This window comes from Marimonas arenosa, from assembly GCF_030848945.1.
In the GTDB taxonomy this organism is placed as follows: Bacteria; Pseudomonadota; Alphaproteobacteria; order Rhodobacterales; family Rhodobacteraceae; genus Marimonas; species Marimonas arenosa.
Genome location: NZ_JANHAX010000001.1, coordinates 791847 through 1245587 on the forward strand (window position 1 = coordinate 791847; position 453741 = coordinate 1245587).

428 protein-coding genes, 4 tRNA genes and 6 pseudogenes (1 of these 438 cut by a window edge) are annotated in these 453741 nt (G+C 64.1%); 195 read left to right on the forward strand and 243 right to left on the reverse strand.

Annotated elements, in window-relative coordinates; genetic code table 11:
- Window positions 1-521: the beginning of an excinuclease ABC subunit UvrA gene (gene uvrA, locus NO357_RS03855; protein ID WP_306734288.1), read on the reverse strand. Its footprint begins 2341 nt before the window's first position; only the first 521 of its 2862 coding nucleotides appear in the window; its start codon is at window positions 519-521; its stop codon lies off the left edge, out of view.
- Between the two features lie 197 nt (window positions 522-718).
- Between uvrA and NO357_RS03860 the strand changes: the two genes are divergently transcribed.
- A complete protein-coding gene (locus tag NO357_RS03860; protein WP_306734289.1) occupies window positions 719-1081 on the forward strand; it encodes a rhodanese-like domain-containing protein in 363 nt (120 codons plus the stop codon).
- A 127-nt stretch (window positions 1082-1208) separates the two neighbouring features.
- Here the strand turns inward: NO357_RS03860 and lpdA are convergent, their stop codons facing one another.
- The 5 genes from lpdA to NO357_RS03885 all read right to left on the reverse strand — a co-directional run bounded on the left by lpdA (window position 1209) and on the right by NO357_RS03885 (window position 9252).
- Entirely contained in the window at window positions 1209-2603 is a 1395-nt protein-coding gene (gene lpdA / locus NO357_RS03865) for a dihydrolipoyl dehydrogenase (RefSeq protein WP_306734290.1), read from the reverse strand.
- 125 nt (window positions 2604-2728) lie between these two features.
- Window positions 2729-3307 (reverse strand): DUF924 family protein, encoded by a 579-nt coding sequence (locus NO357_RS03870; protein WP_306734291.1) that lies wholly within the window; start codon window positions 3305-3307, stop codon window positions 2729-2731.
- Window positions 3308-3409: 102 nt separating this feature from the next.
- Window positions 3410-4663, reverse strand: a complete 1254-nt coding sequence (locus tag NO357_RS03875; RefSeq protein ID WP_306734292.1) for an MFS transporter — start codon at window positions 4661-4663, stop codon at window positions 3410-3412.
- Between the two features lie 82 nt (window positions 4664-4745).
- Window positions 4746-5819: a tRNA preQ1(34) S-adenosylmethionine ribosyltransferase-isomerase QueA gene (queA, locus tag NO357_RS03880; protein WP_306734293.1), complete on the reverse strand. Its 1074-nt coding sequence runs from the start codon at window positions 5817-5819 to the stop codon at window positions 4746-4748.
- Window positions 5820-5844: 25 nt separating this feature from the next.
- On the reverse strand, window positions 5845-9252 hold the full coding sequence (locus NO357_RS03885) for an AsmA family protein (RefSeq protein ID WP_306734294.1): 3408 nt from the start codon (window positions 9250-9252) through the stop codon (window positions 5845-5847).
- A 124-nt stretch (window positions 9253-9376) separates the two neighbouring features.
- On the opposite strand from NO357_RS03885, the gene NO357_RS03890 reads away from it, so the two are divergent.
- The 4 genes from NO357_RS03890 to NO357_RS03905 all read left to right on the forward strand — a co-directional run bounded on the left by NO357_RS03890 (window position 9377) and on the right by NO357_RS03905 (window position 12711).
- Window positions 9377-9838, forward strand: coding sequence for a peroxiredoxin (locus NO357_RS03890; RefSeq protein ID WP_306734295.1), 462 nt, complete (start codon window positions 9377-9379; stop codon window positions 9836-9838).
- A complete protein-coding gene (locus tag NO357_RS03895) occupies window positions 9839-10666 on the forward strand; it encodes a ferritin-like domain-containing protein (RefSeq protein ID WP_306734296.1) in 828 nt (275 codons plus the stop codon).
- A gap of 202 nt (window positions 10667-10868) precedes the next feature.
- The gene (locus NO357_RS03900) at window positions 10869-12203 is read left to right on the forward strand and encodes a M23 family metallopeptidase (RefSeq protein ID WP_306734297.1); all 1335 of its coding nucleotides are present in this window, start codon (window positions 10869-10871) and stop codon (window positions 12201-12203) included.
- Entirely contained in the window at window positions 12193-12711 is a 519-nt protein-coding gene (locus tag NO357_RS03905; protein ID WP_306734298.1) for a bactofilin family protein, read from the forward strand. Before NO357_RS03900 ends, NO357_RS03905 begins: the two co-directional genes overlap by 11 nt.
- Before the next feature lie 228 nt (window positions 12712-12939).
- On the opposite strand, the gene NO357_RS03910 is transcribed toward NO357_RS03905, so the two are convergent.
- From NO357_RS03910 to NO357_RS03940, 7 genes are all read right to left on the reverse strand, one after another.
- Window positions 12940-13524: an HNH endonuclease gene (locus tag NO357_RS03910; RefSeq protein WP_306734299.1), complete on the reverse strand. Its 585-nt coding sequence runs from the start codon at window positions 13522-13524 to the stop codon at window positions 12940-12942.
- Between the two features lie 288 nt (window positions 13525-13812).
- Window positions 13813-14964, reverse strand: coding sequence for an endolytic transglycosylase MltG (gene mltG / locus NO357_RS03915; protein ID WP_306734300.1), 1152 nt, complete (start codon window positions 14962-14964; stop codon window positions 13813-13815).
- A gap of 4 nt (window positions 14965-14968) precedes the next feature.
- Window positions 14969-16225, reverse strand: coding sequence for a beta-ketoacyl-ACP synthase II (gene fabF / locus NO357_RS03920; protein ID WP_306734301.1), 1257 nt, complete (start codon window positions 16223-16225; stop codon window positions 14969-14971).
- 178 nt (window positions 16226-16403) lie between these two features.
- Window positions 16404-16637: an acyl carrier protein gene (locus NO357_RS03925; protein WP_306734302.1), complete on the reverse strand. Its 234-nt coding sequence runs from the start codon at window positions 16635-16637 to the stop codon at window positions 16404-16406.
- A 203-nt stretch (window positions 16638-16840) separates the two neighbouring features.
- Window positions 16841-17578, reverse strand: coding sequence for a 3-oxoacyl-[acyl-carrier-protein] reductase (fabG, locus tag NO357_RS03930; RefSeq protein WP_306734303.1), 738 nt, complete (start codon window positions 17576-17578; stop codon window positions 16841-16843).
- A 75-nt stretch (window positions 17579-17653) separates the two neighbouring features.
- Window positions 17654-18595, reverse strand: a complete 942-nt coding sequence (gene fabD / locus NO357_RS03935; RefSeq protein WP_306734304.1) for an ACP S-malonyltransferase — start codon at window positions 18593-18595, stop codon at window positions 17654-17656.
- 153 nt (window positions 18596-18748) lie between these two features.
- A complete protein-coding gene (locus NO357_RS03940; protein ID WP_306734305.1) occupies window positions 18749-19234 on the reverse strand; it encodes a hypothetical protein in 486 nt (161 codons plus the stop codon).
- 369 nt (window positions 19235-19603) lie between these two features.
- Here NO357_RS03940 and rpsF point away from each other — a divergent pair, with 369 nt between their 5' ends.
- The 5 genes from rpsF (at window position 19604) to NO357_RS03965 (ending at window position 22799) form a co-directional block, all read left to right on the forward strand.
- Window positions 19604-19957, forward strand: a complete 354-nt coding sequence (rpsF, locus tag NO357_RS03945) for a 30S ribosomal protein S6 (protein ID WP_306734765.1) — start codon at window positions 19604-19606, stop codon at window positions 19955-19957.
- A 26-nt stretch (window positions 19958-19983) separates the two neighbouring features.
- Window positions 19984-20211: a 30S ribosomal protein S18 gene (gene rpsR, locus NO357_RS03950; RefSeq protein ID WP_009805008.1), complete on the forward strand. Its 228-nt coding sequence runs from the start codon at window positions 19984-19986 to the stop codon at window positions 20209-20211.
- 12 nt (window positions 20212-20223) lie between these two features.
- Window positions 20224-20868, forward strand: a complete 645-nt coding sequence (gene rplI / locus NO357_RS03955) for a 50S ribosomal protein L9 (RefSeq protein ID WP_306734306.1) — start codon at window positions 20224-20226, stop codon at window positions 20866-20868.
- A 163-nt stretch (window positions 20869-21031) separates the two neighbouring features.
- Window positions 21032-21523, forward strand: a complete 492-nt coding sequence (locus NO357_RS03960; protein ID WP_306734307.1) for a lytic transglycosylase domain-containing protein — start codon at window positions 21032-21034, stop codon at window positions 21521-21523.
- Window positions 21524-21587: 64 nt separating this feature from the next.
- Entirely contained in the window at window positions 21588-22799 is a 1212-nt protein-coding gene (locus NO357_RS03965) for a cytochrome P450 (protein ID WP_306734308.1), read from the forward strand.
- Window positions 22800-23075: 276 nt separating this feature from the next.
- Here NO357_RS03965 and NO357_RS03970 read toward each other — a convergent pair whose 3' ends face one another.
- Window positions 23076-23495, reverse strand: coding sequence for a DUF1330 domain-containing protein (locus tag NO357_RS03970; protein ID WP_306734309.1), 420 nt, complete (start codon window positions 23493-23495; stop codon window positions 23076-23078).
- A gap of 113 nt (window positions 23496-23608) precedes the next feature.
- On the opposite strand from NO357_RS03970, the gene NO357_RS03975 reads away from it, so the two are divergent.
- Entirely contained in the window at window positions 23609-24691 is a 1083-nt protein-coding gene (locus NO357_RS03975) for a PLP-dependent transferase (protein WP_306734310.1), read from the forward strand.
- Window positions 24692-24702: 11 nt separating this feature from the next.
- Here the strand turns inward: NO357_RS03975 and NO357_RS03980 are convergent, their stop codons facing one another.
- The 3 genes from NO357_RS03980 to NO357_RS03990 form a co-directional block, all read right to left on the reverse strand.
- Window positions 24703-25671 carry a hypothetical protein gene (locus tag NO357_RS03980; protein ID WP_306734311.1) on the reverse strand — a complete coding sequence of 323 codons (969 nt, stop codon included), beginning with the start codon at window positions 25669-25671 and terminating at the stop codon, window positions 24703-24705.
- Between the two features lie 89 nt (window positions 25672-25760).
- Window positions 25761-27095, reverse strand: coding sequence for a trigger factor (gene tig / locus NO357_RS03985; protein WP_306734312.1), 1335 nt, complete (start codon window positions 27093-27095; stop codon window positions 25761-25763).
- 138 nt (window positions 27096-27233) lie between these two features.
- Window positions 27234-27318, reverse strand: a tRNA-Leu gene (locus NO357_RS03990).
- 137 nt (window positions 27319-27455) lie between these two features.
- Here NO357_RS03990 and NO357_RS03995 point away from each other — a divergent pair.
- Entirely contained in the window at window positions 27456-27953 is a 498-nt protein-coding gene (locus NO357_RS03995; RefSeq protein WP_306734313.1) for a Hint domain-containing protein, read from the forward strand.
- A gap of 31 nt (window positions 27954-27984) precedes the next feature.
- Here the strand turns inward: NO357_RS03995 and NO357_RS04000 are convergent.
- Window positions 27985-29612 (reverse strand): annotated as a pseudogene (locus tag NO357_RS04000) (NAD(P)H-hydrate dehydratase).
- A 171-nt stretch (window positions 29613-29783) separates the two neighbouring features.
- On the opposite strand from NO357_RS04000, the gene NO357_RS04005 reads away from it, so the two are divergent.
- The 3 genes from NO357_RS04005 to NO357_RS04015 all read left to right on the forward strand — a co-directional run bounded on the left by NO357_RS04005 (window position 29784) and on the right by NO357_RS04015 (window position 32724).
- On the forward strand, window positions 29784-30122 hold the full coding sequence (locus NO357_RS04005) for a P-II family nitrogen regulator (RefSeq protein WP_306734314.1): 339 nt from the start codon (window positions 29784-29786) through the stop codon (window positions 30120-30122).
- Window positions 30123-30203: 81 nt separating this feature from the next.
- Window positions 30204-31607, forward strand: a complete 1404-nt coding sequence (gene glnA / locus NO357_RS04010; protein ID WP_306734315.1) for a type I glutamate--ammonia ligase — start codon at window positions 30204-30206, stop codon at window positions 31605-31607.
- A gap of 163 nt (window positions 31608-31770) precedes the next feature.
- Complete coding sequence (locus NO357_RS04015) at window positions 31771-32724, forward strand: calcium/sodium antiporter (RefSeq protein WP_306734316.1); 954 nt, start codon at window positions 31771-31773, stop codon at window positions 32722-32724.
- A 48-nt stretch (window positions 32725-32772) separates the two neighbouring features.
- On the opposite strand, the pseudogene NO357_RS21410 reads toward NO357_RS04015, so the two are convergent.
- Window positions 32773-32907: pseudogene (locus tag NO357_RS21410) on the reverse strand (phosphate-starvation-inducible PsiE family protein); the annotation flags it as partial.
- A gap of 19 nt (window positions 32908-32926) precedes the next feature.
- Entirely contained in the window at window positions 32927-33190 is a 264-nt protein-coding gene (locus NO357_RS04020; RefSeq protein ID WP_306734317.1) for a 2TM domain-containing protein, read from the reverse strand.
- A gap of 843 nt (window positions 33191-34033) precedes the next feature.
- Here NO357_RS04020 and NO357_RS04025 point away from each other — a divergent pair.
- Window positions 34034-34788 (forward strand): IS5 family transposase gene (locus NO357_RS04025; protein WP_376744348.1). Its coding sequence is split into 2 segments (ribosomal slippage): window positions 34034-34369 and window positions 34372-34788, totalling 753 coding nucleotides; the frame shifts between segments, so codons are not numbered across the junction.
- Between the two features lie 189 nt (window positions 34789-34977).
- Window positions 34978-35796 carry a nitroreductase family protein gene (locus NO357_RS04030; RefSeq protein WP_306734319.1) on the forward strand — a complete coding sequence of 273 codons (819 nt, stop codon included), beginning with the start codon at window positions 34978-34980 and terminating at the stop codon, window positions 35794-35796.
- Window positions 35797-35857: 61 nt separating this feature from the next.
- On the opposite strand, the gene NO357_RS04035 is transcribed toward NO357_RS04030, so the two are convergent.
- The 3 genes from NO357_RS04035 to NO357_RS04045 are packed head-to-tail and all read right to left on the reverse strand — an operon-like array spanning window position 35858 to window position 38066.
- The gene (locus NO357_RS04035; protein ID WP_306734320.1) at window positions 35858-36409 is read right to left on the reverse strand and encodes a gamma carbonic anhydrase family protein; all 552 of its coding nucleotides are present in this window, start codon (window positions 36407-36409) and stop codon (window positions 35858-35860) included.
- Window positions 36410-36433: 24 nt separating this feature from the next.
- Window positions 36434-37363: a YiiX/YebB-like N1pC/P60 family cysteine hydrolase gene (locus tag NO357_RS04040; RefSeq protein ID WP_306734321.1), complete on the reverse strand. Its 930-nt coding sequence runs from the start codon at window positions 37361-37363 to the stop codon at window positions 36434-36436.
- The gene (locus NO357_RS04045) at window positions 37353-38066 is read right to left on the reverse strand and encodes a YiiX/YebB-like N1pC/P60 family cysteine hydrolase (RefSeq protein WP_306734322.1); all 714 of its coding nucleotides are present in this window, start codon (window positions 38064-38066) and stop codon (window positions 37353-37355) included. The genes NO357_RS04040 and NO357_RS04045 overlap by 11 nt, the downstream gene beginning before the upstream one ends.
- Before the next feature lie 742 nt (window positions 38067-38808).
- On the opposite strand from NO357_RS04045, the gene NO357_RS04050 reads away from it, so the two are divergent.
- The 3 genes from NO357_RS04050 to NO357_RS04060 all read left to right on the forward strand — a co-directional run bounded on the left by NO357_RS04050 (window position 38809) and on the right by NO357_RS04060 (window position 41494).
- Complete coding sequence (locus NO357_RS04050) at window positions 38809-39576, forward strand: hypothetical protein (protein ID WP_306734323.1); 768 nt, start codon at window positions 38809-38811, stop codon at window positions 39574-39576.
- 107 nt (window positions 39577-39683) lie between these two features.
- The gene (locus tag NO357_RS04055; RefSeq protein WP_306734324.1) at window positions 39684-40484 is read left to right on the forward strand and encodes a lytic murein transglycosylase; all 801 of its coding nucleotides are present in this window, start codon (window positions 39684-39686) and stop codon (window positions 40482-40484) included.
- Window positions 40485-40606: 122 nt separating this feature from the next.
- The gene (locus tag NO357_RS04060) at window positions 40607-41494 is read left to right on the forward strand and encodes a hypothetical protein (protein WP_306734325.1); all 888 of its coding nucleotides are present in this window, start codon (window positions 40607-40609) and stop codon (window positions 41492-41494) included.
- A 15-nt stretch (window positions 41495-41509) separates the two neighbouring features.
- Here NO357_RS04060 and NO357_RS04065 read toward each other — a convergent pair whose 3' ends face one another.
- Window positions 41510-42253 (reverse strand): heme-dependent oxidative N-demethylase family protein, encoded by a 744-nt coding sequence (locus NO357_RS04065; protein ID WP_306734326.1) that lies wholly within the window; start codon window positions 42251-42253, stop codon window positions 41510-41512.
- A gap of 213 nt (window positions 42254-42466) precedes the next feature.
- Between NO357_RS04065 and dddP the strand changes: the two genes are divergently transcribed.
- Window positions 42467-43810: a dimethylsulfonioproprionate lyase DddP gene (gene dddP, locus NO357_RS04070; RefSeq protein ID WP_306734327.1), complete on the forward strand. Its 1344-nt coding sequence runs from the start codon at window positions 42467-42469 to the stop codon at window positions 43808-43810.
- A gap of 112 nt (window positions 43811-43922) precedes the next feature.
- On the opposite strand, the gene NO357_RS04075 is transcribed toward dddP, so the two are convergent.
- Window positions 43923-44849, reverse strand: a complete 927-nt coding sequence (locus tag NO357_RS04075; protein WP_306734328.1) for a homocysteine S-methyltransferase family protein — start codon at window positions 44847-44849, stop codon at window positions 43923-43925.
- A gap of 197 nt (window positions 44850-45046) precedes the next feature.
- On the opposite strand from NO357_RS04075, the gene NO357_RS04080 reads away from it, so the two are divergent.
- Both NO357_RS04080 and NO357_RS04085 read left to right on the forward strand, forming a co-directional pair.
- A complete protein-coding gene (locus NO357_RS04080) occupies window positions 45047-46273 on the forward strand; it encodes a bifunctional alpha/beta hydrolase/OsmC family protein (protein WP_306734329.1) in 1227 nt (408 codons plus the stop codon).
- 88 nt (window positions 46274-46361) lie between these two features.
- Entirely contained in the window at window positions 46362-47105 is a 744-nt protein-coding gene (locus NO357_RS04085) for a DUF695 domain-containing protein (protein WP_306734330.1), read from the forward strand.
- A gap of 46 nt (window positions 47106-47151) precedes the next feature.
- Here NO357_RS04085 and NO357_RS04090 read toward each other — a convergent pair whose 3' ends face one another.
- Together NO357_RS04090 and NO357_RS04095 are read right to left on the reverse strand one after the other, a co-directional pair.
- Window positions 47152-47523, reverse strand: coding sequence for a hypothetical protein (locus tag NO357_RS04090; protein WP_306734331.1), 372 nt, complete (start codon window positions 47521-47523; stop codon window positions 47152-47154).
- 481 nt (window positions 47524-48004) lie between these two features.
- Window positions 48005-48595 (reverse strand): biotin transporter BioY, encoded by a 591-nt coding sequence (locus NO357_RS04095; RefSeq protein WP_306734332.1) that lies wholly within the window; start codon window positions 48593-48595, stop codon window positions 48005-48007.
- 193 nt (window positions 48596-48788) lie between these two features.
- Here NO357_RS04095 and purB point away from each other — a divergent pair, with 193 nt between their 5' ends.
- The 10 genes from purB (at window position 48789) to NO357_RS04145 (ending at window position 57040) form a co-directional block, all read left to right on the forward strand.
- Window positions 48789-50093, forward strand: coding sequence for an adenylosuccinate lyase (gene purB / locus NO357_RS04100; protein WP_306734333.1), 1305 nt, complete (start codon window positions 48789-48791; stop codon window positions 50091-50093).
- Window positions 50094-50173: 80 nt separating this feature from the next.
- Window positions 50174-50323 (forward strand): carbohydrate-binding module family 14 protein, encoded by a 150-nt coding sequence (locus NO357_RS04105; RefSeq protein WP_306734334.1) that lies wholly within the window; start codon window positions 50174-50176, stop codon window positions 50321-50323.
- A gap of 126 nt (window positions 50324-50449) precedes the next feature.
- On the forward strand, window positions 50450-51514 hold the full coding sequence (locus NO357_RS04110) for a flagellar motor switch protein FliG (RefSeq protein ID WP_306734335.1): 1065 nt from the start codon (window positions 50450-50452) through the stop codon (window positions 51512-51514).
- Between the two features lie 273 nt (window positions 51515-51787).
- Window positions 51788-52090, forward strand: a complete 303-nt coding sequence (locus NO357_RS04115; RefSeq protein WP_306734766.1) for an SH3-like domain-containing protein — start codon at window positions 51788-51790, stop codon at window positions 52088-52090.
- Window positions 52083-52361 carry an SH3-like domain-containing protein gene (locus NO357_RS04120; RefSeq protein ID WP_306734336.1) on the forward strand — a complete coding sequence of 93 codons (279 nt, stop codon included), beginning with the start codon at window positions 52083-52085 and terminating at the stop codon, window positions 52359-52361. Before NO357_RS04115 ends, NO357_RS04120 begins: the two co-directional genes overlap by 8 nt.
- Before the next feature lie 12 nt (window positions 52362-52373).
- Window positions 52374-53030 carry a nitrile hydratase subunit alpha gene (gene nthA / locus NO357_RS04125; protein ID WP_306734337.1) on the forward strand — a complete coding sequence of 219 codons (657 nt, stop codon included), beginning with the start codon at window positions 52374-52376 and terminating at the stop codon, window positions 53028-53030.
- Window positions 53031-53897, forward strand: coding sequence for a DMT family transporter (locus tag NO357_RS04130; protein ID WP_306734338.1), 867 nt, complete (start codon window positions 53031-53033; stop codon window positions 53895-53897).
- Window positions 53898-54308: 411 nt separating this feature from the next.
- On the forward strand, window positions 54309-55679 hold the full coding sequence (locus NO357_RS04135) for a DUF2927 domain-containing protein (RefSeq protein WP_306734339.1): 1371 nt from the start codon (window positions 54309-54311) through the stop codon (window positions 55677-55679).
- Between the two features lie 4 nt (window positions 55680-55683).
- The gene (locus tag NO357_RS04140) at window positions 55684-55851 is read left to right on the forward strand and encodes a hypothetical protein (RefSeq protein ID WP_306734340.1); all 168 of its coding nucleotides are present in this window, start codon (window positions 55684-55686) and stop codon (window positions 55849-55851) included.
- A 4-nt stretch (window positions 55852-55855) separates the two neighbouring features.
- Window positions 55856-57040, forward strand: a complete 1185-nt coding sequence (locus NO357_RS04145; RefSeq protein ID WP_306734341.1) for a vWA domain-containing protein — start codon at window positions 55856-55858, stop codon at window positions 57038-57040.
- A 108-nt stretch (window positions 57041-57148) separates the two neighbouring features.
- Here the strand turns inward: NO357_RS04145 and NO357_RS04150 are convergent, their stop codons facing one another.
- From NO357_RS04150 to NO357_RS04170, 5 genes and pseudogenes are all read right to left on the reverse strand, one after another.
- Window positions 57149-57853 carry an MlrC C-terminal domain-containing protein gene (locus NO357_RS04150; RefSeq protein ID WP_512699419.1) on the reverse strand — a complete coding sequence of 235 codons (705 nt, stop codon included), beginning with the start codon at window positions 57851-57853 and terminating at the stop codon, window positions 57149-57151.
- Window positions 57787-58326: an NAD(P)-dependent oxidoreductase gene (locus NO357_RS04155; RefSeq protein WP_306734767.1), complete on the reverse strand. Its 540-nt coding sequence runs from the start codon at window positions 58324-58326 to the stop codon at window positions 57787-57789. The genes NO357_RS04150 and NO357_RS04155 overlap by 67 nt, the downstream gene beginning before the upstream one ends.
- A 78-nt stretch (window positions 58327-58404) precedes the next feature.
- Window positions 58405-59160: pseudogene (locus tag NO357_RS04160) on the reverse strand (IlvD/Edd family dehydratase); the annotation flags it as partial.
- Window positions 59161-59209: 49 nt separating this feature from the next.
- A pseudogene (locus NO357_RS04165) lies at window positions 59210-59878 on the reverse strand (M20 metallopeptidase family protein); the annotation flags it as partial.
- Window positions 59784-63242: an indolepyruvate ferredoxin oxidoreductase family protein gene (locus NO357_RS04170; RefSeq protein ID WP_306734343.1), complete on the reverse strand. Its 3459-nt coding sequence runs from the start codon at window positions 63240-63242 to the stop codon at window positions 59784-59786. The gene NO357_RS04170 and the pseudogene NO357_RS04165, both read right to left, overlap by 95 nt.
- A gap of 133 nt (window positions 63243-63375) precedes the next feature.
- On the opposite strand from NO357_RS04170, the gene NO357_RS04175 reads away from it, so the two are divergent.
- Entirely contained in the window at window positions 63376-64284 is a 909-nt protein-coding gene (locus tag NO357_RS04175) for a LysR family transcriptional regulator (RefSeq protein WP_306734344.1), read from the forward strand.
- A 356-nt stretch (window positions 64285-64640) separates the two neighbouring features.
- Here NO357_RS04175 and NO357_RS04180 read toward each other — a convergent pair whose 3' ends face one another.
- The gene (locus tag NO357_RS04180) at window positions 64641-65408 is read right to left on the reverse strand and encodes a maleate cis-trans isomerase family protein (RefSeq protein WP_306734345.1); all 768 of its coding nucleotides are present in this window, start codon (window positions 65406-65408) and stop codon (window positions 64641-64643) included.
- Between the two features lie 104 nt (window positions 65409-65512).
- On the opposite strand from NO357_RS04180, the gene NO357_RS04185 reads away from it, so the two are divergent.
- The 4 genes from NO357_RS04185 to NO357_RS04200 are packed head-to-tail and all read left to right on the forward strand — an operon-like array spanning window position 65513 to window position 68333.
- Window positions 65513-65848, forward strand: coding sequence for a hypothetical protein (locus NO357_RS04185; protein WP_306734346.1), 336 nt, complete (start codon window positions 65513-65515; stop codon window positions 65846-65848).
- The gene (locus NO357_RS04190) at window positions 65845-66453 is read left to right on the forward strand and encodes a DedA family protein (RefSeq protein ID WP_306734347.1); all 609 of its coding nucleotides are present in this window, start codon (window positions 65845-65847) and stop codon (window positions 66451-66453) included. Before NO357_RS04185 ends, NO357_RS04190 begins: the two co-directional genes overlap by 4 nt.
- Window positions 66453-67616 (forward strand): cytochrome P450, encoded by a 1164-nt coding sequence (locus NO357_RS04195; protein ID WP_306734348.1) that lies wholly within the window; start codon window positions 66453-66455, stop codon window positions 67614-67616. The genes NO357_RS04190 and NO357_RS04195 overlap by 1 nt, the downstream gene beginning before the upstream one ends.
- A gap of 36 nt (window positions 67617-67652) precedes the next feature.
- On the forward strand, window positions 67653-68333 hold the full coding sequence (locus tag NO357_RS04200) for a M48 family metallopeptidase (RefSeq protein WP_306734349.1): 681 nt from the start codon (window positions 67653-67655) through the stop codon (window positions 68331-68333).
- A 99-nt stretch (window positions 68334-68432) separates the two neighbouring features.
- Here NO357_RS04200 and NO357_RS04205 read toward each other — a convergent pair whose 3' ends face one another.
- Genes NO357_RS04205 through NO357_RS04215 form a run of 3 tightly spaced genes read right to left on the reverse strand, consistent with a single transcriptional unit; the run spans window position 68433 to window position 70906 of the window.
- Complete coding sequence (locus NO357_RS04205) at window positions 68433-68984, reverse strand: RSP_2648 family PIN domain-containing protein (RefSeq protein WP_306734350.1); 552 nt, start codon at window positions 68982-68984, stop codon at window positions 68433-68435.
- Window positions 68981-70177 (reverse strand): RSP_2647 family RNA methyltransferase, encoded by a 1197-nt coding sequence (locus NO357_RS04210; RefSeq protein WP_306734351.1) that lies wholly within the window; start codon window positions 70175-70177, stop codon window positions 68981-68983. Before NO357_RS04210 ends, NO357_RS04205 begins: the two co-directional genes overlap by 4 nt.
- Before the next feature lie 42 nt (window positions 70178-70219).
- On the reverse strand, window positions 70220-70906 hold the full coding sequence (locus NO357_RS04215; protein ID WP_306734352.1) for a DUF6778 family protein: 687 nt from the start codon (window positions 70904-70906) through the stop codon (window positions 70220-70222).
- A 240-nt stretch (window positions 70907-71146) separates the two neighbouring features.
- Between NO357_RS04215 and edd the strand changes: the two genes are divergently transcribed.
- Window positions 71147-72970: a phosphogluconate dehydratase gene (gene edd / locus NO357_RS04220; RefSeq protein WP_306734353.1), complete on the forward strand. Its 1824-nt coding sequence runs from the start codon at window positions 71147-71149 to the stop codon at window positions 72968-72970.
- Entirely contained in the window at window positions 72967-73611 is a 645-nt protein-coding gene (gene eda, locus NO357_RS04225; protein ID WP_306734354.1) for a bifunctional 4-hydroxy-2-oxoglutarate aldolase/2-dehydro-3-deoxy-phosphogluconate aldolase, read from the forward strand. The genes edd and eda overlap by 4 nt, the downstream gene beginning before the upstream one ends.
- Window positions 73612-73921: 310 nt before the next feature.
- Here the strand turns inward: eda and NO357_RS04230 are convergent, their stop codons facing one another.
- Entirely contained in the window at window positions 73922-74185 is a 264-nt protein-coding gene (locus NO357_RS04230) for a hypothetical protein (protein WP_306734355.1), read from the reverse strand.
- On the reverse strand, window positions 74182-76977 hold the full coding sequence (locus tag NO357_RS04235) for a bifunctional [glutamine synthetase] adenylyltransferase/[glutamine synthetase]-adenylyl-L-tyrosine phosphorylase (RefSeq protein ID WP_306734356.1): 2796 nt from the start codon (window positions 76975-76977) through the stop codon (window positions 74182-74184). The genes NO357_RS04230 and NO357_RS04235 overlap by 4 nt, the downstream gene beginning before the upstream one ends.
- A gap of 98 nt (window positions 76978-77075) precedes the next feature.
- On the opposite strand from NO357_RS04235, the gene NO357_RS04240 reads away from it, so the two are divergent.
- The 6 genes from NO357_RS04240 (at window position 77076) to ilvN (ending at window position 82597) form a co-directional block, all read left to right on the forward strand.
- Complete coding sequence (locus NO357_RS04240; RefSeq protein ID WP_306734357.1) at window positions 77076-77537, forward strand: YbaK/EbsC family protein; 462 nt, start codon at window positions 77076-77078, stop codon at window positions 77535-77537.
- A gap of 188 nt (window positions 77538-77725) precedes the next feature.
- The gene (locus NO357_RS04245) at window positions 77726-78178 is read left to right on the forward strand and encodes a DUF2852 domain-containing protein (RefSeq protein ID WP_306734358.1); all 453 of its coding nucleotides are present in this window, start codon (window positions 77726-77728) and stop codon (window positions 78176-78178) included.
- An 84-nt stretch (window positions 78179-78262) separates the two neighbouring features.
- Entirely contained in the window at window positions 78263-78709 is a 447-nt protein-coding gene (locus tag NO357_RS04250) for an RDD family protein (protein ID WP_306734359.1), read from the forward strand.
- 110 nt (window positions 78710-78819) lie between these two features.
- Window positions 78820-79635: an arginyltransferase gene (locus NO357_RS04255; protein WP_306734360.1), complete on the forward strand. Its 816-nt coding sequence runs from the start codon at window positions 78820-78822 to the stop codon at window positions 79633-79635.
- A gap of 616 nt (window positions 79636-80251) precedes the next feature.
- A complete protein-coding gene (locus NO357_RS04260; RefSeq protein WP_306734361.1) occupies window positions 80252-82006 on the forward strand; it encodes an acetolactate synthase 3 large subunit in 1755 nt (584 codons plus the stop codon).
- Between the two features lie 30 nt (window positions 82007-82036).
- Window positions 82037-82597 carry an acetolactate synthase small subunit gene (ilvN, locus tag NO357_RS04265; RefSeq protein WP_306734362.1) on the forward strand — a complete coding sequence of 187 codons (561 nt, stop codon included), beginning with the start codon at window positions 82037-82039 and terminating at the stop codon, window positions 82595-82597.
- A gap of 3 nt (window positions 82598-82600) precedes the next feature.
- Here ilvN and NO357_RS04270 read toward each other — a convergent pair whose 3' ends face one another.
- Window positions 82601-82957 (reverse strand): S1 domain-containing protein, encoded by a 357-nt coding sequence (locus tag NO357_RS04270; protein WP_306734363.1) that lies wholly within the window; start codon window positions 82955-82957, stop codon window positions 82601-82603.
- A 236-nt stretch (window positions 82958-83193) separates the two neighbouring features.
- On the opposite strand from NO357_RS04270, the gene NO357_RS04275 reads away from it, so the two are divergent.
- The gene (locus tag NO357_RS04275; RefSeq protein ID WP_306734364.1) at window positions 83194-84012 is read left to right on the forward strand and encodes a helix-turn-helix domain-containing protein; all 819 of its coding nucleotides are present in this window, start codon (window positions 83194-83196) and stop codon (window positions 84010-84012) included.
- A gap of 9 nt (window positions 84013-84021) precedes the next feature.
- Here NO357_RS04275 and NO357_RS04280 read toward each other — a convergent pair whose 3' ends face one another.
- The 6 genes from NO357_RS04280 to NO357_RS04305 form a co-directional block, all read right to left on the reverse strand.
- Complete coding sequence (locus tag NO357_RS04280) at window positions 84022-84801, reverse strand: DUF2189 domain-containing protein (protein WP_306734365.1); 780 nt, start codon at window positions 84799-84801, stop codon at window positions 84022-84024.
- A 54-nt stretch (window positions 84802-84855) separates the two neighbouring features.
- A complete protein-coding gene (locus NO357_RS04285; protein WP_306734366.1) occupies window positions 84856-86277 on the reverse strand; it encodes an amidase in 1422 nt (473 codons plus the stop codon).
- A gap of 64 nt (window positions 86278-86341) precedes the next feature.
- Window positions 86342-87469: a peptide chain release factor 2 gene (prfB, locus tag NO357_RS04290; RefSeq protein ID WP_306734367.1), complete on the reverse strand. Its 1128-nt coding sequence runs from the start codon at window positions 87467-87469 to the stop codon at window positions 86342-86344.
- 73 nt (window positions 87470-87542) lie between these two features.
- Window positions 87543-90095 carry a penicillin-binding protein 1A gene (locus NO357_RS04295; RefSeq protein WP_306734368.1) on the reverse strand — a complete coding sequence of 851 codons (2553 nt, stop codon included), beginning with the start codon at window positions 90093-90095 and terminating at the stop codon, window positions 87543-87545.
- Window positions 90096-90197: 102 nt separating this feature from the next.
- The gene (locus NO357_RS04300; RefSeq protein WP_306734369.1) at window positions 90198-91418 is read right to left on the reverse strand and encodes an N-acetylmuramoyl-L-alanine amidase; all 1221 of its coding nucleotides are present in this window, start codon (window positions 91416-91418) and stop codon (window positions 90198-90200) included.
- A 57-nt stretch (window positions 91419-91475) separates the two neighbouring features.
- Window positions 91476-92621, reverse strand: a complete 1146-nt coding sequence (locus NO357_RS04305; protein ID WP_306734370.1) for a pyridoxal phosphate-dependent aminotransferase — start codon at window positions 92619-92621, stop codon at window positions 91476-91478.
- 69 nt (window positions 92622-92690) lie between these two features.
- On the opposite strand from NO357_RS04305, the gene NO357_RS04310 reads away from it, so the two are divergent.
- Genes NO357_RS04310 through NO357_RS04320 form a run of 3 tightly spaced genes read left to right on the forward strand, consistent with a single transcriptional unit; the run spans window position 92691 to window position 95294 of the window.
- Window positions 92691-94004, forward strand: a complete 1314-nt coding sequence (locus NO357_RS04310) for a M48 family metalloprotease (protein ID WP_306734371.1) — start codon at window positions 92691-92693, stop codon at window positions 94002-94004.
- 16 nt (window positions 94005-94020) lie between these two features.
- Window positions 94021-94770, forward strand: coding sequence for a DsbA family protein (locus tag NO357_RS04315; protein WP_306734372.1), 750 nt, complete (start codon window positions 94021-94023; stop codon window positions 94768-94770).
- Window positions 94767-95294: a thioredoxin domain-containing protein gene (locus NO357_RS04320; RefSeq protein WP_306734373.1), complete on the forward strand. Its 528-nt coding sequence runs from the start codon at window positions 94767-94769 to the stop codon at window positions 95292-95294. The genes NO357_RS04315 and NO357_RS04320 overlap by 4 nt, the downstream gene beginning before the upstream one ends.
- Here NO357_RS04320 and ispG read toward each other — a convergent pair whose 3' ends face one another.
- From ispG to hemA, 3 genes are all read right to left on the reverse strand, one after another.
- Window positions 95295-96410 carry a flavodoxin-dependent (E)-4-hydroxy-3-methylbut-2-enyl-diphosphate synthase gene (gene ispG, locus NO357_RS04325; protein WP_306734374.1) on the reverse strand — a complete coding sequence of 372 codons (1116 nt, stop codon included), beginning with the start codon at window positions 96408-96410 and terminating at the stop codon, window positions 95295-95297. It lies immediately after the preceding gene.
- A 73-nt stretch (window positions 96411-96483) separates the two neighbouring features.
- Window positions 96484-97710, reverse strand: a complete 1227-nt coding sequence (locus tag NO357_RS04330; RefSeq protein ID WP_306734375.1) for a helix-turn-helix domain-containing protein — start codon at window positions 97708-97710, stop codon at window positions 96484-96486.
- A 112-nt stretch (window positions 97711-97822) separates the two neighbouring features.
- Entirely contained in the window at window positions 97823-99052 is a 1230-nt protein-coding gene (gene hemA / locus NO357_RS04335; RefSeq protein ID WP_306734376.1) for a 5-aminolevulinate synthase, read from the reverse strand.
- 260 nt (window positions 99053-99312) lie between these two features.
- On the opposite strand from hemA, the gene NO357_RS04340 reads away from it, so the two are divergent.
- Together NO357_RS04340 and NO357_RS04345 are read left to right on the forward strand one after the other, a co-directional pair.
- Window positions 99313-100686, forward strand: coding sequence for a M20/M25/M40 family metallo-hydrolase (locus NO357_RS04340; protein ID WP_306734377.1), 1374 nt, complete (start codon window positions 99313-99315; stop codon window positions 100684-100686).
- On the forward strand, window positions 100683-101564 hold the full coding sequence (locus NO357_RS04345) for an alpha/beta fold hydrolase (RefSeq protein WP_306734378.1): 882 nt from the start codon (window positions 100683-100685) through the stop codon (window positions 101562-101564). Before NO357_RS04340 ends, NO357_RS04345 begins: the two co-directional genes overlap by 4 nt.
- Window positions 101565-101599: 35 nt before the next feature.
- Here the strand turns inward: NO357_RS04345 and cysE are convergent, their stop codons facing one another.
- Window positions 101600-102409, reverse strand: a complete 810-nt coding sequence (gene cysE / locus NO357_RS04350) for a serine O-acetyltransferase (protein ID WP_306734379.1) — start codon at window positions 102407-102409, stop codon at window positions 101600-101602.
- Between the two features lie 85 nt (window positions 102410-102494).
- Here cysE and NO357_RS04355 point away from each other — a divergent pair, with 85 nt between their 5' ends.
- Entirely contained in the window at window positions 102495-102836 is a 342-nt protein-coding gene (locus tag NO357_RS04355) for a TraR/DksA family transcriptional regulator (RefSeq protein WP_306734380.1), read from the forward strand.
- A gap of 6 nt (window positions 102837-102842) precedes the next feature.
- Here the strand turns inward: NO357_RS04355 and NO357_RS04360 are convergent, their stop codons facing one another.
- From NO357_RS04360 to NO357_RS04475, 24 genes are all read right to left on the reverse strand, one after another.
- On the reverse strand, window positions 102843-106760 hold the full coding sequence (locus NO357_RS04360) for a baseplate multidomain protein megatron (protein ID WP_306734381.1): 3918 nt from the start codon (window positions 106758-106760) through the stop codon (window positions 102843-102845).
- A gap of 12 nt (window positions 106761-106772) precedes the next feature.
- Complete coding sequence (locus NO357_RS04365) at window positions 106773-107207, reverse strand: NlpC/P60 family protein (RefSeq protein ID WP_306734382.1); 435 nt, start codon at window positions 107205-107207, stop codon at window positions 106773-106775.
- A 1-nt stretch (window position 107208) separates the two neighbouring features.
- The gene (locus tag NO357_RS04370; RefSeq protein ID WP_306734383.1) at window positions 107209-108093 is read right to left on the reverse strand and encodes a phage/gene transfer agent baseplate hub protein; all 885 of its coding nucleotides are present in this window, start codon (window positions 108091-108093) and stop codon (window positions 107209-107211) included.
- Window positions 108093-108725, reverse strand: coding sequence for a DUF2460 domain-containing protein (locus NO357_RS04375; protein WP_306734384.1), 633 nt, complete (start codon window positions 108723-108725; stop codon window positions 108093-108095). Before NO357_RS04375 ends, NO357_RS04370 begins: the two co-directional genes overlap by 1 nt.
- 13 nt (window positions 108726-108738) lie before the next feature.
- Window positions 108739-109401 carry an RcGTA-type gene transfer agent tail tape measure protein gene (locus NO357_RS04380; RefSeq protein WP_306734385.1) on the reverse strand — a complete coding sequence of 221 codons (663 nt, stop codon included), beginning with the start codon at window positions 109399-109401 and terminating at the stop codon, window positions 108739-108741.
- Complete coding sequence (locus NO357_RS04385; RefSeq protein WP_306734386.1) at window positions 109394-109606, reverse strand: rcc01693 family protein; 213 nt, start codon at window positions 109604-109606, stop codon at window positions 109394-109396. The genes NO357_RS04380 and NO357_RS04385 overlap by 8 nt, the downstream gene beginning before the upstream one ends.
- Window positions 109599-109919 (reverse strand): gene transfer agent family protein, encoded by a 321-nt coding sequence (locus NO357_RS04390; protein ID WP_306734387.1) that lies wholly within the window; start codon window positions 109917-109919, stop codon window positions 109599-109601. Before NO357_RS04390 ends, NO357_RS04385 begins: the two co-directional genes overlap by 8 nt.
- A 5-nt stretch (window positions 109920-109924) precedes the next feature.
- The gene (locus tag NO357_RS04395) at window positions 109925-110341 is read right to left on the reverse strand and encodes a phage major tail protein, TP901-1 family (RefSeq protein ID WP_306734388.1); all 417 of its coding nucleotides are present in this window, start codon (window positions 110339-110341) and stop codon (window positions 109925-109927) included.
- A 29-nt stretch (window positions 110342-110370) separates the two neighbouring features.
- Window positions 110371-110781, reverse strand: coding sequence for a DUF3168 domain-containing protein (locus tag NO357_RS04400; RefSeq protein WP_306734389.1), 411 nt, complete (start codon window positions 110779-110781; stop codon window positions 110371-110373).
- Window positions 110778-111116, reverse strand: coding sequence for a head-tail adaptor protein (locus NO357_RS04405; protein WP_306734390.1), 339 nt, complete (start codon window positions 111114-111116; stop codon window positions 110778-110780). Before NO357_RS04405 ends, NO357_RS04400 begins: the two co-directional genes overlap by 4 nt.
- Complete coding sequence (locus NO357_RS04410; protein WP_306734391.1) at window positions 111113-111712, reverse strand: head-tail connector protein; 600 nt, start codon at window positions 111710-111712, stop codon at window positions 111113-111115. The genes NO357_RS04405 and NO357_RS04410 overlap by 4 nt, the downstream gene beginning before the upstream one ends.
- Window positions 111713-111873: 161 nt before the next feature.
- Complete coding sequence (locus tag NO357_RS04415; protein ID WP_306734392.1) at window positions 111874-113055, reverse strand: phage major capsid protein; 1182 nt, start codon at window positions 113053-113055, stop codon at window positions 111874-111876.
- A gap of 35 nt (window positions 113056-113090) precedes the next feature.
- The gene (locus NO357_RS04420) at window positions 113091-113669 is read right to left on the reverse strand and encodes an HK97 family phage prohead protease (protein WP_306734393.1); all 579 of its coding nucleotides are present in this window, start codon (window positions 113667-113669) and stop codon (window positions 113091-113093) included.
- 21 nt (window positions 113670-113690) lie between these two features.
- Window positions 113691-113924 carry a GTA head formation protein, RCAP_rcc01685 family gene (locus NO357_RS04425; RefSeq protein ID WP_306734394.1) on the reverse strand — a complete coding sequence of 78 codons (234 nt, stop codon included), beginning with the start codon at window positions 113922-113924 and terminating at the stop codon, window positions 113691-113693.
- Entirely contained in the window at window positions 113917-115104 is a 1188-nt protein-coding gene (locus NO357_RS04430) for a phage portal protein (RefSeq protein ID WP_306734395.1), read from the reverse strand. Before NO357_RS04430 ends, NO357_RS04425 begins: the two co-directional genes overlap by 8 nt.
- A gap of 119 nt (window positions 115105-115223) precedes the next feature.
- On the reverse strand, window positions 115224-116483 hold the full coding sequence (locus NO357_RS04435) for a DNA-packaging protein (RefSeq protein WP_306734396.1): 1260 nt from the start codon (window positions 116481-116483) through the stop codon (window positions 115224-115226).
- A gap of 19 nt (window positions 116484-116502) precedes the next feature.
- The gene (locus NO357_RS04440) at window positions 116503-116844 is read right to left on the reverse strand and encodes a hypothetical protein (RefSeq protein ID WP_306734397.1); all 342 of its coding nucleotides are present in this window, start codon (window positions 116842-116844) and stop codon (window positions 116503-116505) included.
- Between the two features lie 197 nt (window positions 116845-117041).
- Window positions 117042-117707 (reverse strand): alpha/beta hydrolase, encoded by a 666-nt coding sequence (locus NO357_RS04445; RefSeq protein WP_306734398.1) that lies wholly within the window; start codon window positions 117705-117707, stop codon window positions 117042-117044.
- Entirely contained in the window at window positions 117704-118336 is a 633-nt protein-coding gene (locus NO357_RS04450; RefSeq protein WP_306734399.1) for a DNA-3-methyladenine glycosylase family protein, read from the reverse strand. Before NO357_RS04450 ends, NO357_RS04445 begins: the two co-directional genes overlap by 4 nt.
- A complete protein-coding gene (locus NO357_RS04455) occupies window positions 118333-119064 on the reverse strand; it encodes a cobalt-precorrin-6A reductase (RefSeq protein ID WP_306734400.1) in 732 nt (243 codons plus the stop codon). The genes NO357_RS04450 and NO357_RS04455 overlap by 4 nt, the downstream gene beginning before the upstream one ends.
- On the reverse strand, window positions 119061-120101 hold the full coding sequence (locus NO357_RS04460; RefSeq protein ID WP_306734401.1) for a cobalt-precorrin-5B (C(1))-methyltransferase: 1041 nt from the start codon (window positions 120099-120101) through the stop codon (window positions 119061-119063). The genes NO357_RS04455 and NO357_RS04460 overlap by 4 nt, the downstream gene beginning before the upstream one ends.
- A 106-nt stretch (window positions 120102-120207) precedes the next feature.
- Window positions 120208-121293, reverse strand: coding sequence for an ABC transporter ATP-binding protein (locus NO357_RS04465; RefSeq protein ID WP_306734402.1), 1086 nt, complete (start codon window positions 121291-121293; stop codon window positions 120208-120210).
- Window positions 121294-121369: 76 nt separating this feature from the next.
- Window positions 121370-121606, reverse strand: coding sequence for a DUF2842 domain-containing protein (locus NO357_RS04470; RefSeq protein ID WP_306734403.1), 237 nt, complete (start codon window positions 121604-121606; stop codon window positions 121370-121372).
- Between the two features lie 24 nt (window positions 121607-121630).
- Window positions 121631-122926 (reverse strand): adenylosuccinate synthase, encoded by a 1296-nt coding sequence (locus NO357_RS04475; protein WP_306734404.1) that lies wholly within the window; start codon window positions 122924-122926, stop codon window positions 121631-121633.
- A 142-nt stretch (window positions 122927-123068) separates the two neighbouring features.
- Here NO357_RS04475 and NO357_RS04480 point away from each other — a divergent pair, with 142 nt between their 5' ends.
- The 3 genes from NO357_RS04480 (at window position 123069) to pyrG (ending at window position 125795) form a co-directional block, all read left to right on the forward strand.
- Entirely contained in the window at window positions 123069-123464 is a 396-nt protein-coding gene (locus tag NO357_RS04480) for a DUF6524 family protein (protein WP_306734405.1), read from the forward strand.
- A gap of 73 nt (window positions 123465-123537) precedes the next feature.
- Window positions 123538-123900: a preprotein translocase subunit SecG gene (secG, locus tag NO357_RS04485; protein ID WP_306734406.1), complete on the forward strand. Its 363-nt coding sequence runs from the start codon at window positions 123538-123540 to the stop codon at window positions 123898-123900.
- 251 nt (window positions 123901-124151) lie between these two features.
- Window positions 124152-125795 (forward strand): CTP synthase, encoded by a 1644-nt coding sequence (gene pyrG, locus NO357_RS04490; protein ID WP_306734408.1) that lies wholly within the window; start codon window positions 124152-124154, stop codon window positions 125793-125795.
- A gap of 21 nt (window positions 125796-125816) precedes the next feature.
- On the opposite strand, the gene NO357_RS04495 is transcribed toward pyrG, so the two are convergent.
- A complete protein-coding gene (locus NO357_RS04495) occupies window positions 125817-126398 on the reverse strand; it encodes a hypothetical protein (RefSeq protein ID WP_306734409.1) in 582 nt (193 codons plus the stop codon).
- A gap of 221 nt (window positions 126399-126619) precedes the next feature.
- On the opposite strand from NO357_RS04495, the gene NO357_RS04500 reads away from it, so the two are divergent.
- From NO357_RS04500 to NO357_RS04545, 10 genes are all read left to right on the forward strand, one after another.
- On the forward strand, window positions 126620-127264 hold the full coding sequence (locus tag NO357_RS04500; protein ID WP_306734410.1) for a hypothetical protein: 645 nt from the start codon (window positions 126620-126622) through the stop codon (window positions 127262-127264).
- 71 nt (window positions 127265-127335) lie between these two features.
- Window positions 127336-127629 (forward strand): DUF1330 domain-containing protein, encoded by a 294-nt coding sequence (locus NO357_RS04505; protein WP_306734411.1) that lies wholly within the window; start codon window positions 127336-127338, stop codon window positions 127627-127629.
- 4 nt (window positions 127630-127633) lie between these two features.
- Window positions 127634-128077: a tellurite resistance TerB family protein gene (locus tag NO357_RS04510; RefSeq protein WP_306734412.1), complete on the forward strand. Its 444-nt coding sequence runs from the start codon at window positions 127634-127636 to the stop codon at window positions 128075-128077.
- A 3-nt stretch (window positions 128078-128080) separates the two neighbouring features.
- On the forward strand, window positions 128081-128515 hold the full coding sequence (locus NO357_RS04515) for a tellurite resistance TerB family protein (RefSeq protein ID WP_306734413.1): 435 nt from the start codon (window positions 128081-128083) through the stop codon (window positions 128513-128515).
- Window positions 128512-129246 (forward strand): phosphate/phosphite/phosphonate ABC transporter substrate-binding protein, encoded by a 735-nt coding sequence (locus tag NO357_RS04520; protein WP_306734414.1) that lies wholly within the window; start codon window positions 128512-128514, stop codon window positions 129244-129246. The genes NO357_RS04515 and NO357_RS04520 overlap by 4 nt, the downstream gene beginning before the upstream one ends.
- 164 nt (window positions 129247-129410) lie before the next feature.
- On the forward strand, window positions 129411-130208 hold the full coding sequence (locus NO357_RS04525) for an ABC transporter ATP-binding protein (protein WP_306734415.1): 798 nt from the start codon (window positions 129411-129413) through the stop codon (window positions 130206-130208).
- Complete coding sequence (locus NO357_RS04530; RefSeq protein ID WP_306734416.1) at window positions 130205-130957, forward strand: substrate-binding periplasmic protein; 753 nt, start codon at window positions 130205-130207, stop codon at window positions 130955-130957. The genes NO357_RS04525 and NO357_RS04530 overlap by 4 nt, the downstream gene beginning before the upstream one ends.
- A 36-nt stretch (window positions 130958-130993) precedes the next feature.
- On the forward strand, window positions 130994-131716 hold the full coding sequence (locus tag NO357_RS04535) for a transporter substrate-binding domain-containing protein (RefSeq protein WP_306734417.1): 723 nt from the start codon (window positions 130994-130996) through the stop codon (window positions 131714-131716).
- Between the two features lie 51 nt (window positions 131717-131767).
- Window positions 131768-132652 (forward strand): ABC transporter permease, encoded by an 885-nt coding sequence (locus tag NO357_RS04540; RefSeq protein ID WP_306734418.1) that lies wholly within the window; start codon window positions 131768-131770, stop codon window positions 132650-132652.
- Window positions 132649-133452 carry an ABC transporter permease gene (locus NO357_RS04545; RefSeq protein ID WP_306734419.1) on the forward strand — a complete coding sequence of 268 codons (804 nt, stop codon included), beginning with the start codon at window positions 132649-132651 and terminating at the stop codon, window positions 133450-133452. The genes NO357_RS04540 and NO357_RS04545 overlap by 4 nt, the downstream gene beginning before the upstream one ends.
- Before the next feature lie 105 nt (window positions 133453-133557).
- On the opposite strand, the gene NO357_RS04550 is transcribed toward NO357_RS04545, so the two are convergent.
- The 12 genes from NO357_RS04550 to yajC all read right to left on the reverse strand — a co-directional run bounded on the left by NO357_RS04550 (window position 133558) and on the right by yajC (window position 142487).
- A complete protein-coding gene (locus NO357_RS04550; RefSeq protein WP_306734420.1) occupies window positions 133558-134112 on the reverse strand; it encodes a DsbE family thiol:disulfide interchange protein in 555 nt (184 codons plus the stop codon).
- Complete coding sequence (gene ccmD / locus NO357_RS04555) at window positions 134105-134263, reverse strand: heme exporter protein CcmD (RefSeq protein WP_306734421.1); 159 nt, start codon at window positions 134261-134263, stop codon at window positions 134105-134107. Before ccmD ends, NO357_RS04550 begins: the two co-directional genes overlap by 8 nt.
- Window positions 134260-134955, reverse strand: a complete 696-nt coding sequence (locus NO357_RS04560; protein ID WP_306734768.1) for a heme ABC transporter permease — start codon at window positions 134953-134955, stop codon at window positions 134260-134262. The genes ccmD and NO357_RS04560 overlap by 4 nt, the downstream gene beginning before the upstream one ends.
- Window positions 134956-135114: 159 nt before the next feature.
- Complete coding sequence (amrS, locus tag NO357_RS04565; protein WP_306734422.1) at window positions 135115-136200, reverse strand: AmmeMemoRadiSam system radical SAM enzyme; 1086 nt, start codon at window positions 136198-136200, stop codon at window positions 135115-135117.
- A 138-nt stretch (window positions 136201-136338) separates the two neighbouring features.
- Window positions 136339-136995 (reverse strand): heme exporter protein CcmB, encoded by a 657-nt coding sequence (gene ccmB / locus NO357_RS04570; protein ID WP_306734423.1) that lies wholly within the window; start codon window positions 136993-136995, stop codon window positions 136339-136341.
- Window positions 136992-137609 (reverse strand): heme ABC exporter ATP-binding protein CcmA, encoded by a 618-nt coding sequence (gene ccmA, locus NO357_RS04575; RefSeq protein WP_306734424.1) that lies wholly within the window; start codon window positions 137607-137609, stop codon window positions 136992-136994. The genes ccmB and ccmA overlap by 4 nt, the downstream gene beginning before the upstream one ends.
- Before the next feature lie 39 nt (window positions 137610-137648).
- On the reverse strand, window positions 137649-138404 hold the full coding sequence (locus tag NO357_RS04580; protein WP_306734425.1) for a hypothetical protein: 756 nt from the start codon (window positions 138402-138404) through the stop codon (window positions 137649-137651).
- A 10-nt stretch (window positions 138405-138414) separates the two neighbouring features.
- Window positions 138415-138768, reverse strand: a complete 354-nt coding sequence (locus NO357_RS04585; protein ID WP_306734426.1) for an Mth938-like domain-containing protein — start codon at window positions 138766-138768, stop codon at window positions 138415-138417.
- 4 nt (window positions 138769-138772) lie between these two features.
- The gene (locus NO357_RS04590) at window positions 138773-139531 is read right to left on the reverse strand and encodes a sulfite exporter TauE/SafE family protein (protein WP_306734427.1); all 759 of its coding nucleotides are present in this window, start codon (window positions 139529-139531) and stop codon (window positions 138773-138775) included.
- On the reverse strand, window positions 139524-140492 hold the full coding sequence (gene secF / locus NO357_RS04595; protein ID WP_306734428.1) for a protein translocase subunit SecF: 969 nt from the start codon (window positions 140490-140492) through the stop codon (window positions 139524-139526). Before secF ends, NO357_RS04590 begins: the two co-directional genes overlap by 8 nt.
- A gap of 3 nt (window positions 140493-140495) precedes the next feature.
- Window positions 140496-142172, reverse strand: a complete 1677-nt coding sequence (gene secD, locus NO357_RS04600) for a protein translocase subunit SecD (RefSeq protein WP_306734429.1) — start codon at window positions 142170-142172, stop codon at window positions 140496-140498.
- Window positions 142173-142199: 27 nt separating this feature from the next.
- A complete protein-coding gene (gene yajC, locus NO357_RS04605; RefSeq protein WP_306734430.1) occupies window positions 142200-142487 on the reverse strand; it encodes a preprotein translocase subunit YajC in 288 nt (95 codons plus the stop codon).
- 152 nt (window positions 142488-142639) lie between these two features.
- On the opposite strand from yajC, the gene NO357_RS04610 reads away from it, so the two are divergent.
- Together NO357_RS04610 and serS are read left to right on the forward strand one after the other, a co-directional pair.
- On the forward strand, window positions 142640-143320 hold the full coding sequence (locus NO357_RS04610; RefSeq protein WP_306734431.1) for a hypothetical protein: 681 nt from the start codon (window positions 142640-142642) through the stop codon (window positions 143318-143320).
- A gap of 509 nt (window positions 143321-143829) precedes the next feature.
- Window positions 143830-145122, forward strand: a complete 1293-nt coding sequence (gene serS / locus NO357_RS04615; protein WP_306734432.1) for a serine--tRNA ligase — start codon at window positions 143830-143832, stop codon at window positions 145120-145122.
- Window positions 145123-145190: 68 nt separating this feature from the next.
- On the opposite strand, the gene NO357_RS04620 is transcribed toward serS, so the two are convergent.
- The 5 genes from NO357_RS04620 to NO357_RS04640 form a co-directional block, all read right to left on the reverse strand.
- The gene (locus tag NO357_RS04620; RefSeq protein ID WP_306734433.1) at window positions 145191-145418 is read right to left on the reverse strand and encodes an EF-hand domain-containing protein; all 228 of its coding nucleotides are present in this window, start codon (window positions 145416-145418) and stop codon (window positions 145191-145193) included.
- A gap of 184 nt (window positions 145419-145602) precedes the next feature.
- Complete coding sequence (locus NO357_RS04625) at window positions 145603-146595, reverse strand: fatty acid desaturase (protein WP_306734434.1); 993 nt, start codon at window positions 146593-146595, stop codon at window positions 145603-145605.
- A gap of 127 nt (window positions 146596-146722) precedes the next feature.
- Complete coding sequence (gene der / locus NO357_RS04630; protein WP_306734435.1) at window positions 146723-148180, reverse strand: ribosome biogenesis GTPase Der; 1458 nt, start codon at window positions 148178-148180, stop codon at window positions 146723-146725.
- A 42-nt stretch (window positions 148181-148222) separates the two neighbouring features.
- Window positions 148223-149581 carry an outer membrane protein assembly factor BamB family protein gene (locus NO357_RS04635; RefSeq protein ID WP_306734436.1) on the reverse strand — a complete coding sequence of 453 codons (1359 nt, stop codon included), beginning with the start codon at window positions 149579-149581 and terminating at the stop codon, window positions 148223-148225.
- A 34-nt stretch (window positions 149582-149615) separates the two neighbouring features.
- Entirely contained in the window at window positions 149616-150311 is a 696-nt protein-coding gene (locus NO357_RS04640) for a tetratricopeptide repeat protein (RefSeq protein ID WP_306734437.1), read from the reverse strand.
- A gap of 369 nt (window positions 150312-150680) precedes the next feature.
- On the opposite strand from NO357_RS04640, the gene NO357_RS04645 reads away from it, so the two are divergent.
- The 3 genes from NO357_RS04645 (at window position 150681) to NO357_RS04655 (ending at window position 156828) form a co-directional block, all read left to right on the forward strand.
- Window positions 150681-152015 (forward strand): efflux RND transporter periplasmic adaptor subunit, encoded by a 1335-nt coding sequence (locus NO357_RS04645; RefSeq protein ID WP_306734438.1) that lies wholly within the window; start codon window positions 150681-150683, stop codon window positions 152013-152015.
- Window positions 152012-155938 carry an efflux RND transporter permease subunit gene (locus NO357_RS04650; protein WP_306734439.1) on the forward strand — a complete coding sequence of 1309 codons (3927 nt, stop codon included), beginning with the start codon at window positions 152012-152014 and terminating at the stop codon, window positions 155936-155938. The genes NO357_RS04645 and NO357_RS04650 overlap by 4 nt, the downstream gene beginning before the upstream one ends.
- 62 nt (window positions 155939-156000) lie before the next feature.
- Window positions 156001-156828 carry a TauD/TfdA dioxygenase family protein gene (locus tag NO357_RS04655; RefSeq protein ID WP_306734440.1) on the forward strand — a complete coding sequence of 276 codons (828 nt, stop codon included), beginning with the start codon at window positions 156001-156003 and terminating at the stop codon, window positions 156826-156828.
- 421 nt (window positions 156829-157249) lie between these two features.
- Here NO357_RS04655 and NO357_RS04660 read toward each other — a convergent pair whose 3' ends face one another.
- Together NO357_RS04660 and NO357_RS04665 are read right to left on the reverse strand one after the other, a co-directional pair.
- Entirely contained in the window at window positions 157250-159073 is a 1824-nt protein-coding gene (locus NO357_RS04660) for an ABCB family ABC transporter ATP-binding protein/permease (protein ID WP_306734441.1), read from the reverse strand.
- Window positions 159074-159174: 101 nt separating this feature from the next.
- Window positions 159175-160578 carry a LysM peptidoglycan-binding domain-containing protein gene (locus NO357_RS04665; RefSeq protein WP_306734442.1) on the reverse strand — a complete coding sequence of 468 codons (1404 nt, stop codon included), beginning with the start codon at window positions 160576-160578 and terminating at the stop codon, window positions 159175-159177.
- Window positions 160579-160687: 109 nt separating this feature from the next.
- Here NO357_RS04665 and NO357_RS04670 point away from each other — a divergent pair, with 109 nt between their 5' ends.
- Window positions 160688-161254: an LOG family protein gene (locus tag NO357_RS04670; protein WP_306734443.1), complete on the forward strand. Its 567-nt coding sequence runs from the start codon at window positions 160688-160690 to the stop codon at window positions 161252-161254.
- 55 nt (window positions 161255-161309) lie between these two features.
- Here NO357_RS04670 and NO357_RS04675 read toward each other — a convergent pair whose 3' ends face one another.
- From NO357_RS04675 to NO357_RS04700, 6 genes are all read right to left on the reverse strand, one after another.
- Window positions 161310-161912 (reverse strand): superoxide dismutase, encoded by a 603-nt coding sequence (locus tag NO357_RS04675; protein ID WP_306734444.1) that lies wholly within the window; start codon window positions 161910-161912, stop codon window positions 161310-161312.
- A 172-nt stretch (window positions 161913-162084) separates the two neighbouring features.
- On the reverse strand, window positions 162085-162498 hold the full coding sequence (locus NO357_RS04680; RefSeq protein ID WP_306734445.1) for a hypothetical protein: 414 nt from the start codon (window positions 162496-162498) through the stop codon (window positions 162085-162087).
- Window positions 162499-162611: 113 nt separating this feature from the next.
- Window positions 162612-163181, reverse strand: coding sequence for a sarcosine oxidase subunit gamma (locus NO357_RS04685; protein WP_306734446.1), 570 nt, complete (start codon window positions 163179-163181; stop codon window positions 162612-162614).
- A complete protein-coding gene (locus NO357_RS04690; protein WP_306734447.1) occupies window positions 163174-166209 on the reverse strand; it encodes a sarcosine oxidase subunit alpha family protein in 3036 nt (1011 codons plus the stop codon). Before NO357_RS04690 ends, NO357_RS04685 begins: the two co-directional genes overlap by 8 nt.
- The gene (locus NO357_RS04695; protein WP_306734448.1) at window positions 166206-166535 is read right to left on the reverse strand and encodes a sarcosine oxidase subunit delta; all 330 of its coding nucleotides are present in this window, start codon (window positions 166533-166535) and stop codon (window positions 166206-166208) included. Before NO357_RS04695 ends, NO357_RS04690 begins: the two co-directional genes overlap by 4 nt.
- Before the next feature lie 136 nt (window positions 166536-166671).
- Complete coding sequence (locus tag NO357_RS04700) at window positions 166672-167916, reverse strand: sarcosine oxidase subunit beta family protein (RefSeq protein ID WP_306734449.1); 1245 nt, start codon at window positions 167914-167916, stop codon at window positions 166672-166674.
- Between the two features lie 191 nt (window positions 167917-168107).
- Here NO357_RS04700 and ccmI point away from each other — a divergent pair.
- The 3 genes and pseudogenes from ccmI to NO357_RS04715 all read left to right on the forward strand — a co-directional run.
- A pseudogene (ccmI, locus tag NO357_RS04705) lies at window positions 168108-169328 on the forward strand (c-type cytochrome biogenesis protein CcmI); the annotation flags it as partial.
- A 320-nt stretch (window positions 169329-169648) separates the two neighbouring features.
- Complete coding sequence (ruvX, locus tag NO357_RS04710) at window positions 169649-170113, forward strand: Holliday junction resolvase RuvX (RefSeq protein ID WP_306734451.1); 465 nt, start codon at window positions 169649-169651, stop codon at window positions 170111-170113.
- Window positions 170110-170340 (forward strand): DUF1289 domain-containing protein, encoded by a 231-nt coding sequence (locus tag NO357_RS04715; RefSeq protein WP_306734452.1) that lies wholly within the window; start codon window positions 170110-170112, stop codon window positions 170338-170340. Before ruvX ends, NO357_RS04715 begins: the two co-directional genes overlap by 4 nt.
- A 20-nt stretch (window positions 170341-170360) precedes the next feature.
- Here the strand turns inward: NO357_RS04715 and NO357_RS04720 are convergent, their stop codons facing one another.
- The 6 genes from NO357_RS04720 to NO357_RS04745 form a co-directional block, all read right to left on the reverse strand.
- Window positions 170361-171137: a hypothetical protein gene (locus NO357_RS04720; RefSeq protein ID WP_306734453.1), complete on the reverse strand. Its 777-nt coding sequence runs from the start codon at window positions 171135-171137 to the stop codon at window positions 170361-170363.
- On the reverse strand, window positions 171131-171949 hold the full coding sequence (locus NO357_RS04725; protein ID WP_306734454.1) for a sulfite exporter TauE/SafE family protein: 819 nt from the start codon (window positions 171947-171949) through the stop codon (window positions 171131-171133). The genes NO357_RS04720 and NO357_RS04725 overlap by 7 nt, the downstream gene beginning before the upstream one ends.
- A gap of 99 nt (window positions 171950-172048) precedes the next feature.
- The gene (dusA, locus tag NO357_RS04730) at window positions 172049-173053 is read right to left on the reverse strand and encodes a tRNA dihydrouridine(20/20a) synthase DusA (protein ID WP_306734455.1); all 1005 of its coding nucleotides are present in this window, start codon (window positions 173051-173053) and stop codon (window positions 172049-172051) included.
- Between the two features lie 58 nt (window positions 173054-173111).
- The gene (locus tag NO357_RS04735; protein ID WP_306734456.1) at window positions 173112-174512 is read right to left on the reverse strand and encodes a TRAP transporter large permease; all 1401 of its coding nucleotides are present in this window, start codon (window positions 174510-174512) and stop codon (window positions 173112-173114) included.
- Complete coding sequence (locus NO357_RS04740) at window positions 174499-175146, reverse strand: TRAP transporter small permease subunit (protein ID WP_306734457.1); 648 nt, start codon at window positions 175144-175146, stop codon at window positions 174499-174501. The genes NO357_RS04735 and NO357_RS04740 overlap by 14 nt, the downstream gene beginning before the upstream one ends.
- A 67-nt stretch (window positions 175147-175213) precedes the next feature.
- A complete protein-coding gene (locus NO357_RS04745) occupies window positions 175214-176227 on the reverse strand; it encodes a C4-dicarboxylate TRAP transporter substrate-binding protein (RefSeq protein ID WP_306734458.1) in 1014 nt (337 codons plus the stop codon).
- Between the two features lie 356 nt (window positions 176228-176583).
- Here NO357_RS04745 and NO357_RS04750 point away from each other — a divergent pair, with 356 nt between their 5' ends.
- The 4 genes from NO357_RS04750 (at window position 176584) to NO357_RS04765 (ending at window position 180082) form a co-directional block, all read left to right on the forward strand.
- Window positions 176584-177393, forward strand: coding sequence for a division plane positioning ATPase MipZ (locus NO357_RS04750; protein WP_306734459.1), 810 nt, complete (start codon window positions 176584-176586; stop codon window positions 177391-177393).
- Between the two features lie 265 nt (window positions 177394-177658).
- Window positions 177659-179242 (forward strand): SMP-30/gluconolactonase/LRE family protein, encoded by a 1584-nt coding sequence (locus tag NO357_RS04755; RefSeq protein ID WP_306734460.1) that lies wholly within the window; start codon window positions 177659-177661, stop codon window positions 179240-179242.
- A gap of 30 nt (window positions 179243-179272) precedes the next feature.
- The gene (locus NO357_RS04760) at window positions 179273-179416 is read left to right on the forward strand and encodes a hypothetical protein (RefSeq protein ID WP_306734461.1); all 144 of its coding nucleotides are present in this window, start codon (window positions 179273-179275) and stop codon (window positions 179414-179416) included.
- 126 nt (window positions 179417-179542) lie between these two features.
- A complete protein-coding gene (locus NO357_RS04765; protein WP_306734462.1) occupies window positions 179543-180082 on the forward strand; it encodes a hypothetical protein in 540 nt (179 codons plus the stop codon).
- A gap of 43 nt (window positions 180083-180125) precedes the next feature.
- Here the strand turns inward: NO357_RS04765 and NO357_RS04770 are convergent, their stop codons facing one another.
- Window positions 180126-180983, reverse strand: a complete 858-nt coding sequence (locus tag NO357_RS04770; RefSeq protein ID WP_306734463.1) for a DMT family transporter — start codon at window positions 180981-180983, stop codon at window positions 180126-180128.
- Window positions 180984-181055: 72 nt separating this feature from the next.
- Entirely contained in the window at window positions 181056-181499 is a 444-nt protein-coding gene (locus NO357_RS04775; RefSeq protein ID WP_306734464.1) for a MarR family winged helix-turn-helix transcriptional regulator, read from the reverse strand.
- Window positions 181500-181612: 113 nt separating this feature from the next.
- Here NO357_RS04775 and hmgA point away from each other — a divergent pair, with 113 nt between their 5' ends.
- The 6 genes from hmgA to NO357_RS04805 all read left to right on the forward strand — a co-directional run bounded on the left by hmgA (window position 181613) and on the right by NO357_RS04805 (window position 189549).
- Window positions 181613-182968, forward strand: coding sequence for a homogentisate 1,2-dioxygenase (gene hmgA, locus NO357_RS04780; protein ID WP_306734465.1), 1356 nt, complete (start codon window positions 181613-181615; stop codon window positions 182966-182968).
- 79 nt (window positions 182969-183047) lie between these two features.
- On the forward strand, window positions 183048-184304 hold the full coding sequence (fahA, locus tag NO357_RS04785) for a fumarylacetoacetase (RefSeq protein ID WP_306734466.1): 1257 nt from the start codon (window positions 183048-183050) through the stop codon (window positions 184302-184304).
- Between the two features lie 79 nt (window positions 184305-184383).
- Complete coding sequence (locus NO357_RS04790; RefSeq protein WP_306734467.1) at window positions 184384-185334, forward strand: MBL fold metallo-hydrolase; 951 nt, start codon at window positions 184384-184386, stop codon at window positions 185332-185334.
- A 113-nt stretch (window positions 185335-185447) separates the two neighbouring features.
- A complete protein-coding gene (locus tag NO357_RS04795; protein WP_306734468.1) occupies window positions 185448-187061 on the forward strand; it encodes an FAD-dependent oxidoreductase in 1614 nt (537 codons plus the stop codon).
- Between the two features lie 4 nt (window positions 187062-187065).
- Window positions 187066-187260, forward strand: a complete 195-nt coding sequence (locus NO357_RS04800) for a DUF2783 domain-containing protein (RefSeq protein WP_306734469.1) — start codon at window positions 187066-187068, stop codon at window positions 187258-187260.
- A gap of 345 nt (window positions 187261-187605) precedes the next feature.
- Window positions 187606-189549, forward strand: coding sequence for a cation:proton antiporter domain-containing protein (locus NO357_RS04805; RefSeq protein WP_306734470.1), 1944 nt, complete (start codon window positions 187606-187608; stop codon window positions 189547-189549).
- 14 nt (window positions 189550-189563) lie between these two features.
- Here the strand turns inward: NO357_RS04805 and nhaA are convergent, their stop codons facing one another.
- Both nhaA and NO357_RS04815 read right to left on the reverse strand, forming a co-directional pair.
- Window positions 189564-190742: a Na+/H+ antiporter NhaA gene (gene nhaA, locus NO357_RS04810; protein ID WP_306734471.1), complete on the reverse strand. Its 1179-nt coding sequence runs from the start codon at window positions 190740-190742 to the stop codon at window positions 189564-189566.
- A 78-nt stretch (window positions 190743-190820) separates the two neighbouring features.
- Entirely contained in the window at window positions 190821-191108 is a 288-nt protein-coding gene (locus tag NO357_RS04815; protein WP_306734472.1) for a type 2 periplasmic-binding domain-containing protein, read from the reverse strand.
- Between the two features lie 163 nt (window positions 191109-191271).
- Between NO357_RS04815 and NO357_RS04820 the strand changes: the two genes are divergently transcribed.
- From NO357_RS04820 to NO357_RS04835, 4 genes are all read left to right on the forward strand, one after another.
- The gene (locus NO357_RS04820) at window positions 191272-192681 is read left to right on the forward strand and encodes a pyridoxal phosphate-dependent decarboxylase family protein (RefSeq protein ID WP_306734473.1); all 1410 of its coding nucleotides are present in this window, start codon (window positions 191272-191274) and stop codon (window positions 192679-192681) included.
- Between the two features lie 10 nt (window positions 192682-192691).
- Window positions 192692-193474, forward strand: coding sequence for an aldolase/citrate lyase family protein (locus NO357_RS04825; RefSeq protein WP_306734474.1), 783 nt, complete (start codon window positions 192692-192694; stop codon window positions 193472-193474).
- Window positions 193475-193621: 147 nt separating this feature from the next.
- Window positions 193622-194860 carry a DegT/DnrJ/EryC1/StrS family aminotransferase gene (locus tag NO357_RS04830; protein ID WP_306734475.1) on the forward strand — a complete coding sequence of 413 codons (1239 nt, stop codon included), beginning with the start codon at window positions 193622-193624 and terminating at the stop codon, window positions 194858-194860.
- Between the two features lie 104 nt (window positions 194861-194964).
- Complete coding sequence (locus NO357_RS04835) at window positions 194965-195864, forward strand: aminotransferase class IV (RefSeq protein ID WP_306734476.1); 900 nt, start codon at window positions 194965-194967, stop codon at window positions 195862-195864.
- Between the two features lie 5 nt (window positions 195865-195869).
- On the opposite strand, the gene NO357_RS04840 is transcribed toward NO357_RS04835, so the two are convergent.
- The 4 genes from NO357_RS04840 to NO357_RS04855 all read right to left on the reverse strand — a co-directional run bounded on the left by NO357_RS04840 (window position 195870) and on the right by NO357_RS04855 (window position 200034).
- Window positions 195870-196835: a LysR family transcriptional regulator gene (locus tag NO357_RS04840; RefSeq protein ID WP_306734477.1), complete on the reverse strand. Its 966-nt coding sequence runs from the start codon at window positions 196833-196835 to the stop codon at window positions 195870-195872.
- Window positions 196836-196957: 122 nt separating this feature from the next.
- On the reverse strand, window positions 196958-197518 hold the full coding sequence (gene phaR / locus NO357_RS04845) for a polyhydroxyalkanoate synthesis repressor PhaR (RefSeq protein WP_306734478.1): 561 nt from the start codon (window positions 197516-197518) through the stop codon (window positions 196958-196960).
- A 147-nt stretch (window positions 197519-197665) separates the two neighbouring features.
- On the reverse strand, window positions 197666-198109 hold the full coding sequence (locus tag NO357_RS04850) for a phasin, PhaP (protein ID WP_306734479.1): 444 nt from the start codon (window positions 198107-198109) through the stop codon (window positions 197666-197668).
- A 131-nt stretch (window positions 198110-198240) separates the two neighbouring features.
- Window positions 198241-200034, reverse strand: coding sequence for a PHA/PHB synthase family protein (locus NO357_RS04855; protein ID WP_306734480.1), 1794 nt, complete (start codon window positions 200032-200034; stop codon window positions 198241-198243).
- A gap of 128 nt (window positions 200035-200162) precedes the next feature.
- Between NO357_RS04855 and phaZ the strand changes: the two genes are divergently transcribed.
- On the forward strand, window positions 200163-201464 hold the full coding sequence (gene phaZ / locus NO357_RS04860) for a polyhydroxyalkanoate depolymerase (protein WP_306734481.1): 1302 nt from the start codon (window positions 200163-200165) through the stop codon (window positions 201462-201464).
- A gap of 392 nt (window positions 201465-201856) precedes the next feature.
- Window positions 201857-202426, forward strand: a complete 570-nt coding sequence (locus tag NO357_RS04865) for a DUF6151 family protein (protein ID WP_306734482.1) — start codon at window positions 201857-201859, stop codon at window positions 202424-202426.
- A 9-nt stretch (window positions 202427-202435) separates the two neighbouring features.
- Here NO357_RS04865 and NO357_RS04870 read toward each other — a convergent pair whose 3' ends face one another.
- The 9 genes from NO357_RS04870 to NO357_RS04910 form a co-directional block, all read right to left on the reverse strand.
- Window positions 202436-202666 carry a hypothetical protein gene (locus NO357_RS04870; protein ID WP_306734483.1) on the reverse strand — a complete coding sequence of 77 codons (231 nt, stop codon included), beginning with the start codon at window positions 202664-202666 and terminating at the stop codon, window positions 202436-202438.
- A complete protein-coding gene (locus NO357_RS04875; protein WP_306734484.1) occupies window positions 202663-203373 on the reverse strand; it encodes an alpha/beta fold hydrolase in 711 nt (236 codons plus the stop codon). Before NO357_RS04875 ends, NO357_RS04870 begins: the two co-directional genes overlap by 4 nt.
- 79 nt (window positions 203374-203452) lie before the next feature.
- The gene (locus NO357_RS04880; protein WP_306734769.1) at window positions 203453-204076 is read right to left on the reverse strand and encodes a hypothetical protein; all 624 of its coding nucleotides are present in this window, start codon (window positions 204074-204076) and stop codon (window positions 203453-203455) included.
- Between the two features lie 33 nt (window positions 204077-204109).
- The gene (locus NO357_RS04885) at window positions 204110-204553 is read right to left on the reverse strand and encodes a VOC family protein (protein WP_306734485.1); all 444 of its coding nucleotides are present in this window, start codon (window positions 204551-204553) and stop codon (window positions 204110-204112) included.
- Entirely contained in the window at window positions 204553-205548 is a 996-nt protein-coding gene (locus NO357_RS04890) for an alpha/beta hydrolase (protein WP_306734486.1), read from the reverse strand. The genes NO357_RS04885 and NO357_RS04890 overlap by 1 nt, the downstream gene beginning before the upstream one ends.
- The gene (locus NO357_RS04895; RefSeq protein WP_306734487.1) at window positions 205545-206294 is read right to left on the reverse strand and encodes an alpha/beta hydrolase; all 750 of its coding nucleotides are present in this window, start codon (window positions 206292-206294) and stop codon (window positions 205545-205547) included. The genes NO357_RS04890 and NO357_RS04895 overlap by 4 nt, the downstream gene beginning before the upstream one ends.
- A 54-nt stretch (window positions 206295-206348) precedes the next feature.
- The gene (locus NO357_RS04900; RefSeq protein WP_306734488.1) at window positions 206349-207560 is read right to left on the reverse strand and encodes an MFS transporter; all 1212 of its coding nucleotides are present in this window, start codon (window positions 207558-207560) and stop codon (window positions 206349-206351) included.
- 53 nt (window positions 207561-207613) lie between these two features.
- The gene (locus tag NO357_RS04905) at window positions 207614-208423 is read right to left on the reverse strand and encodes a creatininase family protein (RefSeq protein ID WP_306734489.1); all 810 of its coding nucleotides are present in this window, start codon (window positions 208421-208423) and stop codon (window positions 207614-207616) included.
- Between the two features lie 106 nt (window positions 208424-208529).
- A complete protein-coding gene (locus NO357_RS04910) occupies window positions 208530-209810 on the reverse strand; it encodes an FAD-dependent oxidoreductase (protein ID WP_306734490.1) in 1281 nt (426 codons plus the stop codon).
- 205 nt (window positions 209811-210015) lie between these two features.
- On the opposite strand from NO357_RS04910, the gene thrS reads away from it, so the two are divergent.
- The 5 genes from thrS (at window position 210016) to NO357_RS04935 (ending at window position 215153) form a co-directional block, all read left to right on the forward strand.
- Window positions 210016-211971, forward strand: coding sequence for a threonine--tRNA ligase (gene thrS / locus NO357_RS04915; RefSeq protein ID WP_306734491.1), 1956 nt, complete (start codon window positions 210016-210018; stop codon window positions 211969-211971).
- Window positions 211972-212584: 613 nt separating this feature from the next.
- The gene (locus NO357_RS04920; protein WP_306734492.1) at window positions 212585-212890 is read left to right on the forward strand and encodes a BufA1 family periplasmic bufferin-type metallophore; all 306 of its coding nucleotides are present in this window, start codon (window positions 212585-212587) and stop codon (window positions 212888-212890) included.
- A gap of 63 nt (window positions 212891-212953) precedes the next feature.
- A complete protein-coding gene (bufB, locus tag NO357_RS04925; protein WP_306734493.1) occupies window positions 212954-213829 on the forward strand; it encodes an MNIO family bufferin maturase in 876 nt (291 codons plus the stop codon).
- A complete protein-coding gene (locus NO357_RS04930; RefSeq protein WP_306734494.1) occupies window positions 213826-214596 on the forward strand; it encodes an HvfC/BufC N-terminal domain-containing protein in 771 nt (256 codons plus the stop codon). Before bufB ends, NO357_RS04930 begins: the two co-directional genes overlap by 4 nt.
- The gene (locus NO357_RS04935; protein ID WP_306734495.1) at window positions 214593-215153 is read left to right on the forward strand and encodes a DoxX family protein; all 561 of its coding nucleotides are present in this window, start codon (window positions 214593-214595) and stop codon (window positions 215151-215153) included. The genes NO357_RS04930 and NO357_RS04935 overlap by 4 nt, the downstream gene beginning before the upstream one ends.
- A 67-nt stretch (window positions 215154-215220) precedes the next feature.
- On the opposite strand, the gene NO357_RS04940 is transcribed toward NO357_RS04935, so the two are convergent.
- The gene (locus tag NO357_RS04940) at window positions 215221-215589 is read right to left on the reverse strand and encodes a hypothetical protein (RefSeq protein WP_306734496.1); all 369 of its coding nucleotides are present in this window, start codon (window positions 215587-215589) and stop codon (window positions 215221-215223) included.
- Between the two features lie 4 nt (window positions 215590-215593).
- The gene (locus tag NO357_RS04945) at window positions 215594-215914 is read right to left on the reverse strand and encodes an arsenate reductase family protein (protein WP_306734497.1); all 321 of its coding nucleotides are present in this window, start codon (window positions 215912-215914) and stop codon (window positions 215594-215596) included.
- Window positions 215915-216136: 222 nt separating this feature from the next.
- Between NO357_RS04945 and NO357_RS04950 the strand changes: the two genes are divergently transcribed.
- Window positions 216137-216343: a cold-shock protein gene (locus NO357_RS04950; protein WP_306734498.1), complete on the forward strand. Its 207-nt coding sequence runs from the start codon at window positions 216137-216139 to the stop codon at window positions 216341-216343.
- 190 nt (window positions 216344-216533) lie between these two features.
- Here NO357_RS04950 and NO357_RS04955 read toward each other — a convergent pair whose 3' ends face one another.
- From NO357_RS04955 to thyX, 3 genes are all read right to left on the reverse strand, one after another.
- Complete coding sequence (locus tag NO357_RS04955; RefSeq protein WP_306734499.1) at window positions 216534-217331, reverse strand: hypothetical protein; 798 nt, start codon at window positions 217329-217331, stop codon at window positions 216534-216536.
- 159 nt (window positions 217332-217490) lie between these two features.
- Window positions 217491-217916, reverse strand: a complete 426-nt coding sequence (locus NO357_RS04960; protein WP_306734500.1) for a hypothetical protein — start codon at window positions 217914-217916, stop codon at window positions 217491-217493.
- The gene (gene thyX / locus NO357_RS04965) at window positions 217913-218818 is read right to left on the reverse strand and encodes an FAD-dependent thymidylate synthase (RefSeq protein ID WP_306734501.1); all 906 of its coding nucleotides are present in this window, start codon (window positions 218816-218818) and stop codon (window positions 217913-217915) included. The genes NO357_RS04960 and thyX overlap by 4 nt, the downstream gene beginning before the upstream one ends.
- Window positions 218819-219017: 199 nt before the next feature.
- On the opposite strand from thyX, the gene NO357_RS04970 reads away from it, so the two are divergent.
- The 4 genes from NO357_RS04970 to NO357_RS04985 are packed head-to-tail and all read left to right on the forward strand — an operon-like array spanning window position 219018 to window position 222560.
- Entirely contained in the window at window positions 219018-219983 is a 966-nt protein-coding gene (locus tag NO357_RS04970; RefSeq protein ID WP_306734502.1) for a thymidylate synthase, read from the forward strand.
- Entirely contained in the window at window positions 219967-221412 is a 1446-nt protein-coding gene (locus NO357_RS04975; protein ID WP_306734503.1) for a surface lipoprotein assembly modifier, read from the forward strand. Before NO357_RS04970 ends, NO357_RS04975 begins: the two co-directional genes overlap by 17 nt.
- A gap of 15 nt (window positions 221413-221427) precedes the next feature.
- A complete protein-coding gene (locus NO357_RS04980; protein WP_306734504.1) occupies window positions 221428-221856 on the forward strand; it encodes a VOC family protein in 429 nt (142 codons plus the stop codon).
- Complete coding sequence (locus tag NO357_RS04985; protein WP_306734505.1) at window positions 221856-222560, forward strand: DUF1194 domain-containing protein; 705 nt, start codon at window positions 221856-221858, stop codon at window positions 222558-222560. The genes NO357_RS04980 and NO357_RS04985 overlap by 1 nt, the downstream gene beginning before the upstream one ends.
- A gap of 539 nt (window positions 222561-223099) precedes the next feature.
- On the opposite strand, the gene NO357_RS04990 is transcribed toward NO357_RS04985, so the two are convergent.
- Together NO357_RS04990 and NO357_RS04995 are read right to left on the reverse strand one after the other, a co-directional pair.
- Window positions 223100-223501 carry a hypothetical protein gene (locus tag NO357_RS04990; protein WP_306734506.1) on the reverse strand — a complete coding sequence of 134 codons (402 nt, stop codon included), beginning with the start codon at window positions 223499-223501 and terminating at the stop codon, window positions 223100-223102.
- Window positions 223502-223663: 162 nt separating this feature from the next.
- On the reverse strand, window positions 223664-224866 hold the full coding sequence (locus NO357_RS04995; protein ID WP_306734770.1) for a pyridoxal phosphate-dependent aminotransferase: 1203 nt from the start codon (window positions 224864-224866) through the stop codon (window positions 223664-223666).
- A 112-nt stretch (window positions 224867-224978) separates the two neighbouring features.
- Between NO357_RS04995 and NO357_RS05000 the strand changes: the two genes are divergently transcribed.
- From NO357_RS05000 to NO357_RS05010, 3 genes are all read left to right on the forward strand, one after another.
- Entirely contained in the window at window positions 224979-225383 is a 405-nt protein-coding gene (locus NO357_RS05000; protein ID WP_306734507.1) for a helix-turn-helix domain-containing protein, read from the forward strand.
- Between the two features lie 37 nt (window positions 225384-225420).
- Window positions 225421-225642, forward strand: a complete 222-nt coding sequence (locus tag NO357_RS05005; RefSeq protein ID WP_306734771.1) for a succinate dehydrogenase assembly factor 2 — start codon at window positions 225421-225423, stop codon at window positions 225640-225642.
- Window positions 225643-225768: 126 nt separating this feature from the next.
- Window positions 225769-226281 carry a MarR family winged helix-turn-helix transcriptional regulator gene (locus NO357_RS05010; RefSeq protein ID WP_306734508.1) on the forward strand — a complete coding sequence of 171 codons (513 nt, stop codon included), beginning with the start codon at window positions 225769-225771 and terminating at the stop codon, window positions 226279-226281.
- A gap of 168 nt (window positions 226282-226449) precedes the next feature.
- On the opposite strand, the gene NO357_RS05015 is transcribed toward NO357_RS05010, so the two are convergent.
- The 5 genes from NO357_RS05015 to NO357_RS05035 form a co-directional block, all read right to left on the reverse strand.
- Window positions 226450-227811 (reverse strand): MATE family efflux transporter, encoded by a 1362-nt coding sequence (locus NO357_RS05015; protein ID WP_306734509.1) that lies wholly within the window; start codon window positions 227809-227811, stop codon window positions 226450-226452.
- A 96-nt stretch (window positions 227812-227907) separates the two neighbouring features.
- Window positions 227908-228813: a nickel/cobalt transporter gene (locus NO357_RS05020; protein ID WP_306734510.1), complete on the reverse strand. Its 906-nt coding sequence runs from the start codon at window positions 228811-228813 to the stop codon at window positions 227908-227910.
- A complete protein-coding gene (locus tag NO357_RS05025; RefSeq protein WP_306734511.1) occupies window positions 228795-229400 on the reverse strand; it encodes a DUF1007 family protein in 606 nt (201 codons plus the stop codon). Before NO357_RS05025 ends, NO357_RS05020 begins: the two co-directional genes overlap by 19 nt.
- 207 nt (window positions 229401-229607) lie before the next feature.
- Window positions 229608-230612, reverse strand: coding sequence for a polyphosphate kinase 2 (gene ppk2, locus NO357_RS05030; protein WP_306734512.1), 1005 nt, complete (start codon window positions 230610-230612; stop codon window positions 229608-229610).
- A 162-nt stretch (window positions 230613-230774) separates the two neighbouring features.
- Window positions 230775-232022 carry a calcium-binding protein gene (locus tag NO357_RS05035; RefSeq protein WP_306734513.1) on the reverse strand — a complete coding sequence of 416 codons (1248 nt, stop codon included), beginning with the start codon at window positions 232020-232022 and terminating at the stop codon, window positions 230775-230777.
- Window positions 232023-232208: 186 nt separating this feature from the next.
- Here NO357_RS05035 and NO357_RS05040 point away from each other — a divergent pair, with 186 nt between their 5' ends.
- From NO357_RS05040 to parE, 4 genes are all read left to right on the forward strand, one after another.
- Window positions 232209-233084 carry an alpha/beta fold hydrolase gene (locus tag NO357_RS05040; protein ID WP_306734514.1) on the forward strand — a complete coding sequence of 292 codons (876 nt, stop codon included), beginning with the start codon at window positions 232209-232211 and terminating at the stop codon, window positions 233082-233084.
- Window positions 233085-233108: 24 nt separating this feature from the next.
- Window positions 233109-233528: a hypothetical protein gene (locus NO357_RS05045; protein WP_306734515.1), complete on the forward strand. Its 420-nt coding sequence runs from the start codon at window positions 233109-233111 to the stop codon at window positions 233526-233528.
- 342 nt (window positions 233529-233870) lie between these two features.
- Window positions 233871-234293 (forward strand): c-type cytochrome, encoded by a 423-nt coding sequence (locus NO357_RS05050; RefSeq protein ID WP_306734516.1) that lies wholly within the window; start codon window positions 233871-233873, stop codon window positions 234291-234293.
- A gap of 153 nt (window positions 234294-234446) precedes the next feature.
- Window positions 234447-236405: a DNA topoisomerase IV subunit B gene (gene parE / locus NO357_RS05055; RefSeq protein WP_306734517.1), complete on the forward strand. Its 1959-nt coding sequence runs from the start codon at window positions 234447-234449 to the stop codon at window positions 236403-236405.
- Between the two features lie 3 nt (window positions 236406-236408).
- Here the strand turns inward: parE and NO357_RS05060 are convergent, their stop codons facing one another.
- Together NO357_RS05060 and NO357_RS05065 are read right to left on the reverse strand one after the other, a co-directional pair.
- Window positions 236409-237431, reverse strand: coding sequence for a hypothetical protein (locus NO357_RS05060; protein ID WP_306734518.1), 1023 nt, complete (start codon window positions 237429-237431; stop codon window positions 236409-236411).
- A complete protein-coding gene (locus NO357_RS05065; RefSeq protein ID WP_306734519.1) occupies window positions 237428-237799 on the reverse strand; it encodes a hypothetical protein in 372 nt (123 codons plus the stop codon). The genes NO357_RS05060 and NO357_RS05065 overlap by 4 nt, the downstream gene beginning before the upstream one ends.
- Before the next feature lie 277 nt (window positions 237800-238076).
- Between NO357_RS05065 and NO357_RS05070 the strand changes: the two genes are divergently transcribed.
- The gene (locus NO357_RS05070; RefSeq protein ID WP_306734520.1) at window positions 238077-238751 is read left to right on the forward strand and encodes a hypothetical protein; all 675 of its coding nucleotides are present in this window, start codon (window positions 238077-238079) and stop codon (window positions 238749-238751) included.
- On the opposite strand, the gene murD is transcribed toward NO357_RS05070, so the two are convergent.
- The 10 genes from murD to NO357_RS05120 all read right to left on the reverse strand — a co-directional run bounded on the left by murD (window position 238752) and on the right by NO357_RS05120 (window position 250207).
- Window positions 238752-240149 carry a UDP-N-acetylmuramoyl-L-alanine--D-glutamate ligase gene (gene murD, locus NO357_RS05075; protein WP_306734521.1) on the reverse strand — a complete coding sequence of 466 codons (1398 nt, stop codon included), beginning with the start codon at window positions 240147-240149 and terminating at the stop codon, window positions 238752-238754.
- The gene (locus NO357_RS05080; protein WP_306734522.1) at window positions 240146-240718 is read right to left on the reverse strand and encodes a DedA family protein; all 573 of its coding nucleotides are present in this window, start codon (window positions 240716-240718) and stop codon (window positions 240146-240148) included. Before NO357_RS05080 ends, murD begins: the two co-directional genes overlap by 4 nt.
- Window positions 240719-240773: 55 nt before the next feature.
- Window positions 240774-241856 (reverse strand): phospho-N-acetylmuramoyl-pentapeptide-transferase, encoded by a 1083-nt coding sequence (mraY, locus tag NO357_RS05085; protein ID WP_306734523.1) that lies wholly within the window; start codon window positions 241854-241856, stop codon window positions 240774-240776.
- Window positions 241857-243293, reverse strand: a complete 1437-nt coding sequence (locus tag NO357_RS05090) for a UDP-N-acetylmuramoyl-tripeptide--D-alanyl-D-alanine ligase (protein ID WP_306734524.1) — start codon at window positions 243291-243293, stop codon at window positions 241857-241859.
- Window positions 243290-244774 carry a UDP-N-acetylmuramoyl-L-alanyl-D-glutamate--2,6-diaminopimelate ligase gene (locus tag NO357_RS05095; RefSeq protein ID WP_306734525.1) on the reverse strand — a complete coding sequence of 495 codons (1485 nt, stop codon included), beginning with the start codon at window positions 244772-244774 and terminating at the stop codon, window positions 243290-243292. Before NO357_RS05095 ends, NO357_RS05090 begins: the two co-directional genes overlap by 4 nt.
- 22 nt (window positions 244775-244796) lie before the next feature.
- On the reverse strand, window positions 244797-246581 hold the full coding sequence (locus NO357_RS05100) for a peptidoglycan D,D-transpeptidase FtsI family protein (RefSeq protein WP_306734526.1): 1785 nt from the start codon (window positions 246579-246581) through the stop codon (window positions 244797-244799).
- Window positions 246578-246922, reverse strand: a complete 345-nt coding sequence (gene ftsL / locus NO357_RS05105; RefSeq protein ID WP_306734527.1) for a cell division protein FtsL — start codon at window positions 246920-246922, stop codon at window positions 246578-246580. The genes NO357_RS05100 and ftsL overlap by 4 nt, the downstream gene beginning before the upstream one ends.
- Window positions 246919-247908, reverse strand: a complete 990-nt coding sequence (gene rsmH, locus NO357_RS05110; RefSeq protein WP_306734528.1) for a 16S rRNA (cytosine(1402)-N(4))-methyltransferase RsmH — start codon at window positions 247906-247908, stop codon at window positions 246919-246921. Before rsmH ends, ftsL begins: the two co-directional genes overlap by 4 nt.
- Window positions 247908-248426 carry a division/cell wall cluster transcriptional repressor MraZ gene (mraZ, locus tag NO357_RS05115; protein ID WP_306734529.1) on the reverse strand — a complete coding sequence of 173 codons (519 nt, stop codon included), beginning with the start codon at window positions 248424-248426 and terminating at the stop codon, window positions 247908-247910. Before mraZ ends, rsmH begins: the two co-directional genes overlap by 1 nt.
- Window positions 248427-249127: 701 nt before the next feature.
- A complete protein-coding gene (locus tag NO357_RS05120; RefSeq protein ID WP_306734530.1) occupies window positions 249128-250207 on the reverse strand; it encodes an Mrp/NBP35 family ATP-binding protein in 1080 nt (359 codons plus the stop codon).
- A 250-nt stretch (window positions 250208-250457) separates the two neighbouring features.
- Between NO357_RS05120 and NO357_RS05125 the strand changes: the two genes are divergently transcribed.
- Window positions 250458-250673: a DUF1127 domain-containing protein gene (locus NO357_RS05125; protein ID WP_306734531.1), complete on the forward strand. Its 216-nt coding sequence runs from the start codon at window positions 250458-250460 to the stop codon at window positions 250671-250673.
- Between the two features lie 458 nt (window positions 250674-251131).
- Here the strand turns inward: NO357_RS05125 and NO357_RS05130 are convergent, their stop codons facing one another.
- Window positions 251132-253477, reverse strand: a complete 2346-nt coding sequence (locus NO357_RS05130) for an ATP-dependent helicase (RefSeq protein WP_306734532.1) — start codon at window positions 253475-253477, stop codon at window positions 251132-251134.
- Between the two features lie 104 nt (window positions 253478-253581).
- On the opposite strand from NO357_RS05130, the gene NO357_RS05135 reads away from it, so the two are divergent.
- Both NO357_RS05135 and NO357_RS05140 read left to right on the forward strand, forming a co-directional pair.
- A complete protein-coding gene (locus NO357_RS05135) occupies window positions 253582-254736 on the forward strand; it encodes an alpha-hydroxy acid oxidase (protein ID WP_306734533.1) in 1155 nt (384 codons plus the stop codon).
- A 227-nt stretch (window positions 254737-254963) separates the two neighbouring features.
- Window positions 254964-258410: a pyruvate carboxylase gene (locus NO357_RS05140; protein ID WP_306734534.1), complete on the forward strand. Its 3447-nt coding sequence runs from the start codon at window positions 254964-254966 to the stop codon at window positions 258408-258410.
- Window positions 258411-258572: 162 nt separating this feature from the next.
- Here the strand turns inward: NO357_RS05140 and NO357_RS05145 are convergent, their stop codons facing one another.
- Window positions 258573-259088, reverse strand: coding sequence for a hypothetical protein (locus NO357_RS05145; RefSeq protein WP_306734535.1), 516 nt, complete (start codon window positions 259086-259088; stop codon window positions 258573-258575).
- A gap of 156 nt (window positions 259089-259244) precedes the next feature.
- Between NO357_RS05145 and NO357_RS05150 the strand changes: the two genes are divergently transcribed.
- Both NO357_RS05150 and NO357_RS05155 read left to right on the forward strand, forming a co-directional pair.
- Window positions 259245-259637 carry an MAPEG family protein gene (locus NO357_RS05150; RefSeq protein WP_306734536.1) on the forward strand — a complete coding sequence of 131 codons (393 nt, stop codon included), beginning with the start codon at window positions 259245-259247 and terminating at the stop codon, window positions 259635-259637.
- An 85-nt stretch (window positions 259638-259722) separates the two neighbouring features.
- Window positions 259723-259797 (forward strand) — tRNA-Gly (locus NO357_RS05155).
- A 520-nt stretch (window positions 259798-260317) separates the two neighbouring features.
- On the opposite strand, the gene NO357_RS05160 is transcribed toward NO357_RS05155, so the two are convergent.
- Together NO357_RS05160 and NO357_RS05165 are read right to left on the reverse strand one after the other, a co-directional pair.
- Entirely contained in the window at window positions 260318-261394 is a 1077-nt protein-coding gene (locus tag NO357_RS05160; protein ID WP_306734537.1) for a calcium-binding protein, read from the reverse strand.
- An 855-nt stretch (window positions 261395-262249) separates the two neighbouring features.
- Window positions 262250-263203: a PLP-dependent cysteine synthase family protein gene (locus NO357_RS05165; RefSeq protein WP_306734538.1), complete on the reverse strand. Its 954-nt coding sequence runs from the start codon at window positions 263201-263203 to the stop codon at window positions 262250-262252.
- A gap of 743 nt (window positions 263204-263946) precedes the next feature.
- Here NO357_RS05165 and NO357_RS05170 point away from each other — a divergent pair.
- Window positions 263947-265464 (forward strand): hypothetical protein, encoded by a 1518-nt coding sequence (locus NO357_RS05170; RefSeq protein WP_306734539.1) that lies wholly within the window; start codon window positions 263947-263949, stop codon window positions 265462-265464.
- A gap of 582 nt (window positions 265465-266046) precedes the next feature.
- Here NO357_RS05170 and NO357_RS05175 read toward each other — a convergent pair.
- The gene (locus NO357_RS05175; RefSeq protein ID WP_306734540.1) at window positions 266047-266772 is read right to left on the reverse strand and encodes a hypothetical protein; all 726 of its coding nucleotides are present in this window, start codon (window positions 266770-266772) and stop codon (window positions 266047-266049) included.
- 489 nt (window positions 266773-267261) lie between these two features.
- Between NO357_RS05175 and NO357_RS05180 the strand changes: the two genes are divergently transcribed.
- The 3 genes from NO357_RS05180 to NO357_RS05190 all read left to right on the forward strand — a co-directional run bounded on the left by NO357_RS05180 (window position 267262) and on the right by NO357_RS05190 (window position 271673).
- Window positions 267262-268470 (forward strand): hypothetical protein, encoded by a 1209-nt coding sequence (locus NO357_RS05180; protein ID WP_306734541.1) that lies wholly within the window; start codon window positions 267262-267264, stop codon window positions 268468-268470.
- Between the two features lie 340 nt (window positions 268471-268810).
- Complete coding sequence (locus NO357_RS05185; RefSeq protein WP_306734542.1) at window positions 268811-270241, forward strand: hypothetical protein; 1431 nt, start codon at window positions 268811-268813, stop codon at window positions 270239-270241.
- A 481-nt stretch (window positions 270242-270722) separates the two neighbouring features.
- Entirely contained in the window at window positions 270723-271673 is a 951-nt protein-coding gene (locus NO357_RS05190; protein WP_306734543.1) for a DMT family transporter, read from the forward strand.
- Window positions 271674-271966: 293 nt separating this feature from the next.
- On the opposite strand, the gene NO357_RS05195 is transcribed toward NO357_RS05190, so the two are convergent.
- From NO357_RS05195 to NO357_RS05205, 3 genes are all read right to left on the reverse strand, one after another.
- On the reverse strand, window positions 271967-272929 hold the full coding sequence (locus NO357_RS05195) for a tyrosine-type recombinase/integrase (RefSeq protein ID WP_306734544.1): 963 nt from the start codon (window positions 272927-272929) through the stop codon (window positions 271967-271969).
- Window positions 272930-273125: 196 nt separating this feature from the next.
- Entirely contained in the window at window positions 273126-273365 is a 240-nt protein-coding gene (locus NO357_RS05200; protein ID WP_306734545.1) for an Lrp/AsnC ligand binding domain-containing protein, read from the reverse strand.
- 66 nt (window positions 273366-273431) lie between these two features.
- Window positions 273432-275318: a hypothetical protein gene (locus NO357_RS05205; protein WP_306734546.1), complete on the reverse strand. Its 1887-nt coding sequence runs from the start codon at window positions 275316-275318 to the stop codon at window positions 273432-273434.
- 165 nt (window positions 275319-275483) lie between these two features.
- Between NO357_RS05205 and hisB the strand changes: the two genes are divergently transcribed.
- Both hisB and hisH read left to right on the forward strand, forming a co-directional pair.
- Window positions 275484-276071 (forward strand): imidazoleglycerol-phosphate dehydratase HisB, encoded by a 588-nt coding sequence (hisB, locus tag NO357_RS05210; RefSeq protein ID WP_306734547.1) that lies wholly within the window; start codon window positions 275484-275486, stop codon window positions 276069-276071.
- Between the two features lie 4 nt (window positions 276072-276075).
- Complete coding sequence (gene hisH, locus NO357_RS05215; protein WP_306734548.1) at window positions 276076-276714, forward strand: imidazole glycerol phosphate synthase subunit HisH; 639 nt, start codon at window positions 276076-276078, stop codon at window positions 276712-276714.
- On the opposite strand, the gene NO357_RS05220 is transcribed toward hisH, so the two are convergent.
- On the reverse strand, window positions 276715-277095 hold the full coding sequence (locus NO357_RS05220) for a DUF2147 domain-containing protein (protein ID WP_306734549.1): 381 nt from the start codon (window positions 277093-277095) through the stop codon (window positions 276715-276717). It abuts the gene before it with no gap.
- A gap of 148 nt (window positions 277096-277243) precedes the next feature.
- A complete protein-coding gene (locus NO357_RS05225; protein ID WP_306734550.1) occupies window positions 277244-277630 on the reverse strand; it encodes a DUF2147 domain-containing protein in 387 nt (128 codons plus the stop codon).
- A 136-nt stretch (window positions 277631-277766) separates the two neighbouring features.
- Between NO357_RS05225 and hisA the strand changes: the two genes are divergently transcribed.
- On the forward strand, window positions 277767-278489 hold the full coding sequence (gene hisA, locus NO357_RS05230; RefSeq protein ID WP_306734551.1) for a 1-(5-phosphoribosyl)-5-[(5-phosphoribosylamino)methylideneamino]imidazole-4-carboxamide isomerase: 723 nt from the start codon (window positions 277767-277769) through the stop codon (window positions 278487-278489).
- A 5-nt stretch (window positions 278490-278494) separates the two neighbouring features.
- On the forward strand, window positions 278495-278827 hold the full coding sequence (locus NO357_RS05235) for a hypothetical protein (RefSeq protein ID WP_306734552.1): 333 nt from the start codon (window positions 278495-278497) through the stop codon (window positions 278825-278827).
- A 10-nt stretch (window positions 278828-278837) separates the two neighbouring features.
- Here NO357_RS05235 and NO357_RS05240 read toward each other — a convergent pair.
- Window positions 278838-279295 (reverse strand): annotated as a pseudogene (locus NO357_RS05240) (DUF302 domain-containing protein).
- Window positions 279296-279467: 172 nt separating this feature from the next.
- On the opposite strand from NO357_RS05240, the gene NO357_RS05245 reads away from it, so the two are divergent.
- The 3 genes from NO357_RS05245 (at window position 279468) to NO357_RS05255 (ending at window position 280970) form a co-directional block, all read left to right on the forward strand.
- The gene (locus NO357_RS05245) at window positions 279468-279815 is read left to right on the forward strand and encodes a hypothetical protein (RefSeq protein WP_306734553.1); all 348 of its coding nucleotides are present in this window, start codon (window positions 279468-279470) and stop codon (window positions 279813-279815) included.
- Window positions 279816-279892: 77 nt separating this feature from the next.
- Window positions 279893-280654 (forward strand): imidazole glycerol phosphate synthase subunit HisF, encoded by a 762-nt coding sequence (gene hisF / locus NO357_RS05250; protein ID WP_306734554.1) that lies wholly within the window; start codon window positions 279893-279895, stop codon window positions 280652-280654.
- A gap of 4 nt (window positions 280655-280658) precedes the next feature.
- Window positions 280659-280970 carry a phosphoribosyl-ATP diphosphatase gene (locus NO357_RS05255; protein ID WP_306734555.1) on the forward strand — a complete coding sequence of 104 codons (312 nt, stop codon included), beginning with the start codon at window positions 280659-280661 and terminating at the stop codon, window positions 280968-280970.
- Window positions 280971-281181: 211 nt separating this feature from the next.
- Here the strand turns inward: NO357_RS05255 and NO357_RS05260 are convergent, their stop codons facing one another.
- Window positions 281182-281655, reverse strand: a complete 474-nt coding sequence (locus NO357_RS05260) for a CoA-binding protein (RefSeq protein ID WP_306734556.1) — start codon at window positions 281653-281655, stop codon at window positions 281182-281184.
- 194 nt (window positions 281656-281849) lie between these two features.
- Entirely contained in the window at window positions 281850-282629 is a 780-nt protein-coding gene (rlmB, locus tag NO357_RS05265; protein WP_306734557.1) for a 23S rRNA (guanosine(2251)-2'-O)-methyltransferase RlmB, read from the reverse strand.
- A 94-nt stretch (window positions 282630-282723) separates the two neighbouring features.
- Here rlmB and NO357_RS05270 point away from each other — a divergent pair.
- A tRNA-Tyr gene (locus NO357_RS05270) sits at window positions 282724-282807 on the forward strand.
- 186 nt (window positions 282808-282993) lie between these two features.
- Here NO357_RS05270 and NO357_RS05275 read toward each other — a convergent pair.
- Window positions 282994-283218: a hypothetical protein gene (locus NO357_RS05275; protein WP_306734558.1), complete on the reverse strand. Its 225-nt coding sequence runs from the start codon at window positions 283216-283218 to the stop codon at window positions 282994-282996.
- Window positions 283219-283253: 35 nt separating this feature from the next.
- On the opposite strand from NO357_RS05275, the gene NO357_RS05280 reads away from it, so the two are divergent.
- Window positions 283254-283931: a nitroreductase gene (locus tag NO357_RS05280; RefSeq protein ID WP_306734559.1), complete on the forward strand. Its 678-nt coding sequence runs from the start codon at window positions 283254-283256 to the stop codon at window positions 283929-283931.
- Window positions 283932-284174: 243 nt separating this feature from the next.
- Here NO357_RS05280 and NO357_RS05285 read toward each other — a convergent pair whose 3' ends face one another.
- From NO357_RS05285 to NO357_RS05295, 3 genes are all read right to left on the reverse strand, one after another.
- Window positions 284175-284351, reverse strand: a complete 177-nt coding sequence (locus NO357_RS05285; protein WP_306734560.1) for a hypothetical protein — start codon at window positions 284349-284351, stop codon at window positions 284175-284177.
- Window positions 284352-285186: 835 nt separating this feature from the next.
- Window positions 285187-285645, reverse strand: coding sequence for a hypothetical protein (locus tag NO357_RS05290; RefSeq protein WP_306734561.1), 459 nt, complete (start codon window positions 285643-285645; stop codon window positions 285187-285189).
- A 77-nt stretch (window positions 285646-285722) separates the two neighbouring features.
- Window positions 285723-286223, reverse strand: coding sequence for a hypothetical protein (locus NO357_RS05295; protein ID WP_306734562.1), 501 nt, complete (start codon window positions 286221-286223; stop codon window positions 285723-285725).
- A gap of 97 nt (window positions 286224-286320) precedes the next feature.
- Between NO357_RS05295 and NO357_RS05300 the strand changes: the two genes are divergently transcribed.
- The 4 genes from NO357_RS05300 (at window position 286321) to NO357_RS05315 (ending at window position 293268) form a co-directional block, all read left to right on the forward strand.
- On the forward strand, window positions 286321-287325 hold the full coding sequence (locus NO357_RS05300; protein ID WP_306734563.1) for a GT-B fold glycosyltransferase domain-containing protein: 1005 nt from the start codon (window positions 286321-286323) through the stop codon (window positions 287323-287325).
- 213 nt (window positions 287326-287538) lie between these two features.
- Window positions 287539-288819 carry an O-acetylhomoserine aminocarboxypropyltransferase/cysteine synthase family protein gene (locus NO357_RS05305; protein WP_306734564.1) on the forward strand — a complete coding sequence of 427 codons (1281 nt, stop codon included), beginning with the start codon at window positions 287539-287541 and terminating at the stop codon, window positions 288817-288819.
- Window positions 288820-289016: 197 nt separating this feature from the next.
- Complete coding sequence (locus NO357_RS05310) at window positions 289017-291953, forward strand: hypothetical protein (RefSeq protein WP_306734565.1); 2937 nt, start codon at window positions 289017-289019, stop codon at window positions 291951-291953.
- A 10-nt stretch (window positions 291954-291963) separates the two neighbouring features.
- Window positions 291964-293268 carry an FAD-dependent oxidoreductase gene (locus tag NO357_RS05315; protein WP_306734566.1) on the forward strand — a complete coding sequence of 435 codons (1305 nt, stop codon included), beginning with the start codon at window positions 291964-291966 and terminating at the stop codon, window positions 293266-293268.
- Between the two features lie 85 nt (window positions 293269-293353).
- Here the strand turns inward: NO357_RS05315 and hppD are convergent, their stop codons facing one another.
- Window positions 293354-294451, reverse strand: a complete 1098-nt coding sequence (hppD, locus tag NO357_RS05320; RefSeq protein WP_306734567.1) for a 4-hydroxyphenylpyruvate dioxygenase — start codon at window positions 294449-294451, stop codon at window positions 293354-293356.
- A gap of 141 nt (window positions 294452-294592) precedes the next feature.
- Between hppD and NO357_RS05325 the strand changes: the two genes are divergently transcribed.
- The 3 genes from NO357_RS05325 (at window position 294593) to NO357_RS05335 (ending at window position 297349) form a co-directional block, all read left to right on the forward strand.
- Window positions 294593-295048: an Lrp/AsnC family transcriptional regulator gene (locus NO357_RS05325; RefSeq protein ID WP_306734568.1), complete on the forward strand. Its 456-nt coding sequence runs from the start codon at window positions 294593-294595 to the stop codon at window positions 295046-295048.
- 8 nt (window positions 295049-295056) lie between these two features.
- Complete coding sequence (locus tag NO357_RS05330) at window positions 295057-296928, forward strand: monovalent cation:proton antiporter-2 (CPA2) family protein (protein WP_306734569.1); 1872 nt, start codon at window positions 295057-295059, stop codon at window positions 296926-296928.
- A 148-nt stretch (window positions 296929-297076) separates the two neighbouring features.
- The gene (locus NO357_RS05335; RefSeq protein WP_306734570.1) at window positions 297077-297349 is read left to right on the forward strand and encodes a hypothetical protein; all 273 of its coding nucleotides are present in this window, start codon (window positions 297077-297079) and stop codon (window positions 297347-297349) included.
- Between the two features lie 29 nt (window positions 297350-297378).
- Here the strand turns inward: NO357_RS05335 and NO357_RS05340 are convergent, their stop codons facing one another.
- Together NO357_RS05340 and paaZ are read right to left on the reverse strand one after the other, a co-directional pair.
- Complete coding sequence (locus NO357_RS05340; protein WP_306734571.1) at window positions 297379-298188, reverse strand: PaaX family transcriptional regulator; 810 nt, start codon at window positions 298186-298188, stop codon at window positions 297379-297381.
- 61 nt (window positions 298189-298249) lie between these two features.
- Window positions 298250-300265 carry a phenylacetic acid degradation bifunctional protein PaaZ gene (gene paaZ, locus NO357_RS05345; RefSeq protein ID WP_306734572.1) on the reverse strand — a complete coding sequence of 672 codons (2016 nt, stop codon included), beginning with the start codon at window positions 300263-300265 and terminating at the stop codon, window positions 298250-298252.
- 154 nt (window positions 300266-300419) lie between these two features.
- On the opposite strand from paaZ, the gene paaG reads away from it, so the two are divergent.
- From paaG to NO357_RS05370, 5 genes are all read left to right on the forward strand, one after another.
- Window positions 300420-301205 (forward strand): 2-(1,2-epoxy-1,2-dihydrophenyl)acetyl-CoA isomerase PaaG, encoded by a 786-nt coding sequence (gene paaG / locus NO357_RS05350; protein WP_306734573.1) that lies wholly within the window; start codon window positions 300420-300422, stop codon window positions 301203-301205.
- Between the two features lie 14 nt (window positions 301206-301219).
- Window positions 301220-301651, forward strand: a complete 432-nt coding sequence (gene paaI, locus NO357_RS05355; RefSeq protein ID WP_306734574.1) for a hydroxyphenylacetyl-CoA thioesterase PaaI — start codon at window positions 301220-301222, stop codon at window positions 301649-301651.
- Between the two features lie 13 nt (window positions 301652-301664).
- On the forward strand, window positions 301665-302975 hold the full coding sequence (gene paaK / locus NO357_RS05360; RefSeq protein ID WP_306734575.1) for a phenylacetate--CoA ligase PaaK: 1311 nt from the start codon (window positions 301665-301667) through the stop codon (window positions 302973-302975).
- A gap of 4 nt (window positions 302976-302979) precedes the next feature.
- On the forward strand, window positions 302980-303573 hold the full coding sequence (locus NO357_RS05365; protein ID WP_306734576.1) for a TetR/AcrR family transcriptional regulator: 594 nt from the start codon (window positions 302980-302982) through the stop codon (window positions 303571-303573).
- Between the two features lie 117 nt (window positions 303574-303690).
- Entirely contained in the window at window positions 303691-304020 is a 330-nt protein-coding gene (locus NO357_RS05370) for a hypothetical protein (RefSeq protein WP_306734577.1), read from the forward strand.
- Between the two features lie 8 nt (window positions 304021-304028).
- Here the strand turns inward: NO357_RS05370 and NO357_RS05375 are convergent, their stop codons facing one another.
- The 8 genes from NO357_RS05375 to NO357_RS05410 form a co-directional block, all read right to left on the reverse strand.
- Window positions 304029-304787, reverse strand: a complete 759-nt coding sequence (locus tag NO357_RS05375) for a Phenylacetic acid catabolic protein (protein ID WP_306734578.1) — start codon at window positions 304785-304787, stop codon at window positions 304029-304031.
- Between the two features lie 10 nt (window positions 304788-304797).
- Entirely contained in the window at window positions 304798-305865 is a 1068-nt protein-coding gene (gene paaE, locus NO357_RS05380; RefSeq protein ID WP_306734579.1) for a 1,2-phenylacetyl-CoA epoxidase subunit PaaE, read from the reverse strand.
- An 11-nt stretch (window positions 305866-305876) separates the two neighbouring features.
- On the reverse strand, window positions 305877-306335 hold the full coding sequence (gene paaD, locus NO357_RS05385) for a 1,2-phenylacetyl-CoA epoxidase subunit PaaD (RefSeq protein ID WP_306734580.1): 459 nt from the start codon (window positions 306333-306335) through the stop codon (window positions 305877-305879).
- A 6-nt stretch (window positions 306336-306341) separates the two neighbouring features.
- Complete coding sequence (gene paaC / locus NO357_RS05390; protein ID WP_306734581.1) at window positions 306342-307112, reverse strand: 1,2-phenylacetyl-CoA epoxidase subunit PaaC; 771 nt, start codon at window positions 307110-307112, stop codon at window positions 306342-306344.
- Complete coding sequence (gene paaB / locus NO357_RS05395) at window positions 307112-307396, reverse strand: 1,2-phenylacetyl-CoA epoxidase subunit PaaB (RefSeq protein WP_306734582.1); 285 nt, start codon at window positions 307394-307396, stop codon at window positions 307112-307114. The genes paaC and paaB overlap by 1 nt, the downstream gene beginning before the upstream one ends.
- 97 nt (window positions 307397-307493) lie before the next feature.
- Window positions 307494-308486 (reverse strand): 1,2-phenylacetyl-CoA epoxidase subunit PaaA, encoded by a 993-nt coding sequence (gene paaA / locus NO357_RS05400; protein WP_306734583.1) that lies wholly within the window; start codon window positions 308484-308486, stop codon window positions 307494-307496.
- Window positions 308487-308498: 12 nt separating this feature from the next.
- Window positions 308499-309704: a 3-oxoadipyl-CoA thiolase gene (pcaF, locus tag NO357_RS05405; protein ID WP_306734584.1), complete on the reverse strand. Its 1206-nt coding sequence runs from the start codon at window positions 309702-309704 to the stop codon at window positions 308499-308501.
- A 163-nt stretch (window positions 309705-309867) separates the two neighbouring features.
- Window positions 309868-310659, reverse strand: a complete 792-nt coding sequence (locus NO357_RS05410) for a crotonase/enoyl-CoA hydratase family protein (protein ID WP_306734585.1) — start codon at window positions 310657-310659, stop codon at window positions 309868-309870.
- 172 nt (window positions 310660-310831) lie between these two features.
- On the opposite strand from NO357_RS05410, the gene NO357_RS05415 reads away from it, so the two are divergent.
- The 3 genes from NO357_RS05415 (at window position 310832) to NO357_RS05425 (ending at window position 315209) form a co-directional block, all read left to right on the forward strand.
- Window positions 310832-312787: an acyltransferase family protein gene (locus tag NO357_RS05415; RefSeq protein ID WP_306734772.1), complete on the forward strand. Its 1956-nt coding sequence runs from the start codon at window positions 310832-310834 to the stop codon at window positions 312785-312787.
- 99 nt (window positions 312788-312886) lie between these two features.
- Entirely contained in the window at window positions 312887-314443 is a 1557-nt protein-coding gene (locus tag NO357_RS05420; protein ID WP_306734586.1) for a GMC oxidoreductase, read from the forward strand.
- The gene (locus tag NO357_RS05425; RefSeq protein ID WP_306734587.1) at window positions 314433-315209 is read left to right on the forward strand and encodes an SDR family oxidoreductase; all 777 of its coding nucleotides are present in this window, start codon (window positions 314433-314435) and stop codon (window positions 315207-315209) included. Before NO357_RS05420 ends, NO357_RS05425 begins: the two co-directional genes overlap by 11 nt.
- 162 nt (window positions 315210-315371) lie before the next feature.
- Here the strand turns inward: NO357_RS05425 and NO357_RS05430 are convergent, their stop codons facing one another.
- Window positions 315372-316130: a WecB/TagA/CpsF family glycosyltransferase gene (locus NO357_RS05430; protein ID WP_306734588.1), complete on the reverse strand. Its 759-nt coding sequence runs from the start codon at window positions 316128-316130 to the stop codon at window positions 315372-315374.
- 239 nt (window positions 316131-316369) lie between these two features.
- Between NO357_RS05430 and NO357_RS05435 the strand changes: the two genes are divergently transcribed.
- The 6 genes from NO357_RS05435 to NO357_RS05460 all read left to right on the forward strand — a co-directional run bounded on the left by NO357_RS05435 (window position 316370) and on the right by NO357_RS05460 (window position 324377).
- Window positions 316370-317485 carry a Gfo/Idh/MocA family protein gene (locus NO357_RS05435; RefSeq protein WP_306734589.1) on the forward strand — a complete coding sequence of 372 codons (1116 nt, stop codon included), beginning with the start codon at window positions 316370-316372 and terminating at the stop codon, window positions 317483-317485.
- The gene (locus tag NO357_RS05440) at window positions 317476-318441 is read left to right on the forward strand and encodes an NAD-dependent epimerase/dehydratase family protein (RefSeq protein ID WP_306734590.1); all 966 of its coding nucleotides are present in this window, start codon (window positions 317476-317478) and stop codon (window positions 318439-318441) included. The genes NO357_RS05435 and NO357_RS05440 overlap by 10 nt, the downstream gene beginning before the upstream one ends.
- The gene (locus tag NO357_RS05445; RefSeq protein WP_306734591.1) at window positions 318438-319700 is read left to right on the forward strand and encodes a glycosyltransferase; all 1263 of its coding nucleotides are present in this window, start codon (window positions 318438-318440) and stop codon (window positions 319698-319700) included. The genes NO357_RS05440 and NO357_RS05445 overlap by 4 nt, the downstream gene beginning before the upstream one ends.
- Window positions 319697-320686 (forward strand): glycosyltransferase family 2 protein, encoded by a 990-nt coding sequence (locus NO357_RS05450; protein WP_306734592.1) that lies wholly within the window; start codon window positions 319697-319699, stop codon window positions 320684-320686. The genes NO357_RS05445 and NO357_RS05450 overlap by 4 nt, the downstream gene beginning before the upstream one ends.
- Before the next feature lie 9 nt (window positions 320687-320695).
- On the forward strand, window positions 320696-322792 hold the full coding sequence (locus tag NO357_RS05455) for an NAD-dependent epimerase/dehydratase family protein (protein WP_306734593.1): 2097 nt from the start codon (window positions 320696-320698) through the stop codon (window positions 322790-322792).
- 205 nt (window positions 322793-322997) lie between these two features.
- On the forward strand, window positions 322998-324377 hold the full coding sequence (locus NO357_RS05460; protein WP_306734594.1) for a CpsD/CapB family tyrosine-protein kinase: 1380 nt from the start codon (window positions 322998-323000) through the stop codon (window positions 324375-324377).
- Here the strand turns inward: NO357_RS05460 and NO357_RS05465 are convergent.
- The 7 genes from NO357_RS05465 to NO357_RS05495 all read right to left on the reverse strand — a co-directional run bounded on the left by NO357_RS05465 (window position 324374) and on the right by NO357_RS05495 (window position 341010).
- On the reverse strand, window positions 324374-325705 hold the full coding sequence (locus tag NO357_RS05465) for a GumC family protein (protein ID WP_306734595.1): 1332 nt from the start codon (window positions 325703-325705) through the stop codon (window positions 324374-324376). The two genes, NO357_RS05460 and NO357_RS05465, sit on opposite strands and share 4 nt — an antisense overlap.
- A 275-nt stretch (window positions 325706-325980) precedes the next feature.
- A complete protein-coding gene (locus NO357_RS05470) occupies window positions 325981-326670 on the reverse strand; it encodes a 4'-phosphopantetheinyl transferase family protein (RefSeq protein ID WP_306734596.1) in 690 nt (229 codons plus the stop codon).
- Between the two features lie 3 nt (window positions 326671-326673).
- Window positions 326674-331221 carry a MupA/Atu3671 family FMN-dependent luciferase-like monooxygenase gene (locus NO357_RS05475; protein ID WP_306734597.1) on the reverse strand — a complete coding sequence of 1516 codons (4548 nt, stop codon included), beginning with the start codon at window positions 331219-331221 and terminating at the stop codon, window positions 326674-326676.
- Window position 331222: 1 nt separating this feature from the next.
- Window positions 331223-332224: a glycosyltransferase gene (locus NO357_RS05480; RefSeq protein ID WP_306734598.1), complete on the reverse strand. Its 1002-nt coding sequence runs from the start codon at window positions 332222-332224 to the stop codon at window positions 331223-331225.
- Between the two features lie 3 nt (window positions 332225-332227).
- A complete protein-coding gene (locus NO357_RS05485) occupies window positions 332228-338662 on the reverse strand; it encodes a type I polyketide synthase (RefSeq protein ID WP_306734599.1) in 6435 nt (2144 codons plus the stop codon).
- A 135-nt stretch (window positions 338663-338797) separates the two neighbouring features.
- Window positions 338798-340165 carry an oligosaccharide flippase family protein gene (locus NO357_RS05490; RefSeq protein ID WP_306734600.1) on the reverse strand — a complete coding sequence of 456 codons (1368 nt, stop codon included), beginning with the start codon at window positions 340163-340165 and terminating at the stop codon, window positions 338798-338800.
- Window positions 340162-341010, reverse strand: coding sequence for a glycosyltransferase family 2 protein (locus tag NO357_RS05495; protein WP_306734601.1), 849 nt, complete (start codon window positions 341008-341010; stop codon window positions 340162-340164). The genes NO357_RS05490 and NO357_RS05495 overlap by 4 nt, the downstream gene beginning before the upstream one ends.
- A 137-nt stretch (window positions 341011-341147) precedes the next feature.
- On the opposite strand from NO357_RS05495, the gene epsE reads away from it, so the two are divergent.
- On the forward strand, window positions 341148-342377 hold the full coding sequence (gene epsE / locus NO357_RS05500) for an exopolysaccharide biosynthesis GT4 family glycosyltransferase EpsE (protein ID WP_306734602.1): 1230 nt from the start codon (window positions 341148-341150) through the stop codon (window positions 342375-342377).
- 100 nt (window positions 342378-342477) lie between these two features.
- Here epsE and NO357_RS05505 read toward each other — a convergent pair whose 3' ends face one another.
- The 3 genes from NO357_RS05505 to NO357_RS05515 form a co-directional block, all read right to left on the reverse strand.
- On the reverse strand, window positions 342478-345414 hold the full coding sequence (locus NO357_RS05505; protein ID WP_306734603.1) for a calcium-binding protein: 2937 nt from the start codon (window positions 345412-345414) through the stop codon (window positions 342478-342480).
- A 230-nt stretch (window positions 345415-345644) separates the two neighbouring features.
- Complete coding sequence (locus NO357_RS05510) at window positions 345645-346931, reverse strand: glycosyltransferase family 4 protein (protein ID WP_306734604.1); 1287 nt, start codon at window positions 346929-346931, stop codon at window positions 345645-345647.
- Window positions 346928-348310 (reverse strand): hypothetical protein, encoded by a 1383-nt coding sequence (locus NO357_RS05515; RefSeq protein ID WP_306734605.1) that lies wholly within the window; start codon window positions 348308-348310, stop codon window positions 346928-346930. The genes NO357_RS05510 and NO357_RS05515 overlap by 4 nt, the downstream gene beginning before the upstream one ends.
- Before the next feature lie 173 nt (window positions 348311-348483).
- Here NO357_RS05515 and NO357_RS05520 point away from each other — a divergent pair, with 173 nt between their 5' ends.
- Window positions 348484-349677 (forward strand): glycosyltransferase family 4 protein, encoded by a 1194-nt coding sequence (locus NO357_RS05520; RefSeq protein ID WP_306734606.1) that lies wholly within the window; start codon window positions 348484-348486, stop codon window positions 349675-349677.
- Between the two features lie 22 nt (window positions 349678-349699).
- Here the strand turns inward: NO357_RS05520 and NO357_RS05525 are convergent, their stop codons facing one another.
- Entirely contained in the window at window positions 349700-350338 is a 639-nt protein-coding gene (locus NO357_RS05525; RefSeq protein WP_306734773.1) for a sugar transferase, read from the reverse strand.
- A 1089-nt stretch (window positions 350339-351427) separates the two neighbouring features.
- On the opposite strand from NO357_RS05525, the gene NO357_RS05530 reads away from it, so the two are divergent.
- The 4 genes from NO357_RS05530 (at window position 351428) to NO357_RS05545 (ending at window position 357273) form a co-directional block, all read left to right on the forward strand.
- Window positions 351428-354256 (forward strand): molybdopterin oxidoreductase family protein, encoded by a 2829-nt coding sequence (locus tag NO357_RS05530; RefSeq protein ID WP_306734607.1) that lies wholly within the window; start codon window positions 351428-351430, stop codon window positions 354254-354256.
- 172 nt (window positions 354257-354428) lie between these two features.
- Entirely contained in the window at window positions 354429-355160 is a 732-nt protein-coding gene (locus tag NO357_RS05535; protein ID WP_306734608.1) for a 4Fe-4S dicluster domain-containing protein, read from the forward strand.
- 1 nt (window position 355161) lies between these two features.
- The gene (locus tag NO357_RS05540; protein ID WP_306734609.1) at window positions 355162-356037 is read left to right on the forward strand and encodes a dimethyl sulfoxide reductase anchor subunit family protein; all 876 of its coding nucleotides are present in this window, start codon (window positions 355162-355164) and stop codon (window positions 356035-356037) included.
- 72 nt (window positions 356038-356109) lie between these two features.
- Window positions 356110-357273 (forward strand): Mrp/NBP35 family ATP-binding protein, encoded by a 1164-nt coding sequence (locus tag NO357_RS05545; protein ID WP_306734610.1) that lies wholly within the window; start codon window positions 356110-356112, stop codon window positions 357271-357273.
- A gap of 411 nt (window positions 357274-357684) precedes the next feature.
- Here the strand turns inward: NO357_RS05545 and NO357_RS05550 are convergent, their stop codons facing one another.
- Both NO357_RS05550 and NO357_RS05555 read right to left on the reverse strand, forming a co-directional pair.
- On the reverse strand, window positions 357685-358767 hold the full coding sequence (locus tag NO357_RS05550; protein WP_306734611.1) for a YeeE/YedE family protein: 1083 nt from the start codon (window positions 358765-358767) through the stop codon (window positions 357685-357687).
- Between the two features lie 115 nt (window positions 358768-358882).
- Window positions 358883-359179, reverse strand: coding sequence for an ArsR/SmtB family transcription factor (locus NO357_RS05555; protein ID WP_306734612.1), 297 nt, complete (start codon window positions 359177-359179; stop codon window positions 358883-358885).
- Window positions 359180-359359: 180 nt separating this feature from the next.
- Here NO357_RS05555 and dsrE2 point away from each other — a divergent pair, with 180 nt between their 5' ends.
- Together dsrE2 and NO357_RS05565 are read left to right on the forward strand one after the other, a co-directional pair.
- Entirely contained in the window at window positions 359360-359863 is a 504-nt protein-coding gene (dsrE2, locus tag NO357_RS05560; protein ID WP_306734613.1) for a sulfur carrier protein DsrE2, read from the forward strand.
- A gap of 37 nt (window positions 359864-359900) precedes the next feature.
- On the forward strand, window positions 359901-360125 hold the full coding sequence (locus NO357_RS05565; protein WP_306734614.1) for a sulfurtransferase TusA family protein: 225 nt from the start codon (window positions 359901-359903) through the stop codon (window positions 360123-360125).
- A gap of 163 nt (window positions 360126-360288) precedes the next feature.
- Here the strand turns inward: NO357_RS05565 and NO357_RS05570 are convergent, their stop codons facing one another.
- The 16 genes from NO357_RS05570 to dsrA all read right to left on the reverse strand — a co-directional run bounded on the left by NO357_RS05570 (window position 360289) and on the right by dsrA (window position 377269).
- Window positions 360289-361809 (reverse strand): carbon-nitrogen hydrolase family protein, encoded by a 1521-nt coding sequence (locus NO357_RS05570; protein WP_306734615.1) that lies wholly within the window; start codon window positions 361807-361809, stop codon window positions 360289-360291.
- Between the two features lie 164 nt (window positions 361810-361973).
- A complete protein-coding gene (locus NO357_RS05575) occupies window positions 361974-363347 on the reverse strand; it encodes a cobyrinic acid a,c-diamide synthase CobB (protein ID WP_306734616.1) in 1374 nt (457 codons plus the stop codon).
- Window positions 363344-364357: a glycosyl transferase family protein gene (locus NO357_RS05580; RefSeq protein ID WP_306734617.1), complete on the reverse strand. Its 1014-nt coding sequence runs from the start codon at window positions 364355-364357 to the stop codon at window positions 363344-363346. The genes NO357_RS05575 and NO357_RS05580 overlap by 4 nt, the downstream gene beginning before the upstream one ends.
- A gap of 68 nt (window positions 364358-364425) precedes the next feature.
- Entirely contained in the window at window positions 364426-365628 is a 1203-nt protein-coding gene (gene nrfD, locus NO357_RS05585) for an NrfD/PsrC family molybdoenzyme membrane anchor subunit (RefSeq protein WP_306734618.1), read from the reverse strand.
- A 13-nt stretch (window positions 365629-365641) separates the two neighbouring features.
- The gene (dsrO, locus tag NO357_RS05590) at window positions 365642-366445 is read right to left on the reverse strand and encodes a sulfate reduction electron transfer complex DsrMKJOP subunit DsrO (protein ID WP_306734619.1); all 804 of its coding nucleotides are present in this window, start codon (window positions 366443-366445) and stop codon (window positions 365642-365644) included.
- Window positions 366442-366966, reverse strand: a complete 525-nt coding sequence (locus NO357_RS05595; protein WP_306734620.1) for a hypothetical protein — start codon at window positions 366964-366966, stop codon at window positions 366442-366444. Before NO357_RS05595 ends, dsrO begins: the two co-directional genes overlap by 4 nt.
- A gap of 2 nt (window positions 366967-366968) precedes the next feature.
- Window positions 366969-368906 (reverse strand): NAD(P)-binding protein, encoded by a 1938-nt coding sequence (locus NO357_RS05600; RefSeq protein WP_306734621.1) that lies wholly within the window; start codon window positions 368904-368906, stop codon window positions 366969-366971.
- Window positions 368907-368961: 55 nt separating this feature from the next.
- Complete coding sequence (locus NO357_RS05605) at window positions 368962-370914, reverse strand: NAD(P)-binding protein (protein ID WP_306734622.1); 1953 nt, start codon at window positions 370912-370914, stop codon at window positions 368962-368964.
- A 13-nt stretch (window positions 370915-370927) separates the two neighbouring features.
- The gene (gene dsrK, locus NO357_RS05610; protein ID WP_306734623.1) at window positions 370928-372463 is read right to left on the reverse strand and encodes a sulfate reduction electron transfer complex DsrMKJOP subunit DsrK; all 1536 of its coding nucleotides are present in this window, start codon (window positions 372461-372463) and stop codon (window positions 370928-370930) included.
- A 3-nt stretch (window positions 372464-372466) separates the two neighbouring features.
- Window positions 372467-373189: a respiratory nitrate reductase subunit gamma gene (locus tag NO357_RS05615; RefSeq protein ID WP_306734624.1), complete on the reverse strand. Its 723-nt coding sequence runs from the start codon at window positions 373187-373189 to the stop codon at window positions 372467-372469.
- Between the two features lie 98 nt (window positions 373190-373287).
- Complete coding sequence (locus NO357_RS05620) at window positions 373288-373623, reverse strand: TusE/DsrC/DsvC family sulfur relay protein (RefSeq protein WP_306734625.1); 336 nt, start codon at window positions 373621-373623, stop codon at window positions 373288-373290.
- A gap of 45 nt (window positions 373624-373668) precedes the next feature.
- Window positions 373669-373977 carry a sulfurtransferase complex subunit TusB gene (tusB, locus tag NO357_RS05625; RefSeq protein WP_306734626.1) on the reverse strand — a complete coding sequence of 103 codons (309 nt, stop codon included), beginning with the start codon at window positions 373975-373977 and terminating at the stop codon, window positions 373669-373671.
- A gap of 13 nt (window positions 373978-373990) precedes the next feature.
- Window positions 373991-374398, reverse strand: coding sequence for a sulfurtransferase complex subunit TusC (gene tusC / locus NO357_RS05630; protein WP_306734627.1), 408 nt, complete (start codon window positions 374396-374398; stop codon window positions 373991-373993).
- Between the two features lie 11 nt (window positions 374399-374409).
- A complete protein-coding gene (gene tusD, locus NO357_RS05635) occupies window positions 374410-374802 on the reverse strand; it encodes a sulfurtransferase complex subunit TusD (protein WP_306734628.1) in 393 nt (130 codons plus the stop codon).
- A gap of 15 nt (window positions 374803-374817) precedes the next feature.
- Window positions 374818-375897 carry a dissimilatory-type sulfite reductase subunit beta gene (dsrB, locus tag NO357_RS05640; RefSeq protein WP_306734629.1) on the reverse strand — a complete coding sequence of 360 codons (1080 nt, stop codon included), beginning with the start codon at window positions 375895-375897 and terminating at the stop codon, window positions 374818-374820.
- 73 nt (window positions 375898-375970) lie between these two features.
- Window positions 375971-377269 (reverse strand): dissimilatory-type sulfite reductase subunit alpha, encoded by a 1299-nt coding sequence (gene dsrA / locus NO357_RS05645; RefSeq protein WP_306734630.1) that lies wholly within the window; start codon window positions 377267-377269, stop codon window positions 375971-375973.
- A 263-nt stretch (window positions 377270-377532) separates the two neighbouring features.
- On the opposite strand from dsrA, the gene NO357_RS05650 reads away from it, so the two are divergent.
- The 4 genes from NO357_RS05650 to cysG are packed head-to-tail and all read left to right on the forward strand — an operon-like array spanning window position 377533 to window position 380341.
- On the forward strand, window positions 377533-378450 hold the full coding sequence (locus NO357_RS05650; RefSeq protein WP_306734631.1) for a TauD/TfdA family dioxygenase: 918 nt from the start codon (window positions 377533-377535) through the stop codon (window positions 378448-378450).
- Window positions 378450-378647, forward strand: coding sequence for a hypothetical protein (locus NO357_RS05655; RefSeq protein ID WP_306734632.1), 198 nt, complete (start codon window positions 378450-378452; stop codon window positions 378645-378647). The genes NO357_RS05650 and NO357_RS05655 overlap by 1 nt, the downstream gene beginning before the upstream one ends.
- Window positions 378640-378858 (forward strand): DUF6967 family protein, encoded by a 219-nt coding sequence (locus tag NO357_RS05660; RefSeq protein ID WP_306734633.1) that lies wholly within the window; start codon window positions 378640-378642, stop codon window positions 378856-378858. Before NO357_RS05655 ends, NO357_RS05660 begins: the two co-directional genes overlap by 8 nt.
- 52 nt (window positions 378859-378910) lie before the next feature.
- On the forward strand, window positions 378911-380341 hold the full coding sequence (gene cysG, locus NO357_RS05665; protein ID WP_306734634.1) for a siroheme synthase CysG: 1431 nt from the start codon (window positions 378911-378913) through the stop codon (window positions 380339-380341).
- A 444-nt stretch (window positions 380342-380785) separates the two neighbouring features.
- Here the strand turns inward: cysG and NO357_RS05670 are convergent, their stop codons facing one another.
- Together NO357_RS05670 and NO357_RS05675 are read right to left on the reverse strand one after the other, a co-directional pair.
- Window positions 380786-381931, reverse strand: coding sequence for an iron-containing alcohol dehydrogenase (locus NO357_RS05670; protein ID WP_306734635.1), 1146 nt, complete (start codon window positions 381929-381931; stop codon window positions 380786-380788).
- A gap of 145 nt (window positions 381932-382076) precedes the next feature.
- Window positions 382077-383441, reverse strand: coding sequence for a glutamine synthetase family protein (locus tag NO357_RS05675; protein ID WP_306734636.1), 1365 nt, complete (start codon window positions 383439-383441; stop codon window positions 382077-382079).
- A 324-nt stretch (window positions 383442-383765) separates the two neighbouring features.
- On the opposite strand from NO357_RS05675, the gene NO357_RS05680 reads away from it, so the two are divergent.
- The 4 genes from NO357_RS05680 to NO357_RS05695 all read left to right on the forward strand — a co-directional run bounded on the left by NO357_RS05680 (window position 383766) and on the right by NO357_RS05695 (window position 387807).
- Window positions 383766-385310 carry an acetolactate synthase large subunit gene (locus NO357_RS05680; RefSeq protein ID WP_306734637.1) on the forward strand — a complete coding sequence of 515 codons (1545 nt, stop codon included), beginning with the start codon at window positions 383766-383768 and terminating at the stop codon, window positions 385308-385310.
- Window positions 385311-385476: 166 nt separating this feature from the next.
- Window positions 385477-386184: an ABC transporter permease gene (locus NO357_RS05685; protein ID WP_306734638.1), complete on the forward strand. Its 708-nt coding sequence runs from the start codon at window positions 385477-385479 to the stop codon at window positions 386182-386184.
- The gene (locus NO357_RS05690) at window positions 386177-386983 is read left to right on the forward strand and encodes an energy-coupling factor ABC transporter ATP-binding protein (RefSeq protein ID WP_306734639.1); all 807 of its coding nucleotides are present in this window, start codon (window positions 386177-386179) and stop codon (window positions 386981-386983) included. The genes NO357_RS05685 and NO357_RS05690 overlap by 8 nt, the downstream gene beginning before the upstream one ends.
- On the forward strand, window positions 386980-387807 hold the full coding sequence (locus NO357_RS05695) for an ABC transporter substrate-binding protein (RefSeq protein ID WP_306734640.1): 828 nt from the start codon (window positions 386980-386982) through the stop codon (window positions 387805-387807). The genes NO357_RS05690 and NO357_RS05695 overlap by 4 nt, the downstream gene beginning before the upstream one ends.
- 34 nt (window positions 387808-387841) lie before the next feature.
- Here NO357_RS05695 and NO357_RS05700 read toward each other — a convergent pair whose 3' ends face one another.
- The 4 genes from NO357_RS05700 to NO357_RS05715 all read right to left on the reverse strand — a co-directional run bounded on the left by NO357_RS05700 (window position 387842) and on the right by NO357_RS05715 (window position 392755).
- Window positions 387842-388723: a substrate-binding domain-containing protein gene (locus NO357_RS05700; protein ID WP_306734641.1), complete on the reverse strand. Its 882-nt coding sequence runs from the start codon at window positions 388721-388723 to the stop codon at window positions 387842-387844.
- A gap of 327 nt (window positions 388724-389050) precedes the next feature.
- Entirely contained in the window at window positions 389051-390439 is a 1389-nt protein-coding gene (locus tag NO357_RS05705) for a cytochrome P450 (protein ID WP_306734642.1), read from the reverse strand.
- Window positions 390440-391227: 788 nt separating this feature from the next.
- The gene (locus NO357_RS05710) at window positions 391228-391569 is read right to left on the reverse strand and encodes a hypothetical protein (protein WP_306734643.1); all 342 of its coding nucleotides are present in this window, start codon (window positions 391567-391569) and stop codon (window positions 391228-391230) included.
- Between the two features lie 196 nt (window positions 391570-391765).
- On the reverse strand, window positions 391766-392755 hold the full coding sequence (locus tag NO357_RS05715) for an MBL fold metallo-hydrolase (protein WP_306734644.1): 990 nt from the start codon (window positions 392753-392755) through the stop codon (window positions 391766-391768).
- Window positions 392756-393092: 337 nt separating this feature from the next.
- On the opposite strand from NO357_RS05715, the gene NO357_RS05720 reads away from it, so the two are divergent.
- From NO357_RS05720 to NO357_RS05735, 4 genes are read left to right on the forward strand one after another with little or no spacing between them, the layout of a single operon-like run.
- Complete coding sequence (locus tag NO357_RS05720) at window positions 393093-393947, forward strand: helix-hairpin-helix domain-containing protein (RefSeq protein WP_306734645.1); 855 nt, start codon at window positions 393093-393095, stop codon at window positions 393945-393947.
- Window positions 393940-394158, forward strand: coding sequence for a hypothetical protein (locus tag NO357_RS05725; RefSeq protein ID WP_306734646.1), 219 nt, complete (start codon window positions 393940-393942; stop codon window positions 394156-394158). Before NO357_RS05720 ends, NO357_RS05725 begins: the two co-directional genes overlap by 8 nt.
- 60 nt (window positions 394159-394218) lie before the next feature.
- On the forward strand, window positions 394219-394605 hold the full coding sequence (locus tag NO357_RS21415) for a hypothetical protein (RefSeq protein WP_376744349.1): 387 nt from the start codon (window positions 394219-394221) through the stop codon (window positions 394603-394605).
- Window positions 394602-394994 (forward strand): hypothetical protein, encoded by a 393-nt coding sequence (locus NO357_RS05735; protein WP_306734648.1) that lies wholly within the window; start codon window positions 394602-394604, stop codon window positions 394992-394994. The genes NO357_RS21415 and NO357_RS05735 overlap by 4 nt, the downstream gene beginning before the upstream one ends.
- Before the next feature lie 154 nt (window positions 394995-395148).
- Here the strand turns inward: NO357_RS05735 and NO357_RS05740 are convergent.
- Together NO357_RS05740 and ychF are read right to left on the reverse strand one after the other, a co-directional pair.
- Window positions 395149-395238 (reverse strand) — tRNA-Ser (locus tag NO357_RS05740).
- Window positions 395239-395308: 70 nt separating this feature from the next.
- Window positions 395309-396406 (reverse strand): redox-regulated ATPase YchF, encoded by a 1098-nt coding sequence (gene ychF, locus NO357_RS05745; RefSeq protein WP_306734649.1) that lies wholly within the window; start codon window positions 396404-396406, stop codon window positions 395309-395311.
- A gap of 110 nt (window positions 396407-396516) precedes the next feature.
- On the opposite strand from ychF, the gene NO357_RS05750 reads away from it, so the two are divergent.
- From NO357_RS05750 to ptsP, 8 genes are all read left to right on the forward strand, one after another.
- A complete protein-coding gene (locus NO357_RS05750; RefSeq protein WP_306734650.1) occupies window positions 396517-396699 on the forward strand; it encodes a hypothetical protein in 183 nt (60 codons plus the stop codon).
- Between the two features lie 260 nt (window positions 396700-396959).
- Window positions 396960-397751: a tryptophan synthase subunit alpha gene (gene trpA, locus NO357_RS05755; RefSeq protein ID WP_306734651.1), complete on the forward strand. Its 792-nt coding sequence runs from the start codon at window positions 396960-396962 to the stop codon at window positions 397749-397751.
- A 13-nt stretch (window positions 397752-397764) separates the two neighbouring features.
- Window positions 397765-398571: a hypothetical protein gene (locus tag NO357_RS05760; protein ID WP_306734652.1), complete on the forward strand. Its 807-nt coding sequence runs from the start codon at window positions 397765-397767 to the stop codon at window positions 398569-398571.
- A gap of 210 nt (window positions 398572-398781) precedes the next feature.
- On the forward strand, window positions 398782-399252 hold the full coding sequence (locus NO357_RS05765) for an NUDIX hydrolase (protein ID WP_306734653.1): 471 nt from the start codon (window positions 398782-398784) through the stop codon (window positions 399250-399252).
- A gap of 83 nt (window positions 399253-399335) precedes the next feature.
- Window positions 399336-399770: a DUF1178 family protein gene (locus NO357_RS05770; protein ID WP_306734654.1), complete on the forward strand. Its 435-nt coding sequence runs from the start codon at window positions 399336-399338 to the stop codon at window positions 399768-399770.
- Window positions 399771-399820: 50 nt separating this feature from the next.
- Window positions 399821-400465: an SDR family NAD(P)-dependent oxidoreductase gene (locus tag NO357_RS05775; protein WP_306734655.1), complete on the forward strand. Its 645-nt coding sequence runs from the start codon at window positions 399821-399823 to the stop codon at window positions 400463-400465.
- Between the two features lie 300 nt (window positions 400466-400765).
- Complete coding sequence (locus tag NO357_RS05780) at window positions 400766-402004, forward strand: aspartate kinase (protein WP_306734656.1); 1239 nt, start codon at window positions 400766-400768, stop codon at window positions 402002-402004.
- 270 nt (window positions 402005-402274) lie between these two features.
- Complete coding sequence (gene ptsP, locus NO357_RS05785) at window positions 402275-404539, forward strand: phosphoenolpyruvate--protein phosphotransferase (RefSeq protein ID WP_306734657.1); 2265 nt, start codon at window positions 402275-402277, stop codon at window positions 404537-404539.
- A gap of 214 nt (window positions 404540-404753) precedes the next feature.
- Here the strand turns inward: ptsP and NO357_RS05790 are convergent, their stop codons facing one another.
- A complete protein-coding gene (locus NO357_RS05790; protein ID WP_306734658.1) occupies window positions 404754-405536 on the reverse strand; it encodes an EcsC family protein in 783 nt (260 codons plus the stop codon).
- A 44-nt stretch (window positions 405537-405580) separates the two neighbouring features.
- Entirely contained in the window at window positions 405581-406075 is a 495-nt protein-coding gene (locus NO357_RS05795; protein WP_306734659.1) for a GNAT family N-acetyltransferase, read from the reverse strand.
- An 86-nt stretch (window positions 406076-406161) separates the two neighbouring features.
- Between NO357_RS05795 and NO357_RS05800 the strand changes: the two genes are divergently transcribed.
- From NO357_RS05800 to phbB, 5 genes are all read left to right on the forward strand, one after another.
- A complete protein-coding gene (locus NO357_RS05800; protein WP_306734660.1) occupies window positions 406162-406767 on the forward strand; it encodes a flavin reductase family protein in 606 nt (201 codons plus the stop codon).
- A 123-nt stretch (window positions 406768-406890) separates the two neighbouring features.
- Window positions 406891-407736, forward strand: coding sequence for an EAL domain-containing protein (locus NO357_RS05805; protein WP_306734661.1), 846 nt, complete (start codon window positions 406891-406893; stop codon window positions 407734-407736).
- A gap of 172 nt (window positions 407737-407908) precedes the next feature.
- A complete protein-coding gene (locus NO357_RS05810; protein WP_306734662.1) occupies window positions 407909-409084 on the forward strand; it encodes an acetyl-CoA C-acetyltransferase in 1176 nt (391 codons plus the stop codon).
- Window positions 409085-409088: 4 nt separating this feature from the next.
- Window positions 409089-409496, forward strand: a complete 408-nt coding sequence (locus NO357_RS05815) for a hypothetical protein (RefSeq protein WP_306734663.1) — start codon at window positions 409089-409091, stop codon at window positions 409494-409496.
- Window positions 409497-409616: 120 nt separating this feature from the next.
- Window positions 409617-410339, forward strand: coding sequence for an acetoacetyl-CoA reductase (gene phbB / locus NO357_RS05820; protein WP_306734664.1), 723 nt, complete (start codon window positions 409617-409619; stop codon window positions 410337-410339).
- Between the two features lie 94 nt (window positions 410340-410433).
- Here phbB and NO357_RS05825 read toward each other — a convergent pair whose 3' ends face one another.
- Window positions 410434-410601 (reverse strand): hypothetical protein, encoded by a 168-nt coding sequence (locus tag NO357_RS05825; RefSeq protein ID WP_306734665.1) that lies wholly within the window; start codon window positions 410599-410601, stop codon window positions 410434-410436.
- 106 nt (window positions 410602-410707) lie between these two features.
- On the opposite strand from NO357_RS05825, the gene NO357_RS05830 reads away from it, so the two are divergent.
- Both NO357_RS05830 and yddG read left to right on the forward strand, forming a co-directional pair.
- A complete protein-coding gene (locus tag NO357_RS05830; protein WP_306734666.1) occupies window positions 410708-411655 on the forward strand; it encodes a transcriptional regulator GcvA in 948 nt (315 codons plus the stop codon).
- The gene (yddG, locus tag NO357_RS05835) at window positions 411652-412512 is read left to right on the forward strand and encodes an aromatic amino acid exporter YddG (protein ID WP_306734667.1); all 861 of its coding nucleotides are present in this window, start codon (window positions 411652-411654) and stop codon (window positions 412510-412512) included. The genes NO357_RS05830 and yddG overlap by 4 nt, the downstream gene beginning before the upstream one ends.
- On the opposite strand, the gene NO357_RS05840 is transcribed toward yddG, so the two are convergent.
- From NO357_RS05840 to NO357_RS21480, 3 genes are all read right to left on the reverse strand, one after another.
- Window positions 412513-412683 carry a YdcH family protein gene (locus NO357_RS05840; protein WP_306734668.1) on the reverse strand — a complete coding sequence of 57 codons (171 nt, stop codon included), beginning with the start codon at window positions 412681-412683 and terminating at the stop codon, window positions 412513-412515.
- Between the two features lie 112 nt (window positions 412684-412795).
- Window positions 412796-413548 (reverse strand): tRNA1(Val) (adenine(37)-N6)-methyltransferase, encoded by a 753-nt coding sequence (locus NO357_RS05845; RefSeq protein ID WP_306734669.1) that lies wholly within the window; start codon window positions 413546-413548, stop codon window positions 412796-412798.
- Window positions 413545-413922, reverse strand: coding sequence for a putative signal transducing protein (locus tag NO357_RS21480; protein ID WP_512699420.1), 378 nt, complete (start codon window positions 413920-413922; stop codon window positions 413545-413547). Before NO357_RS21480 ends, NO357_RS05845 begins: the two co-directional genes overlap by 4 nt.
- On the opposite strand from NO357_RS21480, the gene NO357_RS05855 reads away from it, so the two are divergent.
- Entirely contained in the window at window positions 413812-414813 is a 1002-nt protein-coding gene (locus NO357_RS05855) for a polyprenyl synthetase family protein (RefSeq protein ID WP_306734671.1), read from the forward strand. The genes NO357_RS21480 and NO357_RS05855 overlap by 111 nt on opposite strands.
- A 39-nt stretch (window positions 414814-414852) precedes the next feature.
- Here the strand turns inward: NO357_RS05855 and NO357_RS05860 are convergent, their stop codons facing one another.
- From NO357_RS05860 to NO357_RS05890, 7 genes are all read right to left on the reverse strand, one after another.
- Window positions 414853-415479, reverse strand: a complete 627-nt coding sequence (locus NO357_RS05860; RefSeq protein ID WP_306734672.1) for a GNAT family N-acetyltransferase — start codon at window positions 415477-415479, stop codon at window positions 414853-414855.
- Window positions 415480-415483: 4 nt separating this feature from the next.
- Window positions 415484-415921 (reverse strand): transcription antitermination factor NusB, encoded by a 438-nt coding sequence (gene nusB, locus NO357_RS05865; protein WP_376744350.1) that lies wholly within the window; start codon window positions 415919-415921, stop codon window positions 415484-415486.
- A 26-nt stretch (window positions 415922-415947) separates the two neighbouring features.
- Window positions 415948-416493 carry a 6,7-dimethyl-8-ribityllumazine synthase gene (locus tag NO357_RS05870; protein ID WP_306734674.1) on the reverse strand — a complete coding sequence of 182 codons (546 nt, stop codon included), beginning with the start codon at window positions 416491-416493 and terminating at the stop codon, window positions 415948-415950.
- Window positions 416494-416496: 3 nt separating this feature from the next.
- Complete coding sequence (gene ribB, locus NO357_RS05875) at window positions 416497-417627, reverse strand: 3,4-dihydroxy-2-butanone-4-phosphate synthase (RefSeq protein ID WP_306734675.1); 1131 nt, start codon at window positions 417625-417627, stop codon at window positions 416497-416499.
- Between the two features lie 68 nt (window positions 417628-417695).
- Window positions 417696-418316, reverse strand: a complete 621-nt coding sequence (locus NO357_RS05880) for an NYN domain-containing protein (protein WP_306734676.1) — start codon at window positions 418314-418316, stop codon at window positions 417696-417698.
- Window positions 418317-418395: 79 nt separating this feature from the next.
- Window positions 418396-419367, reverse strand: coding sequence for an MBL fold metallo-hydrolase (locus tag NO357_RS05885; RefSeq protein WP_306734677.1), 972 nt, complete (start codon window positions 419365-419367; stop codon window positions 418396-418398).
- Window positions 419368-419543: 176 nt separating this feature from the next.
- Window positions 419544-420155: a riboflavin synthase gene (locus tag NO357_RS05890; RefSeq protein WP_306734678.1), complete on the reverse strand. Its 612-nt coding sequence runs from the start codon at window positions 420153-420155 to the stop codon at window positions 419544-419546.
- 145 nt (window positions 420156-420300) lie between these two features.
- Here NO357_RS05890 and NO357_RS05895 point away from each other — a divergent pair, with 145 nt between their 5' ends.
- The 3 genes from NO357_RS05895 (at window position 420301) to NO357_RS05905 (ending at window position 424879) form a co-directional block, all read left to right on the forward strand.
- Window positions 420301-421593, forward strand: a complete 1293-nt coding sequence (locus NO357_RS05895; RefSeq protein ID WP_306734679.1) for a capsule polysaccharide biogenesis protein — start codon at window positions 420301-420303, stop codon at window positions 421591-421593.
- A 116-nt stretch (window positions 421594-421709) separates the two neighbouring features.
- Window positions 421710-422864 (forward strand): polysaccharide biosynthesis/export family protein, encoded by a 1155-nt coding sequence (locus tag NO357_RS05900; protein ID WP_306734680.1) that lies wholly within the window; start codon window positions 421710-421712, stop codon window positions 422862-422864.
- Between the two features lie 8 nt (window positions 422865-422872).
- Complete coding sequence (locus NO357_RS05905; RefSeq protein WP_306734774.1) at window positions 422873-424879, forward strand: capsule polysaccharide biogenesis protein; 2007 nt, start codon at window positions 422873-422875, stop codon at window positions 424877-424879.
- Between the two features lie 352 nt (window positions 424880-425231).
- Here NO357_RS05905 and ribD read toward each other — a convergent pair whose 3' ends face one another.
- The 16 genes from ribD to NO357_RS05985 all read right to left on the reverse strand — a co-directional run bounded on the left by ribD (window position 425232) and on the right by NO357_RS05985 (window position 442376).
- On the reverse strand, window positions 425232-426350 hold the full coding sequence (ribD, locus tag NO357_RS05910; RefSeq protein WP_306734681.1) for a bifunctional diaminohydroxyphosphoribosylaminopyrimidine deaminase/5-amino-6-(5-phosphoribosylamino)uracil reductase RibD: 1119 nt from the start codon (window positions 426348-426350) through the stop codon (window positions 425232-425234).
- Window positions 426347-426814 carry a transcriptional regulator NrdR gene (gene nrdR, locus NO357_RS05915; RefSeq protein ID WP_306734682.1) on the reverse strand — a complete coding sequence of 156 codons (468 nt, stop codon included), beginning with the start codon at window positions 426812-426814 and terminating at the stop codon, window positions 426347-426349. Before nrdR ends, ribD begins: the two co-directional genes overlap by 4 nt.
- 205 nt (window positions 426815-427019) lie before the next feature.
- Window positions 427020-427433, reverse strand: a complete 414-nt coding sequence (locus NO357_RS05920; RefSeq protein WP_306734683.1) for a secondary thiamine-phosphate synthase enzyme YjbQ — start codon at window positions 427431-427433, stop codon at window positions 427020-427022.
- Between the two features lie 39 nt (window positions 427434-427472).
- Entirely contained in the window at window positions 427473-427898 is a 426-nt protein-coding gene (locus tag NO357_RS05925) for a hypothetical protein (protein ID WP_306734684.1), read from the reverse strand.
- 328 nt (window positions 427899-428226) lie between these two features.
- Window positions 428227-428607, reverse strand: a complete 381-nt coding sequence (locus NO357_RS05930) for a hypothetical protein (protein WP_306734685.1) — start codon at window positions 428605-428607, stop codon at window positions 428227-428229.
- A gap of 10 nt (window positions 428608-428617) precedes the next feature.
- Window positions 428618-430591, reverse strand: a complete 1974-nt coding sequence (gene rpoD / locus NO357_RS05935) for an RNA polymerase sigma factor RpoD (protein ID WP_306734686.1) — start codon at window positions 430589-430591, stop codon at window positions 428618-428620.
- 136 nt (window positions 430592-430727) lie between these two features.
- Window positions 430728-432665: a DNA primase gene (gene dnaG, locus NO357_RS05940; RefSeq protein ID WP_306734687.1), complete on the reverse strand. Its 1938-nt coding sequence runs from the start codon at window positions 432663-432665 to the stop codon at window positions 430728-430730.
- A gap of 75 nt (window positions 432666-432740) precedes the next feature.
- Complete coding sequence (locus NO357_RS05945) at window positions 432741-433043, reverse strand: hypothetical protein (protein WP_306734688.1); 303 nt, start codon at window positions 433041-433043, stop codon at window positions 432741-432743.
- 220 nt (window positions 433044-433263) lie between these two features.
- Entirely contained in the window at window positions 433264-433809 is a 546-nt protein-coding gene (locus tag NO357_RS05950; RefSeq protein ID WP_306734689.1) for a sarcosine oxidase subunit gamma, read from the reverse strand.
- Window positions 433802-436723, reverse strand: a complete 2922-nt coding sequence (locus NO357_RS05955) for a sarcosine oxidase subunit alpha family protein (RefSeq protein ID WP_306734690.1) — start codon at window positions 436721-436723, stop codon at window positions 433802-433804. Before NO357_RS05955 ends, NO357_RS05950 begins: the two co-directional genes overlap by 8 nt.
- Window positions 436720-436992, reverse strand: a complete 273-nt coding sequence (locus NO357_RS05960) for a sarcosine oxidase subunit delta (RefSeq protein ID WP_306734691.1) — start codon at window positions 436990-436992, stop codon at window positions 436720-436722. Before NO357_RS05960 ends, NO357_RS05955 begins: the two co-directional genes overlap by 4 nt.
- A gap of 1 nt (window position 436993) precedes the next feature.
- Window positions 436994-437524 carry a hypothetical protein gene (locus NO357_RS05965; protein WP_306734692.1) on the reverse strand — a complete coding sequence of 177 codons (531 nt, stop codon included), beginning with the start codon at window positions 437522-437524 and terminating at the stop codon, window positions 436994-436996.
- Window positions 437502-438755 (reverse strand): sarcosine oxidase subunit beta family protein, encoded by a 1254-nt coding sequence (locus NO357_RS05970; RefSeq protein WP_306734693.1) that lies wholly within the window; start codon window positions 438753-438755, stop codon window positions 437502-437504. Before NO357_RS05970 ends, NO357_RS05965 begins: the two co-directional genes overlap by 23 nt.
- 175 nt (window positions 438756-438930) lie before the next feature.
- The gene (locus tag NO357_RS05975) at window positions 438931-440259 is read right to left on the reverse strand and encodes a Tad domain-containing protein (protein ID WP_306734694.1); all 1329 of its coding nucleotides are present in this window, start codon (window positions 440257-440259) and stop codon (window positions 438931-438933) included.
- 17 nt (window positions 440260-440276) lie between these two features.
- A complete protein-coding gene (locus NO357_RS05980; RefSeq protein WP_306734695.1) occupies window positions 440277-440684 on the reverse strand; it encodes a TadE/TadG family type IV pilus assembly protein in 408 nt (135 codons plus the stop codon).
- 261 nt (window positions 440685-440945) lie between these two features.
- On the reverse strand, window positions 440946-442376 hold the full coding sequence (locus NO357_RS05985; RefSeq protein ID WP_306734775.1) for a Glu/Leu/Phe/Val family dehydrogenase: 1431 nt from the start codon (window positions 442374-442376) through the stop codon (window positions 440946-440948).
- Between the two features lie 404 nt (window positions 442377-442780).
- Here NO357_RS05985 and NO357_RS05990 point away from each other — a divergent pair, with 404 nt between their 5' ends.
- From NO357_RS05990 to NO357_RS06015, 6 genes are all read left to right on the forward strand, one after another.
- Window positions 442781-444508, forward strand: a complete 1728-nt coding sequence (locus tag NO357_RS05990) for a TadE/TadG family type IV pilus assembly protein (RefSeq protein WP_306734696.1) — start codon at window positions 442781-442783, stop codon at window positions 444506-444508.
- A complete protein-coding gene (locus tag NO357_RS05995) occupies window positions 444505-445050 on the forward strand; it encodes a TadE/TadG family type IV pilus assembly protein (protein WP_306734697.1) in 546 nt (181 codons plus the stop codon). Before NO357_RS05990 ends, NO357_RS05995 begins: the two co-directional genes overlap by 4 nt.
- Entirely contained in the window at window positions 445050-445637 is a 588-nt protein-coding gene (locus tag NO357_RS06000; RefSeq protein WP_306734698.1) for a TadE/TadG family type IV pilus assembly protein, read from the forward strand. Before NO357_RS05995 ends, NO357_RS06000 begins: the two co-directional genes overlap by 1 nt.
- A gap of 393 nt (window positions 445638-446030) precedes the next feature.
- Window positions 446031-447665, forward strand: coding sequence for a TadE/TadG family type IV pilus assembly protein (locus tag NO357_RS06005; RefSeq protein ID WP_306734699.1), 1635 nt, complete (start codon window positions 446031-446033; stop codon window positions 447663-447665).
- Window positions 447662-448204: a TadE/TadG family type IV pilus assembly protein gene (locus tag NO357_RS06010; RefSeq protein WP_306734701.1), complete on the forward strand. Its 543-nt coding sequence runs from the start codon at window positions 447662-447664 to the stop codon at window positions 448202-448204. The genes NO357_RS06005 and NO357_RS06010 overlap by 4 nt, the downstream gene beginning before the upstream one ends.
- Before the next feature lies 1 nt (window position 448205).
- A complete protein-coding gene (locus NO357_RS06015) occupies window positions 448206-448790 on the forward strand; it encodes a TadE/TadG family type IV pilus assembly protein (protein WP_306734702.1) in 585 nt (194 codons plus the stop codon).
- A gap of 47 nt (window positions 448791-448837) precedes the next feature.
- On the opposite strand, the gene NO357_RS06020 is transcribed toward NO357_RS06015, so the two are convergent.
- Window positions 448838-449782, reverse strand: a complete 945-nt coding sequence (locus NO357_RS06020; protein ID WP_306734703.1) for an NAD(P)-dependent oxidoreductase — start codon at window positions 449780-449782, stop codon at window positions 448838-448840.
- Between the two features lie 106 nt (window positions 449783-449888).
- Here NO357_RS06020 and NO357_RS06025 point away from each other — a divergent pair, with 106 nt between their 5' ends.
- A complete protein-coding gene (locus NO357_RS06025; protein WP_306734776.1) occupies window positions 449889-451061 on the forward strand; it encodes a 4Fe-4S double cluster binding domain-containing protein in 1173 nt (390 codons plus the stop codon).
- 114 nt (window positions 451062-451175) lie between these two features.
- Here the strand turns inward: NO357_RS06025 and NO357_RS06030 are convergent, their stop codons facing one another.
- Entirely contained in the window at window positions 451176-452627 is a 1452-nt protein-coding gene (locus tag NO357_RS06030) for a hypothetical protein (protein WP_306734704.1), read from the reverse strand.
- Window positions 452628-452816: 189 nt separating this feature from the next.
- Between NO357_RS06030 and NO357_RS06035 the strand changes: the two genes are divergently transcribed.
- Window positions 452817-453728, forward strand: a complete 912-nt coding sequence (locus NO357_RS06035; protein WP_306734705.1) for a pirin family protein — start codon at window positions 452817-452819, stop codon at window positions 453726-453728.
- The last annotated feature ends 13 nt before the right edge of the window (window positions 453729-453741 follow it).

Consider the following 453741-nt stretch of genomic DNA (forward strand, 5'->3'; position numbering starts at 1 on the left):
TTGCGAAGTTCGAGGAACTCCTTGCGGTATTCCCCCTTGCGGTCGCGCACGATCGGCGCCAGCAGATAGGCGCGCGTGCCCTCGTCCATCGCCATGATCCTGTCGACCATGTCCTGCACCTGTTGCGCCTCGATGGGCAGACCGGTGGCCGGGCTGTAAGGTGTCCCCGCCCGGGCAAACAAAAGTCGCAGATAGTCGTAAATCTCGGTTACCGTGCCGACGGTCGAGCGCGGGTTTTTCGACGTCGTCTTCTGTTCGATCGAAATCGCCGGGCTCAGCCCCGCGATATGATCGACATCGGGCTTTTCCATCATGTCCAGGAACTGCCGGGCATAGGCCGAAAGCGACTCGACATAGCGGCGCTGCCCTTCGGCATAAATCGTGTCGAATGCCAGCGAGGATTTACCGGACCCCGAAAGCCCGGTGATCACCACCAGCCGGTCGCGCGGAATATCGACGTCGATATTCTTGAGATTGTGCTCCCGCGCGCCGCGGACCTCGATTTGCTTCAGATCGCCCATGTCAAACCCCCGAGACTCTGCTCAGAGATAGTTCACTCCTTCCGATCTTCCAACCACAATTTGCGAACGAAGCAGGAACATTCATGCGGCAACGCAGCATTCTTCATCACGGATCTTCACATTCAAAAGGCCGAATGCTATATCTGGCTCAAGCGGCAGGAGTGCCGGACTGGAAACGCGATCAAAGAGGCTAATCAATGTTTGGATTCTTCATGGGCGGCGGTGTGCCGCGTATTGCGCCCGACGAGGCTGTGAAGGGTGCACAGGACGGCTCGGTCACCGTGATCGATGTGCGCGAGATGGGCGAAGTGGCTGCCACCGGCAAGGCCACCGGCGCCAAGCACATCCCGATGATGCAGCTGCAATGGAAATGCGACCCGCGCCATCCCGAATATGACAAGAGCCTCGACCCGGAAAAGACCGTCGTGGTCTACTGCGCCACCGGCGCCCGCTCGATGCAGGCCGGCACCTTGCTGACCCGGATGGGCTACAAGGACGTGCGCAACCTCGGCGGCCTGCACGATTGGGTGCGCGGCGGCGGCGCTACCGAACGCGCCTGAAACCTCCCCCCTTCTGACAAACAACAGGCCCCGGGCATCGCTCCGGGGCCTTTGCTTTCTGGTCTGGTGTGGTTCCGGGACGGCCCCGAAACAGCGGCGCGTTTTCCGGCGACGTCAGCGCTGCGGCTCAAAAATGGATCGCCCGGCCATAGGCGTCCAGAACGCTCTCATGCATCATCTCCGACAGCGTCGGATGCGGGAAGACCGTGTGCATCAGTTCTTCCTCGGTAGTCTCCAGCGTCCGCCCCACGACATAGCCCTGGATCATCTCGGTCACTTCCGCGCCCACCATATGCGCCCCCAGAAGCTCGCCGGTCTTGGCGTCGAATACCGTCTTCACCATGCCTTCCGGCTCGCCTAGGGCAATCGCCTTGCCGTTGCCGATGAACGGGAACCGCCCGACCTTGACCTCGTATCCCAATTCTTTCGCCTTGGCTTCGCTGTAGCCAACCGAGGCCACCTGCGGGTGGCAATACGTGCAGCCGGCGATGGCCTCGGGACGGACGGGATGAACCTTTTGCCCGGCGATCATCTCGGCCACCATTACCCCCTCGTGGCTTGCCTTGTGCGCCAGCCACGGCGCGCCGGCGATATCGCCGATGGCAAAGACCCCCTCGACACCGGTGCGGCAGTATTCGTCGACCACGACATGGGTGCGGTCGATTTTCACCCCGGCCTCCTCAAGGCCGAGGTTCTCTACGTTGCCGACGATGCCAACGGCGGAAATCACCGTGTCGAAATCGTGCTTCTCGACCTTGCCACCGGCCTCGATATGCGCCGTCACCTTGCCTTTGGACCGATCCAGTTGCTTGACCATGGCCTTTTCCATGATCGTCATGCCCTGCTTCTCGAACTGCTTCCTGGCAAAGGCGGAAATCTCGGCATCCTCCACCGGCAGGATCCGCTCCATCACCTCGACCACCGTCGTTTCGGCGCCCAAGGTGTTGTAAAAGCTGGCAAACTCGATTCCGATTGCGCCCGAGCCGATGACCAGCAGCTTCTTCGGCATCCGTGGCGGCATCAGGGCATGGCGATAGGTCCAGACCAGGTCGCCGTCCGCCTCCAGCCCCGGCAACTCCCGCGCCCGCGCGCCAGTGGCCAGCACGACATTCTTGCCGCTCAGGGTCTCGTCGCCCTTTTCGGTTGTCACCACGACCTTGCCCGGGCCTGCCAGTTTCGCCTCCCCCATGATCGCGGTCACCTTGTTCTTTTTCAGAAGGTGTCCGACCCCGCCATTGAGCTGTTTCGATACCGCCCGCGAGCGTTTCACCACCGCATCGAGATCATAGCCGATCTTGTCAGCCGAGAGTCCGAACTCCTTGGCCCGGTGCATCAGGTGGAAGACTTCCGCGGACCTCAGCAGCGCCTTGGTCGGGATGCAGCCCCAGTTCAGGCAGATCCCCCCCATATGCTCGCGCTCGACAATCGCGACCTTCAACCCCAACTGGGCGCCGCGGATTGCCGCCACATAGCCGCCGGGTCCCGCCCCGATCACGATCATGTCGAATGTGCTGTCAGCCATGGCGCGTCTCCGATTCCAAAATTAGTTTGATATTAAACTACTTCTATCCGTGCCGCAATGCAGCAGAAGACGGCCCACGCCCGTCCGGACGTGCGCGGCCCAAATGCCTGAAATCCTGCCTTTTTTCAGCCGGCGGCCTGAAGCTGGCGCATGGTTTCGCCATAGCCGCCCGAACTGACGAACTCGGTTTCCGGCTCGGTCGTGCGCCGGTCCAGCGCGTCGTTGCGATAGGGGAAGCGACCGAACTGGCGGATGATCTCGCGATGTACCTTGGCATGCAGCAGGTTGCCCGCGCCCGACTCGGGCATCCGCTCCTTCATCAGCCGCACACAGCGCTCCTGGTCGCACAGGTTTTCGGAATGCATCATCGGCAGATAGAAGAACTGCCGCGCCGGTTCGTCGATCTTCAGATCCCAGCCCTTGTGGATCGCCGCCTTGGCCGTGGCCAGAGCGATTCGATCGCTGGAATACGCCTTGGCGTCGCCGCGGAACATGTTGCGCGGAAACTGGTCGAGCAGGATGATATAAGCCAGAGTCCCACTGGGATAGGTCAGCCACAGCGAATAAGCCCCTTCGCAGGCCGCTTCCCATGTTTTCAGAAATTTCTTGCGGATCTTCGCGTCCAGCGTTTCGGAGCTGGCGTACCAGCCCTCCGGGCCCACCTCATCGAGCCAGAAACGCAATATCTCATCCGGACCAGACATCGGGTTAACCTCCTCACCCTGTTCGACCCCCGGGATTTCCAAAAACGTTACACATCTTTTTTCGAGAATGAATAGTAAAATATTATGTCGATATGCGACATTTTATGACTCTGCTGCATTTTCGTGCTCTTCCGCATCCTCCTCGAACGCCAGTTCCACCCCGAGCGGGGACGTCGACATCGTCACCGGGGTAAAGCCGCCGGTCTCGTCCACCCCTGGCGAAGCGCGCTGCGTCATCCGCCAGGCGGCATAGCCCGCAGTGGCCAGCAGCAGCAGCCCGAGGAACAGGAAATAGCCCGGCGGTCCGAAGATCCCCATGCACCAGCCGGTGATCACCGGTCCGGCAATGGCGCCCAACCCGTTGACGAAGACCAGCCCGCCCGACACCGCCGCCATGTTCTCGGTGTCGACGAAATCGTTGGTATAGGCGATCAGCAGCGAATAGAGCGGGTTCGACGCCCCACCGATCACGAACGCCGCCGCCAGCAGCAGCGCGAACACCCCGCCGCCGACCATCGCCAGCGCCGCGCCGATCCCACCCAGCAGGGCCACGGCGAAGATCAGCACCCGCCGGTCCATGCGGTCGGAAAACCAGCCCAGCGGATATTGCATCACCGTCGCGCCGACATAGAACGACGCGACGAACAGCGAAATCTGCGCCAGGCTCAGCCCGGCCTCGGCGCCATAGACCGCGCCCATACCGAACTGCGCCGAGAACACCGAGCCCAGCAGGAACATGCCCACCACCCCCAGCGGCGAGACATGGTAGAGCTCGCGCAGGCTCATCGGTCGCGAGGTCTCGAAGGCCGGTGTCGGCGAGATCGACAGCAGAATCGGTGCGAACGAGATCGACACCAGCACCGAGGGAATAACGAACAGGATGAACCCGGCCGGATCGGCCACCAGCAGCAGGCCCTGGGCGGCGATGATCCCCACCATCTGCACGATCATGTACAGCGACAGCGACTTGCCGCGGGTGTCGTTGGTGGCGGCGTTGTTGAGCCAGCTTTCGGCGGTGACATAGACCCCTGAAAAACAAAACCCGATCACCACCCGCAGAAACGCCCAGACCCAGGGGTTGGCCCAGGTGGCATAAAGCACCAGTACCGCCGAGATGAACGAGGCCAGCGCCGCAAAGACCCGCACATGCCCCACCCGGCGGATCATCCCCGGCGCCATGCGCGATCCGCCAAGGAAACCCACGAAATAGGCCGACATCACGATCGACATTTCCCAGGTCGAAAACCCTTCCAGACCTCCGCGCACGCCCAGAAGCGTGCCCTGAAGGCCATTGCCGACCTGCAAGAGCATCATCCCCAGAAGCAGGGACCAGCTGGCGGACAACACCTGGAACATGCGCCTCTCCTTGGCCTCGGCCTAGTCGGCCTGCGGCGGCTTTTCAGGTTTCAATACGACTCATGGCGTCGCGTTTCAGCCCTTAGGCCGTTTTTTCCGGGATGAGCAAGGACGCATCGCCATATGAGAAGAAGCGGTAGCCATTTTTAATGGCATGATCGTAGATCCGCAGCATCCGCTCGCGCCCCATCAAGGCCGAGACCAGCATCAGCAAGGTCGATTTCGGCAGGTGGAAATTGGTCATCAGCGCGTCGGTCACTTTGAATTCGAAACCAGGATAGATGAAAATGTCGGTCTCGCCCCGCCACGGCGCGATCTGCCCGGTTGCGCGCGCCGCCGTCTCGATCAGTCGCAGCGCCGTGGTGCCGACCGGAATAACCCGCCCGCCCGCCGCCTTGGTGGCGGCGATCTCGGCCGCGGCGGCGTCGCTCACCTCGCCCCATTCGGCATGCATCCGGTGGCTGGCCACGTCTTCGACCTTGACCGGCAGGAAGGTGCCCGCCCCGACATGCAGCGTAACATGGGTGAAGGCGATGCCCTTGCCTCGCAGGCTCTGCAGCAGGGCCGCGTCGAAATGCAGGCTGGCGGTGGGCGCGGCAACGGCGCCGGGACGGCGGGCCCATACGGTCTGGTAGTCCTCGCGATCCTGCGCATCGGCCTTGCGCCTGGCCTCGATATAGGGCGGCAGCGGCATCGCCCCGGCCGCGTTCAGGGCGGCCTCGAACGCCGCCCCTTCCAGGTTGAACACCAGCACCGCCTGGCCCTCGGCCTTCTCCTCGCACACCGCCGACAGCCCGGCACCGAACACGATCCGCTCGCCTTCCCGAACCTTGCGCAACGGCTTCAGCAGCGCCGCCCAGCGCACCCCACCGGTGCCACCCGCCCGCGGCTCCAGCAGTGTCGCTTCGATCTGGCTCCGGGTGTCGCCGGTGTCGCCGGTCCGCACCCGTTCGCCGCTCAGCCGGGCGGGGATCACCCGTGTATCATTCAGCACCAAGCGGTCACCTGGGCGCAGCCAGTTGCCCAGATCGCGGACATGCGCGTCGGTGATCCGGTCGCCCTCGGCCACCAGCAGCCGCGCCGACGATCGCGGGCTGGCGGGCCGGGTGGCAATCAGCCGCTCGGGCAGGTCGAAGTCGAAATCGGAAAGCTTCATCGGCGGCTCTTCGGTGTCGGCGTCTTCATTGCGTGAGCTTGGGGGGCGGGCGGCGGAAAATCTCGCGGAACAAGCCCGGCGTCAACAGCGAAAGCGGGTTGACGCTGACCCGGGGATTTTCAGCGGTGCCCCGCAGCGTGTAGTTAAACCCGATCAGGCCTTCGCCCTTGCGGGTCAGCACTGCGCCGACCGCGTTCACCAGATAGAACGGTGACACCACGCCCTGCATGTTCATGGCGCCGGTCTCGAGATCGTAATAACCGTCCATCGATATTCCCATCGACGCACCGACCGCGCTCGATCGCGCGATGATCGCCTGTTTCGGCGTCAACCGAAACCGCGCATCGACTTCGCCGAACAAGATGCCACTGCCGGTCAGCTGCTCCAGCAGCCCTACCACCGAGATCGCGTTGAGCAGCGCCGCCATGGCGGGCGCGTTGCGCAGCCAGACATTTTTGGCGGTCAGTTGGCCTTCGTAGACGCCTTTGCCTTTGCCCGGCGCCAGAACCAGCTTCAGGCTGCCGCCCCGCGCATTGGGGAACAGCCCGGCCGATTTGAACACCCCGCCGGCCCGGTCCGAGGTGATCTCGAAGGCGCTGCGACCGTTCTGCGGCACCACCCGTCCCTCGACCGGCGCGCCGCCATTCACCAGCGCCGAAAACCGGCCGTCCATGCCCCGCGCGGTGGTGAAATTGCCCTTGAACCGGGTCAGCGAGATGCCCTCACTGATTTTCAGCAGGTCCAGCGTCACATTCATCGGTCCGCCGCCCTGCGTGCCGCCCGAGCCCGTACCCTCGCCGATCTCGGTCTTGCTCAGATCGACCGTGCCGCCCGAGACCACCACTTCGGGCGCCTCTCCCACGCCGCGCCCCACCAGCGTGACCGGCGCGTCAAGCCAATTGCCGGCCCGCAGCCGGTCAAAGCGGGCGGCGATGAACCGGCCGCCCGGCCCCAGATCGATCCGGCCGGTGGTGCGCAACCCCGGCGCGGTCAGCGCCAGGCGGCTGACCTCGACCGGATCGCCGAGCCGGCCTGCCACCTCGAGCGTGCCGCGGGTTTTCTCGGCGATCGCCCAGCCGATCTGCGGCACCCGCAGCGCCAGCCCCGCCAGATCCGAGCTCAGCGTGAACGCCGGACGCTCACCGCGGCGGAGGTCGATACCGAGCGTGCCGCGGGTGCTGCCCGAAACGCTGCCCTTCGGTAATCCGAGACGGAATTCCTCGACGAAGCGCTGCGACAGTTCGACTGTGCCATCGATGCGCGAGCGCCCGCTGCGCTCCTTGCCCAGCGGCGCGACAAAGACCCCCTCGACCGGCACCTGCCCCAGCCGGCCGGCCCCCGAAATGCGCAGCTCGGTCGGATCCGCGAATGCCTCCAGGCTGGCCGCCGCCAGCACCCGGCCGGGAACCAGAGTCTCGCTGCGCACATTGCTCAGCGCGGCACGCGCCTCGAACCGCACCTCCTCGGCCGGCAAGTCCTTCTTCAGCAGGAAATCAGCCCGTCCGTTCACCTCGGCGATGCCGTCGGCCAGGGTCACCGTCTGCCCGGCCTTGGAAATGAAACGGAACGGCTCGCGGTCCAGCAGCGACAGCGCCGCGGTGATCGTCGAGCGGCTTTTCAGTTCGGTGAAGGCGGGGGCGAATTTCTCGCGCACGTCCGGAATCGAGAACACGGTGCCGCTGATATCGAGCGCCCCGCCCTGGTCGGCCTGCACCCGGCCCGCGTCGGCGATGATGGTCAGTGTGTTCCGGAACAGGCTGGCATGGCCGCGCCCGCCGCGGATGGGCGGCATCGACTTCATGAACACCGTCTCGAGATCGCGGAACTCCCAGCCGAGATAGACGTCCGGCTTGGCGTCAGGTTCGGATTTCAACCCGAGCTGAACATTGGTCATCTCGCCGCCCAGCAGGTTGCGGTCGAGCCAGTCGCGGGTGCGCGGCACCACGCTTTCCGGCCAGAGCTGCAACAGCCGCTCCGGGTCGAGACGGTTGAGCCGTCCCGACAGGCTCAGATCCCAGCCCGTGGCCCGGGCATTGAGCGTCCCATCCAGCACCAGCCGCCGCGGCCCGTCGCGCAGCGTCAACTGCCCCAGCGCCAGCTCGAACGGGTCGAGCCGCAGCCGCATATCGGCGGTGGCGTCCGACAACCGGATCGGCTCAGCATACAGGTCCTGGGGGTTAGCGCTGATCTCGGTGACCCGCATCTGACCGGTGAACTCCTGCGGCAGCCCGTTCTTCATCGCCCCCATGACCACCCGGCCCTCGGCGCGCAGCTTGCCCCAGGCGCTGTCCACCGACAGCTCGTCGAACTGCATGCTCTGGCTGTAAGGGCTATAGGTAAAATAGCTGCGCGCCGAGCGGAACGGGATCGGCTTGGTCTCGTCGGTGGGCTGCAGCACGCCCTCGCCGATCTGCAGCGTGGCCGACAGCGGCCCCAACTGGCCGGTCTCGTCGGTCGATCCCCGCAGCGCCCCCGAGATCGGCGCGCGCAGCACGTCGAGCCACAACAGCGCTGCCGATTGCGCCGCGATATCCTCGGACGCGACATCGGCAAAACTGATCCCGAAGCCCGCTGCCGGCGAACCGATCCTGCTTTGATAGCTCATCTCCACAGTGGCCGCTGACGAGCCGCCGCTCAACAGCGCGAAATCACCGCGCAAGGCCAGGTCGTCACCGGTCCGGATCATGTCGATCCGTCCGCCGTCCACCGTCCAGGCCCGCTGCGCCCGGGCATCCTCGTAGCGCAGCGTCAGCCCGTCGGCCGACACCTGCCGCAACGCCGACAGGGCCGGCGTCACAAGCGCCCGGTCGGCCTCTTCGATCAGTTGTACGAAACTCGCCGCCTCGCGTTGCGTCAGTCCGGTGTCGCCGAAACTCAGTTCGACCTCACCGGTCACGTCGCGCCGCAGCACCAGCTGCGCCCCGGTCAACCAGATCCGCGCCGGCTGCAACTGGCCGCGTAAAAGCGGCCGCAGCGCCAGCGTGCCCTCGGCATCGGCCAGCGTCAGAAGCGGCCGTCCATCGGCGTCGTCGATCTTGATGTCATGCAGCTGCACCCGAGGGTGCCAACCCTCCTCGACCACCAGCGTCACCTGCCCCAGCCCGATCCGTACCGCCTCGAGCTGGCGGTTGACCTGGGCCTCGATGCGGTCGCGCAGCCACTCCGGCGCACTTAACGGCCGCCCGATCACCGCAAAACCGGCCACCGCAACCACCACCGCCACCACCGCCAGCGCCAGCAGCGCCACCAGCCCCACCCGCCGTCCGCGGCGGCGGGCTGATCGGTCCACGGCCGGCACCGCGTCGGCGGCCGCGCCGCCCTGGTCCGGATCGTCCGGGCCCGGCGCGTCCACGGCCGGCGCTGCGGCGTCATCGGCCATGGCTACCGCCTCGGCCGTCTCCGTACCGGAGCTATCCTGGGTGTTGTCGCTCATCCGCTCTCAAATCGGGTCGCGCGTGTCCTCTGCCGCGCCTCACCTGTTCTATTCTCGTCGCTTGCATCTTAATATGGAACCGAAATCTGCCGGCACAAAAGATGAATCGCGCAAAGGAGACACCATGACCGACCTGCCCCGCCCCGCTCCCGAATTCTCGCTCCCGGGCGACGACGGCACCACTTACAGCCTTGCCGGCCTCAAGGGAACGCCGTTCGTACTGTTCTTCTATCCGCGCGACAACACCTCGGGCTGCACCAAGGAGGCGATCGGCTTTTCCACCCTCAAATCCGAGTTCGACGCACTCGGGGTCAAGCTGTTCGGCGTCTCGAAGGACAGCCTCGCCAGCCACGAGAAGTTCCGCGCCAAGCAGGGCCTCACCACGGGCCTGCTCTCGGATGAGGACAGCGACGCCTGCGAAGCCTTCGGCGTGTGGCAGGAAAAGAAGATGTACGGCAAGACCTTCTTCGGCATCGTGCGTTCGACCTTCCTGATCGACGCCGCGGGCCAGATCGTGCGCGAGTGGCGCAAGGTCAAGGTCGATGGCCACGCCGAAGACGTGCTGGCGGCGGCCAGGGATCTCTGAATGCCCCTCTCGCTTGCTGAAATGGCCATCGAGGTGCTGACCTGCGCCGACGGGCGGGAGAAGACCGCGCTGTCGCACCGGCACGCTGCCGCCTGGCGCGCCGCCCGCGAAACCGGCACGCCGTTGCCGATCGGCCGGGCCGACCCGCCGCTGCACCCGGCGCGGCCGGCGCAGCCCGAACTGCTCGATCCGCGCGACGTGCCCAGACGCCGCCCCGGCAGCCCACAAGGCCGCATCGCGCTGCTGCACGCCGTGGCCCATATCGAGCTCAACGCCGTCGACCTGCACTGGGACATCGTCGCCCGCTTCACCGACATTTCGATGCCACTTGGCTTCTTTGACGACTGGGTCAAGGCTGCAGACGAGGAATCCAAGCATTTCAACCTGATATGCGACTGTCTCGAAGCCATGGGCAGCCATTACGGAGCCCTGCCCGCCCATGCCGGCATGTGGCGCGCAGCCGAGGACACCGTCGATGACATCATGGGACGACTCGCCGTGGTGCCGATGGTGCTCGAGGCCCGCGGTCTCGACGTCACCCCCGGCATGATCGAGGTTTTCCGCAACGCCGGCGAGGACCGCACCGTCGCCGCGCTCGAGGTGATCTATGCCGAGGAGGTCGGCCATGTCGCCTATGGTTCGAAATGGTTTCACTTCCTCTGCGGCCGCCACGACATCGACCCCAAGGACGAATTCCACCGCCTGGTGCGACGTTACTTCCACGGCGCCCTGAAACCGCCATTCAACGAAGAAAAACGCGCCGAGGCCGGGCTGCCGCCGGATTTCTACTGGCCGCTGGCCGACGAAACCCCGCAGCGGCCGCGCTGAGCCCGCGAGTCACCCGAAATCCGCGCAGCCAACCCCTTAGACTCGGCGGATTTTTGCCAGATTGCGCTAACGGGCTGCGACAGGCCGACTCATCCGGTCCAAAGACCTTGCCCTGCGCTGCCTCGCTGGGTAAGCACCCTTGGGGTGCGCAGGCTCTTGGGGGGAGGCGCGCCCGGATGGGATGGGACTAAAGGACGGGTTCGTGAGATCACGTTTGGCTATTCGTTTTCATGGCCTTCTGGAACGCTATTTTCCGGAACGCCGAGTCTTCCTGCGCTCGGACAGCGATACACGCTTCATCCGGCTGAAGTCGGAGGTGCAGCTTGTCGGCTTCCTCGGCAGCACGGCGCTCGTGGCCTGGACGATCATCGCCACCGCCATCTTGCTGATGGACTCGATCGGCTCGGGCAACTTCCGCGAACAGGCCAAGCGCGACCAACGCACCTACGAGGCGCGGCTCAATTTCCTCGCCGGCGAGCGCGATACCCGCGCCGAAGAGGCGCTGGCGGCCCAGGAGCGCTTCAACTCGGCGCTGGAACAGATTTCGGTGATGCAGTCCAATCTGCTCGCCTCCGAAACCCGCCGGCGCGAGCTGGAAACCGGCATCGAGGTGATCCAGACGACGCTGCGCCGCACCATGAAAGAGCGTGACGAAGCCCGCAGGGCACTGGATGAGGTCAAACTGGCACTGGCCGAAAACGGTTCCGGCACCCTGCCGGGGACCAACCCGGCGCTTGACGGAGCCATCGCCGCGCTGCAGGCGGCGCTGGCCGACACCGCCGCCGAGCGCGACGAGGTCATCGCCAATGCCCAGGAGGCGCTGCACCAGGCCGATGAAATGGCGCTGAAGATCAAGCTGATGCAGGATCAGAACGACCAGATTTTCCGCCAACTCGAGGACGCGATGACGATCTCGGTCAAACCGCTCGACAAGATGTTCAAGGCCGCCGGCATGAACCCCGACTCGCTCCTGAAACAGGTGCGCCGCGGCTATTCCGGCCAGGGCGGTCCGCTGATGCCGCTCAGCTTCTCGACCAAGGGCGAAGAACCCGGCGCCGATACCCAGCGCGCCAACCGTATCATCAACCAGATGGACCGGCTCAACCTCTACCGCATCGCCGCCACCAAGGCGCCGTTCGCGATCCCGGTCAAGTCGGGCTTCCGCTTCACCTCAGGTTTCGGCTATCGCCGCGATCCCAAGACCGGCGGCCGCCGCCTGCACAAGGGCGTCGACTTCGCCGGGCCGGTCGGCACGCCGCTCTATTCCACCGCCGACGGGGTCGTCACCCATGCCGGCTGGACCTCGGGCTATGGCCGGCTGGTCAAGGTCCAGCACGAATTCGGCATCGAAACGCGCTACGCCCATATGAGCAAAATTCGGGTCAAGGTCGGACAAAGGGTCTCGCGCGGAGAACGTATTGGTGATATGGGAGCCTCTGGACGTGTCACTGGCCCCCACCTGCACTACGAAGTGCGCGTTGGCGGTAAGGCCGTTAACCCCATGACCTACATCAAGGCTGCAAACAATGTTTTCTAAGAGCAAAATCAACGAGCCCGCATCCAAGCCGGATGCTGCGAAACCCGCTGAGCCTGCCGCTGCGGCCAAACCCGCCGTCCCCCCGACCGGCGGAGAGTTCAAGTCCTCCGCGGCCCCCGTCGCACCGAAGGCCAAGCCGCCGGCGTCGGTGCTGTCGGCCGACCTGCACATCACCGGCAACCTCAAGACCACCGGTGATATCCAGATCGAGGGCAAGGTCGAAGGCGACATCCGCGCCCATCTGCTGACCGTGGGCGAAGGCGCCACCGTCAAGGGCGAGGTTATCGCCGATGACGTTGTGGTCAACGGCCGTATCGTCGGCCGCGTGCGTGGACTGAAAGTGCGCCTGACCTCGACCGCCCGGGTCGAAGGCGACATCATCCACAAGACCATCGCGATCGAATCCGGCGCCCATTTCGAAGGTTCGGTGCAACGCCAGGATGACCCGCTCTCCGTCGAGAAGAAACAGCCGCCGGCGGCGGCAGCCAAGCCGCAGGCGGCGTCCTGACAACCCGGCTTCACCGGTTCAAATGATGAAAGGGCGCCCGATCCGGGGCGCCCTTTCTCGTTCCGGTGGGTGAAATGTCCATCTGGCCTTGTTCGGAAGGCCGCCAATCTTGCGACAAGCCGCTATTTTCGCGCAGGTTCAGGGCGCCGAAGGTCCTGTCCTGCTCAAACGCAGCGCCTCGTCCCCACCGGCCACGAAACAGAGCAATCCTTCGCCGTGCTCCCGGTATCAGGCCTCGAGTTCGGCATCCCAGTAAAGGAAATCCATCCAGCTGTCATGCAGGTGGTTCGGCGGAAACTTGCGGCCGAGATTGCGCAACTCCTCCGCCCCCGGCATCCGCGGCGGCTTGCGCAGCGACAATCCCGACTGGCGCAGGCTCTTCGATCCCTTACGCAGGTTGCAGGGGCTGCAGGCCGCGACCACGTTTTGCCAACTGGTGACGCCGCCCGCCGCCCGCGGCACCACGTGATCGAAGGTCAGCTCGCCTTTCGAGCCGCAGTACTGGCAGCGGAATTCATCCCTCAGAAAAAGATTGAAGCGCGTGAAGGCCACGCGCTTCCTCGGTTTGACATAGTCTTTCAGGACAACCACCGAGGGCACCCTGATCTCGGTACTGGGCGAGCGGACGACATGATCGTATTCCGCCACGATGTCCACCCGGTCGAGCCAGGCCGCTTTCACTGCCTCCTGCCAGGGCCACAGGCTCAGCGGGTAATAGGACAGCGGGCGGTAATCTGCGTTGAGGACGAGGGCGGGAAACTGTTTCAGCGCTCCGGGCTGGCGTGTGAATTCCGTCCTGAAATCTCCGTCCATGGCTCTCCTGCCTCGACTGCTCCGGGCGTTGCCATCCGCCGCATTCCGGCTCTCACTATATATCGTGGGCGGAACCTCACAACCCCCACGATGTGCCGGGTTTAGCCTGTGGATAAACCGCAACGGCAACGGTTGCGTGACACCGGTCGCCGGTTTGACTAATCCCTTGTCAGGTTTGGACTTTTCGCCGCCTGTTGCCGGCTGCACCGACGGCCGCGCGTGCCGCGGCACACAGCCCTACGGATCCCGGTCAGGATCCGGGCTCGAAGAATCACGCCTCCCCCGGGATCAGTCGCCCGAGCGTTGCGCCTCGATCTCGCGCCATTTTCTGACGTTGGCGTTGTGTTCTTCCAGCGTGATGGCAAAAGCGTGCCCGCCGGTGCCATCGGCCACGAAGAAGATATAGTCGGTTTCGTCCGGGTTCACCGCCGCCTCCAGGCTGGCGCGGCTCGGATTGGCGATCGGTCCGGGCGGCAGCCCGTCGATCACATAGGTGTTGTAGGGAGTCTCGCCCCGCAACTCACTCTGCCGCAGCCCGCGACCGAGAACGCCCCGGCCTTCGGTGACACCGTAGATCACCGTCGGGTCGGTCTGCAGCCGCATCCCCTGCTTCAACCGGTTGACGAAGACGCTCGCCACCTGCCGGCGCTCGTCCGGAACGCCGGTTTCCTTCTCGATGATCGAGGCCAGAACCAGTGCTTCTTCCGGGCTGGCAAGCGGCACGGTCCGGTCGCGGCTCTCCCACGCGGCGGCCAGCCGCACCTCTTGCGCGGCCTGCATCTCCTGCAGCAGCGTGGCCCGGTCATCGCCTTTGCGGATTTCATAACTGTCGGGTGCCAGCATGCCCTCGGGCGGCACCTCGGCCAGTTCACCCTCAAGCAGCCCGACCTGGACCAGGCCCTCGCGCACCTGCCAGCTCGTCACTCCCGGTACCACCCGCACCGAATAGCGCGTGCCGGCATCAGCCAGCGCGGTCTGCATCGCCACCGGCGCCTCCTCCGAGGCCGGTGCGAACTTGGCCAGCTCGACATAGTCGTTGGTGGCCGGATCGAGATCGCGGATGATCACCTGCATCTGCGCCACGCCGATGTTGTAAATCACCTCGGTGCCGCAATTGCTGACGCCCTTGATGACGATCTCGGAAATCTCGGCCATCGACGCGGCCACCGGGATACGATAGCTGCCGGCCTTCAGCTGGTCCGACTTGTCGCCGTAATCCATGCCCAGCCGGAAGATCGTACCGGACGTCACCGCACCTTCTGCTTCCAGCTTGCGCGACACGCGGGCAACGTTGCTGCCGCGCTCGACCCGCAGGCAGATCTGCTCCTCCAGCGGTCCCTCGGCCACGTATTGCCGCTGCCCCCACAGGATCATGCCCCCCAGCAGGAAGGCAAAGACGATCAGCAGGGTCAGCGCGTTCGAGGCGATGTGCCGCCACATGGGGTCAGACCTTCCGGAAGATCACGCTGGCATTGGTGCCGCCAAAGCCGAAGCTGTTGCTGAGCGCCACGTTGACCTCGCGCTCGCGCTTGGCGTTCGGGGCCAGATCGATCGGCGTATCAGTCGCCGGGGTGTCGAGGTTGATGGTCGGCGGCGCCACCTGGTCGCGGATCGCCAGGATCGAGAAGATCGCCTCGATCGCGCCGGCTGCCCCCAGCAGATGCCCGGTCATCGACTTGGTCGAGCTCATCGTCGCCGTCGCCGCGGCATTGCCCAGCAGCCGCTCAACCGCGGCCAGTTCGATCACGTCGGCCATGGTCGAGGTGCCGTGGGCGTTGATATAGTCGATATCGCCCGGCTCGACCCCGGCATCCTTGACCGCCGCCATCATCGAGCGGAAGCCGCCATCGCCGTCCTCGCTCGGCGCGGTGATGTGATAGGCGTCACCCGAGAGGCCATAGCCCGCCACCTCGGCATAGATCTTGGCGCCGCGGGCCTTGGCATGTTCATATTCCTCGAGCACCACAACGCCCGCGCCTTCGCCCATGACGAACCCGTCGCGGTCGGCGTCATACGGGCGGCTGGCGGCCCTGGGGTCGTCGCTGCGCTTGGTCGACAGCGCCTTGCAGGCGTTGAACCCGGCGATCCCGATCTCGCAGATCGCCGCCTCTGCACCGCCCGCAACCATCACGTCGGCATCGCCGTATTTGATCAGCCGTGTGGCGTCACCGATGGCATGCGCCCCGGTCGAACATGCGGTCACCACCGCGTGGTTCGGGCCCTTGAAGCCATAGCGGATGCTGACCTGGCCCGAGATCAGGTTGATCAGCGCCCCCGGAATGAAGAACGGCGACACCCGCCGCGGCCCCTTCTCGGCCATCATCAGCGTGGTTTCCTCGATCGAGCGCAGCCCGCCGATGCCCGAGCCGATCATCACGCCGGTGCGCAGACGATCCTCCTCGTCCTCCGGCATCCAGCCGGCGTCATGGACCGCCTGTTGCGCCGCGGCCAGGCCGAACAGGATGAAGTTGTCGATCTTGCGCCGCTCCTTGGCGTCGCACCAGTCATCAGGGTTGAAGGTGCCGTCGCTGCCGTCGCCGTGTTTCACCTCGCAGGCATAATCGGTGATCACGCGGCTGGTATCGAACTGTTTGATCTTGTCGGCCCCGGATTGCCCGGCCAGCAGCCGTGTCCAGGTCTCTTCAACCCCCGTGGCCAGAGGGGTGACCAGACCAAGCCCTGTTACAACCACTCGACGCATATGAATGCCCCTTCCCCAACAAATTGATTGCAGCGCTGTTTACGCGGCTTGGCGCAGCGGGGCAAGAGCCAGCGCGGCGTGCGGGCGGCGATTTGCCCGCCCCAAAAGCTATGGCCAAAACAAAACGGCCCCGCCGCCAGGCAGGGCCGTTTCCCGAAATCTGATCGCGTCGGGCCGATCAGGCCGCGTCGGAGATGAACTTCACGGCGTCGCCGAAGGTCTGGATGGTTTCGGCCGCGTCATCGGGGATCTCGATGCCGAACTCCTCTTCGAAGGCCATCACCAGTTCGACGGTGTCAAGGCTGTCGGCGCCCAGGTCATCGATGAACGAGGCGTTCTCGACGACTTTGCCTTCTTCCACACCCAGGTGCTCTACAACGATTTTCTTCACGCGGTCTGCGACGTCGCTCATGTATCAGTCCTCATAATCTCGGGGCCGCGAACGGCCCGTTTTCTGCCCTCGCCCCGCGGGGTGTCGAGGTAATGCCCGTCTCGGGCGGCTCTCCCCCCGCGTGCGGCGGGACATCACGGCCCGGGCGCGCCCGGGCTCAGGTGAATCTGCGCCGCCTATAGCACAGGTCACGGTGAAGGCAAACGCTTTCACGCGCGCTCGGCTCAAAGCATCGCCATCCCGCCGTTCACATGCAGCGTGGCGCCGGTGACATAACCCGCTTCGGGGCTCGCCAGATACAGCACCGCGGCGGCGATCTCCTCGGGCGTACCCATCCGCGCGGCGGGAATCTGGGCGTTGATCTTGGCCTTCTGATCATCATTGAGCTTGTCTGTCATCGCCGTGGCGATGAAACCCGGCGCCACCGCGTTGGCGGTGATGCCGCGCGAGGCGACCTCGTAGGCGATCGACTTGGTCATCCCCACCATCCCCGCCTTCGAGGCAGCGTAATTGGCCTGGCCCGGATTACCGGTGGCGCCGACGATGGACGAGATATTCACGATCCGCCCCCAGCGCGCCTTCATCATCCCCCGGATCGCGCCGCGGCACAGCCGCATCGTAGCGGTCAGGTTGACGTCGAGCACGTTTTGCCAGTCCTCGTCCGACATCCGCATGAACACCTGATCGCGGGTGATACCGGCATTGTTGACCAGGATATCCAGCGCCCCCATCGCTTCGGTGGCCTGTTTCGGCAGCGCATCGACGGCTGCCGGGTCCGACAGATTGCACGGCAGCACATGCGCCCGCTCACCCAGTTCACCGGCCAGCGTCTGCAACGGCTCGACCCGCGTGCCGCTGAGACCCACCGTGGCGCCCGCGCCATGCAGCGCCTTGGCGATCGCCCCGCCGATGCCACCCGACGCGCCGGTGACCAGCGCGCATTTTCCTGTCAGATCAAACATTTCTCATCCTTTCCTCTATGCGGCGACCGCGCCGCGCGGAACGGTTTCATGGCGGCGCGCGCCGCCGTGCACGCCTCAACCGTTCAGACTTTCCATCGCCGCGGCGACATCCTCCGGCGTTCCCACCGCCCGACACGCGATCTCGCGGTCGATCCGCCGCACCATGCCGCTGAGCGCTTTGCCGGCGCCGATTTCCCAGATGTCGGTCACGCCCTGCGCGCTCATGTAAACGACCGACTCGCGCCAGCGTACCGAGCCGGTGATCTGCCGGATCAGCAGGTCGCGGATCTCATCCGGATCGGTCACCCCCGCGGCTCGCACATTCGACACCACCGGCACCACCGGCGCGTTGATTTCGACCGCTGCCAGTGCCTCTGTCATGCGGTCGGCCGCCGGCTGCATAAGCGCACAATGAAACGGGGCCGACACCGGCAGCAGAACCGCCCGTTTGGCGCCGCGCTGTTTCGCCAGGTCCACCGCGCGTTCCACTGCCGCCTTGTGACCCGAGACCACCACCTGACTCGGGTCGTTGTCATTCGCCGCCTGGCAGACCTCACCCTGTGCCGCGTCCTCGGCCACCGCGCTCGCCGCCTCGAAATCAAGCCCAAGCAGCGCCGCCATCGCGCCCACGCCCACCGGCACTGCCGCCTGCATCGCCAGCCCGCGTGCCCGCAACAGACGCGCCGTATCGCTCACCGAAAACGCCCCGGCCGCGGCCAGCGCCGAGTATTCCCCCAGCGAATGTCCGGCCACGAAGGCGATATCGGCCATGTTGAGCCCCTCGGCCTCCAGCGCCCGCACCGCCGCGAGCGAGGTCGCCATCAGCGCCGGTTGCGCGTTCTGGGTCAGGGTCAACTCGTCCTGGTCGCCGTCCCAGATCAGCTCTGAAAGCTTCTCGCCCAGCGCCGCATCGACCTCGTCGAACACATCCCTGGCGCTCGGATAGGCCTCGGCCAGCGCCCGGCCCATGCCGATGGTCTGCGCTCCCTGTCCCGGAAATACGAATGCGCGGCTCATCTGCCCCTCCCGTCATTGCCTTTGCGCCGGGATAGCGTGACCCGCCGCCCAGTGCAATGTCGCTTGCCGGCGTCTGGTCGAAACCACCCGGCCAAATACGAAAACCGCCGGCACACGGCCAGCGGCTCCACCTGTCCCGAGTTGTCCCGCCGTTCAGGCGGTGCGGCTGAAAGCCGGCCCCAGCGCGGCGCGGATCTCGTCGAGATCGCCGGCATGTTCCACCGGCATTTCGATCACGGCCCGGCCGTGATGGTCACGCGCGATCAGCATACCGTCGCGGAAATCCATTTCGCTCAGGTCATCATAGGACATCTCGATCTGCTGGCAGACCCGGCCTTCGATGTCGCGTTCCAGCAGCCGCAGGATGCCGCGGCGACCGTCGAGATAGACCTCTGGATGCGGTGCCCGGCGCGCCGCCAGGATGAACATGATCCCGCCCATGACAAAGAATACCGACAGTCCCAGCTTGATCAGCACCAGCGCCGGATCGTAGTTCAGCCCCGGCATCAACCACAGACCGGCAGCCGCCACCAGCAGTGTCACACCGAGAAACCCGCTCAGCGCGCCGCTCGGGGCGTGACCTTCGATCGACAGACCGCGCTGGTCCTCGACAGTCATCGTGTCAGATATCGCAACCATAATGTGTCCTTTCCTGCTCTCCGGAGGCAGTTGGATCTGCCCCTCCGAGACTCAGGGTCCGCCAGCAAAGCGTCCGCATTACGGAGCCTTTGCGAAAAATTTTCGGCAAAAAGGGAGAAATTGCGGCGCACCGGTGCCGGGCTTGGCCGCATTTCCCGACGCCGGTTGCGGCTCGGTAGCCCCTGACAGCGCGGGATCCGACGCCATCTTCCACCGCCGTGCCGCTGCGCTTGCACAATCGCACAAACCGTCGTATACGCCGCCGGTCTTCCGCAAGAGATTTGAACCGCGCAGTCTCTCGTGGAGGAGCCGCGGAAGACACGCAACGGCCCCTCCTTTGAAATGCGCTTGAACATGAAGGATACGCGCATGCCGCTCTACGAGCATGTCTTTATCTCGCGTCAGGACCTGTCCAACACCCAGGCCGAAACCCTGATCGAACATTTCGGTACCGTCCTCGCGGACAATGGCGGCAAGGTCGTCGACAGCGAGTACTGGGGCGTCAAGACGATGGCCTACAAGATCAACAAGAACCGCAAGGGCCATTACGCCTTCCTGAAAACCGACGCCCCGGCGCCGGCCATTCAGGAAATGGAACGCCTGATGCGGCTGCACGACGACGTCATGCGCGTGCTGACCATCAAGGTCGACGAACACGCCGAAGGCCCGTCGATTCAGATGCAGAAGCGCGATGACCGCGGCGACCGCCGCGACCGCCGCTAATCCACTCGAAGAAAGGACGATAAACCATGGCTGCAAAACCGTTTTTCCGCCGCCGCAAGGTCTGCCCGTTCTCGGGTGAGAACGCGCCGAAGATCGACTACAAGGACACGAAACTGCTGCAACGCTACATCTCCGAGCGTGGCAAGATCGTGCCGTCCCGCATCACCGCCGTTTCGGCCAAGAAGCAGCGTGAGCTGGCCCGCGCCATCAAGCGTGCCCGTTTCCTGGCGCTGCTGCCCTACGCCGTGAAGTAAGGAGAGACTGACATGCAAGTGATCCTTCTCGAACGCGTGGCCAAGCTCGGCCAGATGGGCGACGTTGTCGACGTCAAGCCCGGCTATGCCCGCAACTACCTGCTGCCGCAGGGCAAGGCGCTGACCGCGTCGGAGGCCAACGTGGCCAACTTCGAATCGCAGAAAGCACAGCTCGAAGCGCGGAACCTGGAAACCAGGAAAGAGGCCGCAGCACTGGCCGAGAAGCTCGAAGGCCAGCAGTTCATCGTGATTCGCTCGGCCTCGGACTCGGGCTCGCTCTACGGCTCGGTTACCACCCGTGACGCCGCCGATGCCGCCACCGAGGACGGCTTCTCGCTCGACCGCAAACAGATCGCGCTGGCCAGCCCGATCAAGGACCTGGGCCTGCACGACGTGATCGTGAACCTCCACCCCGAGGTCGAGGTGACGATCCAGCTTAACGTCGCCCGCTCGGCCGAAGAGGCCGATCTGCAGGCTTCGGGCAAGTCGATCCAGGAGCTGGCCGCCGAAGAGGAAGCCGCGGCCGATTTCGAAATCGCCGAACTGTTCGAGGATATCGGCGCCGCTGCCTCGGAGGACGAGGAACTGGCCGAAGCCGCTGGGATCGAGGCCGAAGAGGAAGCCACGGAAGAGGAAGGCGACAGCGAAGAACGCTGAGCCCGGCCCAACCGCGAAAACACAGCGCCGTGCAGGATGTCCTGCGCGGCGCTTTTCGTTTCGGCGGCTTTCTGCCCGGTTTGCGCCCGCCGCGTCGCCCCCCTTTGCCATGCAACGCGGTTTCGGGCAGACGGGTCGTGCCGCAGCTTTCGAAAGGTCCGCCATGATCGCCCCGACCCGCCGCCACCTGCTTCAGGGCCTCGCTTCCCTGCCGCTCGCCGCCTGCGCGCCCCGACCCAATCAGACCAGCTCCAAGAACGCGCCGGCCGACACCTTCGACCCGCCGCTCTATCCCAACGAAACGCCCGACCTGCGGCGGCTGATCAACAAATGGGCGGATCACTACGAGATCCCGCGCGAACTTGTGCATCGCCAGGCGGTGCGGGAAAGCACCCACCGGCCGCATGTCCGCAGCGGCCCCTATTTTGGGCTGCTGCAGATCCTGCCCGAAACCGCCCGCTCGATGGGCTTTCGCGGCAAACCCTCGGATCTGCTCGATCCCGACGTCAACCTGAAATATGCTGGCAAATACCTGCGCGGCGCGTGGCTGGTCTCGGGCGGCGATATCGACGAGGCGGTGATGTGGTATGCCCGCGGTTACTACTACGAGGCCAAGCGGCTCGGGCTGCTCCGGGAAACCGGCCTCAGAACCTGAACCGCTTGCCCCCTGTCGTAAGCCCGCTTACCATCGCCCCATCCGGACGCGAGGGGAGGCGCACATGGACGGCAATATCCACGATTTCGACCTGATGAGCATCGGGCGGGATTTCATCGAGAACCCCTACCCCACGCTGCACCGGCTGCGCGCCGAAAGCCCGGTCCATCGCAACGCCGACGGTTCGGTCTTTCTGACCCGTCATGCCGATTGCCTCAAGGTTTACCAGTCGCGCGACATGCTCAGCGACAAGACCCAGGAATTCGGCAAGAAATTCGGCCAATGCCCGCTGCTCACCCACCACACGACAAGCCTGATCTTCAACGACCCGCCCTATCACACGGTGGTACGCAAGCTGATCTCCGGTGCCTTCACCCCCCGCAAACTGGCAGAATTCGAACCGCTGATCGACAAGATCGTGGATAAGCTGCTCGATCGGGTCGAGGACATGGGCGAGCTCGACCTGATCGAACATTTCGCCAAGGTGCTGCCGACCGAGATCATTTCCTTCATGCTCGGCATCCCCGAAAGCTATCGCTCGAAGCTGCGTGACTTCTCGCTCGCCATCCTCGGTGCGCTCGACCCGGTGGTGCCCGAAGACAGGCTGGCGGCGGGCAACGCCGCCGTTGAAGAGTTCTCCGCGATCCTCGACGATCTCATCAACCACCGCCGCGCCAATCCCGAAGGCGCGCATCAGGGCGAGGTGCTCGAGGCGCTGATCTTCGGCGAACATGACGGCCGCCGCCTGACCCAGGAAGAGCTGATCCAGAACTGCATCTTCCTTTTGAACGCCGGCCACGAGACCACCACCTCACTGGTCGGCAATTCCATCGGCACGCTGCTCGACGAACCGGGCCAGCATCGCCTGCTGCTGGACGACCCCAGCCTGATCGATACCGCGGTCGAGGAATTCCTGCGGGTGCAGTCGCCGCTGCAGATCGGCAACCGGCTGGCCGGGGCCGAACTCGAGTTGGAAGACGGCACCATCCTGCCCGAAGGCACCTATATCCACACCTCGATCGCCGGCGCCAACCGCGACCCGGCGGTGTTCGGCGATCCCGACCGCATCGACATCACCCGCAAACCGAACAAACATATCGCTTTCATCACCGGCATCCACGTCTGCCTTGGCGCGACGCTGGCGCGGATCGAAGGCCGCATTGCCATCGGTAAATTCGTCCGGCGTTTCCCCGGGCTGCAAGCCGCCGGAGAAAAGCGGTTGGTCCCCCTGGCCAGGTTTCGCGGTTACGCTACCCTTCCTGTCCGCCTGCACTGACCGGACGGCTGATCGCGACCTGCTCGCCGATCTCCTGGTATCCGCCTGAACGCAGCCACCCAACGGCAGCATCCCTGTCGGTGCCTGCGCCGCGATGCAGAAGCGTAGGCCGGGCTTGAGCCCGACTGCCACACCGCGCGCCGGGTTAACCCCGATTCTTGCCAAACTCTTGCAGCTCCGCGCGCCAGACACGGTGCCAGCCAGCGGGCCAGCCAGACGGCCATACCCCCCGGATCGGCCGTGCGGTGGCGTTAACCCGTCCGCCTCGGAGCCGCCTCAGCCGCCAAAACTGGCCCCCACATCCAACGGCTCCATGCGGATAAGCCGCGAGGTCTGCACCGCCGCCTGCCGATGCACCATGGCTTCGCGATAGTCGGGGTTCTTTATCATCGACACGAACGCTTCGACCGACGGGTATTCGGCGATGAAACACAGATCCCAGTCCTCGCCCTCCTGTGGTCCGATCAGCATCGCCTCCATCTTGCCACGCCACACGATCCGCCCGCCCAAATCTTTGAGAATATGGGCGGTTTCCCGGCCATAGGCGGCATAGGCCTCGGCGCCCGTGGCCGTCCTGCCGTCCGGGTATTCGGCATGCTGCCGCAGTTTCACGAGGTTCAGCATGTGAATCGGCCCACCCCGCGGCACGTCGCGGAAGGCGCGGAATTCCTCGCCGCTAAAGCCGACATGGTCCATGGCACGTCTCCCTTTCACAACAGCCTGCCGCCCTGCCCTCGGAAGGTCAACGCATCGGGGCTTGTGACGCTGCGCCACCCGGCCCATAGTGGCTCCGATCACAGGAGCCCGCGATGTCAAGTGACCTGAAAATATCCCGCCTTTTCAAAATGCTGCACCAACGCAGCGCACATCTCGAGGCCGGCGATCCGGTGCCCGATCCTCTGGTCATGTCGTCGGTTTTCGCGCTACCCGACCAGCCCGAGCCGGGCCGGGTCTACGGCCGCACCGCCTCGCCGACGCTCGAGGCGCTCGAAGCCCGCCTTGCCACGCTCGAAGCCGCCCCCTGCCTCAGCTTTCCCTCCGGCATGGGCGCCTATGCTGGACTGCTGATGGCAACGTTGAAACACGGCGACAGCGTGCTGCTGCTGTCCGATGGCTATTTCGCCGCCCGCAGCCTGCTGGGCGACATCCTCGCGCCTTTCGGCGTCACCGTCGAGACCTGCCCGGCCCAGCATATCGAGACCGCCGTGCTCGACACCCACGACATGGTGATCATCGAAACCCCTTCGAATCCAGGGCTTTACGTGATCGATATCGCCCGCATGTCGGAACGCTGCCGCGACGCCGACGCGCTTCTGGTGGTCGATAACACGGTCTGCACGCCGCTATTGCAGAACCCGCTCGATCTCGGCGCCGATGCGGTGGTGGTTTCCGACACCAAGGCCATGGGTGGCCATTCCGACGTTCTGATGGGCCATGTCGCCAGTCGCGATCCGGCCCTGATGGAACGGGTGCACAACGTGCGCTCCCTCATGGGCCTCAACCCCGGCCCGCAGGAGGCGTGGATGCTGATCCGCGGGCTGGAGACGTTGGAAATCCGCCTCGCCCGCATGTGCGCCAATGCCCGGGCCCTGCTGCCGGTCTTCGAGGCATCGCCCAATGTCAGCGACCCACGCTACCCAGCACCGCACCCGCAGGCGGCGGATCAGGGCTTCCTGATCGGGGCTACCTTCGCCGACGCCCCCACCGCCGATCGCTTCCTGTCGCTTGCCGGCTTCGCCCCGACCACCAGCTTCGGCGGCCTGCATTCCAGCGGCGACCGTCGGGCGCGGTGGGGCGACGACGTGGCGCCGGGTTTCCTGCGCCTGAGCTGCGGCGTGGAACCGATTGATTTGCTTGTCGAAAACGTCAAGACCGCACTGTCTTCTCTATAAGGCCCACGATCTCACCCGAACCGGGCGAGAAGCGTTTCCAGCGCCGGGTCCGCCGCGCCATGGCTCACGATCCGCACGTCGAGATCACACTCCGCGAACAGCGTCAGCGCCCGCTCGAGCGCAGCTAGGATCCACGCCACCGGATTGCCGAACGCGCCGCCACCCAACAGCGTCAGGAACAGCGGTCCTCGGGTCTCGCGCGCGACCAGAAACGTCGCCTCGTAGGCCGCGTCCAGCGCCAGCCGGGCGAACCCTTCCCACGGCCCCGGCCCGAATTCGCTATAAGCCACCGGCATCGCACTGCAATAGACCTGAGTCACGCAGTGCCCGGCGCCATCCAGCGTGACCTCGGTCTCGGCCTGCACGCCCACCCGGATCAGGCGACGCAACCCGTCCGCACCGCCTTCCGCAATGGCCCGGGTCACTGTGGCAAGCCCGGCCGCAGTGGCCAGGGCATAGCCGTTTTGCATCTTCCACAACCGGCCGCCGTCGTTGCCCAGCGCCGCGCCCAGGGCATCGAGCCCGTCGAGCTGATGCCGGGCGGTCTGACCGCGCCGCCCTCCGCCGACCGCCACCAGATAGTTGCGAAAAATCGTGCCCGCTCCGCAGGACAGGGCACAAGCCGGTCCCTGGGTACGGTCGCTCTCATAGCGGCCGATGCCCTCGTCCGGTGTCACCTCGGGCGAAATCATTTCCAGCAGATTGAATTGCGACGCAACCTGGAACGCCGCGCCTTCGTGGCGCGGATCGCGGTGCAACTCGCGCACATCCGCCACCACCTCCGAAAGCCTCAGCCGCCCGGCCCGGCCCGGCATGGCCGCCGCGCGCAATTCTTCCAGCGTCGGATGCGAAAACCGCCCGGCTCGGATCCGCCGCCCATTCACCCGGCTTTCGATCCATTCGTCGTCCTGACGCAACCGCTCGCGCACGCCGCGCGGTCTGTCCTCGGCAAACCCGGTCAGCCGTTCGAACCAGTCCATGCTCCGATGATGCCCGCACAAACCCGCATTCGGCAACGAAAAAGGCCGCCCTCAAAGGCGGCCCCTCCCGTCGGTAAGTCGCGGCTGGATCACTCGTCGTCGAGCGCCTCGACTGCCTTTTCCAAAGCGTCCTTCTTTACTTCCTTGTCCTTCACCGTGGCCAGTTCGAAGGCGTAGTCGACCACCTTGTCCTCGAAGATCGGTGCGCGCAGCTGCTGCTGCATGTCGGCGTTCTGCTGGACGAATTCGAAGAACTGACGCTCCTGGCCCGGGTACTGACGGGCCTGGTTCATGATCGCCTGGGTCATCTCGGCGTCGGTCACCTCGACCTCGGCCTTCTGGCCCAGTTCGGCCAGCAACAGGCCCAGCTTCACCCGACGCTCGGCCAGCTTGTTGTGCTCGTCGCTGGGTTCGATTTCGCCGTGATTGTGGTCATGCACCTCGGGGTGCTCCTCATGCCAAAGCTGATGCGCGATCTGCTTGGCCTCGGCGTCAACCAGGCTCGGCGGCAGGTCGAAGCTGACAGCCTTATCCAGCGCATCGAGCAGCGCCCGCTTCATCACCGCCCGCGCCGCACCGGCATACTCGGCCTCCAAGCGCTCGGCCACCTGGCCTTTCAGCGCGTCAAGGCTCTCGGCGCCGAATTTCTGCGCCAGTTCATCGTCGATCTTGGCGGCTTTGGGTTCTTTCACCGCCTTGACGGTGCAGGAGAAAACGGCTTCCTTTCCGGCCAGCTGCTCGGCCTGATAATCCTCGGGGAAGGTCACGGTCACGTCCTTCTCCTCGCCGGCCTTGACGCCGACCAGCTGCTCTTCGAAGCCGGGGATGAACGACCCGGACCCCAGCGCGAGCGGGTAATCCTCGGCGGCGCCGCCCTCGAAGGCTTCGCCGTCAACCTTGCCGACGAAGTCGATCACCACCTGGTCACCGTCCTTGGCTTTCGAGCCCTTCTTCCGGTCGACGAAATCCTGCGCCGTCTCGGCCAGGCTTTCCAGCGCGTCCTTGATCTCGGCATCGCCGGCTTTGACCACCATCTTCTCGAGCTTGACCTTTTTCAAGTCGACGTCCGGGATCTCCGGCAGCGCCTCATAGGACATCTCGAGCGTGACGTCGTCGCCCTGTTTCCAGTTTTCGCCGTCGATCATCTGGATTTGCGGCTGCAGCGCCGGGCGGTCGCCCGAATCCTCGAAATGCTTGCCCATGGCCTCGTCGATCGATTCCTGCATCGCCTCGCCCATGATCCTGTCGCCAAACTGCTTTTTCAGCAGGGCCATCGGCACCTTGCCCTTGCGGAAGCCCTTCATCTCAACCTCGGGCTGTGCCTCGAGCAGCTTGGCATTGACCTTGTCGTCCAGTTCCTGTGCCGTCAGCATGAGCTTGTACGCGCGCTTGAGGCCGTCGTTCAGGGTCTCGGTGACCTGCATATTCTCGTCCTTTGCATCTCGGGTCGGGGGCGCGGAAAGGCCCCAGGTAAATCAGTCGCCCTTCTAGGGTCGGCAGCCCAGCGATGCAAGGGGGGAAAGGGGGTTGCTTCCGGGGCTTTACGGCCTCCCGGTTTCGGATGGTGCGGGTGGAGGGACTTGAACCCCCACGCCTTGCGGCGCCAGAACCTAAATCTGGTGCGTCTACCAATTTCGCCACACCCGCGTGCGGCGGGTGATAGCAAACCCCGCGCCCGGGCGCGAGAGGCTTTTTCCGCCCGTCGGCACGGAAAAAGCGCGACTTTAACCGTATCTTGTCATAGTGCTTGAGAAAAATGAGGCAACCAGAGCAGGATCTGCCCGATGACGCACAAGTTTGCACGGGGTGAAGGCGGCCTTTCGGCCGCTGATCTCTCCCATCCTCTGCCCGCCGGTTTTGCAGCGGGTGCCAGCATTCTCACCCTCGATGGTAAAATGCCGGTTGAGTGTCTCGCGCCCGGCGACCGCATCATAACCCGCGATTGTGGCATGGCGATCCTCAGCGGCGTCTCGATGGTCACGCAGACTTGCGACATGATCGCGATCCTGCCCGGCACACTGGGCCATACCAAGCCTGACGGCGACACTCGCCTTCCGGCCGGCCAAAAGGTGCTTCTACGCGACTGGCGGGCGCAGGCGATGTTCGGCAAACCGCAGGCGCTGGCCTGCGCGCACAAACTGGTCGACGGCGAATTTATCCGCTTCGACGGGCGCGAAACGCTGCGGCTGATCGTGCTGGAGTTCGACACGTCGCATATTCTTTATGTCGACGGGATGGAGCTGGCTTGTGTGCCGCGTGAGCTGCTTGAAAACGCGGCCTGACCTGTCAGGCAGGGTTCACGCCACCGCCGCCTTATAATCCCAGATCACGCAACACCTTCGGCAATTCCTCTGGCAGGTCCTCGGCGATCAATCCGGGGCCGAAACTCAGCGCGCATTCCACGTGCAGCCACGCCGCCGTTTCCGCCGCCTGCATCGGTGAAAACCCGCGCGCCAACAGCCCGGTGATAAACCCAGCCAGCACATCGCCCGATCCGGCGGTCGCCAACCACGGCGCCGCCCGTTCGTAATGTGCCGAGTTGATCGAACAGCGCCCCTCCGGGTCGGCAATCACTGTATCCGGCCCCTTGAACAGCACCACGCAACCCGCCCTTGCCGCCGCCTCGCGGGTGGCGTCCACCTTGGAATAGGCTTGGCCTTTGATCGCCGGCGCCGCCAGCATCTCGGCAATTTCCGGAAACAGCCGCTTGAATTCCCCTCCATGCGGTGTCAGCACACAACGCTCGTTCAGCATTGCAAACAGCGCCTCCGGCTCCCCCTCAAACGCCGTCAGCGCATCCGCATCCAGCACGACCGCCCGCGTTGGGTAGGTTTTCAACCCACCACATGCCACCTCGACCAATTCGCGCGCCCGCTCAACTCCCAGCGCAGGCCCGAGGCAGAGCGCATTCAGCCGATCATCCTCCAGCACCCCGGTCACTTCGTCGGGCGTCCCCGCCCGCCTCAGCATCACCGCCGTCACCTGTGATGCCACCTCCATCTGCGCCGCTCCCGGCACCCCCAGCGTCACCAGCCCCGCGCCGATCCTCAGTGCCCCCTGCGCCGCCAATCGTGCCGCGCCGGTTTTACCGGCCCCACCCGACAGGATCAGGGCGTGGCCGTGATCATATTTGTGGTCGCTGTAAAACTTTTCGAGGTATTCCGCCGGTTGTTCGATCAACTTCACCACCTCGCCCGGCACCGCCGGGCAGCCCCCGACCGCCCCCCCGGGCGGGGGCTTCACCCCCACCCGCGGCCGGGGGCTGCCCTCGGTGTGTTGCTCTAACTTACCCATCACTTCAGCCCGATATCCTTGACAACCACCTTCCCACAAAGCTCCGGGCCATTCTCAAGATAATGACCAAGTTTTGCTCGATGAAACGTGACAGATAGCTCCGCGGGAAACGCCGCTCCTAGTATCCTACCGGTATCGGCATGAAGACCCGACGGAATGTCAACCGCCACCTCGCACCAGAACGGGCGGCAATTCATTGCATCCTTCGCAATCTCAAAAAGCTCGCCCCTTAATGGACGCTCCAACCCAGTTCCGAAAAGCGCGTCAACAGACAAATCGGGCAGAGGATCATAGATAGGCGAATTGCCTAACAAGGGTTTCACCTCCCCCATCTCCCCCCACCGCTCATAATTCACCCGCGCATCCGGCGGCAGCTTGTCGGGGTCGCCGTAGAGAAACACCTCCACCTCCCAGCCCCACTCTTTCAAGAGCCGCGCCACCACAAACCCGTCGCCGCCATTGTTGCCCGGCCCGCACAGCACCACCGCCCGGTGCGAGGTCTTGGCCAGTTCCGGCCATTCCTCGAACACCGCCTCGACCACGCCGCGCCCAGCGCGCTCCATCAGTTCAAGGCCCGTCACAGACCCCGACTCGATGGCCGCCGTTTCAATCGCCCGCATCTGCGCCGCGGTCAGCAATTCGGTCATGGTTTCAGCGCTCTCGATTCAATTCTGCCCAGTCCGCGGGCATAGTGCACAAAATTTAGGCAACACCTGATTTTCGCCGCCGCGGCCTTGCCTGCCGTAATCCTAACGAATTGTGAACCCCGATGGGAAGTGGTCTGACCCGTTCGAAGACGCAGCCGAGGGAGAGGCCACATGAAAAAGATCGAAGCCATCATCAAGCCGTTCAAGCTCGACGAGGTGAAAGAGGCGCTCCAGGATGTGGGCGTGCAGGGCCTCTCGGTGATCGAGGTCAAGGGCTTCGGCCGCCAGAAGGGCCATACCGAGCTCTATCGCGGCGCCGAATACGTGGTCGACTTCCTGCCCAAGGTGAAGCTCGAGGTCGTGCTCGAGGCCGATCAGGTCGACGCCGCGATCGAAGCCATCATCGGCGCTGCCAAGACCAACAAGATCGGCGACGGCAAGATCTTTGTCAGCTCGGTCGAACAGGCCATCCGCATCCGCACCGGCGAGTCCGGCCCCGACGCGCTCTGACGCTTAGCCCCGGCTGCCGGAGCTTATCCGGTGCCGCAAACAGACCTCAAACGACTTACTCAGCAGAAGGACAAAAACGGTATGAGCAACGCTGTTCTCACCATGATGAAAGAAGAAGACGTCGAATATGTCGACATCCGCTTCACCGATCCGCGCGGCAAGCTGCAGCATGTGACGGTGATGGCCGACCAGGTCGACGAGGATTTCCTCGAAGAAGGCTTCATGTTCGACGGCTCGTCGATCGCCGGCTGGAAATCGATCGAAGCCTCGGACATGAAACTGATGCCCGACACCGACAGCTGCTATATCGACCCGTTTTATGCCGAGAAAACGCTCTGCATTCACTGCTCGGTGGTCGAGCCCGACACCGGTGAACCCTACGAGCGCGACCCGCGCGGCACCGCCCAGAAGGCCGAGGCCTATCTGAAATCCTCGGGTATCGGCGACAACTCGTTCTGGGGTCCCGAAGCCGAATTCTTCCTGTTCGACGACGTGCGCTTCTCGAACTCGATCAACAAGGTCTCCTACGAGGTCGACGCGATCGATGCCTCGTGGAACACCGACACCGAGTACGAGATGGGCAACTCGGGCCACCGCCCAGGCATCAAGGGCGGCTACTTCCCGGTGAACCCGATCGACGATGCTCAGGACATCCGTTCGGAAATGCTCTCGACCATGAAGCGCATCGGCATGAAGGTCGACAAGCACCACCACGAAGTGGCCTCGTGCCAGCACGAACTGGGCCTCATTTTCGACAGCCTGACCAAGCAGGCCGACGAACTGCAGAAGTACAAGTATGTCATCCACAACGTGGCGGCGGCCTATGGCAAATCGGCCACCTTCATGCCGAAGCCGATCTATGGCGACAACGGCACCGGCATGCACGTCAACATGTCGATCTGGAAAGACGGCAAGCCGCTGTTCTCGGGCGACAAATACGCCGATCTCAGCCAGGAAGCGCTCTATTTCATCGGCGGCATTCTGAAGCACGCAAAGACGCTCAACGCCTTCACCAACCCGTCGACCAACTCCTACAAGCGCCTGATCCCGGGCTTCGAGGCCCCCGTGCTGCGCGCCTATTCGGCCCGCAACCGCTCGGGCTGCGTCCGGATCCCCTGGACCGAGTCGCCGAAAGCGAAACGTGTCGAGGCTCGCTTCCCCGATCCGGCGGCTAACCCCTACCTGGCGTTTGCGGCGCTCTTGATGGCCGGTCTTGACGGCATCAAGTCGAAGATCGACCCGGGCGAGGCGATGGACAAGAACCTCTACGACCTGCCCGCCGAAGAGCTGGCCGGCATCCCGACGGTCTGCGGTTCGTTGCGCGAAGCGCTCGACGCCCTGGCCAACGATCACGATTTCCTGCTCGCGGGCGACGTGTTCACCAAGGACCAGATCGACGGCTATATCGATCTCAAGATGGAAGAGGTCGAACTTTACGAACACACCCCGCACCCGGTCGAGTTCGGCATGTATTACAGCTGCTGATCGTTCCGGAAACGGATCACTTTAAGGGCGTCCCGCGGGGCGCCCTTTTTCTGTCGCCGCAACAAGGTTTTTGGCCCCGGCCGCCGGGCGCCGCTGGAAACGCCCGCCGTCGCATCTTATCTTTCGTCGGCGCCCTCGGTCTGGGCCGAAAAAGGGGGCCTCCATGGACATTCTGATGCTGACGGCTGGGCTGGTGGCACTGTTCCTCGGCGGCGATCTGCTGGTGCGCGGCGCCGTGTCGGTGGCCCACGCGCTGCACATCCCGCCGCTGGTGATCGGCCTCACCCTGGTCGGGTTCGGCACCTCCGCCCCCGAGCTTGCCGCCAGCCTGCAGGCCGCGCTGGCCGGATCACCGGCCATCGCCATCGGCAACGTCGTCGGCAGCAATATCGGGAACATCCTGCTGATACTCGGGCTGACCGCGCTTCTGCGCCCGGTAACGGTAGATCGTGCAGCGCTGATGCGCGACGGTAGCGTGCTGGTCTTCGCCTCGCTGCTCTTGCTCGGAGTCGTCCTCGCCGGAAATATCGGGCGGCTGACCGGACTCGTTTTCACGGCGCTGCTTGCCACCTACGTCGCCGCGACCCTGATTTCGGCCCGCCGGCGCGCCTCGCCGGCAGTCGGACTTTACGAGGCCGAGGCCGCGCTGCTGCCGGCCCCCAGGGCGGCACTGATCGGGCCCGGCCTCATGGCACTGGCCGGTCTGGTCATCATCGTCGTCGGCGCGCGGTTTCTGGTCGACGGCGCCGTCGGCCTCGCCCGCAGTTCCGGCCTGTCGGAAAGCGTGATCGGCCTGACCATCGTCGCCATCGGCACCTCCACCCCCGAGCTTGTCACCTCGCTCGTCGCCGCCCGCAAGGGCCAGGGCGATGTCGCTTTCGGCAACGTGCTGGGCTCCAATATCTTCAATATCCTTGGCATCCTCGGGGTCACCGCGGCGGTCCATCCGCTGGCCGTGCCGCCAGGGATCGCCGGCTTCGACATCTGGGTGATGCTCGCCGCCACGGCCGCGCTGATCCTCGCGTCGATCACCGGCTGGCGCGTCGGGCGGCGCGAGGGCGCGGTGCTGCTCGCCGCCTATGCAGCCTATCTCTGGGCGCTGCTCGGCATGGCTTGACCGCCGCCAAGCCCGCCCGGCCCTCGGGACTCGGGTCCGCTCGGTGATCGGCCAATGGGTCGCGCTCAGCGCCAGCACCACCATGGCCGTTCCATTGAGGCATTCAGGCGTGACCTGTTCGGAATCTATGATGATGACGTTCCGCGCGATGGCTGTCGGCGCGATGGCGATGACCAGCCGCAAATCGGGCGGCAGGCACGCCCTATTCGCCTTTGCGCATCTCTTTTTCGATCATCTCTTCCGTAATCCTTTTTCCGGTAAAGACGAAGACGAAAAGCGCATGTACGATCACGGCAAACCCCCATCCGATCAGCGGCCACTTGGCCCACCAGTCCTCGGGTGAGGTCATATAGTTGATGATGGCGAGCAGAATGTTGACGCCGAGAAACACAAGTAGGTGCACATAGAAACCTATCTTTGCCTCAACTCGGTGTTTTGCACGTTCATAAGCTTCCGTTCGTTCCATGACATCTACTCCTTAGGGTCAGGACCTATAAATTGGCTCAGACCTCAACGGCGGCTTCCTACCAACAGCGGACGTTCGACGAATCCGGGGTAACGACCGAGTGGCGGACAAAATTGCCGTTCCAGACACTAGGGCGGGCTTAGGTTTGCTCCTCCCAGCCTAAAGTGCATTTTTCCCTCTTTTCCGTCAACGAATACCAAGCTGCTTTCCGTAGCCGTAACTTTTTTCATACCGAGAAATTTTTCCACCAATGGTTTATCTGAATCAATTCCAGGAGAGCCCCATTTGCACGCAGGTGAAGCTGAGGTAGGTCTAATCCTAAGTCTAGGATAGCGGCCTTTCATTAGACCGGTGGCACATAGGCAATGACCGCATATTGCAAACGCGGAGTTCTCTCCGATGTAGAACCTGAGAGGGCGTATCGGTGGCGCTCCGTCGACCTCAACTAAATCATAATCCCTCATCGTCTTGATGTGATTTACAACTGCGTCTGCTTGCACCTCTGAACTAGTGATGCATACGAGAACCAAGGTGAAGCACGTACTCAGGCATGACCTCCAATTTAGTGGTGCGGCGCAAGCTGCTATAGAAAGAGTTTTCACAAATCCCTCCCTTGGCGGGCGTTATCATATCTCCATGCGCAGTCAGGTTAACGCAACTATCAAAGAAGAAAATGATACGAATCAAGCCAGGTTAAGATTGCCCTAACGGTCGTCTGATTTGGGCTCTCTACCGTCATCTGACGGTTTTTGTCGGATGACGGCTTTTCCCGGATTGCGGTCATCAACCGTTTGATTCCATCGGCGACGCCATCGTGATTCAAGAGCGACAGGAGGATTGTCCATGTCGCATCTGTTCTGGCTCGAACAAGAGCACCTGAACCGCATCAAGCACATGTTCCCGAAACCACGCGGCGTCGCTCGATCTGACGACCGCACGGTTCTCAGCGGTATTATCCATGTCATCCGCAATGGCCTGCGATGGCGGGATGCACCAGCCGAGTATGGGCCGCACAAGACCCTCTACAATCGGTTTGTCAGGTGGTCCCGTCTTGGTGTCTTTGCACGCATCTTCCGGGAACTAGCCGTGCCGGAATCGGACGGTGAAACCCTCATGATCGACAGCACCCACCTGAAAGCGCACCGAACGGCTGCAAGCCTCTCAAAAGGGGGACTCGGACTCGGGCCATCGGTCGAACCAAAGGCGGCTTGAACAGCAAGTTGCACACAGTCTGCGACGGGCGCGGGCGACCTCTGACATTCTTCCTCTCAGCTGGACAAATGAGCGATGCCAAAGGCGCGTTGGCTTTGGTAGGCAGCCTGCCGCCCGCCAAGATGCTGCTGGGAGACAAAGGATATGACGCAGACTGGTTCCGAGAAGCATTGGCCGAACGCGGCATTGATGCGTGCATTCCGGCGCGTCGAGGACGAAGGAACCCCGCCAACCATGACGTCAGCCTGTATCGCAAACGGCACCGTGTCGAGAACCTGTTTGCCCGGTTGAAAGACTGGCGTCGCATCGCGACCCGCTATGATAGATGCGGTGAACTCTTCCTGTCGGCAATCTGCATCGCCGCAACCATCATCTTTTGGTTATGAGTCCTGAGCCTAGTCTTTGCGATCAATTTTTCACAATCTATTCCATCTGCTTCATGCGTCAGAATTACCTAGCGCAAGCGATGATCTGAATCAACGCGAGCGGCGACATTCCCTGTTACTAAAGGGTGAATTCCGAAGAAATTGCAGATGAAGTCCAAACGCTAAAGGAATTGGCGTTTTGGCAAAACGATGGGTGATGAGATGGCAACAAGCAGTAATCCGCTGAAAGAAATGGAAACCCTCAGGGTCGATGTTGCTTCCGAGACCGAGAGGCCGAATGCGTCATTTCTGCAATCGGCCCTGCCCGGCTTTGACAAGACGGTGACCGCGCGTCGGGCGATCAGGATTTTCGACGGAACCCCCATTCCGGAAGATGTAATGCGAGACTGCCTGCGTCACGCGACCCTTGCTCCAAGTTCGTCTAACCTGGAATGCTATGAGCTCCATTGGGTCAGAACTGACGCCAAGAAAAAAGAACTGTCCCGGCTGTGCATGGCCCAGCCGGCAGCCGAGACCGCAGGCGATCTTGTCGTCGCCGTGTCGCGGGTGGACCTGTGGGAAACGCACTTGCGGAAACTGACCGATATCATGACGCATGGCGGCGCCAATCCGCTCAAGGGCCCGGTCCGCGACTACTATGAAAACATCGTTCCGATGCTGATGAAGACCGATCCGTTCGGGTTCAACAATTTCAAGCGCCGGATCATGTTCTGGCTTCGAAGGCTGAAAGAACCGACTGTCAACGGACCGGTGCGGAAATCGGATCATCGCGTTTATGGCCACATTCAGTCTGCTCTGGCCGCCGAAAACCTGATGCTCTCCCTGGCGGCCCACGGCTACGAGTCCTGCCCGATGGGTGGAATTGACAAAAAGGCCATCAGCGACCTTCTCGGTTTGCCGTCAACGGCCGAAGTCACCATGGTGATCGGCGCCGGAACTGGCAAGCCAGAGGGGCTGTTCAGCCAAAGGACCCGGCTACCCTACGAGGATCTCGTCAAGGAAGTCTGAGGCAACTTGGAGCCGGGGCAATGCTGGATCTCATGGCCAGCCGCGCCGGAGTTGAAACCCTTTACGTCGGCTCGAACATCGAGGCCAGCGCGTGCAGTTGGTCTTCGCTCAACCGGTCCCGCCCCGCCGCATAGTTCCGCGCGTTCATCTCATAGAACCGCGCATTGCCGAGATTCTTCGCCGCGTTGTCCCGCGTCGCCACCAGCTTGGCTGGCACCCCGGCTATGATCGAATTTTCGGGAAACTCGGCATTCTCGGTAACAATCGAATGCCCCGCCACGATCGAATTGGCGCCGATCTTCGCGCCGTCCATGATCGTGGCATTGATCCCGATCAGGCAGCGGTCACCGATCTCGCAGCCATGCAGGGTGACGTGGTGGGTGATCGAACAATCCTCGCCGACGATGGTCGGGGTGAAGCTGCCAACATGTATCATCACGAAATCCTGGATGTTGCTGCGCGCGCCAATGCGGATTTCGTGCATCTCCGCCCGCATCACCACGTGCGGCCAGACCGAACTGCCGGGCCCGAGCCAGACCTTGCCGTGGATCAGCGCGGTGTCGTGGATGAAGGCTGGGTCATCGACTGTCACTTCAGGGCCTAAATGGGGCATTGGTTCTCCTTTCCAGGGCCGGGCTCAGGGCCGTTCGACCGGTCGCAGCCGGCGACTCTGCCAGGCGCGGTGAATATCCTCGGCCATCATCGCGCCGGTGGCAGTCTGCCATCCCCAGGGCCCGCTGCGCAAATATCCAATCACCCGCAAGCCACCTTTCCCGGTCAGCGCCATCGCGGCCACACGGTCGGGCAGCACGGTGCGGCGGCCAAACACCCGGCGCTTCGGGATATCCATTTCCGGCAGCACCTTACAGACGAATTCCAGGCAGAAGAGGCGCTCGCTGGTATCCAGATCGAAAGAATGGTCAAACGGCGTACCGACGGCGGCAAGCGCCCTGCGCAGCGCGGCATGGCGGTCCCCGATCACCCGGGCTGACGGGCGTACCAGAGCGATGGCATCGAAATCGAAGACCTCATGCCGGTCCGCCTCCCGCACCCCACCGGTTACGGAATCGAGGATCAAGTGCTTCTGCCCGATGCGCGCGCGGAAGGGATCGAGCGCCGGATCCTCCCACAGCCCCGCCGCGCGCAGCTTGCGCTCATCGCCGAGGTAAAGGCCGCTATGGCTGAAATGCCCCGGCAGAAGCGAGCCCGACAACCGCGCCGACATCTGAAACAGCATCACGTCGAAAGGCCTGGCATGCTGCAACAGCAACGCCTGTGCCTCGGGTCGGGCCGACAGGAACCCGGGCCGGGTCTGGGCGCGGCTGATCGACGGGCCGGCCAGCTGCATCAGGGGCTCCACCATCTCGACCATCCAGCGCGGATACCGCTCGGGATCGGCGCAACACTGAACGAGGTTTGTGGCGGCCGGATCGAGCTCCGCATCGCTGCGCATTACCTCGAGCGCGCGATCGCAGCCTGCCAGGCCCAACACAAGGACAATCGCAACCACGCGGGCCATGCCGGCAAAGACCGTCCGCCAAAGCCCGCCGACCGTTCTATTCGTCACCACCGTCCTCCGGCCAATACGACAGGATGCGCGCCGCCAGTTCCTGCGGCCCCGCGCCCTGCCAGCCATTGCGCCCGCCCAGGACGAAATCGACAAGCCGCAGCGGCAGCTTGCCCTGCAGCGCCCGCGCCACGGTCTCGTCGGGCAAATAGCTCGGCCGGCCGTACAGCTCGCGCAGCGGCAGCCTCAGTTCGGGCATGACCCGCGCCGGCACCTCGGTGCAGAAGACCGCGTCGGGCGTGCGGGCGTCGAAATGGAAATCGAACGGCGTGCCGATCATCGCGAAAAGGTCGCGCAACGCCGCTTGCCTGCGGCCGCGCGACAGCGTCTGTGGCCGCAACACCGCCACCGAGTCGGCATTGAAGATCGCCTCGCGCCCGGCAAGTTCCACGTTCTCCCGCATCGCCTCGATCACCATCGGCCCCGACCTGAGCGTGTCTTGCCATGGTCGCACCGCGGGATCGTTCCAGACACCAGCCGCGCGCAATGCCGTCTCGTCGCCGACAAAAACGCTGACATGGTTGAAATAGCCCATTCCAAGCTGCCCCGCGGCCTGCCCCTTGAAACTGAACGCCATCAGGTCGAGCGGCCGCGCCCCGGCAAGGACCCGGTCCTGCGCCTCGGTTTTGTCGACGAGGTAGCCCGGACGCATCTTGATGCCACGGATCGAGGTCACCACCGACCGGGCGCAGCCTTCAGCCATGCGCGTGACCGCGGGCGGAAATTTCTGTCGCGGCAGACAGCAGCCGTCAAGGGCCGCGTCAACACCGACCCGCGCAAGTGCAGCCCGGTCGACATCCACGGGCTGCGTACAGGACATCACTGCGAATCCCCCGATCACAAGGAACAACGCCTTAACTTTCGAAAACACTTCCCCACCAACGCATTATCGTGTCTTACGACTTTCTTCGCGCTCCCCGTCCCTGACCATCGCACCGTGGGCCCCAAGACCCACGCCCCTGGCAACAACCAGATGCAGACCGCACATCACGGAGTTCAATATAACCGGGCACGGCAAGACTGGAAACAGCAAGTGATCGTCGCAACAGTAAAATCAATTCCGCATCGACCGACCGGCTTCGACCCAGCACACGCCCCGACCGACCCCGTGATGACCGGCGCACCCGCCTCGCGCCCCTGCCTTGCAGGCGGGAAATCGGGACGCCCATGTTTTGGAATTCGCGCCTAAAGGTTGTTTTCCTCGATCTGGAAACAACCTTTTTCGCGAAACAAAACAATTTGCCACAATTATTTCTGATTTGCGTCGCGAGATTTGCACGCCGTGACGCGACACTGACGGCCAAACAACAACCACCGGAGGAAGCCCCATGTCGGTCGAGCTTTCTGTGTCTACCGGAGGGCTAGTATTCTCGGTTACCCCAAAATTTGACGCGGAAGCGGTTGAAACGCTCCTTGCTCCGATGCTTGTGGACAAGGGGCACCGGGTGGACTCTGTCACAACCATCGGGACGACGGGCGTGCAAATCACCTGCGACGACCTGTTGCTGTGGTTCAACCAGGAAAACCGCAGCTATGCGCCGCCTCGGTTGCGGGTCACGGTGCAACCGATCGGCAAGATCGCCAAATCCGCCGACGGCGGGATGAATGCCGAACAGGCCGGCAACGAAGCCAAGGCCGTGCTGGCAACCACGCTGGCGCTGCTGGCCCGCGACCTGGGCGCCGACGGCGTCAACTGGCTCAGCAAGGACGCACTGATCCCGGCCGACAGCTTCATCGAGGCGGCTCTGCCGATCACGCCGCGCCGGGTGCAGACCGAGGAGGTCTCCCCCCGCCCCGTCAAGGCGCGGCTCGCGCCCGGAGACGTGATCCTGCCGGAGATCGGCAGCTTTCCCGTCGCGCCGCGCCGGGTGTCCGGTGTCGAAGCCCAAACCCCCCGGCCGACCTCGGCCTTCGGGTCGCGCCAGATCGGCCTCGATTTCTCGCTGAAGCTCCGTGAACTGCGCCACACCGAAGAACAGATCGCCGAAGCGATCCATGCCGAGGTCTCGCTGCCGCTGCGCATCACCGCCTGGATAATGACCATCCTGATCGGCATCTTCTCAGCACCACTCGCCTGGGTGCTGTTTGCCTTCAATCTCAACAGGGGCGGCGATTTCCGCGTCACCGCCAACGTGCTGGCGGCCACCGCCGGGCTGTCGCTGCTGCACGCCGCCGGGGCGACACAGGTCTTTCTCGACATGATCTTCAAATAGCGATCGGAATCTAACGCGTCAGTTGCGCCCGTCTTCGGTTTTTCGCTTGGCGGCAACCGGGACGCATGGTTAACCTGCTCCCGGATTGTTTCTTTGGGAGCTTCAAGATGCGTGCGTTTCGCCCTTTTGCCGTGGTTTGTCTGGTTTTCGGACTGGCCGGCCCCGCCCTCGCCGCCGGGTGCGGCAATTCTGCGGCGGGGTTCGAGGCCTGGAAAGCCGAGTTCGCCGCGGAAGCCAAGCGCGCCGGTGTCAAAAGGCCGGGGCTGCAGGCCCTGGCCGCAACCCGCTATGCCAAGTCCACCATCATCGCCGACCGTAACCAGAAAAGCTTCAAATACAGCCTCGACAAGTTCATGAAGGTGCGCGGCGTCAACACCATCATCGCACAGGGGCGCAAGCGCAAGGCCCGGAGCCTTGCGTTCTATGACAGCCTTGAACGCGCCTACGGTGTGCCTGCCGGGGTGCTCATCGCCATCCACGGCATGGAAACCGGTTTCGGAGGTTTCATGGGCGACAGCAACGTGGTTTCGGCCATCGTGACGCTGACCTATGACTGCCGCCGCTCCGATTTCTTCCGTCCGCACGCCATCGGGGCGCTGAAACTGGTCGACCGCGGCTCGATCTCGGCCGGCACCAAGGGCGCCAAACACGGCGAGCTCGGTCACACGCAGTTCCTGCCGGGCAATGCATTGAAATACGGGGTCGATGGCAACGGCGATGGCCGGATCGATTTCTACAACCAGGCCGACGCGCTGGCTTCAACCGCCAACTACCTGCGCCAGAAGGGCTGGAAGCCCGGTCAGGGCTACCAGAAGGGCCAGCCCAACTATCGGGTGCTCAAGGAATGGAACGCGGCCACGGTCTACCAGCAGTCGCTCGCCATCATGGGCGTTAAGATCGACGGGTGATCTCCGCCCGCCACAACCGCTAAACGGGATTTTTCTCAAATTCTAGGCCAAGATGCCTCAATTTCGGCCAATTCTGCCGCTTCAATGGAACGATCTGCTGAACCTGTCTGCCCGAGGACACCATGTCTTTCGAAACGCATATCGTTGCGGCCACGTATCTCGAGAAGCCCATGCTCGACTTCGAGGATATCGTCGACGAGTTTGAACTGTCCGTACGCGGCGCCAACACGGGCCGGCGAACGCTGACCTTCGACTATGACGACATCGTCATCATCGACATCGAACAGCTGCGCATCGGCCTGGCCTGGGTCGAACCGGACCAGTCGGACGGGCCCTACAGCCTGATCGTCGGCACCGGGGCCGCGCCCGAAGACGAAGCCCACACCGTGTCGCCCGCCTTCTGCGCCCGGCTCAGCGAAAAGATCCTGGCCCGTCTGAAGCGGGAACTGCCGTTCGATGCCGTGACGCGGGCGACGCTGCCGCAAGCGCTCGACAGTGACCTGCTCGACGGCGTCGCGGCCCGGCTGCACGCCGCCGAACCCGAAGCCGAACCCGAAGCCGCCGCCGAGACCCGACCAACCGCCGCCAGCCTCGAACCCAGTGCGAACCGCGACGGCATCGCCGCATCGGTTGCCGCCAGCCCCCTGCCAGATAACGCCCTGCCTGACAGTCCGCTGCCCGAGCCGTCCCCGCCCGGCGCGGCCCAGGGGTCGGCATCCGAGCCGGCCAGCGGCCTGAACCGGCTGCGCGACGCCTACGAGCCGGCGGACCAGCCGGACCGCGATGCGCCCGCAGGCGCGGCTTTCCGCACCGTCCTGACCGGCACCCAAAGCGTCATCGCCCGCCTGTCACGCCGGGCCGGCCAGCTCTGGCCATCGACCAGCGACCCCGACGATCCCTATCGACGTCTCACCCGCAACGAAGCGCTCGAACGCTACAGTGGCGCCAAGCGCTACCTGCCCCGGTTCGGCAAATCGGAATACGAACTCTACGGCAAGCTGCTCGATTGAGATCGCCGCCAGAGGCTACGGCCGGCCGGCCAGGTCTTCGGCCCGCAACACGTAGGTGTGGATGCCGAACACCACAGCTCGGGACACCGGCAACCGCAGGACCGTTTGCAGCTCAGACCGCAGGAAGCAGTCACCCTTGCTGTCCCGTTCTCGGCGTCGGTCGTTTTCCCGCCGCGGCTGGTGCAGGCTGGCATCGGTATACCACAGCGCGTTAAAGCGCCACAGCGGTCGCCCCACCTGCACCCCGTCGAACAGCCGCTGCACCCGCCGCGCAACATTGTCGTCATAACTCGCAACCGGACTGTGGATGCCAACAAGCGGCCGCAGGAATTTTTCTTCGAGGCTCCAGCTCGCCGGAAAGCACAACACCGCGCCGACCAGCACATGTTCGTCGCCGCGCCGGTCAAGCAGGCAGAAATCCTCCTGGACCAGCCGCCCCACCGTGCCCAGCGGGTCGCCGCGGTCGATGGTCACCGCCCCGCCATCCGGCCGCTTCACCACGCCGCGCTCCATGGCAAAACCTGGTGTCTCGAGCACCGCTGCCAGCACCGCGTCGAGCAGCTCCTCCGCCGCGGCCCGCGCGCTTTCGTCCATCGCAATGACCGCAGCGCGCCGTTCCCCGATCAGTCGCTCGCGCTCGGCCATCTGCGCGGCATAGGCCTCGTCCACCCGGATCCAGTCGGCCGGATCGAGCGGTGCGATCCCCGGCAACGGTTTGGGGCTAAACGGATCATAGGGCAGCGCGTCTTGCAGGATCATCCCTCTGCCTACCGTGCCGCCGCGCCCGCGCCAAGCCTCCGCAGCCCCGTCATCCTTCGTGAAAACACTTCCCCCGGAGGCAGCCCCGCTTGAATCTCCCGCCGCCCTCGGCCGGCCGGGCGGCAAACGTCGCAAACAGGCCATGACAGAGGTCGCAAATGGTCAAGCCCCCGGCCCCGCCCCGCGCCACGCTGATCCCGAAAGGGGCCCGCCATGACCGAGCACTACCGCGATGTCCGCAAGATCGACCCGACCCGCGGGCCGACCCTCGGCGACGGGACTCCCAACGACGCCAACCGGATCGAAATCGGCCCCACTCAGCTGGCCTTCCGAGAATGGGAAGCGGCGGGACTCGCCCTGCCCGATCTTGCTGCCATGCGCAATTTCCGCTGGACCCGTCTCACCCAGGCCATCCAGGATCGCAGCTACGGCGGCCTGTTGATGTTCGATCCCCTCAACATCCGCTACGCCACCGACTCCACCAACATGCAGCTGTGGAACACCCACAACCCGTTCCGCGCCGTGCTGCTCTGTGCCGACGGCTACATGGTGATCTGGGACTACAAAAACTCGCCGTTTCTCAGCACCTTCAACCCGCTGGTGCGGGAACAGCGCGCCGGCGCCGACCTGTTCTATTTCGACCGCGGCGACAAGGTCGACGTCGCAGCCGACGTGTTCTCCAACGAGGTCCGGATCCTGATCGAACAGCATGGCGGCAACATCAAGCGCCTGGCCGTCGACAAGGTCATGCTGCACGGGCTGCGCGCGCTCGAAGCCCAGGGTTTCGAGGTCATGGAAGGCGAGGAGGTCACCGAGAAAACCCGCGCCATCAAGGGCCCCGACGAGATCAAGGCGATGCGCTGCTCGATCCTGTCCTGCGAGAAATCCATGGCCGAGATGGAACATTTTGCCTACGAAAACGTGCCGCTGGGCCAGACCTCGGAAGACGACATCTGGGCCGAACTGCACGCCTCGAACATCCGCCGCGGCGGCGAATGGATCGAAACCCGGTTGCTGTCATCCGGGCCGCGCACCAACCCCTGGTTCCAGGAATGCGGCCCTCGCATCGTGCAGAACAATGAAATCGTCGCCTATGACACCGACCTGATCGGCCCCTACGGGATCTGCACCGATATCTCGCGCACCTTCTGGATCGGCGACCGCAAACCCGGCAATTCGATGATCTACGCCATGCGCCATGCGCATGAACACATCATGACCAACATGGAGATGCTGCGCCCCGGCGTCACCATCCCCGAACTCACCGCCAACTGCCACCGGCTTGACGACAAGTTCCAGAAACAGAAATACGGCTGCCTGATGCACGGCGTCGGACTCTGCGATGAATGGCCGCTCGTGGCCTATCCCGAGAAAGCCGTCGCGGGCGCCTTCGACTACGCGCTGGAGCCCGGCATGGTGCTCTGCGTCGAGGCGCTGGTCGGCGAGGAGGGCGGCGCGTTCTCGATCAAGCTCGAAGACCAGGTGCTGATCACCGAACACGGCTACGAGAACCTCACCACCTATCCATTCGATCCGGCGCTGATGGGGGAAGCATGACGGACCGGCCGTTGGGATTGGGCCGTCACTGACAAAACCCACCGTAGGGCGGGCTTCAGCCCGCCTTCTTGGCGCGCCCGGGCGAGCACGCACCATACCACCAAAAGACGGGTTACGACGCGCGGTTCCCCACTCGCCGCGCCATCTCGCGCAGATGCCGCAGATCGGTTCCACAACAGCCGCCGATAACCGACAGGCTTGGATAGGCCTCAACCAGCCGTGCGACCTCGGCGCCCAGTTCCTCCGGATCACCGTCATCAAGCTCGGTCGCGTCATCGAGCTCGGCATGCGAACAGCGCGAGGCATTCACCACGATCCCCTGCAGCCGCGGATTGCCGGTCAGGACATGGGAAAAATGGTCGGGATGCGCACAATTGACCATGAAATAGGCGGCCCCCGCGTCAGTCAACGCATCAATCTCTGCAATCGCCTCTTCCAGCTTCTGCCCGTTGTCCAGACGCCCGTCGGTTTCCACCACCAAGGACAGCGCCACCGGCACGTCAAAGTCACCCGCCGCCAGAACCACGCCGGCCGCTTCCTCAACCTGATTGAACGTATAGGCATTCACCAGATCGATCCCCGTGTCGCTGACCGCCCCGATCTGGGCCCGGTGATACTCCCTTGCAGCTTCAACCGTCATCGGTTCCAGCTGGGCGTAAGCATCCCGCGACGGCCCGACACAGAGCGCCAACAGCACATCGTCATCCTCGGCGTACTCGTCCTGCAAGCCGCGCATCATGGCAACGGCCGTGCGGTTCAACGCTGCCAGGCGCTCTTCGTCATACCCCAGCGGCGCGGCACGGTCCCGGTTCGCCATCCATGTCAGCGTGTCGATGATACAGCCCGTGCCCGCCTGTTTCGCAACCTTAATCAGGTCGCGCATTTGATCCACGACGATCGGGCGTGCGTCCGGGTCTTCGTTCAGCGGGAAAGAGGCAAAGCCGGGCAGATCGACACCGCGGTTGAAGATCAGGTCGGTGCCGGTTGCTGCAAAAACAAGGAATTTTCGGTCGGTCTGATGTGGCAGCGGGCGTTTCATCTGATCCGTGGTCGTTGTTTTGTCGATGTAAGCCTATCACGAAGCCGGACCTGCGTGAATGCGTGCGGTGCGGCGATACATGACCGGTATGGAACATCATCGCACATCAGCCTCACACCCCCGTCATCGCCCCGTAACCCACCTTGAACTCGGCACGCTCCTCCCCCACCCTCTCGTCAACGCAAGAGGACTCGCCCATGCCCACCCAGAAGATCACCTTCACCGGCCATAACGGCCTCGAACTCGCCGCCCGGCTCGATCTGCCGCACGGCCCGCACCTGGCCACCGCGCTGTTCGCCCATTGCTTTACCTGTTCCAAAGACATCCCCGCCGCCCGCCGCATCGCCCAGCGGCTGGCGGCGGCCGGCATCGCCGTGCTGCGCTTCGACTTCACCGGCCTGGGGCATTCCGAAGGCGAGTTTGCCAACACCTCGTTTGCAACCAATCTCGAAGACCTGCGCGCCGCCGCGACCTGGCTGGAGGGCGAAGGCATGGCTCCCGACATGCTGATCGGTCACTCGCTCGGGGGCGCCGCGGTGCTGCGCGTCGCGGCCGAGATGCCCTCGACCCGCGCCGTGGTCACCATCGGCGCACCGTACGATCCGGCGCATGTCACCCAGCATTTCTCGGACGAGATCGAGACCATCTGCCGCGAGGGCGAGGCCCGCGTCGTCCTCGGCGATCGCCCCTTCGTGATCAAACGTCAGTTCATCGAGGACATCGCCGCCCAGCATCTCGAAGAGGCGGTGCCGAACCTGCACCGCGCCCTGCTGGTGCTGCATGCCCCGCGCGACACCATCGTCGGCATCGAGAACGCCGCCGATATCTTCATGGCCGCCAAGCACCCGAAAAGCTTCGTCACCCTCGACAAGGCCGATCACCTGATCAGTGACCCGGCCGATGCCGAATACGCCGCCGGCGTGATCGCCGCCTGGGCCGCGCACTATCTCGATCTCTCGCCGCCCGCCCCGCCGCCGGGCACCCCCGAGGGCATCACCCGCGTCTCCGAAGCCGATCCCAAGGGCTTTTTGCAGGACATCGCTTCAGGCCCGTTCCACCACGCACTGGCCGACGAACCCGAGGCCTATGGCGGCACCAACCGCGGCATGTCGCCCTACGGTTTCGTCTCGGCGGGGTTGGGCGCCTGTACCTCGATGACCATTCGCATGTATGCCCGCCGTAAAGGCTGGCCACTCGACCATGTCAGCGTCGACGTCAGCCATGCCAAGGTCCATGCCCAGGATGCCGAGGCCGGCTCGCGCGACAAGATCGACGAATTCCGCCGCGAAATCACCCTGACCGGTCCACTCACGGACGAGCAGCGCGCCCGGCTCCTGGAGATCGCCGACAAATGCCCGGTCCACCGCACGCTCGAACGCTCCTCCGAAATCGTCACGGTGCTGGCCGATCAGACGGCCTCGTAGCCGATCAGACGACCTCCTGGGCGGTTGCCCGCCCCCTGCGGCATCTGTGCCTTTCCTTTTCCCGGCGCAATCGCCTAAAACCCGCCGCATGAGCGAACAGAACCAAGACCACTGGGATTTCTACTTCGGCCGCGTCGATGGCAAGCCGTCGACCACCTTCCTCAACCTGTCGCTGGCCCAGCGCGCGCCAGTGCAGGGCTTCACCGACTGTGTCTACGTCTCGGTCAAGATGCAGGCGCCCAAGCCCAACGGCCTCTCCAGCAAGGAGGAGTTCGAGGCGCTCGCCGCGCTCGAGGATGACCTCGCCCGGGTGATCGACACCCAGGGCGGCATCTTTGCCGGCCGCGTCACTCATGCCGGGCTGCGCGATTTCTTCGCCTATTTCCGCGACGGCGGCGCGGCGAAAAAGGCGCTGCTCGACTTCCAACAGCGCCATGCCGGCTATGCCATGGAAATCGGCGCCCGCACCGATCTCGATTGGGAGGTCTATCGCGGCTACCTCTACCCCGCGCCCTCGGCGTTCCAGCAGATCCGCAACCGCGCCCAGCTGATGCAACTGCAGGCGCAGGGCGATGACCTCGGCAAGCGCCGCCGGATCGACCATCTCGCCACCATGCCCAGTCGCGAAGCGGCCGAGGCGTTTGCCGAGGCCGCCGGCGCAGAAGGGTTCCAACTCGACGAAATCACCGACGAGGGCGACGTCGCCCGCGTCCGGTTCTGGCGCGAGGATGCGCCGCACGGCATCGATCTCGTCACCGACATGATCGTCGGCGCTCTGGATGGCGCGGTCGGGCGCTATGACGGCTGGGATTGCCCGGTCGCCAAGACGTAGACCGGGGATCACCGCGGCCCACTTCCGCTCGGGCTCTTTCGAGCACCTATCGCGCGTCCAGCAGGTTGAACCTGAAATGGAGCTTCATCTCGCCATCCAGCGCCGCGCCGCCCTCGTCCAGCGCGGGAAAGTGCCACTGAAAATCCGAGGTGTTCACCTGCAGTTCGCCCAGATAGGGCATGGTCTCATAGCCTTTGCCTTGGGGCAGAAACAAAGTCGTATGGACCTCTTCGGGCCCAGCCCGATACACCACGCGCTTCAGCCATATCCGCGCGCCGGCCTGCCGGGTGCCGGCCAGACTCTCTAGGCTCTCGTGAAAGACGACCGCATGGTCCGGCGTCCGGCCCTGAACCGCCAGATATCCGCCGCGGACCATGAAAACCGCATCCGACAGGCATCCGGCGATCCGACCTTCCACGGCAACCTGTCCCGGCGGGCCATAAAATCTTGAAGGCCAGGTCAAAGTTGACGCCCAGCCGGGTCCTGTCCCCGGACTTGCGCACAGGCACACCGCCCTTCATGACCCGTACCTTGGGGCGGCGCGCTTCGCCAGGGAAACTGCTGCTCACCCTGATGCCCTTGTCGTTTTGCACGGCAAGCTCAAGCGTGACCGGATCGGTCCCTTCGGCACAGGCCGTTGCCGCGTGCGCGGCGGTATCGCGCGTCACGACAGCCACGCCGCCCGAGGCTTGCACCCGCGCCGTTTGCGCCCAGCCTGTCACCGGAAGCACCCCGAACCCGGCGGCCAGGAAACAACCCGTCCTTAACAAACACATCCACTCGTCCTCGTCACGAAAACCCGCTAGGGTTGTTAGCCCTCAATTGGGCCGATATTTTGACAACAAGAAACGGGCCGAAACGCGCCCGGCCCGCTCCTTGGATTCGATGCTCTCGCGGCGTCAGCGCCGCGCGATCTTCCACGCCAGCGGCATCACCATCGCCGCCAGCGCCAGCTTCAGCGCATCGCCGGGCAGGAAGTTGATCATGCCCATCTGCAGCACCCACCCCAGCCCCTTGTCGCCAGCGAACAGCCAGCTCATCCAGGCCAGCCCGAAGCCGTAGATCACCGCGTTGCCCAGCGCCATCGCCGCGCCCATGCGCAACACCGAGCGGTCCCAGCCGCGCCGCGCCAGCGCCGCCATCAGCGCCATCGCCGCCACGAAGCCGGCAAGATAGCCTGCCGTCGGCCCCGCCATATAGGCCAGCCCGGCGCTGTCCCCGGCGAAAACCGCCCAGCCAGCCGCGCCCAGCGCAAGATAGCCGAGGATCGTCATCAGGCTCAGCCGCAGACCATAGGCGGCGCCGATGACCAGCACGGCGAAGGTCTGCATCGTCACCGGCACCGGCCACGTCAGCACCCGGATCTTCGATGCCAGAACCAGAGCGGCGATCCCGACTGCAACCAGAATCACGTCTTTTGCACGCGCGGCATGACCGCGCCGGACACCGAAACCCTCCACCAGGTAAGGTTGTTGCTTCGCAAGGGCCAATGTCTTATCCTCCTTGGATTTTTGTTGTTTGCGGGCACTGTCTGCACCAGTAAAAACGCCCCCGCAACCCGAAAGCCGCAGCGCAGCATCGCTGCCGTCTGCAACGTCAATCTGCCGCGCCTGCCGCCCTTGCCGGACTGGGTCCAAGGGTCTATCACCCGCAGCAGACGCAACCCGAGAAAGAGCTGCCCACATGATCCCCCGCTATTCCCGTCCCGACATGGTCGCCATCTGGTCGCCGGAAACGAAATTCCGCATCTGGTACGAGATCGAGGCGCATGCCTGCGACGCCCAGGCCGATCTGGGGGTGATCCCGCGCGAAAACGCCGAAGCCGTGTGGAAGGCCAGGGATGTCGAGTTCGACGTCGCCCGCATCGACGAGATCGAAGCGGTGACCAAGCATGACGTCATCGCCTTCCTCACCCACCTGGCCGAGATCATCGGCAGCGACGAAGCCCGCTTCGTGCACCAGGGAATGACAAGCTCGGACGTGCTCGACACCACCTTCAACGTCCAGCTGGTCCGCGCCGCCGATATCCTGATCGCCGATCTCGAAGGCCTGCTTGCCGCATTGAAGCGCCGCGCCTACGAACACAAGAATACCGTTCGCATCGGCCGCAGCCACGGCATCCATGCCGAACCCACCACCATGGGCCTGACCTTCGCTCGTTTCTATGCCGAGATGGACCGCAACCTCAGCCGCATGCGCGACGCGCGGGCCGAGATCGCCACCGGCGCCATCTCCGGCGCCGTCGGCACGTTTGCCAATATCGATCCGGCGGTCGAAGAACATGTCTGCGAGAAGATGGGCCTGGTACCCGAGCCAATTTCCACGCAGGTCATCCCGCGCGACCGCCACGCCGCGTTTTTCGCCACGCTGGGGGTGATTGCCTCCTCGATCGAGAACATCGCCATCGAGATCCGCCACATGCAGCGCACCGAGGTGCTGGAGGCCGAGGAGTTCTTCTCCAAAGGCCAGAAGGGCAGCTCGGCCATGCCGCACAAACGCAACCCGGTGCTGACCGAAAACCTCACCGGCCTCGCCCGCCTGGTGCGCATGGCCGTCGTGCCGGCGATGGAGAACGTGGCCCTCTGGCACGAGCGCGACATCTCGCACAGCTCGGTCGAGCGCAACATCGGCCCCGATACCACCATCACCCTCGATTTCGCCCTCGTCCGCCTCACCGGCGTGATCGACAAGCTGGTGGTCTACCCGGAGAACATGCTCGCCAACATGAACAAGTTCCGCGGCCTGGTGATGAGCCAGCGCGTGCTGCTGGCTCTCACCCAGGCCGGCGTCAGCCGCGAGGACGCCTACCGCCTGGTGCAGCGCAACGCCATGAAGGTCTGGGAACAAGGCAAGGACTTCAAGGAAGAACTGCTGAACGACCCCGAGGTCACCGCCGCGCTCGGCCCTGACGAGATCGAAGAAAAATTCGACCTCGGCTATCACACCAAGCATGTCGACACGATCTTCGAGCGCGTCTTCCACGACTGAGGGCCCGCTCACCTTTTCGTGATCGATTGCGCCGGGCTTTCGTGTTAAGGTGGAACCATCCAGTCACGAAAGGAAGCACCATGAAGACGAAACTTGCCGTTCTCATGCTCAGCCTTGCCCCGTCGTTAGCGATGGCTTGCCCCGCCAAGGAACAGCAGGCGATGTCCTGCGCCGAAGGCACGGTATATGATGACGCCACGGGAAGCTGCGTGCCGCAGGCGTCGAGCTGATCCGGCTGCTTTCAATTGCCTCGACAGGCCCGGGGGACGCCTCCCGGGCCTTTTCTTTTCAGCACTTCTTTACCCTTGCCGGGCTATGTTGCCGCCGCATCCGAAGGTGACGACAGGAGCCGAGACTTGCGACAGCTTGCCCAACTTTCGCCGCCCGCCGCCGCGCCGGCCCCGGGCCGGCTCGACCGCCGCCACAAGGCCGCGATCATCGTGCGGTTCCTGCTGCAGGAAGGCGCCGACGTGCCGCTTTGCGACCTGCCTGATGCGATGCAGACCGAGCTGACCCAACTGATGGGGTCGATGCGCTATGTCGACCGCGACACGCTGGAACAGGTCGTGGGCGAGTTCGCCGACGAACTCGAACGCATGGGGCTGACCTTCCCGCGCGGCCTCGCAGGTGCGCTCTCCGCGCTCGACGGTAAGATCTCGCCCCAGACCGCCGCGCGCCTTCGGAAAGAGGCCGGCGTGCGCCGCTCGGGCGATCCCTGGGCCTTCATCCGCGAGCTCGAGACCGATAGGCTGGTGGCGGTGATCGAACGCGAAAGCACCGAGGTCTCGGCCGTGCTGCTCTCCAAACTGCCGGTGCCTAAGGCGGCGGAACTGCTGGGCCGGATCCCGGGCGAAAAGGCCCGCCGCATTACCTATGCCGTTTCGCTCACCGAATCCGTCACACCCGAGGCAGTCGACCGCATCGGCCTGTCGCTGGCCGCCCAGTTGGAAACGCAGCCGCTGCGCGCCTTCGATGAAGGCCCCGACGAACGCCTGGGCTCGATTCTCAACATCACCGAGGCCGCCAAGCGCGACGAGGTGCTGACCGGGCTCGACGAGGACGACGCCGATTTCTCGCAGCGGGTGCGCAAGGCGATCTTCACCTTCCAGCATATCGCCACCCGTATCGGCCCGCTCGATGTGCCCAAGATCGCGCGCGACGCCGACCCCACAACGCTGACCACCGCCATCGCCTATGCGCTCGGTTCCGAGGACGAGAGCCTGAAAGCCTCGGTCGAGTTCCTTTTCGCCAACATATCCAAACGCATGGCCGACAACATGCGCGAAGAGGCGCTGGACTCGGGCAAGATCAAATCGAAAGACGGCGAAGCCGCGATGAACGCCGTCGTCACCACCATCCGCGAACTGCAACAGAGCGGAGAGATCACCTTCATCGATCCCGACGAGGAGGAGGAGGACTGACGCCGGCCGGGGTCGAACGGCGCACCGTCCGGGTTTGGCCTGGCGCGGTCGTTCACGCTGTCGGGAGTTCCCGGCCCGGCTTGGTTCGTGAATGACAGCCCCGGGCCAGAAGCCGCCCCTCTGCCCCGGCAATCCCGCAGGACAGCAAACACCGTGTTCTGGCACGTGCCCCCCTGGCACCCGATATCCCCACTGGACAGCCCCCCAGCTCCGCCCTAACCTTCCGCCATGAGCGACACACCCAAGGATTTCGACGGCCGCCGCTGGCATGACATGGGCGGACAGCCTGCCGGCCCGGTCAAGCCGGCCGAACACGATTTCGCGCTTTGGGAAAAGCGCGTCGACGCCCTGCAGGTACTGATGAGTTCCAAGGGCTATTTCACCGTCGATGGCCTGCGCCGCGCGCTCGAAGACATGGGCGAGGACGCCTACGAGAAATACTCCTACTACGAGCGCTGGATCGCCGCCGTGAACCAGAACCTGATCGAGGCCGGTCTCTACACGCTGGAAGAGCTGGGCGCCAAGATGGGAGAGGTCAAAACCCGTGGCGGCACTTATGGAGACGCCAGTGCATAAGGCTCCGTTTCACAAAGTCCGCGTCAAGACCATGATGCCCCCTGGCCATATTCGCACCCCGGCCTATCTCCGCGGCAAGGTCGGCGTGATCGAACGCCCCCTCGGCGAATTCGGGAACCCCGAACTGCTTGCCTATGGCCATCAGGGTCCGAAAAAACCGCTCTACCGCGTCCGTTTCACCATGGCAGAAGTCTGGGGCCCGGGCGCCGAGACTCCCACCGACACGCTCGATGCCGAAATTTTCGAACACTGGCTCGAGCCGGTCGAGTGAAGGACCTGCCCGATGCCGCATGACCACCATGACCACGACCATTTCCACCACGACGGCATGTCGCCCTCGGGCCATCCCTACCGTGCCGACAACGATACGCCTCTGACCTACTGGCAGACGATGGAAATCGCCGTCCGCGAGATCCTGATCGAAAAGGGCATCACCACGCCCGAAGAAATCGCCCGCCAGATCGACGAGATGGACGCACGCTCGCCGGCCAACGGCGCCGCGGTGGTGGCCCGCGCCTGGGTTGACCCCGCCTTCAAAACACGCCTGCTCGACGACGCCTCCGCGGCCAGCGCCGAGATGGGATTCGACATCGGCGGGCTGCGCCTCATTGCGGTCGAGAACACCGACGAGGTGCACAACATGATCGTCTGCACGCTCTGTTCCTGCTACCCGCGCAATCTGCTGGGCCTGCCGCCCGACTGGTACAAGACCCGCGCCTACCGCTCCCGTGCCGTAAAAGAACCCCGTAAAGTACTTGAAGAATTCGGCGTAACCATTCCCGACCAAGTAAAAATCCGGGTTCACGACAGCACTGCCGATATGCGCTATATCGTTTTGCCCGCGCGCCCCGCGGGCACCGGCAGCATGGGCGAGGCCGAGCTCGCCCGGCTTGTCACCCGCGACAGCATGATCGGCACCGGACTGCCGAAAACCCCGTAAATGCGCGCACTTTCCCCCAAGACCACGGCGATCCTGCTGATGATCGCCGCCATTTTCATGTTCTCTTCGATGGACGCGCTGGCCAAGCTGCTGGCCGGGCGGATCGGCACCATGCCCACGCTCTGGGCCCGCTATCTCGGTCAGACGCTGGTGGTCTTCGTCCTCGTGGCCCCGCGGTTGCACAGCGTGCTGCGCACCCGATATCCACGCCTGCAACTGGCGCGCAGCGTCTACCTGATGTGCGCCACCATCCTGTTTTTCTTTGGTATCTCCAATATCGGCCTGGCCGAGGCGGCGGCGATCATGTCGACCAATCCGTTGTTCATCACGCTGGGCGCGGCGGTGTTCCTAGGCGAACGCTTCGGCATCCGCCGCGCTGTCGCAATCCTTGCCGCCTGCATCGGCGCCTTTCTCGTCATCCGCCCCGGGGCCGAGGTGTTCACGCCGTTCTCCCTGCTGCCGCTGGGCGCGGCAATCTGCTATTCCGCCTATGCGCTGACCACCCGCTTCGTCGGCCGCGACGAGGACGCCTGGACATCGCTCTTTTACACCGCGCTGTTCGGCGCCGTCGTGCTCTCGGCCATGGTGCCGTTCTTCTGGCACCCGCTCTCGGGTCAGGACCTTGTGATCATGCTCGGGATCGCGCTGTGCGGCACCGCCGGCCAACTGGCCCTGATCCGCGCCCTGATGGCGGGTGAAGCCGGCATGCTGGCGCCGTTTGCCTATTTCGGGCTGCTGTTTTCCACCTTTTACGGCGCCACGATCTTCGGCGCCTACCCCGACCGCTTCACCATCCTCGGCGCCGCGATCATCGCCGGCGCCGGGATCTACGTCTGGTATCGCGAAACCGTGGTGAAACCGGCCTAGGCCCGCCACGCCGTCGAAAGCCGCCGCCATGTTGCCCGAAAGACGCAGCGCAAGCTGCTGACAAACAACAACAATACACCCCAACCCACCGGCGCGGCTCCAGCCGCCGGGTGCTGCCACGTTTTCGCCTTATTTGCTCCTTAAGGACGTCAAGGAAGGAAGGCACAAGCCATTCCAAACAAAAAAACTTAAGGCAGGAACCAGTCCAGTGGAAGCCAGCAAAGTGGTGCCCGTTTCCCTTTTGCGCGAATTGCGCGCCTGCCGAGTCGTCTCGGCTGTTGCGGCGCCACGCCCCGACCAATCCCGGCACCAGACCCCGCCCCGCCCAATCAGACAGAGCGCACTCGCCATCGCCGTGACCGCCCCGCGGCCGCTGAGCTTCGTTGTCTGGCTCGGCAAGGGCTGAGGGCCATGCGCAACCACCTCCTGCCATTCTGCCTTCTGCTCGTCGGCTGCGTGCCCGGCGCGATTCCCGATCAGGCCACCCGGGCGGCCCAGCCCGAAAACGTCAGCACGCTGCCGCCAATCAAGACCTTTTCGACGCCAAGGCCTGCCCGGCCGCAACGCTCGAACGCCGATATCGCCCGCGATTTCCTCGAACTGGCCTTCCGGCTGGAATCGGGTCGCGACCTGCCGGTCTTCACCCGCTTCGATCAGCCGATCACCATCCGCGTCACCGGCGCCGCCCCGGCGACCCTGATGCCCGACCTCAACAGGCTGGTGTATCGCCTCACCACAGAAGCCGGGCTCAACGTCTCGCTCACCACGTCGCCTCAGGCCAACATCACCGTGCAAGCAGTGACCCGGGCACAGATCCGCAAGAACCTGCCGCACGCCGCCTGCTTCGTGGTACCCAACATCACCGACCTGTCGCAATACCGCGCCGCGCGACGCACGGCCCGGGCCAACTGGGGCCTGCTGCGCAAGCGCGAACAGATGGCGGTCTTCGTGCCTTCCGATGCCTCGCCGCAGGAGGTCCGCGACTGCCTGCACGAGGAACTGGCCCAGGCGATTGGGCCGCTTAACGATCTTTATCGCCTGCCGGATTCGGTCTTCAACGATGACAACGTCCACACCGTGCTGACCGGCTTCGACATGCTGATCCTCAAGGCCTATTACGCCCCCGAACTGCGGAACGGCATGACCTATCGCCAGGTCGCCGCGCGCCTACCCGGCATCCTGGCGCGGCTCAACCCGGCCGGCGAGGCCGCGCCCACCCGCCGCCCGGCCGAGACCCCGCGCAACTGGATCAACGCCGTGCAAACCGCGCTCGGCCCCGGCGCCAGCCACGGTCAGCGGCTCGGCGCCGCGCGCCAGGCGCTCGGTATCGCCCAGTCGCTCGGCTGGCAGGACCACCGCCGCGCTTTCGCGCATTACGCCATGGGCCGGCTGCTGGCCGCCGCCGACCCCGACGCGGCGCTCGGGCATTTCCAGGCCGCCGACCGCTTCTACGCCAATTCGCACCACACGGCGCTGCACCGTGCCTATGTCACCTCGCAGCTCGCGGCCCATGCGCTGACCCAGGGCGACGGTCGGCGCGTGCTGGCCTACACCAACCGTGCCATCCCCGTCGCCTCGAGCCACGAGAACGCCGCGCTCCTGTCGACGCTGATGCTGCTCCAGGCCGAAGCACTCGAATTGACCGGCCGCGCCTCCGAGGCCGCCCATGTCCGGCTGGACAGTCTGGGCTGGGCACGCTACGGATTCGGCGCGGATTGGGCGGTGCGCGCGAAAATGCGCGAAATCGGTGCACTCAACCCGCTGAAAGGCAAACGCGGGTAATCACATGGTCTGGATCGGGGCTGCTCTGGGGGTGCTGTTCGGCATCTGGCAGGCGAAAAAGAGCAAAGGCAAGCCGCTGGACATGGCGCAATACGGCGCCGTCTACGGCATCCTTTTCGCCCTCATCGCCCTGATCGTCAATGTCGCGATCATCCGCCAGACCGGCGGGTGAACCCATGTTCCTGCCCTTCTTCGAATCCCTGCGCAAGGAAGGCATCCCGGTCAGTCTGCGGGAATACCTGACCTTTCTCGAAGCCATGGGCACCGGGCTCGTCACCTACGAGATCGAGGGGTTCTACTACCTCGCCCGCGCCGCGATGGTGAAGGACGAGCGCAACCTCGACAAGTTCGACCGCGCCTTCGCCGCCGCCTTTAAGGGCTTCGACGAGATTTCCATCTCCGACGTGCTGGAGGCAGTGAACATTCCCGGCGACTGGCTCGAGAAGCTGGCAGAGAAACACCTGAGCCCCGAGGAGATGGAGGAAATCAAGGCGCTCGGCGGCTTCGACAAGCTGATGGAGACGCTGAAAAAACGCCTCGAGGAACAGCAAGGCCGCCACCAGGGCGGCAACAAGTGGATCGGCACCGCCGGCACCTCACCGTTCGGCGCTTATGGCTACAACCCCGAAGGCGTGCGCATCGGCCAGAAGGAAAGCCGCCACCAGCGCGCCACCAAGGTCTGGGACAAGCGTGAATTCAAAAACTTGGACGGCGATGTTGAACTTGGCACCCGGAACATCAAGGTGGCGCTCAAACGCCTGCGCCGCTGGGCCCGCGACGGCGCCGAGGACGAGCTGGATCTCGATGGCACCATCCGCGCCACCGCCGAGCACGGCTATCTCGACGTCAAGACCCGCCCCGAACGGCGCAATGCGGTCAAGGTTCTGCTGTTCCTCGATGTCGGCGGCTCGATGGACCCGCATGTCAAGGTGGTCGAGGAACTGTTCTCGGCCGCCAAGACCGAGTTCAAGCACCTGGAATACTACTATTTCCACAACTGCCTCTATGAAGGCGTGTGGCGCGACAACCGCCGCCGCTGGGATGCGCAGACGCCGACCTGGGACGTGCTGCATACCTATGGGCCGGACTACAAATGTATCTTCGTCGGCGATGCCAGCATGTCGCCCTACGAGATCGCCTATCCCGGCGGCGCCAACGAGCACTGGAACGCCGAGCCGGGCCAGCTCTGGCTGCAGCGCGCCCGCGAGCAATGGCCGCAACACATGTGGATCAACCCGGTGCCGGAGAAATATTGGGGCTACACCCACTCGATCGGCATGGTCAAAGAGATTTTCGAGAACCGCATGGTGCCGATGACCTTGAAGGGGATTGAGGAAGGCATGCGCGAACTGTCGCGCTGAGCCCCGCACCCGTCACAGGTTCAAATGGAAACGGGGACGGTTTGGGCTTCTTGCTGCCGTTGGTCGAAAATGTCACGAAGGTCTGGTTCTAAGCCCGTTGCAGAAGTGTTAGATTTTCGCTGCGCGCGCTCGCGGAAGAAAGATGCTGCCGACGCGTAAGTTCGAGTGCCGCCATGCAGCGAAAAATCCGGCCGTTGGTGCAAGACGCTGCGAACCCGGAAACTCGTACGACCAGGTCGCGGGAGGTTCCGAGCCTATGCCACCACAGAGGATGCACGTGCGGTAAATCAATACCGGCGTCCGCGCCAGAATGGCCTCGGCGCGGGCGATCAGATCTGGGTTTGGTCTGGATGAGTGATCTCCAGAAATTCCATGAACCGAAAACGGGTCTTCGACACGGAGGAAATAGGTACCATCGCGTTTAGTCAGGGGCAGGTTGGTCAAGTCCATGTTCGCCGCGCCGGGGTTAGCCACATGGATGACCTTGGCGGCGACGGGCTCAAAGGCGGCATAGAAGTGGTTCATGGATTTGATGATCAGCGCGCGCATCGCGGTGATGTCGATACCAAGATCGGTGAAGAGCGTCGGGTTGAAACATCGGGTGCGGATGGAATTGATCACCAGATCCACGCCGTCTGCCTCAACCCAGACCGCATCCCCGATCGCCCATTCGCTGCCAACCAGACGCTGGGTCATAGCCCCCTTGATGCCGCGCACGGTGACGGGCAGATTGCGTGTCTCAGGCGTCAGCGCCGTGTGGATCGAAACAACATTCGGCCCGGCGACCAGCTTGTCCAGGTCGGGGTGGAAAATGGCCCCTGTCGTCGCCGCGGCGCCCTCCCGGCGGGTCCGGTTCCAGTACCGGACTTCCGGTCGAATCCGCGCGCGCGTCGGGCCACCGCCTGTGCGATGGCACCAAACCCCACGAGGCCCAGGCCCTTGCCATGCACACGCATGCCCAAAGGCGGGGCCACGCCAGCGGCGGTCCAGTTGCCGCCGCGCAGGAACCGCTCACCCTCCCCCACGCGCCTGCAGGCCGCGAGGATCAGGGCAAAGGCCAAGTCGGCGGTGTCCTCGGTCGCCACCGGCGTGTTCGACACGGCGATCCCCCGCTCTCGTGCTGCGGCAAGATCGATATTGTCGATGCCGACGCCGATATTGGCGATGAGGCGCACACTGACCGGCATTGCGGCGATGGCCTCGGCTTGCAACGGGTCCAGAGAAGTCGTGCAATGTACCTGCGTGCCGCCTGGGATGCCTGATATTGCCCCGTGACGGGTTGGAATCTGACCCGCTAGCCTGCTGCCTCGATTTCAGGCAACGGAAGCGGGCGAGAAAGAGTGACCCGTGAGGGCCATATCTTCTCAGCCTGCCGCCGACAGGCGCTCAAGCCGCGCCAGCCGTTCGGTGTCGCGCGCGCCGCCCTTGTCGGCCGACGCGGCCATCAGGCCATAGACACGGAGCGCCGTGGAGACGTCCCGCTGGCGGGTCGCAGGCTTCCACGCCTTGTCGCCCTTCGCGTTCATCTCGGCGCGGCGCCGCTCCAGCTCTTCGTCGCTAACATCAAGATGCACGCGGCGGTTCGGGATGTCGAACTCGATTGCGTCGCCATCCTGCACCAGCGCGATGACGCCGCCCGAGGCGGCCTCGGGCGAGACGTGACCCACCGACAGGCCCGAGGTCGCCCCTGAGAAGCGGCCGTCCGTGATCAGCGCAGCCTTGTCGCCGAGGCCCATCGCCTTCATCACGCCGGTGGGCGTCAGCATCTCGCGCATCCCCGGCCCGCCACGCGGCCCCTCGTAGCGGATGACAACGACATGACCGGCCTGCACGGTGCCGTCCTGGATTTTCTCCAGCGCCTCTTCCATGCTTTCGCTGACAATCGCGGTGCCGCGGAACTGCCAGACGTTGTCCGGCACCCCGGCCGATTTTACCACGCAGCTGTCCGGCGCCAGTTTGCCGCGCAGCACCGCCAGGCCGCCATCATCGGTGAAGGCATGCTCGGCGCTGCGAATGACGCCGGTTTCGCGGTCTGTATCGAGTTCTTTCAACCGGCTCGACTGTGAAAACGCGCGGATCGACCGGATACCCCCGGGACCGGCCGAGAACAGCGTGCGCGCCCTGCCCTTTGAGAACGATGTCCAGGAAAGAGCCAGAGGCAAGCACCGGCCCGCTAAGCGCACCAATCGTCCCGTGGGGCAGTTCCGGCCAATTGTGCAACCCGTAGAGCTCGTCCATCGGGAACCGCTCCAGAATGCCCTCTTTCAGCATGCGTGCGGCGCCATTGTTGCCGTTCTCTTCCGCGGGCTGAAAGATCAACCGCACCGTCCCGTCGAAATCCTGCCTCTTTGATAGGACTTCGGCGGCGCCCAGAAGGATGGCCATGTGCCCATCATGGCCGCAGGCATGCATAACGCCCGCATTTTCCGACCTGTAGGACAGGTCGGTCTGCTCATCTATGGGCAATGCATCCATATCCGCGCGCAGACCGATGGTCTTGGAGCTATCTCCGCGCCCCTTGATCTCGGCCACGATCCCGGTCCCCGCGATACCGGTCTCATGAGCAATGCCCAAATCGTCCAGCCGCTTCGCGACATAGGCGGCGGTGCCTGTTTCTTCGAAGCTCAGCTCGGGATGGGCATGCAGCCAGCGTCGGTCCTCTGTCAGCCTCCGAACAAGCTCCGGGTCAATCCCGTGATTCGGAATACCCACGATCCGTTTCCCTCTTTCCGCCTTGTCGATCTCAGGCCGCATCGGCCTGCGGTAACGCAGCCGCCTTGCGCAGTTCTTCGCGCTTGACCGCCGCCGCCGCGGCATGACGCTCGCGCACATGGCCATAGCCGCGGATGTGTTCGGGCAGGTCGAGCAGTTCGGTCAGAACATCGGCGTTGCTGTCATCTCGGTTGGCCAGCGCAAAATCGATATCGGCCCGGTAATCGGCCAGCAGCCTGCGGGCCAGCACCGCGTCGTCACTGTTGCGGAACGGGTCCAGCATGGTGCCGCGCAGGAAACGCAGCCGGTTGAGCAGCCCGAAGAAGCGCATCGCGGTCTTGCCCTTGACCGCGCCCTTGACCATCTTGCCGGTCTTCTCGTCGCGTCCACCATAGGGCCAGGCGCCGAAATAGAAGGTCAGTTCCATGTCGCCCTCGAAGGTCTCGTCCAGCTCCTTGCGGAAGCTTGGCTTGGCATAAAGCCGCGCCACCTCCCATTCATCCTTGACCGCCATCAGTTTGTAGAGCCCACGGGCCGCCGCCATTACGGCATCTCCCGGCAGACCCTTGGACTGCAATTGAGCGATGCGATCGGTGTAGGACTTGGCGAAAGCTGCATCTTTGTAGGCGGTCAGGTTCTGGGCGCGGTGCGCGATGACTTCCTCCAGCGTTTGCGGGCGGTGGGCGTCAAGCTCGACCGGCGCATCGTCTCCGGCCAGTGCACGCGCGGCCTGCGGGTCGGCCAGCGCCAGACGGCCCAGATCAAAGGCCTGCATGTTCCTGGCCACGGCCACACCATTCAGTTCAATCGCGCGGTGGATTGCCGCCAGCGACAGCGGAATGCCGCCCTGTTGCCACGCCGCGCCCATCAGCACCATGTTGGCAAAGACCCGGTCGCCCATGACCTTTTCAGCCAGGTTCTGAGCATCGAAGGCCACCGTATCCTCGCCCAGCACACGGGTCAGGCGTTCGACCTGCTCGGCGCCGTTCAACTGCCAATCGGGATTGGCCGAGAATTCTGCGGTGGGCACCACGGTGGTGTCGGTCACGGCAAGCGATTTGCCAGGGGTCAGCTTCGACAGGGCCTCATCCCCGGCGGCAACCACGAGGTCGCAGCCGATCAACGCATCCGCCTCGCCGCTGGCAATGCGCGTGGCGCGCATATCATCGGGACTTTGTGCGATCTTGATATGGCTGTGCACCGCGCCGTATTTCTGCGCCAGCCCGGTGATGTCGAGATTGGACGAAAAATACCCGTCCGCATGCGCCGCCACCGCCAGGGTTTGGCCCACGGTCACTACACCCGCCCCGCCGATGCCCGAGACAAGGATCGACCACGACCCGTCAATGGCGCGCGGCGCAGGATCAGGCAAGTGGCTGACGTCGATACTGACCGCGTCGCGCCGTGCCTTGCGCGGGCTGGCCCCGGTGACGGTCACGAAGGACGGGCAGAACCCCTCAACGCAGGAGAAATCCTTGTTGCACGAGGACTGGTTGATCCTGCGTTTGCGGCCAAGCTCGGTCTCCAGCGGCTCGATCGCCATGCAGGCCGAGACGGTGGAACAATCGCCGCAGCCTTCGCAGACCTCGGGGTTGATATAGGCGCGCTTGTCCGGGTCGGCCCATTTGCCGCGCTTGCGCAGGCGGCGGCGCTCGGTGGCGCAGGGCTGGTCATAGATGATCACCGTGACGCCGGGATGCTTGCGCAACTCTTTCTGCACCAACTCCATTTCGGTGCGCGGATGCAGGGTGACGCCGCCGCCGACAAAGCCCTTGCCTTCGAACTTGCCCACCTCGTCGGTGACCAGCGCGATCCGCTCCACCCCTTCGGCCAAGAGCTGCTGCACCATCATTTCAGGCGTGATCTCGCCGTCATGCGGCTGGCCGCCGGTCATCGAGACGAAGCCGTTGTGCAACAGCTTGTAGGTGATGTTGGCGTCTGTCGCGATTGCCGCGCGGATCGCCATCAGGCCCGAATGGAAATACGTCCCGTCACCCATATTGGCGAACACGTGCTTTTCATCCGTAAACGGGTATTGCCCCAGCCACATGGCGCCTTCACCGCCCATATGGCTGATCGAATTGGTCTTTGTCGGGTCGCGCAGCACCGCCATGGTGTGGCAGCCGATCCCGGCCAGCGCCCGGCTGCCGTCGATCACCTGGGTCGAGCGGCCATGCGGGCAGCCGGCGCAGAAGGAGGGCGGCCGGATCGCGCCCGCCCCAAGCGACGGCGGCGCATCAGGGCGGTTGGGCAGCGACAGGCCGCATTCCGGGTCGGTTTCGTTGGCCACCTTCACCAGCACCTGGGTGATCATGGTCGGATCGATCTCGCCGAAATTCGGGAAGGCGCAATCGCTGGCCTCGGCGGTATAGGCCTGCCCATGATAGGTCTTGCCGACAATCCGCGGCGCCTGACCGGTGCCGTATAGGATCGCGCGGATCTGATCCTCGAGCAGCGGGCGCTTTTCCTCGACCACGAGGATCGTGTTCAGGCCTTCGGCGAATTCCGCAATCATCTGCGGATCAAGCGGCCAGACCATGCCGACCTTGAGCCGCCGGACCTCCACTTTGCCCAGCCTGCCGTCCCGATAACCAAGTCCGGCGAGAGCCTGGCTCAGGTCCTGCCAGGCCTTGCCCGCGGCGACGATACCGATACGGGCATTTTCGGGTCCGTCCATCTGGTTCAGCCGATTGGCGCGGGCATAGGCCAGAACCTTTTTCAGTTTCACATCCCAAAGCATCTGTTCCTGCACCGGGATCGGGGTGAAGGGTTTGATCGCGGTATCCGGCCCGTCATCTTCCGGCACCGTTATCTCAGGACTATCAGGCGCGACATAGACCGAGCCACCGCCCTCGACCACATCCGTCACCAGCTTCATGCCGACAAGGGTCGAGGAATACCGGCTCATCGCGATACCATGCAGCCCCATGTCGAGCACGTCCTGAGCGTTGGCCGGCGCCAGCAAGGGCGCGCCCAGCGAGGCAAAGTTCAGGTCGGAATAGCAGGCCAGCGTCGAAGATTTCGCGCCATGGTCATCGCCCACCAGCAAGAGCGTGCCGCCCTTTGGGTTGGTGCCTGCCAGATTGGCGTGGCGCAGCGGGTCCATCGAGCGGTCCATGCCCGGCGCCTTGCCATACCAGATCGAAAACACCCCCTCGACCCGTGCCCCGGGAAACAGCCCGACCATCTGCGAGCCCCAGGTCGCCGTCGCCGCCAGGTCTTCGTTCACGCCGGGCTGGAAATGCACGTTATGCGCCTTCAGCTCGGCCTCGGCCTGCCACAGGTTCATGTCATAGGTGCCCACAGGCGATCCGCGATAGCCCGAGATATAACCGCCCGTACTCAGCCCTGCGGCCTCATCGCGCTTGCGCTGCTGGATCGGCAACCGCACCAGCGCCTGCATACCGGTCATATAAACCCAGCCCTCTTCTTGCGAGAGCCGGTCCTCGAGGGTCATTTCAAGACGTTTGGCGGGCACATGGGTTGTCATCTGGCAGTCCTCTCTCACAGCGCATGGGTGAGGATAGCAGACAATGCCAATTCGCAATAATTTGATATTTCTTTCGTTTTGATATCTTTTCCAAATAGTATGATCGGATCGCCAAGACACCGAAAGCGCGCCCATGCTGACCCTCAACCAACTCCGGCATTTCCACCTGGTGGCGGAAACCGGCAATTTCGCCCAGGCGGCCAGGCTGGCGCATATCACCCAGCCGGCGCTCAGCAATTCTATCCGCTTACTGGAAGAAAAGCTGGCCTTGCAGCTGTTTGACCGGCGCGACCGTCCCGTGCGCCTGACGGCCGCCGGGCGCGAGTTGCTTGCCCGTTCCCAGACGCTGCTGTCCGAATCGCGCAACCTTGAAAAGAGCATCTCGTATATGTCAGAGGGCTCGGTTGGGCATCTCAGGATCGGCATGACCGCCGTATCCTCGGCCAGTATCGGCGGCGAAATTTTGGCGCGATGGTGTGGCGACCGTCCGGGCCTGAGCGCCGATGTCACCGTCGCCAATACGCCCATACTGCTGGACATGCTGCGCGATGAGACGCTTGACCTGGTCATCGGCGAAGCGCGCGACCTACCGAAATCCACGACAGATTTCGAGACCGAGGCGCTGCCTTTACAGTCCGGAGGCGCGTTTTGCCGGGACGGCCACCCGCTGTTAGGCAAAGCGGCTCTCGAATTCTCAGACCTCCTGCCCTACCGCTTTGCCGGATCGCATTTCCCGACGGTCCTACTGGACGAGTTGGCGCAGCATTTCGGCCTGAAAGATCGCCGCGAGATCCGGATCGCGATCGACTGCGACAATATCGCGGTGCTGCGTGATGCGGTCGCAAACAGCGACCTGATCCTGCTCACCACCCGCGCCTGCATTCGCAATGCGTTGGCAACCGGTCAGATCAGGCAGTTGCCGGTCGAGATCGATGTAAACGCGGTCTGGCAAGCTATCACGCTGAAAACAAGCGTGCCGCACCCAGCGATACCTGACCTGCGCGAGGTCATCCGGGAGGCCACCCGGCCCAGGCCTGCGTGACACCGCAGGATATTGGCAACAGACATCGATCTCGTCATTTCCGGGTGTCTCGGACGTAATGTGCAGAGAGCGGACCTTGGAGCACGGGCAGCGTAAGTCGGCAAAGTCCCGCGAGGCGGACGATGACATCGGGTTTGGTGAATGGCGGCACCAGGCCGCAAGCCGCCAATGACTGCCCCGGCCTTCGCACGGGCGCGCGGCAAAACGCCAAGAGGATCAGGGCTTGTTTCGAAGCCACCGGTGCGGTGCATTAACCCGGTTGGTCCGCATGTCTTACCCCACAGCGCGCCAGACGGGGTGCCAGCCAGAGAGCCAGCCGGGTTGCCATACCCAGCCGAAACCCCGCCGTTAAGCTTCTAACCCTTCCGGTCGGTGGCTTCACCTTTCGGCAACGCGAACAGCCGCCCCGGCGCCCAGCCCGCCGCATCGATGCCCGCGAGCCGCAGCATGTGCCAGATCAGCGCCAGGTTCGACGACACCACCGGCAGCCCGGTCGCCGCTTCCGCCTGTTCCAGTACGCCCAGCACCCTCAGGTTGGTGCAGCTTGCGAAGACTGCCTCACAACCTTCTGTTTTTGCAATTTTTTCTATAGAATCCAGCGTATCGCTCTCGGCAATCCGCGCAACACTCCAGTCATCCGATTGCTCAAAGCTCGCCTGGGTCAGCACCTCGATTCCCGCCGCGTCGAGCGCCGCCACCAGCGGTGCGTTCACGCTTTCAACATAGGGCGTCAGAAGCGCAATCTTCTTTGTTTCCAAAGAATTGAGCGCCGCAATGACAGCGCTCAGCGGGTTGGTCACCCGCGCATCCGGCTGCGCTTCCCCCACCAGTTCCGCCACCCGCCCGGGCCCGATCACCGTCGCCCCCGAGGTGCAGCCATATCCCACCGCATCGAGACCCGCAGGTAACAGCGCCGCGGTGGCCTGCATGTGCGCCGCCATCTTTTGCAGCGATTCCGGGGTGACATGCGGCTCGGCCGGAATCCGGGCGTGCACGAGGCTCACGCACCTGTCCCCGAGGATCCGCCGCGCTTCGTTTTCCAGCGTCTCATCGGTTGACAGCACGATCAGTCCCAGCCGGCCTTGTGTGCCGAACCCCTGGTCGAGATGATAGTTGAGCGCCATGGCCATCCTCCTCTGGTGACACTCTGTCACGAAAACCAATACCGGCAAAGCCTGCTTGCAGCGCGGGCGCGTTCGCGGTCAACTCTGATCAAAGGAGTCCGATCATGTCCGCGATCCGCCATCTCTGGGCCCATCACCGCCCCGTGCTGCTGCTCTTTTTCGGCGCCGCGGCGGTCACGGTGTTCTTCCTCGCGCGGCTCACGCTCTTCGCGCTGTACTGGTCCGACCCGGCGCATCGCAACCTCGCGCCCGAACCGTGGATGACGCCGGGCTATATCGCCCATTCCTGGGGCCGCGACCCGGAAGAGCTGGCACGCCATCTCGGCGCCGCGCCCGGTCGCCGCATGACGCTCGAAGATATCGCGCGGGCCCGCGGCGTGCCGGTGGCCGAGGTGATCGCCGAACTCACCGCCCATCTCACCACGGACGCTGATCGGTGAGCGAGGCGCTGTTTCAACTTCTGGCCGCCCATGGCGTTCCGCTTCTGGCGCTGACCACACTGGCAAGCTGTCTCGCCTTACCGGTGCCGTCCTCGCTGATGATGCTCGCCGCAGGGGCTTTCGCCGCGTCGGGGGACCTGGGCCTCGCCACCACCGCCACGGCAGCCCTGATCGGGGCCTTAATCGGCGACCAACTGGGTTATCTTGTCGGCCGCCGTGGCCAGGCCCGTCTCGACCGGCTGATCACTGCCTATCCCAGACGAGCCGCCGTGCTGACCCGGGCCCGGGGCCTGCTGCAACGACGCGGCGGGATCGGCGTCTTTCTCAGCCGCTGGTTGTTCAGCCCGCTGGGCCCGTACGTCAATTTTGCAGCCGGGGCCGCCGGCGTGACCTGGGCCCGTTTCACGTTCTGGGGCGCGGCCGGCGAAATCGTCTGGGTTTCGCTCTATGTTGGTCTTGGCTATGCTTTCGCTGACAACCTCGCCGCTGCCGCAGAATTCAGTAGTGATATCAGCGGCCTGCTCGCTGGCCTTGCACTAATGGTCCTGACCGGGATGTGGCTTGTCCGCGCCCTGCGCGAGCATCGCAGAAAGGAACATGCCTGATGTCGGACGCCCCGGTCAGCCATATCGACCCCGCCGTCTTCGCCGCCGACCCCTATCCGACCCTCAAACGTATGCGGGCCGAGGCCCCGGTCACTTTCGTGCCCGAACTGGGCGCCACGCTTTTCACCCGCCGGGACGATATTTTCGAACAGGAAAAACGGGTTGAGACCTTTTCTTCACAACAGCCCGAAGGCCTGATGACCCGCCTGATGGGCGAAAACATGATGCGCAAGGATGGTGCGGCCCATGCGGCCGAGCGCAAGATCCTGTTCCCGACGCTCAGCCCCAAGACCGCCCGCGACCACTGGGCGCCCCTGTTCCGCGCCAAGACACAGGAGATCCTCGACGCGCTGAAACCCGCGGGCAGTTGCGACCTGGTGCGAGAGTTTGCCATGCCGGTCTCGGCCGAGGCGTTGAAACTGGTGACCGGGCTCGAGAACATGGCCGCCGCGGAGCTCGATCGCACCTCGCAGGGCATGATCGACGGCTGCGCCAACTATACCGGCGACCCGGGCATCGAGGCCAATTGCCATGACTGTACTGCCTCGATCGACGCCCACATCACCGAAATGATGCCGAGGCTTGCCGAGGCCCCCAACATGTCGGCGCTGTCGGTACAGATGCAGGCCGGGCTCGACGAGGTCGCCACCCGCGCCAATATCAAGCTGATCATCTCCGGTGGCCAGAACGAGCCGCGCGATGCCATTGCCGGCGCCGCCTGGGCGCTACTGACCCATCCCGACCAGCACGCGACGATCCGCAACGGCCGCGCCACTTATGCCCAGGCCTTCGAGGAATACGTCCGCTGGATTTCACCGATCGGCATGTCGCCCCGGCGCGTGGCGCGCCAGGATACGGCGAACGGGATCACCTTCCAGCCCGAGGACCGGGTCTTTTTCATGTTCTCATCGGCTGGCCACGACGAAGCCTATTTCGACAGCCCCGAAGTTTTCGACATCACCCGCGACACCGCCATGGCAATTCCGTTCGGCGCCGGCCCGCATTTCTGCGGCGGCGCGGCGATCTCCCGCGCCCTGATTGCCGACATCGCCCTGCCGATGCTGTTCGACCAGCTCCCGGACCTCGCCATCGCCGGTGCCGTGCCTTTTACCGGCTGGGCCTTCCGCGGCCCCACCGCCATGCCGGTGCGTTGGCGCGCCTGACTTGCTCCTGCCCGCTCCGCGCCCCATATCAGGCCCATGATCCGTTTCACGCCCATCCTTCTGGCCATCCTCTACGGCCTCGTCCTCTGGCGCTTCTCGGCCTGGCGACTCAAGCGCCAGCTCGATGCACAGTCGACCGAGTTGGTCGATCCTTCGCTCAAACCGCAATTCGACAAGCTCGCCCGCGCCCTCGACCTGCCGCGCATCCGCGTCCATCTCTACGAGATCCAGCCGGTGAACGGGCTGGCCGCGCCGGACGGGCGCATCTTTCTCACCCGCGGCTTCTACGACAAATACCGCCTCGGCGAGGTCACCGGCGAAGAGCTCACCTCGGTGATCGCGCACGAACTGGGCCATGTCGCGCTCGGACATGCCCGCCGCCGGATGATCGACTTTTCCGGGCAAAACGCCATCCGGACCGTGCTGATGATGGTCCTCGGCCGGTTCATCCCCTTCGTGGGACCCTATCTCGCCAATTTCATCACCACATTGCTGGCCGCCCGGCTCAGCCGTTCCGACGAATACGAGGCCGACGAATACGCCGCCGCCCTGCTCACCAAGGCTGGCATCGGCACGAGTGCGCAGAAAACCCTGTTCGAAAAGCTCGAAAACCTGACCCGGAGCAACATGGGCGCCGCCCCGGCCTGGCTGCTCAGTCACCCCAAGACCGCCAAGCGCATCAAGGCCATCGAAGCGCTCGAGGCGAAATGGAGCTGATCCGCTTCTTCATCTGGCCAAAAATATCCCGGGGTCCGGGGCAGAGCCCCGGTCCTGCCCGTGCCAACGACCCGGGGCTTGCCGTGACGCGCCTCTGCTTCAATCCAGCGCCGCACTCACCGCCTTGGCCAGCCGTGGCAACCGCGCCTTCTTGAGCAACGCCCGCGCCGTCCAGGTCTCGCCCGACAGGCGCCGGGCCTCCGCCAGCACCGCCCGCGCCACCGATTCCACGCCGTCACGGTCGGCCTGCCAGTAGCCCAGCAGGAATGTGTCCGGATCGGCTCGGCTCAGCCCCTCCTCGGCCAGAACGCCACGCGGAAAGTCGCCCGCGTTCAGCGTCACGATCACGTCGGCCGAACCGGCGATCGCAGCCGCCAGCACATGCACATCGGCGCGGTCCGGCAGCCACAGCCGCTCTTCCAGAGATGGTTTCCACCTCACCCGCGCTTTCGGCCATTTCAGCGCCAGCAGGGCCGCCTCACCACGCGCCTGCGCCTCGCCCTCCGGGCCCAGCTTGGCCGCCGCCCGCGCCCATTCCTCTTCGATCCGCGCCGACCACAGGGGCTCGAACGCCCCGGTTGCAGCCACGCCCAGCAGCATCTCGCGCATGACCGTGGGATAGATCACGCAGGTATCCAGCACCGCCCTCACAGCCGGAAGAACAGCGCTTTGAGATAGCCCGACTCGGCCAGTTGCGGCAGCAGCGGATGATCCGGCCCGGCAAAGCCGGTATGGATCAGCTGCGCCGCCCGGCCCGCCCGGCCGATGCCGCGGATGCAGGCACCGCGGAAGCGGGCCAGGTCAGCAGCATGCGAACAGGAACAGAGGCCCAGGTATCCGCCGTCGGCCACCAAAGGCGCCGCCAGCCGCGCGACCCGTTCATAGGCGCGCAGCCCAGCCTCCAGCGCTTGTTTCGACGGGGCGAAAGCCGGCGGGTCGCAGATCACCAGATCGAATGTCGCCTCTTCCCGGGCCAGGGCCTCCAGAACCTCGAAGGCATCGCCCTTGCGGGTGGCAAAGCGTGCGCCCTGCCCCATCTGCGCGGCCCCGTCCCGAGCCAGCACCAGCGCCGCCTCCGACCCATCGACCGCCAACGCGCTTGCCGCGCCGCCGGCCAGCGCCGCCAGCCCGAAGCCGCCGACATGGGAAAACACATCGAGCACCCGCGCGCGCGCGGCCAGCCTTGCGGCGAAGGCGTGATTGTCGCGCTGGTCGAAAAACAGCCCGGTCTTCTGCCCCCCCACCAGGTCGGCCATGTAGGTCGCGCCGTTCATCTCCACCGGCACAGCCCCCTCGGGCGCCCGCCCGAAAAGCACCTCATGTCCCTCGTCCAGCCCCTCCAGCGTCCGCGCCCGGCCGCTGGCGTTCTTGATCACGCAGGTGACGCCAGTGACATCCCGCAACGCCTCTGCCAGCTCTGGCAACAGCGCCTCGGCCCAGGCGGCATTGGGCTGGATCACCGCCACATCGCCGAAGCGGTCGATCACCACGCCCGGCAGCCCGTCGGCCTCGGCATGCACCAGCCGATAGAACGGCCGGTCGTAAAGCCGCGCGCGGAGATCCAGCGCACGGGCGAGCTTCGCCGCCAGCCACGCCCGGTCGATCACCGCACCCGGATCGCGGTCAAGCATACGGCAGAAAATCTTCGAATTCGGATTGACCGCCACCACGCCCAGCTCGCCGCGCTCGCTATCCTGCAACACCGCCAGGCTGCCCGGGGCCAGCTTCTTCGTCCGCCGGTCGGTGACCACCTCCGAGGCGAACACCCACGGAGACCCGTGGCGGATCTTGCGCGCATCGGCTTTCGGTTTCAGGCGAACTAAAGGATAAGGGGACGGCTGCATGGCCGTCCCCTTACCGCGTTCACTGTCCCGGTGAAAGAGCCCTCAGTAGAGCCCGGCGGATTTGTCTGTGGTCAAAAGCGGAACCGCGTTCTGCGACACGGCATTCGGGTCGACCGGGATCGGCCGCACCGGCGCCGGTTCACGCTTCACGGACACGCCGAACTCCTTCTGGAACAAACCGGCCAGGTGGTTGCCGATGCGAACCCGCTGGGTGATGCCGTTCTGCTCGGCCGCCACCGCACGAGCGCCGCCGAAGGCTTTGAAAGTCGCATCGATGTCGCGCGGCTCTGCCACTGGCTGCAGAGTTTCGGGATTGAGGAAATTCATCACGAACATGATCTCGTGGCGCCCGCCGACGGTATAGCGGGTCTTTTCGCTCAGGGCGTGGAAGCGCTTGACCTCGACGTCGACCAGAACCGGCACCCTGCCGGTCGAGCCGACCGATCCGCGCGCAAGACTTTCCTCGAAAATCTTTCGCACCTGTGCATGGCGATCACCCAGCGGTTCGCCGCGCCACACGATGTCCCCCGACGGGTAGTACATGTTGGCTTCCGACACTTTGAGGGTTTGCGGCACCCGTACCTGATAGGACACCACTTTCATCGCCGGCGTGGTGGCCGCTGCGGTCGGTGCCTCGAACGGCGCGTTCCGCGAGGCCACGTCGATCGACGTGCAGCCCGAAGCTGCGATCCCCATACAAATCAGCGCAACCATACGAACATTTTTCATGCTCTTCCTCCTCGGGCTTTTGCCCTGTTCTGAGATATGCTCGGAAGGATCGGCGCGAATTGAGACAAATTTGGGGCAACGCCGCGGTGATCACGCGGTATTGCTGCGACCACGACGGCATTCGCCGCTCCGTTGAGTCTTTCGGGCAACAGATTGAGCCTCGCAGAGACGTTGTTAGCGGTAACGTCATCTGGTAAGCCGGTCTCGAAACGGTGAAACTCGCCGCAGGAAACGGAACATATGAAGCTGCACCAAACGATCTCAGAAGTCACCGACCGTATCCGCGAACGCTCGCGCCCCGGGCGCGACGCCTATCTCGCGCGGATGCGCGGCGCGGCCGAGGATGGCCCGGCGCGGGCGCATCTCGGCTGCTCGAACCAGGCCCATGCCTATGCCGCGATGGGCGCGGATCAGGACCGCCTCGCCACCAGCCGAGCGCCCAATCTCGGCATCGTCACCGCCTACAACGACATGCTGTCGGCGCATGCACCCTTCCAGCACTATCCCGAGCGCATCAAGCAGGTGGCCCGCACCTTCGGCGCCACCGCCCAAGTGGCGGGCGGCGTGCCGGCAATGTGCGATGGCGTCACCCAGGGCCACGACGGCATGGAGCTGTCGCTGTTCTCCCGCGACGTGATCGCCCTGGCGACGTCCGTCGCGCTCAGCCACAACACCTTCGACGCGGTGGTGATGCTGGGCACCTGCGACAAGATCGTGCCGGGTCTGGTCATGGCCGCCGGCGCCTTTGGCCACCTGCCCACAATCTTTCTGCCCGGCGGGCCGATGACGTCGGGTCTCTCGAACGAGGACAAGGCCCGTATCCGTCGCGATTTCGCCGCCGGCAAGATCGACCGCGCCGACCTGATGGCCGCCGAGATGGCCGCCTATCACGGTCCCGGCACCTGCACCTTCTACGGCACCGCCAATTCCAACCAGATGCTGATGGAGATCATGGGCCTGCACCTGCCAGGCGCCGCCTTCGTCACCCCTTACACCCCGCTCCGCGACGCCCTCACCGAGGCCGGCACCGAAACCATCCTGCAGCAAACTGCCCTGGGCGACACCTATCGTCCGCTCTGCGACATCCTTGACGAGCGCGCCTTCGTCAACGGCATCGTTGGACTTATGGCCACCGGCGGCTCGACCAACCTGGTGCTGCACCTGCCCGCAATGGCCCGCACCTTCGGCATCCGCCTGACGCTCGAGGATTTCGCCAACATCTCCGAGATCACACCCCTTCTGGCCCGCGTCTATCCCAACGGTCTGGCGGATGTGAACCATTTCCACGCTGCCGGCGGGCTGGCCTACGTGATCGCCCAACTGCTCGAGGCCGGCCTCCTCCACGATGACGTCGAAACCGTCGCCGGTCCCGGCCTGGCCCGCTACACGCAAGAACCGAAACAACCCGAGGACGGCGCGCTCGACTGGCGCCCGGGCCCCGCGCAAAGCCACAACGACCAGATCCTGCGCCCCGCCTCGGATCCGTTCCAGCCCAGCGGCGGACTCAAACGCCTCACCGGCAATCTCGGCACCGGCATTATCAAGCTCTCGGCAGTCAAACCCGAACACCGGCTGATCGAGGCCCCGGCCCGCGTCTTCGACACCCAAGACGCGGTCATCGCCGCCTTCAAGGCAGGCGACTTGGAGGGCGATGCGGCGATCGTGCTGCGGTTTCAGGGCCCGCGGGCCAACGGCATGCCCGAGGTGCATGGCCTCACCCCGGCGCTCAGCGTGCTGCAGGACCGTGGCCACAAGATCGCCCTTGTCACCGATGGCCGCATGTCCGGCGCCTCCGGCAAGATCCCCGCCGCCATCCACCTTTCGCCCGAAGCAATGACCGGCGGCCCCCTCGCCCGGGTCCGCGACGGCGACCCGATCCGGCTCGATGCTGCGGCCGGCCGGCTGGAGAACCTCGCACCTGATTTCGACGACCGCCCTGCGGCTACGGCCGACCTCACGGCCAGCCACCATGGCACCGGCCGCGAGCTTTTTGCGCTGTTCCGCGCCAACGCCTCTTCCGCTACTGAGGGCGCCAGCCCGCTTTTCCCCGAGGACGACGCATGACGCCACAGGACATAAGCGCCGCGACCCTGGCCCTCTGCCGCAAAGCCCCGGTGATCCCGGTGATCGTGATCGACGATCCGGCTCGGGCGGCACCTTTGGCGCAAGCCCTCGTCGCGGGCGGCTTGCCGGTGCTCGAGGTGACCCTGCGCACCGCCACAGCACTCGACGCCATCCGCGCCATGGCACGGGTTGAAGGTGGTGTGGTCGGCGCCGGCACGGTGCTCACCCCCGAGGACGTGGCCGCGGCAAAAGCCGCCGGTGCCCGCTTTGCGGTTTCCCCCGGCGCCACCGACCGGCTTCTCGACGCCTGCGAGGCAGCCGACCTGCCGCTGTTGCCCGGCGCGGCCACCGCCACCGAAGCAATGCGACTTCTCGAACGCGGCTACGCGGTGCAGAAGTTTTTTCCCGCCGAGGCCGCAGGTGGCGTGCCTGCGCTCAAGGCCATCGGCGCACCCCTGCCGCAGATCACGTTCTGCCCAACCGGCGGCGTGTCGCCTGCCAACGTTGCGGACTACCTGTCGCTACACAATGTTGTCTGTGTCGGCGGCAGCTGGGTTGCCCCGAAAGCCGTGATCGAGGCGCGCGATTGGGCCGACATTTCCCGCCTCGCGCGCGACGCCGCGACCCTGCCCCGCGACTAAGCCAGGCAGGTGCTCCCGAGACGTTCTGGAACAGCAGACGACGTGGCCGCGATTTGCGTTGCCGGTTGCCGGAGAACACGCCGCACATTGCCGACGGGCGCGATGGCGATCCTACGCTCTGTCAGTGGATTTCGTCTTTTCAAGTCCGACAGGTCTCACGACGACACAGGGGCGTCTCCCAATCGCCGCAGCGTTGCGGCGCGTCGGCGACGTGCGGCGGACTTCGACCCTGATTGAGCGAGGGAGCCCGGCACCCTTGGCTGATCCTGCTCGGAAACGGCCACCTTGCCGTCAAAACGCAGACCTGCTCTCACCCCTGCAACCGGCCGCGCCGGCCACCGCGTCGCCCCGTGCGCGACGCCTTTTCCAGGCCCTGGCGCAGCACCGTCGTCATCGGGTGCCCTGTGTCAGCACCATAGCGGCGCAGCAGCGCTTCCAGCGCCGCAAGCGTGTCCGTCCCCTCCGGCAGGCTCAGCGCCCAATCGAGGAAGATCGTGCGGCACTCTGCCGGCCCGATATCCATGTGATAAGCCTCACGGATCAGTGCCTTTGGATCAAGCGCATCGCCCTTCATGCCGGCGCCCCGCGGGCAAGCGCGGCTTCGATTGCCACCGCCGCGGTACCGCAGGCGCGCTCCAGCCGCGCGCCCAGATCATCGAACCCGTCGCATTTCGTCTCCCGTCTCAGCATTGCCACGCCGCCTTTACCGATCTCGTCCTCCGCCAGCGGTTTCTCACTCAGAAGTTTCGAGACCGCCTGCACCTGCCAGCAAAGCTCATAGGCCGCCCCCAGCGCCGCTTCGTCGGCGTCACTCAGCCAGCCGATTGCGACACCGGCGGCCAAACCCGAGCCGACATCGCGTCCCGACTTGCCGGCCATCAGCGCGCCCGCCTGGGCACAGAGCTCGACATCCTGCAACCGCCCCGGCCCGATCTTGGCTTCCCACGGCCCGGAAGGTGCCTTGGCCGCCGCGATCCGCTCGCGCATGTCGGCAAGCCCCACCAGCACCTTGGCCCGGTCGGCTCCCTTCTCACCCAGCAGCGCCACCCGAAAGGCCTCGATATCAGCGCTCAGCGCTGCGTCACCGACCACGACCCGCGCCCGCGTCAGCGCCAAGTGTTCCCACACCCAGGCTTCGTCGGTCTGATAGGCCCGAAACGACGCCCAGCTCGTCGCCACCGGCCCCTGGTTGCCCGAGGGCCTGAGCCGCATATCGACCTCGTAAAGCTTGCCCTCCGACATCGGCGCGGTCAGCGCGGTGATCAGCGCCTGGGTCAGTCGCGCGTAATAGGGCCGCACCGCCAGCGGCCGACGGCCGTCCGAGATCTCCGCCTCATCGGGGTCATAGATCACGATCAGGTCGAGGTCGGAGACCGCGTTGAGCCGCTGCGCACCAAGGCTGCCCATCCCTAGAACGCAGGCCCCGCGGCCCGGCGGAGGCCCATGTTTCTCGGCGAAATGCGCCACCACCTCTGGCCACAGCCCGCGCAGGCTGGCATCGGCCACATCGGCATATTGCCGGCCTGCCTCGGCCGCGTCGATCAGTCCGCGCAGGTGATGCACGCCGACCCGGAACCGCCATTCCTTGGCCCAGCGCCGGACTCGGTCGAGCCGCGCCTCGTAATCGGCTTCATGGCTCAGTTGCGCCGCCAGTTCCGCGGTCAGCGCGTCCGCCCCCGGCCACGGAGCAAAAAAATCGCCGCCGATCACCGCGTCGAACACGCCCGAGTTCCGTGACAGGTGCCGCGCCAGCGCCGGCGCGGTGCCGACGATGTCAACCAGCAGGTCGACCAGCGGCGGATTGGCCTCGAACAGCGAGAACAGCTGCACCCCCGCCGGCAGGCCCTTCAGGAAGCCATCAAAGGCAACCAGCGCCTCGCCCGGATGGGCGCTGTCCTTCAACCGCCGCAGAATATCGGGGCGAAGCCGTCTGAAAATCTCCACTGCCCGTTCCGAGCGCAACGCCGGATAGGACGGCCAGCGCGCCAGCACCTCGCGGTCGTGGCCATCTTCCTCGCTGAGTTCCGACGCCGACCCTGGTTCGGGCGCGAAAAACCCTTCGATCAGTTCGTGCACCTCCTCCAGCCGCGCGCGCAAGGCGCACTCGAACGTTCCTTGCTCAGTGCCCATCATCGCCGCGATCCGCGCGATCCCCTCTTCGGTTTTCGGCAACCGATGCGTCTGCGCGTCGTTCACCATCTGGATGCGGTGCTCGACCTCGCGATGCGCCCGGTAATGATCGCTCAGCGTATTTGCCGCAGCTTCGGGCACCCAGCCTTTCCCCGCCAGCACGGCGAGCCCTTCGACCGTGCCGCGCACTCGCAGGTCCGGGTCGCGCCCGCCGGCGATGATCTGCCGCGTCTGGGTAAAGAACTCGATCTCGCGGATGCCGCCGCGGCCCAGCTTCATGTCGTGCCCCGGCAGGGTAATCGCCCCGCCCAGCCCCTTGTGCTCGCGGATCCTCAGCCGCATGTCATGGGCATCGCGGATCGCCGCGAAGTCGAGGTGCTTGCGCCAGACGAACGGCGTCAACGCCTCGAGGAACCGCGCGCCCGCCTCCAGATCGCCGGCACAGGGCCGCGCCTTGATATAGGCCGCCCGTTCCCAGGTCCGCCCGAGACTTTCGTAATAACGCTCGGCCGCCTCCATCGCGATACAGACCGGGGTGACCGCCGGGTCTGGGCGCAGCCGCAGATCGGTGCGAAAAACGTAACCCTCGCCGGTCAGGTCATTGAGCAGCGTCGACATCTTCCGCGTCGCCCGCACAAAGCTCGACCGCGCCTCGTGGAAATCCTCCGGCTGGTACCGGGTCTCGTCGAACAGGCAGATCAAGTCGATATCCGAGGAGTAGTTAAGCTCCCCTGCCCCCATCTTGCCCATCGCCAGCGCCACCCAGCCGCCGGCCGTCTCGAGGTCCGCCTCCGTGCCCCCGGGCAGCTTGCCCCGCCGGATCTCCGGCGCCAGCGCCGCCCGGATCGCCAGGTCCACCGAAAGATCGGCAAACGCGGTCAACTGCCCGGTGACCCTTTCCAACAGCCAGACACCGGCCAGATCGGCCAGCGCCACCAGCAGCGCCACCCGCCGCTTGGCCCGGCGCAACTCGCCACCCAGCGCGGCATCCTCGGGCGCAATCTGGCGCAACCGGGCGAATTCGGCCTCCAGCGCCGCTTCGGGGGCGTCGAGGGCCGGCCCCAGCCACTTGCCCTCTTTGGCCATCAGGCCGCTGAGATAGGGCGAACAACCGCCCACGCCCTCGATCAGCCGGGCCAGGTCCCCCGACAGACCGGTGACGTGTTCCAGTGCCTCGCGGCCCCTGTCGGGTTCGAAGGCATGCGGCAGGCGGGTGATACGCGATGCAAAATCCATGGGGCGCAAATTGGCCAGCCCCTTGTGCAAGGTCAATGACTTAACGCAAACTGGTCCGGACAGATTGCCCACAACCTGCAGCACCAGGAAGGTCCCAGATGTCAAAATCCCTCGCCCGTGTGAGACAAGCCCTGCAGAACGTCTCGGCGATCGTTCTGGAAACCGGCGAGGCGCGCACCGCGCAAATGGCCGCGGACGAGCTTGGCGTGGCGGTCGACCAGATCGCCAAGTCGATCATTTTCCGCGGTGAAGACAGCGGCGACGCGGTTCTCTTCATCACCGCCGGCGGCAACCAGGTCGACCACGCGAAAGCGGCCGGGCTCGCCGGCGAACCGCTGGGCAAGGCCGACGCGGCGCTGATCCGCGCCCAGACCGGCTTTGCCATCGGCGGCGTCGCGCCCGTGGGTCACCTCAACCCGATCCGTGCCTTTCTCGACCCGCGGCTGCAGGACTTCTCTCTCGTCTGGGCCGCCGCCGGCACGCCGCGGCACGTCTTCTCGGTTTCACCGGACGATCTTCTGCGAGTCTCGGGGGCCACGCTGGTCAACTTCACCCTCTGAGGACCACGGACAGCCATTGTCCCCAAAAAATCCAAACCGCAACAAATTGAATTACAACCATAATCTGGAAAAATGTAAAAATCTTTCACATTACCCCTTGCCAAACCCATCAGGGTTGCCAATCTTATCAATGTGAAAAGCATTCACATCACGACCCGCACGGAAACGATTTGACAATGGAGACTCTGATGACCACAGCCGCCCCCCACGCAGAAACCTCTCACCGAATGGGATGGTTCGCACGGGCCGAGGCCTGGCTCGACGAGAAAGGCAAAGGTGCCTGGATCGCTGCCATGGTGCTTGGCTTCATCCTGTTCTGGCCGATCGGCCTCGCCCTTCTCTTCTACATGATCTGGAGCAAACGCATGTTCAACGGTTCCTGCGCCCGCCGCCGTCACCGCAACGGCGATGTTCGTATCGACATCCGCGCCGCCCGACGTTCGTCCGGCAATACTGCCTTCGATGCCTACAAAGAGGAAACCCTGCGTCGGCTCGAAGACGAGCAGGAACAGTTCGAAGCGTTCCTCCAGCGCCTGCGCGACGCCAAGGACAAGGCCGAGTTCGACCAGTTCATGGACGAACGCGCCCGCGAGGCCGCCAAGCCGCGCGACACTGACGAGGACGTCAAGCAAGAGGCCTGATCCCGACCGCTTCCACCGCTTCGGCCCGGCCTTCCCGCCGGGCCGGGGCTTTGCCTGCGCCCCCGGCTCTCCTATATCCCTGCCATGACCCAACGCTGGCACCTCCCCGACCCGCACTCCCAGCCCGAGTTCTATGCCGACGTGCCGTTGAAACGGTTCCTGGCCTTCCTTTTCGACACGGTGCTGCTCCTGATCGTTGCCCTGCTGCTGGCGCTGCTGACCTTCGGCCTGGCAGTGCTTCTGCTGGTGCCGACGTGGTGGCTGCTGAATTTCGCCTACCGCGCCATCACCCTGGCCAACGGGTCGGCCACCTGGGGCATGCGGCTTGTCGCCATCGAATTCCGCACCGCCGACGGCCGCCGCTTCGACCAGCACGAGGCGTTCCTGCACACGCTGGGGTTCATGCTGTCTTTCACATTCTTCCCGGTTCAGGTGATCTCGATGATTCTGATGGCGACCTCGCCGCGGGCACAGGGGCTGACCGACCGGATCATGGGCTGCGTCGCCATTAACCGACGGGCGCAGGCGTGACTGCGGCACGCCGTCACCGGAGCGTCACGCGTTAACACCGATTTTAATCAAAGCTTTGACATCACCGCGGCGCTTGATATCGTTTCGCTGTCAACCCATTTGTCGATACCATGCGCCACACCCTTCCGCTCGCACCGCAGTTCTACGTTACCGCGCCGCAGCCCTGCCCCTATCTCGAGGGCCGGATGGAACGGAAACTGTTCACTGCCTTGCAGGGGGACAGTGCGCAGAAACTGAATGACGCGCTGTCGAAACAGGGCTTCCGGCGCTCGCAGAACGTGCTCTACCGGCCATCCTGTTCCGATTGCGCCGCCTGCCTCTCGGCCCGCATCCGGGTCGAGGACTTCGCCCCTTCACGAAGCCAGAAACGCGTGCTCAAGCGCAACGCCCATCTCGAACGCCGCGCCACCAGCCCATGGGCGACCGAGGACCAGTTCGCCCTGTTCCGCCGCTATCTCGACAGCCGCCACGCCGAGGGCGGCATGGCCGACATGGACGTATTCGAATTCGCTGCGATGATCGAGGAAACCCCGATTCGCTCGCGCGTGATCGAATACAGCGATTCCCGGACCAACGCGCTCGCCGCCGTGTGCCTGACGGATGTGCTCGATGATGGACTGTCGCTGGTCTATTCCTTCTTCGACCCGGATCTGGCGCGCAATTCGCTGGGCACCCATATCATTCTCGATCACATCGCCATCGCCCGCGATGCCAGCCTGCCCTATGTCTATCTCGGCTACTGGGTGCCGGGATCGCCCAAGATGGGTTACAAGGCCAAGTTTTCCGGGCTCGAAATCTATCATCGCGGCGAATGGCAGAAGCTCGACGACCCGTCCGCGTTCGAGGCCGACCCCCATCCGCTCTCGACCGACCCGATCGCCGAGCAGGTGGCAAATATCTCGCTGCCCAATCTCGGACGACGTTGAGAGTCTCGGGCCCCGCGCCCCACCCACGTGTCATCGGACCCGGGTCATGGCGCCGACCCAAACACCCGGCCTCCCTACCCTCCACCCCGACTGGGATTCCGATGATCCGCCGGGGCTTCTGCCTGGCACGGCGCGGCGCGTTAACCTTGACGATCGGTTAATCCATACGCGATCGTCTGCCATACGCTTTGAAGCCTGCTTGCCAGCCAACATGCCAGCATCAGCGACACCGACCGCGCGCTGCCGTTAACATCAGCATTGATGATAGGTCGGAGTCCGCGGCGACGCACCGCCCGGCGGGTCGCCCCCGGCGAGGCATCGATCACCGCCGAATTTCCACTTGATGCGCAAGACTCCCCGTCTTGCGCAACAATATGTCGCAGGAAAACCGCGCTGCGACATGTTTTTCCCGTCGTTATCGGTTGACGCCCCGTTTTCGCCCCCCTAATGTCCGCGCACGCATGAAGGAGCGCTCGCGCATGACCACGCTGATCGTACTTGTAGGAAAGACGCGCATGGGCCGGTAACGGAACCGATGTTTCGCCCCATGCGCCCCCGCCGGAACGGGGGCTTTTTTATGCGTGAAACCAAAGTGTTAGACGGAGCTTAGAGAAAGATGACACGTCAGATGAGCGGAGCGAGAATGTTGGTCCAGGCCCTCAAGGATCAGGGCGTGGAAGTGGTATTCGGCTATCCCGGCGGCGCCGTGCTTCCGATCTATGACGAGATCTTCCAGCAGAACGACATTCGCCATGTCCTCGTCCGCCATGAACAAGGCGCCGTCCACGCCGCCGAAGGCTACGCCCGCTCCACCGGCAAGCCCGGCGTCGTCCTCGTAACCTCCGGTCCTGGTGCAACAAATGCCGTCACCGGCCTGACCGATGCGCTGATGGATTCGATCCCGCTGGTGGTGTTTTCGGGCCAGGTGCCGACCTTCATGATCGGCAACGACGCCTTTCAGGAGGCCGATACCGTCGGCATCACCCGCGCCTGCACCAAGCACAACTGGCTGGTCAAGGACACCGGGTCGCTCTCGAGCACGATACACGAGGCCTTCCACGTCGCGACCTCCGGCCGCCCCGGCCCGGTGTTGATCGACATCCCAAAGGACGTGCAATTCGCCGCCGCCGCCTACACCCCGCCGCAGAAGACCAAGACCTCGCACTACCAGCCGCAGGTCAAGGGCGACATGGAGGCCATCACCGAACTGGTTGAAGCCATTGAAAAGGCAAAGAAACCGATTTTCTACACTGGCGGCGGTGTGATCAACTCGGGCTCTGCGGCCAGCCAGCTCCTGCGCGAACTGGTGGACGCCACGGGCTTTCCCATCACCTCGACGTTGATGGGGCTCGGCGCTTATCCCGGAAGTGGCGACAAGTGGCTTGGCATGCTTGGCATGCATGGTCTCTACGAGGCCAACATGGCCATGCACGGCTGCGATCTGATGATCAATGTCGGCGCCCGCTTCGACGACCGCATCACCGGCCTGGTCTCGGCCTTCAGCCCGAATTCGAAGAAAGCACATATCGATATCGACCCGAGCTCGATAAACAAGGTGATCAAGGCCGATATCCCGATCGTCGGCGATGTCGGCCATGTGCTTGAAGATATTCTGAAGGTCTGGAAAGCCCGCGGCCGTAGGACTGACAAGGAAGGGCTGCAGAACTGGTGGGCCCAGATCGAGCAGTGGAGAAAGATTGACTGCCTGAACTTCAAACAGGACGGCAAGGCGATCAAACCGCAATACGCGATCCAGCGGCTTGAGGCTCTCACCAGGGACATGGACCGCTACGTGACAACCGAAGTCGGCCAACACCAGATGTGGGCCGCTCAGTACATGACCTTCAATGATCCGAACCGCTGGATGACCTCGGGGGGCCTGGGCACCATGGGCTATGGCCTACCGGCATCCGTTGGCGTGCAGATGGCGCACCCCGAAGCACTGGTCATCAACGTCGCCGGCGAGGCCTCGTGGCTGATGAATATGCAGGAAATGGGCACTGCGGTGCAATTCCGCCTGCCGGTCAAGCAGTTCATCCTGAACAATGAACGGCTTGGCATGGTGCGCCAGTGGCAGGAACTTTTGCACGGTGAACGCTATTCCCATAGCTGGTCCGAAGCATTGCCGGATTTCGTGAAACTCGCAGAAGCGTTCGGGGCCAAGGGCATCAAGGTCGACAAGGCTGCCGACCTCGACGAGGCAATCAAAGAGATGATCGCCTATGACGGCCCGGTGATCATGGACGTGCTGGTCGAGAAACACGAAAACTGTTTCCCGATGATCCCCTCGGGCGAACCGCACAACAAGATGTTGCTCGGCGAGGCCAGCACCAAGGACGCCATCGGCTCGAAAGGGGCTGTTCTGGTCTGACCCGGACCGCGCAGATAAGGATTTGTTCACATGTCAGCACTAAAAATCAAAAAAGGCTCGACCAAGCATTCGGCTTACAACCTGCGCCCGACCTTCAGCGATGTGGAGGAAAGCCACACCATCGCCGTCGTGGTCGACAACGAACCGGGCGTGCTGGCGCGCGTCATCGGGCTGTTTTCAGGCCGGGGCTACAACATCGAAAGCCTGACCGTGGCCGAGGTCGACCATACCGGCCATACCAGCCGGATCACCATCGTCACCAACGGGACACCGCAGGTGATCGAACAGATCAAGGCGCAGCTCGGACGCATCGTGCCGGTCCACGAGGTCCATGACCTCACGGTCGAAGGCGCGGCAGTCGAGCGGGAACTGGCACTGCTGAAGGTTCATGGCGACGGCGAAAAACGAGTCGAGGCTTTGCGGCTCGCGGATATCTTTCGCGCCAACGTGGTCGACAGTACGTTGGAAAGTTTCGTGTTCGAGATTACCGGCACGCCGGAAAAGATCGATGCCTTTGCCGATTTGATGCGCCCGCTGGGTCTCGAAGAGGTTGCCCGCACTGGTGTCGCCGCCCTGTCCCGCGGGATCTAATCGTCAAGAAGCGAGGCGCCTGGTCTCACCGCGCGGCGCGAACCGTACCACGTTGCTGCCGGATGCTGCCGTGTCCGTGGCATGCATAGCCGGATGCCCGTCCCCGATGCTGGCGCCACGCGCAATCAGGCTTTCGGCGAGTCCGGGGTATTGCTGCTCGGCGATCAGCTTGGGCTCGGTCGCCAGACGCATGTCGCGTCCTTCGCTGACATGGAACGACACCAGATCGCCGGCATCGAGAGAGCAGCCGTCGAAGACGCTGTCTTTGCTTCCATGGTAGAACGCCAGATCACCGTGATCCTCGCACCAGATCACGGCCTTGTTTTCGTCTTTTTGGCTCCAGAGAACGACACCATACATGACAAGCCCCAACCTTGTTTCCTCGGAACGATTTTTTGAAATTCCGGCCTTGTTGCAAACTCCTGAATACGTGTCTTGGCTGTCTGTTATTGTGTCATCAACGCGCGCTTATGACGCGACATGGCGTCAGGATTGACGCAGTTTTGCGTCACACCACGACCAACGGTCTGCTAGGATGACAAGGGAATCGGCAAAGGACCGAACACCGCGATGAAAACTTGGGACAAGTCGGCCACGTGACGACGAAGTACGGACAAGGTACAGGTCAAATGGATCCAGCCGAACTGCGCAGCATCTTCGGCGCGAACCTGCGTCGGTTGTCGCGGCGATATCAATCGGTGGCGGGCCTTTGTCGGGAACTGGGCATCAACCGGACGCAGTTCAATCGGTATCTTTCAGGTGAAAGTTTTCCCCGCCCGGACGTGCTGTATCGGATTTGCGGTTTCTTCGGCGTCGATGCGAGAATCCTTCTGGAACCGGTTGAGGCCATTCAGCCCGACAACCGTGACCTCTTTAGCCATCCCGCGGTGTCGGAATTCCTTGGGCATGGATCGGTGAACGTCGCGGAAGACGAGTTCCCCTCGGGGTTCTATCGCTTCAGCCGGCCAAGCTTTGTCAATGACAACCAGTTTGTCGTGGGGCTGGTCTATGTGTTCCGCAGGGACGGATTCTGCTTTGTTCGTGGCTACGAGCCCAAAGAAGCGATGCGTCAGCAAGGATTGCAGACCGACGCGGCAAGCCGGGAGTTTCGGGGGGTGTTCCTGCGTCAGGAACAGGGCGTCGCCGCCCTGATCGCGCGGCACAAGGCGCTGACCTGCTCGTTCAACTTCCTGTCGCGCGTGTCGTCCTATGAGAACAACTTCTGGGAAGGATATGCCACCCGCACGGTCCGCGAAAGCCTCAACGGGCGCCGGGCGGCACGTATGGTTTACGAGCATATTCAGACGAACCAACGGGCAATCTTCCACACCGCCCGTCACGGAGGGTTGACGGCCCGCGAGGACCTGCACCCGTTTCACGCCAAGCTACTCAACCTCGACGTCCCGTTCCGCTGAGCCCGCGGCTCACGCGGCCTCCGGTGAACTGATCAGATCGTAGAGATGCCAGCTGGCGTGCCCCAGCAGTGGCAGCACGAGATACAATCCGAGAAACGCCGGGATCATCGCCACGAAGGTCAGAACCGAGATCAGCACCGCCCAGAACAGCATCGGCATCGGGTTTTTCAGCACGGTCTGGAAACTGGCGATCATGGCAGTGACGAAATCGACCTCGCGGTCATGCAGGAGCGGCATCGAAATCACCGTGATCATGAAGAGCAAGAGCGCGAAGGCCGCACCGACAAGCGTGCCGACGGTCAGCATCATCAGCCCGTTCGGTGTTAAATAGACTTCGAAGGAGCTCGACACGTTGGTCATGGTCGAAAGCCCGAGGAACAGGGCGAAGATCATATGGGCGAGAAAGAACCAGAACAGGAATATCATAATGATGACCGCGCAGAGCGACGGTAGCTGCCGCCGGCCCTGTCGCGCAACCGTGGTGCAAACGAACCCGACATCAAGCTCCTTGCCACGTTCCAGACACCGTGAAACCTCGTAAAAACCGCAGGCAGCAAACGGCCCGACCAGCGGAAAGCCAACCGCCGCGAAAATCAGCCAATAGGATTTGCCGGTGACCCAGGTGACATAAGCCAAGATCAGTCCGATAATTACATAGGCGCTGGCGAACAACAAACTGTAGCCCGGCGCGCGCTTCATGTCCGCCCAGCCGCGGCGCAGCGCCTCGTTCAGCATCCAGAATTCGACGGCCCGGAGTTCGGGTACACCATGTTCGAGAGTTTCTTCCATCTCTCCTCCCTTTTTTGTTTTTGAAAGGAAGGAGACTGCTTTTTCAAAGATATTTCAAGTCTTGGCGAGCATCGGCGGTTTCTGGGCGACAAGCCGCGTTGCCTCATGCCAAGCCTGACCGATCCGAAGAAGCCTGGAATCGCTGCCGCGTGGGCCGAACAGTTGCAGCCCGGCAGGAAGACCATTGTCGCCGAAGCCTGCGGGGATGTTGAGGCAGGGCAGCCCTATCAGGCTGACCGGAATCACCACCTCCATCCAGCGGTGATAGGTGTCCATGTCCAGACCGGCGACCTGTTTCGGCCAGGCCCACTCGACCGGGAACGGCCAGACTTGGGTGGTCGGCAGGAGCAAGGCGTCATAGCCTTCAAACAGCTCGGCCGCGCGTGTGAACCAGTTCGACCGGATCACGCTGGCGCAGTGAATGTCCATCGCCGTGAAGCTGAGACCGCGTTCGATCTCCCAGATTGCCTCGGGTTTCAGTTTGCTCCGGGTTTCCGGGTTCTCGTAGAGCGCCGCGTAGCTTCCCGCAACGGCCCAGGACCGCAGGGTGATCCAGGACTCCCAGATCTGCGCTGCATCAAACCCCGGATCGACCGGCTCGACTTCAATGCTGAGATCCGCGAAGCGCGACATGGCGCGTTCGCAGAGCGACATGAGCCCGCCTTCCACTGCATAGGCCCCGCCCCAGTCGCCGAGCCAGCCGACCTTCGCCCCTGTCACCGGCGCGTCGATGCCGGGAAATACCGGTTCGGCCGGACAACCATGTGGCTGGCGCGGATCCGGGCCGGACTGCACGTCGAGCAATGCGGCGATGTCGCGCGGACTGCGGCCCATCGGCCCGTTGGTGGAAAGCTGGTGCAGGAACGTGTCGCCCTGCGGCTCGGACGGCACCCGCCCCCAGCTGGGCCGGAAGCCATAGACGTTGTTCCAGGCCGCGGGGTTGCGCAAAGACCCCATCATGTCGGATCCGTCGGCCACAGCCAGCATCCGGCAGGCCAGCGCGGCCGCCGCCCCACCAGATGAGCCGCCGGCCGACCGGGACAGATCATAGGGGTTGTGCGTGGCGCCATGCACCGGGTTGAAGGTGTGCGAGCCCAGTCCGAATTCAGGCGTATTGGTCTTGCCGATGATGATGGCGCCCGCCGCGCGCATCCGGGCGACCATGATGTCATCGGCCTCGGCCACCTGCCCTGCGAAGATCGGCGAGCCCTTTGAGGTCGGCAGCCCCTTGGCATTGGCCAAGTCCTTGATCGCCTGAGGCAACCCGTGCATCCAGCCCTTGCGACGGGTGTTGTCGGCGGCGCGGGCTTCGGCAAGAAGGTCGTCGGGATCCCGCAGCGAGACGATGGCATTGACGTCGCCGTTGACAGCCTCGATCCGGTCGAGGGTCAACCGCATCAGTTCTTCGGCGCTGATCTCGCCCTTCTCCAGCGCCGCGGCCTGTTCCAGCGCATCTTTGTCCAGAAAATCGCCCATGCCTTGTCACTCCCCAGCAATTGTCCTGAAGGTTAGTGCGATCTGGCCGCGTTGCAATCGGTGATTATTCCTCGGCCTGCGCCTCGGCGCGGCTCTTGCCGCTTACATCCATGGCCAGGGTGGCAGCCATGAACTTGTCGAGATCGCCGTCGAGCACGCCTTGGGTATCCGAGGTCTCGACTCCTGTCCGTAGGTCTTTGACCATCTGATAAGGCTGCAGCACGTACGAGCGGATCTGATTGCCCCAGCCGGCATCGCCCTTGGCCTCGTGCTGGGCGTTGATCTCGGCATGGCGTTTTTCCAGCTCAAGCTGATAGAGCCGCGATTTCAGTGCCTTCATGGCAATGTCGCGGTTCTGGTGCTGCGACTTTTCCGAGCTGGTCACGACGATACCGGTCGGATTGTGGGTAATCCGCACTGCCGAGTCGGTGGTGTTGACGTGCTGCCCACCGGCACCTGAGGACCTGTAGGTGTCGATGCGAATATCGGCCGGGTTCACTTCTATCTCGATATTGTCGTCGACCACCGGGTAGACCCAGACCGAGCAGAACGAAGTATGCCGGCGCGCCGCGCTGTCATAGGGTGAAATCCGAACCAGCCGGTGGACGCCGGATTCGGATTTCAGCCAGCCATAGGCATTGTGGCCGGAAATCTTGTAGGATGCCGATTTTATCCCAGCCTCATCGCCGGGCGAAACCGACTGCAGTTCTACCTTGTAGCCTTTCTTCTCGGCCCAGCGCACATACATGCGCGCCAGCATCGAGGCCCAGTCGCAGCTTTCAGTGCCCCCTGCCCCGGCATTGATCTCGAGGAAAGTGTCGTTGGCGTCGGCTTCTCCGTCGAGCAGCGCCTCGAGCTCTTTCTCGGCGGCCTTCTTAGCCAGAGTTTTCAGCGCGGCTTCCGATTCCGTCACCACTTCGTCGTCGTCCTCCATCTCGCCAAGCTCGATCAGTTCGACATTGTCGTCGAGTTCCAGGCGGATCGACGTGTAGGTTTCCATCGCGTCCACCAGTGTCTGGCGCTCGCGCATCAGCTTCTGCGCGGCCGCCGGATCGTCCCACAGGTTGGGGTCTTCGACGCGGGCGTTGAATTCCTCGAGCCGGTGCTCGGCGGTCTCCCAGTCCATACGCTGCTTCAGCAGGTTGAGAGACTTTTCTATTTCGGCCACGACGTTCTGGGTTTCGGCACGCATTTTGGTTTCCTGAAATTCAGCCTGGAACCGGGTGATAGACCAGCGGCTTCGCCGCGGCAAGGTGCTGGCGGGCTCAGTAAAGCCCGCCCGAACTCAGCGTTCCGAAATTCGCCTTGGGACCCACGACGGCCTTTTTGCCGGTCGATGTCGTGACTTGGCGCCCGCTCTGTTCGACCTCTTCGAACAGCGGCAGGTTCGCACCCATGGCAAAACCGCCATCGAAGGTGATGCCGAAGATAGGCTCCTCGCCTTCACGGAAGCACTCTGCCACAACCCCGGGGCCGCTCGCATCATCGGAAAGCCGCGCACCCGACAAGCGGTCGATCTTGATGAACTCGCACTCCTCCGGAACCCGGAATTTGCCACCGCCATATTTCGTGATTGCCTTACTCATGAAGCGCTGGAAGACCGGGCCGCACATCCCGCCGCCCGACGCGCCGCGGCCAAGCGACCGTGGGGTATCGTAGCCGATATAGCAGCCCGCAACGATGTTCGAGGTAAAGCCGATGAACCATACGTCCTTGGCATCGTTGGTGGTCCCGGTCTTGCCGGCTACCGGCACCGGCAGATTTACCGCTTTCGACGCCGTGCCACGCTGCACCACGCCCTGCATCATCGAGGTGAGTTGATAGGCAGTCACCGCATTCATCACCCGTTTGCGGTCCGAGGTGATAGTAGGGCTTGCGTTGCGCGGGATCGCGGAATCGCCGCAATCGGTGCAGTTGCGGTTGTCGTGGCGATAGACAGTGTGGCCGTACCGATCCTGCACCCGGTCGACCAGCGTGGGCTCCACCTGCTCGCCGCCATTGGCGAACATGGCATAGGCCGAGACCATCTTGAACAGCGTGGTTTCTTCCGACCCCAGCGCGTTGGCCAGGAACTGGCCCATTCGGTCATACACGCCGAAGCGTTCGGCATACGCGGCCACCACCTCCATTCCGACTTCCTGCGCCAGCCGTATGGTCATCAGGTTTCGAGATCGCTCGATGCCGGTGCGCAGAGGCGCGGGCCCATAGAACTTGTTGGACGCGTTTTTCGGCCTCCACACCCCTTGAGGAGTATCGATCTCAATCGGAGCATCGACCACGATGGTTGCCGGCGAGTAACCGCTATCGAGCGCCGACGCATAAACGAAAGGCTTGAAGGACGAGCCAGGCTGGCGCCGTGCCTGAGTGGCGCGATTGAACACCGAGTTCTGGTAGGAAAATCCGCCCTGCATGGCAATCACCCGACCGTTGTTCACGTCCATCGCCATGAAACCGCCTTGCACCTCGGGCACCTGGCGCAGCGTCCAGCGGATAAAACTGCCATCAGCGTCGGCGGTCATCCGGCGAACATGAACGACATCGCCCACGTCGAGAAGATCACCGGCTACCCGCGCCTTGCGGCCCAGCTTGCCGTCGACCAGCTGTTTGCGCGCCCACTGCACGTCCTTGGCGGGAATCCAATGCCCGTCCTCGTCGTCGGGCACGGACTCGATGCCGATTCTCGCGTCGTTGTCGCCGACTTCCAGCACGACGGCAGGGTACCAGGTGTTCTTGAATTCAATGTCGCGAGCGACCTTAGTTTCTGCCAACGCCGCACGCCAACTCTCCTCGCTACCTAGTTTTTCGACCGGGATAGATTTGCCGGCGCCGCGCCATACGCCGCGAGCGCGATCATATTGCTCCAGCTGCTGCCGCAACGCCTGGGCAGCGATTTTCTGCATTTCCGGATCGATGGTGGCGCGCACACTCATGCCGCCGGAAAAGAACTCCTCCTCGCCGAAATCCTGGCTGAGCTGCCGGCGGATTTCATCGGTGAAATAGTCGCGTGGCGGCAAGGCCAACTTGTAGCTTTCGAAGTCGTTGTTCTGAACGGTGCGCAACGGCGCCGCGCGCTCGGCTTCATAGACGGCCCGGGAGATATAGCCGTTTTCCATCATCTCCTTGAGAACAAAGTTGCGCCGCTGTGTCAGGCGTTCCTTGCGACGAACTGGATGATAATCGGACGGCGCCTTGGGCAACGAGGCCAGCGTCGCCGCCTCGTGCGGCGCGAGCTCGGACAGGGTCTTGTTGAAATAGGTCTGCGCCGCGGCGGCGACACCGTAGGAGTTTTGCCCCAGAAAAATCTCGTTGAGATAAAGCTCGAGGATCTTGTCCTTTGACAGGCTCTCTTCGAGACGGGTGGCAAGGATGATCTCTTTGATTTTGCGTTCGACGCGGCGGTCGCCGGACAGCAGGAAGTTCTTCATCACCTGCTGAGTGATGGTCGAGGCACCGCGCACGTTCTGTCCGCGCGACTTGATCGCCTCATAGGCGGCGGAGAGAATGCCGCGGGTGTCATAACCTTTGTGGCTATAGAAATTTTTGTCTTCGGCACTGATGAAGGCCTGTTTGACCAAATCTGGGATATCTTCAGCCGGGACGAACAGACGGCGTTCCTGGGCGAATTCGTCGATGATCTTGCCTTCTACCGAGTAGATGCGGCTGATCGTCGGTGGGGTGTATTGGGCCAGACTCGCGTGGCTGGGCAGATCGCGGCCGTAAACCCAGAAGATCGCCCCCAGCGCAAGGGCAATCCCCATCAGTCCCAATGTCATCAGGCTGAACAGCCCTCCAAGGGTGGAAAGAAAAAATCTGAGCACGCAAGACCCCTGCCAATTGCCAAGCCTATATAAGGTCCGGCCCGGTTATCGTCAAAACACAAAGCCGGGCCACTTCGGCCGTTTCCCGCCGCTACCTGACGGTTATTGCCGGACCAGATCGCGGGCCGCCCGGTCAGTGATCATCCAGGCCTGAATCCCGTCCCGCAGCGCCGCCGCGGCCTTCCGCCGCCAGACCGGATCGGCGAGGTTATTGAAATCGCGGTCGCTCGACAAAAAACCGACCTCGAGAAGGACCGAGGGGATATCCGCCGCCTTCAGCACCGAAAACGCCGCCGAGCGAAAAGGATGGCGGTTGAGTGGAACACCAGTTGCCTCCAGCGAATCGACAATCGAGCGGGCCAGCATATCGGTGCGCGGCTGAGTTTCAAGCCGCGCCAGATCGAGCAACACGTCGGCCACCACGTCGTCACGTCCGGTTAGGTCGACGCCCGCCAGTATGTCGGCACGGTTGTGGCGCTCGGCAAGAAGCGCACTGGCCTCGTCGCTGGCCTGGTCGGTCAGCTTATAGACAACGGCACCGTGGGCCCGCCCCTCGCTCAGCATGTCGGCGTGCAGAGAAATGAAAAGTCCCGCCCCGGTCTGATGCGCAATCGCCACCCGACGTTCGAGCGACACGAAACGGTCGTCTTCGCGAGTCAGCGCCACATCCACGCCGTCGACCCTGAGAAGAGCATCGCGCAAATCGAAGGCAAAAAGCAGCATGAGTTCCTTCTCTTGAAGCCCTTCCCGTTCGGCACCCGGATCGATGCCGCCATGGCCGGGGTCGATCAGAACGGTCAGCCGCCCTTCCCCGACATCTGGCTTCGGCCGCGGCAGATCGGGCGGCACACTGCCCCAATCGGGACCAAACGGCGCGACCGAGCCGGCTTCGAACGCCTCGCGCGTGGCATGGGCCAGTTTCACGTCGAGACGGGCCTGGCCGTTTATGGGATCAACCCGTAAGTCGACCAGATCTACCACCATCGGTTGGACCAGGTCGATCACCATGCGCGACCAGCCGGGGCGGACGCCTCCGAAGCGCACGGCGTTGACTCCGGCCGCCCGGGCCAGCGTATCGGTCTCGAGCCCCGTCCAGTCGACCTCGCGGAAATCGAGCACCATCCGGTCGGGATCGGGCAAAGTATAGACGCGGTATGGCACACCCTGGCTCAGCCCCAATTCCAGGTGCAGCCCGCTCCGCAGGTCGGAAACTCGGCTGGATTCCGGATCGACTCGCGCCAGGCCAGAAAAGTCCTGCGCCCCGGCAATGGAGGCGAGAACGATCGCGAATGCGGCGACGAAGACCCTGATGACTCTGCTCATGCCCGTGCTTTTCGGCTGATTTTCTCGCAGTCTAACGCAATCGCTCGGGTTTGGGAATCACCTGCGGTCGCGCATGTAAGCTTCGAGTCGCCGCAGCCCCTCGCGGATATCGTCGGTCGAGCGGGCATAGGAGAAGCGCAGCGTGTGACCGCCGCGCTCGCGGTCGAAATCGAGCCCCGGCGTGACTGCCACGCCAGCTTTCTCCAAAAGTTCCTCCGCAAACGCAAGGCTGTCTTCGGTGTACGCCGAAACATCGGCATAGACATAGAACGCCCCGTCCGGCGGCGCGATCTTGTCGAAACCGGCCACCGGCAGGCCTTGCATCATCAGGCGACGGTTTTCGCGATAGACCTCGAGATTGCCTAGCAACTCCTCGTCGCACTCCATTGCCGCCAGTGCAGCTACCTGGCCCGCGTGCGAGGCACAGATGAACATGTTCTGCGCCAGACGTTCGATCAGCCGGACGTGATCCTCGGGCACCACCATCCACCCCACGCGCCAGCCGGTCATCGAATAGTATTTTGAGAACGAATTGATTACATAGGTCTCGTCCGTGATCTCCAGCGCGGTCACCGCCTTCGCCTCGTATTCGATGCCGTGGTAGATCTCGTCGCTGATGAAGGCGGTTCCGATCTCGGCACATGCCCCGACTAGCGCGGACATCGCGACGTGGTCCAGCATGGTCCCCGAGGGATTCGCTGGCGAGGCAACCATCAACCCCTGCAGATCGAGCCCGGTCAGTTCCTCCGGTACTGGTTGCAGGCGGTTTTCCGCTTTCGTCGGAATTCCCACCGGCACGATATCCAGTGCCCGCAGAATCTGGCGGTAAGACGGGTAGCCCGGTTCGCCAATTCCGACCCGGTCTCCGGCGTCAAACAACGCAGTGAAGGCCAGCAAGAAAGCGCCCGAGGAACCAGCCGTGACGATCACCCGTTCCGGAGAGAGATCGACGTTGTAACGCTCGCCATAGTGCTGCGCGATGCGGGCACGCAAAGCCGGCAGGCCGAGCGCCACTGAATAGCCCAGCGGTTCGCTTGCCATCGCCTGCATCAGCGCCGTCCGGGCGCCCTCCGGGGCAGGCGTGCCGGGCTGGCCAACCTCCATGTGGATTATGTGCCGGCCGGCCTCTTCCGCCTTACGTGCTGCCTCCATGACGTCCATCACAATAAAGGGATCGACCGCCCCGCGCCTTGAGTTCCGCATGGTTTTCTTCCTATCAATGCCGAGACCGTCTTACACAGGGAACGGGGGCTGCCGTCAATGCAGCGTGTCTTGAGCATACTTGCCGCGGCGGCCTTCCTGGTTGCGACCGTGCTGCCCGCCCAGGCGGTGACCCTGCTTCGCGATCCCGACATCGAGCATGCGTTGAAACAGCTGGCCAAACCGGTGCTGACCGCAGCCGGACTGTCGAGTGCGCGCACAAGGATCCTGGTGGTCGATGACCGGACTCTCAATGCCTTTGTGATCGACGCCAATCACATCTTCATCCATTCCGGGCTGATCTCGAGGCTTCAGACCGCCGAGGAGTTGCAGGCGGTGATCGCCCACGAGGCCGCCCATATCGCCAATGGCCACATCGCGCGGCGTGTGCTTAACGCCCGTACCGCGAAGACCGCAGCCGGTATAGGGCTGGCGCTGGCGGCTGCGGTCGCGGCCAGCGGCGGCAGTTCCAAGGCCGCCGCCGCGTTGGGCATCGGCATCTCAAGTTCCGCCGGCCGCGTCTTCATGGGCCACACGCGGGCCGAGGAGAGCGCCGCCGATCAGTCGTCTGTGCGTTACATGGCGCGCGGCAATGTCGACCCACATGGCGCAGTGCGGGTAATGGAATTATTCTCCGGACAGGACCTTGTTTCCGCGGCACGGCAAGATCCCTATGCTCGCACTCATCCGATGTCGCGCACCCGGCTGCGCCACGTGAAGGCGTTGGCCGATGCCTATGGCGGCAAGATCAATCCCGATCCCGCCGCCGCCTATTGGTTCTCGCGCGTCAAAGGCAAGCTGACGGCGTTCCAGCGGGCACCGAAATGGACCCGACAACGCGCCGGGGAAAGCGCCGCCGAAGACATCCGCCTGATGCGTCTGGCGGTCGCCTATCACCGCGACAGCAATACCTCGAAGGCTGTCGCGACGATGAAATCGCTTCTCGCTTTGAAACCGAAAGATCCTTATTACCACGAGCTTTACGGGCAGATCCTGCTGGAAAGCCGGCAGATGAAGGCAGCGCTGACAGCCTACAAGAACGCGGTCAATCTCGCTTCACGTGATGCGCTGATCCTTGGCAGTTACGGTCACGCGCTGATCGTGACCGGTAACGCAAAGGCGGCGCTGCCGGTGCTCGAAAAGGCAAGGGCCCGTGATGGGCAAGACGCGCGGGTGTTGCGTGATCTGGCCCAGACCTACGCCACGCTGAAAAATCCTGGCATGGCCTCGCTGGTCACAGCCGAACGCTATGCCCTGCAAGGCCGGATGAAAGACGCCGGCATACATGCAAAACGCGCGGCGGGCCTCTTGCCGCGCGGCTCGACCGGTTGGCAACGGGCACAGGATGTGCTTTCTGCCGCCGAAACCGCCTCGAAGAAAAAGTAACTGGGAGTCCCCATCGATGACACGCTATCTCGCCGCCACGCTCGCCATGGGTCTTGCCCTTGCCGGCCCGGCGCACAGCTTCGACCTCAACGCCATGTCCGACGCCGAGCGCGAGGCGTTCCGGGCGGAAATCCGGGCCTACCTGCTGGAAAACCCGGAAGTGATCATGGAAGCCGTGGCCGTTCTGGAACAGCGCGAAGCCGCTCAGCAAGCCCAATCCGACGCCAGCATGATCGCGGCCAACAGCGACGCTCTGTTCAATGACCCGAATTCCTGGGTCGGCGGCAACCCCGAGGGCGACGTTACCCTGGTCGAGTTTGTCGACTACCGCTGCGGCTACTGCCGAAAAGCCCATGACGAAGTCGCGGAACTGATCAAAAGCGATGGAAATATTCGATTTATCGTCAAGGACTTCCCGATTCTCGGTGAAGCCTCGACGGATTCGGCGAAATTCGCTATCGCGGTGCGGCAGATCGCCGGTGACGACGCCTATCATGCCGCCGGCGAGGCGCTGATCCGGCTCAAGGGCAATCCCGAAGAGCCGGTGCTGCGGCGGCTCGCGGGCACGCTCGGGCTCGATGCCGACGAGGTGATCGAGCGCATGGACAGCGACGAGGTCGCCGTGGTGATTGCGGCCAACCACGCGTTGGGTCAGCAATTGTCGATCAACGGCACGCCTACCTTCGTACTCGGCGACCAGATGCTGCGCGGTTACCTGCCGTTGGCCGGTATGCGCCGGCTGGTCGAGGAGACCCGCGCCGAGTGAGGCAACCAGCCGTCACACTGGCGCTGTGTCTCACCGCCGGCACGGTAGCGGCGGAAACCGACTTCACGGCGCTCACACCCGAGGAACGCGCGGTTTTCCATGCTGAAATCCGCTCGGTTCTTCTGGCTCATCCCGAACTGGTGCGAGATCGTCGTCAGGGAGCACAAGACACCTATGCCGAGGATATCGCTAACGATCTCGCGCTGATCCGCGACAACGCCGACCAACTGTTCGCTCCGGTAGCAACGGCCGAGCATTTCGGGCAGAACCAGGCGCGCAACGTGATCGCGGTGTTCGTCGGTCCGGACTGCCCCGACTGTGCTCGCGCCGTTGATGACCTGCGCGCATTGGCGGAAAGCCAAAGCCTCTGGGTGCAGGTGTTCGACCGCAAGGTCCAGCCCGGACTCGCTGACAGGCTGGGCGTCGACACGCTACCGTTCTACGTGTTTCCGAGAATGATGCTGCGCGGGGCCATACCGGCACCGGTCATCGCCCGCTATCTCGACCGCGGCACAGGCCAGTAGTCAATCGGCGGAAGTCGCTTCGATCTCGGCCGCACGCTTTTCCACCAGCCCGACGATGTGGTCGATCATCTTTTCATTGTCGAGCTTGTGATCCTGTTTACCCGCGACATAGACCATCCCCGACCCGGCCCCGCCGCCCGTAAAGCCGATATCGGTCATCAGTGCCTCTCCGGGACCGTTCACCACGCAACCGATGATCGACAGGCTCATGGGCGTGTGAATATGCGCCAGACGCCTTTCAAGTTCATCGACGGTCTTGATCACGTCGAAGCCCTGCCGGGCGCAGGATGGACAGGAGATGATATTCACCCCACGATGGCGCAATCCCAGAGACTTCAGGATCTCGAAACCGACCCGGACCTCTTCCACCGGATCGGCCGACAGCGACACGCGCAAGGTATCCCCGATCCCCATCCACAGCAGGCTGCCCAACCCGATCGCGCTCTTGATCGTCCCTGACACGAACCCGCCCGCCTCGGTGATCCCGAGATGGATCGGTGCATCCGTGGCTTCGGCCAGTTTTTGGTAGGCCGCCGCCGACATGAACACGTCCGACGCCTTTACGCTGATCTTGTATTCATGGAAATCGTGGTCTTCGAGAATGCGGATATGATCGAGGGCACTTTCCACCATCGCGTCAGGGCAGGGCTCGCCATACTTCTCGAGGAGATGTTTCTCAAGGCTGCCCGCGTTGACACCAATCCTGATCGAGCAATCGTGGTCTCGCGCCGCTGCGATCACCTCGCGCACGCGGCTTTCGGATCCGATATTGCCCGGGTTGATCCGCAGACAGGCCGCACCTGCCTCGGCCGCCTCGATGCCGCGCCGGTAGTGGAAATGGATATCGGCAATGATCGGCACCGGGCTTTCCGCCACGATTTCCTTCAGCGCCCTGGCCGAAGCTTCATCGGGCACCGACACCCGTACCAGGTCGGCCCCGGCTTCGGCGGCCGCCTGCACCTGCGCCACGGTGGCGGCCACGTCGGTGGTGGGCGTGTTGGTCATGGTTTGCACGCCAATCGGTGCATCGCCCCCGATCGGCACGGATCCTACATGAATCTGGCGGCTCTTGCGGCGTTCGATATCGCGCCACGGGCGGACGGGATTGTGCGTCATCGGCTGGATGTTCCTGGCAGGGCCCTGAGTCATGGAGGTTAGATAGTTCCGTCATCGCACAACTGCAACGCGGTCACTCCTGCAGACTTTGCGCCTCGGCCATGTTGATGATCTTCGACAGCTCCGGGTCCTGCGCGAAATCGGCCAGTTGGAAGCTGTCGAGCAGGTCGGCGCGCGCCATCGACAGCTTGCGTACGGTCGATGTGCCCTGACCGGCGGGGCCGAAAAGCTCGCCGTCGATCTCAAAATACAGTGATCCTGACATCCCGGCCTGCAGGGTCGGCGCCTCGAGTTCGGGCGGAATCTCATATTCCTCACCGGCTTCGAGAATCTTCTCGAACACGATCGAGCCATCCGCCGCGCGTACCCGCACCCACGCCGGCCGCACCGCGAAAAGCACCACCCCCGTCGGCGCGTCGGCTAGAACCTGCGGCACCGATGGTTGCGGCTGTTGCTCAGACTCGGCCAGCCTCTGCGGCGCCGACGCGACCGGACTGGTCTCGCCCAGATTGACGAAAGTGCCAATCGAGGCAGGATCGAGCGTCGAGATCGGCGCATCGCGAGCCACCAGAACCGGTTCGTCCAGCGCTTGCGGACGATACAGCCGGTCAAGTGCGTCAGCCGGCGGTGAGAAAACACCGGCTCCCGCCATTTCTTCGGCACCCGCACCGGCGTCGGCCGGCGCAACCGAAGCCAAAGGATCGAGTTCGGCCAGAACCGTCGGCGTGTGTTCCACCGGCGCAACCTGAACACGCTGCACTTCGTTCAGCACTGTCCAGCCACCAAACCCCAGCCCCGCGATCAGCGCCACAAGCACGATCATCGAGCCCACGGCGCGCGGATCGATATGCGACAGAAAGCTTTCGCCTACACTGGAATATCCCAACCCCACCCGCAGCGAGGACTCGAGGTCCATGTCGCTGGGCCCGTTCGAGGCGAGGCCACTTTCCGATTTGCGGATCGTTGAAGCCGCGGACGACATGCCATGGGCTGTGGAGAAGCCGCTTTCGGCGCAAAACGCGGCGAACGCCTTGTCCGGGTCCATACCCAGGTAACGCGCATAGGAGCGCACGTAGCCTGCGATGAAACCAGGTGTGTCGAATGCCGACGGATCGGAGTTTTCGATCGCCGCGATATAGGCGGCCTTGATCCGCAAATCTCGCTGAACATCGAGGAGGGATTTGCCCAAGGTCGCACGCTCGCCGCGCATGACATCGCCAAGACGCAGGTCAAAATCGTCGAACCACTTGGGTTCGGCATCTTCCACCTCGGTCTCGCGCTTGGATCTGCGCCCGATCATCACCCTGCCCCAGCTAAGCCCCCCGAATCGCACATCAACCCCAGCGCGACTCGCAATTTCTCATGGCATATCGATAGCATAATACAAGCGTATTTGCATATGCAGCATGCCTCTAGGCAGTTAGTTCGGCACGATTCAGCGCACAATGCGCCCAAAGCTCGTCCATCGCATGCACCAGCTTGTCGATCTCGTCCGGACCGTGAACGGGCGACGGCGTGAAACGCAAACGTTCGGTCCCGCGCGGCACGGTTGGGAAATTGATCGGTTGGACATAGATGCCGAAATCCTCAAGCAGCATGTCGGACAACTGTTTTGTGTGCACCGGATCTCCGACGATCACCGGCACGATGTGACTACCGTGATCGATGAGCGGCAATCCCAGCCCTTTTAGGCGGGTTTTCAGAACCTTTGCCTGCTCCTGATGCTTATCACGCAGCTTTTGGCCCTCGGATGTCTTGAGAAACGCAACCGACGCCGCCGCCCCTGCCGCAATCGCCGGCGACAGCGAGGTCGTGAAGATGAAACCCGGCGCATAGGAACGGATAGCATCCACCATCTTGGCCGAAGCCGCGAAATAACCGCCCATCACGCCGTAGGCTTTCGCCAGCGTGCCGTTGATGATGTCGATCCGATGCATCAGTCGGTCGCGCTCGCACACGCCCGCGCCCCGAAGGCCGTACATGCCCACGGCATGCACTTCGTCGATATAGGTTAGCGCGTTGAATTCATCGGCCAGATCGCAGATCGCCTCGATCGGCCCGAAGTCGCCGTCCATCGAATAGACCGATTCGAAGGCGATCAGTTTCGGCGCCTCCGGGTCGTCGGCGGCGAGAAGCTCGCGCAGATGTTCGACGTCGTTATGACGGAATATGCGCTTGGCCCCGCCGTTGCGGCGCACGCCCTCGATCATTGAGGCGTGGTTGAGCTCGTCGGAGTAGATGATCAGCCCGGGGAACAGCTTGGGCAGAGTGGACAGCGTGGCGTCGTTGGCGATGTAGGCCGAGGTAAAAAGAAGCGCTGCTTCTTTACCGTGCAGATCGGCAAGCTCGGCCTCGAGACGCTTGTGATAGACTGTGGTCCCGGAAATATTGCGCGTACCGCCCGAACCTGCGCCAGTCGCATCGATCGCTTCGTGCATAGCGGCCAGCACCTCCGGATGCTGTCCCATGCCCAGATAGTCATTGCCACACCAGATGGTAACAGGTTTCTGCGTCCCATCGGGCCTGGACCACACCGCATGCGGGAAATTGCCCTTCTCGCGTTCGATATCGATGAAAACCCGGTAGCGGCCTTCCTCGTGCAAACGATTGATCGCCTTATCCAACTGAGCCGTGTAGTTCACGCGACATCCCCTCCAATTCTGAGCTCCGGGTTCCTTTTCGGATATGTCCGCTCCGGAGCGGGCCGCGGCCCTGTTCGCAACATCGGCATGGTATAGACCCAGCCGCATTTTGAAAACAGGTTACATTTTGCCGCCCCTTGTCAGCCTTGACCGAAATCAAGATCGTCCCGCCCTGCGCCGAACAAACGCCGCGGACGACTGGACACGGCCCAACGCGGCGCTAGACTTCGCGCAAACCCCGCCGACAGGAGAGTTCCCAGATGTCCCTTGATGCCGTTCTTGCCCGTCTTGATGCCGACCTCCCCGCTGCCACCGACCGTCTGCTTGACTTGCTGCGCATCCCTTCGATTTCAACCGATCCGGCTTACACAGCCGATTGCGATCGCGCCGCGGACTGGCTGGTTCGCGACCTGCAAAGCCTCGGTGTCGAAGCCTCGAAACGCGACACCGCCGGGCATCCGATGGTCGTGGGTCATGTCGAAGGTGACGGCCCGCACCTGTTGTTCTACGGCCATTACGACGTGCAACCGGTCGATCCGCTCGAACTGTGGGACCGCGACCCTTTCGACCCCGAATTGCAGGACACCGACCAGGGCCAGGTGATCCGCGGTCGCGGCAGTTCGGATGACAAGGGGCAGCTCATGACCTTCGTCGAAGCCTGTCGCGCCTGGAAAGCCGAGCATGGCGTCTTGCCCTGCCGCATTACCTTCCTGTTCGAAGGCGAAGAGGAATCGGGCTCGCCCTCGCTGGTGCCGTTCCTGCAAGAGAACGCCGACGAGTTGAAGACCGACATAGCCCTGATCTGCGACACCGGTCTGTTCGAAAGCGCGGTGCCCGCGATCACCACCATGCTGCGCGGACTGGTCGCCGAAGAGATCACACTTACCGGACCATCGCGCGACCTGCATTCCGGCATGTATGGTGGGGTGGCCATGAACCCGATCCGGGTACTGTCTACCATCATCGCCGATCTGCATGATGACCAGGGCCGTATCACTCTTGAAGGTTTCTATGACGGGGTGCCCGAATTGTCGGACGCGATCCGTAGCCAGTGGCAAAATCTGAATTTCGACCACAAAACCTTTCTCGGCGATGTCGGGCTGAGCGAACCGGCCGGTGAAAAGAACCATACGCCGCTGGAACAGATCTGGTCGCGCCCGACCTGCGACGTCAACGGTATATGGGGCGGCTATACCGGCGACGGATTCAAGACCGTCCTTCCCTCTCAGGCCCATGCCAAGATCAGTTTCCGCATCGTCGGCGATCAGGATCCCGACGCGATCCACCGCGCCTTCGTCAAACATGTCGAAGACCGACTGCCGCCGGATTTCAGCGTCGAGTTCCCGCTCGGCAAGGGGTCGAAAGCGTCGCAGATGTCGATCGAGAACCCATCCTTCGAGAAAGCGCTGAAGGCCCTTTCGGACGAGTGGCCCCGACCGGCCTCTTATATCGGCTGCGGTGGCTCGATCCCGATTGCCGGGTATTTCAAGGACCTGCTGGGCATGGATTCGATGCTGATCGGCTTTGGCCGCGACGACGACCAGATCCACAGCCCGAATGAGAAATACAACCTTGAAAGTTTTCACAAGGGTATGCGCAGTTGGGCGCGGATCCTGCACGCGTTGACGACATGATACCGGGGTTTTCCGATCACCTCTTCGAGGACGGCCCGCGCCACATCGCCTATTCGCGTGGCGGCGACGGACCGCCGCTCCTGCTGCTGCACGGCTTTCCCCAGACCCGCGCGATGTGGGCCGAGATCGCGCCGGCGCTGGCAACAGAATTCACCGTGATCGCGGCCGATCTGCGCGGTTATGGTGGGTCCTGGAAACCGGGTCGAATGGAAGATTACAGCTTCCGCGAAATGGGCGGCGACCAGCTTGACCTGATGTCGTCGCTGGGCCTCGACCGCTTCCACCTTGCCGGCCACGACCGCGGCGGGCGCACCGCCCATCGTATGGCGCTGGACGCGCCCGACCGGGTCGCCAGCTTGACGTTGATGGACATTGTTCCCACCCACCTGCTTCTGGACAATCTTTCAAAAGAGGTTGCAACCGCCTATTATCACTGGTTTTTCCTGGCCCAGCCCGAACCTTTCCCGGAAACGATGATCGGCGCCGACCCGGACCATTTTTTCGAGTCCTGCCTGCTCGGATGGGGGTCGGCACGGCTCGAGGATTTCGCGGCCAATCAACTGACCTCTTACCGCGAGGCGTGGCGCGATCCAGAGACGATCCGTGGTATGTGCCATGACTATCGGGCTGCAATCGCAGTGGATTTCGGGCTGGACGCAGCCGATCTCGGGCGCCGCGTTTCCTGCCCTTCTCTGGTGCTCTACGGGGCCGACGGGGCCATGGCCAGGGCCTATGACGTAGCCGCCACATGGGCCGACCGGCTGACCGACATCCGCTCAGCCAGCATTCCCGGAGGCCATTTCTTCCCGGACACAGCGCCTGACGCAACTGTCCAGGCGCTGCGTATGTTCTATACAAAACAAAAGAAGGCCCTCTGAAAGCAAAGGACGCCCTTTCGTTTTTTTCCAGTGACTTAAGCGCCGCTTTTAAGAATCTGATCCATGGTGATCGCCGGCTGCGCGCATCCCGCCTCGCCGACGATCCGCGCCGGCACGCCAGCCACGGTCTTGCAGGGCGGCACCTCGGTCAACACCACAGAACCGGCAGCGATGCGCGAGCAGTTGCCCACCTTGATGTTGCCCAGCACCTTGGCCCCGGCGCCGATCAACACGCCGTTGCCGATCTTGGGATGGCGGTCCTCGTCTTCCTTGCCGGTTCCGCCCAGCGTCACCGAATGGAGCAGCGAAACGTTGTCGCCGACCACCGCGGTCTCCCCGATCACGATGGCGTGGGCATGGTCGATCATGATCCCCTTGCCAACCCGTGCGGCGGGGTGAATGTCGATCGAAAACACCTCCGACACCCGCATCTGGAAGAAATAGGCCAGATCCTTGCGGCCCGTGTTCCACAGCCAATGCGCCACACGATGCGCCTGCACCGCCTGAAACCCCTTGAAGAACAAAAGCGGTTGCAGGAAACGGTGGCAGGCCGGATCGCGGTCATAGACCGCCGCGATATCGGCGCGCGCATCAGTTTCGAGCGTCGGATCCGCGTCATGCGCCTCGTCGCTGATCTCGCGGATAAGCTGTTCGGGCATCTCACCCGAAGCGAGTTTCATCGAAATCCGATAGGACAAGGCCCGTTTCAGCGACCCGTGATAGAGCACGCTGGAGTGAATCAAACCACCCAACAGCGGTTCTTCCCGAACGGCCCGTTCGGCCTCGCTCACGATCTGGGCCCAGACCGGGTCGAGCTCAGCGAGTTTCTTGCGCGTTTCAGCCATTTGCATCCGTCCTCTTTCGCATGCACTCTACTTCACATAAGGCGCTTTCGCCAAACGCAAAGCCGTGATCGGGAAAATAACCGGAATGAATGAAAAAGACGTCGCCCGCTTCCGTAAAACCATCGAGATGCAGCTGGCCGAGCTTGTGGCGCAAGATGCACTGGGACAGGATGGGCAGAAGACAGTCGAACTCGATCAGCAGTCGGTCGGACGGCTGTCTCGAATGGACCCGCTGCAGAACCAGGCTATGGCAAAGGCGACCCAAGCGCGGCGTGACCTTGAGGCCCGGCGCCTGAAAGCCGCTTTGGCGCGCATGGACGAAGGCGACTACGGCTGCTGCGAGGATTGCGGCGAAGAGATCGCAGCCGGCCGGCTTGCGTTCGATCCCGCCACGACCCGCTGCGTGTCCTGCGCCGCGGGCGTCTGACTGGCCTCAGGCCATCATCGCCAGGCTGGAATAGGCTCCCGGTCCATAGAGAGCCGAGACCTGGGCCACTTGGATCTCGTAGGGCCCCGCCAACCCGTCGGCCGCCCGCGATTCCTGGCTATAGAGCCAGGTGGCCGTGCCGAGTTCGGTTTCTCGGACCACGCCGCCATTGCTGACCACCCGGACAACATAGGTTTCGCTTTCTTCCCCGAGCGGAACGTCGGCGCGGTCCCAGGCGTCGCCACCGATCCGGGTGCGGCGGATCCAGTTGACCTTCAGCAAGCCCCCGCCGATGTCTCGTGCCGACAGATGACAAGGAGACAGCGGCCGCAACCCGATACCTTGGAAAGCCAGCACCTCATGCCGGTAGGAGGGATCTTCATAGGCACGACGCGCCGGCCCGACTCTGTAGTGACGCGCGATGTTGCGTTGCCCGTCCTTCAGGTCGATCTGCTCGGGAATGCCGTCGAGCAGCACAAACATGCTGCCCGCGGGCCAGAGCGCAGGTGTCCAGGCGTCGCTGCCCAATTGGCCGCGCAGACGATGATTGAGCAACCAGGTGTTTTCACCAACCAACTCCGCGTCGCGAAACTGCAAGAGTTCCCACCCACCCGGCGTGCCGTCGCCAATCGCGGCCAGGTTGGCACCCCCCAGAAACGCGGCGTCCTCCACCGAGGACAACGTGCCCGAGGTCAGTTCCACGACAAGGCCTTCGCCGCGATCGTAGAGCCCGGGACCAGCGCGACCGAGATCGGATTTCGTAACCCCCACTGTGGACCGCCCGGCGATCAGGCGATCGAGTTCGTAGCCGCTGTCTGTGCTCGAACTGTAAAGCGCCACCGAGCCCGGCCAGGGCTCTGACGTCACGGCGATATGCGGAGCATGTGGCACCTCATCGCCAGTCATAAGCGGCAGATCGAGGAACAACGGGAATACCGGCACCGGTGGCACGAACTCACCCAGAGACACCGCGTCCTCGGTCATGTCCACCGCGCGATAGGTTTCGGGTTCGATCCGCACCGCCTCGACGATTTGGGACCCGCCGATCTCGATCCGATCGATCCGCATCAAGTCGTTTCGGCTCTCGTCCTTCAGCAGCACCACGTCGCCGGGCCCCAGATCAAGCCGTGAGGGCGGCAACGCAAAGCGGGCCGTATCGCGCCCGACACGCGCCTCGCTGAGCCAACGCTCGACCGTCTGCCGACCTTCGCCGCGGGTCAGCGCGACGGGGATCTCGCTGGTCGCCACCGCATGGGTCGCCTCATCGGGCAGCACGGCCTCTTCCGACAGCACCTCGAAACTGCCGTCGGCTTGGACAAAGCGCAGCCTTACCCGCCCGACCAGTTCAGCCTCTGATGCGCGCAGACGCTCGACATCGCCTTCGATATCATCGTGAACGGCCAGGGTCGCGACTTCCTGCGTCGCGTCCGCGATCCCGTCGCGCATGACAAAGGTCACGGCGCCGTCGCGCTCGACCGCATCGAACCCGTAGCGCAACATCAAAGGCTGCAAGGCCGCGCGGGCGTCGTCAACCTCGGCGACCGCATAGCCGCGCACGACGCCGCGTAGCCGCGTCACGTCGACGTCCGCAAGCCCTGCCGCCAGGCAGATCTCCTCGACCACCGAGGCCAGTGCCCGGGCCGAGGCCCGCCCGGTGATCCAATGACCACGCGCATAGTTCGTAGCGTCGGTCCAAAGCGCCGCGTTGCCGGGAAAGAACGGATAGGGTCGCGCGTCCCAGGCCCAGACATGGGCGCGGCCCATATCCACCATCGGCGCGCCATAAACGCTTGAGGTCGGGTTGTTTTCCGGCTGCGCCCAATGACGGAACATGGCCCGAAGATACTGCATCTGGATGAATTCGTCGCGTTGTCCATTCGAAAAGTACGGCAGCGCCGATTCCGACGATTTCGGATCAAGAAACTTGTTCGGCTGATTGGTACCCTTGTCGATGGCCGCGCAGCCGAACTCGGTGAACCAGATCGGTTTCGATTCCGGCTCCCAGGCGGTGGGCGTGGCCTGCCTTACGCCGTCGATCCGCTCGTGATGGCTGTTGCGCCACCAGTTCAGGATATCCTTGTAGCGCCAGATCCAGGGCTCACCAAGCGCGCCGTCGGTAATCGGCGTTCGGATCTGCGCCGCGCGGGCCTCGGGTGAATGATAGTACCAGTCATAGCCCTCGCCACCCGCGACGTTGCCCATCAAGTAATCCAGGTCATGGATCGTCTCGGCCCGATCCAGATCGAGATGATCCACCTCGTCGCGCCAGTCGCTGAGCGGCATGTAGTTGTCGATACCGACGAAGTCGATATTGCCATCGGCCCAGAGCGGGTCGAGGTGGAAGTACCGATCGCCCTCAGGCGTCACGTAGCCGAAATATTCCGACCAGTCGGCGGCATAGCCGATCTTCACTCCGGCCCCCAGGATCGTCCGGCACTCTGCTGCCAGCGTCATCAATTGATTCACTGCAGGAAATCCGCTCTGCCCGCGGATCTGCGTCAGGCCGCGCATTTCCGAGCCAATACAGAAAGCCTCAACTCCGCCCGCTGCCGCGCAGAGAGCCGCCTGATTCAGAATGAACCTGCGATAGCCCCACTCACTGGGCCCGTCATAGCTCACCGTATCGCCAGAGACGGCGAAATCCGCCGCGGTGGCGGTCCCGAAAAAGGCGGCCACTTCGGCGTCGGCGCCAGACGTTCCATCCGGGCTGCCGTCGCGTCCCGGCGCCTCGGACAGCGTGATCCGCCCGCGCCAGGGCAGAACCGGCTGGCTGTCCTCATCACTGTAAGGATCGGGCAGCGTGTTGCCCGTCACCTGATCCATCAGGATGAATGGGTAGTACATCACGTCCTGCCCCGCCTCCCGCAGCGCCGCAATCGCCTGGATTACCGCTGCATCGGCCGGCGTACCGCCATAGACCGGGCGTCCTTCACCATCCTGCGCCACCACCTCTGCCGCCGTCCTGGCCAATCCCGAGACGTGCCAGGGCATCTCGGCGCCGTCAAACTCGGTCTGATCGACCTTGGGTTTAATCGTGCACTCGCCGCACCGCAGGTCGTCCCCAAACCAGCTCACAATCAGCGAGGTCGAGCGGCAATTCGGCAGTTCGTCCCGCATCCGCTCGAGCGAGACCAGAAAATCCGGCTTGCTTGCAGGGGTGTTGATATTGGCCATCTCGGTTTTGCCAATCCCCTGGCTATACCCAACCGGGGTTGTAGCCAGCGCGTATTCGCCGCTGCCTGGCAGAAGCGCCACGCCGCGCACACCATGCGCAAGATTATCCTCTGCATCGAAGAGGTCCGGCTGCGACGGACGGGTGACCTCGAAGGCGAACTGCGGCACCCGGTTACCGAACCGTTCGAGCTGAAGATCCTCGAAAACGACGTAGGCGGTACCGCGATAGGCTGGGACCTGCCCCGCCCCTTCCACCGCTTCCATCTTCGGGTCCGGCAGTTGGTCGCGGGTGCCGCGATAAACCACCATGTTGAGGTCGTCCTTCGAAATCTCCACCCCATCGGCCCAGACCCGCCCGACCGAACTGATCTCGCCGTCGCAAAGCGCAATCGCCAGGCTCACCGAATAGGAATAGCTCCGGGTCTTGGGTTTCGGCGGCCCGCCCTTGCCACCGCCCGACACATTGACCGATTCGGCAAACTGCGTGGCCCAGATCACGTGGCCTGCCACCTGCATCCGGCCATAGACCTGCGCCACCGGATCGCCCTCGCCCGCGCCGGTCAGTCGAAAACGCTCGACCCGACCGGTTTCGACCACGTCCGATCCTGCTCCCATGATCCGCTGGTCGATTGCCCGGCCAATGGACGCGCCCACAAACCGTCCGATCGCGACTGAGCTGAGCCCCAGAACCGTGCCGCCGATCGAGCCGCCAATTGCGGCGCCCGCCGCGGAAAGAAGTATCGTTGCCATCCGGCCTCTCCCTTACGGAAATCTGAACCGCGCCACGATCCGGCGGCGCCACGGGGTGCTGAGCGGGCTTTCGACCACGCCATGCCCCGAATAGGAATGAATGAAGGTGCCTTCGCACCCGGTGTGCCCAATGATGCCCAGGTGTTTGGCAACCGACCCGGCCCGCATCCGGAACAAGATCACGTCTCCCGGCGCCGCTGGGTTGGGGTCCGCCGGCAGCAGGTGTCGGCGCGCCGCGGCCCACAGCCGCTCTTCGCCCTGCGGCTCGGACCAGTCCATGGTATACGCCGGCACCTGTTCGGGCTCGCTTCCCTCGATCTCGCGCCAGACGCCCCGAATGAGGCCCAGGCAGTCACAACCCGCCCCACGGACCGCCGCCTGGTGCCTGTAGGGCGTACCAATCCAGCCTCGCGCGGCCGCCACGACGATGTCTCCGCGACCAGCCATTTCAGCGCCGGCTCCCACCGGTCAACTCGCCCGACTGCGCCGGTTGCACCATCATCCAGTCGTCGCTGGGGAGGTCCGGAAAGCCTCGAAAGTTCAACAGGTTGTCGAACTTCAAACGACAGGTCTCCATACGTTTGTCACACCCCGCCAACAAACGCACCACATCGCCCGGACGGATCTCGGCCCGCATCGGGGTCCACAATTCGATCACGCGACTGCCGTCGATCTCGAGATCCCGCTTGACGATGCCGCGCAGCCCCTGCGCCTCTCCGTCGTGCCCGATCAGGGTCCCGCGTTCGAACCAACCCGGCCCGAATCCCGTGAGGCCGGAGAAGGTAAAGCGGCTTCGGTCTTCGACCTGTTCAATCGCCACTTCAACGCCGTAGCCCGGCTGGGTCACGTCGAACCCGCAATGCGCGTCGCCCAGCACGGCGGTGCAGGGCTTCTGATAGACCCGCCCCATCGGCCGGTTGAGCGCTTGAGCCAGCCCGCGCAGCTCGGCCCGGAAGGCGCCACCGGCGCGCTTCAGTTCACCGATGGTGCCGCGGAACACCAGCTGCCGCTGCGCCACAGCGGCCCAGTTCACCAGCCAGGCCCGCACCTCGGCTCCGTCGAAGCGCCCGGCCTCGATATCCGCCTCGGTCACGGCCGCATCGTTCAGCGCGCCCAGCGCTTCGGTATTGTCCACCGCCAGCCCGGTTGCCTGCTGCAGCGCCAGGGCACTGAGACCACTGTCTGCCTTGAACCTGACCCCGTCGAACGCAAGATCGAGGTCATGATCGGTGAAGCCAAAGGTCATCCCGTCAGTGCGCGTGATCGCCCAGGCCCGGCAGACATTGGTCACGCCGCTCTCGAGGTGGGTCAGGAATTCGCCCTTAACGCCCATCAGACCCGCACCTCCACCACCGGCACGTTGGGCACGTCGCCGGCCCGGAAACTCGCCACGTTGGTGACGATTCGGTCGGTGTCGAACCGCACCGGCACGTCGAATTCGAAACCGGCCGTGATCTCAGCGCCGATATCGGGCGGGTGATTGAAGTGTACGAAGCCGGTCGCGGTATCGATCTGGTAGTGCACCGCCTCGAATTGTTCGACGCCCGCGATGGCAACCCGCACCGAGCCCGCCACCGGTTTCGAGATCGGCCGAACATAGCGTTGCTCGCCCGAGACGTAGGATTTCATCAGCTGGAAACCGGTCGTGACCTCATCCCCGACAGCGATCACCTGGTCGCCGTGGGCCGGCTCCCGGCTGATCGGACAGGACTTGTAGTCGGCCCAGTCCTTCCAGCGAAACCCGTACATCTGTCCCTGCCGGGCTTCGAAAAAGGCGATCAGCGCCTCGACATCGTCGAGCGAACGCATCGACACCCCGGCATCGTAACGCCGGCGCGAATGCGCCCACGGTGTGTTTCGCTCCTCGAACCCGTTGGCCAGCGTCACCACGTCGGTGCGTCGCTCGGGCCCCCCGACCGACCCAAAGCTGAGATTGGTCGGGAATTGAACCTCATGGAAATTCATGGGCTGACCCTCCTTACCTGTTGCGCTGACCGCGCGCCAGAATCCGCCCGACCTGGGCCGCGATCTGGCCCTGGCTGCGCTGGAAGCTGGCCGTATCCGGCGTCGATATGTTCATCACCACGTTGATCGGGCGTCCGCCGCCCTCGGCGCGCACCCCAAGGCGCCCGTCCTGCCCGCGTGACAGCGGCATGATCGCCTCGGGACCGGCTTCGCCCATCAGGCCCAGTCCGCCGCGCATCGGGAAATACGTGGGTCCGCCGACCACACCGCCGCTGGCGAACGGCACCACCCGACCCTGGGTGAAGGACGCTCCGTCCTTGAATCCGAAAAGCCCGCCGACGAGACGGCCAATCCCCTGCGCCAACAGCCCGCCGACATGGTCTGTCACCGGTTTCACGGCGGCGTTGTAGGCAGCGTTGATCATCGACTGCGCGAGACCGTTCAGCGCGTCCGACAGTTTCATCCCATCCAGCACCGCGCCGTCGAAGGCCCGGCGCAAACCGCGGCTCAGCCCCCGCTCAAGTGTCGCCACGTCGTAACCGGTCTCGGCCAAAGAGCTGCGAATACGCTGCAATTCGGCGTCGAAGCCGGCGGCCATATCGGCGGCCTGGCCCAGTGTCTGCTCCAGTGCATCAACCTGATCGTCCAGGTCCTGAAGGCTATCGAAATCAGCCATTTGTCATGTCTCCTCGCTCATCGGGATAGGCGCTCAAAAGCTCATCGAGCCGCGCCCGGCCCATCGGAGCCGTGGCCCGCCCGGGCCCCAGCAGGAATTGCAGTTCCGCGGGCGTCAGCGCCCAGAACTCGGCCGGTCGCAGCCCAAGCCCACGCATCCCCGCCCGCATCAGCGCCAGCCAGTCGAAGGCCACAGACTCAGCCATCGCCCGGCACCATGAACGCTCGCGCCAGCAGCTCGGCTGCGGCCCTGGCCGCGCCCAACGGGCCGCCCTCGATCTCGGCCGCCCGCAGGTCACGCGCCTCGCCCTGCCAGCCACCGCCGCGCAGTCCGGCGACGATCAGCGCCAGCACGTCACGGCTGGAAAACGCGCCCTGCTCGAAGCGCTCGACCAGGTCGACCAGAGATCCGCTCTGCAGCTCTGCCTCAAGCTCGGCCAGGGCCCCCAGCGTCAGCTTCAGTCGGCGGCGCCTGCCGTCGATGACCAACGCGACTTCCCCCGTCCACGGATTGGCCATGCGCGTTACACCGCCGCCGTGAAGGTCAGCACACCGGCCGAGGCCAGCGACAGCTCATAGGTCGCCTCGCCATTGTGCGATCCGGCGTATTCCAAACCGGTCACCTGGAACGGCCCTTCGACAGTGCCGAAATCCGGGATCACCACTTGGAAATCCGGCGTCTCGGCATCGAAGAAAATCTGCCGGGCGCGCTCATCGCTGGCCTCGTCCTTGAAGACGCCCGAACCTGAAATCGCCGCCGATTTCACGCCGGCGCCAGCCAGCAACTCGCGCCAGCCGCCCTGGCTTTCCAGGCTCGTGACATCCACGCTCTCGGCGTTGAAGCTCACGCGCGTCGCACGCAGCCCCGCCACCGTCCCGAAACTGCCGTCGCCGGTCAGATCCACCTTGATCAGAAGGTCCTTGCCGTTCTGCGCCACCATGTTCTATCTCCAGTCTTGTCAAAAAAGGGTCAAACGTCCTGCACTCGGGCGCGAAACCGCAAATCGATGCGCCGCTGCGTGCCGGTGCCTTCGAGCTTGGCCACCGCCCTGTCGAAATTCAGGTAAACCAGGCTCCCGCGCGCCAGGTTCAAATCGGCGTCCTCCAGCGCGTCGCTGATCGCCATCGCCACGTCCTTGGCCGCTTGGAACCCGGCGGTGTCGGTAACCACCGAGACCGTGAGCATGTGCAGCGCGCCAGGTCCGGTCTTGTCGGACCGCTCCCACACCGTCTCCGGGCCCAGCGTGACATAGGTGCTGGGCAGATTGCCGGAGGGCAACGCATCATAGATCGCCGCCCCGACCAGGGCCCCCAAGGCCGAATCCGCAGCCAGATGCTGATACACCGCAGCCTGCAAGGCCGACGAAACGCCATAGCTCATGCCGCCACCTCCTCTTCTGCGAAACACGTCAGGTAGCGCCCGTCCGGGTCGCGTTCGGTCACCGCGAGGATGCGATAGAGCCGCGCGCCGTCGCGAAACCTCTGATCCGGCTGCGGCCGCATCGAATTGCCCACCGGTGCACCGCGCACGGTGATGCGGTAGCCGACATTTGACACCGGCACCGCCTCTCCCTGCTTCTCGCGCCCCGTGCGCGCCGCGATCTGCGCCCAGATCTCGCCCAGCGGCGTCCACCCCTCGACATACCCGCCTGCGCCGTCCGGCACCCGGTCGGGCGTTTCCAGCACCAACCTGCGGCTGAGCCTAACCTGCGTCATCGCCCCGCCCCTCCGAACAGCCGCACGGTGCGGTAACGTTCGATCAGACTGGTTACGCCAAAGGGCATGCAACCATCGCCGAGGCCGGTCTCGTTCCGGTACTCATAATAGTGCGCCGCCAGGAGCAACACCGCCTGACCCAGATCAGATGGCAGGTCGCTCCAGCCTGCACCGAAACCCGCTGCGAAACGCACCCGCACCGCCCCACCCGAAGGCACCGTCGGCAATAGTGTGCCCGTCGGTGCGATCCGCGGCCGCTGCATGTCCTGTACCAGCCTGTAGAGCACCGGATCGACGATCTCTTCGCCTTCCGCTGCGTCGATCAGGACCAGGTCCAGGATCGCACTCACCGGCGCCACCGGCAGAGCCTGACCCAACTGATCGCGCCATGCCGTCAGCGTCCACGAAAATTCGCGCGCGATCAGGATCTTACCGGTCCGTGCCTCGATCGCCGCAATGGCCGCGCGCAAGAAGCTTTCCAGAACCGAGTCCTGCAGGCTGTCCTCGGCGAAACCGGACCCGAGCCGCAAATGCGCCTTGAATTCGGCCACCGGCAACGCCGACAGCGGAATCGGTGTTTCTTCGATCAACATCATGGAAATACTCCGAAATTTCCCTTTTCCCCAGGCCCGTCCCGACCGGTCGATGCGGCGCGCGGGCCCAACGCCGCCCGGACGGAGGGGAGGAGCTGGTGGGCGCCTGAAGTCAGGCCGCGCGCGCCGGGGACGGGCGGTCGCCCGCCCCCAACCGACCGTGCTTAGCTCACGCCGAACTTCAGCAACTTGATCGCGGCGAAATCGCTCACGTCGCCCCCCACGCGCTTGGTCGCATAGAACAGAACATGCGGCTTGGCGCTGAACGGATCGCGCAGCACGCGCAGGTCCGGGCGCTCGGCGACGGTATAGCCGGCGTTGAAATCGCCGAACGCAATCGAGAACGAGTCGGTCGCGACGTCGGGCATGTCTTCGGCAATCAGGACCGGATAGCCCATCAGGCGCGCGGGTTCGCCCGCGGCCAGACCATCCGACCAAAGGAAGCGGCCGTCGAGATCCTTGAGCTTGCGCACGGCCCCCGCGGTTTTTGAGTTCATCATGAAAGTACCGTTGGCGCGATACTGGGCGCCCAACGCGTAGACCAGGTCGACGATGGCGTCACCGCCGTTGAAATCACCGGCCGCGCCGGTGGCAACATAACCGACATTGCCCCAGGTCCAGCTGTCGTTGTCGACGGCGGTGTGGGTAAGGATCCCCACCGGTTTGTCGCTGCCGTCGCCATTGATAAAGGCCGCCGCTTCAGCGCGGGCGAACTTGTCGGCGATGCGGCCGGCAAGCCAGCCTTCGATATCGAAGGCACTGTCATCAAGCAGACGCTGTGACGCCTTCGGCATCGCCGACAACTCGTGCAGCGGAATCACGATCCGGTCGATCGACGGGGTCGCGGTTTCGGTCGCGGACGCGGTTTCAGTGGCCCAGCCGGCGCCGACATCGGTGTGGTCGATCAGCACGTCATACGACGTCGCCTCGACATTGACGACATTGGCGATCGCGCGGACGGACGAGGTGCTTTCGAGCACGCTCTTGATCTGCTCGGCTGTCTGCGGATCGACCAGATAGCCGCCATCCGACGCCACCGCGGTGCTCATCGCCTTGCCCTCCAGTTCCAGGCCACGCAGCGCGTCGTCGTCGCCGGTGCGTACATAGGCATCAAACGCCTTGTGATGCGGTGTCTCGGTGTCGGCCGCCGCGGCCAGGGCCGGGCGACGCATGGTTTGGGACTTTCGTTCAAGCATGGTCAATTGCTCTTCCTGTTGTTGAAGTTTAGAATGAATAGTTCTCTTGAAACTCCTGAGATCGCTCACGAAACCACTCAGGGCCGACGTCACCTCGGGCATCGGAGACAGATCTCCTCCGGCCCGAGCCTTGCTCTCGGGTTTGGTCATTGCCGTTTTCCTTCGTCGCTTGGTCTCGGCCCGCGTCAGTCGCGCGCCAGTTCCCGGCTCGCGTCCCTGAGGGCCGCCGCCAATTCGCGCCAGTCATCGGCCACTGACAGATCGTCCGCAGACGCGTCGCCCTTGGCCCCCACCCGCGCACTGGGCAGCATCGGGAACGTCACCAGCGACACTTCCCAAAGCTCCAGTTCCTTAAGAAGCCGCAGCCCCTTGTCATTCTTCACCGCCTTGAGCGTGCGATAGCCGATGCTGAGCCCGTCAATGGCGCCGGCGGCAATCAGTGCCGCCGCCTCGCGGGCCCGGCCGACGCTTTCCAGCAGCCGGCCCTTGACGAAGAGCCCCTTGCCGTCCTCGCGCACGTCGTCCCAGATGCCGATCGGTTGCGCCGGATCGTGCTGCCACAGCATCTTGACGTTGCGCCCGTCCGCTTTGAGCCGCTTCAAACTGGCGGCATAAGCACCCTGCTCCACCACGTCGCCGCCCTGATCACGCGCCCCGAACAGGCTGGCATACCCCTCAATGACTGTGCCATCCTTGGCCTCACGCACACTCAATTCTTCATCGAAGCGGCAAAATTTCCGTTCCAGTCCGGTCTCGAAATCCATCTCTTTCTCCATCTGAAAACCTTAGGGCGTTGCCGCCAGGATCGACTGGACCGCCTGCGCCAGGATGATCGCCACGATACCGTAAACCGTGAGCCACAAACGCTTTTCCAGTCGCTCCATCATCAACTCGATCTTTTCGAGCCGCCGCGCCAGCCCGTCATGTTGCAGGGTCGAGACCCGCTCGTGCGCCTCAAGCCGCAACGCCGGGGCACAATCGAAAGCCTCGAACCCGTATCGCCGTTCCTCGTCAACCATCCGCACCGTCCTCGGCGAGCACCGGCAGGCCCAACAGGCGCCGCTTCTCGGTCATGGTCAGGAAATCCGCGCGGGCGACGCGCGCCCATTGCGCATCGCGCTCGGCGGCCAGCGCCGGCACCTGGTCGAGATCTGGCTTCAGGTCCAGAGCCTCACCGGCGAATTGCGACAGCCAGTCCGCCACCGCCGCCGTCACCCGCAGCGCCAGCGGCAGTACGGTCAGCCGATAAAACGCCCGGTTGGCCTCCTGGTAATTGGCATAGGTCGCGTCCCCGGGAATACCCAGCAGCATCGGCGGCACCCCGAAGGCCAACGCAATCTCGCGTGCCGCACTCTCCTTGGTTTTCTGGAACTCCATGTCCGACGGGCTGAACCCCATTGGCTTCCAGTCGAGCCCGCCCTCCAGCAGCATCGGCCGCCCGGCATTGCGCGCGCCCTGGTGATGCGCCTCCATCTCGGCCACCAGCCGGTCGTATTGATCGGCCGACAGCGCGCCCTGCCCCTCGGCGCCCTTGTAGACGATGGCACCGGACGGTCGCGCGGCATTGTCCAGTAGCGCCTTCGACCAGCGCGAGGCGGAATTGTGCACATCCACCGCCTGCGCCGCCGCCTGCATCGGGCTCAGTCCGTAGTGATCATCCTGCGGATGGAAGCTCTTGATGTGGCAGACCGCCGGCACGCCCTCGCTCACGTCGAAGCGGTGCTTGCGCCCGCCTACGGCGTATTCATACCCCACGGGCCACCCGTCGTGACCCGGGATCAGGCTCATCCGGTCCGAGCGCAGAACATGCAACTCCAGCGGCACCACCGCCTCGCCGCTCACCGCCTCCAGATAGGCGTTCCCAGTCAGAAGCAACTGGCCGTAAAGCGCCTCGAACAGTTCCGCCCGCCCCTGCGCCGGATTCGGGCTCTGCACCAGGTTCAGCACCGGATGGGTATCGAAACGCTGCGCCTTGTCCTGCAGCACCAGCGGCAGCGCCGCCGCGGCCTCTGCGATCATCTTGACCGAGCGGAAACCCACCGGGTTGCCGGAAAAACCGGTCCGCGTCAGCGTCACCGTGTCGCGTGGGCTCCACGCCACGCGACCCGCCCCGTGATAGGCCAGAACCGGTCCCGTCGCGCTGGCTTTCTGTTCCGGGATTTCCCGCTCCCGCGCTTTGAAGAAATCAAACACCGCCATCCGGCTCTCCTCACGTTTCTCTTTCAGTCCCAGAGCTTTACCCTGCGCAGCCGCAGTCGCTTCCGGTCTCGTTTCAGGATCGAAAGCGATCATTCCCGGAAAAGTTTAAGAAATCTGAACTAGACCGCGCGCACCTGCGGGCGCCGCCATTTTGCAGCCGGTTCGATCATCAGCTCGGTCAGCGCCCAGACCAGCGCGTCGACCCTGTCCGGGCTGCCCGTACCGTCGTAGCCTCGCGTGGTCATGCGGCACATCTGGTCTTCCAGCCCTCCCAGGTCCCGGACATGAAAAACCCGCCCCTGCTCGTAAAGCGCCGCCACCGGTTCGGCCCGCGCCGCCTTGCCGCGGGCGGCGTGGACTTTCTTCAGCGGAACCATCGGATCGACCTGCCGAATGACCGATTCGACCAGGTCACCACCCTGGTTGACCTCGGCTACCAGCTTCTCGGCCCCGAACCGTTCCATCGCCGCAATCGCCGCCTTTGCCCAGACGGCCGGCGTTGCGGCGCTGACGCTGGCATCGCCCAGAACATAGGCGCGCCAGTCCTGCACCGGTCCGCGGGTCACGGCCCCTGCCACCACGATTCCGCACTCGTCACTGCCCTCGTGTCCCGTGACCGGCGGATCCACTGCGACCACGATCCGGTCAAGCTCGGGCAATTCGACCACCCGCGAACTCTCCAATGCCGATGAAGTCCACAACGCCCCCTCGACATCCTCCAGCAGCACGCCCTCCAGTTCCTGACGCCCGAGGCGCGTGCCGGCATAACGCGCCTTGACCTCGTCGAGGAATCCTTGCGCCAGGTTCGCCGCATTGGCTTCGGTCGAAGCGCGCGTCACGACGGTCGACGGCATCGCAAGGATCTCTTTCAGGATACCCACATTCCGCGGCGTCGTCGTCACGCAAACCCTGGGCGTCTCGCCCAGTCGCAATCCGAATTGCAGCATGTCCCAGGTGTCCCGGGCCTTCTTCCACTTGGCCAGTTCATCCACCCAGGCCCCGTCGAACTGTGGGCCCCGCAGTCCTTCCGGGTCATGCGCCGAGAACACCTGCGCCACCGCCCCATTGGGCCATATGAGCCGCTTGCGCCCGGCCTGCCATTCCGGCCGCCGATCAGACGGCGAGCAGGCGAGGATGCCGCTTTCGCCAAACACCATCACCTCGCGAACCTGGTCCACCGTCTCGCCCACAAGCGCGATCCGCCGGCAAACTCCCGTGTCCTGCGGCCCCGCGCCTTCAACCTGCGCCCGCACCCATTCGGCTCCGGCGCGCGTTTTCCCCGCGCCGCGCCCGCCCATGATCACCCAGGTCCGCCAGTCGCCGTCCGGCGGCAACTGATGATCCATCGCCCAGAACTCGAACAAAAAAGGCAGAGCCATCAACTCTGCCTCGCTCAGCTCATTCAGGAAAGCGTCCTGGACATCGCGCCCTTCTGAGGCGATCCAGGCGGCACCCGATCTGAGTCCGGGCTGCGTCGAGGTCGATGGATCCGCCGGCGCCGGTCCGGCGCCCGTGTTGCCCGCGTTTTTCAAGTTTCATCTCCATTTCCAGTGCGATCCCCAGCCATTGCCGGATCTCGCCCGACCGGCGCTGCGCGTCGGCCAGGGTTTCTAGTTTGCCGGCGCGGATGTCGCGGTGCAGCACCGCCAGATCGCGCGCCAGGCTGCGAAGCTGCGTCTCCAGGACCGCGATGGCCCGGGTCAGTCGCTCTTGCCCGGGCGTCGTCTGCTGTTTTGCCATTGTCGTTTTGTCTGCCTCATGTGGTCTCTCCTCCGTCCGCACGCAGGACATGGAAAAGCGGCCACCGGGGATCTTCCCGGGGCCGCTTGCCCAGCTCTCTCAGCATGTCACGAACCCTAACCGAGACCGCGCGCAGCGTCAAACGCGAGCGCCCCCTAACCGTTCGGTATCATTACCAGATTCTTAACGCCCCCGGATCAAAGCCCGAGCTTGTCACGCATGAAGGCCAATGCCACCGACAACCCGTCCGGCGCAATCCCGTGGCCGGTGCCCTTCATGATATGGGCATAGACTTCGGTGAACCCCGCTCCCTGCAAGGCCTCCGCCGCCTGCGGCAGAGATTGCGGTGGGACCACGTCGTCCATGTCGCCATGCACCAGAAGGATCGGCGGTTTCGACACCGCCTCGTCCACCAGAAGCTCGGGACTCAGAAGTCGCCCCGAAAAAGCGACGATCCCGGCAATTTCGTCCTCGCGCCTTGGCGCGACGTGCAGGCTCATCATCGTGCCCTGGCTGAAGCCGAACAGCACCAACTGCTCCGGCAACAGATCCTCGTCCACCAGGATAGCATCGAGAAACGCGTTCACATCGTCGATCGCGGCCCGCATCCCCCGCTCGGCTTCCTCTTCGGACGAGCCGTCGATCCACGGGATTGGAAACCACTGGTAACCAAACGGCGAAGCCGCGCAACTCTCCGGCGCATCCGGCGCCACGAACAGCGTGTCCGGCAGGTGTTCGCCCAGCGGATCGGCCAGGCCCAGCAAATCGGCCCCGTTGGCGCCATAGCCGTGCAGAAACACCACCGCCGACCGCACCGTTCCCGAAACCGGCCCCTTGCGACCCGCCTGCAATACCCGTGTCATCTGATCCCTTCCCTGTCCTTCGCCACCCGGTAATAGGCCCAGAGCACGCGTGCTGCAACCGACCGCCACGGGCGCCAGCGCTCGGCCATCGCGCGCAAGGCGCGCTCTCCGGGGCGCTCGTCCAGGCCGTAGAGCAGCCGCGCCGCCTCCTGCAACGCCAGATCGCCGGGCGCGAACACATCCGCGCGCCCGAGCGAGAACATCGCATAGATTTCTGCCGTCCAGACCCCGATCCCCGGCACCTCGACCAGCCGGGCCACGACTGCGTCGGTCGGCAATCCGCGCAGAGCCGCGAAGTCGATCTCCGCCGCGGCCAGTGCCCGCGCATAGCGCATCTTCTGCCGGCTGAGCCCGACCGCCCGCAACTCCTCGTCCTGCGCCGCCAGCACGGCCGCCGGATCGATCAACCCGGCGGTCTGCATCCGTTGCCAGATGGCATTGGCCGAAGCCACGCTTACCTGCTGGCTGATGATCGCGCTCAAAAGCTGGGCGAACCCGTCCGGCCTCAGCCGCAACGGCACCTCGTCGACTGCCTCCAGCGCCCGCGCCAGGCCTCCGTCCCGCGCGGCCAGCCAGGCGGTGCCTTCCGCCACGCAATCCGGCCCGCGAATGATCCGCCCAACGCTCATTCCAGCCCCCGCACCCAGGCAAGCGCCGCGTCCACGGTCTCGGCCTTTCGCCCCTCGGGCTGTTCCGGTCGATCCAGCATCGCCACCCGGACCCCGAGCTGCCGTGCCGCATCCAGCTTGGCGCGGCCCGCCGCGCCGCCGGCATTCTTGGCCACCAGCCAGTCGATCGCCAGCTGCCGGAACAGCGCCAGTTCGTGCTCCAGCGAAAACGGCGGGCGCTGCACCAGGTACTCTCCGCCATCGAACGGGAACGGCTCCGCCTGTTCCTCAACCACCCGGCAGATCACCCGCCGCCGTTTCAGGCGTGCAAACCGCGCCGCCGTCTGCCGTCCCGTCGCCAGCAACACGACCGCGCCCTCGGGAATGATCTCCACCGCCTGTTCCTCGGTCGAAATCCGAGCCCAGTCCTCCCCCGGTTCCGGCGCCCATTCCGGCCTCAGGAACTGGCAATAGGGCACCCCCATGTCCCGGCACATGGTCGCCGTCCGGCGTGAGATCCGCACCGCGAACGGATGCGTCGCATCCAGAACCGCGCCGATACCTTCCTCCGCCAGATAGGTCCGAAACCCATCCTCGCCGCCGAACCCGCCGATCCGGGTCGGCAGGGCCAGCTTGCGCGGCGCCCGCACGGCGCCGGCCAGCGAAGCCACGGCATCGACGCGCTCCGCCGCGAGCCGCGCCGCGATGGCCCGGGCCTCGCCGGTGCCCGCCAGCACGAGCAGCTTCATGCGCCCGCCCTCGCGATGATTGCGCCGCCTCGGTCGATCACCACGATGTCAAAGCGCATCCCACCGCCGAACCTTGCCCCGACCTGTGCCAGGGCTGCTTCGGCCACGGCACGCGCCAGTGGCGGCCCGACCAACTCGAGAGCCTCCAGCGCCGTGTTCGCCCGGCGCACCCGGTCGTCCCCAACCATCTCGGCCAAGGCTGCAAAATCCACCTGGCTCCGCCTCGAGTGCAGGTCCCATGCCCCTTGTGCCAGCTTGGTGATCTTGCCGATCCCGCCGCCGATCGTGACCCGCGCCACCGGGTGTGCTGCAAGATATTTCAGCATCCCGCCCACGAAATCGCCCATGTCCAGCATGGCGTGGTCGGGCAAGCCGTAAAGCGCTTGCACCGCCCGTTCGCTGGTTGCGCCGGTGCAGCCGGCGACATGGGTCACCCCGCTGGCGCGGGCCACGTCCACGCCGCGATGAATCGAGGCGATCCAGGCAGCACAGGAAAACGGCCGCACGATCCCTGTCGTTCCCAGGATCGACAGGCCGCCCTTGATCCCCAGCCGCGGGTTCCAGGTCTTTTCCGCAATCGCGGCGCCCCCCGGCACCGAAACCGTAATCTTCACGTCCGGTCGCCGCGCCAGCCTTGCCGCCATCTCCTCGACCACACCCTGCATCATCTCGCGCGGCACCGGGTTGATCGCAGGCTCACCGACGCCGATCGGCAGCCCCGGCTTTGTCACCACCCCGACCCCCTCACCGGCGGCAAACACGACCCCCCCGTCCGAGCTTTCCACCCGCGCCTTGATCAGCGTCCCGTGTGTCACGTCCGGATCGTCGCCCGCATCCTTGATCACCCCCGCTTCGGCCCAGCCCTCGCCCGCCCCGGTTTCGGCCAGTTCGAAGTCCGGCCGTTCGCCGCGCGGCAGTGTGATCCGCACCCGCGTCGGAAACCCCTCGCCCCACAGCGCCATCAGCGCCGCCTTCACCGCCGCCGTCGCACAGGCGCCGGTGGTCCAACCGCGCCGCAAGGTCCGGGTTCCACTCATGGCGCAACCCTAGCGGTCCGCCGCAATCCGGGACAATCCCCTGCTGCAACTTGCCGAAAATGTCCCGGGCGTGTGGGGGCAGCGCCCCCACGCGTGTCCACGAACCTCACTCCACCACCGGGAACACGAAACAACGGTCGCGCCGGATCGTCAGCCAAAGGGCCTTGCCCGGCGACGGCAGGAAGACGTTTGGCACCGTCGCCTTCAGGACCGAGCCATCGTGGTCCATGCGAAACTCGACCAGGCTTTCCGAGCCCATGAACCGCGCCCGCTCGACCACGCCGCGGGCCGGCACGCCGTCCTGCGGTGTCGGATCGGGTCCGCGCCCGCCGCGGTCGAAATCGATCTTCAGATGCTGCGGCCGGATCACGATCTCAACGGCCTGTCCGTCCGGCACGCCCGGCGCCAGGAACTGACCGAATGGCGTATCCGTCAGGGCACCTTGAACTTTGCCGCGAATCACGTTGATATCACTGAAAAAAGCGACCGCCTCCTTGTCCACTGGCGCGTTGTAGATGTTGTAGGGCGCGCCCTGCTGCACGATCCGCCCCGCCCGCATCAGCGCGATCTCATCGGCCATCCGCATCGCCTCTTCCGGCTCATGCGTCACCAGCAGAACGGCGGCGTCCTCCTGCTTGAGAACGTCCAGCGTCAGGTCGCGGATTTCGTCGCGTAGCCGGTTGTCGAGGCCGGAAAACGGCTCGTCCATCAGCATGATCCGCGGCCGCGGCGCCAGCGCACGGGACAGCGCCACGCGCTGCTGCTCGCCGCCCGACAATTCGTGCGGAAACGAATCGATGAACCGGGCCAGCCCGACCTCGCGCAAAAGCTCCTCGACCCGGGCGCGCTTTTCCTCCCTCGCGCCTTTCAAGCCGAAGGCCACGTTGTCGGCGACGCTCAGATGCGGGAACAACGCGAAATCCTGGAACATCAATCCGATATGCCGCCGTTCCGGCGGAATGCGGAACACCGTGTCGCAGATCAGCTTGCCGTCGACATAAATCTCGCCCGTGTCCTGCATCTCGACCCCGGCGATCATCCGCAACGTCGTCGACTTGCCGCAGCCCGACGGCCCAAGCAGGCAGGTCACGCTGCCGGGCATCACCCGAAGCGAGACATCGTCCACCACCGGGCGACCGTCGAAAGCGCGGCGCAGGTTGCGGATCTCCAGCCTCGGAACCGATTTGCTCATGCGGCCTCACGTTTATCCGATCAAAACCATCGGGTATCCGCCGTCCCTTAACAGCCCCCCGGCAGCGCCGCAAGCGTCACTCATCGTTGCCGGGCGCGTCCGGGTCCGGCTGGCCGATCCCCTTGAACAGTCCCTTGAACGGTAGGATCCAGAGGAACCCGAGCAGGACATAGACCAGGAATTCGGCCCAGATCGGCGGCCGGCCCAGCATGTTGACCACGGTGACGCAGGCCACGACGTAGACCGGCATGCCGATCACCAGCACCACCAGTGCCCAGCGCCTCCGGGCCTTCCAGGACAGTTTCTCGAACATGCGACGCCTCCGCTCTCGCCCCGGTCAATCAGCGAACGGGTCGGTCACCAGGATGGTGTCCTCGCGTTCCGGGCTGGTGCTGAGCAACGCCACCGGGCACTCGATCAGTTCTTCCACCCGCTTGACGTATTTGATGGCATTGGCCGGCAGATCGGCCCAACTGCGGGCCCCTTCGGTCGATTCACTCCACCCCGGCATCTCTTCGTAGATCGGGGTGCAGCGCGCCTGTTGATCGGCCGCCGTCGGCAGGTAGTCGAGCCGCTGCCCGTCGAGGTCGTAGCCGACGCAGATCTTCAGTGTCTCGAACCCGTCCAGCACGTCGAGCTTGGTCAGGGATATGCCGTTGACCCCGCTGGTGGCGCAGGTCTGGCGCACCAGGCAGGCATCGAACCAGCCACAACGCCTTTTCCGCCCGGTAGTGGTGCCGAATTCATGGCCCCGCTCCCCCAGCCGCTGCCCGTCGGCATCGTCGAGCTCGGTCGGAAACGGCCCCTCGCCGACCCGTGTGGTGTAAGCCTTGACGATCCCGAGGACATAATCGATCGCGCCAGGCCCGATGCCCACGCCCGTAGCGGCCTGGCCCGCGATCACGTTCGAACTGGTCACGAACGGATAGGTGCCGAAATCGATATCCAGCAGCGCTCCCTGCGCCCCTTCGAACAGGATACGGTTCCCCGCCTTGCGCTTCTCGTTCAGTACCTTCCAGACCGGGCCGGCGTATTTCAGGATGCTCGGCGCGATCTCCTTCAACTGCGCAATCAGCGCCGCACGATCGATGGGCTCGACGCCCAATCCCTTGCGCAGCGGATCGTGATGTTGCAGCGCCCGGTCCACCCGCGCCTCAAGCGTGGCGTCGTCGGCCAGATCGGCCACACGGATCGCCCGGCGACCGACCTTGTCCTCGTAACACGGCCCGATGCCGCGTCCTGTGGTGCCGATCTTGGTGCCCGTGCTGGCGGCTTCTTCGCGCGCCCGATCGAGCTCGCCGTGAAACGGCAGGATGAGCGGTGTGTTTTCGGCGATCATCAGCGTCTCCGGGGTGATCTCCACCCCCTGCCCGGTGATGGTGTCGATTTCCTGCAACAGGTTCCACGGATCCAGCACCACGCCATTGCCGATCACGCTCAACTTGCCGCCCCGCACCACGCCCGAGGGCAGCGCATGCAGCTTGAAGACCGCCCGGTCGATCACCAGCGTGTGCCCGGCATTGTGGCCGCCCTGGAAGCGGCAGATCACATCCGCCCGCTCGCTCAGCCAGTCCACGATCTTGCCTTTCCCCTCGTCGCCCCACTGGGCGCCGACGACTACTACGTTGGCCATGACGGTCCTCTTTTCACGGATCAAACCCGCGCCCGTATATCGCTCCGCGTCCGGGCGCGAAACCTCAAATTCGCCGCAGATGCTGGACAAGCCCGCAGCTCCCGCGCATCAATGCGGCATCGCAACCGTGACGAGGTGCAAAATGGGCTTTCTCCTGCGCTGGCTCTTCGCCTTCCTGCTGCTGTCGGCCACCTTCAACCCGACGCAGTGGAATTACGTCAAATGGGCCGAGGCCAACTTCTCCGCGCAAATGCCGCTCGCGGTGCTGCTCGGCCTGCTGCTGCTGGTAGGCTACATCATCTACCTGCGCGCCACGCTGCGTTCGATCGGCCACTTCGGCATGCTGCTTGTCCTTGCCGTGGTCGGCGCCCTGCTCTGGGTGCTCTACGATTGGGGTTGGCTGATGCTGGAGAACACCACCCAGAACACCTGGATCGGCATCCTGGCGCTGTCCGCGGTGCTCGGTATCGGGCTGTCGTGGAGCCATGTCCGTCGCAAGCTTTCGGGACAGGCTGACATGGACGATGTCGACGAATAGTCCGCGGCGCTTGCACCCGGTCCGCCTTTGCCATACATAGCCGCGAAACAGCTTCAGCCTAGGCGCTCGCCCCATGGAAAACGTCGTTCTCATCATCCACCTGCTCCTCGCACTCGCGCTGATCGGCATCGTGCTGATGCAGCGGTCCGAGGGCGGCGGGCTCGGCATGGGCTCGGGCGGCGGTGCCATTTCGGCGCGCGGCGCGGCCACGGCACTGGGCAAGCTGACCTGGATTCTCGCGATCGCCTTCATCTGCACCTCGATCACACTCACGATCATCGCCGCGCAGAAATCGGCCGGCACCTCGGTGATCGACCGGCTCGGCGATGCGCCGGCGGCCGAAGAACCCGCGCCGGCCACCCCGACGCTCGACAGCGACAACCTGCTGCCGCCGAGCCAGGGGGACAACGCGCCGCTGGTGCCCCGGGCCGACTGAAGCCCGCGGCCGCGGCCGACGGCAGGTCCACCGGTTCGCATGACGCCTTCGTCATGCGGAGGGAAAGTGTCCCCAAGCAAAACCACAACCCCTTGTTAAAAAACAGAATCACGCATCAAAATGTTGCGGTGCTGTTGCCAAGGTGGGGCGAATCCTGTAACCATCAAATCCCGTGATAGGCGGCCAATGGCGGCTGCCAGGGCAGGAATTTCGCGGCACACCCGCCGCTGTCACGGGGGATCATCGACTACATGGCGCGTTACGTTTTCATCACCGGCGGGGTTGTTTCTTCACTCGGGAAAGGCCTCGCCTCGGCGGCGCTTGGCGCGCTGTTGCAGGCGCGCGGTTTCTCGGTCCGCCTGCGCAAGCTCGACCCCTATCTCAACGTCGATCCCGGCACCATGTCGCCGTTTGAACATGGCGAGGTATTCGTTACCGATGACGGCGCGGAAACCGATCTCGACCTCGGTCACTACGAACGGTTCACCGGTGTTCCTGCGCGCAAGACCGATTCCGTCTCCTCGGGCCGGATCTATACCACGGTGCTCGAAAAAGAGCGCCGCGGCGACTACCTCGGCAAGACCATCCAGGTCATCCCCCACGTCACCAACGAGATCAAGGACTGGATCGAGATCGGCGATGACGAGGTCGATTTCATGCTCTGCGAAATCGGCGGTACCGTCGGCGATATCGAGGGCCTGCCGTTTTTCGAGGCGATCCGCCAGTTCGCCCAGGAACGCCCGCGCGGCCAATGCATCTTCATGCATCTCACCCTGCTGCCCTATCTCGCCGCCAGTGGTGAGCTGAAAACCAAGCCGACCCAGCACAGCGTCAAGGAACTCCGCTCCATCGGCCTCCAGCCCGACGTGCTCGTCTGCCGCTCGGAACAGCCGATCCCGGACAAGGAACGCGCCAAGATCGCGCTGTTCTGCAACGTGAGACCCGAGGCGGTGATCCCCGCCTATGACCTCAAATCGATCTACGAGGCGCCGTTGGCCTATCACCGCGTCGGCCTCGACCAGGCGGTGCTCGACGCCTTTCAGATCGCCCCGGCCCCGCGCCCCGACCTTTCGGTCTGGGAAGACGTGGTCGACCGGCTGCACAATGTCGACGGCGAGGTCAACATCGCCATCGTCGGCAAGTACACCGCGCTCGAAGACGCCTACAAGTCGATCAAGGAGGCGCTGACTCATGGCGGCATGGCCAATCGGGTCAAGGTCAATGTCAGCTGGGTCGACGCCGAGGTGTTCGACCGCGAAGACGCCGCCCCGCATCTCGAAGGCTTCCATGCCATCCTGGTGCCCGGCGGTTTCGGCGAACGCGGGACCGAAGGCAAGATCAAGGCCGCGCAGTTCGCCCGCGAACGCAACGTACCCTATCTCGGTATCTGCCTCGGCATGCAGTTGGCCGTGATCGAGGCGGCGCGCAACAAGGCCGGTATTAAGGACGCGGGCTCGGAAGAGTTCGACCACGAGGCGGGCCAGAAACGCTTCACGCCGGTGGTCTATCACCTCAAGGAATGGGTCCAGGGCAACTACACCGTCACCCGCTCGGCCGATGACGACAAGGGCGGCACGATGCGGCTCGGCGCCTATGACGCGACGCTCAAAGAGGGTTCGAAAGTCGCCGAGATCTACGGCGCGACGGCGATCGAGGAACGCCACCGCCACCGCTATGAAGTCGACACCAAGTATCGCGACAAGCTCGAGAAATGCGGCCTCACCTTCTCCGGTATGTCACCCGACGGCCGCCTGCCGGAAATCGTCGAATGGAAAGGCCACCCGTGGTTCATCGGCGTGCAGTTCCACCCGGAACTCAAGTCGAAGCCCTTCGCGCCGCACCCGCTGTTTGCGGATTTCGTGCGCGCCGCGGTGGTCAGCTCGCGGCTGGTCTAAACCGCCCCGGTTGCGTCGGCCTCAACCGGCCAACGGCTTTACCAGCTTCTTCAGCGAAAAACTCTTCGAGGCGGCGCCGGCCTTCTCGGCCTCGGCTGCCTTGGCCTGCAACGCCCGTTCGCGGCGCAGTTCCTCCTCGATGGCGGCGCGCTTACTGGCGAACAGCGGGTCCAGCACCTCGGATTCGATCACCCAGCGGCCGCGACGGTGGTCGCGCAGATCGTGGCGCTGGTTGGTGACCCAGGCGTCGAGCTTGTTCATGTTCTGCGGGCACATCGGCGCCAGGTCGGGCAGGTAGAACCCGGCATTGATCCGCTGACAGATCGAATCCAGCAGACTAGCCACCCCCCGATACTCCGCACTGACATCGCGTTTCGGCAGGTAGTTGAAACGCCACGGATCACCGTTGAAAAACGCCGACAGGGCCGAACCCAGCCCAATCCCCTTCTGCGCCGACAGCCATCCCAGTACGACCTCGGGATGGAGTGACCAGTCATATTCGCGCATGATGCGGTCACGCGCGATGGTCGACGCCGCGCGCGCATGGCGCATCTGTTCTTCGCAAGATGTGGCGGTCCAGTCGAACTCGTTCGTGCGGTCCATGTTCTGCCTCTCCGTGGCCTGATGTTCTTTCGCCGCAAACACGCATTTCGATGCAGGGCGACACCGTCTTTGCGCGCACAACTAGAAAAGCAAAACGCCGAAACTGCGGAACAATTATGACAGGACTGCGGATTTCTCCGAAAAACGGGAAAAGCCGGCGAAAATCCGCTATATTGTCGATCATGAGGCTGAAACTAACAACCGTCGGGGCCGTTGTTTTCGTGGCCCTTTCCCCTGCCCTCCCGGCGCGCGCCACCGGGGCCGGTGACTGCGATCAACCGGTCTGCCTGGTCTCGCCGCAAAATCTCGCGCTCGCCCATGTGATCACCTTTGACGATGTGCAGAGCAGCCTCGGCATCGGCCATCCGATCGACGGGCTTCTGATCCGCCCCGGGGCCCGCTTCGGCGAGCGCTTTTCCGGCCAGTCACTGGACTACGACGGCGATTATGACCGCATCGCCGGCGCGGCGTTGTCGCCGCTCACGGTCATCCCCGGCGCGCCTGGGGCCACGCTCGGCGCCATGCGTCTCGGCCCCACCACCGTGTTGCATGGCCATGGTCCACGCGCCTTCCCGAGGGTCGAGGCGGTGGGTGAAGGCGCCATCGCCATCGAGTTCGACAACGACCAGGCGGCCCTCGCCTTCGACCTGCGCGGTGGCGAGGACGGCGCCCTCGACATCTCTTTTCTGCGCCGCGACGGCTCGGAAATCGCCCGCCTGCGGATCGAACCTCTGGGCGAGGAACGCTACGGCTTCGTCCGCGGCGACAATGTCGCCGACATCGCCGGAATTCTGATCACCAACTCCGATCCACAGGGCATCGCCATCGACAATCTCGCCTTCGACAAGGGCCAGTTCACCGGCTGATCCCGCCGTCCCCCTTGACCGCGCCCGCTCCGCGTCGCAGCATCCCGCGAAACAACGCAAGGAGGCATGTCATGGCCAAGGGATACTGGGTCGCCCGCGTCGACGTCGACGATCTTGAGACCTACAAGCAATACATCGCGGCCAACGCCGCCCCGTTTGCCGAATACGGTGCGCGGTTCATCGTCCGCGGCGGCCAGTTCGAATGCAAGGAAGGCAGCTCGCGCTCGCGCAACGTGGTGATCGAGTTTCCCTCCTACGAGGCCGCGCTCGCCTGCTACGACTCCGCCAGTTACCAGGCCGCCAAGGCGCTGCGCGATCCGGTCTCGACCGGCGATCTGGTCATCGTTGAAGGCTATGACGGGTAGCCCGATGCCCATCGTGCAACGCATCCTCTCGGCGTTTTCCGCGCCCAGGCCGCAACCGCTCCCCGAACCCGACGCCAAGCTGGCGCTCGGGGCGCTGATGGTGCGGGTCGCCAAATCCGACGAAACCTACCGGGTCGAGGAAATCCAGCGGATCGACCGCATCCTCGCCCACGCCAACGGGATCGGGCCGATCGAGGCCGCCAAGATGCGGGCCACCTGCGAAAGGCTCGAAGCCCAGGCGCCCGAGACCGAAAGCTTCGCCGCACTGATCCGCGAGACCGTGTCGCATGGCGGACGGATGGAGGTGCTGCGCGCGCTCTGGCAGGTGCTGCTGGCCGATGGGCTCGAACGCCCCGAAGAGATCCGAACGATTGATGCCACCTGCGCGGCACTGGGCCTGTCCGAGGCCGACAACAGCGCCGCCCACGCCGCCGCCGCCGAGGCCTGAACCATGTTCGCCGACTTCCTGCGCCGCCTCACCGCCCCTGCTCCCGACCCGATGACCGACGGCGATGCTCGCCTCGCGCTCGCCGCCCTGCTGGTCCGGCTGGCACGCGCCGACGGCGACTATGCCGACGTCGAAATCCGCCGGATCGATGCCGTCCTCTCGACCCGTTTCGACCTGTCGCCGTTCGAAGCCGCGGCGCTGCGCGCCGAGGCCGAAACGCTCGAGGCGCACGCCCCCGACACCGTCCGCTTCACCCGGGCAATCAAGGAGGCGGTGCCGCACGACGACCGCCTTGGCGTGCTCACCGCGATGTGGTCGGTGGTGCTTGCCGACGGCCAGCGCGACGATCACGAAGACAGCAGCATGCGGGTCATCGCCAACCTTCTCGGCATCACCGACCGCGACAGCGCTCTTGCCCGGAAACGGGCCGGCGGATGATCGCGGCCCTGCCGATGTATGACCGGCCGGAAACGGCCGCCGCCAACGATGCCTTCTGGACCGCGATCCGCGCCCGCCTCGGCCACGGTCCGTCCCGGCTCACCCGGCCCGACGATCCCTGGCCGGTCTGGCGCTCTCCCGACCTGTTGCTGGCACAGACCTGCGGCCTGCCTTTTCGCGCCACGCTGCACACCACGGTCACTCTCGTCGGGACGCCGGACTATAGCCTGCCGGGATGCCCGCCGGGCCACTACCGCTCGGTGCTGGTCGCTCGCAAGCCCGCCGCGCCGCTCACCGATCTGCTGGCCGGACCCTTCGCCTACAACGAAGCCCTGTCGCAGTCCGGCTGGGCCGCACCGCAGGCCTTTTTCGTCGAAGCCGGCCTGCCTGGGCCGCAAACACTGCTCAAGACCGGCGCCCACCGTGCGTCGGCCCGGGCGGTGGCCGAAGGACGGGCCAGTCTTGCGGCCCTCGATGCCCTCAGTTGGGAGCTTATGCGCCAGCATGATCGCTTCACCGACGTGCTCGAGGTCGTCGCCGCCACCCGGCCCACGCCCGGCCTGCCGCTGATCACCGCGGCCCGGCGCGACGCCAAAGCGCTTTACACTGCGGTCACGGCGGCGATCACGGATCTATCGCCGGCGGATCGCGCCACGCTGCATTTGCGCGGCCTGGTCGCGATCCCGGCCGCCGACTACCTGGCCGTGCCGCTGCCGATACCGCCGAATTAACCGACACAGGCCGGGTTTTCGGGCAATTTCCGCCCCGCGCTGCCGATTTGAACGTTGCAAACCGAGGTATTTTCCGCCCTACTCGCCCGAAGACCGGTCTCACGCCAACCGCTCTGGGCGGCGTGGGACAGAGCCCAACCGTTTCGAGAAGACAGCCAATCGACGTGAACGCCGCCAACGCCCCCTCCGCCGCCGACACCCCGGTGATCGAAGTCCGCAATCTGCACAAGGCCTACGGCGCGCTCGAGGTCATCAAGGGGGTCGATTTCACGGCGCACAAGGGCGACGTGATTTCGCTGATCGGGTCCTCCGGGTCCGGCAAGTCCACCATCCTCCGCTGCGTCAACCTGCTCGAAGACAGCCAGCAGGGCGACATCCTGTTCCAGGGCGAACCGGTGACCTGGAAGGGCGAGGGCCAGCGTCGCCATCCCGCCGATGCCAAACAGGTTCTGCGGATCCGCACCAATCTTTCGATGGTGTTCCAGCAATTCAATCTGTGGTCCCACCTCACCATCCTGCAGAATGTGATGGAGGCCCCGGTCACCGTGCTCGGCCGCGACAAGGCTGAAGCCGAAAAAACCGCCCGGCGCTATCTCGACAAGGTTGGTATCGGCGACAAATGCGACGCCTGGCCGGCGCAGCTCTCCGGCGGCCAGCAGCAGCGCGCCGCCATTGCCCGCGCGCTGGCGATGGAGCCGCAGGCGCTCCTGTTCGACGAACCCACCTCGGCCCTCGACCCCGAACTCGAACAAGAGGTCATCAAGGTCATCAAGGACCTCGCCGCCGAGGGCCGCACCATGATGATCGTCACCCATGACATGAAGCTCGCGGCCGACGTCTCGGACCACGTGATCTTCCTGCACGAAGGCCGCATCGAGGAAGAAGGCCGGCCCGACACGCTGTTCGGCAGCCCGAAATCCGAACGCCTGCGCGGCTTCCTCAGCTCGACGGTGCATACATGAGGCTGACCCGGCGCCACGCCCTGTCGCTCGCCGGCGCCGCGCTGGCGCTGCCGCGTGGTCTTGCCGCACGGCAGTCTGCGACAGCCGTCCGCATCGCCACCGAAGGCGCCTTTCCGCCGTATAACGCACTGGACAAAAAAGGAAATCTCGTCGGTTTCGAAATCGACCTCGGGCACGCGATCTGCGCTGCCCAGGGGCTCGAATTGATCTGGGTCGTCACCTCCTGGGCCGACATGATCCCGCAGCTCCTCGATGGTGACTTCGACGTGATCATGGCCGGCATGGGCATCACCCCGGCCCGTGCTCAACGCGTCGCTTTCAGCCGCGAATATTTCCCCGGCGGCGACCAGCCGTTAGGCATGTATGTCGGCACCCACACCTTCCAGGACCCGGCCAAAGGCCTGATCGCGGTGCAGGAAAACACTATCCACGAAGAGCACCTGCAAGCCCTCGGCGCCCGCACTCTGGCCTTTGCCACCGCGGGCAAGGCCCTTGCCGCTGTGCTTGACGGTCAGGCCAACGTCACCTTCGGCAGCCCCGATTTCCTCGAAGCCCAAGTCTACCGCACCAGCCGCACGCTCACCATTCTCGGCACCGAACCGCTCGCCGCCGGCGGCGCTGCAGCCGCCTTCCGCAAGGAAGACGCGGCCCTGCGCCAAGACTTTGACGCCGCGCTCGAACAGCTGACCGAGGACGGCACGCTCGACCGGCTCAACCAGAAATGGTTCAAGACGTCACGCGACATCTGAGCCACAACCAAAAGACATCAACCAAGGGAGCAAGAAATGAAAAAACTGATCCTGACCACCGCGGCGCTGGCCCTCTCGGCTGGCCTCGCCATCGCGGCAAGCCATGGCGCGACCGTACGCCTGGGCACAGAAGGCGCCTATGCGCCGTGGAACTTCATCAACGACAACGGCGAGGTCGACGGCTTCGAGCGGGAACTGGGCGATGAGCTCTGCAAGCGCGCCGAGCTGACCTGCGAGTGGGTCACTAACGAATGGGATTCGATCATTCCCAACCTGGTATCGGGCAACTACGACGCCATCATTGCCGGCATGTCGATCACCGACGAACGCGACGAGGTGATCGACTTCACCCAGGCCTACACGCCGCCGGATCCGTCCTCCTATCTCGCCACCTCGGCCGATGTGGACGTGGAAAGCGCTGTGATCGCGGCCCAGGCCGCGACCATCCAGGCGGCGTTCATCGCCGAGCAAGGATGGACCCTGGTCGAGTTCGCCACCCCCGAGGAAACCGTGGCCGCCGTCCGCAACGGCGAGGCCGACGCAGTGCTCGCGGACAAGGCCTATCTCGAACCGTTCGCCGGCCAGGACGGGCTGGTCATGCTCGAACGCTCCGAGATGATCGGTGGCGGTGTCGGCATGGGCCTGCGCGAAAGCGACGGCGAGCTGCGCGCCAAGTTCGACGCGGCGATCCAATCGATGAAGGATGACGGCACGCTGAACACGCTGATCGCTAAGTGGGAAGTGGCCTCTACCTGGTAAGCCCTCCCCGGCCCCCGCGCCGGTGCGCGGGGGCCCGACGCCGGAGTTTCCATGTTCGAATTCTGCGCCGATCCCGAGACGCTGGACACGTTCCGCTGGTTCGCCTGCTACCTCACGACGGGCAAACACATAGGAATGTACTGGTCGGTCCTCACCGTGCTGGCGTTGCTGGCGATCACCGCCCCGGCAGCACTGTTTTTCGGATTCGCCGGCGCCAGCGCGGCACGCAGCCATGTCTCGCCGGTCAGCTGGCTGGGCAAAGCCTATATCGCGGTGGTGCGCGGGGTCCCGGATATCGCGTTCTTCCTGTTCTTCGTGATCGCGCTCGACCAGATGTTCGAATATCTCCGGCACAAGGTGAAATGCCCCGACTGGACCGAGCCGATCCGCCAGGGCAACGATTTCATCGTCTGCGATGCGGCCAAGCTGCCGCTCGGCTCCTCGCCGCAATGGGTGCATGAAACCTACGGTTTCTTCCTTGCCGTGCTCACCTTCGCCATCGTCTTCGGCGCCTTCACCGCCAACGTGCTGTTCGGAGCGATGCGCGCCGTGCCGCGGGCACAGATCGAAACCGCCGAGGCCTATGGCATGTCGCGCCGTCAGGCCTTCTGGCGCGTGCTGGTGCCGCAGATGTGGGTCTACGCCCTGCCCGGGCTCGGCAACCTCTGGATGATCCTGATCAAGGCCACGCCGCTTCTCTTCCTGCTCGGGGTCGAAGACATCGTCTACTGGGCCAAGGACCTGGGCGAAACCAAGCACGCCCGCTTCACCGATTACCCCCACGGCGACTGGCGCATCTGGTATTTCCTGGCGCTGCTGGTGTTCTACCTCACCTTCACCTGGATCTCGGAAAAGGTCATCAATCGGCTGACCAAACGCCTGTCGCACGGACAGGCCACGCTTGGCGGCGATGCGCAACGCAAGGTGACCGCATGAGCTGCTGGCAGACCATCCAGGATTACGGCCTGCGCTCGATCGGCATCGGCGAACGGCTGCTGCCTAAAACCGATTTCACCCTGTGCCAGCAGTTCACGCTGATCGGTTCGGGCATGATCTGGAACATCTATTTCGGCGCCCTGGCACTGTTCGTGGGGTTCTTCATCGCCTCCGCCGTGGCCCTGGGCAAGAATGCCGGCCCGGCCTGGATCCGCAAACCCTGCGAATGGTTCATCTTCGTGTTCCGCGGCTCGCCGCTCTTCATCCAGTTCTTCTTCGCCTATTTCATCTTTCTGAAGGTCAAGCAGCTGGGCTTCATGCCGTGGCTGACCTCGGCCCAGGCCGGGGCGCTGGTGGTGCTGATCCTCAACACCGCCGCCTATTCCGGCGAGATTTTCTACGGCGCGCTGCGCTCGGTGCCGCGCGGCGATGTCGAGGCCGCCGATGCCTACGGCCTTGCCGGCTGGAGCCGGTTCCGCCGCATCCTCTGGCCGACCATGCTGCGGCTCGGCTGGCCGGCCTACACCAACGAGGCGATCTTTCTCTTCCACGCCACCACGCTGGTGTTCTTCTCGGCCTTCCCGACCTTGGGCCAGCGCGGCGACTCGCTCTACTATGCCAGCTATTTCGCCGACAAGACCTTCAACCCGTTCATCCCCTATCCGATCCTGGCAGGGTATTTCATCCTACTGACGCTGGTGATTGTCGGGCTGTTCGGGCTGATTAACATGCGCCTCAATCGTCACCTGCCACAGGAACGCCGCGTACGCCTCCGCTTCCGCCCCAACCTGCTGCGCTGACCGTGTCCGAGGGGCCGGTCTGCCCCGCCAGTTGCGCGAAGCCGTCGTCGGCAAGAGTCAGGGAATAGCGCCTGCGTCACCCGGCTTCCGCGCGGCAAAAACCGCTCACGATCCAGCCGCGGCGCCCTTAGCCTCTTCGATCGCCGGCAGGATCGTTTCTTTCAACACCCGCTGAGTGATCGGCCCGGCCCAGCGCATCCGCACCACGCCATCGCCGTCGATGATGAAGGTTTCCGGTGCGCCATAGACCCCCCAGTCGATCTTGGTGCGCGCCGTCTGCGCCTCGCCGAGATGCGAAAACGGGTTGCCGTCCTCCTCCAGATAGGCCAGCGCCCGCGCCGTGGTGTCGTCGAAATTGATCCCGTGCAGTGGCACGTCGAGATTGTCGCGCATCCACAGAAGCGTCGGGTGCTCCGCCCGGCAGGCGACGCACCAGGTGCCCCAGAAATTCACCAGTTTCACCCCCGGCTGCCGCAGCACCTCATCAGTCAGCAAGGGCGTCTCGCCCAGTTGCACCAGCTCCACCGGCGGCACGTCCTTGCCAATCAACTGCGACGGCAGCACATCGGCATCTTCGCGCGCCATCCCCCAGAAAAAGAGGCCCGCCAGCGCGGCGAACACCAGGGGCGGTGCAATCATCAGCGGGCTCACCTTAGCCATCGGCCTTCCTCCGTGCCTCAACCTCGTCCAGCGCCGCCTTCACCCGGCGCGACCGCCACAGAGTGCCCAGCACCAATACCGTGATCAGCGTGATAGCCACGCCATAGGATGACAACACCGCAAAGGCATATTTCCCAAGCTCCGGCATCATCCCTGCCGCTCCCTTGCCAGCAGCGCCCGCATCCGGCGCGCACGAATTTCGGTATTGGTCCGAATAAGCACCAGGGCCACGAAATACAGCACGAAGCCGGTGATACAGACCACCAGCGGCAAGTAGTAATCAGCGGCAAGCGGATCCTTCTCCCCCACTTTCATGATCGTCGAATCCTGGTGCAGCCCCTGGTTCCAGAACTTCACCGCATAGCGGCTAAGGATCGCGAAGACCGACCCCACCAGGCACAGCACGCTGGTCAGGTCCGCCGCGGTGTCGTCGTTCTCGATCGCCGCCCACAGCGCCATGTAGCCGAGATAGAACAGGAACAGGATCAGGAACGCCGTCAGCCGCGGGTCCCAGGCCCACCACGTGCCCCACATCGGCTGGCCCCAGGTTGCCCCGGTGAACAGGGCGATCACGGTCATCATCGCCCCGATCGGCGCCGCCGCCCGTGCCGCCAGCGCGCTGACATGGTGGCGTCGGACCAGCCACACCAGCGACGTCACCAGCATCATCGCCCAGATGTTGATCGCCATCATCGCCGTCGGCACATGGATGAACATGATCTTCACGGTCGAGCCCTGGCGAAAATCGTCGGGCGTGAAAAAGAAGCCCCAGATCAGCCCCACCGCAAGGCAGGCAAATGCCGTCACCGTGAAAAACGGCAGCACCCGTTCGGTCGTCCGCATGAATTTCAGCGGGTTGGCGTATTCCCAAAGCGCGTTGAGGTTCAAAGGTTTGTCCCAGCTTGCAGTTCGTATCGCGCCTCTATCCGCCGTCACCGGCCGCGCCGCCTTGATCTGCCTTAAATCGCCGCGCTTTTCCAGCCCGAAAGCTTCACGTTTTCTTCACCTGCCACCGAACATTGCCTCGGCCAGCCGCAACGGCCGCCGCTTGCGCCCCCAATCCCCCGGCGCGCCATCGAACACCCCCGGCATCTGCGTGCCGCAGGCCAGGCACCGGCCGTGGCCGTCAAGCTGCCAGTCGGAAATCAGGTGCCAGTCGCGCTCGATCACCCGCTTGCCGCAGCCGGCGCAATAGCTCGACTGCGCCTCGACATGGTGCACATTGCCAATATAGGCGTGCCGCACGCCGGCCGTCCGGGCGATCTCGCGCGCCCTGAGCAGGGTCTCCACCGGCGTTTGCGCCCGGTCCATCATGCGGTGATCGGGGCGGAAGGCGGTGAAATGCATCGGCACGTCGCGGCCGCAATTGGCCACCACCCAGTCGCACATCTCGCCGATCTCACCGTCGCTGTCGTTTTCGCCCGGGATCAGCAGCACGGTCAGTTCCACCCAGGCCGCGGTCTCGTTGACGGCATAGGCGATGCTGTCCAGCACCGGCTTGAGCTCGGCCCCGGTCAGTTTCTTGTAGAACCGCTCGGTGAACCCCTTGAGGTCGATATTGGCGGCATCCATGGCGTGAAAGAACTCCGGCCGCGCCTGGTCCGTGATGTAGCCGGCGGTCACGGCCACGTTCTTGACATCGAGCTTGCGGCATTCTGCGGCGATATCCACCGCGTATTCCAGGAAGATCACCGGGTCGTTATAGGTATATGCGACCGCACGGCAGCCATTGGCCTGCGCTGCCTCCGCCACCATCGCCGGGCTCGCCGCCTGCGCCAGCGTGTCGACATCCCGGCTCTTCGACATCTCGTGGTTCTGGCAGAACTTGCAGGCCAGGTTGCAGCCAGCGGTGCCGAAACTCAGCACCGGCGTGCCGGGCAGGAAATGATTCAGCGGCTTCTTCTCGATCGGGTCAATGCAGAACCCGCTCGACCGGCCATAGGTATCGAGCACCAGCCGGTCGCCCTCGCGCAGCCGCACGAAACACATCCCGCGCTGGCCTTCGCGCAAGCTGCAATAGCGCGGACAAAGAGTGCAGACGATCCGCCCATCGTCGCCCATGTGCCAGTATCTTGCATCCTCGGACATCTTCAACTCCCAGCCATCACCGACAAAGATAGGTACGCGGCCGCAGAATCCAAACCAGTCGCCTGCTTCCTCTTTCCCGAAATATCCCGGGGAGCGCGAGGGGCTGGCCCCTCGCTCCGGCCCTTGCCGCGGGATGCCTCAGCGCAGGTTGACGCGCAACACCGCGGCCGATGCAAACGGCAACAGCGCGGTGACCCCGAAACTGATCCCTGCCAGCATCAGCATCGGCGTGGCAGTGTCGAGCCCCTCGGCGCCGCGCCGCGCCGTCTCGGCGCCGAAAATCAGCGTCGGGACGTAAAGCGGCAGCACCAGCAGGCTCAGCAGCAACCCGCCCCGTTTCAACCCCACCGTCAGCGCCGCACCGAAGGTGCCGATCACGCTCAGCGCTGGCGTGCCGATCAGCAGCGATAGCACCAGCGGCCCGTATCCGGCCTGCGGCAGGCTCATCAGCAGCCCGAACAGCGGCGTTGCGATCACCAGCGGCAGCCCGGTCGTCAACCAGTGGGCCAGCGCCTTGATGCTGACCACCCCCTCCATCGGCAACGGCGAGGTCGCGATCAGGTCGAGCGAGCCGTCCTCCCAGTCGAGCGCGAAGATCCGGTCGAGCGACAGCAGGCAGGCCAACAGCGCCCCCAGCCACAGGATTCCCGGCGCGATCCGCGCCAGCAACCCGGTTTCGGGCCCCACGCCGAAAGGCACCAGCACCACCACGATCAGGAAAAACGCGAGGCCGAGGCCGAAGCCGCCTCCGGCCCGCACCGCCAGCCGCAGGTCGCGGACCAGAAGCGCAATCACAGGAACACCTCGTCGAAATCCTCGACCTTCGGCGGTTTCGCCTTGAACGGACCCACATCCATCACCTCGGCCTCGTCGAGCCCAAGGTCGATATGGGTGGCGATCAGCGCCATGCCGCCGGTTGCGAGGTGCCGCCGCACCGCCGCGCCGAACATCGCCACGGCATCGACGTCAAGCGACACCGTGGGCTCGTCCAGCACCCAAACCGGTCGGCCGGTGACCAGAAGCCGCGCCAGCCCGAGCCGGCGCTTCTGCCCGGCCGACAGACCGCCCGCCGGGCGGTTGCGCAGCTCGTCGAGGGCAAAACCGTCGATCGCCGGGGTTATGTCACCGGTGCCGAACACCTGCGCCCAGAAGCTCAGGTTCTCCGCCACCGTCAGCGTCGCCTTGATCCCATCGGCATGGGCGGCATAAGCCATCGCCTCGCGGTCAAGTCCGACCTCACCGCTCAGGGGCGGCTGTAACCCGGCGACGGTGCGCAAAAGCGTGGTCTTGCCGATCCCGTTCGGGCCGCGCAGGATCAGCGCCCGGCCGGGCGCCAGCCGAAAGCTCAGCCCTTCCAGCACCGGTACACCGCCGCGCGACACCGACAGATTTCTGACCTCGAGTTCCATGCCCCGCCCATATCCCAAGTCCCGGCGCTGCGAAAGGCCTCACGCCGTCCCGCTCAGATAGCCGCAGAACCGCTCCTGCTTCAGATCGAGTCCGGCCAGCACGAAGGCGCGATCCGCTTCCGTGAACGCCGCCTCGTCCTTCCGCGCCCCGTCGCGCGCCTGTTCCGCGCCGGGTCCGACGCTGCGCGCCACCGCGGAAAACCGCGCCGCCCGCGGCAGATCGAAGGCCTGCACGATGTCTTCCAGCACGCCGGCGCGATCCTCCAAGAACGCTTCATAACGCAACGCCACCGCGTTGATCCCACGCGCCAGCAACGACAGGTGCCCCGCCAGTTTCAGCCGCCGCATCTCGACCACGTTGGCAAACCGTGCGCCGGTGATCGGGTTCCGGTCGGCCTGCAATTCCTCGCCCCGCCCCACTTGCAGATCCAGAGCATACCCATGGCCCTTCCAACCCGATTTGTAAGGCGTGAAGAGGCTCTTCCACTCCGACCTCAGAAATTCGGAAAATTCCAGATCGGCCAAGGCCGGATCGGCCTCGAACGGGGCGCGGTAAAAGCTTTTCAGCCAGTCGAACGGGTCGCGAACCACCACCACGAACAGGCAACAGCGCGGCAGCACCGGAAACACCGGGAAGCCGTGCTTCCAGCCGAAATCCCGACTCCGCGCCAGTCTGGTGTTCTCCGACAGAAACCGTTCCAGCGCATTGGTGCCCGAGCGCCGCTCGCCGAAAACCTGGAAACGGTCGATCTCCGGACCCTCCCCGGCCCGGCCGACACCGATCAGGCGCGCCATTCCCATTCCCTCACACCGGCAGGGCGGCCAGCGCCACCCGGCGGCCCTCGGCGGCCAGCAGGTTCCACGTCCGGCAGGCGGCGGGCGAGTTCATCACCTCGGCCCCGATCCCCGCGGCCTCGATCGCGGCCCGCAGGTCGGCCGGCAGATGGGCAATTTCCGCTCCCATGCCGAAAAAGACCACGTCGATCTCACCCGCCAGCGCCAGGATCGGTGCGCGATCCTCAAACCCGGCCCAGGGCCGCACCGCCCGCGCCGTCACCAGGACCGGACCGTCATGAACCTTGCCGGCGACGCGGAAAAAGCCCGGGCCATAGCCCTCCACGGCGCCGATCCCGCCCATATCCATCTCGTTCATCTGCATGGCACTACCCTCCAAGCACCGACCACAGCCCCGATGAGGCCGACGTCGCGATAATCCCGTAGGCTACCCAGCGATACACCCGCTCCAGCCCCGGGCGGAATATCCAGCCGCCCACCAGGTTGCCGGCAAGATACGGCAGGGCCGTGATTAGCCCCAGCACCACCGGCACCGACCCCAGCTTGCCGGCCAGCGCCAGCCCGATCAGCATCAGCACATCATAGCAGAACAGAAACACCGTGTTGTTTGCCCGGATGACATGCGCCGGATGCGGGCTCGCCATGTAGAGCAGGATGACCGGCGGACCGGGGATTGCCACCGCCCCGCCCAGGAAGCCGGCCAGCCCGCCGGTGGCATAGATCAGCGGCGGCGTCAGCTCGCCGCGATAACGCAGCCCGGCGATCAACAGAACCAGCAGCCCGAGGCTCAGCATCGAGACCGCAATCTTGAACACGCTCGGATCGACCGACAGCAGCACCGCCAGCCCCAGCGGCAACGCCACCAACGTGCCCGCCACCAGCCGCGCCAGATCCCGCGGGTGGCCATCCTTCAACGCTCTCGGAATCGCCGGCAGCGGCCCGATCAGGTCCATCACCGCCAGCACCGCCACGCTCCACACCGGCGACAGCACCTGCGCCGCAACCGGCAGGAAAATCATCGCCGTGCCGAAGCCGGCGAAACCGCGTACGATCCCGGCGACGAAGGCGGCGGCGAAAACCCAGCTGATGCCGGGAACCGCCAGCGCCTGGGTCAGCGCGTCAGGCATCTATGTTGGCAAATTGCGTCCCCGCCCCGGCATCCGGCTTCGACCAGTCGCGCTTGACCCCCAGCCGCAGCAGGATGGCCGAAGCCACGAAGATCGAGCTGTAAGTGCCCACGATCACGCCCCAGATCATCGCGAAAACGAAGCCGCGGATCACGTCGCCGCCCAGCAGGTAGAGCGAGATCAGCGCCACCAGCGTGGTGACACTGGTCATCACCGTCCGGCTCAGCGTTTCGTTGATCGAGAGGTTGAGCACGTCTTTGAGATCCATCTGCTTGTATTTCCGCAGGTTCTCGCGCACCCGGTCGAACACCACCACGGTGTCGTTCAGCGAATAGCCGACGATGGTCAGAAGCGCCGCGATGATGGCCAGATCGAAACGGATCTGCAGTTCCGAGAACACCCCGATGGTCAAGAGCACGTCATGCACCAGCGCGGCCACCGCACCCAGCGCAAACTGCCACTCGAAGCGCAGCCAGATATAGATCAGCACCGCTCCGATCGCGAGAAGAACCGCGATCACCGCTGTCTGGATCAGTTCGCCCGAGACTTTCGGGCCGACGCTCTCGACACTAACGAACCGGATATCCGGCACCGCCTCGGCCAGCGCCGCCTCGACCTGGGTTGTCAGTTCGGCGCTCACCGACTCTTCGCCATCCTGCGCCTGGATGCGGATCATGGCGACGTTCTTGTCTTCGCCGAAGGTCGGATCGAACACCTCGGTGATCGACACATCGCCCAGCCCGAGTTCACCGATCGCATCGCGGTAGAGCCCGATATCTACCGGCTGCGCGCTTTCCGTGCGGATCGTTGTGCCGCCGCGGAAATCGATGCCGTAGTTCAGTCCCTGGGTCAGGAACGACACAAAGGCCAGCACCATCAGCGCCGCCGATATCCCCAACCACAGTTTCGAACGGCCGAAGAAATCCCATTTGGTGTCTTTCGGAACGAGTCTCAGTCGCATCTCTTACACCTCCAGGGTTTTCGGACGACGGCGTTCGAACCAAATCACCACGATCACCCGCGTCACGAACAGCGCGGCAAAAACCGATGTAATGATTCCCATGCCCAGCGTGATGGCAAAGCCGCGCACCGGGCCCGAGCCCACGGCATAGAGGATCACTGCGGTGATGAAGGTCGTGATATTGGCATCGAAAATCGCGCTCAGCGCCTTTTCATAGCCGAGATCGATGGCCCGCGCCGGTCCGCGCTCCGCCTTGATCTCCTCGCGGATGCGCTCGAAGACCAGCACGTTGGCATCGACCGCCATCCCGATGGTCAGCACGATCCCCGCGATCCCCGGCAGGGTCAGCGTCGCCCCGATCAGGCTCAGCAGGCCGAAGATCAGCCCGACATTGATGATCAGTGCGATATTGGCGAAGATGCCAAACATACCATAGCTCAGGAACATGAAGATCAGCACGCCGATGAAGGCCACGATGCAGGCGATCTTGCCGGCCTCGATGCTGTCGGCGCCGAGTTCCGGCCCGATGGTGCGCTCTTCCAGGAATTCCAGCCCCGCGGGCAAGGCGCCGGCGCGCAGCAACACCGCCAGGTTGGTGCTTTCCTCCAGCGTGAACCGCCCGGTGATGATTCCCGAGCCGCCGCCGATGTGATCTCGAATCGTCGGCGCACTGATGACCTCGCCGTCGAGCACGATCGCGAACGGGTTGCCGATATTTTCCGCCGTGTAGTCGCCGAACCGCCGCGCCCCCGAAGCGTCGAAGCGGAAATTCACCGCCGGCTGGCCATTCTGGTCAAAGCTCGGCTGGGCATCGACCAGGTCCTCGCCGGTCACCACCGGCGCCTGCTCCAGCACATAGTAGATCGGCTCGCCGTCCGCGGTCTTCTCGTCACGCGACGGTAACAGTTCCTCGCCCGGGCCGGGCCGCGTGGTCTCGTCCGTGGTCCGGCCGATCACCGGCTGGAAGGTCAGCTGCGCGGTGGTGCCGATGATGGTCTTCAGCTCCGCCGCACTGCCGATCCCCGGCACCTGGATCAGGATGCGCTTGGCGCCCTGGCGCTGGATCGTCGGCTCCCGTGTGCCGACTTGGTCGATCCGGTTGCGCACGATCTCCAGCGCCTGGCGCACGGTGCGGTCGTCTGTCTGCACCTTCTCGGCCTCGCTCAACCGCACGATCACGTCCGTGCCGTCGGTGCTGACATCGATGTCGGACGCGCCCGCTGCCGCCAGGCTCGCCACCGGCCGGGCCAGTCCGCGCACCAGGCTCGCTGCTCGCTCGACCTGATCGGCCTGCGAAATGCGGATCCTGAGTTCGTCCTCGGCGCCCTTCTGCAGCCGGATCGTGCCAATCGTCGCGCGCTCCTCGCGCAGCATGTCGCGGATCTCGGGCCACATCGCCTTGATCCGGGTCTCGTAGACATCCTCGACCTTCACTTCGGCCAGAAGATGAGCCCCCCCGCGCAGGTCGAGCCCAAGGTTCACCAGCCCCGACGGCAGCCAGGTCGGCCACAGTTCCGCCTGCTCCTGCAGGCCCGGCGCGCTTGACCCGGCCTCCAGCGCCTTGACCGCGTCATTACGGGTCTCGACCCGCGTGTAAAAGGCATTCGGCAACGCGAGCAGCAGGCCGACCACAACGGTCAACCAGATCAGCACGCGTTTCCAGGTATCGATCTGAAGCATCTGACGCTGCCTTGCTGCTGGGAGTGATCAGGAATTGGCGACCGGTTCGGTCTTGTTCAGCACCTGCGAAATGGTGTGCCTGATGACCCGCACCTTGACCCCGTCGGCGATCTCGACCTCGATCTCGCCATCGTCGCGCACCTTGACCACCTTGCCGACGATACCGCCCTGGGTGATCACCTGGTCGCCCCGGCGCAGCGCCTCGACCATCTGCTGATGTTCCTTCATCTTCTTCTGCTGCGGACGGATCAACAGGAAATAGAAGATCGCGATCAGAATGAGCGGAAGCAGAAGCGAACCGGCGCCACTATCCATGAGAGTCCCTTTCGATTGCTCAGGCGCGGCACCCCCCGCGCGCGTTTGGCGGAACCTATGCCCCGCGCCCGGGCTTTGCAATCCCCGTGGGGCGGGTTTTCGGACCCCATTTCGAAACCGGGGCATACGCCCGCCATCGGGCAGGCGGGCGCATGGCGGGCGGCACGCGTCCCGGCGGGAGGTCACCTCTGCCCTTTCGATTCCAGAAATCTATCGGCAGGGTACAGGCAAGAGTTGAAACGTGCGCCTTGGATGAGCACAAGAAGCAGCAGACCGCGCTGAACTGGCTCGGCTTCTCTACATGGGCCGACATGCCCAAGCCGAAATGGCTCGGCGGCCTGCTTGGCGTTCTTCTCTCGGGTCTCGCGCTTACGCTGCCGTCGGCAACGCTCATCACCCTGTTCGACTTCCTGCGCGCCGGCCTTCGCGCGGGGCCCTATGCCGAGGGCACCGACGGCAGCGCCATCCGCATCATCGGCCTCGTCCTCGCCGCTCGCTTCTGTGTCTCCTTCGTGATCTGGCGCAGCTATGTCGCCGTGAAACAGGCCCGCATTCAGGACGAATCCCTCTTCAACGACAAGATCAACGCCGCCTCTTCCGATCTCGCCGCTCGATGGCAAGTGACCCGGACCTTCACGGACGAGAACGGCAACGAAACTGTCGTCACAGAATGGCAGGACGGTCTCGTCACCCGCGCCGCCGCCATCGACCGGCTCCAAGGGCCGGCCCATGCACGGTCTGACGAGACCCCGCGCATCGCCCGCATGCTCTCGGTCTGTGTCCGCGAGATTTCGCGGGAATTTCCGGCCCACGACCGCGCTCGCCAGAAATAGCAGCGCCTGATCGAACCCAAAGACGACAGCCCACCGATGAGCGACAGCGAGGCGCTCGATTTCCTCAACCTGCACCCCGATGCCGTTACGCTCGCGCCCTCACATCCTGAGCGCGCGGATGCAGCGGGCAGACCTCTTCCCAGCACGGATGGAGGCGGCAGGCCTCACCGGGGCCGGATTTTCCGAGGCAACCGTCTTCAACCCGGGCACCCTCCGAGGGGCCGAGCTGCGGATGGTGAAATGTGACCCAGTCCCACGGATCGCCGAGCATTTCGACGACATCTTCGGTGATGGCTCGGTCACCCTTCCAAAGGCACCGAACCGCCATCGCATCGGGAGGGGGCTGATCTCGGCTTCTCCGAGTTCCGCGAAAAATGGCGCGCCTTCCAACACGCCATCGGGTATACCCCGCCCGGCTGATCCGTCCTGCGGCAATCCCCCGTTTACCAGCCCCCGCGAAATCGGCCATAAGGCCCGCATCCGAATCCCGATTCAGAGGACCAAGACCGATGCATGACATCCGCGCCATCCGCGAAAACCCGGAAGCCTTCGACGCGGCCGTCGCCCGCCGTGGGGATGCGCCGGTCGCGTCCGATATCCTCGCCCTCGACGAGGCACGCCGCGCCAAGATCCTCGCGTCTGAGACCGCTCAGGCCGAGCAGAACAAGGCCGCCAAGGCGATCGGTGCCGCCAAGGCCGCCGGCAACGACGCCGAATTCAACCGCCTGCGCGAAGAAGTCGCCGCGAAGAAATCGGAAGTGGCGCAGATGCAGGCCGAGGCGAAAGAGCTCGACCAGCAACTGACCGACATGCTCGCCGGCATCCCCAACCTCGCCTACGACGACGTGCCGCAGGGCGACGACGAAAACGACAACCTCGAACTGCACCGCTGGGGCACGCCGCGCGCGTTCGACTTCGCCCCGAAGGAGCATTTCGAGCTCGACGGCGTCAAACCGGGCATGGATTTCGAAACCGCCGCCAAGCTCTCGGGCTCGCGCTTCGTGGTGCTCTCCGGCGCCATCGCCCGCATCCACCGGGCGCTGGCGCAGTTCATGCTCGACACCCATACCGAAGAGAACGGGTTGCAGGAAACCTGGACCCCGGTTCTGGTGCGCGAAGAAATGATGTATGGCACCGGCCAGTTGCCCAAGTTCGGCGAAGACAGCTATCAAACCCGTGAAGGCTGGTGGCTGGTGCCCACGGCCGAGGTGCCGCTCACCAACATCGTCAACAACGAAACCGTGGACGAGGCCACCCTGCCCCGCCGCTACGTCGCCCATACCCAGTGCTTCCGCTCCGAGGCCGGCAGCGCCGGCCGCGACACCTCGGGCATGCTGCGCCAGCACCAGTTCGAGAAGGTCGAGATGGTCTCGATCACCCGTCCCGGGGAAAGCCGCGACGAACTCGACCGCATGACCAAATGCGCCGAGGGTATTCTCGAGCGGCTCAACCTGCCCTACCGCACCATCGTGCTCTGCACCGGCGACATGGGCTTCGGCGCGCGGCGCACCCACGATATCGAGGTCTGGCTGCCCGGCCAGAACACCTATCGCGAAATCAGCTCGGTTTCGGCCTGCGGTGATTTCCAGGCCCGCCGGATGAACGCCCGTTTCAAGCCGTCCGACGGCGGCAAACCACAATTCGTCCACACCCTGAATGGCTCCGGCCTCGCCGTCGGTCGCTGCCTGATCGCGGTGCTCGAGAATGGCCAGCAAGCCGACGGCTCGGTTGACCTGCCCGAGGCGCTGCACCCCTATCTACGCGGCAAAACCCGTCTCGCCGCCGACGGCACGCTGGTCTGAAAAAGAAAGGCCCCGGAACATGCGCTCCGGGGCCCGCGACTGAGAAACCGTTCGCAACGACGCGCGGCTTACTCGGCGATGATTTCCGCCGCGATCGCGTCGGCGTATTCGACCGAGTCGACCTCGCCGTCGGAATTGGCGTCGATTTCAGCGAAGTCATCGGCCGTCAGTTCGGGGAACGCAGCAACCATTTCGTCCATCGAATAGGTGCCGTTGCCGTTCGCATCTTCCGGAAGCGCCACGGCCTGAGATGCTGCCAGCACCAACGCGCCGATCAGCAAACCATTGATTTTCATGTGATTTTCACTCCAAGGGCGGCATCACGCCGCCGAGCAAAGGCTTTCTTGCCTTCATCCGCCATATCGTCCCGATCCCCGAGTCGTGCAAGCGGAAACTGATCGCCGCGATCGACCGTAAGCGCTTTTTAGCCGAGTCCGATCCGCGGCCCCCGGACATGCCGAACCAATGCGCGTCGCGCCGTCACGCGGCCGGCGCGTTCACCATCTCCGACCGGGCCCGCGCCGCCGCGAAGGTCACCATTTTCTGGGCCTTCTCGTCATAGAGCTTCCAGCCATAGCAGCTCATCGCCTCGCGGAACCCGATCTCGTAGGAGTGCAACAGGTCGCCCGCCTCCTCGAAGCAGCGCTTGAGGTTGTAGCACGGGATATTGGCGTTCAGGTGGTGCAGGTCATGATAGGCGATGTTCAGCGTCAGCCGGTCGAACCAGTCGCCGAAGCGCAGCACCGACGACCCTCGAAGCGCGCCCTTCTCATAGGTGTAATCGGGCTTGCGGCCCCAGTAGACCTGTTCGAAATTGTGCACCACGTAGGGGATGATCGCCCCGAAGGTCGACCCGACATAGATCGAGCCCAGCAGCACCAGAATCCCGGCCCAGCCCGCGAACCACCACAGCAGCGCGAAATAACCCGCGACCATCGCATCGTGCAGGAGGACCCAGCCGACGCCGGTCTTGATCCCGTTGCGCGGAAACCGCCGCAGGATCAGGTAGAGCACGAAGGGCCCGACCAGCAGAAGCGTGAACCGGCTGCGATAGAACCGGTACCAAAGCCGCTTGAGCAGCGGTGCGTTCCGGTACTCCTCGATGGTCATGATGTCGATCTCGAAGGCCTCGCGGTGATCGAGATCGCCGACATGGGCGTGGTGCAGGTTGTGGTTGTAACGCGTCGCCACATAGGGGCTCAGCGAGATCGGCGAAATCAGCTCGCCGACCACGTCGTTCAACCGGCGCGACCCGAAATAGGCCCGGTGCATGCAGTCATGCTGGATCATGTAGACCCGCACCCCCATCAGCCCGGCCAGCACGGTGAAGGGCACGACGACCCACCAGATTTCCGCCCAGGCGATCGCCACCGACAGGAAAAGCGCATAAAGCCCCAAGGTCAGCCCCAGTTCCATCCACGCCACGCGCTCGTTTTTCTGGGTGTAGCCCCTCGAAAACTGTCTGATATTCATCCCCAAATTGTCCCCCACGTGGCCTCGGCCGGAACAGGCCGGGTCGCTTATTCGTCCTTGCCGCGAAGGTTAACGCGAGAGAGCCGCGAAAAAAAGGATGAAAACCGTGCCTTTGGCCGGCAAAGCTTCAGCCGCGCCGTCCCTGCATATGTTTGCGCAGTTTCGACGGCTGCGCCTTTTTCTTCGCCTTGTACGGGTTTTTGTCCGACTGCGACCGCATGGTCAGCCGGATCGGCGTGCCCGGCATGTCGAAATCCTCGCGCAAGCCGTTGACAAGATAGCGGGAATAGCTGTCGGGAAGTTTCTCGGGGTGGCTGCACATGACAACGAAGCCCGGCGGCCGCGTCTTCACCTGGGTCATGTAGCGCAGTTTGATCCGCTTGCCCTGCGGCGCCGGCGGCGGATGCTGTTCCAGCATACCGGTCAGCCAGCGGTTGAGCTGCGCCGTCGACACCCGCCGGTTCCACACCTCATAGGCCCGCAGCACCGCATCGCGCAACCGGTCGAGCCCCCGCCCGGTCTTGGCCGACACCGTCACCAGCGGCGCGCCCTTGAGTTGCGGCAACAGCCGCTCGAACGCCTCCTTGAGGTCGCGCAGCTTCTGCTGCTTTTCCGGTTCGACGTCCCATTTGTTGATCGCCACAACGACGGCGCGGCCCTCGCGCTCAGCCAGATCGGCAATGCGCAGATCCTGCTGTTCGAACGGGATCGCCGCATCCAGCAGCACGATCACCACCTCGGCGAATTTCACCGCCCTCAGCCCGTCGGACACGCTCAGCTTCTCCAGCTTGTCCTGCACCTTGGCCTTCTTGCGCATGCCGGCGGTATCGAAGATCCGCACCGGCAGCCCGTCCCAGTCCAGCGTCAGCGAAATCGCATCCCGGGTGATCCCGGCCTCAGGGCCTGTCAACAGTCGATCTTCACCCAGTATCTTGTTGATCAGCGTCGATTTTCCGGCGTTGGGCCGGCCCACGACGGCAATCTGCATCGGCCTCGCCTTGGTCGGCATCGGCACCGTGTCCTCGCCGTCGGACTCTTCCGACACATCCACCTCGGTCTCGGGCGCCTGTGCCTCGGCGCGCTTGGCAAACTCATCGGCCAGCGGCATCAGCGCCGCGTAAAGCTCGTTCAGACCCTCGCCGTGTTCCGCCGACAGCCGGATCGGTTCTCCCAGTCCAAGCCCGTAGGCCTCGAACACGCCGGCATCGGCGGCCGCACCTTCGGCCTTGTTCGCCGCCAGGATCACATGCGCCGAGCGCTTGCGCAGGATATTGGCAAACACCTCGTCAGACGGCGTGACCCCGGCGCGGGCGTCGATCATGAACAGGCAGACGTCGGCCATGTCCACCGCCCGCTCGGTCAGGCGCCGCATCCGACCCTGCAGCGAATCGTCGGTGGCTTCTTCCAGCCCGGCGGTATCGATGACGGTAAACCGCAGATCCCCCAGCCGCGCCTCGCCCTCGCGCAGGTCGCGCGTCACCCCCGGCTGGTCATCGACCAGTGCCAGGCGTTTGCCAACCAGACGGTTGAACAGGGTGGACTTGCCCACGTTGGGGCGCCCCACGATGGCGAGGGTGAAGCTCATGTTTCATGCTCCAGAGGCGACAAGGCCGCCCCGATACACCAACTAGCGGAAGGCGTAAAGCTCGCCCTTCGACGTGACGACATACATCACCCCGCCGGCAAAGACCGGGTTCGACATGGCGCCGCCGGGAATTTCGCCGCTGCCCACCAGCGCGCCCGACGCCGGGTCGAACTGCCGGATCAGCCCATCGTTCGACGCAACCACCAGTCGGCCGCCGGCCAGCACCGGGCCGTAATGGGCGAAGATCTCCTTCTGCCGCCGCGGCCGCTCCTTGACGAAGAAAGGCAGCGGCGTGCCCCAGATGCGGCTCCCATCCTCGGCATCGAGCCGCACCAGTTCGTTGCGGTCGGTGACCAGGAAGAGCGACCCGTCCGCTGCCCAGACCGGCCCCATGGCGCCTTCGTTGGCGGTCCACAGACGTTCGCCGGTCGACACCTTCATCGCCACCAGACGACCGGAATGCGACCCGACATAGACATTCGGTCCCACGATCACCGGATCGCCGGTGATGTCGGTGATCCGTGTCCGCGCCAGGGCGAACCGCTGGCCGGAAATCACCGCATCCCAGACGCGCAGCCCGCCGCCGCGGAACGCCGCCTGCACCTCGCCCGAGCCGAAGCCGAAGACCGCCACCTGGTCATTCACCGCGGGCGCCGGCGCGCCCAGGACGTTGTTGAGGCTCGGCGTGGCATCGAGTTGCCATTCGATCCGGCCGGTCTCGGCATTCACCGCCCAGGCGGTGTTATCGCCGGCGGTCACGAAGACCACGCCGTTCTTCACCGTCGGCGCACCGGTGGCGGTTTCCCCCAGCCGCTGCTGCCATTTCTGTGCCCCGCTGGCCGCATCGAGCGCGGTCAGCGTGCCGAAGCCCGAGGCCACGAACAGCGTGCTCTTGGCATGGGCCAGGCCGCCGCCCCGGGCATCGCCGGCGCGGTCGCGCGCCGGCACCAGGTCGACGCTCCAGACCGGCGTGCCGTTGGTTGCGGTCGCGGCCACCCGCGCTTCCGAGTCGAGCGTATAGATCCGGCCGCCGGCGACCACCGGATCGGCGGTGATGCGGCTGCGCTTTCCTGCGCCCGCGCCGATCTTCGCGCTCCACAGCGGCTGCAGTGCGCCCGCGAAGGCGGGATGTTCCGTGCGGGTCTCCGGCGTGCCGTGGCGCTGCGGCCACTCGGCATTGGCCGTGGTCTTGCCGGGATTAAGCGGCAGGCTGCGGTTTTCCGGGATCGCGTCCGGCGCCACGCTGGCGGCATCGTCCTCGAGCACGGCACGCAGATCCTGCCGCTTCCCGGGCAGGATCTCTTCCTTGTCACCGCAGGCCGACAACAACAGCGCGACGCCAAGCCCGACCGCCCAGCTGCTGCGCTTCCATCCGTCTGCCGCAATTCGTGCCCGTGTCATGGCCTCACCCTTTTCCAACCGGCGTTCGCCGCCGTTATTCCGCCGCCGTCGCGCCGGTCTCCCCCTCGGCGCCCGGTATCGCTTCGGGCGTTTCGCCCAGAGCCACCATCAACTGTGTCGCGCGCTGACGCAAGCCCGCCGTGACCGCAGCATCGCTGGCAATCGCCTGCAGTCGCCCGGCCGCCGACGCGGTGTCGCCGGTTTCGATGTCGATCAGGGCCAACTGCTCCTCGGCCAGAAGCCGCAGCTGCGACCCGGGCCCGACCAGAGCCTCATAGCCGGCCCGCCGCTCGTCGAACGAGAGCGTATCCCCGAGAATGGCAAGCCGCTTGTAGCTCGCGACCTGGCGATAGATCAGCGGCAGATCGGCATTGCCGGCAACCGATTCGAACGTCGCGGCCGCCTGCTCCGTCTGCCCCGCCTCGACCTGTTCGCCGGCCGCCAGCAACGCGGCCAACGCCCGGGCACCCTGGCTCTCGGGCGACAGCGCCGCCAACGCCGCAGCCCGTTCGCCGGCGTCGTCGCTGCGCAACGCGGCGATCATCGCGTCGCCGGTGGCCTCCGCCTCGGCCCGCGCCTGCGCCTTGCGCCATTCGTTGATGGCCGCCCCGCCGACCAGCAGCAGGATGGCCAGGACCGCAATCCAGCCATATCTTTTCATCAGCGCGAACAGCCTGTCGCGCCGAACTTCCTCGGTCACCTCTTCGATGAAACTGTCGGTCTCGCTCACCCGTGCGCCCCTTTCGGTCACTTTCGCCCCTCTTACCGCAGCGCTCCGGTCCTGCCAAGGTCTGCCGCGCCACGCCACGACCCGGGCTTGTGGCGAGCCGGGCACAGTAGGTCCGGCCCGTTTTGCGCCCCTTGCGTTCGGCCCGGTGCAAACATAATTTGAACTGGTGAGTTCAGTTTGACCGGCGACCTGCCGGCCCCAACCCAGAAAGCCCGACCGGAAGGCACAGAAAAACCAGCGTAGACCCAGTATTCGGCCGCCTTCGCCGCGACATGACGGTTCGTCCTGTCTTGCACCCAGCGCCGGAATGTTTAACTCGAACGTCGACATCGCCGCGACGATGTTCGGGACGCGCGAAAAGGACTTTGCATGAGACTCTTGCCGCTTCTCACCGCCCTGTTGGTTTCGGTGTTTCTGTATTTTCTGGTGATCGACCGCGACACGCTGCTGTCACTGGCCCGGGGCGAAGCACCCGAGTCCTCCGACGAGGCCATGGCGCCGCCCCCCGGTCAACCCGATGAAATCGCCGCCAAAGAGACCGCCCAGCGCGCCATCGGTGTCGTCGCCCTGCACTCTCGGGCCCAGGTGATCGACAGCGCCGTCATCCTGCGCGGCCAGACCGAGGCGGCCCGCCAGGTTCAGGTCCGCTCCGAGACCTCCGGCCTGGTGATCTCCGAACCGCTCCGCAAGGGGGCCTTCGTCGAACGGGGCCAGGTGCTCTGCCGGCTCGACCCGGGCACCCGCGAGGCATCGCTGACCGAGGCCAGGGCGCGGCTTGCCGAGGCCCGGGCCCGGGTGCCCGAGGCCGAGGCGCAACTGCCCCGCGCCGAGGCGCAACTTGAAAACGCCGGCGCCCAGCTCGACACCGCCCGCGCCCAGCTGGTCGAAGCGAAAATCAACTACAACGCCGCGGTCAAGCTGGCCGAAGGCGGCTACGCCTCTGAAACCCGCGTGGCTGCCGCCGAGGCGGCGATGCGCGCGGCCGAGGCCGGGGTCACCTCTGCCCGGGCCGGCGTCAAGACCGCCGAGGCCGGCGTGAAATCGGCGCAATCGGGCGTCCTCAACGTTCGCGCCGGCATCCAGTCGGCCGAAGCCGCGGTCGCAGCTGCCGAGAAGGAAATCTCGCGGCTCGAGATCACCGCCCCGTTCGAAGGTCTGCTGGAAAGCGATGCCGCCGAGCTCGGCGCGCTGATGCAGCCCGGGGCGGTCTGCGCCACGGTGATTCAGCTCGACCCGATCAAGCTCGTGGGTTTCGTCCCGGAAACCGAGGTCGACCGCATCGCCGTCGGCTCTCTTGGCGGGGCGCGGCTGAGTTCCGGAGACGAGCTGGTGGGCCGCGTGACCTTCCTGTCGCGTTCGGCCGACCCGCTGACCCGGACATTCCGCGTCGAAATCCAGGTACCCAACCCGGCGCTGGCCATCCGCGACGGTCAGACGGTCGAAATCGCCATCGCCTCGGACGGGGCCGCGGCGCACCTGGTGCCGCAAAGCGCCCTGACGCTCAACGATGACGGGCTGCTCGGCGTGCGCATCGTCGACGAGGCGAAGCACGCCCAATTCGTTCCCGTCACCCTGGTGCGCGACACCGCCGAAGGCGTCTGGGTCACCGGCCTGCCGGACGTGGCCGACGTGATCGTCATCGGCCAGGAATACGTTGTCGACGGCGTGCCGGTGCGGCCCTCCTTCAAGGAACCCGGCACATGACCGGCATCGTCGACTGGGCCGCTGCGCGGGCGCGGATGATCCTCGCCTTTATCGCGCTGTCGCTGCTGGTCGGCGGCTTCGCCTATGCCAACCTGCCGAAAGAGGGCGAACCGGACATCCAGATCCCCGGCCTCTTCGTCTCGGTGCCCTTCCCGGGCATTTCCGCAGCTGACAGCGAAACCCTGCTGGTCAAGGTGATGGAAACCGAACTGGCCGATCTCGACGGGCTGAAAAGCATGTCGGCAACGGCGGCGGAAAACTATGCCGGCATCTTCCTCGAGTTCGAGTTCGGCTGGAACAAGACCTCGACCATGGCCGACGTGCGCGAGGCGATGAACACCGCCGAAGGCAAGTTCCCCGAGGGCTTCGAGAAATATTCGATCAACGAAATCAATTTCTCGGAGTTCCCGGTGCTGGTGGTCAATCTCACCGGCGCCGTGCCCGAACGCACGATGAACCGCATCGCCAACGACCTGCAGGACCGGCTGGAATCGCTCGACGCGGTGCTCGAAGCCGGCATCGTCGGCAACCGTGACGAGATGCTCGAAGTGGTGATCGACCCGCTGAAGCTGGAAAGCTACAACGTCACCGCCGGCGAGTTGATCAACGTGGTGCGCAACAACAACCAGCTGATCCCGGCGGGCGAGGTCGAATCCGCCACCGGCACCTTCTCGGTCAAGATCCCATCGAGCTTCGACGAACCGCAGGATGTCTATTCCCTGCCGGTCAAGACCAATGGCGACCGGGTGATCACCCTGGGCGATCTCGCCGATATCCGGCTGACCTTCGAAGACCGCACGTCGACCGCCCGGTTCAACGGCGAAACCACGGTCGCCCTGCAGGTGGTCAAGCGCAAGGGCTTCAACCTGCTCGACATGGCCGAAGAAGTCCGCCAGGTGGTGGCCAAGGCCGATGCCGCCTGGCCGGAGGAACTGCGCGCCGCAGTCGAACTTGGCACCTCGAACGATCAATCAAATGTCGTCGGCTCGATGATCGACCAACTCGAAGGCTCGGTGCTCACCGCCATCGCTCTGGTGATGATCGTCGTTCTCGCCGCGCTCGGAATCCGCCCGGCGCTGCTGGTGGGCTTCGCCATTCCGACCTCGTTCCTGCTTTGCTTCGCCCTGCTGGCGCTGATGGGCGTGACGGTATCGAACATCGTCATGTTCGGCCTCATCCTCGCCGTCGGCATGCTGGTCGACGGCGCCATCGTGGTGGTGGAATATGCCGACAAGCGCATCGCCGCCGGTGTCGGCCCGATGCACGCCTATGTCGAGGCCGCCAAGCGCATGTTCTGGCCGGTGGTCAGCTCCACTGCCACCACGCTCTGCGCCTTCCTGCCGATGCTGTTCTGGCCCGGCGTGCCGGGGCAGTTCATGGGCATGCTGCCGGTCACACTGATCTTCGTGCTCTCGGCCTCGCTGGTGGTGGCGCTGATCTACCTGCCGGTGATGGGCGGCGTGACCGGCCGCATGACGCGCAGCTTCAACCGCACCTCCGACTGGCTGCGGCGCCATGCGCACTGGAGCCTGCGGCTGCTGATGGTGCCGCCGGCGCTCTATCTGGTCTACCTTGGCGCGCGGCAGACGCTGGCCCCCGGCCATCTCTTCGGCGGCACGCCCCCCGGCGAAGGCCTCACGGCGTATCTGCCCGGGATCGCGATCTTCCTGCTGGGCGCAGTGCTCAGTTCCATCACCGTGAACGCTGCCAAGTTCCAGCGCCGCAAACCGCCGAGCGATCGGCGCAAGCGCACCCCGTTCGGCTGGATCATCAAGGCCATCGCCGGAAACCCGATCATGCCGCTGGTGACCATCGCCGCCGTGGTGTTCACCGTCGTGCAGGTGTTTTCCTACTACAGCACCCACAGCAAAGGCGTCGAATTCTTCGTCGATTCCGAGCCGGAACAGGCCATCGTCTATGTCCGGGCCCGCGGCAACCTGTCGATCGAACAGAAGGACGCGCTGGTGCGCGAGGCCGAGCAGGTGGTTCTGGCCCACCCCGGCGTCAAGAATGCCTTTGCCTTCTCCGGCGACAGCGGGCTCAACAACAACACCGGCGGCGCTCAGCCGCCGAAAGACACCATCGGCCAGGTCCAGCTCGAAACCATCGCCTGGAAGGATCGCCCCGACGCCAAGGAACCCTGGTTCACCATCCCGGTCCTCGACTACACGGTGATGCGCAACATCAAGGCCGCGGATTTCGACGGCGACTACATCATCGACGAACTGACCGCGGCACTCGAACAGATCCCCGGCATCAAGGTCGAAATCCTCGCCCAGGCGCGCGGCCCGTCCTCGGCCAAACCGGTGCACCTGCGGCTCAAGGCCGACGACTGGGACTCGCTGACCGCCGCCACCGCCACCGCCCGTGCCCATTTCGAGGAAACCCCGGGCCTGCAACTGGTCGAGGACACGCTGCCGCTGCCCGGCATCGACTGGCAGATCGACGTCGACGTCGAACAGGCCGGCCGTTACGGTGCCGACGTCGCCACGGTGGGTGGCATGGTGCAGCTTGTCACCCGCGGCATCCTGCTCGACACCATGCGGGTCGACACATCCGACGAAGAGATCGAAATCCGTGTGCGCCTCCCCGAGGAAGACCGGGTGCTCTCGACCCTCGACAGTCTGAAACTGCGCACCCAGGAAGGCCTGGTGCCGCTCAGCAACTTCGTGACCCGCCAGCCTGTTCCCAAGCTGGCCGAGATCAACCGGAACGACCAGATGCGCTATTTCGACGTCAAGGCGGGTGTCGCGACCGGCCTCACGGTGCTGAACAACACCACCACCGGCGCGCGCGAGGTGCTGCGCACATCGGTTTGGGAAGACGACGCCGGGCTGCGCGCCGACTATGACGAAAAAGGTTTCACCGCCCAACCGCTCACCGCCAACGAACGGATCGAGACCCTGACCCAATGGCTCGAGACCTCTCCCCTGCCTCCGGGCGTGGACTGGGAATGGACCGGCGATCAGGATGACCAGCAGGAATCCCAAGCCTTCCTGCAATCGGCCTTCGCCGGCGCCCTCGGACTGATGTTCATCATCCTGCTGGCCCAGTTCAACAGCTTCTACAACTCGGTGCTGGTGCTCTTGGCCGTTGTGCTGTCGACCACCGGCGTGCTGATCGGCATGGTGGTGATGGACCAGACCTTCTCGATCATCATGACCGGAACCGGCATCGTCGCGCTTGCCGGGATCGTGGTGAACAACAACATCGTGCTGATCGACACCTATCAGGAGTATTCCGGCTACATGCCACGGATCGAGGCGATCATCCGCACCGCCGAAGACCGCATCCGTCCGGTCCTGCTGACCACCATCACCACCATGGCTGGCCTCGCGCCGATGATGTTCGGCCTTAGCCTCGATTTCTTCGTCGGTGGGTATTCCATCGACAGCCCGACCGCATTGTGGTGGAAACAGCTTGCGACCGCGGTGGTCTTCGGCCTTGGCATCGCCACCGTGCTGACGCTGGTCTTCACCCCGTCGATGCTGGCCCTGCGGGTGTGGTTCACCACCTATGTCGGCTGGACCGCACGAGCGCTCAAGGCGCTCAGCCTCGGTCGCGCCAGTCGCGCGGCCCAGGACTGGGCCCTGCGCGGCGCCGCCCGCCGCCTGCGCAGCCCGGAGATCGTCTGGCCCGAAAACTGGGGCAGCACGGCGCATGATTTCCACTTCGCGCCGGCAACCGAACCGATCGAGGATGAAGAGGACGACCAGCCCGGGTTCGAGGACGTCCAGGGCGTGCTGGCCCGGGCCGGCAAGATCACCTCGGCAACCGAGGCCGAACCGACTGCCGGAACGCACGCGCCGGAACCGGCGGAACCGGCTGCAAAAAAGAGCGGCGACGCCACAGAGACGCTGCCGGACGAGGACGGCTCGGCCCCCGGCAAGGACAACGACGACACCATCCGCGCCGCCGAGTGAAATCCTTGCCACGCGCCGGCTTCGGCGGCAGACTCCTCGCGTCAGAGGTAGAGGATAACGACATGCAGGTTCAGAAGCTCACTGGCCTTGTCGGCGCCGAGATCACCGGCGCCGACCTCCGCGACCCGGCCCAGTTTCCGGCGCTCCGCCAGGCCTTCACCGACCATTCCGTCATCGTGATCCGCGGCCAGCACCTGACCCCCGAAGACCACCTGACCTTCGCTCGCCGCTTCGGTCCGATCAACGTCAACCGCTTCTTCAAGCCGCTGAACAGCCACCCCGAGATCGCCCTCGTGGTCAAGGAGGCCGACCAGAAGGGCGCGATCGGCGAAGAATGGCACACCGACCACGCCTATGATGCCGAACCGGCGCTGGGCTCGATCCTGCACGCCATCGACATTCCGCCCTATGGTGGCGACACGATCTTCGCCTCGACCACTGCCGCCTATGATGCCCTGTCGGAACGCTTCCGACAGATGCTCGACGGCCTGCACGCCTGGCACAGCTCGCGCCATGTCTTCGGCGCCGCTGCGGCCGACAGCGACAGTGCCAAAACCGGCCGCATCGGCAATGCCGCGGCCGCCACCCAGGACGTGCTGCACCCGGTGGTGATCCGCCACCCGCTCTCGGGTCGGCGTTCGCTGTTCGTCAACCCGCAGTTCACCACCCGGATCGACGGCCTGACCGCGGTCGAATCCCGCGCCATCCTCGGCGCGATCTACGAGCATTGCCAGAAGCCCGAGTTTCAGGCCCGCGTCCGCTGGCAGCCCGGCGACGTCACCATATGGGACAACCGCGCCACCTGGCACAAGGCGATCAACGATTACCGCGGCCACCGCCGCGAAATGCACCGCGTCACCGTCGAGGGTTGCCGGCTCGAGGCCGCCTGACCCCGTCCCGGACCGGGTGAACGCGGGTATCTTGCCGGAATGTGACCCCAGCGGGCGTTGTCTTCATCTTTGCCCCTGTCGCAAATTTGCCGTTTCCGGTGCCAGCCAACCCGCCAGACGGGGTGCCAGCCAGACTGCCATACACCGCCGGTTTCGCACCTCTGGCGAAAGTTAACACCGCTGGGCCGACCGCGAGCCCGCCCGACTGCCCCAGCCTGACGTTATATCGGCCATTCCCGGCAAACCCTGCAAAGCAAGCCTTATTGAACGCTGCTGGCGCGGCGCCAGAAAACCGATCCTGCACGGAAATGTCATGCCGCGCCGCGCCCCGCACTGCCGGGTTTCCGTCTGATTGGCCGGAAAACGGCCGGCGCCGCCGATTCGCCCCTTGTGACCGGCCGGAAAGGTTAATGCCGCCCATTCAGGCGGCTTGTTCTTCCTGCTCCGCCGCCTGCCGTGCCCACAGGCTGGCATAGCGGCCCTGCCGCGCCAGGAGATCGGCGTGATGGCCCTCCTCCACGATCTCGCCATTCTCCAGCACGATGATCCGGTCGGCATCGGCAATGGTGCTCAGCCGGTGGGCAATGGTGATCACCGTCCGTCCCTGTCCTGCCCGTTGCAGCGCGCCCTGAATTTCCTGTTCGGTCTCGGTATCGAGCGCACTGGTGGCCTCGTCCAGAAGCAGGATCGGTGGGTTCTTAAGCAACGTCCGGGCGATCCCCACCCGCTGTTTCTCCCCGCCCGACAGCTTCAGCCCGCGCTCCCCCACCGCCGTGTCATAGCCTAGCGGAAGCCCTTGAATGAACTCGTGAATCTGCGCCGACTTGGCCGCCGCGACGATTTCCTCTTCGGTGGCGCCATCCTTGCCATAGGCGATGTTGTAGCGGATCGTGTCGTTGAACAGTACGGTGTCCTGCGGCACCACGCCGATGGCATCGTGCAGGCTTTTCTGCGTCACGTCACGCACGTCCTGCCCGTCGATTTCCAAGCTTCCGCCCTGAACGTCATAGAACCGGAACAAAAGCCGCCCGATGGTCGACTTGCCTGACCCCGACGAGCCCACGATTGCCACCGTCTGCCCGGCGGGCACCTCCAGGCTCACCCCCTTCAGGATCGGCCGCTCGGTCTCATACCCGAAGCGCACATCGTCGAGCCTGACCGTCCCCCCGTCCACTCGCAGCGGCGTCGCACCGGGCTTGTCGGACACTTCCGCCGGTTGCTCAAGCAGATCGAACATTTCTCCCATGTCCACAAGGGCTTGGCGGATTTCGCGATAGACCGTGCCGAGGAAATTCAAGGGCATGGTGATCTGGATCATGTAGGCGTTGACCATGACGAAATCGCCCACGGTCAGATGCCCCTGCTCGACCCCGATCGCCGCCATCACCATCACCGCAACCAGCCCGCCGGTGATCAGGAAAGCCTGACCGAAGTTCAGAAAGGCCAGCGAATAGGCGGTCTTCAGTGCCGCCTGCGCATATTTTGCCATCGCCCCGTCATAGCGCGTGGCTTCGCGCTCCTCGGCCCCGAAATACTTGACTGTCTCGAAATTCAACAGGCTGTCGATCGCCTTCTGGTTGGCATCCGTGTCCTGATCGTTCATCTCGCGGCGCAGCTTCACCCGCCACTCGGTCACCTTGAACGTGAACCAGACGTAAAGCGCGATGGTTAGCGCCACAGCTGCCAGGTACCAGGCGTCGAACAGGAAGAACAGCACGCCTGCGATCATCAACAGTTCCAGCACCAGCGGCCCGATGCTGAACAGAAGAAAGCGCAGTAGGAATTCCACCCCCTTCACCCCGCGCTCGATGATCCGGCTCAACCCGCCGGTCTTGCGGGTGATGTGATAGCGCATCGACAGTTGGTGGATGTGGCGGAAGGTCTCCAGCGCCAGCTGGCGCAGCGCCCGCTGCCCGACCGCGGCGAAAATTGCGTCACGCAGCTGCTGGAACCCGTTCGACATCAGCCGTGCAATCCCATAGGCCAACGTCAGCCCAACCGCGCCGAGGAGCAGGTCTGACGCTCCCTGTCCGCTCAGGCTGTCGACCGCCCATTTGTAAAGCACCGGCGTCGCCACCGCGATCAGCTTAGACAGCAGCAGCGCCAGCATCGCCAGCACCACGCGCCGCTTCACCCAAGCGTGCTCCGCCGGCCAAAGATAAGGCGCCACCCGGCGGATCGTGCGCCAACCGGAAATCCGTTCATCGTTCAGATTGGCATCAGTGTAGGTGCGGCGGCGGCGCATGCAATCGTCCTTCTGGCAGTCGGAACCCTACAGATAAGGCGCTTGCCGCCGGGATACCAGCCATGCCGCGCCAGCGGCGTCGCGGTGCCGCAGCCGAATGCTCAGTCGCGCGGAATATCGAACACCTGCCCGGGATAGATCAGGTCGGGGTCGCGGATCCGGTCCTTATTGGCCTCGAACAGCCGCACGTAAAGAAGACCCTCGCCATAAGCATCGCGCGCGATCGCCCAGAGCGTGTTGCCGGGCTGCACGGTGATCGCGGTCACGGTTCCGACCTCGGCCAGCACCTCCTGGGCTTCGCGCTTGAAGGGCGTTTCCACCCGGCTGACCACCTCGCCCTCTTCGTCCAGTTCGTCCACACGCAGGGTATAGACACCGGTATCGACGTCCGGCAGCCCGGTGCGCCAGTTGCCGTCGGGCGAAATCCGTGACGTGGTCACGGGGCGGTTGTCGACATAAACCCGCACGAAACCGCTGCCCTGCCCGCGCCCGGACAGTTCGACCTCGCCCTCTTCGGAATAGGTGATGGTGTCGAGCGCCACCGCGCTCATGACTTCGGGCGGCATGGTGTCTCCGACCGGCGCGGGCGGCTGCACCAAGGTGGCCCCGTCGCTTCGGGTAATGATCACCGCCGGCGCCCGCGGCGCAGGGGCTGGGTTCTCCGCCGAGGCCAGCGCATCGCCAGACGGCGCCTCGGACGCCGGTGCGGGCTGCGGGTCCGGGCGAGGGCCAGGCGCTGCCGCAACCTCGCTCTCGGCACGGGCCGCCGGGGCAGGCTCCTCCGACATGGCCCCAGGCGCCGGATCGGCGGCCTCAGCCGGAGACGGCGTCTCCGCCTCTGCTATGTCTGTCGGTTGCTGCTGGTCCGGTGCGGCTTGCGGGCTTGCCGGTTCGACCGGGACGACGGCCGGCATCGGCGCGATCAACGCACTGCCGTCGGAAAACAGGACGGTCCCATCCGCCAGTGCCATGCGCAAGCGGATCCGCCGCGGATTGTTCGAAGGTTCAAGCTGCAGGAACTGCACGAAACTCCCATCTCCGGCAGCAGCAACACGCGCGGCAGCCAGACCGTCCAGTTCGATCGTGACCTCCGAACCAGGTTCGGCGCGCCCGGCCACGGTGGTGCTGCCGTCTGGTTCGACCCGCACCAGATCAAACCGAGGGGAGCGCGGGGCAAGGACCGTGTCCTCGGTCGCAGCCGAGCCCTCGCCGGCCCGCTCCAGCGCCGTCGCAAGGGCCTCGGATATCACCTTCTCGGCGGACGGTGCGGGGTCTTCAGCCTGCCCGGCCGTGTCGGCCTCGGATGGCGGCGCGATCACGCTATCGTCTTCTGGCGCCGGGCTTTTCTTCGGCACCGCAACCGCTACCGGCGTGCCGTCTGACGATGCTTCTTCACCGGGCGCGAACGCCCCGGAATACCACGCTACGCCTGCGGCCACGGCCAACGCCGCGACCCCAGCCAGCATCAGTCCTTGCGCGCCGCTCAGCCCAGTCCGTTCGCTCATATTTTTCCTTCCCCTCCGCGCCATGGCAGCTCGCGCGGTTGAGCCTCTTTAGCAACAAGGATAACACGGGTCAAAACACCTCGTTGTCGCTGCCCGGAAAGCCCGCCCGATGTCAATCCCCGCGCCCCAACCTTCGGTCTGCGTCTACTGCGGATCCCGCCCCGGCCAGAAACCCGCCTACATGTCCGCAGCCAGGGACTTCGGCACTGCCCTGGCCCGCGAAGGGTGGCGATTGGTCTACGGTGCCGGCGATGTCGGTCTGATGGGCGCCGTCGCCCGTGCCGCGCAGAACGCCGGGGGCGACACGTTCGGGGTGATCCCGGTCCACCTGATGCAGCTCGAGGTCGGCAAACGCGATCTTACCCGCTTTGTCGTCACCGAGAACATGCATGAACGCAAAAAGGTCATGTTCATGAACTCCGACGCCATCGTGGTGCTGCCCGGCGGCGCGGGCTCGCTCGACGAGTTCTTCGAGGTACTCACCTGGGCCCAGCTCGGCCTGCACGCCAAACCGATCGTACTTTTGAACACCGACGCTTACTGGGATCCGCTGGCCGGGCTGCTCGATCACGTTATCGGCGAAGGCTTTGCCGATGCCTCGCTGAAAGGGTTCCTCCACCTCGTTCCCACGCCAAGGGCCGCCATCGACGCCCTGCGCGCGGCCCTTGCCGAATGAAAAAGCGGCCGCCGTCTCCGGCAGCCGCTCCGCAAGTCTTGACGAGATCAGCCGATCACTTCATCCGGCCGGCGACATTCTCCCAGTTCACCAGGTTGTCGAGGAAGTTGGTCAGATAGGCCGGGCGTTTGTTGCGGAAATCGATGTAGTAGGAATGCTCCCACACGTCACAGCCCAAGAGCGCGGTCTGGTTGAAGCAGAGCGGGTTCACGCCATTTTCGGTCTTGGTCACCGCCAGCGAACCATCAGCGTTCTGTACCAGCCAGCACCAGCCCGAGCCGAACTGGCCTGCGCCGGCAGCAGAAAACTCTTCCTTGAACTTGTCGACCGAGCCGAACGCCTCAGTCAGCGCCTTTTCCAGCTCACCGGGCATACCGGCATCACCGGGGCCCATCATTTCCCAGAACTGCATGTGGTTCCAGTGCTGGCTGGCGTTGTTGAAAATCCCGTTCTGGGCCACGGCGCCGCCCTGATAGGTGCCCTTGACGATGTCTTCCAGACTCTTGCCTTCCCACTCGGTGCCCGCGATCAGCTTGTTGCCGTTGTCGACATAAGCCTTGTGGTGCAGGTCATGGTGATATTCCAGCGTCTCGGCGCTCATGCCTTTACCGGCCAGAGCGTCGTGGGCGTAGGGAAGATCGGGAAGTTCGAAAGCCATGGGTTAGTCCCCCTGTTTGTCGCGTTTTACCATCGACATTCACATGGGGGCCGCGGCGGGCAAAGGTCAAGGGGTCAAGCCAAGAACCCGACGGATTTTCTCGGTCTCACGCAACCGATGGTCGCCACTTCTGGCGACAAAAGGAACTTTCGCCCACTGGATCGGACGCGCGTCACTTGAGCACTTTGCACTGGGCTTCGCCCCATGGTCTGTTGTCCGCCCCGGACAGCGTGGCGTTGATGAATAGTTTCAACGTTTTGCGATCAAGGACCGCCGAGTACCGCACACGCGGAATAATCGCGCCAGTGTTGCTGGTCTTGACGTTCCGGACAGTCCATTTCACACGAAAACGCTTCGCTGTGGCCTCAGCCAGTTGCGCCTTCATCGCTCCACCGTGGAAGGCTTCCGTGTAAGCATCGTGAATAGCCGCCGAATTGCTCGCCTCATCGATTGAAAAGAAAATCACTTCCGAAATCCAACCGTCTCGTCCCATCTTTATGCGATCACACTGATAGACGTCGGCATTTGCAGATGCCGCTGCAAGGCAAACCGCCATCGAAAGACATACTGATTTGAAAATCCGCATAGCCTCGCCCTTTCGTGTCTTCAAAAAAACTCTGGAACAACCGCTAGTAAGAAAAAATTTCAACACCAAGCAGAAGGCGAAGGCCTTGATACATGTAAAACTTGAAAAATATGTCAGCCCAGCACTCCCACCTCGCTGCCGTCCTGCGCTGCCATGCACAGTACATCGAAGAGATAGCGCGCGACGGAGCGGAAACAGACCACGCGGAAGGTGTCATCTGCTGACATCCATACCGCCGCCGGCACCTGCGCCAGCCGCGAGCGGCGGATGATGTCCGGCCCGAAGGCCGCACGGGAGAAATCCACCGGCATCAGCTTGGCGAGAACGTCGCGTGCCTGCGCCCCGCTGACGTCGAACACGGCGCGCGCGTCCGAGACGTTGACTGCCAGGAACTGCGCGCCAGCCAGGGATTTGGCCAGCGAATTGACGACCGCATCCGCCTTGTCGTGATCGCAGGTGATCAGCAACTCATCCGGCGACATCCAGGCCACTGCATAGCCGCCCGCCCGGGTGATTGCCCGCTGGCCCGGCACCGCCGCGTCGGTTGCGGTCTTCACCGCCTTCACCATCGCCGCGCTGTCCAGATCACCGCGCAGGGTGACCATGCCCACCTGCCCGGCCTCTTCCACCCGCGCGATCCCGTCGAAACCTGCGCCGGCCAATGCGCTGACTGCCTCAGACATTCTGCTTCTCCCCGTCGCGGTCATAGAACACCGGGTCAACGATCTTCGCCTTGTAAGTCTTCCCGTCGGTCCCCGGGAAATCGAGCACTTCGCCCATCCGGTCCGGTCCCTTGTGCACCAGCCCCATGGCAATGCCCTTGCCCAGGGTCGGCGAGAAGTAGGTCGAGGTCACCCGCCCCTGCACGTTGCGCTGGCCGTTGGCGTTGGTGCCCTCGGCTACCGCATAGGCTCCGTCCGGCAGGGCCGACCCATCGACCGTTTCAAGCCCCACCAACTGCCATCGGTCGGGATTGTCCATGAAACTGCGCGCCTGCGCCCGCTTGCCCAGGTAGTCGTCCTTCTTCTTGGAAATCGCCCAGTTGAGCCCCAGATCCTGCGGGATGACCGTACCGTCGGTCTCGTCCCCGATCATGATAAAGCCTTTTTCGGCCCGCATCACGTGCAGCGCCTCGGTGCCATAGGGTGTCACGCCATACTCTTCCCCGGCCTGCAGCAACCTTCCCCAAAAAGCGCGACCTACGCTGGCAGGCACGGCGATCTCATAGCTCAACTCGCCCGAGAAGGATATACGATAAACTCGCGAGTTGACGCCGTCCAGCGTCACATCTTTCCAGGCCATGAACGGCAGTGATTCGGCGCTGATATCCTCGTCTGTTAGCTTCTCCAGAACCTTGCGGGCATTGGGGCCAACCACGGCGATCTGGGCATATTGCTCGGTCACGTTGGCGACGTAGACCTGCCAGTCCCACCATTCGGTCTGCAGCCATTCTTCCATATGGGCATGGATGCGCTCGGCCCCGCCCGTGGTTGTGTGGCACAGGAAGGTGTCCTCGTCGATCCGCGCCACCACGCCGTCGTCGATCAGAAACCCGTTTTCGGAACACATCAGCCCGTATCGGCAGCGCCCCGGTTTCAGCGTGCTCATCATGTTGGTGTAGAGCATGTCGAGAAACTTCCCCGCATCCGGCCCCTTCACCACCAGCTTGCCCAGGGTCGAGGCATCCAGCAGCCCGAGGCTGTCGCGCGTCGCCATCACCTCGCGCGCCACCGCCGCAGCGTGACTTTCGCCCTTGCGCGGATAGCAATAGGGCCGCCGCCACTGGCCCACCGGCTCCCAGTGGGCGCCGTTTTCCTCGTGCCAGTCATGCATCGGGGTGCGCCGCAGCGGCTGGAAGGTCTCGGCGCGCGCCTCGCCGGCGATCGCTCCCATCGAGATCGGCGTGTAAGGCGGCCGGAAGGTGGTGGTGCCGACCTGCGGAATGGCTTCACCCAATGCATTCGCAAGGGTGGCGAGGCCATTGATATTGCTCAGCTTGCCCTGATCCGTCGCCATGCCAAGCGTGGTATAGCGCTTGGTGTGCTCGACGCTTTCATAGCCCTCGCGCGCAGCCAGCTGCACGTCACTGACCTTCACGTCGTTCTGGTAATCCAGCCAGGCCTTCATCCGCAGCTTGGCGCCCGCGCCCTGCGGCATAAGCCAGACCGGCTCCATCGCCACCTCGTCATGCTCCGAAACGGTTGGCAGCGCGACGTCCCGCGTCTTGAAACCCAGTTCAGCAGCCGCCTGCGTCCCAGCTCTGACCGCCGTTCGCAGCGTTTCATAGAGGCCAAGCCCTTCGAAGTCCGTGTCCGTCTGCGCACCAGCCGCAACGCCTGCCGCCAACACGAACCCCTCTCCGTCCGCCCCGGTCGGTGAAGCCTCAGGATTGGGTTGGAACATCGCATACTTGTCATTCCAAACCAGCTTGCCGCCGCAATGCGACCACAGGTGCACGACCGGCGACCAGCCGCCCGACATCGCCACCACGTCGCAGCCGATCTCTTCCTCGACCGCGCCCTCCCCGGCCTGCCGGCAGACCGCCACGCCTTCGACGCGCTTCTTGCCATGCACCTTGGCGACGCCCATGCCGTTCAGCACCCGGATACCTTGCGCCTTGGCTTCCTCGGCCAGCGCCCCGCCACCGCCCGCGCGGGCGTCGAGGATCGCCGGTACCGAAAGCCCCGCCGCCTTCACCGCGATCGCGGTGCGATAGGCATCGTCGTTGTTGGTCACCACCACCACGCGGTCGCCCGGGCTCACCCCGTAATCGACGACATAATCCCGCACCGCGCTGGCCAGCATCACCCCCGGCACATCGTTGCCGGCAAAGCTCAGCGGCCGCTCGATGGCGCCAGTCGCCGTCACGATCCGCCCGGCCCGGATGCGCCACAGCCGGTGCCGCGGGCCCTTAGCCGCGGGCGCATGATCGCGCAGCCGCTGGTAACCCAGCATGTAGCCATGGTCATAGACCCCCGCCCCCATCATCCTTGTGCGCAGGGTGACGTTGCCCATTGCTTCCAGCGCCGCCACCGTGGCGGCGACGAAATCCTCGACCGGCTTGCCGTCCACTTCGCCGCCATCCACCGGCGCCCGGCCGCCCCAATGCGGCGTCTGCTCCATCAGCAGCACCTTCGCCCCGGCCTCGCCCGCCGATTTCGCGGCCATCAAACCGGCCACGCCGCCGCCGATCACCACGACATCGAAGAAGGCGTAATAGTGCTCGTAGGTATCGGCGTCGCGGTCTTTGGGCACCCGGCCCAGACCGGCCGACTGCCGGACGATGGGCTCGTAAAGGTGCTTCCAGGCAAAGCGCGGGAACATGAAGGTCTTGTAGTAGAACCCCGCCGGCAGGAACCGGCTCAGCTTCGCATTGATCGCGCCCACGTCGAAATCGAGGCTGGGCCAGTGGTTCTGGCTGGCCGCCGTCAACCCGTCGAAAATCTCGGTCGTCGTCGCCCGCTGGTTCGGCTCGAACTTGCCGCCCTCGCCGAGGTTCACCAGCGCATTGGGCTCTTCCGCGCCGCTCGCCACCACGCCGCGTGGCCGGTGATACTTGAAGCTGCGCCCCATCATCACCTGATCGTTGGCCAGAAGCGCCGCCGCCAGCGTATCGCCTTCAAAACCGCTCATCCGCTTGCCATTGAAGGTGAATTCCACTTGTTTGGCGCGGTCGATCCGCCGCCCGCCTTCCTTGAGACGCGTGCTCATGCGAATTCCCTCCAGCGCCAGCCAGGCCGCTTGGCAGTGATGGCGTCCCTGATCTCCTGCGGCGGCTCGGTGACCTGCGCCGAATAGCTGCCGAACACCTCCAGCGTCGCGGTGTCCCGCGCGACGTGAAACCACTTGCCGCAGCCGTTGACATGGCGCCAGCGCTCGAAATGCACGCCTCTTGGGTTCTCGCGATGGAACAGGTAGCCCTCGAAATCCTCGTCACTCGATCCGGGCCCGAACCGCTTGAGATGCGCCTCGCCGCCGCCGTGGAATTCGGTCTCTTCTGCCGTGACCCCGCAATAGGGGCAGTCAAGGATCAGCATGTTGCTCTCCCGTCTTGGTGACCACAGAGGGCCGCGCCTGCCTGGGCGGGCGCGCTTGTCGCGCCTGCCGGGGGACAGGCAGGCGCGGCCCGGAACGCAAGCGTCCCGGGCAGATTGGTGGTGAGGTCAGGCCGCATCAATGCGCCACTCCCGCAGCCACAGATTCATCCACGAACCGTCCCTCGGCAAACCGGTTCAGCCCGAACTCCTCGGTCAAGGGTGACGACCCTTTGGCCATCAGCTCCGCCATGCCCCAGCCCGAGCCCGGGATCGCCTTGAACCCGCCGGTGCCCCAGCCGCAATTGATGAACATGCCCTCCACCGGCGTCTTGCTCAAAATCGGCGAGCGGTCCCCGGTCATGTCGACGATCCCGCCCCATTGCCGCAGCATCTTGAGGCGCGAGATCATCGGGAAGGTCTCGACCAACGCCCGCACGGTTTCCTCGATGTGATGAAAGCTGCCTCGCTGGGTATAGTTGTTGTACCCGTCTGCGCCGCCGCCGATCACCATCTCGCCCTTGTCGGACTGGCTCATGTATCCGTGCACCGTGTTGGCCATCACCACGATGTCCATGCAGGGCTTGATCGGCTCGCTGACCAGCGCCTGCAAGGCAACCGATTCAATCGGCAGCCGGAACCCGGCCATCGCGGCCAGAACGCCGGAATGGCCGGCCACCACGATGCCCAGCTTGTCGCAGCCGATGGTGCCCTTGGTGGTGTCGACACCGACAACCTTGCCACCCTCCTGCCGGATGCCGGTGACCTCGCATTTCTGGAGGATGTCCATGCCCATGTCGGAACACGCCCGGGCATAACCCCAGGCCACCGCATCATGCCGCCCGGTGCCGCCGCGCGCCTGCCACAGCCCGCCCAGCACCGGGTATCGCGGCCCGTCGAGCGAGATGATCGGCACCAACTCCTTCACCCGCTGCGGCGAGACGAACTCGGTCTCCACCCCTTGCAGCAGGTTGGCATGCGCGGTGCGCTTGTATCCCCGCACCTCGTGCTCGGTCTGCGCCAGCATCAGCACGCCGCGTGGCGAAAACATCACGTTATAGTTCAGGTCCTGGCTCATGGTCTCGTAGAGCGACCGCGCCTTTTCATAGATCGCCGCCGACGGGTCCTGCAGGTAATTTGAACGGATGATCGTGGTGTTGCGGCCGGTGTTGCCGCCGCCCAGCCAGCCCTTTTCCAGGATCGCGACGTTGGTGATGCCGAAATTTTTGCCAAGGTAATACGCCGTGGCCAGCCCGTGACCGCCGGCACCGACGATAATCACATCGTACCTCTTCTTGGGTTCGGGCGAGCGCCACGCCCTTTCCCACCCGCTGTGATACCGGGCGGCTTCGCGCGCCACGGCAAAGGCTGAATAGCGTCTCATCGGACCGATTCCCCGCAATTTGCGTCCTGGCAGTGGTGTGCCCCGTCCATGAATTTACCCCGCGTTCCGATCCGTCACAATCAGCGGCAATTGCGACATCTCGGGTCGGCGTCGGCATTTGCCCTTTCACTGGCGGCACAGCGGCATTACATCAACCCGAACTGCATCAAGTGACGGGGGGCCGACCGCCCATGATTTTCTGGATCACAGCCGCCGCTCTGGCCGTCGCGTTGGCGGCCCTCCTGGTGATCGCGCTCCTGCGCGGCAAGGCGGATGCCGAACACCCGGCGGCCTATGATCTGCGGGTCTACCGCGATCAGCTGAAAGAGGTTGATCGCGATCTCGCCCGCGGCGTGATCGGTGAGGAGGACGCCGAACGCGTCCGCGCCGAGGTCGGCCGCCGCGTGCTCGCCGCCGATGCCCAGTTGCAACAGGCCCAAAGCGGCAGCGCCCAGCCACGCGGCGCCACGCTGGCGCTGTCCGCCATCGTCGTCGCCGCGCTGATGGGCGGAACCTTCGCGCTTTACCCGGTGCTGGGCGAACCCGGCGCCCGCGACCTGCCGCTCAAGACACGGATCGCCCTGTCGGACGAGATGCGCCAAAGCCGCCTCAGCCAGGCCGAGGCCGAAGCCCAGTTGCCGCCATCCCCGACAGCCGACCCCGATCCGAGATTCGCCGAGCTGATGGAAAAGTTGCGCATGACGGTGAAAGACCGGCCGGACGATCTGCAGGGCCACCTGCTGCTGGCGCGCAACGAAGCCTCGCTCGGCAATTTCAAAGCCGCGTACGCGGCGCAGCGTGACGTGATCCGGATCAAGGGCGAGCAAGCTGCCGCCATCGACCATGCGGTTCTCGCCGAGCTGCTGATCTCGGCCGCCGAGGGGTATGTCTCCCCCGAAGCCGAGGACGCCCTGCGCGCCGCGCTTGAAAAGGACCCGGGCAACCAGCCTGCGCGCTACTATACCGGGCTCATGCTGATCCAGAACGACCGCCCCGACATCGCTTTCCGGTTCTGGAAACGGCTGCTCGAGGAAGGCCCTGAAACTGCGCCCTGGATTCCCGTGATCCGCGACCAGATCGAGGAACTCGCCTGGCGTGCCGGGGTGGACTACACGCCGCCCGAACCGCAGCAGTTGGCAGGACCCTCGGCCGACGACATGGCCGCGGCAGCCAACATGACCCCGGAAGAACGCCGCGAAATGATCCATGGCATGGTCGCCCGGCTGAACGAACGCCTCGCCACCGAAGGCGGCACGCCGCAGGAATGGGCCCAGCTCATCGGTGGGCTCGGCGTTCTCGGGGACACCGAACGGGCCCGCGCCATCTGGGACGAGGCACAGCAGGTCTTTGCTGCCGAACCCGGCGCACTCGACATCGTCCGGGCGGGCGCGGTGCGGGCCGGTCTGGTTGACAGCGCGGATGCCACCTCCCCCGCCCTGCCCCCCGATGGCGGCCTGACTGGTCCGTCCCGGGACGACATTGCCAATGCCGCCGAGATGAGCGCCGAAGAACGTCAGGAGATGATCCGCGGCATGGTCAGCCAGCTCTCCGAGAGACTGGCCGAAGACGGCGGCAGCGCACAGGAATGGGTCCGGCTGATCACTTCGCAGGCCATCCTCGGCGACCTTGAGGCGGCGCGGGCGGCCTATGATGCAGCGCTTGCCGCGCATGGCGAGGATGATACCGCACGCGCAACGATCGAGGCCGCTGCCCAGCGCGCCGGCCTGCAACCATGATCGTCGAGGCGGTCGAAGATTTCGCGGCTGTCCTGCCGCCCTCCGGCGCGCTCATCGGGCTCGATCTGGGCGATCGGACCATCGGCGTCGCCGTCTCTGATGGATTGCGCAGCGTGGCAAGCCCGCTCGACACCATCCGCCGCAAGAAATTCGGCGTCGATGCGAAACAACTTCTCGCGATCATCGCGAAGCGCGGTCTCTGCGGCATCGTCCTCGGCCTTCCGCGCAACATGGACGGCTCCGAAGGTCCCCGCTGCCAGTCGACCCGCGCCTTTGCCCGCAACCTGTCACGGCTCACCGACCTTCCCATCACCTTCTGGGACGAACGTCTCTCGACCGTCGCCGCCGAACGGGCGCTGCTCGAGGCGGATACGACCCGAAAACGTCGCAGCGAGGTGATCGACCACGTCGCCGCCTCCTATATCCTGCAGGGGTTACTGGACCGGCTGAGGCATCTATGAGCGACGACATCTGGAAACGCGACGAAATCGAGTCGCCCTGCGTGAAAATCTGCGTGCTTCATCCCGAGGAAGGGTTGTGCACGGGGTGCCACCGCTCACGCGACGAAATCGCGCTCTGGTCCCGCCTGTCGCCCGAACAGCGCCGCGCGATCATGGCCGAGCTGCCGTCGCGCGCGACGCGCCTCTCCAGGCGCCGCGGCGGCCGCGCCGCCCGCCTGGCGCGCTGAATCCCGGCATAGCCCTGGGCTCAGTCCAGCCCCAACCAGTCCGCCGGACCGCCCGGCAACTCGGGCCGGAAATAGGCCACCATCCGTCCCTCTGTCGGCCCGTCCCGCCATGGCGCCACGCCGTGCAGGCACAGCCGGTGCAAAAGATAGGCCTCCCCGGGCATGGCCGGCAATTCCACCCGCCGGCAGGTCTCGAACACCTCGCGCCGCGCTGCCTGGTAGACCGCAGTCAGGTCGACCCGGGGCCATGCAGCCTCCGGCACACCGTTCAGCGCCTGTAACAGGCGCCGCCGCATCACCTCATGACTACCCTCCCAGACCACCATCGGGCTTGCGCCCGGCCCGGCGTCGTTCAGCGGGAGGCACAGGATCCAGCCATGCAGTTCGTCGATCCGCCGCTCTCGCTCAGAGCCGAACGCCTTGATCCCGTCAAGATGCGCCGCATCGCGTATCACCCGATAGCGAAACGCTGGCTCGCTTTCGCCTTTGCGCGGTTTCGGATAGCCTGGCAGAACCACCGAAACCTGGGCCAGGTGCAACGGCAGCGCCCCGAACAAGCCTTGGGCAAAGGTCACCGCCGCGCCACGCAGCGCCACGCCGTCGATCGCTCCGTCCACTGCGTTGGGCAAGGCATCCACGCCCACGAACCACGTCCCCTGGCAGACCAGCCACCGCGCCCGCTGATCCGGGTCTGCCAGAGCGGCGTCGGCATGGGGGCGGGCCGCCGCGGCCCATCGGGTCAGGTCCGGGTCGCTCCCGAACCGGGCATAGCCATGGTGTCGAAACGCTTCTACCACCCCAGCGCCTTGCGCAGCATGTTAATCGCCATCACCGCCAGGAATGCGGCAAACACGCGTTTAAGAGGCTTCGGATCCATCGCATGGGCGAGCTTCACCCCCCATGGCGTGGTGATCAGCGTCATCGCGATCACAATGGCGAAGGCAGGCAGGTTCACCGCCCCGACCGTCCAGGGCGGCGCATCCTCGATCCGCAGGAACAGAAACCCGATCACCGACGGCACCGCGATGATCACACCAAATCCGGCGGCCGTGGCGACGGCGCGGTGAATTGGTGTGCCATACAGCGTCATCAGCGGCACTCCGAAACTGCCCCCGCCGATCCCCATCAACACCGACAGGAACCCCACCACCGGCGACACCGCAGCCCGCCGGACGCCCGTGGGCATCTCGTCACCCAGCCGCCAATGCTGCCGCCCGAAGGCAATGTACGACGCCACGAGCAGCCCCAGGCCTCCGAAGATTCCCTGCAGCGTCGACGACCGCAAATAGGCCGCCGCCAGCATGCCCAGAACCGCGCCCACCATGATCCCCGGTGCCCAGCCGCGCAGGATGGTCCAATCAACCGCCCGCTTGCGATGATGGGCCAACACAGAGCGCATCGACGTCACGATAATCGTCGCCAGCGAGGTTGCCAGACACACCTGCATCAGCATCCCGCTGTCGAAACCCAGCGTCTGGAAGGCATAGAAGAAAGCGACCACGAGGACGATGCCGCCACCGACGCCCAGCAGGCCTGCCAGCACACCGGCAATCCCGCCGATCACCGCCAGCAGCCCCGCCATCGCCAGCAACAAGGACGTATCCGGCATTGCGCGCTCCCTCGCTCTTCCCGGACAGGCTTACATGGTGGCAGGCGCAAGGGAAAGGCGTCGGGCCGTCGACCGTTGCGTCTTGCCGCCGCCCGTCGCTCAGACCGCGCCGCGCACCGCCGTCACGTGAGCCAGGGCCTCCTGCACCAGCTCCGGCCCCGCCCCCGGCCTGTGTGCGCCTTCCGACAGCAGGCGCCGCCACGCCCGCGCGCCTGGCCGGCCTGCAAACAACCCCAGCATATGCCGCGTCACCTGCCCCAGTTTTCCGCCGGCGGCCAGATGTGCTTCGATATAAGGCAGCATCGCCTGGGCCACGGCGACCGGATCGGCGACGTGATCCCGGCCGAAAATGTCCCTGTCGGCCCGCGCCAGGATGTCGGTGGGATGGTGATAGGCCGCCCGCCCGATCATCACCCCGTCCAGCCCGGCCTCAAGAAACCCTTTCGCGGCGGCGAGCGAGGTGATGCCGCCATTGATCGAGATATGCAGATCGGGAAACCGATGTTTCGTCTCCAACACCAGGTCGTAGTCTAGTGGTGGAATGTCCCGGTTCTCCTTCGGGCTTAACCCCTCGAGCCAGGCCTTGCGCGCATGGATGATGAAGCGCGACACGCCTGCCGCGGCCACCGTTTCGAGGAAAGCGGGCAGCAGCTCCGCGGGCTGCTGTTCATCGACCCCGATCCGGCACTTGACCGTGACCTCGACATCCGCCGTTTCGAGCATCGCCGCGCAGCAGTCGGCCACCAGCTTCGGATCGCGCATCAAGACCGCGCCGAAGGTGCCCGACTGCACCCGGTCGCTGGGACAGCCGACATTGAGATTGATCTCGTCATATCCGGCCGCTTCGCCCAGCCGTGCCGCCTGCGCCAGTTCCGCCGGGTCCGACCCACCCAACTGCAGCGCCACCGGGTGCTCCTCCGGCGAATGCTCGAGCAGATGCAGCGCCCTGCCCCGAACCAGCGCCGGCGCTGTCACCATCTCGGTGTAAAGCAACGCCTCGCGGCTCAGCTGTCGGTGGAAGAACCGGCAATGCCGATCGGTCCAATCCATCATCGGGGCCACGCTTAACCGGGCCGCCCGCCTTATCCGTTCAAAATCCGCCATGCACCGCGATATAGAGCGCGCGGAGCCGGCTGCCAATGTCCACGGTGCTCTCCCTCTCCTACGCCAGCGATGGAAGCCAGAGCACGATCTGGGGAAAGGCTATCAAGCCGGCGATGGTCACCGCATCGGCGATGAAGAATGGCGTCACTCCCTTGAACACGTCCTGCACCGTCAGATCCTCGCGCACCCCGGCCACGACAAAGCAGTTGAGACCGATCGGCGGGGTGATCAGGCAGAACTCGGCCATCTTCACTACCAGGATCCCGAACCAGATCGCGCACATCGGCCCCGACATGCCGAAGGCGCTGTCGGCCGCGCTCACCGCCTCGCCGCCATTCAGCGCCATCACTGCCGGATAGACCACTGGCAGCGTCAGAAGCAGCATGCCGATCGCATCCATGAACATGCCGAGGACGGCATAGGCCAGCAGGATGCAGATCAGGATCAGCATCGGTGACATCTCGAGCGACGTGATCCAGTCGGAAAACGCGCCGGGCAGATCGGCGAAGCCGAGGAAGCGGACATAGATCAGCACCCCCCAGATGATCGAGAAAATCATCACCGTGAGCTTCGCGGTCTCCAGCAAGGCCGCTTTCAGCTGCTTCCAGCGCATGCCGCGATACAGCGCCATGCAGAACACGATGAAGGCGCCGATGGCGCCGCCCTCGGTCGGGGTGCCCCAGGCCTTTTCGCCGAACGGGTTGTAGACAAAGAAGATGATGATGATCACAACCGCCAGGATCGGCAGCGCCGGTGGTAGTGCGGCAAAGCGCTCGCGCCAGGTGAAGCCGCCCACGGGCGGGCCGACCGATTTGAAGATCACTGCGATGCCGACGATCAGCACGCCATAGACCAGCGCCGAAAACGCCCCCGGCACGAAGCCTGCCAGCAAGAGCTTGCCGACGTCCTGCTCGACGATGATGGCATAGATCACCAGGATCGCCGAAGGCGGGATCAGGCTCGCCAACGTGCCGCCGGCGGCCACGACTCCCGCGGCGAACTGCTTGTTGTAGTTGATCTTCAGCATCTCCGGGATGGCGATACGGGCAAACACCGCCGCTGTCGCCACGCTGGCGCCGCTGACCGCCGCGAACCCTGCTGTGGCGAACACGGTGGACACGGCCAAGCCCCCCGGCAACCACGCGAGCCACTTTTTCGCTGCTTCGAACAGCGCTCGCGTCAGCCCGGCGTAGTAGGCCAGATAGCCGATCAGGATAAAGGTCGGGATCAGGCTCAGCGCGTTCGACGCCACCTTGGAATGCGGCACCTGCCCCGCGGTCTTGGCCGCCACCGTCACGGCCCAGCCGATATCCTCGGGGTCGAACCCCTTCTTCGACCAGAAGATCAGGAACAGCCCCACCAGCCCGGCCAGCGCAGCGGCGAAAGCCACGCGCATGCCGATTACCACCAAGACCAGAAGGCCGCCGGTCACCCACAGGCCGATCTCAATCGGGTCCATCGGCTGCCTCCACGTCATCGAGCATTTCGGCTTCGGCCGCCGCCTGCGCTGCCGGGTCCATCACCAGCGGCACCGCCGCCGGCGCCTCCAACCCCAGGATCAATGCCCGGCCATAGCCATAGACCTGGATCAGCAGCCGCAGCGCCAAGACCGAAAATGCCACCGGCACCATTAGTTTCGAGGGCCAGATCGGCAGGGCGATATCGGTCGAGCTGTCACGGCTCCACAGCGGTGCACCGAAATCGAACGAGCGCTGGAAATGCGCCCAACTGCCCCAGATCAGGAACACCACCAGGACCAGGATCAGCAGCACGCCGATCAGCTCAAACAGCCACAGCGCCCGTCCCCGCAGATGCTCGACCAGCAGGTCCATCCGGATATGGGTGCCGTCGCGCTGGGCAAACGACACCGCCAGCACTGCGATCAGCGGCATCAGTTGCTCGATATAGTCGACATATCCCAGCAGCGGAGCGTTCAGCGTGACCCGCCCCCCGACCGAGCGCACGGCGAGCAACATCAGCGAAAAAATCGCAAGCCCCGCCAGCAGTCCGAAGAACCGCTCAACGATCAGAAGTTTGCGGTCAAGCCAGCTCAGAACCGAGCCGTCTTCCAAGACCGGCGATGCGCCTGCCATGCCTGCCCCCCGTCAGCGATTGGAAAAGGGGCCCCGCAATCCGGGGCCCGCTTCGCATGCACCCGCGTCAGTTACCCGCGCGCGTCTTTTCCAGCGTGCTCACCAGCAGATCATAGAGCTCCTGTGCCGGCAGGCCCTGGGCGCTCATGTCGGTGATCCACTGGTCGCGGATCGGACCGGCTGCCGTCGCCCGGAAGTTCTCGAGCTCCGCATCCGAGATCATCACCTTCTGAACGTTCTTCTCGGCCAGCACCTCGTCCCACTTGGCCAGAAGTTTGCCGTAATTGTCGAGGTAGTGCGTAATCGACTCGTCGATCGAGCTGTCCAGCGCCTCTCGCTCAGCATCGGTCAGCGACTCATAAGCGTCGATATTGACCACCACCGGGCAATTGACCGTGCCGGGGTTCAGGTTCGCCGTCCACCAGGTTGCCTGATTGATCGTGCCGAAGCTCAGGTGCGCATGCTGGGCAAAGGCCACGGTATCAACCACGCCCGATTCCATCGCCTGGTAAGCCTCGGGAGCGGGTACCGAGGTTGGCACCCCGCCCACGGCCTTGAACGCTTCGCCGATGCCGCCGGTGGCACGCACCCGCATACCATTCATCTTGTCCAGCGTGTCGCGCGGGTCGCCGGTGCCGACAAGGTTATATTGCGGCATCGGGCTGGTCATCAGGATGCGCGCGTTCCACTGGGCCATCTCTTCGGCCACCGCCGGGTGGGCATAGACCGCGTGGCTCACCGCCACCTCTTCGGCGAGGTTGTCGACCCCGAGGAAGGGCAATTCAAGCACGGTGATGGAGCGATTCTTGTCACGGTGATAGCCGGCGCAGAACTGCGCCATCTCGAAAGCGCCGATCGAAATTCCGTCGAGATTCTCCTTCGGCTTGGACAGCCCGCCATAGCTCACGTTCATGGTGAACTCGCCGCCTGTTTTCTCGCTCACCAGTTCGGCCAGTTTCTCGATATGCTCGGTGAAGGCCCGCCGCTTGCCCCAGACCGACACGTTCCATTCGGTTGCGATCGCCTCGGAGGCAAAACCAAAAGCCAGAGCCGCCACGGCGGCCGTCTTCATCATGTTCATATGAATATCTCCCATTGTGCGGCCGCTCCCCGGGCCGCTTGATCCGGGAGCCTAGCTTGACGCACCGCCCCTGCCAACCCCTTGAAACGCAACGTCGCCGCGCTGACCGGTCAGTTGGCGCTTTGGGACCCGGCATCTGCCTGGTGCGTCCACGGACCCGGCGGCGGTGCGGACGCGGCGGGATGGGCGGGACTGGCGCCATCTCACGGGTTGAGAGCCTGTTGCCGAGCCACGCCCCGACAGGCGCGCCGCGGCCCGCGCTCTACCGCTTTCCAAATCGCTTCCCACAACATATAGTGTCGCGCAAAGACAAAGCGTGCAGGGCAGACACGCGTTTTCAAGGGGCGAGCCGGGCAATGGCACATATAATCGTGGTGGGGAACGAAAAGGGCGGCGCGGGCAAATCCACCGTGTCGATGCATATTGCGACGGCGCTGGCGCGGATGGGCCATTCGATCTCGGCGCTGGACCTCGACCTCCGCCAGAAAACCTTCGGCCGCTACGCCGAGAACCGCCGCCGCTTCCTGCAGAAATCCGGGCTCGACCTGCCCGGACCCGACTATCATGACCTGCCCGAGATCGACAAATCCAAACTGAAACCCGGTGAAAACATCTACGACCACAGGCTGTCCGCCGCCGTCGCCACGCTCGACCCGGACAACGATTTCATCCTGATCGACTGCCCCGGTTCTCACACCCGGCTCTCCCAGGTGGCGCATTCGCTGGCCGACACGCTGATCACGCCCCTGAACGACAGTTTCGTCGATTTCGACCTGCTGGCGCATGTCGATTCCGACGGTGAAACCATCCTCGGGCCCTCGGTCTATTCCGAGATGGTCTGGTCGGCGCGCCAGTTGCGCGCCCAAGCCGGGTTGAAGCCGATCGACTGGGTGGTGATCCGCAACCGCCTCGGCGCCCAGCGCATGGTCAACAAGGAAAAGATGGAACACGTGCTGCAAAAGCTGTCCAAACGCATCGGCTTTCGCATCGCGCCCGGTTTCAACGAACGCGTTATCTTCCGCGAACTGTTCCCCCGCGGCCTGACCCTGCTCGATCTCAAGGACATCGGGGTCAAACAGCTCAACATCTCCAACGTCGCCGCCCGGCAGGAGCTGCGCGACCTGATGAAGGCGCTGAACCTGCCGGGCGTGACGGTCGATTTCTGACCGCACGGTTCGGCCCGCCCATTCAATCCGACCAGACGACACGCAAAAGTTGATTTTGCTCAATGCGTGATTGAACCGCGCCTATTATTAGATCGATTCTCTCCGCCCGGTGGCCGTTCGTCACGGCGGAAAGGTGAGATATCGCCGAGGCGATCTGACAGCCTTCGACACTCAGGGCGCGCCGCATCGAAGGCGCATCCGCCTGAGCGAGGGCTTTCACGGACCCGAGAAAGGACGCCCCGGCCGGTGATGTGGGAGGTACTAGATGAAACCGAAGTCCATTCTTTTCACGCTGTCGCTCGCGCTCGGCAGCGCTGGCGTTGCCGAAGCCCGCACGCTTGGCGCTTCAAACTGCTGGGAGACCGGCGAGGCGGGACCAACGATCCTGTACCAGATCGACGAACGCCTTGGCACATACGCGCCAATCGGCGAGATCGACATTTGCGACATAACCGGCCTGGCCAAGCGGCACAGGGGGTCGATGTATGCCGTCAATGCCGGCACGCCTTTTGAACCGCCGGCGACGCCGATGGAGCCGCACCTGATCCGAATCGTCCCGGATCCAAGCGATCCGGACAGATTGACGGGCGAAATCGTCGGCCCGATCGGCATCGAAAACGACCCCGAGGTCTCGCACTCAATCATTTCCGATATTGCCTATTCCGAGAATGACGAGCTTTATGCCATCGAGTATTTCATTACCCGAATCGATGGCGAACGTCGGGCCGGCAACGCCCTTTGGCGCCTCAACCCCGATACCGGGCGGGCGGAACACCGTATCATCCAGGATTTCGAAAGCAGATTCCTCAGCATCGACTTTTCGCATGACTCCGGCGCGCTCTACGGCTGGGATGTCCACCGCGGGCTGGTCGAAATCGACACGACAACGGGCGTCGTGCGCGATGTGAATGAAGAGGACTATTTTCCTGGAGGCCTCCCGCCGTCGTCACCCAACTTCCGGATCACTTTCACACCATATGGCGACCTTCTGGCGAGCATGTTTGACCCGTATGTTTTGCCGTTGAGCCTCTACTGGATTGACACCGCGACGGGCGAATATCGTACAACGGGCGTGTCATTGGAACCGATCTCTCTGCTGGCAATCGAACATATGGATGATGAGCGGATTCCGTTCGCCCCAGGCCGACGTCGTCCAAGCGGGCCGCCCAGATGGCCCGACAACCTGTTCCTTGTCGAATGCCTGCCCTGCCCGCCCTGCTTTGGCCCGGCCAAGATGTGCGATCCCAGGGTCAACGAAGACTGGGACCGCGCCTTCATCAACGACCCGCGCAGCGAAATCGCCATCAGCTTCAGCCGCGCCGCACTGGGGATGACGGCGAAGGACGGCTTCTTCAAGGCCGGTGCCCCCGTGGGCGATGCCGAAACCGAGCTCTTCGTGGTCACCGCCCCGCTGGCCAATGCCAAGCGCGAAGACAGCGGCGCCGTCATCTTCTTCAATGCCGCGGGTAAGGTCATTGCGCGCATCGACGGCGAAACCGACGCAGAGTTGCTTGGCCAGGACATGGACGTGCGCGGCGATCTCGTCGCTGTGGTGTCGACACAGCGGCTGCTTCGGTTCCGCGGCAGCAAGCTCGTGGCGCAGATGCCGCTCGACAAGGCGCTCTTCGCGCAACGGCAGATCCACGTCGCCTTCAGCGACGATATTGATGGCGACGGGCAACCGGAAATCCTACTCGGCGGCCCGGAAGCCACCGTGAAGGGTCTGCCGTTCGCCGGCTTGCTTCAGGTCGTCGGTTCGAAATCCGGCGAGGTGATCAGCGCGCGTGCTGGCACGCAAGCCGGTCAACGGCTCGGCGATGCGCTGGAATGGGAACAGCCCGTGAAGTAACGCGGCCGGACTGAGGGGGTCGAACCCGGTATGCGATACTGGCGTGATCTCGGATGTTTCAACCTCAAGAACATCCGCGTCGGGCAGATCAGCATTTCCAACGTCTCCGCCCGCTCGGAACTGCGCGATCTGATGAAAGCGCTCGACCGGCCGGGCGTGACGGTGGATTTTTGAACCTACGCGACGTTGCCTACGCATAGCCGGACGGATGCTGAACTGATCGGGTGGAAATGTTGTTCTCTGGCAGCGTTTGCGGGTACGGTTGAAGGGATTTTCCTCTTCTCTCGGGCTTTCAACAACATGAGCCACCTCCCTAAAACGGGCCCAAACCCGATCGCTTTTCTCGGTACTCTTGGCGCAGCAACCGGGATACTGACATTTTTCCTGATCGACACCGAGCTTCACCGGCTTGCCGGCGTCGTCTTCGGACTTGCCGTCGCCGCGTATCTGGTTAAGTCCACTCGCATTTCGTTCAGCCGGGGCGTATTTGTCGTCTGCGCTTTTGGCGCGTCTTGGCTGGCGGCGGTCAATACAGGCTTTGCTCTTTCCGACACGGATCTCTTTGACCGCACCTTCGGTCTTCAGGCTATCGGCGCAATATGCGGGGTGATCGGTGCCGGAATCGTGGCTGCAGGCTGTGCGCTTGTTTATCAGCCTTTCCGAAATCTCGTGAGTTTGACCCGAACAACGTTGATCGGCGGTCTCGCGGGGCTCTTCCTGCAGCTGGACACGGACCTGTTGGTCCTTCTGTTTTTCACCGGGTGGCAAGGACTCGTCGCCATCAGTCTGGGTTTGTCGCTCGCTCGGGATGGCCGCAAAAGTCAGATTCGAATCGAATGAAGTCAAGATATCCCGCGTTCGGGACGAAGCGCGCAGCGGACTCTCATCGTTGACGGGCCAGCGCTACCGTATTCGACACCGCCAGCGCCCCGACGACAATCGCTCCCCCGGCCAGCGCCCATCCCCCCGGGTGTTCGCCGATCACGGCCCACGCCAGCAAGGGTGCCAGCACCGACTCCAGCAGGATCAGCAGCCCCACCTCGGCGCTCGGGATGTATCGTGGCCCCAGCGCCAGCCCGATGGCGCTGACGGTGATGAAGACGCCGTGCAGCGCGACGAAGCCCCATTTGCCCGCCGGCACATCCAGCGGCGAAATCACCAGCATCAGCAGTGCCGATGCGGCGAGATAACCCATCGCCACCATCGGCACCATCGACACGTGGCGCACCTTGCGCGCTGCCGTCAGCCCGGCCGGAAACAACGCCGTCACGCCCAATGCCAACAGATCACCGGTCCAATGTGCACGGGCGTTTTCGCCCGAGCCATAGGCGATGATGGCGAGGCCCACGGCCACCGCTGCCATGGTGACCACCATCCGCGGCGAAATTGGCTCACCCAGAAATATCCGGCTGTAGATACTCGCGAAGACCGGCATCGCCGCGATGATCAGCACGACATTGGCTACACTGGTGAGGCTCACCGCCAGCACGAACAGTATCCCCGCACCCCCGGTGGCGACGAAAAACACCAGCCCGTACCATCCCGTACCCAGAGCCATCCGAATTGGCCCGATCCCGCGAAACAGCAGCACCCAGCCCAGGATCAGCGCCCCCGAGATCGCGCCGCGCCAGAACGAGACCACCAGGGCCTCGCCGCCAATGAGCCGCACAAACAGCGAATCCGGCACCACGAACAGCACGCCCGTAAGCGTGATCAGCAAGCCCTTCAGCTGGTCGCTCATACGACAACCCCCGACAGGTCCTGCCCGGCGCTTGTGGTTGGATAGGCGGAATCGGCGCCGGGTATGATCGCCTCAGCCATCTGCGCCGCCCGCCAGCTTGCGCAGCAGTTTTCGCAACATCTCCGCCTCCTGCGCACTGAAACGCGCCGTCAACCTGGTGTCATAGTCCGCCGCCACCGCGCGCAGGTCGCGATAGGCCTGCCGGCCCGCCGTGGTCAACTCCAGATACTCCACTCGACGGTCGTTCGCATCGCGCTCGCGCGTCAGGAACCGGCGCTGCGCCAGCTTGGCCACCGCCCGGCTGATCTTGGTTTTGTGCATCTTCGAGCGGCTGCCGATCTCCTTGGCCGTCATCCTCCCGTAAATGCCTAGGTGAAACAGCACCCGCCACTCGGTGCGCAGCATGCCGTATCGGTCTTTGTAAACCTGCTGGAACGCCAGGCTGCTTTCCTCCGCCGCCTGGTTCAGAAGGTAAGGCAGAAAGTTCTGCAAATCGAAATCATCTGCTATGCTCATAACCGAAGTTTGACCGTTGTTAGTTACAAACTCAACTGTTAACAGCGCAACCAAAGCGTTTTGCCGATCCCGCCGCGAACCGGGGGCGAACCGCGCCAAACAGGAGACGCGCAATGAACAAGCAGACCTTCCCGCATGCCCTGACCCAGGCGCCGTCGCTGCCGGGGCCGCACCAGGGCTACATGCCCGGATTCGCAAATGATTTCGAAACCGAGGCGCTGCCCGGCGCGCTGCCGCAGGGCATGAACAGTCCGCAGAAATGCAATTACGGCCTCTATGGCGAACAGCTTTCGGGCACGGCCTTCACCGCCCACCCGCCGGAACGGACCTGGACCTATCGCATCCGCCCGTCGGTAAAGCATTCGCACCGCTACAAAAAAATCGATCTGCCTTACTGGAAGTCGGCTCCCAATGTCGACCCGGACGTGATCAGCCTCGGCCAATACCGCTGGGATCCGGTGCCGCATTCGGGCGAAGCGCTGACTTGGCTCACCGGCATGCGCACCATGACCACCGCCGGTGACGTCAACACCCAGGTCGGCATGGCCTCGCATATCTACCTCGTCACCGCTTCGATGAAGGACGCCTATTTCTTCTCTGCCGATTCGGAGCTGCTGGTGGTGCCGCAGCAAGGCCGGCTGCGCTTTGCCACCGAGCTCGGCATCATCGACCTCGAACCGAAAGAGATTGCCATCCTGCCGCGCGGACTCCTGTACCGCGTCGAAGTTCTCGAAGGTCCCGCACGCGGCTTCGTCTGCGAAAACTACGGCGAAAAGTTCGAGCTTCCGGGCCGCGGCCCGATCGGCGCCAACGCGCTGGCCAACCCGCGAGATTTCAAGGCGCCGGTGGCGGCGTTCGAAGACCGCGACGCACCCTCCACCGTCACCATCAAATGGTGCGGCCAGTTCCACGTCACCGAGATCGGCCAGTCGCCGCTGGACGTGGTCGCCTGGCACGGCAACTACGCGCCCTACAAGTATGATTTAAGGACATATTGCCCGGTCGGCGCGATCCTCTTCGACCATCCCGACCCGTCGATCTTCACCGTGCTGACCGCGCCCTCGGGCGTGCCCGGCACCGCCAATATCGACTTCGTGCTGTTCCGCGAACGCTGGATGGTTGCCGAAGACACCTTCCGCCCGCCCTGGTATCACAAAAACATCATGTCCGAATTGATGGGCAATATCTATGGCCAGTACGACGCCAAGCCGCAGGGCTTCGTCCCCGGCGGTATGTCCCTGCACAACATGATGATCCCGCACGGCCCCGACAAGAACGCCTTCGAGGGCGCGTCGAACTCGAACCTCGGCCCGGACAAGCTTGAAAACACGATGTCTTTCATGTTCGAAACCCGCTTCCCGCAACACCTGACGGCCTTCGCCGCGCAAGAGGCGCCGCTGCAGGACGACTACATCGACTGCTGGACCGATCTGGAAAAGAAATTCGACGGCACGCCGGGTAAGAAGTGAATACGTGGCGGGCTGAAGCCCGCCCTACCCACCGCACGCAGGGCGGGCTTCAGCCCGCCAACCGATACAAGGAACCACCATGCCTCTCGCGAAATCCTGGGTGACCTCCGCCAATTCGGCCACCCACCCCTTCCCCCTCAACAACCTGCCCTACGGCGTCTTTTCGACCGACTCGCTAGACCCGCGCTGCGGCGTCGCCATCGGCGACATGATCCTCGACTGCCAGCGAGCCGAGGAAACCGACCTCATCTCGGTCACCGACGATCCGCTGTTCGACGTACCCTTCTGGAACGAGGTGATGGAGGAAGGCCCCGACCTCTGGTCGGCCCTGCGCGACCGTCTAACCCAGATCCTCGCCGAAGGCTCGCCCGACCGGGAACGCGCCGAACCGCTGCTGGTGCCGCAATCGCAGGTCGAAATGCACCTGCCCTTTCTGGTCTCCGAATACACTGATTTCTACGCCGGCCGGAACCACGCCTTCAATGTCGGCACCATGTTCCGCGGCCCCGAAAACGCTCTGCCGCCCAACTGGCTGCACATCCCCATCGGCTATAACGGTCGCGCAAGCTCGGTCGTGGTCTCCGGCACCGACATCCGCCGCCCCTGGGGCCAGCTGAAATCGCCCGATCACGACCTGCCCGCCTTCCTGCCCTGCCGCCGGTTCGACCTCGAGCTGGAAATGGGCGCTATCGTCGGCCAGCCGTCGGACGGCCCGATCACCGTCGACGAAGCCGACGCTAACATCTTCGGCTACGTGCTTCTGAACGACTGGTCGGCGCGCGACATCCAGGCCTGGGAGTACCAGCCGCTGGGGCCGTTCCAGGCCAAGGCCACCGCCACCTCGATCAGCCCCTGGATCGTCACCAAACACGCTTTGGAACCGTTCCGCTGCATGACGCCCGAGCGCGAGTTCGAGCTTCTGGACCACCTCAAGGATACCGGCCCGATGCTCTATGACATCGACCTCCGGGTCACCCTGGCGCCCGAAGGTCAACCCGCGACCGAAATCGCGCACACCAACTACAACCAGCTCTACTACTCCGCGGCGCAGCAACTGGCGCACCACACCACCAGCGGATGCCCGATGAATCCCGGCGACCTGCTGGGCTCCGGCACAATCTCGGGCCCCACCAAACCCGAACGCGGCTCGCTTCTGGAACTCTCCTGGGGCGGCAAAGAACCGCTCACGCTCGACACCGGCGAAACCCGGTCCTTCCTCGAAGACGGCGATACGCTCACCCTGCACGGGGAGTGCCACGGCGATGGTTACACCATCGGCTTCGGCAGCTGCACCGGCACCGTTCTCCCGGCGCTCGAAGACCCTTACGCCCGCTAACTGCTTCATCTTGCTTCAAATACTCCTGCCGGAGGCATCCTACCGTTCCACCGGCGGCATCGACAAAAGGAAACGCACCATGGCCAAAGCATTCGCCTCCCAGGGCGACATGACGGAAAAGAAAATCAGCTTCACCGAAGTGGGCGACGGGCTCTATGCCTTCACCGCCGAGGGCGATCCCAATTCCGGCGTTATCATCGGTGACGACAGCGTGATGGTGGTCGAAGCCCAGGCCACCCCGCGGCTGGCGCAGAAGGTGATCGATTGCATTCGCGAGGTGACCGACAAGCCGATCTCCCACGTTGTCCTCACCCACTACCACGCCGTGCGCGTGCTCGGCGCCTCGGCCTTCAGCGCGCCGCAGGTCATCATGTCCGACGCCGCCCGCGCCATGGTCGTGGAACGCGGTCAGGAAGACTGGGATAGCGAATTCCAGCGCTTCCCGCGACTGTTCGAGGGCCATGAGTCGATCCCTGGGCTGACCTGGCCCACCACCACCTTCTCCGACGCCATGACCGTCTACTTGGGCAACCGCCGTGTCGACATCATGCATCTCGGCCGCGCCCACACCGCCGGCGACGCGGTGATCCACGTGCCGGACCAGAACGTGATGTTCACCGGCGACATCGTCGAATACCACTCGGCCTGCTATTGCGGCGACGGTCACTTCGGCGACTGGGGCGACACGCTCGACGCAATCAAGTGGTTCGATGTCGACGCCATCGCGCCGGGCCGCGGCGATGCGCTGGTGGGCAAGGAAATGGTCAACGCCGCCATCGAAAACACCCGCGATTTCGTCGAGTCGACCTTCCGCCCGGCGGCCCGCGTCGCCGCCCGCGGCGGCAGCCTCAAACAGGCGTGGGACGCGGTGCGCGCCGAATGCGATCCGAAATTCGCCGACTACGCGATCTACGAACACTGCCTGCCGTTCAACGTCGCCCGCGCCTATGACGAGGCCCGCGGCATCGACACGCCGCGGATCTGGACCGCCCAGCGCGATCTGGAAATGTGGGAACAGCTGCAGGGATGAATGTGAGTTTTCTTGGATAAATCGCGAGTCCCGGCTCTGACGCAGATCAAGGGAAACGAAACCCTGGCGTGAGATGCTCGCCGTATCTGCGCCCGCCGCCCCGAGGAGAGACCATGAACAAGATCTTCGAAGTACCGCTTTACCGCTATGAACGGTCAGCCGATCAGGACGCCTCCGTGCCCGTCCGTCACCCGGTGGTGGTGATCGGCGCTGGCCCGATCGGGCTGGCCGCCGCCATCGACCTGGCGCAATCGGACATCCCCGTGGTGATCCTCGACGACAATGACAAGGTCTCCTTCGGCTCGCGCGCCATCTGCTTCGCCAAGCGGCCGCTCGAGATTCTCGACCGCCTCGGTTGCGGCCACGAGATGGTGGAAAAGGGCGTCGAATGGGATGTCGGCAAGGTCTTCTTCGACGACCGCGAGGTCTATCGCTTCGACCTGCTGCCGGAAGACGGCCACGAGTTCCCCGCCTTCATCAACCTGCAGCAATACTATTTCGAAGAATACTTGGTGAACCGGGTGCGCGAGCTGCAGGGCCAGGGCGCGCCGATCGAGATCCGCGGCAAAAACCGGGTCGAAGCCATCGGCAGCCATGACGACCATGTCCGGCTCGAAATCGAAACCCCCGAAGGCCCCTACACGATGGAAGCCGACTGGCTGATCGCCTGCGACGGCGCCGGTTCGCCCACCCGCCGTATGCTCGGTCTCGATTTCGTCGGCCGGGTTTTCGAAGACAACTTCCTGATCGCCGACGTGATCATGGAGGCCAATTTTCCCTCCGAGCGCTGGTTCTGGTTCGACCCGCCGTTCAACAAGGGCCAATCGGCGCTTTTGCACAAACAGCCCGACGATGTCTGGCGGATCGACTTCCAGCTCGGCTGGGACATCGACAAGGACGAAGAACTCAAGCCCGAAAACATCGACCGCCGCCTCAAGGCGATGCTGGGCGAAGATGTGCAATACGAACTCGAATGGTCCTCGATCTACACCTTCCAGTGCCGCCGGATGGAAAAGTTCCGCCACGGTCGGGTGCTGTTTGCCGGCGACGCCGCCCATCAGGTTTCGCCCTTCGGCGCCCGCGGCGCCAATTCCGGCCTGCAGGACACCGACAACCTGATCTGGAAGCTCAAGCTGGTGATGGAGGGCAAGGCCCCCGAGGCGCTGCTCGAAACTTATGATTCCGAGCGCATCCACGGCGCTGACGAAAACATCCTCAACTCGACCCGGTCCACCGATTTCATTACGCCGAAATCCGAGATGTCCCGCATCCTGCGCGACGCGGTGCTCGATCTCAGCGAGCACTACGACTTCGCCCGCCCGCTGGTCAATTCGGGCCGGCTCAGCGTGCCCTGTACCTATGACGGCTCGCCGCTCAATTCGGCCGACGCGCTCGAAGGCGGGCCATCACGCACCCGGCCGGGCTCGCCCTGCCCCGACGTGCCGCTGGGCGACGACTACCTGCTGCCGCAACTGGCCAACCGTTTCACGCTGCTGACCATCGACGCGGATGCACCAGATGAATTCGAAGAAGACGGTATCAAGGTCGAACGGCTCGCGCTTTCGGTGACCGACGACAAGACTCTGGCGCTGAAGCAGCGCTATCTCGGCACCGCGGACTCGGCTGTCTATCTGATCCGCCCCGATCAACACGTCGCCGCCCGCCGCGATATCTGGAACGAAACCCTCTTCCGCGCCGCCCTGCGCCGCGCCACGGCCAAGGAGTGATCCGATGAGCGAGCTCAACCTCACGCCCAATATCGACGGCGCCGACGATTTCTATGCCGAGCTTCTGGCCGCGCACGAACCGCTGTCAAAAGAAGACAGCGACGCGCTCAACGCGCGCCTGATCCTTGTTCTGGCCAACCATATCGGCGACCGCGGGGTGCTGTCGGCGGCAATCGAGGCCGCAAAACCAAAGGCTTAGGTTGCAGCTCCGAAGGATGGGTGTGGCTTGCTGCGACCATTGATGGCGGCCCGTTCGCTCGCCGACCCGCGGGGTGGCGAAGCAACGTCTCGGCAAGGCACCTGATCCCAGCCAAGTCCTTGAGACCTAGGCATTCTCCAAAACATCACCCGGGCGAGCGGAGCGGCGGTCGCACGGCCGGTCAAAACGCTTGTGTCGGTGCCTGCGGCATTGACTGAAGGCCGGCACCAGCCTCCACGCGTCATCCCACCGGCCCCATTTGGCGCGTTCCGCAAGGCCCCGCGACTTGCGCGACGCGTCAAACCGCGTTTCACTTGGTCCCGCGCGCAACAGGACAAGTGACCGATGACCGACGTTCTCCTCCTTGCTTTCATCTTTCTCGTCGCCGGCGTCGTCTCGGTGCCCATCGCCTCTCGCCTCGGCCTCGGCTCAGTGCTGGGTTATCTCATTGCCGGGATTGTGATTTCCCCGCTTCTCGCGCTCCTCCATGTCGATGTGATCTCGCTGCAGCATTTCGCCGAATTCGGCGTGGTGATGATGCTGTTTCTGGTCGGACTCGAGCTTGAGCCGAAGATGCTGTGGGAGATGCGCCTGCGCCTCATGGGCCTCGGCGGTGGCCAGATCGGCATCACCGCGCTTGCCGTGATGGGCGTCGCGATGGTTCTGGGGCAGCCCTGGACCGTCGCGCTTGCCATCGGCCTTGTCTTTGCGCTCAGCTCCACCGCCATTGTGCTGCAAACCCTCAACGAAAAGGGGCTGATGAAATCCGATGGCGGGCAATCGAGCTTTTCGGTGCTGCTCACCCAGGACATCGCCGTCATCCCGATGCTGGCCTTCATCCCCCTCCTGGCGATACCCGAGCTGATGGACACGGCCGCCCATGTGACGGACCACGCCGTGCCCACGACCCATGCCGAGGCCCCGGCCCACGGCGATGACCCGCACGCGACCTACGACCATGGCGGCGGCGATCACGGCCCCGGCCTCAGCCTGGTCGACGGCCTCAATGGCTGGCAGACCGCGCTCGCCACGCTCGCTGCCATCGCCGCCGTCATCGTCGGCGGTTCGTTCCTGACTTCGCCAATCTTTCGCTTCATCTCGGCCGCCAACCTGCGCGAGCTGTTCACCGCCGCCGCGCTGATGATGGTGATCGGCATCGCGCTCCTGATGAGCCTCGTCGGCCTCTCCCCCGCGCTGGGCACCTTCCTCGCTGGCGTGGTGCTGGCCAATTCCGAATACCGCCACGAGCTGGAAAGCGACATCGACCCGTTCAAGGGCTTGCTGCTGGGCCTGTTCTTCATGACCGTGGGCGCGGGCATCAACTTCGCGCTGCTGTTCGACAACATCGCCAGCATCCTCGCGCTCACGCTCGGCCTGATGGCCCTGAAAAGCCTGGTCCTGCTGCTGCTCGCCCGCATTTTCAAACTCCGCGGGGCCGACAAGTGGCTCCTGGGCCTCGGTCTCGCCCAGGCCGGTGAGTTTGGCTTTGTGCTGCTCACCTTCACCGTCGCCAACAATGTCATCCCGGCCGCCTTGGCCGACCAGCTGCTGCTCGTCGTAGCGCTCTCGATGCTGCTCACGCCCGCGCTCTTCATCCTCTACGACCGGGTCATCGCCCCGCGCTATTCGGCTGAAGAAGAGCGTGATGCGGACGAAATGCCCGGCGACAGCCATATCTTGATCGCCGGCGCCGGCCGGATCGGCGGTCTGGTCAACCGCGTCCTCGAAGCCGCCGGCTACAAGACCACTGTGATCGACTATTCCGCCCGCCGGCTCGACATCATGGCCCGCTTCGGGGTCAAGCATTACTACGGCGACGCCACCCGACCCGACCTCTTGCACGCCGCCGGCATCCATGACGCCCGCGTTTTCGTCATCGCCATCAACGATCGCGACAAGATCACCGAACTCACCCGATACGTGACCTCGAATTACCCGCATGTGCATGTCATCGCCCGCGCCGTCGACCGCGATCACGTCTATGACCTGTGGTTCGCCGGCTGCCGCGACATCATCCGCGAAACCTATGACAGCACGCTGCGGATGAGCCGCTCGGCCTTCGAAGCCTTAGGCATCGACCGCCCCGTCGCCGAGCGCATGATCGATGAATTCAACGACACCGACCGCCGCGCCATGCTCGAAGTGGCCCAGGTGCACAAGCCCGGCGTCCCGCCGCACGAGAACGAGGAATATGTCGCCAAGGTGCGCGAAATGCTCGATCCCTGGCAAAAGGAACTCGGTGACAGGATGGCAACCATCCGCGAGAGCGCCGAGGCCGACAAGGCCTGACACTCAGGCGCGGATCACGCCTCTATCCGCGCCGGACGCACCACCCGGGCCTGACTCAGCACAATGGCGCCCAGAAGACCCGACAGGATCGATCCGCTCAGCACCCCGATCCGCACCGCGTTCTGGCTTTCGACATCGGTGAAGGCCAAAGAGCCGATGAACAGCGACATGGTAAAGCCGATGCCGGCCAAACAGGCCGCGCCATAGAGCTTGCGCCAGGACAGTTCCTCGGGACGCGTCGCCAGCCCCGAGCGCACCGCCAGCCAGACCACGCCGAATACACCAAGTTGCTTGCCGACGAAAAGCCCGGCGGCCACGCCAAGCGACAGCGGATGCATCAGCGTTTCGAGCGAAAGCCCGGCCAACGGCACCCCGGCATTGGCAAAGGCAAAGACCGGCAGGATCAGGAAACTCACCCAGGGATGCAGCTCGTGCTCGGTATCGAGCGCCAGCGACCGCCCCCGGCCGTCGCGCTCGAACGGAATGGCAAAGCCCAGGGCCACGCCGGCCAGGGTCGCATGGACCCCCGATTTCAGCACCGCCGTCCACAAGATCAGCCCGACGATGAAATAGCCCAGCCAGTTGCGCGACCCCAGAAGGTTCATCGCCAGCAGCACTGCCAGGCAAACCGCTGCGATGCTCAACGCCATTACAGACAACGACGAGGTATAGAACAGTGCGATGATCACGATGGCGGCAAGGTCGTCCACCACCGCAAGTGCCAGAAGAAAGGTCTTCAGTACCGGTGGGACTTTGTTGCCAAACAGGCTCAGAACACCCAGGGCGAAGGCGATATCCGTCGCCGCGGGAATGGCCCAGCCGCGCGCCTCGGCGCTGTCGATCCCGACGATGGCCAGGAAGATCAGCGACGGGATCACGATGCCGCCCAAGGCGCCGTAGACCGGCAGCGCCGCCGCCTGCCAGTTCGACAGGGCGCCGGCTTTGACCTCACGTTTGATCTCTAGCGCGACCAGCAGGAAGAACACCGCCATCAACCCGTCGTTGATCCACAGTAGAAGCGGTTTCGAGATTTCCAGATCGGCGACGGCGACCGTCGCGTATTCCCCGAGCAGCGCGTCGTAATATGGCGCCAGAGCCGAGATGTTTTCGAACAGGATGCCCGCCAGCGCCGCCGTGGCCAGCAAAAGTCCTGCAAATATGTCGGATGGAATCCCCAAGACTTTCTGGGCCACGCGTCCCTCCCTTTCTGATGTTTTCAGTTAGGTATTGCGCGCGCGGCCTTTTTCAACGGTCTGAGAAGGTAAATATTGTTATCCTGGATTTGCACTATACCCGAACCACTTGAACACCAGGTCGCCCAGGCTGCCATCCTTGCTCATGTCATACAGTGCATCCTCGAAGGCAAAGCGCCGGTCGACATCATGGGCCCGGAACACGGCGGCACGGCCCAGTTCGTAGCTTTGGGGTTCGTAGTTATAGTCAAACACCCCTTTCGACTCGAGCATGATCGGCACGAGCACTGCGCGCGGCCCGACAACAACATCTACCGCACCGTCCCGCAGCGCCGTGATTGCCGCAATCAAGAAAAGCGTTCTCATTTCCTCCGCCTCTCATATGAAACAGAGCGCGTTCCTGACTGGCTATATTTTTGATTAAAAATTGTTTCTCACGACCTCGCCTTGATCATGGGTAAAGCGCAGATCACACTTGCAGAGGCGCCGCGGCGCATATAGTTTACACGTTAACTAAATGGAGGCTGCGATGCGGTGGAGCGATTTTCCGAAATGGGGCAAGTGGGCCGCCGACTGGGCCGCGAATTACCATGCCACCCTGCGCGACCGCCCGGTGCGGGCCCAGACCAAACCCGGTGAGATCGCGGCTCAGCTCCCGGCCTCCCCGCCGGACGCGCCTCAACCGATCGAAGACATCCTCGCCGATTTCGAACGCATCGTGATGCCCGGCATGACCCATTGGCAGCACCCGCGTTTCTTCGCCTATTTCCCCTCGAACGCCTCCCCGGCGGCGGTGCTGGCCGACAACCTGATCGCGGCGACCTCGGCGCAATGCATGCTCTGGCAGACCTCCCCGGCGGCAACCGAAATGGAAACCCGGATGATGGACTGGCTGCGCCAGGCGCTGGGCCTTCCGCAAGGCTTCCACGGAGTCATCCAGGACAGCGCCTCGTCGGCCACGCTGGCCGCCGTACTCACCATGCGCGAGCGCGCCTTGAACTGGGACGGCAACAAATCCGGCCTGCCAAGCCAGAAACCGCTACGCATCTATGCCAGCGCCGAGGTCCACACCTCGATCGACCGCGCCATCTGGATCGCCGGCATCGGCGAGGCCAATCTGGTGCGCATTCCGACCACGGGGCCGCTGCGCTCGATGGACCCCGTCGCGCTGAAAGCCGCGATCGAGGCCGACCGCGCCGCCGGTTTGCTGCCTGCTGGCCTGATCGCCTGTACCGGCGGCACCGGCACCGGCGCCTGCGACGACATCGCCGCGGTGCTCGACGTAGCGGAGGAATTCAACCTCTACACCCATGTCGATGCCGCCTGGGCCGGGTCGGCGATGATCTGTCCGGAATTCCGCGACTTGTGGCAAGGGGTCGACCGGGCAGATAGCGTCGTGCTCAACCCGCACAAATGGCTCGGCACCCAGTTCGATCTTTCGGCACATTTCGTGCGCTCGCCCGAAGATCTCACCCGCACGCTCGCGATCCAGCCGGAATACCTCAAGACCCACGGGGCCGACGGCATCATCAATTATTCGGAATGGTCGGTACCGCTGGGCCGCCGATTCCGCGCCCTGAAACTGTGGTTCCTGCTGCGCGCCTACGGTCTCGACGGGTTGCGCAATATGATCCGTAACCACGTCACCTGGAGCCAGGCGCTGGCCGAGAAATTCCGCGCGCATCCGGATTTCGAGATCGTCACGGATCCGGTCCTGTCGCTTTTCACCTTTCGCTTCGCCCCGCAAGGCGCTGATAACCTGGATGATCTCAACCTGTCCCTCGTCAACGCGCTCAACAATGACGGCCGGATCTACATCACCCAGACCCGCACCGACGGCAAGCTCGTGATCCGCTTTCAGGCCGGCCAGTTCGACGCCACCGAAGACGACATCGCCACCGCCTACGACGTGATTACCGAGATCGCCGCCAGCCTCTGAAGGAACCACCATGCCCGCCCCTGAAAACCGTTTCAAAGCCGCCCTCCGGGCTGGCAGAACCCAGATCGGCTGCTGGGCCGGCTTCGCCGACCCTTACGCCACCGAGGTTCTGTCAACGGCGAATTTCGACTGGCTCGTGATCGACGGTGAACACGCACCGAACGATCTCCAGACCATCATGCACCAGCTCCAGGTACTCGACGGAAAACAGTCCCATGCCGTCGTCCGCCTACCGGTGGGCAATGAATGGCTGATCAAGCAAGTGCTCGACGCCGGCGCACAAACCGTTCTGGTGCCGCTGGTCGAGACCGGCGAGCAGGCCGCCTTTCTCGCCCGCGCCATGCGCTATCCGCCGCAAGGCATCCGCGGTGCCGGCGCTGCGCTGGCCCGCGCTTCGCGGTTCTCGGCCATTCCCGACTACATCGCCACCGCCAACGATCAGGTTTGCCTTTTGGTACAGGTCGAGACCGCCAGGGGTTTGGGCAATCTCGACGCCATCCTCGCCACCGATGGTATCGACGGCGTTTTCATCGGCCCAGCCGACCTTGCCGCCGACATGGGCCACCCCGGCGATGCCGGGCACCCGGACGTGCAGGATACGATCCGATCGGCCCTCGCCCGAATCGCCGCCTCCGACAAGGCGGCCGGCATTCTCGCCACCGATGACGCCACGGCGCAGACCTATCATGGTTGGGGCGCGCAGTTCCTCGCCGTCGGCATCGACGTGATGCTGCTTGCCCGCGCCGCCCGCACCGCCATGGAGCTCTGGACCGACCGGCTGGGCGCAGAGTAACCCGCTCTGCCCCGCGTTTGTCATGATCCTTGGAACGCGTGCCCCGCTGGCCGGATATCAGCGGGGCACGGCGCGATTCATGCTTTTCAACCCGGGTCGTTTCATTTAGATTTCCCGAAAGTAACTTTCAGATAAGCCGAAATACACATGCGCAGAGAGACCCAGGCACAGGCCCCCGCCCCCAACGTCTACGACTCTGAACCGATCCCCGAGGCCGCCCGCGCCGAGATCGACCGTCTGCTCTCCTCCGGTGACCTGTTCCGCTATACCGCGCCGGAAGACGCGCCGGTCGCGCTTCTCGAACGCGAGTTTGCCGCGATGATGGGGACAAAATACGCTCTTGCCGTGTCGTCGTGCTCGGCCGCGCTGTTCCTGTCGCTCAAGGCGCTCGACCTGCCGCGCGACGCCCGCGTGCTGATCCCCGGCTTCACCTTTGCCGCCGTGCCCTCCTCGGTGGTGCATGCCGACTGCATCCCCGTCCTGTGCGAGGTCGGCGAGAACTACCGCATCGACATCGACGATTTCGCCGCCCGACTGGATCAGGACATCGCCGCCGTGATCATCTCGCACATGCGCGGCCACACCTCTGACATGGACGCCATCCTGGCGCTGTGCGACGCCCGTGGCATTCCGGTGATCGAAGACGCCGCCCATTCGCTCGGCACTGAGTGGCACGGTCGCAAGATCGGCACGCTGGGCCGGGTGGGATGCTTCTCTTTCCAGTCCTACAAGCTGATGAACTCGGGCGAAGGCGGCATTCTGATCACCGATGACGCCGATCTGGTAGCGCGCGCCGTGATCATGTCGGGTGCCTATGAGCACAACTGGCGCAAACACATGAACAGGGCCGACAATTCCGCCGAACTCGAACAGGCGTTTTCGCGTTGGCAGAACCGTCTGCCGCTCTACAACCTGCGCCTGGGCAATCTCTCAGCCGCGGTGCTGCGCCCGCAACTCGCCGAAGTGTCGCGCCGCGTCCGCGATGGCCGCCGCAACCACGCCCACGTCGCAGCGCGGCTCAACTCGTCGCCCTGGCTCAGCGTGCCCGAGAATCTCGGCCCCGAGGACCGGGCCCCGGATTCGATCCAGTTCAACCTCGTCAATATGAGCGACGCCGAAACCGTCGCCTTTGCCGCGGCTGCCGAGGCCCGTGGCATCAAGGTTCAGGTCTTCGGGCTCAGCGCCGACAATGCCCGTGCCTTCTGGAACTGGCAATTCATCCCCGGCCCGGCGCCCGAGCTGCCGAAAACCCGTGCCATGCTGATGCGCGCCTGCGATGTCCGCCTGCCGGCACGCCTCACGCTCGCGCAATGCGACCAAATCGCAGATGCGCTAACGCGCGCTGTCGAAGACGTCATGGCCCAAGCCCGCGCCTACGGCACCTGACCCCGCCGGGGCACACTCATCCCGGACCAGGCCACGGCGCCTCGACGCTTGCCAGGCGGAAAACCTTCGGGCAGGCTCGCCGCGACCAACCACACGAGGCAGCAATGAACGAATTCGCCCAAGGCGCCGCCTGGATGGCCGGCGACATCCTTCCGATTGCCGAGGCGAGAATCTCGGTCCTCGACTGGGGCCTGACCCATTCCGATATCACCTACGACGTTGTGCCGGTCTGGAACGGTGCCTTCTTCCGCCTGCCCGACTATCTCGAACGCTTCCGCCAGTCCGTCGACACCCTGAAGCTCACGATCCCGCAGACCGATGCCGAGATCACCGAGATCCTCCACCGCATCGTCGCCGCCTCCGGCCTGCGCGAGGCCTATGTCGCGATGGTCGCCTCACGCGGCGTGCCCCTGATCCCCGGCTCTCGCGACCCGCGCGATTGCGGCAACCATTTCTATGCCTGGGTGATCCCCTACGTCCACGTGATCAAGCCTGAGGTTGCCGACCGCGGCTGCCACTTGTGGATTTCCAAGGGCTCGCGCCGCATCCCCGAGGACAGCGTCAACCCCCGCGCCAAGAACTACCATTGGGGCGATTTCACCACCGGCCTTCTCGAGGCCAAGGAAAGGGGCTTCGACACCACCGCCCTGCTCGACCATCACGGCAACGTCACCGAAGGTCCCGGGTTCAACGTTTTCGCGCTCAAGGGCGACACCGTGGTGACTTCGGATCACGGCGTGCTGCATGGCCTCACCCGACGCACCGTGATCGAACTGTGCCAAGCGCGCGACCTTACCGTCGAAACCCGGCCGCTTCCCCTGTCGGAGCTGCTCGAAGCCGACGAGGTCTTCCTGTCGACCTCGTCCGGCGGCGCGGTGCCGGTCGCCCGGGTCGACGACCGGGTGTTTTCCAATGATGCCCCGGGCCCGGTGGCGAAAACCCTGCGCGCCGACTATTTCGCCCTGCTCGAACGTGGCGAGATGAGCCAGCCCGTACGTTACTGACCGGCTTAGAGCAGCCGCAGAACCTCGCCGACGAAGGGATGCGCCCGTACCGCCGGCGCGATCACCGCCTCGCGCACGATCGGCTTCAGCTGGGCCCCGACCTGTTCCGGCATCTCCTGCAGGATCCCCCTGCGCGCGGTCAGGCTGATGGTCCGGCTCAGCGGCGCAAACGGCAGCTCCAGCACGTCGATCTGCGCCTCGAAGCGCCGCGCCCGCATCAGCGCCAACGGTGTCAGAATGGTCCAGCCCGCCCCCTGCCCCACCAGCGCCAGGATGGCGTGATAGCTGTCGAGCTCGAAACGGTGCGCCACCGTCAGGCTCTGGCGCGCCAGGTGCTCGGCGATCAGCCGCCCCATCCAGTGCCGCGAGGTGTATTGCACCAGCGGCAGCGACCGCAGCTGCGCCAGCACATTGCCGCCGCGATCAACCGCGCCTTTGGGAGCCGCCACGACAAACCCGTCTTCCAGGATCGGATGCACCTCCATCCAGTCCGCCGGCGCCCCCATCTCGGCCGCCACGATCACGTCGAGCGCCCGCGCATCGAGCTGATCATTGAGGAAATGGCTGGCCCCGGTCTCGAGCAGGAACTGGCAGTTCTTCAACTCGCCGGCCATATGTGCCAACAGCTGCGGCGTCACGTCGGCCTCGAAATCCTCGATCATGCCCAGCCGGAACCGCGTCAGCGCGCTGAGATCGCCAGTCGCCAGTTCGGCCCGCGCCTGCGCCGCCTCGTCGAGGATAATCGAAGCCCGCCGCCGAAAGGTCTCACCCGCCGGGGTCAGCTGCACCGGCCGGGCATTGCGCTCCAGCAGCGTCACGCCCATCGCGGCTTCCAGGTTGGTCAGCTGCTGCGACACCGCCGAGGGCGACGCCCCCAGTCGCCGTGCCGCGGCCGAGATCGAATGTTCCTCGGCCGTTGCCACGAAAACCTCGATCCCCCAGAGGGTGATCTTGCCCGAGCCCAGTGCCATCAGAGCGGGCCTCGCTTCATAGGAAGTAATGTATTCACCGGCCGGACCGAGGCAGCGTTTTCAGTGAAACCGCGTTCGGTCCGGCGGGTGAATGCGCTATTGCGGGACACGCGCAGCCGGGTCTACTTGTCGAGTTTGGAAAGCTTTGACTGCAACTCGGCCAGTTGCTTCTTGATATCGTCCAGCTCCTCGCCACCGTCTTCCGTCTCCGACTCGGGCTCGGACCCGCTGGTCTTGGCGGCGCTCCCCCAGGCACCGGTCATCGCCTTCATGAATGCCTCCTGCTGCGCCTGCATCGCCTCGAACCCGGGCATCTGGGCCATCGGGTTCATCTTGCCCATGTTCTCCATCATCTTCGACTGGCCGTCGCGCAGCATCTCGAAACTGGCCTGCAAGAACTGTGGCACGACGCTTGTCGCCTGGGTGGTGTAGCTGCGCACAAGATCGTTGAGCACCGATACCGGCAGCACGTTCTCGCCGCGGCTTTCGTGCTCGGCGATGATCTGCAACAGGTATTGCCGGGTCAGATCGTCGCCGGTCTTGAGATCGACGATCTGCACTTCCCGGCCGTCGCGAATGAACCCGGCGATATCGTCGAGCGTCACGTAATCGCTGGTCTCGGTGTTGTAGAGACGGCGGCTCGCATATCGCTTGATAAGCAAAGGTTTGTCAGTGTCGGCCAAGAGTATCCCTCCCCGGAAACGCGCGCTGCGCTGCAGCTTACGCGAGTGCAGAAAAAAAGGAAAGGGCGAGCCACCCGGGCCCGCCCTTCACTTGCATCGCACCTCCGTTTGGGAGGAGAGGGAGAAAGAGGTGCGAAAGTGTGTGCCTTACTTCGCGGTGGCTTTTTTCGCCGCTGTGGTCACGTCGTCGGTGGCTTTCTTCATCGCGGCGGTGGCCTCTTCCGAGACGTCCTTGCCGGCCGCCATCAGCAGCTCAACGGTGTCCATCTGGACCTTCTTGGCAACTTCAGCGAAGGCCGCCATGTTCTCGGCTGCGGCTTCGGCGGTGGCCGAAGCGAACTCGGTCATGGCTTTGGCATAGTCGGCCGGCTCGGCTTTGGCTTTCGACATTTCCGAAAGCTTGGAGAGCGTTTCTTTGGTCCACTTGCTCGAGATCTCGGTCGATTTCTCGGCGGCGGTCAGGGCAACACCGGTGAGTTTCTCATTCAGAGTTGCTTGGTTCTTGAACGTCTTCTCGAAGGTAGCGGTGTCTACCGGGAAAGCGCCCATCATGTCTTTCATCAGGGCGGTGAAGTCTTGCGTCTTTGCCATGGGTTAATTCCTTGCGTTTGCGTGGTGCGCAGGGTGCGCGTTTCTGCTTCTGCAAAGAATATACTTTCTGCACTGCAGCATTTCAAGTGTTTTTGCTGCAGTGCAGAAAAAAGACCGCTAAGCCTTCAAAATCAGTTACTTGCCTTGACCTTCACATAGGTTCCGGGTGCCGGGGTGAGCGGTTTGTAGTCCGAATCGCCGGGAATACGGGCCGGAACCATCTTGCCCGAACGCCGGCGCAGCCAGGCTTCCCAGCGCGGCCACCACGAGCCGTCATGGAACGTTGCGGTTTCGCGCCAGGCGGCGTGGTCGAGGCTCAGGTCGTCATTGGTATAGTGACCGTATTTCTTTTTCGACGGCGGATTGACGATGCCGGCGATGTGGCCCGACTGGCTGAGGATGAAGGTCTTCTGCTTCGACGCCGCCTGTTGCATGCCGCGATAGCAATCCCTCCACGCCGCGATATGGTCGGTCTCGCAGGTCACGGCGCAGAACGGCACCTCGACATCGCGGATATGCAGGGTCTCGCCGCACAATTCCATTCCATCGGTGACGAAGGCGTTCTTCTGGCACAGTGCCCGCAGGTATTCCATCGTCATCCGCGCCGGCAGGTTGGTGCTGTCGCCGTTCCAGTAAAGCAGGTCGAAAGCGGGCGGCGTCTCGCCCATCATGTAGCTCTTGATCGCGGGTTGATAGACCAAGTCGTTGGAGCGCAGGAACGACATCGTCCGGCTCATGATGAACGAGCGCAGGATGCCCATCTGCCCGACCTCTTCCTCGATCCCGTCGATGAAATCGTCCTGCAGGAAGGGAACGAATTCGCCCTGGTCCGAGAAATCGGTCAGCGCCGTGAAGAACGTGGCCGACTTTATCGACTTGTCGCCACGCTTCTTCAGAAGCGCCAGCGTCAGGTTCAGCGTGGTGCCGGCGATGCAATATCCCACGGCATTCACCTGTTTCTGGCCCGTGATCTCCTTGGCGACCCGGATCGCTTCGAGGAAGCCTTCCTCGATATAGTCGCCCATGCCGACATCGCGGTATTCCGGCCCGGGGTTCACCCAACTCACCACGAACAGCGTGTAGCCCTGATCGACGATCCAGCGGATCAGCGAATTCTCGGGCTTGAGGTCGAGGATGTAGAACTTGTTGATCCAGGGCGGGAAGATAACGATCGGCGTGGCGTGCACCTCGTCGGTCGCCGGGCTGTACTGGATCACCTCCATCATCCGGTTTCGGAAGACAACCTCGCCCGGTGCCGTCGCCACGTTGACGCCCAGTTCGAACGCGCTCTCGTCGGCCAGCCGCACCAGCATCTCACCATTGTTGCGCTCGAGATCCGCCACCAGGTTCTCCAGCCCCTGAACCAGCGATTCCCCCTCGGTTGCCACTGCGCGCTCGAGCGCATCGGGATTGGTGCCCAGAAAATTGGTCGGCGACATCATGTCGATGATTTGGTTCGAGAAATAGCGCAGCCGCTTGCGGTCGACCTCGTCGAGATCGTCGGCGTGTTCCACCGCGTCGCGGATCGCCTCGGCATTGTGCTGGTATTGCCGGCGGACGAAACTGAAATAGGGATTACTCTGCCACAGCGGATTGGCAAATCGCCGGTCCTGCAACTCTTCCTCAACCTCGGCCTGGGTTTCACCCTTCAGGAATTGTTGCTGCGCTTCGAGGAAATGCGCCACCGTCTTGCCCCAATATCCGACCTGCGCCTCGAAGAGTTTCGCCGGATTCTCCAGCCATTGCTGCCAGTAAGCCCCCGCGGCACGGGCGAACAGCTCTTGATCCGGTGCATTCAGCGCGGGATTCGAAGGCTGGCGCTTCGACAGCGCCGCAACCAGACGTTGAGAAAGCTCCTCCACTCGGGCGAGGTTTGCATTCATTTTGTCAATCGCTTCGGGTGCTGCATCGTCTTTTGTTGTCATTTTAACAAATCTTTCCTATCCTCGCTGCTATGCAGCATACCGTGCTGTCACAAAGAATCAAAGCGCCTACGGTGGGAGGGGCCGGAACGCGCAATCGGGCAGCCCCCGACCGTACCAAGGAGACGCGCATGCGCTACATGGCCACCTATGACCTGATGGAGTCCTTCCGCAACGCCAACCAGTGGCTTGGCGCAACGGCACTGTCCTTTGCCTCCTACCCGGGCTTCGCGATGGTCCCGAACCCGGCGCTGCAATGGATGGCCGCCTGGGGCGAGGTCACGGAACGCACCTTCCAGCGGATGGTGGTCAAGCCCGACTGGGGTATTCGCACGTTCGTCTGCCCCGATGGCAAGGACCATCTGGTCACGGTCGACACCGTGGTCGAACGCCCGTTCGGCGATCTCATTCACTTCAACGTGGTCGGTCGCGAACCCAACCCGCGCAAGGTGCTGCTGGTGGCGCCGATGTCGGGGCACTACGCCACGCTGCTGCGCTCGACCGTGAAGTCTCTGCTCGTGGATTGCGAAGTCTACGTCACCGACTGGCACAACGCCCGCGACATCCCTGTCTCCGAAGGCAAGTTCGACGTCGAGGATTATTCCCTCTACCTTGTCGATTTCATGAAAGAGCTTGGCCCCGACACCCATGTCATCGCGGTCTGCCAGCCGGCACCGCTGACGCTCGCGGCCACGGCTTACCTGGCCGAGCTCGACCCCGACGCCCAGCCGCGTACGCTCACTCTGATCGGCGGCCCGATCGACCCCGACGCCGCCCAGACCGACGTCACCGATTTCGGCGCCCGCGTCACCATGGGCCAGCTCGAAGAAACCATGATCCAGCGCGTCGGCTTCAAGTACAAGGGCGTCGGCCGCATGGTCTATCCCGGCCTGCTTCAGCTCGCCTCGTTCATGTCGATGAACGGCGAACGCCACACCAAGGCGTTTTCCGACCAGATCATGCGGGTGATGCAGGGCGAAGCCGGCGACCACGACCCGCACAATCGGTTCTATGACGAATACCTCGCGGTGATGGACATGACGGCCGAGTTCTACCTTTCGACCGTCGAACGCGTCTTCAAGAACCGCGAGATTGCCAAGAACGAATTCGTCGTCAACGGCCACAAGGTCGACATCGGCAAGATCACCACTGTCGCCGTCAAGACCGTCGAAGGCGAGAAGGACGACATTTCCGCCCCCGGTCAATGCGTCGCCGCACTCGATCTCTGCACCGGCCTGCCCGACGAGAAAAAGGCGCAACACGTCGAACCGGGGGCTGGCCATTACGGCATCTTCGCCGGGTCGTCCTGGCGTAACAACATCCGTCCGCTGGTCCTCGACTTCATCGACGCCAATGCCGATGGCCCCAGCCCACGCGCCTCGGCGCGTAAGCCCAAGGTCAAGAAGGCGGCCAACAAGAACGCCGCCGCCTGAGCCACCCACGCCTGTCGGTCGGATTGACCGGACATCGCCGGAAAAGCTCCGCCGAGCCGCCCAGCGGCCCGCCAGGAAGCGCTTGCGCCGGCATTGGGACATCGAGAAATACCTTAACCGTTCGGAACAAGCTCTCAGCGTAACCGCAGTTGGCCCGGCGCGGACATTGATCCGGAACATCGCTGGCCCGGACCAACGCCACGGGCCGCCGGCCCGGCTTGTTCCTCAGACAAGCCGCACGCTCCCACCCGGTCCACCACACCCGGGGGCCGGCCCCGGATGTGTCCTTCCCTTGAACCCTAAAGACTGAACACTCACGACAATCCCGGGGTGGACGCCGAGGCCGGTTTCGGATTTCCTGAGTCCACAAGAAAGCCACGTTAGGAATGCAGATGACCGAACTCGCGTTCTCCTGCGCCTGCGGCCATGTCAAAGGGCGCCTCGACGTGCCGTCGCGGCGGGCCGGCAACCACGTGGTCTGCCACTGCCCGGACTGCCGTGCCGCCGAGATCCATCTTGGCCAGCCTGATCCGGCACCAAACGGCGTCGAGATCTGGCAGACCACCCCCGACCGCGTGACCATCGACGCGGGCGCCGATCAACTTGCCCTGATCCAGCTGTCCCCCAAGGGCCTGTTCCGCTGGCACGCGCGCTGCTGTGGCGCACCGCTGTTCAACACCCTGCGCAGTCGCCGCCTGCCCTTCGTCGGCATCCCCGCCAAACGGCTTTCCGACACGGCACCGCTCGGCCCGATCACCACCCGCGCCTTCATGGCCAAGCCCGGCGGCGGCTACGAGCACGACGGCTTCTCCCGGGCCGGCATCAAGATCAGTTCGATGATGCTCGGGGCTCTTGTCTCGGGCCGCTGGCGCGACACCCCGTTTTTCAACGCCGCGGGACACCCGGTCGTTGCGCCGCATGTGCTCACCAGGGACGAACGCCGCACCGCCTATGGCGGCTGAGCGGCCAGGCTAGCGGTCCCGTCCCGCCCACCATCGCCAGATCGGCAGGACATCGGCCGCTGCGACGGCAATGCCAAGCGGGATCATCCAGAACCCGAGCACGGGCAGGAAGCCGAACACGCCGCCCACGATCAGCGCAAGGCCAAGGACCAGCCGCAACCCCGGCGGAATATGTCGCCGGGCCCACATCCGGGTGGCCCGGGCATATTGCCTGACGCCCTTCCACCCCGCGTGTTTCATTTCAGCACGAACGGTTGCGTCATCCACTCACGCAACAACCCGGTCACGATCTCGGGGGCCTCCAGCGTCGGCACATGGCCCGCTTCTTCGAGGATCTCCAGCCGCGCGTACGGTATAAGTTCCGCCATGAACGTGTGCCGCTTGGGCGGGGTCAACCCATCGTGCGCACCACACAGCACCAGCGCCGGCACCTTGCACTTGCGCAGGGTGGACTGCTGGTCGCGACGCCGTTGCAGGGCCCGCACCTGGCGCAGGAAGACCTGCGGCCCGAGAGCCTGCGCCATCTCGAGCATCTGCGCCAGCACCTCCATCCGCTTCGCCCCCGGCGCGAGGTAGTCCGGCTTCAGAAACCCGCGCATCACCTCGTCGAGCTTGCCGGCCTTGACCCCGACGATCATCGGCTCGTAGGCGGCGGCGCTCTGCGGCGTCTCGGCCAGCGGATTGGTGTCCATCAGGCACAGCCGCGTCACCCGCTCGGGCGCACGCCGCAGGATTTCCATCGCGATGATGCCGCCCATCGACAGCCCCGCCAGTGCGAATTTCTGCGGCAGGCCCATCAGGATATCCGAGGCGATCTCCTCGATCCGCTCGCCGCGCGTGGCGCAGGCCACCATGACGTTCATCTCGCGGCTCAGCGCCTCGATCTGCGGACCGTAAAGCCGGGCGTCACACATCATTCCCGGCACCAGAACCAGCGCTTCGCTCATGGGATTCCCTGCTCCTTGTTCGTTGGCCCCAACTTGGCCATCTGGTCCGCGCCGTCAACCGGCATTCCACCGCGGTACGCTATCCTCCGCCAATCGGGCGCAGCGCACGGAAGGCTGGGAAATCGGCATAGCGCGCCTGGCGCGTCGCCAACGGCTCGCCCGGCGCCTCCCCGCGCCGCACAAGCGTGCCGCGCGGCGCGATGTAGGACGAGATCTGCCGCCACGGCGCGGGCCGCCAGCTGATGTTGAAGGCACAGAGCTTGGGGAAAAACCAGAGCTCGGAATACGGCAGGTGATCGTGAACCCACCACGCCAGGTCGCGCCAGTCCCGCCCCTTTTCATACTGATCGGCGAACCACGGGATCACGATGCTCGCCCCGGCAATCGCCTCCGCTCCACTCGCCCGGTCCCAGATATGGCATTCCTGCGGATGATCGTTGCGGGCGCAGTTCAACCCGTTTTCATTGCCGAAGCGATTGAGGCTGGCCGCGCGATACCCCGAGCGCACCGCCACCCGGCCGAAGGTCTCCTCCAGCGGATCGAGCAGCACCGTGCACAAGGCCCGCCCGTTCTCAATCGCGAGATCGGGATCGTCGGGGATATTCTGGAGCTGGTGGAAATTGCCGATCTCGGAATAAAGAAACTCGCGCATGTAGAAATGATCCGACAGCCGCACCCGGCCCAGCGTCTCGAGGCTCCACATGCTTCCGGGTTTGCGCATCTTCGCGGGCGGGCTTCAGCCCGCCTCCCCCGACGCGTAGCCGCCCCAGCGAAACGTGCCCTCGTCCGAAAGCGGCGAAAACGGGTTCCACGCCACCTCCCAGACATGCCCTTCCGGATCGGAGAAATAGCCAATATGCCCGCCCCAGAACACGTCATGCGCCTCTTTAAGGATCTCCGCCCCCGCGGCGCGGGCCGTGTCCAGAACCTGCGCCACCTCGACCTTGTCGCGCACGTTATAGGCATAGGTCGCCGCCCCTGTGCCCAACCGCTCGGGCTTCACCCCCATGTCCCGCGCCAGATCCTCCAGCGGGTAAAGCCCCAGGCTCTGACCGATCAGATCAAACACCACGATCCCCTCGGGTGCTTCGACCCTTGTCCAGCCCAGCGCCTCATAAAACGCCGCCGCGCGGTTTGGATCGCGCACGCCCAGCGTGATCAGTGATACCCTCTGGTCCATCATACCCCCTTCAGCCAGTCCAGCATCACCTTCACCGTCGGCTCAGTGTTCCCGGGCGAAGCGATCCAACCGGCGATCACGTGCCAATTGTCGACCACGTCGGCGTCGTCGGGCAGCGGCACCACCGTGGCCGGCATACCGGACTTGCGACCCCAAGCGGCCGCGATCCGGTCGGTCACGTTGGCCTCCACCACCTGGTCCTTGTGCGAGTAATAGAACAATGTCGGCACCGCGACGCCGGAATAATCCTGCGCCGCGGCGTGTTTCACCAGCGCCGCCAGCGTGGTCACCGCTGCGAGCGGATAGCGCGTGGTCCAGTAGGTCGCCTGCGCCTCGCTGGTAGGCTCCCAGCTGCGCTCGCGCCCGGCCAGCAGCGGCAGCCAGTAACGCGCCCCGGGCAGGGTCAGCAACCAGGCCTTGGGATCGTTGATGGCGAAATTTGGTGATACGAAGGCAATCGCTTTCACCCGCTCCTGCCCACCGGGCCGCACCATCGCTTCGGCCACCAGCGTGCAGCCGGTGGAGGTGGCGATCACGATCACCTCGTCGCCGACCGCGCGCGCTACCGCCAGGGCTTCCTCGACATCGTGCACCCAGTCCTTCACCCGTGGCTCGCCCATCGCCGCGCCGGGCCGGCCATGGCCTTTCAACCGCGCGAAAACAAGGTTGGCGCCATAGGCGTCGGCCACCTTGTCCGGCACCGGCCTGAGTTCCTCGGACGTGGCGGAAAACCCGTGCACATAGAGAACTGAAACCGGCGTTCGGGTTTCGGGCGCCCCGGCCCAGATCACCCGCTTTTCCACCCCTGCGGTCAAATCGTCATAGGGCGCTTCTACGGCGGCAAGATAGGTGTCCACCCCGCCTTGCAGCACCTTGGAATCGAAGGTCACGTTCACCTCCACCGGTTCATATGGCCCGAAAACCCAGGCCGCGCCGCCCAGCGGCAACAGCGCCACAAGCCCCCGGCTCAGCCAGCTGCGAACCGGGCGGATCATACCCCGGCCCGCGCGATGACCTCTTCGACCGCTGCCTCCATCAGCCCCAGGCAGGTCTCGTCGGAAAAGCGGTGATCGGCGTCCTTGACCAGCGTTAGTCGCATGTCAGGACCGTCCGCATGTTCCAGCAACCGAACCGCGGTGGCCAGCGACACCGCGGTATCCGCGGTGCCCTGCAGCATGCGCACCGGGAACCGCAATTCCAGCGGCGTGCGCAACACCAGCCGCTGCCGGCCGTCCTCGATCATCCGCCGGGTGATGACATAGGGCTCCATGTAGTCGCTGGGCAGTTCGACATGGCCCACCTCCTCCAGCTGCGTCTTCTGCTCATCGGTGAACTCGGCCCAATAGCCGTCCTCGGTGAAATCCGGCGCTGCGGCGATGGTGACCATGCCGGCGATCCGGTCCGGCACCGCGCGCGCCAGCAAAAGTGCCTGCCAGCCGCCCATCGACGAGCCCACGACCACCACCGGCTCCTCGGTCTGCGCGGAGATGGCGGCTACCGTGTCCTCGTGCCAGTCGCCGATACAACCGTCCGTGAACGCCCCCGCGCTCTCACCATGTCCGGAATAGTCGAATCGCAGGAACGCCCGCCCCGTTCGCCGCGCCCAATCCTCGAGATACACCGCCTTGGTGCCCTCCATGTCGGATTTCAGCCCGCCGCAGAACACCACGCAGGGCCCCTGCCCATCGGTCTTGTGATAGGCCAGCCTGCGCCCTTGCGGCGTGTCGAGAAACTCGGTCATGTCTTGCCCCTGTTGTCGTCGCCCAACGCTAACGGCCCGATCCCGGCGCCGCAATCACCCTTCCGCTTCCCGCAGCCCGGCCGCCACCCCGGCGCCCGCCGTCGCCATCGCGGCAAACAGCGCCAGTGTCACCTCGGCGCCGGCCATCGCCGCCAGCGCTCCGAACACGCCCGTGCCCAGAAGCAGCACCCCGATCGCGGTATTCGCCACCGCCGTATAGGCCAGTCGCCGATCTTCCGGCGCCATGTCGGTGAGATAGATCGAGCGTCCCTGCCGCACCCCGTGATAGGCGATCATCAACGCAAACAGCACCAGCGGCAGGGCCCAGACCGTGTCCACCAGCCCCAGGGCCCGCAGCACAAGCGCCGCGGCCAGCGCCGCCGCGCCGGACAGCCCGGCATAGATCAGCACCCGGCGCGACGACCGGTCGGCCAGCCGACCCCAGACATAGGACGACACCAGCGAGGCCACCGCCGACGCCAGCACCAGCGCCCCCAGTCGCTCGAACGCCCGGTTGCCGGCCTCCGCCGCCATCAGCACGAGATAGGGCGGGGCCAGAGCGGTCGAGACCAGCAGACCCCTCGCGATCACGAACCGCCCCAGTTCCGGCGCGTCCCACAACAGCCGCATCTGTCCCAGCGCCGCGCGCCAGCCGGTGCCGGTTGTGCCCGGCCTGGCCTCTTCGCGCAGCCCGGCGAACACGACCGCGGCCAACAGGAAACCCACCGCCGCCAGCCCTATCGCGCCAATCACGATCGACATCCGACCGACCGGCGCCGCCATCAGGACAAGCGCGAAACCGATCACCACCGCCGCTCCTGCCGAGGCTGCCAGCCCCGTGGCCGCGCCCCGCCGCGCCTTGCCGACGGTCTTGCCCAGCACGTCCTTGTAGCTCACCGAGGCGACCGACCGCGCCACCGACAGAACCGCCAGAGCGGCGCAGACCGCGATCCCCGCCGCCGCGCCCTGCATCGTCAGCGCCACGATCAGGATCACCACCAGCATTGCCCCCTGCACCGCCGCCGCCCCGGCCCAGGCCCATTTCCGGCGGGCCAGGCCATGGATATGCGGCGCCGTGAACAGTTGCGGCAACAGTGCGCCCGCCTCGCGGATCGGCACCAGCAACCCGACGAACACGGCCGGCGCCGACAGCGCCGCCAGCAGCCAGCTTAGCACCAGCTTGGGGTCGAACAGACCGTCTGCCGACTTGGTCAATGACAGAGCGCCGACATGGCCAAGCCAGTTGCCGGGTTCGTCGGCATGCACGTCTTTCGCCCGCGCCCCCGACCAAGCCTCATAGATGCGAACGGACCGGGCCGTCACCGGCGGAACGGCACGCCGCCCGTACCCTCGCCACGCAGGTCCCGCGGCGGTGCCCAGGTCTCGGGATCAAGGATCAGCGCCGCGATCGCCTCGGCCCCGATCTCGATCAGCCGCTCGCCTTTTTCGGCATTGGCCCGCGCCGGGTTGCCCGCCAGCCCGTTGGCGGTGACATGCGCGAAGGGCCGCCAGCGATAGCCCGCCTGCCCCGCCTTGAGAAACTTCGGCCCGCCGGCGTTCTGCGCGATCTGACCCAACTCGGTATCGTCCACCAGATCCGCCTCCAGCGCCATCATCATCGAGGTCTCGGCCTCGCAGGCATGCTGCATCCCCTCCTGGTCCTCGAGCACCTCGCGATACGCGTCCGTCGCTTCCATCGGATAGCAGGCGAAAACCAGCGTCGCCTCGGACTCCGGCGCAAACTCGTCGATGAATTGCTGACAGGCAATGATATTGCCGCCATGGCTGTTCGAAATCAGGATGTCGCGAAAGCCGTGCCGGGTGATCGCCGTGACAAGATCGCGCAGCACCGCCCGGAACGTGTCATGGCTCAGCGTCAGCGTGCCGCCAAACGGCATGTGATGCTCGCTCAGCCCGGACCAGACCACCGGCGTGACCACCACCGGTCGCGTGTCGCTGGCCTTCCGCGCCGCCCGCAGGGCAATCTCCTGCCCCAGTCTCGTATCAACCATCGTTGGCAGATGCGGCCCGTGCTGCTCGATCGAGGCCACCGGCAGGATCACCACCGCGTTCTGCTCCGCCAGCGCGCGCAGCTCCTGCGCTTTCAGCTTTTCCCAGGCGACGTCCATTTTCTCATCCTTCGACCATGCCGCCTAAGATAAGCACATCACCGATTTGACTGCCAGCGGGACCGCGCCCCCAAGGGCCTTGGCGGCAACGACACCGTGCAGGTCGTCACGGCGTCGCCCCGGCCAATGCCGACTCCACCGCCTGCTCCAGGCTTTCCGGCGAAACAAAAAGGTGAATCGCCTGCCCCAGGTCGCCCATCAGTTCCGGATGGTCAGGCAGCGCCGCGTTCAGGCGTTGCAGGGTCCGGCTCACTGCCGTCACATCGGGTCCGACATCGCCCGCGAACTGGTCATAGCCCAGATCGTTTGCCTGACCCAGCAGCCAGGCCCAGCGCGCGACCTCGACGGCGCGCCCGACATAGCGCTGAAACACCCCGCCAGCACCGCCGCCTGCCAGCGCATCGGCAAGCGCTTGCGCCTGCAGGGCGGCAATCGACATGCCCTGCGCATAGATCGGGTTGAACGTTGCGATCACGTCGCCGATCGGAACATAGTTGTCCGGCATGTCCGTCTCGTCGAAATGGCGCATGTATACCTGCGCCACCCGGTAGCGGGTGAAGTCCGAAACCGGCTTCTCCCCGGCAAGCAGCGTCACGAACCGATCATCCGGCAGGTCCGCGAGGAAGCCGCGGAAAGCAGCCTCCTCGGCCTCCACCGTGGTGCCGAACCGGTCAGCCGCCGTCACCAGCCACCTGTCGCCCTCGACGGGCAAGGCCACCGCGCTGCGGGTTTCCGGCGGATGGCCGAACATCAGCCAGCCACCGAAATCCGGACCTTGATTGATCTTTCGGCTAAACAGCGCCGAGGTATAGCTCAGTTCGGGCGCCACCGTCGACTTGCGTGGCGGCGCGATGCCGGCGCCGCTCAGCCAGGCATCGGTTCTTCCACCGCGGCCCGACGCGTCGACGACGAGGTCGGCGGCGATCTCGTGGCCCGCCACCACCACGCCAGTCACCCTTTCGGACCGGCCCGAGACCAACGCCTCGACGCGCCCGGTCTCGGTCGAAACCGCCTCCAGCGCCATCACCCTCTCGGGTATCAGGTGCTCGATCAGCGGACGCGTCTGCGACATCATCGTCAGCCCGATATCGACAGGCGGCGCCCAACCGGTTCCGCCCCAGGTCCGCCATTGACTGCGCACCCGGAACTGATGCGCCCCCCGCGCGATCAGATCGTCCACGAAACCGGGAAACAGGCCGGACATCACTTCTTCTCCGGATTTCAGCAGCGCATGAGCATGTTGCCCCTGCGGTACCGCCTTGCGCGCCAACGCGCCGTCCGGCATCCGGTCAGGATCTAAAAGGATCACATCCCCGTATTGCCGCGCCAGGACCGCCGCGGCCATCAACCCGGCCATGCCCGCCCCGATCACAACCGCCTTTTGCATGAGTCCCCCCGCTTCAACGTTTTTTCAAAGTACCTTTGTCGCAATTCCTGGAAGGATAGCCGAAAAACCCCTGCCGCCAAAGCGTGGCTCGCGCCCCCGACCTGCCGCACGGCTTGACTTCGCCCCGACCCCGCGCCAAATAGCCCCTGAACCATACCCGCAACCGGGCGTTCCGTGGGCGCCAAACCGACGAGGAGCAAGGCCGATGAGCCAGATTTCCCTGACCTTCCCCGATGGCAATGCGCGCGACTACGCCGCCGGCGTCACCCCTGCCGAGGTTGCCGCGTCGATCGCGCCCAGCCTGGCCAAGAAAGCGATCAGCGCCCAGGTCGACGGCGCCCATTTCGACCTGCAATGGCCGATCGAGCAAGACGCCGCCATCGCCATCAATACCATGCAGGACGACGCCGCCGCGCTCGAACTGATCCGCCACGACTTCGCTCATGTCATGGCCCGCGCCGTGCAGGAACTGTGGCCCGACGTCAAGGTCACCATCGGCCCGGTGATCGAAAACGGCTGGTATTACGATTTCGACCGCGAAGAGCCCTTCACCCCCGAAGATCTCGGCCGGATCGAGAAGAAGATGAAGGAGATCATCAATCTCCGTGACCCCGTGACCACCGAGGTCTGGGACCGCGCCCGCGCCATCGAACACTACCGCGGCACGCACGAGCCCTACAAGATCGAGCTCATCGACGCGATTCCCGAGGACCAGCCGATCCGCATGTACTGGCATGGCGATTGGCAGGATCTCTGCCGCGGTCCCCACCTGAGCCATACCGGGCAGCTTCCGGCCGACGCCTTCAAACTGATGAGCGTCGCCGGCGCCTATTGGCGCGGTGATTCAGACCGCGCCATGCTGCAGCGGATCTACGGCGTGGCGTTCAAGAACAAGGAAGACCTGCGCAAATACCTGCACATGCTGGAAGAGGCCGCCAAGCGCGACCACCGCAAGCTGGGCCGCGAAATGGACCTCTTCCATATGCAGGAAGAGGCCCCGGGCCAGATCTTCTGGCACCCCAACGGCTGGATGATCTACACCACGCTGCAGGACTACATGCGCCGCATGCAGGCCAGGGGCGGCTATGTCGAGGTCAACACGCCTCAGGTCGTCGACCGCAAGCTGTGGGAGGCCTCGGGCCACTGGGAGAAATACCAGGACAACATGTTCATCGTCGAGGTCGACGAGGAACACGCCCGCGAAAAGTCGGTCAATGCCCTCAAACCGATGAACTGCCCCTGCCACGTGCAGATTTTCAACCAGGGCCTCAAATCCTACCGTGACCTGCCGTTGCGCATGGCCGAGTTCGGCTCCTGCAACCGCTACGAGCCTTCCGGCGCGCTGCACGGCATCATGCGGGTGCGCGGCTTCACCCAGGACGACGCCCACATCTTCTGCACCGAGGACCAGATCGAGCGAGAGACCAAGATCTTCATCGACTTCCTGTCCGAAATCTATCGCGACCTCGGTTTCCCCGAGTTCAAGGTGCTGTTCTCCGACCGCCCCGACATGCGCGCCGGCTCCGACGCGGTCTGGGACAAATCCGAAAAAGCCCTGCTCGATGCCACCCGCGCCGCGGGGATCGAACCGGGCTTCAACCCCGGCGAAGGCGCCTTCTACGGGCCCAAGCTGGAATTCGTGCTGACCGACGCCATCGGCCGCGACTGGCAATGCGGCACGCTGCAGGTCGATTTCGTCCTGCCCGAGCGGCTCGACGCGACCTATGTCGGCCGGGACGGCGCCAAGCACCGCCCGGTCATGCTGCACCGCGCCACGCTGGGCAGCTTCGAACGCTTCATCGGCATCCTGATCGAGGAACATGCCGGCAAATTGCCGTTCTGGCTGGCGCCGCGGCAGGTGATCGTCGCCACCATCGTGTCCGAAGCCGACGACTACGCGCACGAGGTCGTCTCGGCGCTTCAGGCCGCCGGGGTCCGGGCCGAAGCGGATCTGCGCAACGAAAAGATCAACTACAAGGTCCGCGAACACTCGCTCGCCAAGGTGCCGGTGATCCTCGCCCTCGGCCACCGCGAGGTGGAAGAGCGCACCGTGACCCTGCGCCGCCTGGGCGAGAAACACACCCGGGTCACGGCGTTGGCCGACGTGGTGGCAGCCCTGGCGCAGGAGGCTACCCCGCCCGATCTCGCGCGCGACGGCTGACCGCACCCCAACCCCGGCGCGGTCCGGGAAACCGCGCCCCAGCGTTGCCGGGGAAAGCGGCCGCGGTTGCACTGCGGCCGATGCAGGCCGGGCCGAGCGGCGCCCGGGATAGCCGTCCGATACGCCCGCGACATGGCGCGCCGCACCACCGGGATGGGCGTGCCCGCGGCAACCCCGTGCCGCACGGCCCCTCTCTTTCTTGGCCCAAATACTCAAGGTCCCGACGGCTCCGCAGCGCCCGCGCTCGGAAGACCGGGCCGAGAGCCCCCGTCGCGGCGGGGTGGACGGCCGGGCGGCACGACGGGGGCCGGTTTCTTGCCACAACCTTACCGAGGCGCACGGCAAACCGGCATCACATGCGAACTCCGGAATGGAATACTGTAACATTCCCATGGGTAAAGGTTTCTCTGGATGACATTTTTGCGCTCCGGTTTTCTTTATTTTCAACACTTTACTGAAAAAGCCTTGTTTCACCCCCTCACAAACCGCCCGGTTTTGCCTGACGCAGCCGTGATGCACGGCCTCGTGAGTGGCCCGTGACGCACAACCTCCGCTACCCATTTCCCATCGCATCCATGCGATCCGAACTTGCGACACCAAAGGGAGAAACCAGATGTCGAATACCCTCAAATCCGCCGCCCTCGTGGGCGCTTTCGCCACCGCGCTGGCCGGCCACGCCACCACCGCCAGCGCCGCCGAGCAGGAAAAATGCTACGGCGTGTCGCTGGCCGGCCAGAACGACTGCAAGGCCGGCGCCGGCACCACCTGCGCCGGAAGCTCGACCGTCGATTACCAGGGCAATGCCTGGAAACTGGTCGACAAGGGCACCTGCACCACCATGGAACTGCCGGCCATGGCCGACGGCACGGCCCGTATGGGCAGCCTCGAAGAACTCGGCCGCGACCTGCCGTCGTCTTAAGCGCACCACTGCGGGCGCGGCGGCCCTGGCCCGTCGCGCCCGGCAGACTTTGCGAGACCTCCGATGCTTGATCAGACCCGCCGCACCACCCTGCCTCTGGCCCCCGGCGTTGGCTACAAACCGCAGCACTACGCCGAGATCATGGCCGATGCCGGCCCGATCGGCTGGCTCGAGATTCATGCCGAGAACTACATGGGCGCCGGCGGCCGGCCGGTGGCGCAGTTGCGACACCTCTCCGAGCGATTTCCGATTTCCGTCCACGGCGTCGGTCTCTCGATCGGCGGTGAAGGGCGGCTCGATCCCGACCACCTGAGCCGCCTGCGCCGGCTGAGCGACTGGCTCGATCCGGCCAGCTTTTCCGAACACCTGGCCTGGTCGACCCACGAGTCGGCCTTCCTCAACGACCTGCTGCCGCTGCCCTACACCAGCGACACGCTGCAGCGTGTCGTCGATCATATCGACGAGCTGCAAGAGGCCATCGCCCGCCCGATGCTGCTGGAAAACCCCTCCAGCTACCTCGCGTTCGCGGAAAGCACCTGGGAGGAGCCCGACTTTCTCGACGAGATCGCTCGCCGCACCGGCTGCGGTTTGCTGCTCGACGTCAACAATGTCTTCATCTCGGCCACCAATCTCGGATTTTCACCACAGGGCTACATCGATGCCTTCCCCTTGCGCCGGGTCGGGGAACTCCATCTCGCCGGCCACGACACCGAGGCGGACGACCACGGACGCCCGCTGCTGATCGACAGCCATGGCCGCGAAGTGGACGAACCGGTCTGGGCGCTGTTCGATTATACCCTGGCGCGCTCCGGTCCCCGTCCCGCGCTGATCGAATGGGACAATGACGTGCCCGACTGGCCGGTGCTCGCCGCCGAGGCGGCCCGCGCCGGCGCGGCGCTGTCCCGCAGCGTGGCCACCGGCGACGAGGTGCCGGCATGAGCGCGCCCACCTCCCGCCAGACCCAGTTCCGGGCCGCCATCCTCGACCCCGACCGCCCGGCCCCGCCGGGCCTGACCGACGGCCGCGGTGCACCTGCCGGCCGCCGGTTCTCAGTCTACCGCAACAACGTCGTCGTGTCGCTGACCGAGGCGCTGGAAAAGGCCTTCCCCACCGTCCGCAAACTGATCGGCGCGGAGAACTTCGCGACCGTCGCCGGGCTCTACCTGCGGGCGCATCCCCCGACCTCGCCGATCCTGTCACGCTATGGCGCCGGTTTTCCGGACTTTCTCGGCGCCTTCGAACCGCTCGGCCATCTTGGCTACCTGCCCGACACCGCCCGCCTCGACCGGGCCCTGGTCGACAGCTACCACGCCGCCGACTCCGCACCGCTCGACCCGGGCCGGCTCGGCGCCCTCGCCCCTGACGATCTGCTCCGCCTGCATCTCGGCTTCGCCCCGGCGGTGCGCCTGCTGCGCTCGCCCTGGCCGATCCACGGCATCTGGCGTTTCAACAACGAAGAGAACGCGCCGCAGCCGCCGCACACGGCGCAGGACGTGCTGATCACCCGGCCCGCCTATGACCCGGTGCCACGGCTTCTGCCGCCCGGCGGCGCCGCGCTGATCGCCGCCCTGTCCGCCGGCAAATCCCTCGGCGACGCCCTCGACGCCGCCACCGGCGAGGCCGCCGATTTCGACCTCTCCCCGCTGCTCACGCGTCTGCTGCAAGACAACGCGTTGTCCGGCGCCCAAGTGAAAGCCCCGGCATGACCTCGCTGATATCCCTGCACCGTTCCGTCTTCTCCCGGCTCGAGCGTGCCGACTGGCTGCTGCCCACGCTGGCCCGGCTGTTGTTCGCGGCGCTGTTTCTGGTCTATTTCTGGAACTCGGCGCTGACCAAGCTGGGCGACGGGTTTCTCGGCCTGTTCTCGCCTTCGCTCGGCGCCTACGCCCAGATCTTTCCCCGGGCGATGGAAGCCGCTGGCTACGACAGCTCGCAGCTCGGCCTGTTCCACTGGGCCGTGGTGCTGGCCGGCACCTGGGCCGAGTTCCTGCTGCCCGCGCTGGTCGTGCTCGGCCTGCTCACCCGCCTGGCCGCGCTCGGCATGATCGGCTTCGTCCTGGTGCAGACGCTCACCGACCTCTACGGCCACGGTGTCATCGCCGAGGCCAAATCCCTCGGCGCCTGGTTCGATGGTGACCCCGGCAGCCTGATCCTCGATCAGCGCAGCCTCTGGATCTTCCTGTTGCTGGTGCTGGTGATCAAGGGCGGCGGCGCGCTCTCGCTCGACCGCCTGCTCGCGCCGCAACCCGATGCGGACACCTGATCGGCTCCTTCATCTGACCCCAAAATATCCCGGGGAGCGCAAGGGGCGGCGCCCCTCGCTCCGCGGCTCAGAAATGCGCCTTCGGCTCGTCGGGCTTGCCCGCGGCCAGCGCCAGCAGCCCGCCGACGATGCAGAACCCGATCGGAAACATGGTGAAGACGCCGAAGCCGAAGGCATGGTACATCAGCCCGCCGGCGATCAGCATCAGCACCCCGCCCCACAGCGCCCGGATCTTCGCCATCGCGCCGCCGGCGATCGCCAGCAGCGGCGCCAGGAAACTCGTCACCCGGATCAGCTGTTCGTTGTCGACCCGGCCGAACACCTCGGCCACCTCCTCGTGGCTGGCCGTCACCTCGGTATAGCCATAGCTGAAGAATCCGACCACCATCGCGATCAGCCCGCCGACGATGCCCAGCATCAATGCCGCGTTGCGCATACTCTTACTCCTTGTTCAGCAGCGCGTCCTGCACCGCCTTGTCCCACCCGAGATAGAGGTCATGCCCCGCCGCGATCAAGGGCCGCTTCATCAGCGTCGGGTGCGCCGCCAGCAGCTCCAGTGGCGGCCGGGCCCGCTCGGCCGCACTCAGACCGCGCCAGGTGGTCGAGCGGGTATTGAGCAACTTCCCGCCGAAAGCCTCGAACGCCCGCGCCATCACTTCCGCCGGCACGCCCTCGGCCCGAACATCGACGAAAGTGACATCTCCCAGGGATTTCAAGGCCTTGCGACAGGTGTCGCAGGTCTTCAGTCCGTATAGTTGCATGGCTCCCTCCTTCGGCATCGCCGCTTCATAGCGCGGCAAGGCCCGGGCTTCACCCCTGTTTTGCTTGCTTTTTGCGGGTCGCGTGCAATCATTTTGCTTGGGTCACTTCACATTTTCAGGGATCCGCCGCATGCGCCCGGGTCGTCTGAACGGTCAAGTGACCGGATTGCCAGACCGGCCCGCCAAGTCAGGGCCCGACGAGAATTTGAAGGAGAACGGGCCATGCCAACCGGCACCGTGAAATGGTTCAACACCAAGAAAGGCTACGGGTTCATCGAGCCCGAAGAGGGCGGCCAGGACGTGTTCGTGCACATCTCGGCCGTCGAACAGTCGGGCCTGACCGGTCTGGCCGACGACCAGAAGGTCGGCTACGAGCTGATCGACGGCCGCGACGGCCGCCAGATGGCCGGAGAGCTCAAGCTGCTCTGACCCTGCCCCCGTATCGGCGTCCGTAGGGTGGGTTTTCAACCCACCATCCCGCCCCATCGGACGATTGCAACGCTCCCCATCCACGCCACGCGCCCGACCCGGGGTGGGTGCGGAACGCGCCCGCCCATGGGGCGGGTCGGGCGCGTGCGCAGCGAAGCTGCGCGGGTTTCCAATCTATGTGCACGTCTCTCTATTTCTCACGGCGATCATGAAATTCAACAAAGTCACGAATTGTTTGCGCGGAAATAATATACAAAAATTCGTTCCCCCCTCGTACAATCATTCCTGCAAAAAGCACTTCAGAAAACGAGCCTCGTTCCAAAATGGCAAACACCGGACCGCCACTCGCTCCGTTTAGTGAGGCTGGCTGACGACCGACTATTCTCAAACGGAAAACTGAATCGTCGGGCGTCGATCCGTCGAATTCACAAGTCAGCGCACTTACACGAAGCTTTAACTCTTGATAGCCGAACGGAAATTCGTCGCGTACGTGAATATCTTGATCCTCATCTACGCAACCAAACGCGCAGAAAAAGGCGGCCTGGCTCAATTCATCGTCATCTATTGATTTGCGCGCATCAAAAAAGTCGCGCAGCATTTTCGGGTGTTGGTACACTGCGCCCGAAAAATTGAAAGCCCGCACTTGATCCGCATCTTGTTCCGGCGCGAGGCGGTGGCGAAATGCTAAGAACTGATTGGATGTCACATAGACGCGATTTTCCGGCAATACTATGGCAACGTCACGATACTCAAGATCATCCGTCTGATGACTAGTCGCAAAGGCAAGTGGCCTACTCCCGAATCTCAAAAGAGAAAAGGAACCGTGTAGGCTGACTTCAAACTGCTCATCTCCTGTCCGGTTTACTACGTGTGTGCATTGCTTAAACAAATACTCGGGCAAATACTCCAGATCGACATACAACTCACCCAGTTTTGCGCTGGTAAGAACACTTTCTCTTATCCATGTTGGCAGCTGCAGTTTCGCCAAGATTACCGGCAACCTTTAGTCAGTAGTTAATCAAGTCGCGAGTTTATTTCTTTTCGCCACCCCGCACATTGGGCGCAGCATCTCACCCCTCCAAAACCCCCTCAACCTCCCGCCATTCCCGCGCGGATTTGCACTATTCTCCACATACAGAGCGCTCAATCAAGAGTTGTGCGCCACATACCGCTTCCCGCCCCGGTCAATCTTCATCACCTGATACACATCCTTCGCCGGGATCACCGTGGCGCCATAGGGCACCGGCGCTCGCCGCACCTTGCGCAGCGTATACCCGTCGCGCTCCAGCACCGGCACGAAGGCCAGCGCGGCGTTGTCCGGCCACAGCGCGCCGTCCTCCTCGGTCTCGAAGGCGCGCTCGACGAATTTCTTCAGCCGCGGCGAGCCGTTGAACACCGCCAACCGCTCGCGCACATATTCCCCAGCCGGGGGAAACCCCGCGCCGAACGGCTCCCACTCGGCGCGGTTGTCGAAAAAATCCGCCAGCGCCGGCCCGCCGCGTTCGGGGGTCAGCCCGCTTTCGCCGGTGATCAACCCGGCCAGAACCTCCAGCGTCTCGGGCGACAGCTTCACCCCTCCAGCACCTGCTGGAACTCGCGCCACTCCCGCGCGCTCATGCCGGAGGTCTCGGCAGTGACCGTCTCCCCGCTCAGCATCCGCCGCAGGCAGTCCATCATCTGCGACGACATCGTCACCGCGCCCATGCGGTAATCCTCGAACGCGCGATAGGCGAACGGCACCCAGTCGGCCACGACCTTGCAGATCGCGTCGGCATAGACCCGGATCTCAAATTGCGCATGCGCATCCGCCCTGAGCCGCAGGAAATGCAGCAGGTTGTGCAGGTCGACCTTCCAGTACCACTGGGTGTAGATGTTGGCCGGCAGGTTCATCCGCGCCAGTTCGCGCGCCAGCCCGATGCCGTCCTCGTCGATCATCGTCTGGTAATGGTCGTAACACCGCGCCGCGTCGCCCTTCAGCATCTCCAGCACCCGCGCGGTGTCCTCAGGGCTCAGCAGATCGCCCCGGCCCTGGTTGTTGACCACCGACTGGGCGTTGATCTGGTCCGGCGCGGGCATGTAGAACTCGCGGTCCAGGATCGAATAGCGCGCCGAATATTCGTTGACGTTCGCCGTGCGGTGCCGGATCCATTGCCGCGCCACGAACACCGGCAGTTTGACGTGCAGCTTGACCTCGCACATCTCGAACGGCGTCGAATGCCAGTGCCGCATCAGGTAACGGATCAGCCCCTCGTCGTTCTGGACTGACTTGGTGCCCTTGCCATAGCTCACCCGCGCCGCCTGGCAGATCGCCGCATCGTCGCCCATGTAGTCGATCACCCGCACGAAGCCATGATCCAGCACCGGGATCGCAGTATAAAGATGCTTCTCCATCCCTTCGCTCACCACCCGCAGGGTCTGATGCGGGTGGCTCCGCAACTCTTCGATCTCGGCCTGCTGCTCGGGGGTCACGGTCATCGGGGCGTCCTTTGTTACAAGAATGAGTCGCCCGCCACTATATCTTGAGAGTTCCCACACAGGAACCACAAGCGACCGGGACATTCTGCCCACATGTCAAACATTTTTTTTCGTCGAATCAGGCGGCGATTGACTTTCGATGCAACCCTCGCGATTCTACGGCAAAACAAAACAAACGGATCGAGGCAGGATCAACATCATGCGCATTTTGCGACAGGCACTCATATTGAGCGCGGTGGGCGGCTTTCTGATCGCCTGCGACAGCACCAACCCCTTCACCACCAACGGCGGCACAGGCGGCACCGGCGGCACCGGCGGCGGCACGACCCCGACCGGCGACACCATCCCGGCCAGTGTGGCCGGCAATGTCACGGCGGTCAGTTATTCTCCCGGCAGCGCCACCATCACCGTCGAGGGGATCAACCTCGACGAAGTGCCGTTTGCCGCTGTCTACCGCCGCAACCCGGCGCTCGACGTGCCGGGCTACCAGGCATACACGGCGCAGGATGATGCGCTCGACCGCCATGTCACCGCCTTCGTGATGCAGTCAGGCAATTCCGGCGCGGTCCGCGGCGCGGTCGTGGTGTCCGGCGGCCAGTTCAACCGCTATTTCGGCGGCGTCTACTACGAGCGCGACAACTATTCCCCGGCCACGGGACAGGTGTCCTATGCCGGGCGCTACGCCGGCCTGACCAACGTTCCGGGCGACGGCGGCGACCTGATCCCGGTGCCGCCGGGCATTGATCCGTCGCTGGTCCCGGTCGACGCGGCCGAGGTGACGGGCCGGATCTTCCTCAACGCCAACTTCGCCGACAATTCCGTCAATGGCGGCATCTATAACCGGGTTCTGACCGACTATGCCGTCGCCTTGCCCGACCTGGCGCTGATCGCCACCGACATCGCCGATGACGGCAGCTTCTCCGGCACCGTCGAATATTCCGGGGTGGTCGGCGAAACCATCGGCGAATATGCCGGTATCTTCGGTGGGCCAGATGCCGAATCCGTGGCCGGCGGCGTCCGCCTGAACGAATGGGATGGCAAAGGCAATCCGCTGGGCTTCGAAAACGAAGAGGAATACGGGGTCTTCGTCCTCGATCAATGCGGCACGGCAGGTGCCTCCGCGGCGATCTGCGCCGATGTGAACCCCGGTGCGGGTGTGCCTTAAGCGCGCGGTCCGATGCGCGCTGGCCGCCGCGCTGCTTTTCGCGGCGGCTCCCTCGGGCGCAGAAGACCGTAGCGTCACCCTCAGCATTCCGCAGGCTCGTTCTGCGGCGCTGGCCGCCTATTCCAACGGCGACTACGCGCTTGCTATCCAGTTGGCCAAGGGTCTCCTGCAGGCCGATCCCGAGGATCCGCAAGCCTATTATATCATCGCCCATGCCTACAGCCGGCTGGGCGATGCCGGCCTGTCGCGTCGGGCCGCTGGCTATGCCTTCCGCTACTCCGACCACGAGCTCGACCGCTACAACACCGCCCAGCTCGCCGCCCGCATGGCGCTGAAGGACGAGCGCCACACGCTGGCGCAGTACTGGCTGCGCCGCTCCTATGACTACGTGCCCAACGAACGCCTGCGTAAACAGGCCGTCGCCGATTTCAAACTGCTGCGGGCGCAGAACCCCTGGACGGTGCAGCTCGGCTTCTCGGTCGACCCCTCCGACAACGTCAATTCCGGGGCTCAGGATCCGGTGAACGATATCGACGGGCTCGACACCACGCCGCTCGACCTCACGCCCTCGGCTCTGGCGCTGTCCGGCACGACCGTCAATGCCCGTGTCAACGGCGCCTACCGGCTGTCGCGCAGCCGCAATGCCGAAACCCACCTGCAATTTCATGCCTCGACACGCCAGGTCATCCTGTCGCGAGAGGCGCGGCAGCAACTGCAGAGCAGCCCCTTCCCCTCCGAACAGGCTCTCACGGGCGCGGATTTCTCCAGCATCTACGCCAAGATCGGGCTGTCGCACGCCTTCCGCCTGGGCACCTCGCCCGAGGCGCCGAAAGGCAACGGCTACGGGCGCCTCCGGGCGGCCTATGCCGAAAGCTGGTATTCCGGACAACGCTATTTCCGTGCCTATTCGCTCGAAGCCGAGCGCGGTTTCCGGCTGAGCGGGTCGCGCAATCTGTCGCTTGCCGCCGAAGTGACCCGGCGCAACTATGATCGCCCGAACAGAGAATCCACCACCGGCGAGCTGAGCGCGGTGTTGCGCCAAGACCTGGCCGGGGGCGATCAACTGGCGTTGGGGCTGTCTGTGGCGGAAACCGAAAGCGACTACGGCAATTTCCGCAAGCGCCGCGCCGCGCTGCACCTCGGCTACGACGTCGGGCGCAAGATCGGGCCGGCCAAGCTGTCCTTCGTGATCGGCGCCTCGCTGTCCGAATACCCCGAATACCGGTTGCTGACAGGGCTGTTCACGCTGACCACGCTGCAGCGCGAAGACAAGTCGCTGTTTGGTGGCGTAACCGTCCATTTCGAGGATTACGGCTTCGCCGGTTTCGCCCCCACTCTCAGCTTGCGCGGCCGCAAGACCGAATCCAATGTCGGACGCTTTGACACCGAGGAGATGACGCTGTCTATTGGCCTCAGATCAAATTTCTGAGCCGGAGCACGTCACATGCATCTCAAATATCTCCACACCATGGTCCGGGTGAAGGACCTGGAAAAATCCATGGCCTTCTACGAACTTCTGGGTCTCCAGAAGACCCGTCACTACGATAGCGAACAGGGCCGCTTCACGCTGATCTTCATGGCACCGCCGGACCAGCCGGACTGCCCTGTCGAGCTCACCTACAACTGGGACGGCGACGACGGGCTGCCCTCGGACAGCCGCCATTTCGGTCATCTCGCCTATGAGGTCGGCAACATTTACGAGATGTGCCAGCACCTGATGGACAACGGTGTGGTGATCAACCGCCCGCCGCGCGACGGCCGCATGGCCTTCGTCCGAAGCCCTGACAACATCTCGATCGAACTGCTGCAGAAAGGCGACCCGCTGCCGCCGGAAGAGCCCTGGGCCAGCATGGAAAACACCGGCCACTGGTAATGTGGCGCGCCGCGGCGCTTGTCACCGCAATGCTGGCGGGCGACCCGGCGAAGGCCGCCTGCCGCCAGGCGCTGGCGCTCGGGCTCGACGTTTCGGGCTCGGTCGACAGCCCCGAGTATGCGCTGCAACGGCGGGGACTGGCCAACGCCCTGCGCCACCCCGAGGTCACCGAGGCCCTGCTGGCGCTGCCACAGGCGCCGGTTGAACTGATGGTCTATGAATGGAGCGCCCCCGGCGCGGCGCGGGTGATCCTGCCCTGGACCGCGATCACCGCGGCCGCCGTGCTCGAAAGCGCCGCGAACCGCATCGCCACCGCGCCGCGCACCGGCCTGCCGTCCTCGACCGCGCTGGGGGCGGCCATGCGTTTCGGCATCACCGCGCTGGCGCCGCGCCCCTGTTGGCGCCGCACGCTCGATCTCTCGGGCGACGGCAAGTCCAACACCGGCCCGCCACCCGCCCCGGTCCGGGCCGAGGCCGCCGCCGCCGGCATCACCATCAACGCCCTGGTCATCGGCGCCGACGCACCGGCCACGGGCGATGCCCGCTATGTCGAGATCGGCGAGCTGACCGCCTATTTTCGCTTCAACGTGATCGCCGGGCCCGGGGCCTTTACCGAACCGGCCTTCGGCTTTTCCGACTACGAGGCCGCCATGGTCCGCAAGCTCAAGCGCGAACTCGAAGGGCTGGTGGTTTCACGGCGCTGACCAGCGGCTTGCCTGCAAAACCGGCCCCCGACCAGAGTGCGTCGCGCCAGTTCGATGACCCGGTTACTTGGTCTCTTCAGGCTGCGTCGGGGCAGACGGCTTCAACCTGGCGCGGTTGTCGGTTTCGAATTGGCGCCGCCAATCCGACCGACTGGGGGGCCACCCCCCCAGACCCCCCGGGATATTTGCTGAAAGAGGAAGACAGGCGCGTCCGCCTTCATCTGACCAAAATTATCCCGGAGGGGGTGTGGGGGAGGCAGCGCCTCCCCCGTCTCGGTCGGATCGCGGCGCGCGACCCGAAAAGGCACCGTCCGCTTCGGGCCGGAACCACCATTCCGGCGCAATTCCGAAACCGGCCCGCAAACCGAACCGCCAGACCATGAGCGCGTTCCCCCGCTCAACCGGACCACGCGCCACCGCGCCGAAGACGCGCCTCGTTTCGGCTTCGGTCCGAAAGGCATTTCCGCGGCCCGCCCCAATTGTCGCCCGAAGGTGTTGCGGGTGGCGGCTGGGCAACGCCCGAGGGCGACAAGTCCACCTCAGTCTTTCAGCAGACGATCCGCTTTCTTGCGCACCAGGACCGCGCGCAGATCGTGCATCGCCAAGAGCAGCACATCGGTCACATCCTCGAGCTGCGCGTCCGTGGCCCGCGACTGGGCCCAGTGGGTGGTGAGGTTGAGGTAATCCACCGCCCGGTGAATGTCGTCGATATCGCGGGCCGCCAGCACCGCCTCGCGCTCTGCCATCCAGTCGCGGATCACCGCCATGTCCTTGTCCGTGAGCTCACGCTGGCCATGCGGTTTGATCTCGCCGTTGCGGATGTTGATGACGGCGATCTGGTCCATCTCGATCCGGCGCTGACGGTTTTCGGTGTCCACCCGGAACACGAAGGCGCCGTTTTCCCGCACCCGGAAATAGTAGTCTGGCAGATCGGTCGCCATCGGATCCTTCGCTCACTTTCACCTTCAGGGATTACCTGCTGCCGGTTGCAAGAGCAATGCCGCATTGAACCCAACGCTGCCCATGCGACAGCCGGTCTTTTGGGGTTGGCAAGCGACCCCCTGGCCCCGCGGCTCTCGTGCCGGCGGAACCGGCCGCCCGCCCTAGGACAGCCCGGCGCAGAAACTCTGGATCCGGCGGCAGGCTTCCTCCAGCGCCGCCTCCGACGTGGCATAACTCACTCGGAAATTCGGGCTCAGCCCGAAAGCCGCGCCGAACACCACCGCCACGCCGGCCTCCTCGAGCAGCGCCTTGGCGAAGGCTTCGTCGCTGTCGATCACCGTGCCCTTCGGCGTGGCCTTGCCGATCAGCCCGGCAATCGACGGATAGACATAAAACGCCCCCTCCGGCACCGGACAGGTCACACCGTCGATCTCGCTCAGCATCCGCACCACCAGATCGCGGCGACCCTGGAACACCTTGGCCCACTGCTGCAGGAACGCCTGCGTGCCGTTCAGCGCCTCGACCGCTGCCCATTGCGACACCGAACACGGGTTCGAGGTGCTCTGGCTCTGGATCTTCCGCATTGCCGCGATCAGCTCCTTCGGCCCCGCGGCATAGCCGATCCGCCAGCCGGTCATGGCATAGGCTTTCGAGACCCCGTTGCAGGTTAGCGTGCGGTCGTAAAGCCCCGGCTCGACCTCCGCCGGCGTGCAGAAGGTGAATTCGTCATAGGCCAGGTGCTCGTACATGTCATCGGTCATCACCCAGACATGCGGGTGCCGCATCAGCACGTCGGTCAGGCCCTTGAGTTCCTCGCGGGTATAGCCCGCTCCGGTCGGGTTCGACGGCGAGTTGAAAATCAGCCACTTGGTTTTCGGCGTGATTGCCGCCTCAAGCTGTTCGGGGCTCAGTTTGAACGCGTTCTCCAGCGTCGCCTCGACCGGCACCGGCGTGCCGCCCGCCAGCAGCACCATGTCGGGATAGCTCACCCAGTAAGGCGCCGGGATGATCACCTCGTCGCCGGGGTTCAGAGTCGCCATCAAGGCATTATAGAGAATCTGCTTGCCTCCGGTCCCGACGCTGACCTGGGCCGGCTCATATTCCAGCCCGTTGTCGCGCTTGAACTTGGCGCAGATTGCCTGCTTCAGCTCGGGAATGCCGTCGACCGCGGTGTATTTCGTGCGGCCGGCATCGATCGCCGCCTTCGCCGCCGCCTTGATGTGGTCGGGCGTGTCGAAATCCGGCTCACCCGCGCCCAGCCCGATCACATCGTGACCCGCAGCCTTCAACTCGGCGGCCAGGTTGGAAACGGCGATGGTCGGCGACGGCTTCACCCGCGCCAGCGTGTCGGAAAGGAAGGCCATGATGTCGGGGATCCCGGTTTGAGTCTCGTCGATCTCTGTCATAAGTTGCACGATACCCGCGATCAAGCGCGATCGGGCGACATGATCACGGCATGCCTGGAAAGGAACGGCAATGAGCGATGACCTGAGCGACGGCTGGTTCGACCCCGCCTCCAGCACCTTCGGCGACCGCGTGACCGGCGCACGCGAGGCCTCCGGCATGAGCCAGAAACAACTTGCCAAGCGGCTGGGTGTGAAGCTGGCAACCCTGCAGAACTGGGAAGAAGACCTGTCCGAGCCGCGCGCCAACAAGCTGCAGATGCTGGCCGGGTTGCTCAACGTGTCGCTGACCTGGCTGCTGGAAGGCATCGGCGACGGCATTCCCGCTCCCAGCGAAGGCGAGCCGATCGGAGACGACGTCAAGGACATCCTGGCCGAGCTCCGCGCACTTAAAGCCCGGGCCAACAAGACGGCAAACCGGCTGGGCGCGCTGGAAAAGAAACTGGCTGCAGTCGCCCGGGAGTCCGGCCTTGGCTGAACCCGAGCCCCGTGACGCCCGTCTCAAGCGGCTGCACATGCGCTCGATGCGGCGCGGCACCAAGGAAATGGATCTGATCCTGATGCGCTTTGCCGCGGCCCGGCTCAACGGGATGGACGCAGCCGCACTCGATGCCTATGACGCGCTGCTCGCTGAAAACGACCAGGACCTCTATCAATGGGTCAGCGGCCAGGCCGAACCGCCGGGCCGCCACGCCCCGCTGATCGGTGAAATTCGCACCCTGATCGGCATGGTCTGACCGGCCGCGCCGACCGGCGCTTGCGCGCAATGCATCGCATTTTAGCGAATGACACGCAGGATTTAACGGATTTTTCGGCTTTTTGCACCAGTTTGCCTCCCCGAGCAGTTGCGACGGAGACACGGGATGAGCATGCACGCACCAGTTGGCAAAGGGTCGATCAGCGACGGATCCGAAGCCGGTTTCATGACGGGCTATCTCGAAACGCTGTCGCTGGTCGAGCGGCTGCACCGCCTGCTGCTTGACGTCATCAAGGACGAATTCGAACGCGTCGGCGTGCTCGAAATCAACGCGGTCCAGGCGCTGCTGCTGTTCAATATCGGCGACAACGAGGTGACCGCGGGCGAACTGAAATCACGCGGCTACTACCAGGGCTCGAATGTCAGCTACAATCTCAAGAAGCTGGTGGACATGGGCTACATGCACCACCAGCGCTGCGAAATCGACCGCCGCTCGGTGCGGGTGCGGCTGACCGAAAAAGGGCGCGAGATCCGCCACTTGGTGCAGACCCTGTTCGCCCGCCATGCCGAGGGGCTGGTGCAAAAGCGCGTGCTCAGCCCTGCCGGGCTGGACGACATCACCACCTCATTGCGCCGGGTCGAGCGGTATTGGACCGATCAGATCCGCTACATCTACTGAAAACGCGAAACCCGTGTCTCCGGTGCGCTGCGCTCGACGCGCGGTTCGGACACAAGCTTTCGCCGCACGCCGCTTGCCAGGGGCAGACAATGCCGCCGGCCGGGCGAACCGGGCCTGCCTCGGCCTCCCCGTTTGGCATCGCTCCGGCCCGGGCCACGCGCGCCCGCGTCACGGCGCCGGAACGGCAGCCTGCATCGCCCGCGCCCAGAACCGCCACATCAGCAGCCCGGCCGCCACCGCCAGCCCGATGGCCAGCCCCAGCCACACCCCGACCCCGCCCAGCCCGGCGGGAAACCCCAACCCATAGCTCACCGGCACGCCGATCACCCAATAGGCTACCACCGCCATCAGCATCGGTACCTTGGTGTCCTGCACGCCGCGCAGCAGCCCCAGCGCGATCACTTGCGCCGCGTCGACCAACTGGAACAGCGCCGCCGCCGCCATCAGCACCACGCCCACCGCCAGCACCTCGCCGCGCTGCGGATCGGACGGGTCGAGGAATAGCCCCACCAGCCAGCCCGGCACCGCCAGGAACACCACCACCGCCAGCAGCGCGACGGCCATCGACACCGCGGTCACGACCCGCGCCCCACGGCGCAGATCGGTGCCATCGCGCCGGCCCACCGCCCGCCCGGCCCGTACCGTGGCGGCGCTGCTCAGTCCGAGATGGATCATGAAGGTGGCCGAGCTGAGTTGCAGCGCGATCCCGTGGGCGGCCAGCGCCGCCGCGCCCAGCCAGCCCATCATCACGCTGCTGGCGGCGAACAGGCTGGTTTCCGCCAGGATGGTCAGCCCGATCGGCAAACCCAGTCGCGCGACCAGCGCCAGCGCCGCCCAGTCGGGCCGCCACAGACGCACGAACAGCGCATGCTGGTTGGCCCGGACCAGGACATAGACCAGCAGCGCCAGGAACATGACCATTTGGGCCACGAAAGACGCCATCGCCGCGCCGCGAATACCCAGCTCGGGCGCGCCCCAGTTGCCGAAGATCAGCACATAGTTGGCCACCGCGTTGATCACGGCCGCCGCCACCGTGCCCCAGAGCACGATCGCGGTGCGCTCCAGCGCCGAAAGATAGCTTTTCAGCACCATGCCCAACAGCGAGAAGACGATGGCAAACCCGGCGATCTGCATGTATTGCGCCGCCAGTTCCGCCACCCCCGGCGCCTGGCCCAGCAGCAGCAGAAGCGGCCGCGCGAAGACGAAAACCGGGAAACAGGCCACCGCAAAACCCACCGACGCCCAGAGCCCCATCCGCGTCACCCGGCGCACCCGGGTCGCATCCTCCGCCGCCTCCGCCTCGGCCACCAGCGGCATCACCGCCAGCGCCAGCCCCGAGCCGAACAGGAACAGCACGAAGATCACCATGCCGCCCAGCACCTCGCCGGCCAGCGCCTCGACATCGTACCAGCCCAGCATTACCGCATCGGTCAGCGTGATCGCGAACTGCGCCAGGTTGCCACCGATCAACGGCAGCCCCAGCCCCAGGACCGCCCGCAGATGGCCACCATATGTCAAGGGATCACGCATGGCGGCATGCCTTACGCCCCGCCTCGCGCAGGGGCAAGCCCGTCGACCCGCGCGCCCCGACGGAACCGCCCGAGATCGCCCGGGTCGCGAATGGCGCTAGATCGCCGCCAGCGCCAGCTGCGCCGCCACTACCGCCACCAGCGCCCCGGCGCACAGCTCGATCAGCGACGCCGTCCGTGCCGCCGCCGTGCCGCTCATCGCCTGTGCCAGCGCCCCCTCACGCATGCTCACCGACAACCCCGCCACGGCCACCGTCACGCTGGCCGTGCCCAGCCCCATCACGAAGGCGCCGGCGATCCCGGCCAGGTCGATGCCCATCCGCCAGGTCAGGATCAGCAGGAAAACCGCCCCGGTGCAGGGTCGCAGGGCCACCGACGTGATCACCACCAGCGCGTCACGCCAGTTCCTCACCTCCGCTGCCTCCTCCAGGCTCACCCCGTGCTTGTGTCCGCAGGAACAGGTGCCATCCTCGTGTACCTGATGCCCGTCCTGCACCTGATGCACCCGCACCGCCCAAAACCGCCGCGCACCGCGCAGCAGAAGCCACAGCCCGACCAGCGCAATCGCGCCATAGGAGACCGGCTCCAGCAGGCGGTCGGCGACGTCCACCATCCGCTCGCGGGTCCAGTTGAAGGCGAAAACCCCGGCATAGACCAACACCACCGCGGTGCCCGCCTGGGCCAGGCTCGCAGCCAGCGCCAGGCCCATCAGGCGGCGCATCGGCACGCGCCGGCCCAGCCCGTAGCCGCCGATCACCAGCTTGCCATGCCCCGGCCCGGCGGCGTGAAAGAACCCATAGGCGAAACACAGGCCCATCAGCCCGGCCCAGGCCGCGCCATCGCCGGCGCGCAACTGCCGGAGCGTGCCCGCCATGGCGTTCTGCACGTCGCGCTGACCCGCCGCCGCCCAGGCTTTCAGGGCTTCGAGCCCGCCGAACCCCCACAGCCACAGCGCCAGTGCCAGTCCGGCGACAAGCGGCAGGATCAGGAGCCCGCGGCGCACGTCACCACCACTGTCTCGGCAAACTGCTCACCCACTTGCGGATAATCGCTCTCGCCATCCTCGGGGATCTGCGCCAACTCGGCCAGCAGCTTCTCCTGCGCCGCCCCGATGTCCGGCGCGACGATCTTGACCTCGCAGCCGTCCGGCCCGCTCACCCCAAGGCCCATGTCATAGGCGGTATAGAAGGTTGGATCGTAGGGTTTGAACGTCCATGCTTCTCCCGCCGTACCACCTTCGACCGGGCGGAAATGCCGGCTGGTGATCTTGCCCTCGCTCAGTGTCGTCCCGCGCCGCTCGGGCGGCCCCAACCGCACGGCCCTGCCCGCCTGCATCGCGTAAAGATCGCCGGCAAAACCCTCGATCCAGTTCATGTCGAAACCATCGAGCTGCGCCAGTTCCGCATCTGTCAGCGTACCGTCATAGTCGGCATCGAGCCCCATGTCCTCGAGCACCAGCAGGGAATAGAATTCGTCATATTGCCAGACCACCTCGACGCCGACGAGCCGCCCCTCGTCGCGCACCAGGGTCAGCCCGGTACTGACGAAGATATGCGGATGCGCGGCCGCAGCGGTGCTAAGTGCGGCCATCGCCACGGCCGCCATATGCCGGAAAACATGCCTCATACGCGCCATTTACGCCGCTGTGCCGCCATCTGCAACGCGCCGCCGGCACGCTGCGCGGATTTGCGCCCGCACCGCGCCGCGGCAAGCCCAGCCAATGCCAGAAAGAAAACGCCACGCGCGGTCGCCTGCGCGTGGCGCCGTCAGGCGGCTGCCTCTACGGATCGGCCCTTCTCAGGTCCTCCGCTGATCCGGATGCAGCGCCGTGCCCAGGATGTGGTCGGACCGGTGGATCACGTGGTTCGCGCTCGACACCAAAAGCGGGTCGGGCTGGCCTACAACCTCGAAATCCTTGCCCGGGTAGTCGATGCTCGACAGGAAGTGCCGCATGCACGCCAGCCGGGCGCGCTTCTTGTCATTCGACTTGATCACCGTCCAGGGCGCATCCGCCGTGTCGGTATAGAAGAACATCGCCTCCTTGGCCTCGGTATAGTCATCCCACTTGTCGAGGCTCGCTTTGTCGATCGGGCTCAGTTTCCACTGTTTCAGCGGGTCGGTCTCGCGGCTGGCAAAGCGCTTGCGCTGTTCTTCGCGCGTCACCGAGAACCAGTATTTGTAAAGCCGGATGCCCGAGCGCACCAGCATCCGTTCCAGGTCCGGCGTCTGGCGCATGAATTCCAGGTATTCGTTGGGCTCGCAGAACCCCATCACCCGCTCGACCCCGGCGCGGTTGTACCACGAGCGGTCATAGAGCACGATCTCGCCAGCGGTCGGCAGATGGTCGATGTAGCGTTGGAAGTACCACTGGCCGCGCTCCGCGTCGGTGGGCTTGTTCAGCGCCACCACCCGGGCTGACCGCGGGTTCAGGTGCTCGGTGAAGCGCTTGATCGTGCCGCCCTTGCCGGCGGCATCGCGCCCCTCGAACAGCATGACGAATTTCTGACCGGTGTCCTGGGTCCAGATCTGCACCTTCAGCAGTTCGGCCTGCAGCGCCGCCTTCTGCCGTTCATAGTCGCGCCGTCCCATCTTTTCGCGATACGGATATTTGCCGGTCTCGAAGGCGCGGCGCACCTCATCGGCGGTCGGTGCCTTGGCCCGGCGCGGCCGGGCCGGCGCGCCGGCCGCCTTTGCAGGCTCGGGCGCGGCGGCGGCCCCGCCCACGGCGGCGGCCCCGCCCGTGGCATTGGGCTCGGGTTTGGTTGCAGAATTCGTCTTGCGCGCAGCAGGTGCGTCGGTCATCGGCGTCTCCTTTTCAGTCCTTGAGCGCGTTTAACAGACTTTCCCTGCCGCCGCCTTGATCCGTGTCAAGAAACGACATGCCCCGCCGCCAACAGGCTTGCCGGGCGCGACTGTGCGGCGGTCGCGCCCGGACAATGCCGAAACGTGTTCGTGCCAGCGGTGTCAGAGGATGAAATCCTCCGCCGTGACATTGGCCAGCGCGACGTCGTCGAGCCTGAGCACATCACCGTCGCCCAGCACGATATAGGTGTCGCCATTGACCTCGTAGGCCGTCGACAGGAAATCGTCGGCCGAGGCGAAGCCGTAGGCGGAGACGTCAATCAGATCGACCCCGTCCTCGAAATTGTTGATCTTGTCGAACGCACCATCGGCGCTGAACACGAAGACATCGGCGCCGAGCCCACCGTTGTAGATATCGCTGCCGGCACCGCCGTCCAGCGTATCGTTGCCGATCCCGCCATCGACCCGGTCGTTGCCGTCGCCGCCGGTGACGACATCGTCGCCGGCATCGCCGCGCACCCGGTCGTTGCCGGTGCCCCCGTCAACGGTGTCGGCACCGCGGCCGCCGCGAACCAGGTCATCCCCCGCGCCGCCGCTCACCATGTCGCTGCCGATGTTGCCGAACACCCGGTCGTCGCCGGCACCGCCCTCGACGGTGTCATCGCCGGTGCCGCCGCGCAGCCGGTCATGGCCGTTGCCGCCGTCGAGCTGGTCGTTGCCGGTGTTGCCGAACAGCCGGTCGTTGCCATTGCCGCCATCCAGCGTGTCGTCGCCGCCGAGCCCGAACAGCCGGTCCCGGCCGATGCCGCCGTCAATCGCGTCATTGCCCTCGGTGCCGCTGATCCGGTCATCGCCGTCAGTCCCGGTCACGGTTTCGCCCGCCGCGCCGCTGCCGGTGCCCGTTCCGCCGGTGCCAGCGTCACCCGTTCCCTGGTCCGGGGTGCCGTCGTCGGCACCGCCGGTGCCCGTCCCGACATCGCCCGGCCCTTGATCGGCCGTGCCGTCATCATTGCCGCCATTGGTCGGCGCCTGCTCGGCCAGCGCGGTCAGCCGGTCGGTATCGGATTGCGTCGCGGTCCGCTCGACGATGGTCTCGTTATTGGCATCCTTGCGCTCATAGACACCGCCCGCGATCGATTCCTTGGTGCCATCGGCATAACGGACCTCGATGACACTGCCGAGAACGGTCACTTCGACCACGCTGGCCGTGATCGGGCCCAAGGCGGCTTCGAACTCGGCGGCCAGGGCGGTCAGGCGGTCGATATCCGCCACGGTGGCAAAGCGCTGTTCCACGGTGTTGCCATCGGCATCCTTTCGCTCGTAGAGGCCGCCGTCAATTTCTTCACGCGATCCGTCGGCATAATCGATCCTGATCTTGCCGCCGGTCGTTTCAACAGAGGTGACAGACATTTGGTTTCTCCGGTGTTGTGGTCTGGTCCTGCCACATCCCTAGCAACCCGCGCCGCGCCGCAGCACTGGCCGAAGTCCGGCCGTTTTCCAGACCTAGGTCCGATCACCCCACGAACCGAAGCCCGGCGCCGGCGGAACGCGGCGTAGCGCTTGCCTTTGCCCCGTCCAGCGGTCAGCCTCGCCCCCATGCAAAGCCACCACATCCACCTCGCCGGCCACCCGTTCCACTACCTCACCTGGGGCGATCCGGGCCGGCCGCCGCTCCTGATGCTGCACGGATTCCCGGAATATTCCGCCGCCTGGGACGAACTTGCCACCCGCCTGTGCGATCGCTTCTTCTGCATTGCCCCTGATCAGCGCGGCTACGGCCAGAGCTGGGCCCCGCCCGAGGTCGGCGACTATACCGCCTCCAAGCTGGTCTCGGACATGGCCGAGCTGATCGATTCGCTTGGCCTCGCGCCCTGCACCGTGCTGGGGCACGACTGGGGCGCGGCCGTGGCCTATGGGCTGGCGATGATGACCCCCGACCTGGTGGCCCGGCTGATCATCGTCAACGGCGTCCACCCCGCGCCGTTCCAGCGCGCGCTCGCCGCCGGCGGCGCCCAGTCGGAGGCCTCGCAATACATCCTCTTCCTGCGTCAGGAAGGGTCCGAGGATATCCTCGCCGCCAATGATTTCGAGAAACTCACCGGCCTGTTCTCGGCCAAGATGGACCTGGCCTGGATGACCCCCGAGAAACGCACGGCCTACAAGCGCGAATGGGCCCGTCCCGGACGCCTCAAGGCCATGATCAATTGGTATCGCGCCTCGCCTTTGCACGTCGCCGCCCCCGGCGCGCCGCTCGAGGACGTCCCCGCCCTGCCGCGCGACCGGCTGATGGTGCCGCACCCCCACCTGCTGATCTGGGCCAAGGACGACACCGCCCTCCTGCCCGAGGCGACCGACGGGCTTGAAGACTTCGCCCCCGCCCTCACCCGGATCGAGATCGACGGCGCCGATCACTGGGTCTGCCACCAGAAACCGGACGACGTGGCCCGGGCGATCCTCGATTGGACTGGCTGACTCGCACTCACAAAGGACTGCATTATGCCCGCCGTGAAACCTCTTTCCACCCTGCTCACTGGGCTTTTCCTGGTTCTCAGCCCTTATGAGGTGTCAGCCCTCGAACAGTTTCATTGCAGTGTGGAAAACTTCATCGGCTTCAGTGATGACGAGAATTTCAAACGAAAAAACCGCCGAAAAACCTTCACCTTGCAGATCGAAAACAACGAGATCATGGCGTTTGTGAAATCAAAAGACTTTCGCGATTACGAAAACCGCTACGCAATCACCGCGAAAAACAAACTTGTCACAATCGCCATTAGCGATAGCGTCACCTCGCTCGACGCGCTGGTTATTCCGCCCAGACCGCGGCGCACGATCCGGCGCAAAGGCTATTTCAACGCCACCGTCGCCACGCAATCGAACCACTACCTCAACACTTGGCTTCTGCGCTGCACCGAGTAGACAGGCAGTCCGACGTCCCCGGTCCGGCGCGTTTTCGACACCCCGTCTTTGCCGGGATCTTGCCCGCCGCGCCCCCTTGCCACAAGGCCCGCCACCCAAGACGTTACGACCAGCAGCAGGCCGACGATCTCTTCCCGATCCCCAAGTCCGGTGACGACAACGCCGACAGCATCGAGGTTATCAAAGGGCTTGAAACCGTCCATCAACGCCCCGGCTTGCATATCGGCAGCATTGACGACAGGTTGACGGGGATCAAAGTGTCGACTGGGAATATCTGGGAAAATCGTTATGTTAGAAGGTGACGAAGGGTTCTTATACATCCACAAAAGGGGAGGAAATGACATGATGACGAAAACAATTGCCCTGATCTCTGCAACGGCGCTTTCCATCGTCGGTACCGCAGCTTGGGCCGAGAGTGCCGGCGAACGCGAATACCAGAACGCCTGCGCCGTCTGCCACGGCGCCGATGGTTCTGGCAACGGACCGTTGTCCAAGGTGATGAACACCAGCGCGCCCGACCTGACCCAGTTGACACAAAACGCCGATGGCGAGTTTCCGATGCTGCATGTCGTGCGCGTGATCGACGGCCGCACCGGTGTCGCCGCTCACGGCAGCGCGACGCCTGACTGGGCCGGCGGCATGCCGGTCTGGGGTGACCGTTTCGAAGCAGAGGCCGGCGAACAATACGGCACCTACGGCAAGGAACTGTTCGTGCGCGGCCGGGTCATGGTGCTTGCCGACTATCTCGAGTCGATTCAGAAGTAACGCCCGGCTCCGAGACGAGGCCCCTGCCCGGCGGCACAGTCGCTGCCGGGCGGGAGCATCGCCTGCTCTGATCCCGCGGGGCGCAGCATCTGTCTTCCCCCGCGCGCACCTGTCTGCCATAATATCTGCTAACCAAGACAAAAGAGCAGCATGATGGCCGACGATCTCCTCTCCCCCGCCGATCCAGGTGACTACAACGCCGACAGCATCGAGGTTCTCGAAGGGCTCGAGCCTGTCCGAAAACGCCCCGGCATGTATATCGGCGGCACCGACGAGCGTGCCCTGCACCACATGGTCGCCGAGATCCTCGACAACTCGATGGACGAGGCCGTTGCCGGCCACGCCAACCGCATCGAGGTCGAACTGCACGACGACTATTCCCTGACCGTGCGCGACAACGGCCGCGGCATCCCGATCGATCCGCACCCGAAATTCCCCGACAAGTCCGCATTGGAAGTCATCCTCTGCACCCTGCACGCCGGCGGCAAGTTCTCGGGCAAGGCCTACCAGACCTCCGGCGGCCTCCACGGCGTCGGTGCCTCGGTTGTCAACGCGCTCTCCGATTCCATGGTTGTCCAGGTCGCCCGCAACAAGGAGCTCTTTGAACAGCGCTTCTCCCGCGGCGTGCCGCTTGGCCCGGTGGAAAAGATCGGCACCGCCTCGAACCGCCGCGGCACCACCGTCACCTTCCACGCCGACCCGGACATCTTCGGCCATCACAAGTTCAAACCCGCGCGCCTGTTCAAATCGATCCGCTCCAAGGCCTATCTCTTCTCCGGTGTCGAGATCCGCTGGAAATCCGCCATCGACGACAATGAAACCCCGCTCGAGGCCTCCTTCCACTTCCCCGGCGGCCTTGCCGATTACCTGCGCGAAACCCTCGGGGCCGCCTCGACCTACTCGGACACCCCCTTCGCCGGCACCGTCGATTTCCAGGAGAAATTCGGCACCCCCGGCAAGGTCGAGTGGGCGATCAACTGGACACCCTCGCGCGACGGCTTCATCCAGTCCTACTGCAACACCGTGCCCACGCCCGAGGGCGGCACCCATGTCGCCGGCTTCTGGGCCGCGATCCTCAAGGGCATCAAGGCCCATGGCGAACGCGCAAACAACCGCAAGGCCGCCCAGATCACCCGTGACGACCTCACTTCGGGCGGCTGCGCGCTGGTCTCGACCTTCATCAGCGAACCCGAATTCGTCGGCCAGACCAAGGACCGGCTGGCCACGGTCGAGGCCCAGCGGCTGGTGGAAAACGCCGTGCGCGACCATTTCGACCACTGGCTGGCCAGCAACACCAAGTCCGCCGGCGCCATCCTCGATTTCCTGATCCTGCGCGCCGAGGAACGCCTGCGTCGCCGTCAGGAAAAGGAAACCGCCCGCAAATCCGCCACCAAGAAGCTGCGCCTGCCCGGCAAGCTGACCGATTGCTCCAATTCCGCCCGCGACGGCACCGAGCTGTTCATCGTCGAGGGCGACTCGGCCGGTGGCTCGGCCAAGATGGCGCGCAACCGCGAAACCCAGGCGCTGCTGCCGCTGCGCGGCAAGATCCTCAACGTGCTCGGCGCGGCCTCCTCGAAACTGGGCTCCAACGCCGAGATCAGCGACCTGACCCAGGCGCTCGGCACCGGTCTGGGCACCAAGTTCAACCTCGACGACCTGCGCTATGACAAGATCATCATCATGACGGATGCCGATGTCGACGGCGCCCATATCGCGGCGCTGCTGATGACCTTCTTCTTCACCCAGATGCGCCCGCTGATCGACGCCGGGCATCTCTACCTCGCCTGCCCGCCGCTCTATCGCCTGACCCAGGGCGCCAAACGCATCTACGTCGCCGATGACGTGGCGAAAGAAGAGGTGCTGAAAAACGGCCTCGGCGGCAAGGGCAGGATCGACGTCCAGCGCTTCAAGGGCCTGGGCGAGATGGACGCCAAGGACCTCAAGGAAACCACCATGGACCCGAAGTCCCGCACCCTGATCCGCGTCACCATTGACGAGGACGAACCCGGCGAGACCGGCGACCTGGTGGAACGGCTGATGGGCAAAAAGCCGGAATTGCGGTTCCAGTATATCCAGGAGAACGCTAGGTTTGTGGAGGAGTTGGATGTTTGAGGACTAGCTTTGCTCGAACCCAATTCGTCCTTGAGCGAAAAAGCGCGAAGCAAACTCCAAACGTCGGTAAACAGCCAACAAAATCTTAGCAACGACAAGAACATTTTGCTCCGAAATCTGAACAAGGTCGGAGTAAGCCTCAAGCTTCAACCGAGCGTCTAGTGCTTTCGAATTTGAAACAACAAAACCCAACTGCTCTTGACTCAAAGTCGGAGTTCTAGCGTTTACTTTCAGGAACCCCCCCTTACTTAGGAAGCTTCGAAGCTTGTCATGCACCTCGTGGATCTCTTTTGAGTGATCGAGGAAGTTTTGAACCAACCCCTCCAACCTTCCGAAGATTTCACTGTTCCCGATAATCTCCATATGACCCGGCGAGGCGTAGTTGATTTTGTCCAACCCGGGACGTTCCCGATAAGGCAAGGCACGACGCAAGTCAGAAAACAAGCCGCCGTAGCTTCCGCCACCCTTAAACGGTTTGGATGTGATCGCACTTTGAACTCTACTTCTCGCGACTTGGGAGACACTTTTGTCAGTCACGCGTTCAATGGAAGCTAGGAAAAGGTAAACGTCCGAGTAGCGGGAGTAGAAATCCCCGAACTCCGGCATTTCCCATTCCCCATCAACAAAAAGAACTTCTTCACCTGATTGACCTTCTTCAAACCCATAGTCGGAGGTGTGGCTGCTCGAAAACAGCCGCGGTGCCGGAAGGTGGTCTTCGGTGACTTCCCCTTCAAACAAAACGAGCTTGACTCTCTCCGACAAAATGTCATCGGCACCCGCACAGAAGAACACAGCGTCCTTTGCGTAAGTGTAAAGAAAGCGAAGGTCACATTGGCCTCTGAAGTAGCGTTTGACGACACTCGGTTTCGCGGAAACCACAATGTAGTATGCCACGTCACCATCATCGTCGGGCATTGCAGAAGCAAAAAAGTAGGATGTTCCTCTTCCTGCCTGGCGTTTCAGCAAGACAAGAATAGGGACGTCAGCCTCAATCAGCGTATCGACATATGCCGCATATCGGTTCACAGTTTCACCGTCTCAACAACAGCTTTGACAGGGTCAAATTCATCATACATCCAAAGGTGGACATGCCCCTTGGAGTTTGCAAGATGTTTGCCTGATGAAGCCGGGATATCCAAGCGAGAAGCAAACTTCCTTTTAAAGAACTGATTTTTAGCCATATTTTTTGCTGCCTTGGTATCAAAGAGCGAGCATGACGCGAAATCGCACTCTGATGCGCCCTTACGATTCGGCTTGCCGAGCTTGGCATGTGAGTCGAAATCACTTTCCACTGGGCTTTGACCTTGTATGAACCGCCACACATCAGCCAACGCATCTTCATTGGCACTAGGCGGTGGGCAACCATCGGGCAATTCTTCTCGATAATTAGTCATAGGCACCAAAGTCTTCTGTTTCGAAGACAACTATTCCCCTAAAAGGAGATTGTCAAAAAGGCGTTACCGCATCGGTAAAATGAAACGAAATTATGTCGCGTTTTGAACTCACCCCCACCGCCCGCCCCGTCAATCCATTCCTGAACCGTTCCCTGCCCCACCGGGCGCACGACGCAAACCCGACCGGAACCCGACCGGTTCCAGCCCCCTGCATTTTCCGCCCCGCACCGCCATTAACCCCCTCGCGCCGCCCCGGAAGCTCTGCTTAAAATCGGACATGCGAGTCGCTCTTTTCCTCTGCCTGCTGCTCACGGCCTGCACCGCCCGGCCCCTGTCCGAGGGCGAAAAATCCTTTGCCGATCAACTCTTTGGCGGCACCGTGCGCCCGCAAGCCGTCCGCTTCCACGACGGCGCCATCGTCGAGAAGATCACCTACCAGCGGCAGAAACGCCCGCGTCTCGCCTGCCGCGAGCGGATCTGGCCCGAACCCGACACCGACATGATCACCGTCGGCCCCGCCGCGCTCACCCTGTTCAACAAGGTTTTCTACGCTAAGCCCTATTATTCAAAGGATTATTTGCACGAGTATCCGTCGCGCCTCTACCTCTTCGCGGCGATGCTTTTTGCCCATGAACTGACCCATGTCTGGCAGTGGCAGAACCGTGAAACCACGGGCTATTCCCCGCTCAAGGTCGCCCGGGAGCATGACTTTCAGGCCGACCCCTATCTCTATGATATCACGACGGAAACCCGATTCCTCGACTATGCCTATGAACAGCAGGCTTCGATCGTCGAGGAATATGTCTGCTGCGCCGCGCTCGACCCGCAGGCGCCGCGCACCCGGCGGCTGGAGCAGCTTCTGAAGGGCGCCTTCCCGATGCAGAGCCTGCACATCCCCAACCAGATCCTGATCCCTTGGGACGGCGTCCAGACCCGCGGGATTTGCCAATAATCACAACAGCTTGGCGACCTCCTCCCTGAAGTGGTCGCCGCGCTTCTCGAAATTGTCATACTGGTCGAACGACGCCGCCGCCGGCGCCAGCAGCACCACCTCGCCCGGCTCCGCCTCGGCCGCCGCCCGCGCCACCGCCGTGCCCATGTCGCCGCACACCTCGACCTCAAACCCGTGAAGCTGAACGGCAAATTTCGCCGCCTCGCGCCCGATGACATAGGCCTTCACCACCGATCCCGCGGCCTCCAGCAGCCCGCCAAGCCCGCCATCCTTCTCCAGTCCGCCGCAAATCCAGCGGACCCGCGGGAACGCCTTCAGCGCCATTGCCGCCGCATCGACATTGGTCGCCTTGCTGTCGTTGACAAACCGCACACCGTCCTTTTCGCCGACCAGTTGCGAGCGATGCGGCAACCCGCCAAAGCTTTGAAATCCCTTCTCGATTTCGCGCGGCCCCAATCCCAGTGTCCGACACACCGCATAGGCACAGGCGGCGTTCTGGTGATTATGCTCCCCCGGCAGTCCGGCTACAGCACGCAGGTCGATCGCCCCCACCTGCCGCCCCTTGCGGTACTCGCTCAGGAACCCCTTGCGGGCAAAGACATGCCAGCCCGGGCCGGTCAGCTTCCGCTCAACCGACACGTCGATCACCCGGTCGTCCCCAACCCCCTCTGACAGCTGGTTGGCAAGAAACCGGCCCTCGACTTCGTCCACGCCGATCACGCAACGGTCGGGTCCGCCTTCCGCAAACAACCGCCGCTTGGCGGCGAAATAGCCGCCCATGCCGCCGTGACGGTCCAGGTGATCGGGCGAAATATTGGTGAATACCGCCACATCCGGCGTCAGCGCCCGGGCCAGCTCGGTCTGATAGCTCGACAATTCCAGCACCACCACGCCGCCATCGCCGGGCGGATCGATGTCCAGCACGCCCCGCCCAATATTGCCGGCCAGTTGCGCATCGCGTCCGGCGGCACAAAGCACATGGTGGATCAGCGCCGAGGTCGTAGATTTGCCGTTCGATCCCGTCACCGCCACCACCCGCGGTGCCACGTCGAACCGGTCCCACGTCGCCCCGCCCAGCGAGCGAAAGAAAAGGCCGATATCGTTGTCCACCGGCACGCCCGCCGCCCAGGCCGCGGCGATCACCCGGTTCGGTTCCGGATAAAGATGCGGGATCCCTGGCGACACGATCAGCGCCGCCACCGCTTCGAATGCCCCCGGTTTCATCAGGTCGACGCAGGCAAAGCCCTCGGCCTCGGCGGCTTCGCGCGCCGCCGCATTGTCGTCCCAGCACACAGCCTTGGCGCCTCCGGCGCGCAGGGCGCGCGCCGCCGACAGGCCCGACCGGCCCAGCCCCAGAACCGCCACCCTGACGTTCTCCACTCCCGCAACCGGGATCATCGCTCACCTCCCTCACGCCGTCCAACCCGGCGCATCAGCCACCACAGCCCGGCCACCGCCAGGAAAACCACCCCCGCCGTCCCCAGGTGGTGATGCAGCTTCAGCCGCCCCAGCATCGCCTCGATCGCCGTGCCGGCGCCGAATCCCAGCCCGGCGAAGGTGCCGGCCCAGAGCAGCACGCCCGAGGCGTCGAGAACCGCGAAGCGGCGCCAGCTTACCGCGGTATTGGCAATCAGCAAGACGGTGACGGTCTTCATACCCCAGACAAAGCGAAAGGCGAGCAGCGTCAGCACCGCGTTGCGCCCCAGCCAGCCCTGCGCCGTCGCCACCGGACCGCGGCGCAGCAACGTCCGCACCAGCCGGGACTGCCCGGCATGGCGCCCGGCCAGGAACAGCAGGTTGTCGATGAAGATCGCGCCGGCCGCCGAGGCGAGCACCACGCCCGTCAGTGGAAACATCCCGCGATGCGCCAGCACACCACCGAAGAAGGTGACCGCGTCGCCTTCCAGCGCGCTGCCCAGCGCCAGCCCGGGCAGGCCGAACGCCTGGATCAGGCCCTCGAACGTCACGCCCGCTCGCGGCGCGGCGCGGCGGGTGGGCGGGAGAGGTGCCCCGGCATTGCCTTCACCGCACCTTCAGCGTCGCCAGCCCGACCATCGCCAGGATCAGCGAGATGATCCAGAACCGGATCACGATCTGCGGCTCGGCCCAGCCCTTTTTCTCGTAGTGGTGATGGATCGGCGCCATCAGGAACACCCGCTTACCCGTTCTTTTGAAATACAAAACCTGGATGATCACGCTCAGTGCCTCGACAACGAACAGACCGCCGACGATGGCCAACACGATCTCGTGCTTGGTGGCCACCGCAATCGCACCCAGCGCCCCGCCCAGGGCGAGCGAGCCGGTATCGCCCATGAACACCGCCGCCGGCGGGGCATTGTACCACAAGAACCCAAGGCCGCCGCCGAACAGGCCAGCGGTGAAGATCAGGACCTCGCCGGTGCCGGGTACGTAATGCACGTCGAGATATTCGGTAAAGTCGACCCGGCCCACCGCATAGGCAATCACCCCCAGCGTACCGGCGGCGATCATCACCGGCATGATCGCCAGCCCGTCGAGCCCGTCGGTCAGGTTCACCGCGTTGGCGGCGCCAACGATCACGATGATTGCAAAGGGAATGAACAGATAACCGAGGTTGATCAGCGTGTCCTTGAACACCGGCAGCGCCAGCCGGTATTGCAGCGCCTCGGGATGATACATCGTTGCCCACCACGCCGCGACACCGGAAATCACAAAACCCAACAATAACCTAACCTTGCCTGGCACTCCTGCGGTGGTTTGCTTTCTCACCTTGGCATAGTCATCAGCAAACCCGATGGCGGCGAAACTCATGGTGACGAACAGCACCAGCCAGACGAAAGGATTGTCGAGCCGCGCCCAGAGCAGCGTCGAGGTCAGAAGTGCCCCGACGATCAGCAGCCCGCCCATGGTCGGCGTGCCGGCCTTTTCGAAATGGTTTTCCGGCCCATCTTCTCGGATCGGCTGGCCCTTTCCCTGGCGACGGCGCAACACGTTGATCAGCGGCGGGCCGAACAGAAAGCCGAACAGCAGCGCGGTCATGAACGCGCCGCCGGCCCGGAAAGTGATATAGCGGAAAAGGTTAAAGAAATCCCCGCCGTCCGACAGCGCCGTCAACCAGTACAGCATTCACGCGTCCCCTTCTTGGTTGGCGGCCGGATGGCCCATTTTTCGGATCGCGTCAACGACAAGACTGACCTTTGACCCTTTCGACCCCTTGACCAGCACGATATCGCCGGCATGCACCAGCCGGTGAACCCGCTCGACCAATTCGGGCGCGGTCTCGACCCAGTCCCCGCGCTGCGCCGGCTTTAAAACCTCGTGCAGATACCTCATCCGCGGCCCGACGCAATGCACCACCTGAACCGACGTCATCCAGGACAAATCGGCCAGCGCCGCATGGTCTTCCGCCTCACCGTCGCCCAGTTCCAGCATGTCTCCGAGAATGGCAATGCGGCGGCCGGCGCGCTGTCCCAGCGGGACCGTGCCTGGTCGTGCCGCCGCCAGCACTTCCAGCGCCGCGGCCATAGAGGTCGGGTTGGCATTGAAGGCATCGTCGATCAGCCCCAGTTCTGCCTCGGTCGCATCGTCCAGCACGACCATCTCGCGCGTGCCTCGCCCGGCCGGAGGCCGCCAGCGCGCCAGGTCAGTGGCGGCAATGTCGCGATCGGCGCCCAGCGCCTCCACCGCGGCCAGCACCCCCAGCCCGTTCATCGCGAAATGCCGACCCGGGCTGGAGATCTTGAAAATCAGGGGGGCGCCCCCCGCCCGTGCCTCGCAGACCGTGATCTCGTCGGCAAGCGTCACCCGTTCCAGCCGGTAGTCGCCCTGCGTCTCGCCGAATCGCACCAACCGCGCGCCGACCGCACGGGCCTTGTCCTCGAGGATGGGCGAGGTCTTCAGATCGGCGTTCAGCACCGCCACGCCACCGGGTTCCAACCCGTCGAGGATCGCGGCTTTCTCATGCGCAATCCCCTCGATCGACTCGAAGGCCTCCAGATGGGCCGGGGCCACGGTGGTAATCATCGCCACATGTGGCCGCGCCATCCTCGCCAGCGGGGCGATCTCGCCGGGGTGGTTCATGCCGATCTCGATCACTGCGAACTCGGTGTCGGCCGGCATCCGCGCCAGCGTCAGCGGCACACCCCAGTGGTTGTTGTAAGAGGCCTCGGCCGCATGGGTTCTGCCCTGCCGGCTCAGCACGTCGCGCAGCATTTCCTTGGTCGAGGTCTTGCCGACCGACCCGGTCACCGCCACCACGCGGGCCTGCGTCCGCGCCCGCGCGGCCCGGCCCAGCGCCTCCAGCGCCGGCAACACGTCATCGACGATCAACAGCGGCGCATCCGCGGCCACGCCCTCCGGGATGCGGCTGACCATCGCCGCGCCAGCCCCCTCCTCCAGCGCCTGGGCCACGAAATCATGGCCGTCTCGGACATCCTTCAGGGCCACGAACAGATCACCCGGTTTCAGCGTTCGGGTGTCGATCGAGACGCCATCGACGGCCCACGCTCCGACGGCGCGGCCCCCCGTCGCCTCGGCCGCCTCTGCGCTCGACCACAGGCTCATGCCAGCCCCCCTTCCAGCGCCGCCACCGCGACGCTGGCCTGCTCGGCGTCGTCGAAGGGCAGCACGTCGTCGCCAACGACCTGCCCGGTCTCGTGCCCTTTGCCGGCGATCAGCAGAGCATCACCCGGTCCCAGCATATCGACACCGCGCAGGATCGCCTCGGCCCGATCTCCGACCTCGTTGGCCTCGGAGCAGCCCTGCATCACCGCCGCCCGGATCGCCGCAGGATCCTCGCTGCGGGGGTTGTCGTCGGTCACGATCACCACATCGGCTGCCTCGGCCGCTGCCTGCCCCATCAGGGGCCGCTTGCTGGCATCGCGGTCGCCGCCCGCGCCGATGATTGCCACGATCCGCCCCGGCACATGCGGCCGCATCGCCTGCAGCGCGGTTTTCACCGCGTCCGGCGTATGGGCATAATCGACGAACACCGCCGCGCCATTGGCGCGCTGCGCCGCCAACTGCATCCGCCCGCGCACCCCGCCCAGGTGCTCCAGCGTCTCGAACACCCGCTCAGGTTCTTCGCCGCAGCCGATCGCCAGCCCCGCGGCCAGCAACACGTTTTCCGCCTGGAACCCGCCGATCAGTCTAAGATCGGCGCGGAACCCCTTGGCCCCCCACTTGAAAAACACTTCCTGGCCGGTCGCGTCGAAACGCTGCGCCGTGAGTTGCAGATCGGCACCCTCGGTGCGCCCCACGGCCAGCACCTTCTGGCCGCGCCCGGCGGCAATTGCCGCCATGTCGGGTCCGCGCGGGTCGTCGATATTGATCACCGCCACGCCGTCTTCCGGCAGCACCCGGGCAAACAGTCCCGCCTTGGCCTCGAAATACGCATCGAACGAGGCATGGTAGTCGAGGTGATCCTGGGTGAAGTTGGTGAACCCCGCCGCCTTCAGATGCACCCCATCGAGCCGCCGTTGCGCCAATCCATGCGAGGATGCCTCCATCGCTGCGTGCGTCACCCCGGCCTCGGCCGCCGCCTTCAGCACCCGGTGCAGGGTGATCGGCTCGGGCGTGGTATGTGCCAGCGGCGCGCTCCACGCCCCCTCGACCCCGGTGGTGCCGAGGTTCACCGCCTCATGCCCCAGCTCGGTCCAGATCATCCGGGCAAAGCTCGCCACACTGGTCTTGCCGTTGGTGCCGGTGACCGCCACCATGGTTTTCGGCTGCCGCCCGAACCACAAGGCCGCCGTATAGGCCAGCACCTGTCGCGGATCCTCGCTGATCACCAACGCCGCGTCGCTCGCCGCCAGTTCTTTCTCGGCGATCTTCGCCCCCGCCGCATCGGTCAAAATTGCCGCCGCGCCCATGCGCAGCGCATATTGAATGAACTCGCCGCCGTGCATCTTGGTGCCCGGCAGCGCGGCGAAAAGATACCCCTCTTTGACCTCACGGCTATCCACCGCCAGCCCGGTGACGCGCGCGTCACGGCCCCGCAGGGCGGTCAGGCCCAGCTCGCTCAAGGATTTCGCCTGCCCACCCATGCGCCCCGCGTCTCGTTCTGGATCAGTTCGAAGATGTCAGCGTTATACCAGCCAATTGCCCGGGCTCAACCTGCGGCCTCAGGCCCAGAAGCGGAGCCACGCGGTTGATCATTTCTGCCGCCACCGGTACTGCCGTCCAACCCGCGGTGCGCCGCACCTCACCAAGGGCCAAGGTCTCGGGCTCGTCGAGGGTTACCACCAGCACGTATTTCGGATCATGCGCCGGGAAAACGCTTGCAAAGGTGGCGATCACCTTGTCCTTGTAATAGCCGCCGCGCGGTTTCGGCTTGTCGGCCGAGCCGGTCTTGCCGCCCACCGCATAGCCCGGCACCTCGCCGAAGCTGGCGGTGCCGTCGGTCACAACTTTGCGCAACATCTCGCGCGCGGCCGCGGCCACCTGCCGGCTCATCACCCGCTCGCCATATTGCGGCCCCGCCTGCTTCAACAGCGTCGGCACCACCCTGGTGCCGCCATTGGCGACCGTCGCATAGGCTGCCGCCAGATGCATAGGGCTGACCGAAATGCCGTGGCCGTACGAGATCGTCATGGTCGAAATCTCCGACCAGTTGGGCGGCAACAGCGGTGTCGACCCCCTTGCCTCGATAATCTCGACCGGGGCCTTTTCCAACAATCCCAATGCCCCGAGGAACTCTTGCTGTCGCTTTGCCCCGACCATCTGCGCCAGCCGTGCGGTGCCGATATTCGAACTTTTCACGATGATGTCGGTGACGCTCAACTCCTTGCCGTAATTGTGGAAATCCCGAATCCTGTGCTTGCCCCACTTAAGCGGCCCGCGAATATCGATTACGGTCGACGGGTTCACCAACCCCAGTTCCATCGCCTGTGCGGCGGTAAAGATCTTGAAGGTCGAACCCAACTCGTAGACCCCCTGCACCGCCCGGTTGAACAGCGGGCTGTCGTCCGGCGCGCCCTCGGTCGGCGGCCGCGGCCGGTCGTTGGGGTCGAAATCCGGCAAGCTGACGACGCTCAAGACCTCGCCGGTCTGCACGTCCATCAACACGCTGGCCGCGCCCTTGGCGTTCATCAGCTTCATGCCGCCAAACAGCACCTGCTCGGCCGCCGCCTGCACTGTCAGGTCAAGCGACAGCTGCAACGGCTTGCCCTCCTCGGCCGGGTCGCGCAGAAAGTCGTCGAACACACGCTCGACGCCGGCTACGCCGATCACCTCGGCCGCGTCCACGCCCTCCTTGCCGAAGGAATAGCCGCCCAGTACATGCGCGGCCAGTTTGCCATTGGGGTAAAGCCGCATCTCGCGCGGGCCGAACAACAGCCCGGGATCGCCGATATCGAACACCGCCTGCTTCTGCTCGGGGCTGATCTTCTTCTTGATCCAGACGAATTTTCGCTTGCCGGTGAAGTCTTTTGTCAACCGTTTGAACTCGAGATCGGGGAATATCTTCACCAGCGCCTCGGCCACCCGCTCCGGCTCGATCATCTGCTGCGGATGGGCATAGAGGCTGTGGGTCTCGATATTGGTGGCCAGAACCCGGCCGCGGCGGTCGGTGATATCAGCGCGCTGCGCCACGATCCGCGCCGCGCTGGCCGCGGCACGCGGCTCGACCGGGTCGGAATTCGCCATCAACCCCATGCGCACGCCGATCACCGCATAGGCACAGAAGAACATCACACCCAGAACCAGAAGCCGCCCCTCGGCCCGCGCGCGGGCGCCGTCGCGCATCTCCTCGTGGCGGGCGCGGGTGTTCTCACGTTCGATTGCGTCGGGGTTTTCGCCCTTGGCGCGGGCCTCGAGAATCCGGGCCAGCGGGCGCAGCGGGGTGCGGGTCATTCGCGGCCTCCGTCGGAAGCGACGTCAATCGCATTGCTGATGTCCAGCGCCGGTTCGACCGGATAACTCACCTGGTCGATCCGCCCGAACTGCTCCGGCGACAGCGGCAAAAGACCCAGGCGCGGAAAGTTGATTTCGGCCAGTTCGCGCAACCGCTCGGGCCGGTTGAGATAGGCCCATTCCGCCCGGAGCATCCCCAACTGCTGGCGTTTCAAGCCGATCTCACTCTGCAGCGCCTCGGTCGCGCCCAGCACTTCCTGGGTCTTGTAATTCTCATGATAGGCCCAGAAGGCAAGTCCGATCACCACCAGAGATGTCATCAAGTAAAGCAGGCTTCTCATCGGCCCTTTCTCCCCAGTTGCGGCATGCCGATCGCCTTGCGGTCGACCGGCGTCGCCGGCGCTTCGGTGCGCACCGCCACCCGCAGCCGGGCCGAGCGGCTGCGCGGGTTCTCCGCCAACTCGCGGTCGTCTGGCCCGATGGCCTTGCGCGTCTTGATCTCGAATTCCGGTACGTGCACCTCTTCCGGCGCGTGACGGCTGCCGCCGCCGGTGCGCGATTTCTCGGCGAAGAACCGTTTCACCATCCGGTCCTCGATCGAATGGAAGGTTACCACCGCCAGCTGGCCACCGGGCTTCAGCGCCCGCTCGGCCGCCTCCAGCCCCTCGGCCAGTTCACCGTATTCATCATTCACCGCGATGCGCAGCGCCTGAAAGCTGCGGGTCGCTGGATGGCTCTGGCCCGGCTTCTGCCGTGGCAGCGATTTCTCAACTATTTCCGCCAGTTGCAGTGTCGATGTGATGCGCCCCTCGGCCCGCGCCCGGACGATATTGCGAGCAATCCGCCGGCTCGCCCGCTCCTCGCCGTAGTGAAACAGGATGTTGGCCAGGTCCGCTTCGTCGGCCTCGTTGACGATGTCCTCGGCGCTCGGCCCTTCCTGACTCATCCGCATGTCGAGCGGCCCGTCGGCCATAAAAGAAAACCCGCGCTCGGCCTGATCGAGCTGCATCGAGCTGACCCCCAGATCGAGCACCACCCCGTCGAGGTCATGCCCGCAGTCGTCCAGCCTTGAAAACGTGCCCCGCACCAGTTCCAAACGGTCGCCATACGCCCCGGCCCAGCTTGCCGCCATCTCGAACACCGCTGGATCACGGTCGATCGCGATCACTTTTTCTGCCCCAGCCTCCAGCAGCGCACGGGTATAGCCGCCCGCGCCGAAGGTGCCGTCCAGCCAAACGCCCCTGACCGGCGCAATCGCCCGCAGAAGCGGGCGCAAAAGAACAGGGATATGCGGGGGCTCATCGGAGGCTCGGGCAGCGGCCGCCATTATCCCTCACTCCCGGATGAACTCTGGGCTTTGTCGAGATAGATCAACGGATCGAAATCATCCGGCAGCTCGTCGAGCCAGGCTTCGGTTTTCGCCAGCTCTTCCGCCTCATAAGTTTCGGGCTTCCAGATCTGGAAGGTATCGCCCGCGGCAATGAAAAAGGCCTCGTTCTCCAGACCGATCTTGGCGCGCAGTTTCGCCGGCAACACCAGTCGGCCGGTATCGTCCACGTTGGTCGGAAATGACTGCCCATGGAACAGACGCTGCAGCATCTTGCGCTCCATCGAGCCGCGCGGCAGCGCCGCGATCTGGCCGTCGACCTCTTCGATCGCCTCCATCGTATAGCATTCCAGGTAATTCCGGCGGTGATCGCCGTAAACGATCACCAGGTTCGGGTTCAGGCCGTCTTTCCATTCCGGGTCACCCGACTCCAGAACACGGCGAAAAGAGGCCGGGATGCTCACCCGCCCCTTCGTGTCCACCTTGTGGTGGCTCTCGCCTCTGAACCTCTGGGCCACTGTCCCTCGGCCTTTCCCGTCTCGTGCCCCAGCGTCCCGGGGGCTGTGAATGAAAACGGCGGATCGATCTGCTGCCACTGATCGATCCGCCGCCCTCGTCCCGCTCTAAGCGGGTGTCCAGCTGCGCGCGCCACCTGGGGGGATGTCTGCTCGCCCGCGCGCCGGATCTCTTCGTTTCGATGAAGCGGGTGCCTGTATGAAACCTGACTTTGGGAGATTTTGTTTCGGGGTTCTTCGCTGCCCCTTCATCCCGTCCTCATCGTGCTATTAGGGATGACATGGGAATTCATGGTAATCAACAGTTTTTTCCGGGAAAGCGGCACATCATCTTGTTTCAACACCCCCTCCAAAACAAGATATAGGGGCGTCATCCGACCAATCACCACCACACTCAGCGGGAAAGCGATCCATCAACCACTAAATATGGTATGCCGCTGCTTGGAAGAATTTTTCCCATGATTTCCCGGATTTTCTTCAATACATCGCAGAAATCCGGCCGGAGTATATCCGATCCTGGTGGAAAATGCTGCGAATCACTCCGATTCAGGCAAATTGATTCGTCCCACGGCCACGGTCAGGGCTGCATGTCCCACGATTTCCCACGGCGCGCCCCACATTGTCCCGCGCCTGCCCGGGCCAGCAGTGGCCGGGCAGTCCTGCTATGGGCCGCCGAGATTGCCTGGAAAGAAGAACCGGTCGGGTCAGACCACGCCGCCGTCGATCAAGCGCCCGGCCAGCGTCGCGTAGGCCTCGGCCATCACGCCATCGCCCGCCGCCACCGGACGGCCCTCGTCGCCACCCAACCGGGTCTCGAGGTCGATCGGCAGCTGCGCCAGCAACGGCGCGCCGATCTTTTCGGCCTCTGCGGCCACGCCACCGTGACCGAACACATGCTCCTCGTGCCCGCATTTCGGGCAGTGATAGACGCTCATGTTCTCGATCAGCCCGATCACCGGCACCTCCAGCCGGTTCAGCATGTCGATCCCCTTGCGCGCATCGATCAGCGCCACGTCCTGCGGCGTCGAAACCATGATCGCACCGGCCAGCTCGCTTTTCTGGCCCAGTGTCAGCAGCACGTCGCCGGTTCCTGGCGGCAGATCGACAATCAGCACGTCGAGTTCCCCCCAGTCGACATCGGTCAGGAACTGCTGCAACGCCCCCATCAGCATCGGCCCGCGCCAGACCACCGCCTGGTCCTCCTTCAGCATCAGCCCGATCGACATCACTTTCACACCGAAGGCTTCCGGCGGCAGCAGACGATTATCCGGTCCCGATTGCGGACCGCCCGCGATCCCCATCATTCGCGGCTGACTCGGCCCATAGATATCGGCATCCAAAAGCCCCACCTTCTTACCCGCCCGCGCGAGCGCGACCGCAAGGTTGGCGGCAACGGTGGATTTGCCGACCCCGCCTTTGCCCGATCCTACCGAGATAATCTTCTTCACCCCCGGAGGCAGGATCTTGCCCTGTTGCGGCACCGGGTGGCGGCCGATCTTCAGGTCCGGCGGCGGTGCTGCCGGGGCCTTCGGCGCCGGCCCGTGCGCGGTCAGCACCGCCGAGACACCATCGGCGCCGTCGAGGTCGCCAACCAGTTTCACCGCCGCGGCCCGGATCGGCTCCATCTTCTGCGCGTCGTCCGGGGTCGGCGCCTCGATCACGAATCGCACCTGTCCGGCATCGACCGACAGCGCCTTCACCATCCCACGCGACACCAACGTGCCGCCATCGGGTACCTGGATCCGGTCAAGCTCCTCAAGAATGCGGTCGCGGGTCAGTGCCATGGTTTTCAGCCTCTCCTGGGAATTCCAACCGAACTTGTCGGTTTTTCTCTCGATTTCAAGCGCAAATGCACATTTTCAAGGCAGGTTATGAACGCAACGACCCGCAACCTACTGAAATCACGTTACCTTTACCCTGGGTCACGTATGCAAATGCTGCATGGCAGCATTGAATCATCAAGGGGTTTTCGCACCTGCAGCATTAACCTATCTTTCCTTTAACGAAGCGAAACCGTCCGGAAGGAAAGTGAAAATGGCCTATGCAAACACAGCCCAGAGCACTCACGGTGCCGCTGGCTTTGCAGCCGCCATCGAAGTTCTGACCGAACGCTTCAACCAGTATCGGCTCTACCGCCGCACTCTTGCGGAACTGGCTGAGTTGAGTGATCGCGAGCGCTCCGACCTGGGGTTTTCGCGGCAAAGCCCGCGTGCTGCGGCCTACGAGGCCGTCTACGGAGCGCGCGGATAACATAGAGATCAGAGGCCCCCACCTCCTCCCTGGGGCTGCTGATTTGGCGGTGGAGCCACTCCTCCTCCCTAGGCTCCGCCGCCACAACAATTCGGATTGCGCCGGGGTCTCTCCTCCTCCCTGACCCCGCCGCAAGAATGAGACGGCGGCGCCTACCTCTCCTCCCGGGCGCCGCCGTTTTCTTTTTTGCGCGACCGAATTCCGTCGCAGTAGTCGGTTAAAAAATATCCTTCTAGGATTTTGGCAGGCACCATTGGCACAGCGCGCGGCTTTTTCCGTGACGGAAAAAGGACCGAATTCCGCGACGGAATTCAGCATCGCACACCCCTTTAACCCTGACCCTTTCCGAATCCTTGCGCCACCGCGCGCCAGACGCGCTGCCAGCCAGCCTGCCAGCCAGGCTGCCATACCGGCGCCTTCGACCGTGCGGTGGCGTTAACCTGCGCGGTTGGCCGTTTTCAGAACGGAATGTCGTCGGCGCCGCAAACGAACTTGGCGATCACCTTCTTGGTGCCGGCCTTGTCAAACGCGATCTCCAGCTTGTCGCCCTCGATCCCGATGATTTCGCCATAACCGAACTTCTGATGGAACACCCGTTCGCCCGTCGTGTGACTTGACACAGCGTCCAGGTCGATGACCTGATTTCTGCTTTCTTTCGGCTGACTTACCGGGCGATCCTGAATCCTGCTCTGCATCCGTTTCCAGCCTGGCGAGTTATAGACATTGGCCTCCGCCGCCCGGGTCTCGATGCCTCCCGTGCGTGGCGCTGCCGCGCCATACCCGCCGCCGTAAAGCCCCGGCGGTGTCAGCACCTCGACATGGTCCTCCGGCAATTCGTCGATGAACCGCGACGGCATAGAAGACTGCCACTGCCCGAACACCCTGCGATTGCCCGCAAAGGAAATCGTGCACAGCTCTTCGGCCCGCGTGATGCCCACGTAAGCCAGTCGACGTTCTTCCTCTAAGCCCTTGATTCCATTCTCGTCCATCGAGCGCTGCGAAGGGAACAGCCCGTCCTCCCAGCCCGGCAGGAACACCGCCGGAAACTCCAACCCCTTGGCCGCGTGCAGGGTCATGATGCTGACCTTTTCACCATCGTCACCACTGTCATTGTCCATGATCAGACTGACATGTTCGAGGAACCCCTGCAGGTTCTCGAATTGCTCCAGTGCCTTGACCAGTTCCTTGAGGTTTTCCAGCCGCCCCGGTGAATCAGGGTTCTTGTCGTTCTGCCACATCTCGGTGTAACCGCTCTCGTCGAGGATGATTTCGGCCAGTTCGATATGGCTCAACTCGGGGCTGCCCACCATGCGGCTCCACCGCGCCAGGTTGTCGACAAAGCGTTGCAACTCCGCCGCACCTTTGCCGCCCAAGCCCTTGGCATCCAACAATAACCTGGCCCCGTCGACCAAGGATACCCCGTTCGAGCGCGCCATGGTCTGGATCTTCTTCTGGGCCACGTCGCCCAGCCCCCGCTTGGGCGTATTAACCACCCGCTCGAAGGCCAGGTCGTCCTCGGGGCTGACCACAAGACGGAAATAGGCCATGGCATCGCGGATCTCCATCCGCTCGTAAAACCTTGGGCCCCCGATGACCCGGTACGGCAGACCGATGGTCAGGAACCGGTCCTCGAAGGCCCGCATCTGGTGCGACGCGCGCACCAGGATCGCCATTTCCTCCAATGAAAACGGGCGCATGCCGCGGGTGCCGCCCTGCATCGCCTCTATTTCCTCGCCGATCCATCGGGCCTCTTCCTCGCCGTCCCAATGGCCGATCAGCCGGACCTTTTCGCCAGCGTCCTTCTCGGTCCAGAGCTCCTTGCCGAGCCGCGATTCATTGCCCCGGATCACCCCGCCGGCGGCGCCCAGGATATGTGGGGTCGAGCGGTAGTTCTGTTCCAGCCGCACCACCTTGGCGCCGGGAAAATCCTTCTCAAAGCGCAGGATGTTGCCCACTTCCGCCCCGCGCCAGCCATAGATCGACTGATCGTCGTCGCCAACGCAGCAGATGTTCTTGTGCCTCCCGGCCAGTAGCCGCAGCCACAGATACTGGGCGACGTTGGTGTCCTGGTACTCGTCCACCAGGATATAGCGGAACCTGCGTTGATATTGCTCCAGAACATCCTGATGTTTCTGGAAAATCTCGACCACATGCAGCAGAAGGTCGCCGAAATCCACCGCGTTCAGCTCCCTGAGTCGAACCTGATACTGCGCGTAAAGCTCGGTGCTGCGATGGTTATAGGCTCCGGCCTCTGACGCGGGCACCTTGTCGGGCGTCCAAGCGCGGTTCTTCCAGTGGTCGATGATTCCGGCCAGTTGCCGCGCCGGCCAGCGCTTGTCGTCGATGTTCGCCGCCGCAACCAGTTGTTTCAAAAGCCGTAACTGGTCGTCGGTGTCGAGAATGGTGAAGTTCGATTTCAGCCCGACCAGTTCGGCATGCCGGCGCAGCAGCTTGACGCAGATCGAATGGAACGTGCCCAGCCATGGCATTCCCTCGATCGTCTGCCCCAGCAACCGGCCCACACGCGCCTTCATCTCGCGCGCCGCCTTGTTGGTGAAGGTCACGGCGAGGATTTCGTTTGGACCCGCCTTACCCATGTTCAGCAGGTGCACGATGCGCGTTGTCAGCGCCTTGGTCTTGCCGGTACCGGCCCCGGCCAGCATCAGAACGGGGCCATCCAGCGCCTCGACCGCATCGCGTTGCGCCGGGTTCAACTCATCGAGATAGGGCACCGGTCGCGCTGCCATCGCGCGCGCCGACAGGGATGCCGCCTCGAAAGCCTCGGAGTCGTCGAAACTGCTCATGGCCGCCAAGTTAACCTTTACGCCAACCGAGATAAAGAGATGTTCTCGCCTTGTTCCGCCAAATTCTGTGGACAAACCCGGCCTTGCGACCCTCAATACGCACCATGGACCTGCATTCGAAATATCCCGGCCTCTCCGATCTCAAGGCGCGCGCCCGCAAGCGCATCCCGCATTTCGCCTTCGAATATCTCGACAGCGGCACCGGCGCCGAGGCCACCACCCGGCGCAACCGAGAAAAGCTCGACGAGGTGCTGTTCATGCCCTCGGTGCTGCATGGGATGCAAAACCCGGATCTCAGCATCCGCCTGTTGGGCGAAACGCTGTCGCTGCCCTTTGGCGTGGCGCCGGTCGGCATGTCGGGGCTGATGTGGCCAGGGGCCGAACACCTGCTGGCCCAGATGGCGGCGCGGAAAGGCATCCCCTATTCGCTGTCGACCGTGGCCACGCAATCGCCGGAAGACATGGCCGCCAGCCTGGGCGAGCATGGCTGGTTCCAGCTCTACCCGCCCAAGGACCCCACGATCCTGGCCGACATGCTCGAACGGGTCCGCACCGCCGGGTTCCGCACCATCGCACTGACCGTCGACGTCCCCACGCCGTCGCGACGCGAGCGGCAGACGCGTTCGGGGCTCACCTATCCGCCGATGCTGACGCCACGGATCCTGTGGCAGATCGTCCGCCGCCCGGCCTGGGCGCTGAGCCTTCTGCCCCATGGCCGACCGCGGATGCGGACGCTCGACAAGTACATGCGCGAAGATCGCTCTCTGCCGCCAACCGAACATATCGGCTACATCCTGCGGGCCTCGCCCGACATGGACTACCTCCGACGCCTGCGCGACGGATGGCAGGGAACGCTGATGATCAAGGGCCTGATGGACCCCGAGCAGGCGAAAGTCCTGGAACGGGAAGGGGTTGACGCGATCTGGCTCTCGAACCACGCAGGCCGGCAGTTCGACGGATCGCCGTCCTCGATCGAGATGCTGCCGGCGATGCGCGCGGCCGTGTCGCTGCCGATCATCTTCGACAGCGGCATCGCCGGCGGGCTCGACATATTGCGCGCCCTCGCCCTCGGGGCCGATTTCGTCATGCTGGGCCGCGCCTGGCATTATGCCGTCGGAGCCTTGGGCGCGCGCGGCCCTGACCACCTGGCAGAGGTGCTGGAACGCGATCTCATCTCCAACCTCGGCCAGATCGGAGTCGAGACCCTAACCGACCTGCCAACGCGCCTTGTGCCCCTTCCGGAAGGTTTCGACCGGTGAACCGGCGCAGGGGGTCATGATACTGCCATCGCGTCGCCGCCGGCGCAGAGGATTTTTTCTCCACGGCCAGTGTTTTCGAAAGAAAATGTCGTGTCTGTTCACACCCCGGCCAATTGTTACGGAAATATTGCAGTGCGGCCATGGCGCCACTTGCGCTGCACTGCGGCAGCGGGCTAGCAAAGCGCACGAAATCCACGCGTGACGCATCAGATCGGGGGATGCTGCAAATGCCAGACTTCAAGAAAATCCTTGTCGCCAACAGGGGCGAGATCGCCATCCGCGTGATGCGTGCCGCCAACGAAATGGGCAAACGCACCGTGGCGGTCTTCGCGGAAGAGGACAAACTTAGCCTGCACCGGTTCAAGGCCGACGAGGCTTACCGGATCGGCGAGGGCTTGGGGCCGGTGGCCGCCTATCTGAGCATTGACGAAATCATCCGCGTGGCCAAGGAAAGCGGCGCCGACGCGATCCACCCGGGCTACGGTCTGCTCAGTGAAAACCCCGATTTCGTCGATGCCTGCGTCGCCAACGACATCACCTTCATTGGCCCCAAGGCAGAAACCATGCGCGCGCTAGGCGACAAGGCCAGTGCCCGCCGGGTCGCCATCGAGGCCGGTGTGCCGGTGATCCCGGCGACTGAAGTGCTGGGCGACGACATGGAGGCGATCAAGGCCGAGGCGCGCGAAATCGGCTTCCCGCTAATGCTCAAGGCCAGCTGGGGCGGCGGCGGGCGCGGAATGCGGCCGATCCAGAGCGAAAAAGAGCTGCCCGAAAAAGTGATGGAAGGCCGGCGCGAGGCCGAGGCCGCCTTTGGCAACGGCGAAGGCTATCTGGAAAAGATGATTACCCGCGCGCGCCATGTCGAGGTCCAGATCCTCGGCGACCAGCATGGCGGCATGTATCACCTTTACGAACGCGACTGTTCGATCCAGCGCCGCAACCAGAAGGTCGTCGAACGGGCACCCGCGCCTTACCTGACCGAGCTGCAGCGCACCGAGATCTGCGAGCTCGGTTACAAAATCTGCAAGCACGTTAATTACGAGTGCGCCGGTACGGTTGAATTCCTTATGGATATGGAAACCAATCAGTTTTACTTCATCGAGGTCAACCCCCGCGTCCAGGTTGAACATACCGTGACCGAGGAAGTGACCGGCATCGATATCGTTCGCGCCCAGATCCTGATCGCGGAAGGAAAATCCATCGCCGAGGCCACCGGCAAGCCGGATCAGGATCACGTGACGCTCAACGGCCATGCCCTGCAATGCCGCGTGACCACCGAAGATCCGCAGAACAATTTCATCCCCGACTATGGCCGCATCACCGCCTATCGCTCGGCCACCGGCATGGGCATCCGGCTGGATGGCGGCACCGCCTATTCCGGCGGCGTGATCACCCGCTACTATGACTCGCTTCTGACCAAGATCACCGCCTGGGCCCCGACCCCGGAAATGGCCATCGCCCGGATGGACCGCGCCCTGCGCGAGTTCCGTATCCGCGGTGTTTCGACCAACATCGCCTTCGTCGAGAACCTTCTGAAACACCCGACCTTCCTCTCGAACGAATACACCACCACGTTCATCGACGAGACGCCGGAGCTTTTCCAGTTCAGGAAGCGCCGTGACCGCGGCACCAAGGTGCTGACCTATATCGCCGACATCACGGTCAACGGGCATCCTGAAACCCAGGGAAGGCCCAAGCCGCCCGCCGATCTGAGGGCCCCGAAACCGCCCAAGGCCGAGGCCGACCCGGCGCCGGGGACCAAGCAACTGCTTGACCAGAACGGCCCGCAGGCAGTGGCCGACTGGATGAAGGCCCAGAAACAACTCCTGATGACCGACACCACCATGCGCGACGGACACCAGTCGCTTCTGGCCACGCGCATGCGCTCGATCGACATGATCAAGGTCGCGCCCACCTACGCCGCCAACCTGCCGCAGCTTTTCAGTGTCGAATGCTGGGGCGGCGCCACCTTCGACGTGGCTTACCGCTTCCTGCAAGAATGCCCTTGGCAGCGCCTGCGCGACCTGCGCAAGGCCATGCCGAACCTGCTGACGCAGATGTTGCTCAGGGCGTCGAACGGCGTCGGCTACACCAACTATCCTGACAACGTGGTGCAGGAGTTCGTCCGCCAGGCGGCGGAAACCGGCATCGACGTGTTCCGCGTCTTCGACAGCCTCAATTGGGTCGAGAACATGCGCGTTGCCATGGACGCAGTTGTCGAGAACAACAAGATCTGCGAAGCAGCGATCTGCTATACGGGCGATATCCTCGACCCCGACCGCGCCAAGTACGACCTGAAATACTATGTCAACATGGCCAAAGAGCTCGAGGCCGCCGGCGCCCATGTTCTGGGGCTCAAGGACATGGCGGGGCTTCTGAAACCCGCCGCCGCCAGCGTGCTGTTCAAAACCCTGAAGGAAGAAATCGGCTTGCCGATCCACTTCCATACCCACGACACCAGCGGTATCGCCGGCGCGACGATCCTCGCCGCCGCCGACGCCGGCGTTGATGCGGTCGACGCCGCGATAGACGCGTTTTCAGGGGGCACAAGCCAGGCCTGCCTCGGCTCGATCGTCGAAGCGCTCGACCACACCGAGCGTGCCACCGGGCTCGACATCGCCGCCATTCGTGACATCTCGCATTACTGGGAGGGCGTGCGCGCGCAGTACACCGCCTTCGAGGCCGGCCTGCAGGCCCCGGCCTCCGAGGTCTACCTGCACGAAATGCCGGGCGGGCAGTTCACCAACCTAAAGGCCCAGGCGCGCTCGCTGGGCCTGGAAGAGCGCTGGCCCGAGGTCGCTCGCACCTATGCCGACGTCAACCAAATGTTCGGTGATATCGTCAAGGTGACGCCATCTTCGAAAGTTGTGGGCGACATGGCGCTGATGATGGTCAGCCAAGGCCTGACCCGCGCCGATGTGGAAAACCCGGGCACCGACGTGTCCTTCCCCGACTCCGTCATCGACATGATGCGCGGCAATCTCGGCCAACCGCCGGGCGGCTTCCCGGCGGGGATCGTCAAGAAGGTGCTGAAGGACGAAAAACCCAACACCGAGCGCCCCGGCAAACACCTCGACCCGGTCGATCTCGAAGCCGTGCGCGCGCAGGTCATCAAGGAGCTGGAAGGCTTCAAGATCGATGACGAGGACCTCAACGGCTACCTGATGTATCCCAAGGTGTTCCTCGATTACATGGGCCGCCACCGCACGTATGGCCCGGTCCGGACCCTGCCCACCCGGACCTTTTTTTACGGCATGGAACCGGGCGAGGAGATCAGTGCCGAGATCGATCCGGGCAAGATCCTCGAAATCCGGCTTCAGGCGGTGGGCGAAACCAACGAGGATGGCGAGGTCAAGGTGTTCTTCGAACTCAACGGCCAGCCGCGCGTGATCCGGGTACCCAACCGTCTGGTCAAATCGCAAACCGCCCAGCGCCCCAAGGCCGAAGATGGCAACGCCAACCACATTGGCGCGCCGATGCCCGGCGTGGTGGCCTCAGTCGCCGTGACGGCCGGTCAGCAGGTGCATGAAGGCGACCTGCTGTTGACCATTGAGGCGATGAAGATGGAAACCGGCATCCACGCCGAGCGTGACGCCGTGGTCAAGGCCGTGCACGCCCACCCCGGCGGCCAGATCGACGCCAAGGATCTGCTGGTCGAGTTCACAGACGAATAGTTCGGCTCAAATCGCCGAACGCCCGGCGATAAGCCGTTATTCTCGGCTTTCCCCACCCCACACGCGCCCATGGATCAAATCCGGGGCGCGCGGGGGTGGGAGGCGGACGCCACCCCGGGCGTGCACCCGGTGCCTTCGCCTGATCTTGCCTTGCGCCGGGCCTTACGGCGCGGCCGCCGCACGGCGCGCGCGAAGTCTCATAACGATCCCTACGATCAGCATCACAAGGCCCACCACCGCCATCCCCCATTTCAGCGTGGTCCACCGGTTGGCCGTGACCACCATCTCGGGCGTCAGCCCCTCGGCCCCGGCGCGCAGCATCGCGGCCACGGCAATGTTTTCATAGATATCCGTCGCAACATAGAAGAGCGACACCGCGCCGATCACCACCCCCGGCCATCCGGGATAGAGCCAGCGATACCCCAAGAACAGCACCGCCCCCAGAAGCACCGGGAATATCCAGTCGAGCCAAAGCTGGAGCCCGAGATAGGTCGCCGCCCCCTCCTCGCCCAGCGCCGCCAAAAAGGCCTGTGCTTCGTCGAAGGAATAGCCGGTGAACCGCATGTCGAAAATGCGCAGCCCTCCGCTTATCTCTTCGATAGTCGGGACCGTCCAGAGGTTCATGGCCAGCCAGACCGCCATCATGCCGGCCAGAAGGAACCAGAAAATCCTAGGCATTCAGCAACCCTCCCTTGCCCAGTTTGCGCCGCTGCAGCTACGTTTCCGCAATCCGCGGGTTCGACACCCAGCACAGCCATGCCAGCCGGATCGACGCCTTTGCATTTAAATACCCGGCGGCAAGGAACCCGGCCAGGCTAATCCGAAAGGTCACAAATGCCCGTACTCACCGTAACCCCACTCTATGCCGGCGTTCTAGCACTGCTGCTCGTCGCCCTCAGCCTCAATGTTATCCGTGCCCGGTTATCGGCACGGGTCTCGGTCGGTGACGGCGGCGACAAAGGCGTGATCAAATCCATGCGCGCCCAGGCCAATTGCGCCGAATACGCCCCGATGGGCCTGATCCTGCTGGCTCTGACCGAATTGCAGGGCGCGCCGAACTGGACACTGCACCTGCTGGGCAGCACCCTGCTTCTGGGTCGGCTGATGCATGCCTATGGCTTTGGCCGCACGCCACAGATCGTTCCCGTGCGGCAATTGGGCATGGTGCTCACCTTCGCGATGCTGATCGTTGCGGCGCTCGCCAATATCGGGCATGCGGTGATCTAGCCCCCCGGCCAAGAAAAACCGCCGACGCGTGATTTTTCCCTTGCAGCCCCCGGTCAGATTTCATATCTCCCCGCTACCCAAGGACGCGGGCGTAGCTCAGGGGTAGAGCATTACCTTGCCAAGGTAAGGGTCGTGAGTTCGAATCTCATCGCCCGCTCCAATAAAACCAGCCACTTACGGGCTGGAGGGTACTTCTTCAGAATCACAAATTCCAGCCAAGAATCACACTAGCTGCGTGTGAGTCGTGACTTCAGTGCTGTCCTAGAATAGGTAAAAAGCTGACAACGCTGCTCGGCAAGGTGATCGAAGCAAGCTTCGTCATAGGAACAAAGCCTTCAGCTTTGCCCTAAAGGCTCTACCCCTGAGCTACGCCCGTCCGATGGGAACGAACCGTGTCTGAACCTCACTCATAACAATGCAAACGAGAAAGAAATTATCTCGTAAAAAAACCAAGAACACACATCTCAAAACTCATTCCCTTAGCGGGAAGGTGCTTCGTATCGATTGGGATGATCTTGCTCAGATCGAATGACGGCTTCGTCCGCACAACGGTCGTTCATCACACCCGCAGCTAACGTCCTCACAGAGCCCGAAGCGGACATCATTTGGGACCTTTCAAAAATTGCGAAAGATCGCCAAGCTGAAGGGGTTCCGGTTTGCCGGGACCCCTTCAAGCTGTCTCAGAAAATGAAGTCGTTGGCGTCGAGATTGGCGATATTGACGTTGAGAAGCGTGATGGTGTTGCCCGCCAGATCGTCGATCACCACGTCGGCGCCGACCTGGGTCATGTGGCTGCCCGCGAGATCGGCGAAATTGGCGATCGTGGCGACGCCGCTGAGGTCGATCTTCTCGGCGTCGTTGGTGGCGGCGAAATCGGTGATCACGTCGTTGCCGAAACCGCCGCCGGCGTCGGAAAACACGAACCGGTCGGCGTTGAGCCCGCCGCTCAGGGTGTCGTCGCCGGTATAGCCGGTCAGCGTGTCGAACCCGCTGCCGCCGCTCAGCGAATCGTCGGCATGGCCGCCGTTGAGAATGTCGTCGCCGGGGCCGCCGTAGAGCGTGTCCTGGCCGCGCTGGCCCAGCAGGCTGTCATCGCCCTTGCCGCCGAGGATCTCGTCGAAGCCGTTGCCGCCCAGTGCAGTGTCGTTGCCGTCGAAACCGGAGAGGTAGTCGTCCTCGTTGTCGCCGCGCAGCGAGTCGTTGCCCTCGCCGCCATAGAGCGAGTCGAGCCCGGCGCCGCCGTTGAGGCTGTCATCGCCCTCGAAGCCCTCGAGCACGTTGTCGCCGACATTGCCGGTCAGCAGGTTGGCCAGGCCGTTGCCGCGGCCGTTGATATCGTCGGCGCCGAGCAGGGTCAGGTTCTCGAGATTGTCGCCGAGGATGTAGCGCACCGTCGACCGCACCTCATCGGTGCCCTCGCCGGGGTTCTCGACGATCTGAAGCGCGGCGCTATCGGTGATGTAGGTGTCGTTGCCGGCGCCGCCGCGGACCTCGCCACTGACAGAGCCGCCGCGGTTGTCAAAACTGTCGTCGCCGGCTCCAAGCGCTACACTGCCAATGATTTCACCGGAATTAACCAATGTTTCGGTACCATCGCTACCTGCGACCCCGCCCAGATATCCCGAAATCGTGCCTGTATTGGTGATGAATACCGTCTGAGCCGAGGAGGTTAACCCTGTTAGATCGATACCGTAGGACTGCGACGACATGATCAGCCCGTGGTTGGTTAACGATGTTTGATCCACCAAGCCACTCATGACAACGCCACCGGCTATAGTCGCGGAAATGGTCCCGGAGTTGACCACCGTGTTGCCGATGGTTTGGATTCCTACACCCGCACTTGCAACATCACCGCCATAGGTCCCCTGTCCGCCAGCGCTGATAGTACCAGTGTTTACCAGAGTGCCCGAGCCTCCACTGTATCCAAATAGAACACCGCCACCCGTACTGGAAAGCGTGCCCGAATTTGTGATGTCATTACCCGAGCCGCCGACAACTACAGCCCAGCCAGCGCCAGCGTGGCTAATTTCGCCAAGATTACTTATTGTGCTGTCCGCTCCGGAATAAACTGTAAATTGAGGGCTGCCATTGGGGCTGTTACTGATAATTCCGGTCAATCCGTTGATAATGTCGTTTCCCGTACCGGTTAGGTTGAGAGCATTATTTGCAGCAAGAACCGTGCCAAAATTACTGAATACGACATTGTTGACGCTAGAGTTGGAAAACACAGCGATTGAATCACTGGAAGCGATCGTTGTTCCGGGAGCAACAATAAAGTCGTCGCCGGTAGACGTATACTGGAATTGGTAACCAGTCCCAACAAGGTCTGTAGTCTGGATGGTCGTGGTCATGCTGCATATCCCCCATATGGCTGCATTTGATTCGAGGTTTCGTTCAAAAGGCTACCCGAAAACGGACTTGCCCCCAAAGGAGCTCGTGAACCGGACTTCGCAACTACGGATGCTGCAACGCCGCTAACGGGTCTTTTTTGGTCATCTGGCAGGGGGAGGGACCAAGAAAAGACCGGCACAAAGGTCGGCTTCGTCCGCATTGCTGCTCTTGGGCCAGACCGCAGCGAACGTCAGGTTGGAGCCAAACGCGGGCGAAGTTGTTCAAGCGTAGATTTGGCCACCCAGGTATTTCGATCCATTGTCGCAGCCTAAGGTCACGATCCGTTTCCCAGGACCCAGTTCACGTGCCAGTTCTATTGCCGCGACAACATTCAAGCCAGTGGAGCCGCCACAAAAAATACCAGCCCCGCTTGCCAGCCTGCGGCACATGTCGAATGCCATTTCCTGGTCTATTGCGCGGATGTCACCGACCTTCGCCCTATCGAGAAATGGCGGCTCGAAACCAACGCCGATGCCCTCGACGCGATGTGCACCACCTTTTCCGGTGGTGAGAAATGGTGACTGTAGGGGTTCAAGCGCCACAACATTTGGGGATACTCCTTCCTTTGACAATCCGTCAGCTGTCCCCATCAGGGCCGCTCCAGTGCCTACAGCCGAAACCAGAACATCGATTTCGCGGCCTAAATCGGCAGCGATTTCGCTACCCATTGGTTCATACCCTGCGCGAACGTCGGGTGATCCAAATTGATCGGCATAGAAGCTACCGGGTTCTTCAGCCAAGGCGAAAGCGCGCGCCTTCATACGTCGGATCAGGTCAGGCGTAATGGTTCCATCCACGCTTTTCTCGACCAGCACCTCCGCGCCGAATGCTTTCATCGCTTTGCGTTTGCTTTCGGAAAAGGCGTCAGAGAACACAGCTGTGAACCTCAGCCCGAGTACTGCAGATACGAATGCCAATGCTGTTCCTGTGCTGCCTCCCGTGTATTCCACGACCCGGTCGCCAACGTTCAACTCGCCTCTCTCCATTGCGCGGCACAGAACCGAAACCGCCATTCTGTCCTTGTAAGACCCGGTTGGATTGCCACCTTCAAGTTTGATCCAGAGTTCTGCGCCGCCATCCGGCTCGAACGCTTTCAGTCTGACCAAGGGTGTGCGGCCTACCGCTCCTAGAGCATTTTCCGAACGCACTTCACTTTCCTCCGTCTCGGCAAGCACAACGTGACTCTGCCAATTTGGTTCGAAGTTATCAACAACCAGGATTGGGCCAAGGGGCGACGACCGAAAAGTCCGCATTGCAGTCGTTGCCGCGTGATAGGCCAATGATCGCTTCCAGGCTCTAAGCTGGCTTTCCGACGCTCCGCAAAGCTTCATGTCTTGGGACATTGCACAACAAGAAAAACCCATGAATTTGGCATTCTCAAAGCGGTTCAGGTACCTAACCCCATGAATATGCCTAGCATGCCCTAAATGGGCGTTTATTCCCGCTCTACGGGCAAGTTTTCTTTGTATCGCCTATGCCTTGGCGCGTTACTTATGATTTTCGGTTCACAAACACTTCAGAAACAGAAGAAGCCAGCGGTCACACCAATCATTGTGATTCCGCTCCTACTGATCAGGGAAAAACTGTTAGATTTCAAATCACAAAACTCATTGACCCTAACCTGGTCGAGGTAGTTGACAGACGAACCATGCGGTCCGTCCCGCCCCCCGGGGACTTGGGGGCCATGTTTTTCTGTATGCTTGTCCTAAAAAATCTGACGAAAAATGTGACAATCGAAACACAGCTAGTATCATGTTTAGAGGCACCTACTTAGAGACAAGGCTGTCACGGCCGCCTCGCGTAAAGATCGCCGCGCCCGCCCCACTCAAAAGCCATTGTAATTGATATATAATTCTCTCTCCCACCGCCTCGTGGAAATGAAATTTGGACAAGCACAGCCCAGGGAAGAACGCAAAGCATGCCGCAAGATGATGACTGTTTAGAAATCGACGAAACAGGTGCCAAAGGCTTGGCTCTGAGGAAATCTCGACGCTTGGACATTCATCGTTGGTCCGATCACCCCGAGGTCAACGCCTTTGTGGACATGATATTTGATACGTTCTTCGCCGGCTGGAAATCAGACGTCCGAAAAAGGCACGTTAAAGTCCTACTGCTTGATATGTATGTGGCTTGGTGTGAAGATCCGGATCTTAAGATCGCGTACCCAAGAGGGTCAAACGCTTACAAAGCTAAGTCCATATATAACGAACTATATATCTCACGATTAACCATAGATGTGGCCGACCGTTTAGTTGACGTGGGATTGGCATCACAAGAGAAGGGATTCCGAAACCGAAATACCGGCATCGGCTTTATCAGCAGAATCTGGCCTACGGATGACCTTGTCGAACTATTCAAGGACGCTCGTTTTAGCCTGTTCGACATTTCGTTCAGGGAGGATCGTTTCCCAATCGTCTTGCGAGACATGGATAAGAATGAAGTTGAGTTCACACCGCTAGAGCATGGCTTCATCGAAGAAATCGACCTGCTGAACAGATACAATGCCCTTTTGAGGCGGACTTTCATAGCAATCCCTGATGCCGAGACGGCGGCAATCGACCAGCACGAGCAAGATGCTAGGCATTTGATCGCTTCTCAGGCTGAGAAGTACGTATACCGTGTATTCAATCGCAGTTCTTTCCAACTTGGAGGGCGCTATCATGGACCTTGGTGGACGAACTGCCCGAAGCATCTGCGCGACAAGATTCTGATCAACGATCACATTACAATAGAGATCGACTATTCCAGTCTCCATCCAACCATACTGTATGCTGAGGCAGGAATAGACTACTGGAAAGAGATAGGAGACGACCCCTACCAATTGCCAGGTGCTGCACTCCATGAGGACCCCCACGAACTTCGCAACCTTGCCAAACAACTACTTCTGATACTTATCAATGCGGAGACCATTGAAAAGGTTGCTCCCGCACTTCGACACCAAGCTCCGAAAGGCCATTGGACGAAGCATTTGACGAACGATCAGGTTTTATCGGCAGTGGACGCGCTGAAGAACCTGCACCTGCCGATAGCTAAGAACTTTCACTCCGACGTTGGGCTGAGACTACAAAATATCGATTCTCAGATATCAACTGTCATCCTTCGGCAATTTCTGGAGTGGGAGGAACCGATACTAATGATCCACGACAGCTACATTGTTCGCCAAGGTTTCGAAGGCTTGCTCGAGTCGATGATGGAAAGTGCGTTCAAACAGGTCATCGGACAAGACTTTGCGGCGAAGAAAAAATACGCGGGTATGTTAGCCGAAGATATCGAACAGGAACTTAGCTACAACTACAACCTCAGATACGGGCAACGAGGAACAGAGGGCGAAGAGGCCCGCGACTTAGAGTTGTACAGGCAGATTAACCCTGCCAGATCGCAATACTACAAGAGAAGTCTTGAACTCTTTCGAAACTGGATCAACAAGCCTGGTTGACAAACAAGCGATCAAAAAAGTTGGGGATAACTTATTCAAGAGAACTGGAAGATCTGGTAGATTGTGTTTTTTGTGTAGACACAAGAAACCCATTTTTTGGAAGGGAGAAGGGAGTTGTTTCTATATATTCATTACTAGTACACTTTGTGGATTGGTGAGCCAACATTGACGAACATTGACGCAAGTGCGCTCACCTGTTTTCAGGGCCTCCGAGTGTGTTTGCAAGGTGTGGTGGCTGTTCACCTGAAGAGTAGCACTAACTGAGGCCTGCCACCAGTTGCTGTTCCTCCAAGTTAGAATACATCCGGCTTATAGAACGCACAAAATTGGAAGTGGAAAGCAGTTTGTGCGGGAAACGGATTTTCGCTGCGGGTGCTAAGGCAACACTCGCCATTCCTGAAAGCAGACACGTTCCGCCCCAAGATTTCCGACCGAACCCCTCGGACTGCGGCTTCGAGCCCAAACCGATCCTTAGTCATGGTGCCGCTTCAGCAGGCTTCAAAATTCCGCAGTTCATACTGCACTACTATTTCTTATGGCTCTGAGCCGGCCGCCCGGCTTGCTCGTTGTGGCGCTTCCGGATCAGGGCAGTCGCCTGCGCCCCTCGGGCGATAGCGAAGGCGGTTTGGCGGTGCGCGCGACCTCATCAGTGTCGGCCGTGTAGTGCAGCGCGTAGCGGGCAAAGATGAGGTCCTCAGCCCCATTGGCCCGCAAGGCTTCGGTGGACAGATGCGCTGCGACCGCCGCGTCGAGAGCGCTGACGTCGTAGCAGGTGGCAATGATTAGCCACGGCATCGGCTTGTCGGCGCCGCGCAGGGCCTGTTCGCGTGTCATCGGCGGCGGCGCGACCGGTTGCAGCAGATGCGCCCCGGCAATGCCGCGCAGATCCGCCATCGCCAGCAGCACATCGTTGGAGAGCCAGTTCGTCAGATCCGCCTCGCTTCCCGCTACGGGCTGGAAACGCAGCGCCATCGCAGCCCTGCCGAGGCCGAAGCCGACGCTGGTGGTGATATTACAGAATCCACGCGTCATGCCGCGGAAACGAGGCATCATCGCGCCAGTCCATTCCGTTGGATCGTTGAGCCGTTCGAGATAGGGCTGCGACATGCCGATATCGGTGCTGCTCACCTCGTAGATCACCATATAGCGCGGCGCGGCGTCGGTCGCGATCCAGCGGGTTGCACGCAGGAAACCCGGAACAGACAGCCGTTCGTGGAAATGCTCGTAGCTGTGCCAGTCGTCGTGATCGTCCGTGTCGCCTTCGATATCGTAGAACAGCACCATTGCGGCGTCGCTGCGCAGAGCCATGACCGGTCTCCATTTTTCATCGCACCAAAGCTTATCGGTGAGGTCAGTTGTTCGCAATCGCCCCGGGTGGCGTGTCAAAAGCGGAAAGGAGTCCGAGAAACTGGACCGGCTTGGACAGCCTTACATCTCAGAAACTTGGTTGGCCCCACGTCGCGCCGCCGAAGACCTTTGGCTTCTAACGCATCCTTACGCCGACGTTGGAGAACTCATTGAACCCAAGACGCGTGAAGCGAACCCGGAATGGAAATTGCTTTACCCCGAAGCCACGCCCGCCCGACAGGTGGATATTTTCCTGTTTAGAAACGACTGTTTCCGATTTCCTGTTTGGTATTGAATGAAATTTCGCTATGCTTGTGCGGACTTTTCAGTTGCCGCTTTTATCGCCTTGTTCGGCTGGAGCCTGCAGTTCAGAAAGATCTGGCGTACCGGACCACGAATTGTAGTTCACTCGAGCAACCTCCAGTAAATCGAAACACAGGAACACACATCATGTCTCGCTATTATCTGAAAGCCCTTGGCCCATTTCTAGCCGCGACGCTTGCCGCGGGTGCCGTGCAGGCGGATCAGGTTTTCCTCGATGACGTAATCGTCGACGGCTCGCTTTGCGTCGGCTTCGACTGCGTCAACGGCGAAAGTTTCGGTTTCAACACCATCAAGCTCAAGGAAAACAACCTTCGCATCAAATTCGAAGATACCTCGAGTTCGGCCAGCTTCCCTGACCGCGACTGGCAGCTTGAGGCCAACGAAACCTCTAATGGTGGCCAGGAAAGATTCGCCATCGTTGACCTGACAGCCAGTCGCACGCCTTTTGTGATCGAAGGCAACGCTCCGAGCAACTCGCTCTATGTCGACGATGGCGGCCGCATCGGTAATGGCACTTCGACCCCGGTCGTGCAGATCCATAGTAAAGACGGCAATACTCCTACCCTGCGGCTGGAGCAGGACGGTTCCTCGGGCTTTACCGCGCAGACATTTGATATCGCGGCGAACGAGGCAAACTTCTTCATCCGCGATGTGACCAACGGCTCTCAGTTGCCGTTCCGCATCCAACCAGGGGCGGACACCAACGCGCTTTACATCGCCAATGATAACGATATCGGCATGGGCGCCGGCACCAACCCCGACGCCTCGCTGCATGTCGAGCGCAGTGATGGCACCGCCAAGCTCAAGGTCGAGGAAAACAGCGGCACCTCCGCCGCCCGCACCATAGCCGAGTTCATCAACAACGGCCGGCCCGATCTGGTGATGGCCAACACCTCGACCGGCGACGAGTGGTCGTTCGGCGCCGGCACCAACTTCATCATGAAGACCGGCGCGGTGGGCTCGGATTCCTCGGCCAAGACCAAGCACCTCACCCTCTACGGCGCCACCGGCAACCTCGAGATCACCGGCGAGATCATCACCGGCGGCACCACCTGCGGCGGCGGCTGCGACCTGGTGTTCAGCGACGACTACGACCTGCCGTCGATTGCCGAACACACCGAGCGGATGTATGCCCTCGGCCACCTACCCAATGTCGGTCCGACCATCGAAAATCAGCCGATCAACCTGACCGACAAGGTCGGCCGCATGCTGAACGAGCTTGAGCACGCCCATATATACATCGATGATCTGCATGGGCGATTGGCGGCGCAGGAGGCAATGAACTCAGCATTGCTGGCGCGGCTGGAGGCACTGGAGGCCGCAACCAAGAACTAGCGCCGGAAAGACGCTCGACTGACCAAAGCAAAGACAATCTCCGTTCGTTGTGACTTATGCGATTCGGTGAATGGCGGCTTTGCCCCCAAAGCGGCCTGTGAGCCATCCAGACGGCTGAAAATCCTGACCAGAGCTGTCAGATGACCGCTAGGAGCCCATAGCGGAACTAGCCGCCGCGCCTTACCACGAACGTTGAGCCTTACAATCCTTGGAGGTTGATCTCGATCATTGCCGCGGTCGCATGGCATCATGTGAAAATTCATAAAAGTGGAAATGGATGGGCGCTGTGGGGCTGTGAATAAGACTTGGAGCACACAGGAAGCCGTCCCGGGAGTGGCTGTTGGCTGAACGAACTGTGGAGGAGAGTATGCCTAAAACACCGAAATCAATTGTCGCAAGCGTTGCAGCCTTGCTTTCTGCCACAGTCCTGCATGCACAAGACGTAACACACCCCGGTAACGTCGACATCGTGGGAGACCTAAATGTAAGCGGTAAAACGTTTCTTTTTGATACGACAGAGGCGGGTCTTCTGAATGTTGGTGAGGTCAATGCTGAAAGCCTCGACGTAAGCATTGCGGCTTCGATTGTCGGAAATGCTTGTATCGGCGATGCTTGTGGTCCTGGCACCGCAAGCGCACCATATCCTCTCGAAGTGTGGACGACAGGCGATGCTGGAATTTCCTTAGTCGGGGACGCCAGCGGTCCTACTTACGGCTGGAATATTGAAGCGCTCTATTCTCCGCCCGTTGGGCGCCTTACTATAAGCACCGGCGGTTCCCCCTTCTTCACAATTGAAGATAGCGCACTTCCAGTCCGTCTTGGGTTTTCTGGCGTCGGAATCAATAATTCGCTACCCCAAACCGAGTTGCACATTTCCGACACGGACACCCCAATTGTGAGGCTGGAGCAGACCAGCGGCAGCGGCTTCGATCCTCAGGTCTGGGATGTCGGCGGCAATAACGTGAACTTCTTTATCAACAACGTCACGGATGGCGAGATGCCGTTCCGGGTTTTGTCAAGCGCGACGGCCAATACTCTGGTGGTGGAAGATAGCAGAGTGTCGATTGGAAATAGCGGCGATCCGGCTGAAGCCGGGTTGCATATCGTCGGGAACAGGGGCCTGTTGGTCGAGGATACCAGTCTCCCCCCGTCTATTGCGCCCTCTTTCGTTCACTTCCGCAGCGGTAATTACGCGCAACTTTTGATCGAGACTTTGAGCACCACCACGGAACCCCGCTCGGCGCTAAGACTTGTGAACAACGGGCGGCCGGAAATCGTTATGGCCAATAGCGACACGAACGGGGAATGGTCCTTTGGGGCGGGAACTAATTTTGTTCTCAAGCAGGGTGCCATTGGCAGTGACAGCTCAGTAAAGACCAGACATCTTATCCTTTACGGAAACTCGGGCGATCTCGAAATCTCGGGACAAATCATAACCGGTGGTCCGACTTGTTCAGGTGGCTGCGATGCGGTGTTCTCGGATGACTACGACTTGCTGTCGATCGCCGAGCATGCCGAGAAGATGTTCGCGCTGGGTCATTTGCCGAATGTCGGGCCGACGGAACCGGGGTCCGCGGTGAACATTACTGAGCAATTCGGTCGACTTCTCAATGAGTTGGAGCATGCTCACATTTACATCGCTGAACTGGAAGAAAGAGATCGGCGGCAGCAAAACGAAATCGAGGCAATGAATGCGCGCCATAGCGCTGAGATCAGCGAAATAAAAGCTCGCTTGAACCAGCTTTCAGAGCTAATTCATAGTAGGAACTAATTCGCGGCAATTCGCTTTGTGGCACGGCGTGGTGAACGACAGCTCTGTCCGCGTTGCGGTCGTTCGCCCTGGGCAAATGCTGATTCTTCATGTGAACGTCCGGTTCGGGGAAGCTGCGCTGCAGCGACCAGACAGGCGGTGATTGGCAGGTATGGGCCGTGAGCACCGGTAACGTGCGATGCTGAAACCTCCGAAGCTGCAGCACATCCGAGGTCTGCGCTAAGCCCTTTGTTAATAAGCTATCGCGCGGCGACTGTCCGTTAACGGTATTCTCGGATGAATCCAATCGACCTGTGGCAGGAGACTGCCCGGCTAGAACCAAATATTCTGAAAATGCGGTCGGTTTTACCCGCATGGCACCACAGCGCCAGGCACGAAGGCCTCGACCAAATCTGATTACTGTGCCATGCAAGCTCGGCCAGGAGGCGCCCTTCGAGTAGACGCGGAGGCCCAATTCCACGGACACTGCTAACGAGGGAAAATGACAAGGCAGACCTCGAGCCTTCAAGGTCTAGGCACGCGCTGGAGCCGGCAGACGCCGGCCTTGCGCGGGATAGCACTCATGTGCCTGTCCACGGTCGCTTTTTCGATTATGCACGGCTTGGTTCGCTTCGTTTCCGAGGAACTGCCGCCTTTTCAGATAGCCTTCTTTCGCAACATCTTCGGCTTGGCCTTTCTGATGCCGCTGTTGGTTCGGTCGCGCTTTGAAATGCTGCGCACCAGGCGCCTTGGTCTTCATGCGCTGCGCGGTGTCGTCAACATCGTGGCCATGCTGATGTTTTTCACCGCCCTGTCGATATCGCCTATTGCGAAAGTCACCGCGCTGAGTTTCACCGCACCCATCTTCATGGCCGTTTTGGCCGTTATCGTGCTCGGAGAGCGCATTCGTATCTACCGCTGGCTGGCGATCTTGTCGGGGTTCACGGGCATGCTGATCATCCTCCGGCCGGGCCTCGTGGCCATCGACACAGGCGCGCTTCTGGTCACCGGGTCGGCGGCGCTTTGGGCGATCGCGATGGTCATTATCAAGATCCTGTCGCGTACGGAGTCGAGCGTGACCATCGTCGCTTATATGGGCATCTTCCTAGGGGTTTTCTCCATTGTCCCGGCACTCTGGGTCTGGCAACCGTTCGGGCGGGAAACGCTCGGCTGGATGGTCCTGATCGGTCTCTTCGGCTCAATCGCGCAGATATCGCTGAGCCAGGCCTTGAAGGAAACCGACCCGACCGCGGTGATGCCATTTGACTTCCTGAAGCTGATCTGGACGGCACTTATCGGCGCATGGTTCTTCGCCGAAATCCCAGATGTCTTCACCTGGATCGGCGCGGCTGTTATCTTCGCATCCGGGCTCTTCATCGCGGTCCGAGAACGACAGGCAAAACAAGCCACCGTATCTGGCGGCGGGCCTTTATCCGCTGGAACACGCGAATGACAGGCGGAACGCAGAACGCGGACCGCAGGTATTTCCGTCATCGCGGCTAAAAACGTTTGTTGCCCTGCACCATTATTGACCGGCAGCTGTCCTGACATGCTGCCTTTGTCTGATCGGGTGTTCCTTGACCGAAGCCGCGTGCGTCTTCTTGCGCGCGCAGGGTGCAAACGTCGCTGTTTTGTCCACGTTGCGGTCGTTTGCTCTGAGCAAATGCTGCGCGGTCGCAGGAAGGTCCGGTTTGGGGAAGCTGCGCTGCAGCGACTAGGGAGACGGTGAGTGGCCGGTATGGGCCGTTAGTCGATGAGATCGACGACATCTCGCACATTCAAGTGAGCATATCGCTGAACACTTCGGATATCCCTATGTCCGCTAACCATCATGATTTGTAGTTGGTTTAGCCCCATCCGGGCCACTTCTGTAATCCGAGAATGCCGCAATTGATGAAACCTCACATCATCTCCTAAGCCAACGATGTCCCTAGCTCGTCGCACTGCCTGTGTGACGCTATAGGAGGCCACCTGGAAGATTGGGACATCATCAGACTCGCATGCCGCCTGAGCCCCCTCAAGGAGCTCCACAGCGCGTTTTGTGAGAGGAACGTCCCTGGACCCCTCCTTGCCATCAACCACACGAAGAAACCGCTCCTTGAGCGACAGGTCCCGAGGTGTGATCTTTAGTAACTCTCCACGTCGCATTGCTGTTTCGTAAGCCAGCTCGACAATGACCGCCATTTGCGGCGACATAGAACTGAGCAAAAGCTTCAATTCATCCCGTGTCACCACTCTATCACGCGGCTTGCTCGGCTTCGGCATGGTTATCAATTCGCAAGGGTTTTGCAGCATGTCGCCGGTCTTGGCGTGATGCTCGACGATGTACCACCTGAACACGCGGCGGATCATCATGAGTTCATCACGACACGTTGAGTTTGACACCTCGCTCAACCTCGCCTGTTTGAACGCGTTAACATCCTGCAGCGTGATTTCATCCATGTGCTGCTGCATGGGGGACAGCTTGCAGATGCGATCGATCCGATTCAGAGCCAAACGTTGTGACGGCCGTCGATCCAAAATCTCGTGGCAATAGGCATAACCGGCATCAAGAAACAGGGGATGCAAGTGCCTGGATTTCAACTCCTGACGCTCGGCCCACGTGGTTGCCTGCTCTTTCGTTTTGAAGTTTCGTGATGCTTTAATGCGGCCCTTGAGCCTGATCTGGACGTTGAAGGTTCCTGTAGGTGTCTTTCTGATGGTCGCCATTGCGGTTCTCCGAAAATCTAATGATTTCAGTAAGTAACCGCCTCAATTCGAGCGCTGGCAGCTTGCCAAGGTAAGGGTCGTGAGTTCGAATCTCATCGCCCGCTCCAATTTTCCTCCGGGAAATCACGGGAAACCGAAAAAGGCGCGGCATTGTCCGCGCCTTTTCGTTTCAGCTTACCCGGATCCGCACCACAACTCAAAACGCATTGAAGGTCAGCGTGGTCAGCGACCGTTCGATCCCGGGAACGTCCAGCAGGTGATCGTTGATGAACTTACCAATATCCTCGTCCTTCGGAATATAGAGCTTCAAGAGCAGGTCGTATTCGCCGCTGGTCGAGAACAGTTCCGAATGGATTTCGCGCAGCACAATTTCTTCGGCAACCTTGTAGGTGGTGCCCGGCTTGCAGCGGAGTTGCACGAAAACGCAGGTGGTCATGACACGGTCCCTCTGTGGTCTTGCATGCAGGCTGGCACGTGGGCACGGACAGTGCAAGAGCGCGCGTTACTCGGTTTCGGCCTTCGCCCGCATCATCGCCTCGCCCGGCGGCAGGGTTTCCGGATCGGGTGCCGTCACGTCGTCCAGCACCAGCTGGTTGAGCGCGCACCAGGTGGCATAGTTCGCCCAAGCCGAATGACCACGGATCGCGGAATCGAGCGCACGGGCATTCCAGAACGGGCTGGTGCCCGGCGAAACGCTGAGCGCGCCGGTATTGGTCTTGAGATACATGCCCTGCCGCCACTGCACCGCCGCCTTGTTCTGGCTGCCGCCAACATTGCGCGACGACACCGGCCGGTCTCCCGGCGCGCCCCAGAACAGCCCGTAGTCCCAGTTAGTCACGAACTGACCCGGCGCCAGTCCTTCCGGCTGCCGTGCCCTCAGCAGCCAGCCGTCGGCCGGTTCACACCAGCCTGCCTCGGCTTTGACCGCGTTGCCGTAGCGCGACCAGTAGCGTCGGCCGCCGTCGGTCTCGGCGCCCTGCAAAACGGCAACTTCGTGCGAGGTGCCGACCGGCTCCTCATGCAGCCGGTAGCGGCTGGCATAATTCGGCGTGCGGTGGCCGATGGCGACCACTTGCTCGGGCCCTTCTTCTCCAATGAACTCGCGGGCGAAGGGAAAGATCTGGCCGGTGGCGGTGTCATGCTCGACGGGGCGGTCCTTTTGTTTCAACGTGCCCCAGTCGGCCGCGGAGGTGAGCGAGATGTAGACCGGCCGCTGCCGCAACGGATAGAGCCGGTGCCAGCGGATCAATGCCGCGCGTTCGGGGCAATCGGGGTTGTCGCTGCCGTCCTCGTTCAGACAAGTCAGCACGCGGCTGTCGCCAAGCCCGGCGCGCTCGCGTTCGGCCCGCTGGATTGCCGTCCAATCCTGCGACCGCGCCGCCGGGTTCAGCAAGACCACCAGATCGCCCACCAGCGGCCGCATCTCGGTGCCGGGGCTGTGGCGACTGACCTTGCGTACCGCCTCGTCGCGCAGCATCGTGGCCAGCATGTTGCCACCCATGGAATGACCGAAGATCAGGAACTTGTCCCGCTTTGGATCACCCTGACGCAGGCTCAACTCGCGCTCGACGGCGCGGAGCACCTTGCGCAGCGGTGACGTGAACCCTTTCGGTGGTTGACCGACGCAATCTCGCTTGCCCGAGCCCAGCCGGCAGCTCACGTTCCAACGATCCCAGAAGGTCAACCCCGGTCCGATGGCTCCTAGCCCTGTATCCATGCCGACATCGGGGGTGACATCCGAAGGTCCCTCTCTCACTTTTTGCCCGTTCCAGCCGATGAACACACCGGTCAACGCCGCGTCACAATACTCGCCCAGCTTGACGCAACGGCTATTGAGCGCCGCCCGGGAATAGGCCAGCAGGCGCCGCAGCTTACGAATGTCGCCGTCGCGCAGTTGGGCATTATGGCGCCAGCCATGCACGTAGGCCACCACATAATTCTGCCTCCCCGCTTTGTCCTGCGCGTCGAGATGGGCCAGCAACGCCGGCAGTTGCCAGGCAACATCCTGGCCGCCCTGATCGTTCAGTTCGACGAAGGCCAGCGCGTAGTCGTCGGAGTGCAGCAGCGTGCGCTGTGCCTGCGCCGCCATCTCGGTCCAATCGTTGCTCGGCAGCAGGATCTGCCCAGCGGGCGGTGGGCCGGAGTCCCGTAGAACCGCTTCGATATCCTGCCGCGCCTCGACGGCGCCGGGCAGGAAATGGCGCTGCATCGAACAGCGGCGCACAGTCTCCCGGCCGATCTCCTGGTTGGCGACCTTCAGGTCTTGTACCTCGGCGCAAACCGGCTCGGCCAGCGGCGTTGTACGGAACGGCCCCTTCGCCTCTTCGCAGGCCGACAATGTCAGAAGTGCAAGCGCCACCAAAGCGATCCGAAAGGTTGAAACCAGCATTCGAAAAAATCCCAGAGGGCGCAATGCTCCTAACCTTAACCACGATTCGGCGTCGTTACAAAATGTCACGTTCCGGCGCCAAATCGCGCCACGCGGCAGGCGCCGCTTGGAACTGCCGCGACGCGCTCCTATAAGGTGGCCGCGACACGACCCGAGAGGTGCCCCATGCGCAGCGCGAAAATTGCCCGCAAGACTGCAGAAACCGATATCAGCGTCGAGATTTCTCTCGACGGCACAGGCGCTTACGACAACCAAACCGGGGTCGGCTTCTTCGACCACATGCTCGACCAGTTGGCGCGCCACTCGCTGATCGACATCAAGGTCCGTTGCACGGGTGATCTGCATATCGACGACCATCACACGGTCGAGGACGTGGGCATCACGCTCGGTCAGGCACTGGCCCAAGCGTTCGGCGACAAAAAGGGCATCCGGCGCTACGGTTCCTGCCTGTTGCCGATGGACGACGCGCTGGTGCGCGCCGCGCTGGATCTCTCGGGACGACCCTACCTAGTGTGGAATGTCGATCTGCCGACCCCCAAGATTGGCAGCTTCGATACCGAGCTGGTGCGCGAGTTCTTCCAGGCGCTCAGCACCCATGGCGGCATCACCCTGCATGTCGACCAGTTGCATGGCATCAACTCGCACCACATTGCCGAGGCCGCCTTCAAGGCCGTCGCCCGGGCACTTCGCGACGCGGTCGAAACCGATCCGCGCAAGGCGGATGCGATCCCGTCGACCAAGGGGGCTCTGTAGGCCGATGATCACCGCGATTGTCGATTACGAGTCGGGCAATCTGCACTCAGCCGAGAAGGCCTTCCAGCGCATGGCACGCGAAACCGGTGCCGGCGAAGTGCATGTGACCTCCGACCCCGACTTGATCCGCTCGGCCGTGCGTATCGTCCTGCCCGGAGACGGCGCCTTCCCTGCTTGCCGCAAGGCGCTGTTCGATCATCGTGGCGTGTTCGAAGCGATCGAAGAGGCCGTGATCCACGGCGGGCGGCCGTTCCTGGGGATCTGCATCGGCATGCAGATGATGGCCACCCGCGGCCTGGAATACGAGGACACCCCGGGCTTCGACTGGATCGGAGGCGAGGTTGTGAAAATCGCCCCGTCAGATGCGACACTGAAAGTACCGCACATGGGGTGGAACGACCTCGTGCTTGACCGGTCGCACCCCGTGTTCGAGGGCATCGAAACCGGTATGCACGCCTATTTCGTGCATTCCTACCATTTCCGCGTGGCCGACCCCGCCCACCTGCTGGCGCATGTCGACTATGGCGGACCGATCACTGCCATCGTCGGCCGTGACAACATGATCGGCACCCAGTTCCACCCCGAGAAAAGTTCGAAAACCGGGCTGCGGATGATCGCCAATTTCCTGGCCTGGACCCCGTGATCAGTCGATCCGCCGCCATTTCTGGGTCTGGCAAATCGGCCCGAGGCAGCCTTTGACCGTCATGGCCTGACCGGCGACGCGGAACTCGCCGTTGACGTTCTTGTCGAGCATGCTGACATACATCCGTCCGGCATAGGTGCCGCTGCCCAGCGGTTTCACGTCCCAGATCACGCGCTTGCCGACATTGGGGGTGACCACCTCGCGCCCGGCCTTGTCAAAGGCCTTGAGCACCGTGCCGCAAAGGGCCGAACCACAGGGCGCCAGCCGGATATGACCCACCTGCCCCTTCTTGTCGGGGCCGGTCAGCCACGTGCCTGCCGCCGTTTCAGCCAGTGCAGGCAAACTCAGTGAAGAAATCAAAACCGTCAGCAGAAGCCGCATTTGTTGGGCCCCCTCCGCCATTTGCCTCCGAATCGGGAAGCGCGCGCCCCGGTCCGATACCCGGACACTTCTCATTTAACCCGCTTTGCGCAACTTACAATTGCGTTTTCCGCAGGGCGCCATGCATCGGCGGAATGGCGCGAAACGTTTACTTGATCCGGGTCCAGGTCTGGCTGGAGCACAACAGCCCGCCCGCGACACAGCCCTTGAGCTTCAGAGAGTTGCCGGAAAGTTGCATCTTGCCGATGTAGATCTTGTCGTTCGACGGTCTCCAGACCTTGCCGGCATAGTAGCCGTCGCCCTGTGGTGCCATGTTGCGCACCAGCATCTTGCCCTTGTTGGGCGAGTCGTATTCGCCGCCGGTATCGAACGTGCGCGCGATCGTGCCGCAAATGTTGGCACCGCACTTGCTCAGCTGGACATGAGCATAGGCGCCGTCATCGACCTCCGTCTTCCACACGCCTTCCGCCGGATCGGCCAGCGCCGCCCCCGCCGATACCGCGAATGCCGCGGCCAGAACCATTGCCTTCTTCATGCGATTGTCCTCCCTCATCCTTGCTGCGATCCTTGCCCAAGCCTTGCCCCCGATCAAGCCTGTCTTTGGGTCACGTTGCATTTCCCGCACCCCCGTGCATAAGGGCCGAAACGACATCAGCAAGGGCGGCACAGACATGATCCTCTACCCCGCAATCGATCTCAAGGATGGCCGCGCCGTGCGCCTTGTCCACGGCGAAATGGACCGTGAAACCGTGTTCAATGAAAACCCTGCGGCGCAGGCGCTGGAATTCGTTCAAGCGGGCTGCGAATGGCTGCATCTGGTCGATCTCAACGGCGCCTTCGCCGGGGAACCGGTCAATGCCGCTCCGGTTGAGGCCATTCTTGAACAGACACAGGTGCCCGCGCAGCTCGGCGGCGGCATCCGCGACATGGCAACGATCGAACGCTGGCTGGACAAGGGCCTCGCCCGCGTCATTCTCGGCACCGTGGCGGTGGAAAACCCCGACTTGGTGCGCCAGGCGGCCCGCGCCTTCCCCGGCCAAGTCGCGGTCGGCATCGACGCGCGCCACGGCAAGGTAGCCACCAAGGGCTGGGCCGAAGAAACCGACGTTGACACCACCGAGCTTGCTAGGTCGTTCGAGGACGCCGGCGTCGCAGCGATCATTTATACCGACATCCTGCGCGACGGGGCGATGAAAGGCCCCAATGTCGCGGCCACCGCGGCGCTCGCCCATGCGGTGTCGATCCCGGTCATCGCCTCGGGTGGCGTTTCCTCGCTCGATGACCTGCGCGCCCTGCGCGATTGCGGCGCTCCCCTGAACGGCGCCATTTCAGGCCGGGCGCTTTACGACGGCGCCATCGACCTGCGAGAGGCGTTGGCGCTGCTCAAGGCCTGATCCAAATGCGCGATCTCGCTTTCATTCTCGTGTCGCTTGCCCTTCCGGCCGCCACGATCTGGGCCCTTCGGGCCGTGCTGCCCGCGCGCCTGCGCGCGCTGGCATTCGTCCCGCTGGCGATGCTGCTGGCCAATTCCATTCTTGTCTGGGCAACACTGGCCTGCGCCGGCGGCGGTGAGACTTGGCAATCCTGCACCCCAACCGGCCTGACCCCAGTGTTCAACGGCCTGCGCCCACTGCTTCTACACAATCTTACCCTGATCTTCCTTTTGTGTCCCGGTGCTCTGATCCTGGCCGGGATCGCAGCGATCATCCGCAAGGAAGGCCACGGCAGTTGATCGAAGCCCCCTAGTTGGCGCCGGCCGCAGCTGCCGTCAGTTTGGCCAGCGCCCCGCGCATTGCAGCGACATAGGCGGCATCGGCCGATACCCCGCCCAGATCGTCCAGCATCTCACCCGGGTCTTCATAGGCCATCCAGACCTTGCCGCCACCATCCTGATAGACCAGCACCTTCAATGGCAGGTAGAGCCCTGCCAGGGCATCGTCCTGCATCGCCGGTGTGCCCAGCTTCGGATTGCCGAAGATCAGCAGCTGCGAAGGCGCCAATTCCATGCCCGCCGCTTCCGCTCCGCCGGCATGGTCGATCCGGGCGAACACAGTCGCGCCGGCCCCGTGACCGCCGTCTCCAGCGCGGCCATAACCGCGTCAACGTCGCCACCGGCCTGCACGCGCAGGATATCGTCACCCGAGGCCAGACCCGGTCCCGCTGCCAGAACAACGGCCGCGGCATAGAAAATCTGTTTCATCATCTTTCTCCCTCTGCGACTGAACGCCCTCATCCTCCGACAAGGTCGGCGCGAGACACAGAAACATTCGCGTGAGTCGCGCGTGATCGGCCGAAAGTCCGTCCTAAGGGTTTGACCAAACGCGGCCGCCAGCCGATAATCCTGTGGGAAATTGCAGACCAGACGGATTGCCATGATCAACGATCTCCTGATGTCCTTCTTCTTCGGCATGCCAGCCATCGTTGCGGTGCTGACCGCACGTAACCTCAAGAATCCGATGCCCCGTGCCATCATATTCTGGGGGGGCCTGATCGCCGTGGTCTGCGTTGCGATGGTTGTCGTGCCGATGGTTGCCTGCGACGGTCACCTGATGAAACCCTACAAAAGCTGCATCGGCGGCGACGGAATAGCCAGCCTGTTCAACCGCATGGCCCCCGCAATCCTCGGCGCGGCGAAACTCTACATCCTCGTCGGCATCCCGCTGGCCGTTCTAGCCTATGTGATCGAACTGGTGCAGAACCGCAGTGCCCGGACTGCTTGAGGCGAAGACACGGGGGTCATTGCCCGCCCCCGGATTTCTTGGCATAGAGGCCCCGATCCCACCTGCAAGGCGCCAACATGCTGAAAACCCGTATCATCCCCTGCCTCGACGTGGCCGACGGCCGCGTGGTCAAGGGCGTGAACTTCGTCGATCTGGTGGACGCAGGCGACCCGGTGGAATCGGCCCGCGCCTATGACGAAGCCGGGGCCGACGAGATCTGTTTCCTCGACATCCACGCCACCCACGAAAACCGTGGCACCATGTATGATGTGGTCCAGCGAACCGCCGAGCAGTGCTACATTCCGCTGACCGTCGGTGGCGGCGTGCGCACCCGCGAAGACGTGCGCGATCTGCTGCTCGCCGGGGCCGACAAGGTCAGTTTCAACTCGGCCGCCGTCGCCGACCCCAACGTTGTGGCCGAGGCCGCCGACCAGTTCGGCAGCCAGTGCATCGTCGTGGCGATCGACGCCAAGACCGTTTCGCCGGGGAAATGGGAGATCTTCACCCATGGCGGCCGCCGCCCCACCGGCATCGATGCGGTCGCGTTCGCCAAGACGGTGGTGGCCAAGGGAGCCGGCGAAATCCTGCTCACCTCGATGGACCGCGACGGCACCCGCGCCGGCTTCAATCTGCCGCTGACGAAGGCGATCTCGGATTCGGTCGACGTGCCCGTGATCGCATCGGGTGGCGTCGGCACGCTCGACCACCTAGTCGAGGGAGTGACCAAGGGCGGCGCCAGCGCCGTGCTGGCCGCCTCGATCTTCCATTTCGGCGACTACACGATCCGGCAGGCCAAGGAACACATGGCCGCCGCCGGCATTCCGATGCGACTGGAGTGACCTCATGACACTGGAAGAGCTGGAACAGATCGTCATCGCCCGCGCCTCGGCATCGCCCGACGAAAGCTGGACCGCCAAGCTACTCGCCACAGGCCCGGCAAAGGTGGCTGAAAAATTCGGCGAGGAGGCCGTCGAGGCGATCATCGAGGCGGTCAAGGGCGACGCCGAACGCCTCACCTCCGAGGCGGCGGATGTGCTGTTTCACCTGCTGGTGATGCTAAGATCACGCAACGTGGCCCTGTCGCAGGTGATGGATGAACTCGCGCGCCGCCAGGACCGGTCGGGGCTCGCGGAAAAGGCCGCACGCCAACCTTGAGCACGCCGGGCACGTCGGTGCCTCCTTTGCTCGGGCTCTCGCATCGCCGGCGGATCAGTCGTAGCCGTATTCGCCCTGTTCTTTCGGCCGTCCGCAGCCAGCCAAGCTTGCGGTCGCCGCAGCCAGCAAGACGATCAGTGCAATCTTGGAAAGGCGCATCCCCATCTCCCCGTGAATTACCGGTCGATAACTTAACCGATCCGGTCTGCTTTCACAATTTCGAGGAAATCACGCCGGTGTTGAACCCACCCATACGCAGTTCGCCGAACAGCCGCTGATACTCGATTTTGGGACAACGGTTCATGATCACGTCCACCCCACGCGCCCTTGCCTTCGCTGCTGCTTCCGGGTTTTCAACGCCGATCTGCATCCAGATCGTTTGCAGGTCGGGAAACACCTCCAGCGCCTCGTCGACGATCGGCGGCACCGCCTCGGAACGGCGGAAAATATCCACCATGTCCACCGGTTCCTCGATGTCGGACAAGCTCGCCCGCACGGTCTGGCCAAACAGCGTCTTGCCGACATGGCCGGGATTGACCGGGATCACGGTATAGCCCTTGAGACCGAGATATCGCGCGACGTAGAAACTCGGCCGCACCTCGTTCATCGATACGCCGACCACGGCGATCCGCCGGGTTCGGGACAGCACCTCGCGCAAATGCGCATCTGTGTAGGATTCGCTCATGTAACCTGCTTACTCCGCGCACGTCGCAAAAAAAAGCGCCCGGATCGAAACCCGGGCGCCAGTCACGGAACGAGGGACAGTGAAATGAAAGGCAGGAGTTCCGTTCCCACCCTTCATCTCTCTATTTAGAAACTCTTCTTCGGTTATGAAGAGGTTGTAAGAAAGTTGTGAAGATCCCGTTACGGGGGCCGGACTCAGCGTTCCTGCGCCGCGTACAGCGCCACCGCAGCCGCGTTCGAGACGTTGAGCGAGCCGAATTCGCCTGCAAAGCGGATTTTCACCAGCATGTCGCAGGTCTCGCGTGTCTTCTGCCTCAGCCCAGGTCCTTCGGCCCCAAGCGCCAGCGCCACGGGTTGGTCACGCCGGCCATCCAGCGCCTGTTCGATGGAGCTTTCGGCGTCACCGTCCAAGCCAAGCACGAGGTAGCCCATCGCTTTCAGGTCCTGCATCGTATCGGACAGATTGCGCACCCGGAAATAGGGCTGGCGCTCCAGCGCGCCGCTGGCGGTCTTGGCCAGAGCGCCCGTCTCGGGTGCGGAGTGGTGCCGCGGCGCAATCACTGCCACGGCGCCGAATACCTCGGCCGAACGCAGGATCGCGCCAACGTTGTGCGGATCGGTCACCCGGTCAAGCAGCACCACCCGCGGTGCCCGGTCCGGCACGCCGACGCAGCGGTCGGCCAGCGAACCCCAGTCGAGCGGTTTAACTTCGAGCGCGGCGCCCTGGTGCACGGATTGCGGGTCGAGCGGCGCGGCGAACTTGCGCGCGTCCGACATTTCCGGCGCGATCCCCGCAGTGGCGATGGCATCGGCCAGCTTGTCCGCCGCGTTTTTGGTGACGATCAGCCGCAGCTTCTCGCGCGCGGGGTTCACCAGCGCGTCGCGTACCGCATGCAGACCAAACAGCCACACGGTTTCGGCGTCGGCCTTGCGACGCGTCTTCTCCTTATCGATCACCCAGGCAGGTTTCTTCATCCGGCCCTCGCGTGCCCGTTGCAATTCGCGCGCAATAGCACGGGATTTTCCTGTTGACGACCCCGGGTGTGCGCAGTAATCACCCCGACACAGTGGGCGACAGGCCGCAAGGTGTGGCAGGGGACTGTAACTCCCTCGCGGAGACGCACGCTTGGTTCGATTCCAAGGTCGCCCACCATTTATTTTCCCCAAAACCGCGAGCAACACAGACACTGTAAATAGTTATTATTTTTCAGCTGGTTGCGGAACTCTTGAGCGCCAGAGACCTTACACTTCGCCCCTGAACAAGGCTGTTTTTAAGCAAATGCAAGGAACGTCTCAGCGGAGCCAACGATTGTGAGGTTTTGACCCCGGCTCGGTTGACTCAGAGATGCGGGAAGCCCAGACTCCAGCGCTGATCTTCCCAGGCCAGCGCCAGTTCAGGGAGACTGCGCAATGATTTCGCGTCGAGACCACGGGGCAAGCCTTGCAGAAGGCTTCGGTTCAGAAACAGCTGTTCCTTATCGAAGCGGAGAAACGCTCTGCCTGAGTTGTGTAAAAAGAAAATCTGTCTGAGGTTGGCGCCCATGTGACCATCAAACACAAACACGGGCGACTTTTCGGACAGTAGCAGGAGATGTGCGTATGGAATTGAAACAGGCCATGCAGGAGCGACGAAGTATCCGCGGGTTCACCAAAGAGCCGGTACCAAGGAAGCTACTTGAGGAAATCATCGCGCTGGCCAACCGCGCTCCGTCTTCGATGAACACTCAACCATGGCATTTTCACGTGCTTTCCGGAGAGGTTCTGGAGAAGGTCCGGAAAGGCAATACCGAGCGGATGCTCGCGGGCATCCCACCGCAAAGGGAAATCACGGATCACGGTGCTTATGGCGGGGTACACCGCGAGCGGCAGATCGAGATTGCGGTTCAACTGTTCGAGGCGATGGGGATCGAACGCCACGATAAGGAAAGGCGTCAGGACTGGGTGATGCGCGGGTTTCGACAATTCGATGCGCCAGTCTCGGTGGTCGTATGTTTCGACCGGTCGCTGGAAGACAACGGCACGATTGCGCACTTCGATCTAGGTGCAGTGACCTACGGTTTGGTACTGGCGGCATGGGACCGGGGCCTTGGAGCGGTGATCAACGGACAGGGTATCATGCAGTCTCCGGTCGTACGTCAGCATGCCGGGATACCTGAAGATCAGGTTATTCTGACCTGCGTGGCGTTGGGATGGCCGGACGAAAGCTTTGCCGCCAATTCAGTGAAATCACGCCGCCGTCCGGTTGAGAACGCAGCACGATTTGTGGGGTTCGACTGATATTAGCTTCGGCAATATGATTACTGTTCAGCGACCGGCCGCTAGGAGCCCAGAGCCGTCGCCCACTTTTCTCATCGAAAAGGGTATCCCAAAAGTGGCTCCGCGCTGCCCCCACGTACCCAGCAGGCAGGCAGTCGGGTGGGTCATAGGTGACTCGTAGTTCAATGCGCAAAAATAGGTGAACCTCCCCGTTTCTCGGAGAGGTTCGAAGCGGGTTCACTCGTCCCACGTAAAAAAGAAAAATCAGCGGTCGCTGGCGTGGTCGCCGATGCCGCCACCTTGGGCCGCACTGCTGACGGCTCCGCCCCAGTCAGCCCCGTAAACACCGTGAGCTGCAGGCGCGCTGTCTTCTGCAGCGGTGGCTGCAGTTCCCGTGGCAATCAAGAACGCGATGACATGAACACATTGGAGAATTTTCATTTTCTTCTCGGTAAAGAAATGAACAATACTACGGGCTACGCAAGCCGGCGGGTCAAAAAATGCCGGTGCGTCCGCGGGTCGTGGGAGGCGGACCCTTAACTGCCATTAGAAACAAGCTCTCTCGATAGCAGGTAAGGGTAGCCGAGGTTATCCAACCTTCCATTTGCCTTGATCCGCGTGAAACTTAAGCGATAAACAAAGTTGGCCCGAAATCTGGCTTTGTCCCGCAACCCGGTCATTGCCGTTGCCGATTTCGCTGCGGCTTGTCTGAACGGCGGGTCTTCCTTCTGAGGGACAGCGCGAATTTTCGACGCGTCGCCAGACGGAGATTTCTGCGAGCGCACGCAGCAGATTTCTGATGAGTCTGGATCGGGCTCTCCGCCGCCACTGACCCAGCCTCGACGTTGACCGGTCCGGGAAGGCGAACGGCCGAAAGCCGTTCGCGCTGCGGTCAAATGTCGACTTTCTCGGCGATGCTCGACTATACGTTCAACGCGGGCGTCACACTGTCTTCAGGATTGGTCATGACACGTGAGTGAGCTTCCTGGTCAACGGCCCCGTCGGGAAAAGTGACGACAATCGGCCGTTTCACAGTGCGCCCCAAAAACCTTCCCTGTTTCCAGCAGATGTTTCCCTAAAATTGGAAGAAAAATTCCCTGTTATCAAAAGAACGGGAAATTGAGCCCTAACGCATTGGTATCGCCTCCATAATCAGGGGCCAAATCCCCGAACCGGATCGATAGCGTGCCCTAGCCAGCGGTTTTCCCTGCAAAGTCCCCGTAAACAGGGATTTCAAAACCGAGACCGGTTCGCTCAAGAACTGCCCGAACCGCCACTACTTTTGAACTCGGAATGCACTTTTCGTCTTCCAGGCCGACTGTTCCATGCGCAGTGCCGCCAGCGCTGCGTTGAGGCCATTCACAACCCCACCAGGCGAATAGGGGCCATAACTGTTCGCACCGACCTCGAAACGCACGTCCACCCGATCGCCGGGGATGTCCCGGAACATGACGACATAGCGATCTGTCTGATGTTCGAGCGGCGCTGCGATCACCTGGCGCAGATGTTCGCGACTGAGGGCGCCGTCATAGCCGTCGCCCCAGCCGACCCGAACCTTGATCCACGGTCCCTCGCCCAGATCCCGGTTGGCTGCGGCCAGGCCCTCTTGCGTCAACGCCAGCGGCCGCAGATAGGGATTGTCCGAGAATTCGCTGGCAACCCGCTGAATTATTGCCGGCGTCGCCAGCAAGAATACGATCAAGAGGGGCCGGACGAGGCCGGACAAACGGTCCATGTCGTGCGCACCACGTCAGTTGCCGATACATCTCTGTCGCACATCCAGACTGAGAAAGCGTTAACCGCCTCCTTGGCTCAAGGCATCAGCACCTGCTTTCGCTCGAACTGAGCGCTGTCGCGAGTCAGGTCGTCATAGATGATCTCGACCTGGAGCGTCTGCACCGACTTCAGCGGATGGGTTTCGTAGATTATGGCGTCTTGGGGAATCGCGTTGGGCTGAGCCGTATCAAGCTGACACTCCGCCAGCGGCCAGTCCTGCATCGGACCGCCATTGATCGAGTATCGCACGCCCACGAGGCCGCAGCGCCATGCCAGGATCTGGGTGAAATAGACAAGGTCCTGACCGTCATATTCGCGCACCGCCACCCAGTTGCCCTTGGTGGCGCTCATGATCGGTTTGATCTCGGTCGCGGTGGTGAACTTACCGGTTGGTGTTTGCGGCTCTGCGACATAGGCGGTCTCGGAGGCGCCCGGCTCGACTGCCACCGATGCCGACGCCGTGCTCTGTGCACCGCTGCCGCCGCCACCGGCGGCGCCCACCACCAACGCGATGAAAATGAAGATGAAATCGAGCATACATTTCTCCCCTCAGGCGAAAAACCACATTCGCCCCTTTGTGGAGCGGCGTGGTGGACACTATACTGCCGCCGAGCAGTACGGGGCAGGTGCAATAATGGGCGCAAAGGGCGCGAAAAGCCAATCCTTCAACGTGATGATCGTAGGCCAGTCGGGCCGTCTGCAATACGAGGCGCTGTTGTTCGCCGCTTCGTTGCGCCACTTCAGCCCCGGCTTCAAGGGTCGACTGATCCTGGCCGAGCCACAACCCGGACCGCTCTGGTCCCGCGACCCGCGTGTCGACAACCCCGAGGTACTCGAGGCGCTCGACCGGCTCGAGGTCGAGGTCCTGCCGTTCGAGAGCGCTCATTTCGGTGAGGCCTACCCCTATGGCAACAAGATCGAGGGCCTGTCGGTTCTACCCGAAGGCGAGCCGTTCGTCTTCTTCGACACCGACACGCTGATCACCGGCGATCTGATGCAGGTTCCCTTCGATTTCGCTCGCCCCTCCGCCTCTATGCGGCGCGAAGGCACCTGGCCGCAGCTTGAGTTGTACGGGCCCGGCTATACCGAGATCTGGAAATCGCTCTACGACAAATTCGGCCTTGATTTCGAAAGCTCGCTCGACCTGTCGCAACCGGACGAGTACTGGCAGCGCTATCTCTACTTCAACGCGGGCTTCTTCTTCTACCAGTGCCCGCACGTCTTCGGGCAGCGGTTCCTCGACTACGCGCTGGCGATCCGCGACGATCGCCCCGAGGAACTCGTGTGCCAGGAGCTGCATCCCTGGCTCGACCAAATCGCCCTGCCGCTGGTGATCCACAGTTTCGGCGGCGGTCGCGATACCTTGCCCGAAGGGCTGCTCGACGGGGCAGTGAGTTGCCACTACCGCTTGTTCCCGCTGCTCTACTCCCGCGAGGCCGACCACGTGATCGCGGCACTGGAAGAAGTCGCTGCACCGAACAAGATCAAGAAGGTCCTGAAACAATACGACCCGATCAAGCGCATGGTCTTTCAGGGGCGCGGCCACAAGGTACGCGCGCTATTCGATCAGGCCGACCTGCCGCGCCGCGAACAGGCACTCCGCAACCGCATCAAGAAGGCTGGGTTCTGGATGCGCTGACTTCGGCGCCGCACGGTCCCGCAGCATCAGGGCGCGCCTTCGTACCCTCTGTCAAAATGATACGCCCATCCCCGAAACGCGCGCCGACCGGACCCCGTGTTCCAACCGGTGCCGACATCCGCGAATTCGGTCCTTTCGTGGCGCGCCAGTGTTGTGAGGCCGCATCGAATGCCCTAACACTCGCAGGAACGAACCATACAGGGAGGGCCAGACATGGCATACGGCTTCGACACGCTGCAAATTCACGCGGGCGCACGCCCCGATCCGGCCACCGGCGCCCGCCAGACGCCGATCTATCAGACCACCGCTTACGTGTTCCGCGACGCCGACCACGCCGCGGCGCTCTTCAACCTGCAGGAGGTGGGCTACATCTATTCGCGGCTGACCAACCCCACCGTCGCCGTGCTGCAGGAACGCGTCGCCACGCTCGAAGGCGGCCAGGGTGCGGTTTGCTGCTCCTCGGGTCACGCGGCGCAGATCATGGCGCTGTTTCCCCTGATGGGCCCGGGTCGCAACCTGATCGCCTCGTCGCGACTCTATGGCGGCACGATCACCCAGTTCAGCCAGACCATCAAGCGCTTCGGCTGGTCGGCCAAGTTCGTCGATTTCGACGACCTCGACGCCGTCGCCGCTGCAATCGACGATGACACCCGCGCGATCTTCTGCGAGTCGATCGCCAACCCCGGTGGCTACATCACCGATCTCGACGCCGTTGCCGCCGTGGCCGACAAGGCCGGCCTGCCACTGATCGTCGACAACACCTCGGCCACGCCCTATCTCTGCCGCCCGATCGAACATGGCGCGACACTGGTGGTGCATTCGACCACTAAGTACCTCACCGGCAACGGCACGGTGACCGGCGGCGCCATCGTTGACTCTGGCAAGTTTGACTGGTCGGCCAGCGGCAAGTTCCCCTCGCTCAGCGAGCCCGAGCCCGCCTATCACGGGCTGAAATTCCACGAAACGTTCGGACCGCTGGCCTTCACGTTCCACGGTATTGCCATCGGGCTGCGCGATCTCGGTATGACGATGAACCCGCAGGCGGCGCATTATACCCTGATGGGAATCGAAACCCTGTCGCTCAGGATGCAGCGTCATGTCGAAAATGCCGAGAAAATCGCCGCGTGGATGGAGCAGAACCCACATGTCGACGCGGTCACCTATGCCGGCCTGCCTTCGTCGCCCTATCAAGATCGGGTTGCCAAGATCTGCCCGAAAGGTGCCGGTGCTCTCTTCACCGTAAAACTCAAAGGCGGCTACGACGCCTGCGTCAAATTCGTCGACAGCCTCGAGCTGTTCAGCCATGTCGCCAACCTGGGCGATACCCGCAGCCTGGTGATCCACTCGGCCTCGACCACCCACCGCCAGCTGACGCCGGAACAGCAGGAAGCCGCCGGGGCCGGGCCCAGTGTGGTGCGGATCTCGATCGGGATCGAGGACGCCGACGATCTGATCGGTGATCTTGGCCAGGCGCTGGACAAGGCCCACAGCTGAGGCCGCCCAAGCAGCGAAACAACCGGCCGGCGGCCCCTGTCCGCCGGCTTTTAAGTTTGTGGCAAGTCGTGCCTTCTTTTTTAGAAGAGGGGCGCCAATATGCCGGTCGGCTTTGCCTGCGGCGGCAACCTGCGATAAAATGGCGTCGTGGTCGGAGAGACTCCCCTCGCGCCTGAAAGAGTGCTAAAGCCCCGCCGATGAAACCGAATTTCGCGCTTACGCTGTCCTTCGAGGGCATCGGCCTGCTCTACCGGGCCTTCCCCGGCTGGAACCGGGTGGGCGAGGTCGCGCTTGACAGTCCCGATCTGACTGGCGCACTGGCCGTACTGCGCGAAACCGCTGAGCAAATTTGCGGCCCCGACTTCACCACCAAGCTCGTCATACCCAACGACCAGATCAAGTTCCTGTCGCTGGATCTCGGACTGGCGAATGAAGACGAACGCAACAGCGCGATTCGCGAAGCGCTCGACGGCGCGACGCCCTATCCGGTAGACGATCTTGAATACGACTGGTCGGTCGAAGGTGATCGGACACTGGTTGCCGCGGTCGCGCGCGAAACTCTGGCCGAGGCTGAAAGTTTTGCCATCACGCACGGGTTCAACCCGGTCAGCTTCGTTGCCATGCCGCAGGACGAAGAGTTTTCCGGTGAACCTTTCTTTGGCCAGACCCGACATGCCGACTCGCTGCTCGATGTCGGCGAGCAGGTCCAGCGCGACATGGCCGCCATCCGAGTGACAGGCGTGACCCGCCTGCCGGACCCGGGCGACGAAGCCGACGGCGGGGTCGCTGCGGAGCCCGCCGCAACGCAAGGCGCCGATGCGGAGGAAACCGAGGTGTCGGAAGAAGCCGTCACGGCGGTTCCTCACGCCGAACACGCCGACGCACCGGAGCCGGAGGAGACCAACAGTGCCGACGCCAAGCCGCCGGGGACCGGAAAGACCGACAACACACCGGCCGAGGCGGACGAGACAACCGCCGAACCAGAGCTTGAGCCCAAACCGGAACCTGCCCCTGAGCCAGGACCAGAGCCTGAGCCGCAACCAGGGCCTGAACTCGACGCGGAACCGAAACCCGAACCGGAACCCGCCCCCGAATCGGACCCCGAGTCGGAATCGGTGCCGGTTTTCGAACACGCCACCGACCTGCTGCAACCGGAGCCTGACGCTGACGATTTGCCGTTCTCGGGAGCGGAACTGGCACCATCCCCGGAGGCCGACGCCGACGCTGAAAGCGTGCCCGCGTCGGTACTGTCGGACGCGCTGCCGGACGAAAGCGACAGCGAGACGGACGCTGCAACGGGCGCCCCGGCTTTGCCCGCCGCTGCGGCCGAACCTGCCCCGGCTTTCGCCTCGATGCGAGCCCATCGCGACGACGATATCGTCGACACCATCGCCCCGTCGCTCAGCGGCGTGCGACGCGAAACGTCTGATCTGACCGCACCGACGATTCCCGTCGCGGCCGACGATTTGCCTGCGGATGCGCCAGCGCCGACGATCGACGCCGCGCCCGATTCATATGACCGAGACGATGTGGTCGACAACGTGCCCCCGATGCCGGCCTACCTGTCCGTGCCTGAGGCAGGCGCAGCCCACGACACCACCGCGGATCTGCCCACCACCGCGCCAATCGATGAAGCCGGCGCGCCGCCCGCGCCACGCGGCGGACGGTTGAACTTCCTGTCCGGAAAAAGCCAAGAACAAGCCGCCGGTCTCGCCGCCGCCCTCTCGGCCGGAACTCCCGCCGACGCGATCGACCGCCGCGACCGGATCGACGGCGAACGCGACGAAGAACGCCGCCGGATGACGGTGTTCGGAGCTCGCAAGAGCCCATCGCCTGAACAAGAGATCGGCGGCAAGCCGCGCCATCTCGGGTTGATCCTTTCGGTGGTGCTATTGCTGTTCCTCGCCGGCGTTGCCGCCTGGGCCTCGATTTTCATGGACGAGGGGCTGTCGCGCTTTTTTGGTGGACCCCGCGACACCGACATTGCGGTTTTACCCGCCGAGACGGTGGACGAGTTGGCGATCGAGGGTGAAGAGGCGATGGTCCCAACCCCGCCCGAGCCCAGCCCGACCGCGCCTGAACCTACGGATCTTGCCGCGCTCCAGCCCGAGCCCGCCCCCGAAACCACGCAGCCGCCCGCGCTGGTGCAGCCCGCCTTGCCGCATGCGCTGACCGAGAGGGAAGCGCAGGCGCGCTATGCCGTGACCGGAGTCTGGCAGCGTGCGCCGCAGGCGCCGCAACTGCCCGACCAGCTTTCGCTGGACGATTTTTACGTCGCTTCGATCGACCCGCAGGTCGAGGCCCAGGATGCCGTCGCCCTGCCCCCGACCGTCGCGCTCGACACCGATGTCGCCCTCGGCGGATCGCCCCGGTCCGCAACCCGTGGCGCCCGCTTCCAGTTCGACGCACGCGGCCTGGTGGTGGCCCGTGCCGACGGAGCTGTCAGCCCCGAAGGCTTCCTTGTTTTTTCCGGACGCCCGCCGGTCTGGCCCGCCGCCCTGCCCCAACGACTGAGCGACGCGCTGCCTGACAGCGCCGAACAGTCTGCCGAAACCGCTCGACGCGCCGCCGTCCGTCCCAGATTCCGGCCCGACGGACTGATCGAAGAAAACGAGCGCCAGACCCTCGGTGGCCTGACCCGGGCGGAACTCGGCAAGAAACGACCCAAGGCGCGGCCCGAGCAGGCCGCCCAAAAGATCGAAGAGGAAAAACAGGAAACCGGCACCGAATTCGCCGTCGTCGAATCCCGCAAGCCGCGTCCGCGCCCCTCGAACTTCGCCCGCTTGGTCGAGCGCGCCCGCAAGACCGAACGGGCCACCGAACCGCAGGAAACCACCCAGGCCGCTGCCGCCGTACCGCGCTCTCAGGTCACCGCGCCCGCCGCCCCGTCGAAAGCCTCGGTCGCCCAGGCCGCCACCGTGCGCAACCAGCTGAACCTGCGCAGGATCAACCTGATCGGCGTTTACGGCAAACCCAGTTCACGGCGGGCGCTGGTGCGTCTGGCCAACGGCCGCTACAAGAAAGTCAAGGTCGGCGACCGGCTCGACGGTGGCAGCGTCCAGGCGATCAGCGATGCCGAGTTGCGCTATACCAAGAACGGCCGCAACGTGATCCTCAAGATGCCGCGCGGCTGAAACCGGCGCGATGGCACGACAGACCGACCTCACCCCGGACGTCCTCGTGATCGGCGCTGGCACCGCGGGCTTCGGCGCCGCCATTGCCGCCGCCCGCAAGGGGCTTTCCACCTGCCTGATCGAGGCCGGACAAACCCCCGGCGGAGTCATGGCCAGCTGCCCTGGCATGCCTTGGGGAGCGGCATATCCCCGTGACAGGCTGGTCGGAGGCGTGATGGAAGAGTTGGCTGGACGGCTCTTTGCCATGTCGCCCCCGGCGGCCGGGAAACGCCCGTGCACGTTGGCTAATTTCGGCCCCGAGATCGTCTACGACCCCGAAATCGCCACATTGACCATGGTCGAGATGCTGGAGGAGGCGGGCGTCGAGTTTCACCCCGGCACCATCGCGCTCGCCCCGGTGATGGACGGGGACCGCGTCTCAGCGGTCGAAATCGCAGACCGCCGGGAGCTGCAACAGGTTCGCCCGAAAATAGTGATCGACTGCTCGGGCGACGGCGACATCTCGGCCAGGGCCGGCGTGCCTTATGCGCTGGGCGGCACCTCGGGCAACATGATGGGTGTGTCGCTCACCTTTTTCATGTCAGGCGCCGACTGGACCCGGGTGTTTGCCGGCAACGACCCCTATTTCACCGCCCACGCCGCCCGCGGCATCGCCGCTGGCCGTCTGCACCCGGACCTCGCCAAGCTCTACATGATGAAGGGCTTTCATCCCGGCACCGTGTTCTGCAACTCGGTGGTGATCCGCGGCGTTGACGGCACTGACCCGGCAGATGTCGCCCGCGCAACGCAGGAAGGCCGGCGCCGCTGCCTGGCACTGGCGCGGTTTCTCGTCGACGAAGTGCCTGGTTTCGAAACCGCCCGCATGACTCATCTCGGTCCTACCGTCGGCGTACGCGAAACCCGCAAGCTCGAAGGCATGGTACAGATCACCGGCGCCGATCTCGCCGCTGCTACCAAGTTTCCGGACGGCGTTGTTGCCTGCGACAATCCGATCGACGACGTCATGCGCAGCGACAATGCCATGACTCACCACCCCGCGCTGTCCTATGGCGATTACTACACCATCCCCTTCCGCGCGCTGGTGCCGCAGCGAGTCGAAAACCTGATGTTCGCCGGGCGCATCGTGTCGACCGATGCCCGCGCCTTCGCCTCGGTGCGCGGGATGCCGCAATGCATGGCCATGGGTCAGGCCACCGGCACCGCCGCGGCCCTGGCGATCGACGGTGGCCTTCCCGTGCAGCGGATCGATACTGCCGCGCTGATCGCCGACTTGCAGCGCCAAGGCCTGCGCGGACTGGGCAGCGACCGGCTATGACCTCAGCTAAAGGCTCGCGCCCTCCGGCACGCAGAAACCCGGCCACCGCACAGGCGGCCGGGCTCTATTTCAAGTCGGACCGGGCTTATTCCGCGGCCTGAATCTCGCCACTTTCGATCTGCTCGCGCTCAATCGACTCGAACAGCGCCTTGAAATTGCCTTCGCCAAAACCGTCATCGCCCTTGCGCTGGATGAACTCGAAAAAGATCGGCCCGATCACGGTTTTCGAGAAGATCTGCAAGAGGATGCGGGTTTCGCCGCCACCGACCACACCTTCGCCGTCGATCAGGATGCCATGTTTCTTCATCCGGTCGAGCGGCTCTTCGTGATCTGTCACGCGGTCCCGCGACATCTCGTAATAGGCATCGTTCGGGCCCGGCATGAACTTGAGCCCGCGCGCGGCGATCTCGTCGGTGCTGTCATAGATGTTCTCGGTGCCGACGGCGATGTGCTGAATGCCTTCGCCATTGTATTTCCTGAGATAGGAAACGATCTGGCCTGTTTCGCCGCGGTCTTCGTTGATCGGGATGCGGATCTTGCCGCAGGGGCTGGTCAGCGCGCGGCTGAAGAGGCCGGTGAATTTGCCCTGGATGTCGAAGAAGCGGATTTCACGGAAGTTGAACAAGTCGCCATAGAACCCGAACCACTTGTCCATGTTGCCCTTGAACACGTTGTGGGTGAGGTGATCGAGATAGTAGAACCCGACGCCGGCGGGGTGCGCGTCGGTGATCCAGTCGAACTCGGCGTTGTAAGCCGACGTGTCATAATAATCCTCGATGAAATAGATCAGCGACCCGCCGATGCCGCGGATCGCCGGCACATCCATTGCCTTGCCCGGACCATCATAAGGCTCGGCCCCCATTTTCACTGCGTGTTCGAAGGCGTGCCGCGCATCGACCACGCGCCATCCCATGGCCGGCGCACAGGGTCCGTGCTCCTCGATGAACGCGGCGGCGTGGCTGCCCGGCTCCATGTTGATCAGGTAGGAAACATCGCCCTGCTGCCAGAGCTCGATCGCCCTGGTCTTGTGATTGGCGACGTGTTCAAATCCCATCTGCGCGAAAAGATCGCGCAGCGCCCGCGGCTCGGGATGGGCGAACTCGACGAACTCGAACCCGTCGGTCCCGGCAGGGTTCTGTTCGGAAATCGTGGCGCGGGGCGCGTCATGCGGGAAAGGTCCCATGGGTGTGGTCTCCTAATCGGTCCTGTTACTCTAACAGTTTACCGCAAATCGCCTGCTACATTTGCGCGTTTTTTCAGGTGTTTTGGTTGATGGATGCGGATTACACGCGTATATCTTTCTGAAAGCGCAAGGATCAAGCATATGTTCGATGACACGGATTCGCGCCTGCTGGCCGCTCTGCAGAAAAATGCCCATCTCACCGCGCAGGAACTCGGCGAACTTTTGAACCTTTCGCCCAGCCAAGCCGGGCGCCGGCGCCAGCGGTTGGAAAGCGCAGGCGTCATTCGCGCCTATTTCGCCCGGCTTGACCCACTGAAGCTCGGCCTCGCGGTGCAGGCCTTCGTGCAGGTTCAGCTTTCCACCCATAACCCTGAGCAGGCGAAAAGCTTCAACCGGCTGATTTCCACCCGTCCCGAGATCGTGAGCGCCTGGACATTGACCGGCGACGCCGATCTGCTACTGCGCATCTATGCGCAAGACCTCGCCGCGCTGAACCGGTTAATTCACGAAGTCCTGCTGCCGCACGAGGCGGTCTCCCGCGTGCACAGCCAGATCGTGATGGATCAACCCAAGGCCGACGCGCCCCTGCCGATGTAAAAGGACCCATGGACAGCTTCCTGCTTCAGGCCACCGTCTATCTCGCCGCCGCGGTCGTCGCGGTGCCCATTTCGGCCCGGTTGGGGCTGGGCTCGGTTTTGGGTTATCTCGCCGCCGGTATGTTGATCGGCCAGATCCCAGGGATCGGCTCCGAAACCCAGGACCTGCAGCATTTCGCCGAATTCGGCGTGGTGATGATGCTGTTTCTCATCGGGTTGGAGCTCGAACCCAACGCGCTGTGGAACATGCGCCACCGGCTTCTGGGGCTTGGGGGATTGCAGATCCTCGTCACCGGCGCCGGCATCTTCGCGCTCTCCGCCGCACTCGGGCTCGACACCGGCGCGTCCATTGCGGTTGGCATGCTTCTGGCGCTCAGCTCCACCGCCATCGTACTGCAGACCCTGTCGGAAAAGGGTCTGATGCAGACCAGCGGTGGTCGCTCGGCCTTTTCGGTGCTGCTGACCCAGGACATAGCGGTGATCCCGATGCTCGCGCTTCTGCCGCTGCTGGCGGTGCACGTGCCGGTGCGGCTCAACCCCGACGGCTCGATGACGCGAACCGCGGTGGAAGACGCCCATGCCAACTATTCGTTGGTGCAGGATCTGCCCGGCTGGGGCGTCACGCTGGTCACCATCGGTGTCGTCGCCGCCATCATCCTGGCGGGCATCTACCTCACCCGGCCGATTTTCCGCTTCATCCACGCCAGCCGCCTGCACGAGATGTATACCGCGTTCGCCCTGCTCATTGTCATCGGCATCGCCTACGTGATGACGTTGATCGGTCTCTCGCCCGCGCTCGGCGCCTTTCTGGCCGGCGTGGTTCTGGCCAACTCGGAATTCCGCCACGAGCTCGAAAGCGACATCCAGCCCTTCAAAGGCTTGCTGCTCGGCCTCTTCTTCATCACCGTGGGCGCCAGCATCGACTTCCCGGCCTTCCTCGCCCGACCCTGGAACATTCTCGGGCTCACCTTCGCGCTGATCGCGATCAAGGGCACGGTGCTCTATTTCATCGGCCGCGCCTTCGGTCTCCGGCATCGCGAACTCTGGCTTTTCACCCTGTCACTCGCCCAGGCCGGCGAATTCGGCTTTGTGCTGATCTCGTTTTCGCTCCAGCAGAACGTGATCCTGCCGTCTCTGGGCGAAAAGCTCCTGCTGGTCATCGCCATGTCGATGCTGGCAACGCCACTGCTTTTCATCCTCTACGACTGGCTGTCGCAGCGCTTCGCCGACCGTGTCTCCGACGCACCCGAGGACGAAATCGACGAACAAGGTCCGGTCATCATCGCCGGCATCGGCCGCTTCGGCCAGATCGTCAACCGGCTGGTCAGTTCCTCTGGCTTCCGAACGGTGGTGCTCGACAATGATCTCGAAACCATCCAGCTGATGCGTCGGTTCGGGGTCAAGAGTTTCTTCGGCGACCCCACCCGTCCCGAGCTTCTGCGTGCCGCGGGCCTGAAAGATGCCCATATTCTGGTTGTTGCCCTGAACAAAACTGAAGACGCGCTCAAACTTGTCAAACTGGCCCGCCGCGAACGCCCTGATCTCTTCATCATCGCCCGTGCTCACGACCGCGCCCACATGTTCCAGCTCTACGCCGCCGGCGCCGACAAGATCGTGCGCGAACTGTTCGACAGCTCGCTCCGCGCCGGCCGCTACGCGCTGGAAAACGCCGGCCTCTCGGAATACGAGGCGGCGGCCGCTGAACAGGCCTTCTACGCCCATGACCGCCACGCAATGCTGGAACTGGCCGAACTATGGGATCCCAATATCCCCTCTCCGCAAAACGAGGCCTACGTCAAACGCGCCCGCGAACTGGAAAAAGACCTCGAAACAGATCTGTTGTCGGCCATCGAGTCGCGCCGCGGAGCGACCTCGGAATAAGCCAATATCGCGCCACGTGTCAGTCACGGTATGGAATACCGCCATACGGGATCGCACTGCATTTCCATAGTCTGTTGACTGCTGGCAGTCCGCCGCACCGGGTCATGACCGACCCGGCCCGATTGATTTTTTGATTGAGGAGATTGCAATGCCCGAAAGATATTTCATTCCCATGAAAACCGAAAAAGTCAAAGGCGGGACGCGCCTGATCGGCCAGTTCATTGTCAACGGCGAGGTCACCGTCAGCGATGACACCCCGCCGAAAAACGACAGACCAAAGGTCAAGATCGAGATCCCCGATCTCTTTTTCGAGCTAAAGTGGATCGCCTGGCCGGGCTCGCCCTCGGCGGCGTTCGGTGCTGCCGCCGGCTATGAAGTGGTTTCCCCCGACGATGCGAGCTATCCACCGCCACGCAAATAGCCACGTTCGCGGTACAGAAGGGGCACGGCTCAGGTCGCGCTCTGGCCGCCGCCTTGTACCAGTACTGCAAGGTGTCGTACGTCGGGCCGCTCCAGCCGCTGAAGCAGCGCAGCAACTCTTTCCCGGCACGCTGCTCCAGCCCAATCGCGCCCCATCAGCACGTCCACCGCAGCGGAATGCCGCAACACCAACCGCCGCCACTGGTGCAGCGCCAGCAGCCGCAGCACCGCCCGCGGCAACGTCTCCGCCGGCGGTTCCATCCCGAGCGCGACATCGAGCGCCCTGGACAGCACGGCATAGGACGCCGACAGTTCCTCGGGCACCAGGACTGCCTTCACCCACCCGGGGACTCGCCCCGGACGCGCCTCCCAGGCCAGCACCGAATCGGGCAGGTTTGACGCCCCGCCCGGCAACAGTCCGGCCTTCGTCCCGATCTGCAAAAGGTCCGGGAAATCCAGAGCCTGCAGCGCCTCCGAACTCTGCGCAATGACCACATGCCAGGTCTCCGGCGCCGGCACATCGGCGCCATAGATCCGCGCTGCCGCGTCCAGCGTCAGCACCCGTCCGTGATCGGTCAGTCCATAGAGCGACTGGCGCCCATCGCGCTCGGCCACGATCCAGCCGTCGCGCTTAAGACGGTGGATCGCCACCCGTAGCGCCTCGGGCTTCATGCCCATCGGCTCGGTCAATTGGGTGATGACCGGGCCTGAGACCCGGGCCCCCTTCTCGGCCGCCAAATCACCCAGGATGGTCACGATCAGTGACCAGGTCTTGACTGCCCCGCAAGCCAGCAACAGGTCGAGAACCTCCTGATATGTCGCGCTTTTCATCCTTGCCATGGACGCAACCATAGCACGCAAGGCGGCGCTGGTGTAGAGTGCCTTTCCGCGCCCTCGCCGCTCAGAACGCGTTCATCGTCAGCAGCTCGTACTCTGCCACGGTTTCACCGTCCTGATCGGTCAGCGTTACATGCCAGCGGACCTCGCCATAGTCCTGCGACCGGGGCGTCTTGGCCTTCACCGTCAGGCGTACGGCGATGCGGTCGCCTGCCTGAACCGGTTTCATGAAACGCAGGTTGTCGAGCCCGGTATTGGCCAGCACCGGCCCCTCGTTGGGTTCGACGAAAAGCCCCGCGGCAAAGCTCAGGAGAAGATAACCATGCGCCACCCGGCCGGGGAAGAACGGGTTCCGCTTCGCCGCCGCCTCGTCCATGTGGGCATAGAAGGTGTCACCGGTGAAATGGGCAAAATGCTCGATGTCCTCCATCGTGATCTCGCGCGCCTTGGTGTGGATCGTCTCGCCGATCGGCAGTTCGCCGTATTTCCGCGTGAACGGGTGCGCCGGCCCCTCGACCTCGGCTGCGCCCGGTACCCAGCGCCCGCCCACAGCGGTCAGAATGTCGGGGCTGCCCTGCACCGCGGTGCGCTGCATGTAATGCAAGACGCCGCGCACGCCGCCCAGTTCCTCGCCGCCGCCGGCGCGCCCCGGGCCGCCATGGACCATATGCGGCATCGGCGCGCCGTGGCCGGTGGCCTCCGTCATGCTGTCGGCATTGTTGACATAGATCCGCCCATGCCAGGCCCCCGCGCCCAGCACCACAGTCCGCGCCACGTCGCCGTCGCGTGTGACCAGCGAGGTCACCAGCGACCCACCGCCGCGATTGGCCAGCGCCACCGCGTGATCGAGATCGCGATATCCCATCACGGTCGAGACCGGCCCGAAGGCCTCGGTATCATGCACCCTTGCCGCCCCGTCCGGATCGGCGCAATGAAACAGCATCGGCGCGACGAACCCGCCCTTGCCCCCCATCGGCAGCTCGTCCGTGCCATAGACCCGCTCGGCTTCAGCTCCGATCAGCGCGGCCTTTTCCAACACGTCGCGCTTCTGCTCCTCGCTGACCAGCGACCCCATGCGCGTGTTCTCGTCCCGTGGATCGCCGATCACCGTCTTCGACAACCGGGCAGACACCGCGTCGATCACCGCGCTGACCGTCTCAGCCGGTGCCAGGATCCGCCGGATCGCGGTGCATTTCTGCCCCGCCTTTACCGTCATTTCCCGCACCACTTCCTTGACGAAAAGGTCGAATTCGGCCGTCCCCGGCCCCACGTCCGGCCCCAGGATCGAGGCATTCAGGCTGTCCTGCTCGGCCATGAACCGCACCGCGTTGTCGAGCAGGCCGCCATGTCCTCTCAACGTCCGCGCCGTCACCGCCGATCCGGTGAAGCCGACGACATCTTGCGCCCCGAGATGGTCCAGCAGGTCGCCGATGCCGCCGGCGACGAACTGCAGCGCCCCCTCGGGCAGCAGCCCGCTGTCCAGCATCATCCGCACGGCCAACTCGGTCACGTAACAGGTTGTGGTCGCCGGCTTGACGATCGCCGGCACCCCTGCCAGAAGCGATGGCGCCAGTTTTTCCAACATGCCCCAGACCGGGAAGTTGAAGGCGTTGATATGCACCGCCACCCCCTGCAACGGGGTGCAAACGTGCTGGCCTAGGAACCGACCCTCGCGGCCGAACCGCTCCAGCCCGCCATCGAGGAAGACGTGATCGTCCGGCAGGTCACGCCGCCCCTTCGAGGCATAGACGAACAGAGTTCCGATGCCGCCGTCGATGTCAAACAGATGATCGCTTTGCGTCGCGCCGGTGGTAAAGGAAATGTCGTAGAGCGCCTGTTTGCGCTCGCTGAGAAAAAGCGCCAGCGCCTTCAGCATCGCTGCCCGCTGGTGGAACGTCATCGCCCGCAAGGCCGGCCCGCCCCGCGATTTCGCGAAGTCCAGCATTGCCGCAGCGTCAAGCGCCGCGCCGCCGGCTTCGGCGATCATCTCGCCGGTCACCGCGCTGGCAATCGGACGGGCCTCCGCGCCCGGCTGCAGCCAGGTCCCCGCCACGAAACTTTCGACTCGTTGCACAGCCATGCGCCTCTCCTCCCAATTGCCTGTCATCTTGCCGAAAATATCGCGGGCGTCTGGGCGCTGGCCCACAGTCCGCCTCGGCCAAGATATGCGCTAGTCTTTTATTGACCAACCGTTCGGTTTATGCAAGATCGAACCTGGAAACAGGGAGGGAAACATGAGCGGCACGGTTCTCGTCACCGACCACGGGGCTTGGGTGGAACTTACCCTGAACCGCCCCGACAAACTCAATTCCTTCAACGAAGAGATGCATGGCGCGCTGCGCGCTGCGCTGACCTCGGCCCGCGACGGCGGTAAGCGCGCCGTGCTGCTGACCGGCGCCGGCCGCGGTTTCTGTGCCGGCCAGGACCTCGGTAACCGCGACCCGCGCAAGATGGACGGGCCGCCCGACCTGGGGGCGACCGTGCGCAATTTCTGGGCGCCGCTGGTGCGGTTGATCAAATCGCTCGAATGCCCGGTCATTTGTGCCGTGAACGGCGTTGCCGCCGGTGCTGGGTCGTCGGTGGCGCTGGCCTGCGATATCGTGCTGGCTGGCGAATCCGCGAAATTCATCCAGAGCTTTTCCAAGGTCGGCCTCATTCCCGACACCGGCGGGAGCTGGCATCTCACCCGCCTCCTGGGCGAAGCCCGCGCCAAGGCCCTGGCGCTCACGGCCGAACCACTGCCGGCTGCAAAGGCCGCCAACTGGGGCCTGATCTGGAAATGCCTGCCTGACGATCAGTTGATGGACGAGGCCCGCGCCCTTGCCGCCCGTTTCGCAACAGGCCCCACCTTCGGCTATGCCGCGACCAAGCGCGCCATCCATGCCGCCGCCACCAACACGTTTGACGAACATCTCGAACTCGAAGCCGAGTTGATGAAGGCCTGCGGCGAAAGCGCCGACTATGCTGAAGGTGTCGCCGCCTTCCTCGACAAGCGCGCGCCCGAATTCAAAGGCAAATAGGAGCTCCAAGGCAAATGCCCCTCACGCCGAAACAGCGCGCCGAAAAGTCCGCCGCAGCCATGTGGGCCGAGGACAATGCCAGCAAATGGGCCGGCATGGCGATCACCGAGATCGACGAAGGCCGCTCTGTACTGGAACTCACGGTCGAAGAACATCACTGCAACGGACACGGCATCTGCCATGGCGGCGTAACCTTCATGCTGGCCGACAGCGCCTTTGCCTTCGCCTGCAACTCGCGCAACCAGTCGACGGTCGCGCAGCATAACCTGATTTCCTATCTCGCGCCCGGCCGCCTCGGCGACCGGCTCCGCGCCGAGGCAACCGAGCTGTCGCTGCAGGGCCGCTCGGGCATCTACGACATCAAGGTCACCAACCAGACAGGCCTGACCATCGCCGAATTCCGCGGCTTTTCCCGCGCCATCAACGGCAAGCTCTTCGAAGAATGAACCGGAGGACACCATGAAAGACCTCACCCCCGCCAAGTCCGACCTCGACCCGATCGAAATCGCCTCGATCGACGAGATCCGCGCCCTCCAGCTCGACCGTCTGAAATGGTCGCTGCGCCACGCCTATGACAACGTGCCGATGTATCGCCAGCGCTTCGACGAAGCCGGCGTGCATCCCGACGACCTGCAACAGCTCTCGGACCTGTCGAAATTTCCCTTCACCTACAAGACCGACCTGCGTGACAACTACCCCTTCGGCCTGTTTGCCGTACCGCGCGAGCAGATCATCCGCGTGCATGCCTCCTCGGGCACCACAGGCAAACCGACCGTCGTCGGCTATACCGAAACCGACATCGACAACTGGGCCACGCTGGTTGCCCGCTCGATGCGAGCCTCCGGCACGCGCCCCGGCGATATCGTGCACGTAGCCTACGGCTACGGTCTCTTCACCGGCGGCCTCGGCGCCCATTACGGCGCCGAGAAACTGGGCTGCACCGTGGTGCCGGTCTCGGGCGGCATGACCGAACGCCAGGTGACGCTGATCCGGGATTTCAAGCCGGGCACGATCATGGTGACGCCGTCCTACATGCTCAACATCCTCGAAGAGTTCCAGCGCCAGGGGATCGATCCGCGTGAGAGTTCGCTTGATGTCGGCATCTTCGGCGCCGAGCCCTGGACCAACGCGATGCGCGAAGAGGTCGAACAGGCTTTCGACATGCACGCCGTCGATATCTACGGCCTCTCCGAGGTGATGGGCCCCGGCGTCGCCAACGAATGCGTCGAGACCAAGGACGGGTTGCATATCTGGGAGGATCATTTCCTCCCCGAGGTGATCGACCCCGAAACCGGCGCGGTGCTGCCCGACGGCGAGATGGGTGAACTGGTGTTCACCACGCTGACCAAGGAAGGCCTGCCGATGATCCGCTACCGCACCCGCGACCTGACCCGCCTGCTGCCGGGCACGGCGCGCGCGATGCGGCGGATGGAAAAGATCACCGGTCGCTCAGATGACATGATAATCCTGCGCGGCGTCAATGTCTTCCCCACCCAGATCGAGGAACAGATCATGAAATGCGCCGGCCTCGCGCCGCATTTCCAGATCGAACTGGTCAAGAAAGACCGCATGGACGCCATGATCGTCCACGCCGAATGCACCCCCGATCAGGCCTCGGACGAGGCCCGCGCCGCCAGCGCCAAGGAGCTTGCCCACCACATCAAGTCCGTCGTCGGCGTATCGACGAAAATCGAGATCCATCCCGAAGGCGGCGTCGAGCGCAGCCAGGGAAAGGCCCGCCGGGTCGTCGACAACCGCCCGAAAGGTTGAGTCCTTGGCCAGAACGATTGCGAAAGACCATGGCCAAAAGCGCGCCCAGATCCTGAAATCGGCGGCGAAAGTCTTTGCCGATCAGGGGTTTGACCGCGCCTCCATGGCAATGCTCGCATCCGAATGCGGAATCTCGAAAGCCAATATCTATCACTACTATGACAGCAAGGACGCGCTGCTCTTCGACCTACTCGACAACTATCTCAGCACCCTGCGCGACCGGGTCTGTGGCGTTCGCTCCGATGGTCCTCCGGAACGGGCCCTGAGGGAGACGGTGCTGGAAATCCTGCTTGCCTACCAGGGGGCGGACGACGAACACCGGGTGCAGAGCGCCGGGCTTGGCGCGCTGCCCGAAGATCAGCAGAAGGTCCTGAAATCCTATCAGCGCGACATGGTCCAGCACCTTTCGGGCATTCTGGCGCGTGTCTCGCCGTCCACCTTCGCAGGCAACCCGGCAAAGCTACGCGCCGCGACGATGTCGGTCTTCGGCATGCTAAACTGGTTCTACATGTGGAACACGGGCGCCGACGAAGCCGCACGCCGCGAGTATGCCGACTTGGTTTCCAACCTGACGCTGGGCGGCCTCAAAGGCCTCTGACCCCTGAACCTCTCGGCCGGTTTTCGCCGCCGGTCTGGCGACGGAACCGGCGCCTGCCTACGTAAGAAATATAGGCAAAACGGCCCCCGGGCCAGGCAGACAGAGAGGACAATTGAGATGAAACCAACCCTTTTCGCAGCCGCCCTCACGGCGCTCACCCTCACTCCCGCCGCCCAGGCCGACCCGGCATATGGCATCGGCCTGACCTATACTTTCGGTGCCGGGGGCGGCGATGTCGCCATCGGCGCACGGGTCTTTTCCGACGACACGCCCGAAAACGGCGCCTTGTCGCTGGGACTCGACTACAAGATCAATTCACAAAGCCTGCGCCCCAGCATCGGTGCCGCCTGGCTCGATCGGGATGTCTATGGCGACCTCAGCCTCGGTTATGATTTCGGCGCGCAAAGCGTCGATTTCGGCCTCGGCCTCGGCGGCTGGAGCAACTGACGCGGCGTTCAGGTCGGGGCCGTCAGGCCAAGCCCTTGCAGAACACTCTCGGCTCGCTCTTCCCAGGCGGCACGGATCTCGGCGTTGGGCCTGTGCCGCAGTCCCATCGCGCGCAGCGCCTCATAGCGGTTGCCCTCACCCGAGCCGAAACTCGCGGCCACCCGCGGCCACCAGTAGTCGATGCTGGCCTGAAGCGCCGCACCTTGGTCTTCAGCCATCAGCCGTACCATCCCCTCTTCCGCCAGCTCCGCATGGCGCTGCTCGATCGGAGCGATCAGCCGGAAAGCCTCGGCCAGCGGTTGATAGCTCACGCGCTTGAAGTCCTGCATCTGCACATCGGCGGCATGGCCCATCAACAGGTTCATCACTACCGCGTCGCCCCAGCCTTCCAGCGGATAATTGAACACTGCCAGCCGCATGTCGTGCGCGCTGCGGGTCGCCCCGATGTCGGCCGCCCGCTCCAATCGCGCCGTCCACGGGTGATGGTTGGCGTATCGCGCCTGGTCGACGCCGAATTCGCCCATAAGTTTCAGCACCTTGTCGGCATTGTCGGTCTTTTCCAGCACGATCTTTGCCGCCGCGATTCGCTCCTTGATCCCTGGGCCGTTGTTGATCGTATCGGCAAACCCCGCCGCCCCGGCCAGTTCGGAATCCACGAAGGTCGCCATCAGCTTCATCAACTCGGCGCGATACCGCGGCGGCACGTTAGCCGGGCTGGTCAGCTTTCCGCCCTGCTCCAGATAGTCCTGAATGCTCATGTCATCCATCGTTCGCCCCTCACTGATCGTAATCGACGACAACCCGGTCGGTCACCGGGTAGGACTGGCAGCTGAGCACATAGCCCTTCTCGACCTCGTAGTCCTCGAGCGCGTGGTTCGCCACCATTTCAACCTCGCCTTCGATTACCCGGCAGCGACAGGTCGAACAGACACCGGCCTTGCAGGCATAAGGCGCATCCATCTGGTTGGCCCGCGCGGCATCCAGAACGGTGATGTCCTTGGCCGCCGAAATGGTCTGTGTCGATCCGTCCAGCGTGATCGCGACTTCGGCCTGGTTGGCGGTCTTGCCCGCCTCTTGCGACACCGCCTTCTTCGGCAACCGCCCTGGCTGGGCGCTGGCGAACAGCTCGAACTTGATCTGGGCATCGTCGAGCCCGTGATCCCGCAGCGCCTTGGCGATCCCCAGCATCATCGGCTCCGGACCACAGATGAAGGCGGTATCGATGCTCTCCACGTCGACCCAGGTGCGAAACAACTGGGCACATTTTTCTTCGGTCACCATCCCGGTGAACAGGTCGATTTCCTGCGCGTCCTGCTCCAGCACATGGATCACGGAAAGCCGCCCCAGATACTGGTTTTTCAGGTCTTCCAGCTCCTCGCGGAACATGATCGTCGCCACACCCTTGTTGGCATAGACCAGCGTGAAGGTGGATTTCGGCTCAACCTCCAGCGTCGTCTTGATGATCGACAGCACCGGCGTGATCCCCGAGCCGCCGGCAAACCCAAGATACTGTTTCTCGGCCCCCGGATCGAGCGGCGTGTGGAACCCCCCCATCGGCGCCATCGCCTCCAGTGTCTCGCCAACCTTCAACTCTTCATTGGCCCAGGTCGAAAACGCGCCGCCTTCGACCCTCTTGATGCCGACCTGCAGCTTGTCTTCGGCGCGGCCCGAACAAATCGAATAGGACCGTCGCAGTTCCTCGCCGTCAAACTCGCGACGGAAGGTCAGGTATTGACCCTGAATGAAATCGAAGGCGGTCCGATCGTCCGGCTCCAGCGTCAGCACCACCGCATCACGAATGGTGCGGTGAATGTCGGTCACTTTCAGGTTGTGAAACTGTGCCACCCCAGGTCTCCTCAGATGCACTTGAAATATTCGAACGGTTCCAGGCAGTCGATGCAGCGCCATTGCGCCTTGCAGGGGGTCGAGCCGAACTGGCTGATCTTCTCGAGCTTCTCACTGCCGCAACGCGGGCAGCGTTTCGGTCCGCCGGCCGGCTCGGGCGGCGCAATACCGTATGCCTCCAGCTTGGCGCGCGCCTCATCGGTCATCCAGTCGGTCGTCCAGGCCGGTGCCAACTGGCGGCGCAGCTCGACCTTCTCGATGCCCTTGGTCTTCAGTTCCGCCTCGATGTCGCGCTCGATCATCGAAGTCGCGGGACATCCGGAATAGGTCGGTGTCACCGTCACGACGCAGGTATCATCCTCCCACGCAACTCCGCGGATCACGCCCAGCTCCACCAGGCTGATCACCGGAATCTCGGGATCGGGCAGCGCGCTCAGCCACGCCCAGACCTGGTCGGAACTCACCTGCATTGCGGGCTACCACTCGCAGCCCGGATAGGCCCGTTGCAGCCACTGCATCGAGCTCAGAAGATGCCCCAGATGCTCGGTGTGCATCCGCCCATCGCGTCCACCCTGGTGAACGTAGGACCCGCCCGGGATGCTCAGCGTCGCCGCGGACAGCACGCGACCGACCAATGCATCGTACTCTTCGCGCAAAGTCTCGAGCTTGGGCGCGATCCCGGCCTCGGCCACCGCCGTATCGATGGCATCGCTCACGAACAACTCGCCAACGTAAGGATAGAGATAGTCCAGCGCCTCTTGCATCCGTCGGTGGCTCTCCTCAGTGCCGTCGCCCAGCCCCACCACCGTGTGACCCGACCGCTCGACGTGATAGGCTGCCTCTTTCGAGGCCTTGGCCGCGATCGCCGCCACACGCGCGTCTGTCGATTGCATCAGTCGGCCCAGCATCACCACCTGCCAGGCATCGAACAGAAACTGTCGCATCAGGGTCTGGCCGAAATCGCCGTTGGGCAGCTCCAGCATCAGCGCATTGCGGAAATCCCAGGCATCGCGCAGGAAGGCCAGATCATCCGCCGAGCGCCCCTTGCCCTCGACTTCGCCGGCGAGCCCCAGCCACATCTGCGTCTGGCCGATCAGGTCCAGCGCCGTGTTGGCCAAAGCGATATCTTCCTCGAGCACCGGCGCATGGCCGCACCATTCGCTCACCCGGTGACCGAGGATCAGCGTGTTGTCCCCCATCCGCAGCAGGAATTCGAACAGGGACGGGTTGTCCAGTTTGCCAGCCATCACATATGCCCCACTTCGTCCGGGATGTCATAGAAGGTCGGGTGGCGATAGACTTTCGACTCCGAAGGCTCGAACAGCGGGCCTTTCTCGCCCGGCGCCGTGGCCGCAATGTGCCGCGCCTCGACCACCCAGATCGACACACCTTCGTTGCGTCGCGTATAGACGTCGCGCGCGTTGCGGATCGCGGTTTCCGCATCCGGCGCATGCAAGCTGCCGACATGTCGGTGGCTCAGCCCATGCTGGCCGCGGATGAAGACTTCCCAAAGGGGCCATTCGTTTTTCATTTCATTTTCCTCTCAAAACCAGCCTGCGTCGCTCATCGCACCCGTGCGTGTGCGCCTCGCGAAGCCACCCGACAGGGCGGACGAACCCGCGGGCCAATTACTCCGCTGCCACCTTCTGAGCCGCCCGCTTGCGGGCATGCGCCAGCAAGCCGTCGCGCACCCATTGCCCATCTTCCCAGGCCGCCACGCGGTCGCGCATGCGGTCGCGATTGCAGGGGCCGTTGCCCTTGATCACGTCGAAGAACTCTTTCCAGTCCGGCATCGAGAAATCGTAATGCTCGCACTCTTCGTTCCATTCAATGCCCGGGTCGGGCCGGTCGAGCCCGAGATAGTCGATCTGCGGAATGGTCTGGTCGACATATTGCTGGCGCAGCTCATCGTTCGACTTCACCTTGATCTTCCAGGCCATCGACTGCTCGCCATGCACCGATTCCGCGTCCGACGGTCCGAACATCATCAGGCAAGGGAACCACATCCGGTTGAGCGCGTCCTGTGCCATGCGCCGCTGCTCTTTCGACCCCTGCGCCATCTTCATGAAGGCATCATAGCCCTGCCGCGCGTGGAAGCTTTCTTCCTTGCAGATCCGCACCATGGCGCGGGCATAAGGGCCATAGGAAGTCCGCTGCAAAGCCACCTGGTTGACGATCGCCGCGCCGTCGACCAGCCAGCCGACCGCCCCGATATCGGCCCAGTTCAGCGTCGGGTAATTGAAGATCGAGGAGTACTTCATCTTGCCTTCGTGCAAGAGCTCGATCATCTCGTCGCGGCTCACGCCCAGCGTCTCGGCTGCTGAGTAGAGATACAGCCCATGCCCCGCCTCGTCCTGCACCTTGGCGAGCAGGATCGCCTTGCGCTCCAGCGTCGGCGCCCGGGTGATCCAATTGCCCTCGGGCAGTTGCCCCACCACCTCGGAATGGGCGTGCTGGCCGATCTGGCGAATGAGTGTCCGGCGGTAATCTTCCGGCATCCAGTCACGCGGTTCGATCTTGATGTCGTTGTCGACCTTGTCCTGAAATTCACGCTCCTCGTCGCTCATTTCGTCGCGGGACTTGACGCCACTGCTGGCCGTTTTGATCATCTGTGCATACATCTCGCGCCCTCCTCAGACACGTTCCAATATCAGGGCCGCACCCTGGCCCACGCCGACGCACATGGTGCAGAGCGCAAACCGCCCGCCCGTGCGCCGCAATTGATAAGCCGCCGTCAGCACCAGCCGCGCCCCCGACATGCCCAGCGGGTGGCCGATGGCAATCGCGCCGCCGTTGGGATTCACATGGGGCGCGTCATCGGCCACGCCAAGATCCCTCAGCGTGGCAAGCCCTTGCGCCGCGAAGGCTTCGTTCAACTCTATCACGTCCATATGCTCGATCGACAGCCCGGTGCGCGCCAGAACCTTTTTCGACGCCGGCACAGGCCCGACCCCCATTACCCGCGGCTCGACCCCTGCCGAGGCGACACCGACGATCCGTGCCATCGGGCTCAGGCCATTCTGTGCCGCCGCCGCCTCGCTGGCAATCAGCAGCGCCGCCGCGCCGTCGTTGACACCGCTGGCATTGCCTGCGGTCACGCTCAGGTCAGGTCCATTCACCCCCTTGAGCTTGCTCAATTGTTCCAAGCCGGTGCCCGGCCGCGGATGCTCGTCGGTATCGACGACGATCGGATCGCCCTTACGCTGCGGCACCGAAACAGGCGTGATCTCGTCGGCGAAAACCCCGGCCGCCTGCGCTTGCGCCCAACGCGCCTGGCTGCGCGCGGCGAACGCGTCCTGGTCTTCCCGGCTGACGTCCCAATCGGCGGCGACATTGTCGGCGGTTTGCGGCATCGAGTCGGTGCCGTACATCTTCTCCATCTTCGGGTTGACGAAGCGCCAGCCGATAGTGGTGTCATAGACCGCATTTGCGCGCGTGAACGCCGCCGTCGCCTTCGGCATCACAAACGGCGCCCGGCTCATGCTTTCCACGCCGCCTGCGATCAGCATGTCCTGGTCGCCGGCGCGGATCGCCCGGCTGGCCATACCCACCGCGTCGAGCCCGCTGGCGCAGAGCCGGTTTACCGTCACCCCCGGCACATCCACCGGCAACCCGGCCAGCAGCGCCGCCATGCGGGCCACGTTGCGGTTGTCTTCGCCGGCCTGGTTGGCGCTGCCATAGATCACGTCGTCAAGCCGCGCCCAGTCCACACCGGGGTTGCGCGCCATCAGCGCCGCAATCGGAATGGCCGCCAGATCGTCGGTTCGAACCGAGGACAGCGCCCCACCGTAACGGCCGATGGGAGTGCGGGTCGCATCGCAGATAAACGCGTCGGTCAAAATTTCGTCTCCTGTTCCATCGGGTATTTCGCAAAAACCCGACCGCATGGTCGGTGATAGATTCGTGCGCGATTCGACGCAAGCCCTTTGTTACGCCATTCCGCGTATTCCCAAAACTTCTGTAACACATTCAAAACCAGCCATTCGACGGCCTCGGGACCTTTCAAATGTCGCCGAAATCGCCATGCCGCCCCTTTCCGCCGGCAAATCGCGCCGCCCCGGCGGCGCCTTCCAAGGTGACCATGTCGCGGCTGCCGCGCCATTCCTGGCGCAGCGCGGCACGTAACGGTAAACCCGCCTGCTCCCGCGCCGAAGCCCGATCAGCCCGCAAACACCCCTGTGGAAACCGGGCCATCTGCTGTGCCAGGTCTTCGGCCCTCTCCCGGGCCTGCCCCTCCAGCACGACGTATTCACACAGCCCGATGCGCAACGCCTCCTCCGCCTCGACCCTGCGGCCCGTCAGGATCAGGTCCATCGCCCGGCCCTCGCCGACCAGCCGCGGCAACCTGACCGTGCCCCCGTCGATCAATGGCACCCCCCAGCGCCGGCAATAGACCCCCATGAAGGCACCCTCAGCCATAACCCGGATGTCGGCCCAGATCGCCAGTTCCATGCCGCCCGCCACCGCCGGGCCTTCAATCGCCGCGATCACCGGTTTCGACAACTCCAGCCGCGACGGCCCCATCGGCCCGATCACGTGGCCTTCTTCCGGGAAATCCAGTCGCTCCATCCCACCGCCCTCGGTGAAATGCGCCACCTGCTTTAGATCCCATCCGGCACAGAATGCCCCGCCTTCCCCCCAGAACACCGCCACGCGCGCACCGTCGTCAGCCTCGAAGGCCAAAAACGCCTCAAAAAGCGCCGCCGCGCTGTCCGCATCCATCGCGTTTCGCGCTTCGGGCCTGGAATGGATCACCGTCCTGACCGGCCCGGCCTTTTCGATCCGCACCGCCATGTTCTCCTCCCTTTGACCGACAGCGTGCCGCCGCCGCCGCAAATTCGCAACGAAGCGGTGAAAATTCTGCCCCTTTCTTGCACTAAACGCGGCGTCACGTTTTGCTTTCGTCAGGTTTCCAGCCCGGAGCGCCCCGATAGAACCGCTTGCCCATCCCACCTACCGCCCCGAAATAGACGGGCTGCGCATGATCGCGGTGCTCGGCGTGGTGCTCTATCATTTCGGCGTGCCCGGCTTGCCCGGAGGCTTTACCGGTGTTGATGTATTCTTCGTCATATCAGGTTTCCTGATTGGCGGGATCCTCTGGCGCAACCTCGAAGAAACCGGCTCGATCAGCCTCGCCCGCTTCTACACCCGCCGGGTCAAGCGCCTGGCGCCGGCTTTTTTCGCCATGGCGGCAGCCTCCGCGCTTGTCGCCTGGGTCGTGCTTCTGCCTTTCGAATTCCGCGAATTCGGCAAGGAACTCATCGCCGCAACCACCTACCTGTCGAACGTGCTGTTCTGGCGCGGCGAAGGGTATTTCGACATCGGCGCCGAGAACAAGGTGCTGCTGCACACCTGGTCGCTGGCTGTCGAAGAACAGTTCTATATCGTCTTGCCGGTGCTGATGCTGGCCCTCGCGCGCTGGCGGCGACTGCTCGTTGCGCTGCTTGTCGTCCTCTTTGTTGGCTCCCTTACCGCCAACATCGCCCTCAGCCCGACAGATCAGACCACCACCTTCTACCTTTTCCCGTTCCGCGCTTGGGAATTGCTGGCCGGCGTCCTGCTTGCTGTTGCGGGCCACAGCCGCGGCTTCAGCTACGTTCTCCGTCCCGGGCTCAGCTACGCTGGTCTCGCCCTCGTCCTTGCCGGGCTTACCCTGGTCGCACCGCAAGGGTTCCCCGGCTGGCAGGCGCTTTTTCCGGTGCTCGGCACCACCCTTCTGATCGCCAACGGCAAGGACGACAATCGCGTCAACCGCGCCCTTGCCGCCCCACTGCCGGTGTTCATCGGCAAGATTTCCTATTCCCTCTACCTCTGGCACTGGCCGGTGCTGGTGCTGTCACGCTACTGGCGCGACGGCTATGCCGGCCCGTTGGAAGCCGCGCTGTGGCTCGCCCTCGCATTCGCGCTGGCCATCCTGTCTTGGGCGCTGATCGAAACCCCGTTCCGGCGCACGCACCCCCGCTCCGGCTGGCGGGTTCTGGCGGCGCTGGCCGCGCCCTCCGCCGCCGCGCTGGGCATCGGAGCGCTGGCCTATGTCAAGGATGGCCTGCCCGCCCGCTTCGCACCCGAAACCCGCGCCTATATTGCCGCCTCGGCCGATTTCAATCAGGACTGGTCGCGCTGTCACACCCCGGCGCAATCACCGTTCAAAAACGTCGAACTTTGCCCGATCGGACCCGAAGGCCTGCCCGAAGTGATCGTCTGGGGCGACAGCCACCTGCGCGCGATCAAGGAAGTTCTCGAACAGGCGGCCTTTGACACCGATACGCCCGCCCTGATCATCTGGCATGCCGGCTGCCCGCCGGTATTCGGCATCAGCAAGCAGGAAAGCTACGCCACCCCTGCCGAAGACGCTGCCTGCGCCGCCGGCACCGCTGAAATCCGCCGCAGCCTCGCTAGCCTCGCCCAGGCCCGCACTCTCCTGCTCGTCGCCCGCTGGGCCTACTATGCCGACGGCGCGGGCTCGGGACGTGACGCGCATAACACCATCCGGCTTGCCGGGCTTGGCGGGTCGACCAACCGCGAGGTTCTGTCACGTGCGCTGGCCGAAACCCTACCGGAGCTCCGCCGCCACTTTCCCCGCCTCTTCCTGCTGCGCCAGCCGCCCGAAATTCCCGACTACGACAGTCGTGAAACCGCCCGCCGCCTCGCCTATGGCCGCGTCTTGCCCACCGAGACCCCCACCGACGTGTCGCGGACCGTCGCAGAAACCCGCGCCGCTGGCGCAGAGGCGCTCTTCGCCCCCTATCTCGCCGAGGGCAGCCTGCGCCTGATCGACCCCTGGCCGGTTCTCTGCACCGCCGAGAAATGCTCGGCTCGCCATGGCGACGCCATCTGGTATTTCGACAACAATCATCTGACCAACACCGCCGCCCGCGCCTTCGCTGGTCTCATTTCCCCGGTCTTCGAGGTAAAGAACTGATATGGCCGAGTTCTCCACCCAACGCTTCATCATGCTAAAAATACCCTGGGAGTGGGGGGGCAGAGCCCCCTCTCCGGCAGGCCAACCCGAACCATCGCCATGACCCAAGAGCTGACGGACAAGACCTGGGACGTGATCATCGTCGGCACCGGCATCGGCGGCGGCACCGCCGGCCGGGCGCTGGCCGAGGCCGGGCTGAACACGCTCTTCGTCGAAAAGGGTCCCGCCGGTCACCGCGCCGAACGCACGCCGCTGTCGCACGACATCTTCCTGCCCGAAGCCCGGCGCCTGCGCGGTTTCTGGCCCGGCCAGATGGTCGAACGCAAGAACGGCCAGGACAACCGCTTTTTCGGTCCGCTCGGCGCCGGTGTGGGCGGCAGCTCGGTGTTCTATGCCGCAACGCTCGAACGCCCCGAACCGCATGATCTCGACGACCTACCCGGCCACCCGCACCCGACCGGTGGCTGGCCACTGTCCTATGACGATTTCGCTCCCTACCTGTCCCGGGCGGAGCAGCTCTACATGGTCTCCGGCGAGCCGCATTGCGCCGGCCAGACCCTACGCCCGCCGCCTGCCCTGGCGCCCGGAGACGCCCGCATCATCGAACGTCTCAGGCAGCGCGGCTTGCACCCTTATCACCTGCACGCCGCCATTGCCCGCCTGCCCGGCTGTCGCGACTGCACCGGCCACAAATGCCCGCGCGCCTGCAAGATGGACGGCCGCTCCGCCGGGGTCGAACCCGCACTCTCCACGGGAAAAGCCGCGCTGCTCGACAATTGCGAGGTCACCCGGATCGCCACGGACGGCGCCCGGATCACCCATCTCGAGGCCCGCCGCGGCGGTGAGTCCCTCCGGCTCCGGGCCCGGCATTACCTGCTCGCCGGCGGCGCCTTCGGGTCTCCCCGGCTCTGTCTCGCGTCGGCCTGCAACCAGGCTCCGAACGGCATCGCCAACAGCTCCGGCCTCGTCGGCCGCGGCCTGATGTTTCACCTCAACGAGCTGTTCGCGGTCTGGCCCGGCCTGACCGACCCGACGCCGACCAAGGCGATCGGCCTGCGCGATCTCTACCACGCCCGGGGCCAGCGCCTCGGCATGGTCCAGGCGATGGGGATCACCGCCTCCTATGGCGAAATCGCCTATTACCTGGAAGCTCTGATCGCCCGCACCGTCCTGCGCCGTCTCCCGCTGGCCGGAAAACTCTCCCGCATTCCCGCTGCCTTGGCCACCAAGCTGCTCGGCTCGGCCAAGATCTTCGTCGGCCTGCTCGAAGACCTGCCTTACGACGAAAACCGGGTCCTGCCGCCGGTGCCGGGCTCGGACGATGTCGCCTTCAGCTACACGCTCCATGACGAGCTCCTCGCCCGCCGTCACCTGTTCCGCCGCGAGATTTCCCGCGCCTTCCGCGGCCAGCGCCGGCTGCTGCTGTCGCGCAGCCCCGATCTCAACCACGGCCACCCGTCCGGCACCATGCGCTTCGGCCAGGATCCGTCCGCCTCCGTGCTCAACCCGCAGGGGCGCACCCACGACCTGCCCAACCTGTGGTGCGCCGATGCCGGTTTCATGCCGACGTCGATGGGTGTGAACCCCTCTCTCACCATTGCCGCTCAGGCCCTGCGCGTGGCCGACGCGATCAAGGAGGCCCCCGATGCCCCGTAACGATCCCCGTATCCTGTCCGGCCTCGCCCTCGTCACCGGCGCCGGCTCCGGCCTGGGCCGGGCCCTGGCCGTGGAACTCACCCGGCGCGGCATGCAGGTCGCGGGTCTCGGCCGCCGCGCCGACGCGCTGCACGAGACCGCCGCCGCCGCCGGCCCCGGCTTCCACCCCATCGCTGCGGATATCAGCGATTTCACCGCCTTGCGCACAGCGTTCGACCAGGCCGATCGCATCGCTCCGCTCAGCCTGCTGATCAACAATGCCGCCACCTACCCGCATCGCGACATCCTCGCGGAAACACCGGAAAGCTTCATGGCGACCATGAACGTCAATTTCGCCGGCACGCTTGCCGGCACCCGCCTGGCCCTCGATCGCTTCGTGCCGACCGGCTTCGGCCGTATCCTCAACGTCGCCACCTTCGCGGACCTGCACCCGTTGCCCACCGCGGCCGCCTATTCCACCTCCAAGGGCGCCGCCCGCATCCTGACCCGCGCCCTCAAGGCCGATCTCTCCGACCGTTTTCCCGACATTGTCATCACCGACTGGATGCCCGGCATGCTCGCCACGGCGATGGGTGTCCCCGACGGGTTGCCGCCTGAAACCTCAGCGGTATGGGGCGCCGAACTGGCCCTTTGGCACGACCCGTCCCTCACCGCCGCCACCTTCGAGATGGACAGGGAAATCCTCCCGCCACGGGGCCTCAAGTCGCGCCTGAAAGACCTGCTCCTCTTTCGCCGACCTTCCCCCCGCCGCCTCGGCCGGGACTGATCCCGGTCCTTCATCTTTCCGGGAATACTCTGTGGGCCTGGGGGCCGCGCCCCCGATAAACGCCAGCAACCCGAACCACCTGCGCCGCGTTGGCACTCTAGGAGACGGTCGGAGGATCGATCCACACCAACGGGAGCGCCGCACCGCCGTCCTCATCCGCCATCAGCGGCCGGACAGCCGCGTCCCCAGCGCTCGCAGCCCGTGCACTGGCAGGATCGCGAAACATTTTGCATAGCGCCAGCCAAGCCGCCGCGGGTTCTGCAGCATCCGCCACGCCCATTCCATCGCAATCGCCCGCACCCAGGCCGGCGCCCGCGTCTGGGTGCCGGACAGGAAATCCAGCCCCGCACCAATGCTGGCGAATCCGACCCTCGGCAGCGTCGTTCGCCCTCTCGCCGCCAGGATTTCCTGCTTCGGCGCGCCGAGCGCAAGAAAGACCAGACCAGCATCACTTTGGTCCAGTTCCGCCAGCACCGCGTCCGCGGCCGGTCCCTCCGGATCGAAACCCATCGGCGGCGCGATCTGCGCGGTAATCTCGAGCCCGGGGATCAGGCGCTGCATCTCCGCGCCCGCCGCTGCAAGGCTCGCCTCAGTCGAACCGACCAGCGCAACCTTGACACCCTGCTCGGCCGCGACTTCTGCCAGCGGCAGCACCATGTCCGATCCCGGTACCAGCCCCAACGGCCGGCCCGCCAGCCACCCCAGCCAGACGATCGGATGCCCGTCCGCCACCACCAGGTCCTGGGCATCATAGGCCGCCCGGAAGATGGCAGACCGGCGCAGCTTCACGAGATGGTCGAGATTGATCGTGGCCAGCGCAAACCCCGCCCCCTGCCGGAGCCGCGCCCGCACCTCAGCGAGAAGCGCGTTGGCATCGGGCACGTTCACCCTGATCACCTGGTTGCTTATACGAAACTCCACCTACGCCCTCCTGCGCCCGACCCTGAGGCCCGAGCTCTCGGTCGTAACTGGAATAAGGACCGAATTCGTGGCACAAACGAGGAAAAACAGAGCTTTTTCGGCTTCATGCCCCAGTATCGCCCATTTCCTATGTTTTGTAGGCCCTCAAACAAGATGGCAAGGGCAAAGAATATGTCTGTCGCGCAGCTTCCGGTCCGGACAGCGTCCGGGACGCTCCCCCGTGTCCGGGGGGCGCATCGATGAGTGCCGTCGTGATCATCGGCTGTGGCTTCGTCGCCGACCTTTATGCCGCCGGGCTCCGGACCTTCCCCGAAATCCAAGTGCTTGGCGCGTTTGACCGCGACCCGGCCCGCCTCGCCGCCTTCTCCGCGCACTGGTCCGTCCCCAGCTTCAACACGTTTGAGGCGGCCGTCGCCGCCCTGCCCGAGGATGGCCTCGTTCTCAACCTCACCAATCCCGCTGCGCACACACCGATCAATCGCGCCGCGTTGCAGGCCGGCCATCACGTGTTCTGCGAAAAGCCGCTGGCGCTCGATCTGGCCGAGGCCGAAGAGCTTGCCGCGCTCGCGGCCTCGAATAAACTGCAACTCGCCTCCGCTCCCTCCTCGGTCCTGTCGGAAGCCGCGCAACTCCTGATCAAGGCCACCCGCGACGGCATCGCCGGCACGCCACGACTGGCCTATGCCGAGCTTGACGACGGTTTCATTTCGCAGGCCCCGGTCGAAACCTGGCGCTCCGCCTCCGGCGCGCCCTGGCCCTACGAGGACGAATTCAGGACCGGCTGCACGCTGGAACATGCCGGCTACTATCTCAGCTGGCTCATCGCCATGTTCGGCCCGGTCACCCGCGTTGTCGCCGCCGCGGCCGAGGTGCTGTCCGACAAGCGCGGCGTCTCCGGCACGCCGGACTTTTCGGTCGCGACGCTGTTCTTTGAACAGGGGCCCGTCGCGCGGCTCACCTGCTCCATTACCGCGCCTCATGATCACCGTATTCGCATCATTGGGGATAATGGCTATCTCGAACTGAAAGAGGCCTGGGACAACGCCGCCCCGGTCCGCTTCCACCGCCGTTTCCGCATCCGTCGCCGGCTGCTCGAGCACCCGATCGGAAAGCGCCTCAAACCCGCCGGTAAGACGCATCCCAAAGTGCCCCGCACCGGCGCGGCGGCAATGAATTTCGCCCTTGGCCCAGCGGAAATGCTCGATGCCATCGCCGCCGGCCGCCCCAGCCGGCTGGCCGGCGATTTCGCCCTGCATCTCACCGAGGTCACACTGGCCGTTCACAATGCCGGCGCCACGGGGGCCACCGACATCCGCTCCCGCTGCCAATTGATGGAGCCGATGCCATGGCTCTGACTCTCGTCGTCACGGGGGCCTCCGGGTTCATCGGTCGCGCCTGCGTCGAGGCGGCGCTGCGCCGTGGCCATAACGTGCGCGCGCTGGTGCGGCGTGAAACCGCCTTCTTCCCGCCCGGCGTCGAAGTTCTGCCCTGCGATCTTGCTGCCGATATCACCACGCTCCGTTCCGCGCTGATCGGCGCCGATGCGATGGTCCACGCCGCCGCCGCAATGTCGGGTGATCCGGCGCGCACCCAGCGCGACACGCTGGACGCCACCAGGAACGTGATCGCGACGCTCACGCACCAGACGCCACAGACTCGTTTGGTGCTGGTCAGTTCGATCGCCGTCTACGATGCCATGGCCCGAAACATCGACGAGGACACGCCGCTCGATCCCGCCCCCCGGGACCGCGACGGTTACGCCCGGTCGAAACTGGCGCAGGAAGCGCTACTTGCAGATACCGGGCTTGCTGGCTGGATCGCCCGGCCCGGCGCAGTTTTCGGTCCCCATCGACTCTGGAACGCCCATCTTGGCCGCCGCTTCGGCCCGCTGCTGCTGGCTCTGGGAAACACAGCCCAAATCCCGGTGATCGGGCTCGATGCCTGTGCCGAGGCGCTGGTGCTCGCCGCCGAAACTCCGCCGCCGGGCGGCGGCCTGCGCCCGGTCAATCTGGTCGAAAGCGATCTGCCCGATGCCCGGCGCTATCTCAAGGCGCTCGGTCCCTCTGCGCCGCGCCTCAAGGTACCGCTGCCTTGGCAGGCCTTCGCCGCCATCGGCCGCGGGCTCGGACACATCCCGGCTGTCCACGGCCACCTGCCGGACCTCCTGCAACCCCGCACGCTCGAGTTCCGGTTCGGCGCCAAACGCTACACCAATGTCCGCGCCCAGACCGAGTTGCATTGGCAGTCCCGCCTGCCGTTTGAAAACGCGCTGCATGCCGCCGTCACCCGCAGCGAGGCGTCCGATTCATGAGCCCTCGCCCCCCTGACCCCACCCGGCGCATCGCTTATCTCACCGGCGAATACCCCCGAGCCACGGATACCTTCATCCAGCGTGAGGTCGCCGCCTTGCGCGCACTCGGGCTCGAGGTCGAAACCTGCTCAGTCCGCCGCACCGGCCCGGAACATCATGTCGGCGAGGAACAGCGGGTCGAGGCCGCAAACACCTTCCACCTGCTCGAAGCCACGAAAAACCCTGCCCGACTGTTTTCGGCCCATCTGAGACTGCTCGCCCGACATCCCGGCCGCTATTTCCGAACCCTGGTGCTGGCGACGCGCACCTCTCCCGGCGGCGTAAAGGCAACCCTCTACCAGCTGATCTACTTCGCCGAGGCCGCGGTGCTCGCCCGGCAGCTTAAAAAAACCGGCGCAACCCACCTGCACAACCATATCGCCACGTCGTCTTGCACCGTCGCCATGCTCGCCTCGGACCTTTCGGGCATCCCGTTTTCGTTCACCCTGCACGGGCCCGACATTTTCTATGAACCGATCCGCTGGCGGCTGGACGAAAAGATCCGCCGCGCCCGTTTCGTCGCCTGCATCTCCGAGTTCTGCCGGTCACAGGCCATGGCCTTCTCCGCGCCGGAAGACTGGCCGAAACTCCATATCGTGCATTGTGGCGTCGATCCGAGCCGCTACACGCCAGCCCCGCGCGAACGCGGCGCCCAGCTCCTGTTCGTCGGCCGTCTCGCCGCCGTCAAGGGATTGCCGGTGCTGTTCGAGGCTCTGACCCGGATCGACCATCCCGACCTGTCGCTCGCCATCGTCGGTGACGGCCCCGATCGCGCCGCGCTCGAGGCACAGGCCGGCGCTCTGGCCCTGTCGGACAAGGTCGATTTCATGGGCTATCGCTCGCAGTCCGAGGTCGCGTCGCTTCTGAAAGACGCCGACCTGCTCGTGCTGCCCTCGTTTGCAGAAGGCCTGCCGGTGGTACTGATGGAGGCGCTGGCGGCGGAAGTTCCCGTCGTCGCCACCCGTATCGCCGGTATCCCCGAGCTGGTCGAACACGGCAACACCGGCCTATTGGTTCCACCCGGCGACGCCGACGACCTTGCCGCAGCGATCAGGATGATCCTGCAAAGCCCTGATAATGCGCACAAAATGGCTCGAGCGGGTCGAACCCGGATCGAAGCCGAATTCACCAGCCGCACCGAGGCCGCCCGCCTCGCCCATCTCTTCCGCGCCTATGGCGAATGTAGCCAACCCCCGAAACGCCCGGAGCCGCGCCCATGACCCCCCCCGTGACACAGGCCACCATCGGCGCCGTGGTCATCGGTCGTAACGAGGGCCAGCGGCTGATCAACTGCTTGGCCTCGATGAAGGACGAGGCCCGCCGGCTGGTCTATGTCGATAGCGGATCGACCGACGACAGCGTCCAGGAGGCCCGCAAGGCCGGTGCCCAGGTGGTCCTTCTGGACACCTCCGAGCCTTTCACCGCCGCCCGTGCCCGCAACGCCGGGTTCGAGGCCCTGGCGACCGGCCCGAACCCGCCCGATTACGTGCAATTCGTCGATGGTGACTGCGTGTTGGAACCCGGCTGGCTGACCCATGCCGCCCATGCACTCGACACCCAGCCCGATATCGGAATCATCACCGGTTGGCGCGCCGAGATCGATCCCGAGGCCTCGGTCTACAACGCCATGTGCGATTTCGAATGGCACCGCCCGGCCGGCGACATCGAGGCCTGCGGCGGTGACATGATGGTCCGCCGGGCGCTGTTCGAACAGCTGGGCGGTTTCAACCCGAAAGTCATCGCCGCCGAAGACGACGAGTTCTGCGCCCGTGTCCGCAAGGCGGGTCACCGCGTCCATCGCCTGCCGATCCCGATGACCCATCACGACGCGGCGATGGTGCAGTTCAGCCAATGGTGGCAGCGGGCGATCCGGTCCGGCCATGGCTTTGCCCAGGTCGGCGACCTGCACCCCGAGCACTTCAAGAACGAACGCCGCCGCGTCTGGTTGTTCGGCGGCGTGCTGCCCTTTTTCTTCATCGTAGGCGCGGTGATGTCGCTGCCGCTCCTGGCTCTGGTGCTGCTGGCCTATCTCGCCTCCTACGTCCGCACCGCCGAAGGGCTGCGCAAGGCTGGCCTGCCACTCAAGACCGCGCTGCATCACAGCGTCTTGCTGTTCCTGTCGAAATTTCCCAACCTGATCGGTGTCACGCGCTACTGGAAGCGCAAGCGCCGCGGCTGGGACATGGAAATCATCGAGTATAAGTAAGAGGTTACCTTGACAACTTCAGGCGAAATCCGCGTCGGCATCATCGGTGCAGGCTACATCTCGACCTGGCACGCCGACGCTCTGCGCGCCACCAGGAGCGCCCGGCTGGTGGCCGTCTGCGATACCTCGGCCAGTGCGGCAAAGGGGTTCTCCGCAAGCTATGGTATCGAGGCCTTCACCAGCCTCGACGATATGATTGCTGCCGGTGCGGTCGATGCCGTCCATATCTGCACCCCGCCGCATCTGCATCACGGCATCGCGCTGCAATGCATCAGTGCCGGACTGCACGTTCTTGTGGAAAAACCCGTCGCCATGTCCGGCGACGAGACCGCCCAGATCGAAGCTGCCGCGCAAGCGGCCAATGTCCGTTTCGCCCCCGGCCACAACTTCCTCGGCATCCCCGCCTACGCCCGCCTCAAACGCCTGATTGCAGACGGCAAGCTCGGTAAGATCTCTACCGCCGACATCACCTGGGCCTTCCCGCTCGGCCCGCTGCGCGCCGGTCCCTATGGCATCTGGCTGATGCGCGAGACCAAGAACCTCCTGCTCGAGCTTGCTCCACATCTTTTTGCCTTCGCCCAGGACCTGTTCGGCCCGGTCGAGATCCTCCATCTCGAGACGTCCAAACCCGTTGCTCTGCCCGGAGGCGGCACCCGGCCGCAAGCGATCCGCCTGATGGCCCGCGCCGGCGAGGTCGACGTCAATTTCACCCTCTCTTTGGTCGAAACCCATGACGACCGCTCGGTGCTGCTGCGCGGCTCCTCGGCAATGGCGCGGCTCGATTACGCCAATGACGTGCTGACAATTGCCGCGCCAAACTCTTCCGACCTCGTCCTCAACCCGCTGCGCGCCGAGCTCTGCCAGTCCTGGCAACACCTGCGCGAAGGCACCCGCAACGCCTTAACCCAACTGACCTCGCTCAACCAGAAAAGCCCCTACGGCCTCAGCTTCCGTGGCCTCTGTGCCGAAGTCTACGGCGCTATCGCCGAAAGCCGCCCCACCGACCCGCGCTTTTCCGGCGCTTCGGCGGTCGCGATCATGCACAGCCTCGACGCGGCGCTGGCGCTCATGCCCGCCGATCCGAAACCGAAGAAACCGCGTGGCAAACCCAAACCAGACACCATCGTGATCGGCGGCACCGGCTTCATCGGCCGGGCGCTCACCCGCAAACTCGTGGAGCGCGGCCACGACGTACGCGTGCTGTCGCGCGGCTCAACCGGCCCGTTCAACGACATCGCCAACCACGTTGAAACCTATGCCGCTTCGCTGTCCGACGAAGTCGCGCTCACCGAGTCTATGCAAGGCATCAAATACGTCTACAACCTTGCCAAGTCGCTCGATACGACCTGGGAAGCGGCGCTCGAGAACGATGTCGGCACCGCCCTGCGTGTTGCCCGCGCCGCACAGGCCGCCGGGGTCGAAAGGTTGGTCTATACCGGCACCATCGCCTCTTATGACATGTCCGACCCGGGCGTCACCATCACCGAGGACACCGCTTTCGGTGATATGGGTGATCGCAACATCTATGCCCGCTCCAAGGCGGAATGCGAACGCCGCCTGATGCAGATGCACCGCAACGAGGGTCTGCCCCTCGTCATCGCTCGCCCGGCCATCGTCATCGGCGTCGGCGGACCACTGCAGCACTGGGGAATCGGTCGCTGGCACGGGGCCGGTGCGATCCGGCTCTGGGGCCGCGGTCACCACGTCCTGCCATTTGCCTTGATCGACGACACGGCCGAGGCACTGGTGCGGATGATCGAGGTGGCCGAAGCCGTGGGCGAAAGCTTCAACCTCGCGGGCGAACCGATGTTCTCTGCCCGTGGTTACTTCGACGCCATTCACGAGGCGCTGGGCGCCCGGATCAAGGTTTCCTCCGGCCCGCTCTGGCCGTTCTATGCCGCGGATGCCGTCAAATTCTTTCTCAAAACCAAAGCCTTACGCCGCAAAGGTCTCGACCGCCCGTCGCTCAAGGACTGGAAAAGCCGCGCCCATTTTTCTCGGTTCGACAATACGAAAGCCAAGCAAGTCCTCGGCTGGCAACCCGAACCCGACATGTCCCGTTTCGTCGACAAGGCCATCGTGCAGGCCAATCTCCTGGGTTTCTGAGTGCTCGGAAAACCGCCGGCCGGGCATAATTTGGCCCGATTTTCCTGCATACTGCATGGCAAAGATCGCCGTCTGGCCCCGGCGCGGGCCGGCGTGTAGACTGTGGAGAGCAACTCCACGCGAGGCAAACGAGAAGTGAGCGTGACGGGCAGACCAAGAAGCACCAGCGCAACCGTTGGACCGGGGTGCAGCCGGAGGGCACGGCATGTCTGATCGTCCCCGCTTCACCCGCAAATCCCGCCCTCGGCTCGACAAGGCCGAACGCGACCGGCTGATCGCCGAGATCGCCGGCCAGACCGCCGACGAGACTGCGACCTTCGATCTGCCCCATGTTGCCGATACTCCTGACGAAGACGCCGAAACCCGTGAACGCGAGCGCGAGGAGATCTGGGAGCCGACGGACGGCGCGGACCCGGTGTTCGACTCCTTCGAGGACGCCGATTTCCTCTCCGTCACCGAAACCGAAGGCACGATCTCTGAGCCGACCACAGCGGCACACGAGGTTTTTGGCGAAGCAGATGAAGCCGCCATCGAAGACACCTTCCAGCCCGAGGCCGCGACCGATTTCCCGACCGCCGCCCCGCTGCAGGACGACTCCGCCCCGGCCTCGCTCTCCGATGCGCTCGCGCTTCTGGCGCGCGAGCTTGACAGTAAGCCGCGGGCACCCAAGCCCGAGACTGGCCCGACGGAGCAGGACGCCGAACCGCCGGTAACCGACGCCTCGGAACCGCCCGAGACGGAGCCGCCCGACACGGAGCCGGACGCCGAGGCCCGCCCGGCCCAAACCGACGACACCGCCCCCGATGTCGCTCCGGTGCCCGTCTCGCCGCCGCCCTCCGAACCATTGTCTCCCGACGCGGTCTGGGCCAGTCTCGCCTCGATCCCGGTCGATCCGGGCCATCTGGCGCGCAACCTGATCATCACGGCCGGCCGCCACGACCCGGCCCACGGCGCCTTCGACGTGCTACGTACCCGGCTGGTGCAGACGCTCCACGACAACGACTGGAAACGCGTCGCCGTTACGTCGCCCACCCGTGACAGCGGCAAGACCTTCACCGCCGTGAACCTTGCCATTTCGCTGTCGCGCTACGAGGCGATGCGCACCGTGCTGATGGACATGGACATGCGCAACCCCTCGCTCGCAGACGTGCTGGGTGCGCCCGATCCCGGCGCCATGGGCGACTTCCTGCAAGGCAAGACCAGCGTGTCAGAGCATTTCGTGCGTCTGGGCCGCAACGCGCTCAATATCGGCACCAATCTCGCCGTTGGCCTCAACAGCCGGGTCGAGGCCTATGCCTCGGAACTGATGCAGGACCCGCTCACCGATGCGACCTTCGACCGGATGATGGCCGAGCTCGATCCCGACGTCGTGCTCTATGACCTGCCGCCGGCGCTGGCCTATGACGACGTGATCGCCTTCAAGAAGCATTTCGACGGGGTGCTGATGGTGGTTGGCGGCGGCACCACCACCGCCGACGAGGTGCGCGAAGCCATGCGCCGCCTGGGCGAGGACGTGCCGCTTCTCGGGGTCGTGCTCAACCAGGCCGAAACCGAATCCGGCCAGGGCTACAGCTACGACTACTAATCCCGCACCGGTTGCGCCTTGCGCATCCGCTCGGCCACCACGCCGGTCACGGTTCCGATCATCTCTTTGACCACGCTCCAGGCCGACAGGATCAACGCCACGGTCACGGCCAGCAACGTTACCCAGAACAGACGCTTGTGCCGCTTGCCCTGCTCGGTGGTCAGTTTCGGGATGGCAATCACAGCCTTCACGCCCAGCTCACGCTCCAACTGCGCCGGCGTGCGGATCACCGGGTTCATGATCTCCAGCAGGAAGGCCAATCCCACGCCCAGCAGCAGGCTGACAGCCGCACCGACCGCTGCCTTCTTTTTGCGTGATCCGGAAACCGGGTTTTCAGGCACCAGAGCGGTTTCCAACACCTCGATCCGCTCGAACTGCTCCTGGTTGGTCAGGGACTGCCCCATCTCCGCCTCGGTGGCGCGGCGGGTGATGACCGAATACTCGTCCCGCAATTGTTCAAGACTTCGGGTGAGAATGCCGAATTGCCGCTCCACTTCCGGGGCGCTGGCAATGTTGGCCTCGATCTCGGCAATGCGTTGTTCGATCAGCGCCTGCTGCTGGCGCAGAAGTGTGCTTTGCCGCTCGATCACCTCGGCGCGCTGGCGCGTCCGCGAGGCATCGAGCTCGATCAATCTCTGCTCAAGGTCGAGAAGCGTGGACTTCAACGTGCCAAGCTCGTCGCGCTGGGCCGTGACACCGGCCGGCAGATATGGCGCATTGTCTTCCTTGAACGCCGCGATCTGAGTCTCAAGTACCGACATTTCCGCTTCGACCCGTGCCGCCTCGGCCTCGAAGAAGTCCAGGTTCAACTGGGCGGCGGCGGAAATACGCTGGCGATTGAGCCGCACCAGCTGATCGAGGAAATCATTGGCCAGAGCGGCGGCCACCTCGGGGTTCGCGTCCGTCACATTGATCGTCATGCCGGTGGGCACGCGTGGCGCGCCGAAGGCGGCATTCGGATCGTTGATCTGGGCAATCCGAATGCTTTCGCGCAATCGGGCAACTTTCAGTGCCATCGACAGGTCGGTGTTGCCAAAAAGATCATAGCGATCCACCATCGCGATCAGGTTGTCGCGTGCCATCAATTGTTGCTCGAACAGGCGCAGGCGATGTTCCGAGCTGCTGGTGGCCGTGACCGGATCGGTTGAGCGCGCGTTGCGGACCGCCGGGTTTTCGATCTGGGCCACCGCCGTCGCCTCATAGATCTTCGGATGTGATAGCACCCACCACACCGATGCCACCGTCCCCAACAACACCACAGCCGAAATCAGCACGATGCGCCGGCGCATCATGTTCAGGAAATCCCCAAGCGACTGAATCTGGCCCATCGTCCAAACCCCGTTTCTGTCGCGAAATCCCCTGCCCCCGCAGGAATTTTGCTGATTTTTTCTCCACCCCCGGTCGCATGGATCTCTTGGTGCGCACAGCGCAACCCCATGCCAGGCGTCCAGTTCCGCCAAGCCAGCAGGGTGGACTAGAGGCACTGTATGAAATCTGCCTCGATTTCGCCACTATTTTCACAAAATTGCCAGAAACTCACCGTTTCCGCACCCGCAACTCTCGCAACCGATCGGATCGTTGTTTTTCTTTTATTTTTAGTTCTTTACATCAAACACATGACGCAAAACAGGGTGCCACCCTCGACCCCGAACTGTCCCGTCAGCGGCTGGCCATCTCCAAACTCAGGCAAATCGCGCCGGAATTGTGCCACAAATCGGGCAGTGTCGACATCCACTTCAACGCGCAGATCGGTGAAGTCCAGGATCTCTTTCGTCACCGGGTATTGCAGCTTGTAGGCGCATTCCTTGACCGAGAAGATCAGCCGTGCCGCCCGCCCGCGCGCATCTTTCGGCAGGCTGGCCAGCCAGGCCTGCTCCTGCGGCAGACAGACCACCGGTTCCAGCTCTGCCGGCAGGGCCAAATCCGGCTCGAGATCGACCGCCACGGAACGGCAGGCCTTGGCCCGCCCGACGATGGCGGCACAGGCGTCGTCGCAATGCGAGATCGACCCGATCAACCCCTCCGGCCAGACCGGCACCCGGTCTGGCGCCATCATCACCGGCGCGGGCCGCAGGCCCAACCCTGCCATCGCGCGACGCGCCGCTTTGCGTCCGGCCAGAAACTCGCGCCGCCTCCGTGGCACCGCCCGCGCCATCGCGGCAAGCTCGGTATCGAAGACCTCGTCCCTCGGCACCTCGTCCCCCGGATCGGTGCAGGCCACCGCCAGGCCCGCCGGCAACAGCCCGGCCAGTCGCGCCTCGAGCATCGCCAGTCGGGAGAGGTCCAGCGCCATGGTTCAGGTTCTCGCCATCCGCCGCCGTGCCCGCATGTCGCGCCGCCGCGACATGGTATCTCGGCGCACGTCCTCGCGCTCCTCCGAGGCAGCCTTTGCCGCCGCAACCGGGGCCGGCGCCTCGCCCGCCGTGCTGCTGAGGTCGCGCACCCGCTGCGCCAGCCCTGCCAGCGTCGGGAAACGAAAGATGTCGGTGATTGCCAGTTTCGGAACGCCGCACAGCTCACGGATTTCCCGGTGCGCCTGCACCGCCAGCAACGAGTGCCCGCCAAGATCGAAGAAACTGTCCTTGGCGCCGATGTGATCGACGCCCAGCACATGAGTCCACACCGCCGAGATATGCGCCTCGACCGAGCCCGCCTCGTGCAGCTTCTGTTCGCTGGCCTGCGCGGGCGCCGTCACCCGCATCGGCGCCGGCAGCGCCTTGCGGTCGACCTTCCTGTTCGGAGTGAGCGGGAACGCGTCGAGCCGCACGACATGACCCGGCACCATGAACTCGGGCAGGTCGCGCGCCAGCGCCGCCTTCAATGCGGCCTCGTCGGGCGCGGCGTCGCTCAGCACATAGGCCACCAGCCGCTTGTCTCCCGGGCTGTCTTCTCGCGCCATCACCACAGCCTGGCGAATGCCCGGCCGGTCCATCAGCCGGGCCTCGATTTCGCCCAGCTCGATGCGATAGCCGCGCAGTTTCACCTGGTGGTCGGCCCGGCCAAGGAAGTCGAGCTTGCCGTCCGCCCGCCACCGCACCAGGTCCCCCGTCCGGTACATCCGCCCGCCGTGGAACGGATCTGCGACAAACCGCTCCGCCGTCAGGTCGTCGCGCTGCCAGTAGCCGCGCGTCACCCCGGCGCCGCCGACAAAGAGCTCCCCCGGCACCCCCACAGGCACAGGCGCGCCGGCCTCGTCCAGCACGTAGACCCGGGTGTTGGCGACCGGCGTTCCGATATTCACCACCCCCTCGCCGGGCTGTGCGGTTTCCGTCGTCGACCAGATCGTCGTTTCGGTCGGTCCGTACATGTTCTCGATGTGGGCCCCGGTGATTTGCGCGAACTCCTCGACCAGCGCGCCCGGCAGGGCCTCGCCGCCGATCATCAGGTGTTTCACCCGGCCAAGCGCCATCCGCGCCTCCTCGTTCATCGCGATCATCCGTGCGAGGCTCGGCGTGCACTGCAGATGCGTCACCCCATGCCGCACGATCTGCGCCGCGATGGAATAGTCGTCCTCGGCCATGCCTTCAGCCAGGTTGGCCTGTCGATGCACTTCGGCGAGGCGCGGCAGGCTCTCCAGCACCACCTCGGGGTCGATGCCATAGTCGATCAGGCAGCCGATCTCGGTCACGCCGATCCGCTTCAACTGCTCGACCCTGTCGAGCGCGTCCTCCACCGTTCCGAACAGTCCCGAATCCTCGAAATAACGCAGGAAAGCGAATTCCAGGATCCCTTCGAGATCTTCCTCGGTCAGGGTGTCCAGATCGAGCTCGAACGGGTTGTCCACGCCCTTCGGCCGCTTGAACGCCGGGAAGGTCCAGGCATATTGCTTGATCAGCACCGCCGCCGCGCTCAGGTAATCTTTCATCGGCCCGCGCGCGATCTCCTTGGCCTTCTCGCGGGTCTCGTCGATATAGGTGTGCAGCATCAGCGTGACGTTGAAATCGTCGGGATTGTGCCCCGCCTTGCGCAGCGCCTCGTGATAGATCTTGATCTTCTCGCCAACCTCGTCGATCGACTGGCCCAGAAGGTGGGTCAGCACGTTGGCCCCGATCTCGCCCGCCTCGCGCCAGGTTTGCGGGTTACCGGCGATGGTCAGCCACACCGGCAGTTCTCGCGACACCGGCCGCGGCTGGGTCAGCACGGCACAGTCCTTGCCATTGCCGTTGGGAAACTCGACGGTCTCACCCCGCCACAAGGCGCGGATCTTTTCGATCGTGTCGAACATCGCCGCCTTGTTGGTAGGCGGCGCGTTTTCCGGGCGCAGCACAAAATCATCCGGCTGCCAGCCCGAGGCGATGCCCAGCCCCGCGCGCCCTTCGGTCAGGTTGTCGATCACGGCCCAGTCTTCGGCAATGCGCAGTGGATGGTGCAACGGCGCCACGCAAGACCCTGATCTCACTGATATATTCTTGGTCACAGCCGCAATCGCCGCCCCCGTCACCGCCGGGTTGGGATAAGGCCCGCCGAACGCCGCGAAATGCCGCTCGGGCGTCCAGACGGCGGAAAACCCGTTGGCATCGGCAAATTTCGCACCGTCCAGCAACATCCGGTATTTCTGTTTGCCCGGCCCGTCGTCGTTGCCCCAGTAGAACAGGCCAAACTCCATCCCCTTGCCGGTCATCGCGATCCGGCCGTGGCTCACCAGCGTCCGGTTTTCGTCACCGCTCAAAACCAGCTTGAACCCACGGGCCAGTGTCCAGAACAGCTCCAGCACCGAGATGTCGAAGCTGAGCGACGTCACCGCCAGCCAGACGTTCCCCGCTTCATGCGGGATACGCGCATCCATGCCGGTGAAGAAGTTCGACACGTTACGATGCTCGACCATCACGCCCTTGGGCTTACCCGTCGACCCGGACGTATAGATCAGATAGGCGAGATCGTCGCCCTTGACGTTGCTCTCGACATTGCTGTCCGGCGCCGCCCCGAGGCGCGGATCGTCGTCGAGCACCAGCGTGTCCGCCCGGGAAAGCGGCAGAGCGGCCATCGTGGCTCTGGTCGTAACGATCACCGGCGCTCCGCTGTCCTCGACATAGAGCGCAATCCGGTCGGCCGGGTAACTCGGGTCGAGCGGCACATAGGCGCCCCCGGCCTTGAGAATGCCCAGTGCTCCCGTCAGCAGATGCACGCTCCGTTCGGTTGCCAGCCCCACCAGCGAGCCGGGCGCCACCCCTATCTCGCGCAACACATGCGCGACCTTGTTGGCCTGGGCATTCAGCTCCGCATAGCTCAGGCTCTCGCCCTCGAAGACCAGCGCGACGGCATCCGGCGTCTTCTCCACTTGGGCTTCGAAGGCCTGATGCACGCAAAGCTGCGGATCGAAATCCGTCTCCGTCGCGTTCCACGTCTCGAGGACCAGCGCGCGCTCTGCCTCGGGCAGCACCGGCATGTCCTTTGGATGCAGCTCCAAAACGCCCGGCACGCGGCTCAGATGCTCCATCCGCTTGGCCCAGAGCTGCGCCAGCGCCTCCGGCACCCGTCCCGCATCGTAGATCAGCGTGTCGGAAGTGAAACTCATCGCCGTGCCCGGCACCATGCCGGCATCACTGAGACCGATCGCCGGTTGCGTCACCCGCCCGATCTCCCGGTCCCGCGCCTGCAAATCCAACGCGAAAACGGGCGCCTGACGCGCCGCCTCCAGATCGTCGCCGACCCGCACCGGCACCCAGTCGCTGACATAGCCCGGGGCCGCCACCCGGCCGTCGGCCGCAAAGGCCAGGTCGGCCACCCCGCTTTCAGACAGGGCCGCCACAAGACCCGCCGCCAGTCGCAACGTGTCATCACCCGATATGGTCAGATCCAGCGCGATCTCGCGCGGTTCGCCCGGTGCCGCCCCAATGCCGGCCAGGTCCGCCGGCACCATCTCGCGCAGCCGCGTCCGCCAGCGCGCGTCGCCCTTCGCCGCCAGCGTCATCGCCTTGTCCAGCGCCGCGCCTGTGTCTGCGCCGGGCGAAGCGAGTACGTCACCCTTGGCGACCAGCGTCGGCAACAACACCTCGCCGCCGCAGATCGCGGTCACGGCCGACAGCACCACCGCACCCTCAGCGCAGGCGACCAGCAGCGCGTTGTCCTCGACTTCCAGCAACGTGCCCGGCGCTGCCGCGACAGGCTCTTTCGAAACCTTCGCGCCGCCCACCAGCAGCACGCGGCCGCCGGCCTCGATCTTCGGCATCACCAGCGGGTTCCAGTAGGGCCCATGATCCAGCGCCCGCACGAAACGTGTCACGCCCGTCGCGGTCGTCGTGAAATCAACACGCCCCGCAGCCGCCGGGCGCTTCAGGCGGCCATAGTAAGTTCGCCCCTCAAGAGACTGTTTTTCAAACGGAACCTCCGAACACTCCAGTTTTTCCAGCACCTCGTCAAAAGACCCGATCGCGGCCTCGTAAGCCTTGGTGTTCAGCGTCAGCGCCGTGTCGTTCGGCGTGATCTCGAAGCCGGCCCGGGCGACGACGCCGCCGGTATCGGCCTCGGCCTCCATCATATGCCAGGCAACACCGTGCCGGGTCTCGCCTTCCAGCATGGCCCAGACCGGCGCGTTCAGCCCGGCATAGGCCGGCAGCGGCCCATCATGGAAATTCACCGCTCCCCGGCGCGGCAGCGCCAACACCGCCCGCGGCAGCATGTCGAGATTGGCAATCGACAGAATCCAGTCATGCGCAACCGGCGCCAACCGGTCCGCCAACCCGGTACCCGGCGCAATCGCCGCGATGCCCCGCCCCTCGGCCCACCGGGACACCTCCGGGTTGCGGGTCACCACCGCCGCCAGCGCATGCCCCTGCGCCAGGGCCTTCTCGCCGCATTGCACGGCCAGGCTTTCATTGCCAATAATCACGAATACCTGGGACATCTCACTTTCCTTCCCCGAAAGCAGTTCGCTTCAGCGCGTTTGCATCGCTTCTCGCCGGCACCTTGCCCCGAAACAGTGCCGTCATGTCATGCGCCAGCAGATGGCGCAGGAACCGGGGCGGATCGCCAGGCGGTTTTCCCCGCAGCAGCACCCGCCCGCGGTGGATCAGCCCCCCGGCCAGATGCGCCAGCGTCGCAAGAATAGCGTATAACCGCCCATGATTCTTCACGAAATAGTGCCAGCGCGAATCGAACCAGTATTCCGGAACCCGGTCCCATTCCTTCATCCCGGTAGACACGGACCCGATATGCGTGACCTCGCTGTTGCGGACGTAGTGGGTCGGCCAGCCGGCCACCTTCGCCCGCCGGCACAGGTCGGTTTCCTCGAAATACAGAAAGAAGGTCTCGTCGAAGAGCCCGATCTCGTCCAGCACCGCGGCCCGCATCATCAGGCTGGCGCCGGCCAGCCAGTCGACGGCTTGCGCATGATCCGGCACCGGCAACGGCACCACGTGATCGGCCAACATCCGGCTCACCGGCCCGAACCGCGCCGCGCCTTCGAATTCGGACAGGATCGACGGGAACCGGAAAGCCGTGACATGGGTGTCACGTTCGGGCCCGTGAATATAGCTTCCGGCAAACCCCACTTCGGGGTGATTATCCAGATATTCCATAAGGATACGCACCGAACCTTCATCCGGAAACGCGTCCGAGTTCAGGATGTAGTAATAGTCCGGGTTCGCCCCGTCCGACAGCCCAGCGCGGATGCCGAAATTGTTACCCGCCCCAAAGCCGCCATTGCGCCCGGATTGCAGGACGCGAACGTCCCACCCCTTCTCGTCCACCCCGTCCCGCAGCATGTCGAACGAACCGTCGCCGCTGTCGTTGTCGACGATCACCAACTCGCCGTCGATCCCGTCCATCTCGCGCAACGCCGTCTCCGCCGCCGCCAGCGTCATCTCCGGCGTCCGGTAGTTCAGCACGATGGTCAGAAGCCGGGCCATGGTTCACTCCGCCGCTTGCGTCCGGACTGGCAACGCCGCGACCCGGGCTGCCCGCGCCGCCGGGTTCTCGGCATCTTCGATGGCGCGCCGCATCCGCGCCGCCAGCACCCGCACATTGGGCTCCAGCACCATCGAATCGTGGTCGCCTGGCACCTCGACCACCTCGATCAGCGGCACATAGGGCGTCCAGTCGTTGTCAGGGATGACATAGGCGCGCTCCGAGTTCACCCAGGCCCCGCCGCTGACCCGCCACTTGCCGACAAGCGGCGGGCGGAACAGCACCAGCGGCCCGTCCCAGGGTTTCAACTCATACTGCGCAACAGCGCCCAGGAAGGCCTGCTCGATCGCCGCATTGTGGAAGGAAACCTCTGCCTTTTCAGCCGGATCCACGTCTTTGCTACGGCGCTTTTCGAACTCCCAGGCCACCCGCCGTACCAGCCATTTGACAGGATAGGCAAAGCCGCCCGCTTTCAACTCATGCAACTGGATCGCCATCCGGTCGCGCGCCGCCAGCGGCCGGCGCTGCGGCAGGGGCGTATCCAGCATCACCAGGATCGCCACCTCCTCACCGGCGGCCTGCAACTGCTGCGCAATCTCATAGGCGATGATGCCACCGCCCGAGAACCCGCCCAGCATGTAGGGCCCCTTCGGCTGCACCGCGCGCATCTCGGCCAGGTAGTCGCGCGCCGCCTCGGCGACGGTGCCATGCGGGGCGTCCTCGCCCAGAAGCCCGCGCGCCTGCAGCCCGTAGAACGGCCGATCAACACCCAGAAGATGGGCCAGGTGGCGCAGGTTCAGCACGTTGCCGAACATGCCTGCGACCAGGAAGAACGGTCGCCTTGGCCCCCCTTCGCCCTGGTGCATCGGCACGAGATGGGTGAACCGCCGCTCCGGCGGCTTTGCCGCCGGCGCCGCGCCGTCGTCTGACCTTTCGGCGCGAACCCCTTCTGCCTCAATCATTTTTCCGCATGCTCTGATCGTCGGCGCCTCGAACAGAACCGAGATTGGAAAATCGACCGCCCAGTGCTTCTTGACCATCGCAAACAGTCGTACCGCGATCAGGGAATGACCGCCCAGGTCGAAAAAATTGTCTTCCGCGCCGACATCCGTAACCCCCAGAAGCTCGCCCCAGAACTGCGCCAGTTTTTCCTCGATCGGGCCCTCGGGCGCGACATAGTCGGTGTCAAGGTCGGGACGCTGGAAGCCCTGAGCTTCGCCGTCCTCGGCATGATCCGCCGCAGCCTGACGCACCAGGTCGGGCAGCGACAACGACGACACCACCACCTGGCTCGCCCCGGTCGCCAGCGCCCGCATAAAGGCCTCCGCGCCCTCCTCGGGGCGGATCCCCTGGGTCAGGTTGTGCCGTAACCGCTCCTCGGCTGGCGACAGTGGGCGGGTCTCGGCGGCATCGGGAAACTCAAGATCCGCCGCCCGCACCGCTCCGCCGGTCAGGGCAACACCGTCTTCCAGCCGCCGGACCGAGAAATTGTGGACCTCGACACAGACATTCCCCTGCGCATCGCAGATCGTCACGTCGAAGCTCGCCGCACCGGCCGCGGCCCGGTTCTCACCCGCGTTGCGAACCCAGCTCACAACCTCGCCCGGCAGCGGCCGATAGACCCGCACTGCCCCGTACGAGACCGGTGCCCAAAGGTGCCGGCCCTGATAGCCGTCGATCAGACGCATGGCCCAACCGGTCGCCAGGTCCATCATCCCGGGATGCAGCACGTAGCGGTCATCCTGCGCCGCCTGCGGCAATGATAGCCGCGCCATGCCCTCGCCGTCGCCCAAAGCGGTGCGGTGCAGCACCCGCCAGTGCGGTCCGAAGTTCAGATGCGCCTCCTGCGGTGCCCGCAGGCTGCGCCCCGGCGTCGCCTCATCCACCTCGCGGCAACGTGCCTCTACGGCGGCGATCTCAACCTTGCCCGGCGCGCCCAGCGGCAACAGCGACAGCGTTGCCTGGGCATTGGCCTCGAACCCGGTGCGGCCGTCGATCTCGCGCGCGCTCTGCACCCTCATGTCATAGCCCAAATCGTTCCGCGCCAGCACAACGCGCATCTCGCGCGGCCCATTGTCGGCCACGTCGAGCGGCCGCAGGAAGTACATGTCCCGGATTTCGAACCCGCCATTTTCGCCTTGTGCTTCAAGGGCTTGCGCGGCGATCTCCAGATAACCCGTGCCCGGCAGAAGCGCCTCGTTTTCCGCCGTCCGGTGCTCGCCGATCACCCAGTCGTCCACCGATAGCCGCCGCTTGAACATCCGGTCGCCGTCGCGGTCGAATGTCGCCACGTCGAGAAGCGGCTGGTCGACCGCCACTTCGCTGCGGTCCGGCTCGGTCCGACCGATGCCGAGCGCCTCCGCCGCCATGCCGACCTCGGCCCAAATGCCCCAGTTGAGGCTCAGCACCCGGGTCTTGCCCCCGGCCCGCGCCTTGGCAAAGGCGTTGAGATACTCGTTCGCCGCAACATAGTCGATCTGTCCTGCCGGCGCGGTCACTGTCGAGGACGACGAAAACAGCACCAGGACATCAAGGCTGCCATCCGGAAACAGCTGATCCAGCACCTGAAGCCCGTGAATCTTCGGCGTGAACACGTCCTCCACCGTCATCGGGCTCTTGGTCAGCAGCGGCTCGTCGGCGATCACCCCGGCGGCATGGATTACCCCGTTGACGGCCCCGAAGCGCATCGCCACCTGTTCCAGTGCGCCGCGCATCTCTTCCACGTTTGAGACATCGGCGGCCACCACCATCACTTGCCCGCCGGCGCTTTCCAGCCGTTCAATTGCCGCGATCCGACGCGACACCGCATCGTGGCTGCCGTGACGGCGGGTGTAGTCCGCCCAGTCGTCCCGCGGCGGCAGCGGCGTGCGCGCCATCAAAACCACCCGTGCCGCATGATCCCGTATCAACCTCTCGGCCAGGGTCAGGCCGATGCCACCGAACCCGCCGGTGATCAAATAGACCCCCTGGTCCCGGAACACCCCGTCCGGCACCCGCGCCTCGAGCCGAGCCTCGCGGAACACTTGCTCGAAACGCCGCGCGCCCCGCAGGGCCGCCACGTGATTGCCCGGCACGGCGAAAAGCTCCTCCAACACCCGCTCAGTCACGTCGCCCCAATCGGCCCGCCTGCCCGCGGATAACTCCAGATCGAGCGTCGCGCAGGTTATACCCGGCAGTTCCTTGGGGATCACCTTGACCGGTCCGCGCACGGTCAGTTTCTCGGGATAGGACAGCGCCTCGTCTTTCACCTGCGCCGCACCGGTCGTGAAAACGTCGATATGGCAGTCGGCCCAGTCGGCCTCGGCCATCGCCTGGGCCAGGAACATCAACGCATAGAAGCCCTGCTCCTGGTTGCGATGAAAGAAGGACGAACCCGGACGGTGGCTTTCGTCCCGCGTCACCAGCCAGAAATGCGCAATTCGGTCGGGCTGCCAACCTCGCCCCGATAGCTCCGCCACCAGTTGATCATACCCCTCGCGCCCACGCTCCGGCGACAGGATATACCCGCCCTCGCCGTCACGGCCGAAGGCATCGCCGGCGCGGACGCAGACGACGTCCTGCCCGGCCCGCCTGAGCCTTTCGACCGCCGCGCGCGCCAAACCGGTCTCGTCGAGAAACACCAGCCAACGCTCGGGCGGCACATCGGCCAGCGTCTCGACCTCGACGTCGCAATCGGCCGCCACCGGTTTCCAGGCGGGTACATAGCCCCAGTCTTCCATCGCGGCCATCCGCATGAGGTGGCTTGGCACGGATGCCTCCTGCGCCTCGCCCGGCTCAATGAAGTAGGGTTTGCGCTGGAAGGCATAGGTCGGCAGCACCACCCGGTTGCGCCGCGCCTCGCCCCAAAGCTGCGACCAGTCGAACGCGCCGCCCATGGCCCAGATGCGCCCCAGTTGGGCGATGAAATACTCGTCGTCAGGCACCGCGTCTTCCGGGTGCCGCAGCGCCGAGATCACCTGGTCGCGCTTCACCTCCGGGTGCTGCGCCGCCAGCGACGACAACGCCTTGCCCGGCCCCATTTCGACATAGATCCGCTCGCGCTTTTGGCTCAGAGTGTCGATGCACTCCGCGAACAGCACCGTATTGCGCAGGTGCTGCACCCAATATTCCGGATCGGCCGCCTGCTCCGGCGTCATCACCTGCCCCGTGCGGTTCGACACAATCGGGATCTCCGGCGCCTTCAACTCGATCGCCCGCAGGTAATCGCCAAATCGCTGCAGGATCGGCTCCAGCATCCGGCTGTGTGCGGCAATGTCGATCTGGATGCGCTGGCAGTCGATGTCCGCTGCCTCCAGCCGCGCCTGCAAGTCGTCCAGCATGGCCTGCGGTCCGCTCGCCACGCTCAGCCCCGGCGCATTGACGCCGGCAAGATCAAGATCGTCACCCAGCCAGGTTCTCAACTCCTCGGCCGGCAGCGATACCGAAAGCATGCCCCCCGCCGGCACCGTGTCGAACAGCTGCCCGCGCAAATGCACGAGCCCGATGCAATCCTCGAACGACATCACACCGGCCAGACACGCCGCCGTGTTCTCGCCCATCGAATGGCCGACCAGAACGCCCGGTTCCACGCCCCAGCTCATCCAAAGCTGCGCCAGCGCATACTCGGTGATCATGATCAGCGGCAACTGCACCGAAGGCCGCTTCAGCGTCTCTTCAGCGGCCGCCGCCGCCTCCGGCTCCGGCAGCCACAGCGCCTTGAGGTCATAATCCAGCCGAGGCTGCAACACCTCCAGCCCGCGGTCCATCCATTCGGCAAAGACCGGTTCGGTCTCATAGAGATCCCGCGCCATGCCGGCATATTGCGCGCCGCCGCCGGGGAACATGAAAACGATCTCGGGATCGTCGCCGACGACAGAATGCTCGAACACCCGGCGCGGGTTGTTTTCGTCCAGCAGGTCCGCGGCTTGTGCGGTGGTTTCCGCCACCATGACGCGCCGCTTCTCGAACGCCCGCCGCCCCTCTTTCAGGGTCCAGGCCACGTCCGCCAGCGGATCGTCAGTCTGGCGCAGATGCGCCGCCAGGGCGCGGGCATTGCCGTCCAGCGCCGCCTTTGTCCGGGCCGACACCACCAGCAACTGGAACGGCCAGTCGCTCGCCTCGCTCGCCGCCCGCTGCGGCGCCTCCTCCAACACCACATGCGCATTTGTCCCGCCCACGCCCAGGCTGTTGACACCCGCCCGCCGCGGCCCGTTCCGCCGCTCCCACGGCGTAAGCCGATCGTTCACCATGAAAGGCGAATGCTCGAAGTCGATCGTCGGATTGGGGCTCTCATACCCCAGCGACGGCGGCATCTCGGCATGTTCCAGCGCCAGCGCTGTCTTGATCAGGCTCGCCACGCCCGCTGCCGTATCGAGGTGCCCGATATTGGTCTTGACCGAGCCGATCCGGCAGAACCCTGTCTCGTCGGTGGTCCTGCGAAAGGCCTCGGTCAGCGCCGCAACCTCGATCGGATCGCCCAGATAGGTGCCGGTGCCGTGGCATTCGACGTAATCCACCGTCGCGGCGCTCACCCCGGCAATCGCCTGCGCTTCGGCCACTGCTGCCGCCTGACCGTCGACACTCGGTGCCAGGTACCCGGCCTTGGCCGCCCCGTCGTTGTTGACCGCCGAGCCCTTGATCACCGCCCAGATGTGATCGCCATCGGCAATCGCGTCCTCCAACCGGCGCAGCACCACCGCGCCCGCGCCCGAGCCGAACACCGTGCCCTCGGCGCGCGCGTCGAAGGCGTGGCAATGGCCGTCGGGCGACAGGATCTCACCTTCCTTGAATACATAGCCATGCCCCTGCGGCAATTCGATCGTCACCCCACCCGCCAGCGCCATGTCGCACTCGCCGTTCAAAAGCGCCTGGGCCGCGTAATGCGTCGCCACCAACGAGGTCGAACAGGCGGTCTGCAGCGATATCGACGGGCCCTTGAGATCGAACACATGACTCACCCGGGTCGACAGAAAGTCCTTGTCGTTGCCGGTGTGGCGCAGCAGGAACATGCCGACATCATCGACCAGCCCGGGGTTCGAACAGATGTTGAAATAGAAATAGCTGCCCATGCCGCAGCCCGCGAATACGCCAATCGGCCCGTCGAAGTTTTCCGGCACGTGGCCCGCGTTCTCGAAGGCTTCCCAGGCCACTTCAAGGAATTGCCGGTGCTGCGGATCGAGAATGGCGCTCTCTTTCGGGGAAAACCCGAAGAACTCGCCGTCGAACTCACTGAAGTGGTCCAGCGGAGCGGCATGCGGGACGTAATCCGGTCGCGCCCGCATCGCCTCCGGCACCCCGGCGGCCCGCAACTCGTCGTCGCTCAGCCGACGGATTGATTCCACGCCGTCGCGCAGGTTCTGCCAGTAAGCCGCAATGGACGCGGCGCCAGGCAGATGCGCTGCCATCCCGACGATCGCGATATCGTGCTCGTCGGACTCAACCGGTTTGCCGCTTGGTATCATGAATTGATAATCGTCCCAGGTCCCTACCGAACGTCAATGTTGCTTTGAAAATATGGTATTTTTTGGACCAGTGCACATCAAATCCGAAACACTGCTTGCGGGCAGTGTTTATTGTTTCCGGTTGCGCAACGATCTTCAGCCGCTCGTCAGCTCCGCCAGCGCGGCGATTTCGCCGGCATTCAGCCAAAAGGCGAGCGCCACCAAACCGATCCCGGCAAGCGCGAGACTCAGGTCGTGCATCCGGTCCCAGGCACCGGTCGACCGCGACAGCCAGATCACCACCGGATAGACCAGAAGCATCGCCACGCCCTGCCCGACCAACGCCCCGAACAACCCAGCCAGTTCCAGCCCGGCGATCAGGCAGATCACCATCAGGGCCGCCTTCGAGCCCGCGAGAACGAAAAACCGTTTGCTGTCGCCCGCCGCCAGCGCCGCCTGGTCATAGGTCAGCGCGATGATCTGCGGGACCTGCATGCAGGCAATCACCACCGTCACCGCCCCCGCCATCGCATAGCGCGGATCATACAGCAGATCGACGATCCGCACGCCACCCAGCGCCAGAATGGCGACCAGCCCCAGAAGGGCCCCCGACACGGCAAACCGCATCTTCCTGAGCCGGTGAAAATTTTCCACGCTCTCCCGCGGCGGCCATTCCCGATAGACCGGGATCAGGATACGCCGCACCAGCACACCGCCCATCAGCAGCGGGAACGAGGCGAGAAAGAAGCCGATATTGTAGACGCCGAACTGATCCAGCGCGAGATACTTGCCCAGGATCAGCTTGTCGGCCTGCGCCAGGAAAAACCCCGCCACGGTGGCGAGGAAAATCCACTTGCCGAAATTGATCAGTTCATGCGCCGCCGCTTTCTCCCACCGGAACCGGTTTGCCCCCCCGGGCAGAAAGGCATTGTAGACCGCGAGTTGGACCGCCGCCCCGATCACGCCGGACACCACCAGCGCCCAGACCGAGTGCCACCACCAGGCCAGCAGGATCGCCGCCACGACCCCAGCCACCTGGTTGAAAATGTCGAGCACCGTCAGCCGGCCGACCCGCAGATGGCGCTGCGCCGTGTCGAGCCGGGTCGGATTGAACCCGGTCAGAATCAAGGTCAGCGCCGAAACCGGCAGCATCAGCGCCAGATCGGGTTCGCCATAGAACACCGAAACCGGCCAGGCGATACCACAGGCCACCAGGAACAGCCCGAACCCGCGGATCACCTGGATCGTCCAGGCGGTGTTCAGGAACTCGGCATCGTCACCGCGTTTCGATGACATGATCGCAGGCGTCACGCCGACATCCGAAAACTGGTTCAGCCCCATCAGGAACACCGCAATCAGCGCCATCATCCCGAAGGCTTCGGGAAACAGCAGCCGTGTCAGGATCAGGTTCGAGGCCAGCCGCAACAACTGACTGGTGCCGAAGCCGAACACCGTCAACCCGGCGCTGCGCATCGCCCGGGCCAGAACGCTCTCGCCCCCGATCAGCCCCCGCAGCCGGGTCATCGCCCCCGCGCCCAGCCGTCGTCGCGCCTCAGTCGGGTGGCCAGGGCCACCCCGGCATAGACCGCAAAGCCCGGCGGATTGCCCAGCGCCAGACGCAGCAGCCCGCCCGCGCCCAGCCGCGGCTTGTCGTCATTCTGCATCAGGCGCGGGTATTTCCGCGCCACCTCGCGCACGCCGGCATTCTGCCGTGCCCGCACCCGCACAAGGTTGGCAAACCCTTCCACGATCGGCCAGTAATAACCGGCCTCGACGCTCACCCGCTCTTTCGGAGCGAAACACAGCCGCGCGAAGGTGTCGTCCGAGATGATCTTCGGCCAGTCACGCCAGCGCCGCCGCCCGGGCTCGTTGACCGCGAAAAAGCCACAGCCTGGCACGCCCTGGCTCATGAAGGGAACGCGTCTGTAGATACTTGCATAAAGTTTGCTGATGCTGCTCTTCGGCGGCGCGATCATCACCTGGCCACTGACGAATACCGGGCGCTGAACCTGCAATGCCCGCCCCACCTGATCGAGCAGCGGTTGCGAAACCACCACGTCGGCATCGACATAGACCCGGGTGCCGAACTTGGCATCGGTATCGCCGGCATTGAGCGCGCCGGTCTTGCCGACGGCACCCAATTCCAGCACCTTGAAGTCCCATCCCATCGCTTGGAACCGCGTCGCATGGCGGCGGGCAATGGCGGCGGTGTTGTCGTCGCAGCCATTGGCCACCACGATCACCTCGACCGGCAGCGGCAGCGGCAGCGAGCCCGACCCGGCGCCGGGCTTCGGGTCCGAGGCCTGCATCGCCTCGAGGCAGCGCCCGATCAGCGCCGCCTCGTTCGAGGCCGGGACAATCACGCTCATCCCGGGCACGGCGCAGCCTCCGCGGCGCGGCACGGGCCCTTGCCCTTCGCGGTCGTCTCGGTGCAGGGTCGCACCTGATCAGTTCCTGGTCGTGTCATCTGCTCGCAAACCCGCTTGCACAACTCGAAAGCGCGCCCGTGTCGACCTTCAGGCCTTCTTCCCGGTCCCTCGGCATCCTGATACCGCAATTCCCGGGTCAGACCCATATCTTCTTCTGGCGCGAAATCCTTGAACTACAAAAAATGGGCGTCAGTGTGGCGCTTTTCAGCACAAGACCACCGCCGCAGGGCCTGATTTCGCATGACTGGTCGGACGAGGCGATGACCCGCACCACCTATCTCGGGGATCTTTCACCGCTCAACTCCCTGGCAGCCTTGCCGCGCCTGCCGCTGTTGGCGCTCTGGCGCGACCTGCGGCAGGGCGGCTCCGGCTTCGCCAGGGATGTCACGGTATCGCTGCCGGCCGCCCGCCGACTGGCGCAGGCGGCCCGTGCCCGCGGCATTACCCATGTCCACGCCCATTCCTGCGGCCGCGCCGCCCTGATCTGCGCCCTCGCGAACCGCATCTGGGGCCTCGACTACTCGCTCACCCTGCACGGGCCACTGTCGGATTACGGTCCCGGCCAGGGCTTCAAATGGCGCCATGCCGCCTTCGGCACCGTCATCACCCGCAAGCTCACGCGCGAACTGAGGGCCGCGCTCGGCGACGACACGCCCAAACGGCTTTTCCTGCAGCCGATGGGCGTCGACACCGAGGTGCTGACCCGCTCCACGCCCTACACGCCCGCCGCGCCCGACGGCCCGCTGCGGCTGTTCGCCTGCGGCCGGCTCAACGTGGTCAAGGGCCACCAGGACCTGCTGCAGGCGGTGCGGCTGTTGCGCGACCGTGGTCTCGACGCAAAGCTGGAAATCGCCGGCGAGGACGACGCCGGCGGCACCGGGTTCCACGCCGAGTTGCAGACCGAACTCGAACGCCTGAACCTCCAGGACCACGCCCGGCTGCTCGGCGCCATCGACGCCGACGCGGTGCGGGCCAAACTCGAACAGGCCCATCTCTTCGTGCTCGCCAGCTGGCACGAACCGCTGGGCGTCGCCTACATGGAGGCCATGGCGATGGGCGTACCGACCATCGGCACCGACGCAGGCGGCGTGCCCGAACTCATCACCAGTGGCAAGGACGGCCTGCTGGTGCCACCCAAACGCCCCGACCTTTTGGCCGATGCGATCGCCGCGCTGGCCGCTGACCCCGATCGCTGCCGGTCCTTCGCCACGACCGGGCGCAGCCGCATCGTCGAAGGCTTCTCCTCCGCCCGCGGCGCGCGGACACTGCTTGACGGGCTGGCGCTCAAGGACGACCTGCACCTCTGATCGGCAGCCACCGACTGTGCTGTCTGATAACCCCGTCCCCCGGGCAGCACCGGCACGGCGCCGGAACCCGGCTGTGCCCGTCAGCGCTCCGCGTGCAATCTCATTGCGGCGTTTCCAGCCGATATTTCCGTCCCGGCTCCGCGTCGAACTCCAGGAGCTCGACCTGCCGCAATCGTACCGTCGCCCCGTCGCTCAGGGCCAGCAGCCGCCCGGCCTCGACGGCGAAGCCGTAATCCGTCCGCGCCCCGCGCAGCCGGACCAGATCCTCGCCTGCTCCGCCATCGATGAAATCGCCGCCGCCACGGCTCTCAAACACGTCGTCGCCATCGCCGCCCAGAAGGATGTCCTCCTCCGCCGTGCCCGCGAGTTCATCCGCCCCGGCCCCGCCGCTGCGCAGCACGCCATGGGCAAAGGTGTGCGGCATGCGGTCTTCCCAACCGTCCGCCCCGGCCCGGTTCGCGGCCATCAGCGCCTGCCAGCGCGGATTGTCATCCTCGAGATGCCGCAGCGCCCCCCAGTTGCCATGCTGCGAGCTGCGCGCCACGTCGACGAAGGCATTGAACAACACCCCGCCCGCCGCGTGCCAGCCTTCAAGCGCATCGCGATAAAGCGCGGCCATCTCCGGAGTATAGCTGAACCGAGAAAAAAACGCGGTCAACTCGTCGTCACTGATCGCCCCGGCATGGCCCACCGCATGGCTACCGCCCTCGTACATGATCAGCCGAAACCCGTATGTCTCCGCCACCGCCGCGTGATAAGGCCAGAGCACCTCGGTCAGCTCCGTCAGCGATCCCTGCCGCACCGCGGCGGCCGCCTCGGGCAGTGCGCCGTCGAACCGCACTGGCTCGACGGCCGCCCGGAATGCGCGCCATTTCAGCCCGCGCGCCCGGGCCTCCTCCTCGGCGGCCGCGCGACTCTCGGCCATCCAGCGACGCAGGTCGCCAAGCCGGCCCTCCTCGTCATCCCCGAGTTCGAAGCCGAAATAACCCGACACCGCATAGGCATCGAAAGACGCCGCCGGCACCAGCGCGCCCTCACCCTGTTCCGCCTGCCAAAGCGGCGCCTGCAGCAGCGGCTCTTCGAGCCCCATCCAGCCGGTATGCACCGCCACCACCCGCACCAGACGGTCGGGCGCGGCCGCCCCGAACACCGCGCTCCAGATTCGCATCACCTCGGCCGCACGGGTGCCGGCAAACTGCATCCAGGGAGCCTCGCCGGCCTCCGGCCCCCAGCGCGCCTCGGCCTGGTCCGCTGCCCAGCGCGCCTGCGGGAAGATGAAGTTCCACAGCTCGTTGGAATACTCGACATAGACCTTCAGCCGCGGATCGAGCCGATCGCGCACCAGTTCGGCGAAGGCCTGCACATAGCCGTCATCGGCGGCATGCGGCATGCACACCCACGGATCGGCCCCGACCAGGTTTGCCAGCTCGATCATCACCTCCGCCGGCACCCCGCGCCAGGCCCAGGAAAAATCCGTGCGCCTTGGTCGGTCCTGCCAGGCCTTGACGGGCGAGCCGTTGGTCAGCATCCAGTCCATGAACCGCAGCACCCGCAGGTCTGCAATCCGCTCGACCCATTGTGGATTGAATGTCACCCCGAGTTCGTGCAGCGCGATCTGGTCCTCGCGCACGATCTCGATGCTGCGAATATGGTCACCGGTGCCCCCCGGGTCGGTCTCGGTGATGGTCAGCGCCACCTCGCCCTCGCCGGGGTTGTAGCGGAACCAGGCCTCGTTGCCATCGTAGCGCACCTGCTGCGCCCGCCCGCCGATTTTGAGGCTTCCCTCGCCTTGCCAGCTTACCCGATAGCGCCCGGTCATCGCCCGGGCCGCCTCGTTCTGGTCGGTCAGCACGAAGCTCTCCACCCGGTCGACCCCCGGCGGCAGTGCCGTCACCCAGCCGTTGTCGTCGAGATATCCCGCGCCCATCAGCCGTGCCGCATTCCAGGCGCCCCAGTTTTCGCCCTCATGCCCCAACCAGGGCCGGGCGGTTTTCATGATGTCGACAAACGGCTGCTGCGTCGACCAGTCGGAAATGCCGTTGAGTCCCATCGCCAACGCCGGATCGGCCAGTCCGGCGGTCTCCCCCGGGGCGTTTGGTGCCGGGTCCGCCGCCGCCATCCGCTGACCCCCCGTCCCGCTCTGTGCCGGTGCCTGCGCAGCCCGGAACGTTTTCAGCCGCGTGGCAATCGCCGCCGCCAGCAGAGGATAGGCCCGCTGCACCTCCGGCGCGATGCTCTCGGGCAGGTCCAGCGCCACCGGTGCCGGCTCGCCATAGAGCGCGGTATAGGTCACCATCGCCGCCAGCAGGTACAGCGTCGACGTGCCATGCGGGTCGGCATCGACGTAAAGCAGGCGCGGATCGATACCGGCAAGCGGCCCCTCGGTGAACAGCTCCGACAGCACCTTCGCCACCGGGATCAGCCGGATCTCCTGCCCCGGACGCGCCGCGCGCAGCTGCGCCACAAGGTCCTCGTACCAGGCGTGATACTCGCCCGTGTTATAGGCATTGTAGCGCCGGAACGCCCGCCGCCCGGGCGGAAACCCCGCCGTCATCTCGGCCCAGCCCTCATAGACGTAAACCGGCGCCACCCCATGCGCGTCGATCACCGCCAGCATTGCGCCGAGCGGGCTCTGACCCTCCGGATTGTCCCAGCCATACGGCGCGTCCGGCGGATCGGCCTGGATGAAATTGGCCGGATTGATCACGATCGCATCCCACCCGGCCGCAGAAAAGGCTTGGCGGTCCCTGTTCCAACCCGACCGCACGGCCCGGAACGACCATTCGGCTTTCGGCGGCGCGGACCCGGCGAAATCGCGCAGAAACCCCCATTGCCCGTCGGCGGCAAAGCCATGGCCCGCCGCCGCGGCCATCTTCGCCAGCCAGTGCGGCACCGCCGTCTCGTCGCTGTCACTGAGATGATGGATCAGCGAATTGCCGAAGAAATACACCTTGCGCTCGGCCGCCTGCGCCGCCGCCGGCAATAAAGACAGCGACAGGCAGATACCGATTACCCGAAATACTCGCAGCCAGATCATTAACACCCCATGGCTCCTCTCCCAGCTTTTCAAAATCCTCTCGCCTTTCGCGCCGCCGCGCAAGCCACCTGCCGCCCCGGGCGCCCCCCGAGCGTTGTCTTGCTCGAAACACGCCCTGCCGCTCAACCCGCCCGTGCCACGGGCACCGCCGGAAGGGCCCGCGCACGCCCCCTCGGGTAGGCGGGGCGGGCGGGTGGGCGCTGTCCCGCGGGGGCGCCCCGCCACCGCGTTCAACCGAAGGGCGCCGGTTTGTCCTCCCACCCCAGCACCCAGTCATAGACGCCGCGCATCTGCTCGGCCTTGCGCGCCCAAGTGAAAGCCTCCGCGACCCGCGCCCGCGCCGCCGATGCCATCGGTGCCAGCGCGCCCGGGTCCTGCGCCGCCCGTTGCAGCGCCGCGCGAAAACCCGCCACGATCTCGTCGCGCGTCCCCAGCGGAACCTTCCATCCCAGCCCTTCGGTCACCAGTTCGCCCGGCCCGGCATAGTCCACGATCAGCGGCACCACCCCCAGCGCCATCGCCTCCAGCACCACGCCGCCGCCGAACTCGCGCACCGAGGGAAAGCTCAACAGGTGGCAGCGCCCCAGCACCGCCTGCACCTCTTCATGCGCCAGCCAGCCATGGAAGGTGACCGCCTCGGCCACGCCCTGCGCCGCGGAAAAGCCCGTCAGCCCCTCAAGCATCGGCCCGTCGCCCACCATCTCGAGCCGCATCCGCCCGGCCCGCAGCAGCGGCAACGCCGCCTCGATCAGCATGTCCGGCCCCTTGTAGGGCACCATCCGTCCCACGAACCCGGCCCGCAGCACGCCGCCCTCGGGTGCGGCCACGGTCGAAAACCGCGCCGGATCAACGGCATTTTCCGGGATATAGACGGACTTGTCGCGCCAGTGCGCCGGCACCTCGCTCTGGGTATGGCGCGACCCCACCACGACGGCACTGGCATGTCGCAACGTCGCCCGCCGCCCCGGCAACAGCTTGTAGGCGCCGCGCAGGTAGGACAGCCATTCGCGCTCGCGCCGCCGCTCGGACTCGAACCCCGGGGGCCAGGGCACCCCGCCATTGAGCGGCCCCAGAACGAACGGCACGCCGGCCCGGGCACAGCGTTTCGCCAGCGGCGACGAGATCGTCGGGCTGAGCGGCGTCACCCGATGCACGACATCGAACTTCCCCGCCCGGATCGCCGCCCCGAACCGCCGCCAAACGAGCCGCTCGAAAGACGGATAGCTCAGGGCCTGGACCGCCTGCAGTGCAGTCCAGCCCTTGCCCTGCCCCATCCGCAGCATCTCACCCAGCCTCCAAAGGGGCCGCGCCAGCGCCTCATTGTCGATCGCAGTGAAGGTTTCGCCCTCGATCTCGCCCGCCCGCAGGAATGCATCGCGATTGCGCACATGGGTGACGACATGGACCTCGGCCACGTGACGCAACGCGGTGGCCAGCGACCAGCCCACCAAAGGCACCGAAACCCATTCCGGGTTGGCCGCCTCGGCGATCACCAGAACCTTTGGCTGCCGGCTCACATCACGCTCCTCAGCTGCAGCTTTTGCAGTCTTTGCCGCGCCTCCAACCCCTCCAGGTACCCCAGCAGCATCCCCGACATCACGAAGGTCAGTGTCGTGATCGTGGCGTTGGGCAGCAGGTCGAACAGGTTGAATCCGAGGATCAGCGCCACCGGCCCGACAAACGGCGCTTGCTCCGACCAGCCCGGCGCGAAGCTGCGCACCGCCAGCACGATCAGCGGCCAGGCCAGCAGCCCGAACTCGGCCAGGAACCCGACCCAGCCAAAGACCCCGATGGTGATCACCCAGCGCCCGTCGGTCACGGTCAGGAACTCGCCTGTGACCGGGTCGAGGATCTGGTTGCGACCCCAGCTGCCCCAGCCGAAATACGGCTTCTCGCTCGCCCGGTCGAGCAGAACATGCTCGTTGTCGAAACGGAACTCCAGCGAGGCCGCCCGCTCCGGGTCGATATGCGAGGCCTGCTCGACCAGCCAGTCGTCGGGAACCAGGTCAAGGCCCTTCATCGCCGGATATGCCAGCGCCAGGACGGCCAGCACCGCTGCCAGCTGCACCTGCAGCCCCCGCCCGGCAAACAGCACCAGCGGCACCAGCAGCAGCGAATAGGCAATCGAGGCCACAGACTTGCACAGCACCAGCACCACCCACATATAGCCCGTCGCCGCCATCGCGATGCCCTTGAGCCGTCCCGTGCCGCCGCGCCAAAGCGCCGCCGCCGCGGCCAGCACCATCAGTGCGAAAAACGCCACCCACAGCCCATGATAGAGGAACACGATCGGCCGGAAGCCACCGAACCGTATCATCTGGTCGAAATGGTGCTGGAAATAGCCGTAGATCCAGGTGTTGAGCTGCGGGCTCATCCGCACCTCAAAGAGCATCAACAGCGAATAGACCAGCCCGGTCGCCAGCAACGCCTGCAAAAAGTCGCGCTGATCGGTTCCGTTTCTGAGGAAATTCAGGGCCAGAACGAACGGCAGCAGCAGCATCGCCTGCTGCACCATCAGTGCCAGCGCCTCGATCAGCCGCAGCGCCGGCAGGCCGATCTGGCCGAAGAAAACCGGCTCGTCATTGGTCAGAACCGTCGCCAGCGGGCTGAGCACGAACACCACCATCAAGAGCCGGGCCACGGTCGAGCGCGGGAATATCTGCATGTCGCGGCCGCGCTGGAAAAACACGACCACGAAGGCCACAACCGGCGGCAGGGTCTGTTTCGACAGGGGAGGCATCAGCGGAAAGTCGAACACCGCCGGCGGCGGCGGCAGGAAGAGATAGGCCAGAAGCAGCGACCAGATGATCGCCCGGCCGGTGTCGAGCCGGCGAAACAGCATGATCGAAACCAGCGGCCAAAGCGCGAGCACAAGATATGCAAACGTGTTGGGCATGGGGTGCGACGGGTTGCTCTGGTTTCCTGCTCTTGGCCAATCCTAACAGGGCTTTAGCCGGCTGTCCTCAACCTTGGCTTTGCTTTTGTCACCAAATGGCCAACAATCCGCGCCAATTCCGGCCACTGGCTCGGGATATGACCCGATCGAAACCGGTTCACGAAGGCCCCGCCATGGCGCGACTGAAAATCGCCTATCTCTGCGATATATCGCCCGAACACGTGCATCCCTATTCCGGAGGCAATGCGCGGATCTTCAACGCGCTGTCGGCCCGTGCCGATCTCACCGTGTTGCCGCAAAACTGGGGCCGGGCCGAGCCCGTGCGCCGGGCGATCTATCGGATGTCGGACGCCGCCCAGCTGCGCCTGCGCTGGCGGGCGCATCTCGCGCTCGCCCGGATCATCGCCGCGCCGCTCAACCGGCAACTGGCCAGCGATCGCTATGATGCGGTGTTCTGCGCCTATTCGTTCCAGTCGATGTCCCGCCTCGCCGCCGGGAAACGACCGCATGGCGAGGAACCGCACCCCGGGCGGCCGCTGCTGGTCTTCACCTCCGACGCCACACCGACGGTCTACAAGCGGTCGGAAATCGGCCAGAGCTTCGGCTCGTCGTGGGTGGCGCGCACCCTGCTCGACCCGCTGACGCTGCGCGCCGAGCGCCGGATTTTCAACACGCTCGACCTGATGCTCTGCCCCTCGGCCTGGCTCAAGCGCGAGGCCGAGACGCTTTACAACCTCGCGCCCGGTACCGCCCATGTCCTGCCCTGGGGCGCCAATGTCGACGATCCGGGGCCGCAACCGGTGCCGCCACCGCCGGGGCCGGATGCGCCGCTGCACTTGCTGGTGATCGGTCGCGACTGGTTCGCCAAGGGTGGGCCGCTGGCTTTCGACACGATGCAGAACCTGCGCGCCCGCGGTCTCGACGCGCGGCTCACCGTGATCGGCACCACCCCGCCGGAGTTTCATATCAATGAACACGTCACCGTCCTGGGGCATTTGGACAAGTCGAACCCGGACGAGGCGGCACGGTTCCATGCCGCGCTGGCGCAAGCGCATTTCCTGGTGCAGCCAAGTTTCGAAAGCTACGGCTTTGCCTTCTGCGAGGCGGCCGCCCATGGCCTGCCGTCTCTCTGCCTGGATATCGGCGGCGTGCCGGTGTCAGAAGGCGTCACCGGTCACCCGCTGCCGGCCGGGTCCGGTCCCGGGGACTTCGCCGACGTGGTCATGCGCCACGTCGCCGACCCGGCAGGTTACGCCCGGCTGCGCGCCGCCGCGCGCGACGCCTTCGAGACCACGCTCAACTGGGAGGCCTGGGCCAGCCGAACAATCGAACTGATCGAGGCCAGGCTCAGCAGGAACACCGCGTAAGCAATCATCATCATCTGTCTCCTCAATACCCCGTGGCGTGGAAAACTACCTTCACCGTCTTCGCCATGACCCTAAGGTCGGTGGTCAGCGACATCTGCCGGTAATAGGCACTGTCGTACCGGGCGCGTTCGGCAAAGCTGGTTTCGTTGCGCTCGCTCACCTGCCAGAAGCCGGTGATTCCCGGACGCAACTCGAAATAGGCGGCCCCGGGGTACAGCTCGCGCTGCTCCACCATCATCGGCCGCGGCCCGACGATCGACATGTCGCCTTTCAGCACGTTGAACAGCTGCGGCAGCTCGTCGAGCGAAGTCTTGCGGATGAGCGCCCCGAACGGGGTGATCCGCGGGTCTTTCTTAAGTTTCTGCGTGCGATCCCATTCGGCCCGCGCCTCGGGATGACGGGCCAGGTGCGCCTCAAGAATCTCGTCGGCCCCGTCCACCATCGAGCGCAGCTTGACCATGCGAAAGACCCGGCCATGCCGGCCCAACCGCTTCTGCACGTATAACGGCGACCGCCCGTCAAGCGCGGTGATCGCCATCAGCGGCACCAACAACGCCAGCGCCGGCGCGGCGGCCAGCAACACCACGACAATGTCCAGCGCCCGCTTCACACCGTTGCGATACAGTTTCGCACCCCGGCGGCGGGGCTCTGCCGCCTCCATCAGGCCCTGAAGCCCGGCGACATCCAATCCTGAACCAATACGTTCGTTCACAATACCAATTCCCCAAGTGGCGGAACACGTCCGTCGCGGCGAGCCGCACAGGGTTGCGCCACCGGCGCAGCCCCGAACAATAAAATTGACCCAGAAGCAGAAGGGCCGTTTTTCACTCGCCTTACGTCCGTATCCCCAAGACGTTACAGCCCGGTTTTCCCGCGAGACTCGATCCCCTGCAGCCCCTTCAGATGGATCGTTCCTCAAGCGTCTCGCGGTCGCCCGGTTGTGTTAAAATTATGGCGCAATCCCCTAAAAAGTCAAATTTTCTCCGCACCTCTCAACCCTGGGTCGAACGCCTCTCCAGCCGTCTGATCTCCGGGTCGCGGCGGCAAGGCGCTTGACCGACGGAGAGGTGTCGGCACGGGCGCGGGCGGCCACCTTCGCCGCCCCAAACCGGTCTGCCGCCTCCGCCCGTCAATCCGCGGCGCGGTCGAATTGTCAAAGACGCGGAAACAATTCAGATCATTTCGAAGGGCCTCCCGAACCGCGGAAACAATAACCTTGGAATCCTGTCAAAAACCCCTGCGAAAATGCCTTGATGTTTTTGGCCGCCTAGCCGCTGGTCTCCTGGCTCGACGCCCGTCCCCGGACGATCTGCGACACGGGCCCAAACGCGCCGAGCGGCCGCTTCCGCGCCCCTGGCGTACCCGGCGGCGGCACCCCGCACGACACGCAGAGAGCGAGTGGTCCCGACAAGGCTCGACCGATCCGGCTGCCACATTCCGGCCCTCTTCCCATCTGTTCGATTCGTTTGCTGCCGATTCCGGTCGAATCGTCGGCTCGGCGCCACCGGCCTGCGTCCCCATGGCGCGGGTCCCGACTTGCTGTACTGCAGCGCAGCGGCCGGAAACAGTATTTCACATTTAATATCAACTTTTTACCGCTTAAACGCCGATCTCTTTTTCGACCTGACGCACGCGACTGTCGCCATCAGGGGGCCGCGTCAACTAATCCTTTTGTGTATCGCGGCTTGACTGCTTAATGTATCGTCATATGCAAATATAACGATGCGACAGCTGAAAACAGGGCATACATATGACAGATACGAAAGTGGCGGCGCGCCCGTCCCCCAAAGTTTCGGACGAGGTGCGCAAAACGACATGCTATATGTGCGCCTGTCGCTGCGGCATCAACGTCCACCTTGAAAACGGCAAGGTGAAGTACATCGAGGGCAACCGCGACCACCCGGTGAACCAGGGCGTGCTCTGCGCCAAAGGGTCAGCGGGCATCATGCAGCACTACGCCCCCTCGCGCCTGCGCACGCCGCTGAAACGTGTCGGCCCGCGCGGTTCGGGCGAATTCGAGGAAATCAGCTGGGACGAAGCCTACGAGATCGCCGCCTCGTGGCTGAAACCGATCCGCGACACCGACCCGTCGAAACTCGCGTTCTTCACCGGCCGCGACCAGTCGCAATCCTTCACCTCGTTTTGGGCCCAGGCCTTCGGCACCCCGAACTATGCCGCCCATGGCGGCTTCTGCTCGGTCAACATGGCCGCCGCCGGCATCTACACGATGGGCGGCGCGTTCTGGGAATTCGGTCAGCCCGACTGGGACCGCACCAAGCTGTTCATGATCTTCGGCGTCGCCGAGGACCACGACAGCAACCCGATCAAGATCGGTCTGGGCAAACTGAAATCCCGCGGCGGCAAGGTGATCGGCGTCAACCCGATCCGCTCGGGCTATAACGCCGTCGCCGACGACTGGATCGGCATCACGCCGGGCACCGACGGGCTCTTCATCTTGTCGATGATCCACGAGCTGCTGAAGGCCGGCAAGGTCGACCTCAATTACCTCAGCCGCTACACCAATGCCGGCTTCCTGGTCGACGCCAACGAAGACAGCGCCGAATACGGCCTCTTCCTGCGCGACAAGGACGGCACCCCGCAGGTCATCGACCGCGCCACCGGCAAGCCCGCGAAATACGACGCCAAGGGCGTGAAACCCGATCTTGCCGGCCATATCCGCAAGGGCGGCATCACCTACAAGCCCGCCTTCCAGCTGCTGGCCGAGAAATATCTCGACGCGCAATACGCCCCGGAAACCATCGCCGCCCAGTGCGGCCTGACCCCGGAAAAGATCAAGGCCACCGCCGCCGAACTGGCCCGCGTCGCCTTTGACGAAGAGATTACCCTCGACGTCGAATGGACCGACTGGAAGGGCGAAAAGCACAAGACCATGACCGGCCGCCCAGTCAGCTTCCACGCCATGCGCGGCATCTCGGCCCATTCCAACGGCTTCCAGACCTGCCGCGCCCTGCACATCCTGCAGATCCTGCTGGGCAGCGTCGAGGTTCCCGGCGGCTTCCGCTTCAAGCCGCCCTATCCCAAGCCGCCCGAGGCGCACCCGAAACCGCACGCGGGCTTTGCCGCGGGCAAGCCGCTCGACGGGCCGCACCTGGGCTACCCGATGGGGCCGGAACACCTGCTGATCAACGAAGACGGCTCGGCCAAGCGGATCGACAAGGCGTTCACCTGGGAAAACCCCTATTCGGCCCACGGGCTGATGCACATGGTGATCTCCAACGCCCATGCCGGTGATCCCTACAAGATCGACACGCTGTTCATGTACATGGCCAACATGGCCTGGAACTCGACCATGAACACCACCGAGGTCATCAAGATGCTGACCGACACGGATGAAAACGGCGATTACGTGATCCCGCATTTCATCTATTCCGATGCCTATTCCTCGGAAACCGTGGCCTTCGCCGATCTCGTGCTGCCCGACACCACCTATCTCGAACGCCACGACTGCATCTCGCTCTTGGACCGCCCGATCTGCGAGGCCGAAGCCGCCGCCGACAGCATCCGCTGGCCCGTGGTCGAACCCGACCGCGACGTCAAGGGCTTCCAGTCGGCGCTCTGTGACCTCGGCGCCAAGCTCGGCCTGCCCGGCTTCGTCAACGACGATGGCAGCCAGAAATACGCCGACTATGCCGACTATATCGTCAGCCACGAACGCCGCCCCGGCGTGGGCCCCTTGGCCGGGTTCCGCGGCCCGGACGGTGACAAGAACGGCCGCGGCGAACCGAACCCGAACCAGCTGGAAAAATACATCGAAAACGGCGGCTTCTGGATCAACCACATCCCAGAAAACGCCCAGTTCTACAAACCGTGGAACCAGCACTACCAGGATTGGGCGGTGGAAATCGGCCTGTTCGACGCCGCAGCACCTTACGTCTTCAACCTCTGGCTGGAACCGATGCGCAAGCTGCAGCGCGCCGCCGAGGGCCATGGCGACATCCAGCCGCCCGATCACCTGCGCGACCGGGTCAAGGCGACGATGACGCCGCTGCCCGAATGGTATGAACCGTTCGAGGAAGCACAGGTCGACAAGGACGAATACCCGATCCACGCCCTGACCCAGCGCCCGATGCACATGTATCACTCCTGGGGCTCGCAGAACGCCTGGCTGCGCCAGATCACCGGCGTCAACAAGCTCTACATCCCCGGCAAGATCTGGGACGAAAAGGGGTTCAGCGAAGACGACAACTGGGCCTACGTGACCTCGACCCACGGCAAGATCAAATGCCAGGTCGCGCGGATGGACGCGCTCAACGAAAACACCGTCTGGACCTGGAATGCCATCGGCAAGAAACGCGGCGCCTGGGCGCTTTCCGAGGACGCGCAAGAGGCGACAAAAGGCTTCCTGCTCAACCACTTGATCAACGAACTGCTGCCGCCCAAGGGCGACGGCCGCCGCTGGGCCAACTCCGACCCGGTGACCGGCCAGGCGGCCTGGTTCGACCTGCGGGTCAAGATCGAAAAGGCGCCACCCAACGGCCCATCCGAACCCGCGCACCCGGCGCATAAATCGCCCGTCGGCCAGGGGCCCAAGGATATCGCCTACGGGGAGGAATTCTGATGAGCCCCAAAGCCATGTCCCGCCCGGCGTCCACGCCGGGCACGCGCCCGCCCGCCGCATGGCGGGCGCGTTCCGCGCCCACCCGGACGACCGCGTGCCCTCGGTGCAGTGTTCGAACCGCCCTTCGCGGCATCGCCGCCGCGCTCAAACTTGAATTCGAAGGGGGACGCGCATGACCACCCTGCCCGCATCGACCGAAAAGAAACTCGGCCTTGCCATCGACCTCGACACCTGCGTCGGCTGCCATGCCTGCGTTGTGAACTGCAAGGAATGGAACACCTCGAACTACGGCGTGCCGCTCTCGGACGAAGACGCCTACGGCGCCGAGCCGCACGGTTCGTTCCTCAACCGCGTCCACACCTTCGAGGCCCAGCCGGCATCGGGTTGCAGCCAGACCATCCACTTCCCCAAGTCCTGCCTGCATTGCGAGGACGCCCCCTGCGTCACCGTCTGCCCCACCGGGGCCAGCTACAAGCGCAGCGAAGACGGCATCGTGCTGGTCAACGAAAACGATTGCATGGGCTGCGGCCTCTGCGCCTGGGCCTGCCCCTATGGCGCGCGGGAACTGGATGCGCTGGCCGGGGTGATGAAGAAATGCACCCTCTGCGTCGACCGCATCTATAACGAGAACATCCCCGAGGAAGACCGCGTTCCCGCCTGCGTGCGCACCTGCCCCGCCGGCGCCCGGCATTTCGGCGACTTCTCCGATCCCAATTCGAACGTCTCGAAACTGGTGGCCGAACGCGGCGGCATCGACCTGATGCCGGAAATGGGCACCAAGCCCGTGAACAAGTACCTGCCGCCGCGGCCCAAGGACGTGCCGTCGGACGAGCAGCTCAACGGTCAAAACACCGAGCCCAAGGGCTTCCTCGCCTGGCTCGACAAAGCTCTGGAGGCGATCTGACATGCACCCGGCACCCTCAGTAATCTTCTTCACCGCTTTCTCGGGGCTCGGCTTCGGCCTGCTGGCCTGGCTCGGCATCGGCCTGCCGCCCGTTTCCGGCGTGACCGCTTTCGTCTTCTACGTGCTGGCCTATGGTATGGCCGTCGGCGGGCTGCTCAGTTCGGTCTTCCACCTCGGCAACAAGAAGAACGCCGTGAAGGCGTTCTCGCAATGGCGCAGCTCGTGGCTGTCGCGCGAAGGCATCATGGCGGTCGTCACCCTGCTGACCATGGCGCCCTACGCCTTCGAGCAGGTCTTCCTCGACAGCGGCGCCCTCAAGATGCTGGGCCTCCTGGGCGCGGTTCTTGCCATGGTGACGGTCTTCACCACCTCGATGATCTACACCCAGCTTAAAACCGTGCCGCGCTGGAACACGCCGCTGACGCCGATCCTGTTCGTGCTGTTTTCGCTCGCCGGTGGCGGCCTCTTCGCCGGCCAGGTCCGCGCCGCTGCCGCGCTTCTGGTGGCGCTCGGCGTGATCCAGGTGATCGCCTGGATGCAGGGCGACGCCAAGGGCGCCACCGGCGCCTCGACGCTGGAAACCGCCACCGGCCTCGGCCGCATCGGCAAGACCCGCCTCTTGGAACCGCCGCATTCCGGCCAGAACTACCTGCTCAAGGAAATGGCCTACACCGTGGGCCGCAAGCACGCGATGAAGCTGCGCGCCGTCGCGCTGATCTGTGCCGTGGTGCTGCCGGTGGTCCTGATCCTGGCCCTGCCCGCCGGCCACGTCCTGGCCGTGCCGCTGATTGCACTGCACATCATCGGCCTGCTGGCCGCCCGCTGGCTGTTCTTCGCCGAAGCCGCCCACGTGGTGCGCCTCTACTACGGCAAGTAATCGAACCCTATATCGAGGCCGGGTCGCACGCCCGGCCTCCGTCCATTCGCGCGAACGAAAGAAGCTGATCCCATGAAAAGAGTTATCGTCACCCGCCTGCAGACCATCCCCGCGAAGGGCGTCTATCCTGATCTCGTTATGTCCGGCATGGTCGTCGAGCGCGAGATTGCCATCGACGGCGGCAAGGTCGTCATCCCTGTCCACGTCCCCGACAACTTCGGCGGCGACATCGCCGAAATCCAGCAGGCGATCGAGGACAAGATCAAGGGGCTCGACGGGGTCGACAGCGTCCTCGTCGTGCTGACTTCCGAAAAGTCGGCCTCGGCTCCCGCCGCGGTGAAATCCGCTGCCCCGGCTCCCGCCGCCGCCCCGGCGGCGCCGACCACCGCGCCGGGTGCGGCACCGCGCCTGAAGAAACGCCCGACCGAAGCCAAGGGTCCCGACAACCGCCCCGAAATGGCGCCGATCCCCGGGATCAAGACCATTCTCGCCGTCGCCTCGGGCAAGGGCGGCGTCGGCAAATCGACCTGCGCCACCAACATCGCGCTGGGACTCGCCAGCCTCGGCTTTCGCGTCGGCTTGCTCGATGCCGACATCTATGGCCCCTCCGCGCCCAAGCTGATGGGCATCCACGAACAGCCCCGGATCGAGGGAGACCGGGTGTTCCCGATCGAGAAATACGGCATCAAGGTGATGTCGATGGGCTTCTTCATGGAAGAGGAAAACCCGGTGATCTGGCGCGGCCCGATGGTGGTCTCGGCGCTGATGCAGTTCACCCGCGAGGTCGACTGGGGCGGGCTCGACGTGCTCGTCCTCGATATGCCGCCGGGCACCGGCGACGCGCAGCTGACGATGGCCCAGCAGACCCCGCTGACCGGCGCGGTGATCATCTCCACGCCGCAGGACCTGGCCCTGATCGACGCCCGCAAAGGGCTCAACATGTTCAAGAACGTCGACGTTCCGATTTATGGCATCGTCGAAAACATGTCGACCTTCATCTGCCCGCACTGCGGCAAGCCCTCTGACATCTTCGGCCATGGCGGTGCCGAGGAAGACGCCCGCCGTCTTGGCGTGCCGTTCCTGGGCGCGATCCCGCTGCACATGGACATCCGCGAGAACTCGGACGCCGGCACACCGGTGGTGGTCAGCCAACCCGACAGCACCCACGCTCAGATCTACAAGAAAATCGCCATCAAGGTCGCTGCCCGCCTCTTCCCCGAGGATGACGCGGAATAAAATCCGGCCGACCACTGCTATGGTGAACCCGATCCCCCACGGGGGTCGGGCTTGGATTACACCCTTGCCGTCCCCGCCCGTTGTTGCCGCCCGCTCTGCACTCCATCGCAAGCAACCGAGGCCTCAAGCCACCCGACCAGTGGCGGACCGTTCCACCGGCCTGCCGCCGGGACGGCTCCGACAAAGGCAACCAGACAGGCAGGCCCCTCAGGCGCGTGGCTCCGACGGAGGAGAGGTGCACATGCCGGCATCGCGCGCCGTGTTAACCCGAGAATCACCCGGTCGTTACCCCACCGCGCGCCAGACAGGGTGCCAGCCAGACTGCCAGCCAGGCTGCCATACCTCCTGAAAACCGCCCCGGCGAACCGTTGAGCCGCCGGGGCGCTGTATTGACGGAATCTCAAACCTTGATCAGACGAAACGCTCCATCAGCTTCATACCGATGAAGCCTCCGGCCACGATGGCGGCGAAGGTGATGAACGAGCCCAGCGCCAGGGTCGAGGCCCCGGTCACGGCCTGCCCCACGGTACAACCCAACGCGGTGACGCCGCCGATCCCCATCAGCACTGCGCCGCTCAGGTTGCGCAATGTGTCGCCGCTGTCCTGGAAGGTGGCGAAAAAGAACTTCCGCGTCACCAGCGACATCAGGAATGCACCCGACAGCGCCCCGATGGTGGTCGACACCGCGAAATTCATCCCGTCATAGGCAGTGAACCGCATCAGATAGTCGATGCTGTCGCCTGCTGGACGGACATAGCTCAGCGACGCGATCATCGGATTGTCGGCAAACTCGTCGAAGGCCAGCGCCGTCAGCACCCAGCCCGCCAGCACGCAGAGCCCGATGCCGATCCCGGCGACGACATGCGTGGGCGATGTGCGGAAACCCTTGTCGGCAAAGGCATAAATGATGATCCCCCCGGCAAGGACCAGCGCCGTCACCAACTGTGCCATGCCGGCGTCCATCCCCGTGAGCGCGGCAAGCATGGTGTCGAGCCCCTGATCCTCGATGCCCAGTTCGACGCTGGTGGCGTCGACGATCGCCACCCGCGTCTCGGCAAAAAGACCGCCAATGGTCATGTAGGCGGTAATCCCGATCACGAACAGCACGATCAGCGAGCGCAGATCGCCCCCTCCCGCGCGGGCCAGGTTCTTCGAGGCGCAGCCGCCGGCGAAAACCATGCCGACGCCAAACAGAAGCCCGCCAATGACGTGCCCTCCCAGTGTCAGCCGACCGTTGAGATAGATGCTGGAGCCCATGTCCGCCAGCCCGCTGCGTTCCAGCCACAGCACCCCCAGAATCGCCACGGCCAGCGCCAGCACCCAGGACCGGAACCGTCGCCAGTCGCCGAAATTGGCGATGTCCGACAGCGACCCCATGGTGCAGAAATTGGTGCGCACGATCAGCGCGCCGAAAACCAGGCCGATGAGCAACCCGCCCCAGCCGATATAAAACGCCGGGGCCTCCACCACGGCTTCCTTCCATGCGTCGAGCATTTGTCCTCCCTCGTGTCCTGCGCCCCGGCCTCTTTCTCCCTCCGGGGTCGCAATCAAACATCAGCATATATGATTGGGAGTCACCGCACAACAAAACCCGGCCGTCAGCGCCGGCTCAGGTGCGGCAATAGATGCCGTGCAGCGTTTGCAGAATCGCTGCCGCTTCCGGGCTGTCGAACTCGTAGAAAACCGACTGCGCCTCGCGGCGGAACTTGACGATCCGCTCGCCTCGCAACACCGCCAGCTGCTGCGACACGGTCGACTGCCCCAGCCCCGTCGCCTCCTGAAGCTGCTGCACCGAACGCTCACCGCCAAGCAGGTTGCACAGGATCATCAGCCGCTTTTCGTTCGACAACACCCGCAGAAGCTGGCTCGCCTTGGCCGAATTGGCCTCAAGAACAGTCAAATCCATATGATCGCTTTCCCTGCCCGGCCCATTAAGTGCCGGTATACAAATGTTTAAATTCTCAATCGCCCGTGAAACAAGCACAAAACTGCGTGTTTTTGTGAGATTCTGGGCAAGATGGACTCGATTTTCCCGCTCCATATTGTAATATTCAAATGTTGGAACCTTTTTTGGAGGAAAACGGCGATGCTGGATAACAGCGATCTGGACAATGCCAAGAGCATGTCAATCATCGTCACCAAGGGGTCGCTGGACTGGGCCTACCCGCCCTTCATCCTCGGCACCACGGCGGCGGCAATGGACGTGGATGTCACCATGTTCTTCACCTTCTACGGTCTTCCGCTTCTGAAGAAGAAGCTCGACCTCAAGTTCACGCCTCTGGGCAACGCGGCCATGGAAATGCCGATGATGGGCACCCACATCGCCATGCCGAACATCGTCGGTATGCTGCCGGGCGTCGGCAGCATGGCCGGGTCGATGATGAAGAACCTGATCAAGAAAAAAGGCGTGGCCTCGATCGAGGATCTGCGCGAAGCGGCAGTCGAATCCGATGTGCGGATGATCGCCTGCCAGATGACCCTTGATCTGTTCGAATACAAGAAGGAAGACATGATCGACGGGATCGAGCTTGGCGGTGCGGCCACCTATATGGAAACCGCGCTCAAGGCTGACATCAACCTGTTCATCTGAAAAAATCCCAAGATCTCATACGGAGGAGAGAAACCACATGGCAGATCAAGTACTGGACGCAAAAGGGCTGAACTGCCCGCTGCCGATCCTGAAAGCGAAAAAGGCCCTCAAGGGCATGGCCGCCGGCCAGACCCTCGCGATCGAGGCAACCGATCCCGGTTCGGTCGCCGACTTCGCGGCTTTCTGCAACCAGACCGGCAACGAGCTGCTCAGCCAGTCGTCCGAAGGCGACGTCTACAAGTTCGAGATCAAGCGCACCTGACGCGCCGACCACTCACGAACGGAAACCCCCGCCGAACAGTATGTTCGCGGGGGTTCTCTTTTTCGGGACCCGGATTCGAACCGCAGGGCTGCACCTGTTTTGCCGGACCGGCCACACGGAGTCTGGCCAGCGGCGGGCCACGACAGCCAGCTTGAATGTTCGCTCAGGTGTCTGCGACGACGTTGCCGCGTTTCCGCCTAAGAATGGCCGTCGTTCCGAACAGCACGGTCAGCCCCACCGATCCCCAGCCCAGCCAGTCACCGAACCGGGCATAGAGCGTGCGCGTGCCGCGCGTCGGGATATCGACATACATGATCGCCGACCGGCCTTCGCCGTTGTCCCTTTCCGACAGGAGCCGGCCATAGGGATCCATCGCATAGCTGATGCCGTTGAAGGTCGTGCGCACATGGGTCATGCCGTTTTCGACCGAACGGAACGGATCGTTCATCACGATGCCGCTGGGAAAATCATGCGAACCGGTCAGCATGATATCGGCGCCGGCGGCACCCGCTTGCCGGATCATCTGCGGGAAGCTCAAGTCGCGGCAGATCGCGACCGAGATACGGCCATAGGGGCTGTCAACGGTCTGAACCGTGCCCGGCCCTTTCGAAAACGCGCCAGCTTCCCCAATCGGGCCGTATCCAAACAGATACCGCTTCTTGTGGTCGATCCGGATTGCGCCCGTGTCGTCGATCAGCAGATGCCGGTTTTCGCCGCGTCCCTCGTCGGCCATCCAGGCATAGGGCAGCGACAGCCAGATACCGTTATCGGCCGCGATGCGCCCCGCCCGGGTTTCGACGATGGCGCGTTCTTCCTCGGTCACGAGCAGGGCGAATTCCGGGAAGGTCACGATTTTCGCGCCTTCGGCCACGGCCTCGGCGGTCATCGCCTCGATGACCGCCAGCGTCTGTTCCAGCGGCACGGTCTTGCGCGTTTCATAGATCGCTTCCATCGAAACCGGATGGATGTCGCCCGCGGCCATCACCGCCGAGGCCAGCCGCACCTGTGGCACGTCGGGCGCGGTGGCAAGGCGATTGGCCCCGAACCCGTAAAGCGCCAGCGCCGGAACGGCAAAAAGCAGCAGCGCGGCCAGCGACGGTCGCAGTGCATAGCCCCGGGCCCAGGCAAAGTTGATCAGCGCCGCCAGCCACGACCACAGGAACACGAACCCCCACAGCCCGGTCAGCGCATAAAGCTGAAGGATCGGCAGCGGCCCGATGCCATAGATGTTCTTGGCCTGAGTGCCGTCCAGCGGACCTTCAAGCGTCGCCAGGAACATGATCGCCGTCGCCGCCACCGGAAAGACCAGCGTCGTGTGCAAACCGTCCCCCAGACGCGGGGTGATGGCCCGGTCGATCCAATAGGGCACCGCATAAAGCAGTCCGATCAGCGAGGACCGGACCACGTTGAATGCCACGCCGGTCAGCGGATCGGACATGTCGAATATGCCCCACAAAGAGATATTGATGGCAAGAACGAAGCCCAGCGCCGTCAACAGCGCCGCGCGCCCGCCCGGCAATATCCGGCTGAAGCGAAGAATGAAAATCGGTGCAATGATGATCGTCGCCGGAATCAGCGGCAGGAAGTCGCTTCTTCGGCAGAACATGAACAGGCCGAATCCGATGAAGAACAGAAGTAAAGGCTCAGTGATCCCGGGTGAGCGTTCTGGGTGTTCGCGCGTCATGATGACTTGCCCTCCCATAGGCTGGAATAAAGCGTTTCGCGTCCTGACCTGAAAGAGAATGGCACGCAAAATAGATCATTCTCGGATGCAAGTCGTTGACCTCAGTCAATCCGAGCGAAGGGCGTTCCGCCTGCTGCGCCGGCCCGACCAGAAGCCGAAACGGCTTATCTGCCCGCCTTACATCTCTGCACGAAGCTCAGAAACCCCGGCACCCACGGCACCTGGCCGGTGCTGCGCAGGTGGATGAACCCGGCCACGGTGTTGCCCTTGACGATGGCGTCGCGCTTGCCGTCGGTGCCGTGGCCGCGGGTGATCTTGCGCGCCCAGGTCAGCCCCTCGGGCAGCCCTTCGAGCGAGGCATAGTGGAACTCATGCGCCTTGATCTCGCACCCCGCCGTGCCCCACGGGTTGGCCGCGGTGCAGTCATAGCGCACGTAGCCCCGGCCCTGCGGCACCCGGTGCATGACCGACCGGCCGGGGATAAACCCCACCATCTCGTGGCAGTCCGGGCCCCAGCAGATCGCCTCGCTCAGATACATCAGCCCGCCGCACTCGGCATAGGCCGGCAACCCGGCCTCCAGCGCCGCCTTGACCGACCGGCGCATGCTCTCGTTCGCGGCCAGCTCGGCCGCGCGCATCTCTGGAAAACCGCCACCGATGAACAGCGCGTCGATCTGCGGCAACTCGCGGTCGCGGATCATGTCGATCGGCACCAGCTCGGCGCCCGCGGCCTCGAAATCCTCCAAGTCGTCGGGGTAATAGAAGCCGAAGGCGGCATCGCGGGCATAGCCCACGCGCAAGCCCATGCCGGGTCGCCCCTCGGGCTTCGGCAGGGGCGCCGCGTCGAGGTCGGGCGCGGTGCCCGCCAGCGCCCGCAACCCATCCAGATCGACCGACCCGCCGACGATTTCGCCGATCCGTTCCACCACCGCGTCGCGGTCGCCGGTCTCGGATGGCGGGGTCAGCCCCAGATGCCGCTCGCCGATCTCCAGCCCGGCATTGCGCCACACCGCCCCCAGCACCGGCAGGCCGGAATAGGTCTCGACCGCGCGGCGCAGCTTGGCCTCGTGGCGCGCGCCGCCGACCTTGTTCAGGATCACCCCGGCGATGTTGACCTCGCGGTCGAACGCCAGATAGCCCATCAGCAAGGGCGCGATGCCGCGGCTCATCCCCAGCGTATCGATCACCAGCACCACCGGCAGGTCCAATAGCTTGGCCAGCGCCGCGTTGGCGTCCGAGCCGTCGGGCGAAATGCCGTCATACAGCCCCTTGTTGGCCTCGACCAGGTTCAGCCCCCGCGCCCGCGAGGCGAAAAACGACCGGATCTCCTCGTGCTCCATCGCGTTGAAGTCAAGGTTGTAACAGGGCCGCCCGCTGGCCGCGCCCAGCCACATCGGGTCGATGTAATCGGGGCCCTTCTTGAAGGTGGCCAGGTCATCGCCCGCCGCCCGGAACGCGGCGCTAAGGCCCATCGACACCACGGTCTTGCCCGACGACTTGTGCGCCGCCGAGATCATGAAGCGGGGAAAGCGGCTCATTTGCCGTAGGGCAGAAAGCCCTTGTCGCGCGCCGCCCACAGTGCCCGGCCCATGTCTTCGGCTTCCTCGACCGATCCGGCCTTGCCCATGGTGCGCAGCGTCACCGCGATGGTGCCCTCGATCGTGGCGGTGGCATAGGCGTCCTCTTCCGCGCCCGTCCACACGTCGATCAGCCGCTCCAGCTTCATTTCCTCGTCGGGGGGCTGGTGCCCCTCGGGCAGAAGCTGCGGAAAGGTCTCAACCACCGGCTCATCGGCGCCATGGGTCATCCACACCTGCGTGGGCTTGTTCGGCCGCCGCTCTACCTCGCCGCCCTCGCCGCGAAACACGCCGAAATTTTCCATCCCCATCAGTTGGGCCGCGCCGGCATGGATATCCATGAAGCCGCGATGGAAAATCCCCACCATCACTGTCCTGGCATTGAACGGGTTCAGCATGCGCGAAAACGAGTGCACCGGCGAACGCAGCCCCAGGATCGGGCGCAGGTTGATCATCTCGCGCAGCGGCCGGCTCATTACCTCCAGCGGGACATAGGCGAACTTGCTTTCTCGAATCTGATCAGCGGCGTCCTGCAGCGACGCCGCCATCGGCATGCCGAGGAATTTGAGCACATCGCTGGTATAGACCCGCCCCGGCGTATGGCCTTCGGTCCCGTGCAGCAGCACGCTGTAGCCCGCGTTGACCAGGGCAAAGACGCTCAGCATATACCACGGCAGCTGGATGCGCTTGCCGGCATAGGACGACCAGTCGATATCGACCGATGGCAGGCTGTCGGGCAGATCGAAGGTCCTGCGCGTGCCCATGGCGAAGCCGGCGATTTCGCTCGGCGCCTCTTCCTTCAGCCGCAGCAGCATCAGGAAGGCGCCGATCTGTTCGGGCACCGCCTCGTCGCGCAGCAGCATCTCCATCGCCTCGACGCTTTCCTCAAGCGTCAGGTGGCGCTGCTTGGTCTTGCCGCGGCCAAGGATGGCCACGAATTTGGAAAACGGGTGCGGAGTATGCGCGTTCATGTCTGCCCCTTATGTGCCGGTTCGCTTCCCTGCAGATAAGGGCGCAAGGCCCCTCATCGCAAGGGGCATCACGCCTCGGGCACGTTCACGTCGTTGAGGTTCGTCGGCAGGATGCGCAGGATCTTCGCCGCCAGCCCCACGGCCAGCAACGAAATCGCTACACCGCCCAGCCCCAGCACCACCTCGGGCCATTTCGGCGCGTAACTGGCGATCTCGCCATCGAAGAAGCTCGACGCCACTTCGTAGCCCGGGAACACCTCCATCGGGTAAAGCTGCCCGCCCACCACGATCACGTAGACCTGCGCCAGACCGCCGATCACCACGAAGACGCTGGCCCAGACCGGTTCGGCGTCGGCCTCGCGGATGCGCGGCAGATAGATCAGCGCGATCGGGAGGATACCCCCGATCAGAACCTGCACCACCCAGAACAGGAAGGTCACATGCCCGCCTTCGAGCAGGATGAAGCGCTCGAACCCGGCATGCTCGGCGGCATACATCGCCGTCAGATGTTGCACCACGGTGAAGTAGAGCACGGCGGCGGCAAAGATCGCCAAGAGGTTGCCCAGCCGGTGGCAAAGGACACTGCCCATCTTGCGGTCCGACAGCTTGAACAGCGCGGTTAGTACCAAAATGAACACCGCCAGTCCAAAGCTGAACGACATCGCAATGAACAACGGTGCCATGATCGCCGCGTCATAGCCCGGCCGTGCCACCAGCCAGCCGAAGATCGAGCCGGTGCCGGTGGTCAGCGCCAGCCGCCACAGGAACGCCACGGTGCCCGCGGCGCGGACGTATTTGTAATCGACCCGGTTCATCTGCACCGCCAGATAGACGGCCACCACCGCCAGGAACCCGGTGTAGAGATAGATGTTCCAACTGAAGATCGACTTGAAGTTATAGGTGGTCATCGCCACCAAGAGCCGGTCGGGTCGCCCGAGATCGAGCACCAGAACCGCTAAGCCGCCGATCAGCAGCGCCATCGCCAGCACCGCGGACAGCCGCGCAATCGGCTTGTAAGGCGCCTGCCCGAACACCGAGGCGATCGAGGCGGCATTGAGCGCCCCCGAGGCCGCGACGATCAGGAAGATCGCGAACACGTGCGGCAAGCCCCAGACCACCTGGTTGGTCATGCCGGTGACGATATGGCCGTGATGCTCGGTATACAAAACCGACAACAGCGCCCCGCCGACAAACGCCGCCAGCAGCAGCGCCGTCCCCCAGACCGCCGGGGTGGCCTTGATTTCGCGGTAGATCGTGCGTTCCATCGCCATGTCTTGCCTCCCCTCAGCCCAGTTGCGCGTAACGAACCCCGGGGTTCAGATCGAGATCCGGGCGCAGTGCCACCGACGGATACTCGGCCAGCCGCTTGGAAATTTCACTGTTGGGGTCCTTGAGGTCCCCGAAGATGATCGCGCCATGGCCCTCCGCGGCGCAGGCCTCGACACAGGCGGGCGTGCCGCCGGCGTCGACGCGGTGCACGCACAGCGTGCAGCTTTCCACCGTGCCCTGGCCGCGCGGGTTGTGGCTTTTCTGGTTGATCACCGGCTCATGGATGAACGACCGCGCCTTGAATGGGCAGGCCATCATGCAATAGCGGCAGCCGATGCAGACGTGCTTGTCGACCAGCACGATGCCGTCGGCCCGCTTCATGCTGGCGCCGGTCGGGCACACGTCGACGCAGGGCGGGTGCTCGCAATGCTGGCACATCATCGGCATGGTCTCGGTGTGGCCGGTGGCCTTGTTCTTCAGCGTCACCTTGCGGATCCACTGGGCATCGGTCTCGGGGTGCTCGCCCTGGCCCCAACCGTTCTCCTCGGAACAAGCCGACACGCAGGCGGTGCAGTCGTCCTGGCACTTGCTGACATCGATCAGCAGGCCCCAACGCTTGCCCGCATCCGCCGCCGCGGCTTCGGCGGGCGAGCCGCCAAAGGCCATCAGCGTGACACCCGGCGCCAGCGTCGCCGTCGCCACCGCCGCGCCCGAGCGCAGCAGGTCGCGGCGGGTCATCTCGGCCCTGTTCGCCTTTTTCGCCTGGGCGCGCTGCGCTGGCGGCTGTTTTGCATCTTTCGGCATCCGGAAGAATGTCATTCGTCTGCCCCCGAAGTCGTCGTCGAAGTCATCATGGTCCTGCGCGCCGGACGCGCCAACCGCTCGAGATAGCCAGCCACGGCGCCCGCCCCGGCGTCGCCCTCGGGCGAGGTCATCAGGCCGGCGTGGCTGTCGCCGTTGATCGCGTGCTCGTCGACCCCGTCCGGAGTCGACCGATGGCACATGAAGCAGTCCACCTTGACGGCGGCATAGTCGTGACACACCCTGCAGAAATGCTTTTCACTGGTGTAGGTCACCGGCATTCCGTGATCGTCTTTGACCGCGTGGCAGTCGAAACAGCCCTTGAGACTCGCTTCGATCTCACGATCGCCCATGCGCAGGGTCAGGTCACGGTCATGGCGCATCATTTCCATGTGGTTCTTGCGCCAGTATTCATTGCCCTCGGCATGGGGTTCCCCGGTCGCTTTGGGCACCGCAGGCAGGAGCGACGAACGCTCCTCGGCCTGGGCCACGCCCGCCAGCGACAGGATGAACGCCAGAAGAACGGCCAGTCGTGCCATGCTTACTCCCCCAGTCCCATCTTGATATAGCCGGTCGGACAGACATCCGCGCAGATATGGCAGCCGATACAGGCATTGTAATCGGTGTAGACATAGCGCCCCACCGTGCGATCCGCCTTGGGCACCCGGTGCACCGCGTCCTGCGGGCAGAAGATCACGCAGTTGTCGCACTCGAAGCACATGCCGCAACTCATGCAGCGTTCGCCTTCCTTCTGCGCCTGCGCTTCGCTCAGCCCGACGATCCGCTCTTCGAAATTGCCCAGAACGGCGTCGCCTTCGATGTGCACTTCCTCGCGCACCTCGCGTTTGACGAAATCGAAATGGCCCTTGTAAAGCTCGTCATGCGGGATGATCTGCGCCCGCGAGCGGTCTTCGTAGTTGTGGATCGCGTATTTCGCCGCGTTGGTGCCGCGCGACTGGGTGTGATCATAATCTTCCGGATCCTTACCGCGCTGGTGCAGTTCCTCCATCAGGTTGAAATGATGCACGTCGACCTTGGGCCGCTTCGAGATGTTGTGATCATCGAGATAATCGGTGATGATCTCGGCCCCGATCCGGCCATGGCCGATCGCGGTGGTCAGCAAATGCGGCTTGATGATGTCGCCGCCGGCGAAATGCTTGTCGCGGCCTTTGACCTGATAGGGGCCTTCGATATCGATGAAGCCGCGCTCGTTGGCAAAACCTTCCATGCCCTCGAAATCGCCCATCTGGCCGATGGCGGCGATGACAATGTCGCATTCGATCTCGAACTCGGTGCCCTCGATCGGTTCCGGGACCATGCCGTTCATCTTGCATTCGCACATCTTCAGCGCCCGCGCCCGGCCGTTTTCGTCCTTCAGCACCTCCAGCGGCATCACCCCGCCCTTGATGTCGATGCCTTCGCGCTTGGCGTCTTCGCGCTCGCGCTCGGCCGCGGTCATCTGCTCGACCGGGAACAGCGAGGTCAGCGTCGCCCTCATTCCCTCGCGCACCAGCGATCCGGCCACGTCATGCGAGGTGAAATCGATCAGCGTGCCGTCGTTGCGCTCGGCCTTCACCGGCTCGCTGATATGGCCCAGGCGGCGTGCGACCGAGGCCACGTCGATCGAGGTGTCGCCACCGCCGACAACCACGACTTTCTGTGCCGTGCCAAGCACATAGCCCTCGTTGAACGCGTCCAGGAACTCGATGCCGTTGATGCAGTTCTCGGTGCCGTCCCAGCCCGGAATCGGCAGCGGACGGCCGTTTTGCGCGCCCATCGCCCAATAGATCGCGTCGAACGCCGCTTCCAGCTTCTCGACTGTGACATCGGTGCCGACCCGGGTGTTCAGATGCACGTCGACGCCCATCTCGATGATCCGGCCGATCTCCTTGTCCAGCATGTCGCGCGGCGTCCGGTAGCCCGGGATGCCATAACGCATCATCCCGCCCAGCTTGTCATGCGCCTCGAAGATCGACACGTCATGGCCGTCCAACCGCAGGTAATAGGCCGCCGACAGGCCGGCGGGCCCGCCGCCGATCACTGCCACCTTGCGCCCGGTCGCGGCGCCGGGCTTACCCATCTTGACGCCATTGGCATTGGCCCAGTCGCCGACATATTGCTCGACCGCGTTGATGCCGACATAGTCGTCGACCTCGTTGCGGTTGCAGCCTTGCTCGCACGGCGCCGGGCAGACCCGGCCCATGGTGGCCGGGAACGGGTTGGCCGAAACCATCCGCTGGAAGGCATATTCCTGCCAGGCCATGCCTTCGACCGGGGGCTTGTCCATGCCACGGGCGATGGCGAGCCAGCCGCGGATCTCGTGACCCGACGGGCACGACCCCTGGCAGGGCGGCGTCTTGTGCACGTAAGTCGGGCACTTGTAGGATGTGTCGGCGTTGAAGATCTTTTCTTCGAGATCCCAGTCCTCCGCGGTTTCGCCTTCCCGGAAACGGCGGAATGTATGGCCTTGATCACTCATGAGAATTTCGTCTTTCATTTCTCTTATTCGCTTTGGGAAGGCGCGAGGGCGAGGATTACTCGCCCAGCCCCATCTTGATGTAACCGCTCGGACAGACATCGGCGCAGATGTGGCAGCCGATGCACTTGCCGTAATCGGTGTCCACGTAGCGCCCGGTCGTCCGGTCGGATTTCTTGACCCGGAACACGGCATCCTGCGGGCAATAGATCACGCAATTGTCGCATTCGAAGCACATGCCGCAGCTCATGCAGCGGTCGGCCTCTTCGCGGGCTTCCTCGGCATTCGGGCCCAGGATCCGCTCGCCGAAATGCCCCAGAACCGAGTCCGGCCCGATCTCGACTTCCTTGCGATCGAACCGCGCCTCGTGTTTCCAGTGGCCCAGGAACAGCTCGTCGGCGGGCACGATCTGGTTGTAGGACCGGTCCTCGTAATTGTGCACCGCCCAGTTGGCGCTGTCGGTGCCGTCGGTCTGCACGTGCTGGTACTCGGCCGGCGCGTGACCGCTTTCCTTCAGCTTTTCCAGAAGGTTGAAGTGGTGCACGTTGACCTTGGGCAGCTTGCCCAGCGACTCGTGCTTCAGGTAATGGTCGATGGCTTCGGCGGCAATCGACGCCTGCCCCACCGCGGTGGTCAGCAGGTGCGGCTTGACGATGTCGCCGGCGACAAAGATGTTTTCGCGGTCGGGCCACTGGAAATGGCCGGTGGCGTTGACCAGACCCCTGCCATTGTCGAGCTCTTCAAGCCCCTTCAGGTCGCCGGCCTGGCCGATGGCGGCGACGATCAGGTCGGCCTCGATCTCGTGCTCGCTGTTCTCGATGATTTCCATCTTCCCCGACGACCAGTCGGCCTTGGCCACCTTCAGGGCGCGGGCGCGGCCATCCTCGCCCAGCATCACCTCGACCGGCACCAGGCTGCCGTGGATTTCCACGCCCTCCTCGCGGACGTGCTTCACCTCCATCTCGGTGGCGGGCATCTTCTCGACCGGGCGGCGATAGATCACCTTCACGTCGGCGCCGTCGCGCTTGGCCACGGTGGCGACGTCATGCGCGGTATGGCCCAGCACCACGTATTCCGGGCGGTCCTGTTCGTGGCTGTGGGTGATGTGGCCCAGACGGCGGGCCACGGCGGCCACGTCCATCGCGGTGTCGCCGCCGCCGATCACCAGCACTTTTTGCGACCCGTGTTGCAGGCGGCCGTCGTTGAACGCCTCCAGGAACGCCACGCCGGTGATGCAGTTCGCCGCCTCGCCCGCGCCGGGGATCGGGATCGGCGTGCCGCTCTGGGCGCCGATGCCGACGAACACGGCGTCGTAGTCCTTCTCGATCTGCTCGAGGCTGATATCCACCCCGATCTTGACGCCGGTTTTGACCTCGACGCCCATGTCCAGCACCCGCTGGATCTCGCCGTCCAGCACGTCGCGCGGCGTCCGGTAGCCGGGGATGCCATAGCGCATCATCCCGCCCAGCTTGTCATGCGCTTCGAAGATGGTGCAGGCATGGCCCTTGCGGCGCAGCTGATAGGCCGCGGTCAGCGAGGCGATGCCGCCACCGATCAGCGCCACCGACTTGCCGGTATCGGCGCCGGGCGCGCGCAGCTTCAGGCCGGTTTCCAGCGCGTGGTCGCCGATGAAATGCTCGACCGCGTTGATGCCGACATTCTGTTCGACCTCGTTGCGGTTGCAGCCATCCTGGCACGGCGCCGGGCAGACCCGGCCCATGATCGCCGGGAACGGGTTGGCGTCGGTCGAGCGCAGGAAGGCATAGTCCTTCCAGTCCATCTGCTCGCCGCTCTCCAGAACCGGCGGCTGCTCGATGCCGCGCACGATGTTCAGCCAGCCGCGGATGTCCTCGCCGGCCGGGCACGATCCCTGGCAGGGCGGCGTTCGGTGGATGTAGGTCGGGCACTTGTAGGACGTGTCCTGCTGGAAGATCTTCTCTTCCAGGTCCCAGTCGTCATGGTCTGCGCCGTCTTCATAGCGGCGGAACGTATGTGCCTTGTCACCATCCATCTTTCTCTCTCCCTCAGGCCTCTTCGGCCGCTTCGGTCTCGTCCTCCTCGGCGCCATCCTGACCCGTCAGGATGATCGCGTTCGAGACCAGCTGATGCACCGAAACGATGCTGTCCATCTCGTAGCCATAAGCCGGCATCACCTTCGAGAACTGCGTCTTGCAGATCGCGCAGATCGCCGCCATGTGGGTCACCCCGTGGTCTTCCGTCACCTGCTGCAGCGCCGTCATCCGCGGGCTGGCGCCCTTCTTGCGCAGCTCCATCAGGTCATCGGTCAACAGGCCGCCGCCGCCGCCGCAGCACAGCGTGCTTTCATGCGTCGTCTCGCGGTCCATGTCGAAATAATGGTTGCACACCGCCTTGATCACGTTGCGCGGAATTTCGAACTGGCCGCCGGGCTCGTCGCCCATGCGGGATGCCCGCGCCACGTTGCAGCTGTCGTGATAGGTCAGCCGAATATGGTCGTTCTGGCTCTTGTCGAATTTCAGCGTGCCCTTCTGGATCTCGTTCCAGGTGAACTCCAGGATATGCTGCGGCACCGGGTATTTCGGGTCGAGGAAATCGAACGGCCCGGCCAGCGTGTTGAGGAACGAATAGGCCACCCGCCAGGCATGCCCGCATTCGCCGAAGATGATGCGCTTGACGCCCAGGTCCTCAGCCGCCTTGCGGATGCGCAGCGCGATCTCGCGCATGTTCTCGTACGAGCCGATGAACAGGCCGAAGTTCGCGGCCTCGGAGGCATAGGACGAAATCGTCCAGCTCACCCCGGCCTCGTGGAACACCTTGGCATAGCCGATCAGACCGTCGATATGCGGCTCGGCGAAGAAATCGGCCGAGGGCGTCACCAGCAGGATGTCGGCGCCCTTCTCATCGAGCGGCAGGCGCACGCTGACGCCAGTGTCCTCCTCGATCTCTTCCTCCAGATCTTCCAGCGTCGCGCCCAGGGCCTTTTCGTTAAGTCCGAGGTTGTTGCCGACGACCTTCACCTTGCCGATGATCTCGTTCGAGTATTTCTGGCCCTTGCCGACCGCGTCCATGATCTCGCGCGCCGCCATGGTGATCTCGGCGGTGTCGATGCCGTAGGGGCAGAACACCGAGCAGCGGCGGCATTCCGAACACTGGTGGTAATAGGAATACCACTCGTCCAGCACCTCTTCAGTCAGGTCGCGTGCGCCCACCAGCGACGGGAAATACTTGCCGGCAAAGGTGAAATAGCGGCGATAAACGCTGCGCAGCAGGTCCTGGCGCGCCACCGGCATGTTCTTGGGGTCGCCGGTGCCGAGGAAATAGTGGCACTTGTCGGTGCAGGCGCCGCATTTGACGCAGGCGTCGAGATAGACCTGGAAGGCGCGGTTCTTCTCCGCCAGCTCCTTCATCTTGGCCAGCGCGACCTCTTTCCAATTCTCTACCAACTCGCCGGGATATCCCAGCGGTTCCTGGTGCTCGGGCGCGGCGATGAACGGGGCCAGACCCTCCATCGCCCCGCATTTCAGCTTGGGGATCTCCAGCGGGTGCGCCATCTTGGGCAGGTCGTCGCCGTCAGCAGCCATCGCTCAGCTCTCCAGTTTCTTCGCCCAGGGGGCGATGTGGCGCACTTCGCGCGGGTTATCCACCTGGTTGCGGGACGGGCTGAAGAACACGCCCGGCGCATGCAGCAGTTTGGAAATCGGGAAGATGATCATCAGCGCCGCCACCGCGCCGAGATGCACCAGCAGGATCGGGTCGGTCGGCAGGGTCTCGATCCTGAGTCGCATCAGTCCCAGCATGAACGCCTTGACCTGGATGATGTCGGTGTGGACCACGAACCGCATCATCATGCCCGATCCGACGATCAGCACCAGCAGCGCCAGCATCAGGTGATCGCTGGGGTTCGAGATGTAGCGGATGCGTTCGACCAGAAAACGCCGCGCCCACAGGCCCAGCAGGCCGAAAAGCATGGCAAAGCTTGCATAGGTGCCGAACGGCTGCGCCAGGCTCACCCACCACGACACGTCCCACTGGAAATAGCGGATGTGCCGGATCAGAACCAGCCACATGCCCATGTGGAAGGCCCAGCCGAACAACCAGATCCACTTGTTCGACTTGAACAGGCTTTCGAAAAATATCACTTCGCGGAACATCCGCAGCACCACGCCCGTGCGCGTCGTCGGCGCCGGGGTCGTCGGAATCTTCAGCGGCGCCGGCGTGCGGGCGTATTTGCGGATTTTCATAGCCAGGCCTACGACCAGCAGAACGGTCGCGACCCAGAATAGAATAGCGTATAGCGCAGAGATCACGCGGACTCCTCCCGTGGCTTTCGCGTAAGCTTCTGGTTTTAAATCTTTTTCCCGTCCGGCCGGGGATCATCCCGGCCGGAACAGATCGGGCGTCCGGATTAGACGCAGCCCGTCGGCTTGGGCAGACCGGCGATCTTACAGGCTTGTTTGGCCGGGCCATAGGGGAACAACTCGTACATGTACTTGTTGTTGCCCACGTCCGGACCCATCGATTTCTTGATCGCTTTGATCAGCACGCGCACGGCCGGGGCAATCTGGTACTCGTCATAGTATTCCCGCAGGAAGTTCACGACGGCCCAGTGCTCGTCGGTCATCTGGATATTCTCGGCGTCGGCGATCACCTGAGCCAGATCTTTGGACCAGTCGGAAAGGTTGGTGATGTAGCCTTCTTCGTCATGCTCAACGGCGGTGCCGTTCACGTCATACGATGCCATTGTTTAGTTCTCCTCACATAAGTTGCCCGTCAATGGGCTATTTCCTCAAAGCCAGGCTTGCGTCCGGTCGGTTTCGGCGACCAGATCGACAAAGCCATCATACCCTACTGCGCTGACGCCTTCCACAAGGCGTCCTGCGTCAAGGCCGCGCGCCTCCAGATCCTCGGTCAGCACGCAGATATTAAGCGAAGCGGCTTTCGCCGCAACGGCGTCCGACAGGCCCGTGCCCGCCATACCGCCATAGACGCCATCCTCGATCATCAGGATCGCATCGCCGTCTTTCGCATGGTTGATGCAGCTCAGAAGAGTCTGCGTCATGAAGGGCGATTTGTTGACTGTGTGTAGCGTTGCCATTCTCAATCCCCCTTCAGAAGCTCAGAACCACGTCCTGATCGGACATGATATCGACCATCTCGGCACGTGAAACGATACGGATCGAGGGCTTCTCTTCCCAGTCATCGTCTTCGTCTTCGTACATGATCTCCTGGAGATCGGCCTCGGACAGGCCACGCTCTTCCAGGCTCTCCTTCTCGACATAGAGCTTGGTGACGTCATAGTCGCCCAGCGCCCGGAAGGTCGGCGAGAAGTTTTTCACGCCCAGCCCGTCGGTTTTCTGACCCTTGGTCAGCTGGAAAACGCCGTCATCGAGGAAGGCCAGCGAAACGTCCTGTTCGAACGCCGCACCGATCAGCACAACTTCCAGGCTTTCCAGCGCGTAAATCGTCCCGTACGGCGCCCTGCGGTTCACGTAGAGGAATTTCTTCGTATCAGACATGATCTTCCCCCTTAGTCCCCGAAGGTCACCAGACGGTCGGTCTGGATCCCCATTTCGATGAGTTGCCCAAGGCCGGAAATCCGGAACCCTTCGGCGATGTTGTTGGCGTCCTTGCCCTGGCGGCTGGCCTCGTTCTCGTCGAGGATGCCGCGGCGCTGGGCCGCGGCGATGCACACGACAAGGTCGACCCCGTGTTCCGCTGCAAGCGCCGTCCACTGTTTCTGGATATTGCGCTCGTCCTGCGGCGGAACACTCAGCCGGGTCGAGACATTCACGCCGTCGTGGTAAAAGAACACGCGCGGCACTTCATGCCCCTTGGCAATCGCGGATTTGACGAAGTTATAGGCCGTGTCCGCCGCTTCATGCGTATACGGCCCTTCGCTGATCAATACTCCAAATTTCACTTTGATCTCCGCGACTTAGAAGTGGATATGCGCCGACATGTTCATCGTCTTGCGCGCACCTGTCCAGGTGTCGAGGTGGTGCTTGGTGAACGCCAGGCCGGTCATGTCGAAGAACCGGTTCCAGCCGATCCGCTCGATCCACTCACCCATGCGCTCCCAATGCTTGGCGTCCTTCTTGTAGGCATTGATGATCTTGCCCACCACGTCCTTCACTTCCGGCCAGTGTGGCGCGTTGTTCGGGAGGTTGGCGACCGCCAGCTTGTGGAACGTCGGCTTCGAGCGGGCATTCGAGTGCTTGCCACCCACCCAGATCGCGATCTTGGTCGAGTCGTCACCGTTGATCTGCATCGGCGGGCACGGCGGATAGCAGGCACCGCAGCAGACACACTTCTTCTCGTCCACTTCGAGCGACGGCTTGCCGTTCACCATCGCCGGCCGGATCGCCGCCACCGGGCAGCGGGCCACAACGGCGGGGCGCTCACAGACGTTGGCGACCAGATCGTGGTTGATCTTCGGCGGCTTGGTGTACTGCACGTTGACCGCGATGTCGCCCTGGCCGCCGCAGTTGATCTGGCAGCACGACGTGGTGATGCGCACGCGGTTCGGCATCTTCTCCTGCACGAACTCGTCATGCAGCAGATCCATCAGGCCCTTGACCACGCCCGAGGCGTCGGTGCCGGGGATGTCGCAGTGCAGCCAACCCTGGGTGTGGCTGACCATCGAAACCGACGCGCCGGTACCGCCCACGGGAAAGCCTTCGGCCTGCAGTTTTTCGATCAGCGGCGCCACTTTCGCTTCATCGTCCACCATATACTCAATGTTCGAGCGGGTGGTGAAGCGGATGTGGCCGTCGGCATACTCGTCGCCGATGTCGCAGAGCTTGCGGATGGTGAACACGTCCATCTGGCGCTGGGTGCCAGCGCGGACGGTCCAGATTTCGTCGCCCGACTTGGCGACGTGGTGAAGAACACCGGGGCGCGGACGGTCGTGCCAGTCCCAGTTGCCGTAGTTCTTCTTCATGATCGGGTGCATGTAGGGGAACGGATCGGGGACCCCGACTTCGTCCGGCATGCGCGGTGTGGCTGCTTCTGTCATGTCTCTCCTCCATGCCTGCCGCCGATTTGCTCAGCGGCAGGAGCAATTAAAGTCCTGGAATGTGGCGCGCCGATTACTCGGCGCTGATCTGAAGACCGGCGTCGCGCGCCTTGCGCTCGAACCACTTATCGGCTTCGTCGTCGAAGTCGTCGGTCCGGACATAGCACGAGGTCCGCGGGTGGTTGACCATGTTGGGATCGGGTTCGATCTCAAGCGCTTCGAGGAAGGCCGGCAGACCGATCCGGTCGATGGTTTCACCCACACGCTCGTGTTCCAGCGCGTTGTCGGCGAAGAACTCCACCACGTTTTCCGCGAATTCTTCAAGCTTTTCAAAGTCTTCGTCGGTTTCCAGCTTCATGAACGGCACCACCATGATGCCCATCAGGTCGCCGATCTTGAGCGAGCGCTTACCGCCGATCATGATCGAGATACCGCGGTCATCACCCGGGCTCAGCGCCTTGGTCATGACGTTGATGCAGTGCATGCAGCGCACGCAGCTGGGGTTGTCGATTTCCAGGGTGTCGTCGTCATTGAGCGAGATCGCGCGGGTCGGGCACATGTTCACGACCGTGTCGATCATGTATTTACGGCCGACCTTGTCGATGTGCTTCTTGACTTCGTCCTGGTTGATCTTGATCTCGTCGCGCCACGTGCCGATCACGGCGAAGTCGGCCCGGTGGATCGCGTTCACACAGTCGTTGGCACAGCCCGAGAACTTGAACTTGAACTTGTAGGGCAGCGACGGACGATGCATCTCGTCCAGCAGGCTGTTGATGATGGTGCGGTGCGCACGCACCTCGTCATAGCAGGACTGCTCGCAGCGGGCGTGGCCGACGCAGGACATCGCGGTCCGCAGGGCCGGGCCGGCGCCGCCGAGGTCGAAACCGATCTCGTTCAACGCGTCAAAGGCTTTCTGCGTGCCTTCGGTGTCGGTACCCTGGAACATGATGTCGCCCGACTGGCCGTGGAACGCGATCAGGCCCGAGCCATGCTCTTCCCAGATGTCGCAGAACTTGCGCAGGATCTCGGTGTCATAGTGATAGCCTGCCGGTGGCATCACCCGCAGGGTGTGGAATTCTTTCGATTCCGGGAACTGGCTTGCTACTTCCGAGAAGCGCGGAATGATGCCGCCGCCGTAGCCGAAGACCGACACGGTGCCGCCCTTCCAGAAACCGAGGCGTTTCTCGTAGGAGTGGTTCAGCTGGCCCAGCAGGTCATTCATGATCCGCCGGTTGCTGTCGGTGCCTTCGTCACGCAGGCGCTTCAGACCGGTCACGAAGCTCGGCCAGGGGCCGTCTTCCAGTTGGTCCAGATGGGGCGTCGGATGAACATCCTTGCCGTCTACAGTTTTTGTCGCGTCGCCGTCTTTCACAACATCCTCCCAGATCTAGCTGCGGTTTGAACCGACAGGGTTCGGCTTCGGGATTTTCCTGATAAAGGTGGACATCCAGTTAAGGATATCCGCCTAAGGGAAACGTCCCAGACCCGTGCCGGCATGGCATGTGCTCTTTCCATCTATACATTACGATAAACGAATGTAAAAAACAAAAGGCACTCTCAGATACGCTTTATACTACTTTGTCGCAGTATCTGAAAGTTAAAATACATGTGGGATGCACGAAAAAGGTCGCCGCTATGTTACAGAAACATGAAGAAAATCAGAAATTTGACTGGACCGACCTCGACAGCGACGCCGGCTATGCGGACTGGCGTGCGACAAAATTGAGCAGGGCGGAAAAATGCCTAAATCTGGCCCCAGTGGCCCTGTCTGACCTGTCAAATCCCTCCGAATCTGAGCGCGACGAGATCGTCCGGCGCTGCCGCGAGAGCAATTTCGCGCTCTATTCCAGCCCCCCGGCGCAAGATGATTCCACCATCCGCCGCCAACTGCGCAGCTTCGCCGACGCTTTCGGTCTGCGCATCGCCGAGGCGCACCGCTCGGGGGGCGAGGAGGGCATCGTCGCGCTGCGGGTCTCGAATGCGCCCAGCCAACGCGGCTACATCCCCTACTCGACCAAGGGCATGAACTGGCACACCGATGGCTACTATAATGCGCCCGACAACCTGATTTCCGCCTTCGTGCTGCATTGCTTCCAACAGGCGGCTGCGGGCGGCACCAACGATATCCTGGATCCGGAAATCCTCTATATCCGCCTGCGCGACGACCATCCGGCGTATCTCAATGCGCTGATGCACCCACAGGCGATGACCATTCCGGAAAATGTCGAAGAAGACGGCTCGGTCCGCCCGGTCTCGGTTGGTCCGGTCTTCTATCCCGATGCCGCCACCGGCCGGATGCAGATGCGCTATACCGCCCGAACCCGCTCGATCGAATGGCGCGACGACCCGGCCACCCGCGAGGCCGAGGCCTGGCTGCGCGAATACCTGCCCGCGGGCGACCCGCTCATGGTGCGCGTCCGACTTGAACCGGGACAGGGCGTGCTTAATAACAATGTACTGCACAACCGCACGGCTTTCGAAAACGGATCCGACGCCGACCATACCCGCGTCATTTTCCGGGTCCGCTTCCACAACCGCATAGGAGACACCTGATGGCCAAACTCAGCGACCTCATCATCGGCCACCCCGATGTCACCAGCTTTGCCGAGCTCGAAAAGCTCGTTCAACACCTCGGTGCCTCGGGCGAGATGTTCATGGAGTTCGACCTCAAGCCCGACTACCGCGACACGCCGCGCAAGTGGGAATGGGCACTTGAATCGGCTTTCACTCGGGGGCTGGACTATGAATGACGGCGAAACCTTCCGCGACATCGCGTCGTTCGAGCTGCCCTACACACGCAAGGCGCAGGTGCGCGAGGTGACCTTCGCAAGCGGCATGAAGATGACCCGTCTGATCCTGCGCGAGGGCAAGCGCATCACTCAGGTCGATCTTGACGCCGACAGCGCCCGCAACCTTGCGGCCGCACTGATCGAATGCGCCGGCTCGGGCGCCGACGCCTGATCAGGGGTCCTGCCCCGGCCACCCGTCTCAAGAACCCGAAAGCAGAACCATCATGGACAATCTTCCCATCTTCCTCGGCATCCGCGGCAAGAAGGTCGTGGTCGACGGCGGCGAAACCGTGGCCGCGCGCCGGGTCGAGCGCGCGCTGTCGGCAGGTGCCCATGTCGAGGTGTTCGATCCGGCGCCGGGTCAGGAGGTCGAACTGCTGCTCGACCATCCCAACGTCACCCACCATGCCCGCCTGCCCACCCGCGACGACATTTCAGGCGCGCTGGTGGTCTGGGGCGCGTCCGAAGACGACGATCGCGACGACCGGCTCTATCAGTGGACGCGCGAGGAAGGCTGCCTGGCCAACATCGCCGACCGGCCCGAGCTCTGCGACTTCATCACGCCGTCGATCGTCGACCGCTCGCCGGTTCTGATCGCGATCTCGACGGGGGGTGCCTCGCCCGTTGTCGGCCGCACCCTGCGCGCCCGGATCGAAGCCAACGTACCGCCGCTCTTCGGACGGCTGGCCGAGTTCACCGGCAGTTTCCGCGACCGGATCGCCGCAGTGATCAAGGACGGCCGCGAACGCCGGCATTTCTGGGAACGCATGATCGACGGCCCGGCGGGCGATTTCTTCATCGCCGGGGACGAGAATCGCGCCCGCAAGCAGATCGAGTCCGATCTCGCCCAGGCAGGACAGGCCAAGCCGATGGGCGAGGTTTATCTGGTCGGCGCCGGACCGGGTGATCCCGATCTGCTGACCTTCCGCGCGCTCCGGTTGATGCAGCGCGCCGACGTGGTGCTCTACGACCGGCTGATCGGCGACGAGATCCTCAGCCTGGTCCGCCGCGATGCCGAGCGCATCTATGTCGGCAAGGCACCCTCGAACCACACCATGCTTCAGGAAGACATCTCGGCGCTGATGGTGAAACTCGCCAAGGAGGGCAACCGCGTCCTCCGCCTCAAGGGCGGCGATCCCTTCATCTTCGGTCGCGGCGGCGAAGAGATCGAAGCGCTGGCCGAGGCCGGCATCGGTTTCCAGGTGGTGCCCGGCATCACCGCCGCGGCCGGCTGCGGCGCCTATGCCGGCATCCCGCTGACGCATCGCGACCACGCCCAGGCTTGCGTCATGGTCACGGCGCATGGCCGTGGTGGCGTGCTCGGGCTCGACTGGAACGTGCTGGTGCGCCCCGGCCAGACCGTGGCAGTCTACATGGGGCTGAGCTCGCTCGACGCGCTGGTCGAAGGCTTCGAGGATCGCGGCGTCGATATGTCGACACCGGTGGCGGTAATCGAGAATGGCACCCGTCCCGACCAGACAGTGGTGACCGGCACGCTCTCGGACATCGACGACAAGGTCGACGCCGCCCGGCTGAAAGGCCCGGCGATGATCATCGTCGGCTCGGTCGTCACCCTGCGCGACAAGCTCAACTGGGGCCGCGACGACGAGGTCCACGCGATGAGCCTTGCCCCGGCCCGGGCGCTCGATCTCTGACCGGATCACCCTGATCCGAGGGATTGCGCCGGCTCCGCCGTCGCCAGAGGGCCTCGCTGCGCTCGGCCGCGGGGCGTGCCGCGTGCACCATACGCGGGATCCGCATCCAGGCGGCGCCGCCATGCCAGAGTATTGTTGCCAAGAAAGAGACCGCGCCGGTCAGATCCCCGGCGCGCGGCTCTGTCCCGGCCCGCGTATTCTATTTCCCCTCTCCCGGCTCGCCGTCGGACGTGCCGGAACCGGGCTTCGTCGCTGCGCGAGATATGCTGGCTCTCGGGGCCGGTTGACCCAAGGGCACCGCGCGCCGCGTTAACCCGACCCTGACCCGATCCTTGCGCCACCGTGCGCCAGACGGGGTGCCAGCCTGCCTGCCAGCCAAACTGCCAGACGGCCGGTTTCCGCCGGTCGCGCCGCGTTAAGGCCGCGGGACGCCGGGTTCACCGGTCATAAACAGGCCGCGATCAGGGCGCGGGTGTTCTCTGCCGTCATCGCCACCGGGTTGCCGCCGACGCTGGGATCGGCCAGCGCCGCGGCGGTCAGCGCGTCGAGATCGGGATCGGTCACTCCCAGAGCGGTGAGAGTGGCCGGGATCTCCAGCGCGGTGTTCATCTCCTGCACGAAGGTGAGAAAACCGTCGAAACCGCCCGGAATGCCGAGATAATTTGCCAGCTTGCCGATCCGGTTTTCGATCGCTGGCCGGTTGAATTTCAGCACCTCGGCCATCACCACCGCGTTGGTGGTGCCGTGATGGGTGCCGTGCACCGCCCCTATGGGGTGCGAGATGGCATGGATCGCTCCCAGCCCTTTCTGGAAGGCCACCGCGCCCATCGCCGCCGCTGCCAGCATGTTGGCCCGGGCCTCGATGTCATGGCCGTCCGCGTATGCCCTCGGCAGATACGTCTTAACCAGCCGCATCCCCTCGAGCGCGATGCCTTGCGACATGGGATGGAAATGCGGGCTGCAATAGGCTTCGAGACAATGCGCGAACGCATCCATGCCGGTGCCGGCGGTCATCGTCTTCGGCAGGCCCAGTGTGAGCTCGGGATCGGCGAGCACCACACCCGGCAACATCTTGGGATGAAAGATGATCTTCTTCTCACGACTGACGGAATTGGTCAGCACCCCGGCGCGGCCCACTTCCGAACCCGTCCCGGCCGTGGTCGGCACCGCGATGATCGGCGCGATCGCGCCCGCATCGGCGCGCATCCACCAGTCGCCGATGTCCTCGTACTCCCAGACCGGGCGGGTCTGTCCGGCCATGAAGGCCACCAGCTTGCCGAGATCGAGCGCCGAGCCACCGCCGAAGGCAATCACCCCGTCGTGGCCGCCCTGCCGGTAAGCCATTATGCCAGCTTCGAGATTCGCCTCGTCGGGATTGGGATCAACCTCGGCAAAGAGGCCACAGCCCAATGCCGCGGCTTCCATCAGGCCCAGCGCCTGACCGGTGATCGGCAGCCCCGCCAAACCGCGGTCTGTCACCAGCAGCGGCCGCACCGTGCCCAGCGCCGCGCAGGCCTCGCCGAGTTCCTTGATCCGCCCTGCCCCGAACCGAATCGCCGTCGGATAGGACCAGTTCGCCGTCAATGTCATCGCGTGTTCCTCTCTGTCTCCCGGGGTGCCGGCCCGTCGGGACGTGCCGTTAAGGTGTTTTCAATCAACCCCGGTCACACTCGCCGCATGGTTCTCCGAAAAAGCGCCCGCGCCCTGCCCGATCCGGCGTGCAGCCTGCCATCGCTCACACCCGCTCGAAGCCACGGGCAATTTCCCAGTCGGTGACTGCACGGTCGAATTCCTCCAGTTCCCAGGTGGCGCAGCGCGCGTAGTGGGCGACCACGTCATCCCCCAAAGCGGCGCGCAACATTCCCGAGCCGGTCAGAGTCCCCACCGCCTCGCGCAGCGAGGCCGGGATGTCCGCCACGCTTTCCGCTTCATAAACGTCGCCCTTCGTGGGCGGCTGCAGCGTCAGCCCTTGCTCGATCCCTGCCAGCCCAGCGGCCAGTTGCGTCGCCAGCGCCAGATAGGGGTTCAGGTCCGACCCGCCGATCCGGCACTCGACCCGCACCGCCCTGGTCTCCGCGCCGCAGAGCCGGAAGCCGGCGGTGCGGTTGTCAACCGACCAGCCCGTTTTGGTCGGCGCGAAGGTGCCCTTGGCGAAGCGCTTGTAGGAGTTGACGAAGGGCGCCAGGAAAACGGTGACATCCGGGGCGTATTTCAACAGGCCGGCGAGATAGCTTCGCATTACCGACGACATGCCCCATTCACCCGCGGGATCGTGGAATGCGTTGGCGCCGTCCCGCCACAGCGACTGGTGGATGTGGCTCGCCGAACCAACCTTGTCGCGATGCCACTTCGGCAGGAAGCTGGCCGAGACACCATTGGCCCAGGCGATCTCTTTGGTCGCGTGCTTGGCAATGGTGTGGAAATCGGCACAATCCAGCGCCGGCCCGTAGCGGATGTTCAACTCCTCCTGCCCGACCTCTGCCTCGCCCTTGGAGTTCTCGACCGGAACTCCCGCAGCCCAGAGATGGTTGCGCAGCGGCCGCATCACTGCTTCTTCCTTGGTCGTCTGGAGTATGTTGTAGTCCTCGTTATAACAACTCACCGGCGTCAGGTTCCGGTATCCGGCCTTGTGGTTCTGCTCGTAGCTGCCCTCGAACAGAAAGAATTCCAGCTCGGTCGCCATCATCGGCGCAAACCCCATCGCCTGGGCGCGTGCCACCTGTTTTTTCAGCACGGCACGGGGGGAATGCGGCACATCGGCGTGGTTATGGTGATCGAGCACATCGCACAGCACCATCGCAGTGCCGTCGAGCCAAGGCATCGGTCGGATGGTCGAAAGGTCGGGCTTCATGACATAATCGCCGTAACCGGCCTGCCAGCTGGTCGCGGCATAGCCGTCAGGCGTGGCCATCTCCAGATCGGTGGCCAGAAGGTAGTTGCAGCAATGGGTTTCTTCCCAGGCGCTGTCGACGAAATGCTGCGCCACGAAGCGCTTGCCCATTAACCGGCCCTGCATGTCGACGATGCAGGTCAGCACCGTGTCGATCCGGCCCTCGGCTACCGCCGCTTTCAGATCGTCAAATGTCATGGTACCGGGCATGGGCGGCCCCCTTTTGTCCTTGCGTCGTTCTTGGTGTCCTGCACGGGCCCAGTCGGCCCGGGAACAGGCGCATCTTGTCCGCCCCGACCCGTAAAGGCCAGAGGGTATCGACCCGGACACGGGGTGCTCCCAACGGCGGCGTTCTCCGGTCTCATGATCTGTTGAGCAAATGCTTCTACGATGTCCGGAACGATCGGGGCCTGACAGGTATTCCGGTTCTGCTTGCTTCAGACCTTACGTCGCTTTGTCCGGCGCACGGTTGCGTCTTATCGGCTCTTCCGCCACGCTGGACGGGACAGGAACAGGAGAGGCGAAAGTCCGGCCATGGCATTCAACGGCGCCGACGCGCTGACGCGCGTTCTGATCGACAACGGGATCGACACCTGCTTTTCCAACCCCGGCACGACCGAAATGCATCTGGTGGCGGCTCTGACTCGCGACGCGGGGATTGCCAACCACCTGTGCCTGTTCGAAGGCGTGGCGACCGGCGCGGCGGATGGCTACGCCCGCATGACCGGTCGTCCAGCGGCCACGTTGCTGCATCTCGGCCCCGGGCTCGCCAACGGCCTGGCCAACCTGCACAATGCCCGCAAGGCGGCGACGCCGGTCCTCAACATCGTGGGCGAGCATGCCCAGGCCCATATCGCCCATGACGCGCCGTTGACGGCGGATATCGAAGGACTGGCCCGACCGGTGTCGAAAGCGGTCGCGACGCTGCGGATGACAGGTGAAATCGCGCAGGCCACCCGCAGCATGCTGAGCGAGATCCAGTCGGGCGAAAAAGGCGTGGGCACGCTGATCGTGCCGAATGACGTGGCCTGGGCCGACGCGGTGCCGGGCAACCTGCCGCCAGTCGAACCGCCGCAGCCCGCTGCGCCTGACCCCGTCGCCATCGACGCCGCGGCCGAAGCGCTCAAGGCCCCCGGCGCCCTGCTCATCCTGGGATCGCCTCATATCACCCGACGAATGCAGGAACTGGTCTTCGCCATCGCCACGGCCACGGGGGCCCGGTTGATGGGCGAGGCCGCCACTGCCCGCCTGTCACGCGGTGGCGGGTTGCCGCTTCTGCCGCGCATCCCTTTCCAGATCGACATGGCTTTGGACGCTCTGAAAGACACCAGCACCGCCGTGCTGGCCGGCGCCCGCGCGCCGGTCGCCTTCTTCGCCTATCCCGAACGGCCAAGCGAGCTGCTGCCAACCGACTGCCGGAGGGTCACACTCTGCCCACCGCAAGGCGCGGTCGAGGCCGCGCTCGAAGCGCTGGCGGACCGGCTCGGCGTCTCTCTGGGGCCGCTGGAGGCTCCTGAACTGCCGGCGCTCCCCGAAGGCACCATCACTCCCGAGGCTCTGGGGGCGGCAGTTGCCAACGCCTTGCCCGAAGGCGCCATCGTCGCCGACGAATCCGTCACCAACGGCGCCGCGCTGCAGCCGGCCTGCGCCGCGGCCCCGGCACATGACTGGATCAACAACCGCGGCGGCTCAATCGGCTATTCGCTGCCCTTGGCGCTCGGCTGCGCCGCTGCCTGTCCCGACCGACCGGTTTTCGCCATCGTCGGCGACGGCTCGGCCAGTTATACGTTGCAGGCGCTTTGGACCATGGCCCGCGCTGGTATGAATGTGACTGTGATCGTGCTGTCTAACCGGCGCTACCGGATCCTGACGAACGAGATGTCCAAGATCGGCGCGGGCACACCGGATGAAAACTCCGACCCCCTGATGAGCCTCGACAACCCGCCGATCGATTGGACCGACCTGGCCCGCGGCTTCGGCGTCCCCGGCGAGCGGGCCGAAACCGCTGAAGCGCTGCATACCGCCATTCTCGCCGCCCTTGCCGCCCCCGGCCCGCATCTGATTGAAGCGATCATGTAGCCGGCCTGTCCCCGGCCCGGCTGTCGGCTCAAGCAGATTCTGTGCCAATTCTTTCCAAACCACCTGACCGAGGCCCTTGACGCCAAGGGCCCAGAAAGTTTTTTTGGATGTAGATTATTATGTTTTATTGTGCATTAATTTCCAAAGAAGGGAAAAATTACACAGCATGGACAGTTTCGGCTCCATCCTTGCGGAGGCGTTCGGCCTCATCCTGGCGCTCGATCCCGATCTGGTCGAGATCGTCGGCCTGTCGCTCAAAGTCACGCTCAGCGCGGTCGCGATCTCCTGCCTGATCGGCTTGCCGTTGGGCGCGGCAGTCGGGGCTTTCCGCTTTCCCGGCCGGATCGTTCTCACCGTGCTCCTCAACGCGATGATGGGGCTACCGCCGGTGGTTGTGGGGCTCACGGTCTACCTGATGCTTTCGGCCTCAGGCCCGTTCGGGGCGCTGGCTCTGCTTTATACGCCGACGGCAATGATCATTGCCCAGACCATTCTCGTCACGCCGATCGCCGCCGCGCTGACGCGCCAGGTCGTCGAGGACCTCAATCGCGAATACGCAGAGCAATTCGCCTCGCTCGGCGTCGGGCCGCTGGGGCGCATCAGCGCCCTGTTGCGAGATGCGCGTTTCAGCCTGCTGACGGTGGCCCTGGCCGGTTTCGGCCGCGCCGTCGCCGAGGTCGGCGCGGTGATGATCGTCGGCGGCAACATCAACCATGTCACCCGGGTGATGACGACGACAATCGCTCTCGAAACCTCGAAGGGCAATCTCCAGCTGGCACTGGCGCTTGGCGTGGTGCTGCTCATCCTCTCACTTATTATCAACGCCGCGGTGATGGCTGTCCGTGGCACGGCACAACGGGCGGCTTATGTTTGAGGCACAGACAAACACGACCAGCACCGACGCTGCCCGGGTCCCGACACCGCTGCTGCAAACCCGCAGCCTCGGATTCGAAGCAGGCGGCCAAAGATTGATCGACACGGTCGATGTCGATATCCGCACGGGCCGCCGCACCGTAATCATGGGGGCGAACGGCGCCGGCAAGAGCCTGCTTCTGCGCCTGTTGCACGGTCTGATCCGCCCCAGCGCTGGCCAGGTTCTTTGGCAAGGCCGCCCGCTCGACCGCGCGGGCCGGTATGCCCAGGCGATGGTGTTTCAACGGCCTGTATTGTTGCGGCGCTCGGTTCTCGCGAACCTGAGCTTTGCTCTGTCCGCACGCGGTATCCGGGGGCGCGAGCGGAAACGGCGCATTGAGATAGCGATGCATCAGGCACGCCTGACCGCCTTGGCTTACCGACCGGCACGGGTGCTTTCGGGTGGCGAACAGCAACGGTTGGCGATCGCGCGTGCGCTGGCCTGCGGGCCCGAGATCCTGTTTCTCGACGAACCAACGGCCAGCCTGGACCCGGCCTCGATCCATGCTGTGGAAGAGTTGATAGCCCAGGCCCACGCGAACGGCGTGACCATCGTGCTGGTCACACATGATCTCGGTCAGGCCCGGCGGCTGGGAGACGATCTGATCTTTCTGCATGGCGGACGGGTGGTGGAAACCGGTCCCGCAGCAACCGTGCTCGACAATCCGAAATCCGGCCCCGCCAAGGCGTGGACCGAAGGTCGGCTCTTTTTCGAATCCGACCCCTGGAACAGATCACAACGACTGGGAGATCGATCATGATCAGACGTAGCTTTATCGGTCTTACGACCGCAATGTTCATGGGCCTCGGACTGGCCACTCCTGCATCGGCCGAGGACAGGTTCATCATCGTCCAGTCCACGACCTCGACGCAGAATTCCGGCCTTTTCGACCATATACTGCCAATGTTTACCGAAAAATCCGGCATCGAGGTGCGCGTTGTCGCCGTCGGCACCGGACAGGCAATCAAGAACGCCTCGAATGGCGACGGAGACGTGCTGTTCGTCCATGCCAAACCGTCGGAAGAGAAATTCGTGGCCGCCGGCGACGGGGTCGCGCGCTTCGACGTGATGTACAACGACTTTGTCATCGTCGCGCCGGAAAGTGACCCGGCTGGCGTGGCCGGGATCACTGACGTGACCGCGGCCCTGACCAGGATCGCCGAAGCGCAGGCACCTTTCGCCTCGCGCGGGGACGACAGCGGCACCAACAAGGCCGAGCTAAGGCTTTGGGCACAGACAGACGTCGAGCCCGCTGCCGCCTCGGGTGGGTGGTATCGAGAAACCGGCTCTGGCATGGGGGCGACGCTGAATGCCGCCGTGGGCATGGGCGCCTATACAATGAGCGACCGTGCCACCTGGATCAGTTTCGCCAACAAAGGCAATTTCAAAATCGTCGTGGAAGGAGACCCGCGGCTCTTCAACCAGTATGGCATCATCCTGGTGAATCCCGAGAAGCACCCCAACGTGAAGGCCGATCTGGGCCAGCAATTCGTCGACTGGGTGATCTCACAGGACGGCCAGGCAGCCATTGCCTCCTACAGAGTTGACGGGCAACAGCTATTTTTCCCGAACGCAAGCAATTGACTGGGCGCGATCTGACGGCGGGGACCTCCCGCCGTCAGGGCGACAGCCACTGAACCCGCCCGAGACAGGCCAGGTTATACCCGCCCAACAATTCGGCCTTGGCGTGCAGGGCCTCACTCCTTGAAAAACCCATAAGCTTTTGTACCGCTTCGGTGAAATAGGCCCGCCTGTCGATCAAAAGGTCAAAACGCTCCTCCAACAGAGGCAAGAACCCGAGGTGGAACTGACGCGCCATCGCTTCAAGCCCTAGCGCCGCGTCAGCCTCGCCCGCAGCGATTGCAGCCGCGGCATCGGTTTCCGTCCGGGCAATGCTGTCGACGGCATGGATATGGTCGCGCTTGAGGTCTGCCTGACGCAACAGCTGATCGAACAGCACTGCGGCCCCGGCCCCGGGCTGACGCAGGGCGACGCGCTTGCCTTTCAGATCCTGGATTGCACCGATCCGGTCCCGCTCCTGCGCCGACACGAGGAGGCCGCGTGTCCGCTTGGCCCAGCCGATCAGCACGCAGTCGCGCAGCCCGCGGGCCGCGACCGTGGCGATGTTCCAGCTATCCTCTTCCGGCACGTGCAGCCCTGCCAGCGCCGCCTCTGCGGCGGCAAACCGCTCCAATCCATCGAGGCTGCCGTTCCACAACGTGGCCAGCCCCGCGCCGGACTCACGCACCGCCCAGTCGAGCAGCGGATCGTGAGAGCCGGTAAGGACCGCAGGTCGCTCTGCCGTCGGCGCGGCAGGGGCTTCACCGATCCAGGCCAGAATATCCGCCCGTGGAAACAAAAGCTTGCCCGTCATGCGCCGAAACGGAATCTCGCCCGCCGCCACGAGGTCATAGACCTTACGCTCCTTGATCCGAAGCATCTCGGCCACCTCGCGGGTTGTGAGGAAAAGCGGTTGTCCGGCGTCCTCGTCGCGATGCACTGGCAATTCCTTTCTCAGTTTCGCGAGACATGATCGGCAATGCGCGCGACCAGGGCAAGAGAGCATTGCACAGTGCCCTCCGCTGCCTGGTCGTTGGTTTCGACGTCGATGATCCCGTCCCTTGGCCCCAGCGCGTCAGCCGCAAGTTGTCTGACCTTGTGGCTATTTATTCCACTGTTTCAATTAGATATTAACACAGATCGAAATACCCTAGGTTGGGTTGTGTAAATCAAAGCCTGCGACCGGCATGTATTTCACGACAGGCCGAAGTGGGCCGGTTTTGCAGCGACAGAACCTGTGGGCTATCTGGAAGAACGGTACAGCTGTTCACCTGACACGACCCCGCTTGAACGCGACGTGGACGCCGCCCTGCGGAATAAGCGTCGCGGATGGATAAGGCTCTACTGGGCGTTCTCCGCGCCATTCGAGCGACCCGCTCTGCAGGATGGTCGCCAGGGAAAGCGTCGTCTCGAGCATCGCGAGACTGTTGCCGATGCAGATCCGCGGCCCGCCCCCGAAGGGAAGAAAGGCGTAGCGCGGGAGCCGCTGCGCGAGACCGTCGAGCCAACGCTCCGGACGGAACGCCTCCGGATTCTCGTAGTGCCGGGGATCGCGGTGAAGCACCCATGGAGCGATCAGGATCTGGGTTCCCTTGGGGCAGAAGTAGCCCTTGATCTCACAATCTTCCGTCGCCTCACGTCCGAACATCCAGCCGGCCGGATATAGCCGCTGCGATTCCAGTATGACGGCCTGCGTGAGCTGCAACTTTGGCATGTCGGCGTTGCTGGCGTCCCGGTCGCCGAGTTCTGCGGCAATTTCGTCGATAACCTTGGCCTGAATCTCCGGATGCCGCGCGAGCAGGTAAAACGCCCATGTCATGGTAAGCGCGGTGGTCTCGTGCCCCGCAAGAAGAACGGTGACCGCTTCGTCGCGTATCTGCTTGTCTGACAATGGCTGACCGTCTTCATCCTTGGCGACCATCAGGGCAGACAGGTAATCCGTTCGTCCCTCGGTGCCATCTTTTCGACGCTCCTGGATGAGACGGTCCACCACCCCGTCGATTTCGCCGATCGCCTTGAGGTAGCGCCGGTTCGAAGGCAACGGCACCCAGTCCGGTATCAGCAACGGACGCCGGAAACGATGCGCCATTTCCTCCAGAAGCAGGTTGAGCGCGCGCTCCATGATCTCGACCTCGGATTCTGCGTCGGCGTCGAACATGGTGCGCGTGACGATACGGAGCATCAGGTTCATCATATGGGGATGGATGTCGAAGGTGGTATCGTCCTGCCAGCGATCAACCGCCTTCCGCGCGAGCGACACGATCAGCGCATCGTAGTCCTGCACACGGCGGGGCGTGAAATGCGGTGCAGCGAGGCGGCGCTGATGCTGCCAGAGGTTTCCATCACTTGAGAGAAGTCCCTTGCCGAACACCGCCGTGATCTGACGCCAGATCAAAGGCGGCTTGATGAACTTGTTGTGATCACGAACCAGAATTTGTTCCAGGGCATCCATGTCGCTGACCAGCCATGTGCGCCAACCAGCAAGGTTCATATCGACGATATCGCCGTATTTCCGGGTGGCTGCGATCGGATACCCTAGTTGATCCCCTGCGAACGCGGGCAAGCTGCCGAGCAGGGGAAGACCGTCGCTCGGCCGGGGAGGGAACCTGCGAGGCCTGGCGTCGGGCTGCCTATCACGTTTCCGACTCAATTTCATTTCATTTCATTTCTTTTCGTCTCGTTTCGACCGAGTCGTACTTTCATTTTCTAGTATAAGGGCCGAACCGGGAATTCGGAAAGGTGGTGTCAGACGAATTCGAACCGGTGCTGGGAGTGTCAGACCGATGAGAGCCGGTCTCCGACAGGGGACAGTCGCTGTTGGACGCCGATTATCACAAAGCAGGGGCAAATCTTGCACGCTGATCTACAAAAAGGCAGCAAAGCAATCCCTGTGGAGATCGGTTCGAATCCGTCTTAAAGGTCCGACATGACCGCTCTGGCGTCGGCATAGGGCTCGAAGCCCTCATCCGATGGTTTCAGTCGGGAAGCTCTGAGCTGGATAGCTGCTTTCAGGATTTCGGACCACACATGTTCCAAAAACGGGTCACATGAGCGTTTCGTTGCTCCTTCTTGCCATGGCTGGCAAGCAAAAGGTCCACGAGAGGCCGAATACCGCGACCAGGGTGGCTCGGAGAAGGAGTCCGAACCTCACACGCGCGCTCCGCGCGTGCAACCGGCAGTACCACGAAATACCAGCCACCAGAGCGAGTCCGACCGCTGCGCCCACGACCCAAATTATCGCGCTTTGTGCCATTTGCCGTCTTCCCGTCTGTCTCAGTCGCTGAATGGCACGGAAGTGCGACATGAATTGGTCTTCTTGCAGACATTGCGATGGCACGTCGCCCGACAGCGACGAATTTCTGCAACCTTCACTGTCTGACGTCAGGATCCATTGGGAAGATTTAGGCATTTGAACAACGGAGGATTTCTGGTTCATCGTAGCGATCAAGGAGCGAAGATGAGCGAGCAATCCGGAACATCGAAGGATGCTTCTGACAAGCTTGTCAGAATGACCTGGTTGCCGTGCCGCCAAAGCGGCTCGTTAACGAACACAAGGACCTGGTCAAAGGATTGCCACTGCCAGTCAACATTCCCCCGTTTGACGTCGCCGTCGCTTGGTCGGAACGCGTTCACGAATATCCCTTGAACATTTGGCTTCGTGAGTTGGAGAGGATTTAATTCGGTGATCGCTAAGTCCCGCAAGGCAGCCGTTCGGCTAGCCTTCTGCTGCCGCCCCACCGCGAGTGACGCCTTTGTCAGCTGAGGCAAGATACCGAGCCAGCGCATCGAATATCCGCTTGTGCGCCTGAACAGCGGTACACGAAAGTTAATTTCGCAGAATTTCAATCTAAACCCGGAAGGCGATAAATTCTCCACGAGTTGCGATGTGTTTGGGCTTTTCTGTTACGGAACCAGGATTGCCGCTTTTTCGGACGAGACATGCTTGGGTTCGGCTACTCGGTTTGGACCGCTCGATGATGAATCAGTTGTCAATGAAAGCCGCGTTAACCTCTTTGGCCAGTTCCGCGACATCGTCCCCGTAGCGTGCCGAATAGTGAAACGGCGTGACGCGCCGGACACCGGCGATGCGGGCGATTTCGCCGGCGGCGCGGGCGGTGAGGTGGCAGGTCGCCTCTGCGATCGCCTTGTCGGCGTGGAGGAACGGTGCCTCGATGTAGAGCTGATCGGCACCCCGGGCGAGGCCGATAATGCGGGCGCGGTTTGCCGACGTATCGGCGGCGTCGCTCACATATGCGAAATACTGGCCGGGTCCGGTTTCAAATACCTGTGCGCGCAGAAACCCGAGCGGCACCGGTTCCATTCCAGGCACGGCGATCATGTGGTCGTCTGGCAATTCGTCGCGCAATGCCTGCTTGGCCTCGTCGATCCAGGGGCCCACCGGCAGGCCCAGCGTATCGAGCGCCGAGCGCCAGACGTTGAATCGCTGGCGCTGCCGGAATGCGAAGGCGAGCGACGGGATGCCGTGATCGAGCGCTGCAGCACTGATCTCGAACTCGGCTTCGGAGCATACCCCCCCTCGCGGCAGGTCGGGCACGGCCAAGTCCCGCCGGGTGAACCGCTCGCGCGCGGCAAACTCGGCCACCTCGACGATCTGTGCGCCGTCGAAGGCCTGCGCGGTCAGGCGGAAATCGACAGAGGTCTGATCGAGCAGGTTCCAGCTGTAGCCGCCAAGACGGCTCTGCATCAGGTCCACGAAGCCCGGCGGGCCGAGCAGCACCAGCGGGCGGGGTCTATGCAGGCGCAGCCGGAGGAGACGTTCGAACCCGGCGATATGGTCCATGTGCGCGTGGCTTATGAAGGCATGGGAAACTCGGATGAGTTCACGCGGCGACAGGGGGGCCGAGTCGCCGAGGTCGAACAGCATTGCACGTTGCCCGAACTGGAAGTCGAGATAGAGGCCCGGATCGCCGCTGGGGACATTGACCAGTCGGGGTTGAACAAGAAGGCTCATCAGAAAGCTGAGCTGAGAGGGCAGGTCGTGCCAGGCAATTGAAAAAACCGTGAGCGCGGAAACGCCTCGGCATTGGTATCTTTGCCATATGTCTTCGCCTTCGAAGCAATCCGTCCGGTTTCCATCATCACGCGCTCTGCCAATTCGCCAAGTTCTGTCGAGATTAGCAGGGAAGGCAACGAGGAATAAGACCAGATGGCGGAGCCTGGCATTGATCCCGGCGCGATTGTCGTCCAGCATTCGTGCCAGGGATGCGGCCGGGAGGTCGGATTTCCCGGTTGGAACGCCTGCGTGCGGTCTATTCCAGGCACGAGGCCATGACGGGAGGTGAAGGGTCGTGCAAAGCCGGATCTCTCGCGATCAGATTGCGGACCGCTTTCTGGAAGCCGCCGAGCTTCTCGAAAGCCAGGGAGCGGACAGGTTTCGCGTGCGGGCCTACAGGCAGGGCGCGGAGACCATGCGCGGGCTTGGAGAGGATCCGGCGCGGATCCTGGAACGCGACGGGCTGGAAGGTCTGATCGCCTTGCCTGGAATCGGAACCCGGCTGGCCCGCGCCATTGACGAGATGGTGGCGACGGGACGCTGGATCCAGCTTGAGCGGATGCGCGGCGAGGCCGAGCCTGAAAACTTGTTCCAGACCGTGCCGGGCATCGGAGCAACGACCGCGCGAGCAATTCACGACGAGCTTCATGTCGATACGCTCGAAGCGCTCGAAATTGCGGCGTATGACGGTCGGCTGGAGCAGGTCCCTGGTATCGGACCCCGGCGCGCGGCCGCAATCCGTGCCTCGCTGGCCGCAATGCTGGCGCGCCGGAGCAGACGTGGCCCGGACGACCACGAGGAACCGCCGATCGCCGAGCTTCTCGAGGTCGACGCGCGCTATCGAGAGAAGGCGCGCGAGGGCGGCCTAAGGCTCATCGCACCGCGAAGGTTCAACCCGACGGGCGAGGCGTGGTTGCCGATCTTTCACAGCGAACGCGGCGGCTGGGCCTTCACCTCGCTCTACTCGAACACGGCCCGCGCCCATGATCTCGGCAAGACGGATGACTGGGTGGTCATCTATTTCGGCCGTCCGGGCGGGCCGGAGCATCAGCGCACGGTGGTGACGGAAACCCATGGCCCGCTCGAAGGCCGGCGCGTGGTTCGTGGCCGGGAAACCGACTGCATGGAACATTATTTTGCAGATGGCTGAGCCTTCCCCCAGCCACGGAAAGCCCGGACAGAGGGTGTCGGCACTGGAGCTTGAGGTCCGGCAGCGAGACATTTCGATCTCGGCCTTCTTCCTCAAGAACCGGCACCTTCTGGGAGTCGAAACGCCTGCGAAGGCGCTGGTGACGGCCGTGAAAAAGGCGGTGGACAACGCGATAGACGCCTGCGAAGACGCGGGTATACCTCGGAAGTGAAAGAAGCGGTCGAGCCCGGTTCGGAAATCATAAGGGAGATCGTTCTCGGGCTTCCGCATTGTGACAGGGCACTCGCGCAATACCTTGTCCTTAGGTCCCGGGACCGACGCGAAGCCCATCATCGCGCCTATATCGAAACCTCCTGCCGCATATGGTTTCACAAATATCTACCGAACGCTGAAGGTGGGTTCCGGCAACGCCGCACACATCAACCGGTTCCTTTGCGTACCACGGGCCAGGTTTTTCGGCGTGATGCCGCAAGATATTGCTGATTTCGGGCTCGCCGACGCGACCCATCCGCTGTCGAAAACCGATATCAAACGCGCGAGGGACGCGCTGAAGAATGACCCGTTCGTCGTGTCGTACCCGGAATGGATCGGAGCAATTGATCAACTGCTGGATACCTGCGCAACCGCCCCCGCGCCTGCGACCAGTGCGGCACGATGATGCTGCGCGCCGGCGAGGAGGCAGACGACGAGCATCTCGACGGGGGTCAGAGGCTGGAGGAGTTCCTCCAGTCGGTGGATTACGACGTGTGGTATTGTCCGGACTGCGGCCACATGACCATCAAGGGGTATCGCGGCTGGTTTTCGGGCTATTCCACCTGCCCGCAATGCGATTACCGGACGCTCGAGACAACATCGACGGTGCTGAAGGCGGCAACCAAATCCTCGTCCGGGCGCAAACGTGTCGACTACGATTGCAGGAATTGCAGCTACACGGACAGTGAAATCCGGACGATACCAAAGATATCCGACAGCTCTTCATCCGGTTCAAGCCGGTCCTCATTCGGCGGGGGCAGTTCGTCAGGCGGCGGGGCCAGCGGCAGCTGGTAACCTCGGCGGTCGTCAGGGAGGCAAGCCTGAGATCAAGTGCTATGCTTTTGTCCGCAGAGCGGCTGGTCGTGGCGCATCAGGCGAACAACCGCCTACAAAGCAAAGGCAATTAGCCATCCAAGGCGATCAGAGAAAACTCACGAAAATGATAAGGTGGCGGAGACGAAGGGATTCGAACCCTCGAGACGATTCCTCGCCTACTCCCTTAGCAGGGGAGCGCCTTCGACCACTCGGCCACGTCTCCGCCGACCCGTTTAATCGCGCCGGACCGCGGGGACAAGGGGCTATTCCTCAGAAACCGGGTTTTCTGCGGCTCAGGCGTTGAACAGGAAATGCAACACGTCGCCGTCCTTGACCTCGTAACCTTTTCCCTCGGCGCGCATCTTGCCGGCTTCCTTGGCGCCCTGTTCGCCGCCGAAGGCGACGAAATCGTCATAGGCGATGGTTTCGGCGCGGATGAAGCCGCGTTCGAAATCGCCGTGGATAACACCAGCGGCCTGCGGCGCCAGGGTGCCGCGCTTGATGGTCCAGGCGCGGGCCTCCTTGGGGCCAACGGTAAAATAGGTCTCGAGGTTTAACAACTCGTAACCGGCCCGTATCAGCCGGTCGAGCCCCGCTTCATGCAGGCCCATTTCTTCGAGAAACATCGCCGCCTCGTCCTCGTCGAGTTGGGAGATCTCTTCCTCGATCCGGGCCGAGATCACCACCGTGGCGTTGCCCTGATCGGCGGCCATCTTCGCCACGGCTTCGGAATGCGCGTTGCCGCTGGCAGCCTCTTCCTCGGAGACGTTGCAGACATAGAGCACGGGCTTGGTGGTCAGCAACTGAAGGCCCTTCCAGGCCTTGGCGTCCTCGTCATCGACCTCGACAACGCGCGCCGGCTGACCCGCTTCCAGCACGGCAAGCGCCTGTTTCAAAAGCCTTTCCTGCTGCACCGCCTCCTTGTCGCCGCCGCGGACCTTGCGCACGATATTGACTAGGCGTTTCTCGATCGACTCGATATCGGCGAGCATCAGTTCGGTCTCGATGGTTTCGGCGTCGGCCACCGGGTCGATGCGCCCCTCGACATGGGTGACGTCGCCATCCTCGAAACAGCGCAGCACGTGGGCGATGGCATCGACCTCGCGGATATTGGCGAGGAACTGGTTGCCGAGCCCCTCGCCTTTCGAGGCACCTTTGACCAGGCCGGCGATGTCGACGAAGGTCATACGGGTCGGGATGACCTGCTTCGACTTCGCGATTTCCGCCAGTTTATCAAGGCGTTGATCGGGAACGGCGACCTCGCCCACGTTGGGCTCGATGGTGCAGAACGGAAAGTTCGCGGCTTGCGCCGCGGCGGTGCGCGTCAGCGCATTGAAAAGCGTCGATTTGCCGACATTCGGGAGACCCACGATGCCCATTCTGAAACCCATGCCCGTTGTCCTTTCCCGGCGGATGCGGGGCGCATCTAGGAGTGCAGGGGGGGTGCGGTCAACCCCTTGGACACCGGGGTTAACACCACCGCGCGGTCGACATCGCCGGTATGGCAGCCTGGCTGGCAGGCTGGCTGGCGACCCGTCTGGCGCACGATGGGGCAAGGATTTGGCAACAGGTGGCGTTAACCGAGCGTGCGCCGGGCCTGACGGCTTTCGGTTTGATGCGGCCGGAAGGGCATGGACATTCAGCCATTGGCCTCTTCTGGCTTGAAGAGGGCATCGAACACTGAGCCGCGCATCACCGCGCCGCGGCCCCGCGATGCGCGGTGGCGTCGCCGCTGTTCGCGGGCGGGTGTGACTGTCCCCTCCAGCGCAACAGCGGACGGGGGTCCGGCCAAACCTCGAACGCCGCCGCAGGACCATCGCGTCAATTTCCCGGCCCGCGACGACGGGATGCGTCGCCCGCCTTCCTCCGCCCCGCAATGGGCAATTGATTTCCCCGGCGAATTTCTGCAAACCCGGCGGGCAGGTTTTTTCCGGGGAGGCCGCCATGACTCGTATCGACGCCAAGTTCGCCCAGCTCAAGGCCGACGGTAAGAAGGCCTTTGTCGCCTATGTGATGGCGGGCGACCCGGACTACGGCACCTCGCTGGAGATCGTGAAAGGGCTGCCAGGCGCCGGCGTCGACATCATCGAGCTGGGCCTGCCGTTCACCGACCCGATGGCCGACGGTCCAACGATCCAGCTGGCCGGGCAACGCGCACTCGACGGCGGCATGACGTTGCAGAAGACGCTCGATCTGGCGACGGCGTTCCGCAAAACCGACGATGAGACGCCGATCGTGCTGATGGGCTACTACAACCCGATCTACAATCGCGGTGTCGACAAATTCCTGGTCGATGCCAAGGCGGCCGGGATCGACGGGCTGATCGTCGTCGATCTGCCGCCCGAAGAGGACGAGGAGCTGTGCATCCCGGCACAGGCGGCGGGGCTGAACTTCATCCGCCTGGCCACGCCGACCACCGACGACAAACGCCTGCCGAAGGTGATGCAGAACACCTCTGGCTTCGTCTACTACGTGTCGATCACCGGCATCACCGGCGCGGCCGAGGCCGAGGCCGAGGACGTGGCGCCGGACGTGGTGCGGATCCAGGCCGCCGGTAACCTGCCGGTGGTGGTGGGCTTCGGCATCAACACACCCGCGAAAGCCGAGGCCATTGCCGGCGTGGCCGATGGCGCCGTCGTGGGCAGCGCCATCGTCAGCCGGATCGGCAAGGGCGAGCCGGTGGCCGAGGTGCTGGGGTTCGTCAAATCGCTGGCCGACGGGGCCCACCGGGCGTAGTGCCCGGGTTGCGATGCTGAGCAGCCTGGTCCTGGTCAAGGTCGCGGTCACGCTTGCCGTGGTCGTGGGGCTGACGCTGATCGCCGAACATGTCAGCGCCAGGCTGGCCGGTCTCCTGGCCGGATTTCCGCACGGGATCGCCATCGTGCTCTATTTCATCGGACACGAGCAGGGGGTGGGTTTCGCCACCGCGGCTGCGATGGCGGCGGTGGGCGGGCTGGCCGCCAACATGGCGCACGCGCTGGGATTCGCCGCGCTGGCGCGCGGTCGCGGCTGGGCCGCAGCGATGCGAGCAGGGATTGGCGCGATCGTTGCTTTCCTTACAGTGGCGGCCCTGATGCGCGTCATGGCGCCCGGACCGCTTGCCGGAGCGGCGATCACGGCGGTGGCGCTGCTAGGCGCGGCGGCCGTGATGCGCGGTGCCGACGACGCGGGCGTGGCCGAGAAACCGCGGCTGACGTTCGGCGCGCTGCTGTTGCGGGCCGGCGTGGCGGCGGCGCTCGTGACCCTGATCACCGGAATCGCAAGTGCCGTCGGACCCTACTGGGCCGGTCTGCTTTCAGGTTTCCCGGTGGTGACCTTCCCATTGCTGCTGCTGATCCAGGCGCGGCACGGGCGGGCGCCGGTAACGACCATGGTCAAGGCCTATCCGTTCGGACTGACCGCGCTGATCGTCTATACCCTGAGCGTGGCCTGGGCCTTTCCCCGCCTTGGCATGGGCTGGGGCACGCTGGCGGGATTGACGGCGAGCCTGGTTTGGATGGCGACGGCGACGCGGTTGAGGGCCGTTGTACAGAACCGTCTCGGAATGTCGTTGTGATGCTGGTCGGACTGGTCGTTCCGGAAGGTTGACGCAGCCAGGCTTCCACCAGATGTCGCGGCGCACAGGTGACGGTTTGGAAGATGTTGCGCGAATACGATTGAAACCGCCGTGGAAAAACTGGAAAAATAACCCGAAACCGGCTAGTGTGCGTGAACAAGATTGAAGAAAAAGAAAAAGAATAAGGCAACGGGCAAAGACGGGCGCAAGATGACCCTGCAAGGCATTCGACAGCTTCCGATCAAGGTGAAGATGCGCCACAAGAGCGATGTGCGCACCCAGTTTGCTGCTCTGTGCTGGCGCCTGAAGAACGACAAACCGCAGGTGCTGCTGATCACCTCGCGCGGGACCAAGCGTTGGATCATCCCCAAGGGCTGGCCGATGAGCGGCGTCACACCCAGCGAAGCGGCGATGACCGAGGCTTGGGAAGAAGCCGGCGTCAAGGGCAAACCGAGCGACCGCAACCTCGGACTGTTTTCCTATCTCAAGAAGATTCCGGGCCGGCCCGCGATGCCCGTGGTGGCCATGGTCTATCCGGTGCGGGTCTCGAAGCTGGTCGACGATTTCCCCGAAGCCGGGCAGCGCCGGCGCAAGTGGTTCACGCCGAAAAAGGCCGCGGCGATGGTGCGCGAGCCTGAACTGGCACAGATCCTCAAGCATTTCGACCCGCGGCTGTTGTAGCGACCCTTGCGACAGCGCAGCATCTTGCGCGCGGCGGAGGTGGCGTTATGTAATAGGATGCTTGCGTCGCAAGGACATCGAAGATGATCCAGTTTTCACTCAAATGCGCTGAGGGCCACCGGTTCGACAGCTGGTTCCAATCGGCAGAGGCGTTCGACACGCTGCAGGCTGCGGGCCATGTCGCCTGCGCCGTCTGCGGCTCGTCAAAGGTGGAAAAGGCAGTGATGGCCCCCAGGGTCCGTCCGGCACGCGGCCAGGCCGATGCCGTACCGGAGCGGCCTTTGTCGGCCCCGGCGAGCCCGGCGGAACAGGCGCTGGCGGCGCTTAAGGCGCATGTCGAGGCCAATTCGGAATATGTCGGAATGGCGTTCGCCCGAGAGGCGCGGGCCATGCATGACGGCGACGCACCCGAGCGCGCGATCTATGGCGAGGCCAAACCCGAAGAGGCCAAGCGGCTCATCGAGGATGGGGTGCCGGTGGCGCCCCTGCCCTTCCGGCCCGGACGGAAATCGAATTGACATCAGTAAGGTGCGTGCCGGCACGCACCTCGTGGCGGAGGAACAAATCCATGCATGTGGTGATCACCGGGGCAAATCGCGGCGTCGGAAAGGCGCTGGCGGACGGGTACCGTGGCCAGGGGGCCGAGGTGACGGCAACCGCCCGCGACGGCACGACCGGGGTGCGGCTCGACGTGACTGACCCGGATGCGCAGGCAGCACTGGGCCGGGAACTCGACAACCGGGCGGTTGACCTGCTGATCTGCAACGCGGGCGTCTATCTCGACAAGGGACAGGCGCTGGAATCGGGATACCCGGCGCAGATGTGGGCCGACACCTTCGCCGCCAACGTGACCGGCGTGTTCCTGACCATCCAGGCGATGCTACCGCGCCTGCGGCAGGCGCAGGCGGCGAAAATCGCGATCATTTCCAGCCAGATGGCGAGCCAGGAGCGTGCGCCCGGCGGCTCCTATATCTACCGCGCCTCGAAGGCGGCGGCGCTGAACCTCGGGCGGAACCTGGCAGTGGATCTCAAAGGCGACGGCGTCGCCGTGGGCATCTACCACCCCGGATGGGTGCGCACCGACATGGGCGGCGGCGCAGCGGATATCGGAGTCGAGGAGGCGCGTGACGGGTTGATGGCGCGGTTCAACGCGTTGAGCCTGGCAACGACAGGCGAATTTCTGACCTGGGATGGGCGGGTGCATCCGTTCTGAGCACCTGCCCGAGCGCAGTGAGCCCGAAGGGAGAGCAGCTCCGTGACCACCAGCTTGCTGCGACCAGGACACAAAGGCGGGCATTTTCTGCAGCGGTCGTTGGGTGAAACCGGGTTCAAGCGGCGCGGGTGCTGAGTAACCGGGTCAGGCCAGAACCGCCCCCCTGCAGCCCGCGTCGATGCTCGGTCTGTGTCGCGCAGGCGCCGCATGCCGACAGTCTTGCCGCGGCAAACATGCCACCTTGCCCTTGGCCCTCAACCGCAATAAACCGCGCGGTACCAATGCTGGCGGGAAAGAAATATGCCTGTTCTCGTGATGAAATTCGGTGGCACCTCGGTCGCCAATATCGACCGCATCCGCCGCGCTGCCAAGCGCGTCGGCGTCGAGGTGGCCAAGGGCTATGACGTGATCGTCATCGTCTCGGCAATGTCCGGCAAGACCAACGAACTGGTCGGCTGGGTCGACGAGGTCAGCCCGCTGTACGACGCCCGCGAATACGATGCCGTGGTGAGTTCTGGCGAGAATGTCACCGCCGGGCTTATGGCGCTGACGCTGCAGGAAATGGATGTTCCCGCGCGCAGCTGGCAGGGCTGGCAGGTGCCGGTGAAAACTTCCGACGCCCATTCCGCCGCGCGGATCGAGGAGATCCCGCCGGAAAACATCACAGCCAAATTCGCCGAGGGCATGAAAGTGGCGGTGATCGCGGGTTTCCAGGGCGTTAGTCACGAAAGCCGGATCACCACCCTGGGTCGCGGTGGCAGTGACACCACGGCGGTGGCCTTTGCCGCCGCCTTCGGCGCCGAGCGTTGCGATATCTACACCGATGTCGATGGGGTCTATACCACTGATCCGCGGGTCAGCGACAAGGCCCGCAAGCTCGACAAGATCAGTTTCGAGGAAATGCTGGAACTGGCTTCGCTGGGGGCGAAGGTCTTGCAGACCCGCTCGGTCGAACTGGCGATGCGGTATCATGTAAAGCTGCGGGTTCTGAGCAGTTTCGAAGAACAGAGCGACGAGGCCGGCACGCTCGTCTGTGATGAGGAGGAAGTCATGGAAAACCGTCCAGTTGCGGGCATTGCCTATAGCCGCGATGAAGCCAAGATGACGCTGGTGAGCGTGGCCGACCGGCCCGGCATCGCCGCCGCCATCTTCGGACCGCTGAGCGAGGCGGGGGTGAACGTGGACATGATCATTCAGAACATCGCTGAAGAGGGCCGCACCGACATGACCTTCTCCTGCCCGACTGATCAGGTCAAACGGGCCGAAAAGGCGCTGAACGCGGCCAAGGACAGCGGTGACATCAATTTCCACGATCTGATCGCCGACACCGATGTTGCCAAGGTGTCGGCCGTCGGGATCGGCATGCGCTCGCAATCGGGCGTGGCGGCGAAGATGTTCAAGACGCTGTCCGACGAGGGTATCAACATCAAGGTCATCGCCACATCGGAGATCAAGATTTCCGTACTGATCGACCGGAAATACATGGAATTGGCGGTCCAGGCGCTGCACGACGCGTTCGAATTGGAAAAGGCCGCCTGAGGGCGCCCTGGCTCGAGCGCGCGCCGCGTATTGGCTGCACGGCACGCGGTTCTGAAACATCGATCCCGAGCGATGTCGGCGTCGCATCGCAGACGCGATCGCCAACGTGTTTCCCCGCGGGGCAGCGGGAAACGCCCAACATTCGGGCCGAGAAAATCGGCAACCGGAGCTCAGGGTCTGCGTGAAAAAGAATCCCGTTCCTATCGTCATGCGGCTGTGGTCTAAATGAGGCATGATGGATGTGACGCACCCAAGGGGGACCGATCACGCATGACGGGCCGCGAGAATCATCAGACCGACAGCCGCAAGCTGCTGGGCCGTCTGCGCGGCGTTATGGCCGAGGACAGCGCCGGGCAGGCGAGGCTCGACAAGATCACCCGGCTGATCGCGGACGAGACGCATTGCGAGGTGTGCTCGGTCTATCTGTTTCGCGATCCCGAGACGCTGGAGCTGTGTGCCACCGAAGGTTTGAACCCGGAATCAGTGCACCAGACGCGGATGAGGATGGGCGAGGGCCTCGTCGGACGGGTGGCGCGCACCGGCAAGATCGTCAACACAGCCGATGCACCATCGGAAAAAGGCTTCCGCTACATGCCCGAGACCGGCGAGGAGATTTTCTCGTCCTTCCTCGGCGTTCCAATCCAGCGGCTGGGCGAGAAGCTGGGCGTGCTGGTGGTGCAGTCGAAAGCGGCGCGCAAGTTCTCGGAGGACGAGGTCGAGGCGGTGGAAGTGGTGGCCATGGTGCTGGCCGAGATGACCGAGCTGGGCGCCTTTGTCGGCGAAGAGGCGGGCCTTGGCGCACGTCACACCCAGCCCGTGCTGTTCCGCGGCGCCACCGGTCAAGAAGGCGCGGCTGAAGGTCATGTCTGGCTGCACGAGCCGCGGGTGGTGGTGACCAACCCGATTGCCGATGACCCGCACCGCGAGCTGGATCGCCTGCACGAGGCGGTGGACAAGCTTCGGGTCAGCGTCGACGAGATGCTGAACGGCGCCCAGGGTGGCGATTCCGAGCAGATGCAGGTTCTGGAAGCTTATCGCATGTTCGCCAATTCCAAGGGTTGGATGCGGCGGATGGAGGAAGACATCAGCCGCGGCCTGAGCGCCGAGGCGGCGGTGGAGAAGGAACAATCCACGGCGCGGGCGCGGATGGAGCAGGTAACCGATGCCTACCTGCGCGAGCGGCTGCACGATCTCGACGACCTCAGCAACCGGCTGCTGCGCATCCTGACCGGCCAGGGTGCCGAGACCGGGGCCGAGATGCCGGCCGATCCGGTGCTGATCGCACGCAGTATCGGACCGGCGGAACTGCTGGATTATGGTCGGTCACTGAAAGGGATCGTGCTCGAGGAAGGCTCGGTCGGCAGCCATGCCGCCATCGTCGCCCGGGCGTTGGCGATCCCGCTGGTGATCCATGCCGAGCGCGTCACCACCGAGGCGCTCAATGGCGATCACATCCTTGTGGACGGCGACCAGGGCGTCGTGCACCTGCGCCCCGATGACACCGTGGTCAGCGCCTTCCGTGACAAGATGGCGATGCACACCCAGGCGCTGGAGCGTTACGCGTCGATCCTCGACAAGCCGGCGACGAGCCTCGACGGTAAAACGGTCGGGCTGCATATGAATGCCGGGCTTATGGCCGATTTGCCCTCGCTCGACAGTTCAGGTGCCGAGGGTGTGGGGCTGTTCCGAACCGAATTGCAGTTCCTGGTGCGCAACAAGATGCCGACCCGTAGCGAGCTGTCGGCGCTCTACAGCCGGGTGCTGGATGCCGCGCATGGCAAGCGGGTGATTTTCCGCACGCTCGACATCGGGTCGGACAAGGTTCTACCCTATATGACGCCGCAGGACGAGCCCAACCCGGCGCTGGGCTGGCGGGCGATCCGCGTGGGGCTGGACAAGCCAGGGGTGCTCAGGATGCAGCTGCAAGCACTGCTCAGAGCCGCGAACGGGCGTGGCCTGAGCATCATGTTCCCCTTCGTGGCCCAGTTCGAGGAATACAAGGCCGCCGTGCGGGAGCTCGGCAAGGCCCTGGACCGCGAGCGGGTGCTGGGTCATCCGGTGCCGCTCGACGTGCAGGTCGGAGCGATGCTTGAGACCCCGAGTCTCGCCTTCGCACCCGACAAGTTCTTTGCCGAGGTCGGATTTCTGTCGATCGGGGGCAACGACCTCAAGCAGTTCTTCTTTGCCGCCGACCGCGAGAACGAGAGGGTGCGAAGACGTTACGACACGCTCAACTGCAGCTTCCTGAGCTTCATCGAACGAATCGTCGACCGCTGCCGTGAACACGAAACGCCGCTGAGCTTTTGCGGCGAGGACGCAGGCAGACCGGTGGAAGCTGCGTGTTTCGCCGCCATCGGGCTGGAGAACCTGAGCATGCGACCGGCTTCGATCGGGCCGGTGAAAAGCATGATCCGTCAGCTTGACCTCGGCGAGCTGCGCGAAGTGATCCGCGCCTCCGGGCGGCGCGGCGAGCAGTCGGTACGCCAGGCGGTGATGCGCCATCTCGAGGACAAGAAGATCGAGATGCCGGCGTGACAGGCGCGCACGTCCGCCCCCCCCCCCCGACGCCCCGCCCGCGCCGCTAGTGCAGCATCGAGCATAAAGGCCGCAGTTTCTTGAGCCGAGGCGGCGTGCCGCAAGACTTGGGTCACGGGTGTTTCTCGGAATCCCAATAATCACGACCTTCGCGGGATTTCTTGCCGCGGCGCACAGGCTTCCCACAGACGGGCGGCACAGCCTCCGGCAGCTGTCACCCGGCGCGTTTAACCGGTGGTGTTTTCACCCGCTGGCGCAGCGCCGCGACCAGGTCGGCCTGGTCGCGATCGGCATTGATGGCGAGACGGCGAAGGCCGAAATGGACATGCGCCATGTCCTGGTAGTAGCTGGTATAGGCGTAGTTTGTGGCCGCGCCCGCAACTGCGCCCAGGACCGGCACGGTCTGGGCCGCGAGTTTCTGGCCCAGCACCACCGCAAGGCGCGGCGCAACTCGGGAGATTAGCGCCTGGAGCGCGTTGCCGGTCACCAGCATACGGGTGGTGATGAACGCCAGGTCGGAGCCGTCGTCATGCTCGAGCGGTCCGGCGGCAGCGAAAACCTGGATCGAGTCGAATTGCACGCCCTCCTCGTCGGGGTCGAAGCCGTGTTCGGCGGCAATACCCTGGATTGCGCGGAGGAGCACGGTGGTGGTGACCGGCAGTTCGGCCAACGCCGTGGGCAAGCCCCCTGCTCCGCCAGCCGCCCCCATGGCGGTGGTGACGGCGGTGTTGAGCCAGCCCGGCTGGTCCGGCACCGCCCGGCGCGAGCCCTGGGCCGCCCGAAGCGCGGCGCGCAGGGCAGCCTCGGTCTGGGTGGCGAGCCCGGCGCGGATATTCTCAGGCAACTTGTCGAGCAGCGATTCCGTCTGGCCGCCGACCATGTTCAGGAGCTGGATGCCCACGCCCGACGCCCCGCGATACCGCTTGGCCAGCGCATCGAGTTCGGCCTCGATGTCGAGGCCGGCAGGCGTGTCGGGCAGGATTTCGATCGGGTGCATAGTCCATCCTCCTGAAGGAAAGATTGGCCCTGAAGCGAGAATTTTCAAGCGTCGCGGGTGACGGGGCCGGTGATCCCGTCCCAGGCGCCGGGGGTGAGTGCCAGGCCCAGCACCCGGTCGGGGTTGGTCGGTGGCGGCATCTCGAGCCCCTCGAGCCGGACAAAGCCGAAGCGGCCATAATAGGGCACATCGCCGACCAAGAGGACCCGTTGCCAGCCCGCGTCGCGTGCGATTTCGAGGCTTTGGCGGATCAGCCAGCCACCGACGCCTTCGCCTTGATGCGTCGGGTGCACCGCCACCGGGCCGAGCAGCAGCGCCCGGACCGCGCCGATACGGATCGGCCAGTACCGGATCGCCCCGGCCAGCGCGCCCTCGGGATCGCGGGCGAGCAGCGACAGGCCCATCACCGGCTCGATCCCGTCGCGCAGGCGATAGGAGCTAAGCGCGGTCCGCCCCGGTGCGAAGCAGAGATCGTAAAGCGCCTCCACTTCCCACCAGTCCTCGGCGCGTTCCGGCGCGAGCGCGAACCTGGCTTCCATATCTTGCCTCCGGACCCGTCCTTGGGGGTGGCATCGCCCCTAGCACGCGCGTAAAACCCGATCAAACCCATAAGGATGCGCGTAACATGTTCTATCGCCCCGAAGACGGCCACGGCCTGCCCCACAACCCGTTCAACGCCCTGATCGTGCCGCGGCCGATCGGCTGGATCTCGACGCGGGGGGCCGACGGGGTGGACAATCTGGCGCCCTATTCTTTTTTCAACGGCTGCGCCTACACGCCGCCGCAGGTGATGTTCGCCACCACCGGTATCAAGCCAGATCGCGACGGCACCAAGGACAGCCTGGCCAATATCCGCGAAACCGGGGTGTTCTGCGTCAACGTGGTGGCACAGGCGATGACGGACGCGATGAACGCCAGTTCAAGGACATTGCCGGCCGGCGAATCGGAGTTTGACGCGGCCGGCATCGCGCGGGCGGATTGCGAGACCATTCCCTGTGCCCGAGTGGCTGGCGCACCGGCCGCGCTGGAATGCCGGATGACGCAGATCGTGAAGATCGAGGGCGAAGCCAATTTTGTCTGTTTCGGCACCGTCGCCGGTATCCACATGCGCGACGACTGTCTGGTCGAGGGCATGTTCGACATCACCCGATTCGAGCCGATGGCGCGGTTGGGCTATCGCGACTATGCGGTGGTGCGCGAGGCCTTCACGCTGGCCCGGCCCGACGATTGAGGCCCGCCGGCGCGGCGGTTTTCGTCGAAAAATTTATCTAGGAGGCGGTTTTTCACGTCCTGTTCACCATTTCCGCAGAACACTGTGCGTCGTCGACGGGCGGAGAAGCGGACGGAGGGCAGGATGCGGCGCAGACACAGGGGGAAATGGGCCGACATTCCCGCGGGGCACGAAGACCCGCTGAGCTATGCCGTGCAGTCGCGCAACCGTTCGGTGGTGCGGATGGTCGACGATGCGGTGCGGCACCGCCAAGTGATGCTGGCCTTCCAGCCTATCGTGCAGGCCCGCCGCCCGGATTTTGCCGCGTTTTACGAGGGGCTTTTGCGGGTGCGGGACGACTCTGGCCGCATTATCCCCGCGGGCGAGTTCATCCGCGAGATAGAAGAAACCGAAACCGGCCGGATCATGGACTGCCTGGCGCTGGAACAGGGGTTACAGGTGCTCTACGAACAGCCCGCGCTGCGGTTGTCGATCAACATGTCGGCGCGCTCGATCGGTTATGACCGCTGGACCCGGACGCTCAAGCGCGGACTCAAACGCGATGCCACGGTAGCTGAGCGGCTCATTCTCGAGATCACCGAAGCCTCGGCGATGACGGTGCCCGAACTGGTAACGAATTTCATGGCGCCGCTGCAACGCAAGGGGATCAGCTTCGCCCTCGACGATTTCGGGGCCGGCTTCACTTCGTTCCGCTATCTGAGGGATTTCTTCTTCGACGTGGTCAAGATTGATGGCCAGTTCATCCGCGGCATCCACGCAGACCCGGACAACCAGGTGCTGACCCGGGCGCTGGTCAGTATCGCGCAGCAGTTCGACATGTTCACCGTCGCCGAATTCGTCGAAAGCGCCGAGGATGTCGCTTTCCTCACCGATATCGGGGTGGATTGCCTGCAGGGCTACTACTTCGGGGCCCCGACGGTGCACCCGACCTGGGAGCAGGAGATCGGCGAAACAGCGCGCGCCGGATAGGCCCCCCGTCGCGCGGCAAGCCGGGCAGCAAGATATCGCATGCCGTTGCATGCCAACAGTTGCCGCAGCGCAGAAAATCCGCTATGCAGGCGCCCGACGGGGCCCGCGCCGCAGTGCAATGCTGCCATGCGCCCGCCTGATGGGCCCGATCATAGGGAAGAGGATGTCTGCCATGACCAATGTCGTAATCGCCTCGGCTGCACGTACCGCCGTGGGGTCGTTTTCCGGCTCGTTTGCCACCACCCCCGCGCATGACCTTGGCGCCGCCGTGCTGGAGGCACTGGTCGACCGCGCCGGGATCGACAAGAGCGAGGTCAGCGAGACCATCCTCGGCCAGGTGCTGAGCGCCGGCCAAGGCCAGAACCCGGCCCGCCAGGCGCATGTCAACGCCGGCCTGCCGGTCGACAGCGCCGCCTGGGGCATCAACCAGGTTTGCGGCTCGGGCCTACGCGCCGTGGCGCTCGGGGCCCAGCACATCCAGCTCGGCGATGCCGACATCGTCGCTGCCGGCGGCCAGGAAAGCATGTCGCTGTCCCCACATGTCGCGCATCTGCGCGCCGGGACCAAGATGGGTGACATGACCTATATCGACTCGATGATCCGCGACGGGCTGTGGGACGCCTTCAACGGCTATCACATGGGCCAGACGGCCGAGAACGTCGCCGAGCAATGGCAGATCAGCCGCGAGATGCAGGACGCGTTCGCCGTGGCCAGCCAGAACAAGGCGGAAGCCGCTCAAAAGGCAGGGAAATTCGACGACGAGGTGATCCCCTTCACGGTCAAGACCCGCAAGGGCGAGATCGTGGTGGACAAGGACGAGTACATCCGTCACGGCGCCACGATCGAAGCGATGCAGACTCTGCGCCCGGCTTTCGCCAAGGACGGTAGCGTGACCGCAGCCAATGCCAGCGGAATCAACGACGGCGCGGCGGGTATGCTGCTGATGAGCGCGGAAAACGCCGAGAACCGCGGCATCGAGCCACTGGCCCGAATCGCATCCTATGCCACCGTTGGCCTGGACCCGAAGATCATGGGTGTGGGCCCGATCTATGCCAGCCGCAAGGCGCTGGAAAAGGCCGGCTGGTCGGTCGATGACCTCGATCTTGTCGAAGCCAACGAGGCTTTCGCGGCGCAGGCGCTGGCGGTGAACAAGGACATGGGCTGGGATCCGTCGATCGTGAACGTCAACGGTGGCGCAATTGCCATCGGCCACCCGATCGGCGCATCCGGCGCCCGCATCCTCAACACGCTGCTGTTCGAGATGAAGCGGCGCGACGCCAAGAAGGGCCTGGCGACGCTGTGCATCGGCGGCGGCATGGGCGTTGCCATGTGCCTCGAGCGGGACTGAGCGCATGCGCGGCGTGGCCTTTCTCGCACGGAAGGCCGGCGCCGCGCTCGTTGTTTTGCCAGCGCTGATCGCGGGTGCCGTGATGGCGCAGAACAGGCAGCCGATTTCCACGAGCCTGGCGGAATGTGCGGTGATCCATGAGGAACTGGTGAGTGTTGCGCGCCGCCGCGGAAAGCCAGAAGGCGAGGTCGAGAAACTGGTTGATGACGCTGTTCTGTTTCGTACGGCGGCATGGTCGGAGGCTCGGCGCGAAGGTCGACACGATCCGAAAGCTCACGTTGCCGCACAAGGCACTCGGCTTGGCGAGAAATGGCAGGGGCAGTTCGGCAATATTTTCCGCCTGCGGAAGAACAAGGACTGGATCGACTATTGCCATGCGCTTGGAAAGAGCCGGGGAGTTTTGAACCGCTGATCCGGCAAAAAAGCCGAAAATTCGCCGCGGCGCAGCATTTTCCTTACGCAATAATGTTGCGCAATTCAACCAAAATGCGTAACAGCATTATCAACACATCACGAGAATCTGGAGGATATCATGGGTAAAGTTGCACTGGTCACAGGGGGCTCGCGCGGCATCGGCGCGGCCATTTCGAAGGCACTGAAGGCCGAAGGGTACGACGTCGCCGCAACCTACGCCGGCAATGACGAGGCCGCGGCGAAGTTCACCGAAGAGACCGGCATCAAGACCTACAAATGGAATGTCGGCGACTATGACGAAAGTGCCGCCGGGATCGCCAAGGTCGAGGCCGATCTGGGACCGATCGACGTGGTGGTGGCGAATGCCGGCATTACGCGCGACGCGCCGTTCCACCGCATGACCAAGGAGCAGTGGCAGGAGGTGATCGACACCAACCTGACCGGCGTGTTCAACACCGTGCACCCGATCTGGCCCGGCATGCGCGAGCGCAAGTTCGGCCGGGTGATCGTGATCTCGTCGATCAACGGCCAGAAAGGCCAGTTCGCGCAGGTCAACTATGCCGCCACCAAAGCGGGCGATCTGGGCATCGTGAAATCGCTGGCTCAGGAAGGTGCGCGCGCCGGCATCACCGCCAACGCGATCTGCCCCGGCTACATCGCCACCGACATGGTGATGGCGGTGCCGGAAAAGGTGCGTGAATCGATCATCGCCCAAATCCCCGCCGGCCGCCTGGGCGAACCGGAAGAGATCGCGCGCTGCGTGGTGTTCCTGGCCTCGGACGATGCCGGCTTCATCAACGGCTCGACCATTTCGGCTAACGGCGCGCAGTTCTTCGTGTAGGCGCACCGCTCAAACAGTGCGGGGACCGCGCCTTGCGGCGCGGTCCCTGAAAGGCTCGGCGCTCTCGGCGAACCGTGCGCAGGTCTTGGTTTGATCAGCAGGTGGCACAGCCTGCGAGGGGCCGTGCCGCCAGGCGCGGCCTTTTTGCATGGTGCAGGAGGCCCACGAGCCAGACCAAGGCGGCACGGAAGGCGTCGGCGCGTTGCGCGTGGGCGCAGGCGTAGTGGCGGTGCATCTCGGTGGTGGTGGCCGTTTCCAGCATGGCAGACCTCTTTTGTTTAGTTTTTCCTATGCATTGAACCTAGTTTTCCTGTATTTAAGTTACAAACGAGAGTTTCTGGAGTTATAGTTAAGGATTCTTTAATCGTATGAGTGATCGCCTGCCGCCCCTCACCGCGCTGCGCGCCTTTGATGCCGCCGCACGCCATATGTCCTTTGCCCAGGCTGCGGCGGAACTGAACGTGACCCCTGCGGCCTTGTCGTTTCAGATCAAATCGCTCGAGGAACACCTGGGGGCACCGCTGTTCCGGCGGCTGACCCGCCGCGTCGAACTGACCGAGGCGGGGCGCGCGCTGGCTCCTGGCGCCAAGGACGGGTTCGAAACCCTGATGGCGGCATGGCGGTCGGCGCGGCGGGTGCTGGACAGCAATACCCTGACCGTGACCGCCGGCCCCGCTTTCACCGCAAAATGGCTGGCACCGCGGATCTACGAGTTTGCGCGTGCCCACCCCGATATCGACTTGCGCTTCGCCGCGAGCCTGCGGCGGATGGATTTCGACCAGGACGAGATCGACGTGGCCATCCGTTTTGGCTACGGGCCCGATCCGGGCGTTTACGCGGTTCCGCTGCGTCGCGAATGGGTGACCCCGGTGATGACGCCAGACCTAGCCGCGCGGTTCCCGACTCCGGATAGCCTGACGCAGGCGCCGCTGCTGTTCGACGATTCGATCGACTTCCTCGATCCGCCCTGCGACTGGCCAACCTGGTTTCGGGCCGTGGGCATAACCTTCACCCCGGAACACGGACCGCATTTCTCGCAGGCCGACCACGCCGTCGATGCCGCGGTGGCGGGCGCGGGCGTGGTACTGGGCCGCCGGGCGATGGTGATCAAGGAAATCGCCGATGGCAGGTTGGTAGCGCCCTATGGCGTGGCGCTGGAATCGAAGGCCCGGTTCCGGTTCCTGTGCCGTGAAGGCGCGGAACAGCAGCCACGCATTGCCGCGTTTCGCGACTGGATCCTTGCAGAGATTGAAAAAACCTCGTTTATCTCGGACGCCCTGACCATCATTCCTGTTGAGGATGTGCCCGCTCCATGACCCGGTCTACCGCCACAGCCACCGGATTTGTCGCTGTCCTGTTGTGGGCGTTGCTGGCGCTTTTGACAGTTGGCAGCGCGCCAACGCCGCCTTTGCTGCTGAACGCGATCTGCTTTGCCATCGGCGGCGCCATCGGGGTGGTCTGGACACTGGCGACGGGCGGATTTTCGCGGCTGCGCGGCGTCGGCTGGCGGGTCTATGCCTTCGGTACAGCGGGGCTATTCGGCTATCATGCGCTCTATTTCACGGCGCTCAGGTTGGCGCCCGCGGCCGAGGCGGGGCTGATCGCCTATCTCTGGCCCCTGCTGATCGTTCTGTTCTCGGGGCTGTTGCCGGGCGAGCGGCTAAAACCGGGGCACGTGATCGGCGGCCTGGTGGGGTTCTCCGGCGCGGCGCTGATCATCGGCGGTGGCGCGGGGTTCGGTTCCGGCGCGATGGCGGGTTACCTGGCGGCGCTGGCCTGTGCGCTCACGTGGTCAGGTTATTCGGTGCTGTCGCGCCGGCTCGGCCATGCGCCGACCGAGACCGTCGCGGTGTTTTGCCTTGCGACGGCCGTGTTGTCTGGGTTGCTGCATCTGGGACTGGAGGACACGGTCTGGCCCGCGGACACGCTGAGTTGGGCGTCGGCCATCGGCCTCGGGCTGGGGCCGGTGGGGCTGGCTTTCTATGTCTGGGATATCGGGGTCAAGCGCGGCGACATACAGCTGTTGGGCGTCGCCTCCTATGCGGCGCCGCTGCTGTCGACGCTGGTGCTGGTGATCGCCGGCGTCGCCGCGCCAAGCTGGACCTTGGCGCTGGCCGCACTTCTGATCACCGGCGGCGCGGGCCTGGCGGCACGCGCCAGTCTGAAAGATTAATCACTCGGCCGCTTCGAGGCGCGAGATTTCTTCCTTGAGTCGCAGTTTCTGCTTCTTCAGCTCCGCGATCTCGGCATCTGACGAGCCGGGCGCGCGCTGCATTTCTTCCACCTGCTCCGAGAGGGTTGCGTGTCTCTTCTTCAGTTCCTCGACATGCGAACTCAAGCTCATGGGCGTCCTCCTCTCAATGTAAATGCCATATGACAAATCCAGCACAAATTTCGCCACCTGTCACGCATGATCGGCGAGAACCCCCAAAGAAAAGGTGAACTCCCGCCACCGCCTACTCCGGAAACGGCAGCGGCGCCCCGTCGCGCAGCACCGCGCGGATAGTGGCGGCGTAGTTTTCGCGGTCGATGTCATGGGTTTCGCCGTCATGGACCACGAGGCCGGCATGCAGGCGGAAGGCGGCGCGGCCCTCTTTGCGCGCGCGCAGGATCACCAGCTGGCTGTCACGGCCCGGGCGCGGCGTCAGCGGCAGAAGCTGCAGCGAGCCCAGCCGGGCGCGCGCGTGCTCGAGCAACTCGGGCAGGCGCTCGACCCGTTGGATGATGTGCAGGTAGCCTTTGGGCAGAAGTCGCTTTGCGGCTTCGCCGATCCAGATGTCGAGCGAGACCGCCCCGCCCAGCGCAGCTTCGCGCGGCGCCTCGCGGGCGGCGGTACCGGCGGCACGGTCGAAATAGGGCGGGTTCATGATCACGTGGTCGAACCGGCGCTCTCTGAGCGCGGGCGGCATGGCGGCCACGTCGCCCTCGATCACGTCGAGCGGGAGGCGGTTGTCCTCGGCGTTGCGGCGGGCCAGCGCAGCATAGCCAGGCTGGAGTTCGAGCCCGGTCAGGCGCAGCCCGGGCACACGGGCGCCGAGGCACAGCGCAGCGGCCCCCACCCCGCAGCCCAGGTCGAGCACCGACTGCCCAGGCCGCGCGTTGACCGCCGCCGCAAGCAATACCGGATCGACGCCGGCACGGTATCCCGATTTCGGCTGGTGCAACGTCAGACGGCCGCCGAGGAAACGGTCGCGCGTCGTCGCGCTCATGCGGGATCGATTCCGTTGTCGCGCAGCGTGCGCGCTGCGGCGTCATAATCGTTGTCGGCCACCATCAGGCGGCGTGGCAGGATACCGATGGAGCCTTCGAGAACGCTCATGTTTACGTCCATTTCAAAGGCGGTTATACCCTCGCCCTGAAGCAGTGCCTTGGCGAAAGCGATGACGGTCGGGTCGGGCGTGGCGAGGAGCTGTTTCATGGGGATGAGATAAGGGCAAGCGCCCGGGAATGTCGAGACGCTGACGGGAGTGTGATGGGCTTGGATCAGCTGGCTGTGAGACCGCATGAACGGCTTGCCGCGTACCTGGCGGATGGCATGGCGGCTGTAAACGTGCTCATCCGCGAACGGATGGCGAGCGAACATGCCCCGCGGATTCCGGAGGTGACGGCGCATCTGGTGGAGGCCGGCGGCAAGCGGCTGCGGCCGATGCTGACCCTGGCGGCGGCCGATCTCTGCGGCTATGACGGGCCCTATCACATCCACCTGGCGGCGACGGTCGAGTTCATCCACACTGCGACGCTGCTGCATGACGACGTGGTCGACGAGAGCGCCCAGCGCCGCGGGCGGCCGACGGCGAACCTGCTCTGGGACAACAAATCCTCCGTTCTGGTGGGGGACTACCTGTTTTCCCGGGCGTTCCAGCTGATGGTTGAAACCGGGTCGCTCAGGGTACTCGACATCCTGTCGAACGCGTCCGCCACGATCGCAGAAGGCGAAGTGCTGCAGCTGACCGCGGCGCAGGATCTTCGGACGGACGAAGCGATTTACCTGCAGGTGGTGCGCGGCAAGACGGCCGCGCTGTTCTCGGCGGCGACGGAAGTGGGCGGGGTGATCGCCGGGGCGCCGGAGGAACAGGTACGGGCGCTTTTCGATTACGGCGATGCTTTGGGCATCGCGTTTCAGATCGTCGATGACCTGCTGGATTATTCCGGCGACGTGACGGCGACGGGCAAGAACGTCGGCGACGATTTCCGCGAACGCAAGCTGACCCTGCCGGTGATCAAGGCGGTGGCAAAGTCCGATGCCGAGGAGCGGGCGTTCTGGAGCCGGACCATCGAGAAGGGTCGCCAGCAGGAGGGCGACCTGGAGCACGCGATGGCGCTGTTGCGCCGGCACGGCGCGCTGGAGGCGACAAGGGCCGAGGCGCTGGCCTGGGCCGCGAAGGCCAAGGCGGCGCTGGAATTGCTGCCCGCGCACGAGGTCCGCGACATGCTGCGCGACATCGCCGATTACGTGGTGGCCCGGATTTCCTGAAAGGGGGTGGGCAGATTGCCCACCCTACGACCTGCCCGCTCAGCGTTCGAGCCAGGCCAGGACGGCGAAGAAAGCGAAGAAGACAGCCGCAAGCAGGACAAAGACGAGGCCGGTCCGGTCCGGCTTCGGGCGGCGCAGTACCGGCCGCGCCGCGCCTTCGGGGGCATCGCCGGGATAGAGCCGGAAATTGCGTGACGAGACCACGAAGCCGCATGTCTCGAACAGGCGTTGCGAGGCCTCGTTGCCCGTCCAGACGGTGGCCATGATGTAGGGCACGTGCTCGCCCGCGAGGTGTTCCTGGAGCGCCGCGAGCAACGCCCTGCCGATGCCCCGGCCCTGGTAGGGCTCGGTCACGCCGATGTCGTTGACATTGACGAAGAGTACCTGAGCGGCGCGTCCCTTGCCCTGAAAGAACGGCATGAAATGCAGGTAGCCGGCGAAGGCGCCGTCGCATTCGGCCAGATGCAGCGTATCGGCCGCGCGGCGATTGGGGAGATACCGGGGAAAGGCCGCACGCAGCGCGCGTTCATGCCAGGCATTGCCGTCCGGTTCGTCGAAGTCCTTCGGGTTGCGGGCCTGGTGCGCTGCGTGAGTCCTGCGACTGAGGGCAATGATGGCGTCGAGATCGGCAAACCGCGCCGGGCGGATGGTGATCGCGCCCGCCATCGTGTCAGAACGCGTCCGGTTTCGCCTCGCGTGCCATGTGGTCGAGCACGGCATTGACGAATTGCGGCTCTTTCCCTTCCGGGAAGAAGGCGCGGGCGACGTCGACGAATTCGCTGATCACCACCTTGGGCGGGGTGTCGGAGTGCGCCAACTCTGCCCCGGCGGCGCGAAACAGCGCCCGTAAAGTCGGGTCGATCCGGGCGATCGGCCATTTCGCCACCAGCGCCCGGTCGGTCAACTGGTCGATCGGCGCCTGGTAGTTCACCGCCTTGTCGACCAGCAGACGAAAGAGATCCGGGTCGCCCTCGATCATTGCGTCACCGTCATATTCGGCGCCGAAACGGTAATCCTCGAACTCTTGGGTCACGGCCTCGACCGTCTGGCCGGACTGCTCCATCTGATAGAGCGCCTGCACGGCATAGAGCCGCGAAGCTGACTTCATCTTACGTTTCTGATTGCCCGAGAGGGTCATGCGGTGGGTTTGTCCTTTGCCTCGCCCGCAATCTGGTATTCCTGCGGATCGGAGATGAAGCCGACCCCTTTACGGGCGCCGCCCCACTTACGGCTGAGCGCGATGAGATGCAAGGCCGCCGCCGCCGCCCCGGCCCCCTTGTTCATCTTGGCCGGGTTGGCCCGCGCTTCGGCCTGATCGACGTTTTCGACCGTGAGGATGCCGTTGCCGATGCACAGACCCTGCAGCCCCAGCATCTGGATCGCGCGCGAGCTGTCGTTACAGACAGTTTCATAATGCGTGGTCTCGCCGCGGATGACGCAACCCAGCGCAACATAGCCGTCGAAATTCGACATCCGTTCGGCGATGCCGATGGCCGTCGGTACCTCCAGCGCGCCGGGCACCTCGACGATCTCGTAGCTGCCGCCCGCGGCGTCGATCTCGGTCGTCGCCCCCTTGATCAGGTTGTCGGCGATGTCGCGGTAGAAGGGCGCGGCAACGATCAGAAGTTTCACCGGCTTGTCGAAAACCGGGCGTTGCAGGGTATAGTGGGATTCGGCCATGAATCAGCCTCCGTTGTGGATCGGGCGGGTGCCGGCGATGGAGAGCCCATAGGCATCGATGCCGAGATAACGGGTGCTGGGCGAGTCGGTGAGCAGGATCAGCTCTTTCAGCCCCAGCGTCGCCATGATCTGAGACCCCAGCCCGGTGCGCTTGACGATCTTGGGGCCCTGGTCTTCCTCGCCGAAATCCAGCTTGGGGTGCGGTTCACGGAACAATAGTACCGCGCCGCGCCCTTCTTCGGCGATGATCTGCATGGCGCGCGGCAACTCGTCCGAGAGGCTGGGGCCGAGGCCGAGGATGTCTTCCAGCTCGTTGACCGCATGGGCCCGAACCAGGACCGGTTCCGGCGTGGTGATGTCACCCTTGATCAGAGCGATGTGCTCGGTGCCGGTGATCTCGTCACTGAAAACCCGCATCTGCCAGTCGCCGCCATGTTCGGACGTGACCACCTGCGTGCGGGTTTCCCGCACCAGATTGTCGTGTTTGTGGCGATAGGCGATGAGATCGGAAATCGTGCCGATTTTCAGGCCGTGTGTCTTAGCGAAATCGACGAGTTCCGGCAGGCGCGCCATGCTCCCGTCGCCGTTCATGATCTCGCAGATCACGGCCGAGGGGTTCAGGCCCGCCAAACGCGAGATGTCGACCGCCGCCTCGGTGTGGCCAGCGCGCACCAGCACGCCGCCGGCACGGGCGCGCAGCGGGAAGACATGGCCCGGCGTGGCCAGATGCGACATGGTGTTCTGTTCGTTAATCGCCGTGGCGATGGTCAGCGCCCGATCGGCCGCGGAAATGCCGGTGGTCACGCCCTCGCGTGCCTCGATCGACACGGTGAAGGCGGTTTCCATCCGCGAGGAATTGTTCACCGCCATCATCGGCAGGCCGAGCCGGTCGATCCGTTCGGCCGTCATCGGCAGGCAGATGAGGCCGCGGCCGTGCGTGGCCATGAAGTTCACCGCCTCGGCATCGGCGAATTCGGCCGGGATGATCAGATCACCCTCGTTCTCGCGATCCTCGTGATCGACGAGGATATACATGCCGCCCTTGGCGGCGATGGCAATGATCTCTTCGATCGGTGTGATCGCGCCGCGAAGGCTGGCCTCGATGGCGCCGGGGGTGTCATAGGCTGTGGTCATCGGCGTATCCTTCCGGCCTGCCTGTTAGCGCAGGGTGCCGGCGAAGGCCAGAGGCGACTTAGGTGCACTCAGCGCGAGGTAACGGAGGTATGCTGACCTTCACCCGAAATGGCGAAGTGATCGGGGCGCGCTTCGAAATATTTTCGCCACGACTTTTCCTTGAGATCCGACAGCGTTACCCCAAGCGCGTCTCTCAGTTCGTGGCTGACCTTGCCGATCAAAACGCCACCGCGTTTCTTTTGAAAGAAATCATAGATACGCGCTTCAACGTCCTTGTTTTCAACGTTTACCCAGACAGAGCAGGATTTCCTGAACCCCAGAGGCGCCTTGTCTTCGCCCAGGCCAATCACCCGGAACCCGTTTTCGCGCAAATGGGTCGCAAGGTGGGTATGATCTCCGTCCGAACTTGCAAGCGCAAAGACATCAAAGCCACGACGTTCGGCAAGCTTTATCGCATCGACCGTCAAAAGCAGGTCCGCTGAGTTTTTTCCGCTTCCAGAATGCACCAGCTTTATTCCCGGCGCGGCATCCCATCCGGGGATCCGCTGCGCGCCTCCGTAGACCCGCTTCACGATCAGCTCGCCATGTTTTCCGGCTGCCACAATCAGCTTTCCCGCCAAAGCGGAAGAAATGTTCTCACCGTCGATCAGTAGCGCGACGCGGGGCCGCGAAATGTCAGCGCTGGACAAAAGCGATCACTCTCAAGACAAACTCAATCGTGGCGAGAGTATCACTTTGGCCGAGCGGGGCAAGAAGTCTTGATGAAGGTCACTCGGTGAATTGCCACAGCGCCGGGACGAAACGATAGCCCGCGCCGTCGCGCGCCACGTGGCCGACGCCCGGGAAGGGGAAGTGATAGCCGATCAGCGCAATCTCGTCGGCCGCGGCCATGTCGAGGATCGCCTCGCGGCTGGACACGGTCTGGCCTGGGTCGGCGTCGATGTCGTTGTACCAGCCGGGATGGGCGAAGTTCATCCAGGTCTGTGCAAAGCTGTCGCCCAGCGCGATCAACTGCTTGCCGCCCGATTCGACCCGCAGGCACATGTGACCGGCGGTGTGGCCGAAGCTATCCATCACGCTGATGCCCGGCGCGATCTCGGCGCCGTCCTGCACGAGCGTCCATTCCACGCCCTCGGCGTTAATCGAGTTGACGGCGCCGACCACGAATTGCTGATCCTCGGGCGCGACGGCATTGGCCAGCCCATCCTGCATCCAGTAGCCATGCTCGACCTCGCCGATGATGTATTCCGCATCAGGGAAGATCGGCTCGTCAAAATCGTCGCGGATGCCCCAGATGTGATCGGGATGGGCATGGGTGATGAAGACATGGGTAATCGCACCGGGATCGATGCCGGCCGCCTCCATGTTGGCCATCAGCCGTCCGGTCGTCGGGAAGAACCGAGAGCCCGAGCCGACATCGACCAGCACGGTCGCGTCGCCCAACTCGATCAGGAGATGATTGGTATGGGCGTAGTTCGCCTCCGGCGCCAGGAAGTGCCGCTCCAGCAGATTCGCGACCGCATCGCGGTCGGCATTGACCCCGACGGTTTCGATCGGCTGGGTGAAGAACCCGTCCGAGATCACCGTCAACCGCGCCTCGCCCAGAGTGAAGCGGAAGTGGCCGGGGTTGGCCGCCGCAGGTACTCCAAGATTGGCCCGTGCCATGGCCGGCAGGGCAAAACCCGGCGCGATGGCGGCGAGTTTAAGAATTTCCCGGCGGGTTGGGCGAATAAGTGTCATGGCGCGTCCTCCCTTGCGTCTGGCGCCATTATGAAGCTGCGCCGAGCGGACGCAACACGTTTCGCGAATATGTCCCGCGCGCCCTTTTCTCTTTCCGGAAATACTCTTGGCGGGGTGACCTCCCCCCAATCACACGAACTCTGCGCGCCGCTGGGGCACAACCGGATCAGACCGGATCAGTCGAACTGGCGCAGCCGCGCCACGTACCGTGCCAGCGTGTCGATCTCGAGATTGACGCGGTCGCCGACCCTGGCCAGTCCCCAGGTAGTCGCGGCCTTCGTATGCGGAATGATGTTGACGCCGAAGCTGTTGCCGGCAACCTCGTTCACGGTAAGCGAGGTGCCGTTCAGGGCAACCGAACCCTTGGGCGCGATGTAGCAGGCCAGCGCTTCGGGCGCACGGAAGGTGAAGCGCGTGCTGTCGCCCTCGTCCTGCATCTCCACGATTTCGGCCACGCCATCGACGTGACCCGACACGATATGTCCGCCCAGTTCGTCGCCAACCTTGAGCGCCCGCTCAAGATTGACCCGCTTGCCGGTCTGCCAGCCGCCGGAAGGGTCGTCCTCACCGCCCGCGATATTGGTTTTCGACACCGTCTCGGCCGAGATTTCCACCTCGAACCAGTCCTCGCCCAGCGCGATCACCGTCAGGCAGACTCCATCACAAGCGATCGAAGCGCCGATGTCGATCGTGGCGGTGTCATAGCCCGTGTTGATCCGCGCGCGCAGGTCGCCGCGTTTGTCCAGAGCCTGCACGGTGCCGATATCGGTGACGATGCCTGTGAACATGGCCGCTCTCCCTTTCGCGCTCTCCCCTAGCGCGGCGCGGGCGGGCGCGCAAGAAATCGGTTGGCCTGCCCGCCGAAAGGGCTCATATTTTCGCCGGACAGCAATGACAGTGGGATCCGACGCCATTCCAGCACATGTCAGACCTATGACAGCGATCACGGGCAAGAACCGTGCCTTCCTGTTCCTGCAGGGACCGCACGGGCCGTTTTTCCATCGCTTGGGCAAGATGCTGCGACTGGCGGGAGCGGATGTCTGGCGCGTGGGGTTCAACGCCGGCGACCGCGCCTTCTGGTTCGACCGGGCAAGCTATATCCCTTATCGCGGCCCACAAGACGACTGGGCCGACACCTTCGGCGAACTGGTCCGGGACAAGTGCATCACCGACATCGTGCTTTATGGCGACACCCGCCGCATCCATGCCGTCGCGGTGGAGCGGGCGCGCGAGATGGGCGTGCAGGTGCATGTCTTCGAGGAGGGCTATATCCGCCCCTACTGGGTGACCTACGAGCGCGACGGCTCGAACGGTCATTCCCGACTGATGCAAATGCGCGTCGAGGACATGCGCGCTGTACTGGCGCAGTCCGCCTGGGATGCACCACTGCCGCCGGCGCGCTGGGGCGACATGCGACAGCATGTGTTCTATGGCGCGCTCTACCATTTCTTCGTGATGTTCCGGAACGGCAGCTATAGCCAGTTCCGCCCGCATCGCGACCTGCCGGTGGGCAAGGAATTCCGGCTTTATCTCAAGCGGTTGCTACTGATGCCGGCGCAAGCCACCGAACGCCGGCTGGCAACACTGCGCATCCGCTGGGATGGGTTTCCCTACCACCTGGCGCTGCTGCAACTCGAACATGACTCGAGCTTTCAGATGCATTCGCCGTTTTCAACCGTCACGGAATTCCTCGAGCTGGTGATCCGCGGCTTTGCCGAAGGTGCGCCGGGGCATCACCATCTGGTGTTCAAGGCCCACCCGCTGGAAGACGGTCGGGTGCCGCAGCGCCGGGTGATCCGGCGACTGGCCCGGGCGCACGGGGTCGAGAAACGGGTCCACTACGTGCGCGGCGGCAAGCTGGCGCAGTTGCTGGACGACGCGCGCAGCGCCGTCACGGTCAATTCCACCGCCGCCCAGCAGGTCCTGTGGCGGGGCATTCCGATCAAGGTGTTCGGCCGGGCCGTGTTCGACAAGCCGGAATTCGTGTCGACCCAGTCGCTGCCCGAGTTCTTCGCACAGCCGGTGCGGCCGGACCGCCGCGCCTATCAGGATTACCGCCGTTACCTGTTGGAAACCAGCCAGGTGGCGGGCGGGTTTTACTCGGCGTGGGGCCGGCGACAGCTCCTGCGCCTGGTGGTCGACATGATGCTCAGCGCCGAGGATCCGTATGACGCGCTGGCTCTCGGCACCGCGGCGCCGCGGCAACAGTTGCGTCTGGTGAACTGACACCCACAAGACCTGGCGCTTTATTTTGCGAGCAAAATCGGTTAGCGTCACCTCAACTAAAGCGCGCAAAGCGTTGAGACCGAGGCAGAATAAGAACAGGTCGAGGAGACCGAGCAGTGGAACCCCAAAACACCCGTTGGGCGCGGATTGCCGCGCTCGTAGCCGCTTTGGCGGTCGTTTCGTCATGTGGCCTGCCTCGGGCGGGACCCACAAAGAAAGAGATCTTCGAGGGCTCGGTCCAGCGTCAAGGCGATGCCTTCATCGTCGCGGTCAATGACCGGGTGACCCGCGCCACCGCGGTGGTGCCCGCGCTGGGCTTCTCCGAAGAGTTCAAGCGCGCCAGCACGCTCGGGTCGGACACCATACGGCCCGGCGACACGCTGGGCATCACGGTCTGGGAAAACGTCGACGATCCGCTGCTGGGCTCGTCGGGGCCGACCGGAGCCGGCGCGGCCGTGCTCGAGGAAATCCAGGTTGACGGCGCCGGCTTCATCTTCATTCCCTATGCCGGTCGCCTCCGCGCCGCGGGCAACACCCCGGAGGCGATCCGGCGGATCATCACCCGGAAACTCGAAGAGCAGACCCCCGACCCGCAGGTCGAGGTGCGCCGCATTGCTGGCGATGGCTCGACGGTGAGCCTGGTCGGCGCAATCGGCGCACAGGGCGTTTATCCGATCGAACGACCGACCCGCACGCTGACGACGATGCTGGCGCGGGCCGGCGGTATTTCGATCGAACCCGAGATCGCCCAGATCACGGTGATCCGCGGCGACAAGCGCTCGAAGGTCTGGTTGCAGGACCTCTACCAGAATCCCCAGCTCGACATCGCGCTGCGCGGCGGTGACAGGATCCTGGTCGAAGAAGACACCCGCCGCTTCACCGCGCTGGGCGCCACCGGCGGCCAGACCCAGATCCAGTTCGACCGCCAGACATTGAGCGCGGTCGAGGCCCTGGCGCAGGTTGGCGGACTGGCACCGTCGCGGGCCGATCCCACCGGCGTGTTCGTATTCCGCAACGAGCCGGCGGAAATCGCCAACATCGTGCTCGGCCGCGACGACCTGATCGGCGCGCAACGGCTGGTCTATGTGCTCGATCTCACCAAGCCCAACGGCATGTTCCTGGCCCGCGATTTTTCGATCCGCGACGGCGACACTATCTATGTCACCGAGGCGCCATTCACCCAGTGGAACAAGACGATTTCGGCCATCACCGGCACGCTGGGCTCGGTCGGCACGGTCAGTTCGGGGCTCGACACGATTTCGGGCGGCTGAGCGGGGCCTTGCACGCGCATCACCAAGACAGGGCCGCCGGACCGTCCGAACGCCGGCGGCTCTGCTATTTCAACGCCGGGTTCCTGAAGCAGCGCCGGGTGCGCCGCATCCTGGCGCAGGCCGGTTTCGATCTGCGGATCGGCAAACCCGCGGCCGACGACCTGGTCGCCGTGTGGGGGCATTCGCCCTATGCCGCGCGCGGCGAGGCCGTGGCCGAGGCCACCGGGGCCGGGCTGGTCCGGATCGAGGACGCATTCCTGCGCTCGCTCTTTCCGGGGCGAGCCGGCGACCCTCCGCTGGGGTTGATGATCGACCACCGCGGCGGCGTGCATTTCGATGCCACCGAGCCGTCCGATCTGGAGCATTTGCTGGCCACCCACCCGCTTGATGACACCGCGCTGCTGAACCGCGCCCGCGGCGCTATCGCGCGGTTGAAAGAAGCCCATCTGACCAAGTACTTCGCGGTCGATCCGGAAGAACCTGTGCCCGATCCCGGCTATGTACTGGTGATCGACCAGACCCGCGGCGATGCCAGCGTGAAACACGGCCGGGCGGACGCGAATTCCTTCAAGGAAGCGTTGTATTGGGCGCAGGAGGACAATCCCGGCGCGCGTATCCTGATCAAGAGCCACCCCGAGACGGCCCAGGGGTTTCGGCAAGGATATTTCGGCGCCGGCGACGCACAGGGGCGGATCGAGCTTTTTGATCGGTCGGTGTCGCCCTGGGCGCTGCTGGAGGGCGCCGTCGGGGTCTATACCGTCAGCTCGCAGATGGGATTCGAGGCGATCCTGGCGGGGCACCGGCCGGTGGTTTTCGGCCAGCCCTTCTATGCTGGCTGGGGGTTGACCGACGACCGCAATCCGCATCCCCTGCCGCGGCGCGGCCGCAACCTGACCCGGGCGCAGCTGTTCGCGGCAACAATGATCCTGGCGCCGGACTGGTATGACCCTTATCGCGATCAGCTTTGCACGCTGGAACAGGCGATCGACACGGCGCAGGCGCAGGCGCGGGCGTGGCGCGAGGACCATTTCGGCTGGGTCGGTGAAGAGATCCGGCTATGGAAACGCCGGTCCTTCCAGCTGTTTTTTGGCGGCCACAAGCGGATGGTATTCAAAAACGGGAGTGAGGACCGGCGGCGCATGGTCTGGGCCGCTAAGGCTGATCCCGGCCGCGACGCGGTTCGGGTCGAGGACGGGTTCCTGCGCTCGCGCGGTCTCGGCGCCGAACTGGTGCCGCCGCTATCGCTGGTGCTCGATGATCTCGGTATCTACTACGATCCCGCCCGCGAGAGCCGACTGGAACGGTGGATTGCCGATCGGGCGACCCTACGTCCGGACCAGGAGCTCCGCGCCGAGCGGCTGATCCGGCAGATCCGAGAGCTGGGAGTAAGCAAGTACAATCTCGGAGGTGCCAGGCCCACGCTGCCGCAGGGCCTCCGTATCCTGGTGCCGGGACAGGTTGAAGACGATGCCTCGATCCTACGCGGCGCTGGCGAAGTACGGAGCAATCTTGCGCTGCTGCAGGCGGCACGCGAGGCGAACCCCGGCGCGGTGATCCTGTACAAGCCGCACCCGGACGTGGAGGCCGGGCTGCGTGCCGGTGCTGTCGAAGCGGGTGATTTAGCGGATCTGGTGCTGGAGCGGACCGATCCGGTAGCTCTACTGGCGCAGGTCGACGCGGTCTGGACCATGACCTCGGGACTGGGTTTCGAGGCGCTGTTGCGCGGGGTGCAGGTGACTTGCCTTGGCGCGCCGTTCTACGCCGGCTGGGGCCTGACCAAGGATCTGGGCCCAATACCCGAGCGGCGGCAGGCACGCGTGGGACTCGATGGGTTGGTGCATGCGACGCTGATCGACTACCCACGTTATCTCGATCCCAAAACCGGGCTGCCCTGTCCGGTGGAGGTGGCGGTGGAGAGGCTGGCGACGGGTGAGATTCCGCATCCCGGGCCGGTCAACCGGACGCTGTCGAAATTGCAGGGGCTGCTCGCCGGGTTTACGCCGCTGCGGCGTTAAGGCGTTGACGCTGACGAACCGACGAGTTGGCGTAGTTTCTGACATGCCGAAAGGGGTATGGTCCGAAACCGACCTTCGGTCGCACTGGCAGACCCGCCGGGCCAGCAGCGGCCGGCGGAGCGCCGCTTCGTCGTCTGCATCGGGCGGTTTTCTTCCATTCCCGAATGACCGCAAAGGTCCGCTGCGGCGTCACAAAGGCGGCAGACCGGCAGGACGGCGCATCTTCGGCCCGGTGCCCGGCGATCTGGTTCCCGGCCCGACGCGCACCGGGCTCAAGGCCCGCGTCAGGCTAAGGCGACGGTCCGGATATGTCCTTGTATCCGCCAGATGTGATCGGACGCTTGCCCGCTGCTCACGCATTTGAATGCGACCCGGTTGAGACCCGTCGCCAGCGGTGCAGGATGTCCGGGCCGAAGGGTCGGCTTTCCACCAGTTCGAACCGCGGCGCTTCGATCAGCCGCGCCAGCCCCAGCGCCCCGATCGCCGGCAGTCCTTCGGCGCCGATGACCATGCCGGCGGTGAAGCCCACCAGTTCATCGACCAAGTCCGCTGCGAGCAGCGACGCCGCCAGCCCGCCGCCACCTTCGCAGAAGACCCGCGTCAGCCCGGCGTCACCCAGGGCCTGCAGCACCGAACGGAGATCGAGTTGACCGCCGCGGAGCTCGCAGGCAACCAGCTGTGCGCCGATCCCCTGCCAGGCTTCGTGCAGGGCCGGGTCAACGTCCGGGCCATGGATCACCCAAAGCGGAATGTCGCGGGCCGAGCGCGCCAGGCGGCTCATCATCGGCAGGTCGAGCCGGCGCGAGACGACGATGCGCACCGGTTGGCGCTCCATACCCATCTCGCGCACGGTGAGAGAGGGATCGTCGGCGCGAGCGGTGCCGCCGCCTATCATCACCGCGTCGTGGCTGGCGCGCATCGCATGAACCGCACGGCGGGCGACGGGGCCAGTGATCCACTGGCTTTCGCCGGTCGCGGTGGCGATGCGGCCGTCGAAGCTTGCCGCCAGTTTCAGGGTCACCTTCGGGCGGCCCTGTTCGGTGCGCAGGAAGAAGCCGGCATGATCCGCGGCGGCCGCCTCGGCCAGCACGCCGGTGATCACCGCGACGCCAGCGGCGCGCAGCCTGTCGAACCCCTGTCCGGCCACCCGCGGGTCACTGTCGGCAAGTGGCGCGACAACGCGCGCCACGCCGGCCGCGATCAGCGCCTCGGCGCAGGGCGGCGTCGCGCCGTGATGGGCGCAGGGTTCGAGCGAGACATAGGCTGTGGCGCCCTTCGCCGCCGCACCGGCCTGGGCCAGCGCCTGCGGTTCGGCATGCGGCCGGCCACCGGGCGCGGTCGTGGCGCGGCCGACGATGCGGCCATTCTTGACGATCACGCAGCCCACCGAGGGGTTGGGCCAGGTCTGCCCAAGCCCGCGCCGCCCCAGCGACAGCGCCAGGGCCATGAAGCGTGTGTCAGACGTGCTCACTCTTCGGCTTTGACGTCGGGCCGCAGTTCGGACACGAATTTATCGAAATCATCTGCCGCCTGGAAGTTCTTGTAAACGCTGGCGAAACGCACATAGGCGACGGTGTCGATCCGGGCCAGGGTTTCCATTACGATCTCACCGATGACCTTCGAGGGGATGTCGGTTTCGCCCATCGATTCAAGCCGCCGCACGATGCCGGAAATCATCTGGTCCATGCGCTCGGGTTCAACCGGGCGTTTCTGCAGGGCAATGCGGATCGAGCGCTCCAGCTTGTCGCGGTCGAAGTCCTCGCGCCGGCCGTTCGATTTGATCACGACCAGATCACGCAGTTGTACCCGTTCGTAGGTGGTAAAGCGCCCGCCGCAGGCCGGGCAGAACCGCCGCCGCCGGATCGAAACATGATCCTCGGCCGGCCGCGAGTCCTTCACTTGAGTGTCGATATTTCCGCAAAACGGGCAGCGCATTGCCGTTCCCCTCGTTCTTTTTCTGCCTCGGTTTGGGGTCTTCGCCCCAGTTATCCACAGGCACTATAGGGGAGCCTCTAGGGTTTGGGTAGAGGGCAAATGGACCCCCAAAATGAAGGCCAGCGGGAATGTTGCAGACATGTTCCCCCTGTTGCCGCGCGGCGCCTTGCGACAGGATCGAGACAACCGGTTTTCATGAAACGGGTCATGCGAGGAAATGCGCGGCAACGCTTCGGCGATGTGGCGCATTTCTATGTTCAAACAGATAAATCCCCTGCCATGTCCCCAGGACCGGGCGGCCCTGCGCCACCGGGATCGACAGCGACACCGGCATCATCGCCGCCTTGATATGGGCGGGCATGTCGTCGGGGCCCTCGTAGGTGTGGGTCAAGTAGGCCATCGACGGGTCGGTGGTCGGCGGCACCAGCCGGGCGAAAAAGTTGTGCAGGTCGGTCTGCACCTCGGGGTCGGCATTCTCCTGGATCAGCAGGCTGCACGAGGTGTGGCGCACGAACAGCGTGAGCACGCCGTCGCCCTGCCCCGAGGTCCAGCGGGTCACCTGCCGGGTAAACTCGTAAAGGCCCTGGCCGTGCGTCGGGATCTCGAACGTGGTCTGCATGGGACGCAGGATGCGCCAGGGAACGCCCGGCGGCAAGGCTCAGCGCAGGAGACGGTGTTCGGTGATCAGGTCCCAGACATCGGCGCAGAAACTTTCGGCGTGACCGGTGGTCAGGTTGAATCCGCGGGTCCTGAGGCGCACCGAATAGTTGCCGTCGTCCCCCAGCCGCGGCCCGTTGACGAGGTCCGGCGCGGGGGTGGTGGTGAAGCTGACCCCTTTCCAGCCCGGGCGGGTCCGGCTGGGGCCGTAGGGTTCGAGGATGTAGATGCGCGGTCTGGCCCCCGGCCCCTGCGCCCGGGCATACTGCCCCGCCGCGCACCAGATCTGCCGCGGCCCGTCGCCACCGCTCGCCACCACCTCGAACCCGCCGGGGACGGGATTGACGGTGAGACCGTTGATGGCGGTGAAGGCATGGGCGGTGGTGGAAAGAGCCACGGCAGTGGTAATGGCGAGGATCAGGCGCATGGCCCCCTCCGTACTTATTGCGGGTGAAGTATCCCGCATTTTGGAGGATTGGGGCAAATCACGATTGGGGGATGAAGGAGCATGAAGGGTGGGTGAAACGCACCATGGCGCGTGGTTAATGGGTGGTGGGTTAGCACCCACCCTACGATTGCTACAGCTTCTCGAACATCTCCAAACAGATTGATCGAACCTCATGGCCCTCAAGGTTTTTCAGGGACGCCCACTTTTTGTCAAACTCGCGGGGAGCTAATGAGGTCTCAACTGCAGTCAGAAGCTGATCGAAGGAAACGAGTGCTCCTTGTTGCAGGCTGAGGTAGAGTAGACATACTCACAACCGTGGCGTTATCTCAGGCTTGGCGGCCATCAACGCATAGATGCAAAGCTGCAATTCCAACTCGTTCAAATCGTTCAGGTCAACGTTTGCGAGCGTGTTGTTCGGGTCTTGGTCGGCATGTTTCAGAAAGTTTGCCACTCGGTTCTGAAAGGACCGTATTTTCTTTTCGTCACCTACTACTCTCGTCAGAATACTTGAGTCCCATTTCTTGAGAACTCTGTTCGACTCGTGCTTCGACAACCCATAAAGCACTCCTCGCGCCGCGCCAATGAGCGTATGAACTGGCTCAGGGCGAAATGCGCGCAACAACAAATACGCGGCCGCCTCCAGCTGGCTTTCGACTGCGCCAAGTTTGGTTACTTCCGTCGGCGGCAAGATCTGCCCCCTACTGATCCAGGAAACTCCGCAGCTTCCGGCTTCGGCTCGGGTGCTTCAACTTCCGCAAAGCCTTGGCCTCGATCTGGCGGATGCGTTCGCGGGTGACGCTGAACTGCTGGCCGACCTCTTCCAGCGTGTGGTCGGTGTTCATGCCGATGCCGAAGCGCATTCTGAGCACCCTTTCCTCACGCGGGGTTAACGATGCGAGCACCCGGGTCGTTGTCTCTTTCAGGTTCTCCTGGATCGCCGAGTCGAGCGGCAGCACCGCGTTCTTGTCCTCGATGAAATCGCCGAGCTGCGAATCCTCCTCGTCGCCGATGGGGGTTTCGAGCGAGATCGGCTCCTTGGCGATCTTCATCACCTTGCGGACCTTTTCGAGCGGCATCTGCAGCTTTTCGGCGAGTTCCTCGGGTGTCGGTTCGCGGCCGATCTCGTGCAGCATCTGGCGGCCGGTGCGCACCAGCTTGTTGATCGTCTCGATCATGTGCACCGGGATGCGGATGGTGCGGGCCTGGTCGGCGATCGAGCGGGTGATCGCCTGGCGGATCCACCAGGTCGCGTAGGTCGAGAACTTGTAGCCGCGGCGGTATTCGAACTTGTCCACCGCCTTCATCAGGCCGATATTGCCTTCCTGAATCAGATCAAGGAATTGCAGGCCACGGTTGGTGTATTTCTTAGCGATCGAGATCACCAGCCGCAGGTTGGCCTCGACCATTTCCTTCTTGGCCTGACGGGCCTCTTTCTCACCCTTCTGGACCTGGTTGACGATGCGGCGGAACTCGGGGATGTCGAGACCGACATATTGCCCCACCTGGGCCATGTCGGCGCGCAGTTCTTCAACCTTGTCGGTCGAGCGTTCGATGAACATCTGCCAGCCGCGGCCCGATTTGGCGCCCATGTCCTCGAGCCACGCCGGATCCAGCTCGCGCCCGCGGTATTCGTCGATGAATTCGCGGCGGTTGATGCGGGCCTGGTCGGCAAGCTTCACCATCGCGCTGTCGATCTGCATGATGCGGCGGTTGATGCCGTAAAGCTGGTCGATCAGGGCCTCGATACGGTTGTTGTGCAGGTGCAGTTCGTTGACCAGTTCAACGATCTCGGCACGCAGCTTCTGATAGGTTTTCTCGTCCTTGTCGGAAAACGAGCCATCTTCGTTCAGCGTTGCCGAAATCCGGCTGTCCTGCATTTCGGACAGCATCGCATAGTCGTCGGCGATGCGGTCAAGCGTTTCGAGAACCCGCGGCTTCAGCGCGGTTTCCATCGCGGCAAGCGACATGTTCGCCTGTTCGTCTTCGTCATCGTCGTCGTCTTTGGCGATCGGGTTGCCGTCGGCGTCGAGCTCGGGCTCGGCTTCCTTCTTGTTGGGCGCCGAGGTTACGTTGGCGGCCTCGACCACCGGCTCTTCGTCCTCTTCAAGCTGGCCCGAAAACGTGGTTTCGAGGTCGATCACGTCGCGCAGCAGGATTTCTTCCGACAGAAGTTCGTCGCGCCAGATGGTGATGGCCTGAAAGGTCAGCGGGCTTTCGCAAAGCCCGGCGATCATGGTGTTGCGCCCGGCCTCGATCCGCTTGGCGATGGCGATCTCGCCTTCGCGGCTCAGCAGTTCGACCGAGCCCATCTCGCGCAGATACATGCGCACCGGATCGTCGGTGCGGTCGAGCTTTTCCTGAGTCCCCGAGCCGAGCGTCAGCTCACCTTTCTGGCCGGCTTCGACCACGGCGGTGGTTTTCTGCTCCTCCTCCTCGGCCTCTTCGTCCTCGATGATGTTGATGCCCATTTCCGAGAGCATCGACATCACGTCTTCGATCTGTTCCGAGGAGACCTGGTCGGGCGGCAGCACCTGGTTGAGCTGGTCGTAGGTGATGTACCCCTTCTCGCGGGCCTCGGCGATCATCTTCTTGACCGCGGTCTGGCTCATGTCGAGCGAGGTTTCGGGTTCCTGATCGTCGGGCTTGCGGTCTTCGGTATCCTTGGCGGCCATGAAATGCTCCTGCTGCGTCGCGTTCTGGGCTCGAATGATTCGCGGGTGATTCGCGTTTCGCCGAATCATGGGCGAGGCGAAGTGATTCGGCCACCCGTTTACCCTGTTTTCTTTACCGTTTCCTCACCAAAACGGGTTATCGTTGCGGTTTGGCATGCTTGATCTGGTTCAGAAGCGCCTCGAAAGCATCGCGTTCGTGACGGTTGATTCGGGCACCGTTTTCGCCAACATCGTATTCGGTCTTGTCTTCCTGGCTGCCATGGACGGCGCGCCCCGCGGCCTCAGCGGCCTGGCTCAGCCGCCAGGTGACGGCCTCGTCCGCGGGGCCAGAGAGATCCTGCTCAGCCTCGGCGATCTCGGCCTGCAGTCCGCGCTTGGCATCGAGCTTGGCAAGTTCTTCGCCCACGGTCATGCGGGCCATCTCGGCGTCCTCGGGATGGCGCAGGGCGGGCACAACGCGCAGGTGGGGCTGGGCGAAGAGCTTTTCAAGCACCGCCTCGCCCATCCGGGCCGACAGGTTCGACAATGACGGCGCGGCGCCCTCGGACAGATGCCGAAGCATCATGTTGCGCAGCGCGTCGTGGTCGGGATCGAGACAGTGCATCCGCTCGAGCGCGCCTTCGAATTCGGCAGCCAGCTCGGGCTGCGAGATCAGCACGGCGAGGATCACCGCCTCGCGCAGGTGGTCCTGGGCGGCATCGCCGGCGGCGACCAGCAGCGAGGACTTTGTGGCAGTCTGCACCTGCGGCTCCGGGCGCCATTTACCCTTCGGCTGCCACTCGCGGCGCGGGTTGAAGAGTTGCCAGCGCAAGTCCTTGATCGCCTGTCCGTAATGCTGTCTGACCGAGGGGTCGCGGATCAGTTTCAGATTTTCTCTCAAGGCCTTGTCCAACGCGGCCTTGCGCTCGGGGCTGTCGAAGACCCGGGCTTCGGTTTCGCGCCGCCACAGCAGGTCGACCATCGGGATCGCCTTTTCGAGCAACGCCTGAAGAGCGCCTCGGCCCTGGCTGCGGATCACGTCGTCGGGGTCCTGACCTTCGGGCATGAGGGCAAAGCGCAGGGAGCGCCCGGCCTCCAAGAGCGGCAGGGCAATGTCGATCACCCGCATCGCCGCGCGCAGGCCGGCGGTGTCGCCATCAAGAGCGATGATCGGCTCGTCCGCGATGCGCCAGAGCAGTTGCAGTTGATGCTCGGTCACGGCGGTGCCCAAAGGCGCCACCGACGCGCCGAACCCGGCCTCGGAAAGCGCGATCACGTCCATGTAGCCTTCGGCCACGATCAGCGGCTGACCCTTGCCCGCGGCCTCGCGCGCCGGGCCGTGGTTGTAGAGGGTGCGGGACTTGTCGAACAGCAGAGTTTCAGGCGAATTCAGATACTTGGCGTTGTCGTTCGGGTCCATCGCCCGGCCGCCGAAGGCGATACAGCGGCCGCGCGGGTCACGGATCGGGAACATGATCCGGTGGCGGAAGGTGTCATAGGGTTTACCGCCCTCGCGGGTCGAGGGTTTTGCCAAGCCGCAATCCAGGATCAGCTGTTGATTCACGGCCTTGCCGCGCAGGTGGTCCCACAGGTTCTGCCAGCCGTCCGGGGCAAAGCCGATCTCGAATTTCTCTTGTGTGTCCAAGGACATTCCCCGGCGGTCGAGATAGTCGCGTGCCTCGGTTCCCGCCCCGGTCTTGAGTTGCAACCGGAAGAACTGCACCGCCTGCTCCATCACCTGCGCCAGTTCGGTGCGGCGGTCGGCCTTTTCCTGCGCGCGCGGGTCGCGGGCGGGCATCTGCATGCCGGACTCGCGGGCGAGGATCTCGACCGCTTCCATGAAGCTTACATTCTCGGTTTCCTTGACGAAGCTGATGGCGTCGCCCTTGGCGTGGCAGCCGAAGCAATAGTAGAATCCCTTGCGGTCATCGACATGAAAAGACGCGGTTTTTTCCTGGTGGAAGGGGCATGGCGCCCACATGTCGCCCTTGCCCTGGTTGGACTTGCGCATGTCCCACATGACCTTGCGGCCCACGACCTGCGCGAGCGAGGTGCGGGTGCGGAGTTCGTCGAGGAAACCGGGGGGCAGCGACATGGATCAAGTATGGGGTTTCACCGGGGGCGCGGCAAGGGTCGGAAGCGCCAGAATTTCGCGCCTCAAATCACCGCATTATTGCTTGAACGCGTTGCACTGCTCTTCGAAGGCGCCGCGCACGTCCGCTTTGAGGTCGTTGCGATGCAGGGTGTAGACATAGCCCACCAGGATCGGCACGGATGCAGCATAGACCGTATCGGTTTCAGCAAGGATGGCCTCTTTCACCTTGGCCTCGGAGCTTCTTTTCTTCCGCATTTCAACGGCTTGACCGACGATTTCGGCCTGGGCGGCGCAGCGGGTCTCGCGTTGTTTGCGGGTTTCGGCCGCCGCCGGCAGGGCAATGGCAGCGACGAGGGCGGCAATTACGAAGCGTTGCATGGGGCATCTCCCTGACAGGTCGGATTCCGGGTCTTTTACCCTGCTCCGCCGGCCATATCACCCCGCAACTTCGTGAGCACCGCACGGTGGGGTTAACGCGCCTCGATGCAGCCAAAGGAGTGGTATGGCACCCTGGCTGGCATGCTGGCTGCGATGCGTATGGCGCCGCAGCGCGGCATTCCTTAAGGGAAAATTGACTAATGCAACGCGCGGTGCCCGGTTACAGCCGGGTGCGGGCGGCCACCGAGGTCATCGCCTCGGTTACGTCATGCACCAGCGTCTTCGCCATCGACCGGAAGGCCATGATGCCGTAGCGGCTCTCGCCGGTGCGCATCAGCACCGCGCTCATATGCGCCAATTCGGTGCGGGCGGCATGACCCTGCCTGAAAACTGAAGGGCGCAAGTCGAGCGGCGTCAAGCGGGCGAGCACGTCGCGGGCACCGTCGCCTTCCAGCGCGACGCAGGCCCAGGCGTCGGTCTGGTCGGTCATGGCGGCGCCGGGAATCGGCTGCAGGGCGGGGCCCAGTACCAGCGCCTGGCCCAACCCGGACCAGACGGCGCGGGCATGGGCCTTGCCGGTGGTGCGGCCCGGTTTCGGAAAGGCGGCCCCCATCTGTGCCTTGAGCGTGCCGGACACCGCGTCCTCCTGCCCCGTAAGCGGCGCCACAGAGGTAATCGCCTCGAAGCTGATCTCGGTCAGCGTCACGGTGCCGATGGTGCGCGGCAAAAGCCCGTCGCAGGGAGTCTTGGCGAGAAGCTCAATCACGGGCGCGGCCTCCTTGCGGGTCGAAGAATACCGGGTGGCAGACCTCGGCGGTGGTTTCGATGCCGCGGACATGATCGACCATGCGGATCTCTTCGCCGATCCGGTCGGGGCCGTTGCGCAGGAAGCCAAGCCCGAGGAAATGCCCGAGCGTGGGTGAGAAACCGACCGAGGTGATGTAGCCCTGGTCGTTCTGGCGGACGGCGTCTTCACCGAGGTTGAAGAGATGCGCCCCGGCGGTGAGCTGTTTCACCGGGCCGGTGGGCTTGAGACCGACGAGCCTTTCGCGGTCGGGATCCATCAGGCCGGGGCGTTCGCTTGCGGTCTTTCCGACGAAATCCTTTTTCTTGCTCATCATGCCCTGCAACCCGACATCGAAGGCGGTGACCCGGCCGTGGATCTCGGAATGGGTGATGAAGCCCTTTTCGATCCTGAGCACGTTGAGCGCCTCCATGCCGTAGGCACCGCCGCCAAGTGTTTCGGCCCGGGCGCGCAGGAGCCGGAACAGGCTTTCGCCATAGCGCGCGGGCACGGCGATTTCATAGGCGTGCTCGCCAGAGAAAGAGATGCGGAAGAGCCGCGCCGAGACGCCGCCAAGCGAGACATCGCCACAGCCCATGAAGGAGAAGGTCTCACCGGTGATGTCGTGATCGAGCAGGCTGTTGAGCAGCTCGCGCGATTTCGGGCCGGCGACGGCGAACTGCGCCCACTGCTCGGTGACCGAGATGAACTGGACGTCAAGCGCGGGGCGCAGGCATTGGTGGACGAAGGCAAGGTGGCGCATCACCTGCCCCGCCGCGGCAGTGGTGGTTGTCATCAGGTAGTGGTGCTCGCCCAGCCGCGCGGTGGTGCCATCGTCCATCACGTGACCATCCTCGCGCAGCATCAGCCCGTAGCGGGTGCGGCCCACCTTCAGTGTTGAGAACATGTTGGTGTAGACGAAATCGAGGAATTCGCCGGCGTCCTGCCCCTGGATGTCGATCTTGCCGAGAGTTGAGACATCGCAGATTCCGACGGCGTTGCGAACATAGCCAACCTCGCGGTCGCAGGATTCCCGCCAGTAGGATTCGCCCGGCTTGGGGAAATAGGACGGGCGGTACCAGAGCCCGGCCTCGACCATCGGGGCCTCTTCGGAGGCGGCGTGCGAGGTGGTGAACCGTTCCGGAGCAAAGCCTTTGCCCCGGGCGCCGGCGGCAATGGCGCCAAGCGTGGTCGGCGTATAGGGCGCGCGGTATGTGGTGGTGCCTGTCTCGGGGATGCTGCGGCCGGTGGCATCGGCGAGGACGGCGAGCGCGCCCATGTTGGAGTTCTTGCCCTGATCCGGGGCCATGCCCTGGGTGGTGTAGCGTTTCATGTGCTCGACCGAGCGGTAGGATTCCTGCGCCGCGAGCTTGACGTCCTTGACGGTGACATCGTTCTGGAAATCGAGCCAGGCGCGGCCGCGGCCGGGCACCGACCAGAGCGGGGTGATATCGTAGGCGCCATCCTCGGCTTTCGGCAGCGGGATGTTCGCGGGCTTGAGGCCGAGATCGGTCAGCGCCGCCTGCGCGGCCTTGCGGCCCTGGGCCAGCGCATCGGCGGTGGTAAAGACGCCGTTGGCGGCGCCCACCGGCTCGAGCCCCGGGACCATGCCTGGCCGGGGGTGGAAAGCGGCCGTGGATTCATCCCATTGCGGGCGGCCGTTCATGTGACAGGTGAGGTGCAGCGACGGGTTCCAGCCCCCAGAGACGGCGAGACAGTCGGCTTGCACCTTCTCGATGCCAGAGGCGGTGGCGATAGATATCGCCTCGAGCCCCTTGCGGCCTTCGGAGCCACAGACCTGACCATGATAAAGCGGCACGTCGAGATCAGTCTGAACGCCGGGGCGGCTGTCGATCAGGGCGGCAACGTGGATACCGTGGTCAATGAGCGCGCGGGCGGTGGCGTGGGCACTGTCGTTGTTGCCGAAGACGGCGACCGAGCGGCCGGGGGCCACCGCATAGCGGTTGAGATAGCTGCGCACGGCGCCCGCCATCATGATGCCGGGGCGGTCGTTGTTCTGGAAGGCGACCGGGCGTTCGAGGGCGCCGGTGGCGAGGACGGCGCGTTTGGCGACGATGCGCCAGAAGGCCTCACGCGGGGCGTCGCCCGGGTGCGGCAGGTGCATCGCCACACGTTCGACCGCCGAAAAGGTGCCGTGGTCATAGGCTCCGGTGACGGTGGTGCGGGACATGCACCGAACGTTGTCCATCTGCGCCAGATCGGCCGCCACGTCGGCCGCCCAGTCAGGGCCGGGCCGGCCGTCGACCTCGGTCAGGTCGGCATTGAGGCGGCCGCCCATGCGGCTGTCTTCGTCGGCGAGGATCACGTCGGCCCCGGCGCGGGCGGCCTCGAGCGCAGCCATTAATCCTGCAGGACCCGCACCGATCACCAGCAGGTCGCAATGGGCGAAGGCGCGTTCATAGCGGTCCTCGTCGGGCAGGCCGGAGAGGGCTCCGAGACCGGCGGCACGGCGGATCGCGGGCTCGTAGAGCATTTCCCAGAAAGCGCGCGGCCACATGAAGGTTTTGTAGTAGAATCCCGCGCCGAAAAACGGGGCGGCCAGATCGTTGAGCGCGAGAAGGTCGAAATTGACACTGGGCCAGCAGTTCTGGCTGCGGGCGGCAAGGCCCTCGTATAGCTCGAGCGTGGTGGCGCGGAGGTTGGGTTCCTGCCCGGCCCCGTGGCCGAGCGTCACCAGCGCGTTGGGTTCTTCCGAGCCAGCGGTCATGATGCCGCGCGGGCGGTGGTACTTGAAGCTGCGGGCGACGGTTTTCAGCCCGTTGGCAATCAGCGCCGAGGCCAGCGTATCACCCTGGACACCCTGATAACTGTGGCCGTCATAACTGAAACGGATGGGGTGGCTGCGGTCGATCAGCCCGCCGGAGGGAAGCCTCATTTTCCGGCCTCCTTCACGTCGCGGGCCAGCTCGACCCTGTGAACCTCGTGGGTGACGGTGTCGCGGGTGACCACGAGCCAGGCGGTGCAGCCGCTGTCATGATACCACAGCTCGCGCGTCGGCCCGGCAGGGTTGTCGCGGTTGTGCAGATAGTCGTTCCAGACCCCGAAGCCCGCCTCGGGGTCGGGGCGATCAAGCGCCAGCGCGTCGCCCTGATAGGTGAATTCGCGACGGTCGCGGGGGCCACAGAGGGGGCAGTCAATGCGCATGTCAGCTGTCCTCGTCGGGCCAGAGGGCGTCGCAGACCGCGCCGTCGACACGGTAGAGCCGGTACGTCACGGGTTGCTGCGGGTGTTCGGCGAGGTCGACGGCGCCGCCGCACTCTTCGGTGTCGCCGACCATCACGTAGCTGGTGCGGATCTCCAAAACGTCACCATCGTCGCGGGTGATCTCGAACCAGCCGCCGTCGCATTCCACCGAACAGCTCCAGTCCGTCTCGCCCCGGCTTCTGTCCTGGTAACAGTGCATCCCACCATCGAACACCTGTCCGCCGAAGCCGTCGCTGGCAACGTGGCCCTGATCCGCAGTCAGAACCCGGACCGAGGCGTAGGTGTCGTCGGTTTCGAATACCTCGTAGGGGATCTTGTAAAAGCTGAGCCATATCTGGTCGACGACCTGGTCCGGGTGGGCGGCGAGATGCGGGTCCGAATAGTCGCGCATGAAGCAGCCCAGGGTCGGTTCGGCCATGGCCGGGGCCGAGACAAGTCCCGCGATCAGGCTAGTGAAGATTGTGTTGCGCACCGGTGCCCTCCTCGTCCATCAGACCGCGACCGGTTTCGAACCGGTCGAGGCGGTAGCGGGTGGCGACCTCGTGTGGCTGGCCGGTGGCCATCAGATGCGCCATGCACCAGCCGCTTGCCGGCACCGCCTTGAAGCCGCCGTAACACCAGCCAGTGTTGACAAAGAGCCCGTCGATATCGGTGCGGTCGATGATCGGCGAACCGTCGGGCGACATGTCCATGATCCCGCCCCAGGATCTGAGCAGCTTGGCCTTGCCGATCATCGGCATAAGGGTGACCCCGGCCTCGATCACGTGCTCGGCGGTGGGCAGGTTGCCGCGCTGGGCGTAGGAGGCATAGAAGTCGATGTCGCCGCCGAAAACCAGCCCGCCCTTGTCGGACTGCGAGATATAGAAATGCCCCATGCCGAAGGTCACCACGTGATCGACGCAGGGCTTCAGCCCCTCGGTAACGAAGGCCTGGAGCACATGGCTTTCGATCGGCAGACGCATGCCCGCCATCGCCGCAACCTGGCCCGAGCGGCCGGCGACAACCATGCCGACCTTCCTGGCCTTGATCACGCCGCGGCTGGTCTGGACGCCCACGACCTTGCCGGCCTCGATGTCGATGCCGGTGACCTCGCAATTCTGGATCAGATCGACACCGCGCTGGTCGGCACCACGAGCGTAGCCCCAGGCGACGGCATCATGCCGGGCGGTGCCGCCGCGGGGGTGGTAGAGGCCGCCGCGGATCGGGAACCGTTCCTGGTCGTAGTTGAGATAGGGGAGCAGTTTGCGCACCCCGTCGCGGTCCAACAGGATGGCATCGTCGCCCTGGTTGACCATGGCGTTGGCCCGCCGCGCGGCGGCGTCGCGGGAACCGTCGGAGTGGAACAGGTTGATGATGCCGCGCTGGGAATGCATCACGTTGTAGTTCAGGTCCTGTTCCAGGCCTTCCCACAGCTCGAGCGAATGCGAATAGAACTCGGAATTGCCGGGCAGGCCGTAGTTGGCGCGCACGATGGTGGTGTTGCGCCCGACATTGCCGCCGCCGAGATATCCCTTTTCCAGCACGGCGATGTTGGTCATACCGTGGTTCTTGGCCAGGTAATAGGCGGTCGAGAGCCCATGGCCACCGCCGCCGATGATCACGGCATCGTATTCCGGTTTCGGCGCCGGGTCGCGCCAATGCGGCGCCCAGCCACGGTTGCCGGTCAGCCCTTCTTTCAAAATTTTCAGCGCGGAAAAGCGCATGTGTCCCCCTGCCCCATACCGGGACTCGGCCAGAAGTGAACCAACTTGCTGGCAGCTTAGCAACCTGCGGCCGGGGTGCAATCGCGGGAAGCCGACAAAAACCGGCCCGGGCGCGACAGCGACCCGGGCCGGTCAGAATCTTTGGTGTTCTGTTGCGTCGGAGCGTGACCGGGGATCACTGCACCATGCGGAAATAGTCGGCGGTATAGATGTTCTCCATGCCGCTGCCGGCGCAGTGGCTCATCGACATGTTCGACGTACCGGAGATCCCGGCGCCCGAGACGATCGACGCCCCTTGGATGCCATCGGCCCGGGCCGCGAAAAGAACATCATCCCTGGCCAGGATCTGGCTGCCGAACATCGCCAGATTGGCGGCGACGTCGACCCCGCCCAGAGTCAGCAGCACCGAGCCGCCGCCTTCGGCGCAGGCATCGTCGCGGCCGAGTTGCAGACCGCTGGGCGCGGTGATCGACTTGGCGCTCGTATTGGTGGTCACAATCACCGAGTCTTCGATAACAGCGCCCTGTTCGAAGGTGATCTTGCAGTTGGTGACGAGCAGTATGTCCGAGAACAGTTGGCCGTCAAACTTGAGCGCGTTGCCGCCATTGCACCAGATCTTGTGCTTGCGACCGGTGGTGAAATCGGACGGCACGACAGTATTGTTCGCATCGACGGCGATGAAGCCCGCGCCGGTGATGAAATCGGGCACGTAGTCGGCCTCGCCCGCGTTCAGGCTGAACACCATGTCTTCCAGACGGTTGATGATGCGCAGGCGGTAGGCGCCGTCGCGCAGCGCCAGGTCGAGGCCTTCGTTGGTCTCGAAGCCGGACTGCGGCAGGTCGACTTCAGACTTGTCAGGCATCGACACCACGGTGCCGGGCTCGAAGAAGTTGTTCGAGTTGAGCGACACGTAGGTGTTCGAGTGCAGACAGAAGCCGTTGAAATAGCTGTTGTTCGACTGGATATCGACCACATCCTCGCCGACGAAGCCTTCGGTGAAGCAGGCCGGCTGGTAGGTCTCGAACACGGCGTTGCGCCGCACGTCGAATTTTTCGCGTCCGATCAGGCCAAGCAGGATCGAACCGGTCGAGTTGTCGCGTTCCATGATGCGTTGCGTGCTGACCATCACGGCAGTTTTCGAATTGGGGTCGGGTGAGAAGGTGCGGCTTTCGCGGTCCCAGGTGCCGAAGACGATGTCGCCGGGCATGATCGCGTTGCCCTGGCTCGCATAGGGCAGCATCGTGTCGGCGATGTCCATCGCGGCGGTGACCGCCTCGTCGGCGCTGTTCAGTTCGCGATTGTAGAGCGCGGCGTGGGCGACGGCGTCGGCGCCGACCTGAAGTTCGGTGCGATGCCCCATCAGCTTGTTGAAGTCGACGGCGAGCCCCCCCATCACCAGCGTCGTCAACAGGAAGAAGAAGGCCAGGATCGAGGTGCTGCCGGCGTCGTCATCAAGGAATGTTCCGACCATCGTCGCGGGGTTTTTGGAGTTTCTGTTGTCCATCTCAAGACCTCCGAATTTCAGAACTCGACCACGTGCTCGGCCTGCACGGTGATCTGTGTTGTCGAGAAGAACTGTTTGCCCAGGCCCTTCAGCGGCATCATGTCGAAGGCCGGGATCGAGAGCTGTGTCTTGATGATCCCGCCGTCGACGACGGTGTCGACCGTCACGTTCGGGCTCAGATAGGCCAGTTCCTGGGTGATATGCTGCTCGGTCTCGATATCGGTTGTGAACCAACCAAGGGAAAACGCCCGATTGGCATCCTGCACGACTCGCAACATCTGGGATTCGTTGAAGAAGACCATCGCGACATTGACCATGAACGCGAGGAAGAACACGAAGATCGGTACCCAGATGACAGCTTCTATCGTCTGACTGCCGGATTCCGACCGGACGAAGTCGCGGAAATAATGGTTCAGCTTTTTCATTTTGTTGTCCACAGCGGTTGGGTTTGACTAACGCGCACCGGGCAGGCACCGGCACCGCACAATCGAGAAAAGGAACACTCGCTAAGGTAGAGAGAATTCCAGTCGCCGCTCGTGGCACAAATGGGGCGGAAATGGGGAGCAAAGGAAAACTTCGGCTCGTGTTTTGCCGAAATTGCCGCCCGTCGGCGGAACTTTGCCGCACTGTTGCGCAACTTTCTGCCGAAAATGCCGAAATACGGCAAAAGGGCCGCAAAATGCTGGTCAGAGACCTTTGGCGCGATAGCTGGCCGCCACCCGGTCGATCGAGACGAGATAGGCGGCCATGCGCAGATCCTCGACATCGTCGCGCGCGTGCCAGACCTCGTGCATCGACTGGTAGGCGGTACGCATCGTGTCGTCGAGGCCGGAGCGCACGAGTTCGAGCTCGTCGGCGCCGCGCAGATACCTATCCTTGAACTCGGGGCGCAGCGACCAGGCATCGCCGAGATAGCGGTCGAGCCGTTCAAGTTCGTCGACCACAAGCTGGTGGCGGGCCTCTTCCTGGCGGCGCTGCATGCGGCCGAAGCGGATATGGGAGAGGTTCTTGACCCACTCGAAATAGGACACCGTCACGCCGCCGGCATTGGCATACATGTCGGGAATGATGACCACGCCCTTGGCGCGCAGCACTTCGTCGGCCCCGGCGGTGACCGGGCCATTGGCGGCCTCGATGATCAGCGGGGCCTTGATCCGCTCGGCATTCTGCAGGTTGATGACGCCTTCGAAGGCGGCCGGGATCAGGACATCGCATTCCTCTTCCAGAACGGCGGCGCCCTCGGCGGTGTGGGTGGCATCGGGAAAGTTCGCGACCCCGCCATGCTTGACCAGCCAGGCGTGCACCGCGCCGACATCGAGCCCGGCGGGATCGAACAGAGCGCCGTCACGCTCGATGATGCCGGTGATGCGGCAGCCGTCTTCCTCCTGAAGGAACTTGGCAGCGTGGTATCCGACATTGCCCAGCCCCTGGACGATCACCCGTTTGCCGTCGAGCTTGCCCGACAACCCGGCCTTGGCCACGTCCTCGGGGTGGCGGAAGAATTCACGCAGGGCATACTGCACCCCCCGGCCCGTCGCCTCGACCCGGCCGGCGATGCCGCCGGCGTTGAGCGGCTTACCGGTGACGCAGGCGCGGGCATTGATGTCGGTGGTGTTCATCCGGGCATACTGGTCGGCGATCCAGGCCATTTCCCGCTCGCCGGTGCCCATGTCGGGGGCGGGCACGTTCTGTGACGGGTTGATCAGGTCGCGCTTGGCCAGTTCATAGGCGAAGCGCCGTGTGATCAGTTCAAGCTCGTGATCGTCGTATTGCCGCGGGTCGATCCGCAAACCGCCCTTGGAGCCGCCGAACGGGGTTTCGACCAGGGCACATTTATAGGTCATCAGCGCCGCCAGCGCCTCGACCTCGTCCTGGTTCACGCCCATGGCATAGCGGATGCCGCCCTTGACCGGCTCCATGTGTTCGGAATGGACCGAGCGATAGCCGGTGAAGGTCTGGATCTGGCCACGCAGCCGGACCCCGAAACGTACCGTGTAAGTGGCGTTGCAGACCCGGATCTTCTCTTCCAGCCCCGGCGGCAGGTCCATGATCGCGACGGCACGGTTGAACATCAGATCGACGCTTTCGCGGAAACTGGGTTCTTGAGTGGTGGACATATCCATGTGCATGCCTCCGGACACGGGTTCATCTTCGGGCACGACTCGTCCCCTCACCTGACAGATTGTCGCAGGTTCGGGCAGAATGGCAAACAACCCTTTCCAAGGCGCTAACACCAGGCCGATCCGCCCGCTGGGTGACGCCGGATCAGTTTGCGGCATTTTCCCGGCACCGCGCGCGGTGGTCGCAGCAAGCACGGGCAAATTTGGTTCGAATTGTCGACAAATCGAGAACACCGCCGCGCTGGCGCACGGATTGCACGCAATCGGCCAACAAACCCGCCAATTTTCCCTGTTTTTCGCCAAATTTTCGCCGCTTTTCAGAGCGATAAGGAAGCTTGGGTTTTCATATCCGGTCGTGGGGACAGATCGGGAAGGCCCGTCACTTGGGTGAGAGTAACGACATGACGGATACTGCGTCGAAGACCACAGACGGCACACCGGGCAGCCTGGTGTCACCGTGCGCCGTGCGGCTTGCACGCGTCGCCGGGAAACTCCGCACATTCCGCCGCGACGAAAGCGGCGTGATGATCGCCTACTCGGTCGTCTTTTTCCTCATCATGCTGATCATCGGCGGGATCGGCGTCGATTTCATGCATTACGAAATGAAGCGCACGCGACTGCAGAACACGCTCGACCGGGCCGTGCTGGCGGCGGCCGACATGCAGCAACCGCTTGATCCGGCAGCGGTGGTCGAGGACTATCTCGCCAAGGCGGGGCTGAATGCCACCCTGACCGCGGCTCCGACGGTGAACGCCGGCCTTAACTACCGCGATGTGACCGCCGGCGCGACGCTGATCGTGCCGACCCAATTCATTCACATGCTGGGCTTCGACTCTCTGGTCGCCCCGGCGCTGGCCCAGGCCGAGGAAAAGATCGAGGCCGTGGAAATCGCGCTGGTGCTCGATATCTCGGGCTCGATGGGCTCGAACAACCGGCTGGTGAACCTCAAACCGGCGGCGCGGGAATTCATCGACGCGGTGATGGACCTGACCCAAGCCGGCGGCGTTTCGGTGTCGATCGTTCCCTACAACACCCAGGTGAACGCGGGCGAGACACTGCTGCAGCACTACGACGTGTCAAACGAGCACAATTTCTCGAACTGCGTCAACTTCGAGGACCAGCACTTCGACAGCGCGGCGCTTGATCCCGCTGAGAGCCTCGAGCGGACGATGCATTTCGACATGTTCTCGTACTACAGCGGCGAAACAGACCCGTCGAACCCGAGCTATCCGCCGAACGGGTCCGAACTGCCGAAACCGGTCTGCCCGACGCGGGCGGGTTCGGAAATCACGGTCATGAGCACGGACGCGGCCGCGCTGAAAAACCAGATCAACGCGCTGACCGCCGGCGGCAACACTTCGATCGATATCGGCATGAAATGGGCCGCGACGCTGCTCGATCCGGGCACCCGGCCGGTGATCACCCAGATGATCGCCGACGGCGATGTCAACGCCTTCAATGCGGGCCGGCCGCTGGACTATGGCACCCCGAACACGATGAAGGTGATCGTGGTGATGACCGACGGCCAGAACACCAATCAGTACAAACTGCCGGACACGATGCGGGACGCCCGGTCCGATGTCTATTACTTCCCCGGCGAGCCCGGCCGGATTTCGATCCGCTACAACCGTTCCAGTCCCGAAAAATTCTACTACCCGCATTCCGACACCTGGAACACGAAACCCTACGGTTGGAGCGGCGATTTCATCGACGACAACAATGACGGCGAACCCGATGACGGCGTGGTGAGCGTGGTGCAGCGGCTGTCCTATCAAGAGCTGTTCGCCTGGTACTCGGTGGCGCAGAATGCCCGGTATCACTACGGACCGCTGGAACAAACCCTGGGCGGCGACGGCTATGGCCGGGCCTGGGACGAGTGGTACAGCAACCTGCCGGAGGTCGTGAACGGGACGATGAAGGACACACGCCTGCAGAACATCTGCGGCGCGGCCAAGACGGAAGGCGTGATGATCTATGCCATCGGCTTCGAGGCGACCAGCAACGGCAACAGCCAACTGCGCAACTGCGCCAGCTCGCCGAGCCATTTCTTCAACGCCACCGGGGTCAGCATCCGGGACGTGTTCCAGGCGATTGCCATCTCGATTGCGCAACTGAGGCTGACACAATGAGCCGCTGGACAGACCGTATCATGACCCCGTTGCGCCGGTTCCGGCGCTCGGAGGCCGGCACCGCGACGGTGGAATTCGCCATCATCTTTCCGTTTTACGTGACCCTGTTCATGACCACGGTGGAACTGGGGATGATCACCTTCCGGCACTCGATGCTGGAGCGCGGGCTCGACCTGGCGGTGCGCGACGTCCGCCTCGGCACCGGAACGAACCCGAGCCATGACGAGATCAAGGACCGGATCTGCACCTATGCCGGGGTTCTGCCGAACTGCACAGACAACCTGCGGCTGGAAATGACCGTCGTCGATCCGCGCAACTATGTCTCGCCGACGGCGTCGGCCGACTGCATCGACCATTCCGAAGCATCCAACCCGCTGCGCGCCTTCGTCAACGGCGCCGCGAACGAGATGATGATGCTGCGAGCCTGTTATGTCTTCTCGCCGCTCTTCCCGACCGCCGGTCTGGGGTATTCTCTTTCCAAAGACGGTGCCGGCAATACCGCCATGGTGGCAACGTCGGCCTTTGTGCAGGAGCCAAGCTGATGCGCCTGACGTTCCCGCAGATTTCCCTGCCTCGCCTGTTGCGCGCCCGGATTGCCGCATTTGCCGGTGAAACCCGCGGCTCGGTTACGGTCGAGGCCGTGATCATGCTGCCGATCCTGGTCTGGGCCTATACCGCACTTTACACCTTTTTCGACGCCTATCGGCAAACCTCGATCAACCACAAGGCCGCCTACACGATCTCGGACATGATCTCGCGCGAGACGACCGAGATCAACGATCAGTTCATCGACGGCGCCTACCAGATGCTGAACTTTCTCACCCGGTCGACCGACGCGCGCGACATGCGCGTGACCATCGTCCGCTATCACGAGGACACGACTTCGTATGATGTGGAATGGTCCGAAACCCGCGGTTCGGTCAGCGCGCTGGCCAGCGGCGATCTTATCGGCTGGGAAGACCGGCTGCCGGTGATGGTGGACCAGGAGGTGCTGATCCTGGTGCAAACCTGGACGGACTACTCCGCCCCGTTCGGCATCGTGGGTCTGAACAACCAGACGATCGAGACTTTCGTGTTCACCCGGCCCCGCTTTGCCATGCAGGTCTGCTGGGAGACCTGTGAAGCCTGACGGGTCTGCCCGCCCGCGCAGCGCCCGGCCGGCGCGGCAGACGCGGATCCGGACACAATTCATGAAGATTGCATCCGCCGCGCCATGTCGCATTTGTCGATGGCGCGGCGCATCGATGGGCAGTGCCGGGCCCCGGGGAGTGACACTTTCCGACGGCGCGACCGCGACCGGAACATGCGCGCAGCCCCCGGCGCGAACCGAACCGGGGCGAAACTGAGGCAAGGGCGTGGCGCGGATTGCCCGATGCTTCCCAAAAAAGCTCCAAAAAAAGTCCTAGATGGTCACGTTTTCGCCCGCAACCGGACGAAAAAAGGACCCAACTATGAACTTAAATCATCCTTGGAAAAGTGGCCTGACGTGCCACGAAGCTGAGAAAAAGAAAGAGTTGGGACAATGTCTAAACGCGGAACAAACCACAGCGGTGACACCCGATTTACCAATTGCCATGCTGCCAGCGACTCGGCTGACGTTCTACCGGTGATCCGTCGCGCGGAAAACTATCTGCGCCGGTTCCGGAAAGATGAAAGCGGCGTGTTGATCGGTTTCGGTGTGTTCCTGATCCTGATGATGCTTGCCGTCGGCGGCATCGGGGTCGACTTCATGCGCTTCGAATTCAACCGTACATCGCTGCAGGCGACGTTGGACCGGGCCGTTCTGGCCGCGGCCGACCTCGACCAGACACTCGACGCGAATTACGTGGTGCAGGACTATTTCGCCAAATCCGACATCGCCGAGTACCTGAAGACGATCACCGTCGACGAAGGCGTGAGCCACAAGCAAGTGTCGGCGACCGCCGAAATCGAGATGGCGACGCAGCTCATCCACATGGTCGGGGTCGATACGCTCACGGCCAGGGCCGCCGGCACCGCCAAGGAAAGCATCGGCAACGTCGAAATCTCGCTGGTGCTCGACGTGTCGGGATCGATGGGCTGGCACAACCGCCTGACCAACATGAAAACCGCCGCCAAGGACTTCGTCGATCTTGTCATCAACAATTCGCCCCCGGGCGACGTGTCGATTTCGCTGGTGCCCTACGCCACCCAGGTGTCGCTGGGCGAAACCATGTTCGATGAATACAACACGACACGCGATCACAACTATTCGCACTGCATCGACTTCCTTGCCGACGAATTCAACAACACCCAGATTCTGCCGACCGAGCCGCTGCAACAGACGGCGCATTTCGATCCGTGGAACACCGCCCCGGTGCCGTCGGGTCAGTCGCTGGCCCGCCCGGTCTGCCCGACCAACCCCAACACCCGCATCCTGCCGCTGTCGAAGAACGCGCTGGCCTTGAAGAACCATATCGATGGGCTGACCGCGGGCGGCAACACGTCGATCGACCTGGGCATGAAATGGGGTGCGGCGCTGCTTGATCCGACTTCGCGGCCGGTGGTCAACAACCTGATAACCGCCGGCGAGATCGACGCGGAGTTCGCCGACCGACCGAAACTCTATGATCCGATTCAAAACCTCAAGGTCGCGATCATCATGACGGATGGTGAGCACACCGAGCAGCCTTACATGCTGTCGCCCTATACCGATACGCTGTCGGATATCTGGATGCACAATTCGGGCAAGTTCTCGGTCAAGCACAACAGCCAGTGGTACTATCCGCATGACGGCTCCTGGAACGATGCGCCCTACAAGGACAGCAATGGCCAGGGTTCGAACCGCCTGACCTACCCGGAACTGCACAACCTTCACCCACTGAAGTATCTCGCAGTGACCCTCTGGAGCGACATTCTGGGCAGTGAAACTGCCGCAATTTCCGGCAAGGCCGAAGGCAAGTACGAGGTTCACAACGTCGGCTGGAAAGACCAGCGCCTTGACCAGGTGTGCACGGTCGCGAAGAACCAGGGCATCATCGTCTTCACCATCGCCTACGAAGCCCCGCGCAACGGTCAGCGGGTTCTGCAAAAATGCGCCAGCTCGGACGGTCACTACTTCGACGCCGAAGGGCTGGAACTCGGAGACGCCTTCGTCGCCATCGCATCCTCGATCTCGAAACTGAGGCTGGTACAATGAGTATGATGATCCCACTGGCCCGACATCTGCGGCGGTTCCGCCGCCGCGATGAGGGCACCGCGACAATCGAATTCGCGATCCTCTTCCCCGCGTTCGTGATGATCCTGCTGAGCAGCGTCGAACAGGGCATGATCACCATGCAACACTCGATGCTGGAGCGTGGTCTCGACGTGGCGGTGCGCAACGTCCGTCTCGGCACCGGTGATGCGCCGCAGCATGACGAGATCAAGGCACAGATCTGCGAGTATGCCGGGGTTCTGAAGAACTGCGACACCACGCTGCGGCTGGAGATGGTCCAGGTCGACCTGCGCAACCAGGTGGCGTTCGACAGAAGCGCCGACTGTGTCGACACCTCGGAAGCGGTCCAACCGGTCCGCAACTTCGTCAACGGACGCGAGAATGACCTGATGCTGCTCAGGGCCTGCGTCAAGATCGACCCGATCTTCCCGACCACCGGCCTGGGCAAACAGCTGGCCAAGGATGGTGCCGGGCAAGTGGCCCTGGTTGCAATGTCCGCCTTCGTGCAGGAGCCTGAATAACATGCTGGGACTCATCAAAACCCTGAAATCCCGTGTCGCAGCCTTCCGCGACGACAGCCGCGGCAGCGTATCGGTCGAAGCGGTACTGATCTTCCCGATCGTGATGTGGTCGATGCTGGCGATGTTCGTCTTCTTCGAAGGCTACCGCCAGACCACCATCAACCAGAAGGCCGCCAACACCATCGCCGATATGTATTCGCGTGAGACGGCAAGCATCACGCCGGTCTATATCGACAACACCAAGGCGCTCTACGACCTGCTGGCCGGCATCAACGACAACACCAGGATCCGCGTCTCGGTGGTGAAATGGTCGAAGCGCCGCGACATGTACCAGGTCGAATGGTCGGAAGCCCGCGGCAGCGGCGTGTTCGAACTGAGCAACGACGACATCAACAACATGGCCTCCAACCTGCCGACCCTGCCCGATCAGGAACGGGTCGTGCTGGTCGAGACCTGGGCCACCTTCCAGCCGCTGTTCAATATCGGCATGGGCAACGTCGAGATGCAGAGCTTCGTCTTTACCCGTCTGCGGTTCGCGCCGCAGCTGCGGTTCTGCGACAACAACTGCAACGGCGCCTCCGCCTGACGCGGATTGCCCTGAACGACACGGACCCCGGCCGCCCGCGGCCGGGGTCAGCGTTTCACGGCGACCTCGTAGCCCGGCGCTTCCGGTTCGTCGTCCTTGAGTTCGGTCGGGAAGCCCGGCGCGGTGATGTCGAGCCCGGTGGCCTCTTCCAACCGCTCGATCATCCGGTCTGACTGAGCCCGGGTGCCGTAGCGGGCCTGGCCATCGCGCATCAGGTCGATCAGCAGCGGCGAGATGTCCAGCGGCACCTTGTTGCGTTCGGCGATCTCTTGAAACAGGCCGATGTCCTTGAGCACCAGATCCATGGTGAAATCGACGCAGCGCGAGCCTGAAAGTATCAGCTGACTTTCTGTTTCATGCACGAATGAATTACCCGAACTTATGCGGATCGCCTCATAGGTGGTGGTGAGGTCCATGCCGGCGGCAGCCATGGTGGTCAGCGCCTCGCACAGCATCAGCAGATGACCGGTGGCGAGGTAGTTGGTCATCACCTTCAGCACCGAGGCCGAGCCCAGCGGCCCGGTATGCAGGACGCGCCGGCCCATGACGGTCAAGAGCGGCAGGATGCGCTCGAAGGTTTCCCGGTCGCAGCCGGCGAAGATCGAGATGTTGCCGGTATCGGCGCGATGGCAGCCGCCCGAGACCGGGCAATCGACCGCCGCACCACCCCGTTCGATCACCTGTGCGCCGAGGCGTTTGACCTCGGCTTCGTCGGTGGTGGACATTTCCATCCAGATCTTGCCGGGCCCGGCAAAGGCCAGCATCTGGTCCATCACGGCGGCGCTGGCGGCGGGGCTCGGCAGGCAGGTGATGACCGCGTCGCAGGTCTGCATCATCGCGGCCGGGCTGCCGCCGGCGCGGGCGCCTTGGGCGACGAACCCCGACACCCGGTCCGGGTCGAGATCGTGCACCGCCAGGTCAATGCCGTTGCGCAGCAGGCTGCCGGCGAGTTTGCCGCCGACATTGCCCAGACCGATGAAACCGATATTCATAGAACCTCTCCTTCATTGTGCACCGATGTTCCGATTCCACGAAGACGGCAAACCGCCTGAATGCGACCCATTGAATGCCGTCTTTGCGCCGGCTAGCCTCGGCGGCATGGTCTGGCCTTCGAATGCCCCGCCCCGAAAAGACAGCGACCGTGCCGCGGGTATCGACGTGAGCGATGATTTCGCACCGTTCCGTCAGCGCAACGACATCTTCACCCGCGCCTTCTGGGACGACCGGGTGAAGAGCCCGAAAACCGAGGCATTCTTCCGCTCCTACCGGATGGAGGCCGCCCCGCGCCGCGGCGACGGCTTCACCCAGCGCGATTTCGCGCTGAGGAACGCGGCCTGGCTTGTCTCCGACATTGTCTCCGAGCGGTCGGCAGCGGCGGGCGAGCGCGAGGGGTTCCAGGCACCGATCCGGGCCGACACGCCGGTGGCGCCCGACCGGCTGGAGGTCGACGACCCGGCGCAGATGGCAGCCGAGATCAAGCGCGTGGCGCGGTTTTTCGGAGCGGATCTCTGCGGCGTCACCGCGCTGGACACCCGCTGGCACTACGCCACCCGGGTCGACGTGCGAGACTTTTCCGAGGCGCCGAACGACCTGCCGGTGGGCCTTACCTCGGTTATCGTGCTGGGCCACGAGATGGAGGAAAGCCTGGTCGCCACCTACCCTTCGGCGCTGGCCGGCGCGGCGACGGGGCGGGAATACAGCCATGAGGCGGCAATCGTCATGCAGCTTGCCGCCTATATCCGCAACCTCGGCTACGAGGCGGTGGCGTCGATGAACGACACCGGGTTGGCAATCCCCTACGCGGTGCAGGCGGGCTTGGGCGAATACGCGCGCAACCAGATGGTGATCACGCCCGGGTTCGGCCCGCGGGTGCGGTTTTCCAAGATTTTCACCTCGCTGCCGCTGGCGCACGATGCGCCCCGGCGGCCCGGGGTGGCGGAGTTCTGCAACCTCTGCACCAAATGCGCCGATGCCTGCCCGGTCAAGGCCCTGCCATACGGGCCGCCGTCGTTCGACGTGCCCAACGATTCGGCGATCCGGGGGGTGAAAAAATGGACCTCGGACGCCGAGAAATGCTTCGGCTTCTGGGCGTCGCTGGCCTCGGACTGCGCCATCTGCATGCGGGTCTGCCCGTTCAACCGAGACTTTTCAAAGCGGCGTCATCGGCTGTGGCGGCGGTTGGCACTGTCGCGGTTGCGCCGGCTGGCGCTGTGGCTTGACCGCAAACGCGGCGGGCGGATGAAGCCTGCCGACTGGTGGCGTGGCGCCTGAGCGGCCTTTTCATCTTTCCAGAAATACTCCGGGGGTCCGGGGGGCGGGGGTCCGGGAGGTCCGGGGGCAGTGCCCCCCGGCCGGTCGGACCGCGCCTCTGGCGTCGTCCGAAACCTAGTTTGCATAGCCGCCGAGGAAGCTGAAATCGGATTTCGTCCCCGCGGTGTCGCGCCCCATATTATGGCACATGATGCACGAGCTGGGCCTGTCGGTGCTGGGATCGCCATGGGCATCGAGCACCGGGTTGATCTGCAGGTAAGTCTCCATCGTGGTGTTGACCATGTAGATCGGCGCCGCGAACGGCCGCATTTTCTCGGCGTAGTAATCGCCATGATCGTTGGCCCACTGCACCCCGATCAGCTCGTACTGCGCCCAAACGCTGCCGGTCAGCGCTGCCTGGAACTGCGCGTTGACCTCGGCCCCGGTGTCGTAGAGCGCCCAGCAGCGGGTCACCTGGGTGCCGAATTTGCCGTCGTGCAGATAGGCCGCGGCATAGGGTTTTTCCTCCGCCCAGACAAACTGCTTGCCTTCGGGCGGTGCGTTAGGCGCGCAGGCCTGGCCGCCGTTGGTGCAACCGGGATTGAAAAAGGCCCAGCCGTCGCCCGCGTCGGCCGGCACCGGACAGGAGGCGACCGGCTCGCGATCGGTCAACGGCGAGTTCTCGTTTTCCTGCGACAGCGGGGCCCCGGCGGCGAGCGGCGCGTTGCGGGCGTGTTCGAACGAGGCCCAGATCCAGAACGGCGCGAATTCCTCGGGGGTCGCGACTTTCTGCATGATGTGCATGCCCACCAGCGCGGCGGTTTCCTGCAGACAGAGCGGCTGGCCCGAGGGGCTGTTGCCGGCGGGAACGACGACGTTGATCGGCTGGGTGAAGTAGTCGTCTCCCGCCTCGTCCTCGGGCAGCAGGCGCCAGGCCGTCTTGATCTCGATCGCGCCGACATCGCCAGCGGTGCCGCGCGGCAGGTTCCATTCACCGCCTTTCGCCGCGAAAGCCGCCTGCCCCGCCCTGGTGTCGAGCCCCTCGGCGCGGACATAATCGGCCCAGCGCGGATTGACCCGGATATCGTAGAGCACGAAATTCCCCGCCTGGTCGATCAGCGGCCAGGGGGTGAAGGGTTCGATGAAGCTCGACGAGGTGAGCTTGGAGGTCTGCGACACCGTCATCCGCCCGTTGTCGGGGCAGATGTCGGGCGCCACCGTCGCTCCGGGAAAGACCTGTTCGATACCGGGATAGAACTGCCAGACCCGCGGGCTCTTGGTGTCGTCGCGGATATCGCCCGCGGGCTGGCCCGACGCGTCGGCCGGCCAGTTCAGGGCCACGAAGCTCTGCCAGCCGAAATAGTCGAAATTGATCTGCTGGGCGGTGTCCGGGTTGGGATTGCGGTCGGTCGAGGGGGTGTAGCCCTGGACCCTGACCTCGAGCCCATCGAGATCGGCCGGGATCTGGGAACAGACCGTGTCGGAGCCATCGACGCAGAGGTGGTTCTGCTTGTAGTCGGCGGTTGCGGGGGTGGTGACGAGACACATCGCCAGCAGGACGCCGGCGGGCAAACGGTGGGGATACATGAATTTTCTCCAATGCGTTTAACAATGTCAAAATTATACATCCAAAGGGCGAGTCTCTCAAAGAAGAATCCGATGCGGCGCCGGCCCGATCGGTGCAATTCCGCACATCTCCCGCGCGCCCGGCCCGATGGACGGCGACGGGTCCGGGCCCTATCTCTTCTCCAACGCGATCAGGACGGAGTGACCCAGATGTCGATCAGACCCACGCTTGAAACCCGCAAGGCGGTGCCGACGATGGAAGGCGCCGGCGTGCATCTGCACCGCGCTTTCGGCTTCCAGGATCCGAGTGAGCTCGACCCGTTCCTGCTGTTCGACGATTTCCGCAACGAACGGCCCGAGGACTACCTGCGCGGTTTTCCCTGGCACCCGCATCGCGGCATCGAGACCATCACCTATGTGCTGGCCGGTGAGGTCGATCACGGCGACTCGCTTGGCAACCAGGGCACGCTCGGGGCCGGCGACGTGCAGTGGATGACCGCCGGGTCGGGCATCCTGCATCAGGAAATGCCGCGCGGTAACGCGACCGGCCAGATGCACGGCTTCCAGCTCTGGGCCAACCTGCCGTCGAGCCTGAAGATGACGGCGCCGCGCTATCAGGACGTGCAATCGAGGGACATTCCCGAGGTGATCGACGACGACGGCACACACGTGCGGGTGATCGTGGGCGAGTTCTGGGGTCGGTACGGGCCGGTGGACGGGATCGCGGCGGAACCGCAATATCTCGACATCTCGGTGCCGGCGGGGGTGAAGAAGACGTTCCGGATCGATACCTATCGCCGCGCCTTCGCCTATGTATTCGAGGGTGAAGGCGCCTTTGCCGATGCCAGCGCGCCCGCCGGCGTTCTGCTGGAGAAAGAGGTGATGGGCGAAGAAGTCAACATCCGCGACATGTCGGGCAACCGCACGCTGATCCGCTTCGGAACCGGCGACGAAGTGACGGTGCAGGCCGGCGAGGCGGGCGTGCGCTTCCTGCTGATCTCCGGCGCGCCGATCCAGGAACCGGTGGCCTGGCACGGCCCGATCGTGATGAATACCCGCGAAGAGTTGCAAAAGGCCTTCCGCGAGTTGCAGAACGGCACCTTCATCCGCCCGGCACACTGATCCCGCGTACGGC

Excerpts from the sequence above, each read along its gene's own strand:
- NO357_RS04855 (WP_306734480.1), bottom strand. The coding sequence starts at position 200,034 with ATGACAACAAAAGACGATGCAGCACCCGAAGCGATTGACAAAATGAAT.
- NO357_RS04760 (WP_306734461.1), top strand. The coding sequence starts at position 179,273 with ATGCGATACTGGCGTGATCTCGGATGTTTCAACCTCAAGAACATCCGC.
- fabG (WP_306734303.1), bottom strand. The coding sequence starts at position 17,578 with ATGTTTGATCTGACAGGAAAATGCGCGCTGGTCACCGGCGCGTCGGGT.
- parE (WP_306734517.1), top strand. The coding sequence starts at position 234,447 with ATGGCCGACGATCTCCTCTCCCCCGCCGATCCAGGTGACTACAACGCC.
- NO357_RS04970 (WP_306734502.1), top strand. The coding sequence starts at position 219,018 with ATGCGCATTTTGCGACAGGCACTCATATTGAGCGCGGTGGGCGGCTTT.
- NO357_RS05725 (WP_306734646.1), top strand. The coding sequence starts at position 393,940 with ATGGCTGAGCCTTCCCCCAGCCACGGAAAGCCCGGACAGAGGGTGTCG.
- NO357_RS05190 (WP_306734543.1), top strand. The coding sequence starts at position 270,723 with ATGACAAGGCAGACCTCGAGCCTTCAAGGTCTAGGCACGCGCTGGAGC.
- hisF (WP_306734554.1), top strand. The coding sequence starts at position 279,893 with ATGCTGAAAACCCGTATCATCCCCTGCCTCGACGTGGCCGACGGCCGC.
- NO357_RS04420 (WP_306734393.1), bottom strand. The coding sequence starts at position 113,669 with ATGGATTTCGAGACCGGACTGGAACGGAAATTTTGCCGCTTCGATGAA.
- NO357_RS04180 (WP_306734345.1), bottom strand. The coding sequence starts at position 65,408 with ATGGCGCTCAACTATCATCTCGACCAGGGGTTCGGCACACAAGGCCGG.
- NO357_RS04550 (WP_306734420.1), bottom strand. The coding sequence starts at position 134,112 with ATGGCTAAGGTGAGCCCGCTGATGATTGCACCGCCCCTGGTGTTCGCC.
- ftsL (WP_306734527.1), bottom strand. The coding sequence starts at position 246,922 with ATGAGAAGCCTGCTTTACTTGATGACATCTCTGGTGGTGATCGGACTT.
- NO357_RS04045 (WP_306734322.1), bottom strand. The coding sequence starts at position 38,066 with ATGGCTGAAGGCTGCGCCCGGTCGGTGGTGACCTCGATCCGTGGCATC.
- mraY (WP_306734523.1), bottom strand. The coding sequence starts at position 241,856 with ATGCTGTACTGGTTGACGGCGCTGTCGGACGGCGGGGATTTCTTTAAC.
- NO357_RS05505 (WP_306734603.1), bottom strand. The coding sequence starts at position 345,414 with ATGATCTGGCTGCGAGTATTTCGGGTAATCGGTATCTGCCTGTCGCTG.
- secG (WP_306734406.1), top strand. The coding sequence starts at position 123,538 with ATGGAAAACGTCGTTCTCATCATCCACCTGCTCCTCGCACTCGCGCTG.
- dsrK (WP_306734623.1), bottom strand. The coding sequence starts at position 372,463 with ATGGCTGCTGACGGCGACGACCTGCCCAAGATGGCGCACCCGCTGGAG.
- NO357_RS05675 (WP_306734636.1), bottom strand. The coding sequence starts at position 383,441 with ATGCCCGGTACCATGACATTTGACGATCTGAAAGCGGCGGTAGCCGAG.
- NO357_RS05070 (WP_306734520.1), top strand. The coding sequence starts at position 238,077 with ATGCGAGTCGCTCTTTTCCTCTGCCTGCTGCTCACGGCCTGCACCGCC.
- NO357_RS03875 (WP_306734292.1), bottom strand. The coding sequence starts at position 4,663 with ATGTTCCAGGTGTTGTCCGCCAGCTGGTCCCTGCTTCTGGGGATGATG.
- NO357_RS05370 (WP_306734577.1), top strand. The coding sequence starts at position 303,691 with ATGAAACCAACCCTTTTCGCAGCCGCCCTCACGGCGCTCACCCTCACT.
- NO357_RS21480 (WP_512699420.1), bottom strand. The coding sequence starts at position 413,922 with ATGTTCGCTCGCCATCCGTTCGCGGATGAGCACGTTTACAGCCGCCAT.
- NO357_RS04270 (WP_306734363.1), bottom strand. The coding sequence starts at position 82,957 with ATGTATGGTGTCGTTCTCTGGAGCCAAAAAGACGAAAACAAGGCCGTG.
- NO357_RS04985 (WP_306734505.1), top strand. The coding sequence starts at position 221,856 with ATGTGGCGCGCCGCGGCGCTTGTCACCGCAATGCTGGCGGGCGACCCG.
- NO357_RS05235 (WP_306734552.1), top strand. The coding sequence starts at position 278,495 with ATGCGCGATCTCGCTTTCATTCTCGTGTCGCTTGCCCTTCCGGCCGCC.
- NO357_RS04115 (WP_306734766.1), top strand. The coding sequence starts at position 51,788 with ATGGGCGGACAGCCTGCCGGCCCGGTCAAGCCGGCCGAACACGATTTC.
- NO357_RS04380 (WP_306734385.1), bottom strand. The coding sequence starts at position 109,401 with ATGGCTGATTTCGATAGCCTTCAGGACCTGGACGATCAGGTTGATGCA.
- paaZ (WP_306734572.1), bottom strand. The coding sequence starts at position 300,265 with ATGGCTGTGCAACGAGTCGAAAGTTTCGTGGCGGGGACCTGGCTGCAG.
- NO357_RS04950 (WP_306734498.1), top strand. The coding sequence starts at position 216,137 with ATGCCAACCGGCACCGTGAAATGGTTCAACACCAAGAAAGGCTACGGG.
- NO357_RS05990 (WP_306734696.1), top strand. The coding sequence starts at position 442,781 with ATGACGGATACTGCGTCGAAGACCACAGACGGCACACCGGGCAGCCTG.
- trpA (WP_306734651.1), top strand. The coding sequence starts at position 396,960 with ATGACTCGTATCGACGCCAAGTTCGCCCAGCTCAAGGCCGACGGTAAG.
- NO357_RS04530 (WP_306734416.1), top strand. The coding sequence starts at position 130,205 with ATGAGGCTGACCCGGCGCCACGCCCTGTCGCTCGCCGGCGCCGCGCTG.
- NO357_RS05650 (WP_306734631.1), top strand. The coding sequence starts at position 377,533 with ATGTTACAGAAACATGAAGAAAATCAGAAATTTGACTGGACCGACCTC.
- NO357_RS05450 (WP_306734592.1), top strand. The coding sequence starts at position 319,697 with ATGACCCCCCCCGTGACACAGGCCACCATCGGCGCCGTGGTCATCGGT.
- NO357_RS05140 (WP_306734534.1), top strand. The coding sequence starts at position 254,964 with ATGCCAGACTTCAAGAAAATCCTTGTCGCCAACAGGGGCGAGATCGCC.
- NO357_RS05225 (WP_306734550.1), bottom strand. The coding sequence starts at position 277,630 with ATGAAGAAGGCAATGGTTCTGGCCGCGGCATTCGCGGTATCGGCGGGG.
- NO357_RS04285 (WP_306734366.1), bottom strand. The coding sequence starts at position 86,277 with ATGGGCGATTTTCTGGACAAAGATGCGCTGGAACAGGCCGCGGCGCTG.
- hisH (WP_306734548.1), top strand. The coding sequence starts at position 276,076 with ATGATCACCGCGATTGTCGATTACGAGTCGGGCAATCTGCACTCAGCC.
- NO357_RS05810 (WP_306734662.1), top strand. The coding sequence starts at position 407,909 with ATGACCAATGTCGTAATCGCCTCGGCTGCACGTACCGCCGTGGGGTCG.
- NO357_RS04670 (WP_306734443.1), top strand. The coding sequence starts at position 160,688 with ATGTCAATCCCCGCGCCCCAACCTTCGGTCTGCGTCTACTGCGGATCC.
- lpdA (WP_306734290.1), bottom strand. The coding sequence starts at position 2,603 with ATGGCTGACAGCACATTCGACATGATCGTGATCGGGGCGGGACCCGGC.
- mltG (WP_306734300.1), bottom strand. The coding sequence starts at position 14,964 with ATGTGGCGGCACATCGCCTCGAACGCGCTGACCCTGCTGATCGTCTTT.
- NO357_RS04460 (WP_306734401.1), bottom strand. The coding sequence starts at position 120,101 with ATGAGTGGAACCCGGACCTTGCGGCGCGGTTGGACCACCGGCGCCTGT.
- NO357_RS05845 (WP_306734669.1), bottom strand. The coding sequence starts at position 413,548 with ATGAGCGCGACGACGCGCGACCGTTTCCTCGGCGGCCGTCTGACGTTG.
- NO357_RS05805 (WP_306734661.1), top strand. The coding sequence starts at position 406,891 with ATGCGGCGCAGACACAGGGGGAAATGGGCCGACATTCCCGCGGGGCAC.
- NO357_RS04340 (WP_306734377.1), top strand. The coding sequence starts at position 99,313 with ATGTCCCTTGATGCCGTTCTTGCCCGTCTTGATGCCGACCTCCCCGCT.
- NO357_RS05010 (WP_306734508.1), top strand. The coding sequence starts at position 225,769 with ATGAGCATGCACGCACCAGTTGGCAAAGGGTCGATCAGCGACGGATCC.
- NO357_RS05695 (WP_306734640.1), top strand. The coding sequence starts at position 386,980 with ATGATCAGACGTAGCTTTATCGGTCTTACGACCGCAATGTTCATGGGC.
- rpsF (WP_306734765.1), top strand. The coding sequence starts at position 19,604 with ATGCCGCTCTACGAGCATGTCTTTATCTCGCGTCAGGACCTGTCCAAC.
- NO357_RS04865 (WP_306734482.1), top strand. The coding sequence starts at position 201,857 with ATGACCGAACTCGCGTTCTCCTGCGCCTGCGGCCATGTCAAAGGGCGC.
- NO357_RS05040 (WP_306734514.1), top strand. The coding sequence starts at position 232,209 with ATGCAAAGCCACCACATCCACCTCGCCGGCCACCCGTTCCACTACCTC.
- ribB (WP_306734675.1), bottom strand. The coding sequence starts at position 417,627 with ATGACCACAGCCTATGACACCCCCGGCGCCATCGAGGCCAGCCTTCGC.
- NO357_RS04230 (WP_306734355.1), bottom strand. The coding sequence starts at position 74,185 with ATGAAGGGCGATGCGCTTGATCCAAAGGCACTGATCCGTGAGGCTTAT.
- NO357_RS05470 (WP_306734596.1), bottom strand. The coding sequence starts at position 326,670 with ATGGCGCTGGACCTCTCCCGACTGGCGATGCTCGAGGCGCGACTGGCC.
- NO357_RS04355 (WP_306734380.1), top strand. The coding sequence starts at position 102,495 with ATGAATGAAAAAGACGTCGCCCGCTTCCGTAAAACCATCGAGATGCAG.
- NO357_RS05680 (WP_306734637.1), top strand. The coding sequence starts at position 383,766 with ATGGCATTCAACGGCGCCGACGCGCTGACGCGCGTTCTGATCGACAAC.
- NO357_RS05100 (WP_306734526.1), bottom strand. The coding sequence starts at position 246,581 with ATGACCCGCACCCCGCTGCGCCCGCTGGCCCGGATTCTCGAGGCCCGC.
- NO357_RS03940 (WP_306734305.1), bottom strand. The coding sequence starts at position 19,234 with ATGGTTGCGATATCTGACACGATGACTGTCGAGGACCAGCGCGGTCTG.
- NO357_RS05175 (WP_306734540.1), bottom strand. The coding sequence starts at position 266,772 with ATGGCTCTGCGCAGCGACGCCGCAATGGTGCTGTTCTACGATATCGAA.
- NO357_RS04580 (WP_306734425.1), bottom strand. The coding sequence starts at position 138,404 with ATGGCGCGCCTGATCGGTGTCGGCCGGGCCGGGGAGGGTCCGGAGATC.
- NO357_RS05980 (WP_306734695.1), bottom strand. The coding sequence starts at position 440,684 with ATGAAAAAGCTGAACCATTATTTCCGCGACTTCGTCCGGTCGGAATCC.
- NO357_RS05005 (WP_306734771.1), top strand. The coding sequence starts at position 225,421 with ATGCGCTCGATGCGGCGCGGCACCAAGGAAATGGATCTGATCCTGATG.
- tusC (WP_306734627.1), bottom strand. The coding sequence starts at position 374,398 with ATGTCTGATACGAAGAAATTCCTCTACGTGAACCGCAGGGCGCCGTAC.
- NO357_RS05485 (WP_306734599.1), bottom strand. The coding sequence starts at position 338,662 with ATGATACCAAGCGGCAAACCGGTTGAGTCCGACGAGCACGATATCGCG.
- NO357_RS04755 (WP_306734460.1), top strand. The coding sequence starts at position 177,659 with ATGAAACCGAAGTCCATTCTTTTCACGCTGTCGCTCGCGCTCGGCAGC.
- secD (WP_306734429.1), bottom strand. The coding sequence starts at position 142,172 with ATGCTTCAGATCGATACCTGGAAACGCGTGCTGATCTGGTTGACCGTT.
- NO357_RS06010 (WP_306734701.1), top strand. The coding sequence starts at position 447,662 with ATGAGTATGATGATCCCACTGGCCCGACATCTGCGGCGGTTCCGCCGC.
- NO357_RS04880 (WP_306734769.1), bottom strand. The coding sequence starts at position 204,076 with ATGTGGAGCCTCGAGACGCTGGGCCGGGTGCGGCTGTCGGATCATTTC.
- NO357_RS04210 (WP_306734351.1), bottom strand. The coding sequence starts at position 70,177 with ATGCAGCCGTCCCCTTATCCTTTAGTTCGCCTGAAACCGAAAGCCGAT.
- NO357_RS05195 (WP_306734544.1), bottom strand. The coding sequence starts at position 272,929 with ATGGCGACCATCAGAAAGACACCTACAGGAACCTTCAACGTCCAGATC.
- NO357_RS03960 (WP_306734307.1), top strand. The coding sequence starts at position 21,032 with ATGATCGCCCCGACCCGCCGCCACCTGCTTCAGGGCCTCGCTTCCCTG.
- NO357_RS04935 (WP_306734495.1), top strand. The coding sequence starts at position 214,593 with ATGACCTCGCTGATATCCCTGCACCGTTCCGTCTTCTCCCGGCTCGAG.
- ilvN (WP_306734362.1), top strand. The coding sequence starts at position 82,037 with ATGTCAGCACTAAAAATCAAAAAAGGCTCGACCAAGCATTCGGCTTAC.
- eda (WP_306734354.1), top strand. The coding sequence starts at position 72,967 with ATGACGCCACAGGACATAAGCGCCGCGACCCTGGCCCTCTGCCGCAAA.
- NO357_RS04870 (WP_306734483.1), bottom strand. The coding sequence starts at position 202,666 with ATGAAACACGCGGGGTGGAAGGGCGTCAGGCAATATGCCCGGGCCACC.
- NO357_RS04735 (WP_306734456.1), bottom strand. The coding sequence starts at position 174,512 with ATGGACCCGATTGAGATCGGCCTGTGGGTGACCGGCGGCCTTCTGGTC.
- NO357_RS04475 (WP_306734404.1), bottom strand. The coding sequence starts at position 122,926 with ATGGCCAACGTAGTAGTCGTCGGCGCCCAGTGGGGCGACGAGGGGAAA.
- NO357_RS05920 (WP_306734683.1), bottom strand. The coding sequence starts at position 427,433 with ATGCAGACCACGTTCGAGATCCCGACGCACGGCCAGGGCCTTTACGAG.
- NO357_RS05025 (WP_306734511.1), bottom strand. The coding sequence starts at position 229,400 with ATGGCCGCACTTAGCACCGCTGCGGCCGCGCATCCGCATATCTTCGTC.
- thyX (WP_306734501.1), bottom strand. The coding sequence starts at position 218,818 with ATGACCGTGACCCCCGAGCAGCAGGCCGAGATCGAAGAGTTGCGGAGC.
- NO357_RS05200 (WP_306734545.1), bottom strand. The coding sequence starts at position 273,365 with ATGACCACCTGCGTTTTCGTGCAACTCCGCTGCAAGCCGGGCACCACC.
- NO357_RS05420 (WP_306734586.1), top strand. The coding sequence starts at position 312,887 with ATGACCCAAGAGCTGACGGACAAGACCTGGGACGTGATCATCGTCGGC.
- NO357_RS05480 (WP_306734598.1), bottom strand. The coding sequence starts at position 332,224 with ATGGCCCGGCTTCTGACCATCGTGCTGAACTACCGGACGCCGGAGATG.
- NO357_RS04995 (WP_306734770.1), bottom strand. The coding sequence starts at position 224,866 with ATGGCCTTCCTTTCCGACACGCTGGCGCGGGTGAAGCCGTCGCCGACC.
- NO357_RS03925 (WP_306734302.1), bottom strand. The coding sequence starts at position 16,637 with ATGAGCGACGTCGCAGACCGCGTGAAGAAAATCGTTGTAGAGCACCTG.
- NO357_RS03870 (WP_306734291.1), bottom strand. The coding sequence starts at position 3,307 with ATGTCTGGTCCGGATGAGATATTGCGTTTCTGGCTCGATGAGGTGGGC.
- NO357_RS05840 (WP_306734668.1), bottom strand. The coding sequence starts at position 412,683 with ATGAGCTTGAGTTCGCATGTCGAGGAACTGAAGAAGAGACACGCAACC.
- NO357_RS05300 (WP_306734563.1), top strand. The coding sequence starts at position 286,321 with ATGGGCGCAAAGGGCGCGAAAAGCCAATCCTTCAACGTGATGATCGTA.
- paaG (WP_306734573.1), top strand. The coding sequence starts at position 300,420 with ATGAGCGGCACGGTTCTCGTCACCGACCACGGGGCTTGGGTGGAACTT.
- NO357_RS03895 (WP_306734296.1), top strand. The coding sequence starts at position 9,839 with ATGCCCCTCTCGCTTGCTGAAATGGCCATCGAGGTGCTGACCTGCGCC.
- NO357_RS04905 (WP_306734489.1), bottom strand. The coding sequence starts at position 208,423 with ATGGACGTCGCCTGGGAAAAGCTGAAAGCGCAGGAGCTGCGCGCGCTG.
- NO357_RS04685 (WP_306734446.1), bottom strand. The coding sequence starts at position 163,181 with ATGTCTGAGGCAGTCAGCGCATTGGCCGGCGCAGGTTTCGACGGGATC.
- NO357_RS05255 (WP_306734555.1), top strand. The coding sequence starts at position 280,659 with ATGACACTGGAAGAGCTGGAACAGATCGTCATCGCCCGCGCCTCGGCA.
- NO357_RS05260 (WP_306734556.1), bottom strand. The coding sequence starts at position 281,655 with ATGAGCGAATCCTACACAGATGCGCATTTGCGCGAGGTGCTGTCCCGA.
- nrdR (WP_306734682.1), bottom strand. The coding sequence starts at position 426,814 with ATGCGCTGCCCGTTTTGCGGAAATATCGACACTCAAGTGAAGGACTCG.
- NO357_RS05440 (WP_306734590.1), top strand. The coding sequence starts at position 317,476 with ATGGCTCTGACTCTCGTCGTCACGGGGGCCTCCGGGTTCATCGGTCGC.
- NO357_RS04395 (WP_306734388.1), bottom strand. The coding sequence starts at position 110,341 with ATGGTGGCGCAGAACGGCAAGGACCTTCTGATCAAGGTGGATCTGACC.
- NO357_RS05285 (WP_306734560.1), bottom strand. The coding sequence starts at position 284,351 with ATGAAAATTCTCCAATGTGTTCATGTCATCGCGTTCTTGATTGCCACG.
- NO357_RS04415 (WP_306734392.1), bottom strand. The coding sequence starts at position 113,055 with ATGACCAAACCCGAGAGCAAGGCTCGGGCCGGAGGAGATCTGTCTCCG.
- thrS (WP_306734491.1), top strand. The coding sequence starts at position 210,016 with ATGAGCCAGATTTCCCTGACCTTCCCCGATGGCAATGCGCGCGACTAC.
- NO357_RS04425 (WP_306734394.1), bottom strand. The coding sequence starts at position 113,924 with ATGGTTGACGAGGAACGGCGATACGGGTTCGAGGCTTTCGATTGTGCC.
- NO357_RS06025 (WP_306734776.1), top strand. The coding sequence starts at position 449,889 with ATGGTCTGGCCTTCGAATGCCCCGCCCCGAAAAGACAGCGACCGTGCC.
- NO357_RS05095 (WP_306734525.1), bottom strand. The coding sequence starts at position 244,774 with ATGGGTGGGCAGGCGAAATCCTTGAGCGAGCTGGGCCTGACCGCCCTG.
- NO357_RS04365 (WP_306734382.1), bottom strand. The coding sequence starts at position 107,207 with ATGGCTGGTCGCGGAGACATCGTCGTGGCGGCCGCGCGAGGCTGGATT.
- dusA (WP_306734455.1), bottom strand. The coding sequence starts at position 173,053 with ATGGCGGATTTTGAACGGATAAGGCGGGCGGCCCGGTTAAGCGTGGCC.
- yddG (WP_306734667.1), top strand. The coding sequence starts at position 411,652 with ATGACCCGGTCTACCGCCACAGCCACCGGATTTGTCGCTGTCCTGTTG.
- NO357_RS04410 (WP_306734391.1), bottom strand. The coding sequence starts at position 111,712 with ATGATGTTGATCGAAGAAACACCGATTCCGCTGTCGGCGTTGCCGGTG.
- NO357_RS04740 (WP_306734457.1), bottom strand. The coding sequence starts at position 175,146 with ATGGCAGGCGCATCGCCGGTCTTGGAAGACGGCTCGGTTCTGAGCTGG.
- NO357_RS06005 (WP_306734699.1), top strand. The coding sequence starts at position 446,031 with ATGTCTAAACGCGGAACAAACCACAGCGGTGACACCCGATTTACCAAT.
- NO357_RS03885 (WP_306734294.1), bottom strand. The coding sequence starts at position 9,252 with ATGAGCGACAACACCCAGGATAGCTCCGGTACGGAGACGGCCGAGGCG.
- nthA (WP_306734337.1), top strand. The coding sequence starts at position 52,374 with ATGCCGCATGACCACCATGACCACGACCATTTCCACCACGACGGCATG.
- NO357_RS05315 (WP_306734566.1), top strand. The coding sequence starts at position 291,964 with ATGGCACGACAGACCGACCTCACCCCGGACGTCCTCGTGATCGGCGCT.
- NO357_RS04435 (WP_306734396.1), bottom strand. The coding sequence starts at position 116,483 with ATGGCTCTGCCTTTTTTGTTCGAGTTCTGGGCGATGGATCATCAGTTG.
- NO357_RS05135 (WP_306734533.1), top strand. The coding sequence starts at position 253,582 with ATGGACCTGCATTCGAAATATCCCGGCCTCTCCGATCTCAAGGCGCGC.
- NO357_RS04260 (WP_306734361.1), top strand. The coding sequence starts at position 80,252 with ATGACACGTCAGATGAGCGGAGCGAGAATGTTGGTCCAGGCCCTCAAG.
- paaC (WP_306734581.1), bottom strand. The coding sequence starts at position 307,112 with ATGGCTGGCAAACTGGACAACCCGTCCCTGTTCGAATTCCTGCTGCGG.
- NO357_RS05620 (WP_306734625.1), bottom strand. The coding sequence starts at position 373,623 with ATGGCATCGTATGACGTGAACGGCACCGCCGTTGAGCATGACGAAGAA.
- cysE (WP_306734379.1), bottom strand. The coding sequence starts at position 102,409 with ATGGCTGAAACGCGCAAGAAACTCGCTGAGCTCGACCCGGTCTGGGCC.
- NO357_RS04510 (WP_306734412.1), top strand. The coding sequence starts at position 127,634 with ATGCCCATCGTGCAACGCATCCTCTCGGCGTTTTCCGCGCCCAGGCCG.
- NO357_RS04015 (WP_306734316.1), top strand. The coding sequence starts at position 31,771 with ATGGACATTCTGATGCTGACGGCTGGGCTGGTGGCACTGTTCCTCGGC.
- NO357_RS04250 (WP_306734359.1), top strand. The coding sequence starts at position 78,263 with ATGACCCAACGCTGGCACCTCCCCGACCCGCACTCCCAGCCCGAGTTC.
- NO357_RS04375 (WP_306734384.1), bottom strand. The coding sequence starts at position 108,725 with ATGAATTTCCATGAGGTTCAATTCCCGACCAATCTCAGCTTTGGGTCG.
- NO357_RS04065 (WP_306734326.1), bottom strand. The coding sequence starts at position 42,253 with ATGATCCTGCAAGACGCGCTGCCCTATGATCCGTTTAGCCCCAAACCG.
- NO357_RS06035 (WP_306734705.1), top strand. The coding sequence starts at position 452,817 with ATGTCGATCAGACCCACGCTTGAAACCCGCAAGGCGGTGCCGACGATG.
- yajC (WP_306734430.1), bottom strand. The coding sequence starts at position 142,487 with ATGGATAGTGGCGCCGGTTCGCTTCTGCTTCCGCTCATTCTGATCGCG.
- NO357_RS03860 (WP_306734289.1), top strand. The coding sequence starts at position 719 with ATGTTTGGATTCTTCATGGGCGGCGGTGTGCCGCGTATTGCGCCCGAC.
- NO357_RS04635 (WP_306734436.1), bottom strand. The coding sequence starts at position 149,581 with ATGACACGGGCACGAATTGCGGCAGACGGATGGAAGCGCAGCAGCTGG.
- NO357_RS03995 (WP_306734313.1), top strand. The coding sequence starts at position 27,456 with ATGACGCACAAGTTTGCACGGGGTGAAGGCGGCCTTTCGGCCGCTGAT.
- NO357_RS05015 (WP_306734509.1), bottom strand. The coding sequence starts at position 227,811 with ATGCGTGATCCCTTGACATATGGTGGCCATCTGCGGGCGGTCCTGGGG.
- NO357_RS03975 (WP_306734310.1), top strand. The coding sequence starts at position 23,609 with ATGTCAAGTGACCTGAAAATATCCCGCCTTTTCAAAATGCTGCACCAA.
- NO357_RS04655 (WP_306734440.1), top strand. The coding sequence starts at position 156,001 with ATGCAGGTTCAGAAGCTCACTGGCCTTGTCGGCGCCGAGATCACCGGC.
- NO357_RS04910 (WP_306734490.1), bottom strand. The coding sequence starts at position 209,810 with ATGCAAAAGGCGGTTGTGATCGGGGCGGGCATGGCCGGGTTGATGGCC.
- NO357_RS05815 (WP_306734663.1), top strand. The coding sequence starts at position 409,089 with ATGCGCGGCGTGGCCTTTCTCGCACGGAAGGCCGGCGCCGCGCTCGTT.
- serS (WP_306734432.1), top strand. The coding sequence starts at position 143,830 with ATGCATGACATCCGCGCCATCCGCGAAAACCCGGAAGCCTTCGACGCG.
- NO357_RS05970 (WP_306734693.1), bottom strand. The coding sequence starts at position 438,755 with ATGCGCTTTTCCGCGCTGAAAATTTTGAAAGAAGGGCTGACCGGCAAC.
- fahA (WP_306734466.1), top strand. The coding sequence starts at position 183,048 with ATGCCTCTCGCGAAATCCTGGGTGACCTCCGCCAATTCGGCCACCCAC.
- NO357_RS05570 (WP_306734615.1), bottom strand. The coding sequence starts at position 361,809 with ATGACGCGCGAACACCCAGAACGCTCACCCGGGATCACTGAGCCTTTA.
- nusB (WP_376744350.1), bottom strand. The coding sequence starts at position 415,921 with ATGAAGTCAGCTTCGCGGCTCTATGCCGTGCAGGCGCTCTATCAGATG.
- NO357_RS04930 (WP_306734494.1), top strand. The coding sequence starts at position 213,826 with ATGAGCGCGCCCACCTCCCGCCAGACCCAGTTCCGGGCCGCCATCCTC.
- prfB (WP_306734367.1), bottom strand. The coding sequence starts at position 87,469 with ATGCGTGCCGAAACCCAGAACGTCGTGGCCGAAATAGAAAAGTCTCTC.
- NO357_RS04545 (WP_306734419.1), top strand. The coding sequence starts at position 132,649 with ATGAGCTGCTGGCAGACCATCCAGGATTACGGCCTGCGCTCGATCGGC.
- NO357_RS04405 (WP_306734390.1), bottom strand. The coding sequence starts at position 111,116 with ATGACGCAGGTTAGGCTCAGCCGCAGGTTGGTGCTGGAAACGCCCGAC.
- NO357_RS04620 (WP_306734433.1), bottom strand. The coding sequence starts at position 145,418 with ATGAAAATCAATGGTTTGCTGATCGGCGCGTTGGTGCTGGCAGCATCT.
- ychF (WP_306734649.1), bottom strand. The coding sequence starts at position 396,406 with ATGGGTTTCAGAATGGGCATCGTGGGTCTCCCGAATGTCGGCAAATCG.
- NO357_RS05885 (WP_306734677.1), bottom strand. The coding sequence starts at position 419,367 with ATGACACTTATTCGCCCAACCCGCCGGGAAATTCTTAAACTCGCCGCC.
- NO357_RS04170 (WP_306734343.1), bottom strand. The coding sequence starts at position 63,242 with ATGACAACCCATGTGCCCGCCAAACGTCTTGAAATGACCCTCGAGGAC.
- NO357_RS04080 (WP_306734329.1), top strand. The coding sequence starts at position 45,047 with ATGCCCACCCAGAAGATCACCTTCACCGGCCATAACGGCCTCGAACTC.
- NO357_RS04690 (WP_306734447.1), bottom strand. The coding sequence starts at position 166,209 with ATGAGCACGCGTCTCAAGGAAGGCGGGCGGCGGATCGACCGCGCCAAA.
- cysG (WP_306734634.1), top strand. The coding sequence starts at position 378,911 with ATGGACAATCTTCCCATCTTCCTCGGCATCCGCGGCAAGAAGGTCGTG.
- NO357_RS05925 (WP_306734684.1), bottom strand. The coding sequence starts at position 427,898 with ATGCGCCTGATCCTCGCCATTACCACTGCCGTGGCTCTTTCCACCACC.
- NO357_RS04695 (WP_306734448.1), bottom strand. The coding sequence starts at position 166,535 with ATGCTGATCCTTGACTGCCCCTATTGCGGGGTCACGGCAGAAGAGACC.
- NO357_RS05145 (WP_306734535.1), bottom strand. The coding sequence starts at position 259,088 with ATGCCTAGGATTTTCTGGTTCCTTCTGGCCGGCATGATGGCGGTCTGG.
- NO357_RS05535 (WP_306734608.1), top strand. The coding sequence starts at position 354,429 with ATGACCACCCTGCCCGCATCGACCGAAAAGAAACTCGGCCTTGCCATC.
- NO357_RS05765 (WP_306734653.1), top strand. The coding sequence starts at position 398,782 with ATGACCCTGCAAGGCATTCGACAGCTTCCGATCAAGGTGAAGATGCGC.
- NO357_RS04085 (WP_306734330.1), top strand. The coding sequence starts at position 46,362 with ATGAGCGAACAGAACCAAGACCACTGGGATTTCTACTTCGGCCGCGTC.
- NO357_RS05795 (WP_306734659.1), bottom strand. The coding sequence starts at position 406,075 with ATGGAAGCCAGGTTCGCGCTCGCGCCGGAACGCGCCGAGGACTGGTGG.
- NO357_RS04140 (WP_306734340.1), top strand. The coding sequence starts at position 55,684 with ATGGTCTGGATCGGGGCTGCTCTGGGGGTGCTGTTCGGCATCTGGCAG.
- NO357_RS05580 (WP_306734617.1), bottom strand. The coding sequence starts at position 364,357 with ATGAACGCGCATACTCCGCACCCGTTTTCCAAATTCGTGGCCATCCTT.
- NO357_RS05335 (WP_306734570.1), top strand. The coding sequence starts at position 297,077 with ATGCCCGAAAGATATTTCATTCCCATGAAAACCGAAAAAGTCAAAGGC.
- NO357_RS04875 (WP_306734484.1), bottom strand. The coding sequence starts at position 203,373 with ATGAGCGAAGCGCTGGTTCTGGTGCCGGGAATGATGTGTGACGCCCGG.
- rpoD (WP_306734686.1), bottom strand. The coding sequence starts at position 430,591 with ATGGCCGCCAAGGATACCGAAGACCGCAAGCCCGACGATCAGGAACCC.
- NO357_RS05425 (WP_306734587.1), top strand. The coding sequence starts at position 314,433 with ATGCCCCGTAACGATCCCCGTATCCTGTCCGGCCTCGCCCTCGTCACC.
- NO357_RS05525 (WP_306734773.1), bottom strand. The coding sequence starts at position 350,338 with ATGGAGGCGGCAGAGCCCCGCCGCCGGGGTGCGAAACTGTATCGCAAC.
- hmgA (WP_306734465.1), top strand. The coding sequence starts at position 181,613 with ATGAACAAGCAGACCTTCCCGCATGCCCTGACCCAGGCGCCGTCGCTG.
- edd (WP_306734353.1), top strand. The coding sequence starts at position 71,147 with ATGAAGCTGCACCAAACGATCTCAGAAGTCACCGACCGTATCCGCGAA.
- NO357_RS04805 (WP_306734470.1), top strand. The coding sequence starts at position 187,606 with ATGACCGACGTTCTCCTCCTTGCTTTCATCTTTCTCGTCGCCGGCGTC.
- glnA (WP_306734315.1), top strand. The coding sequence starts at position 30,204 with ATGAGCAACGCTGTTCTCACCATGATGAAAGAAGAAGACGTCGAATAT.
- NO357_RS04585 (WP_306734426.1), bottom strand. The coding sequence starts at position 138,768 with ATGCAGATGAACGAGATGGATATGGGCGGGATCGGCGCCGTGGAGGGC.
- NO357_RS05855 (WP_306734671.1), top strand. The coding sequence starts at position 413,812 with ATGGGCTTGGATCAGCTGGCTGTGAGACCGCATGAACGGCTTGCCGCG.
- NO357_RS05825 (WP_306734665.1), bottom strand. The coding sequence starts at position 410,601 with ATGCTGGAAACGGCCACCACCACCGAGATGCACCGCCACTACGCCTGC.
- NO357_RS05065 (WP_306734519.1), bottom strand. The coding sequence starts at position 237,799 with ATGACTAATTATCGAGAAGAATTGCCCGATGGTTGCCCACCGCCTAGT.
- NO357_RS04840 (WP_306734477.1), bottom strand. The coding sequence starts at position 196,835 with ATGGCACTGGGCTCGGGCAAGATCACCCTCTGGGGGATCGAGGTTTTC.
- NO357_RS04515 (WP_306734413.1), top strand. The coding sequence starts at position 128,081 with ATGTTCGCCGACTTCCTGCGCCGCCTCACCGCCCCTGCTCCCGACCCG.
- NO357_RS04215 (WP_306734352.1), bottom strand. The coding sequence starts at position 70,906 with ATGAAAAATGTTCGTATGGTTGCGCTGATTTGTATGGGGATCGCAGCT.
- NO357_RS04105 (WP_306734334.1), top strand. The coding sequence starts at position 50,174 with ATGAAGACGAAACTTGCCGTTCTCATGCTCAGCCTTGCCCCGTCGTTA.
- NO357_RS05550 (WP_306734611.1), bottom strand. The coding sequence starts at position 358,767 with ATGCTCGACGCATGGAAGGAAGCCGTGGTGGAGGCCCCGGCGTTTTAT.
- NO357_RS04940 (WP_306734496.1), bottom strand. The coding sequence starts at position 215,589 with ATGCGCAACGCGGCATTGATGCTGGGCATCGTCGGCGGGCTGATCGCG.
- NO357_RS05160 (WP_306734537.1), bottom strand. The coding sequence starts at position 261,394 with ATGAGTGGCTTGGTGGATCAAACATCGTTAACCAACCACGGGCTGATC.
- NO357_RS04480 (WP_306734405.1), top strand. The coding sequence starts at position 123,069 with ATGGGCTTTCTCCTGCGCTGGCTCTTCGCCTTCCTGCTGCTGTCGGCC.
- NO357_RS05895 (WP_306734679.1), top strand. The coding sequence starts at position 420,301 with ATGACAGCGATCACGGGCAAGAACCGTGCCTTCCTGTTCCTGCAGGGA.
- NO357_RS05495 (WP_306734601.1), bottom strand. The coding sequence starts at position 341,010 with ATGAGCGTGATTGTCCCGGCCTCGAACGAGGCGGCGCTGATCGGGCGC.
- NO357_RS05130 (WP_306734532.1), bottom strand. The coding sequence starts at position 253,477 with ATGAGCAGTTTCGACGACTCCGAGGCTTTCGAGGCGGCATCCCTGTCG.
- NO357_RS05715 (WP_306734644.1), bottom strand. The coding sequence starts at position 392,755 with ATGAGCCTTCTTGTTCAACCCCGACTGGTCAATGTCCCCAGCGGCGAT.
- murD (WP_306734521.1), bottom strand. The coding sequence starts at position 240,149 with ATGATCCCGGTTGCGGGAGTGGAGAACGTCAGGGTGGCGGTTCTGGGG.
- NO357_RS04815 (WP_306734472.1), bottom strand. The coding sequence starts at position 191,108 with ATGAGAACGCTTTTCTTGATTGCGGCAATCACGGCGCTGCGGGACGGT.
- NO357_RS03910 (WP_306734299.1), bottom strand. The coding sequence starts at position 13,524 with ATGGACGGAGATTTCAGGACGGAATTCACACGCCAGCCCGGAGCGCTG.
- NO357_RS05000 (WP_306734507.1), top strand. The coding sequence starts at position 224,979 with ATGAGCGATGACCTGAGCGACGGCTGGTTCGACCCCGCCTCCAGCACC.
- NO357_RS03905 (WP_306734298.1), top strand. The coding sequence starts at position 12,193 with ATGTTTTCTAAGAGCAAAATCAACGAGCCCGCATCCAAGCCGGATGCT.
- NO357_RS05050 (WP_306734516.1), top strand. The coding sequence starts at position 233,871 with ATGATGACGAAAACAATTGCCCTGATCTCTGCAACGGCGCTTTCCATC.
- phaZ (WP_306734481.1), top strand. The coding sequence starts at position 200,163 with ATGCGCTACATGGCCACCTATGACCTGATGGAGTCCTTCCGCAACGCC.
- NO357_RS05180 (WP_306734541.1), top strand. The coding sequence starts at position 267,262 with ATGTCTCGCTATTATCTGAAAGCCCTTGGCCCATTTCTAGCCGCGACG.
- NO357_RS05290 (WP_306734561.1), bottom strand. The coding sequence starts at position 285,645 with ATGGACCGTTTGTCCGGCCTCGTCCGGCCCCTCTTGATCGTATTCTTG.
- ispG (WP_306734374.1), bottom strand. The coding sequence starts at position 96,410 with ATGACGCACAATCCCGTCCGCCCGTGGCGCGATATCGAACGCCGCAAG.
- NO357_RS04240 (WP_306734357.1), top strand. The coding sequence starts at position 77,076 with ATGTCAAAATCCCTCGCCCGTGTGAGACAAGCCCTGCAGAACGTCTCG.
- NO357_RS04465 (WP_306734402.1), bottom strand. The coding sequence starts at position 121,293 with ATGAGCAAATCGGTTCCGAGGCTGGAGATCCGCAACCTGCGCCGCGCT.
- NO357_RS04315 (WP_306734372.1), top strand. The coding sequence starts at position 94,021 with ATGACACGCTATCTCGCCGCCACGCTCGCCATGGGTCTTGCCCTTGCC.
- NO357_RS05780 (WP_306734656.1), top strand. The coding sequence starts at position 400,766 with ATGCCTGTTCTCGTGATGAAATTCGGTGGCACCTCGGTCGCCAATATC.
- NO357_RS05800 (WP_306734660.1), top strand. The coding sequence starts at position 406,162 with ATGTTCTATCGCCCCGAAGACGGCCACGGCCTGCCCCACAACCCGTTC.
- NO357_RS04650 (WP_306734439.1), top strand. The coding sequence starts at position 152,012 with ATGACCGGCATCGTCGACTGGGCCGCTGCGCGGGCGCGGATGATCCTC.
- NO357_RS05045 (WP_306734515.1), top strand. The coding sequence starts at position 233,109 with ATGCCCGCCGTGAAACCTCTTTCCACCCTGCTCACTGGGCTTTTCCTG.
- NO357_RS04770 (WP_306734463.1), bottom strand. The coding sequence starts at position 180,983 with ATGAGCGACCAGCTGAAGGGCTTGCTGATCACGCTTACGGGCGTGCTG.
- NO357_RS05690 (WP_306734639.1), top strand. The coding sequence starts at position 386,177 with ATGTTTGAGGCACAGACAAACACGACCAGCACCGACGCTGCCCGGGTC.
- NO357_RS05760 (WP_306734652.1), top strand. The coding sequence starts at position 397,765 with ATGCTGAGCAGCCTGGTCCTGGTCAAGGTCGCGGTCACGCTTGCCGTG.
- NO357_RS05860 (WP_306734672.1), bottom strand. The coding sequence starts at position 415,479 with ATGGCGGGCGCGATCACCATCCGCCCGGCGCGGTTTGCCGATCTCGAC.
- paaK (WP_306734575.1), top strand. The coding sequence starts at position 301,665 with ATGAAAGACCTCACCCCCGCCAAGTCCGACCTCGACCCGATCGAAATC.
- amrS (WP_306734422.1), bottom strand. The coding sequence starts at position 136,200 with ATGTCCGAGGATGCAAGATACTGGCACATGGGCGACGATGGGCGGATC.
- NO357_RS04885 (WP_306734485.1), bottom strand. The coding sequence starts at position 204,553 with ATGGACCAGAGGGTATCACTGATCACGCTGGGCGTGCGCGATCCAAAC.
- NO357_RS05520 (WP_306734606.1), top strand. The coding sequence starts at position 348,484 with ATGGCGCGACTGAAAATCGCCTATCTCTGCGATATATCGCCCGAACAC.
- NO357_RS05545 (WP_306734610.1), top strand. The coding sequence starts at position 356,110 with ATGAAAAGAGTTATCGTCACCCGCCTGCAGACCATCCCCGCGAAGGGC.
- NO357_RS04590 (WP_306734427.1), bottom strand. The coding sequence starts at position 139,531 with ATGCCTGACGCGCTGACCCAGGCGCTGGCGGTTCCCGGCATCAGCTGG.
- NO357_RS04400 (WP_306734389.1), bottom strand. The coding sequence starts at position 110,781 with ATGAGCTATGGCGTTTCGTCGGCCTTGCAGGCTGCGGTGTATCAGCAT.
- NO357_RS05465 (WP_306734595.1), bottom strand. The coding sequence starts at position 325,705 with ATGGGCCAGATTCAGTCGCTTGGGGATTTCCTGAACATGATGCGCCGG.
- NO357_RS06030 (WP_306734704.1), bottom strand. The coding sequence starts at position 452,627 with ATGTATCCCCACCGTTTGCCCGCCGGCGTCCTGCTGGCGATGTGTCTC.
- queA (WP_306734293.1), bottom strand. The coding sequence starts at position 5,819 with ATGAAGCTTTCCGATTTCGACTTCGACCTGCCCGAGCGGCTGATTGCC.
- paaD (WP_306734580.1), bottom strand. The coding sequence starts at position 306,335 with ATGCAGGTGAGTTCCGACCAGGTCTGGGCGTGGCTGAGCGCGCTGCCC.
- NO357_RS05605 (WP_306734622.1), bottom strand. The coding sequence starts at position 370,914 with ATGGATGGTGACAAGGCACATACGTTCCGCCGCTATGAAGACGGCGCA.
- NO357_RS04890 (WP_306734486.1), bottom strand. The coding sequence starts at position 205,548 with ATGATCCGCCCGGTTCGCAGCTGGCTGAGCCGGGGGCTTGTGGCGCTG.
- NO357_RS04700 (WP_306734449.1), bottom strand. The coding sequence starts at position 167,916 with ATGAGACGCTATTCAGCCTTTGCCGTGGCGCGCGAAGCCGCCCGGTAT.
- NO357_RS04945 (WP_306734497.1), bottom strand. The coding sequence starts at position 215,914 with ATGCAACTATACGGACTGAAGACCTGCGACACCTGTCGCAAGGCCTTG.
- NO357_RS05685 (WP_306734638.1), top strand. The coding sequence starts at position 385,477 with ATGGACAGTTTCGGCTCCATCCTTGCGGAGGCGTTCGGCCTCATCCTG.
- NO357_RS04800 (WP_306734469.1), top strand. The coding sequence starts at position 187,066 with ATGAGCGAGCTCAACCTCACGCCCAATATCGACGGCGCCGACGATTTC.
- NO357_RS04255 (WP_306734360.1), top strand. The coding sequence starts at position 78,820 with ATGCGCCACACCCTTCCGCTCGCACCGCAGTTCTACGTTACCGCGCCG.
- NO357_RS03970 (WP_306734309.1), bottom strand. The coding sequence starts at position 23,495 with ATGGACCATGTCGGCTTTAGCGGCGAGGAATTCCGCGCCTTCCGCGAC.
- NO357_RS04715 (WP_306734452.1), top strand. The coding sequence starts at position 170,110 with ATGAGCGACGACATCTGGAAACGCGACGAAATCGAGTCGCCCTGCGTG.
- NO357_RS05955 (WP_306734690.1), bottom strand. The coding sequence starts at position 436,723 with ATGAGGCTTCCCTCCGGCGGGCTGATCGACCGCAGCCACCCCATCCGT.
- paaA (WP_306734583.1), bottom strand. The coding sequence starts at position 308,486 with ATGTATGCACAGATGATCAAAACGGCCAGCAGTGGCGTCAAGTCCCGC.
- rpsR (WP_009805008.1), top strand. The coding sequence starts at position 19,984 with ATGGCTGCAAAACCGTTTTTCCGCCGCCGCAAGGTCTGCCCGTTCTCG.
- NO357_RS05150 (WP_306734536.1), top strand. The coding sequence starts at position 259,245 with ATGCCCGTACTCACCGTAACCCCACTCTATGCCGGCGTTCTAGCACTG.
- NO357_RS06020 (WP_306734703.1), bottom strand. The coding sequence starts at position 449,782 with ATGAATATCGGTTTCATCGGTCTGGGCAATGTCGGCGGCAAACTCGCC.
- NO357_RS05555 (WP_306734612.1), bottom strand. The coding sequence starts at position 359,179 with ATGGATTTGACTGTTCTTGAGGCCAATTCGGCCAAGGCGAGCCAGCTT.
- NO357_RS04675 (WP_306734444.1), bottom strand. The coding sequence starts at position 161,912 with ATGGCTTTCGAACTTCCCGATCTTCCCTACGCCCACGACGCTCTGGCC.
- NO357_RS04075 (WP_306734328.1), bottom strand. The coding sequence starts at position 44,849 with ATGAAACGCCCGCTGCCACATCAGACCGACCGAAAATTCCTTGTTTTT.
- NO357_RS04850 (WP_306734479.1), bottom strand. The coding sequence starts at position 198,109 with ATGGCAAAGACGCAAGACTTCACCGCCCTGATGAAAGACATGATGGGC.
- NO357_RS04305 (WP_306734370.1), bottom strand. The coding sequence starts at position 92,621 with ATGCGGAACTCAAGGCGCGGGGCGGTCGATCCCTTTATTGTGATGGAC.
- NO357_RS05305 (WP_306734564.1), top strand. The coding sequence starts at position 287,539 with ATGGCATACGGCTTCGACACGCTGCAAATTCACGCGGGCGCACGCCCC.
- NO357_RS05655 (WP_306734632.1), top strand. The coding sequence starts at position 378,450 with ATGGCCAAACTCAGCGACCTCATCATCGGCCACCCCGATGTCACCAGC.
- NO357_RS05330 (WP_306734569.1), top strand. The coding sequence starts at position 295,057 with ATGGACAGCTTCCTGCTTCAGGCCACCGTCTATCTCGCCGCCGCGGTC.
- NO357_RS04330 (WP_306734375.1), bottom strand. The coding sequence starts at position 97,710 with ATGATCGGGCGCAGATCCAAGCGCGAGACCGAGGTGGAAGATGCCGAA.
- NO357_RS04765 (WP_306734462.1), top strand. The coding sequence starts at position 179,543 with ATGAGCCACCTCCCTAAAACGGGCCCAAACCCGATCGCTTTTCTCGGT.
- NO357_RS04560 (WP_306734768.1), bottom strand. The coding sequence starts at position 134,955 with ATGCGGACGACCGAACGGGTGCTGCCGTTTTTCACGGTGACGGCATTT.
- NO357_RS05575 (WP_306734616.1), bottom strand. The coding sequence starts at position 363,347 with ATGAGCCGCTTTCCCCGCTTCATGATCTCGGCGGCGCACAAGTCGTCG.
- NO357_RS04035 (WP_306734320.1), bottom strand. The coding sequence starts at position 36,409 with ATGCCCCATTTAGGCCCTGAAGTGACAGTCGATGACCCAGCCTTCATC.
- NO357_RS04135 (WP_306734339.1), top strand. The coding sequence starts at position 54,309 with ATGCGCAACCACCTCCTGCCATTCTGCCTTCTGCTCGTCGGCTGCGTG.
- NO357_RS05120 (WP_306734530.1), bottom strand. The coding sequence starts at position 250,207 with ATGGCACTGACCCGCGACCGCATTCTTGAGGAGCTTGACCGGATCCAG.
- NO357_RS05660 (WP_306734633.1), top strand. The coding sequence starts at position 378,640 with ATGAATGACGGCGAAACCTTCCGCGACATCGCGTCGTTCGAGCTGCCC.
- fabD (WP_306734304.1), bottom strand. The coding sequence starts at position 18,595 with ATGAGCCGCGCATTCGTATTTCCGGGACAGGGAGCGCAGACCATCGGC.
- NO357_RS05735 (WP_306734648.1), top strand. The coding sequence starts at position 394,602 with ATGATGCTGCGCGCCGGCGAGGAGGCAGACGACGAGCATCTCGACGGG.
- NO357_RS04360 (WP_306734381.1), bottom strand. The coding sequence starts at position 106,760 with ATGGCAACGATACTTCTTTCCGCGGCGGGCGCCGCAATTGGCGGCTCG.
- dnaG (WP_306734687.1), bottom strand. The coding sequence starts at position 432,665 with ATGTCGCTGCCCCCCGGTTTCCTCGACGAACTCCGCACCCGCACCTCG.
- NO357_RS05220 (WP_306734549.1), bottom strand. The coding sequence starts at position 277,095 with ATGCGGCTTCTGCTGACGGTTTTGATTTCTTCACTGAGTTTGCCTGCA.
- NO357_RS04245 (WP_306734358.1), top strand. The coding sequence starts at position 77,726 with ATGACCACAGCCGCCCCCCACGCAGAAACCTCTCACCGAATGGGATGG.
- NO357_RS05340 (WP_306734571.1), bottom strand. The coding sequence starts at position 298,188 with ATGGCAAGGATGAAAAGCGCGACATATCAGGAGGTTCTCGACCTGTTG.
- NO357_RS04610 (WP_306734431.1), top strand. The coding sequence starts at position 142,640 with ATGGCGGGCGGCACGCGTCCCGGCGGGAGGTCACCTCTGCCCTTTCGA.
- NO357_RS04980 (WP_306734504.1), top strand. The coding sequence starts at position 221,428 with ATGCATCTCAAATATCTCCACACCATGGTCCGGGTGAAGGACCTGGAA.
- NO357_RS05975 (WP_306734694.1), bottom strand. The coding sequence starts at position 440,259 with ATGGACAACAGAAACTCCAAAAACCCCGCGACGATGGTCGGAACATTC.
- secF (WP_306734428.1), bottom strand. The coding sequence starts at position 140,492 with ATGCGACTGAGACTCGTTCCGAAAGACACCAAATGGGATTTCTTCGGC.
- NO357_RS04020 (WP_306734317.1), bottom strand. The coding sequence starts at position 33,190 with ATGGAACGAACGGAAGCTTATGAACGTGCAAAACACCGAGTTGAGGCA.
- NO357_RS04390 (WP_306734387.1), bottom strand. The coding sequence starts at position 109,919 with ATGGCCAATCCGTGGACGGGGGAAGTCGCGTTGGTCATCGACGGCAGG.
- NO357_RS04725 (WP_306734454.1), bottom strand. The coding sequence starts at position 171,949 with ATGCCGGATACGTCCTTGTTGCTGGCGATGGCGGGGCTGCTGGCGGTG.
- NO357_RS04540 (WP_306734418.1), top strand. The coding sequence starts at position 131,768 with ATGTTCGAATTCTGCGCCGATCCCGAGACGCTGGACACGTTCCGCTGG.
- NO357_RS05035 (WP_306734513.1), bottom strand. The coding sequence starts at position 232,022 with ATGTCTGTCACCTCTGTTGAAACGACCGGCGGCAAGATCAGGATCGAT.
- tig (WP_306734312.1), bottom strand. The coding sequence starts at position 27,095 with ATGCAGGTCACCGAGACCCTGAACGACGGCCTCAAGCGCGCGTACAAG.
- NO357_RS04495 (WP_306734409.1), bottom strand. The coding sequence starts at position 126,398 with ATGGACCGCACGAACGAGTTCGACTGGACCGCCACATCTTGCGAAGAA.
- NO357_RS05600 (WP_306734621.1), bottom strand. The coding sequence starts at position 368,906 with ATGAGTGATCAAGGCCATACATTCCGCCGTTTCCGGGAAGGCGAAACC.
- NO357_RS05775 (WP_306734655.1), top strand. The coding sequence starts at position 399,821 with ATGCATGTGGTGATCACCGGGGCAAATCGCGGCGTCGGAAAGGCGCTG.
- ruvX (WP_306734451.1), top strand. The coding sequence starts at position 169,649 with ATGATCGTCGAGGCGGTCGAAGATTTCGCGGCTGTCCTGCCGCCCTCC.
- NO357_RS04820 (WP_306734473.1), top strand. The coding sequence starts at position 191,272 with ATGCGGTGGAGCGATTTTCCGAAATGGGGCAAGTGGGCCGCCGACTGG.
- NO357_RS05280 (WP_306734559.1), top strand. The coding sequence starts at position 283,254 with ATGGAATTGAAACAGGCCATGCAGGAGCGACGAAGTATCCGCGGGTTC.
- NO357_RS04445 (WP_306734398.1), bottom strand. The coding sequence starts at position 117,707 with ATGACACGGGTATTGCAGGCGGGTCGCAAGGGGCCGGTTTCGGGAACG.
- fabF (WP_306734301.1), bottom strand. The coding sequence starts at position 16,225 with ATGCGTCGAGTGGTTGTAACAGGGCTTGGTCTGGTCACCCCTCTGGCC.
- NO357_RS04300 (WP_306734369.1), bottom strand. The coding sequence starts at position 91,418 with ATGAGCAGAGTCATCAGGGTCTTCGTCGCCGCATTCGCGATCGTTCTC.
- NO357_RS04825 (WP_306734474.1), top strand. The coding sequence starts at position 192,692 with ATGCCCGCCCCTGAAAACCGTTTCAAAGCCGCCCTCCGGGCTGGCAGA.
- rlmB (WP_306734557.1), bottom strand. The coding sequence starts at position 282,629 with ATGAAGAAACCTGCCTGGGTGATCGATAAGGAGAAGACGCGTCGCAAG.
- NO357_RS05540 (WP_306734609.1), top strand. The coding sequence starts at position 355,162 with ATGCACCCGGCACCCTCAGTAATCTTCTTCACCGCTTTCTCGGGGCTC.
- pyrG (WP_306734408.1), top strand. The coding sequence starts at position 124,152 with ATGGCGCGTTACGTTTTCATCACCGGCGGGGTTGTTTCTTCACTCGGG.
- NO357_RS05770 (WP_306734654.1), top strand. The coding sequence starts at position 399,336 with ATGATCCAGTTTTCACTCAAATGCGCTGAGGGCCACCGGTTCGACAGC.
- NO357_RS04750 (WP_306734459.1), top strand. The coding sequence starts at position 176,584 with ATGGCACATATAATCGTGGTGGGGAACGAAAAGGGCGGCGCGGGCAAA.
- NO357_RS05565 (WP_306734614.1), top strand. The coding sequence starts at position 359,901 with ATGGCAGATCAAGTACTGGACGCAAAAGGGCTGAACTGCCCGCTGCCG.
- NO357_RS04185 (WP_306734346.1), top strand. The coding sequence starts at position 65,513 with ATGTCCGCGATCCGCCATCTCTGGGCCCATCACCGCCCCGTGCTGCTG.
- ccmA (WP_306734424.1), bottom strand. The coding sequence starts at position 137,609 with ATGGAACTCGAGGTCAGAAATCTGTCGGTGTCGCGCGGCGGTGTACCG.
- NO357_RS04660 (WP_306734441.1), bottom strand. The coding sequence starts at position 159,073 with ATGCGCCGCCGCCGCACCTACACTGATGCCAATCTGAACGATGAACGG.
- NO357_RS04440 (WP_306734397.1), bottom strand. The coding sequence starts at position 116,844 with ATGGCAAAACAGCAGACGACGCCCGGGCAAGAGCGACTGACCCGGGCC.
- NO357_RS04280 (WP_306734365.1), bottom strand. The coding sequence starts at position 84,801 with ATGGAAGAAACTCTCGAACATGGTGTACCCGAACTCCGGGCCGTCGAA.
- NO357_RS04535 (WP_306734417.1), top strand. The coding sequence starts at position 130,994 with ATGAAAAAACTGATCCTGACCACCGCGGCGCTGGCCCTCTCGGCTGGC.
- NO357_RS04430 (WP_306734395.1), bottom strand. The coding sequence starts at position 115,104 with ATGGCGGTGTTTGATTTCTTCAAAGCGCGGGAGCGGGAAATCCCGGAA.
- hisB (WP_306734547.1), top strand. The coding sequence starts at position 275,484 with ATGCGCAGCGCGAAAATTGCCCGCAAGACTGCAGAAACCGATATCAGC.
- NO357_RS05295 (WP_306734562.1), bottom strand. The coding sequence starts at position 286,223 with ATGCTCGATTTCATCTTCATTTTCATCGCGTTGGTGGTGGGCGCCGCC.
- NO357_RS05410 (WP_306734585.1), bottom strand. The coding sequence starts at position 310,659 with ATGGCGGTGCGGATCGAAAAGGCCGGGCCGGTCAGGACGGTGATCCAT.
- NO357_RS05245 (WP_306734553.1), top strand. The coding sequence starts at position 279,468 with ATGATCAACGATCTCCTGATGTCCTTCTTCTTCGGCATGCCAGCCATC.
- NO357_RS04030 (WP_306734319.1), top strand. The coding sequence starts at position 34,978 with ATGGGTGATGAGATGGCAACAAGCAGTAATCCGCTGAAAGAAATGGAA.
- NO357_RS04835 (WP_306734476.1), top strand. The coding sequence starts at position 194,965 with ATGAACGAATTCGCCCAAGGCGCCGCCTGGATGGCCGGCGACATCCTT.
- NO357_RS04645 (WP_306734438.1), top strand. The coding sequence starts at position 150,681 with ATGAGACTCTTGCCGCTTCTCACCGCCCTGTTGGTTTCGGTGTTTCTG.
- NO357_RS05995 (WP_306734697.1), top strand. The coding sequence starts at position 444,505 with ATGAGCCGCTGGACAGACCGTATCATGACCCCGTTGCGCCGGTTCCGG.
- NO357_RS04775 (WP_306734464.1), bottom strand. The coding sequence starts at position 181,499 with ATGAGCATAGCAGATGATTTCGATTTGCAGAACTTTCTGCCTTACCTT.
- NO357_RS05830 (WP_306734666.1), top strand. The coding sequence starts at position 410,708 with ATGAGTGATCGCCTGCCGCCCCTCACCGCGCTGCGCGCCTTTGATGCC.
- paaI (WP_306734574.1), top strand. The coding sequence starts at position 301,220 with ATGCCCCTCACGCCGAAACAGCGCGCCGAAAAGTCCGCCGCAGCCATG.
- NO357_RS04235 (WP_306734356.1), bottom strand. The coding sequence starts at position 76,977 with ATGGATTTTGCATCGCGTATCACCCGCCTGCCGCATGCCTTCGAACCC.
- NO357_RS04195 (WP_306734348.1), top strand. The coding sequence starts at position 66,453 with ATGTCGGACGCCCCGGTCAGCCATATCGACCCCGCCGTCTTCGCCGCC.
- phbB (WP_306734664.1), top strand. The coding sequence starts at position 409,617 with ATGGGTAAAGTTGCACTGGTCACAGGGGGCTCGCGCGGCATCGGCGCG.
- NO357_RS04990 (WP_306734506.1), bottom strand. The coding sequence starts at position 223,501 with ATGGCGACCGATCTGCCAGACTACTATTTCCGGGTGCGGGAAAACGGC.
- NO357_RS05985 (WP_306734775.1), bottom strand. The coding sequence starts at position 442,376 with ATGTCCACCACTCAAGAACCCAGTTTCCGCGAAAGCGTCGATCTGATG.
- hppD (WP_306734567.1), bottom strand. The coding sequence starts at position 294,451 with ATGGGACCTTTCCCGCATGACGCGCCCCGCGCCACGATTTCCGAACAG.
- dsrE2 (WP_306734613.1), top strand. The coding sequence starts at position 359,360 with ATGCTGGATAACAGCGATCTGGACAATGCCAAGAGCATGTCAATCATC.
- ppk2 (WP_306734512.1), bottom strand. The coding sequence starts at position 230,612 with ATGACCGACGCACCTGCTGCGCGCAAGACGAATTCTGCAACCAAACCC.
- NO357_RS05325 (WP_306734568.1), top strand. The coding sequence starts at position 294,593 with ATGTTCGATGACACGGATTCGCGCCTGCTGGCCGCTCTGCAGAAAAAT.
- tusB (WP_306734626.1), bottom strand. The coding sequence starts at position 373,977 with ATGGCAACGCTACACACAGTCAACAAATCGCCCTTCATGACGCAGACT.
- NO357_RS05790 (WP_306734658.1), bottom strand. The coding sequence starts at position 405,536 with ATGCACCCGATCGAAATCCTGCCCGACACGCCTGCCGGCCTCGACATC.
- NO357_RS04055 (WP_306734324.1), top strand. The coding sequence starts at position 39,684 with ATGCGTGCGTTTCGCCCTTTTGCCGTGGTTTGTCTGGTTTTCGGACTG.
- NO357_RS04470 (WP_306734403.1), bottom strand. The coding sequence starts at position 121,606 with ATGTTCGAGAAACTGTCCTGGAAGGCCCGGAGGCGCTGGGCACTGGTG.
- rplI (WP_306734306.1), top strand. The coding sequence starts at position 20,224 with ATGCAAGTGATCCTTCTCGAACGCGTGGCCAAGCTCGGCCAGATGGGC.
- NO357_RS04005 (WP_306734314.1), top strand. The coding sequence starts at position 29,784 with ATGAAAAAGATCGAAGCCATCATCAAGCCGTTCAAGCTCGACGAGGTG.
- dsrO (WP_306734619.1), bottom strand. The coding sequence starts at position 366,445 with ATGACATTCTTCCGGATGCCGAAAGATGCAAAACAGCCGCCAGCGCAG.
- der (WP_306734435.1), bottom strand. The coding sequence starts at position 148,180 with ATGAGCTTCACCCTCGCCATCGTGGGGCGCCCCAACGTGGGCAAGTCC.
- NO357_RS04455 (WP_306734400.1), bottom strand. The coding sequence starts at position 119,064 with ATGAAGCTGCTCGTGCTGGCGGGCACCGGCGAGGCCCGGGCCATCGCG.
- NO357_RS04450 (WP_306734399.1), bottom strand. The coding sequence starts at position 118,336 with ATGAGCGTTGGGCGGATCATTCGCGGGCCGGATTGCGTGGCGGAAGGC.
- NO357_RS03965 (WP_306734308.1), top strand. The coding sequence starts at position 21,588 with ATGGACGGCAATATCCACGATTTCGACCTGATGAGCATCGGGCGGGAT.
- paaB (WP_306734582.1), bottom strand. The coding sequence starts at position 307,396 with ATGAAAAACGAATGGCCCCTTTGGGAAGTCTTCATCCGCGGCCAGCAT.
- NO357_RS04830 (WP_306734475.1), top strand. The coding sequence starts at position 193,622 with ATGCGCAGAGAGACCCAGGCACAGGCCCCCGCCCCCAACGTCTACGAC.
- NO357_RS05530 (WP_306734607.1), top strand. The coding sequence starts at position 351,428 with ATGACAGATACGAAAGTGGCGGCGCGCCCGTCCCCCAAAGTTTCGGAC.
- NO357_RS05670 (WP_306734635.1), bottom strand. The coding sequence starts at position 381,931 with ATGACATTGACGGCGAACTGGTCCTATCCGACGGCGATTCGGTTCGGG.
- NO357_RS05750 (WP_306734650.1), top strand. The coding sequence starts at position 396,517 with ATGGCAGCCTGGCTGGCAGGCTGGCTGGCGACCCGTCTGGCGCACGAT.
- NO357_RS05090 (WP_306734524.1), bottom strand. The coding sequence starts at position 243,293 with ATGAGCCTGTGGTCGAGCGCAGAGGCGGCCGAGGCGACGGGGGGCCGC.
- rsmH (WP_306734528.1), bottom strand. The coding sequence starts at position 247,908 with ATGGCGGCCGCTGCCCGAGCCTCCGATGAGCCCCCGCATATCCCTGTT.
- NO357_RS05490 (WP_306734600.1), bottom strand. The coding sequence starts at position 340,165 with ATGACCCGGCTGCGGGGGCTGATCGGGGGCGAGAGCGTTCTGGCCCGG.
- dddP (WP_306734327.1), top strand. The coding sequence starts at position 42,467 with ATGACCGAGCACTACCGCGATGTCCGCAAGATCGACCCGACCCGCGGG.
- NO357_RS05445 (WP_306734591.1), top strand. The coding sequence starts at position 318,438 with ATGAGCCCTCGCCCCCCTGACCCCACCCGGCGCATCGCTTATCTCACC.
- NO357_RS03890 (WP_306734295.1), top strand. The coding sequence starts at position 9,377 with ATGACCGACCTGCCCCGCCCCGCTCCCGAATTCTCGCTCCCGGGCGAC.
- NO357_RS04745 (WP_306734458.1), bottom strand. The coding sequence starts at position 176,227 with ATGAACATGATGAAGACGGCCGCCGTGGCGGCTCTGGCTTTTGGTTTT.
- NO357_RS05705 (WP_306734642.1), bottom strand. The coding sequence starts at position 390,439 with ATGAAATTGAGTCGGAAACGTGATAGGCAGCCCGACGCCAGGCCTCGC.
- NO357_RS05310 (WP_306734565.1), top strand. The coding sequence starts at position 289,017 with ATGAAACCGAATTTCGCGCTTACGCTGTCCTTCGAGGGCATCGGCCTG.
- NO357_RS04370 (WP_306734383.1), bottom strand. The coding sequence starts at position 108,093 with ATGGGCGTTAAGGGCGAATTCCTGACCCACCTCGAGAGCGGCGTGACC.
- NO357_RS05515 (WP_306734605.1), bottom strand. The coding sequence starts at position 348,310 with ATGCCCAACACGTTTGCATATCTTGTGCTCGCGCTTTGGCCGCTGGTT.
- NO357_RS04145 (WP_306734341.1), top strand. The coding sequence starts at position 55,856 with ATGTTCCTGCCCTTCTTCGAATCCCTGCGCAAGGAAGGCATCCCGGTC.
- NO357_RS04385 (WP_306734386.1), bottom strand. The coding sequence starts at position 109,606 with ATGGCTGAGTCTGTGGCCTTCGACTGGCTGGCGCTGATGCGGGCGGGG.
- NO357_RS05460 (WP_306734594.1), top strand. The coding sequence starts at position 322,998 with ATGTCTGATCGTCCCCGCTTCACCCGCAAATCCCGCCCTCGGCTCGAC.
- bufB (WP_306734493.1), top strand. The coding sequence starts at position 212,954 with ATGCTTGATCAGACCCGCCGCACCACCCTGCCTCTGGCCCCCGGCGTT.
- NO357_RS04200 (WP_306734349.1), top strand. The coding sequence starts at position 67,653 with ATGATCCGTTTCACGCCCATCCTTCTGGCCATCCTCTACGGCCTCGTC.
- hisA (WP_306734551.1), top strand. The coding sequence starts at position 277,767 with ATGATCCTCTACCCCGCAATCGATCTCAAGGATGGCCGCGCCGTGCGC.
- NO357_RS04130 (WP_306734338.1), top strand. The coding sequence starts at position 53,031 with ATGCGCGCACTTTCCCCCAAGACCACGGCGATCCTGCTGATGATCGCC.
- ccmD (WP_306734421.1), bottom strand. The coding sequence starts at position 134,263 with ATGATGCCGGAGCTTGGGAAATATGCCTTTGCGGTGTTGTCATCCTAT.
- NO357_RS04625 (WP_306734434.1), bottom strand. The coding sequence starts at position 146,595 with ATGAATATCAGACAGTTTTCGAGGGGCTACACCCAGAAAAACGAGCGC.
- NO357_RS05170 (WP_306734539.1), top strand. The coding sequence starts at position 263,947 with ATGCCGCAAGATGATGACTGTTTAGAAATCGACGAAACAGGTGCCAAA.
- NO357_RS06015 (WP_306734702.1), top strand. The coding sequence starts at position 448,206 with ATGCTGGGACTCATCAAAACCCTGAAATCCCGTGTCGCAGCCTTCCGC.
- NO357_RS04680 (WP_306734445.1), bottom strand. The coding sequence starts at position 162,498 with ATGCGGATTTTCAAATCAGTATGTCTTTCGATGGCGGTTTGCCTTGCA.
- NO357_RS05205 (WP_306734546.1), bottom strand. The coding sequence starts at position 275,318 with ATGCTGGTTTCAACCTTTCGGATCGCTTTGGTGGCGCTTGCACTTCTG.
- NO357_RS04895 (WP_306734487.1), bottom strand. The coding sequence starts at position 206,294 with ATGACCGAGTTTCTCGACACGCCGCAAGGGCGCAGGCTGGCCTATCAC.
- NO357_RS06000 (WP_306734698.1), top strand. The coding sequence starts at position 445,050 with ATGCGCCTGACGTTCCCGCAGATTTCCCTGCCTCGCCTGTTGCGCGCC.
- NO357_RS04345 (WP_306734378.1), top strand. The coding sequence starts at position 100,683 with ATGATACCGGGGTTTTCCGATCACCTCTTCGAGGACGGCCCGCGCCAC.
- NO357_RS05890 (WP_306734678.1), bottom strand. The coding sequence starts at position 420,155 with ATGTTCACAGGCATCGTCACCGATATCGGCACCGTGCAGGCTCTGGAC.
- NO357_RS04060 (WP_306734325.1), top strand. The coding sequence starts at position 40,607 with ATGTCTTTCGAAACGCATATCGTTGCGGCCACGTATCTCGAGAAGCCC.
- purB (WP_306734333.1), top strand. The coding sequence starts at position 48,789 with ATGATCCCCCGCTATTCCCGTCCCGACATGGTCGCCATCTGGTCGCCG.
- NO357_RS04920 (WP_306734492.1), top strand. The coding sequence starts at position 212,585 with ATGTCGAATACCCTCAAATCCGCCGCCCTCGTGGGCGCTTTCGCCACC.
- NO357_RS05960 (WP_306734691.1), bottom strand. The coding sequence starts at position 436,992 with ATGCGCATTGACTGCCCCCTCTGTGGCCCCCGCGACCGTCGCGAATTC.
- NO357_RS05435 (WP_306734589.1), top strand. The coding sequence starts at position 316,370 with ATGAGTGCCGTCGTGATCATCGGCTGTGGCTTCGTCGCCGACCTTTAT.
- NO357_RS05710 (WP_306734643.1), bottom strand. The coding sequence starts at position 391,569 with ATGCGCTGGCTCGGTATCTTGCCTCAGCTGACAAAGGCGTCACTCGCG.
- dsrB (WP_306734629.1), bottom strand. The coding sequence starts at position 375,897 with ATGACAGAAGCAGCCACACCGCGCATGCCGGACGAAGTCGGGGTCCCC.
- NO357_RS05475 (WP_306734597.1), bottom strand. The coding sequence starts at position 331,221 with ATGTCCCAGGTATTCGTGATTATTGGCAATGAAAGCCTGGCCGTGCAA.
- NO357_RS04665 (WP_306734442.1), bottom strand. The coding sequence starts at position 160,578 with ATGAGCGAACGGACTGGGCTGAGCGGCGCGCAAGGACTGATGCTGGCT.
- NO357_RS05595 (WP_306734620.1), bottom strand. The coding sequence starts at position 366,966 with ATGGCACGACTGGCCGTTCTTCTGGCGTTCATCCTGTCGCTGGCGGGC.
- NO357_RS04175 (WP_306734344.1), top strand. The coding sequence starts at position 63,376 with ATGCTGACCCTCAACCAACTCCGGCATTTCCACCTGGTGGCGGAAACC.
- NO357_RS04795 (WP_306734468.1), top strand. The coding sequence starts at position 185,448 with ATGAACAAGATCTTCGAAGTACCGCTTTACCGCTATGAACGGTCAGCC.
- NO357_RS05945 (WP_306734688.1), bottom strand. The coding sequence starts at position 433,043 with ATGCAACGCTTCGTAATTGCCGCCCTCGTCGCTGCCATTGCCCTGCCG.
- NO357_RS05375 (WP_306734578.1), bottom strand. The coding sequence starts at position 304,787 with ATGGATGACATGAGCATTCAGGACTATCTGGAGCAGGGCGGAAAGCTG.
- NO357_RS05125 (WP_306734531.1), top strand. The coding sequence starts at position 250,458 with ATGGCCTATGCAAACACAGCCCAGAGCACTCACGGTGCCGCTGGCTTT.
- ptsP (WP_306734657.1), top strand. The coding sequence starts at position 402,275 with ATGACGGGCCGCGAGAATCATCAGACCGACAGCCGCAAGCTGCTGGGC.
- NO357_RS05870 (WP_306734674.1), bottom strand. The coding sequence starts at position 416,493 with ATGGCCGAATCCCACTATACCCTGCAACGCCCGGTTTTCGACAAGCCG.
- NO357_RS04790 (WP_306734467.1), top strand. The coding sequence starts at position 184,384 with ATGGCCAAAGCATTCGCCTCCCAGGGCGACATGACGGAAAAGAAAATC.
- NO357_RS04520 (WP_306734414.1), top strand. The coding sequence starts at position 128,512 with ATGATCGCGGCCCTGCCGATGTATGACCGGCCGGAAACGGCCGCCGCC.
- NO357_RS04505 (WP_306734411.1), top strand. The coding sequence starts at position 127,336 with ATGGCCAAGGGATACTGGGTCGCCCGCGTCGACGTCGACGATCTTGAG.
- nrfD (WP_306734618.1), bottom strand. The coding sequence starts at position 365,628 with ATGGCGATGGAACGCACGATCTACCGCGAAATCAAGGCCACCCCGGCG.
- NO357_RS03980 (WP_306734311.1), bottom strand. The coding sequence starts at position 25,671 with ATGGACTGGTTCGAACGGCTGACCGGGTTTGCCGAGGACAGACCGCGC.